The 426,173-nt window shown below is 60.4% G+C and carries 359 protein-coding genes, 5 tRNA genes, 8 pseudogenes and 1 riboswitch (1 of these 373 running past the window's edge); of the genes and pseudogenes, 163 read left to right on the top strand and 209 right to left on the bottom strand.

All coding sequences use genetic code 11. The annotated features are described in order from the left end of the window. Both pncB and nadE read left to right on the top strand, forming a co-directional pair. Positions 1-163, top strand: partial view of a nicotinate phosphoribosyltransferase gene (pncB, locus tag HBO41_RS12795; RefSeq protein WP_017138441.1) — the 3' portion only. Its footprint begins 1,052 nt before the window's first position; the window shows 163 of its 1,215 coding nt (coding positions 1,053-1,215); its start codon lies beyond the left edge, outside the window; the stop codon is at positions 161-163. 3 nt (positions 164-166) lie between these two features. Beyond that, on the top strand, positions 167-994 hold the full coding sequence (gene nadE / locus HBO41_RS12800) for an ammonia-dependent NAD(+) synthetase (protein ID WP_017138442.1): 828 nt from the start codon (positions 167-169) through the stop codon (positions 992-994). 123 nt (positions 995-1,117) lie between these two features. Here the strand turns inward: nadE and azu are convergent, their stop codons facing one another. Further along, positions 1,118-1,564 (bottom strand): azurin, encoded by a 447-nt coding sequence (gene azu / locus HBO41_RS12805; protein ID WP_017138443.1) that lies wholly within the window; start codon positions 1,562-1,564, stop codon positions 1,118-1,120. 333 nt (positions 1,565-1,897) lie between these two features. On the opposite strand from azu, the gene HBO41_RS12810 reads away from it, so the two are divergent. Further along, positions 1,898-2,080: a hypothetical protein gene (locus HBO41_RS12810; RefSeq protein ID WP_017138444.1), complete on the top strand. Its 183-nt coding sequence runs from the start codon at positions 1,898-1,900 to the stop codon at positions 2,078-2,080. A gap of 46 nt (positions 2,081-2,126) precedes the next feature. On the opposite strand, the gene HBO41_RS12815 is transcribed toward HBO41_RS12810, so the two are convergent. From HBO41_RS12815 to rnr, 13 genes are all read right to left on the bottom strand, one after another. Continuing rightward, positions 2,127-3,017, bottom strand: a complete 891-nt coding sequence (locus HBO41_RS12815) for a transglutaminase family protein (protein ID WP_169986523.1) — start codon at positions 3,015-3,017, stop codon at positions 2,127-2,129. Next, on the bottom strand, positions 3,017-5,503 hold the full coding sequence (locus HBO41_RS12820) for a circularly permuted type 2 ATP-grasp protein (protein WP_169986525.1): 2,487 nt from the start codon (positions 5,501-5,503) through the stop codon (positions 3,017-3,019). Before HBO41_RS12820 ends, HBO41_RS12815 begins: the two co-directional genes overlap by 1 nt. Positions 5,504-5,662: 159 nt before the next feature. Continuing rightward, positions 5,663-8,953: a transglutaminase family protein gene (locus HBO41_RS12825; RefSeq protein WP_169986527.1), complete on the bottom strand. Its 3,291-nt coding sequence runs from the start codon at positions 8,951-8,953 to the stop codon at positions 5,663-5,665. Positions 8,954-9,140: 187 nt separating this feature from the next. After that, on the bottom strand, positions 9,141-9,590 hold the full coding sequence (locus HBO41_RS12830) for a hypothetical protein (protein WP_169986529.1): 450 nt from the start codon (positions 9,588-9,590) through the stop codon (positions 9,141-9,143). Further along, positions 9,587-10,519, bottom strand: coding sequence for a hypothetical protein (locus HBO41_RS12835; RefSeq protein WP_017138449.1), 933 nt, complete (start codon positions 10,517-10,519; stop codon positions 9,587-9,589). The genes HBO41_RS12830 and HBO41_RS12835 overlap by 4 nt, the downstream gene beginning before the upstream one ends. A 161-nt stretch (positions 10,520-10,680) precedes the next feature. After that, a complete protein-coding gene (locus HBO41_RS12840) occupies positions 10,681-12,984 on the bottom strand; it encodes a YgiQ family radical SAM protein (protein WP_169986531.1) in 2,304 nt (767 codons plus the stop codon). Positions 12,985-13,174: 190 nt separating this feature from the next. Then, on the bottom strand, positions 13,175-14,572 hold the full coding sequence (gene dnaB / locus HBO41_RS12845; RefSeq protein WP_017138451.1) for a replicative DNA helicase: 1,398 nt from the start codon (positions 14,570-14,572) through the stop codon (positions 13,175-13,177). A 110-nt stretch (positions 14,573-14,682) separates the two neighbouring features. Next, entirely contained in the window at positions 14,683-15,129 is a 447-nt protein-coding gene (gene rplI / locus HBO41_RS12850) for a 50S ribosomal protein L9 (protein ID WP_003171376.1), read from the bottom strand. An 18-nt stretch (positions 15,130-15,147) separates the two neighbouring features. Next, positions 15,148-16,041 carry a hypothetical protein gene (locus HBO41_RS12855; protein WP_099548099.1) on the bottom strand — a complete coding sequence of 298 codons (894 nt, stop codon included), beginning with the start codon at positions 16,039-16,041 and terminating at the stop codon, positions 15,148-15,150. A gap of 36 nt (positions 16,042-16,077) precedes the next feature. Continuing rightward, the gene (gene rpsR, locus HBO41_RS12860) at positions 16,078-16,308 is read right to left on the bottom strand and encodes a 30S ribosomal protein S18 (RefSeq protein WP_002551829.1); all 231 of its coding nucleotides are present in this window, start codon (positions 16,306-16,308) and stop codon (positions 16,078-16,080) included. A 28-nt stretch (positions 16,309-16,336) separates the two neighbouring features. Then, the gene (gene rpsF, locus HBO41_RS12865; RefSeq protein ID WP_003217491.1) at positions 16,337-16,759 is read right to left on the bottom strand and encodes a 30S ribosomal protein S6; all 423 of its coding nucleotides are present in this window, start codon (positions 16,757-16,759) and stop codon (positions 16,337-16,339) included. A gap of 327 nt (positions 16,760-17,086) precedes the next feature. Beyond that, complete coding sequence (rlmB, locus tag HBO41_RS12870) at positions 17,087-17,842, bottom strand: 23S rRNA (guanosine(2251)-2'-O)-methyltransferase RlmB (RefSeq protein WP_017138453.1); 756 nt, start codon at positions 17,840-17,842, stop codon at positions 17,087-17,089. Continuing rightward, a complete protein-coding gene (gene rnr, locus HBO41_RS12875) occupies positions 17,839-20,475 on the bottom strand; it encodes a ribonuclease R (protein ID WP_017138454.1) in 2,637 nt (878 codons plus the stop codon). Before rnr ends, rlmB begins: the two co-directional genes overlap by 4 nt. 224 nt (positions 20,476-20,699) lie before the next feature. Here rnr and HBO41_RS12880 point away from each other — a divergent pair. The 4 genes from HBO41_RS12880 (at position 20,700) to HBO41_RS12895 (ending at position 23,749) form a co-directional block, all read left to right on the top strand. Then, positions 20,700-20,786, top strand: a tRNA-Leu gene (locus tag HBO41_RS12880). A gap of 153 nt (positions 20,787-20,939) precedes the next feature. Beyond that, positions 20,940-21,026, top strand: a tRNA-Leu gene (locus HBO41_RS12885). 144 nt (positions 21,027-21,170) lie between these two features. Further along, complete coding sequence (locus HBO41_RS12890; RefSeq protein WP_017138455.1) at positions 21,171-22,196, top strand: extracellular solute-binding protein; 1,026 nt, start codon at positions 21,171-21,173, stop codon at positions 22,194-22,196. Further along, positions 22,196-23,749 carry an iron ABC transporter permease gene (locus HBO41_RS12895; RefSeq protein ID WP_099548096.1) on the top strand — a complete coding sequence of 518 codons (1,554 nt, stop codon included), beginning with the start codon at positions 22,196-22,198 and terminating at the stop codon, positions 23,747-23,749. Before HBO41_RS12890 ends, HBO41_RS12895 begins: the two co-directional genes overlap by 1 nt. 108 nt (positions 23,750-23,857) lie before the next feature. On the opposite strand, the gene HBO41_RS12900 is transcribed toward HBO41_RS12895, so the two are convergent. From HBO41_RS12900 to HBO41_RS12955, 12 genes are all read right to left on the bottom strand, one after another. Beyond that, the gene (locus HBO41_RS12900) at positions 23,858-25,792 is read right to left on the bottom strand and encodes a methyl-accepting chemotaxis protein (RefSeq protein WP_099548095.1); all 1,935 of its coding nucleotides are present in this window, start codon (positions 25,790-25,792) and stop codon (positions 23,858-23,860) included. Between the two features lie 139 nt (positions 25,793-25,931). After that, positions 25,932-27,221, bottom strand: coding sequence for an adenylosuccinate synthase (locus HBO41_RS12905; RefSeq protein WP_017138458.1), 1,290 nt, complete (start codon positions 27,219-27,221; stop codon positions 25,932-25,934). Positions 27,222-27,275: 54 nt separating this feature from the next. Further along, positions 27,276-28,463, bottom strand: coding sequence for an ATP phosphoribosyltransferase regulatory subunit (locus HBO41_RS12910; protein ID WP_017138459.1), 1,188 nt, complete (start codon positions 28,461-28,463; stop codon positions 27,276-27,278). Positions 28,464-28,755: 292 nt separating this feature from the next. Next, positions 28,756-29,622, bottom strand: coding sequence for a protease modulator HflC (gene hflC / locus HBO41_RS12915; RefSeq protein WP_017138460.1), 867 nt, complete (start codon positions 29,620-29,622; stop codon positions 28,756-28,758). Beyond that, a complete protein-coding gene (gene hflK, locus HBO41_RS12920; RefSeq protein WP_017138461.1) occupies positions 29,622-30,800 on the bottom strand; it encodes an FtsH protease activity modulator HflK in 1,179 nt (392 codons plus the stop codon). The genes hflC and hflK overlap by 1 nt, the downstream gene beginning before the upstream one ends. Positions 30,801-30,896: 96 nt before the next feature. Continuing rightward, a complete protein-coding gene (hflX, locus tag HBO41_RS12925; protein WP_017138462.1) occupies positions 30,897-32,198 on the bottom strand; it encodes a ribosome rescue GTPase HflX in 1,302 nt (433 codons plus the stop codon). A 12-nt stretch (positions 32,199-32,210) separates the two neighbouring features. Continuing rightward, the gene (hfq, locus tag HBO41_RS12930; protein WP_003188059.1) at positions 32,211-32,471 is read right to left on the bottom strand and encodes an RNA chaperone Hfq; all 261 of its coding nucleotides are present in this window, start codon (positions 32,469-32,471) and stop codon (positions 32,211-32,213) included. Between the two features lie 93 nt (positions 32,472-32,564). Beyond that, positions 32,565-33,536 carry a tRNA (adenosine(37)-N6)-dimethylallyltransferase MiaA gene (miaA, locus tag HBO41_RS12935; RefSeq protein WP_169986533.1) on the bottom strand — a complete coding sequence of 324 codons (972 nt, stop codon included), beginning with the start codon at positions 33,534-33,536 and terminating at the stop codon, positions 32,565-32,567. Beyond that, a complete protein-coding gene (gene mutL, locus HBO41_RS12940) occupies positions 33,536-35,449 on the bottom strand; it encodes a DNA mismatch repair endonuclease MutL (RefSeq protein WP_138449473.1) in 1,914 nt (637 codons plus the stop codon). Before mutL ends, miaA begins: the two co-directional genes overlap by 1 nt. After that, on the bottom strand, positions 35,449-36,870 hold the full coding sequence (locus tag HBO41_RS12945) for an N-acetylmuramoyl-L-alanine amidase (protein WP_017138465.1): 1,422 nt from the start codon (positions 36,868-36,870) through the stop codon (positions 35,449-35,451). The genes mutL and HBO41_RS12945 overlap by 1 nt, the downstream gene beginning before the upstream one ends. A 17-nt stretch (positions 36,871-36,887) precedes the next feature. Continuing rightward, the gene (gene tsaE / locus HBO41_RS12950) at positions 36,888-37,358 is read right to left on the bottom strand and encodes a tRNA (adenosine(37)-N6)-threonylcarbamoyltransferase complex ATPase subunit type 1 TsaE (protein WP_138449471.1); all 471 of its coding nucleotides are present in this window, start codon (positions 37,356-37,358) and stop codon (positions 36,888-36,890) included. Next, complete coding sequence (locus HBO41_RS12955; protein ID WP_138449469.1) at positions 37,346-38,206, bottom strand: NAD(P)H-hydrate dehydratase; 861 nt, start codon at positions 38,204-38,206, stop codon at positions 37,346-37,348. The genes tsaE and HBO41_RS12955 overlap by 13 nt, the downstream gene beginning before the upstream one ends. A 63-nt stretch (positions 38,207-38,269) precedes the next feature. Here HBO41_RS12955 and queG point away from each other — a divergent pair, with 63 nt between their 5' ends. Continuing rightward, the gene (gene queG / locus HBO41_RS12960; protein WP_017138468.1) at positions 38,270-39,334 is read left to right on the top strand and encodes a tRNA epoxyqueuosine(34) reductase QueG; all 1,065 of its coding nucleotides are present in this window, start codon (positions 38,270-38,272) and stop codon (positions 39,332-39,334) included. Here queG and HBO41_RS12965 read toward each other — a convergent pair. Both HBO41_RS12965 and orn read right to left on the bottom strand, forming a co-directional pair. Continuing rightward, entirely contained in the window at positions 39,331-39,948 is a 618-nt protein-coding gene (locus HBO41_RS12965; protein WP_169986743.1) for a trimeric intracellular cation channel family protein, read from the bottom strand. The two genes, queG and HBO41_RS12965, sit on opposite strands and share 4 nt — an antisense overlap. A gap of 181 nt (positions 39,949-40,129) precedes the next feature. Next, complete coding sequence (gene orn, locus HBO41_RS12970; RefSeq protein WP_060767947.1) at positions 40,130-40,672, bottom strand: oligoribonuclease; 543 nt, start codon at positions 40,670-40,672, stop codon at positions 40,130-40,132. A 107-nt stretch (positions 40,673-40,779) separates the two neighbouring features. On the opposite strand from orn, the gene rsgA reads away from it, so the two are divergent. Further along, complete coding sequence (gene rsgA / locus HBO41_RS12975) at positions 40,780-41,811, top strand: small ribosomal subunit biogenesis GTPase RsgA (RefSeq protein ID WP_003171340.1); 1,032 nt, start codon at positions 40,780-40,782, stop codon at positions 41,809-41,811. 455 nt (positions 41,812-42,266) lie between these two features. Here rsgA and motB read toward each other — a convergent pair whose 3' ends face one another. Together motB and motA are read right to left on the bottom strand one after the other, a co-directional pair. Beyond that, on the bottom strand, positions 42,267-43,292 hold the full coding sequence (motB, locus tag HBO41_RS12980) for a flagellar motor protein MotB (RefSeq protein ID WP_169986535.1): 1,026 nt from the start codon (positions 43,290-43,292) through the stop codon (positions 42,267-42,269). A 3-nt stretch (positions 43,293-43,295) separates the two neighbouring features. Then, positions 43,296-44,147, bottom strand: coding sequence for a flagellar motor stator protein MotA (gene motA / locus HBO41_RS12985; protein ID WP_017138472.1), 852 nt, complete (start codon positions 44,145-44,147; stop codon positions 43,296-43,298). A 166-nt stretch (positions 44,148-44,313) separates the two neighbouring features. Between motA and HBO41_RS12990 the strand changes: the two genes are divergently transcribed. Genes HBO41_RS12990 through asd form a run of 3 tightly spaced genes read left to right on the top strand, consistent with a single transcriptional unit; the run spans position 44,314 to position 47,598 of the window. Continuing rightward, positions 44,314-45,849: an HDOD domain-containing protein gene (locus HBO41_RS12990; protein WP_017138473.1), complete on the top strand. Its 1,536-nt coding sequence runs from the start codon at positions 44,314-44,316 to the stop codon at positions 45,847-45,849. A 57-nt stretch (positions 45,850-45,906) separates the two neighbouring features. Continuing rightward, on the top strand, positions 45,907-46,722 hold the full coding sequence (gene rhdA / locus HBO41_RS12995) for a thiosulfate sulfurtransferase (RefSeq protein WP_138453340.1): 816 nt from the start codon (positions 45,907-45,909) through the stop codon (positions 46,720-46,722). 15 nt (positions 46,723-46,737) lie between these two features. After that, entirely contained in the window at positions 46,738-47,598 is an 861-nt protein-coding gene (asd, locus tag HBO41_RS13000; RefSeq protein WP_017138475.1) for an archaetidylserine decarboxylase, read from the top strand. 141 nt (positions 47,599-47,739) lie between these two features. Here asd and serB read toward each other — a convergent pair whose 3' ends face one another. Then, positions 47,740-48,954 (bottom strand): phosphoserine phosphatase SerB, encoded by a 1,215-nt coding sequence (serB, locus tag HBO41_RS13005; RefSeq protein WP_017138476.1) that lies wholly within the window; start codon positions 48,952-48,954, stop codon positions 47,740-47,742. A gap of 133 nt (positions 48,955-49,087) precedes the next feature. Here serB and HBO41_RS13010 point away from each other — a divergent pair, with 133 nt between their 5' ends. Then, positions 49,088-50,620 carry an AhpA/YtjB family protein gene (locus HBO41_RS13010; protein WP_099548089.1) on the top strand — a complete coding sequence of 511 codons (1,533 nt, stop codon included), beginning with the start codon at positions 49,088-49,090 and terminating at the stop codon, positions 50,618-50,620. A 189-nt stretch (positions 50,621-50,809) separates the two neighbouring features. Here the strand turns inward: HBO41_RS13010 and HBO41_RS13020 are convergent, their stop codons facing one another. The 9 genes from HBO41_RS13020 to HBO41_RS13060 all read right to left on the bottom strand — a co-directional run bounded on the left by HBO41_RS13020 (position 50,810) and on the right by HBO41_RS13060 (position 60,177). Further along, positions 50,810-51,517, bottom strand: coding sequence for a membrane integrity-associated transporter subunit PqiC (locus HBO41_RS13020; protein WP_026013799.1), 708 nt, complete (start codon positions 51,515-51,517; stop codon positions 50,810-50,812). Between the two features lie 176 nt (positions 51,518-51,693). Next, positions 51,694-53,958, bottom strand: a complete 2,265-nt coding sequence (gene parC / locus HBO41_RS13025; RefSeq protein ID WP_017138479.1) for a DNA topoisomerase IV subunit A — start codon at positions 53,956-53,958, stop codon at positions 51,694-51,696. 10 nt (positions 53,959-53,968) lie between these two features. Then, the gene (locus HBO41_RS13030) at positions 53,969-54,490 is read right to left on the bottom strand and encodes a TIGR02281 family clan AA aspartic protease (RefSeq protein ID WP_017138480.1); all 522 of its coding nucleotides are present in this window, start codon (positions 54,488-54,490) and stop codon (positions 53,969-53,971) included. Then, positions 54,487-55,482: an esterase-like activity of phytase family protein gene (locus HBO41_RS13035; RefSeq protein WP_169986537.1), complete on the bottom strand. Its 996-nt coding sequence runs from the start codon at positions 55,480-55,482 to the stop codon at positions 54,487-54,489. The genes HBO41_RS13030 and HBO41_RS13035 overlap by 4 nt, the downstream gene beginning before the upstream one ends. Next, entirely contained in the window at positions 55,482-57,386 is a 1,905-nt protein-coding gene (gene parE, locus HBO41_RS13040) for a DNA topoisomerase IV subunit B (protein WP_099548087.1), read from the bottom strand. The genes HBO41_RS13035 and parE overlap by 1 nt, the downstream gene beginning before the upstream one ends. 44 nt (positions 57,387-57,430) lie before the next feature. Next, a complete protein-coding gene (locus tag HBO41_RS13045; RefSeq protein WP_099548086.1) occupies positions 57,431-58,039 on the bottom strand; it encodes a YqiA/YcfP family alpha/beta fold hydrolase in 609 nt (202 codons plus the stop codon). Between the two features lie 178 nt (positions 58,040-58,217). Then, the gene (cpdA, locus tag HBO41_RS13050) at positions 58,218-59,033 is read right to left on the bottom strand and encodes a 3',5'-cyclic-AMP phosphodiesterase (RefSeq protein ID WP_099548085.1); all 816 of its coding nucleotides are present in this window, start codon (positions 59,031-59,033) and stop codon (positions 58,218-58,220) included. Positions 59,034-59,119: 86 nt separating this feature from the next. After that, the gene (locus HBO41_RS13055) at positions 59,120-59,569 is read right to left on the bottom strand and encodes a DUF1249 domain-containing protein (protein WP_017138485.1); all 450 of its coding nucleotides are present in this window, start codon (positions 59,567-59,569) and stop codon (positions 59,120-59,122) included. Further along, a complete protein-coding gene (locus HBO41_RS13060; RefSeq protein WP_017138486.1) occupies positions 59,560-60,177 on the bottom strand; it encodes an NUDIX domain-containing protein in 618 nt (205 codons plus the stop codon). Before HBO41_RS13060 ends, HBO41_RS13055 begins: the two co-directional genes overlap by 10 nt. A gap of 194 nt (positions 60,178-60,371) precedes the next feature. Between HBO41_RS13060 and HBO41_RS13065 the strand changes: the two genes are divergently transcribed. Beyond that, complete coding sequence (locus HBO41_RS13065) at positions 60,372-61,118, top strand: RsiV family protein (protein WP_017138487.1); 747 nt, start codon at positions 60,372-60,374, stop codon at positions 61,116-61,118. Here the strand turns inward: HBO41_RS13065 and cytX are convergent. Further along, complete coding sequence (gene cytX, locus HBO41_RS13070) at positions 61,087-62,376, bottom strand: putative hydroxymethylpyrimidine transporter CytX (protein ID WP_169986539.1); 1,290 nt, start codon at positions 62,374-62,376, stop codon at positions 61,087-61,089. The genes HBO41_RS13065 and cytX overlap by 32 nt on opposite strands. 136 nt (positions 62,377-62,512) lie before the next feature. After that, complete coding sequence (thiC, locus tag HBO41_RS13075; RefSeq protein ID WP_138453474.1) at positions 62,513-64,417, bottom strand: phosphomethylpyrimidine synthase ThiC; 1,905 nt, start codon at positions 64,415-64,417, stop codon at positions 62,513-62,515. Positions 64,418-64,564: 147 nt separating this feature from the next. Further along, positions 64,565-64,670, bottom strand: a riboswitch (TPP riboswitch). Positions 64,671-64,866: 196 nt separating this feature from the next. Between thiC and HBO41_RS13080 the strand changes: the two genes are divergently transcribed. Continuing rightward, complete coding sequence (locus HBO41_RS13080) at positions 64,867-66,306, top strand: TolC family outer membrane protein (protein WP_026013800.1); 1,440 nt, start codon at positions 64,867-64,869, stop codon at positions 66,304-66,306. 137 nt (positions 66,307-66,443) lie between these two features. Here HBO41_RS13080 and waaA read toward each other — a convergent pair whose 3' ends face one another. Together waaA and HBO41_RS13090 are read right to left on the bottom strand one after the other, a co-directional pair. Further along, complete coding sequence (waaA, locus tag HBO41_RS13085; protein ID WP_017138491.1) at positions 66,444-67,721, bottom strand: lipid IV(A) 3-deoxy-D-manno-octulosonic acid transferase; 1,278 nt, start codon at positions 67,719-67,721, stop codon at positions 66,444-66,446. A 23-nt stretch (positions 67,722-67,744) separates the two neighbouring features. Further along, positions 67,745-68,635 carry a LysR family transcriptional regulator gene (locus HBO41_RS13090; RefSeq protein ID WP_017138492.1) on the bottom strand — a complete coding sequence of 297 codons (891 nt, stop codon included), beginning with the start codon at positions 68,633-68,635 and terminating at the stop codon, positions 67,745-67,747. Between the two features lie 103 nt (positions 68,636-68,738). Between HBO41_RS13090 and HBO41_RS13095 the strand changes: the two genes are divergently transcribed. From HBO41_RS13095 to HBO41_RS13110, 4 genes are read left to right on the top strand one after another with little or no spacing between them, the layout of a single operon-like run. After that, complete coding sequence (locus tag HBO41_RS13095; protein ID WP_017138493.1) at positions 68,739-69,074, top strand: multidrug efflux SMR transporter; 336 nt, start codon at positions 68,739-68,741, stop codon at positions 69,072-69,074. Between the two features lie 55 nt (positions 69,075-69,129). Beyond that, positions 69,130-70,305, top strand: coding sequence for an FAD-binding oxidoreductase (locus tag HBO41_RS13100; protein ID WP_169986541.1), 1,176 nt, complete (start codon positions 69,130-69,132; stop codon positions 70,303-70,305). Continuing rightward, a complete protein-coding gene (locus HBO41_RS13105) occupies positions 70,302-71,114 on the top strand; it encodes an aldo/keto reductase (protein WP_169986543.1) in 813 nt (270 codons plus the stop codon). The genes HBO41_RS13100 and HBO41_RS13105 overlap by 4 nt, the downstream gene beginning before the upstream one ends. Before the next feature lie 41 nt (positions 71,115-71,155). Further along, entirely contained in the window at positions 71,156-72,115 is a 960-nt protein-coding gene (locus HBO41_RS13110) for a hypothetical protein (protein ID WP_017138496.1), read from the top strand. 125 nt (positions 72,116-72,240) lie between these two features. Here HBO41_RS13110 and HBO41_RS13115 read toward each other — a convergent pair whose 3' ends face one another. The 3 genes from HBO41_RS13115 to msbA form a co-directional block, all read right to left on the bottom strand. Next, a complete protein-coding gene (locus HBO41_RS13115; protein ID WP_017138497.1) occupies positions 72,241-73,176 on the bottom strand; it encodes an NAD-dependent epimerase/dehydratase family protein in 936 nt (311 codons plus the stop codon). Then, positions 73,169-74,593 carry a bifunctional D-glycero-beta-D-manno-heptose-7-phosphate kinase/D-glycero-beta-D-manno-heptose 1-phosphate adenylyltransferase HldE gene (hldE, locus tag HBO41_RS13120; protein ID WP_017138498.1) on the bottom strand — a complete coding sequence of 475 codons (1,425 nt, stop codon included), beginning with the start codon at positions 74,591-74,593 and terminating at the stop codon, positions 73,169-73,171. Before hldE ends, HBO41_RS13115 begins: the two co-directional genes overlap by 8 nt. Before the next feature lie 216 nt (positions 74,594-74,809). Further along, positions 74,810-76,615: a lipid A export permease/ATP-binding protein MsbA gene (gene msbA / locus HBO41_RS13125; protein WP_017138499.1), complete on the bottom strand. Its 1,806-nt coding sequence runs from the start codon at positions 76,613-76,615 to the stop codon at positions 74,810-74,812. Between the two features lie 159 nt (positions 76,616-76,774). Here msbA and HBO41_RS13130 point away from each other — a divergent pair, with 159 nt between their 5' ends. Next, positions 76,775-78,649, top strand: a complete 1,875-nt coding sequence (locus tag HBO41_RS13130; protein ID WP_169986545.1) for a bifunctional O-antigen ligase/aminoglycoside phosphotransferase family protein — start codon at positions 76,775-76,777, stop codon at positions 78,647-78,649. A gap of 463 nt (positions 78,650-79,112) precedes the next feature. Here HBO41_RS13130 and HBO41_RS13135 read toward each other — a convergent pair whose 3' ends face one another. The 8 genes from HBO41_RS13135 to HBO41_RS13170 form a co-directional block, all read right to left on the bottom strand. Continuing rightward, the gene (locus tag HBO41_RS13135) at positions 79,113-79,997 is read right to left on the bottom strand and encodes a glycosyltransferase (protein WP_099548082.1); all 885 of its coding nucleotides are present in this window, start codon (positions 79,995-79,997) and stop codon (positions 79,113-79,115) included. Then, positions 79,994-81,148 (bottom strand): glycosyltransferase family 4 protein, encoded by a 1,155-nt coding sequence (locus HBO41_RS13140; protein ID WP_017138502.1) that lies wholly within the window; start codon positions 81,146-81,148, stop codon positions 79,994-79,996. Before HBO41_RS13140 ends, HBO41_RS13135 begins: the two co-directional genes overlap by 4 nt. Next, positions 81,145-82,029, bottom strand: a complete 885-nt coding sequence (locus HBO41_RS13145; protein WP_099548081.1) for a DUF6625 family protein — start codon at positions 82,027-82,029, stop codon at positions 81,145-81,147. Before HBO41_RS13145 ends, HBO41_RS13140 begins: the two co-directional genes overlap by 4 nt. A 58-nt stretch (positions 82,030-82,087) precedes the next feature. Continuing rightward, positions 82,088-83,503, bottom strand: coding sequence for a PIG-L family deacetylase (locus HBO41_RS13150; RefSeq protein WP_017138504.1), 1,416 nt, complete (start codon positions 83,501-83,503; stop codon positions 82,088-82,090). Further along, positions 83,500-84,396 carry an antimicrobial resistance protein Mig-14 gene (locus HBO41_RS13155; protein ID WP_017138505.1) on the bottom strand — a complete coding sequence of 299 codons (897 nt, stop codon included), beginning with the start codon at positions 84,394-84,396 and terminating at the stop codon, positions 83,500-83,502. The genes HBO41_RS13150 and HBO41_RS13155 overlap by 4 nt, the downstream gene beginning before the upstream one ends. Next, positions 84,396-85,526: a glycosyltransferase gene (locus HBO41_RS13160; RefSeq protein WP_056860561.1), complete on the bottom strand. Its 1,131-nt coding sequence runs from the start codon at positions 85,524-85,526 to the stop codon at positions 84,396-84,398. Before HBO41_RS13160 ends, HBO41_RS13155 begins: the two co-directional genes overlap by 1 nt. Next, on the bottom strand, positions 85,510-87,267 hold the full coding sequence (locus tag HBO41_RS13165) for a carbamoyltransferase (protein ID WP_017138507.1): 1,758 nt from the start codon (positions 87,265-87,267) through the stop codon (positions 85,510-85,512). Before HBO41_RS13165 ends, HBO41_RS13160 begins: the two co-directional genes overlap by 17 nt. Positions 87,268-87,400: 133 nt before the next feature. Next, positions 87,401-87,736 carry a YceK/YidQ family lipoprotein gene (locus HBO41_RS13170; RefSeq protein WP_017138508.1) on the bottom strand — a complete coding sequence of 112 codons (336 nt, stop codon included), beginning with the start codon at positions 87,734-87,736 and terminating at the stop codon, positions 87,401-87,403. 183 nt (positions 87,737-87,919) lie between these two features. Between HBO41_RS13170 and HBO41_RS13175 the strand changes: the two genes are divergently transcribed. After that, positions 87,920-89,998 carry a TonB-dependent receptor gene (locus HBO41_RS13175; RefSeq protein WP_169986547.1) on the top strand — a complete coding sequence of 693 codons (2,079 nt, stop codon included), beginning with the start codon at positions 87,920-87,922 and terminating at the stop codon, positions 89,996-89,998. A 131-nt stretch (positions 89,999-90,129) separates the two neighbouring features. Here HBO41_RS13175 and HBO41_RS13180 read toward each other — a convergent pair whose 3' ends face one another. The 8 genes from HBO41_RS13180 to glnE form a co-directional block, all read right to left on the bottom strand. After that, complete coding sequence (locus HBO41_RS13180) at positions 90,130-91,572, bottom strand: lipopolysaccharide kinase InaA family protein (protein ID WP_017138510.1); 1,443 nt, start codon at positions 91,570-91,572, stop codon at positions 90,130-90,132. After that, positions 91,572-92,324, bottom strand: a complete 753-nt coding sequence (locus HBO41_RS13185; protein WP_017138511.1) for a lipopolysaccharide kinase InaA family protein — start codon at positions 92,322-92,324, stop codon at positions 91,572-91,574. Before HBO41_RS13185 ends, HBO41_RS13180 begins: the two co-directional genes overlap by 1 nt. Further along, complete coding sequence (locus tag HBO41_RS13190) at positions 92,321-93,055, bottom strand: lipopolysaccharide kinase InaA family protein (RefSeq protein ID WP_138817155.1); 735 nt, start codon at positions 93,053-93,055, stop codon at positions 92,321-92,323. The genes HBO41_RS13185 and HBO41_RS13190 overlap by 4 nt, the downstream gene beginning before the upstream one ends. Further along, positions 93,055-93,861, bottom strand: coding sequence for a lipopolysaccharide core heptose(I) kinase RfaP (gene rfaP, locus HBO41_RS13195; RefSeq protein WP_017138513.1), 807 nt, complete (start codon positions 93,859-93,861; stop codon positions 93,055-93,057). The genes HBO41_RS13190 and rfaP overlap by 1 nt, the downstream gene beginning before the upstream one ends. Beyond that, complete coding sequence (locus HBO41_RS13200) at positions 93,858-94,982, bottom strand: glycosyltransferase family 4 protein (RefSeq protein WP_017138514.1); 1,125 nt, start codon at positions 94,980-94,982, stop codon at positions 93,858-93,860. Before HBO41_RS13200 ends, rfaP begins: the two co-directional genes overlap by 4 nt. Next, positions 94,982-96,043, bottom strand: a complete 1,062-nt coding sequence (gene waaC / locus HBO41_RS13205) for a lipopolysaccharide heptosyltransferase I (protein WP_169986549.1) — start codon at positions 96,041-96,043, stop codon at positions 94,982-94,984. Before waaC ends, HBO41_RS13200 begins: the two co-directional genes overlap by 1 nt. Before the next feature lies 1 nt (position 96,044). Continuing rightward, positions 96,045-97,079 (bottom strand): lipopolysaccharide heptosyltransferase II, encoded by a 1,035-nt coding sequence (gene waaF, locus HBO41_RS13210; RefSeq protein ID WP_017138516.1) that lies wholly within the window; start codon positions 97,077-97,079, stop codon positions 96,045-96,047. Between the two features lie 229 nt (positions 97,080-97,308). Further along, complete coding sequence (glnE, locus tag HBO41_RS13215) at positions 97,309-100,248, bottom strand: bifunctional [glutamate--ammonia ligase]-adenylyl-L-tyrosine phosphorylase/[glutamate--ammonia-ligase] adenylyltransferase (protein WP_169986551.1); 2,940 nt, start codon at positions 100,246-100,248, stop codon at positions 97,309-97,311. 383 nt (positions 100,249-100,631) lie between these two features. Here glnE and aceE point away from each other — a divergent pair, with 383 nt between their 5' ends. From aceE to msrA, 4 genes are all read left to right on the top strand, one after another. Beyond that, the gene (gene aceE / locus HBO41_RS13220) at positions 100,632-103,277 is read left to right on the top strand and encodes a pyruvate dehydrogenase (acetyl-transferring), homodimeric type (RefSeq protein WP_017138519.1); all 2,646 of its coding nucleotides are present in this window, start codon (positions 100,632-100,634) and stop codon (positions 103,275-103,277) included. A gap of 11 nt (positions 103,278-103,288) precedes the next feature. Next, positions 103,289-104,938 (top strand): dihydrolipoyllysine-residue acetyltransferase, encoded by a 1,650-nt coding sequence (gene aceF / locus HBO41_RS13225; protein WP_099548073.1) that lies wholly within the window; start codon positions 103,289-103,291, stop codon positions 104,936-104,938. 306 nt (positions 104,939-105,244) lie between these two features. Next, complete coding sequence (locus tag HBO41_RS13230) at positions 105,245-107,938, top strand: bifunctional diguanylate cyclase/phosphodiesterase (protein WP_169986553.1); 2,694 nt, start codon at positions 105,245-105,247, stop codon at positions 107,936-107,938. A gap of 72 nt (positions 107,939-108,010) precedes the next feature. Beyond that, positions 108,011-108,658 (top strand): peptide-methionine (S)-S-oxide reductase MsrA, encoded by a 648-nt coding sequence (msrA, locus tag HBO41_RS13235; RefSeq protein WP_017138522.1) that lies wholly within the window; start codon positions 108,011-108,013, stop codon positions 108,656-108,658. A gap of 96 nt (positions 108,659-108,754) precedes the next feature. On the opposite strand, the gene HBO41_RS13240 is transcribed toward msrA, so the two are convergent. Beyond that, the gene (locus tag HBO41_RS13240; protein ID WP_017138523.1) at positions 108,755-109,591 is read right to left on the bottom strand and encodes a 23S rRNA (adenine(2030)-N(6))-methyltransferase RlmJ; all 837 of its coding nucleotides are present in this window, start codon (positions 109,589-109,591) and stop codon (positions 108,755-108,757) included. Between the two features lie 250 nt (positions 109,592-109,841). On the opposite strand from HBO41_RS13240, the gene HBO41_RS13245 reads away from it, so the two are divergent. After that, positions 109,842-111,119 carry an O-acetylhomoserine aminocarboxypropyltransferase/cysteine synthase family protein gene (locus HBO41_RS13245; RefSeq protein WP_169986555.1) on the top strand — a complete coding sequence of 426 codons (1,278 nt, stop codon included), beginning with the start codon at positions 109,842-109,844 and terminating at the stop codon, positions 111,117-111,119. Here the strand turns inward: HBO41_RS13245 and HBO41_RS13250 are convergent. Next, positions 111,105-111,830, bottom strand: coding sequence for a DUF4123 domain-containing protein (locus tag HBO41_RS13250; protein WP_169986557.1), 726 nt, complete (start codon positions 111,828-111,830; stop codon positions 111,105-111,107). The genes HBO41_RS13245 and HBO41_RS13250 overlap by 15 nt on opposite strands. A 15-nt stretch (positions 111,831-111,845) precedes the next feature. Next, positions 111,846-113,858, bottom strand: a complete 2,013-nt coding sequence (locus HBO41_RS13255; protein ID WP_169986559.1) for a type VI secretion system tip protein VgrG — start codon at positions 113,856-113,858, stop codon at positions 111,846-111,848. A gap of 186 nt (positions 113,859-114,044) precedes the next feature. Here HBO41_RS13255 and HBO41_RS13260 point away from each other — a divergent pair, with 186 nt between their 5' ends. After that, positions 114,045-114,533, top strand: a complete 489-nt coding sequence (locus HBO41_RS13260) for a DUF2165 family protein (protein WP_169986561.1) — start codon at positions 114,045-114,047, stop codon at positions 114,531-114,533. A 139-nt stretch (positions 114,534-114,672) separates the two neighbouring features. Here the strand turns inward: HBO41_RS13260 and putP are convergent, their stop codons facing one another. Continuing rightward, positions 114,673-116,157: a sodium/proline symporter PutP gene (putP, locus tag HBO41_RS13265; protein ID WP_017138528.1), complete on the bottom strand. Its 1,485-nt coding sequence runs from the start codon at positions 116,155-116,157 to the stop codon at positions 114,673-114,675. 460 nt (positions 116,158-116,617) lie between these two features. Here putP and putA point away from each other — a divergent pair, with 460 nt between their 5' ends. Both putA and HBO41_RS13275 read left to right on the top strand, forming a co-directional pair. Continuing rightward, positions 116,618-120,571 (top strand): trifunctional transcriptional regulator/proline dehydrogenase/L-glutamate gamma-semialdehyde dehydrogenase, encoded by a 3,954-nt coding sequence (putA, locus tag HBO41_RS13270; protein ID WP_017138529.1) that lies wholly within the window; start codon positions 116,618-116,620, stop codon positions 120,569-120,571. Between the two features lie 210 nt (positions 120,572-120,781). Next, positions 120,782-122,584: an acyl-CoA dehydrogenase gene (locus HBO41_RS13275; protein ID WP_169986563.1), complete on the top strand. Its 1,803-nt coding sequence runs from the start codon at positions 120,782-120,784 to the stop codon at positions 122,582-122,584. Here the strand turns inward: HBO41_RS13275 and HBO41_RS13280 are convergent. Together HBO41_RS13280 and HBO41_RS13285 are read right to left on the bottom strand one after the other, a co-directional pair. After that, on the bottom strand, positions 122,581-122,874 hold the full coding sequence (locus HBO41_RS13280; RefSeq protein WP_017138531.1) for a cell division protein ZapA: 294 nt from the start codon (positions 122,872-122,874) through the stop codon (positions 122,581-122,583). The two genes, HBO41_RS13275 and HBO41_RS13280, sit on opposite strands and share 4 nt — an antisense overlap. Beyond that, complete coding sequence (locus tag HBO41_RS13285; protein WP_017138532.1) at positions 122,871-123,101, bottom strand: hypothetical protein; 231 nt, start codon at positions 123,099-123,101, stop codon at positions 122,871-122,873. Before HBO41_RS13285 ends, HBO41_RS13280 begins: the two co-directional genes overlap by 4 nt. A 343-nt stretch (positions 123,102-123,444) precedes the next feature. Here HBO41_RS13285 and HBO41_RS29830 point away from each other — a divergent pair. The 6 genes and pseudogenes from HBO41_RS29830 to trxC form a co-directional block, all read left to right on the top strand. Then, positions 123,445-124,101: pseudogene (locus tag HBO41_RS29830) on the top strand (MCP four helix bundle domain-containing protein); the annotation flags it as partial. A 303-nt stretch (positions 124,102-124,404) separates the two neighbouring features. Next, positions 124,405-125,004: pseudogene (locus tag HBO41_RS29835) on the top strand (methyl-accepting chemotaxis protein); the annotation flags it as partial. 261 nt (positions 125,005-125,265) lie between these two features. Next, on the top strand, positions 125,266-127,008 hold the full coding sequence (locus HBO41_RS13295) for a potassium/proton antiporter (RefSeq protein ID WP_169986567.1): 1,743 nt from the start codon (positions 125,266-125,268) through the stop codon (positions 127,006-127,008). 56 nt (positions 127,009-127,064) lie between these two features. Next, a complete protein-coding gene (gene mscK / locus HBO41_RS13300) occupies positions 127,065-130,403 on the top strand; it encodes a mechanosensitive channel MscK (protein WP_017138535.1) in 3,339 nt (1,112 codons plus the stop codon). A 48-nt stretch (positions 130,404-130,451) separates the two neighbouring features. Then, positions 130,452-131,915 (top strand): protein adenylyltransferase SelO, encoded by a 1,464-nt coding sequence (selO, locus tag HBO41_RS13305; protein WP_169986569.1) that lies wholly within the window; start codon positions 130,452-130,454, stop codon positions 131,913-131,915. A gap of 210 nt (positions 131,916-132,125) precedes the next feature. Further along, a complete protein-coding gene (gene trxC, locus HBO41_RS13315; protein WP_169986571.1) occupies positions 132,126-132,560 on the top strand; it encodes a thioredoxin TrxC in 435 nt (144 codons plus the stop codon). 125 nt (positions 132,561-132,685) lie between these two features. Here the strand turns inward: trxC and HBO41_RS13320 are convergent, their stop codons facing one another. Next, entirely contained in the window at positions 132,686-132,907 is a 222-nt protein-coding gene (locus HBO41_RS13320; RefSeq protein WP_169986573.1) for a DUF6124 family protein, read from the bottom strand. A 478-nt stretch (positions 132,908-133,385) separates the two neighbouring features. Further along, positions 133,386-134,156, bottom strand: a complete 771-nt coding sequence (locus tag HBO41_RS13325; protein WP_017138539.1) for a ParA family protein — start codon at positions 134,154-134,156, stop codon at positions 133,386-133,388. A 317-nt stretch (positions 134,157-134,473) separates the two neighbouring features. Between HBO41_RS13325 and HBO41_RS13330 the strand changes: the two genes are divergently transcribed. From HBO41_RS13330 to HBO41_RS13425, 20 genes are all read left to right on the top strand, one after another. Beyond that, positions 134,474-135,193: a beta-ketoacyl synthase chain length factor gene (locus HBO41_RS13330; protein WP_017138540.1), complete on the top strand. Its 720-nt coding sequence runs from the start codon at positions 134,474-134,476 to the stop codon at positions 135,191-135,193. Beyond that, on the top strand, positions 135,169-135,981 hold the full coding sequence (locus HBO41_RS13335) for a 1-acyl-sn-glycerol-3-phosphate acyltransferase (RefSeq protein WP_017138541.1): 813 nt from the start codon (positions 135,169-135,171) through the stop codon (positions 135,979-135,981). Before HBO41_RS13330 ends, HBO41_RS13335 begins: the two co-directional genes overlap by 25 nt. Beyond that, entirely contained in the window at positions 135,959-136,228 is a 270-nt protein-coding gene (locus tag HBO41_RS13340) for a phosphopantetheine-binding protein (protein WP_017138542.1), read from the top strand. The genes HBO41_RS13335 and HBO41_RS13340 overlap by 23 nt, the downstream gene beginning before the upstream one ends. 9 nt (positions 136,229-136,237) lie before the next feature. After that, the gene (locus tag HBO41_RS13345; protein ID WP_003187949.1) at positions 136,238-136,492 is read left to right on the top strand and encodes an acyl carrier protein; all 255 of its coding nucleotides are present in this window, start codon (positions 136,238-136,240) and stop codon (positions 136,490-136,492) included. Further along, a complete protein-coding gene (locus tag HBO41_RS13350; protein ID WP_017138543.1) occupies positions 136,489-137,034 on the top strand; it encodes a membrane protein in 546 nt (181 codons plus the stop codon). The genes HBO41_RS13345 and HBO41_RS13350 overlap by 4 nt, the downstream gene beginning before the upstream one ends. Further along, positions 137,031-138,701 carry an AMP-binding protein gene (locus HBO41_RS13355; protein ID WP_169986575.1) on the top strand — a complete coding sequence of 557 codons (1,671 nt, stop codon included), beginning with the start codon at positions 137,031-137,033 and terminating at the stop codon, positions 138,699-138,701. The genes HBO41_RS13350 and HBO41_RS13355 overlap by 4 nt, the downstream gene beginning before the upstream one ends. Before the next feature lie 167 nt (positions 138,702-138,868). Beyond that, the gene (locus HBO41_RS13360) at positions 138,869-139,603 is read left to right on the top strand and encodes a glycosyltransferase family 2 protein (protein ID WP_017138545.1); all 735 of its coding nucleotides are present in this window, start codon (positions 138,869-138,871) and stop codon (positions 139,601-139,603) included. After that, positions 139,600-140,535: a glycosyl transferase gene (locus HBO41_RS13365; protein WP_169986577.1), complete on the top strand. Its 936-nt coding sequence runs from the start codon at positions 139,600-139,602 to the stop codon at positions 140,533-140,535. The genes HBO41_RS13360 and HBO41_RS13365 overlap by 4 nt, the downstream gene beginning before the upstream one ends. Beyond that, the gene (gene hutH, locus HBO41_RS13370) at positions 140,519-142,060 is read left to right on the top strand and encodes a histidine ammonia-lyase (protein WP_169986579.1); all 1,542 of its coding nucleotides are present in this window, start codon (positions 140,519-140,521) and stop codon (positions 142,058-142,060) included. The genes HBO41_RS13365 and hutH (HBO41_RS13370) overlap by 17 nt, the downstream gene beginning before the upstream one ends. Further along, the gene (locus HBO41_RS13375) at positions 142,053-142,478 is read left to right on the top strand and encodes a thioesterase family protein (protein WP_169986581.1); all 426 of its coding nucleotides are present in this window, start codon (positions 142,053-142,055) and stop codon (positions 142,476-142,478) included. The genes hutH (HBO41_RS13370) and HBO41_RS13375 overlap by 8 nt, the downstream gene beginning before the upstream one ends. A gap of 29 nt (positions 142,479-142,507) precedes the next feature. Then, positions 142,508-143,158, top strand: coding sequence for an outer membrane lipoprotein carrier protein LolA (locus HBO41_RS13380; protein ID WP_017138549.1), 651 nt, complete (start codon positions 142,508-142,510; stop codon positions 143,156-143,158). Next, on the top strand, positions 143,148-145,460 hold the full coding sequence (locus tag HBO41_RS13385) for an MMPL family transporter (protein ID WP_169986583.1): 2,313 nt from the start codon (positions 143,148-143,150) through the stop codon (positions 145,458-145,460). The genes HBO41_RS13380 and HBO41_RS13385 overlap by 11 nt, the downstream gene beginning before the upstream one ends. A gap of 33 nt (positions 145,461-145,493) precedes the next feature. Continuing rightward, on the top strand, positions 145,494-146,741 hold the full coding sequence (locus HBO41_RS13390) for an NAD(P)/FAD-dependent oxidoreductase (RefSeq protein WP_017138551.1): 1,248 nt from the start codon (positions 145,494-145,496) through the stop codon (positions 146,739-146,741). Next, on the top strand, positions 146,738-147,472 hold the full coding sequence (locus HBO41_RS13395; protein ID WP_169986585.1) for a class I SAM-dependent methyltransferase: 735 nt from the start codon (positions 146,738-146,740) through the stop codon (positions 147,470-147,472). Before HBO41_RS13390 ends, HBO41_RS13395 begins: the two co-directional genes overlap by 4 nt. Continuing rightward, on the top strand, positions 147,469-147,951 hold the full coding sequence (locus HBO41_RS13400) for a hypothetical protein (protein WP_169986587.1): 483 nt from the start codon (positions 147,469-147,471) through the stop codon (positions 147,949-147,951). Before HBO41_RS13395 ends, HBO41_RS13400 begins: the two co-directional genes overlap by 4 nt. After that, a complete protein-coding gene (locus HBO41_RS13405) occupies positions 147,948-149,114 on the top strand; it encodes a beta-ketoacyl-[acyl-carrier-protein] synthase family protein (protein WP_017138554.1) in 1,167 nt (388 codons plus the stop codon). The genes HBO41_RS13400 and HBO41_RS13405 overlap by 4 nt, the downstream gene beginning before the upstream one ends. Next, positions 149,111-149,572: a hotdog family protein gene (locus tag HBO41_RS13410; RefSeq protein ID WP_017138555.1), complete on the top strand. Its 462-nt coding sequence runs from the start codon at positions 149,111-149,113 to the stop codon at positions 149,570-149,572. Before HBO41_RS13405 ends, HBO41_RS13410 begins: the two co-directional genes overlap by 4 nt. Next, on the top strand, positions 149,569-150,297 hold the full coding sequence (gene fabG / locus HBO41_RS13415) for a 3-oxoacyl-ACP reductase FabG (RefSeq protein ID WP_099548055.1): 729 nt from the start codon (positions 149,569-149,571) through the stop codon (positions 150,295-150,297). The genes HBO41_RS13410 and fabG overlap by 4 nt, the downstream gene beginning before the upstream one ends. Further along, positions 150,297-151,523, top strand: coding sequence for a beta-ketoacyl-ACP synthase (locus tag HBO41_RS13420; RefSeq protein WP_099548054.1), 1,227 nt, complete (start codon positions 150,297-150,299; stop codon positions 151,521-151,523). The genes fabG and HBO41_RS13420 overlap by 1 nt, the downstream gene beginning before the upstream one ends. Positions 151,524-151,549: 26 nt before the next feature. Further along, positions 151,550-151,969: a hypothetical protein gene (locus HBO41_RS13425; RefSeq protein ID WP_017138558.1), complete on the top strand. Its 420-nt coding sequence runs from the start codon at positions 151,550-151,552 to the stop codon at positions 151,967-151,969. A 369-nt stretch (positions 151,970-152,338) separates the two neighbouring features. On the opposite strand, the gene HBO41_RS13430 is transcribed toward HBO41_RS13425, so the two are convergent. Continuing rightward, positions 152,339-153,232: a LysR family transcriptional regulator gene (locus HBO41_RS13430; protein ID WP_017138561.1), complete on the bottom strand. Its 894-nt coding sequence runs from the start codon at positions 153,230-153,232 to the stop codon at positions 152,339-152,341. A 172-nt stretch (positions 153,233-153,404) separates the two neighbouring features. Between HBO41_RS13430 and HBO41_RS13435 the strand changes: the two genes are divergently transcribed. Further along, positions 153,405-154,631, top strand: a complete 1,227-nt coding sequence (locus HBO41_RS13435) for an MFS transporter (RefSeq protein ID WP_178110912.1) — start codon at positions 153,405-153,407, stop codon at positions 154,629-154,631. A gap of 117 nt (positions 154,632-154,748) precedes the next feature. Here the strand turns inward: HBO41_RS13435 and hemE are convergent, their stop codons facing one another. From hemE to pilM, 10 genes are all read right to left on the bottom strand, one after another. After that, positions 154,749-155,816 (bottom strand): uroporphyrinogen decarboxylase, encoded by a 1,068-nt coding sequence (gene hemE / locus HBO41_RS13440; protein ID WP_169986591.1) that lies wholly within the window; start codon positions 155,814-155,816, stop codon positions 154,749-154,751. A gap of 238 nt (positions 155,817-156,054) precedes the next feature. Then, positions 156,055-157,473, bottom strand: coding sequence for an FAD-dependent oxidoreductase (locus HBO41_RS13445; protein WP_003187920.1), 1,419 nt, complete (start codon positions 157,471-157,473; stop codon positions 156,055-156,057). A 32-nt stretch (positions 157,474-157,505) separates the two neighbouring features. Next, the gene (gene gltB / locus HBO41_RS13450) at positions 157,506-161,951 is read right to left on the bottom strand and encodes a glutamate synthase large subunit (protein ID WP_169986593.1); all 4,446 of its coding nucleotides are present in this window, start codon (positions 161,949-161,951) and stop codon (positions 157,506-157,508) included. 354 nt (positions 161,952-162,305) lie between these two features. After that, positions 162,306-163,874, bottom strand: coding sequence for an AAA family ATPase (locus HBO41_RS13455; RefSeq protein ID WP_017138565.1), 1,569 nt, complete (start codon positions 163,872-163,874; stop codon positions 162,306-162,308). A 10-nt stretch (positions 163,875-163,884) separates the two neighbouring features. Further along, on the bottom strand, positions 163,885-164,985 hold the full coding sequence (gene aroB / locus HBO41_RS13460; RefSeq protein ID WP_017138566.1) for a 3-dehydroquinate synthase: 1,101 nt from the start codon (positions 164,983-164,985) through the stop codon (positions 163,885-163,887). Positions 164,986-165,108: 123 nt separating this feature from the next. Next, positions 165,109-165,627 (bottom strand): shikimate kinase AroK, encoded by a 519-nt coding sequence (aroK, locus tag HBO41_RS13465; RefSeq protein WP_017138567.1) that lies wholly within the window; start codon positions 165,625-165,627, stop codon positions 165,109-165,111. A gap of 4 nt (positions 165,628-165,631) precedes the next feature. Beyond that, a complete protein-coding gene (locus HBO41_RS13470; protein WP_017138568.1) occupies positions 165,632-166,960 on the bottom strand; it encodes a type IV pilus secretin PilQ in 1,329 nt (442 codons plus the stop codon). A 69-nt stretch (positions 166,961-167,029) separates the two neighbouring features. Then, positions 167,030-168,031, bottom strand: a complete 1,002-nt coding sequence (locus tag HBO41_RS13475) for a pilus assembly protein PilP (RefSeq protein ID WP_169986595.1) — start codon at positions 168,029-168,031, stop codon at positions 167,030-167,032. Then, the gene (locus HBO41_RS13480; RefSeq protein ID WP_017138570.1) at positions 168,028-168,579 is read right to left on the bottom strand and encodes a PilN domain-containing protein; all 552 of its coding nucleotides are present in this window, start codon (positions 168,577-168,579) and stop codon (positions 168,028-168,030) included. The genes HBO41_RS13475 and HBO41_RS13480 overlap by 4 nt, the downstream gene beginning before the upstream one ends. Then, on the bottom strand, positions 168,576-169,232 hold the full coding sequence (gene pilM, locus HBO41_RS13485; protein WP_099548046.1) for a type IV pilus biogenesis protein PilM: 657 nt from the start codon (positions 169,230-169,232) through the stop codon (positions 168,576-168,578). The genes HBO41_RS13480 and pilM overlap by 4 nt, the downstream gene beginning before the upstream one ends. A 219-nt stretch (positions 169,233-169,451) precedes the next feature. Here pilM and HBO41_RS13490 point away from each other — a divergent pair, with 219 nt between their 5' ends. After that, complete coding sequence (locus HBO41_RS13490; RefSeq protein WP_407073963.1) at positions 169,452-171,914, top strand: penicillin-binding protein 1A; 2,463 nt, start codon at positions 169,452-169,454, stop codon at positions 171,912-171,914. A gap of 742 nt (positions 171,915-172,656) precedes the next feature. Here the strand turns inward: HBO41_RS13490 and HBO41_RS13495 are convergent. After that, positions 172,657-173,925 (bottom strand): malic enzyme-like NAD(P)-binding protein, encoded by a 1,269-nt coding sequence (locus HBO41_RS13495; RefSeq protein ID WP_099548044.1) that lies wholly within the window; start codon positions 173,923-173,925, stop codon positions 172,657-172,659. 288 nt (positions 173,926-174,213) lie between these two features. Continuing rightward, a complete protein-coding gene (rpmE, locus tag HBO41_RS13500) occupies positions 174,214-174,441 on the bottom strand; it encodes a 50S ribosomal protein L31 (protein WP_017138574.1) in 228 nt (75 codons plus the stop codon). A 342-nt stretch (positions 174,442-174,783) separates the two neighbouring features. Here rpmE and HBO41_RS13505 point away from each other — a divergent pair, with 342 nt between their 5' ends. The 10 genes from HBO41_RS13505 to HBO41_RS13550 all read left to right on the top strand — a co-directional run bounded on the left by HBO41_RS13505 (position 174,784) and on the right by HBO41_RS13550 (position 187,731). Further along, the gene (locus HBO41_RS13505; RefSeq protein WP_017138575.1) at positions 174,784-177,003 is read left to right on the top strand and encodes a primosomal protein N'; all 2,220 of its coding nucleotides are present in this window, start codon (positions 174,784-174,786) and stop codon (positions 177,001-177,003) included. 204 nt (positions 177,004-177,207) lie between these two features. Beyond that, a complete protein-coding gene (argS, locus tag HBO41_RS13510; RefSeq protein WP_169986597.1) occupies positions 177,208-178,944 on the top strand; it encodes an arginine--tRNA ligase in 1,737 nt (578 codons plus the stop codon). A gap of 1 nt (position 178,945) precedes the next feature. After that, entirely contained in the window at positions 178,946-179,647 is a 702-nt protein-coding gene (locus HBO41_RS13515) for an SPOR domain-containing protein (RefSeq protein WP_017138577.1), read from the top strand. Between the two features lie 258 nt (positions 179,648-179,905). Continuing rightward, positions 179,906-180,436, top strand: coding sequence for an ATP-dependent protease subunit HslV (gene hslV, locus HBO41_RS13520; protein ID WP_010563201.1), 531 nt, complete (start codon positions 179,906-179,908; stop codon positions 180,434-180,436). A gap of 36 nt (positions 180,437-180,472) precedes the next feature. Then, the gene (hslU, locus tag HBO41_RS13525; RefSeq protein ID WP_017138578.1) at positions 180,473-181,810 is read left to right on the top strand and encodes an ATP-dependent protease ATPase subunit HslU; all 1,338 of its coding nucleotides are present in this window, start codon (positions 180,473-180,475) and stop codon (positions 181,808-181,810) included. Positions 181,811-181,993: 183 nt separating this feature from the next. Beyond that, on the top strand, positions 181,994-182,371 hold the full coding sequence (locus tag HBO41_RS13530; RefSeq protein ID WP_017138579.1) for a gamma-butyrobetaine hydroxylase-like domain-containing protein: 378 nt from the start codon (positions 181,994-181,996) through the stop codon (positions 182,369-182,371). Between the two features lie 249 nt (positions 182,372-182,620). Further along, on the top strand, positions 182,621-184,300 hold the full coding sequence (phaC, locus tag HBO41_RS13535) for a class II poly(R)-hydroxyalkanoic acid synthase (protein WP_099549478.1): 1,680 nt from the start codon (positions 182,621-182,623) through the stop codon (positions 184,298-184,300). Positions 184,301-184,466: 166 nt separating this feature from the next. Continuing rightward, positions 184,467-185,312, top strand: coding sequence for a poly(3-hydroxyalkanoate) depolymerase (gene phaZ, locus HBO41_RS13540; protein ID WP_017138580.1), 846 nt, complete (start codon positions 184,467-184,469; stop codon positions 185,310-185,312). An 88-nt stretch (positions 185,313-185,400) separates the two neighbouring features. Next, positions 185,401-187,083, top strand: a complete 1,683-nt coding sequence (phaC, locus tag HBO41_RS13545) for a class II poly(R)-hydroxyalkanoic acid synthase (RefSeq protein WP_017138581.1) — start codon at positions 185,401-185,403, stop codon at positions 187,081-187,083. Positions 187,084-187,110: 27 nt separating this feature from the next. After that, positions 187,111-187,731: a TetR/AcrR family transcriptional regulator gene (locus HBO41_RS13550; RefSeq protein ID WP_017138582.1), complete on the top strand. Its 621-nt coding sequence runs from the start codon at positions 187,111-187,113 to the stop codon at positions 187,729-187,731. A gap of 173 nt (positions 187,732-187,904) precedes the next feature. On the opposite strand, the gene HBO41_RS13555 is transcribed toward HBO41_RS13550, so the two are convergent. From HBO41_RS13555 to HBO41_RS13565, 3 genes are all read right to left on the bottom strand, one after another. Further along, on the bottom strand, positions 187,905-188,906 hold the full coding sequence (locus tag HBO41_RS13555) for a phasin family protein (RefSeq protein WP_138454123.1): 1,002 nt from the start codon (positions 188,904-188,906) through the stop codon (positions 187,905-187,907). Between the two features lie 12 nt (positions 188,907-188,918). Then, the gene (locus HBO41_RS13560) at positions 188,919-189,341 is read right to left on the bottom strand and encodes a phasin family protein (protein ID WP_017138584.1); all 423 of its coding nucleotides are present in this window, start codon (positions 189,339-189,341) and stop codon (positions 188,919-188,921) included. Positions 189,342-189,446: 105 nt separating this feature from the next. Further along, entirely contained in the window at positions 189,447-189,722 is a 276-nt protein-coding gene (locus HBO41_RS13565) for a polyhydroxyalkanoic acid system family protein (protein ID WP_017138585.1), read from the bottom strand. 145 nt (positions 189,723-189,867) lie between these two features. Between HBO41_RS13565 and ubiE the strand changes: the two genes are divergently transcribed. From ubiE to HBO41_RS13620, 12 genes and pseudogenes are all read left to right on the top strand, one after another. Beyond that, complete coding sequence (ubiE, locus tag HBO41_RS13570; RefSeq protein WP_003171186.1) at positions 189,868-190,638, top strand: bifunctional demethylmenaquinone methyltransferase/2-methoxy-6-polyprenyl-1,4-benzoquinol methylase UbiE; 771 nt, start codon at positions 189,868-189,870, stop codon at positions 190,636-190,638. Next, positions 190,638-191,261 (top strand): SCP2 domain-containing protein, encoded by a 624-nt coding sequence (locus tag HBO41_RS13575; RefSeq protein ID WP_017138587.1) that lies wholly within the window; start codon positions 190,638-190,640, stop codon positions 191,259-191,261. The genes ubiE and HBO41_RS13575 overlap by 1 nt, the downstream gene beginning before the upstream one ends. After that, positions 191,258-192,862 (top strand): ubiquinone biosynthesis regulatory protein kinase UbiB, encoded by a 1,605-nt coding sequence (ubiB, locus tag HBO41_RS13580; RefSeq protein ID WP_169986599.1) that lies wholly within the window; start codon positions 191,258-191,260, stop codon positions 192,860-192,862. The genes HBO41_RS13575 and ubiB overlap by 4 nt, the downstream gene beginning before the upstream one ends. 41 nt (positions 192,863-192,903) lie before the next feature. Then, on the top strand, positions 192,904-193,296 hold the full coding sequence (gene hisI, locus HBO41_RS13585) for a phosphoribosyl-AMP cyclohydrolase (RefSeq protein ID WP_012721796.1): 393 nt from the start codon (positions 192,904-192,906) through the stop codon (positions 193,294-193,296). Between the two features lie 2 nt (positions 193,297-193,298). Then, the gene (locus HBO41_RS13590) at positions 193,299-193,631 is read left to right on the top strand and encodes a phosphoribosyl-ATP diphosphatase (protein WP_017138590.1); all 333 of its coding nucleotides are present in this window, start codon (positions 193,299-193,301) and stop codon (positions 193,629-193,631) included. 25 nt (positions 193,632-193,656) lie between these two features. Continuing rightward, positions 193,657-193,935 (top strand): twin-arginine translocase TatA/TatE family subunit, encoded by a 279-nt coding sequence (locus tag HBO41_RS13595; RefSeq protein ID WP_056860633.1) that lies wholly within the window; start codon positions 193,657-193,659, stop codon positions 193,933-193,935. Positions 193,936-193,945: 10 nt separating this feature from the next. Then, positions 193,946-194,347 carry a Sec-independent protein translocase protein TatB gene (gene tatB / locus HBO41_RS13600; RefSeq protein WP_017138592.1) on the top strand — a complete coding sequence of 134 codons (402 nt, stop codon included), beginning with the start codon at positions 193,946-193,948 and terminating at the stop codon, positions 194,345-194,347. Further along, the gene (gene tatC / locus HBO41_RS13605; RefSeq protein ID WP_017138593.1) at positions 194,344-195,135 is read left to right on the top strand and encodes a twin-arginine translocase subunit TatC; all 792 of its coding nucleotides are present in this window, start codon (positions 194,344-194,346) and stop codon (positions 195,133-195,135) included. The genes tatB and tatC overlap by 4 nt, the downstream gene beginning before the upstream one ends. Beyond that, positions 195,132-195,839 carry a 16S rRNA (uracil(1498)-N(3))-methyltransferase gene (locus HBO41_RS13610; RefSeq protein WP_017138594.1) on the top strand — a complete coding sequence of 236 codons (708 nt, stop codon included), beginning with the start codon at positions 195,132-195,134 and terminating at the stop codon, positions 195,837-195,839. Before tatC ends, HBO41_RS13610 begins: the two co-directional genes overlap by 4 nt. 192 nt (positions 195,840-196,031) lie before the next feature. Then, positions 196,032-197,090, top strand: a pseudogene (locus HBO41_RS29840) (methyl-accepting chemotaxis protein); the annotation flags it as partial. A gap of 144 nt (positions 197,091-197,234) precedes the next feature. Further along, the gene (locus HBO41_RS29845; protein ID WP_407073964.1) at positions 197,235-197,948 is read left to right on the top strand and encodes a methyl-accepting chemotaxis protein; all 714 of its coding nucleotides are present in this window, start codon (positions 197,235-197,237) and stop codon (positions 197,946-197,948) included. A gap of 137 nt (positions 197,949-198,085) precedes the next feature. Next, a complete protein-coding gene (locus tag HBO41_RS13620; protein WP_169986603.1) occupies positions 198,086-199,993 on the top strand; it encodes a methyl-accepting chemotaxis protein in 1,908 nt (635 codons plus the stop codon). A gap of 56 nt (positions 199,994-200,049) precedes the next feature. Here HBO41_RS13620 and HBO41_RS13625 read toward each other — a convergent pair whose 3' ends face one another. The 22 genes and pseudogenes from HBO41_RS13625 to hutC all read right to left on the bottom strand — a co-directional run bounded on the left by HBO41_RS13625 (position 200,050) and on the right by hutC (position 226,761). Then, positions 200,050-200,784 (bottom strand): amino acid ABC transporter ATP-binding protein, encoded by a 735-nt coding sequence (locus HBO41_RS13625; protein WP_017138597.1) that lies wholly within the window; start codon positions 200,782-200,784, stop codon positions 200,050-200,052. Beyond that, the gene (locus HBO41_RS13630; RefSeq protein ID WP_169986605.1) at positions 200,777-201,736 is read right to left on the bottom strand and encodes an amino acid ABC transporter permease; all 960 of its coding nucleotides are present in this window, start codon (positions 201,734-201,736) and stop codon (positions 200,777-200,779) included. The genes HBO41_RS13625 and HBO41_RS13630 overlap by 8 nt, the downstream gene beginning before the upstream one ends. A 123-nt stretch (positions 201,737-201,859) precedes the next feature. Further along, complete coding sequence (locus HBO41_RS13635; protein WP_099549483.1) at positions 201,860-202,657, bottom strand: transporter substrate-binding domain-containing protein; 798 nt, start codon at positions 202,655-202,657, stop codon at positions 201,860-201,862. 220 nt (positions 202,658-202,877) lie between these two features. Beyond that, positions 202,878-203,678 carry a transporter substrate-binding domain-containing protein gene (locus HBO41_RS13640; RefSeq protein ID WP_138452866.1) on the bottom strand — a complete coding sequence of 267 codons (801 nt, stop codon included), beginning with the start codon at positions 203,676-203,678 and terminating at the stop codon, positions 202,878-202,880. 111 nt (positions 203,679-203,789) lie between these two features. Next, positions 203,790-206,434 (bottom strand): annotated as a pseudogene (gene mdoH, locus HBO41_RS13645) (glucans biosynthesis glucosyltransferase MdoH). Then, positions 206,427-208,115 (bottom strand): glucan biosynthesis protein G, encoded by a 1,689-nt coding sequence (locus HBO41_RS13650; RefSeq protein WP_169986745.1) that lies wholly within the window; start codon positions 208,113-208,115, stop codon positions 206,427-206,429. Before HBO41_RS13650 ends, mdoH begins: the two are co-directional and overlap by 8 nt. A 323-nt stretch (positions 208,116-208,438) precedes the next feature. Continuing rightward, entirely contained in the window at positions 208,439-208,876 is a 438-nt protein-coding gene (gene dtd, locus HBO41_RS13655) for a D-aminoacyl-tRNA deacylase (protein ID WP_017138603.1), read from the bottom strand. Next, positions 208,873-209,844, bottom strand: coding sequence for a prolyl aminopeptidase (gene pip, locus HBO41_RS13660; protein ID WP_017138604.1), 972 nt, complete (start codon positions 209,842-209,844; stop codon positions 208,873-208,875). The genes dtd and pip overlap by 4 nt, the downstream gene beginning before the upstream one ends. Before the next feature lie 104 nt (positions 209,845-209,948). After that, positions 209,949-210,878 carry an alpha/beta hydrolase gene (locus tag HBO41_RS13665; protein WP_169986607.1) on the bottom strand — a complete coding sequence of 310 codons (930 nt, stop codon included), beginning with the start codon at positions 210,876-210,878 and terminating at the stop codon, positions 209,949-209,951. A 152-nt stretch (positions 210,879-211,030) separates the two neighbouring features. Then, positions 211,031-211,966: a choline ABC transporter substrate-binding protein gene (locus HBO41_RS13670; protein ID WP_169986609.1), complete on the bottom strand. Its 936-nt coding sequence runs from the start codon at positions 211,964-211,966 to the stop codon at positions 211,031-211,033. Positions 211,967-212,182: 216 nt separating this feature from the next. Continuing rightward, on the bottom strand, positions 212,183-212,983 hold the full coding sequence (hutG, locus tag HBO41_RS13675) for an N-formylglutamate deformylase (protein ID WP_169986611.1): 801 nt from the start codon (positions 212,981-212,983) through the stop codon (positions 212,183-212,185). 11 nt (positions 212,984-212,994) lie between these two features. Next, positions 212,995-214,200, bottom strand: coding sequence for an imidazolonepropionase (hutI, locus tag HBO41_RS13680; RefSeq protein ID WP_017138608.1), 1,206 nt, complete (start codon positions 214,198-214,200; stop codon positions 212,995-212,997). 15 nt (positions 214,201-214,215) lie between these two features. Further along, a complete protein-coding gene (locus HBO41_RS13685; protein WP_169986613.1) occupies positions 214,216-215,625 on the bottom strand; it encodes an amino acid permease in 1,410 nt (469 codons plus the stop codon). A gap of 220 nt (positions 215,626-215,845) precedes the next feature. Further along, complete coding sequence (gene hutH / locus HBO41_RS13690; protein WP_099549489.1) at positions 215,846-217,384, bottom strand: histidine ammonia-lyase; 1,539 nt, start codon at positions 217,382-217,384, stop codon at positions 215,846-215,848. A 31-nt stretch (positions 217,385-217,415) separates the two neighbouring features. Continuing rightward, positions 217,416-218,939, bottom strand: a complete 1,524-nt coding sequence (hutH, locus tag HBO41_RS13695) for a histidine ammonia-lyase (protein ID WP_169986615.1) — start codon at positions 218,937-218,939, stop codon at positions 217,416-217,418. A gap of 131 nt (positions 218,940-219,070) precedes the next feature. Continuing rightward, positions 219,071-219,895, bottom strand: coding sequence for a glycine betaine/L-proline ABC transporter ATP-binding protein (locus tag HBO41_RS13700; RefSeq protein WP_046034013.1), 825 nt, complete (start codon positions 219,893-219,895; stop codon positions 219,071-219,073). Further along, positions 219,892-220,743, bottom strand: a complete 852-nt coding sequence (locus tag HBO41_RS13705; RefSeq protein WP_017138613.1) for a proline/glycine betaine ABC transporter permease — start codon at positions 220,741-220,743, stop codon at positions 219,892-219,894. The genes HBO41_RS13700 and HBO41_RS13705 overlap by 4 nt, the downstream gene beginning before the upstream one ends. A gap of 72 nt (positions 220,744-220,815) precedes the next feature. Next, a complete protein-coding gene (locus HBO41_RS13710; RefSeq protein WP_017138614.1) occupies positions 220,816-221,781 on the bottom strand; it encodes an ABC transporter substrate-binding protein in 966 nt (321 codons plus the stop codon). Between the two features lie 69 nt (positions 221,782-221,850). Next, positions 221,851-223,296 (bottom strand): cytosine permease, encoded by a 1,446-nt coding sequence (locus HBO41_RS13715; protein ID WP_017138615.1) that lies wholly within the window; start codon positions 223,294-223,296, stop codon positions 221,851-221,853. Positions 223,297-223,466: 170 nt separating this feature from the next. Next, the gene (hutU, locus tag HBO41_RS13720) at positions 223,467-225,152 is read right to left on the bottom strand and encodes a urocanate hydratase (RefSeq protein WP_017138616.1); all 1,686 of its coding nucleotides are present in this window, start codon (positions 225,150-225,152) and stop codon (positions 223,467-223,469) included. Positions 225,153-225,493: 341 nt separating this feature from the next. Continuing rightward, on the bottom strand, positions 225,494-226,054 hold the full coding sequence (locus HBO41_RS13725) for a HutD family protein (protein WP_169986617.1): 561 nt from the start codon (positions 226,052-226,054) through the stop codon (positions 225,494-225,496). Further along, entirely contained in the window at positions 226,051-226,761 is a 711-nt protein-coding gene (gene hutC, locus HBO41_RS13730) for a histidine utilization repressor (RefSeq protein ID WP_017738808.1), read from the bottom strand. The genes HBO41_RS13725 and hutC overlap by 4 nt, the downstream gene beginning before the upstream one ends. A gap of 147 nt (positions 226,762-226,908) precedes the next feature. Here hutC and HBO41_RS13735 point away from each other — a divergent pair, with 147 nt between their 5' ends. Continuing rightward, the gene (locus HBO41_RS13735; RefSeq protein ID WP_169986620.1) at positions 226,909-228,273 is read left to right on the top strand and encodes a formimidoylglutamate deiminase; all 1,365 of its coding nucleotides are present in this window, start codon (positions 226,909-226,911) and stop codon (positions 228,271-228,273) included. Positions 228,274-228,433: 160 nt separating this feature from the next. Here HBO41_RS13735 and HBO41_RS13740 read toward each other — a convergent pair whose 3' ends face one another. The 6 genes from HBO41_RS13740 to HBO41_RS13765 all read right to left on the bottom strand — a co-directional run bounded on the left by HBO41_RS13740 (position 228,434) and on the right by HBO41_RS13765 (position 238,126). Next, positions 228,434-229,003 carry a lipocalin family protein gene (locus HBO41_RS13740; protein WP_017138620.1) on the bottom strand — a complete coding sequence of 190 codons (570 nt, stop codon included), beginning with the start codon at positions 229,001-229,003 and terminating at the stop codon, positions 228,434-228,436. 30 nt (positions 229,004-229,033) lie between these two features. After that, positions 229,034-229,288, bottom strand: a complete 255-nt coding sequence (locus HBO41_RS13745) for a hypothetical protein (RefSeq protein ID WP_017138621.1) — start codon at positions 229,286-229,288, stop codon at positions 229,034-229,036. 260 nt (positions 229,289-229,548) lie between these two features. Further along, on the bottom strand, positions 229,549-230,559 hold the full coding sequence (locus HBO41_RS13750; RefSeq protein WP_003237460.1) for a class 1 fructose-bisphosphatase: 1,011 nt from the start codon (positions 230,557-230,559) through the stop codon (positions 229,549-229,551). Between the two features lie 96 nt (positions 230,560-230,655). Beyond that, positions 230,656-231,999, bottom strand: coding sequence for a DUF3999 domain-containing protein (locus HBO41_RS13755; RefSeq protein ID WP_169986747.1), 1,344 nt, complete (start codon positions 231,997-231,999; stop codon positions 230,656-230,658). Beyond that, positions 231,999-235,505, bottom strand: coding sequence for a DUF2339 domain-containing protein (locus HBO41_RS13760; protein ID WP_169986622.1), 3,507 nt, complete (start codon positions 235,503-235,505; stop codon positions 231,999-232,001). Before HBO41_RS13760 ends, HBO41_RS13755 begins: the two co-directional genes overlap by 1 nt. A 170-nt stretch (positions 235,506-235,675) precedes the next feature. Further along, the gene (locus HBO41_RS13765; RefSeq protein WP_017138624.1) at positions 235,676-238,126 is read right to left on the bottom strand and encodes a glycogen/starch/alpha-glucan phosphorylase; all 2,451 of its coding nucleotides are present in this window, start codon (positions 238,124-238,126) and stop codon (positions 235,676-235,678) included. A 236-nt stretch (positions 238,127-238,362) separates the two neighbouring features. Between HBO41_RS13765 and HBO41_RS13770 the strand changes: the two genes are divergently transcribed. Next, entirely contained in the window at positions 238,363-238,797 is a 435-nt protein-coding gene (locus HBO41_RS13770) for a YkgJ family cysteine cluster protein (protein WP_053253906.1), read from the top strand. A gap of 185 nt (positions 238,798-238,982) precedes the next feature. Here the strand turns inward: HBO41_RS13770 and typA are convergent, their stop codons facing one another. Then, positions 238,983-240,803 carry a translational GTPase TypA gene (gene typA, locus HBO41_RS13780; protein WP_003217997.1) on the bottom strand — a complete coding sequence of 607 codons (1,821 nt, stop codon included), beginning with the start codon at positions 240,801-240,803 and terminating at the stop codon, positions 238,983-238,985. Positions 240,804-240,942: 139 nt separating this feature from the next. Further along, on the bottom strand, positions 240,943-242,397 hold the full coding sequence (thiI, locus tag HBO41_RS13785; RefSeq protein ID WP_065930794.1) for a tRNA uracil 4-sulfurtransferase ThiI: 1,455 nt from the start codon (positions 242,395-242,397) through the stop codon (positions 240,943-240,945). A gap of 334 nt (positions 242,398-242,731) precedes the next feature. Here thiI and glnA point away from each other — a divergent pair, with 334 nt between their 5' ends. Further along, positions 242,732-244,138 carry a glutamate--ammonia ligase gene (gene glnA / locus HBO41_RS13790; RefSeq protein WP_017138628.1) on the top strand — a complete coding sequence of 469 codons (1,407 nt, stop codon included), beginning with the start codon at positions 242,732-242,734 and terminating at the stop codon, positions 244,136-244,138. Positions 244,139-244,208: 70 nt separating this feature from the next. On the opposite strand, the gene HBO41_RS13795 is transcribed toward glnA, so the two are convergent. After that, positions 244,209-244,448 carry a DUF6124 family protein gene (locus tag HBO41_RS13795; RefSeq protein ID WP_017138629.1) on the bottom strand — a complete coding sequence of 80 codons (240 nt, stop codon included), beginning with the start codon at positions 244,446-244,448 and terminating at the stop codon, positions 244,209-244,211. 450 nt (positions 244,449-244,898) lie between these two features. Between HBO41_RS13795 and HBO41_RS13800 the strand changes: the two genes are divergently transcribed. The 3 genes from HBO41_RS13800 to ntrC all read left to right on the top strand — a co-directional run bounded on the left by HBO41_RS13800 (position 244,899) and on the right by ntrC (position 248,328). After that, positions 244,899-245,435, top strand: a complete 537-nt coding sequence (locus tag HBO41_RS13800) for a chorismate mutase (protein WP_169986624.1) — start codon at positions 244,899-244,901, stop codon at positions 245,433-245,435. A gap of 374 nt (positions 245,436-245,809) precedes the next feature. Then, positions 245,810-246,895 (top strand): nitrogen regulation protein NR(II), encoded by a 1,086-nt coding sequence (gene glnL / locus HBO41_RS13805; protein ID WP_017138631.1) that lies wholly within the window; start codon positions 245,810-245,812, stop codon positions 246,893-246,895. Further along, positions 246,892-248,328: a nitrogen regulation protein NR(I) gene (gene ntrC, locus HBO41_RS13810; RefSeq protein WP_017138632.1), complete on the top strand. Its 1,437-nt coding sequence runs from the start codon at positions 246,892-246,894 to the stop codon at positions 248,326-248,328. The genes glnL and ntrC overlap by 4 nt, the downstream gene beginning before the upstream one ends. Positions 248,329-248,867: 539 nt before the next feature. On the opposite strand, the gene HBO41_RS13815 is transcribed toward ntrC, so the two are convergent. Then, positions 248,868-249,308 (bottom strand): hypothetical protein, encoded by a 441-nt coding sequence (locus HBO41_RS13815; RefSeq protein WP_169986627.1) that lies wholly within the window; start codon positions 249,306-249,308, stop codon positions 248,868-248,870. Between HBO41_RS13815 and HBO41_RS13820 the strand changes: the two genes are divergently transcribed. Continuing rightward, entirely contained in the window at positions 249,307-249,762 is a 456-nt protein-coding gene (locus tag HBO41_RS13820; protein ID WP_003171120.1) for a tRNA (cytidine(34)-2'-O)-methyltransferase, read from the top strand. The genes HBO41_RS13815 and HBO41_RS13820 overlap by 2 nt on opposite strands. Positions 249,763-249,911: 149 nt before the next feature. On the opposite strand, the gene secB is transcribed toward HBO41_RS13820, so the two are convergent. Genes secB through HBO41_RS13835 form a run of 3 tightly spaced genes read right to left on the bottom strand, consistent with a single transcriptional unit; the run spans position 249,912 to position 251,103 of the window. After that, positions 249,912-250,391: a protein-export chaperone SecB gene (gene secB, locus HBO41_RS13825; protein ID WP_012721755.1), complete on the bottom strand. Its 480-nt coding sequence runs from the start codon at positions 250,389-250,391 to the stop codon at positions 249,912-249,914. A gap of 42 nt (positions 250,392-250,433) precedes the next feature. Beyond that, positions 250,434-250,688, bottom strand: coding sequence for a glutaredoxin 3 (gene grxC, locus HBO41_RS13830; protein WP_017138634.1), 255 nt, complete (start codon positions 250,686-250,688; stop codon positions 250,434-250,436). Between the two features lies 1 nt (position 250,689). Then, positions 250,690-251,103 (bottom strand): rhodanese-like domain-containing protein, encoded by a 414-nt coding sequence (locus tag HBO41_RS13835; RefSeq protein WP_017138635.1) that lies wholly within the window; start codon positions 251,101-251,103, stop codon positions 250,690-250,692. Between the two features lie 151 nt (positions 251,104-251,254). Here HBO41_RS13835 and gpmI point away from each other — a divergent pair, with 151 nt between their 5' ends. Then, a complete protein-coding gene (gene gpmI / locus HBO41_RS13840; RefSeq protein WP_017138636.1) occupies positions 251,255-252,781 on the top strand; it encodes a 2,3-bisphosphoglycerate-independent phosphoglycerate mutase in 1,527 nt (508 codons plus the stop codon). Positions 252,782-252,997: 216 nt separating this feature from the next. Here the strand turns inward: gpmI and HBO41_RS13845 are convergent, their stop codons facing one another. Next, the gene (locus HBO41_RS13845; protein ID WP_099549497.1) at positions 252,998-253,510 is read right to left on the bottom strand and encodes a PBECR2 nuclease fold domain-containing protein; all 513 of its coding nucleotides are present in this window, start codon (positions 253,508-253,510) and stop codon (positions 252,998-253,000) included. Positions 253,511-253,752: 242 nt separating this feature from the next. Here HBO41_RS13845 and HBO41_RS13850 point away from each other — a divergent pair, with 242 nt between their 5' ends. From HBO41_RS13850 to HBO41_RS13865, 4 genes are all read left to right on the top strand, one after another. Further along, positions 253,753-255,048 (top strand): murein hydrolase activator EnvC, encoded by a 1,296-nt coding sequence (locus HBO41_RS13850; protein ID WP_017138638.1) that lies wholly within the window; start codon positions 253,753-253,755, stop codon positions 255,046-255,048. A gap of 30 nt (positions 255,049-255,078) precedes the next feature. Continuing rightward, on the top strand, positions 255,079-256,392 hold the full coding sequence (locus HBO41_RS13855) for a S41 family peptidase (protein ID WP_017138639.1): 1,314 nt from the start codon (positions 255,079-255,081) through the stop codon (positions 256,390-256,392). Position 256,393: 1 nt separating this feature from the next. After that, positions 256,394-257,179: a divergent polysaccharide deacetylase family protein gene (locus HBO41_RS13860; RefSeq protein WP_138449379.1), complete on the top strand. Its 786-nt coding sequence runs from the start codon at positions 256,394-256,396 to the stop codon at positions 257,177-257,179. A 63-nt stretch (positions 257,180-257,242) separates the two neighbouring features. Next, on the top strand, positions 257,243-258,517 hold the full coding sequence (locus HBO41_RS13865; RefSeq protein WP_169986629.1) for a Vps62-related protein: 1,275 nt from the start codon (positions 257,243-257,245) through the stop codon (positions 258,515-258,517). Here HBO41_RS13865 and HBO41_RS13870 read toward each other — a convergent pair. The 7 genes from HBO41_RS13870 to HBO41_RS13900 all read right to left on the bottom strand — a co-directional run bounded on the left by HBO41_RS13870 (position 258,470) and on the right by HBO41_RS13900 (position 264,323). Next, positions 258,470-259,225, bottom strand: a complete 756-nt coding sequence (locus HBO41_RS13870; protein WP_017138642.1) for an ABC transporter substrate-binding protein — start codon at positions 259,223-259,225, stop codon at positions 258,470-258,472. The genes HBO41_RS13865 and HBO41_RS13870 overlap by 48 nt on opposite strands. A 66-nt stretch (positions 259,226-259,291) precedes the next feature. Then, on the bottom strand, positions 259,292-260,062 hold the full coding sequence (gene hisF / locus HBO41_RS13875) for an imidazole glycerol phosphate synthase subunit HisF (protein WP_017138643.1): 771 nt from the start codon (positions 260,060-260,062) through the stop codon (positions 259,292-259,294). Between the two features lie 9 nt (positions 260,063-260,071). Next, a complete protein-coding gene (gene hisA, locus HBO41_RS13880; protein ID WP_008435688.1) occupies positions 260,072-260,809 on the bottom strand; it encodes a 1-(5-phosphoribosyl)-5-[(5-phosphoribosylamino)methylideneamino]imidazole-4-carboxamide isomerase in 738 nt (245 codons plus the stop codon). 39 nt (positions 260,810-260,848) lie between these two features. Then, positions 260,849-261,106 (bottom strand): DUF2164 domain-containing protein, encoded by a 258-nt coding sequence (locus HBO41_RS13885; RefSeq protein WP_005783916.1) that lies wholly within the window; start codon positions 261,104-261,106, stop codon positions 260,849-260,851. Next, entirely contained in the window at positions 261,106-261,744 is a 639-nt protein-coding gene (hisH, locus tag HBO41_RS13890; RefSeq protein ID WP_017138644.1) for an imidazole glycerol phosphate synthase subunit HisH, read from the bottom strand. The genes HBO41_RS13885 and hisH overlap by 1 nt, the downstream gene beginning before the upstream one ends. Then, on the bottom strand, positions 261,744-262,337 hold the full coding sequence (gene hisB / locus HBO41_RS13895) for an imidazoleglycerol-phosphate dehydratase HisB (RefSeq protein WP_017138645.1): 594 nt from the start codon (positions 262,335-262,337) through the stop codon (positions 261,744-261,746). Before hisB ends, hisH begins: the two co-directional genes overlap by 1 nt. A 324-nt stretch (positions 262,338-262,661) precedes the next feature. Then, positions 262,662-264,323 (bottom strand): OFA family MFS transporter, encoded by a 1,662-nt coding sequence (locus HBO41_RS13900; RefSeq protein WP_099549501.1) that lies wholly within the window; start codon positions 264,321-264,323, stop codon positions 262,662-262,664. 326 nt (positions 264,324-264,649) lie between these two features. Here HBO41_RS13900 and HBO41_RS13905 point away from each other — a divergent pair, with 326 nt between their 5' ends. From HBO41_RS13905 to HBO41_RS13925, 5 genes are all read left to right on the top strand, one after another. Beyond that, complete coding sequence (locus HBO41_RS13905) at positions 264,650-266,866, top strand: AsmA family protein (protein ID WP_169986631.1); 2,217 nt, start codon at positions 264,650-264,652, stop codon at positions 266,864-266,866. Further along, positions 266,863-267,930 carry an A/G-specific adenine glycosylase gene (gene mutY, locus HBO41_RS13910; protein WP_138449385.1) on the top strand — a complete coding sequence of 356 codons (1,068 nt, stop codon included), beginning with the start codon at positions 266,863-266,865 and terminating at the stop codon, positions 267,928-267,930. Before HBO41_RS13905 ends, mutY begins: the two co-directional genes overlap by 4 nt. Then, positions 267,927-268,199 carry an oxidative damage protection protein gene (locus tag HBO41_RS13915; RefSeq protein ID WP_017138649.1) on the top strand — a complete coding sequence of 91 codons (273 nt, stop codon included), beginning with the start codon at positions 267,927-267,929 and terminating at the stop codon, positions 268,197-268,199. Before mutY ends, HBO41_RS13915 begins: the two co-directional genes overlap by 4 nt. A gap of 103 nt (positions 268,200-268,302) precedes the next feature. Then, positions 268,303-268,378 (top strand) — tRNA-Phe (locus tag HBO41_RS13920). A 166-nt stretch (positions 268,379-268,544) separates the two neighbouring features. Beyond that, on the top strand, positions 268,545-269,219 hold the full coding sequence (locus HBO41_RS13925; protein ID WP_169986633.1) for a hypothetical protein: 675 nt from the start codon (positions 268,545-268,547) through the stop codon (positions 269,217-269,219). 8 nt (positions 269,220-269,227) lie between these two features. On the opposite strand, the gene HBO41_RS13930 is transcribed toward HBO41_RS13925, so the two are convergent. Together HBO41_RS13930 and HBO41_RS13935 are read right to left on the bottom strand one after the other, a co-directional pair. Beyond that, entirely contained in the window at positions 269,228-270,835 is a 1,608-nt protein-coding gene (locus HBO41_RS13930) for a glycosyltransferase family 39 protein (protein WP_169986635.1), read from the bottom strand. 88 nt (positions 270,836-270,923) lie between these two features. Continuing rightward, on the bottom strand, positions 270,924-271,889 hold the full coding sequence (locus HBO41_RS13935; RefSeq protein WP_169986638.1) for an arsenic resistance protein: 966 nt from the start codon (positions 271,887-271,889) through the stop codon (positions 270,924-270,926). Positions 271,890-272,058: 169 nt separating this feature from the next. Here HBO41_RS13935 and HBO41_RS13940 point away from each other — a divergent pair, with 169 nt between their 5' ends. Together HBO41_RS13940 and HBO41_RS13945 are read left to right on the top strand one after the other, a co-directional pair. Then, on the top strand, positions 272,059-272,967 hold the full coding sequence (locus HBO41_RS13940) for an alpha/beta fold hydrolase (RefSeq protein ID WP_169986640.1): 909 nt from the start codon (positions 272,059-272,061) through the stop codon (positions 272,965-272,967). A 72-nt stretch (positions 272,968-273,039) separates the two neighbouring features. Beyond that, entirely contained in the window at positions 273,040-273,453 is a 414-nt protein-coding gene (locus HBO41_RS13945) for a hypothetical protein (RefSeq protein ID WP_017138654.1), read from the top strand. A 282-nt stretch (positions 273,454-273,735) separates the two neighbouring features. Here HBO41_RS13945 and gabP read toward each other — a convergent pair whose 3' ends face one another. Continuing rightward, positions 273,736-275,127 carry a GABA permease gene (gene gabP, locus HBO41_RS13950; RefSeq protein ID WP_017138655.1) on the bottom strand — a complete coding sequence of 464 codons (1,392 nt, stop codon included), beginning with the start codon at positions 275,125-275,127 and terminating at the stop codon, positions 273,736-273,738. Between the two features lie 554 nt (positions 275,128-275,681). Here gabP and HBO41_RS13955 point away from each other — a divergent pair. From HBO41_RS13955 to HBO41_RS13975, 5 genes are all read left to right on the top strand, one after another. Next, positions 275,682-276,455, top strand: a complete 774-nt coding sequence (locus tag HBO41_RS13955; protein WP_169986642.1) for an ABC transporter ATP-binding protein — start codon at positions 275,682-275,684, stop codon at positions 276,453-276,455. 13 nt (positions 276,456-276,468) lie between these two features. Continuing rightward, positions 276,469-277,221 (top strand): ABC transporter substrate-binding protein, encoded by a 753-nt coding sequence (locus HBO41_RS13960; RefSeq protein WP_017138657.1) that lies wholly within the window; start codon positions 276,469-276,471, stop codon positions 277,219-277,221. A gap of 77 nt (positions 277,222-277,298) precedes the next feature. Then, complete coding sequence (locus tag HBO41_RS13965) at positions 277,299-277,994, top strand: ABC transporter permease (RefSeq protein ID WP_169986644.1); 696 nt, start codon at positions 277,299-277,301, stop codon at positions 277,992-277,994. Positions 277,995-278,032: 38 nt separating this feature from the next. After that, a complete protein-coding gene (locus tag HBO41_RS13970) occupies positions 278,033-278,722 on the top strand; it encodes an ABC transporter permease (RefSeq protein WP_026013808.1) in 690 nt (229 codons plus the stop codon). Then, positions 278,703-279,890: a methyltransferase gene (locus HBO41_RS13975; protein ID WP_169986646.1), complete on the top strand. Its 1,188-nt coding sequence runs from the start codon at positions 278,703-278,705 to the stop codon at positions 279,888-279,890. Before HBO41_RS13970 ends, HBO41_RS13975 begins: the two co-directional genes overlap by 20 nt. Before the next feature lie 241 nt (positions 279,891-280,131). On the opposite strand, the gene bcsQ is transcribed toward HBO41_RS13975, so the two are convergent. Beyond that, the gene (gene bcsQ / locus HBO41_RS13980) at positions 280,132-281,031 is read right to left on the bottom strand and encodes a cellulose biosynthesis protein BcsQ (protein ID WP_017138661.1); all 900 of its coding nucleotides are present in this window, start codon (positions 281,029-281,031) and stop codon (positions 280,132-280,134) included. Positions 281,032-281,278: 247 nt separating this feature from the next. Further along, entirely contained in the window at positions 281,279-281,443 is a 165-nt protein-coding gene (locus HBO41_RS29510; protein WP_240792791.1) for a hypothetical protein, read from the bottom strand. A gap of 310 nt (positions 281,444-281,753) precedes the next feature. Between HBO41_RS29510 and HBO41_RS13990 the strand changes: the two genes are divergently transcribed. The 4 genes from HBO41_RS13990 to HBO41_RS14005 all read left to right on the top strand — a co-directional run bounded on the left by HBO41_RS13990 (position 281,754) and on the right by HBO41_RS14005 (position 283,230). Continuing rightward, a complete protein-coding gene (locus HBO41_RS13990) occupies positions 281,754-281,987 on the top strand; it encodes a DUF2790 domain-containing protein (RefSeq protein WP_169986648.1) in 234 nt (77 codons plus the stop codon). A gap of 127 nt (positions 281,988-282,114) precedes the next feature. Next, positions 282,115-282,190, top strand: a tRNA-Thr gene (locus tag HBO41_RS13995). Positions 282,191-282,698: 508 nt separating this feature from the next. Beyond that, positions 282,699-282,983: a DUF3077 domain-containing protein gene (locus HBO41_RS14000; RefSeq protein ID WP_068931363.1), complete on the top strand. Its 285-nt coding sequence runs from the start codon at positions 282,699-282,701 to the stop codon at positions 282,981-282,983. A gap of 7 nt (positions 282,984-282,990) precedes the next feature. Next, positions 282,991-283,230, top strand: coding sequence for a helix-turn-helix domain-containing protein (locus HBO41_RS14005; protein ID WP_262380330.1), 240 nt, complete (start codon positions 282,991-282,993; stop codon positions 283,228-283,230). An 18-nt stretch (positions 283,231-283,248) separates the two neighbouring features. Here the strand turns inward: HBO41_RS14005 and HBO41_RS14010 are convergent, their stop codons facing one another. From HBO41_RS14010 to HBO41_RS14020, 3 genes are all read right to left on the bottom strand, one after another. Beyond that, positions 283,249-283,950: an SDR family NAD(P)-dependent oxidoreductase gene (locus tag HBO41_RS14010; protein WP_169986650.1), complete on the bottom strand. Its 702-nt coding sequence runs from the start codon at positions 283,948-283,950 to the stop codon at positions 283,249-283,251. Then, complete coding sequence (locus HBO41_RS14015) at positions 283,947-284,168, bottom strand: 4-oxalocrotonate tautomerase family protein (protein WP_017135395.1); 222 nt, start codon at positions 284,166-284,168, stop codon at positions 283,947-283,949. The genes HBO41_RS14010 and HBO41_RS14015 overlap by 4 nt, the downstream gene beginning before the upstream one ends. A gap of 338 nt (positions 284,169-284,506) precedes the next feature. After that, complete coding sequence (locus tag HBO41_RS14020) at positions 284,507-285,793, bottom strand: OprD family porin (protein WP_056860697.1); 1,287 nt, start codon at positions 285,791-285,793, stop codon at positions 284,507-284,509. A gap of 408 nt (positions 285,794-286,201) precedes the next feature. Here HBO41_RS14020 and HBO41_RS14025 point away from each other — a divergent pair, with 408 nt between their 5' ends. Next, entirely contained in the window at positions 286,202-288,289 is a 2,088-nt protein-coding gene (locus tag HBO41_RS14025) for a TonB-dependent siderophore receptor (RefSeq protein WP_099549511.1), read from the top strand. Positions 288,290-288,587: 298 nt separating this feature from the next. Here HBO41_RS14025 and HBO41_RS14030 read toward each other — a convergent pair whose 3' ends face one another. Together HBO41_RS14030 and aguA are read right to left on the bottom strand one after the other, a co-directional pair. Next, a complete protein-coding gene (locus HBO41_RS14030; RefSeq protein ID WP_017135392.1) occupies positions 288,588-288,806 on the bottom strand; it encodes a hypothetical protein in 219 nt (72 codons plus the stop codon). A 234-nt stretch (positions 288,807-289,040) separates the two neighbouring features. After that, positions 289,041-290,147 carry an agmatine deiminase gene (gene aguA, locus HBO41_RS14035; RefSeq protein ID WP_099549512.1) on the bottom strand — a complete coding sequence of 369 codons (1,107 nt, stop codon included), beginning with the start codon at positions 290,145-290,147 and terminating at the stop codon, positions 289,041-289,043. A gap of 306 nt (positions 290,148-290,453) precedes the next feature. Here aguA and rfbB point away from each other — a divergent pair, with 306 nt between their 5' ends. The 5 genes and pseudogenes from rfbB to HBO41_RS14060 all read left to right on the top strand — a co-directional run bounded on the left by rfbB (position 290,454) and on the right by HBO41_RS14060 (position 295,548). Then, on the top strand, positions 290,454-291,536 hold the full coding sequence (rfbB, locus tag HBO41_RS14040) for a dTDP-glucose 4,6-dehydratase (RefSeq protein ID WP_017135390.1): 1,083 nt from the start codon (positions 290,454-290,456) through the stop codon (positions 291,534-291,536). Between the two features lie 88 nt (positions 291,537-291,624). Further along, positions 291,625-291,819 (top strand): annotated as a pseudogene (locus tag HBO41_RS14045) (dTDP-4-dehydrorhamnose 3,5-epimerase family protein); the annotation flags it as partial. Positions 291,820-291,884: 65 nt separating this feature from the next. Next, on the top strand, positions 291,885-293,693 hold the full coding sequence (locus tag HBO41_RS14050) for an ATP-binding protein (RefSeq protein WP_017135388.1): 1,809 nt from the start codon (positions 291,885-291,887) through the stop codon (positions 293,691-293,693). Continuing rightward, the gene (locus tag HBO41_RS14055) at positions 293,690-295,075 is read left to right on the top strand and encodes a sigma-54 dependent transcriptional regulator (RefSeq protein WP_099549513.1); all 1,386 of its coding nucleotides are present in this window, start codon (positions 293,690-293,692) and stop codon (positions 295,073-295,075) included. Before HBO41_RS14050 ends, HBO41_RS14055 begins: the two co-directional genes overlap by 4 nt. Positions 295,076-295,092: 17 nt before the next feature. Further along, positions 295,093-295,548 carry a thioesterase domain-containing protein gene (locus HBO41_RS14060; RefSeq protein ID WP_017135386.1) on the top strand — a complete coding sequence of 152 codons (456 nt, stop codon included), beginning with the start codon at positions 295,093-295,095 and terminating at the stop codon, positions 295,546-295,548. 128 nt (positions 295,549-295,676) lie between these two features. Here the strand turns inward: HBO41_RS14060 and cysQ are convergent, their stop codons facing one another. Together cysQ and nudE are read right to left on the bottom strand one after the other, a co-directional pair. Further along, positions 295,677-296,513 (bottom strand): 3'(2'),5'-bisphosphate nucleotidase CysQ, encoded by an 837-nt coding sequence (gene cysQ, locus HBO41_RS14065; protein ID WP_017135385.1) that lies wholly within the window; start codon positions 296,511-296,513, stop codon positions 295,677-295,679. Next, on the bottom strand, positions 296,510-297,076 hold the full coding sequence (nudE, locus tag HBO41_RS14070) for an ADP compounds hydrolase NudE (protein ID WP_017135384.1): 567 nt from the start codon (positions 297,074-297,076) through the stop codon (positions 296,510-296,512). Before nudE ends, cysQ begins: the two co-directional genes overlap by 4 nt. Positions 297,077-297,163: 87 nt before the next feature. On the opposite strand from nudE, the gene yrfG reads away from it, so the two are divergent. Beyond that, positions 297,164-297,826, top strand: coding sequence for a GMP/IMP nucleotidase (gene yrfG, locus HBO41_RS14075; RefSeq protein WP_169986652.1), 663 nt, complete (start codon positions 297,164-297,166; stop codon positions 297,824-297,826). A 154-nt stretch (positions 297,827-297,980) separates the two neighbouring features. Here yrfG and lysM read toward each other — a convergent pair whose 3' ends face one another. Further along, positions 297,981-298,421: a peptidoglycan-binding protein LysM gene (gene lysM, locus HBO41_RS14080; RefSeq protein ID WP_017135382.1), complete on the bottom strand. Its 441-nt coding sequence runs from the start codon at positions 298,419-298,421 to the stop codon at positions 297,981-297,983. 234 nt (positions 298,422-298,655) lie between these two features. Here lysM and fdhD point away from each other — a divergent pair, with 234 nt between their 5' ends. The 3 genes from fdhD to HBO41_RS14095 all read left to right on the top strand — a co-directional run bounded on the left by fdhD (position 298,656) and on the right by HBO41_RS14095 (position 302,646). After that, entirely contained in the window at positions 298,656-299,495 is an 840-nt protein-coding gene (gene fdhD, locus HBO41_RS14085) for a formate dehydrogenase accessory sulfurtransferase FdhD (RefSeq protein WP_017135381.1), read from the top strand. After that, a complete protein-coding gene (locus HBO41_RS14090; RefSeq protein ID WP_169986654.1) occupies positions 299,492-301,840 on the top strand; it encodes an FdhF/YdeP family oxidoreductase in 2,349 nt (782 codons plus the stop codon). Before fdhD ends, HBO41_RS14090 begins: the two co-directional genes overlap by 4 nt. Before the next feature lie 326 nt (positions 301,841-302,166). Continuing rightward, positions 302,167-302,646 carry a YMGG-like glycine zipper-containing protein gene (locus tag HBO41_RS14095; protein WP_017135379.1) on the top strand — a complete coding sequence of 160 codons (480 nt, stop codon included), beginning with the start codon at positions 302,167-302,169 and terminating at the stop codon, positions 302,644-302,646. Positions 302,647-302,818: 172 nt separating this feature from the next. On the opposite strand, the gene HBO41_RS14100 is transcribed toward HBO41_RS14095, so the two are convergent. Continuing rightward, positions 302,819-303,250, bottom strand: coding sequence for a thioesterase family protein (locus tag HBO41_RS14100; RefSeq protein ID WP_138817299.1), 432 nt, complete (start codon positions 303,248-303,250; stop codon positions 302,819-302,821). 23 nt (positions 303,251-303,273) lie between these two features. Then, entirely contained in the window at positions 303,274-305,211 is a 1,938-nt protein-coding gene (locus HBO41_RS14105; protein WP_169986656.1) for an ATP-dependent DNA helicase RecQ, read from the bottom strand. A 163-nt stretch (positions 305,212-305,374) separates the two neighbouring features. Between HBO41_RS14105 and HBO41_RS14110 the strand changes: the two genes are divergently transcribed. The 5 genes and pseudogenes from HBO41_RS14110 to HBO41_RS14135 all read left to right on the top strand — a co-directional run bounded on the left by HBO41_RS14110 (position 305,375) and on the right by HBO41_RS14135 (position 308,294). Beyond that, on the top strand, positions 305,375-305,596 hold the full coding sequence (locus tag HBO41_RS14110; protein WP_138453849.1) for a hypothetical protein: 222 nt from the start codon (positions 305,375-305,377) through the stop codon (positions 305,594-305,596). Between the two features lie 142 nt (positions 305,597-305,738). Continuing rightward, positions 305,739-305,861 (top strand): annotated as a pseudogene (locus HBO41_RS14115) (serine protease); the annotation flags it as partial. Between the two features lie 175 nt (positions 305,862-306,036). After that, positions 306,037-306,159: pseudogene (locus HBO41_RS14125) on the top strand (serine protease); the annotation flags it as partial. Positions 306,160-306,915: 756 nt separating this feature from the next. Next, positions 306,916-307,272 carry a DUF1493 family protein gene (locus HBO41_RS14130; protein ID WP_017135374.1) on the top strand — a complete coding sequence of 119 codons (357 nt, stop codon included), beginning with the start codon at positions 306,916-306,918 and terminating at the stop codon, positions 307,270-307,272. 158 nt (positions 307,273-307,430) lie between these two features. Further along, complete coding sequence (locus HBO41_RS14135) at positions 307,431-308,294, top strand: DMT family transporter (protein ID WP_262380331.1); 864 nt, start codon at positions 307,431-307,433, stop codon at positions 308,292-308,294. 56 nt (positions 308,295-308,350) lie between these two features. On the opposite strand, the gene HBO41_RS14140 is transcribed toward HBO41_RS14135, so the two are convergent. Continuing rightward, positions 308,351-309,892, bottom strand: coding sequence for a phosphoenolpyruvate carboxykinase (locus HBO41_RS14140; RefSeq protein WP_017135372.1), 1,542 nt, complete (start codon positions 309,890-309,892; stop codon positions 308,351-308,353). 179 nt (positions 309,893-310,071) lie between these two features. Then, on the bottom strand, positions 310,072-310,974 hold the full coding sequence (hslO, locus tag HBO41_RS14145) for an Hsp33 family molecular chaperone HslO (RefSeq protein WP_017135371.1): 903 nt from the start codon (positions 310,972-310,974) through the stop codon (positions 310,072-310,074). Between the two features lie 104 nt (positions 310,975-311,078). Between hslO and HBO41_RS14150 the strand changes: the two genes are divergently transcribed. Beyond that, positions 311,079-311,882 (top strand): phosphatase PAP2 family protein, encoded by an 804-nt coding sequence (locus HBO41_RS14150; RefSeq protein WP_017135370.1) that lies wholly within the window; start codon positions 311,079-311,081, stop codon positions 311,880-311,882. Positions 311,883-312,016: 134 nt separating this feature from the next. Here HBO41_RS14150 and HBO41_RS14155 read toward each other — a convergent pair whose 3' ends face one another. Then, a complete protein-coding gene (locus HBO41_RS14155) occupies positions 312,017-312,424 on the bottom strand; it encodes an RNA-binding S4 domain-containing protein (RefSeq protein ID WP_017135369.1) in 408 nt (135 codons plus the stop codon). Positions 312,425-312,539: 115 nt separating this feature from the next. Here HBO41_RS14155 and HBO41_RS14160 point away from each other — a divergent pair, with 115 nt between their 5' ends. From HBO41_RS14160 to rimK, 3 genes are read left to right on the top strand one after another with little or no spacing between them, the layout of a single operon-like run. Continuing rightward, positions 312,540-313,319 (top strand): EAL domain-containing protein, encoded by a 780-nt coding sequence (locus HBO41_RS14160; RefSeq protein ID WP_169986658.1) that lies wholly within the window; start codon positions 312,540-312,542, stop codon positions 313,317-313,319. A gap of 31 nt (positions 313,320-313,350) precedes the next feature. Beyond that, a complete protein-coding gene (locus HBO41_RS14165) occupies positions 313,351-313,815 on the top strand; it encodes an ATP-dependent zinc protease (protein ID WP_169986753.1) in 465 nt (154 codons plus the stop codon). Further along, positions 313,812-314,717, top strand: a complete 906-nt coding sequence (rimK, locus tag HBO41_RS14170) for a 30S ribosomal protein S6--L-glutamate ligase (RefSeq protein ID WP_003171022.1) — start codon at positions 313,812-313,814, stop codon at positions 314,715-314,717. The genes HBO41_RS14165 and rimK overlap by 4 nt, the downstream gene beginning before the upstream one ends. A 154-nt stretch (positions 314,718-314,871) precedes the next feature. Here rimK and HBO41_RS14175 read toward each other — a convergent pair whose 3' ends face one another. Both HBO41_RS14175 and ompR read right to left on the bottom strand, forming a co-directional pair. Continuing rightward, entirely contained in the window at positions 314,872-316,185 is a 1,314-nt protein-coding gene (locus HBO41_RS14175) for an ATP-binding protein (RefSeq protein WP_017135367.1), read from the bottom strand. Between the two features lie 117 nt (positions 316,186-316,302). Beyond that, positions 316,303-317,043 (bottom strand): two-component system response regulator OmpR, encoded by a 741-nt coding sequence (gene ompR / locus HBO41_RS14180; RefSeq protein ID WP_017135366.1) that lies wholly within the window; start codon positions 317,041-317,043, stop codon positions 316,303-316,305. 357 nt (positions 317,044-317,400) lie between these two features. On the opposite strand from ompR, the gene HBO41_RS14185 reads away from it, so the two are divergent. The 7 genes from HBO41_RS14185 (at position 317,401) to tauD (ending at position 325,624) form a co-directional block, all read left to right on the top strand. Further along, on the top strand, positions 317,401-319,728 hold the full coding sequence (locus HBO41_RS14185; protein WP_169986660.1) for a Tex family protein: 2,328 nt from the start codon (positions 317,401-317,403) through the stop codon (positions 319,726-319,728). Then, entirely contained in the window at positions 319,728-320,111 is a 384-nt protein-coding gene (locus HBO41_RS14190; RefSeq protein ID WP_017135364.1) for a PaaI family thioesterase, read from the top strand. The genes HBO41_RS14185 and HBO41_RS14190 overlap by 1 nt, the downstream gene beginning before the upstream one ends. Positions 320,112-320,325: 214 nt before the next feature. Beyond that, positions 320,326-321,909 (top strand): glutamate--cysteine ligase, encoded by a 1,584-nt coding sequence (gene gshA, locus HBO41_RS14195; protein WP_169986662.1) that lies wholly within the window; start codon positions 320,326-320,328, stop codon positions 321,907-321,909. Positions 321,910-322,167: 258 nt separating this feature from the next. Beyond that, complete coding sequence (gene tauA, locus HBO41_RS14200) at positions 322,168-323,145, top strand: taurine ABC transporter substrate-binding protein (protein ID WP_169986664.1); 978 nt, start codon at positions 322,168-322,170, stop codon at positions 323,143-323,145. Between the two features lie 18 nt (positions 323,146-323,163). Next, positions 323,164-323,943, top strand: coding sequence for a taurine ABC transporter ATP-binding subunit (gene tauB, locus HBO41_RS14205; protein ID WP_017135361.1), 780 nt, complete (start codon positions 323,164-323,166; stop codon positions 323,941-323,943). Further along, entirely contained in the window at positions 323,940-324,776 is an 837-nt protein-coding gene (tauC, locus tag HBO41_RS14210) for a taurine ABC transporter permease TauC (protein WP_169986666.1), read from the top strand. The genes tauB and tauC overlap by 4 nt, the downstream gene beginning before the upstream one ends. A gap of 11 nt (positions 324,777-324,787) precedes the next feature. Beyond that, positions 324,788-325,624 carry a taurine dioxygenase gene (tauD, locus tag HBO41_RS14215; RefSeq protein WP_017135359.1) on the top strand — a complete coding sequence of 279 codons (837 nt, stop codon included), beginning with the start codon at positions 324,788-324,790 and terminating at the stop codon, positions 325,622-325,624. A gap of 826 nt (positions 325,625-326,450) precedes the next feature. Here tauD and mgrA read toward each other — a convergent pair. The 4 genes from mgrA to epsC all read right to left on the bottom strand — a co-directional run bounded on the left by mgrA (position 326,451) and on the right by epsC (position 332,507). Continuing rightward, positions 326,451-327,488: an L-glyceraldehyde 3-phosphate reductase gene (gene mgrA / locus HBO41_RS14220; protein WP_017135725.1), complete on the bottom strand. Its 1,038-nt coding sequence runs from the start codon at positions 327,486-327,488 to the stop codon at positions 326,451-326,453. Between the two features lie 108 nt (positions 327,489-327,596). Then, entirely contained in the window at positions 327,597-328,925 is a 1,329-nt protein-coding gene (locus tag HBO41_RS14225; protein ID WP_017135726.1) for an OprD family outer membrane porin, read from the bottom strand. Between the two features lie 291 nt (positions 328,926-329,216). Beyond that, positions 329,217-331,178 carry a choline transporter BetT gene (betT, locus tag HBO41_RS14230; protein WP_169986756.1) on the bottom strand — a complete coding sequence of 654 codons (1,962 nt, stop codon included), beginning with the start codon at positions 331,176-331,178 and terminating at the stop codon, positions 329,217-329,219. A gap of 402 nt (positions 331,179-331,580) precedes the next feature. Continuing rightward, positions 331,581-332,507: a serine O-acetyltransferase EpsC gene (epsC, locus tag HBO41_RS14235; RefSeq protein WP_017135728.1), complete on the bottom strand. Its 927-nt coding sequence runs from the start codon at positions 332,505-332,507 to the stop codon at positions 331,581-331,583. A gap of 166 nt (positions 332,508-332,673) precedes the next feature. On the opposite strand from epsC, the gene HBO41_RS14240 reads away from it, so the two are divergent. The 12 genes from HBO41_RS14240 (at position 332,674) to HBO41_RS14295 (ending at position 344,715) form a co-directional block, all read left to right on the top strand. Next, a complete protein-coding gene (locus tag HBO41_RS14240; RefSeq protein ID WP_017135729.1) occupies positions 332,674-333,669 on the top strand; it encodes a D-cysteine desulfhydrase in 996 nt (331 codons plus the stop codon). A gap of 280 nt (positions 333,670-333,949) precedes the next feature. After that, positions 333,950-334,744 carry a cystine ABC transporter substrate-binding protein gene (gene tcyJ, locus HBO41_RS14245; protein ID WP_017135730.1) on the top strand — a complete coding sequence of 265 codons (795 nt, stop codon included), beginning with the start codon at positions 333,950-333,952 and terminating at the stop codon, positions 334,742-334,744. Then, positions 334,744-335,409: a cystine ABC transporter permease gene (gene tcyL, locus HBO41_RS14250; RefSeq protein ID WP_017135731.1), complete on the top strand. Its 666-nt coding sequence runs from the start codon at positions 334,744-334,746 to the stop codon at positions 335,407-335,409. Before tcyJ ends, tcyL begins: the two co-directional genes overlap by 1 nt. A gap of 2 nt (positions 335,410-335,411) precedes the next feature. Beyond that, positions 335,412-336,158 carry an L-cystine ABC transporter ATP-binding protein TcyN gene (tcyN, locus tag HBO41_RS14255; protein WP_017135732.1) on the top strand — a complete coding sequence of 249 codons (747 nt, stop codon included), beginning with the start codon at positions 335,412-335,414 and terminating at the stop codon, positions 336,156-336,158. A gap of 375 nt (positions 336,159-336,533) precedes the next feature. Then, a complete protein-coding gene (locus tag HBO41_RS14260) occupies positions 336,534-337,319 on the top strand; it encodes a hypothetical protein (RefSeq protein ID WP_026013583.1) in 786 nt (261 codons plus the stop codon). A gap of 187 nt (positions 337,320-337,506) precedes the next feature. Continuing rightward, the gene (locus HBO41_RS14265) at positions 337,507-338,748 is read left to right on the top strand and encodes an SfnB family sulfur acquisition oxidoreductase (protein WP_169986668.1); all 1,242 of its coding nucleotides are present in this window, start codon (positions 337,507-337,509) and stop codon (positions 338,746-338,748) included. Positions 338,749-338,772: 24 nt separating this feature from the next. Beyond that, positions 338,773-339,966: an SfnB family sulfur acquisition oxidoreductase gene (locus HBO41_RS14270; protein ID WP_169986670.1), complete on the top strand. Its 1,194-nt coding sequence runs from the start codon at positions 338,773-338,775 to the stop codon at positions 339,964-339,966. Continuing rightward, complete coding sequence (locus tag HBO41_RS14275; protein ID WP_169986673.1) at positions 339,967-341,319, top strand: LLM class flavin-dependent oxidoreductase; 1,353 nt, start codon at positions 339,967-339,969, stop codon at positions 341,317-341,319. 160 nt (positions 341,320-341,479) lie between these two features. Next, complete coding sequence (locus tag HBO41_RS14280; protein ID WP_169986675.1) at positions 341,480-342,295, top strand: MetQ/NlpA family ABC transporter substrate-binding protein; 816 nt, start codon at positions 341,480-341,482, stop codon at positions 342,293-342,295. Next, complete coding sequence (locus HBO41_RS14285; protein ID WP_017135738.1) at positions 342,292-343,404, top strand: methionine ABC transporter ATP-binding protein; 1,113 nt, start codon at positions 342,292-342,294, stop codon at positions 343,402-343,404. The genes HBO41_RS14280 and HBO41_RS14285 overlap by 4 nt, the downstream gene beginning before the upstream one ends. Next, complete coding sequence (locus HBO41_RS14290; RefSeq protein WP_169986677.1) at positions 343,394-344,038, top strand: methionine ABC transporter permease; 645 nt, start codon at positions 343,394-343,396, stop codon at positions 344,036-344,038. The genes HBO41_RS14285 and HBO41_RS14290 overlap by 11 nt, the downstream gene beginning before the upstream one ends. Before the next feature lie 50 nt (positions 344,039-344,088). Next, positions 344,089-344,715: a bifunctional 2-polyprenyl-6-hydroxyphenol methylase/3-demethylubiquinol 3-O-methyltransferase UbiG gene (locus HBO41_RS14295; RefSeq protein ID WP_169986679.1), complete on the top strand. Its 627-nt coding sequence runs from the start codon at positions 344,089-344,091 to the stop codon at positions 344,713-344,715. A 115-nt stretch (positions 344,716-344,830) separates the two neighbouring features. Here the strand turns inward: HBO41_RS14295 and HBO41_RS14300 are convergent, their stop codons facing one another. The 4 genes from HBO41_RS14300 to HBO41_RS14315 all read right to left on the bottom strand — a co-directional run bounded on the left by HBO41_RS14300 (position 344,831) and on the right by HBO41_RS14315 (position 352,326). Further along, positions 344,831-347,011: a glycoside hydrolase gene (locus HBO41_RS14300; RefSeq protein WP_169986681.1), complete on the bottom strand. Its 2,181-nt coding sequence runs from the start codon at positions 347,009-347,011 to the stop codon at positions 344,831-344,833. A gap of 115 nt (positions 347,012-347,126) precedes the next feature. Further along, positions 347,127-350,180, bottom strand: a complete 3,054-nt coding sequence (locus tag HBO41_RS14305) for an efflux RND transporter permease subunit (RefSeq protein WP_169986683.1) — start codon at positions 350,178-350,180, stop codon at positions 347,127-347,129. Beyond that, a complete protein-coding gene (locus tag HBO41_RS14310; RefSeq protein ID WP_169986685.1) occupies positions 350,177-351,247 on the bottom strand; it encodes an efflux RND transporter periplasmic adaptor subunit in 1,071 nt (356 codons plus the stop codon). The genes HBO41_RS14305 and HBO41_RS14310 overlap by 4 nt, the downstream gene beginning before the upstream one ends. Beyond that, the gene (locus tag HBO41_RS14315) at positions 351,244-352,326 is read right to left on the bottom strand and encodes an efflux RND transporter periplasmic adaptor subunit (protein WP_138453973.1); all 1,083 of its coding nucleotides are present in this window, start codon (positions 352,324-352,326) and stop codon (positions 351,244-351,246) included. The genes HBO41_RS14310 and HBO41_RS14315 overlap by 4 nt, the downstream gene beginning before the upstream one ends. Positions 352,327-352,446: 120 nt before the next feature. Between HBO41_RS14315 and HBO41_RS14320 the strand changes: the two genes are divergently transcribed. Next, entirely contained in the window at positions 352,447-353,607 is a 1,161-nt protein-coding gene (locus HBO41_RS14320) for an AAA family ATPase (protein WP_099549535.1), read from the top strand. 99 nt (positions 353,608-353,706) lie between these two features. Here HBO41_RS14320 and HBO41_RS14325 read toward each other — a convergent pair whose 3' ends face one another. The 11 genes from HBO41_RS14325 to HBO41_RS14375 form a co-directional block, all read right to left on the bottom strand. Continuing rightward, complete coding sequence (locus tag HBO41_RS14325) at positions 353,707-354,558, bottom strand: transporter substrate-binding domain-containing protein (protein WP_099549536.1); 852 nt, start codon at positions 354,556-354,558, stop codon at positions 353,707-353,709. Next, complete coding sequence (locus HBO41_RS14330; RefSeq protein ID WP_169986687.1) at positions 354,555-355,331, bottom strand: amino acid ABC transporter ATP-binding protein; 777 nt, start codon at positions 355,329-355,331, stop codon at positions 354,555-354,557. Before HBO41_RS14330 ends, HBO41_RS14325 begins: the two co-directional genes overlap by 4 nt. Next, on the bottom strand, positions 355,328-355,987 hold the full coding sequence (locus tag HBO41_RS14335; protein ID WP_138452523.1) for an amino acid ABC transporter permease: 660 nt from the start codon (positions 355,985-355,987) through the stop codon (positions 355,328-355,330). The genes HBO41_RS14330 and HBO41_RS14335 overlap by 4 nt, the downstream gene beginning before the upstream one ends. Then, on the bottom strand, positions 355,968-356,633 hold the full coding sequence (locus HBO41_RS14340) for an amino acid ABC transporter permease (protein WP_017135749.1): 666 nt from the start codon (positions 356,631-356,633) through the stop codon (positions 355,968-355,970). Before HBO41_RS14340 ends, HBO41_RS14335 begins: the two co-directional genes overlap by 20 nt. Positions 356,634-357,151: 518 nt before the next feature. After that, entirely contained in the window at positions 357,152-357,934 is a 783-nt protein-coding gene (locus HBO41_RS14345; RefSeq protein WP_017135750.1) for a MetQ/NlpA family ABC transporter substrate-binding protein, read from the bottom strand. A gap of 125 nt (positions 357,935-358,059) precedes the next feature. After that, positions 358,060-358,998, bottom strand: a complete 939-nt coding sequence (locus HBO41_RS14350) for a sigma 54-interacting transcriptional regulator (protein WP_017135751.1) — start codon at positions 358,996-358,998, stop codon at positions 358,060-358,062. Positions 358,999-359,046: 48 nt separating this feature from the next. Continuing rightward, positions 359,047-359,628: an alpha/beta hydrolase gene (locus tag HBO41_RS14355; RefSeq protein WP_058422586.1), complete on the bottom strand. Its 582-nt coding sequence runs from the start codon at positions 359,626-359,628 to the stop codon at positions 359,047-359,049. A 309-nt stretch (positions 359,629-359,937) separates the two neighbouring features. After that, positions 359,938-360,339, bottom strand: coding sequence for a biopolymer transporter ExbD (locus HBO41_RS14360; RefSeq protein WP_169986689.1), 402 nt, complete (start codon positions 360,337-360,339; stop codon positions 359,938-359,940). Between the two features lies 1 nt (position 360,340). Then, a complete protein-coding gene (locus tag HBO41_RS14365) occupies positions 360,341-361,063 on the bottom strand; it encodes a MotA/TolQ/ExbB proton channel family protein (RefSeq protein ID WP_169986758.1) in 723 nt (240 codons plus the stop codon). 51 nt (positions 361,064-361,114) lie between these two features. Further along, entirely contained in the window at positions 361,115-361,927 is an 813-nt protein-coding gene (locus HBO41_RS14370; RefSeq protein WP_169986691.1) for an energy transducer TonB, read from the bottom strand. Positions 361,928-362,211: 284 nt separating this feature from the next. After that, entirely contained in the window at positions 362,212-363,063 is an 852-nt protein-coding gene (locus tag HBO41_RS14375) for a LysR family transcriptional regulator (protein WP_169986693.1), read from the bottom strand. Positions 363,064-363,172: 109 nt separating this feature from the next. Between HBO41_RS14375 and HBO41_RS14380 the strand changes: the two genes are divergently transcribed. Continuing rightward, positions 363,173-364,372 (top strand): CynX/NimT family MFS transporter, encoded by a 1,200-nt coding sequence (locus tag HBO41_RS14380; RefSeq protein WP_169986695.1) that lies wholly within the window; start codon positions 363,173-363,175, stop codon positions 364,370-364,372. Here the strand turns inward: HBO41_RS14380 and HBO41_RS14385 are convergent. After that, on the bottom strand, positions 364,343-366,658 hold the full coding sequence (locus HBO41_RS14385; protein ID WP_169986697.1) for a TonB-dependent receptor: 2,316 nt from the start codon (positions 366,656-366,658) through the stop codon (positions 364,343-364,345). The two genes, HBO41_RS14380 and HBO41_RS14385, sit on opposite strands and share 30 nt — an antisense overlap. Before the next feature lie 155 nt (positions 366,659-366,813). Between HBO41_RS14385 and HBO41_RS14390 the strand changes: the two genes are divergently transcribed. Together HBO41_RS14390 and HBO41_RS14395 are read left to right on the top strand one after the other, a co-directional pair. After that, entirely contained in the window at positions 366,814-367,758 is a 945-nt protein-coding gene (locus tag HBO41_RS14390) for a LysR family transcriptional regulator (RefSeq protein WP_169986699.1), read from the top strand. Between the two features lie 190 nt (positions 367,759-367,948). Next, positions 367,949-369,556, top strand: coding sequence for an alkaline phosphatase family protein (locus tag HBO41_RS14395; RefSeq protein ID WP_169986701.1), 1,608 nt, complete (start codon positions 367,949-367,951; stop codon positions 369,554-369,556). A gap of 139 nt (positions 369,557-369,695) precedes the next feature. On the opposite strand, the gene HBO41_RS14400 is transcribed toward HBO41_RS14395, so the two are convergent. Beyond that, positions 369,696-370,601 (bottom strand): TauD/TfdA family dioxygenase, encoded by a 906-nt coding sequence (locus HBO41_RS14400; RefSeq protein ID WP_017136707.1) that lies wholly within the window; start codon positions 370,599-370,601, stop codon positions 369,696-369,698. Between the two features lie 181 nt (positions 370,602-370,782). On the opposite strand from HBO41_RS14400, the gene HBO41_RS14405 reads away from it, so the two are divergent. Then, a complete protein-coding gene (locus tag HBO41_RS14405; protein WP_017136706.1) occupies positions 370,783-371,703 on the top strand; it encodes a LysR family transcriptional regulator in 921 nt (306 codons plus the stop codon). Between the two features lie 98 nt (positions 371,704-371,801). Here the strand turns inward: HBO41_RS14405 and HBO41_RS14410 are convergent, their stop codons facing one another. Next, positions 371,802-372,803, bottom strand: coding sequence for an ABC transporter substrate-binding protein (locus tag HBO41_RS14410; RefSeq protein WP_169986703.1), 1,002 nt, complete (start codon positions 372,801-372,803; stop codon positions 371,802-371,804). Positions 372,804-373,082: 279 nt separating this feature from the next. Between HBO41_RS14410 and HBO41_RS14415 the strand changes: the two genes are divergently transcribed. Together HBO41_RS14415 and HBO41_RS14420 are read left to right on the top strand one after the other, a co-directional pair. Further along, positions 373,083-374,669 (top strand): ABC transporter permease, encoded by a 1,587-nt coding sequence (locus HBO41_RS14415; protein ID WP_138451199.1) that lies wholly within the window; start codon positions 373,083-373,085, stop codon positions 374,667-374,669. Continuing rightward, entirely contained in the window at positions 374,666-375,481 is an 816-nt protein-coding gene (locus HBO41_RS14420) for an ABC transporter ATP-binding protein (protein ID WP_017136703.1), read from the top strand. The genes HBO41_RS14415 and HBO41_RS14420 overlap by 4 nt, the downstream gene beginning before the upstream one ends. Here the strand turns inward: HBO41_RS14420 and HBO41_RS14425 are convergent. After that, positions 375,468-376,538 (bottom strand): fatty acid desaturase, encoded by a 1,071-nt coding sequence (locus HBO41_RS14425; protein WP_026013676.1) that lies wholly within the window; start codon positions 376,536-376,538, stop codon positions 375,468-375,470. The two genes, HBO41_RS14420 and HBO41_RS14425, sit on opposite strands and share 14 nt — an antisense overlap. A 101-nt stretch (positions 376,539-376,639) precedes the next feature. On the opposite strand from HBO41_RS14425, the gene HBO41_RS14430 reads away from it, so the two are divergent. Further along, positions 376,640-377,644, top strand: coding sequence for an AraC family transcriptional regulator (locus HBO41_RS14430; RefSeq protein WP_099549546.1), 1,005 nt, complete (start codon positions 376,640-376,642; stop codon positions 377,642-377,644). A gap of 85 nt (positions 377,645-377,729) precedes the next feature. On the opposite strand, the gene HBO41_RS14435 is transcribed toward HBO41_RS14430, so the two are convergent. After that, on the bottom strand, positions 377,730-378,089 hold the full coding sequence (locus tag HBO41_RS14435) for a response regulator (RefSeq protein ID WP_017136700.1): 360 nt from the start codon (positions 378,087-378,089) through the stop codon (positions 377,730-377,732). Positions 378,090-378,127: 38 nt separating this feature from the next. Beyond that, positions 378,128-378,814: a Crp/Fnr family transcriptional regulator gene (locus tag HBO41_RS14440; RefSeq protein ID WP_169986705.1), complete on the bottom strand. Its 687-nt coding sequence runs from the start codon at positions 378,812-378,814 to the stop codon at positions 378,128-378,130. An 83-nt stretch (positions 378,815-378,897) separates the two neighbouring features. On the opposite strand from HBO41_RS14440, the gene HBO41_RS14445 reads away from it, so the two are divergent. Next, complete coding sequence (locus HBO41_RS14445; RefSeq protein ID WP_017136698.1) at positions 378,898-379,425, top strand: DUF962 domain-containing protein; 528 nt, start codon at positions 378,898-378,900, stop codon at positions 379,423-379,425. A 122-nt stretch (positions 379,426-379,547) separates the two neighbouring features. Here the strand turns inward: HBO41_RS14445 and HBO41_RS14450 are convergent, their stop codons facing one another. From HBO41_RS14450 to dibA, 6 genes are all read right to left on the bottom strand, one after another. Next, entirely contained in the window at positions 379,548-380,528 is a 981-nt protein-coding gene (locus HBO41_RS14450; protein ID WP_017136697.1) for a sulfate/molybdate ABC transporter ATP-binding protein, read from the bottom strand. Between the two features lie 3 nt (positions 380,529-380,531). Then, positions 380,532-381,404, bottom strand: coding sequence for a sulfate ABC transporter permease subunit CysW (gene cysW, locus HBO41_RS14455; protein ID WP_017136696.1), 873 nt, complete (start codon positions 381,402-381,404; stop codon positions 380,532-380,534). A 13-nt stretch (positions 381,405-381,417) separates the two neighbouring features. Continuing rightward, positions 381,418-382,236, bottom strand: coding sequence for a sulfate ABC transporter permease subunit CysT (gene cysT / locus HBO41_RS14460; RefSeq protein WP_099549550.1), 819 nt, complete (start codon positions 382,234-382,236; stop codon positions 381,418-381,420). A gap of 200 nt (positions 382,237-382,436) precedes the next feature. Then, the gene (locus HBO41_RS14465) at positions 382,437-383,447 is read right to left on the bottom strand and encodes a sulfate ABC transporter substrate-binding protein (protein ID WP_003170959.1); all 1,011 of its coding nucleotides are present in this window, start codon (positions 383,445-383,447) and stop codon (positions 382,437-382,439) included. 75 nt (positions 383,448-383,522) lie between these two features. Continuing rightward, positions 383,523-383,705 carry a sulfur starvation response protein OscA gene (gene oscA / locus HBO41_RS14470; protein WP_003170956.1) on the bottom strand — a complete coding sequence of 61 codons (183 nt, stop codon included), beginning with the start codon at positions 383,703-383,705 and terminating at the stop codon, positions 383,523-383,525. Between the two features lie 299 nt (positions 383,706-384,004). Then, positions 384,005-385,918: a phosphodiesterase DibA gene (dibA, locus tag HBO41_RS14475; RefSeq protein WP_169986707.1), complete on the bottom strand. Its 1,914-nt coding sequence runs from the start codon at positions 385,916-385,918 to the stop codon at positions 384,005-384,007. Positions 385,919-386,084: 166 nt separating this feature from the next. Here dibA and desA point away from each other — a divergent pair, with 166 nt between their 5' ends. After that, entirely contained in the window at positions 386,085-387,269 is a 1,185-nt protein-coding gene (gene desA, locus HBO41_RS14480; RefSeq protein WP_017136693.1) for a delta-9 fatty acid desaturase DesA, read from the top strand. A gap of 323 nt (positions 387,270-387,592) precedes the next feature. Beyond that, a complete protein-coding gene (locus HBO41_RS14485) occupies positions 387,593-388,594 on the top strand; it encodes a sensor domain-containing diguanylate cyclase (RefSeq protein ID WP_099549552.1) in 1,002 nt (333 codons plus the stop codon). Between the two features lie 167 nt (positions 388,595-388,761). Here HBO41_RS14485 and HBO41_RS14490 read toward each other — a convergent pair whose 3' ends face one another. The 11 genes from HBO41_RS14490 to HBO41_RS14540 form a co-directional block, all read right to left on the bottom strand. After that, the gene (locus HBO41_RS14490) at positions 388,762-389,964 is read right to left on the bottom strand and encodes an HDOD domain-containing protein (RefSeq protein WP_099549553.1); all 1,203 of its coding nucleotides are present in this window, start codon (positions 389,962-389,964) and stop codon (positions 388,762-388,764) included. A gap of 139 nt (positions 389,965-390,103) precedes the next feature. Next, complete coding sequence (gene gabT / locus HBO41_RS14495; RefSeq protein ID WP_012721619.1) at positions 390,104-391,381, bottom strand: 4-aminobutyrate--2-oxoglutarate transaminase; 1,278 nt, start codon at positions 391,379-391,381, stop codon at positions 390,104-390,106. A 182-nt stretch (positions 391,382-391,563) separates the two neighbouring features. Next, positions 391,564-393,006, bottom strand: a complete 1,443-nt coding sequence (gene gabD / locus HBO41_RS14500) for an NADP-dependent succinate-semialdehyde dehydrogenase (protein ID WP_169986709.1) — start codon at positions 393,004-393,006, stop codon at positions 391,564-391,566. A 294-nt stretch (positions 393,007-393,300) separates the two neighbouring features. Continuing rightward, positions 393,301-393,615, bottom strand: a complete 315-nt coding sequence (locus tag HBO41_RS14505) for a RebB family R body protein (protein WP_003187551.1) — start codon at positions 393,613-393,615, stop codon at positions 393,301-393,303. A 50-nt stretch (positions 393,616-393,665) separates the two neighbouring features. Continuing rightward, the gene (locus HBO41_RS14510) at positions 393,666-393,980 is read right to left on the bottom strand and encodes a RebB family R body protein (protein ID WP_005783676.1); all 315 of its coding nucleotides are present in this window, start codon (positions 393,978-393,980) and stop codon (positions 393,666-393,668) included. Between the two features lie 83 nt (positions 393,981-394,063). Then, a complete protein-coding gene (locus tag HBO41_RS14515; protein ID WP_138451229.1) occupies positions 394,064-394,387 on the bottom strand; it encodes a hypothetical protein in 324 nt (107 codons plus the stop codon). A gap of 40 nt (positions 394,388-394,427) precedes the next feature. Continuing rightward, positions 394,428-395,054 (bottom strand): hypothetical protein, encoded by a 627-nt coding sequence (locus HBO41_RS14520; protein ID WP_169986711.1) that lies wholly within the window; start codon positions 395,052-395,054, stop codon positions 394,428-394,430. Positions 395,055-395,136: 82 nt separating this feature from the next. Continuing rightward, the gene (locus HBO41_RS14525; protein ID WP_099549556.1) at positions 395,137-395,709 is read right to left on the bottom strand and encodes a hypothetical protein; all 573 of its coding nucleotides are present in this window, start codon (positions 395,707-395,709) and stop codon (positions 395,137-395,139) included. Positions 395,710-395,727: 18 nt separating this feature from the next. Next, on the bottom strand, positions 395,728-395,955 hold the full coding sequence (locus tag HBO41_RS14530; RefSeq protein ID WP_003187543.1) for a RebB family R body protein: 228 nt from the start codon (positions 395,953-395,955) through the stop codon (positions 395,728-395,730). Positions 395,956-396,058: 103 nt separating this feature from the next. Further along, positions 396,059-396,601 (bottom strand): RNA polymerase sigma factor, encoded by a 543-nt coding sequence (locus HBO41_RS14535; RefSeq protein WP_017136685.1) that lies wholly within the window; start codon positions 396,599-396,601, stop codon positions 396,059-396,061. 87 nt (positions 396,602-396,688) lie between these two features. Continuing rightward, positions 396,689-397,405: a Crp/Fnr family transcriptional regulator gene (locus tag HBO41_RS14540; RefSeq protein WP_032865579.1), complete on the bottom strand. Its 717-nt coding sequence runs from the start codon at positions 397,403-397,405 to the stop codon at positions 396,689-396,691. A gap of 195 nt (positions 397,406-397,600) precedes the next feature. On the opposite strand from HBO41_RS14540, the gene HBO41_RS14545 reads away from it, so the two are divergent. Next, a tRNA-Arg gene (locus HBO41_RS14545) sits at positions 397,601-397,677 on the top strand. A gap of 520 nt (positions 397,678-398,197) precedes the next feature. Here HBO41_RS14545 and HBO41_RS14550 read toward each other — a convergent pair. The 8 genes from HBO41_RS14550 to HBO41_RS14585 form a co-directional block, all read right to left on the bottom strand. Then, the gene (locus tag HBO41_RS14550; protein ID WP_169986713.1) at positions 398,198-399,700 is read right to left on the bottom strand and encodes a hypothetical protein; all 1,503 of its coding nucleotides are present in this window, start codon (positions 399,698-399,700) and stop codon (positions 398,198-398,200) included. 120 nt (positions 399,701-399,820) lie between these two features. After that, positions 399,821-401,374: an ATP-dependent endonuclease gene (locus HBO41_RS14555; protein WP_169986715.1), complete on the bottom strand. Its 1,554-nt coding sequence runs from the start codon at positions 401,372-401,374 to the stop codon at positions 399,821-399,823. Positions 401,375-401,778: 404 nt separating this feature from the next. Continuing rightward, positions 401,779-403,560, bottom strand: coding sequence for a UvrD-helicase domain-containing protein (locus HBO41_RS14560; protein WP_169986717.1), 1,782 nt, complete (start codon positions 403,558-403,560; stop codon positions 401,779-401,781). Further along, positions 403,560-405,698 carry an AAA family ATPase gene (locus tag HBO41_RS14565; protein ID WP_169986719.1) on the bottom strand — a complete coding sequence of 713 codons (2,139 nt, stop codon included), beginning with the start codon at positions 405,696-405,698 and terminating at the stop codon, positions 403,560-403,562. Before HBO41_RS14565 ends, HBO41_RS14560 begins: the two co-directional genes overlap by 1 nt. A 678-nt stretch (positions 405,699-406,376) precedes the next feature. After that, entirely contained in the window at positions 406,377-406,988 is a 612-nt protein-coding gene (locus tag HBO41_RS14570; RefSeq protein WP_169986721.1) for a hypothetical protein, read from the bottom strand. A gap of 568 nt (positions 406,989-407,556) precedes the next feature. Continuing rightward, positions 407,557-408,144: a hypothetical protein gene (locus HBO41_RS14575; RefSeq protein WP_169986723.1), complete on the bottom strand. Its 588-nt coding sequence runs from the start codon at positions 408,142-408,144 to the stop codon at positions 407,557-407,559. After that, positions 408,141-408,713, bottom strand: coding sequence for an RNA polymerase sigma factor (locus HBO41_RS14580; protein ID WP_169986725.1), 573 nt, complete (start codon positions 408,711-408,713; stop codon positions 408,141-408,143). Before HBO41_RS14580 ends, HBO41_RS14575 begins: the two co-directional genes overlap by 4 nt. 151 nt (positions 408,714-408,864) lie before the next feature. After that, positions 408,865-410,493 (bottom strand): VWA domain-containing protein, encoded by a 1,629-nt coding sequence (locus HBO41_RS14585; protein ID WP_169986727.1) that lies wholly within the window; start codon positions 410,491-410,493, stop codon positions 408,865-408,867. 516 nt (positions 410,494-411,009) lie between these two features. Between HBO41_RS14585 and HBO41_RS14590 the strand changes: the two genes are divergently transcribed. From HBO41_RS14590 to HBO41_RS14600, 3 genes are all read left to right on the top strand, one after another. Then, positions 411,010-412,926: a M10 family metallopeptidase C-terminal domain-containing protein gene (locus HBO41_RS14590; protein ID WP_262380338.1), complete on the top strand. Its 1,917-nt coding sequence runs from the start codon at positions 411,010-411,012 to the stop codon at positions 412,924-412,926. A gap of 101 nt (positions 412,927-413,027) precedes the next feature. Beyond that, a complete protein-coding gene (locus HBO41_RS14595) occupies positions 413,028-414,413 on the top strand; it encodes a M10 family metallopeptidase C-terminal domain-containing protein (RefSeq protein ID WP_169986729.1) in 1,386 nt (461 codons plus the stop codon). 374 nt (positions 414,414-414,787) lie between these two features. Then, positions 414,788-416,068 (top strand): M10 family metallopeptidase C-terminal domain-containing protein, encoded by a 1,281-nt coding sequence (locus HBO41_RS14600; protein ID WP_346342952.1) that lies wholly within the window; start codon positions 414,788-414,790, stop codon positions 416,066-416,068. An 80-nt stretch (positions 416,069-416,148) separates the two neighbouring features. On the opposite strand, the gene HBO41_RS14605 is transcribed toward HBO41_RS14600, so the two are convergent. From HBO41_RS14605 to HBO41_RS14615, 3 genes are read right to left on the bottom strand one after another with little or no spacing between them, the layout of a single operon-like run. Continuing rightward, complete coding sequence (locus HBO41_RS14605) at positions 416,149-416,799, bottom strand: DUF799 domain-containing protein (protein WP_017136674.1); 651 nt, start codon at positions 416,797-416,799, stop codon at positions 416,149-416,151. Further along, positions 416,796-417,158, bottom strand: a complete 363-nt coding sequence (locus tag HBO41_RS14610) for a DUF4810 domain-containing protein (protein ID WP_017136673.1) — start codon at positions 417,156-417,158, stop codon at positions 416,796-416,798. Before HBO41_RS14610 ends, HBO41_RS14605 begins: the two co-directional genes overlap by 4 nt. 29 nt (positions 417,159-417,187) lie before the next feature. Further along, positions 417,188-417,868 (bottom strand): CsgG/HfaB family protein, encoded by a 681-nt coding sequence (locus HBO41_RS14615; protein WP_017136672.1) that lies wholly within the window; start codon positions 417,866-417,868, stop codon positions 417,188-417,190. A gap of 429 nt (positions 417,869-418,297) precedes the next feature. On the opposite strand from HBO41_RS14615, the gene HBO41_RS14620 reads away from it, so the two are divergent. Both HBO41_RS14620 and HBO41_RS14625 read left to right on the top strand, forming a co-directional pair. After that, complete coding sequence (locus HBO41_RS14620) at positions 418,298-418,909, top strand: hypothetical protein (RefSeq protein WP_169986733.1); 612 nt, start codon at positions 418,298-418,300, stop codon at positions 418,907-418,909. A gap of 16 nt (positions 418,910-418,925) precedes the next feature. Continuing rightward, complete coding sequence (locus HBO41_RS14625; protein ID WP_099549566.1) at positions 418,926-419,513, top strand: hypothetical protein; 588 nt, start codon at positions 418,926-418,928, stop codon at positions 419,511-419,513. A gap of 291 nt (positions 419,514-419,804) precedes the next feature. On the opposite strand, the gene HBO41_RS14630 is transcribed toward HBO41_RS14625, so the two are convergent. Further along, positions 419,805-422,369, bottom strand: a complete 2,565-nt coding sequence (locus HBO41_RS14630; protein ID WP_169986735.1) for an autotransporter outer membrane beta-barrel domain-containing protein — start codon at positions 422,367-422,369, stop codon at positions 419,805-419,807. Positions 422,370-423,052: 683 nt separating this feature from the next. On the opposite strand from HBO41_RS14630, the gene HBO41_RS14635 reads away from it, so the two are divergent. Then, the gene (locus HBO41_RS14635; protein WP_017136667.1) at positions 423,053-423,307 is read left to right on the top strand and encodes a hypothetical protein; all 255 of its coding nucleotides are present in this window, start codon (positions 423,053-423,055) and stop codon (positions 423,305-423,307) included. Positions 423,308-423,460: 153 nt separating this feature from the next. On the opposite strand, the gene HBO41_RS14640 is transcribed toward HBO41_RS14635, so the two are convergent. From HBO41_RS14640 to HBO41_RS29850, 5 genes and pseudogenes are all read right to left on the bottom strand, one after another. Further along, positions 423,461-423,997: a hypothetical protein gene (locus HBO41_RS14640; RefSeq protein ID WP_169986737.1), complete on the bottom strand. Its 537-nt coding sequence runs from the start codon at positions 423,995-423,997 to the stop codon at positions 423,461-423,463. A 483-nt stretch (positions 423,998-424,480) separates the two neighbouring features. Then, entirely contained in the window at positions 424,481-424,741 is a 261-nt protein-coding gene (locus HBO41_RS14645; RefSeq protein ID WP_064450128.1) for a hypothetical protein, read from the bottom strand. A gap of 337 nt (positions 424,742-425,078) precedes the next feature. After that, positions 425,079-425,504 carry a hypothetical protein gene (locus HBO41_RS14650; RefSeq protein ID WP_169986739.1) on the bottom strand — a complete coding sequence of 142 codons (426 nt, stop codon included), beginning with the start codon at positions 425,502-425,504 and terminating at the stop codon, positions 425,079-425,081. 45 nt (positions 425,505-425,549) lie between these two features. Further along, a complete protein-coding gene (locus tag HBO41_RS14655; RefSeq protein ID WP_262380347.1) occupies positions 425,550-425,990 on the bottom strand; it encodes a hypothetical protein in 441 nt (146 codons plus the stop codon). A 37-nt stretch (positions 425,991-426,027) separates the two neighbouring features. Next, positions 426,028-426,081: pseudogene (locus HBO41_RS29850) on the bottom strand (hypothetical protein); the annotation flags it as partial. Between the last annotated feature and the right edge of the window lie 92 nt (positions 426,082-426,173).

A 426,173-nucleotide genomic window follows, 5' to 3' on the forward strand; every position in this document is an offset into this window, starting at 1 on the left:
GGGTGTTGAACCGATGAGCATCGTGCTTAAAATGACCGCCTGCAATGGCCAGCCCGTCGCGAAAATTTCCGATGAGGCGGGCAAGACCCACTGCACCGATCCGAATTTTGTCGCCTATTTGCGCCACGTTTTTAAAGTACCTGCCCTTTCCAGCAAGGAGTGAATCATGCAAGCCGTACAGCGTGAGATTGCGCAGCAGCTCAAGGTCCAAGCACCGTTCAACGACCAGGCCGCCCTTGAGGCCGAAGTGGCGCGCCGCGTAGGGTTTATCCAAGGCTGCCTGCGCAATTCCGGGCTCAAGAGCTTGGTGCTGGGCATCAGCGGCGGTGTCGACTCCCTGACCGCCGGCCTGCTGGCCCAGCGTGCAATGAAAGAACTGCGCGCCAGCACAGGTGATGAAGCCTACCGTTTTATCGCGGTGCGCCTGCCCTACGAAACCCAGTTCGACGAACACGACGCCCAGGCTTCGGTGGACTTTATCGACCCGGACGAGCGCCACACCGTGAACATCGGCCCGGCGGTTAAATCCCTGGCCAATGAAGTGGCGGCGTTTGAAGGCAAGGCGGCGGTGTCGCGTGATTTCGTGCTGGGCAACACCAAGGCGCGTATGCGCATGGTGGCGCAGTACACCATCGCTGGCGCGGCCGGTGGCCTGGTGATCGGTACCGACCATGCAGCGGAAGCGGTGATGGGCTTTTTCACCAAGTTCGGTGACGGTGCCTGCGACCTGGCGCCGTTGAGCGGGCTGGTGAAGAACCAGGTGCGTGCGATTGCGCGGCACTTTGGCGCGCCGGAGTCGCTGGTCGAGAAGATCCCGACTGCCGACCTTGAAGACCTGTCGCCGGGCAAACCGGACGAAGCCTCACACGGCGTGACCTACGCCGAGATCGATGCGTTCCTGCACGGCGAGCCGGTGCGTGAGGAAGCGTTCAAGATTATCTGCGACACGTATCGCAAGACTGAGCACAAGCGCGTCATGCCATTTGCGCCGTGAGGTAGACCGCAATCGAGCGGTGCGACGATTCGACAAGCCAGCTCCCACACTTGACCGAGTTCCAACAGGGGAACGCGGTCAAATGTGGGAGCTGGCTTGCCCGCGATGAACGATAACGCGGTGTTACTTGACTACCACAGTGCCTTTCATCATCGAGATGTGGCCTGGGAACGAGCAGAAGAACGCGTAATCCGTGCCGGCAGCCAGTTTCGACACATCAAACGTCACCGAATCTTTCTCACCAGCACCAATGATCTTGGTGTGAGCGATGATGCGAGTGTCGCCGTCTTTGAGGTAGTTTTTGTCGATACCAGCGGCCATGCCGTCGCTGGCAACGCCCGGCATGTCGGCGGCGGAACTCAGCACCCAGTTATGGCCCATGACGTTTTTCGGCAAGCTGCCGGAGTGTTCAAGGTTCACGGTGAACTTCTTGCAGCTCTTGTCGATGGTGATTTCTTTGGTGTTGAAGGACATCTGGTCGGTGGAATCAACAGTGACCGCGCACTCTGCAGCAAGCAACTGGCCGCTCGCCAGTGTCAGCAGGGAAACAGCAACGATTTTGGCAAACATGTGAATCTCCAAGGCAGGGTTTAAAAAACGCGTATTGCGACTAGGGTGCCCCAAGCAGGCTGAAATTCTTATGATCTGAATCAACAGATTGTATACAACTTTAGGCTATCAGACTGATCAACACAATCTACCAGCCAAACAACCGCCACCCGCTTATGATCGCTCCATCACCCACCGGAGCGTCTGCCATGCACTTCAATCAATTCTTCAACGGCCTGTTGGCTGCGTATGCCTGCGGTAAGTGAAGGCCAATCGCGCTGCTAAGCTGCTACCATAGCGACCCAAGGCAGCTGCGCGCCGCCCACCCTCACCTTCGACCCTAGAGGATCGCCCATGGCCAAACCTAATTACTCCTTCGCCAAACGTCAGAGAGACTTGGCCAAGGAGCAGAAGAAAGAGGAAAAGCTGCAACGCAAGAAAGCCGCTGCCGATGAAGAAGCAGGCGCACTGAACCCGGATGCTGAAGGTGAAGTGGCTGCTGATGACACCGAGACACCGAAAGACCCGGCTGAATAAATTTTGTTGAGGTGAGCAGGCCCTCCCTGCTCACCCCAACCCACTGTTACTCCAGCGGCATCACCGTCACCCGAACCTCCGGGTCATGGTTCCCTCCTCCCAGAATCACCCCACGCAACGGCGACACATCCGAGAAATCACGGCCCCAGGCCAGAGTGATGTGCTCCAGTGCCGGCTGCACATTATTCGTCGGATCAAAATCCACCCAGCCCGCCACCGGGCAAAACACCGAGACCCACGCGTGGGAGGCATCAGCGCCGATCAGCCGTGGCTGGCCGGGCGGTGGCTGGGTCAGCAGGTAGCCGCTGATATAACGCGCGGCCAGGCCCCGCGAGCGCAGGCACGCGAGCATCAGGTGAGCGAAGTCCTGGCACACGCCGCGTCGGCGCTCCAGCACTTCCACCAAGGGCGTGGCGACCTGGGTGGCTTCGGCATCGAAGGTGAATTCGCTGAAGATCTTCTGCATCAAGGCCTGCACGCCCAGCAGCAACGGCACGCCTGGCGGGAAGCAGCTTTCGGAGAACTCGACGAAGGTGTTCTTCAGGTGCACGTAGGGCGATTCGAAGCGATAACGGCAGGCTTCGAGCATCTCCGGCGACAGCACCTGGCTGCTGTAGGTCAGGCTGTCGCGCGTCAGGTCCCAAGGCGGTGACTGCTGGAAATCCAGCGCCGGCCGCGCCAGCACTTCCACGGTCAGCCCGGCATTGACCAGCAATTCATCATGGGGCCGTTCGAACGCCAGCCGGGTGATCGGGTTGCCGAACACGTCCAGCTCATCACGGCGTGACGACGGCTGCGGGCTGATATCCAATTGCTGGGAACTGCAGCGCTGCCACGCGCACGGCCGCGGCCACAGGTGCGCCAACTGCTGGGCCAGGGACACCGGGCTGTCGTAGTGGTAATGGGTATCGTGAAAAATCTGGTAGCGCGCACTCATCACACCGACACCGTTTGCTGGCTGACATCATCCACATGGGCAAAGTGGCGCAACGCCAGGCGATCCGACACTTGCCCGCTCTCATCGGCGACCGCTTGCAGCAGGTCCGCCAGGCCGTCCAACGCGGCACGTACGCTGGATTCGCCGAACAGCGGGTTCTCCAGGCAGCCCAGATCAAAACGCGACAGGCGCTCCACCAACGGCGCCAGGCCGATTTCCCGTGGCACGCCAAAGTCATCATTGAGACGCCGCAGGGTCCGGCTGACCAGCTTCAACTGAAACAGCACCGCATGCGGGTTCTGTTCATCGAGCAGCAACAAGTCGAGCACCGGGATCAGTTGCGGCACGGCCAGGTAACGCGAGCGATAGGTGATGCTGCTATTGCCCAGCTCCAGCAGCCATTCCAGCCCGGCCTGATCAAATACCGCCACGCCACGCAGGAACGCGGCGAGGCTGCTGCTGAGAAATTGCAGGCGCTCAATACGCCGGCCCATCATCAAAAAGCGCCAGCCTTCATCACGGGTCATGTCATCCAGGGCAAACCCGGACAGCGCCGCCAGGGACATCACCAGGCGGTTGAGGAAGTCCAGCAACTCGCCAAAATCCGGGGTTTCGCTTTCCAGCTCCAGGGCTTCGCGCTGCAACTCCACCAGCGCTTGCCAGTTCTCGCGGGACAACTTGCCGCGCACCTGGGACGCCGCCCACTGCAAGCGTTGCAGGTTGGCGCGCAGGCTCGACGGCCAGTCATCGCCGAGCAAAGCGGCAAGCAAGCGCTCGGGCAGTTCGCCCTCCTCCGGCAACAAGCGCAGGGTCTCGCCCAGCTCGACAGCGGCCTGCAAGGCTTGCGGGTCGTCGCCATCGACATAACGCGCCAGCACAATGCGCAGCCAGCGCGCACTGTCATCACAGCGTTCGCAGTAACGGCCAAACCAGAACAGGTTTTCCACCACGCGCGACGGCAGATAAGGGTCGCGCCGCACCAGATCATGTACGCCAATCGCCCTTTGCGCACGCCAATGCTCGCCGCCGACAGCGCGATCGCCGAGCACCCACGTGTCTTTGCTCGCGCCACCACGCTGCATCGACACCACTTCGGCATCCGCCTCAGCCGCCACGCGAGTCAGGCCGCCGGGCAGTACACGGTAGCCGTCAGCGCTGGCCACCGCGTACACGCGCATGCCGATGGCACGGTGTTGCAGATGGTCGTCGACGGTGTGCCACACCGGCGCCTGGGACAGTTGCGCCAGCTCCTGGGCCACATAGGCATAAGGCCGCGCACGCATGCGCTCGGCCAGGGCCAGGCGTTGCTCTTCGTTCAAATCGCGGCCGAATACCGGCGCGAAGCTTTGCGAAGGAAACGCTGGTTTGATCAGCAATTCCGGCAGCTTTTCCAAGGCTTCGGCCAGCACCGGCGCCTCGCCGCACCACCAGGTGGCGATGGACGGCAGGATCAGTTCTTCACCAAACAAAAACTCGTTGATCTTCGGCAGAAAGCCGAGCAAACCGGGCGACTCCAGCACGCCGCTGCCCAAGGCATTGGCCACCAGCACATTGCCCTGGCGCACCGCATCCAGCAGGCCGGGCACGCCCAGCGCCGAGTCGGTGCGCAGCTCCAGCGGGTCGCAGAAATCGTCGTCCAGGCGCCGCATGATCGCGTGCACCCGGCGCAGGCCGCTGAGGGTTTTGAGGAACACCGTGCTGTCGCGCACCGTGAGGTCGCCGCCTTCTACCAATGGGTAGCCGAGCTGGCGCGCCAGGTAGAGGTGTTCGAAATAGCTTTCGTTGAAACGCCCCGGCGTGAGCAGCACGATCAACGGTGGCTGGTCGTCACCGGGCGCCTGGCGGGCCAGGGTTTCCTGGAGCGTGCGGAAGAAACCGGTGAGGTGTTGAACCTGCAAATCGCGGTACAGATCCGGGAATGCACGGGACACAATGGTGCGGTTTTCCAGCGCGTAACCTGCGCCCGATGGCGCCTGGGTACGGTCGGCGGTGACCCACCAACGGCCATCCGGGGTGCGCGCCAGGTCCACGGCATACAGGTGCAGAAACGCGCCGTCCGGTGGCTGAATGCCCTGGCACGGCCACAGGAAGTTGTTGTGCCCAAACACCAGCTCCGCCGGCAACAGGCCTTCTTTGATCAGGCGCTGCGGGCCGTACAGGTCGGCCAGCACGGCATTGAGCAAGCGCGCACGCTGGGCGATACCGGCCGACAGATGCTGCCACTCATCGGCGGCCAGCACATGGGGCAGTAAATCCAGCTCCCACGGGCGATCGGCGCCCTTGGGGTCGGCGTAGACGTTGTAGGTCACGCCGTTTTCCTGGATCTGCCGGGTCAGCAACGCCTGGCGCTGGGCCAGTTGCACGGGCGTACTGCGTTGCAGGTGATCGAGCAGGCGCTGCCAATGGGCACGCACCGCGCCACTGTCGTCGAGCAGTTCGTGATAGGTGCCCGCAGTGAGCGGGTAACGGTCGAGCAAGTCGGGCATGGAACGCTCGGCAGAGGCAAGGGGGCTCAGATTAACTCAAATTCAACGCGATCTTGTGTGGGAGCTGGCTTGCCTGCGATAGCGGTTTTCCTACCACCTGATTGGCTGGCTGATACACCGCTATCGCAGGCAAGCCAGCTCCCACATTTTAGATCTCATTTAGTCATTTTTATTGGGGAAACGCCGCAAATCCAGGGTCATTGGTAGTTCATCGTTAATCACCAAGGGCGGCACAGGCAATTTGCCTGGGCTGTGGCCGAGGCGGAAAAACCGCGCCATGCGCCGGCTCTCCGCCTCATTGGCATTCACCGGCAAGCTGTCGTAATTGCGCCCACCCGGATGCGCGACGTGGTACTGGCAGCCGCCCAGCGAGCGTTGCATCCAGGTATCGAGCAAGTCGAACACCAACGGCGCATGCACCGCGATGGTCGGTTGCAAACAGTTGGCCGGTTGCCAGGCGCGATAACGCACGCCAGCGACGAACTCGCCGATACGCCCGGTCGGCTGCAACGGCACCGGGATGCCGTTGCAGGTCAGCAGGTAGCGTTGCGGCGCCAAGCCGCTCAACTTCACCTGCAAGCGTTCCAGGGATGAGTCCACGTAACGCACCGTGCCACCGACGGCGCCTTCTTCGCCCAGCACGTGCCAAGGCTCCAACGCCTGGCGCAACTCCAGTTCGATACCGCTGACGGCGTAGTCGCCGACCTTGGGGAAACGAAACGCCAGGTGCGCGGCAAACCATTCGGCGCGCAGCGGGTAACCAGCAGCGTTCAGCTCGACGATCACGTCGGCAAAATCCTGCTCGATAAAGTGCGGCAGCAAAAAGCGATCGTGCAGCTCCGTGCCCCAGCGCGCCAGTTTTGCTGGTGCATACGGCTCACGCCAGAAGCGCGCGACCAAGGCCCGCAGCAGCAATTGCTGGGTGAGGCTCATGCGCGCATGGGGCGGCATTTCAAACGCACGCAGTTCCAACAGACCCAGGCGGCCAGTGGCGCCATCGGGCGAGTAGAGTTTGTCGATGCAGAATTCGGCGCGGTGGGTGTTGCCGGTCACGTCGATCAGCAGGTTGCGCAACAGCCGGTCGACCAACCATGGCGGGCATTCTTCGCCAGGCTCGGGCATTTGTGCGAAGGCGATTTCCAGCTCATACAGCGCGTCGTTACGCGCTTCATCCACCCGTGGCGCCTGGGAGGTCGGGCCGATAAACAGCCCGGAAAACAGGTACGACAAGGACGGATGGTTATGCCAGTAGCTGATCAGGCTGCGCAGCAAATCCGGGCGGCGCAGGAACGGTGAGTCTTTCGGCGTAGCGCCGCCCAGCACAAAGTGGTTACCACCGCCGGTGCCGGTGTGGCGCCCGTCGATCATGAACTTTTCGGTGGTCAGGCGGGTTTGCCGCGCCTCTTCGTAGAGGAACTCGGTGCGTTCTACCAGCTCATCCCAAGTGGCGGACGGCTGCACATTGACCTCGATCACACCCGGGTCCGGCGTGACCCGGAAGTTGCTCAAGCGCGTATCGAACGGCGGCTCGTAACCTTCCAGCAACACCGGGCAATGCAGTTCTTCGGCGGTGGCTTCAATAGCGGCCACCAACTCCAGGTAATCCTCGACGCGTTCCAGCGGCGGCATAAACAGGTACAAACGCCCTTCCCGTGCTTCGGCACACAAGGCGGTGCGAGTCAGCCAATCGGCGGATTCGTCGACCTTGGGCACGCACTCGTCGCTCGGCGCAGGCGTGCCATGGCTTTGCAGTTGCGCGGTGGTCGGCAGGTCCGGCTGATCCTGATTCGGGTCGGCGGGATGCACAAATGGGTATTCCGCCGCCGTCACCCACGGCTGCGAGGCCAACGGCAGGCGGTAACCCAAGGGCGAATCACCCGGCACCAGACGGCAGTGGTTATCACGCAGGTACCAGCGCCCACTCTGCCAGCGGTCATTGGCCGCCGTGCGCGCCAGCGGCAGCACTTGGCCGATGACTTTATCCAGGCCCTGGCTGAACACTTTGCGCAGGCGCTCGCGCTCCAGGTCATCACTCAGGCGCGGGTCCTGGGCGGTGACGTTTTGCGGCAGCGCACCTTCGCGCCACAGGTAGTAGAAGTTGTCTTCGAAAGCCGGGAACACAAAGCGTGCCGGCAGTTTAAGGCGCTCGGCGACACTGGCCAGGAAGCGCCCGGCCATCACGTCATCGGCGCCGTAGTCCTGTTGTTCATCGGCGATCAGCGCGCTGTTGTGCCAGATCGGCACGCCGTCGCGGCGCCAGTAGCAATTGAGCGACCAGCGTGGCAGTTGCTCGCCGGGGTACCACTTGCCCTGGCCGAAATGCACCAGGCCTTTGGGCGCGTAGTGTGTGCGCATGCGCTGGAACAGCTCGGCGGACAGGCGACGCTTGTCCGGCCCCAGCGCCGCGGTGTTCCACTCGGCGCCGTCGGGATCATCGATGGAGACAAAGGTCGGTTCGCCGCCCATGGTCAGGCGTACATCATCCTTGAGCAGGTCGGCGTCGATCTGCCGGCCCAACGCCTGGATCGCCAGCCATTGCTCTTCGGTGTAGGGCTTGGTGACGCGCGGCGCTTCCCAAATGCGCTCCACCGACATCTCGTGGGTAAATTCGCACTCGCAGGGTTCCACCAGCCCGCTGATTGGCGCAGCGGACGAAGGATCAGGGCTACAGGCCAATGGGATATGCCCTTCACCGGCGAACAGCCCGGAGGTGGCGTCCAGGCCGATCCAGCCCGCACCGGGCAAATACACCTCGCACCAGGCGTGCAGGTCGGTGAAGTCGACTTCGGTGCCGGACGGGCCATCGAGGGCTTTGACGTCGGCGGTGAGCTGGATCAAGTAGCCCGACACAAACCGCGCCGCCAGCCCCAGGTTGCGCAGTAGTTGCACCAGCAGCCACGCCGAATCGCGGCAGGAGCCAGATGCGGCGCCCAAGGTGAATTCCGGCGTTTGTACGCCCGGCTCCATGCGGATCAAATAGCCGATGTCGGCCGCCAGGCGCTGATTGAGCCCGACCAGAAAATCCACAGCCGGCAGCGGCGTGCGGTCGATGCCGGCCAGATAGGCGGCAAACTTTGGCGTCAGCGGCAAGGTTTCCAGGTACGGCGCCAGCTCGCGCTGCTCATCGGCGGCGTAGCTGAAGGGGATTTTTTCGGCGTAGGGCTCGAGGAAAAAATCGAACGGGTTGAATACCGCCATCTCGGCGACGAGGTCGACCTCAATGCGCAACTCATCGGTCTTTTCCGGGAATACCAGGCGCGCCAGGTAATTGCCCTGCGGGTCTTGCTGCCAATTGATGAAGTGCTGCTCGGGCAGCACTTTGAGCGCGTAAGACAAGATCCGCGTGCGGCTATGGGCAGCCGGGCGCAAGCGCACGATCTGTGGGCCGAGTTCGACAGCGCGGTCATAGCGGTAATGCGTAACGTGGTGCAACGCGACATGAATCGACACGGCGGCCTCCTGCGAGCCAGGGCATGAACACAAAGCGCGCAAGACTTATGCCAGAGCGGCCGTCATTGCGCTTTATCGTAAGACCCGGTGCAGTACAGCACCAAAACGGCGCCAACGTGGGTGCCGTGGTGCAAGGCTTGCACATATTTGTGGCGTGCGTGTGAGGCCGGGTGGTGAATCTACCCAGTCAGCGCGTTTTGTGGCGAGCGATCGTGGCTTCGCGAAGGTGGCGGACTTCGAGCAGCTTTTGGCGCATTTCGCGGTGGCGCTTGCTGTTAAGCAGGAGCAACCCCAACAGCGGAAAGAGCACAGCCGAGCCGTAGACCAGTTTGGGAATGGGGTGCTGGATCATCGGCAGCACAAACAGCAGGCAGCAGCCCAGGTAACCCGCAACCAGGCCGGTGGCCCATGGGCGGCCACGCGCAACCATCACGTTGGCAAAGACCAGCACCGCCACCAGCAGCAAAATCGCCAGGCCTGAGTAGTCGGATTTAAGCGACGGATCGACACCCCGCAAATACGTCACGCCGGCGAGGGATACAGCAGACGCGCCGGAAAAGATCGCCATGAAGATCGTGCCCATGAACACCGGGAAATAGCGCGCGAGGAAACTGCCCATGTCGGGGAAACCTTTCATTCGGTGAGGTCCTCGTACAAGCCGATTGCAAGGGTGGTGGCAGTGCCCACGCTACCGCTGCGGTAGCTGCCCACGATACCGAGGATGCCGCCCAATGCGTCTTTCATCTGGGTCAGGGTGGCATGCCGAATTTCCGTGGAGCTGAAGCTCTTGGTCAGTTTGCCTGCACGCTGCTGCAACTTGAGCAACTTGGGCGTCAGGCTGGGGTCGCGCAGGCTTAGCAGCTCCTTGGTCAGTTTCTTGCGTTCCTGGCGATTTAAACCCTTGAGCAATTCATACCAACTCTTGCCCAGAGCGGCAGCCTTTTTGGCCCTGAGCAGCTTCACCGTGGTCAGCGCGCCGGTGCCGATCCCCACCAGGGAAGCCGTATCAAGGATGGTTGAAACAGCGCCGAACCATTCGGCGTCATCCATCCGGTCGTTAGCGTCAGGGTCGAGTATCTCGTTGTAGGTACGCGCCACGCCAAACCCGCATTGCGCACTGCTGGCCAGCGCCGCCGTCACGCCAATGCCCACCACGAACGCGCTGGCGCCCGCCGTAAAAGGCACGGCGACGCTGCCGCTGAACACCACGATCCAACCGATAATCGCGGCGGTGCACGACAAGCCCATATCAAACGCCTCTTTTCTGAGGCGTTCTTCCCGTGGGTCGGTCTTGACCTGCTCCACAAATTGCGCGGGCGAAATGTACTTCTGTGCTTCGCGCAAAATGATGCGCTTGGGCTTAATGCTGCAGAGGGGCTTGAATTCGCGCAGGATGATGACATTGAAGTCGGCGTCGATGTACACCACACCGGCGCCGACAATGCCGGGGTCGGCATCGATGGCGGCGAACAACCGTGGCAGGTTGATCTGGCTTTCGATACGCTGGCGCGCCATGAATTGGGAGCGGTTGGAGTCCATGCCGATGGAGAGCAGGGGGTTGCTCATGGGTGTTCTTCCTTGAATATGAGGGTGGCCGGGCCGGCTTTGTGGGAGCTGGCTTGCCTGCGATGGCGATCTAATGGGCGACACCTTAACAAACAGGCACGCCATCGAATAGAAAGCAAAACGCCAGCACGAGGCTGGCGTTTTGCATATTCAGGTTGCGATCAGCGCGGCACGACCGGCTTGCGCGCAGGCTTGCCGCCTTTGCCCTTCGCCGCATCACTGCGTTCTTTAGCCGCCTGCTTGTTACGCGCCTGAGCTGCCGCCTTGGCTTGCTCACGCTTGTCCCACGGGTTGCTGCCATCACTGCCGCGCGGTGGCAGGCCGGTGTGCTGGGTGAGGATCCTGGTGGTGGTCTCCTTCGCAACCTTATGGCTGCCAGCCGGCGTCGAGTTCTTGCGACGGGCGCTCTGGTAGCTGTCGGTGGACGGCTGGTGCAGCGGGATCAACTGATCCTTGCCCGGCCCGATCAGGTCGGCGCGGCCCATGCGCGTCAGTGCTTCACGCAGCATCGGCCAGCCTTTCGGGTCGTGGTAGCGCAGGAAGGCCTTGTGCAGACGGCGCTGTTCCTCGCTCTTGACGATGGTGACCGCGTCGCTCTTGTAGGTGACCTTGCGCAGCGGGTTCTTGCCCGAGTGGTACATGGCGGTGGCGGTGGCCATCGGCGACGGGTAGAACGCCTGTACCTGGTCGGCACGGAAGCCATTGCCCTTGAGCCACAGGGCCAGGTTCATCATGTCTTCATCGGTGGTGCCGGGGTGGGCGGCGATGAAGTAAGGAATCAGGTACTGCTCCTTGCCCGCTTCCTTGGTGTACTTCTCGAACATGCGCTTGAACTTGTCATAGCTGCCAATGCCCGGTTTCATCATCTGGTTGAGCGGACCTTCCTCGGTGTGTTCCGGGGCGATCTTCAAGTAGCCACCGACGTGGTGGGTAACCAGTTCCTTGACGTATTCCGGCGACTCGACCGCAAGGTCGTAACGCAGGCCGGAAGCAATCAGAATCTTCTTCACACCCGGCAACGCACGGGCGCTGCGATACAGCTGAATCAACGAGGAGTGATCGGTGTTCAGGTTCGGGCAGATGCCCGGGAACACGCATGACGGCTTGCGGCACGCGGATTCGATTTCCGGGCTCTTGCAGGCGATGCGGTACATGTTCGCGGTCGGGCCGCCGAGGTCGGAGATCACGCCGGTGAAGCCTGGCACTTTGTCGCGGATCTCTTCGATTTCGCGAATGATCGACTCTTCGGAACGGTTCTGGATGATGCGGCCTTCGTGCTCGGTGATCGAGCAGAAAGTACAGCCACCGAAGCAGCCACGCATGATGTTCACCGAGAAACGGATCATGTCGTAGGCCGGGATCTTTTCCTTGCCGTACACCGGGTGCGGGACGCGGGCGTAAGGCATGCCGAACACGTAGTCCATTTCTTCGGTGGTCATAGGGATGGGCGGCGGGTTGAACCACACGTCCACTTCGCCATGCTTCTGCACCAAAGCGCGGGCGTTGCCTGGGTTGGTTTCCAGGTGCAGCACGCGGTTGGCGTGGGCGTACAGGACCGAGTCGCCACGGACTTTTTCCATGGACGGCAGACGAATGACCGTCTTGTCACGGGTCATGCGCGGGCTGGCAAGAATTTGTACGACCTTGGCTTCTTCCGGGTCTTCAACCGGGCCTTTTTCCTGCTCAATGGCGCAGGCCTGGGTGTCCTGGGTATTCACATACGGGTTGATGATCTTGTCGATCTTGCCCGGACGGTCGATACGCGTGGAGTCCACCTCGTACCAGCCTGCAGGCGTGTCACGGCGAATGAACGCGGTGCCGCGCACGTCGGTGATGTCTTCGATCTTGTGGCCCCACGACAGGCGCTGGGCAACTTCGACGATGGCCCGCTCGGCGTTGCCGTACAGCAGGATGTCGGCGCAGGCATCGATCAGGATCGAGTTGCGCACACGGTCCTGCCAGTAGTCGTAGTGGGCGATGCGGCGCAGGGACGCTTCGATGCCACCGAGCACGATCGGCACATGCTTGTAGGCTTCCTTGCAACGCTGGCTGTACACCAGGCTGGCGCGGTCCGGTCGTTTGCCGGCCATGCCGCCTGGGGTGTAGGCGTCGTCGGAGCGGATTTTCTTGTCGGCGGTGTAGCGGTTGATCATCGAGTCCATGTTGCCGGCCGCGACGCCGAAGAACAGGTTCGGCTCGCCGAGCTTCATGAAGTCGTCTTTGGACTGCCAGTTCGGCTGCGCAATGATCCCGACGCGAAAGCCCTGGGACTCCAGCAGCCGGCCGATGATCGCCATGCCAAACGACGGGTGATCCACATACGCATCACCGGTGACGATGATGATGTCGCAGGAATCCCAGCCAAGCTGATCCATCTCCTCCCTGCTCATCGGCAGGAATGGCGCAGGACCGAAACATTCGGCCCAGTACTTGGGATAGTCAAATAACGGCTTGGCTGTTTGCATGACGGTGACCGGTGTTGAGATGAAAAATCGCGGGCGCGGAATATAGCACAAATTTTGACCAATTCCGACGGTAATGGTCGGAATTGTGCTGATGCAATCGCAGGCAAGCCAGCTCCCACATTTGAAGGTATTCACCGTTCGAGTGTGGGAGCTGGCTTGCCTGCGATGAGGCCCTTACAGGCGCTGAAACTTACTCGTCATCGTCGAAGTTATAGCTGCCCGGCGCCAGGTTCTCGAAGCGCGTGTACTTACCGATAAACGCCAGGCGGATAAAGCCGATTGGCCCGTTCCGCTGCTTGCCGATGATGATCTCGGCAATGCCTTTGTGCTCCGTCTCGGGGTGATACACCTCGTCGCGGTACACGAACATGATCACGTCAGCATCCTGCTCGATCGCTCCGGATTCCCGCAAGTCGGAGTTCACCGGGCGCTTGTTCGGGCGCTGCTCAAGGGAACGGTTGAGCTGGGACAGCGCCACCACCGGGCAGTTGAATTCCTTGGCCAGGGCTTTGAGCGACCGGGAGATTTCGGAAATCTCGTTGGTGCGGTTGTCACCGCTGGAGCCTGGAATCTGCATCAGCTGCAGGTAGTCGATCATGATCAGGGCGATGTCGCCGTGCTCACGCACCAGCCGGCGAGTACGTGCACGCATCTCTGATGGGCTGATACCGGCGGTGTCATCGATAAACAGCTTGCGGTCGTTAAGCAAGTTGACCGCCGATGTCAGGCGCGGCCAATCGTCGTCTTCCAGGCGACCGGCTCGCACCTTGGTCTGGTCGATACGGCCAAGCGAGGAAAGCATACGCATGATCAGCGATTCACCTGGCATCTCCAGCGAGTAAACCAAGACGGCTTTGTCGCTGCGCAACACGGCGTTTTCCACCAGGTTCATCGCAAAGGTGGTTTTACCCATGGATGGACGGCCGGCGACGATGATCAAGTCAGACGGCTGCAGGCCGCTGGTCTTCTCGTCGAGGTCGGTGTAGCCGGTGGAAATACCCGTGATGGCGTTGTCGGTGTTGAACAAGGTGTCGATGCGGTCGATGGCCTTGGTCAACAGGTCGTTGACGCTGACTGGGCCGCCGGTTTTCGGCCGCGCTTCGGCGATCTGGAAGATCTGGCGCTCAGCTTCGTCGAGGATCTCGGCAGCGGTGCGGCCTTCGGGGTTGAAGGCGCTGTCGGCGATTTCGGTGCTGATGCCAATCAACTGGCGCAGCGTGGCGCGCTCGCGAACGATCTGCGCATACGCCTTGATGTTGGCGACGGATGGCGTGTTTTTCGCCAGCTCACCCAGGTAGCCCAGACCGCCGACTTGGGAGGTCTGGCCTTCCTTGTCCAGCTGTTCGGCCAGGGTTACCACGTCGATCGGCGAGTTCTGGTCGGCCAGCTTGGCAATGGCGCGGAAGATCAGGCGGTGGTCATGGCGATAGAAATCACCGTCCGAGACTTGATCCAGCACGCGTTCCCAGGCGTTGTTATCCAGCATCAAGCCACCGAGCACGGCTTGTTCGGCCTCGATGGAATGCGGCGGCACCTTCAGGGCAGCGGTTTGCAGATCGTATTGCTCAGGAGCTGAAATATCGTTCATGGCCACTTGGAATTAGGGGTGTGTAGAAAAACAAAAGGCACGACCTGTAAACAGGATCGTGCCCGATGTTAACTGGCTGACACGCGAGGTGCCAGTCAGTTAGGTGCTGCTTAAGCTGCTACCACGACAACGCGTACGGTGGCTTCAACTTCGGCGTGCAGGTGCACGGCTACGTCGAATTCGCCTACGTTGCGGATGGTGCCGTTCGGCAGACGAACTTCGCTCTTCTGCACTTCAACGCCGGAGGCGGTCAGTGCATCAGCGATGTCGTGGGTGCCGATCGAACCGAACAGCTTGCCTTCGTCACCGGCGGTGGCAGTGATAGTCACTTCCAGCTCAGCCAGTTGGGCAGCGCGAGTTTCGGCCGAAGCTTTTTTGTCTGCTGCTGCTTTTTCCAGCTCAGCACGACGCTCTTCAAACGCAGCCAGGTTGGCAGCGGTTGCAGCGGTGGCTTTGCCGTATGGCAGCAGGTAGTTACGACCGTAGCCGGCCTTAACGTTCACTTTGTCGCCCAGGTTGCCCAGGTTGGCGACTTTTTCCAGAAGGATCAGTTGCATGTGAAAATCCTCTAACTTTTAACCTTCACCGTTCGCGTTATCGGCGTCTTTCGACGCCAGACGACCGCGAAAATCAATCAGGCCGTCGACAATGGCCAAAACCACGAGTAACGGATAGATCAGCTGCATAAACAGCAACATCGTGACGTACAACCCCACCAGCCAGAACTTGGCCAGGCGCTTTCGCGCAACCAGCCCGTGAATCAGGGCCAGCCCGGCAAACACCAGCGGTACACTGCAAATCGGCGCCAGCAAGGCCATCTGTGGGCCGAAGTTCGGCCCGACAACCATGCACGCCAGCAGCAACATCGCCGGCCCCGCTGGGATTCTGATACTGCGAAATTCGCGACCAAAACCACCCGGGTTGTACAACAACGCTTGCCAATAACGCCCAACAATCAGGCTCAGCACGCTGACGACCTGCAACAATGCCGCAATCAGGCCGGTCAGGACCGGGGCAATCAGTGACGCAAACCGCGCTCGCTCATCTACCGACAATTGCTGGTAGAGATCCCCGAGGGCCATCGGCAGGATCTTGACGATCTCTTGCGACAGCGCTTCGATTTGCGGGCGGAAAGCCGCGCCAAGCATCACTGAGTACACCAACCCCAATGCCACGCTGACCAGCAGCGTGCGGACCCAGGACTCACTTGCGCGTAAAACCAACGCAAGGCTCGATGACCCCAGCAGTACCAGAAGTACCCGTGGATCACCGAATTGAAGCCACCAGATCAAGGCCGGCAACAATCCCAGGGCAAGAACGCCAAGGGCGTCCTTCAAACCGCGCCGCAGGAGCACAAGGCAACCTGCAGCAGCACCCAACCAATAAAGCAGCGGCAATGCTGCACATCCGGCCACTACCAGAGTGGCCTGCACGCGACCGCGCATGATGAACTCAGCTAAGGCGCGCATGCATTCAATCCCTTACTACTTGTCGACTGCCCGGTCTCAGCGGCCGTGGCTGTCGGTGTAGGCCAGCAGGGCCAGGAAGCGGGCGCGCTTGATAGCGGTGGCCAGCTGACGCTGATAACGTGCTTTGGTACCGGTGATACGGCTTGGAACGATTTTGCCGGTCTCGGATACGTAGGCTTTCAGAGTGTTGAGATCTTTGTAATCGATCTCTTTCACGTCTTCAGCGGTGAAGCGGCAGAATTTACGACGACGGAAGAAACGTGCCATTTGATAGGCTCCTTAAAAGGTCCGTGGATTACTCGTCAGCGTTATCGCTGTTGTCGCTGTCATCACTATCAGCGCTTTCAGCGCCTTCGTGCTCAGGACGGTCGCGACGCTCACGGCGCTCACTGCGGTTTTCTTCAGCCTTGAGCATCTCGGATTGGCCGGTAACGGCTTCTTCGCGACGGATGACCAGGTTACGGATCACTGCATCGTTGTAGCGGAAGTTGTCTTCCAGCTCGGCCAGGGCCTTGCCAGTGCACTCAACGTTCAGCATCACGTAGTGAGCCTTGTGAACATTGTTGATTGCGTAGGCCAGTTGACGACGGCCCCAATCTTCCAGACGGTGGATTTTGCCGCCGTCTTCTTCGATCAGCTTGGTGTAACGCTCAACCATGCCGCCGACTTGCTCGCTTTGATCCGGGTGGACCAAAAAGATGATTTCGTAATGACGCATGAATGCTCCTTACGGGTTGTAGCCTGCCGCTCAAAAACGGTCAGACAAGGAGTGAATGACACTTATGGATCTTGCCGCAGGGAGGCACATAGGTGCCTGCCAGGAAGGCAAGGGGCGCAATTGTAGAGAAGGGGGAGAAACGGCGCAAGGTGATTGGTGATTATTTGAACAATCTTCCAAACACCCTGAAACGACTGCGGGAGCTGAAATTCTGTGGGAGCTGGCTTGCCTGCGATGCAGGCACCTCGGTGTATCAGTGATACAGAGGTGATGCTATCGCAGGCAAGCCAGCTCCCATACAAGCCCGGCCGCACATTTTTGATCGGGTTACTTCTTGCTCTTGGCCTTGGCACCGCGCTGACGCTGAGCCTCGAACAAGCACACGCCGGTGGCAACCGACACGTTGAGGCTGCTGACGCTACCGGCCATCGGCAATTTCACCAGGTAATCGCAGTGCTCGCGGGTCAGGCGACGCATGCCTTTGCCTTCGGCCCCCATGATCAGGATGGTCGGGCCGGTGAGGTCCTGGTCATAAATGCTGACCTCGGCTTCGCCTGCAGTGCCCACGATCCAAAGGCCGCGCTGCTGGAGTTTCTCCAGGGTACGCGCCAGGTTGGTCACGGCCACCAGCGGAATCACTTCCGCCGCGCCGCACGCAACTTTACGCACGACCGGCGTCAGCGTTGCCGACTTGTCCTTAGGCACGATCACCGCCAGCGCACCGGCGGCATCGGCCGAACGCAGGCAAGCGCCGAGGTTGTGCGGGTCGGTCACGCCGTCCAGCACCAGCAACAGCGGTGCGCCTTCGGTACGGTCGAGCAGCTCGTCGAGCATCGCTTCGCCCCAGACCTGGCTCGGGCTTACGTCCGCAACCACGCCTTGGTGAACGCCCTCGACCCACACGTCCATTTCACGGCGCTCGGCCTGGCCGATGGCAACCTTGTTTTGCGTAGCCAGCTCGACCAGCGCTTGTACACGCGGCTCGCTGCGGCCTTCGGCCAACCACACCTGCTTGACGCGTTTAGGGTGATGACGCAGCAGTGCTTCTACGGCGTGCACGCCGTAGATTTTTTCCAGACTCATGACTTGGCCTTAGGTTTGCGCGACCCGCCGCTTTTCGCGGGGGCCGAACCCGCTTTAGGCGGGCCTTTACGGTGTTTACTCGGTTTGCTCGACGGCTTTTCCGCCCCGTGGGACTTTCCCCCAGACGCCGCTTTACCACCGCTTTTGGCTTCGTTGAGCAACTGCTGCTTCAACTCACGGCTCTTGCGCACTTCAGCGTTTTTCGCCGCTGCATCGCTCGGGCGGTAGGCCTCAGGGGCCTTCTCCTTGGTGGACGAACGACGAGCAGCCTTGGCTGGCGCAGGCTCGGTAGCCGCTGCTTTCGCAGGCGCGCCCTTGCCTTTGCTGGCTGGCGCAGTCGGTTCGCTGCCACGCTTTTTACGGCCAGTCGGTGTTTCGGTCGGCTTGTCGGGCATGCCGAAGTCGATCTTGCGCTCGTCGAGGTCGACGCGCATGACCTGCACTTCCACGGTGTCGCCCAAACGGAAGCTGCGACCGGTGCGTTCGCCCGCCAGGCGGTGATGCACAGGGTCGAAGTGGTAGTAATCGCCCGGCAGCGCAGTGACGTGCACCAAGCCTTCGACGTAAATGTCGGTCAGCTCGACGAACAGCCCAAAACCCGTCACGGCAGTGATCACACCTGGGAACGACTCGCCCACGCGGTCTTTCATGAACTCGCACTTGAGCCAGTTCACTACGTCGCGGGTGGCTTCGTCGGCGCGGCGCTCGCTCATGGAGCACTGCTCGCCCAGCTGTTCCAGGGCCGCTTCGTCGTACGGATAGATCCGTGCCTTCGGAATGGTCATGGCACCGGCGCGCTTGACGTGCGGGGTGTTCTGCTTGGAGTGGATCACGCTGCGGATCGCCCGGTGCGTGAGCAGGTCCGGGTAACGACGAATCGGCGAAGTGAAGTGGGTGTACGCCTCGTAATTCAGGCCGAAGTGGCCCTGGTTATCGGCGCTGTACACCGCCTGGCTCAGCGAGCGCAGCATCACGGTCTGGATCACGTGGTAATCCGGACGGTCCTTGATGCTGGCCAGCAGCGCCTGGTAATCCTTCGGCGTCGGGCCGTCCTTGCCTTTGTGCAGGGACAGGCCAAGCTCACCGAGGAAAGCGCGCAGTTTTTCCAAACGCTCCGGCGGCGGGCCGTCGTGAACACGGTACAGGGCAGGAATTTCGTGCTTTTTGAGGAACTCTGCGGTGGCCACGTTGGCCGCCAGCATGCACTCCTCGATCAGCTTGTGCGCATCGTTACGCGTGGTCGGCGTAATGGCCGCGATCTTGCGCTCGGAACCGAAGACAATCCGGGTTTCCTGGGTTTCAAAGTCGATTGCGCCACGTACATGACGTGCGCCCAGCAACACCTTGTACAGCGCGTAAAGCTGCTTGAGGTGCGGCACTACGTCGGCATATTCGCCACGCAAGGCCTTGGCTTCGCTGGTCTTCGGCGCTTCCAGGATGGTGCTGACCTTGTTGTAGGTCAGGCGCGCCTGGGAGTGGATCACCGCTTCGTAGAACTGGTAGTCGGTCATTTCGCCGGTTTTGGAGATGGTCATCTCGCACACCATGGCCAAACGGTCGACTTTCGGGTTCAGGGAGCACAGGCCGTTGGACAGCTGCTCAGGCAGCATCGGGATCACGCGCTCAGGGAAATACACGGAGTTGCCGCGCACCTGGGCTTCGTTATCCAGGGCCGAACCGATCTTCACATAGCTGGAGACGTCGGCAATCGCAACGAACAACTTCCAGCCGCCGGAGAACAGGCGCAGCTTGCCAGGCTTGGCTTCGCAATAGACCGCATCGTCGAAGTCGCGGGCATCTTCGCCGTCGATAGTGACGAACGGCAGATGGCGCAGGTCGATGCGTTTTTCTTTGTCTTTCTCTTCCACTTCCGGCTTGAGCTTGGCGGCTTCCTTGAGCACAGCCTCCGGCCAGACGTGAGGAATATCGTAGGTGCGCAGCGCAACGTCGATTTCCATGCCCGGCGCCATGTAATTGCCGACCACTTCAACAATATCGCCCTGTGGCTGGAAGCGCGCGGTTGGCCAGTGGGTGATTTTCACCTCGACGAACTGGCCGACCTTGGCGGCGCCATTGCGACCCGGGGTGATCAGCACTTCCTGCTGGACCTTCGGGTTATCCGGCACTACAAAGCCGATGCCGCCTTCTTCGAAGTAACGGCCAACGATGGACTCGTGGGCACGGGACACCACTTCGACGATCACGCCTTCACGGCGACCACGACGGTCCAGGCCGGAAACGCGGGCCAGGGCACGGTCGCCGTCGAATACCAGGCGCATTTGCGCCGGGCTCATGAACAGGTCGTCGCTGCCGTCATCCGGGATCAGGAAGCCGAAGCCATCCCGATGGCCGGCGATGCGGCCCAGGATCAAGTCGAGCTTATCCACAGGCGCATAGGTGCCACGACGGGTGTAGATCAGTTGAGCATCGCGCTCCATGGCACGCAACCGGCGGCGCAGGGCTTCGAGCTGGTCTTCGGTGGTCAGACCGAACTCTTCAACCAACTGCTCGCGGCTAGCAGGCGAACCACGATCGGCGAGATGCGCCAGGATCAGTTCGCGGCTAGGAATAGGGTTTTCATATTTTTCCGCTTCACGAGCGGCCTCGGGATCGAGGGACTGCCAATCGGCCATTAGAGAGTTTTCACCTTGTCTATATGCGGGTTAGTTTGGCATACGCGTATTGAAACGGGAAATTTCAGGTGTCAACAAGCGTTTAAAAGGCCTTTGCAGCCCTCGGAAAGCGCCTTGAATGACCATTGGCGAAATTTTCCGGGCTTTTTTCATCGCAGGGCTTTACAGCTCAAAATCGCCTCCGTATAGTGCGCGCCATCGACGACGGCAACGTTGTTGATGCTGCCCAGGTGGTGAAATTGGTAGACACGCCAGCTTCAGGTGCTGGTGATCGCAAGGTCGTGGAAGTTCGAGTCTTCTCCTGGGCACCAAATTCAGATTAAACCCGCGAAAGCGGGTTTTTTCGTTTCAGGCCTCTGATTTTTAACAAGAATATTGAATTATATTTTTGATATCAGGGGTTTACAGATTAAAAAGCGCTCCGTATAGTTCGCTCCATCAACAGCGCAAGCGTTGTTGATAATGCCCAGGTGGTGAAATTGGTAGACACGCCAGCTTCAGGTGCTGGTGATCGCAAGGTCGTGGAAGTTCGAGTCTTCTCCTGGGCACCAAATTCAGATCAAACCCGCGAAAGCGGGTTTTTTCGTTTCCGGGGTTTGAAAACTTCCCCAAGGATTCTCCCCTCATCCGCACTTGAGAAGTTTTATCGTTTATCCTTGCAATGATTTGTTGCATACAAGCGAGGAACACTTCGGATGATGATCCGCGATAACCGTCTCAAGACATCCCTTCTGCGTGGCCTGACCCTCACCCTGCTTGGCTTGACGCTGCTCTCGCCCACCGCCTACTCCGCCGACAAGGTGTCCCTGACCCTGTACAACGGCCAGCACAAAGAAGTCGGCGATGAACTCGCCAAGGCCTTCGAAGCCAAGACCGGCATTCACGTCAACGTGCGCAAAGGCAGCAGCAACCAGCTCGCCAGCCAGGTCGTGGAAGAAGGCGCGCGCTCCCCTGCCGATGTGATCTACACAGAAGAATCGCCGCCGCTGAACAAACTCGGCGAGCAAGGCCTGCTGGCCAAGATTGATGCGAGCACGCTGGACGTATTGCCCAAGGATTACGTCGGCAGCAACGGTGACTGGATGGGCGTGACCGCTCGTACCCGCGTCGTGGCCTTTAACCCCAAACTGATCGCCGAAAAAGACCTGCCCAAATCGGTACTCGATTTCGCTGGCCCCGAGTGGCAAGGCAAAGTCGGCTTCGTGCCCACCAGTGGCGCATTTCAGGAGCAGGCCGTGGCGATTATCAAGCTGCACGGTCGCGAAGCTGCTGAAGAATGGCTGACCGGCCTGCGCGCCTTCGGCAAGGTGTACAGCAACAATATGGTCGCGCTCAAGGCCGTGGAAAACGGCGAAGTGGCCACCGTGCTGGTGAACAACTACTACTGGTTCGCCCTGAAGAAAGAAAAAACCAACCTGGATTCTCAGCTGCATTACTTCACCGATGGCGATGTGGGCGGCCTGATCACCGTGTCCTCGGCGGCGGCGCTCAAATCCAGCAAGCACCCCAAAGAAGCCCAGCAACTCCTGGCATTCATGGCCAGTGAAGAAGGCCAGCGCGTCATCACCAATACCTCGGCCGAATACCCGCTGCGCAAGGGCATGCAATCCAATCGCGGCCTCAAGCCGTTCAGCGAGCTGCAACCGCCGAAAGTCACCCCGGCAGACCTTGGCAACGCCGAAGAAGCCCTGGACCTGGAACGTGACGTTGGCTTGAACTGATGAACCCATCGCTACCCGCCGGGGTGTTCACCCCCCGGCGCAAACGCCCGTCGATCTGGTTGTTGTTACCCGTGCTGTTTCTGGTTGGCCTGAGCCTGCTGCCGCTGGTATATGTCGGGACCAAGGCCTGGCAGGCCGGCTGGGCGGAGGCGGTGCACCTGCTGTGGCGGCCGTATGTGTTCGGGCTGTTGCGCAACACCTTGGCTTTGATGGTTGGGGTGACGGTGGCTTGCGGCGTGATCGGCCTGTCACTGGCGTGGCTACTGGAGCGCAGCAACCTGCCGGGGCGACGCATCTGGGGAGTAATCCTGTGCCTGCCGTTTGCGGTACCGGCCTTTGTCAGCAGCTTTACCTGGGTCTCGCTGAGCGCCAACTTCGAAGGGCTTGGCGGGGCAATACTGGTGATGACCCTGTCCAAGTACCCACTGGTGTTTCTGCCGGTGGCGGCGACATTGCGCAATCTTGATCCATCCCTTGAAGAGTCGGCCCGCACGCTGGGACTGAATCGCTGGGGCGTTTTTTTCCGAATTACACTGCCGTTGCTCTGGCCCTCGCTGCTGGCCGGAGCCCTGCTGATCGCGCTGCATATGCTGGTGGAATTCGGCGCGCTGTCGATCATCGGCCTGCAAACCTTTACCACCGCGATCTACCAACAGTTCGAACTGGAATTCAGCAACGCCAATGCCGCGATGCTCTCGGCGGTGCTGCTGGTGATGTGCCTGACGCTGCTGTGGCTGGAGCTGCGGGTGCGCGGCAAAGGCCGGCATGTGCGCATCGGCCAGGGCGCGGCGCGGCATGCTGAACAGGTCAAGCTGGGCAAATGGTCGACCGTGGGCCAGCTGTACTGCCTGGCGCTGGCGATCATTGGCAGCGGCATTCCGCTGGGGATGCTCGCTTACTGGCTGGCAGTGGGCTCATCGGCGGCATTCCCGGTGGCCGAAATTGGTGAGGCGCTGCTGTCCTCTCTGGCACTGTCGTTGGGCGGCGCTGCACTTTGCCTGGTATTAGCTGTACCGGTGGGGCTGCTGGTGGTGCGCTACAAAGGCCAGTTGGCGATTTGGGCTGAGCGCCTGCCTTATCTGCTGCATGCCCTGCCAGGGTTGGTGATTGCGCTGACACTGGTGTATTTCGCCCTGCACTATGTGCCGGCGCTGTATCAGACCTCGGCGCTGCTGCTGATTGCTTATGCGCTGTTGTTTTTGCCGCTCGCTCAGGCGCCGATTCGAACCGCACTGAACAAAGCTGCGCCGCAATTGGAAGAGGCGGCACGCACGCTGGGCTCCTCGTCGTTCAGCGCGTTTTGCCGGGTGACCTTGCCGATTATTTTCCCGGCCTTGGGGGCGGCGTTCGCGTTGGTGTTTCTGGATGCGATGAAGGAGCTGACGGCGACTTTGCTGCTCAGCCCAACGGGGCTGAATACCCTGGCGACTGCCGTGTGGGCGCATACCTCGAATGTTGAGTTTGCGGCGGCGGCGCCGTATGCGGCGCTGTTGATTCTGGTGTCGGGGTTGCCGGTGTATCTGCTGACGACGCGGATGTATTTGAGCCGCTGAGACCGCTATCGCAGGCAAGCCAGCTCCCACATTCGATTGCATTCCAACGCTGGAACTCGGTCAAATGTGGGAGCTGGCTTGCCTGCGATGAGGCCGGCGCAGACGACGCTAAGCCCGAAACTGCCCCAAACTCGCCTTCAACTGCGCTGCCAACCCATCCAGCACCTTGCCACTGGCCGTCGTCTCCACCACCGCCTGCGCGGCCCGCTCGGCCTGGGCGTGGATCACCTCGACCCGGCCACGCACCGCATGCGCGCCCTGGGCCTGGTGCTCGGCCGCACGCGTCGCCAGGCCAATCGCCGCATGCACTTGCTCCACCGAAGCCTGCACCGACTGTTGCAAGCGCACACTGTCGCGCAGCACCAACAACCCTTCATTCGCCTGGCGCCCGGCCTTGCCGATGGTTTCCACCGCTTCCCGTGCGCCCTGCTGCAACGCCACGATATGCGCCTGGATATCCCCAGTGGAGCTTTGGGTTTTACTCGCCAGCGCCCGCACTTCGTCCGCCACCACCGCAAAACCTCGCCCGGTCTCACCGGCACGCGCCGCTTCAATCGCCGCATTCAGGGCCAGCAGGTTGGTCTGCTCGGCAATCCCGTGAATCACCGTCAACACCACTTCGATCTGCTCGCTTTGCTGCGCCAACCGCTCGATCACCTGGGAACCGGCCTGCACTTGCCCCGCCAGCGCTTCGATCAGGCTGCCGACCTCAGCCGAGGTCCGTGAGTTTTCGTCCGTGGCCTGGCGAATACCCACCACCTGCTGCAACGCTGCCTGCATTGCATGGCTTTCGGCCTGGGCCTCATCGGCCATTTGCGACAGAGCGCGCAAGCTTTCGGCAACTTCGTCGCGCTGCAAACCGGCCGCCTTGTCAGCCCCGGCATTGCGCAAGGTCATGGCGCCGATTTCGACGCCGGTGCGCTGTGCCACATCGCCGGCCTCACGCACGATTGGCTGCAACTTATCCACAAAGCGATTGACCGCCGAGGCCATGTCGCCGATTTCGTCCTTGCTGTTGATCTGCACACGCTTGGTGAGGTCGCCCTCGCCCGCCGCCAGGTCGTCCATAGCGGCAATCAACAACTTCAGCCGATTGACCACACGGCGCCCCAGCACGATGGCGATCAGCAGTAATACGCCAAACCCGACAATGGCGAGCCCCAGGCCGATGCGCCAGCGCAACGCTCCCGCAGCGTCCTGTACGGCGCCGCTGGTGTTGGCGGTCATCTGGGTGGCAGTGGCTTGCGCCGATTGCAGGCGCGCGCCCATGGCCGCTGCGCTGTCGGCGGCGGCGCCTTTGAGGCTGTCACCGACCAACTGATCACTGCTCGCGATCAGTGCGGCAAAACGCTTGTCCAGCGCCGCCAGGTCGGCCTCTACGGCTTTGGTCGAGACGCCCATGCGGACTTTGCCGATCTCCGTGCCGTTGGGGCTGATGGACGCCTCGACGTAGAACACCGAAGGGTCGTTTTTAGCCGCATCCAGGACCTTATCCAAGGCTCGGTCGCCCTTGCCCTTGTCGAGCAGTGCCTGGTTGATCGGGTTTTCGCGATTGAGGTAACGGGTCAGGTGCTCGCCAGCGGCGTCGTCATACACCACGAACAACACGTTGGGATTACGCTGGGCGCGCCGGGCGAACTCCGACAATGTCGGCACGTCGCTGTCCCACATGGCGCGGGGCGCCACCGACGCCAGCAGTTGGGCCATGTCATTGGCCGAGTCCTGCAGGTCTTTTTCCAGGGTCGCACGCAGTTGCTTCTGCTCCTCTTGCAGGCGCGTGGAAAGCCCTGCGGTCAGGCGCTGGCGCGTGCTCGAAGACAAGCTGTCCAGGCTCGAGGTGACTTCCTTGCCGGCTTGCGCCAGCTCGCCAGACAGTTTCTGGCTGTCGGCACCCAGGCGGCTGCTTAAATCCGCTTCCAACGCCGTCACGGTGCTTCGCGTCAGGGCAACGGCCACCAGCACTTGCACCAAAAGAGCGATACCTAGGGTAACGAACACCGGCCGCAACAGCCGGCTTTGTAACAATGAGAGAACGGCAGACACGGTAAATCCCTCCACCACGGGTGCCATTAATTTGATAGCACCGCGAAAGAAAGAACCGTAGCAAGGGTCGTGCCGATTGCCAGCCGGCCACAAAAAAGGGCTCCCGAAGGAGCCCTTTGCTTTTTACATCAACAGCTTATTAAGCGAACGGGTGACGCAGAACGATGGTCTCGTTGCGGTCCGGGCCTGTCGAAATAATGTCGATCGGCGCGCCGATCAGCTCTTCAACACGCTTGATGTAGGCACGAGCATTGGCCGGCAGTTCTTCCAGGGTTTTGGCGCCCACGGTCGATTCGGTCCAGCCCGGCACTTCTTCGTACACAGGCTGCAGGCCTACGTAGCTGTCAGCGTCGGTCGGTGCAACATCCTTGCCTTCGGCATCTTTGTAGCCGATGCAGATGTTGATGGTTTCCAGGCCGTCGAGAACGTCCAGCTTGGTCAGGCAGATGCCCGAGATGCTGTTCACATCGATAGCGCGGCGCAGGATAACGGCGTCGAACCAGCCGCAACGACGGGCGCGGCCAGTGGTAGCACCGAACTCGTGACCTTGCTTGGCCAGGTGCGCGCCGACTGCGTCGAACAGCTCAGTCGGGAACGGGCCCGAACCCACGCGCGTGGTGTAAGCCTTGGTGATGCCCAGGATGTAGTCCAGGAACATCGGGCCAACGCCCGAACCGGTCGCAACGCCACCCGCGGTGGTGTTGGAGCTGGTCACGTACGGATAGGTGCCGTGATCGATGTCCAGCAACGAACCCTGGGCGCCTTCGAACATGATGTCTTTGCCGGCGCGACGCAGGTCGTGCAGCTCGGCGGTCACGTCCAGCATCAGCGGCTTGAGCAGCTCAGCGTATTCCTTGCACTCAGCCAGAGTCTTTTCGAACTCGATGGCCGGCTCTTTGTAGTAACCCACCAGCATGAAGTTGTGGTAATCCACCAGCTCACGCAGCTTGTCTTCAAAGCGCGGCATGTTGAGCAGGTCGCCCACACGCAGGCCACGACGTGCAACCTTGTCTTCGTAAGCCGGGCCAATGCCGCGACCGGTGGTGCCGATCTTCAGCTCGCCACGCGCCTTTTCACGGGCCTGGTCCAGCGCAACGTGGAAGGACAGGATCAGCGGGCAGGACGGGCTGATACGCAGGCGCTCGCGCACCGGTACGCCTTTCTCTTCCAGCTTGGTGATCTCACGCAGCAGGGCGTCAGGTGCAACCACAACACCGTTGCCGATCAGGCACTGCACGCCTTCGCGCAGCACGCCCGACGGGATCAGGTGCAAAACGGTTTTTTCGCCATCGATGACCAGGGTGTGGCCAGCGTTGTGGCCACCTTGGTAGCGCACTACGGCGGCAGCATGTTCGGTCAGCAGATCAACGATCTTGCCTTTGCCCTCATCACCCCATTGGGTGCCCAGGACTACGACATTCTTACCCATAACACTTGTCCTCATTCGCGCAAACTTGGTGCCGGCGATGGCCGGCAGGAAAACTCAAGAAGCCAGTGGCGATACTTGCCAAAGCCCGTTCTGCAGAATCAATTGCCGGTCGCAGTCCGCTTCACGGGCGGCGGCCAATGGCTGCCCAGGCAAAGCCTGGACAACACGCTGACCCTCACTGCGCAACTGGCAAACCTGCTGCCAGAGTGCTGCGTCCGTACTGTCGGGCATCCAGATGCCACCAGACGGCAGCTCGACCTCAGCACGCCCCAGGGTCACCAGGGTTTTCAAATCGGTAGAAAAGCCAGTCGCCGGACGTGCGCGACCGAAGTCAGCGCCGATATCGTCATAACGACCGCCCTGGGCGATGGCCTGGCCAACACCCGGCACAAAAACGGCAAACACCACACCGGTGTGGTAGTGATAGCCGCGCAACTCACCCAGGTCGAAATACAGCGGCAACTCGGGGAAGCGCGCCGACAACTGCTCGGCAATCGCAAACACATCATCCAGTGCAGCCAATACCGGCGCCGGCGCATTGGCCAGGCGCTCACGGGCAGCCACCAGCACTTCACGGCCACCGCACAGGTTCACCAGTGCGCGCAGCATGTCGGCCAGGTCCGCAGGCACGCCTGCAGTCAGGGCGATGACTTCATCGATCGCCTTGCGCTGCAAGGCATCGAACAACTGTTGCTCCACTTCACCGGACAAACCAGCCGCACGGGCCAGACCACGGTAGATACCAACGTGGCCCAGGTCCATGTGTACATCCGGCACATCGGCCAGTTGCAGCATGGCCAGCATCAGGCTGATCACTTCAACGTCGCTGCTCGGGCTGGCATCACCGTACAACTCGGCGCCCAACTGGATCGGGCTGCGCGAAGACGACAATGCACGCGGCTGAGCATGCAGCACGCTGCCGGCGTAGCACAGGCGGCTCGGGCCTTCGCGGCGCAGGGTGTGCGCATCGATGCGCGCCACCTGCGGCGTGATGTCGGCACGGAAACCCATTTGCCGGCCCGATTGCGGGTCGATGACCTTGAAGGTGCGCAGATCCAGGTCCTGGCCCGCGCCGGTCAGCAGGGATTCCAGGTACTCGATATGGGGGGTCACGACAAACTCGTAACCCCAGCTCTGGAACAGATCCAACACCTGGCGACGCGCTACTTCAATGCGCGCAGCTTCTGGTGGCAGTACTTCTTCGATGCCATCTGGCAGCAGCCAGCGGTCTACCGTTGCCATTACGCCATTCCCCTATGATCCGGGCGGCCAGCCCTCGGCCGAGCCTTGAGTGAAGCAGAAAATACCCACGCTTTGCATAATCCACGCGCAAGAGCGACGTGACGAACGGCCTGCCAGCGGCCTCGTCGGGCACTTTCCTCGAAAAACCTGTGGCGCCTGCCGAATCAAACATGCAGACGCAAAAAAGCCGGGAATTTCCCGGCTGCCGCATCATACACCCGTTTTCTGAAAGGATCACCCCGCCAGGCATTTTAGCCGCCCGACGGAGTGCGCCCTAAGGTCACAGGCTTGGTTACTTGGACTTTTCCAGGTAGCGGAAGAAGTCGCTGCTTGGGTCCAGCACCATGACGTCGGTTTTGTTCGCGAAGCTTTCACGGTAGGCACGCAGGCTACGGTAGAACGCGTAGAACTCCTGGTCCTGGCCGTAAGCCTTGGCGTAGATCGCCGCAGCTTGCGCGTCGCCGTCACCACGAGCCTCTTCAGACTCGCGATAAGCCTCTGCCAGCAGTACACGGCGCTGACGGTCGGCATCCGCACGGATACCTTCAGCCAACTCGTTACCTTTGGCGCGGTGCTCACGGGCTTCACGCTCACGCTCGGTGCTCATACGCTCGAACACGCTGCGGTTCACTTCCTTCGGCAGGTCGATAGCCTTGACCCGGACATCAACCACTTCAATGCCCAACTCTTTTTCTGCCATCGTGTTCAGCGAACGGGTGATGTCAGCCATCAGCGCATCACGTTCACCGGATACCACCTCGTGCAGGGTGCGTTTACCAAACTGGTCACGCAGGCCCGATTCCAGACGGCGCGACAAACGCTCGTCGGCAATCTGCTTGAGGCCGGAGGTCGCGGTGTAGAAGCGCTCGGCATCCTTGACGCGCCACTTGGCGTAGGCGTCAACCATCACGGCTTTCTTTTCCAGGGTGAGGAAGCGTTGTGTCGGTGCATCCAGGGTCATCAGGCGGCCGTCGAACTTGCGCACCTGGTTCACGTAGGGGACTTTCACATGCAGGCCCGGCTGGACATCCGCCTGCACCACACGACCGAATTGCAGCAACACCGCGCGCTCGGTCTGAGACACGATGTAGAAGCAGTTCCAGGCAGCGATGACCACGACGACGCCCACAATCAGGGCGGTCAGCGATTTATTGCTCATCAACGACTCTCCCTGGTACGTGTTTGCTGTTGCAGCAAGTCAGCGGCCGCACGGGCGCTCGCTTCGTTGGCAGCGGCATTCGAGCTGCTGGACGGTGCGCTGGTGCCGCTACGACCACCTTCGATCATCTTGTCCAGCGGCAGGTACAGCAGGTTGTTCTGCCCACCTTTGCTGCCGGTCACGAGAACCTTGCTGGTGTTGCTGAAAACTTCCTGCATGGTGTCCAGGTACAGACGCTCACGCGTGACTTCCGGAGCCTTGCGGTACTCGGCAACCAGTTTGGTGAAGCGATCCGCCTCACCCTTGGCGCGGGAGACCACTTCGTCGCGGTAACCGTTGGCATCTTCAAGGATACGCTGGGCCTGACCACGGGCTTCCGGTACGACACCGTTGGCGTAGGTTTCAGCCTGGTTGCGCGAACGCTGCTCGTCTTCACGGGCGCGGATCACGTCATCAAAGGCTTCCTGCACTTCGCGCGGTGCAGCTGCGCTCTGTACGTTCACCTGAGTGACGGTGATGCCGGTGCGGTAGGTATCGAGGAACCGCTGCAGGCGCTCCTTGATCTCGCTGGCCATCAATTCACGACCTTCGGTCAGCACCTGGTCCATGGCGGTGGAACCCACCACATGGCGCAGGGCACTTTCGGTTGCGTGTTGCAGGCTGATTTCCGGCTGATCAACGTTCAGCACGAAGTCCTGCAGGTTGCTGATCTTGTACTGCACGGTCAGCGGCACTTCGACGATGTTCTCGTCTTCGGTCAGCATCTGGCCCTGCTTGGTGTAGGCACGCTCACGCGTGACGTTCTCCATGTACTTCTTGTCGATCGGCGGGAAATAGATGTTCAGGCCTGGCCCGACAGTCTCGTAGTACTTGCCGAAGCGCAGCACAACAGCCTGCTCCTGCTCGTCCACCACGTACACGGCGCTGTACAGCCACACGGCTGCGAGCACGACAAGCCCGAGGCCCAGCAGGCCATAGCCGCCGCCCTTGCTTGTGCGACCGCCGTCGTCACCACCACCACGTTTTTTTCCACCACCGAACAACCCATTCAGGCTTTCCTGCAGCTTTCGGAAGGCCTCGTCGAGATCTGGTGGCCCCTTGCGGTCGCCATTATTGCGGCGTTTACCACCCCAAGGATCCTGATTATTCGAGTTGCCACCCGGCTCATTCCAAGCCATAGCGCTCTCCATCTGATAAAGCAAAGACGCACCCACGGCGCGCCGACCAATGCTACAGAATGCCTGCTACTGCGGCACAACCGCTTTCGGAGGCTTTTATTGCAAAGTGTGTTGTTCGATGAACTCTGTCGGTACCACACCTTCACGGCTGACCAGCCGATTCAGCTCCGAGCGCGGCAATCGAACGGCCAGCAAGCTGACACCTTCTTCGTCGTATTCTTCTTTCTGTACGGCGCCCAGTTCGAAAAACTGTGCACGCAGTCGAGCAAAACGTTGCGGCAAGCGCAAGGTGCCGACAAACAAATCGCTGCCCAGCAGTTCGGCAATCGCTTGTTCAAGCAACTCCAGACCACTGCCATCGCGCGCCGACAGCCATACCCGCTGGGGCTTGCCGTCTTCATCGCGCTGGATTTGCGGCTCAACACCCTCAAGCAAATCGAGTTTGTTATAGACCTCGAGTATCGGCAAGTCTTGTGCACCAATCTCGCCCAACACCACCATCACTTGCTCGATCTGCAACATGCGATCCGGTTCGGCCGCATCGATCACGTGCAACAGCAGGTCGGAATTGCTCGACTCTTCGAGCGTAGACCGAAATGCCTCGACCAGCTTGTGGGGCAAATGACGAATGAAACCTACTGTGTCGGCCAGGACAATCGGCCCCAGGTCGTCGATATCCAGACGGCGCAAGGTCGGGTCAAGGGTGGCGAACAGTTGGTCGGCCGCGTAAACGTCCGATTTCGTCACGTTGTTGAACAGCGTGGATTTGCCGGCGTTGGTATAGCCCACCAGGGACACGGTAGGGATATCCGCACGCGAGCGGCCACGGCGTGATTGTTCGCGCTGGCTGCGTACTTTTTCCAGGCGGCCCTTGATCTGGCGCAGGCGCACCCGCAGCAGACGGCGGTCGGTTTCCAGCTGGGTTTCACCCGGGCCGCGCATGCCGATGCCACCACCCTGGCGTTCAAGGTGAGTCCAGCCGCGTACCAACCGGGTGCTCATGTGGTCAAGCTGGGCCAGTTCTACCTGGAGCTTGCCTTCATGGGTACGGGCGCGCTGGGCGAAAATATCGAGAATCAGACCGGTGCGGTCGATCACGCGACACTCGAAAACACGTTCGAGGTTACGTTCCTGACTGGGCGTGAGGGTGTGATTGAAGATCACCAGATCGGCTTCTTCGGCGTGAACCAGGTCGCGCAGTTCCTCGACCTTGCCGCTGCCTATCAGGTATTTGGCGGTTGGCCGATGACGCGGTACGTTAAAAAACGCAACGGTCTCGGCGCCGGCCGAATTTGCCAACTCCTGAAACTCCTGCGGATCTTCGCGCGCCTCAGGGTCCTGTCCATCCAAGTGAACGAGGATTACTCGCTCACCACCACCGTGGCGCTCAAAGAACAAAGGAGACTCCTATCAGGCGTTACCTGGCTCAGCGTCACCCTGTTCATCACCTGCTGCGCTAGGCAGACGGATTGGACGAACTGGAACGACTGTCGAGATAGCGTGCTTGTAAACCATCTGGCTGACGGTGTTTTTCAGCAGGATCACGAACTGGTCGAACGACTCGATCGTGCCTTGCAGCTTGATACCGTTAACCAGGTAGATGGAAACCCCAACTTTCTCTTTACGTAAAGTATTCAAGTAAGGGTCTTGTAGCGAATGCCCTTTTGACATGTGCCGCACTCCTTTAAGGATCAATAATAAAATTCGGAAAATAGATAGCTTATGGCCGTCACACCCCCAAGGATAGACGGCAATTGCAAGGACTCAGCTCAATATGGAGACCGATCCCAAGTATTTCAAGGCGCGTGACAGATTGTCGCTGTCCAGGCTGTCCAACCAGTGCAACTCGCTCCAGCTGCGCAGCCAGGTGAACTGGCGCTTCGCCAATTGGCGCGTGGCAATGATGCCGCGCTCCTGCATTTCGGCTGACGTCAGCTTGCCATCCAGGTGTTCCCAGACTTGGCGGTAGCCTACAGCACGTATCGAAGGCAACCCGGCATGCAGGTCACCTCTGGAACGCAGTGCTACGACCTCGTCCACAAACCCCTGTTCCAACATAATTGTGAATCTTTGTGCAATTCGTTCATGCAACACCTGGCGATTTGCCGGAGCAATGGCCAGATTCGCCACAGTATAGGGCAATTGTGACCGTCCAGATGCGCCTGCATCAGCACTTTGCGCAGTTTGTTTCAGCCTGTGTTCAGTCATGGTCTGGCCGCTCACCCGCCAGACTTCCAGGGCGCGACTGAGGCGCTGGGGGTCATTGGGGTGAATGCGCGCAGCGGAAACCGGGTCGACTGCCGCCAACTGGTCGTGCAGGGCTTGCCAGCCAAGGCGTGCAGCCTCTTCTTCAATTTCGCCACGCACCTGGGCGTCGGCCGCAGGCATATCCGCCAAGCCTTCCTGCAAAGCCTTGTAATAGAGCATCGTACCGCCCACCAGCAGCGGAATATTGCCCCGCGCGGTGATCTCGGCCATGGCGGCCAGGGCATCGGCACGGAAATCGGCGGCGGAATAGCTCTCGGCCGGGTCGATGATGTCAATCAACCGGTGCGGATACTGTGCCAACAGTTCTTTTGAAGGCTTGGCCGTGCCGATGTCCATGTCCCGGTAAACCAGGGCAGAGTCGACGCTGATCAGCTCGCAGGGCAGCACTTTGGTCAGCTCGATGGCCAGGTCGGTCTTGCCGGCGGCCGTAGGGCCCATCAGGAAGATGGCGGGGGGCAAGGCACTCATCAACGGCCGCGCAAGAACAGTTTGTCCAAGTCGTCCAGGCCCATTTGGGTCCAGGTCGGTCGGCCATGGTTGCATTGCCCGCTGCGCTCGGTGTTCTCCATGTCGCGCAGCAAACCGTTCATTTCCGGCAACGCCAGGCGGCGGTTGGCGCGGATTGCACCGTGGCAGGCCATGGTACCGAGCAGTTCGTTGATATGTGCCTGGATGCGGTCGCTGGTGCCGTATTCCATCAGGTCGGCCAGCACGTCGGCGACCAGGCGGTTGGCTTCGGCTTGCTTGAGCAAGGCGGGAATCTGGCGAATAGCCAGGGTTTCCGGGCCCAGGCGTTGCAGTTCGAAGCCCAGCTTCTGGAACACGCTGTGGTGCTCCTCGGCGCAATCGGCCTCACGCTGGCTTACAGCCAGGGATTCCGGCACCAACAGCGGCTGGCCGCTCAGACCTTCACTGGCCATGGCGATCTTCAAGCGCTCGTACATGATCCGTTCGTGGGCGGCATGCATGTCCACCAGCACCAGGCCGTGGGCGTTTTCAGACAGGATATAAATGCCCTTGAGCTGCGCCAGCGCATACCCCAAAGGCGGAATATCACCGCCGCCCTCAGGCAACGCCACAGTGCCCGGCTCGGCCCCCGGCAGCGGTGCAAAAAATTCGCGATAGGCCGCCTGAGCCTCGGCTACCGGCACAGTCGACTGCGGGCGTGGCGTGTATTGATACTGATAACCCGCGCCCGCACCGGACCCTGGCGCGGTGTAGGAAGGCTGCGGCTGCGGCGATTGCAGCAGGTTGGCCGCCAGGCTCATTTCGCCCTGAGGCCCGAACTCGCCAGCCTCCGGACCGCTCGGCCTTACCGCCGCCGTCACAATCGGCGCTGACAACTGATCATCCGGGCGCACATCGCCCAAGGCGCGGTGCAGCGTGCCGTAGAGGAAGTCATGCACCATGCGCCCGTCACGGAAGCGCACTTCGTGCTTGGTCGGGTGCACGTTGACGTCGACCACCGACGGGTCGACTTCAAAGAACAGCACAAACGTCGGGTGCCGCCCGTTGAACAGCACATCGCGATACGCCTGGCGCACCGCGTGGGCCACCAGTTTGTCGCGTACAGCACGGCCATTCACAAAGAAATACTGCAAGTCCGCCTGGCTGCGGGAGAAGGTCGGCAAACCGACCCAGCCCCACAGGCGCAAGCCATTGCGCTCGATTTCAATCGGCAGCGCCTGCTCAAGGAAGCCTGCGCCGCAGATCGCCGAGACCCGCCGAGCGCGCGCGGCGTCGTCATGGGCTTCGTGCAGGCTGAGGATGGTTTTGCCGTTGTGGCGTAAATGGAACGCCACATCAAAACGCGCCAACGCCAGGCGCTTGATGACTTCTTGCAGGTGATCGAATTCGGTTTTTTCAGCCTTGAGGAACTTGCGTCGCGCGGGCGTGTTGAAAAACAGGTCGCGAACTTCAACCGACGTCCCCACCGGGTGCGCGGCCGGCTGCACACGAGGCGCCATGTCACGGCCTTCGGTTTCCACCTGCCAGGCTTGCTCGGCGCTGCGGGTGCGCGAAGTCAGGGTCAGGCGTGCTACGGAGCTGATGGACGCCAATGCCTCACCGCGAAAACCCAGGCTCATTACCCGCTCAAGGTCTTCAAGGTCGCGAATCTTGCTGGTGGCGTGACGAGCCAGGGCCAGCGGCAGGTCATCCGAGGAAATCCCGCTGCCGTCGTCGCGGACCCGCAGCAGCTTGACGCCGCCCTGCTCCACATCGACATCAATGCGCTTGGCACCGGAGTCGATACTGTTTTCCAGCAATTCCTTGATCACCGACGCCGGGCGCTCAACCACCTCACCCGCAGCAATCTGGTTGGCGAGGCGCGGGCTGAGCAGTTCGATGCGCGAGCCACTGTTCAATAAGGAGTCGCTCATTACTGCGCCGCCAATTCAGTGCCAGGGATGGTCAACACCTGACCGACTTTCAATTCATCGGTCTTCAGGTTGTTGGCGCTGCGCAAGGTCGCGGCAGATACCTGGAAACGCACGGCCAGCATGGCCAGCGTGTCGCCGGGTTGCACGCGATGGTCACGCGGGCCTTGGGCGATTTTGCCGGAATCACGCAGCCAGGCAATGTAGGTACCCGGCGGCGGGTTCTGCTGGAAGAACTGGCGAATACCCGCGCTGATCGAACGCGCCAGCGCCTGCTGGTGATTGGCGCTGGCCAGCTTCGAGGCTTCGTTGGAGTTGGAGATAAACCCGGTTTCCACCAGGATCGACGGGATATCCGGCGACTTCAACACCATGAACCCCGCCTGCTCCACGCGCTGTTTGTGCAGGGACGTCACGCGGCCAATGTTGCTGAGGACTTTTTGGCCGACGTTCAAGCTGGAGGTCAGCGAAGCGGTCATCGACAGGTCGAGCAGTACACCGGCGAGCATTTTGTCCTTGTCGTCGAGGGACACGTTGCCGGCCCCGCCGATCAGGTCGGAACGGTTTTCACTGTCGGCCAGCCAGCGTGCGGTCTCGGACGTGGCGCCACGATCCGACAAGGCAAACACCGAGGCACCGAAGGCAGCGGTTGATGGCGCGGCGTCGGCGTGGATCGACACAAACAGGTCTGCACCCTTCTTGCGGGCGATTTCGGTACGGCCACGCAGCGGGATGAAGTAGTCGCCGGTACGGGTCAGCTCGGCGCGATAGCCTTTCATGCCATTAACCTGGCGCTGCAGTTCACGGGCGATGGCCAGTACCACATCTTTTTCATGCTGGCCGCGCGAGCCGGAGGCGCCCGGGTCTTCCCCGCCGTGGCCGGCGTCGATCACCACAATAATGTCGCGCTTGCCCGCAGGCGCAGGTGGTGGCGGCGGCAACTTGACCTGCGGCTGCGACGGGTTGACCGGCACGGCCGGAACAGTCGCAACGCTTGGGGTTGGCGCAGGCGGCGGTGCAGCGTCGGCGGCGTTGTCGAACAGGTCGACCACCAACCGATTGCCGTATTGGGCATTAGGCGCCAGCACAAAGCTTTTCGGGGTCACGGCCTTTTTCAGGTCGATGACCACACGCAGGTCCGTCGGCGTGCGCTGGGCCGAGCGCATCGCGGTGATCGGGGTATTGGCGGTTGAGACTTTCAGCGGCGCGCCGAGGGTGGCGCCGTTGATGTCGATCACCAAGCGATCGGGCGCCGTCAGGGTAAAGACACTGTGCTGGACCGGGCCAGACAGGTCGAACACCAGTCGCGTGTTATCCGGCGCTCGCCACAGGCGAACACTTTTCACCTGTGAAGCAGCCAGAGCATTGAAAGTCATTGCCGCAAGCAACACCCCTACGACAGCAACCATCGCGCGAAAGCGCATACCTAACCCCACCAATTTTATTTGAATTCCAATGCCAGGGCCGCGCACCAAGACTGGCCGCGCGCACTCTGGGGCAACAACTTCAGCTGACGTCCACGCTCATGCGGCGTAATGGTAATGGTCAGGTCCGGCTTTGGCAAAAAGCCTGTGCCTTTATCTGGCCACTCGATCAAGCACAGTGCGTCTTCATCGAAGTAATCACGGATGCCCATGTACTCCAGTTCTTCGGGGTCGACCAGCCGATACAGGTCGAAATGGAAGGCGCGAACTGCACCGATCTCGTAGGGTTCGACCAAGGTGAACGTCGGGCTTTTTACCGCGCCCGTGTGGCCCAACCCACGAATGATCCCTCGCGACAGCGTGGTTTTGCCCGCGCCCAGGTCCCCTTCAAGGAATATCAGTCCTGCGCCGGCCGTAACCTGTGCAATACGCTGACCCAACGCAACCATGGCGTCTTCATCAGCCAGAAAAAGGCTTACTTCAGGCACGGCGACTGCTCCTCCAGCAATTGACGAATGGCAGGTATCAGGTCGCTGGCGGCCAGGCCGCGACCATAAGTGCCTTGGCGATCCCCCGCCGTGGCGTGCAACCACACGGCCAGGCAACTTGCCTCATAGGCGGGCATGCCCTGGGCCAGCAATGCACCCACCAAGCCGCTCAGCACATCACCCAAACCGGCCGTCGCCATCGCCGGGTGACCTTGGTCACAGCGCGAAACACGGCCGTCCGGGCTGGCAATCAAACTGCCAGCACCCTTGAGGATAGCCACTGCATTGAATTTCTGGCTTAACGCGCGCGCCACGTTAAGGCGATCGGCCTGAACCGCGGCTGTCGTGATGCCCATCAACCGCGCCGCCTCACCGGGATGCGGCGTGATAACGCTGTTGGCCGGCAGGCTTACGACGCCTGCGGCCAACTGGTTCAAGGCGTCAGCATCCCAAACTTGCGGCTGCTGGGCGTTGGCGGCAACCGACAACAGGCTTTTGCCCCAGGACGCTGCGCCCAGGCCAGGACCGATAACGATCACCGAGATTTTTTCCAGCAGCCCCATCAACTGATTGGCCGAACTGACGCCGACGGTCATCACCTCCGGCAAACGTGCGAGTGCGGCTGGCACGTGTTCCGGGCGAGTCGCCAACGAAACCATGCCTGCGCCACTGCGCAAGGCGCTTTCGGCGCTGAGCAGCCCGGCACCGCCAAAGCCATGGTCGCCGCCGATGACCAGCAGGTGACCGAACTGGCCTTTATGGGCGTCCGGGGAGCGTGCAGCCAGTTGCGGCAAATGGCCGTGCAACAGCGGCTGTACGTCGGTAATTGTGTGTTTTGTCTGCGGCATGCGTCTTCAAGCTCCGATGTCTGGCAGAATTATACGCATCTAACCTGTGGTTTCCCGTGTCTCATGCCTGCAATTACTTCCGATCTGCCCGCCCTCGCCCAATCGATCAAAGACTGGGGCCGCGAGCTGGGCTTTCAACAAGTCGGCATCAGCGGCCTGGACCTGGCCGAGCATGAGCAGCACCTGCAACGCTGGCTCGACGCGGGCTACCACGGCGAGATGGAATACATGGGCGCCCATGGCAGCAAACGTTCGCACCCCGATGAACTGGTGCCGGGCACGCTGCGTGTGGTTTCGCTGCGCATGGATTATCTGCCAGGCGACACGCAAATGGCGCAGTTGCTGGCCAAGCCAGAAAAAGCCTACATCTCCCGTTACGCCTTGGGCCGCGATTACCACAAGCTGATCCGCAAGCGCGTGCAACAACTGGCCGACCGTATCCAGGCACAGATCGGCCCGTTCGGCTTTCGCGCCTTTGTCGACAGCGCGCCCGTTTTGGAAAAAGCCATTGCCGAACAAGCTGGCCTCGGCTGGATCGGCAAAAACACCCTGGTACTCAATCGCAAGGCCGGCAGCTATTTCTTTTTAAGCGAACTGTTTGTCGATTTGCCGTTGCCCGTGGACGCGCCTCACGTCACCGAGCATTGCGGCCGCTGCACCGCATGCCTGGATATCTGCCCCACCAATGCCTTCGTCGGCCCCTATGTGCTCGACGCGCGGCGCTGCATTTCCTACCTGACCATCGAGCTCAAGAGTGCGATCCCCGAGGACCTGCGCCCACTGATCGGCAATCGAGTGTTCGGCTGCGATGACTGTCAGATTGTTTGCCCGTGGAATCGTTTCGCCCGATCCACGGCCGAAAGCGATTTCAAGCCACGGCACAATCTGGATAACGCAGAACTGGCCGAATTGTTTATGTGGGACGAGGATAAATTCCTCAGCAACACAGAAGGCTCGCCCCTGCGTCGTGCCGGGTATGAGCGCTGGCTGCGCAACCTGGCAGTGGGCCTGGGCAACGCGCCGTCAAGCATTCCGGTACTCGAAGCCTTGAAAGCACGTCGCGATTATCCGTCCGAACTGGTGCGCGAACATGTGGAATGGGCGCTGAACCAGCACGCTACGCGCTAGTGCACGTCGTCGTTGTAGACAAACTTGGGCATTTCCCAGTGAAAACGTATCGCCAGCAACCGCAATAAAAAGCCGCTGAACAAAGTCAGCAGAATCGCCTGCTCGCTGGGCAGTTGCAGATACAGGCACAGCATGTAGAACCAGGCGGCGAGAAACGACACACTGGCGTACAGCTCGCGGCGAAAGATCAGCGGGATGTCGTTACAGAAGATATCGCGCAGGATGCCGCCGAATACGCCCGTGATCACGCCGCTGACTGAAGCCACCAGCATGCCGTGACCCATTTCCAAAGCAGTCATGCAGCCGATCAGGGTAAACGCCACCAGGCCCAAGGCGTCCAGCGCCAGGAACAGCGAGCGCAGACGGCGCATCAGCGGTGCAATAAAGATCGTCACCAGCGCGGCGATCGAGGTCAGCACCAGGTATTCCGGGTGTTTGACCCACGTCAGCGGGTAATGCCCCAACAGTACATCACGCACCGAACCGCCGCCCAGCGCCGTGACGCAGGCGATCAGCACCACGCCAAACCAGTCCATCCCACGGCGCCCGGCGGACAGCGCGCCGGTCATGGCTTCGGCGGTGATGGCGATGAGGTAGAGCATCAACAGCATGATGGCGATCCTTGCGAATAGGCGCGCATTCTAATCATTGGGTGATGGCACCAAAAGGGGGCAGCAGGCGAAAGACCGCGTCGACAGCATCGCAGGCAAGCCAGCTCCCACATTTGAATGTGTTCACAAGTCAAAGTGTGGAAGCTGGCTTGCCTGCGATAGGGCCAGAGCAGGCGCCACAGATTCAAGCCTTGATGAAATGCTTGCGGTAATGCTGCAACTCGGCGATCGACTCGCGAATGTCATCCAGCGCCAAATGCGTGCTGCCTTTGTGGAAGCTGTCCTTGACCTCCGGCGCCCAGCGCGCCGCCAGCTCTTTGAGTGTGGACACGTCCAGGTTGCGATAGTGGAAGTAGCTTTCCAGCCCCTTCATGTGCGTATAAAGGAAGCGACGATCCTGGCAGATGCTGTTGCCGCAGATCGGCGACTTGCCCTTGGGCACCCACTTTTCCAGGAAGGCGATGGTTTCAGCTTCGGCCTCAGCCATGCTGATGCGGCTCTCGCGCACGCGCTGGGTCAGGCCCGAGTTGCCGTGGGTGCGGGTATTCCACTCGTCCATGGTGGCCAGTACAGCGTCGCTGTGATGGATGGCGATCACCGGACCTTCGGCCAAGGTGTTGAGGTTGCTGTCGGTGACAATGGTCGCCATCTCGATGATGACGTCGGTGTCGGGGTTCAGACCGGTCATTTCCAGATCGATCCAAATCAGGTTCTGTGGGTTTTGCATGGCTTGATTCTCTTGGCCCTTGGCTTAGCTGCGCAGTTTAGCAGGCGGGGGCGTGCTAGACTCGCGACCGTTTTACCCAACCTTTGCATTATCGACACGGAACACCAATGGCCAAACGCCAGCTCAATCGCCGCCAAAACTGGCGCATCGAAAAGATTCAAGGCGAACGCGCCGCTCGCGCCGCCAAACGTGAATCCTCCGCCGTGGAAGCGCTCGAGGGCGGCGACCTGGGGCCTGAACAAACGGGCCTGGTGATCGCGCACTTTGGTGTGCAGGTCGAAGTCGAGGCGCTCGAGGGCGAACTCGCAGGCTCGGTGTCGCGCTGCCACCTGCGCGCCAACCTGCCTGCGCTGGTCACCGGCGACAAGGTCGTGTGGCGTGCCGGCAACCAGGGCATCGGCGTGATCGTCGCCCAATTGCCGCGCACCACCGAACTACGCCGCCCCGACAGTCGTGGCCAGCTCAAGCCAGTGGCGGCCAACGTCGACATGATCGTGATCGTGTTCGCGCCGCTGCCCGAGCCGCACGCCAACCTGATCGACCGCTACCTGGTCGCAGCCGAGCATGCCGGCATTCGCCCGCTGCTGCTGCTGAACAAATTCGACCTGATCGATGAGCAGAACGCCCCGGCGCTCAACGCGTTGCTGGCGGTCTACCGCACCCTGGGTTACCCGGTGCTGGAAGTGTCGGCGCATCACGGCAATGGCATGGAACAACTGCAACAGCAGTTGGACGGGCGCATCAGTGTGTTCGTCGGCCAGTCTGGCGTGGGCAAGTCATCGCTGGTCAACAGCCTGCTGCCGGAAGTCGACACCCGTGTCGGCCCGCTGTCGGAACTGTCCGGCCAGGGTACCCACACCACCACCACCGCGCGGTTGTTCCACTTCCCCGGCGGCGGTGAGTTGATCGACTCCCCAGGCATCCGTGAATTCGGCCTCGGCCACGTCAGCCGCAGCGATGTGGAAGCGGGCTTCATCGAGTTCAACGACCTGATCGGCACCTGCCGCTTCCGCGACTGCAAACACGACCGCGAGCCGGGCTGTGCGTTGCTCAAGGCCCTGGAAGATGGGCGCGTGCAGCAGCAGCGAATGAACAGCTATCGGTCGATTATTGCGAGCTTGCCGGAGAGCAGCTACTAACGATCCACTTCTTGATACACATAAACCAGTGTACTGAAGCCCCTAGTCCATTGATTTAATAGGAGCAGGCATCAAGAATCCGGACCAACTGGGTGGCTCATACGCACAAGCCAGCTTGTATTCGGATTTCTCGATGCGCATAATTGCTCCGTCACCAGCGAAAGCTGGCAGGAGTCTGGATCCTTTTCGGGGTTGATCCAGCGGCGCAGAAGGGGCGAAGCAAGCTCCACTGCGCGTCGAATGAAGCCGCCTTCGGGCGGCTTTGCTTTTTGTGGGGCATTAACAACTGCACAGAAAGACTCGCTCCAAGGGCCGGGAGTACTTCGTGCCGCGCCTGTGCGTGGAGGACATGCGAGGTGTCATCAGCGGCGTCAAAGCCTACCTTCCTCTCTGAACACAAATGAAAACGCCCCGACATAGTCGGGGCGTTTTCATTTACAACCAACAAAGACCGCTTACGAACCCGGCGTTGGCGCAGGCGCCGTAGGGTCTTTCACCCCGCCGTCATCAAACAGGTTCAGCTTCTGCCGCAGCTCATGGGCCGGCAGCGGCTCCTGCCCTGGCGGAATAGCATTCGGATCTGCCGGCACTTCACCCGGAGCGCCTTCGCCCTGGGTCGGCGCCGCAGGTGGCGGCTGATCACCTTCAATCGCACGCTGGGCTTTTTTAGTCAGCACCACGATATCGATACGGCGGTTGATCGGGTTGAACGGGTCTTTAGGGTCAAACAACTGCGAGGACGCAAACCCCACCACGCGCGCCACTTGCGGGTCGGGATAGCTGCCCGCCACCAGCGCACGACGGGCGGCATTGGCGCGGTTGGCCGAAAGCTCCCAGTTGCCGAAGTCGCCTTGGCCCGCATAGGGCTTGGCGTCGGTATGACCGCTGATGCTGATCTTGTTCGGCACCGCCTTGATGGTGTCGGCCATGGCCAGCAGGATATCTTCGAAGTACGGCTTCAAGCGCGCACTGCCGGAGTCGAACATCGGCCGATTGGCCGCATCGGTGATCTGGATGCGCAAGCCTTCGGGGGTGATCTCGAAGGAAATCTGATCCTTGAACTTCAGCAGCTGCGGGTTTTCTTCGACCTTGGTCTGCAGTTCCTGCAGCAACAACTCCAGGCGCTCTTTCTCGACCTGCTCGGCCATGCTCTCGACGGTGTCGCGCTCGATCGGGATATTTTCCTGCGGCGACTCGGTCTTGACCTCGGGGTTGATGGTGCGCTCAGGCGCCAGTTGCGGTGAGCCGCCCAGGTCGATCACGAAGGGCGAGCCGCTTTCCGAAAAACCAATCGGGTCTTTGAAGTAACCGGCAATGGCGATCTTCTGCTCGGGCGTGGCGGTCGACATCAGCCACAGCACCAGGAAGAACGCCATCATCGCCGTGGCAAAGTCGGCGAAGGCGATTTTCCAGGCGCCACCATGGTGCCCCGCAGCGAAGCGCTTGACGCGCTTGATGATTATCGGCTGGTTGTTTTCCATGACTTAGCGACCGCGAACCGCTTGTTCCAGCTCGGCAAAACTTGGGCGATGTTTCGGGTACAGCACCTTGCGCCCGAACTCCACCGCCAGCGATGGCGGCATGCCGGACGCCGAAGCCACCAGGCAGGCCTTGATCGCTTCGTACAAATTCACTTCTTCCTTGGCATCGTGGGCCAGGGACGTGGCCAGTGGGCCGAAGAAACCGTAGGCCGCGAGGATACCGAAGAAGGTACCGACGAGGGCCGCGCCCACGTGCATGCCGATAGCCTTCTGGTCGCCCTCACCCAGGGATGCCATGGTCACCACAATGCCCAGTACCGCCGCAACGATACCAAAACCGGGCATGCCGTCAGCGACGCCGGTCACGGCGTGGGAAGGATGTTCCAGCTCTTCCTTCAGGCTGAACAGCTCCATGTCGAACAGCCCTTCGAGCTCGTGCGGGGCCATGTTGCCGGAGGACATGATGCGCAGGTAGTCACAGATGTAGGCGGTCATGCGCTCATCTTTGAGCACGGCCGGGTACTTGGCGAAAATCGGGCTGGCGGCAGCGTCTTCGATGTCGCCTTCGATGGCCATCATGCCTTCGCGGCGGCTCTTGTTGAGGATCTCGTAGATCAGCCCCAGCACTTCAAGATAGAACGTGTGAGAGAAGCGTGAGCTGAACATGCCCAGCGACTTTTTGATCACGTGCATGGTCATGTAGCCGGGGTTGGCCTGCAGGAAAGCACCAAACGCGGCGCCGCCGATGATCAGCACTTCGAAGGGCTGGATCAGCGCGGCAATTTTACCGTGGGACAGGACGTACCCACCGAGCACACTTGCGATGACGACGATGATGCCGATAATTTTAGCCATAGGAGATTGGTACTTGCGCCGTCGGGTTCATGGACATAGTGGGTGCTGCAGAAAACTCTTGTTCTACTTATCGGCAAAACTGCGCCAGACTATAGCCCGTTAAGGCGAAAAGCCAATTCGGCCCGTTCCGGGCGTGTAGAACGCAAGTGATGATCGCGCCCCAATCATGGCAAACGAAACGACAGTTCCAAATACAAAACCCACCACCCTCGCCGCTTGGATCAAGCGCCTGGACGATGTGCTGCTGCCTGTTCCTCAGGCTAGTCACGAACGCGTGTGCAAGGCCATCCGCGACAGCCGCAGTTCATTGCGAGATATTGCCGAGCTGATGCAAAACAGCCCGGCACTGGTGCTCAGTGTGATGCGCGAGGCCAACAGCCAGGCGCACGGCAGCCTGTCGGGGCCGGCGGAAAACCTCGAGGTGGCGCTGAACCGCCTGGGTCTCAAACGCGCCGAAGAATTGCTCGCGCGCCTGCCCTCGGTGCCGGAAAAAGACATCCCGGTGGCTTTGCGCCAACTGTTGCTGATAAGCCAGCACGCCTCACAGCAAGCCAACGGTTTGTTCGCCAGCCGCCTGGCGCGGCTGTGGCAAGACATCCATTGGGGCAGCCTGCTGTTTCTGTCGCCACTGTGGCCGCTGGCCGTGGCCTACCCCAAACTCCTGGAAGAATGGGAACTGCGGGTCATCCACAAAGGCCAGTCGGCGCACAAGGTCGAGCAGGAACTGTTCGGTGTACGCCTGCTCGACTTGTGCCTTGGCCTGACCGAAGCCTGGCACCTGCCGATCTGGGTGTCCCAGGGCTACAACCTGCTGCTGACCGAGCAGCGCTTGCTGGTCAAGGCGCTGCACATCGCCCGCGAAGATGACGCGCTGCGCCAGCAGCAATTGCTCGATGCCGAACCCAACCTGCGGCGCTGGTTGAACCAACCCGCCAACACCGTGCTGCTGGCCAACGGCCTGGCGATGTCGGCCCAGGAATCCTGGACCTGCCCGCACACCGAGCGCTGGCAATACCTTACCGCGCTGTACCTGCAAGCGCCGCTGTGTGACGTGCAGCAGCAGGTTCACCAACAAGCGGTCACCAGCGCGCGCACCACCTTGATGCCGGACCTCTGGCACCCGGCGCTGTCGCTGATCTGGCCGTGGCATGTGCAGAAGGTCCATCGCGGCCTGCTGCCCGCACCGCCGCCCACTGCCGAAGCACTGGCCGTGTGGCGCAAGCGCTGCACCGAGTTGCTGGTCGAACCGAGCCGCTTTGCCAACGCCATGCACTTGACCACCTGCGCCAAGGAAGCCTTGGTCGCCAGTGGCATGCAGCGGGTGCTGCTCTTTATGGCCGACCGCGCCCTGAGTACCTTGCGTGTGCATCAGGCCGATGGCTTGCCCAAGGACGCTGCCAACCTGAGCCTCGACGTCGTCAACAGCACACTGCTGCAACGCTTGCTGGAAAAGTCCGCCCAGGTGCGCCTCACGCCAGACAATCACGCGCAATTTTCTGCGCTGCTGCCGCCGATCCTGCGCCGCTGGTTTACCGGTGAACACCTGTTGCTACGCTCTCTGAGCTGCAATGGCCGCGTGGTGATGCTGATGGTCGCCGACCAGGGCGGCGGGCCGTTCTCGGAAACCACCGTGCAGGCTTTTGGCAAAACCGCTCAATGCATCGAGAAAGCGCTGCACAGCTTTACCAACCGCAGCGCCTGATGCTTGCGCTACAATCGCTCTCTTTTATCACCAACATTTGTGCCCAGGAGACCTCACATGCCTGACTTCTCTGGCTTGCCGCTGGTGATCGAGTCCAGCGACCTGCTTGGTCGCCTGGATGCCGAACACTTGATTCTGGTGGACCTCACCAGTGCCGCCCGCTACGCCGAAGGGCATATCCCCGGCGCGCATTTCGTTGACCCCAAGCGCACCCAACTGGGCCAGCCGCCAGCACCCGGCTTGCTGCCGCACAAGGCCGACCTGGAAAAGCTGTTCGGCGAACTGGGCCACACCCCGGACGCCACTTACGTCGTCTATGACGACGAAGGTGGCGGCTGGGCCGGGCGGTTTATCTGGATGCTCGACGTGATCGGCCACCAGAAGTACCACTACCTGGATGGCGGCCTGCTGGCCTGGCTGGACGAAAAACACCCGGTATCCACCGAAGTGCCCGCCCCGGTTGGCGGCCCGGTCAGCCTTACGCTGCACGACGGCCCCACCGCCACCCGCGAATACCTGCAAAGCCGTCTCGGCGCCGCCGACCTGGGCATCTGGGACGCACGCGGCCCGCTGGAATATTCCGGCGAGAAAGTGCTCGCCGCCAAGGGTGGTCACATCCCCGGCGCCGTCAACTTCGAATGGACTGCCGGCATGGACAAGGCGCGCAACCTGCGTATCCGCCGCGACATGCCGCAGATCCTCGAAGACCTCGGGCTGACCCGCGACAAAGAAATCATCACCCACTGCCAGACTCACCACCGCTCTGGCTTCACCTACCTGGTGGCCAAGGCGCTCGGTTATCCGCGAGTCAAAGGTTATGCCGGTTCCTGGGGCGAATGGGGCAACCACCCCGACACCCCCGTCGAGATTTAAGGTTTAAGGACAGTTATGAAAAAGCAGTTGTTTATCCTCAGCCAGTACTTGCTGCCGCACCACTTGCTGTCGCGCCTGGCCGGCTGCATTGCCGAGTGCCGCGTGCGCTGGTTCAAGAATGCCTTCACGGCGTGGTTCGCCAAGCGCTATCAAGTGGACATGTCCCAGGCGCTGGTCGAAGACCTCACCGCCTACGAGCACTTCAATGCCTTCTTTACCCGCGCCCTGAAAGACGGCGCCCGCCCGCTGGATGAAACTCCAGGCGCGGTGCTGAGCCCAGCCGACGGCGCGGTCAGCCAGCTTGGCCCGATTGAACACGGTCGTGTGTTCCAGGCCAAAGGCCATAGCTTTAGCGTGCTGGAATTGCTCGGTGGTGATGCGGCGTTGGCTGCACCGTTCATGGGCGGTGATTTCGCCACTATTTACCTGTCACCGAAGGATTACCACCGCGTACACATGCCTTTGGCCGGTACGCTGCGTGAGATGGTCTACGTGCCGGGCCGGATTTTCTCGGTCAACCAGACCACCGCCGAAAACGTGCCGGAACTGTTTGCGCGCAACGAGCGTGTTGTCTGCCTGTTCGACACCGAACGCGGCCCGATGGCTGTGGTGTTGGTGGGCGCGATGATTGTGGCGTCGATTGAAACCGTATGGGCCGGGCTGGTCACGCCGCCGAAACGCGAGCTGAAAACCTTCCGCTACGACGAAGCCGCACGCGCGCCGATTCACTTGGAGAAAGGTGCTGAACTGGGCCGCTTCAAGCTGGGTTCGACCGCCATCGTGCTGTTCGGGCCGGATCAGGTGAAGTGGGCAGAGGAGTTGGTGGCGGGTACGCCGGTGCAGATGGGCCAGGGTATCGCACTGCCGAAAGCCTGATTTAAAGCTGATGCAAATCAAATGTGGGAGCCGGGCTTGCCCGCGATAGCGGCGTATCAGTCAATACTTCAATGACTGAACTATCGCTATCGCGGGCAAGCCCGGCTCCCACAGTTACTGCAATCTTGCAGTTAGATCGGCTTACAACTGCCCGTCGCGATCGCGAAAGCCCAGCAGATACAACACACCATCCAGCCCCAGCGTCGAAATCGCCTGCTTGGCCGATTGCTTGACCAGCGGCTTGGCACGGAACGCCACACCCAACCCGGCAATCGCCAGCATCGGCAAGTCATTGGCGCCGTCGCCGACCGCAATGGTCTGCTCCAGACGCAAACCTTCCTTGTGGGCCAATTCCTTCAGCAAGTCCGCCTTGCGCTGTGCGTCGACAATCGGCTCGACCGCCACGCCGGTCACTTTGCCATCCACCACTTCCAGCTCGTTGGCAAATACATAGTCAATGCCCAGCTTGGCCTGCAATTGCTTGGCGAAGTAGGTGAAACCGCCCGAGAGAATTGCAGTCTTGTAGCCCAGGCGCTTGAGTTCGGCAAACAAGGTTTCGGCGCCTTCGGTCAGGCGCAGCGAAGCACCGATCGAATCCAACACACTTACGTCCAAGCCCTTGAGCAGTGCCAGGCGCTCCTTGAAGCTGGCGCGAAAATCCAGCTCACCGGCCATGGCGCGCTCGGTGATTTCGGACACCTGCTCGCCCACACCGGCGGCCTTGGCCAGCTCGTCGATGACTTCGGCTTCGATCAGCGTGGAATCCATATCGAACACCGCCAGGCGGCGGTTACGGCGGAACAGCGAATCTTCCTGGAAGGCGATGTCGACATTCAGTTCCTGGGCCACGCTGAGGAACTCGGCGCGCAGGGCTTGCGGGTCGGCCGGCTCGCCGCGCACGGAGAACTCGATGCAGCCCTTGCCTTTGTCCGCCGGCGTGTCCAATGGCATACGACCCGACAGACGGTCGATGTGGTCGATATTCAAACCATATTGAGCGGTGATCGAGCTGACCCGCTGCAATTGTTCGGCGGTTACTTTGCGGGTCAGCAGGGTCACGATGTGGCGCTTTTTACCCTGGCCTTCGACCCAATGCTGGTAATCGGCTTCGGAAACCGGGGTGAAACGCACCTGCTGATCAAGCTTATACGCCGTAAACAGGATGTCTTTGAGCACCGACGAGGCCTGCTCGGTGCTGGGGATTTCCACCAGGATGCCGAACGACAGCGTGTCGTGGATCACCGCTTGGCCGATGTCGAGAATGTTCACACCACCCTGGGCCAGAACACCGGTAATGGCTGCGGTGAGACCCGGGCGGTCTTCGCCGGTGATGTTTATCAGGACAATTTCGCGCAAAGCGCACCCCCAGGCTGGAAAAAAACCGCATTCTACCCACTTTCAGTGACCATCGGGCACAGCGAGCGCTTTGCCGGTTCTAGGCCTGTCGCTATACTGCGCGTCAACTTCACGGACCAAGAGCCGAGCGCAAGTGAACCGGCCCACGCCAGTAAAAACCGATAACTTCTTCCTGCTGATCTTCCGGGCACTGCGCCACCGCCGTGTACCGATCGCATTACGCATCGCCAGCCATAACGTGATCCTGGTCGCTCTGGCCCTGGTGATCTACGCCTGCGTGATGGGTTTGCAGTTCAAGCAGGCCATGCACGAGCAAGCCGACGCCCTGGGCGAGAGCCTGACGACCCAGACCGCCACTTCGGCGACTGAGTTGCTGGTGTCCAACGACATCCTCAGCCTCAACGTGCTGCTCAATAACCTGACCAAGAACCCGCTGGTGGCCCACGCCGCCATCTACAGCGTGGACAACCGGATCATGGCCGAAGCCGGGCAGCGCCCGAAAAACGGCCTGCTGGGTGAAGCCGAAGGTCTGTATTCGAGCAATATTACGTTTCAGGATGTGAAGGCCGGGCAACTGCGCATCAGCCTCGACATGCAGCAATTCCAGCAGCCGATGACCATCAGCCTGCAAAGCATGGGCATCCTCAGCGCGATCCTGCTGGCACTGGCCCTGGCCCTGAGCTTGCGCCTGGGTCGGCATATCTCCACGCCGCTGATGCAACTGCGCATCTGGCTGCGCGATATCGACGAACACACCCCGGCCACCGACCGCCAGGACGAAATCGGCGACCTCGCCCGCCAGCTTCACGCCAGCTTCGCTCCCGAGCCGGTGGTGCCTGAGGTTGAACCCGAGCCTGAGTACGACGACACCGACTACGACGACGAGCCCGAGTTTGAAGTGCGCAACCTGCGTGACCCAGGCTTTGACGAAAGCGCGCCGGTGGCCGCCCTCAAGCCTGCACCACGCCAGGTGATCAAGGCCGAAGAAGACGAACTGGACGATGAAGACCCGTTCGCCGACCTGCGCGACACCTCGGCCGCCGCACCCGTTGTGGCCTCGCAACCTGCGCCGGTAAAAAATACCGAGCCGCAGCACAGCGCCGTACTGGCTGTGCAACTGGGTGCCCAGGACCAACTGCGTCGCCTGCCCCGTGCGCGCCTCACCGAATTGCTGGAGCGCTACCGCGACTGCCTCGACCAGGCTGCGTCGCTCTATCAGAGCGAGCTGCACACCCTGAACGACGGCAGCACGTTGATGCTGTTCCACAGCGAAGACAGCGGCGAAGACTACCTGACCAATGCCATCTGCTGCGGCGAGCTGCTGCGCGCCCTCGGCCATGCCTTGCAGATTGAAGTGGCCGACAGCGGCATTACCTTGCAGCTGCAACTTGGCCTGACCGTCGGAGACGATCTGTTCGGCATGAGCCAGATCGACCTGCTGCTTACCGAGATCGCCCAGGATGCGCTGGCCTTGTCCCAACACAGCCGCAACCTGCTGCTGGTGGAGCGCAAGATCAGTGAAGATGCGCTGATCCGCCAGCGCGCACGAATCCGCCCGATCGCCAGCCCTGAAGGCGCGAGCTGTGTGGAGCGGCTGATGGAGCCGTACCCGTCGATGCTCGAGCGGCAGTTGGCGCGCATGCATGAGACCCGTAACAAGCCCTGACAGCTGATCGTCCCCACGCTCCGCGTGGGAATGCATTCCGTGACGCTCTGCGTCACTGCTGCGCAGTGCTGACGGCGGGACGCGGAGCGTCCCAAGAGGCATTCCCACGCGTAGCGTGGGAACGATCAAATCGTAGACAACAAAAAGGCCCGCTGAGTAAGCGGGCCTTTTGTTTGGGCGCGATTCAGATCAGAACCTGAACACTTCCATATCCGTGCGAATCGGCGTGGCCATCGGCATCTTAGGCTTCTGCGGAGCTGACGGTTTGGCCTGGGACGGCGCTTGCTTGCGCGGCGCCTCGGCCACTGGCGGCTGGTTGGCCAATGGCTTGAGCGCCACCGACAACTGTTGCGCCAGATGCTGCAACAACACGCCCTGGGCCTGGACCTGGGACGCGGTGGTGCCGGTATGTTCTTCCTGCAGGTGCACGATGCGGTTATCGCGCACCTGGCCACGGCGGTCGATCAAGCGCCATTGGGCGTCAAGAATCGCCGGCTGCGAAGTACCCGAGTCAAGCCGCGTGATGGTTAGCAATACCTGCACGTCCGGGGTAAAACCCGCCGGCCCAGGTGCAAGCACCACACGCTGGCTGTCGAGATGGCCAGCCACCTGACGCAACATCAGCTGGTTGATATCGGACGACAAACTGCCCGCCCAACGACCATCGGTGGAACCTTGCAGGCTGCCGTCGTTCTGACGTTGAAGCAGGGTTTCGCGTTGCAGGTAATCAGCAACAACGACCGGGCCAAGCAAAACGGCCATGCCTGCGGTTTGCGCAGGCTGAGCCGGACTTCCGCTGTCCAGCTGGTACAGCGACACCGGTTGGTGTGTGCTGCAACCCGCCAGCCCCAAAAGGCCAGCGAGCATCAAAAATAAAGGAAGGCGTGGAGCAGTCATCATCCCATCCAGGTGGCTGCCACAAGGCGAACCACAATGTAATACTAAAAATAACCTAAACACGCTCGGCCACGCCGGCGCTGGAAAGGCCATATCATCCGTGAATATGCGCCCTGACTCCAGCGCGAAAGCGCCGATCTACGCGTTAAATCGTAGATCGAGCCCTCTAATCCGCCTTAAACAGGCGTTTCCACCAGCAAAGCATCCACGCGCTGGAAGCCACGCGGCAGTTTATTACCCCGTCGGCCACGCTCACCCTTGTAGTGTTCAAGGTCGTCGGGGCGCAGTGACAGCGTGCGCTTGCCAGCCTGGAGCACCAGGGTAGAGCCTTCCGGGATCACGGCGATGTCGGTCACGTACTCTTCGCGACTGGCCACGCGCTCCCCGGGAATCCCGATAATCTTGTTGCCCTTGCCTTTACCCAACTGCGGCAAATCGCTGATCTTGAACACCAGCAAACGCCCTTCGGTAGTCACCGACGCCAGCCAGTTGCTCTCGCGGTCCTCCACGGTGCGCGGCAGGATCACCTTGGCGTTGTTCGGCAAGCTCAACAACGCTTTGCCCGCCTTGTTCTTGGCCTGCAGGTCTTCACCCTTGACCACAAAACCGTAACCCGCGTCGGAGGCGATCACGTACAGCGAATCGTCATCCGGCAGCAGCACGCACTCGAAATTCGCCCCCGGTGGCGGTGTGAGACGCCCGGTCAGCGGTTCGCCTTGGCCACGTGCCGATGGCAAGGTGTGCGCCGGCACCGAATAGCTGCGCCCGGTGGAGTCGATAAACACCGCAAACTGGTTGGAACGCCCGGCCGCAGCGGTCTTGAAACCATCGCCAGCCTTGTACGAGAGGCCGGTGGCGTCAATATCATGCCCTTTGGCGGAACGAACCCAACCCTTTTCCGACAGAACGACGGTAATTTTCTCGTTAGGCAACAGTTCGGTTTCTGTCAGGGCTTTCGCTTCTGCGCGCTCGACGATTGGCGAGCGGCGATCATCGCCATAGGTTTCGGCGTCTTTGATCAGTTCGCTGCGCACCAGCTTCTTGAGCTTGGTTTCGCTACCCAACAGGGCTTGCAGCTTGGCTTGCTCCTTGAGCAGCGCGTCTTGCTCGTCGCGCAACTTCATCTCTTCGAGCCGCGCCAACTGACGCAAGCGGGTGTCGAGGATGTAGTCGGCCTGGATCTCGCTCAGTTCGAAACGCGCGATCAGCTCGGCTTTCGGGTGCTCGGCGGTGCGGATGATGTGGATCACTTCATCCAGGTTGAGGTAAGCGATCAGCAAACCATCCAACAGGTGCAGGCGGCGCTCAACCTTGTCGAGACGAAATTGCAGGCGGCGGCGCACGGTCTGTACGCGGAACTCCAGCCATTCCACCAGCAGGTTGCGCAGGTTTTTCAGCTGTGGCTTGCCGTCCAGGCCGATGATGTTGACGTTGACCCGGTAGCTGGACTCAAGGTCGGTGCTGGCGAACAGATGCTGCATCAGCACTTCGTGGTCGACCCGGCTGTTGGTCGGGATGATCACGATGCGGCAGGGGTTTTCGTGGTCGGACTCGTCACGCAAGTCAGCCACTTGCGGCAATTTCGACGGTTTGGCCTGCATCAGCGCGGCAATCTGCTCCAGCACCTTGGCACCGGACACCTGGTGCGGCAGTGCGGTGACAATAATGTCGCCGTCTTCAATGTGGTAAACCGCGCGCATGCGCACCGAGCCCTTGCCGGTCTCGTACATCTTCAGCAGGTCGGCACGCGGCGTGATGATTTCCGCTTCGGTCGGGTAATCCGGGCCTTGAATATGCTCGCAGAGCTGCTCGACCGTAGCTTTTGGCTCATCAAGCAAACGCACGCAGGCAGTCGCGACTTCGCGCAGGTTGTGCGGCGGCACATCAGTGGCCATGCCGACCGCGATGCCGGTGGTGCCATTGAGCAGTATATTCGGCAAACGCGCCGGCAACACCAGCGGTTCGTCCAAGGTGCCGTCAAAATTCGGCCCCCAGTTCGCAGTGCCCTGGCCCAACTCGCTCAGCAGCACTTCCGAGTAACGCGACAGGCGCGCCTCGGTGTAACGCATGGCGGCGAAGGACTTGGGATCATCCGGCGCACCCCAGTTACCCTGGCCATCCACCAAGGTGTAGCGGTAGCTGAACGGCTGGGCCATCAGCACCATGGCTTCGTAGCAGGCCGAGTCGCCGTGCGGGTGGAACTTACCAAGCACGTCACCGACAGTACGCGCCGATTTCTTGTGCTTGGAGTCTGCGTCCAGGCCCAACTCACTCATGGCGTAGATAATGCGCCGCTGCACGGGCTTCAGGCCGTCGCCGATATGCGGCAAGGCACGGTCCATGATCACGTACATGGAGTAGTTGAGGTAGGCATTTTCGGTGAAGTCAGCCAGCGATCGGCGTTCTACGCCATCTAAGCTGTCTGCGAGGATGTCACTCATGCGGGCCTCATCATTGTTTGGTCTGGCGCAGCAGCATGGTGCCGCTGCGCTGGGTAAATTCAAGTTGTTTCAATGCACTCATGCCCAACAGTACCTGCTCACCGCCCAAGCCCGGCGCTACCAGCGCGCGGACGTCCTGCAGGACAATATCGCCCAGCTTCAGGCGATCAAGGCTGGTGCGGTAGCCCTGGCTACGCCCATTGGCGGTGCTCAAGGTCACGGGCAGGCCGCGCTTGAGCCCGAGGCGGTCGGCCAATTCGGCCGGCACCGCCACATCGGTCGCGCCGGTGTCGAGCATAAACTCCACCGGCGATCCGTTGATCTGGCCGCTGGCGACAAAATGCCCTTGGCCGTTGCCCAGCAATTTTACTTCGATGTAACCCTCATGCTGCTCTGAGGTCACCACCGCATTGGGGTTTTCCTGACGCGCTTCCCACTGCCCAAAAAAACGCGTGGCCAAAAACAGCCCGGCGCCCCATGCCACGAACATCAGTACACGTCCGGCACGTTTGCCGGGCGGCGCTGCCGTCATGGTTGGGCGCCCCAGCCACCGGCCGGCGCGGCAAAACGATAGACCACCGGGCGTTTTTCACCGTCGGCACGCGGGCCAAAATTATTGTCGATACCCAACCACACACCTTCGGCATCCACCACCAGGGCTTCGGCCAAGCCATAAGGCTGGGCATAACGCCGGTTCGGTGTCAGGGTTTCGTCGGCAAACGACCAGCACAGCTCGACTTTGGCCGTGACCGCATCGCGCCGGCAAATCTGGAACGCATTGCGCTCCAGGGTAAACAGCTTGCCGTTGAACAGCGCCAGGTCGGCAAAGTCCTTGGACACCGCCTTGGCGTTGGTGAACTGTGCCGGTTGCACTTCCTGGCCGGCCTCGCTCAGCAACACACAGGGCCCATCGCAATCCCACACGCTCTGGCCACGCTTGATCGAGATCAACCCTCGTCGCTCTCGCTCGGCGGCCAGCCAGATCTGATTGCCTTCGGGGTTGATCGCCAAACCTTCGAACAAGGCATTGAAGTGCAGCAACATCCCACTGGCCCGCGCTTCGCGGACCATGCCCGGAGCAATCCTCAACCATTGCGGCGCACCGTTCACCGGCACTTGCAGCACCGCCGCATGGGCTTCACTGACAATGTAGCGGTTGCCGGCGGCGTCACAGGTGATGCCTTCAAAATCCAGGTCGCCGCCACGAATGAACGATGCAGCCTTGGTGCGCGAGCGCAGCCCCCAAGGCAGGCCGGACTCGGGCACCGGTGGCACCTCGATCTTCACGGTTTCGGCCTTCCAGGTCGGCGCGCTGATATCGAGGCGGTAAATCTGGTCGTCATCGCGGTCGGAAACCGTCCACAGGCCCTGGCCACACAGCGCCAGGCCCGACAGGTTGCCACCGCGCATGCCGTCCACCAGGTGTTCGGAGACCAGTTTAAGCTCAGCCACGGGCGCGGCCACCCCTTGGGTGGCCACCAACCCGCTCAACATCAGGATCGCCAGGGCGAAACCTGTGCGCATCAGCCCAGCACCTCGGCCAGGTTACCCTTGGACTCCAGCCAGGCTTTGCGGTCCGGCGCACGCTTCTTCGCCAGCAGCATGTCCATCATTTCCGACGTGCCGGCGAAGTCTTCCAGGGTCAACTGCACCAGGCGGCGAGTGTTCGGGTCCATGGTGGTTTCGCGCAACTGCGGCGGGTTCATCTCACCCAGGCCTTTGAATCGCGTGACCTGTGGCTTGCCGCGTTTCTTCTCGGCCACCAGGCGGTCGAGGATGCCATCGCGCTCGGCTTCGTCCAGGGCGTAGAAAATCTCTTTGCCCAGGTCGATACGGTACAAGGGCGGCATGGCGACGTAGACGTGGCCGGCATCCACCAACGGGCGGAAGTGCTGCACAAACAGTGCGCAGAGCAACGTGGCGATGTGCAGGCCGTCGGAGTCGGCGTCGGCGAGGATGCAGATCTTGCCGTAGCGCAGCTGGCTCATGTCCGCCGCGCCCGGGTCTACACCAATTGCAACGGCGATGTTGTGCACTTCCTGGCTGGCCAGGACTTCGCTGCCGTCGACTTCCCAGGTGTTGAGGATCTTGCCGCGCAACGGCAGGATCGCCTGGAACTCTTTGTCCCGCGCTTGCTTGGCGGAACCGCCGGCGGAGTCACCTTCGACCAGAAACAGCTCGGAGCGCATCGGGTCTTGCCCGGCGCAATCGGCCAATTTGCCTGGGAGTGCCGGGCCTTGGGTGATGCGCTTGCGCTCGACTTTCTTGCTGGCCTTCAGGCGACGACCGGCGTTGTTGATCGCCAGCTCCGCCAGGGCCAGGCCCAGTTCCGGGTGCTCGTTGAGCCATAGGCTGAACGCGTCCTTGACCACACCGGAGACAAACGCCGCCGCCTCGCGGGACGACAAACGCTCTTTGGTCTGGCCGGAGAACTGCGGCTCCTGCATCTTCATCGACAGCACGAACGCGATGCGCTCCCACACGTCTTCCGGCGCCAGCTTCACACCGCGCGGCAACAGGCTGCGGTATTCGCAGAACTCGCGCATGGCGTCCAGCAAACCCTGGCGCAAACCGTTGACGTGGGTGCCGCCCTGGGCGGTGGGGATCAGGTTGACGTAGCTTTCCTGCACGCTGTCGCCACCTTCGGGCAACCACAGCAGCGCCCAGTCGACGGCTTCTTTATTCCCCGCCAGGCTGCCGCAGAACGGCTCGTTAGGCAGGCGTTCAAAGTCGCTGACCGAGTCTTCCAGGTAGGAGCGCAGGCCATCTTCGTAGTGCCATTCGACCTTTTCGCCGGTGCCTTTGTCTTCAAAGCTGACCAGCAGGCCCGGGCACAATACCGCCTTGGCCTTGAGTACATGCTTGAGGCGGCTGATGGAGAATTTTGGCGAATCGAAGTATTTCGGGTCCGGCGCGAAGTACACGCTGGTGCCGGTGTTGCGCTTGCCAACGGTACCGACGACCTCCAGGTCGGTGGCTTTGTAGCCATCGGCAAAGGTCATCTGGTACTCGTTGCCGTCACGCTTGACCTTGACCCGCACCAGGGTCGACAGGGCGTTGACCACGGATATACCCACACCGTGCAAGCCACCGGAGAACTGGTAGTTCTTGTTGGAGAACTTGCCGCCCGCATGGAGCTTGGTAAGGATCAGCTCGACGCCCGACACACCCTCTTCCGGGTGAATGTCCACCGGCATGCCGCGACCATCGTCGGACACTTCCAGGGAATGGTCGGCGTGGAGGATGACTTGTACCGACTTGGCATGCCCGGCCAAGGCTTCGTCGACGCTGTTGTCGATGACTTCCTGGGCAAGGTGGTTCGGCCGACTGGTGTCGGTGTACATGCCGGGGCGTTTGCGCACCGGGTCGAGGCCCGAGAGGACTTCGATGGCGTCGGCGTTATAAGAGCTAGCGCTGGGAGTGGCCATGGGGTCTCGTCGTGAGTCGTTCGATTAAAAAGTGCCCCTGGACTTTACAGTGCTGCAAAGTCGAAGGATTGATACTGATCTGCGCCAATGCCGGCAAAACTCAACATGGCCGGCAATTGCTGGGCGAACCCCTGGTAACCATGGTCGCCACCGGCCTGGATGCGCAAGGCACAGGCCCGGTAATACTGCTGGGCGAGGCGATAATCCAGGGTTTCATCCCCGGTCTGCAACCACACTTGATAACGCGCGGCATCCTGGGGCGCCGGCACTTCCAGTTCGGCCAGGGCCGTGACGTGGTCGTGGGTCAGCTCCCAGGTTTCATCGGTGTAGAGGTTCTTCTGGGTGCCCAGGTAACCGTCAAACATCCGATGCGGGCTGACCGCCGGGTTCACCAGCAGCGCCTTGAGGCCATGGCGTTCGGCAAGATGGGTTGCATAGTAGCCGCCGAGTGAGCTTCCCACCAGCAGCGGCCGCCCCAGTTCCGCAATGGCCTCTTCCAATTGAGGAATCGCCTGACGCGGGTGGTGATGCAGGGCCGGCACACGCAATTGGTCGCTCAACCCGAGGCTGTCCATCACGGTGCTCAACTGGGTTGCCTTGTTGGACGCAGGCGCGCTGTTGAAACCGTGGATATATAGAATCGACGCGGACATGCCGGGCTCTCCGTGCATCAGCCAAAGAGGCGCAGTTTACAGGGAATACAGGCAGAAGCGGATCGAATGTGGGAGCTGGCTTGCCTGCGATGGCGGCGGATCAGTTAGCTATTGATTAACTGGCCCACCGCTATCGCAGGCAAGCCAGCTCCCACATTTTGATCAGTGTTTGCAGGGTTTAATAGCCGTTGCTGCCGTAATCGACGGTAAATTCGAATCCTTTTACCCGCTCCACGCCCGTCTCCAACCGTCCGTCGGCATGCAATCGCAGCCAGCGATACCCCGGTGCCTGCTCGCTGACCTTGAAGTCCTCGCTGCCCGGCGCGAACTGGATACAGGTGGACGGCGACGCCAGCAGGCGCACGTCGTTGCGCTCACGGTCGATTTCCTGGTGCACATGGCCCCACAGCACCGCTTTTACCTGTGGGAAACGGTCGAGTACGGCAAACAGGGCTTCAGGGTTGCGCAGGCCGATGGGCTCCATCCACGCACAACCGATGGACACCGGATGATGGTGAAAACACACCAGATGATGACGGTTTGGCGCCTCGCTCAGGGCTTGGGCGAGCAATTGCAATTGCGAATCCTGCAAATAACCGGGGACCGAGCCCGGAACCGCCGAATCCAGCAGGGTGACGCGCCAATTGCCGATATCGACCACCGGCTCGAGCAAATCGCTGTGCACCGCCGCGTGGGCCATGATCTGCGGCTCGTCGTGGTTGCCAGGAATCCAGCGCGCCGGCGCGTCGATCTGCCGAGTCAGGTCGCGAAATAGCTGGTAAGACTCAAGCGTGCCGTCCTGGGACAAGTCTCCAGTGGCCAGCACCAAATCGATCTGCGGCTGTTGCTCGCGCACCAAACCAATCACCCGCTGCAGGCTGTCGCGGGTGTTCATGCCCAGCAGCGAACCGTCGGCCTCGGCAAACAGGTGGCTGTCGGACAACTGCACCAGCAGCACCGACGCATCAGGGTTCACAGCGGATACGCTCGGCAAGGCGCTCTCCCAAGGCAATCACAGGAATGGATAGGTAGCGCGATTATGCTGGGGCAGGACACAAAGAGGAAAGACGCAGTTCACATCTAGCGCACGACTTCGAATTCATGGCCCAGGGCCAGGCAGTGACTCAACCATTCGCCGAGGAACACATTGAGTTGTGCTTTCTCATCGGGCTGGTGCATGAACACATTCGGATAAGGATAGATGCTGCGAAAGCGTCGCGCGTGTTCTGCGCTGATGACTTCGGCCATGCGCGCATCGTGATACACCTGAACCTCCAGCTGCGGCACCGGCAGCCAGGGCAGGCTGTGCTCCTGGCGCACCCGCAGGGTGGTGGTGTACGGGCAGTTGACGATGACCTCAAGGGTCAGCACGCCCAGCATCTGGTCGCCATGGGTCACGGCAATACGCCGCGCCTCAGGCGCGTGACGCATGTCGGGGAGCAGGCGCATCAGCCGCGCATAATTGGCCTCGCAGGCGGCTTGCAGCCCGATCAGGTCAACCCGGTATCGTTCCCGTGCCTTTACTGCCATAACCCCCTCACTTCCGCGCGATTAAGCGCAAGCCATTGCAGGGCGATAATGCTGGCTGCGTTGGAAATTTTGCCGTCACGCACCGCTTGCAGGGCATCTTCAAAGGCCCAGGGGGTGACGCGGATATCTTCTGCTTCTTCTTCCAGTCCATGGACGCCACCTGCACCTGAGCTGTCGCAACGACCGAGGTACAAGTGCACGAATTCGGTACTGCCACCGGGCGACGGGAAATATTTGGTGATCGGCCACAGCGCAGAGAACGTAAGGCCAGCTTCCTCCTCGGCTTCGCGGTGTGCAACCTCCTCCGGTTGTTCGTCCTTATCAATCAGCCCCGCGACCATTTCCACCAGCCACGGGTTGCCGGTACGGCCCATGGCGCCGATACGGAACTGCTCGATCAACACCACTTCATCGCGCTGCGGGTCGTAGGGCAGCACGCACACCGCGTCATGACGCACAAAGACTTCACGATTGATCACCCGGCTCATGCCGCCATCGAACTTCTCGTGGCGCAGTTGCACGCGATCAAGCTGGTAAAAGCCCTTATAGGCATTGTCGCGCTGAACGATCTCGATGGTGTTCGGCGTCGATTTGGCAATGTCCGTCATATCCTTCCTCGTTACGCAGGTGCAATTCGCGCCATCCTAACGCGCCCATGGCCCTTGATGCAGCCCCTTTCCGGTTGCCGGGATAGACGGCGGACGTCAAACTCACTCTAATCAGCTTAGTGGCGAACTGACGGCTTTGTTCGCAGTCGAAGCGCTACTCTTTTTCGCTTTCCATCGATTTCCGAAGGACGCACATGTCGCTTTTAAAAATCGCCTCCGTGGCCTGTATTGCCTTGACTCTGGGCGCTTGCCAGAGCCTGTTCCAGCCCAGCTACCTCAAGCCCCTGGACACCAAGCCGGACACTTCCGAACAAATCAAACCCGGCTGCAACAGCCCGGAATGCCCACTGGTGAACATCGACACCGTGCACTTCCCCAGCGAGCCGCAGTTGGACAGCATTGTTGAGCAACGCCTGCTGCAAATGACCCGCACCACGCCCGGCGCCAGCGTGCCGCCGACCCTGAATGCCTACCGCGACAAGTTCCTGCGCGAGTCGCCGAACCGCAACAGCATGTACTTGCAAGCCAAGGTACGTGAGCAGCATGACGGACTGGTGATCGTTGAAGTGTCCAGTTATCTGGATACCGGCACCGCCCACGGCGCGCCCGGCCGCGGTTTCATTAACTATTCACGCCTGCTGCACAAAGAGCTGAGCCTGGCCGACATGTTGCTGCCGGGCCAGGAACAGGCGTTCTGGAACACCGCGAAAGTCGCCCACAACAGCTGGCTGATCAATTCGCAGATGGACCGCGACCCGGAGTTCGTGAAGAGCTGGCCGTTCCAGAAAACCCCGAACGTGGCCCTGACCAGCGCCGGTGTGGTGCTCAAGTACAACGTGAGCACCATCGCCCCTTACGCATTGGGGCTGATCGAAATGACCATCCCCTACGCGCGCCTCACCGGCGTGCTCAAGCCTGAGCTGATGCCTGCGCGCCACTGACCGCACGCCCTAACACCAGCTGTAACAACCCTGCCAGTACCAGTGCCGGCAGGGTTGCGCCGATATCCGGATACAGGTTGGCCAGCACGTGATAGGTGGCGATGCCACCCAGCCAGGCCACCAGCGCCGGCCAATGCAGGTTGGCAACCGTGCCCTGGCCACGCCGGCGCAGGATAAAGTGATCCACCAGCACCACGCCAAACAGCGGCGCAAACACCGAGCCGATCAGCAGCAGGAAGTTCTGATACTGCGCCAGCGGCGCCAGGCAGGCGATCAAGGTGCAGATCACACCGATGACCAAGGCCAGGTGCTCGACCTTCAAGCGCAACAGAATCCCGCTGGACACCGCCGCCGAGTGAATATCGGCAAAGGCGTTTTCCGACTCGTCCAACAGGATCAGCAGCAACGGAATGCCCAAGCCAGCACCGGCCAGCGCCAGCAACAGCGCATTCACTTCACCACTGGGCGCAAACGCCAGGGTGTAGGCCACGCCCAGGCTCATCAGCCAGAAGTTACCGATAAAGAAGCCCAACGCCGTACCGCCGAACACGCTTTTGGCGCGCTGGCCGAAGCGTGAGTAGTCGGCGATAAGCGGCAACCACGACAGCGGCATGGCGATGGCAATATCAAAGCCCACCGCAAACGGCATCGAGCCGTCACCGGACTTGGCCCACAACGCCGTGAAGTCAGCCTTGGCGAACAGGTTCCAGGTCAGCCACAGGCAGGCGGCGAGCAGCAGCCAGATGCCCCATTTACGCAGGATCTGGCGCACGAATGTCAGCGGCCCGCTGACCGCCAGCAACGTCGCCAAGCCTCCGAAAAACAGGGTCCACAGCAATGGGCTGGCGAGCAGGCTGCCCTCGCTGAACGCGCGGGTGCCCAGCAAGCTGGCGGCGTCGCGCATCACGATGATCTCGAACGAGCCCCAGCCGACCAGTTGTAAAAGGTTCAGCAGTGCCGGCAGGCTCGCGCCCTTGGCGCCGAGGCTGAGTTTGAGCGCGGCCATGGCGGACAGGCCGGTGTCGCTGCCGATCACACCGACGGCGGCCAGCAGCAACACACCGACCAGCGTGCCGAGAAAAATCGCCAGCAACGAGCCGGACAAGCCCAGGCCCGGCGCGAGCAAGGCGCCGGTTTGCAGGACCATCAGGCCGATGCCAAGGGAGAACCACAGGGAGAACAGGTCGCGGGCGCCGAACACGCGTTTGTCAGCCGGCACCGCGATTTCAGGAGAGTAAGTACTCGGTTGAATGCTCAAGGGTGTTATCTCTGAGGGACATGATCGTTCCCACGCTCTGCGTGGGAATGCCGCTAAGGACGCTCTGCGTCCGCCTTTGTGACGCAGAGCGTCACGGGATGCATTCCCACGCTGAGCGTGGGAACGATCGTGGATGTCAGACCTTCTTGTACAGCTGACTGCCTTCCTGCTTGAACCGCTCCGCCTGCTCGGCCAAGCCCTTGGCCACGTCCACATCCACCGCTTCAATGCGTTGGTTGGCGGCGTACTCGCGTACTTCCTGGGTAATCTTCATCGAGCAGAATTTCGGCCCGCACATCGAACAGAAGTGCGCGACCTTGGCCGAGTCCTTCGGCAAGGTTTCATCGTGATACGAACGCGCGGTGTCAGGGTCCAGGCCGAGGTTGAACTGGTCTTCCCAGCGGAACTCGAAGCGCGCCTTGCTCAAGGCGTTGTCACGAATCTGCGCGCCCGGATGCCCCTTGGCCAAGTCCGCAGCGTGCGCGGCGATCTTGTAGGTGATGATCCCGGTCTTCACGTCATCCTTGTTCGGCAAACCCAAGTGTTCCTTGGGCGTGACATAGCAGAGCATGGCGCAACCGAACCAGCCGATCATCGCCGCACCGATACCCGAGGTGATGTGGTCGTAGCCCGGTGCGATGTCGGTGGTCAGCGGGCCGAGGGTGTAGAACGGCGCCTCGTCGCAGCATTCGAGCTGCTTGTCCATGTTCTCCTTGATCAACTGCATCGGCACGTGGCCCGGGCCTTCGATCATGGTTTGCACGTCGTGCTTCCAGGCGATTTTGGTCAGCTCGCCGAGAGTTTCCAGTTCGCCGAATTGCGCAGCATCGTTGGCGTCGGCAATCGAGCCTGGACGCAAGCCGTCGCCAAGGGAGAAGCTGACGTCATAGGCCTTCATGATTTCGCAGATTTCGTCGAAATGCGTGTAGGTAAAGTTCTCTTTGTGGTGCGCCAGGCACCACTTGGCCATGATCGAACCGCCACGGGACACGATGCCGGTCACGCGTTTGGCAGTCAGCGGCACATAGCGCAGCAGCACGCCTGCGTGGATGGTGAAGTAGTCGACGCCCTGCTCGGCCTGTTCGATCAGGGTGTCGCGGAACAGCTCCCACGTCAGGTCTTCGGCGGCGCCGCCGACTTTTTCCAAGGCTTGATAGATCGGAACGGTGCCAATCGGCACCGGCGAGTTGCGGATGATCCACTCGCGGGTTTCGTGGATGTGCTTGCCAGTGGACAGGTCCATCACCGTGTCCGAACCCCAGCGAATGCCCCAGGTCAGTTTCGCCACTTCTTCTTCAATGGACGAACCCAACGCACTGTTGCCGATATTGCCGTTGATCTTCACCAGGAAGTTACGGCCGATGATCATTGGCTCCAGTTCGGTGTGGTTGATGTTGGCCGGGATAATCGCGCGGCCACGGGCGATTTCTTCGCGCACAAACTCAGGCGTGATGATTTTCGGCACGCTGGCGCCGAAGCTGTGACCGGCGTGCTGCTGGTCGAGCAGGCCACTGGCACGGGCTTCTTCAAGCTTCATGTTTTCGCGGATGGCGACGTATTCCATCTCGGCGGTAATGATGCCTTTGCGCGCGTAGTGCATCTGCGTGACGTTGGCACCTGCCTTGGCGCGGCGCGGGTTCTTCACGTGCGCAAAGCGCAGTGCGGTGAGCTCAGCATCGCTGAGGCGCTGTTGGCCAAAGTGCGAACTCAGGCCGGACAGGCGCTCGGTGTCGCCACGCACTTCGATCCACGGCGAACGCACATCACCCAGGCCTTTGCGCACGTCAATGATGACGTTGGGGTCGGTGTACGGGCCGGAGGTGTCGTACACCACCACCGGTGCGTTGATTTCACCGCCGAAATCGGTGGGCGTCACGTCCAGGCTGATTTCACGCATCGGCACACGAATGTCCGGGCGAGTGCCTTGCACGTAGATTTTTTGCGAGCGGGTAAACGGCTGCACGGAGCCGGAGTCGACTTTGGCCGATTCACTCAGGTGCACGGTATTTTTTAATTTTTGGCTTTTTAATTCAGTGCTCATCACGGGCTCTCCAACTTATCCAGGCGGTGGATTTTTGTCGGAGCGAACCTGTGACGGATGGACGCACTGAAACCAGTGCTGTGCAAGGCACGAGCGCTGTTCGATTGTCGAACAACATCCCGGACGAAGCACAAGAGGACTCGCCGGGTGACGAGAAATCTTGTTCCCTACGCAGGCGTTAACCTGATCAGGTTCAACGGGATCCGGTATTTACCGATCTCAGCCTTCCAACAAGGCACCCCGACAAGAACGCGGCCAGTCTAGACCATGGTGTGGGCAAATTGCCAATAGCGGTGTATTCAGCGTGATGAATGGCGTGATTGCGGGATTGTTGCGCGGGGTCAGCGCCACTACACTCGGGCGTCGTCACAATGCTTGACGCCAGGAATGGCCAGCCTTAGCCTTGGGCGCTTAATTACAGTCGTAATATTCACACTAGGGATCGCCTCATGCTGCGCAAACTCTCACTGGCTCTTGCCGTGTCTTGTGCGACCAATGGAATGGTCTGGGCAGCTGAAGCGCCCTTGTCCGCCAAAACCGACTTGGTCAGCGTCTACCAGGAAGCGGTGAACAACAACGCCGACCTGGCCGCCGCCCGCGCTCAATATGGCGCGCAAAAAGAAGTGGTGCCCCAGGCTCGCGCCGGTTTGCTGCCGAACCTGTCGGCCGGCGCCGACAGCAATAACGTGCGCACCCAGATCGACCAACCGGCAGCCACCGTCAACCGTGACGCGCACTCCTGGCGTGCAACCTTGAGCCAGCCGCTGTTCCGCGCTGATCGCTGGTTCCAGCTGCAAGCCGCCGAAGCCGTCAACGAACAAGCTTCGCTGCAACTCTCGGCGACTGAACAGAACCTGATCCTGCAAAGCGCCGAAAGCTACTTCGCCGTGCTGCGCGCCCAGGACAACCTGGCGTCGACCAAGGCCGAAGAAAACGCCTTCAAGCGCCAGCTCGACCAGTCCAACGAACGCTTTGATGTAGGCCTGTCGGACAAGACCGACGTGCTGCAATCCCAGGCCAGCTACGACACAGCCCGCGCCAACCGCATCGTCGCCCAACGCCAGGTGGACGACGCCTTTGAGGCGCTGATCACGCTGACCAACCGCCAATACAACGCGATCCAGGGCATCGTGCACACGCTGCCGGTGCTGCCACCGGCGCCGAATGACGCCAAATCCTGGGTCGAAACCGCCGGCCGCCAAAACTTGAACTTGCTGGCCAGCAACTACGCCGTGACCGCTGCCGAAGAAACCCTGCGCCAGCGCAAGGCCGGCCACTTGCCGACCCTCGACGCCGTGGCGCAATACGAAAAAGGCGACAACGACGCGCTGGGTTTCAGCAACCCGAACCAATTGCCCGTGCCGTACGGTGGTGATGTGTCTCAGCGCACCATCGGCCTGCGCCTGAATATCCCGATCTACAGCGGCGGTTTGACCAGCTCGCAAGTGCGCGAATCCTATTCACGCCTCGACCAGACTGAACAGCAACGCGAAGGCCTGCGCCGCCAGGTGGTGGAAAACACCCGTAATCTGCACCGCGCGGTGAACACCGATGTGGAACAGGTGCAGGCGCGCCGCCAGTCGATCATCTCCAACCAGAGCGCGGTGGAAGCCACGGAAATCGGCTATCAAGTGGGTACGCGCAATATCGTCGATGTGCTGGATTCACAACGCCAGCTGTACTCGTCGGTGCGCAACTACAACAACAGCCGCTACGACTACATCCTCGACAACCTGCGCTTGAAGCAGGCGGCGGGCACGCTCAGCCCTGGGGATTTACAGGACCTGACGCGTTACCTCAAGGCTGACTACAACCCGGACAAGGATTTTCTGCCGCCGGATCTGGCCAAGGCCGCCGCCGAGCAGCTCAAAGCCCGCCCCGGGTATTAACAACACAGCAAAACCAATGTGGGAGCTGGCTTGTGTGGGAGCTGGCTTGCCTGCGATGCAGGCAACTCGGTACATCAGACATGCCCAGTTGATGCTATCGCAGGCAAGCCAGCTCCCACATTTTGGTCCGTGTTGGTTCAGTGATTGAGCAGTTTGTCCAAACCGTCCAGTAAGCGTTTCAGCGCACCCTGGTTGGCCTGCATCACCTTCAATCCCGCCTCTGCCATCTTGCGCGCATCCTGCGGCAGTTCGAACAACTGCCGCACGGCTTCTGCCAAGCCTTGCGCATCATCCACCTCACGCAACGCCCCGGCCTCACGCATCATCGCGCTGATTTCGAGGAAGTTGAACAGGTGCGGCCCCATGATCACAGGCTTGGCCAGCGCCGCCGGTTCCAGCGGGTTGTGGCCGCCGGTAGGCACCAGGCTGCCGCCGACGAAGGCGCTGTCGGCAAGGGCGTAAAGGAATAGCAGCTCGCCCATGGTGTCACCGAGCAGCACGGAGGTCTGCGCCGTCACCGGTTCAGTGCTGGAGCGGCGCACCGTGGCAAAGCCTTGTTGCTCGCACAACTCGAACATCGGCCCGAAGCGCTCCTGATGACGCGGCACCAGAATCAGCAGCGCGTTGGGGTAACTTTCGAGCAGTTGGCGATGGGCGGCCAGCACCACTTCATCCTCGCCTTCGTGGGTGCTGGCGGCGATCCACACCGGGCGCTCGGTGGCGCCCCATTGCTCGCGCAAGGCGGCGGCACGCACCGGCAGTTGCGGATCGATGGTCAGGTCGAACTTGATCGAGCCGGTGACTTCAACGGTTTGTGGTCGTGCGCCCAGGCTCAAAAAACGCTGGGCTTCGGTTTTTGTCTGCACCGCAAACAGGCTCATCTCGGCCAGCATCGGCGCGGTCAGCTTGGCGAAGCGCGCATAACCTTTGGCCGAACGCGCCGACAGCCGCGCATTGGCCAGCGCTACCGGAATACCACGCTGAGCGCAGGCGTGGATGTGGTTGGGCCACAGCTCGGTTTCCATGATCACGGCGAGCCTGGGCTGCACACGATCAAGAAAGCGCTTGGCGGCGCAAGGCAAGTCATAGGGCAAGTAGCAGTGCTGAATGCGCGGTTCATTGGCGAACAGCGCCTGGATACGCTCCGAGCCGGTGGGCGTCATGCAGGTAACGGTAATCGGCAGCGTCGGGTGGCGCTCCATCAACCCGCGAATCATCGGCGCGGCCGCGATGCTTTCGCCCACCGACACCGCATGCACCCAGATCCCGCCCGGCTGCATCACCGGCAGGCCATAGGAAAACCGCTCGCCGATACGTTTTGCATACGCCGGCGCCTTGCGCGCGCGCAGCCACAGACGTAAAGCCACCAACGGCAGCGCCAGGTAAAACAGACAGCTGTAGAGAGTTCTATTCATGGCGGCGGAGTTTATCGGCTTTTTCAGTCGATCGCCTGCAAGCACTCGGCAAATCGCTCGGTCAGGAAGCGTGCGGCCGGGCCCAGGTGCTCGTCGCGGCGCCAGACCAGCTCCACCACCAGCGCCGGCGGCGTCCATTCGCTGTCCAGCTCGACCATCTGCTGTTGATAGGCCGGGTACTGCACGATGTGCCGAGGCAGCCAGGCCCAGCCCAGGCCACTCATCAGCCATTCGGCCAATACGTAGAAGCTGTCGGCACGCCACACCAGGGGGCTCGCGGCTTCACTGCCGGGGTACACGCTGGTCTGGGTCGACATCAGCAGTTGCCGGAACTGCGCCAGGCGCTGGCAAGTCACGTATTTGTCCTGGGCCAGTGGATGATTCACGCCGCACACCGTGACCATTTCCACGCTGCCCACCACCCGCCGCTCAAGCGCTTCGGGGATCTGGTCGTGATAGAACAGCAAACCCAGGTCGGCCTTGCGCTCCACCAGCTTGCGCGCCACATCGCCTTGCGCGGCGCTGGAAAGCTGTACTTCCAGCAGCGGGTATTGCCGGGCCAACGCTTCAAGACTGTCGAGCACCGGCTGAAATAACATGGCTTCGTCCTGGGCCAGGCGCAGGCAGGCTTCTTCACCACGGGTCAGCGACAACGCCCGACCATTGAGCCGTTCACATTGGCGCAGCACCTCACGCGCTTCTTCCAGCAACACACTGCCGGCTTCAGTCAGACGGGGCTGACGGCCGCTGCTGCGCTCGAACAGGCTAAGCCCAAGGTCCGCTTCCAGCAGGGCAATTGCGTTACTCACCGCCGATTGCGCCTTGCGCTGCCCACGCGCCACCGCCGAAAACGAGCGCTGCTCGGCGACGCTGACAAACAGGCGCATCTGTTCCAGGTTCCATTGCACGCTCATGACTCAACCCATCTTTAAATCGGATAGGTAATGACTTTATCTCATCTCGCGAAGGGTTAAAATGCGGACCTAATCAAGCACGTATCACACCGAGGATTCCCCCATGAATGTTGCCTACGTTTACCTGGCCATTGCCATTTGCTCGGAAGTGATCGCGACCGTTTCCATGAAAGCCGTCAAGGGCTTGAGCACGCCGATTCCGCTGTTGCTGATGATTGTGGGGTATGGCGTGGCCTTCTGGATGCTCACGCTGGTGGTGCGCACGGTGCCGGTGGGTATCGCCTATGCGGTCTGGGCCGGACTGGGCATTGTAATGGTCAGTATCGCCGCGCTGTTTATCTACGGGCAGAAGCTGGATGTACCGGCAATGCTGGGCATGGGCCTGATTGTGCTGGGTGTGGTGGTGATTCAGCTGTTCTCGAAAACCGCCGGGCACTGACCGCCACGCTACAGCCTGTATACTGCGCCTCTTGTCTTGAACACTGAGGTCGCCGATGCCATCCGTTATTTCCACCGACGTTCTGATTGTCGGCGCCGGGGTTGCCGGCCTCTGGCTTAACGCACGCCTGCGCCGCCAGGGGTTTTCCACGGTGGTGGTGGAAAGCGCTACCTTGGGCGGCGGGCAAAGCGTGAAGTCCCAAGGAATCATTCACGGCGGCGCGAAATACGCCCTGCATGGCGCGCTCACCGGCGCGTCCGAAGCCATTGCCGACATGCCGCGCCGCTGGCGCGAAGCCCTGGCGGGTAACGGCGAGTTGGACCTGACCGGCGTGCGCTTGCTCTCCGAAGCCCATTACCTGTGGTCGCCCGGCACGATCGCCGGCAACCTCACCAGCTTCTTCGCCAGTAAAGCCGTGCGTGGCCGCGTCGATCAGGTCAAGGGCGACGAATTGCCGCCAGCCCTGCAGGACCGTCGCTTCAAGGGCAAAGTCTATCGCCTGGCCGAACTGGTCATCGATGTGCCCAGCCTGATCGAACGCCTGGCGCAATTGGCCGGCGACGGCTTGCTCGCCGGGCAACACATCGAACCGCTGCTTGAAGGCGATACCTTGGTGGGCCTGAAGGTCGATGGCCGCGAGATCCGCGCCCAGCGCATCGTGCTGAGTGCCGGTGGCGGCACCGCTGAGTTACTGACGGCCCTGGGCCTCAGCCAGCCCGCCATGCAAACCCGCCCATTGCATATGATCATCGCCAAAGGCCCGGGCCTGAAGCCGCTGTATGCGCACTGCCTGGGCGGCGGCACCAAGCCGCGCCTTACCATCACCACTCACCCGGCTGCCGACGGCAACTGGGTGTGGTACATGGGCGGCGATATCGCCGAGGCGGATGGCGTGGCCCGCACACCACAAGAACAGATCGCCACTGCGCAAAAAGAGCTGGCGCAGTTACTGCCGTGGATCGACATGAGCCAGACCCAATGGGCCACCCTGCGTGTCGACCGTGCCGAGCCGCTGCAATCGGGCCTGAGCCGCCCCGACAATGCCTTCCTCGCCGAACAAGGCCGCCTGCTGGTGGGCTGGCCGACCAAACTGGCGCTGGCACCGGACTTCGCCGATCGTGTACTCAACGCCCTGGAACGCGACGGCATTCGTCCAAGCGCCAGCGACGCGCTGCCCGAGCTGCCAAAACCGGCCCTCGGCCAACCTGCCTGGGAGCAACTGTTGCCATGAGCCTGCCAACCCTGCACGACCTGCATCGACCACTGGGCAGCACCGGCCTGCTGGTCTCGCCGCTGGGCCTGGGCACCGTCAAGCTGGGCCGTGATCAAGGGGTGAAATACCCCAACGGCTTCCAGATTCCCAATGACGACGAAGCACGGATGTTATTGCGCCAGGCCCAGCAATTGGGCATCAACCTGATCGACACCGCGCCGGCTTACGGGCGCAGTGAGGAGCGCCTGGGGCCACTGCTACGCGGCCAGCGCAACGACTGGGTGATTGTCAGCAAGGTCGGCGAAGAGTTTGCCGACGGCGTGTCCCATCACAATTTCAGTGCCGCGCATACGCGCATGTCCATTGAGCGCAGTTTGAAACGACTTGAAACGGATTTCATCGATCTGGTGCTGGTGCATTCTGATGGCAATGACCTGCATATCCTCAATGATTGCGAGGTGTACGAGACCCTGGCGCAGCTGAAAAAAGAGGGCAAGATCCGTGGTTTCGGCTTCTCCGGCAAAACCGTCGAAGGTGGCGTGAAGGCTCTGGAACAAGGTGATTGCGCGATGGTCACCTACAATCTGAATGAACAGGCCGAGAAAGCCGTGATCGATTACGCCGCCGCCCACGGCAAAGGCATCCTGGTGAAAAAGGCTCTGGCCAGCGGCCACGTGTGCCTTGAGCCAGGAATGGATCCAATTCATGCCAGTTTCATGCTGTTGTTTGCGCAAACGGGCGTCGCCAGTGCTATTGTCGGGACCATTAATCCGCTGCACCTGGCCCACAACGTGGCGACCGCTGCCCAGGTCATTCGTCAACTCTGATGCCGCCCACGCGGCCGACCCCGTCGCAAGAAGGAGCCGACATGCCGCGAACGCTGATTAGAAAGAACCCCAGCAACTTCAAGACACTGCCGCTGCACGTCGAAGCCACCCCCGAAGGCCTGAGTTACCAGAGCGTGGGCATGCCGCTCAACTTCGCCCAGACCCTGCAACGGCGCAAGCCGGTGGAGGTGGCAAACCCTGAACGTTTCGCCCTGGAACTGGCCAACCTCGGCGTGTCGGTGCGCCTGACCCTGCATTGGCAGAACAAGGATTACTGGGTACTGGTGCGCCAGCGCCGCCAGGACCGTGGCGACGTGGTGCTCAAGCTGATCTCCGGCTACGTACCCGCCCACGAACTGAACCTGCCATTGCACACCGCCATCCAGGAAATTGCCGAAGAATGCCTGCTGGAGACGCCCGAAGGCTGGCTGGGCGGGCGCTTCAATGACACCTGGCTGCCCGCGCCCTACTCCGCCGCGCTGCATTATCGTGAAGCCCTGCCGTTTCGCTTGAGCCCGCTGTCCGGCGCCGCTCGCCCGGTGCGCTGCGCCACCATGCAACTGATCGAGCGCCCACGGGCTTACGTGCATTTGCCCACGGCGTCGCTGCAGCTGATTTATGACCTGCGCCTGGAAGTGCCCAAGGAAGCCAAATCCCTCAGCCTGTTCCATGTCGATGAACGACTGGAAGGCGACCAACTGGTGGCGCGCCTCGACCGCCAGCGCCCGGATTTGTACCTGATGCCATTGAAGGACGGCCAGCCGCTGGCCGAGCTGTACACCGTCAAGAAAGACCAGCTATACCCGGCCAGCACACGCGGCTTGTACCTGGCGGAAAGCTTCGCCCAGCAGGAAGGCTGGCTGGTGCGCGATGAGCGCATTCGCTGGAAGGATTGGCTGCGCCAACAAGGCCTGGCGGAGCCTGAGAAGGAGTCGAAGTTGAAGCGATTGGCGCAACGGGTGCTGCGCAAGATCGTGCCGAAGAAAAAGGCCAAAGGCTGACGCAAATCCAATGTGGGAGCTGGCTTGCCTGCGATGGCATCAACTGGGTTTGCCTGATGTACCGAGTTGCCTGCATCGCAGGCAAGCCAGCTCCCACACAAGCCAGCTCCCACAGATGACCGAGGTCAGCCGTTAAGCAAGCGCTCCAGGCCGACCTTCAGCGGCGTCGGCTCCGGCAGCGTAAAGCTCGCCAACAGGCGCTGGTTATTCGCCCGCGAATGGCGGATATCACCCGAGCGCGCCGGCCCGTAAGTGATCACCGGCAACTGCCCCACCACCTCTTCCAGCGCCTGAAGCACCTGCTTGAGCGTGGTCGTGCGGTTCCATCCCACGTTGATCGCACCCAGTGGCGCTTCGGGCGCTTCGATGGCCTGGACCAGCACATCCACCAGGTCTTCCACGTACATGAAATCCCGGGTTTGCTCGCCGTCGCCAAACACGCTGATCGGCACACCCTGCTGCACACGCTCGCTGAAGATACTGATCACGCCGGAATACGGCGATGACGGGTCCTGGCGTGGCCCGAAAATGTTGAAGAAACGGAAAATCACCGGTTCCAGGCCATGCTGGCGGCGATAGAAATCAAAGTAGTGCTCGCCCGCCAACTTGTCCGACGCGTAAGGCGTCAGCGGCGCCTTGGTGGTGTCTTCGTCAATCGAAGCACCCTCGCCGTTGTTGCCATACACCGCCGCGCTGGAGGCAAACACCACGCGCTTCACGCCAGCCTTGCGCATGGCTTCGCAGACATTCAGGGTGCCGACGAAATTGCTCTGGTGCGTGCTCACCGGATCATCCACCGAGGCCTGCACTGAAGCCACAGCAGCCAGGTGCACGACGGCGGTGGCGCCGACGGCGGCTTGCGCCACCAGCTCGGCATTGGCGACATTACCTTCAATCAGTTGTACGCGCGGATTATCCAGCGGCAAATTGCTGCGTTTGCCGGTGGACAAGTCATCCAGCACGCGCACGGCATAGCCTTTGGCAAGTAGCGCATCGACCAGGTGCGAGCCGATAAAGCCGGCACCTCCGGTGATCAACACCCACTTTTCAGCATTACTCATTGTTGCGGATCTTCTCGACAATGGCCGTGGTCGAGCTGTTTTCAACCAACCCCAGCACTTTTACCGTACCACCGTAAGCGCTGACGATATCGGCGCCTACGACTTGATCGACGGAGTAGTCACCACCCTTGACCAACACGTCCGGCTTGACCTGGGCCAGCAGGTTTTCCGGGGTGCCTTCAGAGAAGCTGATCACCCAGTCGACTGCGCCGAGACCGGCCAATACGGCCATACGCCGGTCAACACTGTTGATCGGACGGCCAGGCCCCTTCAAGCGGCTGACGGAGGCATCGTCGTTGACCGCGACGATCAGGCGGTCGCCTTGGGCGCGCGCCTGTTCCAGATAAGTCACGTGGCCAGCATGCAGGATGTCGAAGCAGCCGTTGGTGAACACGATGCTTTCTTTGTGGGCACGGGCGTCGTCAATGGCCAGCAGCAATTGCTCGATACCCAGCACGCCGCGCTCCGAGCCTTCGGAACGCTGGATCGCCCGGCGCAGCTCGGGTGCGCTGATAGCCGCGGTACCCAGTTTGCCCACCACAATACCCGCCGCCAGATTGGCCAGGGCCACGGCGTGGGGCAGTTCTTCACCCGCCGCAATCGAGGCGGCCAGGGTGGAGATGACGGTGTCACCGGCACCGGTGACGTCGAACACTTCACGGGCACGGGCCGGCAGGTGCATCGCCGGGTGGTCCGGGCGCAGCAGGGTCATCCCGTGCTCGCCACGGGTCACCAGCAAGGCGCCCAGGTCGAGATCGGCCATCAACGCCGCGCCTTTGGTCACCAGCTCATGCTCATCGGCGCAACCGCCGACAATGGCTTCGAACTCACTGAGGTTTGGTGTGATCAGGCTGGCGCCCCGATAAATCGAGAAGTCCTTGCCCTTGGGATCGGCCAATACCGGAATGCCGCGGGCCTTGGCGGCCTGGATCAGCATCTGGTGGTTTTTCAAGGCGCCTTTGCCGTAGTCGGACAACACCAGCACCTTGATACCTTCGAGCAGCGCGTCGACCTGGCCGCTGAGGGCCAGGGCGTCGGTGGCGAAGGGTTCTTCGAAATCGATACGCAGCAATTGCTGGTGACGGCTCATGACCCGCAGCTTGACGATGGTCGGCTGATGGGCAATGCGCTGGAACAGCGCGCGCACACCGGCACCGCGCAGGCTGTTGGCCAGGCTGTCGGCGGCTTCGTCGTCGCCGGTCACACCCACCAGGGAGGCCGGGGCGCCGAGGGCGGCAATATTGAGGGCAACGTTGGCAGCGCCACCTGGACGGTCTTCGATTTGCTCGACCTTGACTACCGGTACCGGTGCCTCAGGGGAAATCCGTGAGGTACCGCCATGCCAGTAACGGTCGAGCATGACATCGCCGACCACCAAGACAGGGGCTTGATCGAATCGCGGCATGGACAACTTCATGGAGCAACCCACATACAAAATGAACAGGGGCGCGATATTAGCACAGGGTTATGGGAGGCTTGTGGAGGGTGTGCACAGAAGATAGTGCGACGGACCTGCCATTGAATCCACCGAGGAACACATGTGGGAGCGGGCTTGCCCGCGATGGCGGTGAATCAGTCGAAACATTCGGTGACTGACACTGCGCTATCGCGGGCAAGCCCGCTCCCACAAGGTTTAGGTGATGTCGGCCGGCACCGGGGCATCCAGGCCCATGGCATGCAGGCGGGCGTAGTAGCCGTTCTGGGCCAGCAGCTCGGCGTGGCTGCCGCGCTCGACGATCCGACCGTCGTCCATCACCAGGATCAGGTCGGCCTTCTCGATGGTGGACAGGCGGTGGGCAATCACCAGGGTCGTGCGACCCTGCATGACCTTGTCCAGGGCCGCCTGAATGTGGCGCTCGGATTCGGTGTCGAGGGCCGAGGTGGCCTCGTCGAGAATCAGCAGTGGCGCGTTCTTCAGCAGGGCCCGGGCAATGGCCAGGCGCTGGCGTTGGCCGCCGGACAGCAGCACGCCGTTCTCGCCCACCTGGGTATCGAAGCCTTTCGGCAACTGGTCGATGAAATCCTTGGCGTAAGCATCCGCCGCCGCCGCTTCAACGTCGGCCCGTGGCGCGCCGGCCAGGTCGCCGTAGGCGATGTTGTTGGTCACGGTGTCGCTGAACAGCGTGACATGCTGGGTTACCTGGGCAATATGCTTGCGCAGGTTAAGCAGCTTGTAGTCTTCGACCTCTACGCCGTCGAGCAGGATTTCGCCGCTTTCGTGGTGGTAGAAACGCGGGATCAGGCTGGCCAGTGTGGACTTGCCGCTGCCGGAACGGCCGACCAGGGCGATCATCTGCCCGGGCTCTGCGGTGAAGGTGATGTCCTTGAGCACATGGCGCTCGGTGCCTGGGTAGGTGAAGTTCAGGTTGCGCACTTCCAGGCGGCCACTGACCTTGTCGCGCTCGACGCTGCCGCGGTCGACTTCCTGCTCTTCGTCCAACTGTTCGAAAATGCTTTCAGCACCGGCCACGCCTTTCTGGATGGTCGAGCTGACTTCCGACAGTTGGCGGATCGGCTTGGGCAACAGCCCGGCCAACGTGATGTAAGCCACCATGTCACCGGCCGACGCGTCACCGCGAAGGTAGAGCACCAGGAACATCAGCACCGCCATGGCGGTATAGATCACCAACTGCAGCAACGGGGTGTAGATGGCCCCGGTGCGGGTCATGCGCAGTTGCTTGTCGGTGTTGCCCTGGCTGGCCTTGAAGAAGCGTTTCTCTTCGTAGACTTCACCGCCGAAGCTGCGCACCACGCGATAGCCCTGGATGGTTTCCGAAGCCACGTGGGTCACATCGCCCATGGCCACCTGGATCTTCTTGCTCTGCTTGCGGAATTTCTTGCTGGCCGTGCTGACCATCACTGCAATCAACGGCAGGATCGCGATCATCACCAGCGTCAGGCGCCAGTTCATGAACAGCAGCGAGGCAAACAGGAAGATCACCGTCATGCCTTCGCGAATCACCACCTTGATGGCATCGGTGGCCGCCCCCGTAACCATGGTCACGTTGAAGGTGATGCGCGAAATCAGGTGCCCGGAGTTGTGGTTGTCGAAATAACGGTTGGGCAGCGTCAGCAGGTTGTTGAACAGCTGCACACGCAAGTCGTGAACCAGGCCCAGGGAAACCTTGGCCAGCAAGTAGTTGCCCAGGAACGAACCCAGGCCCTGCCAGGCGGCGATCAAAATGATCAGCAACGGCACGGCTTGCAACAATTTCATGTCACGCAGGAATGGGACGCTGGGAAACAGCACGGCGTCAGGATTGGATAGGCCGTCGACAAAGTACTTGAGGATGTACCCCAGCATAGGCTGGGTCGACGCGAAAATCAGAAATCCGACAATACTCAACGCGAACAAGCCGGCGTAAGGCTTAACGTACATGAGCAGGCGGAAGTATATTTTCAAGCTCGAAGGGCTTGCGCTCGGACTGGAGTCGGTCATATCACGCGGCGTTTTGAAAAAGGAGGCTGACTTTAGCACAGCTTCTCTGTTGTACTTGCACCCGGCGTGACCCGCGGCCCGGCTGGATCCAACGGGCGACATTATATAGCCACTGCCTTAACATGGTCGGCTTTCTCTATTCTGGAACGGCTTTACTGTATGCACTCCAAGCGCCTTACCTATGGCACAAATCGCGTTTTCGACTTCCTGGTCCTCTGGATTTTGCCCATTGGCTTATTGTTGCTTCTGAGTTCGCTGTTTTTCGTCAACAATCGCAATGTCATGCACCGCGGCTTCTATATTTTCTTTGCCCTGCCGGCCTTGCTCCTGCTGTGCCTGCGCCCACGTGAACTCAAAGAGTTACTACGCGAGCCGCTGGTGCTTGCCTTCACAGCATTTTGCGCATGGGCAATGATCACGGTGCTCTGGAGCCCGGAACCCACCGGCGACTCCAACCTGTTCAAGATCCCGTTGCAGACGTTCATGTTGTTTGCCGGCTGCGGGCTGCTGCTGCATTACCGCAATGACCTGTTCAAGCCGATCTTCTTCAGCGCCGCCGTGATTGCGCTGGTGGTGACGCTGTTAAACCTGGTGGCATTCGTCAAAGGCTTCGAGCCGAGCATGCGCATGATTGGCGGCCTCGGCGCCTTGGACAACCCGCTGCTCAGTTCCCACCTGTTCGGCTTTTTCTGCGTGTATTGGCTGTACCTCTGCGTCACCACCAAACGGCTACGGGTACTGTGGCTCAGCGCACCCGCCCTGGCGGTCATGACCCTGGCAATTCTGGCCACCGGCTCCAGGACGCCATTGGTTGCACTGGTGATAGCAGTCCTCTGGATGGGCCTGCTCAGCCGCAATCGACGCTCGGCGCTGATGGTTGCCGCCCTGGTGCTGGCGGCCGCCGGCTTGCTGCTGTTTTACCCGCAACAGATCACCGAGCGCGGCAGCTCATTCCGCTTCGAAATCTGGCAAATCATCCTTGACCGCATCGCCGATCATCCATGGCTTGGCCACAGCTACGACTCCGAACTGTATGTAAAACCTGCCAACTACGATTTTGAACCACTGCGCGAACCCCACAGCTTTGCCTTGGGCGTGCTTTATTACGTCGGCATCATCGGCTTTATCCCGTGGATCTTCCTGCTTGGCCGCGGGCTGTACGCAGGGCTCAAGGAGCGCGCGCAGCCGCTGTTTATCCTGACTTCCTCGCTGCTGGCCTACGGCATCGGCGCGGGGCTTACCGAAGGCGGTGGCATCCTGTCGCGGCCCAAGGAGCACTGGTTCCTGCTGTGGATCCCCCTCGCACTGATCGCCGGCCTGAGCATCGCCAAGCGGCGCCACAGCCTGCTGCGCATTGTGGTGAGCACGCCCAAGCCACAGGTGTTCAAAGCCCTGTGCGAAGGCGCGCATATCGTCGAGGAAGATGGCCTGGGGCCTAAAGTCCTGCGCCTGGGCAATGGCAGCTTCCTTAAGCTGTTCAGGGCTCGACGCTGGTACACCTCGGGCACATTCAACCCGTACTCGGAACGGTTTGCCTGCAACAGCGAACAGCTCCAGGCACTGGGCATTACAGCACCGCCGATCCTCGACCTGTACAGCCTGCGCGACGGCAGCACCGCCGTGCGTTACCAGCCACTGCCGGGCCTGACGTTGCGCCAGGCCTTGCAAAGCCTGGACAGCAGCCTGCGCGAATCGCTGATCGAACGGTTTGGGCGGTTTATGGCCCAACTGCACGAACGCGGTGTCTACTTCCGCTCCCTGCACCTGGGCAATGTGCTTCTGTTGGAAGACGGCGAGTTCGGCCTGATCGACGTGGCGGATATGCGCGTCTATCCGTCAGCGCTGCGCAACACGCTGCGCCAGCGCAACCTCAAGCATATGCAACGCTATTCGCAGGATCGCAATTGGTTGTTCGAAGCTCACTTCGAGCAATTGGCCAAGGGCTATGCCTCGGTGGCTTCGCCGCACGCCACGCAGAAAATCCGCGAACAGGTACTGACACTCGCCCGCCCGGCGGCCAGCTCCCACCTTTGACCGAGTATGGCTCTGCTGTTGCTCTGGCCCTTACATCCTTTTCGATGACGAAGTCAGCGGTCTTTTGATCTGCGCTTTTGATCGTGATCTTGATCTGAAATCGCCCCGTCAAACACGATGGCCGCAATTCGACAGTGATTTGGGGGGTAAACCGGCAGGGATGCCGGTTTAGCCGCGCTGGGCCAAGGATGGCCCATCGCGGCGACCCCCCAAATCACTGGCGGATTGCGGGCATGCCGAGCCATAGCGAGGCACCGAGTGTTGGGGCGAAGACTTTTTGGTTACTTTTGTCTGGGCCGGCATTCCGGTCTTTACAAAAGTGACCCGCTGTAAGAGCGGAACCAATTGAAGCCGTTACCGCAGCAACGGATATGTACACCAACAACCCCCCATCGCAGGCAAGCCAGCTCCCACATTTAGATTGCGGCACACCCAGTGAAGGTGTGCTGCTCTGATCTTGGTATCAGTCTTTTTCCAGCGGGGAAAAATACAGGCGGCCCAAGCCGCGCCACGTCTTCTTGTTCCAGGCCCGAAACGGGATCTGCGCCAGCAGCTCTCGCGCCAACGCACGGTTGCGGTTGGAGGTTTTGAGGAACATGGAGCTGAGGAACTTGTAACGCACCTCGTTGTACAGCGGGTGATCACTGAACAACGCGTAGGTGCGCAGGATATTATCGATCATGAATCGATGATTCTTGTACGAATTGGTCGCGTGCTTGCGGTAGCGCGCCATCACCACGTTCAAGCCATCAATAAAGTACCCGGCGTGGGTAATCTTCAGTTCGATCAGCAAATCTTCCAGACGAATCTGCGGGTCAAACCCACCGACCTTTTCCAGCGCTTCACGCCGGATCATCAGCGTAGGCGCTGGCGGGTAAGGTTTGCGCTCCAGGAACATATCGTCGAAATCCAGGCGTCGAAACGGTACGTCACGGCGCTGGCGCTTCTCCGGGAACAGCTCGCCCTGGGAGTCGATCAGCTCGATATTGCCCGCACAGATCCCCACCTCAGGCTTGCCATCCATATAGGCCACCTGGGTCGCAATGCGCTCGGGCATCATGATGTCGTCCGAACCGAACGGCACGATCAGCGGCCCCTGAGACCGGGCAATCGCACCATTGAGGGTGTTGGTCAGCCCCTGGTTCTGCTGCACACGAAAGTCGAACCTGTGTTGCTCCTGCAGGCGACGGATGCGCTCGACACTGTCGTCTGTCGAGCCATCGTCCACCACCAGCAGTTCGATGTTGGGATAGGTCTGGTTCAACACACTGAGGATACTTTCCTCAATGTAGGGCGCATGGTTATACGACGCAATGATCACCGTGACCAAAGGCTGACTCTGGCTCATACATTCTTCCCGCGTGCTTGAGCCAACCCTGAATCAATCAGCTCCAGGTATTCCTGACGGAATACCTCAATGTCGTGTTGCGCCTGAAGGTACTGGTAGGCCTGCTCGCCTTTTTGTGCGAGTGCCTCGTCGGACAGCGCCAGGTAAGTGTCCAGCGCCTCGGTCAGCTGGGGCACATTGGCCGGCTCAACCGCCAGGCCACCGGCGCCTTCGATCAACGGCAGCATGGCCGGTACGCTGGAGGCAATCACCGGCAGGCGACCGCTCATGCCTTCCAGCAGTGCCAGGCCCAGGCCTTCTGCGAGCGAAGGCATTGCCCAGATGTCAAAGGCACGCACGTATTGCAGGGCATTTTCCTTGAAGCCCAACAGGTGCACGCGTCCATCCAGGCCAAGGTTCTGGATTTGCGCGGCCAGGTTGGCCTCTTCGCGCCCGGCGCCAATGATGGCCAGTTGCGCGGTGGGGTATTTATCTTTCAGCGCCGCAAACGCCTGCAACAAATAGGTGTGGCCCTTGACCGGCACCAGCCGGCCCAAGGCGCCGATCAAGCGCACCGAAGGGTCGATGCCCAGCAACTCGCGCGCGTGAGTGCGTGAATGCTGCAAGCCTTCGGCCTGCTCGATGTCGATGGCGTTGGTAATGGCGTAGGTATTCTGGTCGGTAAACCCGCACTGGCAATCGAGCAGGTACTGCTTGACCGCCGGTGACACGCCGACAAAGCGCCAGTGCGCGTCGATCCAGCGCTGCGCCTGCTTGCGGCGGTAGAGACGGTCATACTCGCCAAAACCGTGGGAGATGCCGATGCACAACGGGATCTTCAACCAACGGTTGAGCTGCAACATCATGTTGACCGGCTTGAAGCGGTTGCACACCACCACGTCGAACTGTTCGCGGCGGCAGAACTTATACAACTGCCACATGGCGCGCAGTCGCAAGCCTTTGAGTGACTTGTCGGAAAACTCGAAGTAGACCGACTTGGCAGCCCGGCTGACCGGTTCCCCAGGCGCCGGCTTGCCACGCAGGAACGCGGCGGTGACCTCATAGCGCTCGGCGGGCAATGCCTTGACGATCTGCTCGGCCAAGTCGGCAAAGTCATGGGATTTAACATTGTAGTCAGGCTGCAGTTGCAGGACCTTGAAACGCCGACTCATAACTCTCCTCGATGGAAACCTGTGGCATCAACCACCCAGGTTGTTTCAGCCGCCAGCGTCTCGACGTATTCGGCGTCAGGCTCCGGTAGCAACGGCCACTGATTACGCTTCCAGCAGACAAAATGGAAATACGGAAATTCCCGCTCACCATCCCTGTCGTTAGTCAGGCGGCCCTTGTTCCAGAACCACTGATGCGGGAAGCGATCACTGCCGTCGTGCCATTTGATCACACCACCGGGCGTACTGAACGCCTCGGTGAACTCACTGCGCCGACGCCATGGGTTGAACTTGCCGACCAGCTCAAACAACGGCTTCGGGAAGTTCTTGCGCCACAGGAAAATTCGACTGAATGCGCCTTCATCCAGCGCATGATGCGCCTGATCGGTAAAACGCGCTTCCCAATCCTTGATGTGCATGAACGCATGCCGCTTCCTGGGCGTGTTACGCATCAGGCACAAATGGCCGGCGACTCGTCGTTCATGAGTTGAAAACAAGTCATGGCTGGCCAACCGCTCGGCGGTGAAATACTCGCGCAGGTTGCCGTAGATCAGGTCCAGATCGCCAAACGCCCAGAAATCGTAACCGGTGAGGCGATCAGCGTGGATATGCCCCAACGCCGGCTTGATGTCGCACAGCTTGTACGGCGCCAGGGGTGCAAAATTGATGTACAGCCGCTGGGAAACCAGCGCGCAGTAATCGGCAAAGGTGATGCTTTCGATGCGGACATTGTCCGGCACATTGGCCGGCATCGGGCAGTCGCTGAACAGCAACCAGTCGACGTCCGCGTTTTGGCGGCAGCTTTCGAGAAAAAACGGCATCCAGAATGGCCAGCGGCCAAAGTAAGGAATAATGAAAAGGATGCGGGGGCACGAATTGCTCAAGGGGGACTCACTGTCATTTGGTACTGAGGCGCGCTGCGCGCCACCACGTTGCTTAACGTTACTTGTGCTTGATGAACCAAAAGAGTTCATGACGCCGAATGGCCTTGCGGAAAAACTCGTTCTCACCCCACGGTGAGACGGCCCTCCCCGCCAGCAGACGCTGTATGACTCGCCGCACCCGCCGCTTGAACGGCATCTGCGGTTGCAAGTCATGCATCATGCCCAGCGACATGGCCTTTTCACACTGCCGCTCCTCCGATACTGGCATGCAATATGGTTGCAAAATGTAAGTGGAGTCGAAGCATGGCGGCAAAGCGACACTATTGCCCGAATCCCCCATTGGCCAGCGGTCGTTGTCATGCAGATGGTTGGCGTAACCGAGCAAGGTCGTCGGCTGCCATTCCAGGCCCTGCAAGGCTTCCAATACAGCTTGCTGAGCGCAGATATGGTCAGGGTGCGGATCGATCACCGGATGCGGCAGCACAATGACCTCAGGACGTGCCATCAACAGCACGGCACGCAGGTCCGCCAGCAGGTTGTTCCAGGTCGGCTGGCCATCGGCGTCGGCGGGCAGTGGGAACGGGTTGAACTGGCGAAACAGGCGAATATCGCTCAACTCGGCTTCCCGCGACGCTATGGCACGCGCAGGCTCGGCCTTCATCGCCGCCAACTGCAGGCAAAAATACCCGAGCTGAACGCAGTGCTCTTGTGCCACGCCCGCCCAGCGCGGCACGGCGATACTGTCCCAGGCCCGCAGCCGGCCCTTGAGGCGCGCCGCTTCAGGCTTGCCCAGGCCCATGTGCTGATAATGCTCGGCTTCGATCTCCCCGGCGGTCAGTGTCACGATCCAGGGCTGTGCTGCCTGGCTGTACAGGCCAAAGGCGGCCAGTTCGGCATCGTCGGCATGCGGCGCAATCACCATCACCCGCTGTTGACGCACATCCGGCTGGCGGAACACCGACAGCACAGGCTCACCCTGTACCCGGCAAAACCGGCCACGCAACAGCAACTGCCCAGCCAGCAAGGCTTGCGCCTGACCCGTGAGATTGAGGTAGCGCAGGCCGTTGACGCCGCGTTCGAACACTTGGCGGTCGCCGCCCGGCAACGCAACATAGGGATCGATAAACCGCCCCAGCAGGTTGCTCTTGAGCCGCAGTGCGAGGATCAAGGTCTCATCGCCCGCCAGCTCCAGCGTCTGGCCCAGCACCAGCCGGCCCTTGTCCAACGTCACCTTGGGCTGTTCGGTATCGGCGGCAAATTGATACTGATAGTCGTCCTTGGGCGAGTAAAACAGATGGTCGGCAAACCAGGCTTCATGGGCCACCCAGGCCAGCACCGCCAACAGCAGCGGCAACCACCAGGCCACCAGCACACCCACCGCAATCAGCACCAGCAGGCTGACCAGCAGCCCGATGCGCTTATTGCGGCGATGGCGCTTGAGCAACGCCTGCTTGCGGCTGGTCGAAGTACTCATACGGTGAACACCGGCACGGGGTTGCACCAACGGTCCTTGTACTCGCGGTCCGCACGGCCGAACGAAAAGCGCAACGGCTTGCCGACTTCCCGCGCCTGTTCCCAGGCACTTTGCGTATTGAGGAAGCTCAGCACGCTGCCGGGGCTGAACGCGCGGGTTTCGGGGTCTACGCCGCCATTGATGTATTCGACGCTGACCCACTGCGGCGCTTCAACGCGATACACCAATTGCACAGCAATCGGCGCATCGTTGAGGAAAATCACCGAACCGATCAGCCACTCACGCAACAGCTCGATCACCTGCGCCATATGCGCGGCACCGGTGGCCGCGAAGCCCCAGCGGCGCTGGAACAGGTCGCAGTAGATCGCCGCCAGCTCGGCGCTGGAGAAGTCCTGCACCGGCCGCACCACACCGCCCGCCTCTTCCAGCAGGCGCAATTCACGGCGCTGGTTATAGCGAAACTTTTTTGACAGTTCTTCAGGCGTGCGCGCCATGGCCAACTGTTCGGCCTGGAGTTTGATGCCGGCAAAGCGGCCTTCATTCAGGGCCGACAGGTAACGCGCGCGATGGCGCAGCGGCGCCTGGGCATCGGCAGCGGCGGGCAGGATCAACTCGGCGTTGCCGAGGTCGAACAAGCCTTTTTTGCCATTGCGCTTGAGCACGTCTTTGGACAACGCCAGGTCGCGCCCCCAGGTCGCAATACACGCTTTAAGCTCGCCGCTTTGCTCCCAGGCCAAATAGCGCACCGGAATTTCGGCCAGCCCGGCCAGACGCTCGACCACCTGCGGATGGGTGGCGACACTGCCGCCAAAACGCTGCCAGGCGTCGCTGTAGGTCGGCGCGTCAACGACCGACCAACCGCGCTCGCGAAAGCCTTGGAATCGATTGAGCATCAAGCCCTCGCGGTCAGTTCGGTGACAGCAGGCAACTGCCAGAAGGTATCGCGCACGGCCTGATCCGAAAACCGTTGGTGCAGGCGCTCAAGCATCATCTCGGCGCACTGCTGGTGCTGCTGACGATCCATCGCGGCCAAGTGCCGAAGGCCCTGCCCCAAGTGCTCGGCATCGCCAAACGGAAACAGGATGCCCACGCCTTCAACCACTTCCTTGGCGCCGCCGCAAGACGTGGCGAGCAGCGGCACGCCAGCGGCCATGGCCTCCAGCAGCACCATGCCGAACGGCTCATGGTCGGAGCTCAGGGCAAAGACGTCGAATGCACGGAAATACCGGCGCGCATCCGGCACCTGGCCGAGGAACAGCACCTGCTCGGCAATGCCCAGTTCGCGCGCCAGAGACTTAAGGTCTTGCTCCAGGCGGCCGGTGCCGAGGATCGCCAACCGGCTCTGCGCCGGCAAATGCGGCAAGGCCAAGGCAAAGCCTTTGAGCAAGGTGGCTTGGTCCTTGTCCGGGTGCAGGCGGCCGACGTTGCCGACCACCCACTCATCCGGCGACAGCCCCAAGGCATCGCGCGCCTCATCGGCCGACACCTGCAACGCTTGCATGGCCTGGACATCGATGCGGTTATACAAGGTCTGGATACGTGCCGCCGGCCAGGCCGGCAGGCAGCGGCGCATATCATCACGCACCGCGTCAGATACACCGAGCAGGCTCAGGCGCTTGCTGAAAATCGAGGCAAACAGCTTGCGGCTGCGGCGCTGATAATCACCAAAAGCGTGATGTACGCCGATCACTGGCAGGCGCGTACCGAGCAAGGCGATGTAGATCGGCTTGAAGCGGTGGGCAATACAGAAACTGAAGTTGCGCGACGCGGCGATCTTGCGCAATTCACGGATGGCGCCCAGCTTGAGGCCACGAATGGCCTTGGAGCTGAACTCCATGAACAGCACTTCATCAGAGGCGCAACCGGCGGCCACATCGGGGTCGGCGACCCCGGTGAGAAACACCGTGGTCACCTTGTAGCCGGTGCCTGCGAACAGGCTGGCGTACTGCCGCGCGCAGTCCAGAAACGGCCCGTCATAGCCGTGGCAGAACTGCAGGACGTGGCGCTCAGCCGACCGAGTCATAAGGGTCCACGCCGTCTTTGACGACCAGGATGTCTTCCATGATCAGATACTGCAGGTCGGAGCCGAAGAACATGTTCAGCGCGTCGGTTGGCGAGCAGATCATCGCTTCGCCACGGCGGTTGAGCGAGGTGTTCAGCGACACGCCGTTGCCGGTCAATACTTCCAGCTCTTTCATCATGTCGTAGTAACGCGGGTTGTATTCGCGCTTGAGCACCTGGGCGCGGGAGGTGCCATCTTCATGGACCACTTCCGGTACGCGGGTTTTCCACTCTTCGGACACTTCAAAGGTGAAGGTCATGAACGGCGCCGGGTGATCGACCTTGATCATCTGTGGGGCCACGGTGTCGAGCATCGACGGGCAGAAAGGCCTCCAGCGCTCGCGGAACTTGATCTGGTGGTTGATGCGGTCGGCCACGCCGGTCGCGCTTGGGCAACCGATGATCGAACGACCGCCCAACGCACGCGGGCCGAACTCCATGCGGCCCTGGAACCAGGCCACCGGGTTGCCGTCGACCATGATCTTGGCGATGCGCTTGGGCATGTTTTCGATCTTGCGCCACACCGGCTTGCTTTCGTGTTTGGCGCACGCGGCAATCACGTCTTCATTGCTGTAGGACGGGCCGAGATAGACGTGTTCCATCTTCTCCACTGGCACGCCACGGGCGTGGGACACATAGGCCGCCGCGCCAACCGCGGTGCCGGCATCGCCGGACGCCGGCTGCACGAACAGCTCTTTAACGTCATCGCGGGCAATGATCTTCTGGTTCAACTTGACGTTCAGCGCGCAACCACCGGCGAACGCCAGCTTGCCGGTGTCCTTGAGGATGTCGCCCAGGTAGTGGTCGATCATCTGCAAGGCCAGCTTCTCGAACAGCGCCTGCATGCTGGCTGCGTAGTGGATGTACGGCTCGTCGGCGATGTCGCCTTCGCGCTTGGGACCCAGCCACTCGATCAGTTTTGGCGAGAAGTAGAAACCCTTGCCCTTCTCTTTATAACGACGCAGGCCGATGACGTTGGCGTAGTCAGTGTTGATCACCAACTCGCCGTTTTCAAATGAGGCCAGGCGCGAGAAATCGTATTTGCTGGCGTCGCCATACGGCGCCATGCCCATGACCTTGAACTCGCCGTCGAGCATCTCGAAACCGAGGAACTCGGTGATCGCGCCATACAGGCCGCCCAGGGAGTCCGGGTCGTAGAATTCCTTGATCTTGTGGATCTTGCCGTTTTCGCCATAGCCAAAGAACGTGGTGGCGTACTCACCTTTACCGTCGATGCCCAGGATCGCGGTTTTTTCCTGGAAACCCGAGCAGTGGTAGGCGCTGGAAGCGTGGGCCAGGTGGTGTTCAACCGGTTCGATCTTGATTTTCTTCGGATCGAAGCCCAACTGCTCCAGGCACCAGACGATCTTGTTGCGATAGCGCTTGTAGCGACGGTTGCCCATCAGGATCGCGTCAAGGGCGCGGTCCGGGGCGTACCAGTAACGCTTGGCGTAGTGCCAGCGCGCCTCGCCGAACAGGCTGATCGGGGCGAACGGGATCGCCACCACGTCAACGTCGGAAGGCTTGATGCCGGCTTGTTCCAGGCAGAACTTCGCCGATTCGTAGGGCATGCGGTTCTTTGCATGTTTGTCGCGTACGAAGCGCTCTTCTTCGGCGGCCGCGATCAGCTTGCCGTCGATATACAGCGCTGCGGAAGGATCATGGCTAAGGGCGCCGGACAGGCCAAGAATCGTCAATGCCACTGGGGTCTAGCCTCTTTTAGTCTGCATGCAGGCGGGTTGCGCCTGAAAAAAGTGTGCCTCCCGCCTGAGCGAGAAACAGCTAAAGGGCGGGATTATAGCGTAAAAGAGCCAGGAAGCTGTTAGCTGCGAGGGACTAGCGAAGCTCAATGCTGCCATCGACATTTTGCTGGTAGATCGTGTAGGGCAAGATGAGCGTATCCAGAACAGCGGAGAGAGGCACATCGATAAAAGCCCATGGCACGTCGTTCAACGCGATCCCGCTTGCGGAATTCGGCGGCCCATGCAGTACGCAGAGGTCATAGACCACCCCGCTGTAGATACGCGGAACAGACTGACAATAGGTTTTTTTCGCCTTGAGCGTTCGAACCGTGTCGCCATCCTCACGGAACGCCGTGGTCACGGTGCCGCAGCCGCCCAGAACCAGAAACCCGGCTATCAAGACCCACAGGCTCGCTTTTTTGCCTTTCATGGTTGCCTCTAATCGTTGGAAAGGCGAGAACCTACCATTATGGCCGGCGACTGACAGATAACTCGAAGCTCAAAACGGCGTAGGAGTCTTCTTCTTCGGCAAAAGCAGGAGGGAGCCGTTAAACTCGCGCTTTTCTTGCGCCGACGTCTATCCCTTGCGTCGCGCCACTGATCCGGCTTCCCGATGAATACACCCCCACCCGTTCCCCTTGCCCTGCTGCTGCTCGGCTTGAGCAGCACCGTCCTGGCCGACGATGCCACTTTGGTCCTCGACCCCAGCGTGGTCACCGGCTCGCGCAGCGCCAGCCCGACTTTCGACCTGCCGTACTCGGTGGACAGCATCAGCCACGCGCAAATCAGCGACGGCCAACTCGGCATCAACGCCTCCGAAGCCCTGTCGCGCGTACCGGGCCTGGTGGTACAAAACCGCCAGAACTATGCCCAGGACCTGCAGATCTCCTCGCGCGGCTTCGGCGCGCGCTCGGCGTTTGGCGTACGCGGCCTCAAGTTGATCGCCGACGGCATCCCGGCCAGCACTCCGGACGGCCAGGGCCAGGCGGCCACCTTCAACCTCGACACCGCCGAGCGCATTGAAGTGCTGCGCGGCCCGGCCGCCACCTTGTATGGCAGCAATGCCGGCGGCGTGATCCAGATGTTTTCCCGCGACGGCGAAGGCCCGCCGCGCATCGGCGCCGAAACCCTGGTGGGCAGCGACGGCATGAGCAAAAACCACCTCACCGCCGAAGGCGCGGCGAACGGCGCAGGTTTTGTGCTCGACGCTTCACGCATGGACACCGATGGCTACCGCGACCACAGCAGCGCCCGTCGTGACCAGACCTTCGCCAAGCTCAACTTCCAACCGGACGAAGACAGCAAGTTGGCGCTGATCTATAGCAGCCTGGAGCAAAACGGCACGAAGGATCCGCTGGGGCAAACCTGGGCAGCCTACAAGGCCGATCCGCGCTCGGTAGCGCCGGCTGCACTGCAGTACAACACGCGAAAAAGCATCGATCACCAGCAGTTGGGCCTGAATTACGAACGCTACATCGGTGATGCGACGTTGCAGGTGAATGCGTACACCGGCCGCAGGAGCGTGATTCAGTACCTGTCGATTCCAGGCGGCACCGCCTCTGACAAGCGCGGCGGCGTGGTGGACTTCGACCGTAAATTCTACGGCGGTTCGGTGCATTGGCTGCAACCGATCACCAGCGCCCCCGGCGAGCTGACCCTGATCACCGGCCTCGATTACGACCGCAGCCAGGATGACCGCCAAGGTTATTCCAACACCCTGGACGGCGTGCACGGTGTCAAAGGCGCCCTGGGCCGTGACGAACTCGACACCGCCACCAGCATCGACCCGTTCGTGCAAGCCAACTGGCTGCTGGGCGACTGGACCCTGCAAGCCGGCCTGCGCCACAGCAGCATGAAAATGGAGGTGGACGACCACTTCACAAGCGACGGCAATGACAGTGGCAGCAAGACCTACCAGAAGAACACGCCTTCGGTCAGCGTGATGTACGCCTTCACGCCGGACCTGCATGGCTATGTGAGCGCGGGCAAAGGCTTCGAAACCCCGACCCAGGCCGAGTCGGCGTATTCGACCACTTCAAATGGCTTCAACTTCGCCTTGAAGCCGTCAGTCAGCAAACAATTTGAAGTCGGCTTGAAGGCAAAGATAGGCCAGGACACGCGTGTCAACGCGGCCCTGTTTCAAATCACCACTGACGACGAACTGGTGGTGCTGTCATCCAAGGACGGCCGCACTACCTACCAGAACGCCGGCCGCACCTTGCGCCGAGGCTTCGAACTGGGCATCGAAAGCCAGCTCTCGGAACAATGGAGCACCAACCTCGCCTATACCCGCCTGCAAGCCACCTATGACAGCGATTTCATGGGCGGCGGCAAGCCTGTGGACAAAGGCAACTACCTGCCCGGCGTACCGCAAACCACGCTCTTCGCCGAGCTGAACTGGAAACCCCGCGACTGGGTCAGCACCGCCCTCGAAGGCATGTACCGCAGCAAGGTTTACGTCGAAGACACCAACCAGCAACGCGCCGCGCCGGGCTACAGCGTGTTCAACTGGCGGGCGCGCTTCGAACAAAAGGTGGAGCACTGGACCTTTCACCAGACGGTGCGCCTGGATAACTTGCTGGATCGCCAGTATGTCGGTTCGGTAATTGTTGGGGACGGCAACTTCCGTTACTACGAGGCGGCGCCGGGAAGGTCGTGGTATGCGGGGGCCGGGGCTGAATACCAGTTCTGAGTATCGGACTGATCGTTCCCACGCTCCGCGTGGGAATGCATCCCGTGACGCTCCGCGTCACCTTGCACGGGGCTTGAGGAGCGGGACGCAGAGCGTCCGGGGCGGCATTCCCACGCTGAGCGTGGGAACGATCATTGCACCTGTTTGGGCAAACGCTGATCTATAAGCTGGTACAGCGCACTGCTCTCAGGCCAGTTACGCATAAACCGCGCGCGGTCCTTGGCGAATGCCGGCGCGAAGCTTGCGACCGAGCTGTGCTGACACATGGCGTCCAGGTCGATCAACGCCCAGCGATCCTCGGCCCAGAACAGGTTATGGCCCTTGAAATCACCATGGCTGATGCGCTCGCGGATCAGCTCGGCGAACAAGTGGTCCAGGGCCAGCAGTTCATTCTCGGGCGCATCGCCTTTCTCAACATACGGCGCAAAACGCTCGATGATGTCCGGCCCCGGCAGGTATTCAGTCACCAGGTAAGCCCGGCTGCGCAGCCACAAAAAGCGTTTTTCCAACACCGCCAGCGGCTTGGGCGTGGCGATGCCAAGGAACGCCAGGCGGTTGCCCTCGCGCCACGAATGCCAGGCCCGGCTGGGGCGCCAGAAGCGCTTGAGCCAATGGGCAAACCCCTTGATGTTATAGCGCTTGATCACCAGTGGCCGCCCGCCCGCTTCGACCTTGGCGACGGTGGCCGCACCACCGGTTTTGTACAAATGGCCTTGGTCGAGCAGCGCGTCGGCCTGCTCCAGCACCGGCAGCATTGCCGCCTCTTCCTCACGACGAATCGCACGCAAGGCAAAGGCGCCACGCACCACGCTGAACAGCGTGCATTCACGGCCGACCTTGTTCAAAAAGTCTTTCAAGCGCCAGGCGCTGACCTTACGCACCTGTTTTTCCAGGGCTTCCAGCGGCAAGGCGTGCTCGCCGTTGCCCAGCAGGTAGTACACCAGCAACTCTTCGGTGAACGGCTCGAGGTTTTTCGGCAACTGGGCGAAGAACACGCCAAGGTTTTCCAGCACCCGGTTGCGCGACAACGGCTTGCCCGCCGCTTCAACACGAATCCCGGCGCCATCAATCAGGTACAGCTTGCCGTCCTGGCGCAGCAGGTTGTCCAGGTGCAGGTCTTCTTGCCACAGGCCTTTGGCGTGCATCTGCGCAATTGCGCCCAACGCCTCTGCGAGCACAGCCGTTTGCTCGTCCGCCAAAGGCGGCAACCCTTCGACCGCCTGCCAGGCATCGGCAAGGCTTTCGGCGCCTTCGATAAACTCAAACAGCAGCCAGCCGCCCTCGCCTTCCTGCAAGCCATCGGCCAGCAACTGTGGCGTGGTCAGGCCCTGCTCGGCCAGCAGGCGCACGCCGCTGAGTTCACGCTGAAAATGCCGCGCCGCCTTGCTGCCCACCAGCAATTTGGCCAACACCGGACGGCCGCGCCAGACGGCGGCGCCCACATAGCGTTCGCCCGGCAACACGCGCAACAGGTTAAGCAGTTGCAGCTGGCCGGTGCCTGCGGCGTCGGCCAACTCGAGGGTCAGCGGCAGCTCAGGCGTGCGGCCGGCTTTTTTCAGTTCGGACAAGCGCATCAGCGCTTCTCCTTGTGGCTGCGCCGGGCCGTCAGGCGCTCGAACCAGGCGCCCACCAGCGCACTGTCTTCAGGCTGGTCCAGATACGCCGCCAGCAGTTGCCGCACTTGCGCATCCGACCACTGCGGCGCGCGGCGCAGCAACGGCTCCAGGTCCTTGATCCGATCACGCCGGCCGAACAGCAGCGGGCGGGTTTTCTCCAGGTCGATCAACTGCGCGGCATAACCGTCTCCGAGCGGTTGCAGGAAAATATGCTTGGGGTAAAAACAGCCATGCACTTGCCCTACGCTGTGCAGGTGGCGCGCCAGCTGACCACAGGCCAGCAAGATCGCACGGTGCTGGTCGTCACTCAGCTGCGGCCATTGTTCGAGCAGTGAATCCAGGTCATTCCAGCCATCCAGGGCTCGGGTCAGCAACATCGCGCGGCGCTCGCCTTCAACCTTGCGCTCACCGAAAAACGCCGCCTGCAACGCCGGAATGCCCAGCTTCCGGTAGCGGCTGATATTACGGAACTCGCGGGCAAACGTCGGCTCGCCAAACGGCTTGCTGAGCGTGCGCGTCAGGTAGTTGCTCTGGCGCTTGAGGTAGTAACCCTGGCCATCAAGCTCCAGGCGAAACACGCTGCTCCAGCCGCCGTCGCTGGTATTGGGTTCATCCACCGCGTCCAGTTGCCTGGCCCACAGCGCATCGAAGTCAGCCAGGCCGTGGCGCGCAAGCAATGCGCGATCATCGGCCGCCAGGAAATCAGTCATTCGCGCCCCTCGAAAAACTTCACCACGTGACGGATTCGCTGTTTGTCCGAAGCCGTCAGGTGCGTACGTTGGCGGTATTGCATGTAGAAACGCAGGCGCTGGGTGGCCGACAAGTGATACTTGGCGACTTTATCCAGGCAGGCCAGGTCCTTGGTAATACGGTACTTGAGCCAGAAACCGCGCCAGAAATCGCCGTTCGGGCAATCGATCAGGTACAGCGTACGGTTATCGTCAACCAGCAGGTTGCGCCACTTCAAGTCGTTATGGGTAAAGCGGTGTTCATGCATCGTGCGCGTGTATTCGGCGAGCTGACGGCTGATCACGTTGACCCACTGGGGGTCTTTCAAGCACGGATCGTTACGATCGGCCAGCACCGACAGGTCTTCGGTCTTGGGCAGCTCGCGGGTAATCATCGCCCCGCGCGCATAGGCCAAACCCTTGCGCTCAAGGCCCCAGGCCACCACGTCGGCGGTGGGAATCCCCCACTTGGCGAAGCGCTTGAGGTTCTGCCATTCGGACTTCACCCGAGGTTTGCCCAGGTAACGGCGCAAGCCTTTGCCGGCGCCTACGTAGCGTTTGACGTAGTAATTGACCCCGCCACGCTCCACCCGAATCACTTCCGACAAGGGGTCGCGCGTCAGTCGCTCACCCTGCAAGGCAAACACCGCCTCCAGGCTACCAAAGTCATCCGCCAGGGCGGCGTAAGCAGGTTCCAGGTTCCAACCCGCCATCAGATCGCATCCCCCAGGCGTTGCTTGCGCGCATACAGCTTGTCGGCCTTGCGCTGCAACAAGCTCAGGGACGCCGACTGCTCGGCCAGGATCTGGCGCAGCGGCTGGCGGAAGTAGCCTTTGAGAAAGCGCAGTTTGTCGCGCTGAGTCAGGCCGATGTCCAGCGCCGAGTAGTACAGCGCGGACAAGTCCTTGTCGCGCCAGCGCAGCGGCAGATGGGCACGCAATTGGGCACGGTGCAGGTCGATCACTGAAAGCTTGATGGTGCGCGCATCGATCGGCCGGGACGTATCCAGCAGGAAGTGGCACAGGTAGCAGTCGCGGTGATTGACGCCGCCACGGTGCATGTCGCCGACCATGCGCGCCAGTTCAGCGGTGAGCGCATGGCGCAATGCCGGTGCCGGCGGCTCGGCCACCCAGTTGACGGTCAGGTCTTCCAGGCTGATGGTCGGGGCCAGTTCTTCGGTGATGATGAACGAGTGCTGGTCGGCCGGGTTGCTGCCTTTTTCACCGAAGGCCACGCCGGTCATGGTCGGCACACCCAGTTCCTGCAAGCGGTGGATGGCCGACCATTCCAGGCCGGCACCCAGCACCGGCAGCTTGGCGGTGATCAGGTTCTTGAAGATCTCGCCCCAACCGATGCCACGGTGGATTTTCACGAAATACGGGCGGCCCTCCACCTCGGTACGCAAGGTGCGACGCGCCGCCAGTTCACGAAATACCTGGCCTTGCAGTTTCTCGACTTCGGCAAAGGCGTCACGCCCGGCCCATAAGGTCTTGAACGGTTCGGCAAGAATCAACTTCATCGTTTCGGCTCCGCCAGAATCACATCTGCCGCGTGCTGCGGCATGCTGTAGAGGTCGGCCGTCTCGGCGAAGGCCAAACCATTACGGCCCCAGGCCGCGCGCTGTGCAGTGTCGGTAAGCATGTGCGTGAGGTACTGGTTGAGCTGCGCTTGTTCAAACGGCTCATCCAGCACCAGCCCGCTGTCGGCTTCGCCAATGTAGTGGGCATACCCACACACCGCCGAGACCAGCACCGGCAACCCGGCCACCAGGGCTTCGAGCAACACGGTACCGGTATTTTCGTTGTACGCCGGGTGAATCAACAGGTCGGCGCCCAGCAGGAAACGCGGGATATCGCTGCGGCCCTTGAGGAACTGCACGTTATCGCCCAGCCCCAACGTGGCGCTCTGCAACTGGAATACTTTGGGGTCGTCCTGGCCGATTACAAACAGGCGCGTACGTTTTTTAAGCTCGGTCGGTAGCGCGGCCACGGCCTTGAGGCTGCGGTCGACGCCCTTGGTCTTGAAGCCGGAACCGATTTGTACCAGCAGCAACTCGTCGTCGCGCAGGTTGAACTCCTTGCGGAAACCTTCGCGGATTTCGGCCGCATTTGGCGGCGCGCGGCGGTCCTGGGCAATGCCCGGCGGCAGCAGGTGGAAGCGCTCCAGCGGCGTGTCGTAATGCTTAATGAACAGCGGTTGCTGCACTTCGGAGATCATCAACACTTCGGTCTTGGCGTCTTTGGCGAACACCGCACGTTCGTACTCGGCAAAGTGCTTGTAACGGCCAAAGCTTTTGTACAGCGAGTGACGCAGGTTTTGCGCCTTGTCTTCAAAGCAGCCGTCGGCGGCGTAGTACACGTCCAGGCCGGGCATTTTGTTAAAACCGATCAAACGGTCCACCGGGCGCTTGGCCAGGTCAGCTTCCATCCAGGCCAACAGTTTCTCGTTGCGCCGATGGTTGAAGAACGCCTTGACCGGCGCCACCAGCACTTCAAAGCCGGGCGGAATCTCGCCTTCCCAGATCAGCGTGTAGACCCGAATCGTATGGCCGCGCTGCTGGCACTCCAGGGCGATGCGCATGAAGTCGCGCTGCAGGCCACCGAAGGGGAAATATTTGTACAAAACAAAAGCCAGTTGCATCAGTGCAGCTCCTCAGCCAATAACAACGTGCTCAGTCGGTTTGCCACACGCTCAGGATTCAAGCGCGTGAAGCACAGGGGCGACTCGCGCGTGATGTCGAACCGACGCAGGTCGTCGGCCGTCGGTTGATAGGTACAGGTTTTTTGCAGGCACGGTGCGCATGGGAAGTCGCTGGCCAAGTGAATCTGGCCTTTGCCGTAGGCGCCCGTCAGGCCCGGGTTGGTGGGACCGAACAGGGAGATGGTCGGCACGTCCAGCGCAGCGGCCAAGTGGCCCAGGCCCGTGTCCACCGCCACACAGGCGCGGGCACCGGCCAGCACACGGGCGACGCCGGCCAGGTTGAGTTTGGGCAGCACTTCGGCGTTTTGCAGGCCTTGGGCCAGACGCTCGGCGCGGGCCTTTTCGGCGGCATTGCCCCATGGCAATTTCACGTCCACACCCAGGCGGCCCATGTGTTCGGCCAGCTCACGCCAGTAGGCTTCGGGCCAGTGCTTGGTGTCCCAGGTGGTGCCATGCAGCAGCAGTACAAAGGGTTTTTTCGGCGGCAGGCCGAGCAACTTGTCGACGCTCAGGCCGTAATCGCCCAGGCCTTTGGGCAAGTCATAACCCAACGCCACGGCGAACAGCTGGCGCAAGCGTTCTACCGCATGCTGCCCACGGGCCACGGCCAGCCGGCGCGAGTAGAAACGCGCAGCCATCGGTTCACGGGCAGAATTCTTATCAAAACCGGCCACCGGCGCGCGTACATAGCGCGTCAGCCAGGCGCTTTTGAGCAGCCCTTGGGCATCGATCACCAAATCGTATTTGGTCGACTGCACGCTCTGCTTGAAGCGCCGCCATTCACCGCTCTTGATGGTTTGCCAGATGTTCTTGCGCCAGCGACGAATCGCCACCGGGATCACTTTGTCCACGGCTGGGTGCCAGGTGGGAATCTCGGCAAAGCCTTCTTCCACCACCCAGTCAAAGCGGATGCCAGGGATCGCCCGCGCCGCGTCGGTCAGTGCCGGCAAGGCGTGGATCACATCGCCCAGGGATGAGGTCTTGACTACCAATACGCGCAAACTAGCGAACCTCGACCGCGGAACCCTGCAACCGCTGCAAGGCTTCATTCACTGGCTGCGGCAGCAACTGACGCATGCAGTTGTAATGGCCAAAACGGCAGGTACGCTCAAAGCACGGGCTGCAATCCAGGCCCAGGCGCACCACCTCAACCTTGTCGGCCAAAGGCGGGGTAAAACCGGGCGACGTCGAGCCATACACCGCCACCAAGGGGCGGTTCAGCGCGGCCGCCACGTGCATCAGGCCGGAGTCGTTGGACACCACCGAATCGGCGCAGGAGAGTAAATCGATAGCCTCGGCCAGCGACGTGTCGCCACTGAGGTTCACCGCTTCTTCACGCAGGCCGGGGATCAGGCGCTGGCGAATGTCTTCGCCGACCGGGTGATCCTTCTTCGAACCAAACAGCCACACCTGCCAGCCTTCGCGAATCTTCATCTCGGCGACTTTGGCGTAATGCTCCGACGGCCAGCGCTTGGACTCGCCAAACTCGGCGCCGGGGCACAGCGCCAGCACTGGACGGTCAAGCGCCAGGCCGAACTTGGCCAGCGCCGCGTCACGGCTCACCGGATCGATCTGCAGGCTCGGGCGCGGGTACGGCGTGGGCAACTCGGCGCCGGGCTCGTAGGCCAGCGCCATGAAACGTTCGATCATCAGCGGGTAGCGCGCCTTGTCGAGGGTGCGCACGTCATTAAGCAACACGTAGCGAAACTCGCCGCGCCAGCCGGTACGCTTGGGGATGCCGGCAAAGTACGGCACCAACGCCGACTTGAGCGAGTTGGGCAGCAAAATCGCCTGGTCGTACTGGCCGACCATGGATTTACCGATGCGTCGGCGCGTCGCCAATTCAAGGGCGCCATGGCCGAGCGGGAAGCTCAAGGCCGTGCGCACTTCGGGCATGCGCTCGAGGATCGGCCGGCTCCACTCAGGGGCGAGCACGTCGATTTGGCAGTCGGGATGACGTTGCTTGAGGCACTGGAACAGTGTCTGCGCCATCACCATGTCACCGACCCAACTAGGCCCAACGATCAGAATATTCATGTAGTTTCCACAAACGATGCGGGGAGGCTTATGCCTCCCCGCATCGTTATTTACTGTAGGTCACGGTAGCCACTTTGTGTCAGAGCTGGCTTATGTGGGAGCTGGCTTGCCTGCGAAGGCATCAACTCGGTATCACTGATAAACCGAGGCGTCTGCATCGCGGGCAAGCCCGGCTCCCACACAAAGCTGTGTGTCCACATTAGATTGGCATCCCACATTTAATCGAGTTTCAGCTTAACCCCAGTTCATTCCAGATTCGCTTCACCTGGCGCCGTTCGTCGGCGAACTGATCCCCGGCTACCGTGCCGGCCTCGTTTTGCAAGGCCTGGCGGTGCGCGGCGGAACGGTAGGCCTTATACACCTCCCGCAGCAGATGGGCATCGGCAGCGGGCATCAGCCCGACCTGCTCCAGGCCTTCCAGAATGCGGATATTGTCGGTATAGCGCAGCAACGATGGATGTTGCGCAGACCACGCCAAAGCCGCGTATTGCACCATAAATTCAATATCGACGATACCACCGGCGTCTTGCTTGAGGTCGAACACGGTCGTCGGCTCGAAGGCGTTCGCCCCCGTCCCGGCAGCCGTCGCCTTGGTGCCCAGGTTATCGCGCATCTTGGCGCGCATCTCGCTGACCTCCTGGCGCAGCTTCGCCAAGTCACGTTCACGCCCCAGTACGTTAGCGCGTACCTGCTCGAACGCATGGCCCACATCCTGACTGCCCACCAGCACCCGCGCGCGGATCAGGGCCTGATGCTCCCAAGTCCAGGCTTCATTTTCCTGGTAGCGCTCAAACGCCCCCAACGAGCTGACCAGCAAACCGGAGGCGCCGGAAGGTCGCAGGCGCATGTCCACTTCATACAATTGGCCGGAGTTGGTCTGGGTGGTGAGCAGGTGAATGATCCGCTGGCCCAGACGCGTAAAGAACTGCGCGCCGTCGATGGGTTTGGCGCCATCGGTCTCGGCCTGGGGATCTCCGTCGTGGATGAACACCAGGTCAAGGTCCGAGCCATGCCCCAGCTCGATGCCGCCGACTTTCCCGTAACCCACAATGATGAACCCCGGGTCGCACAGGCTGCCGTCCACGCGCTGCGGTGAGCCATGACGGGCGACCGTCTGGCGCCAGGCCAGGGCCAGCACTTGTTCGAGGATAGCTTCGGCGAGCCAGGTCAAATAGTCGCTGACCTTCATCAACGGCAGGCTGCCGGCGATTTCCGAAGCGGCTACACGCAGGCGGTGGGCCAGTTTGAAGTGACGCAAGGCCTCCATCTGTTGTTCAAGGTCATCTTCGGGGATGCGTGTGAGGCGCTCACGCAGCTCAGCGGCGAGCTCCGGCGCCAAAGGTGGCTTGAACAGGCGGCCTTCGTTGAGCAACTCATCGAGCAGCAGCGGGAAGCGCGTGATTTGCTCGGCAATCCACGGGCTGGCGGCGCACAGCGTCAACAAGCGGCGCAGGGCATCGGGGTTTTGGGTCAGCAGCACCAGGTAAGCAGAACGTCGCGCCACAGCCTCCACCAGCGGCAGCACGCGCTCGAGCACCAGGTCCGGGTTGGCGTGCTCGACGGCCTGGGCCAGCAGGCGCGGGATAAAGGCGTCGAGCCGCTCGCGACCGAGGCGCTGCATGGCGCGCAACTGCGGGCTGCCACGCAGGCCAGCCAGGGCTTTGAGGGCTTTGGACGCGTCAGTAAAACCACCCTCGGCCAGTTGGCGACAAGCGGCGTCTTCGTCCTGGGACTCTTCCCACAACGGTAACCACTCCCCGCCCACCACCAGCTCGCTTTCTTCGCCTTCTTCTTCGTCAGGATCAGCAATCACCTGACGGAAGTGCCAGTCCACCCGGCCACGCCAATACATCAGGCGCTCATGGAACGCGGCCCAGTCGACAAAGCCCAGCATAAAGGCAATGCGCGCCTGATCTTCGGGGCTGTCCGGCAGCATTTGCGTCTGACGGTCGGCAATCGCCTGGATCGCGTGCTCGGTATAGCGCAGGAATTCATAGCCATTGCGCAGTTCGGCGATCACCGCAGGCGGCAAGTAGCCCTGGCCTTCCAGCGTGCCGAGCACCATCAGCAACGGCCGCTGCTGCAGGCTCAGGTCGCGGCCACCGTGGATCAACTGGAACGCCTGGGCGATAAATTCCACCTCGCGGATGCCGCCCGAGCCCAGCTTGATATTCTCGGCCATGCCCTTGCGCCGCACTTCCTGCTGGATCAGCTGTTTCATGGTGCGCAATGCTTCAATCGCAGAAAAATCCAGGTAACGGCGGTAAACGAACGGGCGCAGCATATCCAGCAATTGCGCGCCGGCCACCTGGTCGCCGGCCACCACGCGCGCCTTGATCATGGCGTAGCGTTCCCAGTCGCGGCCCTGATCCTGGTAGTACTGCTCCAGCGCATTGAAGCTGAGCACCAACGCACCGGCTGAACCATAGGGCCGCAGGCGCATGTCGACACGGAACACAAAACCATCGACCGTCATCGGGTCGAGCGCCTTGATCAGTTTTTGACCAAGTCGAATGAAAAACTCCTGGTTGTCCAGCGCGCGCTTCACGCCCACCGTCTCGCCGCCTTCGGGGTAAGCGAAGATCAGGTCGATGTCCGATGACAGGTTCAACTCCACCGCGCCGAGCTTGCCCATGCCGAGGATGACCATGTGCTGGGCTTCGCCGCTGCGCCGGCCAGTGGGCGTGCCGAACTGTACGCAGTGGCGCTGGTACAGCCACTGGTAAGCCTGGTCGATGCTGGCGTCGGCCATGTCGGAAAGGTCGCGACAGGTTTGCACCAGGTCCGCCTGTCGGGTCAGGTCGCGCCAGATAATGCGCACTTGCTGACGCGTGCGTTGGCGGCGCAGCACCCGGCCCAACTCATCTTCTGTTTCGGCCTGTTGCACGGCACCGGCGATCTGACTGCACAGCTCACCGGGCGCAAAGCCGCGGTCCAGCTCGCCCCAGGCCACCAGTTCAAGCAACATCAAAGGGTCACGAACACTCTGTTCAATGACGAAATCACTGGCGGCGCACACCCGGGCAAAGTCGGCCCACCGTTGCGGCGTCCACGCAGAAAGTCCATGATCGGCGTCCAGCGCGGCCACTGCGTCACGAAATGACTGCTCGGCCCGCTGGGCAAAAGGCAAGAGAATGGCCGGCAGTTCGGCCAGCGTTGGAAGGCTCATGGTCTATCCTTGATCGGCGCGCGAAAGGCATGTGGTTGTGAAGGCAAGAACCACGCTTGGTGAAGGACTGTCGAACAAAGGTTAGAAATAGCTGAAATTAATTTCATCTTGGCAGCCAGCATCAAACTTTCACCTTTTCTTGTTCGCAAATGATCAACAATAACGATTATGCTCACCAGCCAGACCGAGCCATACGCTCAGTCTTGTGTAGTTTTACTACTCGTATATACATTCGAAAGGCTGAAATGGCCGACGATTTGTAGTAAAACTACAGGACGCCGAAGCAACCTTCGGCCATCCAAGAATTTATGTCGTCTGCCCACAAGGCCAGTCGCAAACTTCAGGCAACCGATTCTGGTAGCCTTTCCGCCCTGGAGCAAGCCATGCAAGACCTCGATCCCGTCGAAACCCAGGAATGGCTGGACGCCCTGGAATCGGTTCTCGACAAAGAAGGCGAAGACCGTGCTCATTATTTGATGACCCGTATGGGCGAACTCGCGACCCGCAGCGGCTCGCAATTGCCTTACGCCATCACCACGCCATACCGCAACACCATCCCCGTTACCCACGAAGCACGCATGCCTGGCGACCTGTTCATGGAACGCCGCATTCGCTCGCTGGTACGTTGGAACGCCATGGCGATGGTAATGCGCACGAACTTGAAAGATTCTGACCTGGGCGGTCACATCTCCAGCTTCGCTTCCAGCGCAACCCTGTATGACATCGGCTTCAACTACTTCTTCCAGGCCCCGACCGACGAACACGGCGGCGACCTGATCTACTTCCAGGGCCACACCTCGCCAGGCGTCTATGCCCGTGCGTTCATGGAAGGCCGCATCACCGAAGAACACATGAACAACTTCCGCCAGGAAGTGGACGGTAACGGCCTGTCGTCGTACCCGCACCCTTGGCTGATGCCTGATTTCTGGCAGTTCCCGACAGTATCCATGGGCCTTGGCCCGATCCAGGCGATCTACCAGGCACGCTTCATGAAGTACCTGGAAGCCCGTGGCTTCATCCCTGAAGGCAAGCAGAAAGTCTGGTGCTTCCTGGGCGACGGCGAGTGTGACGAGCCGGAATCCCTGGGCGCCATCTCCCTGGCCGGCCGCGAGAAGCTCGACAACCTGATCTTCGTCATCAACTGCAACCTGCAGCGCCTCGACGGCCCGGTTCGCGGCAACGGCAAGATCATCCAGGAACTCGAAGGCGTGTTCCGCGGTGCTCAGTGGAACGTGACCAAAGTCATCTGGGGCCGTTTCTGGGACCCACTGCTGGCCAAGGACGTCGACGGTATCCTGCAACGTCGCATGGACGAAGTCATCGACGGCGAGTACCAGAACTACAAAGCCAAAGACGGCGCGTTCGTACGTGAACACTTCTTCAACACGCCTGAACTCAAGGCAATGGTTGCAGACCTGTCCGACGACGAGATCTGGAAACTCAACCGTGGCGGCCACGACCCGTACAAGGTCTACGCGGCGTACCACGAAGCGGTCAACCACAAAGAACAACCGACTGTCATCCTGGCCAAGACCATCAAAGGTTATGGCACCGGTGCCGGCGAAGCGAAGAACACTGCGCACAACACCAAGAAAGTTGATGTTGAAAGCCTGAAGCTGTTCCGCGATCGCTTCGACATCCCGGTCAAGGATGAAGAGCTGGAAAACCTGCCGTTCTTCAAGCCGGAGCCAAACAGCGCCGAAGCCCGCTACCTCAGCGAGCGTCGCACTGCACTGGGCGGTTTCGTGCCACAGCGCCGCGCCAAGTCTTTCGACATCCCGACTCCGCCACTCGATACCCTCAAGGCTATCCTGGACGGCTCGGGCGACCGTGAAATCTCCACCACCATGGCTTTCGTGCGCATCCTGGCGCAGCTGGTCAAGGACAAGGAAATCGGTTCGCGCATCGTCCCGATCATCCCGGACGAAGCCCGTACCTTCGGTATGGAAGGCATGTTCCGTCAGTTGGGCATCTACTCCTCCGTCGGCCAGCTCTACGAGCCAGTCGATAAAGACCAGGTGATGTTCTACAAGGAAGACAAGAAGGGCCAGATCCTCGAAGAAGGCATCAACGAAGCGGGCGCCATGAGCTCCTTCATCGCTGCCGGTACTTCGTACTCCAGCCACAACCAGCCGATGCTGCCGTTCTACATCTTCTACTCGATGTTCGGCTTCCAGCGTATCGGCGACCTGGCATGGGCAGCAGGCGACAGCCGTACCCGTGGCTTCCTGATCGGCGGCACCGCCGGCCGGACCACGCTGAACGGCGAAGGCCTGCAACACGAAGACGGTCACAGCCACATCCTGGCTGCCACCATCCCGAACTGCCGCACCTTTGATCCAACCTACGGCTATGAGCTGGCGGTGATCATCCAGGACGGCATGAAGAAGATGACCGAAGAGCAGCAGGACGTTTTCTACTACATCACTGTGATGAACGAGTCCTACCAGCAGCCAGCCATGCCGGCCGGTGTTGAGGAAGGCATCATCAAGGGCATGTACCTGCTCGAAGAAGACACCAAGGAAGCGGCGCACCACGTGCAGCTGATGGGCTCCGGCACCATCCTGCGTGAAGTGCGTGAAGCGGCGAAGATCCTGCGTGAAGAGTTCAACGTCGGCGCTGACGTGTGGAGCGTTACCAGCTTCAACGAACTGCGTCGCGACGGCCTGGCAGTCGAGCGCAACAACCGCCTGCACCCAGGTCAGAAACCAGCCAAGAGCTACGTCGAAGAGTGCCTGGCCGGCCGTAAAGGTCCAGTCATTGCCTCTACCGACTACATGAAGCTGTTTGCTGAACAGATTCGCCAGTGGGTCCCGTCCAAGGAATTCAAAGTCCTGGGCACCGACGGTTTCGGCCGCAGTGACAGCCGCAAAAAGCTGCGTCACTTCTTCGAAGTTGACCGTCACTTCGTGGTGTTGGCAGCCCTGGAAGCCTTGGCTGACCGTGGTGAGATCGAACCTAAGGTGGTGGCTGACGCTATCGTCAAGTTCGGGATCAACCCGGAAAAACGCAACCCACTGGACTGCTGAGGAGATTTTTTGTGAGCGAACTCATTCGCGTACCTGACATCGGCAGCGGTGAAGGTGAAGTAATCGAGCTGTTTGTGAAGGTCGGCGACACCGTCGAAGCCGACCAGAGCATCCTGACCCTGGAGTCGGACAAGGCGAGCATGGAAATCCCTGCTCCCAAGGCCGGCGTGGTCAAGAGCCTGAAAGTGAAGCTGGGCGACCGCCTGAAAGAAGGCGACGAACTGCTGGAACTGGAAATCGAAGGCGCCGCTGATGCGGCCCCTGCGCCAGCCCCGGCTGCCGCTGCTGCACCCGCACCTGCCGCTGAAAAACCTGCTGCTGCCGAGGCCCCTGCGGCCCCGGCTGCTGCTCCGGCCGCTGCCACTGTCCAGGACATTCATGTTCCGGACATCGGCTCGTCGGGCAAGGCCAAGATCATCGAGCTGCTGGTCAAGGTCGGCGACACCGTCGAAGCCGACCAGTCACTGATCACCCTGGAGTCCGACAAGGCCTCCATGGAAATCCCATCGCCGGCTGCCGGCGTAGTGGAAAGCATCGCGGTCAAGCTGGAAGACGAAGTCGGCACTGGCGACTTCATCCTCAAGCTCAAAGTACAAGGCGCTGCACCTGCTGCTGCGCCAGCACCGGCTGCTGCTCCGGCTGCCAAGGCTGAAGCTGCTCCGGCGGCTGCCGCTCCTGCACCTGCTGCAAAAGCCGAGGCCGCACCGGCTCCGGCGGCTGCGCCTGCACCTGCGCCAAGCGGTGCCAAGGTTCACGCCGGCCCTGCCGTGCGTCAGCTGGCCCGTGAGTTCGGCGTTGAGCTCAACGCTGTGTCGGCCACCGGCCCGCACGGTCGTGTGCTCAAAGAAGACGTGCAGGTGTACGTCAAAGCCATGATGCAGAAAGCCAAGGAAGCTCCGGCTGCCGGCGCTGCTACGGGCGGCTCGGGCATTCCACCGATCCCGGTCGTGGACTTCAGCCGCTTCGGCGAAACCGAAGAAGTGCCGATGACCCGCCTGATGCAAATCGGCGCGTCGAGCCTGCACCGCAGCTGGCTGAACATCCCGCACGTGACTCAGTTCGACCAGGCCGATATCACCGACCTGGAAGCGTTCCGCGTTGCGCAGAAAGCCGTGGCCGAAAAAGCCGGTGTGAAACTGACCGTGCTGCCACTGTTGCTCAAGGCGTGCGCGCACCTGCTCAAGGAGCTGCCGGACTTCAACAGTTCGCTGGCACCAAGCGGCAAGGCGATCATTCGCAAGAAGTACGTGAACGTAGGTTTCGCCGTGGATACCCCGGACGGCCTGCTGGTTCCTGTGATCAAGAACGTTGATCAGAAGAGCCTGCTGCAACTCGCCGCTGAAGCTGCTGCGCTGGCTGCCAAGGCCCGCGACAAGAAGCTCACCGCCGACGACATGCAAGGCGCTTGCTTCACGATCTCCAGCCTCGGTCACATTGGCGGTACTGGCTTCACGCCAATCGTCAACGCGCCGGAAGTGGCGATCCTGGGTGTGTCCAAGGCCACTATCCAGCCTGTGTGGGACGGTAAAGCGTTCCAGCCGAAGCTGATGCTGCCGCTGTCGTTGTCCTACGATCACCGTGTGATCAACGGCGCTGCTGCTGCCCGCTTCACGCAGCGTCTGAGCCAACTGCTCAACGACATCCGCACCATCTTGCTATAAGCCTCAAACGGGCCTCCCTGTCACCGGGGAGGCCTGGCACTACCGATTTCCGAGCGCCACGCTCGTACCTCAACCCCGCCACTTGGCGGGGCTTTTTTTGGGTGTCTGTTGAACACGCAAAACAGGTTTGTACACCTTCCATCACCCCGATTGCAGAAATCCCCCACGCGGCCGATAACAGGGTTATAGCACTTAGCCTTCATCCTCTCTTGTCAGTGCGTGCTGCATGATGCAACCTTGCCGCAGGTGACAGTAAAGAGGGCGTGAGCCCGGCGCCGTGCGCATCTTCCCAAGCGAGTTTCCCCCATGAAAAGCCAACCCGATGTCGCCCGTATGGCGGCCGAGGTAGTGACGCAATTACCGGTGCCTTCGCGCCTCGGTATGCTGCGTTTCGAGCGGCTTAATGAGGCAAGCTGGGCGCTGCTGTACCTGGACCCCAATTGCGAGCGCCAATTCGGCCTGCCGGCGGTGGAACTGTGCGCCTTGATCGGCACCCCCTACGCCAGCCTGATGGAACCCCAGGCGCGCTATCAACTGCACGACACCATCCAGCAGCAGTTGGCCCATAGCCCGCATTACCTGGTGCGCTACACCCTGCACACCAACGATGGGCCATTGAGCCTGCTGGAGATGGGCGAGGCGTATAAACAACACAATCGCCACCTGTTGCGCGGCTACCTGATGGTGGTCGACGGCCTGTTCAGCGAAATCCCCACCGCCGCCCCGACCGCCGACCTGGAAAACCAGAACAGCCGCCTGCAGATTGCCCTGGAACTCAACCAGCGTGCCCAGCAGGAACAGTTGCAGCACCTTGAACGGGTACGCGCCCAACAGGAGCTGATCCTGCTGCTGGCGCGCCAGCGCTACACCACGCCGAATTCGCTGCAAGAAGCCGCCGAGCTGATCACCCGCAGTGCCTGCGATATCTACCAGATCGACTGCGCCAGCATCTGGAACCTCGAAGGCCAGCGCCTGGTGCCGATCTCGGCCTACCACCGCGAAGACCAGCAGCACCACTTGCCCGAAGCGATTGACGCCAGCAACTTCCCGGATTACCTGGAAGCCCTGCATTCGAGCCGTGCCATCGACGCCACCCACGCGATGCGTGACCCGCGCACCCGGGAAATGGCCGAGAGCCTGCGCGCCAAGGACGTCCACGCCATGCTCGACGCCAGCATCCGCGTAGATGGTCAGGTCGTCGGTGTGTTGTGCCTGGAGCAAAGTGGCAGCTCGCGTGCCTGGCAGTCGGATGAGATCGCCTTTGCCGGCGAGCTGGCGGACCAGTTCGCGCAAGTGATCAATAACCACAACCGCCGCACCGCCACCAGCGCCTTGCACCTGTTCCAGCGCGCGGTGGAACAAAGCGCCAACGCCTTTCTGCTGGTCAATTGCGACGGCGTGGTGGAGTACGTCAACCCAAGCTTTACCGCGATCACCCAGTACAGTGCCGAAGAAGTCCACGGCCACCGCCTGGCACAGTTGCCGGCCCTGGAAAACCTCAGCGAACTGCTGTTCGACGCGCCGTCGAGCCTGGCCAAGAGCAACAGCTGGCAGGGTGAATTCAAGAGCCGGCGCAAAAACCTGGAACCCTATTGGGGCCAGCTGTCGATCTCCAAGGTGTATGGCGACAACCGTGAGTTGACCCACTACATCGGCATCTACGAAGACATCACCCAGACCAAGCTCGCGCAGCAGCGTATCGAGCGCCTGGCCTACACCGATAACCTGACCAACCTGGGCAACCGCCCGGCGTTTATTCGCAACCTTGATGAACGCTTCGCCCGCGACAGCGACAGCCCGATCAGCCTGCTGCTGGTGGACATCGACAACTTCAAGCGCATCAACGACAGCCTCGGTCACCAGACCGGTGACAAACTGCTGATCAGCCTGGCCCGGCGCCTGCGCAACAGCCTGAGTGCCGGTGGCAGCCTGGCGCGTTTTGCCAGTAACGAGTTTGCGGTGTTGCTGGACGATACCGACCTTGAGACCGGCCAACAGGTGGCCAGCCAATTGCTGACCACCCTCGACAAGCCGATGTTTGTCGACAACCAGTTGATCAGCGTCACCGGCTCCGTGGGCCTGGCCTGTGCACCGCTGCACGGCCGCGACCCACAGACCCTGATGCGTAACGCCGGTTTGGCCCTGCACAAGGCCAAGGCCAACGGCAAACATCAGGTGCAGGTCTTCACCGAGGCCCTGAACGCCGAGGCCAGTTACAAGCTGTTCGTGGAAAACAACCTGCGCCGCGCCCTGACCCAAAACGAGCTGGACGTGTTCTACCAGCCCAAACTGTGCCTGCGCAGCGGCCGCTTGCTGGGCATGGAAGCGCTGCTGCGCTGGAATCACCCGGAAAAGGGCATGATCCGCCCGGACCAGTTCATCAGCGTGGCCGAAGAAACCGGGTTGATCATCCCCATCGGCAAATGGATCGCGCGCCAGGCCTGCCGCATGAGCAAGCAGTTGAGCGCAGGCGGCATGGGCAATCTGCAGGTGGCGATCAACCTGTCGCCCAAGCAGTTCTCCGACCCGGACCTGGTGGCGTCGATCGCCACCATCCTCAAGGAAGAACAACTGCCGGCCAACCTGCTGGAGCTGGAGTTGACCGAAGGCTTGCTGCTCGAAGCCACCGAAGACACGCGCCTTCAACTCGACCAGCTCAAGAGCTTCGGCCTGACCCTGGCCATGGACGACTTCGGCACCGGCTACTCGTCGCTGAGCTACCTGAAAAAATTCCCCATCGACATCATCAAGATCGATCGCAGCTTTATCCACGAAATCCCGGACAACCAGGACGACATGGAGATCACCTCGGCGGTCATCGCCATGGCCCATAACCTCAAGCTCAAGGTAGTGGCCGAGGGCATCGAGACGGCCGAACAGCTGGCGTTCCTGCGCCGCCATCGCTGCGATGTGGGCCAGGGCTACCTGTTCGACCGGCCGATCCCCGGCGCAGATCTGTTGGAAAAGCTTAAACGCTATCCGCGCGGGCCAATCGCCTGACAGCGCTGTAACACTCGGGCACACTGGCTGTCTGTCTTAATACATAACTCAATCTGACTGAGAGGACTGATCATGGTCTTGCGCTCGGAAATTCTGGTGAACAAAAACGTGCTGCCGACTCAAGAACAAGCTTTGCCTGGCCGTGAAACGCCGATGAACCTGCCCGAAACCCACTTCGTCAACGGCAACCCGCTGCTTGGCCCCTTTGTCGACAACGTAGAGTTTGCGATCTTCGGCCTCGGTTGCTTCTGGGGTGCCGAACGGCGGTTCTGGCAGCGCGACGGCGTGGTCAGCACCGTGGTCGGTTACGCCGGTGGCTACACGCCGAACCCGACCTACGAAGAAGTCTGCTCGGGCCTGACCGGCCACAGCGAGGTGGTACTGGTTGTGTTTGACCAGGACAAGATCAGCTATGAAGAACTGCTGAAAATGTTCTGGGAGTTGCACAACCCCACCCAGGGCATGCGCCAGGGCAACGACATCGGCACCCAATACCGCTCGGTGATCTACGCGGTGAAACCTGAGCATCTGGAAGCGGCCAAGGCCAGCGCCGATGCCTATCAGGCTGAATTGAACAAGGCGGGCCTGGGTGTGATCACGACTGAAATCGAACAAGCCCCGACGGTGTATTTCGCCGAGGCGTACCACCAGCAGTACCTGGCGAAGAATCCGCAAGGCTATTGCGGCATCGGCGGTACCGGCGTGACCTGCCCTATCTGACGCCAAAAGCATCGCGGGCAAGCCCGCTCCCACCTTGGAATGCATTCCAAATGTGGGAGCGGGCTTGCCCGCGATAGCGTTCCGACAGGCGACTCATTACTCAGCGATGAGCCAATCCATCTGCCACCCACCCTGGGTCTGACCAAGTTTCTTGGACAGCCACGGCAGCAGCTCACGAAGCTCCTCCTCCAGCCCCCACGGCGGGTTGGCAATCGCCAGGCCCGAGCCGGTCAGGGTGTTGGGCGTGTCCAACGGATGCACCAGCAATTCCACACGCAGCAGCTTCGGCGCGCCGGTGCCGGCCAGGTCCTGATAGAAACGCCGCAGCATGCGCTGGTCCTTCACCGGGTACCAGATCGCCGCGACGGTCTGGCGCATGCGGCTGACCGCTTCCTTGAGGGACGCCGCGCAGCGCTGCATCTCATCAAGTTGTTCAAACGGCGGATCGATCAGCATCAACGCGCGTTTTTCCGGCACTGGCAGCAAAGCACGTGGCACATGCCAGCCTTCGCCCAAGTGCACTTTGACCCGGCGATCGCCTTTCATGTTGTCCTTGAGCAGCACGCCGTCTTCCGGGTGCTTCTCATTAAGCAATACACGGTCCTGGGGCCGCGTGAGGCGGCGCGCCAGCTCCGGCGAGCCTGGGTAGTAGCGCAGCTGGCCGTCCGGGTTCATCTCGTGCAGCACACGCATGTAGTCGGCGGTGAGTGGCGGCAGGTCGCTTTCGCCCCACAGGCGCGCAATGCCTTCCAGGTATTCGCCGGTGCGGTTGGCCTGGTCGCCCTGCAAGTCGTACAGGCCAATCCCGGCGTGGGTGTCGAGGTAGGCGAACGGCTGCTCCTTGCGCGACATCAGGGCGATGAGGCGGGTCAAGGTCAGGTGTTTGAAGACATCGGCGTGGTTGCCGGCGTGAAAGGCGTGACGATAATTCATGGTTGCTCCTGCGCAGGGGGCGAAGTTTACCTTCTACGGCGGCAAAGGTGCAGGGCTGCGTGTCGGGCGGTGCTTATGTCGCAAAGGCAGGCGCACTGCCGAAAACAATCTATGGCTGCTGTGGGAGCTGGCTTGCCTGCGATGGCATCACCGCGGTATTACCCATACACCGCGGTGCTGGCATCGCAGGCAAGCCAGCCCCCACATTGCTTGGGGGCAACCCTGGAATCCAAGGAGGTCAACCCGCATCATGAAAGACGCCACCATTGCATTGCACCACGGCTTCAAGTCGGACCCGACCACCAAGGCCGTCGCCGTGCCGATCTACCAGAACGTCGCCTTCGAGTTCGATAATGCCCAGCATGGCGCCGACCTGTTCAATCTGGACGTGCCCGGCAACATCTACACACGCATCATGAACCCGACCAACGACGTGCTGGAGCAGCGCATTGCCGCCCTTGAAGGCGGTATCGCCGCCCTGGCCGTGTCGGCCGGTAGCGCGGCGATTAACTATGCAATCCAGACCCTCACCCGTGCGGGCGACAATATCGTCACCACGCCCCAGCTTTACGGCGGCACCTACACCTTGTTCGCCCACTTGCTGCCAAGCTTTGGCGTCGACGTGCGCTTCGCCCGCGACGACTCTGCCCAGGCCATCGCCGAACTGATCGACGACAACACCAAGCTGGTCTACTGCGAAAGCATCGGCAACCCGGCAGGCAATATTATCGACATTGAAGCCCTGGCCGATGTCGCCCATGCGCGCGGCGTACCGCTGATGGTGGATAACACCGTGGCCACGCCGATCCTGTGCAAGCCGATTCAGTTCGGCGCCGACATCGTGGTGCACTCGGTCACCAAGTACGTGGGTGGCCATGGCAACTCCCTGGGCGGTGTAATCGTCGACAGCGGCACCTTCCCCTGGACCCGATACCCGGAAAAATTCCCCGGCCTCAACCAACCGGAGCCGGCCTACCACGGGGTGGTCTACACGGAAAAGTTCGGCCCCGCCGCCTTCATTGCCCGCACCCGCACCGTGCCGTTGCGCAACACCGGGGCTGCGCTGGCGCCAATGAATGCATTTTTGTTGCTGCAAGGCCTGGAAACCCTGGCCTTGCGCATGGAGCGCCATACCGAAAACGCGCTGAAGGTTGCGCAATTCCTGCAAGGCCACGCCGAGGTGGAATGGGTCAGCTACGCCGGGCTGCCGGACCACCCGCACCACGCCTTGGCGCAGAAATACATGCAGGGCAAACCCTCGGCGATCCTGTCATTCGGCTTGAAGGGCGGCTATGACGCCGGCGTGCGTTTCTACGATGCGCTGCAAATCTTCAAGCGGCTGGTGAATATTGGCGATGCCAAATCCCTGGCCTGCCACCCCGCGTCCACCACTCACCGGCAGATGAACGAGCAGGAACAGGCCAAGGCCGGCGTGAAGCCGGAGATGATTCGCCTGTCGGTCGGCATCGAGGCGATTGAAGACCTGATCGAGGACCTGCAGCAGGCCCTGGCTTCAACTCAACTCTGAAGCCAGATAATCCGCCAGCGCTTGAGGGCTGACGTCGGGCCTGCGCGAAAAGTAGGCGACCTTGTGCCGCAAGGTCGCAGGCCTGAGCGCGGTGTAGAGGTCCGGGCGCTGTTCTTCGAGCCATTGCAGCAGGTTGCCGATCAGCACCTGCGGCGAGTGCTCGGCCAAGTGCTCAAGCAGCGACGCCGGCACTTGCCACCATGGGCTGGCCTTGGCTGCCGTGGCCGGGCCGGTGCTGACGGCCAGCGGCTGGCCATTGATCAGGTAACGCTGAAACACCGGCAACACGCGTGCGGCCTCATCGCCGAGCTTCTGCAGAATGGGCAGCCACTGAGCGCCATCCCAAAAACGCAAAAACACCGCCTGCTCATCCGGCAACCACACTTTGGTCAGGCCTTGCAGGTGCGCAGCCACCGTCTCCGGCGGGCTGGACGAGACCGCGAGCCAACCCCAGTCCGTTGCCTCGGCGCTGGCGACCCAATCAAGGAAGGCACTGCCCGGCTCAACAATGCCCACATAAGGCATGACGTCGACCCATTCGGCGTAAGCCGTACCGGCCCATATCGAATGCGGCAATTTCCTCGGTGCCAGGGTTTGCCATGCATTAAGCGGCCTGGCTTCGCTGGCGCTGCCCAACACTGCGTAGAGGCGCTCCTCGGGCTGTAGTGGCCACTGTGCGAGCCAGGCGCTGGGAACCATGGACTGAGACATCGGGATAAATTCCATTTAAGGGTGAGAGTGTCCGGGGATATCACACTGGCCGTTCTTGCAGCGCTCACACTCCTCGCAAAACGGCGCACTGCGCTTGAGGCTGGCAACCTGTACGCCACTGAGTGGTGCAGCAACAGCCGCTGACAACGTTTCGGTAAGACCCGGCATCAACGGCATCGGCACGGCAGCGGGCGCACCGCCAACCTGGATCGGCACACTGCTGAAAATTCCGGCGGCCGACAGCGTGATCGATTGCCCTCCGGCCTGGATTGTCACGCTGGCGCCCGCATCGATGACCACGCTTTGCCCGGCGCCGATCTGGATGGTCCGCCCGGCCCGCACCTGCTGCGAGCCAGCGACGACCAGATGATCATCCTGCTTGAGTTCCGCGAGGCGATTGCCATGGGTGATGCGCTGCTCTTCACCCAACAGCTCGTGATGCGATTCGCCACCCACCTTGAGCCGACGCTGGTTATCCACCTGCACGTGCTGGTCATGCAGTACGTGCTGGGTCCAGTCGCGCTGGGCGCGCAGGTAAATCTCCTCGGCGCCCTTGCGATCCTCGATACGCAGCTCGTTGTAACCTCCGCCGCCCGGGGTGCTTTGGCTTCGGAACAGGCTGCGGGTCTTTTCCGCCGGCAGGTCAAGGGGCAACAGATTCGCCGCGTTGGGCAGGCAGCCCATCACCAGCGGCATATCCACGTCGCCATTGACGAAGCCCACCAGCACCTCCATGCCGACCCGCGGGATCAGCACCGCACCGTAACGGTCGTGAGCCCAGCCGCTGGCTACCCGCAGCCAGCAACTGGAGTACTCGTTGTGTTCGCCGTCGCGATCCCAGGCCATCTGCACTTTGACGCGACCGTATTCGTCGCAATGGACCTCAGCGTCGGCAGGCCCGGTGACCACTGCGTTCTGGTAGCCCGATATTTGCGGGCGGGACATGATCAGCGGCGTTCGAAACGGCACATCCCAAGGTGTGACGACAAACTCATTGTGGTAGCCGGGGGAGACGCCATCGTCATAAGTGTCAGGCGCAGATTCCTCAAGGACCTGAGGCTGTTGCCCTGAATGGTACAACCGGGTAACCAACCACAAATTATTCCATTCCGGACGAGGGTGCCCGGTCATCTTCAGGAACTGCCCAGTGGACAAGGCCGGCTGGTCACCACTGCCGCTGGCTTGGCGAAAGTCACTGCGATGACGCTCAAGCACCCGTTGCGCCAAGTACTTGCCATGGGCTCGATCAGTGAAGTGCCCAGGGTAGTACTGCTCATTCAGCACAGGCTGTTGCCCGCTGGATGCCGCGCTTTCCAGGACCAGACCGGGCTTTTTGAAATCATAATCGCGCACGCTTACGCCGGTGGTGCGGGTCTCCAACCGCAGGATGAAGTGCTTGATCGCAGGGGCCCCGGCCACCATGGCGGAACCGGCCGAGTAGGGAGTGGCTTGGTCTGGCTGGGTGAACACGCTTTGGTCATCGCCAAACACCAACAGATGGCGTTCGGGGCTGTGCTGGAAGTGATAGTGAATGCCCGACTCCACGCACAAGCGCTGAATGAACGCCAGATCGGTTTCGCCGAACTGAACACAGTACTCACGCTCGGGGTATTGCCCACTCAGCTGAAACGCAAAGGCATCACCCTGGATACCCTGTGCCTCCAGTGCCAGCGCAATGATCTGCGGCACGGTTTTTTTCTGAAAGATCCGCTGGTGCGTGCTGTGTTCCAGGTAAGCCAACTGCGGCACCAGGGTGATCTGGTAACGGGTCAGGCGCTTGCCGGAATCGCCTTGCGCCACCCGGTACACCTGGCCATGAACGCCGTGCCCTTGCGTATCAAACCCCAGGAACGCCTGACGGTGCAGGAGGCTATCGAGGTCCAGGTCGGGTTGTTCGCTCACCAGCTCAAGGTCAAAACGAAAAGGCAGGCTGATAAATTCATCACCCGAAAACCCTCGAACCTTGAGTTCACTGGGCTGCCCATCAAGGGTCAGGTTAAAGGCACTTTGATTGGCAAGAGCAAACATCCGGTGTCTCTCCGCAAGGGGTGGGCGAGCGATTCTGCACCAGCTTTTCACCCACCAGAGCACACCACAGACAAATCAGTAAGCTCCTACACCCTGGGTGCCGGATTCTTCATGTATCTGGCGTCGAAGGCACGCCAAGGCCGTGCTAGCGTAATAGCTCCTCCTCACCGGATCACTGGAAAAAGCATGGCCACCCGCTACGCAAAAATCATCCTGACCCTGGCCCTCGCCGCCTTCGCCACCCTGGTTGCGTTCAACAACATCACGGACTACGGCTCCAACTTCGCCTTCGTCCAACATGTGTTGAGCATGGACACCACCTTCCCGAACAACGCCGCCATGTATCGGGCAATCACGACGCCGTGGATGTGGCACGCGGCCTACGTGCTGATCATTCTCGGCGAGGCGCTCACCGCTGTACTGCTGGCGCGGGGCGTGCTATCGCTATGGCGCGCGCGGCATGCAGGCGGGAGCGAATTCAACCGCGCCAAGGCAGGTGCAACAGCCGGCCTGACCCTCGGCTTTGTGGTGTGGTTTTTTGGCTTTATGGTGGTCGGCGGTGAATGGTTTCTGATGTGGCAGTCCCATCAGTGGAACGGCCAGGAAGCGGCATTCAAGTTCTACATGGCGATCCTGGGCGTGCTGATTTTTCTCAATCAGCCGGATGCTGGCTGAACTGGCAGCGGGACGCGGAGCGTCCGGGGTGGCATTCCCACGCGGAGCATGGGAACGATCAAAACGATCAAAAAAAGGCCCGCTATCCTAAGGATGCGGGCCTTTTTTCTAACGCAATTGGCGCTTACCGCCCACCGAGTTACTTGTTGAGGTTGTAGTCTTTTTCCGCTGCATCAAAACGCTCGACCATACCCGCAGTCGGTGCGCCCATCTTGCTCACGAAATAGATCGCCAGGCTGGCGAAGATAAAGCCCGGGATGATTTCGTACAGGCCCAGCAGATTGAAGTGCTTCCACACGATCACGGTGATCGCGCCGACCAGAATACCGGCCAGTGCGCCGTTACGGGTCATGCCTTTCCAGATCACCGAGATCAGCACCACAGGGCCGAACGCAGCGCCGAAGCCTGCCCAGGCGTAGCTCACCAGGCCCAGTACGCGGTTGTCCGGGTTGGCGGCCATGGCGATGGCGATCAGGGCCACCAACAGCACCATCGCGCGACCCACCCACACCAGCTCAACCTGGGAGGCGTTTTTGCGCAGGAAGGTTTTGTAGAAGTCTTCGGTCAGCGCGCTGGAGCACACCAACAGTTGGCAGCTCAGGGTGCTCATCACCGCCGCCAGGATGGCCGACAGCAGCACGCCCGCGATCCATGGGTTGAACAGCAGCTTGGCCAGCTCGATAAACACACGCTCGTGGTTCTCGGTGACAGGACCGGCCACTTCCGGGTGCGCGGAGAAGTAAGCAATACCGAAGAAGCCCACCGCCACGGTGCCGGCGAGGCACAGGATCATCCAGGTCATGGAGATGCGACGCGCCTTGGCGATCGACTTCACCGAATCCGCCGCCATGAAACGCGCGAGGATATGCGGCTGGCCGAAGTAACCCAGGCCCCAGCCCATCAGCGAGATGATGCCGATGAAACTGGTGTTTTTGAGCATGTTGAAGTTGTCGGGGTTCTTGGCTTCGATCGCCAGGAACGTGGTGTCGACACCACCGGTGGCCAGCAGCACGATGATTGGCGTGAGGATCAGCGCGAAGATCATCAGCGTAGCTTGCACAGTGTCGGTCCAGCTGACCGCCAGGAAGCCACCCACGAAGGTGTAGGCGATGGTCGCCGCAGCACCGGCCCACAGCGCGGTCTCGTAGGACATGCCGAAGGTGCTTTCAAACAGACGGGCGCCCGCCACGATGCCGGACGCGCAGTAGATGGTGAAGAACACCAGGATCACTACCGCAGAGATGATCCGCAGCAGGCCGCTTTTATCTTCGAAACGGCTGGAGAAGTAATCCGGCAGCGTCAGGGCGTCGCCGTTGTGCTCGGTCTGCACCCGCAGGCGACCGGCCACGAACAGCCAGTTGAGGTAGGCACCGACGATCAGGCCGATGGCAATCCAGCTTTCCGACAGGCCGGACATGTAGATCGCGCCCGGCAAGCCCATCAGCAACCAGCCGCTCATGTCCGAGGCACCGGCCGACAAGGCCGTGACCACGCTACCGAGGCTGCGACCGCCGAGGATGTAATCAGAAAGGTTGTTGGTGGAGCGATAGGCCATGAAGCCGATCAGCACCATTGCTGCGATGTAGATCACGAATGTGATCAGGGTTGGATTGCTAACGCTCATAGGAGTGACGCCCTGGCTTTGTTTTTATGTAGCAGCGGTCTGGCAGACGGCCACCCATTGGTAACGGGTAGACGATACGGCGAGCCGCGCATTTATGACTGGCGTTTCCCCAGGAAAGCCGCCAGCCGATGAACCGACCCTTGCGAGTGGTTGCACCTTGGGCGCGAATGCTATTCAACAAAGCAAATAAGGTGCAACCAGTTTCTTGAGATTAAGTTGCACCTTGATATGTTTTCGCGAAAATACCGGGTTTTTGCTCCTTTTCGGAGCAAGAACAGCCGATTTTAGAAGTAAACGCACCAAGACGCAGCGTATTCCGTCGAGGGCCGGAATTTTTCCCGATCACGATCGAAAAATTCCTGAACAATTTGGGTTGCACCCGGTTGCACCTCTGCATGCGCAAAGCTAATCTTGCCGCCAGCAGATGCCACTCGGTAGTGGCACCCATGAGGATAAAAAGATGGCAACGACCACCCTTGGGGTCAAACTCGACGACCCGACCCGCGAACGCCTCAAGGCGGCCGCGACCTCCATTGATCGCACGCCGCACTGGCTGATCAAGCAGGCGATTTTCAATTACCTGGAGAAACTCGAGGGTGGTGCAACCCTGACCGAGCTCAATGGCTCGGGCAGCAAGGACGCTGAAGACGCCGGCGAAGTGCAACCTGACCACGCCCACCAGTGCTTCCTGGAGTTTGCCGAAAGCATTCTGCCGCAATCGGTATTGCGCGCCTCGATCACCGCCGCTTACCGCCGCCCGGAGCCGGAAGTGGTGCCGATGCTGATCGAGCAGGCGCGCCTGCCGCAGCCAATGGCCGAGGCCACCAACAAGCTGGCCGCCTCGATTGCCGAAAAACTGCGCAACCAAAAAAGCGCTGGCGGCCGTGCCGGTATTGTTCAGGGCTTGCTGCAAGAATTCTCCCTGTCGTCCCAGGAAGGCGTAGCGCTGATGTGCCTGGCCGAAGCGCTGCTGCGCATCCCGGACAAGGGCACCCGCGACGCGCTGATCCGCGACAAGATCAGCACCGGCAACTGGCAGCCGCACTTGGGCAACAGCCCATCGCTGTTCGTTAACGCGGCCACCTGGGGCTTGCTGCTGACCGGCAAACTGGTCGCCACCCATAACGAAGCGGGCTTGACCTCGTCCCTGAGCCGCATCATCGGCAAGAGCGGCGAGCCGATGATCCGCAAGGGCGTCGACATGGCCATGCGCCTGATGGGCGAGCAGTTCGTCACCGGCGAAACCATCGCCGAAGCCCTGGCCAATGCGAGCAAGTTCGAAGCCAAGGGTTTCCGCTATTCCTACGACATGCTCGGTGAAGCCGCGCTGACCGAACACGACGCCCAGAAGTACCTGGCCTCGTACGAACAAGCCATTCACTCCATCGGCAAAGCCTCCCACGGCCGTGGGATTTATGAAGGCCCGGGCATCTCCATCAAACTCTCGGCACTGCACCCGCGTTACAGCCGTGCGCAGTACGAGCGCGTGATGGACGAGCTGTACCCGCGCCTGCTGTCGCTGACCTTGCTGGCCAAGCAATACGACATCGGCCTGAACATCGACGCCGAAGAGGCCGACCGCCTGGAGCTGTCGCTCGACCTGCTGGAACGCCTGTGCTTCGAGCCGCAACTGACCGGCTGGAACGGCATCGGCTTCGTGATCCAGGCCTACCAGAAGCGTTGCCCGTATGTGATCGACTACGTGATCGACCTGGCACGCCGCAGCCGCCATCGCCTGATGATCCGCCTGGTAAAAGGCGCGTACTGGGACAGCGAAATCAAACGCGCCCAGGTCGAAGGCCTGGAAGGCTACCCGGTGTACACCCGCAAGGTGTACACCGACGTTTCCTACATTGCCTGCGCACGCAAACTGCTGTCGGTGCCGGAAGTCATCTACCCGCAGTTCGCCACGCACAACGCCCACACGCTGTCGGCCATTTACCATATCGCCGGTCAAAACTATTACCCCGGCCAGTACGAGTTCCAGTGCCTGCACGGCATGGGCGAACCGCTGTACGAGCAGGTTGTAGGCAAGGTTTCCGAGGGCAAGCTGAACCGTCCGTGCCGCGTGTACGCTCCGGTCGGCACCCACGAAACATTGCTGGCGTACCTGGTGCGTCGCCTGCTGGAAAACGGCGCCAACACCTCATTCGTCAACCGCATTGCCGACCATACCATTTCGATTCAGGAGCTGGTGGCCGACCCAGTGGCCAACATCGAGCAGATGGCCACGCTGGAAGGCGGCTTCGGCCTGCCGCACCCGCGTATCCCGCTGCCGCGTGACCTGTATGGCAGCGACCGCGCCAACTCGGCCGGTATCGACCTGGCCAACGAACATCGCTTGGCGTCGCTGTCTTGCGCACTGTTGGCCACCGCGCACAACAACTGGAAAGCCGCGCCGATGCTGGGCTGCGCTTCCAGTAATGAAGCCGCTGCAGCGGTGCTGAACCCGTCCGATCTGCGTGATGTGGTGGGCCATGTACAGGAAGCCACCGTCGAAGACGTCGACAATGCGATCCAGTGCGCGATCAACGCCGGCCCGATCTGGCAGGCCACGCCGCCCGCCGAACGTGCCGCGATCCTGGAGCGCGCCGCCGACTTGATGGAAGGCGAGATCCAGCCGCTGATGGGCCTGCTGGCCCGTGAAGCCGGCAAAACCTTCGCCAACGCCATCGCCGAAGTGCGCGAAGCCGTGGACTTCCTGCGTTACTACGCGGTGCAGGCGCGCAACGATTTCACCAACGATGCCCACCGCCCCCTCGGGCCAGTGGTCTGCATCAGCCCGTGGAACTTCCCGCTGGCAATCTTCAGCGGTCAAGTGGCCGCTGCACTGGCCGCCGGTAACCCGGTACTGGCCAAGCCAGCCGAACAAACCCCACTGGTGGCCGCACAGGCCGTGCGTATCCTGCTCGAAGCCGGTATCCCGGAAGGCGTGCTGCAACTGCTGCCGGGCCAGGGCGAAACCGTCGGTGCCCGTCTGGTCGGTGATGATCGCGTCAAAGGCGTGATGTTTACCGGTTCCACCGAAGTGGCGCGCCTGCTGCAACGCAATGTCGCCGGTCGCCTGGATGCCCAGGGCCGCCCGATCCCGCTGATCGCCGAAACCGGTGGCCAGAACGCGATGATCGTCGATTCTTCGGCGCTCACCGAACAAGTGGTGATCGACGTCGTTTCCTCGGCCTTCGACAGCGCTGGCCAGCGTTGCTCGGCCCTGCGCGTACTGTGCCTGCAGGAAGATTCGGCAGACCGCGTGATCGAAATGCTCAAGGGCGCCATGGCTGAATGCCGCCTGGGTAACCCGGAGCGCCTGTCGGTGGATATCGGCCCGGTGATCGACGCCGAAGCCAAGGCCGGCATCGAGAAACACATCCAGGCCATGCGCGACAAAGGCCGCAACGTGTACCAGGTGGCGATCGCCGACGGCGAAGAGATCAAGCGCGGCACCTTCGTGATGCCAACCCTGATCGAGCTGGAAAGCTTCGACGAACTGCAACGCGAGATCTTCGGCCCGGTACTGCACGTGGTGCGCTACAAGCGCAAAGAGATCGACCAGCTTATCGGCCAGATCAATGCCTCCGGCTACGGCCTGACCCTGGGCGTGCACACGCGCATCGACGAGACCATCGCCAAGGTGATCGACAACGTGCATGCCGGTAACGTCTATGTGAACCGCAACATCGTCGGTGCCGTGGTCGGCGTGCAGCCGTTTGGCGGCGAAGGCCTGTCGGGCACTGGCCCGAAAGCTGGCGGCCCGCTGTACCTGTACCGCCTGCTGTCGACTCGCCCTACGGATGCCATCGAGCAATCCTTCGTGCGCGGCGACAAGCTGGCTGCACCGGACGTGCGCCTGCGCGACGCCATGAGCCAACCGCTGACCACCCTGAAAACCTGGGCCGACAGCAACACGTTCAGTGACCTGAGCGCCCTGTGCAGCCAGTTTGCCGCACAGTCGCAAAGCGGTATCACCCGCCAACTGGCCGGCCCGACCGGCGAGCGCAACAGCTATGCCATCCTGCCCCGCGAGCACGTGTTGTGCCTGGCGGAAGTGGAAGGCGACCTGCTGACGCAACTGGCGGCGGTATTGGCGGTTGGTGGTTCGGCGGTATGGCCGGAAACTGACCTGACCAAAGCCTTGTTCCCACGCCTGCCGAGGGAAGTTCAGGCGAAGATCAAGCGTGTGGCTGACTGGACCAAGGATGAGGTGGTGTTCGACGCCGTTGTGCACCACGGTGATTCCGACCAACTGCGTGCGGTGTGCCAGCAAGTGGCGCAGCGCGGTGGCGCGATTGTCGGGGTGCACGGCTTGTCGCAAGGTGAGACGGCGATTGCGCTGGAGCGCCTGGTGATCGAGCGGGCGTTGAGCGTTAACACGGCTGCGGCGGGTGGTAACGCGAGCCTGATGACTATCGGTTAACTCATGTGGGAGCTGGCTTGCCTGCGATAGCGGTGGGCCAGTGACTTAGATGTCAGCTGGCACGGCCTCATCGCGGGCAAGCCAGCTCCCACATTGACCGCATCCAACCTTTCGCCCGCGTTCTGCCCCTCCATCACGCAAATCAATCTTGCTATCCAGCCTTTATTCGCGCACTTAGACTCAGGCCATTCCCTTCAAAGGTAAGCCGACATGTCCGAGACGCTGCTCAGTTCCCGCAATCTGGCTTTCGAGCTGTACGAAGTCCTCGATGCCGAGGGCCTGACCCAGCGCGAGCGGTTTGCCGAGCACAACCGTGAAACCTTCGACGCCGCCATCAGCACGGCGCGCAGCATTGCCGAGAAGTATTTCGCGCCGCACAACCGCAAAAATGACGAGAACGAACCGCGCTACGAAGATGGCCAGGCGATCCTGATCCCTGAAGTCAAACCCGCTGTGGACGCTTTTCTGCAAGCGGGCTTTCTGAACGCTGCCCGCAGTTTCGAAGCCGGGGGCATGCAGTTGCCTACCCTGCTCTCCCAAGCCTGTTTCGCGCACTTTCAGTCGGCCAACGCAGCGTCAACGTCCTACCCGTTCCTGACCATGGGCGCCGCCAACCTGATCGAAAGCTTCGGCACCGAGGCGCAAAAACAGCGCTTCCTGCAGCCGATGATCGAAGGCCGCTTCTTCGGCACCATGGCCCTCACCGAGCCACATGCCGGCTCGTCGCTGTCGGATATTCGTACCCGCGCAGAGCCTGCGTCCGACGGCACGTATCGACTCAAGGGCAACAAGATCTTCATCTCCGGCGGCGACCACCCGCTGTCGGAAAACATCGTGCATATGGTGCTGGCCAAGCTGCCGGACGCGCCGCCTGGGGTGAAGGGCATTTCGCTGTTTATCGTGCCCAAGTTCCTGGTCAACGAGGATGGCAGCCTGGGCGCGCGTAACGACGTGCTGCTGGCCGGGCTGTTTCACAAGATGGGCTGGCGGGGCACCACGTCCACAGCGCTTAACTTCGGCGATAACGGCAACTGCGTCGGCTATCTGGTGGGCAAACCCCATCAGGGCTTGAGTTGCATGTTCCAGATGATGAACGAGGCACGCATCGGCGTGGGCATGGGTGCGGTGATGCTGGGTTACGCCGGCTACCTCTATTCACTGGAATACGCCCGCGAACGCCCGCAAGGTCGCCTGCCTGACAGCAAAGACCCGAGCACCGCGCCGGTTTCGATTATCCAGCACGCCGATATCAAGCGCATGCTGTTGACCCAGAAAGCCTATGTGGAAGGTGCCTTCGACCTGGGCCTGTACGCGGCTCGGTTGTTTGACGACACCACCACGCTGGAAACCGAAGTCGAGCGCAAGCACGCCCACGAACTGCTCGACCTGCTCACGCCCATCGTCAAATCCTGGCCATCGGAGTTCTGCCTCAAGGCCAACGAACTGGCGATCCAGATCCTCGGCGGCCACGGCTACACCCGCGAATACCCGGTGGAGCAGTACTACCGCGATAACCGCCTGAACCCGATCCATGAAGGCACCCACGGCATCCAGTCCCTGGATTTGCTCGGGCGCAAGCTCGCGCAAAACGGCGGCGCGGGCTTGAAGCAACTGGTCCGCCTGATCGCCGAAACCGGCGCTCGGGCTCAGGAATACGCCTCACTGACGGCCCTGCGCGAACCGCTGGAGCAATTGGTCAGCCGCCTGCAAAGCGTGACGATTGGCCTGCTGACGGATCTCGCCCACGGCAAGGTCAACAGCAGCCTGGCGAACTCGGCACTGTACTTGAAGGTGTTCGGGCACACGGTGATTGGCTGGCGCTGGCTGGAGCAGGCGATTCGCGCCGAGGAAGGTTTGGCCAAGGGGAATGCGGCCGATGTGGCCTTTTATAAAGGCAAGCTCCAGGCCGCCCGGTACTTCCTGACCTGGGAAGTACCGAGCTGCCATCATGAACTGGCGATTCTGGAGGCACGCGATGACACGTGCCTGGGCATGCAGGACGCGTGGTTCTAAGGCGTTCCGATCGCCTTGGATATCACTTCGACCGTGGCGCTGACTTGCTCTTGGTAACGGTCGAGTTCCTGCTGGTGATGCTTTTGCATGTCGATCTGCTCGGCGCACAGGTTCAGCGCAGCCAGTACCAATAATTTGTCACCGATCAGGGTCGGGTACTTTTTCTTGGTGGTGGCCAGGGAGGCCTTGAGCATGGTCACGGCGTGCATCAGGGTTTGATCCTCCCCTTGCGGCGCCTTGATCGAGTAATCCTCTCCGAGAATCGAAACGACCTTTATCCCTTCATTCATGCGCCGACAGGCCCTGCGCTCACACGCTCAACCAGCGCCTGGATACGCGCGGCGGTGGCGCCATGTTTTTCTTCCTGTTCCATCAGGTTCAGTTGCAGGCTGTCGTTTTCATCCTTGGCGCGGGCCAGTTCCGCCTTCAGGGCTTCATTGCTGCCGAGCAGGTCTTGGTTTTGTTGTACGAGGTCAGTGACCAGCTGTTCAAGCTGGCTGAGGGATGCTTCTAACATTTTGATTTCTCGGGCATTTTCAAAGGGCGGTGACGATAAAGAAAATTCACCTCGGATGCCAGGGTTATCCCCGGCAGGCAGCCCGTTTTTTAAGGGCCGGGCCGCACTTTCGAGCCTTAGTGACTGCATTTACCCGATCTGGTTCCTGAATCCGTCCAACCCCTCGTCAGATGCGACAAAAGCGCGCGCCCCCTTAAGACTTTAGTCGCATGGCCGATACGCAATGCACACCTCGTCTCATGGCCGCACGGATCGCGCTTCTCCCCAGGACTCCCGCATGTCTCTTCGTAATATGAATATCGCTCCGAGGGCTTTCCTTGGCTTTGCGTTTATTGGCGCGCTGATGTTGTTTCTCGGTGTGTTCGCCTTGAACCAGATGAGCAAAATTCGCGCAGCCACCGAAGACATCACCCAGTCCAGCGTGCCGAGCATTCGCGCCCTCGACGAATTCACCCAGCTGACCCTGCGCCTGCGCGTGCTGTCGTACCGCCTGCTGACCAACCGCGAGCCGGACGTGCAGCAAAAAACCCTGGAAGCCTTTGAGCTGCGCAACCAGCAGATTCGTGCCGCCCAAGGCGTCTACGAAAAACTTATAGAAAGCAGCGAAGAGCGCGCCACCTACAACGAATACGTACGTTTGCTCGGCCAGTACCATCAGATCGAGGAGCGCATGAAGAGCCTGTCACGCGCCAACCAGATTGATGAGCTGCGCGCCTTGCTCAACACCGAATTACTGAGTAATTCCGAGCAAGTCAACACAGTGCTGACACGCCTGCTGGACATCAACAACAAGATGGCCAACGCCACCAATCAGCAAGCCAAAGACCAATACGACATGGCGTTTGACTTGGTAGTGGGCCTGCTGATCATTGCCACGGCGCTGACCTTGCTGTTCGCCTGGCTGCTGACCCGCAGCATCACGCTGCCCATTGCCCAGGCCCTGGAAGCCGCCGAAGAAGTCGCTGAAGGCAACCTCACACGCCCGATCAAGGTTGATGGCAACGATGAAGCCGGCCGCCTGCTCGCTGCCATGGCCAAGATGCAGGACAAGCTGCGCGACACCCTGCAACGCATCGCTGGCTCCGCGACCCAGCTTGCGTCCGCGGCAGAAGAACTGAATGCCGTCACCGACGAAAGTGCCCGTGGCCTGACCCAGCAGAACAATGAAATCGAGCAAGCCGCCACCGCCGTCAACGAGATGACCAGTGCCGTTGAAGAAGTCGCGCGCAACGCGGTGAGCACCTCCGAAGCCTCGCGCAATGCCACCACCTCTGCCGGTGACGGCCGTGACCTGGTGCAGGAAACCGTCAGCGCCATCGAGCGCATGAGCGGCGATGTGCAAGCCACCGCCACCTTGATTGGCGACCTGGCCAATGAGTCCCGCGATATCGGCAAAGTGCTCGACGTGATTCGCGGCCTGGCCGACCAGACCAACCTGCTGGCCCTGAACGCCGCGATTGAAGCGGCGCGCGCCGGTGAAGCCGGTCGTGGGTTTGCCGTGGTGGCCGATGAAGTGCGCGCGCTGGCCCATCGCACCCAGCAGTCGACCAGCGAGATCGAGCGGATGATCGGCAGCATTCAGGCCGGCACCGAGCATGCGGTGGATTCGATGCGCAACAGCACCGAACGTGCGGAGTCGACGTTGAACATCGCCAAAGGCGCGGGAATGTCGCTGGACACCATCAACACTGCGATTGTGGAGATCAACGAACGCAACCTGGTGATCGCCAGCGCGGCCGAAGAGCAGGCGCAAGTGGCGCGGGAAGTGGACCGTAACCTGGTGAATATTCGTGATTTGTCGGTGCAGTCGGCCACGGGTGCCAGCCAGACCAGTGCGGCGAGCAGTGAGTTGTCGCGCTTGGCGGTGGACCTGAATGGGATGGTGGGGCGCTTCAGGCTCTAACTGACACCAGTGATCCCTTGTGGGAGCTGGCTTGCCTGCGATAGCAATCTAACAGTCAATAACCCCAGTGACTGATACACCGCTATCGCAGGCAAGCCAGCTCACACATTGACAGCGGACGCAGAGCGTCCAACGAGGCATTCCCACGCAGAGCGTGGGAACGATCTTTTGACAGCACAGCAATTCAACAGGTTAGAATCGCTGGCACGCAGACTGCATGGTCAGTTTGCGCCCCGTCTTCCCCGCTCTGGAGTACTGCCTTTGAATGCAACGACCATCAACAGCCTGTTCTTGATCGGCGCGTTGCTGGTGGGTGCGAGCATTCTGGTGAGTTCTCTTTCCTCGCGCTTAGGGATCCCGATTCTGGTGATCATCCTGGCGGTGGGCATGGCCGCCGGCGTCGATGGCGGCGGCATCATCTTCGATAACTACCCAACCGCGTACCTGGTGGGCAACCTCGCATTGGCCGTCATCCTGCTCGACGGCGGTTTGCGCACACGGGTGGCGAGTTTTCGCGTGGCACTCTGGCCGGCGTTGTCGCTGGCCACGGTGGGGGTGTTGATCACCACCGGCCTCACCGGCATGGCGGCGGCCTGGCTGTTCGACCTCAATATCATCCAAGGCTTGCTGATCGGCGCGATTGTCGGCTCCACGGACGCCGCAGCCGTGTTCTCACTGCTGGGCGGCAAGGGCCTGAACGAGCGGGTCACCGCCAGCCTGGAAATCGAATCCGGCAGCAACGACCCGATGGCGGTATTCCTCACCGTCACCCTGATCGACATGCTGGCCAGCGGCCAGACCGGCCTGCACTGGAGCTTGCTGGCTCACCTGATTCGCGAATTCGGCATCGGCGGCATCGTCGGCCTGGGCGGTGGCTGGCTGATGCTGCAAATGGTCAACCGCATCAACCTGGCCACCGGCCTGTACCCGATCCTGGTGATCGCCGGTGGCCTGGTGGTGTTCGCCCTGACCAATGCCCTGCACGGCAGCGGCTTCCTCGCCGTGTACCTGTGCGGGCTGGTGATCGGCAACCGCCCGGTGCGCAGCCGTCATGGCATTTTGCATATGCTCGATGGCATGGCGTGGCTGGCACAGATCGGCATGTTCCTGGTGCTGGGCCTGCTGGTCACACCCCATGACTTGCTGCCCATCGCCCTGCCGGCGCTGGGCCTGGCGCTGTGGATGATCCTGTTTGCGCGGCCGCTGTCGGTGATAGTCGGCCTGCTGCCGTTCAAGGCCTTCCACGGCCGCGAAAAAGCCTTTATCGCCTGGGTCGGCTTGCGCGGCGCGGTGCCGATCATTCTGGCGGTGTTCCCGCTGATGGCCGGCCTGCCGCACGCGCAGCTGTACTTCAACCTGGCATTCTTTATTGTGCTGGTGTCGCTGCTGGTGCAAGGCACCAGCCTGCCGTGGGTGGCCAAATTGCTGAAGGTCACCGTGCCGCCGGAACCGGCGCCCATCTCCCGCGCCGCGCTGGAAGTGCACGTCACCAGCGAGTGGGAGCTGTTCGTCTACCGCCTGGGCGCGGAAAAATGGTGCATCGGCGCCGCCCTGCGCGAGCTGAAAATGCCCGAAGGCACACGCATCGCCGCACTGTTCCGTGGCCAGCAACTGCTCCATCCGTCGGGTAGTACGGTGCTGGAAGTCGACGATTTACTCTGCGTGATCGGCCACGAACACAACCTGCCGGCCCTCGGCAAACTGTTCAGCCAGGCGCCGCAACGCGGCCTCGACCTGCGTTTCTTCGGCGATTTCGTGCTCGAAGGCGACGCCCAGCTGGGCGCGGTCTCCGCCCTGTACGGGCTTAAGCTCGACGGCATCGACCCGGATATGCCGCTCAGCAGCTTCATCACCCAGAAGGTCGGCGGCGCGCCCATCGTCGGCGACCAGGTGGAGTGGAACAACACAATCTGGACCGTCGCGGTCATGGACGGGAACAAGATCGGAAAAGTCGGCGTCAAATTCCCCGAAGGAAGTCGTCCAGGCCCTGGACTCTTCCTCTAAACTGCGAGGCTATGGCGCCACGCCACCAGCCTCTTTACCTTGCTCGACCGGTATCCATGACCCTACTGCGCACCTTTTTAGCCACTGCCCTGCTGGGCCTGACCCTCTGCGTGGGCAACGTCTACGCCGCCGACCCGCCCAGCACCGACGCCATCCAGCAAAGCCTGGACAAGCTGCCCGACCGCAAGCTGCCCGACGCCGACATGAAGGCGTTGCAGAGCATCCTGCAACAGACGTTGACGTACCTGGGCAACAAGCAGGATTACGAGCAGCGCCTGGCCGACCTCAAGCGCCAGCTGGCAGACGCCCCGCGCCAGACCACCGACAACCAGCGTGAATTGGTGCGGCTCAAGGCGACTAAAATTGTCCCCGTGGCCCAACGCTATGCCTCGCTGCCCGTGCCGCAACTTGAGCAATTGCTCGTGCAGCGCAGCACCCAGCAAGGCGACCTGCAAAAAGAGTTGGCCGACGCCAACAGCCTGACCATCGCCGCCCAGACCCGTCCAGAGCGCGCCCAGACCGAAATCAGCAGCAGCCAGACGCGCATCCAGCAGATCAATTCGATCCTCAAGGCTGGTAAAGACAACGGCAAAACCCTCAGCGGCGACCAGCGCAACCAATTGAATGCCGAACTTGCGGCCCTTAATGCCCTGATCCCGCTGCGCCGCCAGGAACTGGCCGGCAACAGCCAACTGCAAGACCTGGGCAACAGCCAGCATGACCTGGTGGTGGAAAAGACCGCGCGCCTGGAACAAGAGATCCAGGACCTGCAAACCCTGATCAACCAGAAACGCCTGGCCCAGTCCCAGCAGACCGTGACCCAGCAGTCCATCGAAGCGCAAAAGGCCGGCGGCAGCAGCCTGCTCGCGACCGAAAGCGCGGCCAACCTCAAGCTCTCCGACTACCTGCTCAAAAGCACTGACCGTCTCAATGACCTGACCCAGAAAAATCTGCAGACCAAGCAGCAACTGGACACCGTCACCCAAAGCGACTCGGCCCTGGACGAGCAGATCAATGTGCTCAAGGGCAGCCTGCTGCTCTCCAAAATCCTCTACAAACAAAAGCAGGCGCTGCCGCGTCTTACCGTCGACCGCAACCTGGCGGACGACATCGCCAACATTCGCCTGTACCAGTTCGAGGTCAACCAGCAACGCGAACTGATCAGTACGCCCAGCACCTATGTGGATAGCCTGCTGGCCAACCAGTCGCCGGATGACGTGACGCCACAATTGCGCCGCACTTTGCTGGAACTGGCGATCACTCGCAGCGACCTGCTCGAACGCCTGAGCCGTGAGCTGAGCGCGCTGCTGAACGAATCCATCACCCTGCAACTGAACCAGAAACAACTGCTCAGCACCGCCACCAACCTGCGCGCGACCCTCGACGAGCAAATGTTCTGGATCCCCAGCAACAAGCCGCTGGACACCGAGTGGCTGGAAACCGTGCCGGACCACCTGACCAAGCAAGTCACCACCCTGCCGTGGGCTTCGAGCGTCAGCGAACTGTATGACGGCCTGACCCAGCGCCCGCTGCTGTTCTTGCCGTTGCTGCTGTTGATTGGCGCACTGCTGTGGCGGCGTAAAGCCTTGTACGCGCGCCTGAAAAAGATCCACCTCGATATTGGCCACTTCAAGCGCGACAGCCAATGGCACACGCCGGTGGCCATCCTGGTGAATATCCTGCTGGCGCTGCCGGTGGCCCTGGCGCTGGCATTGTGCGGCTACGCGCTGCAAATCGACGCCCGCGGGCAAAACGCCAACTTGGGCGCGGCCTTGCTGCTGATCGCCCAAGCGTGGCTGGTGTTCTACACCGCCTACCGGATTCTCGCGCCGGGTGGCGTGGCCGAACTGCATTTCCGCTGGGAAAAGCCCCAGGTCGAGTTCCTCCAGGGCTGGATCCGCAAGCTCGGGCTGGTGGTGCTGGCGCTGGTAGCCGTAGTGGCCATCGCCGAACACCAGCCGGCCGCGCTGGCCGACGACGTGCTGGGTATCGCTGTGGTGCTGACCTGCTACGCGCTGATGGCCTGGCTGCTGAGTCGCCTGCTGCTGCACAGCCCGACCCACGAAAAAGCCTCATTGTTCCGTAAGGCCGTGGGCCTGGTGTTTACCGCCCTGCCCGTCGCGCTGTTTATCGCCGTGTGCTTTGGCTACTACTACACCGCGCTCAAACTCAGCGACCGGCTGATCAACACGCTGTACCTGCTGATGTTCTGGCTGGTCATCGAGGCCACCTTTGTCCGCGGCCTCGGCGTTGCTGCACGACGCCTGGCCTATGCCCGCGCCCTGGCCAAACGCCAGGCCGCCAAGGAAGCCGGCGACGGCGAAGCGGTGATCGAAGAACCGACCCTGGACATCGAGCAGGTCAACGAACAGTCCATGCGCCTGATCCGCCTGGCCTTGCTCGGCGGCTTTATCGCCGCGCTGTACTGGGTGTGGAAAGACCTGATCACTGTGTTCTCCTACCTGGACAACGTGACCCTCTACGAATACACCAGCGGCACTGGTGCCAATATCAGCATGGTGCCGATCAGCATCGGCGACTTGCTCGGCGCCTCGATCATCGTCGGCATCACCTTCGCCCTGGCGCGCAACCTGCCCGGCCTGCTCGAAGTACTGGTGCTGTCCAAGCTGGACCTGGCCCAAGGCAGCGCCTATGCCACGACCACCTTGCTGTCCTATGTGATCGCCGGCGTCGGTTTCGTCTCCACCTTGTCCACCCTCGGCGTGAGCTGGGACAAGTTGCAATGGCTGGTGGCGGCGCTGTCGGTGGGGTTGGGCTTTGGTATGCAGGAGATCTTCGCCAACTTTATCTCCGGCATCATGATCCTGTTCGAACGCCCGGTGCGCATCGGCGACACCATCACCATCGGCAACCTGTCGGGCACGGTGAGCAAGATCCGCATCCGCGCCACGACGATTACCGACTTCGACCGCAAGGACATCATTGTCCCGAACAAGACGTTTATCACCGGGCAACTGATCAACTGGTCACTGACCGACACCATCACCCGCGTCACCCTGAAACTGGGCGTGGACTACGGCTCTGATCTGGACCTGGTGAAGGAATTGCTGCTCAAGGCCGCGCGTGAAAACCCGCGCGTGCTGAAAGAACCCGAACCCCATGTGTACTTCCTCAACTTCGGCGAAAGCACCCTCGACCACGAACTGCGCATGCACGTGCGCGACCTGGGTGACCGCAACCCGGTGATCGACGAGGTGAACCGCTTTATCAACCGCGAGTTCAAGAACCACCACATCAACATCTCGTTCCGCCAGATGGAGGTCTACCTCAAGAACCTCCACGGCCAGGAATACAAACTGGTGGAAGTCGACGCACCGACCAAACCCGCCAACGACGGCGGCGTGCAAGAACCGCCGCCGAGCAAACTCGACTAAACGCCCTATCCCCAGCAGAATGCTCGGACATTCTGCTGGAGATGGCCGGTGAAAGCCCTCGACGAACTGACCTTCGACAACCGCTTCGCACGCCTGGGCGACGCGTTCTCAACCCACGTACTGCCTGAGCCCCTCGACGCGCCGCGCCTTGTGGTGGCGAGCGACGCCGCCATGGCCTTGCTCGACCTCGACCCGGCCGTGGCCGAAACGCCGGTATTTGCCGAGCTGTTTGGCGGGCACAAACTGTGGGCCGAAGCAGAACCGCGGGCAATGGTCTATTCCGGGCACCAGTTCGGCGGCTATACCCCGCAACTGGGCGATGGCCGCGGGTTGTTGCTGGGTGAGGTGTACAACCAGGCCGGCGAGCATTGGGACTTGCACCTCAAGGGTGCCGGGATGACGCCGTATTCGCGCATGGGCGATGGGCGTGCGGTGCTGCGCTCTTCGATTCGTGAGTTTCTCGCTTCCGAAGCCCTGCATGCCTTGGGTATTCCCAGCAGCCGCGCCCTCTGCGTGATTGGCTCCGACACGCCGGTATGGCGCGAGAAACAAGAGCGCGGCGCCATGGTATTGCGCTTGGCTCACAGCCATATCCGCTTCGGGCATTTCGAATACTTCTACTACACCAAGAAGCCCGAGCAGCAGGCCGAATTGGCCGAGCACGTGTTGAATCTGCACTACCCCGAGTGCCGCGAACAGCCCGAACCGTACCTGGCAATGTTCCGCGAAATCGTCGAGCGCAATGCCGAGATGATCGCCAAATGGCAGGCCTATGGCTTCTGCCACGGCGTGATGAACACCGACAATATGTCTATCCTGGGCATCACCTTCGACTTCGGGCCGTTTGCGTTTCTGGATGATTTTGACGCGCACTTCATCTGCAACCATTCGGACCATGAAGGGCGCTACTCCTTCAGCAACCAAGTGCCGATCGGGCAGTGGAACCTGAGCGCGCTGGCCCAGGCGCTGACGCCGTTTATCAGTGTGGATGCCTTAAAAGAAGCCCTTGGGCTGTATCTGCCGCTGTATCAGGCGCACTACCTGGACCTGATGCGTCGACGCTTGGGGCTCACCACGGCTGAAGACGCTGACCAGCCACTGGTGGAACGCTTGCTGAAACTGATGCAGAACAGCGGCGTGGACTACACGCTGTTCTTCCGCCGTCTGGGTGATGAGTCTGCGGCACTGGCCGTGGCGCGCTTGCGCGATGACTTTGTCGACCTGGCCGGGTTTGATGCCTGGGCTGATCAATACAAGGCTCGCGTCGCACGGGATGGCGATTACAGCGAGGCACAGCGCCGTGAACGCATGCACGCAGTTAACCCGCTGTACATCCTGCGCAACTATCTGGCGCAAAACGCCATCGCGGCTGCCGAGTCAGGTGACTACAGCGAAGTGCGGCGACTGCATGAGGTGCTGAGCAAGCCGTTTGAGGAACAGGCCGGGATGGAGCAATACGCCCAGCGGCCACCGGACTGGGGCAAGCATTTGGAGATTAGTTGCTCGTCGTAAGATGATCGTTCCCACGCTCTGCGTGGGAATGCCGCCTGGGACGCTCCGCGTCCCGCCTTTTGCCCTGCGCACGGGTGACGCAGAGCGTCACGGGATGCATTACCACGCGGAGCGTGGGAACGATCAGTGTTTCATCCTTTTCGCCTGGTCTTGATAAACCTCATTGTCGGCTCCAAATTAAACCCATTGGCCACGCCCTAGGAGCCCACCATGTCCGAACCTCTTGTAATCCCCTGCCCGCATTGCAACGGCCTCAACCGCATCCCTGGCGAACGCCTGGGTGATGCGCCTAAATGCGGGCGCTGCAAGCAGCCTGTGTTGCTGAACAAGCCTTTCGAGCTGAAGCAAGGCGACTACGCCACCCAGATCAAGGGTGACCTGCCGTTGTTGGTGGATGTGTGGGCCGAGTGGTGTGGGCCGTGCAAATCGTTTGCGCCGGTGTTTGAGCAGGCGGCTGGGCAGTTGGAGGGCAAATGCCGATTGGCCAAGCTTGATAGCGAGGCTAATCAGCAGCTGTCGGCGCAGTTGGGGATTCGCTCGATTCCGAGTTTGATTCTGTTCAAGAACGGCCGCGAAGTGGCGCGCCAGAGTGGCGCGTTTCCGTTGCCGCAGTTAATGAGTTGGTTGCGTAGCCAAGGGGTGTAAACCAGCCCCTCAAGCAACGGGGTCAACTGTGGGAGCTGGCTTGCCTGCGATGGCCTCACCTCGGTCTGACTGATAGACCGAGTTGCCTGCATCGCAGGCAAGCCAGCTCCCACATTGACCGCGTTTTAAGCTCGGGCTACGGGGGTTTCGTGGTCCATCATCTGGCCGACCAGCATTACGCCGAGCTCGCTTAATTGATGGATGGCCAGGGCCACGTCGCGGTGCTCGCCGGTGAGGTCGTTGGAGAGCTTGAGTAACAGCGTACGGACGGAAGAGAAGGTTTCGTAGCTGTTGAGTACGAGGGTTTCGGTAGGGAGGCTGGGTGCAACTGTATAAAGGTTAACCATGGAACGTCTCCGAGCAGGAGCCGCAACCAGCCGCTACTAAACGGAGGGTGGCAGCTGTACGCAGGTTAGTAGACCGGGGAGACTCACCGGCGCGCTCGAAAGCGCCCTCCGTACAGCCGCCATCAAATACAGGGCAGTCCTGATCAATGATTTGCTGTACGTCTCACCACGGGCTACTAAACCCGATCACTGAACATTCAGCGACCGGCCAACCTTAGAGACGCCCATCCAGACGCACAAGCCGGGCGATTCTGGCTTAGCTGTAGGCAACGATACAACCCACAACCCCATTTGCCAGACCCTTCCTACAGCCTCAGTAGGAACAATCCAAATCCCCCTGCTGAAACACAAAAACAAATGTGGGAGCTGGCTTGCCTGCGATGGCATCACCTCGGTCTAACTGATAGACCGAGTTGTCTGCATCGCAGGCAAGCCAGCTCCCACATGAGTTCACAGGGGATTTGTGTTGCTATAGGGATCAGGCATTTTCCAGCAAGTTATGCAGCTCCACAAACTGCAACGTCAGCTTGTGCCGTGGGTCCAGGTGGATCAGCGGCTTGCTCTCCTGGTGCGACTCGCGCATGCGCACCGAGCTGGCCAGGTACACCGGCAGTACCGGCAAACCTTCGGCAATCAACTCATCCAGCATCTGCTGCGGCAGGCTCGCACGGGCCTGGAACTGGTTGACCACGATGCCTTCCACTTCGAGGCCTTCGTTGTGGTCTTCCTTCAACTCTTCGATTTCACGCAACAGGCCATACAGCGCCTGACGCGAGAAGCTGTCGCAATCAAACGGGATCAGCACGCGATCAGCGGCAATCAACGCCGAAACCGCATAAAAATTCAGTGCCGGCGGCGTATCCAGGTAAATCCGGTCGTAATCTTCGCTCAACTCATCCAGCAGCTTTCGCAGCTTGTTGATCTTGTGCTTGGCCTCAAGCTTGGGCTGCAGGTCTGCAAGCTCGGCGGTCGCGGTGATCACGTGCAGGTTGTCGAATGGCGTTTCGTAGATATCCACCTGATTTTTCTTCGAAAACGGCCCGGAAGACAGGGTTTGCTTGAAGAAGTCGGCGATGCCCATCGGGATATCGTCGCCGGTCAGCCCTGTGAGGTACTGAGTTGAGTTCGCTTGTGCATCGAGGTCCACCAACAGGGTCCGATAGCCTTCACTGGCGCTCACCGCCGCCAGGTTGCAGGCAATGCTGGACTTGCCAACGCCGCCTTTTTGATTGAACACCACACGCCGCATGGAAAAAACCTCCGTGTATCAATGAATGTCCGAGTGTAGAGGGCAAAAGCGCCTGTTAGCTACCTCGTTCATCCATGCACTGGCGCATCACCTGTCGAACAAAAGGAGGAGTCCTACAATCCACACACCGCACGGGTAAAGGACAATCTGTAAATCTTTTCCGGCAAATTGTATTCATCCGTGAACAAATCTTTACCAAAGTTTGCTAGAACCCCACGGCACCGGGATAATGCGCGCCATTCGGCCATTGTTCCCTGTCCCGGTATTCGGGGCCAACGGCTGCACATGGAAGCCCGCAGGGGCGGGATAACTTCTCAGTGATCACTTTCAATATCGACCAATGGCGCGCCTGGGCTCCGGGCCTTGAGACTGCGCAGGACTGGCGCGCCTGGTGCCAGGCTCCGGTGTTAGTGCCGGCCAGCGATGCGTCACCCGATGTGTCGTTCCTGCCCGCCATGCAGCGCCGCCGCCTGAGCCGGCTGGCGCGCATGGCGTTCAGCGTGGGCTGGCCGTTGGCCGAGGGCCGGCAAGACCTGCCGCTGGTATTTGTTTCCCGGCACGGCGAAACCCCGCGCACCCTCGATATACTCAGCGACCTGGCCAACGACGAGCCGCTGTCGCCCACCCAGTTCAGCCTGTCGGTGCATAACGCGGTGATTGGCCTGTGGTCGATCCTGCGCAATGAGACCTGCGAAATGACCGCCCTCGCCGCCGCCGGCGATGGCCTGGAACACGGCATGCTCGAAGCCGCCGCGCTGCTCAACGAAGGCGCCCCGGCGGTGTTGCTGGTGATCACCGAAGAACAACCGCCTGCGGCTTACGCCGACTGGATCCGTGACGTGCCCTTCCCTTATGCCCTCGGCCTGCTGCTGACCCCGGGCGACGAGTGGCAACTGGAACTAAACAGCGGCGCTGTCCAACTCACTCAAACCCAGTGGCCCCACGCCCTGAACCTGCTGCGCACCCTGCTTACCGAGCAGGCCACCTGCCAACATGCCTGGAAGAACCGTGTATGGAACTGGCAACGCAAGCCCTGACCGACAAGCCACGGGACGCCTATTACTGGCGCCTGTTCGCCACCGCCGCGAGCTTCTTCTGCTTCGGTGTCGGCGGGCTGTGCCTGCGTTTGCTGGTGTTCCCGCTGCTCAGTTGCCTGCCAGGCAGTGCCGCTAAACACCAGCGCCGCGCCCGCCACACCATCAGCAAGCTGTTCTGGCTGTTTATCCGCATGATGCAACGCGCCGGTGTGCTGACCTACAGCGTTGAAGGCGCAGAAAACCTCGGGCGCCCCGGCCAGATGATCATCGCCAACCACCCGTCGCTGATCGACGTGGTGTTTTTGATCGGCCTGATGCGCCAGACCAACTGCGTGGTCAAGCAGAGCCTGTTCCAGAACCCGTTCACCCGTGGGCCGGTGCGCGACGCCGGTTACATCAGCAATGACGGCAGCGCCGATATGCTCGATGCCGCGGCCGATGCGCTGCGCGATGGCCAGACGCTGATCATCTTTCCCGAGGGCACGCGCACCACGCCCGGCGTAGCACCGGCCTTTCATCGCGGCGGTGCGGCCATTGCCCTGCGCGGTGCGACAATCATCACCCCGGTGGTGATCAAGGTCAGCCCCACCACCCTGACCAAGGCCGAACCCTGGTATCGCATTCCCAAACGCCGTTTTCACTTCAGTTTGCGCGTAGGTGCCGATATAGACCCACAGGCGTTTGCCACACTGGGGCCAGCGCCCCAGGCTTCACGCAAGCTCAACGATTACCTGCATCACTATTTCATTAAGGAGCTCGCCGAAGATGAGCAACCAACACAGCCTTGAGCACGACATAAAGGCGCTGATCATCGAGGCCCTGGGCCTGGAAGACATCAGCCCCGACGACATTGGCAGCGACCAGACCCTGTTCGGCGAAGGCCTGGGCCTGGATTCGGTGGACGCCCTGGAGTTGGGCCTGGCGATCCAGAAAAAGTACGGCATCAAGATCGATGCCGACGCCAAAGACACGCGCAATCACTTCACCAACGTGGCCAGCCTTGCGGCATTCGTCACGGCTAAAAAGGCAGCTTGAGACCGGACCATGCAAACTCGTGACGATATTTTCAACACCCTGCGCGATGCCTTGGTGGAACTGTTTGAACTGCCGCCTGAGCGCGTCACCCTCGACGCCAACCTGTATCAGGACCTGGAAATCGACAGCATCGATGCCGTGGACCTGATCGACCATATCAAGCGCCAGACCGGCAAGAAGATCGCCGCCGAAGAGTTCAAGGCGGTGCGCACTGTCAACGACGTGGTTGAGGCGGTGTACCGTCTGGTCCAGCCTGCCGCATGAGCCGGCTGATCGGCCTTGGCCTGTTGCTGGCGGGGCTGCTGTACCCTTTTGCGGTGTATTACGGCACCGAGCACTTCGCGCCGTGGCAATTCGGTTTGCTGCTGGGCAGCCTGTGGCTGTTGCGTGCGCTGACCGGCGCACGGCGCCCCGGCAGCCGCTGGATGGCCGTGGCGGTGATCGTGTTCTGCCTGCTGTTGGCCTGGTTCGACAACCCGCAGTTGCTGCGCTGGTACCCGAGCCTGGTCAGCGCGTTCATGCTGGCGCTGTTCGGCATGAGCCTCAAATACGGGCCGCCGATGGTCGAGCGTCTTGCACGCATGACCGACCCGCAGCTGCCGCCCAAAGCAATTGTGTACACGCGCCAGGTCACCGTGGTGTGGAGTGTGTTTTTTCTGTGTAATGGCTTGCTCGCCGCCGCCCTCACGCTGTGGGCGCCACTGAGCTGGTGGACGTTGTACAACGGCCTCATCGCCTACGGGCTGATGGGGCTGCTGTTTGCCGTGGAATGGCTGGTACGACAAAGGGTTCGAGGCCGCGTATGAATGGGTTGAAACTTGAGCACTTGCTGCTTGAGGCGCTGGAACAACGTTCGGTCACCACCGAACCTGCGATGAATCACGTCCAACTCTGCGAGCAGGCCCTGAGCCTCGCGGCGGGCCTGCAGGCGCGCGGCATCCGGCGCTTGGCGGTGCACCTGGAAGACGCAGGCGTGCTGGCCGTTGCCCTGCTGGGCGCATGGCGTGCCGGGGTCAGTGTGCTGCTGCCTGCCGACTTGCAGCCCCAGACCCGCCAACGCTGGGACGACAGCGTGGACGCCTGGCTGGTAGAGGCAGCCGACCTTGACGCGTTGTATCAGGCGCCATTGAGCCCTGCCGCGCTCGACCTCGACGCCTGCCAATTGAGCCTGTGCACCTCCGGCTCCAGCGGCGAACCCAAGCGCATCGACAAGACCCTGCGCCAACTGGCCAACGAAGTGGCGGCGCTGGAAGCGCTGTGGGGCGCAGGCCTCAAAGACGCCTGCATCATCGGCAGCGTGGCCACCCAGCACATCTACGGTTTGCTGTTCCGGGTGTTGTGGCCGCTGTGCGCCGGCCGCACCTTTGTGCGCAAGCAACTGGCCTTCCCTGAAGACATGCAGCGCGCCAGCCGCGAACATGCGCAATTTGCCTGGGTCGCCAGCCCCGCACTGCTCAAGCGCATGGGCGACAACCTCGACTGGCCCGCACTGAGTAAAGTGTCGCGAGTGTTCTCCTCCGGCGGCGCGCTGCCAGTGGAAGCCGCCGGCAGCCTGTACGACCGCTTGCAGCAATGGCCGACGGAAATCCTCGGCAGCTCGGAAACCGGCGGCATCGCCTGGCGCCAGGGCGCACAGCCGTGGCAGCCATTTGCCGATGTGGAACTGAGCCAGGATGCCGACGGCGCCCTGCGCATTGCCTCGCCGTACCTGCCGGCCGGGCATATCGAACAAACCGCCGACGCGGCGCGCATTCATTCCGATGGCCGCTTCGAGCTGCTCGGGCGCCTGGACCGCATCGTCAAACTGGAAGAAAAACGCATCTCCCTGCCCATGCTCGAACAGGCACTGCTGACCCACGCCTGGGTCGCTGAAACCCGCCTGGGCGTGGTGCAGGAAAACCGCGCTTCACTTGGCGCGCTGGTGGTGCTGAGCGCCGAGGGCCTGCATGCGCTGCGCAACCAGGGGCGACGCAGCGTCACCCAAACCCTGCGCGAGCATTTAAGCCAACATTGCGAAGCCCTGGCCCTGCCACGTCGCTGGCGTTTGCTGCGCCAGCTGCCGCTGAACAGCCAAGGCAAACTGCCCCAGGCTGACGCAGAGGCATTGCTGCTGGCACCACGCCCAAAAGCACCCGAAGTGCTGGAACAGGCCGAAGCCAACGGCGAATGGACTGTGCAACTGAGCATCCCGCCGGACCTGGCCTACTTCAGCGGCCATTTCCCGGTCACGCCGGTGCTGCCCGGCGTGGTGCAGGTGGAATGGGCCTTCAACCTCGGACAGCAACTGCTCGATTTACCCGCGACCTTTGCCGGGATGGAAGTGCTCAAGTTCCAGCAACTGGTGCGCCCTGGTGATCAGGTTGAACTGCACCTGCGCTTCGACCCGGAGCGCGGCAAGCTGTACTTCGCGTACCGCAACGGCGATGCGGCCTGCTCCAGCGGCCGGATCGTGCTGGAGGCCCCAAGTGAATAGGCTTTTGTGGCGAGGGAGCTTGCTCCCGCTGGAGTGCGAAGCGCTCCCAACTCAGGCGCCGCAATGCGTCAGGATGCTCTCGGTCGACTGGACTGGGGCTGCTTCGCAGCCCAACGGGAGCAAGCTCCCTCGCCACAAGGGTCGCAGTAATCCTGGGAATGTTCAGCATGCATAACCCCTGCGCCCTCATCCCGGTCTACAACCACGAAGCCGCCGTGCCCGCCGTGGTTCACAGCCTGTTGAACAGCGGCCTGCCGTGCCTGCTGGTCGATGACGGCAGCAGCCCGGCGTGCGCGGCGGTATTGGCGCAACTGGCAACGCTCGATCACGTCACCTTGCTGACCCTGCCAAACAACCAAGGCAAAGGCGGCGCGGTCATGGCCGGTTTTCGCGAAGCCGCACGCCTGGGCTACACCCACGCGCTGCAGGTAGACGCCGACGGCCAGCACGACCTGCGCGAAGTCGACAGCTTCCTCGACGCCTCGCGCACGCACCCAAACGCGGTGATCTGCGGCTACCCCGAATACGACGACAGCGTGCCCAAGGGTCGCCTTTACGCGCGCTACCTGACCCACGTGTGGGTGTGGATCAACACCCTGTCGCTGCAGATTCGCGACTCGATGTGCGGTTTTCGCGTGTACCCGCTGGCGCCGACGCTGGCCTTGATGGATTCGGCGTACATCGGCACGCGCATGGATTTCGACTCCGACATCCTGGTACGCCTGGCCTGGCGCAACCAGCCGATGCGCTGGCTGCCGACCCAAGTGCATTACCCCACCGACGGCGTGTCGCACTTCCGCCTGTTTCGCGACAACGTGCGCATCAGCGCCATGCACACCCGGCTGTTCTTCGGCATGCTGGTACGCGCGCCGATGATTGTGTGGCGACGGTGGCAGGCATGAGCGACAGCACCAAACACTGGGCCGACCGCGAAGAGCGCGGCAGCTTCTGGCTGATGAAACTCACCGCGTTCGCGGCCAAAGTGCTGGGCCGCCGCCTGTTGAGCCCGGTGCTGTACGGCATTGTGTTGTACTTTTTCCTGTTCGGGCGCACGGCGCGCCAAAGTGCCTGGCAATACCAGCAGCGCCTGGCCGACTGGAGCGGGCGCCCTGCGTTGCGGCCCAGCCATAAAAGCGTGTTCGCGCAGTTCATGGCCTTCGCCGACTCCTTGCTCGACAAGCTCGACGTGTGGAACGGCAAGCTGCGCATCGAACAGATCGAAATCAACGACCCGGCGCAATTGCGCGGGCAGTTACGCGGCGAGCGCGGCCAGATGCTGGTGGGCGCGCACTTGGGCAACCTGGAGGTGTGCCGCGCACTCGCAGAGATTGGCGAACAAGTCACCATGAACGTGTTGGTGCACACCAAGCACGCCGAACAATTCAACCGCCTGCTGGGCGAGGCCGGGGCCACGCACTTGCGCCTGATCCAGGTCAGCGAACTGGACCCGGCGACCATGCTGCTGCTCAGCCAGCGCCTGGACGAGGGCGAGTGGCTGGCGATTGCCGGTGACCGCGTGCCGCTGCACGGCGGACGCAAGGTGCGCGTGGATTTTCTCGGGCATGCCGCCGCGTTCCCCCAAGGCCCGTGGCTGCTGGCCGGCTTGCTTAAATGCCCGGTCAACCTGCTTATGTGCCTTAAGCACAATGGCCGCTACCGCCTGACCATTGAGCCGTTCGCCGCCTTGATCGAATGGAAGCGCAGCACCCGCGAGCACGTCATCGCCCAGTGGACCGCCCGCTACGCCGCACGCCTGGGCGATTTTTGCCTGGAGGCGCCCCAACAATGGTTCAACTTTTACCCTTTCTGGAAGACCGATGACCCCGCATCTTGAACCGGTAATTTTTGGCGAACGCCACCTGCCAATCGAAGACGTGCTGGCCCTGGCCAACCGTCAGGCGCCCACGCACTTGCAGGATGACGCTGCCTATCGCCAACGCATCGCCAAGGGCGCGCAGTTCCTCGACTCGCTGCTGGACAAGGAAGGCGTGATCTATGGCGTGACCACCGGCTACGGCGACTCCTGCGTAGTGGCAGTGCCGTTGCAGCACGTCGAGGCGTTGCCGCGTCACCTCTACACCTTCCACGGTTGCGGCCTGGGCAAGTTGCTCGACGCACAGGCCACCCGCGCCGTGCTCGCCGCACGCTTGCAGTCGCTGTGCCACGGCGTGTCCGGCGTGCGTGTGGAGTTGCTGGAGCGCCTGCATGCGTTCCTCGAACACGACGTGCTGCCGCTGATTCCGGAAGAAGGTTCAGTGGGCGCCAGCGGTGATCTGACGCCGCTGTCCTACGTGGCGGCGACCCTGTCCGGTGAACGCGAAGTGCTGTTCCGTGGCGAACGCCGCCAGGCTGCCGACGTACACCGCGAACTCGGGTGGGAGCCGCTGGTGCTGCGCCCCAAGGAAGCCCTGGCCTTGATGAACGGCACCGCCGTGATGACCGGCCTTGCCTGCCTGGCCTTCGCCCGCGCCGACTACCTGCTGCAACTGGCCACGCGCATCACCGCATTGAACGTGGTAGCGCTGCAAGGCAACCCGGAACACTTCGACGAGCGCCTGTTCGCCGCCAAGCCGCACCCGGGGCAGATGCAAGTGGCCGCCTGGCTGCGCAAGGACCTGGCGATCGATGCGCCGACTGCGCCGCTGCATCGTTTGCAGGATCGCTACTCGCTGCGCTGCGCGCCCCATGTGCTGGGCGTGCTGGCCGACAGCCTGAACTGGCTGCGCTCGTTCATTGAAATCGAGCTGAACAGTGCCAACGACAACCCGATTATCGACGCCGAAGAAGAGCGCGTGCTTCACGGCGGGCACTTCTACGGCGGGCATATCGCCTTTGCCATGGACAGCCTCAAGACCCTGGTGGCTAACGTCGCCGACCTGCTCGACCGTCAGCTCGCGCTGCTGGTGGATGTGCGTTACAACCACGGCCTGCCGAGCAACCTGTCCGGCGCGCCGGCCGACCGCGCGATGATCAACCACGGCTTCAAGGCCGTGCAGATCGGCACCAGCGCCTGGACCGCCGAAGCGCTGAAAAACACCATGCCGGCCAGCGTGTTCTCGCGCTCCACCGAATGCCATAACCAGGACAAGGTGAGCATGGGCACCATCGCCGCCCGCGACGCAATCCGCGTGCTGGAGCTGACCGAACAGGTCGCCGCCGCCACCTTGCTCGCCGCCAACCAGGGCGTGTGGTTGCGCGCCCAGGCTGAAGACGCACGCCCACTGCCACCAGCACTGGCGGCCATGCATATCGAGCTGGCCAAAGACTTCCCGCCGGTGATCGAAGACCGCGCATTGGAAGGCGAACTGCGCCTGTGCCTCAAACGTATCGCCGAGCAACACTGGAGGCTGCATGCGTAGCCAGGGCGTTTTGCATTGCGACACGCAAATCCTCGTGCCGTTTTTTGATGTCGATACCATGAACGTGGTGTGGCACGGGCATTACGTGAAGTACCTGGAAGTGGCGCGCTGCGCGTTGCTGGACAAGCTCGGCCACAACTACACGGCGATGCTCGAATCCGGCTACGCCTGGCCGGTGATCGACATGCAGCTGCGCTATGTGCGCGGCGCGACCTTTGGCCAAACGATCAATGTGCGCGCCAGCCTGGTGGAGTGGGAGAACCGTTTGAAGGTGAACTATCTGATCACCGACCTGGCCAGCGGCGAGCGCCTGACCCGCGCCAGCACCGTGCAAGTGGCGGTGGAAATCGCCAGCCGCGAGATGCAGCTGGCCTCGCCAAAAGTATTCACCGACGCCGTAGAGAGAGCCCTGAAATGAGATCTAATGTGGGAGCGGGCTTGCCCGCGATGATCGTCAACGATAACGCGCTTCGCCTGATACTGCGCAGCGCCCTCAGGTTCATCGCGGGCAAGCCCGCTCCCACATTGATCGGGTTGCTACTGAGTTTCAGTGCCCACGCCTTCGACCTGCAGCAGCTAAGCGACCAACTGGCCAAACCCGCCGTAATCCACGGCAGCTTCATCCAGGAAAAACACCTGCGCGCCCTGCCCCAGCCACTGGTCAGCAAAGGCACGTTCGTACTCGCCAAAGACCACGGCCTGCTGTGGCTGTTGAAAACCCCGCTGCAACAGGACTACCGCATCAGCGCCCAAGGCATCGCTCGGCGTGACGCCAATGGCTGGCAATTGCTGCCGAACAAGAGCGCCGGTGCCGAGCAGAATCGCCTGTTCCTTGCCGTACTCCAAGGCGACAGCAGTGGCTTGCAGCGCGATTTCGAGTTACAGCTGCAAGGCGAAGCCCAACAGTGGAAGCTGACGCTGGTCCCACGTTCGCTGCTGCTCAAGCAGGTATTCACCCAGATCAATATCGACGGCGGCGAGCTGGTGCAAACAATCGAACTGCTCGAAACCCAGGGCGACAGCACCGTGCTGCGCATGCAGGACAGCACTGCCGGCCAACCGTTGAGCGAATCGGAGCAACACGACTTTGCCCAGTGAGCGCTGGCTGCCACGCCTGTTCCTGATCCTGCTGGTGGCGGTGTTGGCGCTGGCCGGCTGGCAGTGGCGCCATGGCGCGCCATTGTCGGCCAACCTGATGGAACTGGTGCCGGGCAGCACGCCGGATGCGCTGGAACTCAAGGCAGAACAGCGTATGCAGGAACCGCTGAACCGCGAAATGCTGGTGTTGGTGGGGCATGCCGATCGGCAAAAAGCCGTAGCAGTGGCGCAGCAAATGGGCGAACGCTGGCAGGCCAGCGGCCTGTTTGAAAAAGTGCAGTGGAACCTGCAAGCCGACTTGCCCGCCCTGCGTGAACAATTGCTGCGCGGTCGGCTGGCGATGCTCTCGGCCAAGGACCGCGAGCAACTGATCGAGCACCCAGACGCGTTCATTCAGCAGCGCGTGCAAGCGCTGTTCGACCCGTTTACCGGGTTCAGCCTGGTGCCGAGCCAGGACGACTGGCTGGGCCTTACCGGTCGCATCCAGAACAGCCAGCCGCAGCACGGTTCGGTGCAGCTCGATATCGGCAGCGGCGCCTTGATTGCCGATGCCGACGGCAAAAGCTGGGTGCTGCTGCGTGCGCGCACCACCGGCAATGCCTTTGACATGAAACTGCCGCTGCAAGTGGCGGACCTGCTCCAGGCCAGTCGCGAACAGGCCAGCGAGCAAGGCGCGCAATTGCTCGCTGCCAGCGGCCTGCTTTACGCCGCCAACGGGCAGCAACAGGCCACGCGGGAAATCACCTGGGTGGGTGGTGGCGCCACGCTGGGCATCCTGTTGTTGCTGTTGCTGGCGTTTCGGCGCTGGCGCGTGTTGCTGGCGTTTGTGCCGGTGCTGGTGGGTATGCTGTTTGGCGCGGTGGCCTGTGTGGCACTGTTCGGCCATATGCATGTGATGACCCTGGTGCTGGGCTCCAGCCTGATCGGCGTGGCGGTGGATTACCCGCTGCATTACCTGTCCAAAAGCTGGAGCCTGCAACCCTGGCGCAGCTGGCCGGCATTGCGCCTGACCTTGCCGGGGCTGAGCCTGAGCCTGGCGACCAGTTGCATCGGTTACCTGGCGCTGGCCTGGACGCCGTTCCCGGCGCTGACGCAAATCGCCGTGTTCTCCGCCGCCGGTTTAGTCGGTGCCTACCTGTCGGCGGTGTGCCTGCTGCCCGCGCTGCTCAAGGGTGTGGAGCTGCGCCCGGCACAGTGGCCGCTGCGGGTTGCCGAATGCCTGTGGCTATTGCGCGCCGCGCTGCTCAAGCGCGTGCCAAGCCCGGTGCTGCTGGCACTGTTGCTGCTGTTTTGCGCGGGCGGCCTGTGGCACTTGAACAGTAAAAATGATATCCGCCAGTGGATCGGTGCCCCGCCGCAATTGCTGCAAGAAGCGCAGGCCGTGGCGCGCATCACCGGTTTCCAGCCCACCAGCCAGTTTTTCCTGGTGCGCGCCGACAACCAGCAGCAGTTGCTGGAACGCCAGGCCGCCCTGGGCGAACGCCTGGATCAGTTGGTGAACATGGGCAAGCTGCAAGGCTACCTGGCGCTCAACCAACTGGTGAGCCTGCCGGCTGAGCAGCAACACCTTCGTAATGCGCTGAACAACCTCGCGCAGCACTGGCAGCCGCTGCTGGACCTTGGCGTGCCGGCCAGCGCGCTGCAAGCCGAAGTCACGCAACTGCAAGCGCTGCCCACCGAAGACATCGATGCCGCGCTGGTTGGCCCATTGGCTGAGCCTTGGCGCACCTTGTGGCTGGGGCCGGTAAACGGCGGCGTGGCGGCGATGGTCAGCCTGCAAGGCCTGAACAACCCGGCGCTGTTGCGTGTGCAAGCGCTGGACTTACCCGGCGTGCAACTGGTTGACCGGCTGGGTGATTTGAACCGAGTGTTTGCCGACACGCAGATCAGCGCGGCTGAGTTGAAGCTGATGTCGTGTGTGCTGATCGTGCTGTTATTGATTATGCCGTTCGGTGTTGGCGGTGCCCTGCGCATCGTCGCCCTGCCACTGCTCGCGGCGCTGTGCAGCCTCGCCAGCCTCGGTTGGCTGGGCCAGCCGCTGACCTTGTTCAGCCTGTTCGGCCTGCTGTTGGTCACTGCCATCAGCGTCGACTATGCGATCTTGATGCGCGAGCAGATCGGCGGCGCGGCCGTGAGTCTTTTAGGTACGCTGCTGGCAGCACTGACGACCTGGTTGTCGTTTGGCCTGTTGGCGGTGTCGAGTACACCCGCAGTGAGCAATTTCGGCCTGTCGGTCAGCCTCGGCCTGGCGTTCAGCTTTATGCTGGCGCCTTGGGCCGGGCATCAGAAGCACGCCTTATGAATGTGTTAATCGCCAAAGTGGCAAGGAGCCCTCGTGCCCACAGTTGAAATGGAACGTCGCCAGGTGGTGGTGATTGGTGCCGGGCCATCCGGCGCTATCGCCGCCGCGCTGTTAAAGCGCCACGGGCATGATGTATTGATCATCGAGCGCGAGCATTTCCCACGCTTCTCGATTGGCGAAAGCCTGCTGTCGCACTGCATCGACTTTATCGAAGAAGCCGGCATGCTCGACGCCGTACAGGCCGCGGGTTTCCAGGTAAAAACCGGCGCGGCGTTCGCCTGGGGCGAGCGCTACAGTGCGTTTGATTTCGGTGACACCTTCAGCAACGGCAAGCCCACCACCTTCCAAGTGCAGCGCGGCGAGTTCGACAAGTTGCTGGCTGATCAAGCGGCGCTGCAAGGCGTAGAGATTCGCTATGGCCAAAGCATCGTCGGTGTGGATTTCGCCGGTGAAAGCCGCTACCTGCACGTGCGTCGCCAGAATGGCAGCGAGTATCACCTCAAGGCCAAGTTCGTGCTCGATGCCAGCGGCTACGGCCGCGTGCTGTCGCGCCTGCTGGACCTGGAAGCACCGTCGAATTTCCCGGTGCGCCAGGCGGTGTTTACCCACGTTGAAGATCACATCACACACCCAGGTTTTGATCGCAGCAAAATCCTCGTCACCACTCACCCGACCCAACGCGATATCTGGTTCTGGACCATCCCGTTCAGCCATGGCCGCTGCTCGGTAGGCGTGGTGGCGGCAAAAGAACATTTCGACGGCCGCGACAGCGACCTCGACGCCTGCCTGCGCGGTTTCATCGCTGAGACGCCAAGCCTGGCGGGCGTGCTGCAAAACGCCGTGTGGGATACGCCCGCGCGTACCCTCGCCGGCTATTCGGCCAACGTCAAAACCCTGCACGGCCCTGGCTTTGCGCTGCTGGGCAATGCGGCGGAATTTCTCGATCCGGTGTTCTCTTCCGGCGTGACCATCGCCATGCGTTCGGCGAGCATGGCCGCAGCGCTGTTACATCGCCAACTCAAGGGCGAAACCGTCGACTGGCAAACCGAGTTCGCCGAGCCGCTGAAACGCGGGGTCGACACCTTCCGTTGCTATGTCGAAGGCTGGTATGCAGGCACCTTCCAGGACGTGATTTTTCACCCAGGCAGCTCGCCGGAGATTCGCCGGATGATCAGTTCGATCCTCGCCGGTTACGCCTGGGATGAGCGCAACCCGTTTGTCAGCGAGCCCAAACGGCGGCTGCGGATGTTGTCGGAAATTTGTGCGGGTGAGCCAGTATGAGTAGCCAATACCTGAGTAAAAACTACGTCGAAGAAACCAAATTCGGCTTCTGGTTCCTGCGCAGCCACACTTGGCAGCACCATGTATTGCGCGTGGCGATCAACGACCTGCGCGGCCTGTTCACCGACCCGCTGCCCGTGGCGCCGGTGCTGCTGGACGCCGGTTGCGGCCAGGGCAAATCGTTCCAGTATTTGCAGCAGGTGTTCGCGCCACAGCGCCTGATCGGCCTGGATGCCGACCCGCACAGCCTGGAGCTGAGCCAAGCGGAAGCCAAGCGCCAAGGCTTGTCCATCGAGCTGATCGGCAGCGACTGCGCCACACTGCAGGTGCCGGACGCAAGCGTGGATATCCTGTTCTGCCACCAGACCTTTCACCATCTGGTGGAACAGCATCGCGCCTTGAAAGAGTTCTATCGCGTACTCAAGCCGGGCGGCTATCTGCTGTTTGCCGAATCCACCGAAGCCTATATCGACACTTGGGTGATTCGCTGGCTGTTCCGCCACCCGATGCATGTGCAGAAGAGCGCTGAAGAATACCTGGAGATGCTGCGCGAGCAGGGTTTTGAGTTCGGCCCGCAGAACGTTTCGTACCCGTATTTGTGGTGGAGCCGCTCCAGCGATTTCGGCCTGCTGGAACGCTGGGGCCTGCGCAGCCCACCACCGGTTGGCCAGCGCGAAGAAACGCTGGTCAACTGCGTGGCGCGTAAACCTTTAGCGAGCGCCGAAACATGATTCGTATGCTGTTGATGGGTTGCCTGTTGCTGTTGAGCGCCTGCGTCAGCCAGCCGCCGCTGCCCGAAAAAACCCCGGCCCTGGCCTTGCCCATGCAATTGCACGTGCAGCGCCGCGCCGACGGCCAAATCCAGGATTGGCTGCTGGTGATCCAGCGCGAAGGCACAGCCATTCGCTGGTCGATGATGGACCCGCTGGGCATTCCCCAGGCCCGGCAAAAGCTGATCAATGGCCAGTGGCAGGCCGACGGCTTGCTGCCGCCCAATCCGCAGGCGCGTGAGCTGTTTGCGGCGCTGTTGTTTGCGCTGACCTCGGCCGATGACGTGCCCACGCTGTACCCGCGTGCCCAGGCGATGGACCTGACGCGCACGCTGCCGGGGCATTGGCAGATCGTCTATCAGTCCTCCGAGGTGTTCAGCGTGAACATGGCGGGCCAGTCGTTGAGCTACCGCATCACCCCACTGGGGGCGGCGCGATGACGGCTTACCTGAATGCCCTGGGCGTGATCTGCGCCCTGGGCCGCGGCCAGGCGGAAGTCAGCCGCAGCCTGTTTGCCGGCGATTGTTCCGGCATGCGCGCCGAAAGCGGTTGGGTGCCAGAGCGCGTGCTGCCGGTGGGCGGTGTACGCAGTGAGCTGGTGGCAATCCCGGCTGAGCTACGCCCGCAGAGCAGCCGCAATAACCAGTTGCTGCTGGAAGCGGCCTTGCAGATTGAAACCGAGCTGCGCCAGGCAATCCACACGTACGGCGCCTCGCGGGTTGGCATTGTGCTGGGCACCAGCACCTCGGGCATTGATGAAGCCAGCCGCGGCATCGCGCATTACCTGCGTGGGCAGCAGTTCCCGGGCGACTATGACTACCAGCAACAGGAACTCAGCGCACCGGCGAATTTTCTCGCTGACTGGCTACAGGTAAGCGGACCGGCCTATGTGATTTCTACTGCCTGCACTTCCAGCGCCCGTGCGTTGATGAGTGCCCAGCGCCTGCTCGACCTGGGTGTGTGTGATGCGGTGATCTGCGGTGGCGTCGACAGCCTGTGCAAGCTGACGCTGAACGGCTTTACCGCGCTGGAAGCGGTCTCCAGCGAGCGTTGCAATCCGTTTTCGGTGAACCGCAACGGCATCAATATCGGCGAAGCGGCAGTGCTGTTTCTCATGACCAAAACACCTGCGCCGATTGCCTTGCTCGGCAGCGGCGCCAGTTGCGATGCGCACCATATCTCCGCGCCAGAGCCCAGCGGCAAAGGTGCGTTGCAGTCGATGCGCAAGGCCTTGGCCAGCGCCAAACTTGAACCGGAACACATCGGTTACCTGAACCTGCACGGCACCGCGACCCAACACAACGACGCCATGGAAAGCCTGGCCGTCGCCAGCCTGTTTCCTCAAGGCGTAGCCTGTTCGTCGACCAAGCCCATGAGCGGCCACACTCTCGGTGCCGCAGGCGCGCTGGAAGCGGCGTTTTGCTGGTTGAGCCTGGTGCATGACCGTGTACCGCCGCATGTGTGGGACGGCCAAGCCGATCCGGCGCTGCCCGCGCTGCAGTGGGCACAGACCGGCGACACCTTGAAAAAACGCTGCCTGATGAGCAACTCGTTTGCCTTCGGCGGCAATAACGTCAGCCTGATAATCGCGGAGGCCCCATGATCGATTGGCCACTCGCCGAACTGCTGCCCCACGCGGGTGACATGATCCTGATCGACCAGGTGCTGTCATTCGATGAAGAGCAGGTTCACACCCGCGCCACCGTCAAGCCCGGCGGCCTGTTCAACCGGCCGGACGGCAGCCTGCCAGCCTGGGTCGGCATCGAGCTGATGGCGCAAAGCGTCGCCGCCTATGCCGGCTGCCGCGCGCGCCAGAACGGCGAGGCAGTGGAACTGGGTTTCCTGCTCGGCACGCGCAAATTCGAATGCAACGTGGAACACTTCCCGGCCGGCGCCGAGCTGCGCATCCACGGCCTGCGCTCGCTGGAAGACGACAACGGCATGGGTGTGTTCGAATGCCACCTGACCGGTGACGGTATCCAGGCCAGCGCACGTTTGAACGTATTTCGACCGCCCCAGGCGGCCAATTATTTAGATGAATCGAAGGACTCAACGCCATGACTGAATCCGTACTGGTCACCGGCTCCAGCCGTGGCATCGGCCGCGCCATTGCCCTGCGCCTGGCCCAGGCCGGGCATGACATCGTGCTGCATTGCCGCAGTGGCCGCGCTGAAGCGGACGCGGTAAAGCTCGAGATCGAGGCGCTGGGCCGCAAGGCGCGGGTGCTGCAATTTGATGTGGCGGATCGTTTCAGCTGCAAGGAAATCCTTGAGGCCGACGTGGAGCAATATGGCGCCTATTACGGCGTGGTGCTCAACGCCGGCCTGACACGCGACGGTGCGTTCCCGGCCCTCTCCGAAGACGATTGGGATGTGGTGATGCGCACCAACCTGGATGGTTTCTACAACGTGCTGCACCCGGTGATGATGCCGATGATTCGTCGTCGCGCCGCTGGCCGTATCGTTTGTATCACGTCGGTTTCCGGTTTGATCGGCAACCGTGGCCAGGTCAACTACAGCGCCTCCAAAGCCGGTTTGATCGGCGCGGCCAAGGCGCTGGCTATTGAACTGGGCAAGCGCAAGATCACCGTCAATTGCGTCGCCCCAGGCTTGATCGACACGGCGATGCTGGATGAAAACGTGCCGGTCGAAGAACTGATGAAGATGATCCCGGCGCAACGCATGGGCACCCCGGAAGAAGTCGCCGGTGCGGTGAACTTCCTGATGTCGGCCGAGGCCGGCTATATAACGCGCCAAGTGCTGGCCGTGAATGGAGGCCTGTGCTGATGAAGCGCGTCGTCGTCACCGGCATGGCCGGCATGACCTCCCTGGGCAGCGATTGGGACACCATCGCCGCCAACTTTCGCGCCAACCGCAGCGGCATCCGGCGCATGGATGAGTGGGACCGTTTTACCGAACTGAACACGCGCCTGGCCGGGCCGATCGACGACTTTGTCGTGCCCTCGCACTGGACGCGCAAGCAACTGCGCAGCATGGGCCGCGTGTCGCGCCTGGCGGTGTGGGCGGCGGAACAGGCGTTGCAGGATGCCGGCTTGCTCGGCGACGAATCGATCAAGGACGGGCGCATGGGCGTGGCCTGTGGCTCATCCACCGGCAGCACCGATGAGATCAAGGCGTTCGGCAATATGCTGCTGAACTCGGTGGCCGAGGGGCTGAATGCCAACTCCTATGTGCGCATGATGCCGCACACCACAGCAGCGAATATCAGCATCTTCTTTGGCCTCACCGGGCGGCTGATCCCGACCTCCAGCGCCTGCACCAGCGGCAGCCAGGGCATTGGTTACGCCTACGAGGCGATCAAGTTCGGCCGCTTGCCGTTGATGCTTGCCGGCGGCGCCGAGGAATTGTGCCCCACCGAAGCCATGGTGTTCGACGCGCTCTACGCCACCAGCCTGAAAAACGATGCGCCACAGACCAGCCCACGCCCTTACGACAGCGGCCGCGACGGCCTGGTGATCGGCGAAGGCGGCGGCATGCTGGTGCTCGAAGAACTGGAGCACGCCTTGGCACGCGGCGCGCACATCCACGCCGAACTGGTCGGCTTCGGCAGCAACGCCGACGGCCAGCACACCACACGCCCAGAGCAGAAAACCATGCGCCGCGCCATGGAGCTGGCCCTGGAAGATGCCGGGCTTGAGCCATCCGCCATCGGCTACGTCAATGGCCACGGCACCGCCACCGACCAGGGCGACATCGCCGAGACGCTGGCCACCAGCAGCCTGTTCGGCAGCCGCATGCCGATCAGTTCGCAGAAAAGCTTCCTGGGCCACACTTTGGGCGCGTGCGGCGCACTGGAATCGTGGTTCAGCATCGAAATGATGAACCGCGACCAGTATGTGCACACCTTCAACCTGGATGCCGTCGACCCGCAATGCGGCGAGCTGGATTACCTGCAAGGTGGGTTTCGCGAGATGCACAACGACTACGTGATGAACAACAACTTTGCCTTTGGCGGCGTCAACACTTCGCTGATCTTTCGCCGCTGGTCCTGATTTTTTAATTGACTGGAGAAAACGGAATGTCTTCCTTGCTACGCGCCACCCTGATCACTCTGGCTTTGCTGACCACCGCCGGTTGCACCAACAAACCCGTGCTAAACACCCAGCACGATTTGCCGGTCACGGCCCAGCTCAGCGAAGAAAAAATCAAACAGGTGATCGTCGCGGCCCTGCAAAAACGCGAATGGACCGTGCAACGCCTGAGCCCGCAACTGGTGCAGGCCGAAATCACTGTGCGCAACCAATTCCACGCCGAAATCGATATCCGCTACACCCGCACCAGCTACGCCATCACCTACCGCGACAGCCGCGACCTGGGCTACAAGGACGGCAAGATCCATCGCAACTACAACCGCTGGGTGAGCATGCTGGATCGCGACATCATGGCGGGCTTGCAGAGTGCGGGTATCAATGGCGTGGAGGCCTTAAAGCAGAACTGAGGCTTTCGCATCCAAATGTGGGAGCTGGCTTGCCTGCGATGGGCATAGGTATCTACACAACTTTTAAAAGCACCCTATTTCTCCTGTGGCGAGCAGGCTTGTCCTGCGTTGGGCTGCGAAGCAGCCCCAAAAACAGACGCTGAGTACTTTCAGCAAAATTGCAGTGCCTGTACTGGGGCCGCTTCGCAGCCCAACGCAGGCGGTGCGACGATTCGACAAGCCTGCTCGCCACAACAGCCCACCTGCCACAGACTTCGTGTTAACCGGTTGTGTAGATACCTATGCTGCGATGGGATCACCTCAGTTTTTCTGATAAACCGAGACGCCTGCATCGCAGGCAAGCCAGCTCCCACTTTTGACCGTGTTCGACTATAAGATCGCCTGGCGCGTCAGCAGCTCCACAAAGGCCTTGGCCATTGGCGTTTGCGCACCCTTGCGTTGCACCAGCCACACCGCCGTCACGGCCTCCCGATCGAGCAAGGTGCGATAGACCACGCCATCAATGCGGATGCGCTGGTAAGACGCCGGCAGCACCGACACCCCCAACCCCGCCGCCACCAGGCCGATGATGGTCATCGCTTCTCCAGCTTCCTGGGCGAAGTGCGGGCTGAAGCCGGCATCGCGGGCCAGGTTGAGCAGCTGAGCGTAGAGGCCGCTGCCGTAGGTGCGCGGGAAAAATACAAACGGCTCTTCGGCCAGTTGCGCCAGGTGCAGGCCGCGCTCGCTGCCTTCCACCAACGGATGGCCAGCGTTCAATACCGCAACCAACGGCTCGCGCATCAACTCGATCACGCTTAGAGAATCCGGCAACGGCAGCGGGCGCATCAGGCCCACCTGAATCGACTCATCCACCAGCGACTCGGCCACTTCGGTGCTGCTCATTTCCTGCAAATTCAGGTGCACCGCCGGGAAGGCTTTACGAAACGCAAAGATCGCCTGTGGAATGCTGGCGTTGAATGGCGCCGACGAGGTGAAGCCGATCTTCAGTTCGCCTAACTCCCCCAATTGCGCGCGGCGGGCAACGTCGGCGGCTTTATCCACCTGCGCCAACACCAAACGCGCCTCGTGCAGGAACAATCGGCCGGCCTCGCTCAGCTCAACCCGACGATTGGTGCGCTCAAACAAGCGTGCGCCGACTTCCTGTTCCAGCGCCTGGATCTGCTGGCTCAACGGCGGTTGAGAGATGCCCAGCACCTGCGCGGCGCGGCCAAAATGCAGCTCTTCGGCGACGGCAATGAAGTACCGCAAGTGACGCAATTCCATGCAAACCTCATTAGGTCGTAAAAGCTCTTAAACAGGTCGAACAATATATTGGAAAGAATCATTAGGCAGCTATATTCTTTTTCGTATTGCCAGTCCTGGCAGGCTTTTCCTCCCCGAGGTCCCCGTGAAATCTGCTGTCGCGCCATTCGCTCAAGAAGTCCCGCCTACCGCCTTGGATGAGGTGGTCGCCCAGCTCAATGACGCGTACATCGAAAAAGGCACGCCGATGTTCATGCGCACGGTGCTCGCGCTGTTCTCCGGCGGGTTTGCCACCTTTGCCCTGCTGTACTGCGTGCAACCGATGATGCCGGCGTTATCCCACGAGTTTTCCATCAATGCGGCGCAAAGCAGCCTGATCCTCTCGGTCGCCACGGCGATGCTGGCGCTGGGCCTGCTGATTACCGGACCGATTTCCGACCGCTTGGGGCGCAAGCCGGTGATGGTTTCAGCCCTGTTCTGTGCCGCGCTGGCGACCATCGCCAGCGGCTTGATGCCGACCTGGGAAGGCATTCTGCTGATGCGTGCGCTGGTGGGCTTGTCGCTAAGCGGCCTGGCCGCCGTGGCGATGACTTACCTGAGCGAAGAGATCCACCCTCAGCACATTGGTCTGGCCATGGGCTTGTACATCGGCGGCAACGCGATTGGCGGCATGAGCGGGCGCCTGATCATCGGCGTGTTGATCGACTTTGTCAGCTGGCACACCGCGATGCTGATCATCGGCGCGCTGGCGCTGATCGCAGCCACGGTGTTCTGGAAAATCCTGCCTGAATCGCGCAACTTCCGCGCCAGCAGCCTGAAGCCGCGTAACCTGGTGAACGGTTTTGTCATGCACTTCAAGGACGCGGGCCTGCCGTGGCTGTTCCTCGAGGCCTTCCTGTTGATGGGCGCATTCGTGACGATGTTCAACTACATCGGCTATCGCCTGTTGGCCTCGCCCTACGAACTTAGCCAAGCGGTGGTTGGCCTGTTGTCGCTGGTGTACCTGTCAGGCATCTACAGCTCGGCGAAAATCGGCTCTCTGGCTGACCGTCTCGGCCGCCGTCGCGTACTGTGGGGCACCATCGTCTTGATGCTGTCGGGGATGCTGCTGACCCTGTTCACGCCGCTGTGGCTGGTGGTGCCGGGCATGCTGATCTTCACCTTCGGCTTCTTCGGCGCGCATTCGGTAGCCAGCAGCTGGATTGGGCGGCGGGCGGTAAGGGCCAAAGGGCAGGCGTCGTCGCTGTACCTGTTCTGCTACTACGTGGGGTCGAGTGTCGCGGGGACGGCGGGCGGGTTCTTCTGGCACTTTGCCGGGTGGAACGGGATTGGCGGGTTTATCGTGGCGCTGTTGATTGGCGCGCTGCTGGTGGCGCTGAAGCTGGCGAAATTACCGCCGCTGAGGAATGTAAAAACCTGACGCGGTCCTGCTTTTAATGTGGGAGCTGGCTTGCCTGCGATAGCAATAGTGAATTCACTACTGCTATCGCAGCGGTGCGACGATTCGACAAGCCAGCTCCCACATTAGGTTTGCGTTTTATTCGTGGTATTGCGCCGACAGCTCATGCACTGCACGCAGGAACGCGCCAGCGTGCTCCGGGTTCACTTCCGGGGTGATGCCATGGCCGAGGTTGAACACGTGGCCGCTGCCCTTGCCATAGCTGGCCAGGATGCGGCCGACTTCGTTGCGGATCGCTTCCGGCTTGGCGTAGAGCACGGTCGGGTCCATGTTGCCTTGCAGCGCCACGCGGTTGCCCACGCGCTGGCGGGCTTCGCCGAGGTCGCAGGTCCAGTCCAGGCCCAGCGCATCGGCACCGGCATCAGCAATGCTTTCCAGCCACAGGCCGCCGCCTTTGGTGAACATGATCACCGGCACTTTGCGACCTTCGTGTTCGCGGATCAGGCCGCTGACGATTTTGCGCATGTAAGCCAGGGAGAACTCCTGATACGCCGCCGACGACAGGTTGCCGCCCCAGGTGTCGAAGATCTGCACCGCTTGCGCGCCGGCCATGATCTGGCCGTTGAGGTAGCTGGTAACCGACTGCGCCAGCTTGTCCAGCAACAGGTGCATGGCTTGCGGGTTGTCGTAAAGCATGGCCTTGGTTTTGCGGAAGTCTTTCGACGAGCCGCCTTCGACCATATAGGTAGCCAGGGTCCACGGGCTGCCGGAGAAGCCGATCAACGGCACGCGGCCGTTAAGCTCGCGGCGGATGGTGCTCACAGCGTCCATCACGTAACCGAGGTCTTTGTGCGGGTCCGGGATCGGCAAGGCTTCGATGTCGGCCAGGGTGCTGACAACTTTTTTGAAACGCGGGCCTTCACCGGTTTCAAAATACAGGCCTTGGCCCATGGCATCAGGGATGGTGAGGATGTCGGAGAAGAGGATGGCCGCATCCAGTTGTGGGTAGCGGTCCAGCGGCTGCATCGTGACTTCGCAGGCGAACTCCGGGTTCATGCACAGGCTCATGAAGTCGCCGGCATTGGCGCGACTGGCGCGGTATTCCGGCAGGTAGCGACCGGCTTGACGCATCATCCACACGGGCGTGACGTCTACGGGTTGCTTGAGCAGGGCACGAAGGAAACGGTCGTTCTTGAGGGCAGTCATGTCGGCATCCGCAAAAAAAGTGCGGGCATTTTCTCAGAGCGCGACGCAAAAGGCACGGAGTGAGCCGTGCCTTTTGTCTATCGGGTCAATTTGTCGCGGTGTCTTGCGGTATGACAGACACCAACAAACCCTATCTGGAATGGGGTTTGTGTGGGAGCTGGCTTGCCTGCGATGGCGGTGGTGAATTCACTATCGCTATCGCAGGCAAGCCAGCTCCCACCGTTGACCGTGTTTCAACTCAAACTTGCAGGTAATCCAGGATGCCTTCGGCGGCGTTGCGGCCTTCGAAGATCGCGGTCACTACCAGGTCAGAGCCGCGCACCATATCGCCACCGGCGAAGATTTTCGGGTTGCTGGTCTGGTGCTTGTACTGGCCTTGTTCCGGGGCTACCACGCGGCCCTGGCTGTCGGTCTGGATTTCGAACTGCTCGAACCACGGCGCCGGGCTTGGACGGAAACCGAAGGCGATAACCACGGCATCAGCCGGGATGATTTCTTCGGAACCCGGGATCGGCTCGGGGCTGCGACGGCCACGGGCGTCCGGCTCGCCGAGACGCGTCTCGACCACCTTCACACCTTCAACACGGTCTTCACCGACGATGGCGATCGGCTGGCGGTTGTAGAGGAACTTCACGCCTTCTTCCTTGGCGTTCTTCACCTCTTTGCGCGAACCGGGCATGTTGGCTTCGTCACGACGATAAGCACAGGTCACCGACTTGGCGCCCTGGCGGATCGAGGTGCGGTTGCAGTCCATCGCGGTGTCACCACCGCCCAGTACCACGACCTTCTTGCCTTTCATGTCGACGAAATCTTCCGGCGACTTTTCAAAGCCCAGGTTGCGGTTGACGTTGGCGATCAGGAAGTCGAGCGCGTCATACACGCCCGGCAGGTCCTCACCGGCAAAGCCGCCCTTCATGTAGGTGTAGGTGCCCATGCCCATGAACACGGCGTCGTATTCGGCGAGCAGTTGCTCCATGGTGATGTCTTTGCCGATTTCGGTATTGAGACGGAACTCGATACCCATGCCGGTGAAGACTTCACGACGGTGGCTCAGCACGGTTTTTTCCAGCTTGAACTCGGGAATACCAAAGGTCAGCAGGCCGCCGATTTCCGGGTTCTTGTCGAACACCACCGGGGTCACGCCACCACGCACCAGTACGTCGGCGCAGCCCAGGCCCGCCGGGCCTGCGCCGATGATCGCAACGCGCTTGCCGGTCGGCTTGACCTTGGACATGTCCGGGCGCCAACCCATGGCGAACGCGGTGTCGGTGATGTACTTCTCCACCGAACCGATGGTCACCGCGCCGAAGCCGTCGTTAAGGGTGCAGGCACCCTCGCACAGACGGTCCTGGGGACAAACCCTGCCGCAGACTTCCGGCAGGGTGTTGGTCTGGTGCGACAGCTCGGCGGCAGCGAGGATGTTGCCCTCGGCCACCAGCTTGAGCCAGTTGGGAATGAAGTTGTGCACCGGGCACTTCCATTCGCAATACGGGTTACCGCAACCCAGGCAGCGGTGGGCCTGGTCGGCCGAGTGCTGGGGTTTGAAGGGTTCGTAAATTTCCACGAACTCTTTCTTGCGTTGACGCAACAGTTTCTTCTTCGGATCTTTGCGCCCGACATCGATGAACTGGAAGTCGTTATTCAGACGTTCAGCCATGTTAAAACCTCATCAAACTCTTCAGGCGCATATCACTGCGGGTTGGCACGGATGCTGGAAAGCAACGATTTCAGGTTGGCAGCCTTGGGCTTGACCAGCCAGAAACGACGCAGGTAATCATCGAGGTTTTCGGCGAGGTTACGGCCCCATTCGCTGCCGGTCTCCTCGACGTACTCGTCCAGCACGTGCTGCAAGTGGTTCCGGTAGGACTCCATGGCTTCGCCGCTGATCCGCTGGATCTCGACCAACTCGTGGTTGACCTTGTCGACGAAGGTGTTGTCCTGGTCAAGCACGTAGGCGAAACCGCCGGTCATGCCCGAGCCGAAGTTGTAACCGGTCTTGCCCAGTACCGCGACAAAGCCACCGGTCATGTACTCGCAGCAGTGATCGCCAGTGCCTTCCACCACGGTGTGGGCACCGGAGTTACGCACGGCGAAACGCTCACCGGCAGTACCGGCAGCGAACAGCTTGCCACCGGTGGCACCGTACAAGCAGGTGTTGCCGATGATGGCACTGTCCTGAGTCTTGTAGATGCTGCCTTTAGGCGGAACGATCACCAGCTTGCCGCCGGTCATGCCCTTGCCCACGTAGTCGTTGGCGTCACCTTCGAGGTACATGTGCAGGCCGCCGGCGTTCCACACGCCAAAGCTCTGGCCGGCTGTGCCGTTGAAGCGGAAGGTGATCGGCGCTTTCGCCATGCCTTGGTTGCCGTGCTTGCGCGCGATTTCGCCGGAGATGCGTGCGCCGATCGAACGGTCGCAGTTGCAGATATCCAGGGCAAAGTCGCCACCGCTGGCGTCATTGATCGAGGAACTGGCCATTTCGACCATCTTCTCGGCCAGCAGGCCTTTGTCGAACGGCGGGTTGCGGTCCACCTGGCAGAATTGTGGCTTGTCTGCCGGGATGTGATCGCTGCCCAACAGCGGCGTCAGGTCCAGATGGTTCTGCTTGGCGGTCTGGCCTTCGAGGATGTCGAGCAGGTCGGTACGGCCGATCAGCTCTTCCAGCGAACGCACGCCCAGCTTGGCCAGCCACTCACGGGTTTCTTCGGCGACGTAGGTGAAGAAGTTCACCACCATGTCGACGGTGCCGATGTAGTGATCCTTGCGCAGCTTCTCGTTCTGAGTGGCGACGCCGGTGGCGCAGTTGTTCAGGTGGCAGATACGCAGGTATTTGCAGCCCAGGGCGATCATTGGCGCAGTACCGAAGCCGAAGCTTTCGGCGCCGAGGATCGCGGCCTTGATCACGTCGAGGCCGGTTTTCAGGCCGCCATCGGTCTGCACCCGCACCTTGCCGCGCAGGTCGTTGCCGCGCAGGGTCTGGTGGGTTTCAGCCAGGCCGAGTTCCCACGGTGCGCCAGCGTACTTGATGGAAGTCAGCGGCGAAGCGCCGGTGCCGCCGTCATAGCCGGAGATGGTGATCAGGTCGGCATAGGCCTTGGCCACACCGGCGGCGATGGTGCCGACGCCAGCTTCTGCTACCAGTTTCACCGAAACCAATGCTTGCGGGTTGACTTGTTTCAAGTCGAAAATCAGCTGCGACAAGTCTTCAATCGAATAGATGTCGTGGTGCGGCGGCGGCGAAATCAGGGTGACGCCCGGCACTGCGTAACGCAGCTTGGCGATCAGACCGTTGACCTTGCCGCCTGGCAGCTGGCCGCCTTCGCCGGGCTTGGCGCCCTGGGCGACTTTGATCTGCAGCACTTCGGCGTTGACCAGGTATTCCGGCGTTACACCGAAACGACCAGTCGCCACTTGCTTGATTTTCGAGCTCTTGATGGTGCCGTAGCGCGCCGGGTCTTCGCCGCCTTCGCCGGAGTTGGAACGCGCACCCAGGCGGTTCATGGCTTCGGCCAGGGCTTCGTGGGCCTCAGGCGACAAGGCGCCCAAAGAGATACCGGCGGAGTCGAAGCGCTTGAGGATCGATTCCAGCGGTTCGATTTCACTGATGGCCAGCGGCGTGTCCAGGGTTTTCACCTTGAACAGGTCACGGATCATAGACACCGGGCGGTTATCCACCAGCGCGGTGTATTCCTTGAACTTGGCGTAGTCGCCCTGCTGCACGGCGGCTTGCAGGGTGTTGACCACATCCGGGTTGTACGCGTGGTATTCGCCACCGTGTACGAACTTGAGCAGGCCGCCTTGCTGGATCGGCTTGCGCGCGCTCCAGGCTTCGGCTGCCAGGGCTTTCTGTTCGGCTTCGATGTCGACGAAACGTGCGCCCTTGATACGGCTTGGCACACCACGGAAGCTCAGCTCGCAAACCTCTTCGGACAGGCCGATGGCTTCGAACAGCTGTGCGCCACGGTAAGACGTGACGGTGGAGATGCCCATCTTCGACAGGATCTTCAGCAAGCCCTTGGTGATGCCCTTACGGTAGTTCTTGAACACCTCATAGAGGTCGCCCAGTACTTCACCGGTACGGATCAAATCACCCAGCACTTCGTAGGCCAGGAACGGGTAAACCGCCGAGGCGCCGAAACCGATCAGCACTGCGAAGTGATGCGGGTCGCGGGCAGTAGCCGTTTCCACGAGGATGTTGGAGTCGCAACGCAGGCCTTTTTCGGTCAGGCGATGGTGCACCGCGCCGGTGGCCAAGGAGGCGTGGATCGGCAGCTTGCCTGGCGCGATGTGACGGTCGGTCAGCACGATCTGGGTACGACCGGCGCGCACAGCCTCTTCGGCCTGATCGGCGACGTTGCGCACAGCGGCTTCAAGGCCGAGGCTCTCGTCGTAGTTCAGGTCGATGATCTGGCGGTCGAAACCTGGACGCTCCAGGGTCATCAACGAGCGCCATTTGGCCGGGGAAATGACCGGCGAGCTGAGGATCACACGGGAGGCGTGCTCAGGCGATTCCTGGAAGATGTTGCGCTCGGCACCGAGGCACACTTCCAGCGACATCACGATGGCTTCACGCAGCGGGTCGATCGGCGGGTTGGTCACCTGGGCGAACTGCTGGCGGAAATAGTCGTACGGCGTACGCACGCGCTGGGACAGCACGGCCATTGGCGTGTCATCGCCCATGGAGCCGACCGCCTCATAGCCTTGCTCGCCAAGCGGACGCAGCACTTGGTCGCGCTCTTCGAACGTGACCTGGTACATCTTCATATACTGCTTGAGCTGGTCGACGTCGTAGAAAGCCGAACCGTGGTCGTTGTCTTCCATGGTCGCCTGGATGCGCAGGGCGTTCTTGCGCAGCCATTGCTTGTACGGGTGACGCGACTTCAAGCGGTTGTCGATGGCGTCGGTGTCGAGGATCTGCCCGGTTTCGGTGTCCACGGCCAGGATCTGGCCCGGGCCTACACGGCCTTTGGCGATCACGTCTTCAGGCTTGTAGTCCCACACGCCGATTTCCGACGCCAGGGTGATAAAACCGTTGGTGGTAGTCACCCAACGCGCCGGGCGCAGGCCGTTACGGTCGAGCAGGCACACCGCGTAGCGGCCGTCGGTCATCACCACGCCGGCCGGGCCGTCCCACGGCTCCATGTGCATCGAGTTGTACTCGTAGAACGCACGCAGGTCCGGGTCCATGGTCTCGACGTTCTGCCACGCAGGCGGGATGATCATGCGCACGCCACGGAACAGGTCAATGCCGCCGGTGACCATCAATTCGAGCATGTTGTCCATGCTGGAGGAGTCGGAACCCACGCGGTTAACCAGCGGGCCGAGCTCTTCGAGGTCCATCAAATCGTTGGCGAACTTGGTGCGACGGGCCACGGCCCAGTTGCGGTTGCCGGTGATGGTGTTGATCTCGCCGTTGTGGGCGAGAAAGCGGAATGGCTGAGCCAGCGGCCATTTCGGCAGGGTGTTGGTGGAGAAGCGCTGGTGGAACACGCAGATTGCGGTTTGCAGGCGCTCGTCGCTCAGGTCTGGATAGAAGGCGGTCAAATCCGCCGGCATCATCAGGCCTTTATAAATGATGGTCTTGTGCGAAAAGCTGCAGATGTAGTGGTCGGTGTCGGCGGCGTTGGACACCGATGAACGACGACGCGAGGTAAACAGCTTGATCGCCATGTCCTGATCGCTGAGGCCATCGCCTGCGATGAACACTTGTTCGATCTGCGGCAGGCGCTCCAGGGCCAGGCGGCCGAGCACGCTGGTGTCGATCGGCACTTTGCGCCAGCCCACCAGTTGCAGGCCAGCAGCCAGGATCTCGCGGTTCATGTTCTCGCGAGCGGCTTCGGCTTTTACCGGGTCCTGATTGAAAAACACCATGCCCACGGCGTACTGCTTGGGCAGGTCGACAGCAAATTGCTCTTTTGCGACAGCGCGCAGGAACTGGTCGGGTTTTTGAATCAGCAAGCCGCAACCGTCACCGGTCTTGCCGTCGGCGTTGATCCCACCGCGGTGGGTCATGCAGGTCAGGGCCTCGATGGCCGTTTGCAAAAGGGTATGACTGGGCTCGCCCTGCATGTGGGCTATCAGGCCGAAACCGCAGTTATCCTTGAATTCATCGGGTTGGTACAGACCTGCTTTCATAGACACTTTCTCACCAGGCTGCCTCTTATATCGAGGCAAATTTCTTTTCAATTCAACCGGTTACCTTCCACGCCGAACGTACGCCGGCTTAGCGGGGGCAAAAGGGAGGTCATTGTACACACCGACACGAACGCTCACAAATTTAGCGACGAAATGTCGCAAATCTATGTCGCATTTATGAAAGGTTTAAAGCGATATGCTGTGCTAGTCAAAACTTTTTTAATTCTGACCGCTACGACTCAAAAGCTACTGTGACGCAGACACCGCAGGGCGCGCGGCCTTGAGGGCAGCACGCACTTGCGGTTTTAATTTTGAGGTGCCGGGAGAGGCGGCCTGGGTAAGGCCGCCGAATCTTCAGCGACTTGTTGCGAGTTCTTGTTGAACGCTGGCAACAGTGCGAGGCCAAGGTTTACCAGCCTGAACCTTCGCTGGCAAGGCTTTGATAGCGGAATCAGCTGCTGCACGGCTTGGGAAGCTGCCGTAGGTGATCACGTAGAGAGGCTTGCCGTTGAGCACTTTCTTGAAATAACGGTACTGGCCGCCCTGCTCTTTCACAAACGCCTGGGCGTTGGCTTCGGAACTGGTGCCCAGGATCTGCACGACGAAATTACCGGTTGGCTGGCTGGTGTACCAGCTGCTGCCGGCGGCGGCAGGGGCAGCGGCCTTGGCAACAGCGGCAGGTTTTTCAGCAGGCTTGGCGGCCGGTGCCGGCTTGGCCACTGGCGCAGGCGCGACAGGCTTGGCAACCGGGGCAGGCTTGGCAGTGGCAACGGTCGGCGCTGGCGTCGGCTTGGCAACTGGAGCGGCTGCCGGGCCAGCCGGAACGCCGGCAGGCGGTGCGGTGGTGGTTACGGTTGGCGGCGTGGCGCTGGAGCCTTCCACCGGCACACCGTCGTCACCTTCGGAGATACCACCGGCGGCTTCAGCGAGCGGGCCGCGCATGACTGGCTGGCCGACCATCGGCAGGTTGGTCGGTTGGCCGGAGTTGGCGAATTCGACATTTGGCGTGGGCTTGCCCAGTGGCAACTGCGCCTGTTCGGTTGGCGCGCCGGCGGTGGCGGGTGCCTTGCTGCGACCCGGGATCAACCAGGCAGCAGCGACAGCGACCACGACCACGGCAGAAATCGCCAATACGTGCTTCTTAGGCATAGTAAACCCCATCTTTGGACGCTTAACCGCAGAGCGGCTGGCAATCATGGCTTCGATCAAGGCATCGCGGGCAACCTGGTTGATGGTGCCAGGCCAGCCGCCTGCGCTTTCGTGAATATCAGAGATCTGATTTGCCGTGAAAAGTTCGATACCGGCACCGGCGCCTTCGAGGCGTTGAGCCAGGTATTCGCGGGTTTCTTCCTCTTCGTACGGCTGCAATTCGATGACGTGAAACAGCTCCTGCTCACCGCTGATCTGCTCCAGATCGGCGATCAAGGACGACTCACCAAACAGGAACACATGCGGGCGCCCTTCCGGCGTACCCGCCGCCAGCGCCAGCAGCGCTTCCAGGGCGGATTCGTCGAGCTGCTCGGCATCGTCCACCAGCAAGTAGACTTCCTGGCCGGTGAGGCCCAACTGCACAACCTGCTTGAGGATCGCGTTCGGCTCGGCATTGGCAACGTTCAGCGCCTGGGCCACTTGGCGCAGCACGCCGGCTGCATCACCGGCACCACGGGCCGATACCACCACGCTCTGTACCGATTGCTTGTTGGTGCTGGCAACCAGCGCCTGGCGCAGCAGGGTCTTGCCGCTGCCCAACGGGCCGGTCACAACCAGCAACAGTTGGCTGTAGCGCGCCAGGTGGTGCAACTGACCGAGCACCGGCTTGCGCTGGGCAGGGAAAAATTTGAAGCCAGGCACCCGTGGAGCAAAAGGGTCGTGGCTTAACTGGTAGTGGCCGAGGAACGCCTCGTCGGCATGCAAACTAGTCATCGGGATCTTATTAACCTTTAAGCTGGGCCAGGGCGCGGTAATCCGCTCCCAGCGTGGCCTGTAAAATCTCTTTCGGATAATCGTCGGTCACTACCGCTTCACCCATGTGGCGCAGCAGCACCAGTCGCAGGCGACCGTCGATCACTTTCTTGTCGATTGCCATATGTTCGAGGAAATCCGCCTCGGTCATCTCTTCCGGCGGAATAACCGGCAAGCCGGCGCGCTGGAACAGATGGATGCCGCGATCACGCTCCTGGGCGCTGATCCAGCCCAGGCGTTGCGACATTTCCAGTGCCATTACTGTGCCGGCCGCCACGGCTTCCCCGTGCAACCACACACCATAGCCCATGTGCGTTTCGATCGCATGGCCGAAGGTGTGGCCCAGGTTCAGGGTGGCGCGCACACCGGACTCCCGTTCGTCGGCATTCACCACCAGCGCCTTGGCGGCGCATGAACGGGAAATTGCTTCGGTCAGTGCCACCTGGTCCAGGGCACGCAGGGCGTCCATGTGTTCTTCGAGCCAGGTCAGGAACGGCTCGTCACAAATCAGCCCGTACTTGATGACCTCTGCCAGACCGGCCGACAGCTCGCGCGGCGGCAAGGTGTTGAGGGTCGCGGTGTCGATCAGCACGGCTTGTGGTTGGTAGAACGCACCCACCATGTTCTTGCCCAGCGGGTGGTTGATGCCGGTCTTGCCGCCCACCGACGAATCGACCTGGGACAACAAGGTGGTCGGCACCTGGATAAAGTCCACGCCGCGCTGGTAGCAAGCTGCGGCAAAGCCGGCCATGTCGCCGATCACGCCGCCGCCCAGGGCGACCACCGTGGTACGTCGGTCATGCCGTGCAGTCAGCAGGCCGTCAAAGATCAGTTGCAGGGTTTCCCAGTTCTTGTGGGCCTCGCCATCGGGCAGGATCACCGAAATCACCGAGTAGGCCGCAAGGCTGCGGCTCAGACGCTCAAGATACAGCGGCGCGACCGTTTCATTGGAGATGATCGCCACTTGCCGACCGGCAATGTGCGGTGCGAGCAACTCGGGCAGGTCCAACAAACCTTCGCCAATATGGATTGGGTAGCTGCGCTCGCCTAGATCGACCTTAAGTGTCTGCATGTGTCCCCGCGTGAAGAAATATGTACGATCGGCAACGCTCGGAATTTCGTCGCCTGATGGCTCTGCGCCATACCCCGGAGGATGATGGCGCGCCGCCGAGAATAGCGCATTTCGGGCCTGGCTTTAACGGGGTGGCAATTGCTGCAAACGCTCAAGAATGTCGAGAACCACCATTCGAGGCGGCCGCTCATCGGTTTCGACCACCAGATCGGCGATTTCCCGATACAGCGGATCGCGCAGCGTGAGCAAGTCCCGCAAGGTTTTTGCCGGGTCTGCGGTGCGCAGCAATGGGCGATTGCGATCGCGGGCGGTACGCCCCACCTGCTGCTCGACCGATGCATGCAAATAAACCACGCGACCACCGGCATGCAGCGCCCGGCGGTTTTCATCGCGCATCACTGCACCGCCGCCGGTGGCCAATACCACGCCATCGCAGCCGCACAGCTCGGCAATCATCGCCTGCTCGCGGTCGCGAAAGCCCAGCTCGCCTTCCTTATCGAAGATCCATGGGATATTGGCACCCGTGCGCAATTCAATTTCCTTGTCGGAATCTTTGAACGGCAGGCGCAGCTCTTTGGCCAGCAAACGGCCGATGGTGCTTTTTCCAGCCCCCATCGGTCCTACAAGAATCAAATTTCGCACAGAATCAACGACTCACAGCAATCGCCTGGTTATTCATAATACGCGGAGTCAGGAATACCAGCAGCTCGGATTTTTTCTCCGCCAGCACATCGCGCCGGAAAAGGCGGCCAAGATACGGCACATCGCCCAAAAATGGCACTTTATCTACCACTTTGCTTTGGGTATTGGAGAAAACCCCGCCAATGACGATGGTCTCGCCATCCTTGACCCGCACCTTGGCGTTGACCTCGTTTTTCTTGATCGGCGGTACGTCGTTGAGCTTGTTCAGGTAGTCCGGCTCGTCCTTGGTAACCTTGACCTCCATAATCACCCAGCCATCCGGGGTGATTTGCGGGGTCACCTCCAACGACAGCGAGGCCTCCTTGAACGACACTGAGGTGGCGCCACGCGAGCTGGACTCCTGGTAAGGAATCTCGGTGCCCTTGAGGATGCGCGCGGTTTCCTTGTCGGAAGTGACCACCTTGGGCTGTGAGACGATTTCGCCGTTGCCGGTTTTTTCCATGGCCGTCAGTTCCAGGTCGAGCAACAGGTTGTCGGTAATAAAAGCGATGCCCAAGCCAGACGTACCGGCCAGCGAGCCCATATCGACAAACGGCGAGCTGGGCGGATTCTCCGGTGGCTCCGCACCCTCGGCCAACGGCTTGCTGATACCGCCCGCGCCCCAGTTGCCGCGATTGAGCCGCCCGCCCCAGCGCACGCCCAGGCTTTTGTCGTAATCGACATTAGCCTCGACAATCCGCGCCTCGATCATCACTTGGCGTACCGGTACATCCAGCTGCGCCACGATGCGCCGCAGCTCGTCAATTTGCTCGCGGGTCTGGTAGGCGATGATGTTATTGGTGCGATCATCCACCGCCACCGAGCCGCGCTCATCGGTAAAGCCGTCAACGCCTGTCACCGACTGGAACAACTTGGCCAGGTCCGCCGCCTTGGCGTAATTGACCTGCAACAGCTCGCGCCGCAAGGGCGCCAGCTCTTCCATCTGCTTGCGCGACTCCAGCGCCAGCAGCTCGCGGGCCGCCAATTCTTCGGCGGGTGCCACCAGCAAAACGCCGGCCTTCACGCGCTTATCCAAGCCTTTGGTTTGCAGCACCAGATCCAGCGCCTGGTCCCAGGGCACATCCTTGAGCCGCAAAGTGATCGAGCCTTGCACTTCATCACTGGCCACCAGATTAAGCCCGGCCACATCCGCAATTTGCTGCAACACGGCGCGCAATTCGATGTTCTGGAAGTTGAGGGTCAGCGTGTCGCCGTTGTAGGCGCCACTGGGAACCACGCTGCCAGGAGGCGGCAGCTGGATCAGATCGACGCGATTGGGCACAGCAAATGCCATCGGTGCCGTGAACGCTATCCATAGCGCCACACCGAAGGACGAGAAAGTCCTTTTCATTGTTTGATTCCGTTATGAGTTGACGTTTAAAACCAGGGTTCGCGAACGCGCAAGCCATGCGCCCTGTTCGTCCGGGAACAGTTCGACCAGTTCGATGTGGCCGGAATGAATGGCCGTGACCCGGCCATGGTTAGGCCCCAGGTAGTCGCCGACCGCCAGCCGGTGCACGCCAGAAGATGTGCGCAGCAGGGCGAATGTCTGCAGGCCATGGGGCAGTGCTTCGACCAACACTGCATCGATTGAAAGCGTGCCGACCATTTCGAACTGGTCGACAGCCAGGCCTTCCAGTGGGCCGCGCTTGCGCGCCAAGTCCGGCGCAAGAGCGGGTTGGCCCGGCATATGGTCGACCTGCGCCGCAGGCGGCTGGAACGGGTCACGCTGGGACGCTGCCTCATAGACAAAGTGCGCCCCCTGCTCGACAGCCATTCCAGGCTTGCCGCGCGCGGACAGGCCACGGTAAGTCTTGGCCAGCAAATCAAGGCGCAATAACGCCCCTTCAGACCGAAGCACCACATCCTGCACAGTGACGATCCGCGGCAAATCACCCAGGGCAGTCACGAAGCTCGCCAGGTCGTGGTAGGCACCCAACACACCGACTTGTGCCGGCTCCTCGATGTAGTACGGCTGCGTCTGTTCATCCAGTACCGTGACACCTTCGACCACCAAACCGTTGGCCGCCGCCAGCCGCGCCATGTCTTCGAGCAAGCCCGGCATGTCCGATTCGCCGGGCAACTGCCGCAACAGCTCGGCAACCTGCGCCTGGGCTCCCTGGGCCTGATGGGCACGCACCTCAAGATCGGCGGCCAGGCTGGTCTTTTGCGTAAGTTGCTGTTGCAACATCAGCGTCTGCGCTTGCAACCCTTGCAACTGTTCACGTGCCGGAGCCAGCAGCCATCCATCGCCCACCACCCACACCAATCCCCCCAGCGCGCAGCCGAGCAGAAGCTTGGCCGGTAGGGGCCATTTGGCAGCGTTGTGAGAAAGCGTGGAAAAGTCGAGCCTGGGCAGGCTCAAGGCTGGGCCTCGGTGGATTCCCCTTGGCGCACCATCAACTGGAATTCGTTGCCGCCGCCTTGGCCTTGCGCACGCACGTGCTGCAGCCGGGTTGCGTGGGCACCTTCAGAGGCCTCGAGGCGGCGCATCAGTTGAGCGATATCCTGGCTGGACTCGGCACTGCCACTGACACTCACCGTATTGCCCTTGGCAACCACCTCATGCAGGTGCACCCCATCGGGCACGGCACGGGCGAGTTGGTCCAATAGCTGGGCGCCGGCCGAGCGAGATTCGTGCAGGTCCTGTACGACCTTCATTCGCGCGGCCAATTGCTGGCTCTGCTCCTGCAAGTCATCGATGGTCTTGAGGCGCGAGTCCTGGATGGCGACGTCTTTGTTGAGGTGGCTGTTGCGTGTCACTTGCCGGTCGATCGCCTGATCGATGACCTGGTTCGCCAGCCACACCGCCGCGAGTGCCACACCGGCGAACCCCAGCAGAAATATCAGGAAGTATTTGCGCCGCCGTTCTGCCTGCGCCTGGCGCCAGGGCAAAAGATTGATTCGTGTCATCCAGCGAAACTCCTCAGGGCCAGCCCGCAAGCAATTCCCATCCCGTGGGCATCCACGGCCCATTGTGCGCCATCGACTCGATGGCCCGGCATGAAGCTGGCGAAATCCTGACGGCAAGCGCGCTCCAATGCAAACCCTTCGACGTCCACCACCCGCGCAACCAGCCCGGCCAGGGCCAAAACCGCTGCGCGGGCCTCGACCTGCTCCTTCAGGCACGCAGCCAGCACCACCTCGACCCGCGCCGAGTCCTGAGCTAAGGGGCCGCGCACCTGAAAATCGATGGCGACGTCATCCAGTGGGTAAGGGATGTACTGGTCGGCTTCCATCTGGATCATCCAGGCCATCTCTTCGTCACTGAGCCCCGCCTCCATGTCGATCACCCGCGTGATGACCGATGGCCCCGATACCGCCACCGCCGCCTGCCGGACGGACGAGTGCAACCGGGACAATGCCTGCTGCAGTGCCTGCCCCACCCCTTCAAGGTCCAACAACGTGCCATCGACGACCGCATTGGCGGGCAGCCCCTGCGCGACGTATGCCTTGACGCTGTAGGCGCCGGCGGTGTGGTCCAGTTCAATCAGCTTGATTCCGGTGTCATTGATGTCGACGCCCAGCAGGGTGTCGGCTTTGCGCCTGAAAAATCCCTTTCTCATAAAACTCCCTAAAACTTTGCCTGTCATACCGCCTGATTGCCGCTGGGAATCGTGCATTCGGTCGACTTGTTTGGCCGCCACGAATGACGCCCCAGGCCGAAAATGCTTTAATGCCCAGCGTTTTTTCCCGCTTTTTCCTGCTGCTCGGGTCGATCCATCGTTTGCCATGCATGCCCCGACGCGTAACTCATTCTTTTCTCTGGAAATCCAAAAGCCTTGATTCGTCTGCTGAAGTTTTTCGGGTACTCCATTGTCGCGATCGTCTGCGGGCTGCTGCTCGTACTCAGCGGGGCCTACCTCTACCTTAGTCCGGGTTTGCCCTCAGTAGAGGCACTCAGAAGTATCCAGTTGCAGATTCCTTTGCGGGTCTACAGCAGCGATGAAAAACTGATCGCGGAGTTCGGCGAAATGCGCCGCACACCGATCCGTTTCGCCGACATTCCACCCAATTTCATCAACGCCCTGCTCTCGGCTGAAGACGATAATTTCGCCAACCACTACGGCGTCGACCCAGGCAGCCTGGTGCGCGCAGCCACCCAGCTGGTAAAAAGCGGACACATTCAATCCGGCGGCAGCACCATCACCATGCAGGTGGCGAAGAACTTCTTCCTCACCAGCGAGCGCAGTTTTTCGCGCAAGGCCACCGAAATCCTGTTGGCGCTGCAGATCGAACGTCAGCTGACCAAGGACGAAATCCTTGAGCTGTACGTCAACAAGATCTACCTGGGCAATCGCGCCTACGGGATCGAAGCCGCTTCGCAGGTGTACTACGGCAAGTCGATTCGTGATGCCAGCCTGGCGCAGATGGCAATGATCGCCGGCCTGCCGAAGGCGCCGTCGCGCTTCAACCCGCTGGCCAACCCGGCGCGCAGCAAGGAGCGTCGCGACTGGATCCTGGGGCGCATGTATAAGCTGGGCAAAATCGACCAGGCCGCCTACGAGAGCGCCGTGGCCGAGCCGCTGAACGCCAGCTATCACGTGCCGACTCCGGAAGTGAATGCGCCGTATATCGCTGAAATGGCACGTGCCGAGATGGTCGGCCGTTATGGCAGCGAGGCCTACACCGAAGGCTTCCGCGTGACCACGACCATTCCAAGCAACCTGCAGGAAATCGCCAATAACTCAGTACGCGACGGTTTGGTGACCTACGACCAGCGCCATGGCTACCGTGGCCCCGAATCGCGCCTGCCGGGCAAGACCCTGAGCGCCTGGACCACCGAGCTGGGTAAACAGCGCCCGATCAGTGGCCTGGAGCCAGCCATCGTCACCCAGGTGAAGAAGGATGGCGTGCAAGTGCTCACCCGCAGCGGCGAAGGCCATGTGTCGTGGGACAGCATGAAATGGGCACGCCCGTTCCTGAACACCAACAGCATGGGCCCGATGCCCAAGCAGCCGTCGGACGTGGCGCAGGTCGGTGACTTGATCCGCGTGCAACGCCAGAAAGACGACAGCCTTAAATTCAGCCAAGTGCCTGTGGCCCAAGGCGCACTGGTGTCCCTGGACCCGCAGAACGGTGCAATCCGTGCGCTGGTCGGCGGCTTTGCCTTCGAGCAGAGCAACTACAACCGCGCCACCCAGGCCAAGCGCCAGCCGGGCTCGAGCTTCAAGCCGTTCGTCTACAGCGCCGCGCTGGATAACGGCTACACCGCCGCCAGCCTGGTCAACGACGCACCGATCGTGTTTGTCGACGAGTACCTGGACAAGGTCTGGCGCCCGAAGAACGACACCAATACCTTCCTCGGCCCGATCCGTATTCGCGAGGCGCTGTACAAGTCACGCAACCTGGTCTCGATCCGCCTGCTGCAGGCGATGGGCGTGGGCAAGACCATCGACTACATGACACGCTTTGGCTTCGCCAAGTCGGATCTGCCGCCGAACCTGTCCCTGGCGCTGGGCACCGCGACCCTCACGCCGATGGAAATTGCTACCGGCTGGAGCACCTTTGCCAACGGCGGCTACAAGATCACGCCGTACCTGATCGACAAGATCGAAAGCCGCAATGGCGACACGCTGTTCACCGCCAACCCGCCACGCGTGCCGGGCGACGTGGTAAACGGTGTGGCTGCACCCGATGGCATTGCAGCACCGAACAACGGCGGCATCACCATTGAGCCGACGCCAGGCGCAGCACCGGCCGCCAATGCCGCCGTGCCCGCCGAGCCACAGGCACCAGCAGTGGCCGAGCGTGTGGTGGATGGTCGTACCACCTACATCCTCAACAGCATTCTGGAAGACGTGATCAAGAAAGGCACCGGCCGCCGCGCCCTGGCCTTGGGTCGCGCGGATATCGCCGGCAAGACCGGTACCACCAACGAGTCCAAGGATGCCTGGTTCTCCGGCTACAACGCCGACTACGTGACCACTGTGTGGACCGGCTACGACCAACCGGAAAGCCTGGGCCGCCGTGAGTTTGGTGGCACCGTCGCACTGCCGATCTGGATGAGCTACATGGGCGCGGCCTTGAAGGACAAGCCGCTGCATACCCAGGCTGAGCCGGAAGGTATTCTCAGCCTGCGGATCGACCCGGTCAGCGGCCGTGCAGCATCACCCAGCACGCCGAATGCGTACTTCGAGCTGTTCAAGAGCGAAGACACGCCGCCGTCGGTCAACGAGCTGGGCAACGGCGTTGCACCGGGCAGCCCGCTGCCGGCGGATGAGGCGGCGCCGATCGATCTCTTCTAATGTGACACAGCTCCACTGTGGGAGCTGGCTTGCCTGCGATGGCGGTGTATCAGCCACTGATTCACCCCCTGATACACCGCCATCACGGGCAAGCCCGGCTCCCACAGGGTTTACCTGGCGCCTGAAGACCGTATTCATCAGCCACAAAAAAAGCCCCGACTCGCAAGAGCCGGAGCTTTTTGTTGGTGCGCTACAACGGCTTAGCCGTTGAACACATCATCCACGCTTTACACCGGGCAGCCCGCTGCCGGCGGATTAGGCGGCGCCGATCGATTTGTTCTGATGAGATCAATGGCCGACCCAGCTCCACTGTGGGAGCTGGCTTGCCTGCGATGGCCATAGGCATCTACACAACTTTTGAAGGCCGCCACTTTCTCCTGTGGCGAGCAGGCTTGTCCTGCGTTGGGCCGCGAAGCGGCCCCAAACCCTGACACTGAGTACTTTCAGGAAAATTGCAGTGCCTTTACTGGGGCCGCTTCGCAGCCCAACGCCGGCGGTGCGACGATTCGACAAGCCTGCTCGCCACAACAGCCCACCTGCCACAGACTGCGTGCCAACCGGCTGTGTAACCTATGCTGCGATGGCGGTGTATCAGCCACTGATTCATCCCCTGATACACCGCCATCGCGGGCAAGCCCGGCTCCCACAGGGTTTACCTGGCGCCTGAAGACCGTATTCATCAGCCACAAAAAAAGCCCCGACTCGCAAGAGCCGGGGCTTTTTGTTGGTGCGCTACAACGGCTTAGCCGTTGAACACATCATCCACGCTTTTCAGCGGGTAGTGCTTCGGATACGGCAGGGTAGCCACACCAGTCTCGATCGCGGCTTTGGCCACGGCATCCGAGATCAGGGTGATCAGGCGCTTATCCATTGGTTTCGGGATGATGTACTCACGACCGAATGCCAGTGGGGCACCACCGTAGGCATCGCACACGTCCTGAGGTACCGGCAGCTTGGCCAGTTCACGCAGGGCGTTGGCTGCAGCCACTTTCATCTCTTCGTTGATGCGCTTGGCGCGAACGTCCAGGGCACCACGGAAGATGAACGGGAAGCCCAGCACGTTGTTGACCTGGTTCGGGTAGTCCGAACGGCCGGTGGCCATGATCACGTCGTTGCGAGTGGCGTGGGCCAGCTCAGGCGAGATCTCCGGGTCCGGGTTGGAGCAGGCGAACACGATCGGGTTGGCCGCCATGGACTTCAGGCCTTCGGCGCTCAGCAGGTTCGGGCCGGACAGGCCAACGAACACGTCGGCACCGTCGAGGGCGTCAGCCAGGGTGCGCTTGTCGGTAGCGTGGGCAAACATCGCCTTGTACTGGTTCAGGTCGGTACGCTCGGACTGAACAACGCCCTTGCTGTCGACCATGAAGATGTTTTCCAGCTTGGCGCCCATGCTCACCAGCAACTTCATGCAGGAGATGGCCGCAGCACCAGCGCCCAGGCAGACGATCTGGGCGTCAGCCAGGGTTTTGCCAGCGATTTCCAGGGCGTTGATCATGCCGGCCGCAGTAACGATCGCGGTGCCGTGCTGGTCATCGTGGAATACCGGAATGTCGCACTGTTCGATCAGGGCCTTTTCGATCTCGAAGCACTCAGGTGCCTTGATGTCTTCCAGGTTGATGCCACCGAAAGTGATGGAGATGCGCTTTACAGTGTCGATGAAAGCTTGCGGGCTTTCGGAATCGACTTCGATGTCGAAAACGTCGATGCCGGCAAAGCGCTTGAACAGCACGCCCTTACCTTCCATGACTGGCTTGGAAGCCAATGGGCCGAGGTTGCCCAGGCCGAGAATCGCGGTGCCATCGGAAATCACTGCAACCAGGTTGCCTTTGCCGGTGTACTTGTACGCCAGTTCAGGGTCGCGGGCGATTTCACGTACGGGCTCGGCAACGCCAGGGCTGTAGGCCAGCGACAAGTCGCGGGCAGTGGCAGTGGCTTTGGTGAGCTCTACACTCAGCTTTCCTGGACGAGGATGGGCGTGATATTCGAGAGCGGCAGTTTTCAAATCAGACATATCGGCATTCCGCTTTTACTGTTGGTCGACGGACCGCCGAGGATACGCGTGTGAGAAAGTCCCCACAAGACTGGTCAGTCACTGCCGTCAAGGGCCGCGCACTACGACTTTCGGCCAAGAGCCACGGGATACAAGGGCTTAACTGTTCACAATTACGATAAAAAATGTCTACAATTATTTTATTAAAATCGCTTTGAGTGCAGCACGGTCAAATCGCAGGCACAAAAAAGGCGCCCACAAGGGGCGCCTTTTTCAACAGCTTGCAAAAACCCTGGGGGCTTTTGGGCCTTACTCTGCAGCAGCAGGCTTCTTGCCGAAAGCACCAAAGCGATCTGCGAAGCGCTGTACACGGCCGCCGGTGTCCAGAGTTTTCTGCTTACCGGTGTAGAACGGGTGGCACTCGTTGCATACGTCAGTACCCAGTGGCTTGCACAGGTTCGAACGCGTTTCGAACTTGTTGCCGCAGCTGCAGGTTACTTCGATAGTTTCGTACGCTGGATGGATATCGGCTTTCATGGTGACTTCCTCGGGCTAGCGTGCCGCCACTCGACACTATTGTCGAATACCGCACGTAATTAGGCCGCGGATTCTACCAGACCTTTTTAAACGCGCAAGCGGCGCCTCCCGTGCTTTGCCTACATAAAAGCCCCTTTCATCAGAAAAACCCAACACACCACCGCCCATCTGCAAGGACGCACTTTTTTGTGGCGAGCAGGCTTGCCCTGCGCTGGGCAAGCCTGCTGCTCGCCACAACAAGCCCGGCGCCCACAGAAGTGCCGCAAGACAGGACACCCCCACCGCAGGTCTGCTAGGCTCCCGCCCCTGCGCCACTGCCTGCCTTTATATGAGACTCCCCGCGTGCCCGACGCCATTTTGCGCCTAGCCCTGCCATCGCCCCTGCGCCGCCTGTTCGACTACCGAGCCCCGGCCGGCGTGTTGCGGGCGCAGTTGCAGCCGGGCATGCGCGTGCGCGTGCCGTTTGGCCGTCGCGAGATGATCGGCATCCTGATCGAAGTGGCCGACCACAGCGAAGTCCCCGCCGAAAAGCTCAAGCCAGCCCTGGCCATCCTCGACGCTACACCGCCGCTGCCGCCCGCGCTGTTCAAGTTATGCCTGTGGACCGCACAGTATTACCAGCATAGCCTCGGCGATACCCTGAGCTGGGCACTGCCGGTGCTGCTGCGCCAGGGCGAACTGGCTGAAGCACGCCAGGAGCGTTTCTGGTCGATGGTGCCCGGCGCGCGCCTGGATGACCCACGCATCGCCCGCGCGCCACGCCAACGCGAAGCCCTCGCGACCCTGGCCCAACACCCCCATGGCGTAGCCCACCAGTTGTTAAGCAAGCTGATGCTGAGCAAAGACAGCCTCGACTTGCTGCTGGCAAAGGGCTTGGTGCAGGTGGAAATCCGCAAGCACGCGCCGGACCCGCGCCATGACCACTGGCTGGCTCAACCGGAGTTGCCGCTGAACCCCGAGCAACGCGCCGCCTATGAAGCCATTCGCGCCGGTTTCGACAGCTTCCATGCCTTCCTGCTCGCCGGCGTCACCGGCAGCGGCAAGACCGAAGTGTATTTGCAACTGATCCGCGAAACCCTGCAAGCCGGCAAGCAGGCACTGGTGTTGATCCCGGAGATCAACCTCGGCCCGCAAACCCTGGCGCGTTTCGAGCAACGTTTTAACGCGCGCATCGCGCTGGTGCATTCGGCGGTCAACGACCGCGAGCGCCTGGAAGCCTGGCTGGCTGCGCGGGACGGCGAGGCCGACATTATTATCGGCACCCGCTCGGCCCTGTTCACGCCGATGAAAAACCCCGGGCTGATCATCATCGACGAGGAGCACGACGGCTCCTATAAACAGCAGGAAGGCCTGCGCTACCACGCCCGCGACCTGGCGCTGGTACGCGCGCGCCAGGAAGACATCCCGATTGTGCTCGGCTCGGCTACACCGTCCCTGGAAAGCCTGCACAACGCCTACACCGGCCGTTATGGCCTGCTGCGCCTCAACGAGCGCGCAGGCGGCGCCAAGCAACCACGCTTCCTGCGCCTGGATGTAAAAAGCCGCCCACTGGACAGCGGCATTTCCGGGCCGATGCAGCAAGCCATCGGCCAAACCCTCGCCGCCGGCCAGCAAGTCCTGGTGTTTCTTAACCGTAGGGGCTTTGCGCCGACGCTGCTGTGCCACGACTGCGGCTGGATGTCCGAGTGCGAACGCTGCGATGCGCGCATGACCGTACACCAGCGCCACGGCGAGCTGCGCTGCCACCACTGCGGCCATGTGGAGCGCGTGCCGCGCCACTGCCCACAATGCGGCAAAGTGGATTTGCGCCCCGTGGGTGCGGGCACCGAGCGTGCCGAGGAGCGCCTGGGCATTCTGTTTCCGGATTACCCGGTGCTGCGCGTCGACCGCGACAGCACCTCGCGCAAAGACGCGATGAACCAGCTGTTCGCGACCATTCAGAAAGGCCAGCCGTGCATCCTGATCGGCACGCAGATGCTCGCCAAAGGGCACCACTTCCCACGGGTAACGCTGGTGTCGATCCTGGACGCCGACGGTGGTTTGTTCTCCGGCGACTTCCGCGCCAGCGAACGCATGGCGCAACTGATCGTGCAGGTGGCAGGCCGTGCCGGGCGCGCCGAAGAGCCGGGCAAGGTGATTATCCAGACGCATCTGGCTGACCACCCCTTGCTGATTCAACTGACAGAACAGGGCTACTTCGCTTTCGCCGAACAGGCCCTGAGCGAACGCCGCTCCGCCGGCCTGCCGCCGTTTGCACACCTGGCACTGTTGCGCGCCGAAGCGCACAAGCCAGGGCAGGCCGAAAGCTTTCTCGACGAGGCATGCAGCGCCGCCGAGCGTTTGCTCGGTGAGTTGAGTCTGGCCGGCATCGAATTGCTCGGCCCAGTCCCCGCGCCGATGGAGCGGCGCGCCGGGCGGTATCGCGCTCAGCTACTCTTGCAGGCAACGTCCCGTGCACCGCTGCATCGACTATTAAATAGCTGGATGCTTGCCCTGGAGCAAATGCCCAGCGGCCGCCAAGTGCGATGGTCGTTGGATGTGGATCCGGTAGACCTGTATTGATTGCGAAATCGCTATCGCAGGCAAGCCAGCTCCCACATTTTGAAATATGAACCCCCTTAAATGTGGGAGCGGGCTTGCCCGCGATGAGGTTCGCAGGTCCATCAACCTGTCTGAACGGTTGGCAAGCCCGCCCTCGCCACGGATAATGCCGAGTTTTTCCACCTGCGCATCGCGCACCGCCGCTTGCGGTCGAAAGAGAACACCATGAAAGACACCATTCGCCAGCTGATCCAACAAGCCCTCACCCAACTCGTCAACGAAGGTGTGTTGCCTGAAGGCCTGTCGCCGGCGATCCAGGTGGAAAACACTCGCGACAAGACCCATGGCGACTTTGCCAGCAACATTGCGATGATGCTGTCCAAGCCTGCCGGCATGAAACCGCGTGACCTGGCGGAGAAAATCATCGCCGCGCTGCCAACCGACGAGAGTGTGACCAAGGCCGAAATCGCCGGCCCAGGCTTTATCAACTTCTTCCAGAACACCCAGGCCCTGGCTTCGCGCCTGGACGCGGCCCTGGCCGACGCCAACATTGGCGTGCGCAAGGCCGGCCCCGTGGAGCGTGTGGTGATTGACCTGTCGGCACCCAACCTGGCCAAAGAGATGCACGTGGGCCACCTGCGCTCGACCATCATTGGCGACGGCGTGGCACGGGTGCTGGAGTTCCTGGGTGACGACGTGATCCGTCAGAACCACGTGGGCGACTGGGGCACCCAGTTCGGCATGCTGATGGCCTACCTGCAGGAAAACCCGATCACCAGCAACGAGCTGGCCGACCTGGAAAACTTCTACCGCGCCGCCAAAAAGCGCTTCGACGAATCCGAAGAGTTCGCCGACCGCGCCCGTGGCCTGGTGGTCAAGCTGCAAGCCGGCGATGAAGATTGCCTGGCGCTGTGGGGCCGTTTCCGTGAGATTTCGCTGTCGCACTGCCAGGAAATCTACGAGCTGCTCAACGTGAAGCTGACCATGGCCGACGTGATGGGCGAAAGCGCCTACAACGACGACCTGATCAACGTGGTCAACGACCTCAAGGCTGCCGGCCTGTTGGTTGAGAGCAACGGCGCGCAGTGCGTGTTCCTCGAGGAATTCAAGACCGCCGACGGCGAGCCGCTGCCAGTGATCATCGTCAAGGCCGACGGCGGCTACCTGTACGCCACCACTGACCTGGCAGCCGTGCGCTACCGCAGCGGCGTGCTCAAGGCCGACCGCGCGCTGTATTTTGTCGACCAGCGCCAGGCCCTGCACTTCCAGCAAGTGTTCGAAGTGGCGCGCCGCGCAGGCTTCGTCACCCACCCGATGCACATGGAACACATGGGTTTTGGCACCATGAACGGCGCCGATGGCCGCCCGTTCAAGACCCGCGACGGCGGCACCGTGAAGCTGATCGACCTGCTCAACGAAGCCCAGGACCGTGCCTACAACCTGGTGAAGGAAAAGAACCCGGAGTTGGCCGAAGCCGACCTGCGCAATATCGCCCGCGTGGTAGGTATTGGTGCGGTGAAGTACGCCGACCTGTCCAAGCACCGCACCAGCGACTACAGCTTCAACTTCGAACTGATGCTCAACTTCGAAGGCAACACCGCGCCGTACCTGCTGTACGCTTACACCCGTGTGGCCGGCGTGTTCCGCAAGCTGGGCAAGGATTTCAGCGAGGTTGAAGGCCAAATCGTGCTGGATGCCCCGCATGAACAGGACCTGGCGGCCAAGCTGGCGCAGTTCGGCGAAGTGCTCAACAGCGTCGGTGAAAAAGGCACGCCGCATATCCTCTGCACGTATTTGTACGAAGTCGCCGGTCTGTTCTCCAGCTTCTATGAGAACTGCCCGATCCTTACGGCAGACGACGAAGCCCAAAAGCAAAGTCGCCTGCGCCTCGCCGCACTGGCTGGACGGACCCTCAAGCAAGGCCTGGAACTGTTAGGCCTGGAAACCCTGGAGCGTATGTAAGTTGGCTGCCAAGAAAAAACCTGCACCCAAGCGCGGCGCCAGCCGCTATCAGGCACCGGCGAAGAAGCCAATCCCGGGCTGGCTGTGGATGGCTATCGGCCTGGCGGTCGGCGCGTTTGTGGTGATCCTGATGAAGCTGGAGCCCGGCAAGGGCGATGACGTCAAACGGGTCAAGCAAGAACAGCAGAAGGCCACGAAAATCGCCGAGGCCAACAAGACCGCGCCGAGCCCGACCGCGCCGGTAAAGCCCAAGTACGACTTCTACACGCTGCTGCCGGAGTCGGAAGTGATCGTGCCGCCTGACGCCGTGCCGGAGAAAACCCTGCCGACGCCACAAGTGCCGACCACGCCGGTGACACCAGCGGAAGCCGCGAAAATCGACACCGCACGCGCTCAAGCCGCGTTGGCCGGGATCACTCCGCCGCCACCGCCACCGGTTGCGACCACCAAGGCGGCGCCGGTGACCAAGTTCTTCCTGCAAGCGGGCTCGTTCCCGAAACAGGCGGATGCGGATCGTGTGCGTGCGCAGATCATCCTGCTGGGCCAGTCGGTAACAGTGGAGTCCGGCACCGTGAAGGATGCGACCTGGTATCGCGTATTGGTCGGGCCGTTCAGCAACCGTGAACAGCTGACCGTGGCGCAGAAGCAACTGGCGGGTGCAGGCTTTAGCAATCTGTTGTTACAACAACGCCAGAGCCGTTGATTCCGGCTCAACGCTGATCAATATGTGGGAGCTGGCTTGCCTGCGATAGCGATGTAACAGTCCATATTTTCAGTGACTGACACACCGCTATCGCAGGCAAGCCAGCTCCCACAGTTGGTTTTGTGGTGTTCTCTGGAAGGTGTCAGCCCCATAAACACCACTCGTCCGCACACACGTCCTACGGTTGAAATCCCCCCCGCCACCCCCATATGAGATTCCATCAGGGCATTTTCGCCCCGCTGCGTGGAGACTCTCCCCTTGACCACCATCGTTTCAGTACGTCGCCACGGCAAAGTCGTCATGGGCGGCGACGGCCAGGTTTCACTGGGCAACACCGTGATGAAAGGCAACGCCAAGAAAGTGCGTCGCCTGTACCACGGCCAGGTTCTCGCCGGTTTCGCTGGCGCCACTGCCGACGCCTTCACCCTCTTCGAACGCTTCGAAGGCCAGCTGGAAAAACACCAGGGCCACCTGGTTCGCGCCGCTGTCGAACTCGCCAAAGAATGGCGCACCGACCGTTCCCTCAGCCGCCTGGAAGCCATGTTGGCGGTCGCCAACAAAGACGCATCCTTGATCATCACCGGTAACGGCGATGTGGTTGAACCCGAGCACGGCCTGATCGCCATGGGTTCCGGCGGCGGCTACGCCCAGGCGGCAGCCAGCGCCCTGTTGAAGAAAACCGACCTGTCGGCCCGCGAAATCGTCGAGACCGCCCTGGGTATCGCCGGCGATATCTGCGTGTTCACCAACCACAACTTCACCATTGAGGAGCAGGACCTCGCCGAGTAAGCCGTAGGCTTATTCCGCTTGAGGCCGCCAAACACTATGTCCATGACTCCCCGCGAAATCGTCCATGAACTTAATCGCCATATCATCGGCCAGGACGATGCCAAGCGCGCCGTTGCCATTGCGCTGCGTAACCGCTGGCGCCGGATGCAACTGCCCGAAGAACTGCGCGTTGAAGTAACGCCCAAGAACATCCTGATGATCGGGCCGACAGGCGTGGGTAAAACCGAAATCGCCCGACGCCTGGCCAAACTGGCCAATGCTCCGTTCATCAAGGTCGAGGCCACCAAGTTCACCGAAGTGGGCTATGTAGGCCGTGACGTCGAGTCGATCATCCGTGACCTGGCCGACGCAGCCCTGAAAATGCTGCGCGAGCAGGAAGTGACCAAGGTCAGCCACCGCGCCGAAGACGCCGCCGAGGAACGCATCCTGGATGCCCTGCTGCCACCGGCACGCATGGGCTTTAACGAAGACGCCGCGCCAAGCTCGGATTCCAACACCCGCCAGCTGTTCCGCAAGCGCCTGCGTGAAGGCCAGCTGGACGACAAGGAAATCGAGATCGAAGTGGCCGAAGTGTCCGGCGTCGACATCTCCGCACCGCCTGGCATGGAAGAAATGACCAGCCAGTTGCAGAACCTGTTCGCCAACATGGGCAAGGGCAAGAAGAAAAGCCGCAAGCTCAAGGTGAAGGACGCGCTGAAGCTGGTGCGCGACGAAGAAGCCGGGCGCCTGGTGAATGAGGAAGAGCTCAAGGCCAAAGCCCTGGAAGCGGTGGAGCAGCACGGTATCGTGTTTATCGACGAGATCGACAAGGTGGCCAAGCGCGGAAACTCCGGCGGCGTCGATGTGTCCCGCGAAGGCGTACAGCGCGACCTGTTGCCGCTGATCGAAGGCTGCACGGTGAACACCAAGCTGGGCATGGTCAAGACCGACCACATCCTGTTTATCGCCTCCGGCGCGTTCCACTTGAGCAAGCCCAGCGACCTGGTGCCGGAGCTGCAAGGCCGTCTGCCGATTCGCGTGGAACTCAAGGCGCTGACCCCCGGCGACTTCGAACGTATCCTCAGCGAGCCGCATGCTTCGCTCACCGAGCAATACCGCGAACTGCTGAAAACCGAAGGTTTGGGCATCGAATTCCAGCCGGACGGCATCAAGCGCCTGGCGGAGATTGCCTGGCAGGTCAACGAGAAGACCGAAAACATCGGTGCCCGTCGCCTGCACACCCTGCTTGAGCGTCTGCTGGAAGAAGTGTCCTTCAGTGCTGGCGACATGGCCGGTTCGCAGAATGGCGAAGCGATCAAGATTGACGCTGAGTACGTCAATAGCCACCTGGGCGAATTGGCGCAGAACGAAGATCTGTCTCGTTATATCCTGTAAGCCTCACAGAAAACGGCTTGTGTCGGAGCCGGACTTGTGTGGGAGCTGGCTTGCCTGCGATAGCATCACCTCAGTGTTTCTGAAACACCGAGGTGTCTGCATCGCGGGCAAGCCCGGCTCCCACACAAGCCAGCTCCTACAGTTTTAAGCCGGTTCTCAGGACTATCTCTGGGCGGTTCTCCAATGACCAAATTCCCCACCGCTGTAAACCTGCACAAAACCTCCAACACCCTCGGCCTTACCTATGGGCCGAGCGAGGTCTACCAGCTCCCCGCTGAGCTGCTACGCACCCACTCGCCTTCCGCCGAGGTCCAGGGCCACGGCAAACCCATCCTGCAGTTCGGCAAGCTCAACGTGCGGCTGATCAAGATAGAACCAGCCGGCCAATATGCACTGAAATTGACCTTCGACGACGGCCATGACAGCGGACTGTTCACCTGGGACTACCTCTACCAGTTGGCCGTGCGCCAGGATGCGTTGTGGGCCGATTATCTGGCTGAGCTTAAAGCCGCCGGCAAAACCCGCGACCCGAGCGAATCGGTCGTGCGGCTGATGCTCTAACTCAGGCGTCTCGCTCTTTAGAGGGCATTTTCTAATTTCATCTGCTTGAATGCCCTGTCGCGTGGTCAACGATTGGCCCGCTTGCGAAAAAAATTAAACTCGGGTAACCAATGGAACTGGCAAGTTCCCTGCATTTGACGATGCGGTATCAACGGTCACCCGAGTCGCAGTACCAGGCTGGTGTCGTGTATCGAAATTGGGTGCGCAGCAATCGCCGGTACTCGTCTTTCGGACAATGGAGCGTCGTAGATGAGTAACAAGAATAACGATGACTTGAAACGCCAGGCCTCGGAAAACACCCTGGGGCTGAACCCGATCATCGCGTTACGCAAAAAGGATTTATTGGCCTCAGCGAAGATGGTACTGACCCAAGCCATCAAGCAACCGTTGCACAGCGTCAAACACGTCGCGCATTTTGGCGTGGAATTGAAGAACGTGATGTTCGGCAAATCCGCACTGGCCCCCGAAGGCGACGACCGTCGCTTCAACGACCCGGCGTGGAGCCAGAACCCGCTCTATAAGCGTTACCTGCAAACTTACCTGGCGTGGCGCAAGGAACTGCACGACTGGATCGGCGACAGTAACCTGTCGGAACAGGACATCAGCCGCGGCCACTTCGTGATCAACCTGATGACCGAAGCCATGGCCCCCACCAACAGCGCGGCCAACCCGGCGGCGGTCAAACGCTTCTTTGAAACCGGCGGCAAAAGCCTGCTTGATGGCCTGTCCCACTTGGCCAAAGACATGGTGCACAACGGCGGCATGCCCAGCCAGGTCAACATGGGCGCCTTTGAAGTCGGCAAGACCCTGGGCACCACTGAAGGCGCCGTGGTGTTTCGCAATGACGTGCTGGAGCTGATCCAGTACAAGCCCATCACCGAGCAGGTGCACGAACGCCCACTGCTGGTGGTGCCGCCGCAGATCAACAAATTCTATGTATTCGACCTGAGCCCAGAGAAGAGCCTGGCGCGCTTCTGCCTGCGCAATGGCCAGCAGACGTTTATCGTCAGCTGGCGCAACCCGACCAAGGCGCAGCGCGAGTGGGGCCTGTCGACCTATATCGAGGCGCTCAAGGAAGCGGTCGATGTGGTCACGGCGATTACCGGCAGCAAAGACGTGAACATGCTCGGCGCCTGCTCGGGCGGCATCACCTGCACCGCCCTGCTGGGCCACTACGCGGCGCTGGGCGAGAAGAAGGTCAACGCCCTGACCTTGCTGGTGAGTGTGCTGGACACCACCCTGGACACCCAGGTGGCGCTGTTTGTCGACGAACAGACCCTGGAAGCCGCCAAGCGCCATTCTTACCAGGCCGGTGTGCTGGAGGGCCGCGACATGGCCAAGGTCTTCGCCTGGATGCGCCCCAACGACCTGATCTGGAACTACTGGGTCAATAACTACCTGCTCGGCAACGAGCCGCCGGTGTTCGACATCCTGTTCTGGAACAACGACACCACACGTTTGCCGGCCGCCTTCCATGGCGATTTGATTGAGCTGTTCAAGAACAACCCGCTGGTGCGCGCCAATGCCCTGGAAGTGTGCGGCACGCCGATCGACCTCAAGCAGGTGACCGCCGATATCTATTCCCTGGCCGGCACCAACGACCACATCACGCCGTGGCAGTCGTGCTACAAATCGGCGCAGCTGTTTGGTGGCAAAGTGGAGTTTGTGTTGTCCAGCAGCGGGCATATCCAGAGCATCCTCAACCCGCCAGGCAACCCCAAGGCGCGTTACCAGACCAGCGATGGTTTGGCGGGCAAGCCGCTGGAGTGGCAGGAGAATGCCACCAAGCATACTGACTCATGGTGGCTGCATTGGCAGGCGTGGCAGGCCGAGCGGGCGGGCAAACTGAAGAAAGCACCTACAAGCCTGGGTAACAAAGCCTATGCCGCAGCTGAGGCGGCACCGGGTACTTATGTGCACGAACGATAAGCAGATTTTGCGGTAGAAATGCGATCAATGTGGGAGCTGGCTTGCCTGCGATAGCGGTGGGCCAGCTAGATGATGAGCTAACTGAAAGATTGCTATCGCAGGCAAGCCAGCTCCCACAGGAACCTAGTTTTTCCAGACAAATAGCGCCACTTCACAGGGCTTGAGCATGCCGCAACCGTTCATCTTCCGTACCATCGACCTGGATGGCCAGACCATCCGTACGGCGGTACGCCCGGGCAAGCCTCACTTGACGCCGCTGCTGATCTTCAACGGCATCGGCGCCAACCTTGAGCTGGTGTTTCCGTTCGTCCAGGCGCTGGACCCGGACCTGGAAGTGATCGCCTTCGATGTGCCAGGTGTGGGGGGGTCTTCCACACCCAGCGTGCCCTATCGTTTTCCCGGCTTGGCCAAGCTCACCGCACGCATGCTCGATTACCTGGACTATGGCCAGGTGAATGCGGTGGGTGTGTCCTGGGGCGGCGCGTTGGCGCAGCAGTTTGCCTATGACTACCCCGAGCGCTGCAAAAAACTGATCCTGGCGGCGACGGCAGCCGGGGCCTTTATGGTGCCGGGCAAACCCAAGGTGCTATGGCTGATGGCAAGCCCCAGGCGCTATATCCAACCGTCCCACGTGGTGCGCATTGCACCGATGATTTATGGCGGCTCGTTCCGCCGCGACTCCAAACTGGCCGCCGAACACGCCAGCAAGGTGCGCTCGGCGGGCAAGCTCGGTTACTACTGGCAGCTGTTTGCGGGCCTTGGCTGGACCAGCATTCACTGGCTGCACAAGATCCGCCAGCCGACCCTGGTGCTGGCCGGCGACGACGACCCGCTGATCCCGCTGATCAATATGCGCATGCTCGCCTGGCGCATTCCCAACGCACAGTTGCACATCATCGATGATGGCCACTTGTTCCTGATCACCCGCGCCGAAGCCGTGGCGCCGATCATCATGAAGTTTCTTGAAGAGGAGCGCCTGCGTGCGGTGATTCACCCTCGACCAGCGGTGTAAGGACTACGCCGCCGCGCAACTTGCCAGGAACCGACTATGGTTCTGAATTGGCGTGCCTGTTGATGGCTTGACGAAGGAGTGTTGGCTCATGCGAGAAAGACCCGTGACGAACCCGGCGCCCACCCCGGCCGCGTTCATCAACGCGCAAAATGCGATCAGTGGCCTGCGGGGCCGCGATTTGCTGGCGACCCTGCGCAGTGTCGCCAACCATGGCTTGCGCAACCCGCTGTACACCGCTCGGCACGCCCTGGCCTTGGGCGGCCAACTCGGTCGCGTGCTGCTGGGTGAAACCGTACAGGCCCCCAACCCCGCTGACAGCCGCTTCGCCGACCCCACCTGGACGCTTAATCCGCTGTACCGGCGCAGCCTGCAAGCCTATTTGAGCTGGCAGAAACAAACGCGTCACTGGATCGACGACAGCTCGATGAGCGCCGATGACCGCGCCCGCGCGCACTTTGCCTTCTCGCTGATCAACGATGCCGTCTCGCCCTCCAACACCTTGCTCAACCCGCTGGCCATCAAGGAGCTGCTCAACTCCGGCGGCAACAGTGTGGTGCGCGGCGTGAGTAATTTGTTTAACGATTTGTTGCACAACAACGGCCTGCCCAGCCAGGTCAGCAAACACGCTTTTGAAGTGGGCAAAACGGTGGCAACGACCGCGGGCTCCGTGGTGTTTCGCAACGAGCTGCTGGAACTGATCCAGTACAAGCCCATGAGCGAAAAGCAGTACGCCAAGCCGTTGCTGATCGTGCCGCCGCAAATCAACAAGTACTACATCTTCGATCTCAGCCCCGCCAACAGCTTTGTGCAGTACGCCCTGAAAAACGGCCTGCAGACGTTTATGGTCAGCTGGCGCAACCCGGATGTGCGTCACCGCGAGTGGGGCCTGTCCACCTATGTGGCGGCGCTGGAGGAAGCGCTGAACGTGTGCCGGGCAATCACCGGTGCCCGTGAGGTCAACCTGATGGGCGCCTGCGCCGGTGGCTTGACCATCGCCGCGCTGCAAGGCCACCTGCAAGCCAAGCGCCAGCTGCGGCGCATCTCCAGCGCCAGTTACCTGGTGAGCCTGCTGGACAGCCAGATCGACAGCCCCGCCACCTTGTTTGCCGATGAACAGACCCTGGAAGCCGCCAAGCGCCGCTCCTACCAGCAAGGCGTGCTGGAGGGTCGAGACATGGCCAAGGTCTTCGCCTGGATGCGCCCCAACGACCTGATCTGGAACTACTGGATCAATAATTACCTGCTGGGCAAAGAACCGCCGGCGTTCGACATCCTCTACTGGAACAACGACAACACGCGTCTGCCCGCCGCGTTGCATGGCGACCTGCTGGACTTCTTCAAGCACAACCCGCTCAGCCATCCGGGTGGCCTTGAGGTGTGCGGCACGCCCATCGACCTGCAGAAGGTCACAGTGGACAGCTTCAGCGTGGCCGGGATCAACGACCACATCACGCCGTGGGACGCGGTGTATCGCTCCACGCAACTGCTGGGCGGCGAGCGGCGCTTTGTGCTGTCCAACAGCGGGCATATCCAGAGCATCCTCAACCCGCCGGGCAACCCCAAGGCCAACTACGTCGAGAACCCCAAGCTGAGCAGCGACCCGCGTGCCTGGTACTACGACGCCAGTCACGTCGAAGGCAGCTGGTGGCCGCAGTGGCTTGCGTGGATCCAGCAACGTTCGGGCGTGCAACGCGAAACACTCACCGCCCTGGGCAACCAGAATTACCCACCGATGGAAGCGGCGCCAGGCACTTACGTGCGGGTGCGCTGAGCTCAACGATCACATTAAGAAGACTGGATGAAGACCCGCGACCGTATCCTTGAATGTGCCCTGCAGTTGTTCAACCACAAGGGCGAACCGAACGTGTCGACCATGGAGGTGGCCAATGAAATGGGGATCAGCCCCGGCAACCTTTATTACCATTTCCATGGCAAGGAGCCCTTGGTGCTTGGGTTGTTCGAGCGTTTCCAGAATGAACTGGCGCCGCTGCTCGACCCGCCGGCAGATGCGCAACTCAAACCCGAAGATTACTGGCTGTTCCTGCACCTGATCATCGAGCGCATGGCCCACTACCGGTTCCTGTTCCAGGACCTGTCGAACCTGGCCGGGCGCCTGCCAAAGCTGGCCAAGGGCATTCGCAACTTGCTCACGGCGCTCAAGCGCACCCTGGCTTCACTGCTTGCGCGCTTGAAGGCGGCGGGGCAACTGGTCAGTGATACCCAGGCACTGGGGCAATTGGTGGAACAGATCACCATGACCCTGCTGTTTTCCCTGGACTACCAACGGATTCTCGACCGTGAAGGCGAGGTGCGGGTGGTGGTGTACCAGGTGATGATGCTGGTGGCGCCGCATCTGCTATTGCCGGCGCGGCAGGCAACTGAGCGGTTTGCGCTCAAATACCTGGATGATATCGATTAAAAATGTGGGAGCGGGCTTGCCCGCGATAGCAATTTATCAGCCAATACCTGGGTGGCTGACACTCCGCCATCGCGGGCAAGCCCGCTCCCACATTGGAAATGCGCTGTATATGAGACTTCCATAAAAAAACGCCCGACCTTCACAGGCCGGGCGTTTTTTGTGCCCTGAAAAAATCAGGACTGACTGGATGGCGTCGGGGTTACCGGCGTTGCAGTCGGGGCGGCAGGAGCATGTGTCGGTGCGGACACCGAATTGGCTGTAGAAGCGGTTGGCGCTGGAGTTGCAGGCTTGGCCGCAACAGCAGGTTTGGACGCTGCTGGCTTCTTGGCTACTGCTGGCTTCTTCGCGGCGGCAGGTTTTGCCGCAGGCTTGGCAGCCACAGGTTTTGCTGCAGCAGGTTTGGCAGCGGCTTTAGCGGCGGCTGGTTTGGCTGCAGGTTTCGCAGCGGCCGGCTTGGCAGCAGGTTTGGCAGCGGCGGTTTTAGCCGCAGGCTTGGCCGCTGGTTTTGCTGCTGCTTTGGCAGCCGGCTTAGCCGCAGGCTTGGCAGCGGCTTTAGCGGCCACGGGTTTTGCTGCAGGCTTGGCAGCCGGTTTGGCAGCTGCGGTTTTTGCAGCGGGTTTTGCCGCAGCTTTAGCCGGGGCCTTGGCCGCAGGTTTGGCAGCTGGCTTGGCGGCCGCTTTAACCAGAGGCTTGGCGGCGGTTTTGGCAGCCGGTTTAGCAGCCGCAGTTTTAGCCGCAGGCTTGGCAGCCGGTTTAGCGGCGGCGGTTTTGGCTGGAGCCACTTTAGCGCCAGTGAGTTTTTCGATTTGCTTGGTCAGGGTATCGACCTTGCTGTGCAGCGTCTTCAGTTCCGCTTTGCTGGGCACGCCCAGTCGCGAAATGGCACTGTTGAGACGCTTGTCGAAGGTTTCTTCCAACTTGCCCCAAGTGTCAGAAATGCTCGACTTGGCAGAGCCGGCAGTGGCCTTGGCCGCTTCAACTTTTTTACCAACCGTGGTCTTGGTCAACTTCTCGGCCTTTTCGCCGTCCTTGACCAATGTCTCGAAGTATTTGCCGCCGTCACTGCTAACCTTCGAGTACACGCCTAAACCAGCAAGCCAGATCTTACGGGAATATTTTTCAACCTCCCCGATCCACGAGCTGCCTTCTTTCTGAGTAGTCTTTTTAACAGCCATCCCGATGTCTCCTTAGTGTTTACGCGCGACACGTTCTAGCAATGTCGTCAGCTCTTCGAGCTTAGCAGAGAGTGTCTCCACGTCATGTTTAGACGCAATGCCGATTCGATTCAAGGCACTTGCAACACGCGTGTCAAAAGCTTTTTCAACTTTATCCAGTTGAACTTCAACCAAACCTTTGACGCTGGAGACATTACTCTTTACTTGGTCAATCTGACTGTTGGCAGCATCAAGTTGTTCAACCACAACTTTTTTGCCTTTACTTTCAACATGTTGACCGGTCTTGACCAGCTCTTTGAAGTACTCGCCGCCTTCGCTGCCGACCTTGGCATAGGCGCCAAGTCCTGCCAGCCAGATCTTGCGGGCGTAGCTTTTAACGTCACTCAGGGCAGTGGACTGAAGGTCGATTTTTTTCTTCAAAATAACTTTGGCCATGGTGCACCTCACGCAGATTAGGGTCGAGGAACGGCCCGCAGGAGTTGAGGGCTTGGGCACAAAGTAGGCTGGAAAATTAGAATCGGCACCCTAAGAACACATTGATCAGGCCAGCGCCTTATCCAGGGCTTTCTCGATTTCAGACTTGATGGTGCCGCTCATGGCCGACATCAACAGGCCCAATTCAACATCAATGCGCAGCGATTCATCGGCGACTAACACCGTGCCTTTAACCCCCGAACGCTTGAGGTTCAGGCTATCGCCCGACCACGATGACTCCAGGCCATATTGCTCCTTGAGTTTGTGCGCCAACTTCTCGGCCTTCGCGCGCGCGCCTTCTTTACCCAGGGAATGTGCACGCTCAACGGTAATACGGGCCATTGCAATGACTCCTCTTTATATCGACTCAGAACACCTGCCATGCGGCAAAAGGTCTCGATGAACACCTATCTTACCTTCAGCCTTGCCAAGACAAAGCAGGCGGTGGGGATTATCATGTCCCGCATTCTCTTTTGGTGACAGCGATATGACTGATCAGCGCAAAGGCAGCGATGCCGAACCCACCACTCACTTCGGCTTCAAGAACGTTCCGGAAAGCCAGAAAGCGGAAAAAGTCGCTGAGGTGTTCCACTCCGTTGCGGCCAAGTACGACCTGATGAACGACGTACTCTCGGGCGGCATGCACCGCCTGTGGAAGCGCTTCACCATCGAGTTGTCGGGTGTACGCACCGGCAACCGCGTGCTCGACATCGCCGGCGGCACGGGCGATCTGGCGGCCAAGTTCTCCAAGCTGGTTGGCCCGACCGGCCAGGTCGTGCTGGCGGACATCAACGGTTCGATGCTCAAGGTCGGCCGTGATCGCCTGCTGGATAAAGGTGTGGCCGGCAATATCGAGTTCGTCCAGGCCGATGCGGAAAAGCTGCCGTTCCCGGACAACCATTTCGACTGCGTGACCATCGCCTTCGGCCTGCGCAACGTGACCCATAAAGAGGACGCCATCCGCTCGATGCTGCGCGTACTCAAGCCGGGCGGCCGCCTGTTGGTGCTGGAGTTCTCCAAGCCGACCAACGCGCTGATGTCCAAGGTCTACGACACCTACTCGTTCGCCTTCATGCCGCTGATGGGCAAGCTGATCACCAATGACGCCGAAAGCTACCGCTACCTGGCCGAATCGATCCGCATGCACCCCGACCAGGAAACCCTGAAGTCGATGATGGTAGAAGCCGGTTTCGACCGCGTGACCTACCACAACATGACCTCAGGCATCGTCGCCCTGCACCGCGGCATCAAGCCCTGATGCTGTTCGCAGGCCTCCTCGCCAGCGTCGAACACGGCATCAACCGTGTCCTGCGCCTGGACAGCACCGCCCTGGCGCGGCTTGCGCACTTGAACGGCAAAGTCATTGCCGTCGATTGCACCAGCCCCGCCCTGCAGCTGTTTATCCTGCCCAGCGATGAAGGCCTGCTGCTCGCCGGCGATTGGGCCGCCGAGGCCGACTGCACCCTGCGCGCACCCGCCTCGAGCCTGTTGCACCTGGCGCTGAGCCGCAACAAGACCGCGATCCTGCACAGCCCCGACGTGGAGCTGGAAGGCGACAGCGCCGTGCTGATGGACCTGGCCGCCGTGCTGCAAGACCTGGAACTGGATTGGGAATACGAGCTCTCACGCTGGATTGGTCCGGTGGCCACCCAACTGATCAGCGGGCACCTGCGCAGCCGCTCGCGCTGGTACCAGCAAGGATTCGCCAGCCTCAACCAGAACCTCGCCGAATACTTGAGCGAAGAATCGCGCACCCTGGTCGGAGAACGGGAAGCGCAAGCGCGCTTTCGCGAACTCGACAAGGCCAAAATCGACCTGGAACGCCTTGAGGCACGCTTCGAGCGCCTGAGCCGTTCCCTTGATCCAAGCGATAACGCATGAAGCTGCTCGCCGTCCGCCGTTTGTTTCGTATCCAGCGCGTCGTAATCCGCTACCGCCTCGATGACCTGCTGTTCGCCCTGCCGTTGCCGTGGTTTTTGCTGGCCGTGCGCTATGTGTTGCCGTGGCGCTGGTTCCCGCGCAAACCGCTGGAACTGAGCCGTGGCGCGCGCCTGCGCCTGGCGTTGCAGGACCTGGGGCCGATCTTTATCAAGTTCGGGCAGATCCTCTCGACACGCCGCGATTTGCTGCCCGAAGACATTGCCGACGAGCTGATGCTGTTGCAGGACCGCGTGCCGCCGTTTGATTCCCAGCAGTCGATGAAGCTGATCGAAGAACAACTGGGCAAGAAGATCAGCGAGGTGTTCAGCCGTTTCGACGTCGAGCCACTGGCCTCGGCCTCGGTGGCGCAGGTGCATGCCGCACAATTGAAGACCGGCGAAGAAGTGGTGGTAAAGGTCATCCGCCCCGGCCTCAAGCCGATCATCGGCCAGGACCTGGCGTGGCTGTTTATCCTCGCCCGCGCCGCCGAACGTTTCTCCGCCGATGCGCGCCTGCTGCATCCGGTGGACGTGGTTGCCGACTACGAAAAGACCATCTACGACGAACTCGACCTACTGCGCGAAGCGGCCAACGCCAGCCAGCTCAAACGCAACTTCGAAGGTTCAGCGCTGCTGTACGTGCCGCAGGTGTATTGGGACTGGTGCCGTCCCAAAGTGCTGGTGATGGAGCGCATCTACGGCGTGCAGGTCACCGACCTCGCCACTCTTGCCGACCAGCGCACCGACATGAAGATGCTTGCCGAGCGCGGCGTGGAAATCTTCTTCACCCAGGTGTTTCGCGACAGCTTCTTCCACGCCGACATGCACCCGGGCAACATTTTCGTCAGCACCGTCAACCCGTGGAGCCCGCAATACATTGCGATCGACTGCGGCATCGTCGGCAGCCTGACCCCGGAAGACCAGGATTACCTGGCACGCAACCTGTTCGCCTTTTTCAAGCGCGATTACCGCCGCGTGGCGCAGTTGCACATCGATTCGGGCTGGGTGCCAGCCGAAACCAAGCTCAACGAATTCGAAGCCGCGATCCGCACGGTGTGCGAGCCGATCTTTGAAAAACCGTTAAAAGATATTTCCTTCGGCCAGGTGCTGATGCGTCTGTTCCAGACCGCGCGGCGCTTCAATATGGAAGTGCAGCCGCAGCTGGTACTGCTGCAAAAAACCTTGCTCAACATCGAAGGCCTGGGCCGCCAGTTGTACCCGGACCTGGACTTGTGGAACACCGCGCAGCCGTTCCTGGAACGCTGGATGCGCGAGCGCGTCAGCCCGAAAACCCTGCTGGGCAACCTGCACAGCCAGTTCGAACAACTGCCGCACCTGGCCAACATGACCCGCGACCTGCTGGAGCGCATGTCCCAGCCCCACGCCAAAGACCCTGTACCGCCGTGGCACAGGCGCAAGGACGACTGGTTCCTGCGCCTGTTGGGCGCCGCCCATTTGGTCGGCGGCGTGATGCTGGCGATTGGCGGGCCGCTGAACCAACTGGGCCATTGGCCGGCTGGCATCATGGTCGCCGTGGGTGTTTATCTGATCGTGCGCCGATAGCCGATCCGGTTATACACTGTCGCAAATTGCCGGAGCCGAACATGAAAGACTGGCTGGACGAGATCAAGTGGGACAGTGACGGCCTGGTGCCGGCCATTGCCCAGGACTACAAGACCGGGCGCGTATTAATGATGGCCTGGATGAACCGCGAGGCCTTGAGCCTCACCGCCACTGAGCAGCGCGCCATTTACTGGTCACGTTCGCGTGGCAAACTGTGGCGCAAGGGCGAAGAGTCCGGGCACGTGCAGACCCTGCACGAGATGCGCATCGACTGTGACGCCGACGTGGTGATCCTGAAGGTCGAGCAGATCGGCGATATCGCCTGCCATACCGGCCGTCACAGCTGCTTCTATCGCGTGTTCGAGAACGGCGAGTGGAAGGTTGTGGAACCGGTGCTCAAAGACCCGCACGCCATTTATTCCGCAGGACACTGAACATGAGCGATACCCTGAACCGTGTGGCCCAGGTGCTGGAAGACCGCAAAGGCGCGGACGCCGACAGCTCCTATGTCGCAAGCCTTTACCACAAGGGCTTGAACAAGATTCTGGAAAAACTTGGCGAAGAGTCGATCGAGACGATTATTGCCGCCAAAGATGCGCAAATCAGCGGTGATTACAGCGATGTAATCTACGAGACCGCAGACTTGTGGTTCCATAGCCTGGTCATGCTCGCCCAACTGGGGCAGCACCCACAGGCCGTGTTGGATGAACTGGACCGTCGCTTCGGCTTGTCCGGGCATGCAGAAAAGGCCTCGCGCCCGTCCGCCTGAATAACTTTTACAGAGGAATTGCAGCATGGGCATTTTTGACTGGAAACACTGGATCGTCATTCTGGTGGTCGTGGTACTGGTGTTCGGCACCAAGAAACTCAAGAACCTGGGCACTGACGTGGGCGAGTCGATCAAGGGCTTTCGTAAAGCCATGAACGACGATGAAAAACCGGCCGACCCGATGGCCAATCCGGTACCACCGGCGCAGCCTGTACACCCACAGGCCACCCAGCCGATCACCGAGCGTCGTACCTTCGACGTGCAGGCTGAAAAAGTCCAAGAGCCGACCCGCAAAGACTCGTGAGCACTGACTAATGTTTGGTATCAGCTTCTCTGAACTGCTGCTCGTCGGCCTCGTGGCCTTGCTGGTACTGGGGCCGGAACGCCTGCCCGGTGCCGCACGCACGGCCGGCCTGTGGATCGGGCGCCTGAAACGCAGTTTCAACGCCATCAAACAGGAAGTTGAACGGGAAATCGGCGCCGACGAGATCCGCCGCCAGCTGCACAACGAACATATCCTGTCGTTGGAGCAGGAGGCGCGCAAGATTCTGTCGCCGGTTCAGGAGCCCGCCAAACCGGTGGAACCTGTGCCCGAAAACAGCATTGCTCCGGCCGCCGAAGCATCGCCAACCGCGCCCGCCCCGACTGAGCCAGCGCCGACGCCCGTGGCGTCGCCCGCTCCCCATGACCCTACATTGCCGCCGCGAGCCCCATGAGCGCTGATAAACCGGAAAACGACCAGCATATGCCGCTGGTCTCGCACCTCACCGAGCTGCGGACCCGCCTGCTGCGTTGCGTAGCGGCCATTTTCATCATCTTTGCCGGGCTGTTCGCCTTTACCCAGCAGATCTACACCTTCGTCTCCACGCCCTTGCGCCAGTACCTGCCGGCCGGCGCGACGATGATCGCCACCGACGTGTCTTCGCCGTTTTTAACGCCGTTGAAGCTGACCATGATGGTCTCGCTGTTCCTGGCAATCCCGGTGATCCTGCATCAGATCTGGGGCTTTATTGCGCCGGGCCTGTACAAGCATGAAAAGCGCATTGCGGTGCCGTTGCTGGTGTCGAGCATCCTGCTGTTCTACACCGGCATGGCCTTCGCGTATTTCCTGGTGTTTCCGCTGATCTTCAAATTCTTCGCCGCCGCCACCCCGGCCGGCGTCGAAATGATGACCGACATCACCAGCTACCTCGATTTCGTGATGACGCTGTTCTTCGCCTTTGGCGTGGCCTTCGAAATCCCGGTGGCCGTGGTGCTGCTGGTGTGGATCGGCGTGGTCGACGTCAAATACCTGAAGAAAGTGCGCCCCTACGTGATCATCGGCTGCTTCGTGGTCGGCATGATCCTCACGCCGCCGGACATTTTCTCGCAGACCCTGCTGGCCGTGCCGATGTGGATGCTGTTCGAGATCGGCATCCTGTTTGGCAGCCTGATCAGCAAGCGTGGCGACCACCCGGATGACCAACCCGTCGACGACGACCAGCCGCCAGCGACCCACCCGTGAACCTGCTGTTGCTTGAGGGGGCCGACTTTATCGCGGCCGACCGGGTGATCCTGCGTGATCGGCGCCTGGTGCATATGCAGGAAGTCCACCGCGCGGTGGTGGGCGACAACCTGCGGGTCGGGCGAATCGGCGGGTTGATGGGCAATGCGCAATTACTGCGCCTGGAAGCCGATGAAGCCGAGCTGCACGTGAGCTTCGACCAGCCGCCACCGACCAAACTGCCGCTGACCCTGCTGCTGGCCCTGCCGCGTCCAAAGATGCTGCGCCGGGTGCTGCAAACCGTGGCGGCGATGGGCGTGCCGAAGGTGGTGCTGGTCAACAGTTACCGGGTCGAAAAGAGCTTCTGGCAAACCCCGTTCCTGGAACCGGAGGCCGTTCGCGAGCAACTGATCCTCGGCCTGGAGCAGGCACGAGACACGGTGCTGCCCGAGATCAGCATCGAAAAGCGCTTCAAGCCGTTCGTCGAAGACCGCCTGCCAGCCATGACCGCAGGGACTCTGGGCCTGATCGGCCATCCCGGCGATTACCCGGCCTGCCCACGTGGGCTGGACGAACCGGTGACCCTGGCCATCGGCCCGGAAGGCGGCTGGATCCCCTACGAAGTGGAGCTGTTGGCCAAGGCCGGCTTGCAACCGGTGCAACTGGGTGCGCGCATCCTGCGCGTAGAAACCGCCGTGACCGCCCTGCTCGCCCGGTTGTTCTGAACACCGACCTGCCCCGAAAAAAGTGGGAGCTGGCTTGCCTGCGATTGCATCACCTGGGTATGCCTGATGTACCGAGGTGCCTGCATCGCAGGCAAGCCAGCTCCCACATTGGCTCTGATAACCTACAGAAACTTCCTACGCTGCCGATAGCCTCTGAATAAGTCCAAGCCTTGTTCCAAAGGAGATCGCAGCATGTATCGTTGGTTAGCCGAAAAACTGGGGAATGTGAGCGTCAATCGCAAGCTGAGCATAGGCTTTGGCTTGGTGTTGATCCTGACGCTGTTGATCACCTTCACCGGCTGGACCGGCTTGGGCGACGTGATCAGTCGCGGCGACAAACTGGGCTTTATCTCCAGCCTCAACGGCCTGACCAAAGACCTGCGCCTGGCGCGCCTGGACTTTGAAATGCGCCGGGGCGAACAAGGCACCGACGCCGTCAACAGCCTGCTGAAGCAACTGGACGATGGCCTCAACACCGCCGCAACGCTGATCGAGCAACCCGACGACAAAGCCCTAGTCGAGCAACAGCTGGAAGCCTTGGGCCAATACAAAAAAGCCTTTGGCACTATGGTGCTGGCCGGCCTCAAGCGTGAGGGCGCACGCAGCAAGCTCGGTGACACCGCCGACAACGCCGTGGCCAAGATCAACGAAATCGAAGCGACCCTGCTGCAAGGCGACAGCGTCACGCAGTTCAACAGCGTGGTCGACCTGAGCAAGTTGATCCAGCAATCGCGCTTCCAGGTGCGCGGCTACACCTACAGCGGCAAGACCGAGGCCGAGCAGCCGGCACTGGATGCCATCGACAATGCCCTGAAGAAAATCACCGAGCTGCAAGGCAAGCTGCCTGAGCAGTACCAGGCCAACCTGCAAGAGGCTGGCGTGTCCCTGCAAGCCTACCGCGCCGCCGTCAGCCAGTACCGCGACTCCCAGGTGGCCAGCGCCGCCGCGCTGAAAATCATGACCGCCCAGGGCGATATCCTGCTGGGGCACAGCGAAAAACTCACCACCTCCCAGACCGCCGTGCGCGATGCCGATGCCGCCCACGCTAAACAGCTGTTGCTGCTGGCCACCGTGCTGGCGCTGATCTTCGGTGTTCTCGCCGCCTGGGCCATCACCCGCCAGATCGTGATCCCGCTCAACCAGACCCTCAAAGTCGCCGAGCGCGTGGCCTCGGGCGATCTGAGCCATAACCTCAACTCCGCCCGCCAGGACGAGCTGGGCCAACTGCAACGCGCCATGCAGAGCATGACCCTGGGCCTGCGCGAGTTGATCGGCGGTATCAGCGACGGTGTCACCCAGATTGCCAGCGCTGCCGAACAACTGTCGGCCGTGACCGAACAGACCAGCGCCGGGGTTAACAGCCAAAAGGTTGAGACCGACCAAGTGGCCACCGCCATGAACGAAATGGCCGCCACCGTGCAGGAAGTGGCGCGCAACGCCGAAGAAGCCTCCGAAGCTGCCGTTGCAGCGGACCAACAGGCCCGTGAAGGCGACAAGGTAGTCGGTGAGGCCATCGCGCAGATTGAGCGCCTGGCTACCGAGGTCGGTAACTCCACGGTGGCCATGGGCGACCTCAAGCGCGAAAGCGACAAGATCGGCAGCGTGCTCGATGTGATCAAGTCTGTCGCCCAGCAAACCAACCTGCTGGCGCTGAACGCGGCGATTGAAGCGGCGCGTGCCGGTGAAGCCGGTCGCGGCTTCGCGGTGGTGGCCGACGAGGTGCGCAGCCTGGCCCAGCGCACGCAAAAGTCCACCGAGGAGATCGAAGAGCTGATCGTCGGCCTGCAAAACGGCACTCAGCAGGTGGCGACCATCATGGACAACAGCCGGGGTCTCACCGACAGCAGCGTCGAGCTGACCCGACGTGCCGGCAACGCGCTGAGCAATATCACGCGCACGGTCTCAACCATTCAGGCGATGAACTCGCAGATCGCCACTGCCGCCGAGCAACAAAGCGCTGTGGCCGAAGAGATCAACCGCAGCGTGTTGAATGTGCGCGACGTGTCTGAGCAGACCTCCTCGGCCAGTGAGGAAACTGCCGCATCGAGTGCCGAACTGGCACGCTTGGGGATCTATTTGCAGTCTCTGGTCGGGCGCTTCCGCATCTGACCCGCCCCCACACGGCGGCCAGAGCAAGGCCGCCGTAACTTGTGAAATTTCCTACGCGGTTATCAGCCCGCCACAACCTCGAATCGATTTAGCGTTTCAGCTGTTGCGAAATGCTTCCTCAGATTTGGAGGTTCACCATGTTTCCTCGGCTGACCCGCTTGCTGGTCAACGCCAGCGTCCGTCTCAAACTCGCACTGGGTTTCGGCCAAGTGTTGATGTTAAGCATCCTGATTGCCGCGACCGGCTGGCAGGCCTTGAACGACGTGCTTTATCGCTCACACAGCCTGGCGATCCTGGGGCAATTGGCCCTGGACGCCGAGTCCATGCGCGCCGACAGGATCGTGTACCGGACCCTGACGGACGCCAGCAGCCTGGCCAAAATGAACACGCAGACCGAAAAGATCGACCAGCATCTGGCCGACCTTTCAAGCCGCCTCAAACACCCGGCCGACTTGCAGCGACTGCAGGATGCAACACGCTTGGTGGCGAGCTTCAAGACAGCGCTGGCGGCCTTGCCCGCTTTGATCGAGCAACGCGAAAGCATCCGCCCGACCCTCAAGAAAACCGCGTTGCAAGCCAGCGATACTCTCGCCCAGTTCGCCAGCGACTTACCGAACCAGGAAGACGAAAAGGCTCTGGATGCTATCGAAAACCTGCGCCAGGCCATGGAGCAGGCCGAAGATCGCGCCCAAAGCCCCGCCTGGGCGGCCGAGTCGCTGCAAGCCTACACCGACGCACTCACCCAGGCGCTCGAAGCCCTGAATGTGGCACAAGCAGCGGTGACCGCACTGCCCGTGGACGCGGCCCTGCTCAAAGCCGACCTGGCCAACTATCGCGAACAATTGACCAAGCTCAAGGACGCACAGCTCAACACCGAAACCCTGCAAAACCGCTTTGAACAGCAACTCAATGATTTACGCGAGCAAAGCCATCAACTGAGTGACGGCCAGAACAGCAAGCGTGACAGCGAAGCCGAGCAGACCCACACACGACTGCTGAGCGTCACCGTGGCGGCCTTGCTACTCGGTGTACTGGCCGCCTGGTGGATCGCGCGGCAAATAGTCGTGCCTTTACGCGCGATCCTCACCGCCGCCCACCGCATTGCTGACGGCGACCTGAGTCGAGACATTCAAGAGGACCGCCGCGATGAACTGGGCCAGTTGCAGCAGAGCATCGGGCAAATGACCCGCAACCTGCGCAACCTGATCAGCGGTATCGGCGACAGCGCCCGGCAGATCGCCAGTGCCGCAACGCAGCTATCAGCCGTCACCGAGCAGACCCGCGCCGGGGTCAATGACCAGAAGGAGGAAACCGATCAAGTGGCCACGGCGATGAATGAAATGCTCGCCACCGCCCAGGAGGTCGCCCGGCATGCCGAGCAGGCTTCCGTCGCGGCCAATGAAGCCGACCAGGAAGCCAGCGCCGGCGAAAAAGTGGTGACCCAGGCCGTCGAGCAAATCGGGCACCTGGCCCATGAGATGGCGCGCTCGAGCCAGGCGATGATTGCGCTGCAACATGAAAGCCAGAAAATCGGCAGCGTGCTCGACGTGATCAAATCAGTGTCCCAGCAAACCAACCTGCTGGCCCTGAACGCTGCCATCGAAGCGGCGCGTGCGGGCAGTGCCGGCCAGGGTTTTGCGGTAGTGGCCGACGAAGTGCGCAGCCTGGCCCAGCGCACCCAGGAATCCGCCGAAGAAATTGAAGGTTTGATTCTCGGCCTGAATACCGGCACCCAGCAGGTCGCGGACATCATGGACAACAGCCGGAGCCTGACCGACAACAGCGTCGGCCTGACCCGCGATGCCGGCGATGCCTTGGCAGCGATCACGCGTACCGTGTCGATCATCCAGGAAATGAACCCGCAGATTGCCGCCGCCGCCGAGCAGCAAAGCGCGGTGGCGGAAGAGATCAATCGCAGTGTGCTGAAGGTGCGCGATGTCACCGAACAAACCGCTGCGGCCAGTGAGGAAACGGCCGCTGCGAGTGTTCAGTTGACCCGATTGAGCCTGGATTTGCAGACGCTGGTGGGCAAATTCAGGCTTTGATACTCACGGCCCTTGTGGCGAGCGAGCTTGCTCGCCACAGGAAGCTCGGCCTTCAATTACAGGACCTGGCGCAGGAACGCTTGGGCGCGCGGGTCTTTGGGCGCATCGAAGAACTCGGCCGGGGCCGCATCTTCGAGCAATTTGCCGTGGTCGAAGAACAGCACGCGGTCTGCCACTTCACGGGCAAAGCCCATCTCGTGGGTGACGCAGACCATGGTCATGCCTTCCAGGGCCAGGGTCTTCATCACGTCCAACACTTCGCCGACCATTTCCGGGTCCAGCGCCGAGGTCGGCTCATCAAACAGCATTACCTTGGGTTCCATGGCCAACGCACGGGCAATGGCTACCCGTTGTTGCTGGCCGCCGGACAAGCGTGATGGAAACTCGTTGGCCTTCTGTGCGATACCGACCTTTTCCAACAGTGCCAAAGCCTTGGCTTCACGCTCTTGCTTGCCGCGTTTGCGCACGACTTTTTGCGCCAGGCACAGGTTTTCCAGCACGGTCATGTGCGGGAACAAATTGAAGTGCTGGAACACCATGCCGACTTCACGGCGGTAGGCATTCACGTCGGTTTTCGGGTCGGCCAGTTGCAGACCATCGATACTCACCGAGCCCGAGTCGAACTCTTCCAGGCCGTTAAGGCAGCGCAGGAACGTGGACTTGCCCGAACCTGAAGGACCGATCACCACCAGCACTTCGCCCTTGGCGACTTGGGTGGTCACGTGGTCTACCGCGCGCACCACCTGGCCACGGGTGTCGAAGACTTTTACCAGATCGCGGACTTCAATCACTTTGCGCGAGCCTCCGCTCAAGCCGGCTGGCCATTTTCGACAGCGGCAGGTTGATCAGCAGGTACAGGCCTGCCACACAGAACAGGATTTCAAAGGGCGAGAACGAGGTGGTGATCACTTCACGACCACTTTTAAGCAGCTCGGTAATCGCGATCACCGAAACCAGCGAAGTGTCTTTCACCAGGCTGATAAATTGCCCAGCCAATGGCGGCAGCACGCGTTTGAACGCTTGCGGCAACACCACATGACGCATCGACTGGCTGGCGCTCAACCCCAGGGAACGGGCGGCCTCGTTCTGACCACGGGTGATGGACTGCACGCCGGCGCGGACGATTTCCGCCACATAGGCGCCGGTGAACAGCGACAACGCGGCAATACCGGCGAATTCGCGGGACAGGTTGAGCACCGTGCCGATGAAGAAGTAGAAAATAAAGATTTGCACCAACAGCGGCGTACCGCGCACCAGTTCGACGTAGATCGTCGACAGATCGCGCAAGGTCGGGTTGCTCGACAAACGGCATAAGCCGGTTGCCAGGCCAATCGCCAGGCCGAGGACTCCGGAGACCACCGACAACCACAAGGTCGTCCACAAGCCCCACATCAGCGGGCCCAGCGCCCAATGCCGGGTTACGCCAATAACATCGCCTTCGGCCACGTCATCGCCACGTGACACTTGCAGGCTGTTGTCGGCCACGGTCAGCTTTTGCTCGGCGCCTGCGTCGTTGCGCAAGGTGACTTCGGCCACATCGCCTTTGCGCACCAGCTCAATGACAGTGGAGATGTCGGCGGCGCGCTGGGACGTTTCGGCCTGATAGGCGAAGTACTGCGGCACGCGGTTCCAGCGCCACTCGTAGGACATCAACGAGGTGGCGTAGTACAACGCGCCGGCCAGGCCAACCAGCACGACCACGGTCAGCAGGTGCCAGGGCCATTGGGCTTTTTTCTGTTTCATTTCACTTTCCGAAGTTGTATCGCCTGGCATGTCGTCATCGCGGGCAAGCCCGCTCCCACAAGGGAACGCATTTCAACTGTGGGAGCTGGCTTGCCTGCGATGAAGTCGACTCGGTGTCAGCCCTTATTCCATGTCCTTGAGCCACTCGGAGCTCTTGAACCACTTGTCATGGATGCGATCGTAGGTGCCGTCGTTGCGGATCTGGTGCAGGAAGTTGTTGATGTAATTGATGCTGTCGAAGTCGCCCTTTTTCAGGCCGAACGCCAGGGGCTCGAAGGTGAAGGGTTCTTCCAGGAACACCAGCTTGCCATTACCGACTTTCTTTTCGGCGACCACGTTGTAAGGTGCGTCATACACAAAGGCATCGGCCTTGCCGTTGACCACGTCCAGCACGCCTTCCTGCTCGTTGTCATAGCCGTGGTACTTGGCTTTGGAGATCAGTTTCCTGGCAACCATCTCGCCGGTAGTGCCGAGCTTGGAGGTCAGGCGGTATTTCTCGTCGTTCAAATCTTTGTAGGACTTGATCGTGCCTTCCAGGTCCTTGCGAATCAGCAGGGTCTGGCCGACCACGATGAAGGGTTCGCTGAAGTTCAGGCGCAGGTTGCGTTCCTGAGTCAGGGTCATACCGCTGCCGATCATGTCGAACTTGCCGGTCAGGAAGGCCGGGATAATGCCGTCATAGCCGGTGGACACCAACTCCAGCTTGACGCCCATGGACTTGGCCATGGCCTTGAGAATGTCGACTTCAAAGCCGATGATTTCACCGCGCTTGTCGGTCATTTCGAACGGCATGTAGGTCGGGTCCATGCCGACTTTCAGCGTGCCGCGCTTGACCGCATCGTCGATGGCGCCCGCATGCGCCGCAGTGGCCGCGACCAGCGCGGTGACGCCGAGCATCAGCATCGAAAGATACTTTTTCATCATCAAGTCCCCTGAAAGATTCTTATAAGGCCGGCGCGCAAAAGGGCTGCACCCATTCGGGGTGCGATCCTAACCCACTCGTTGCCCGTCACAAAGGTTTCACGGGTAAATGTTATCGGCGCATGTCGCAAAAGCCCCACAATGGTGCATCACTGCGCAGGGGCTAGACACATCAGCGCAACAGGCCGGCAATTCATTGATGTGTAAGCAGTTATGACGCTTAGTCGATCTCCGCCATCCAGTCCGTGTCCTTGAACCACTTGTCGTGCAGCCGATCGTAGGTGCCATCCTGGGCAATTTGATTGAGGAAATGGTTGATCCAGTTGAGGCTGTCGTAGTCGCCTTTTTTCAGGCCAAACGCCAGAGGCTCAAAGGTAAACGGCTGCTCAAGGGCAAAGAGCCGGTGGTTTTCCGGCCTGGCCAGCGCAATCAGATTGTAGGGTGCGTCATGGACGAAGGCGTCGGCCTTGCCCTCGACCACTTGGCGCACGCCTTCTTCCGGCGTGGTAAAAGTGCTCAGGCGCGCCGCGCCCAAAAACCGCTGCGCAGCCGCTTCGCCGGTCGTGCCTTCAGTCGCGGCGATGCGGTAACCCGCCTCGTCGAGATCTTCGATGCTGGCAATCTTGCCGGCCAGGCTGGGGTTCAGCAGCACGGTCTGGCCGACCACAATAAAGGAGTCGCTGAAGTTCAGCTTGAGGTTGCGCTCCTGCGTCACCGTCATGCCGCTGCCGATCAGGTCGAACTTCTTCGCCATCAGCCCCGGCAACAACTCGGTATACGGCACCGCGACCAGTTCAAGCTCGACGCCCAACGCGCGGCTCATCGCCTGCAGCAAATCGATTTCGAAACCGACGATGCGGCCCTGCTTGTCCTTCATTTCAAAGGGCACATAGGTGGGCGTGGTGCCGACTTTAAGCACACCGCGTCGAACCGCCTCATCGAGGGCACCAGCGCTCAACCAGCCTGCGTAAATCAATGCGATGACGCCGCTCAGCACCGCCAAACAATACCTTTTGATCATTAATCCCCCTGCGACCTAGTCAATTTGGGGGCGATGCTACCCCAGCGACAGGCACGGCAATACGCTTCGAACAAAGGTCTTTTGTTTCGAAATAACAAGGGGTTAGCGTTATCAAGAAGATGTTCTAAACGCTGTAGGACCAGCGCATCTAACGCCCCCGAGGTGAGCCCTCGGGGGCGTCGGAATCAGGCCGGTTGGGCCTGGGAAGACAGCGGTTGCAGCGGCAGCAATGGCGCGTGCGGATCAGCCTTGACCGAAGCACGCCAGGCACCGAGCCACTCGGCGTGACCTTCAGTCCACACCTGCTGATGCAGGCGAGCCAAGGCTACCGGGTCGCTGAGCAATGCCAGGCGCTCGCCGTTGTTGAGGCCGGCGGGGCCGACTTTCAGCGCGTGGCGCACACGTTCCTGACGCAAGTGCTCGATGGGCTCCGCCTCACGGTGACGCGAGGTCGCCAGGGCACAGGCCAGTGCGTTTTGCTGCGGGTCGACCACCGAGCGCACAAACCCGTCATTGAGAGCGTGCCAACGGTTTTCGTGGGTGTATTGCTCAGTCGACAGCAAGGCTTGCGGCGGGTTGTATTCCTCTGGGATCAGGAACAGGCTCTCGTCGCGAGACTTGAGGCCCAGCTTGACCCGGCTGGAGATCACCGACACCGGAATCGACAGCATCAGCGAGCCGACGATCGGAATCAGCCACCACAGGAAGCTTGGGTTCAACCACACCACCAACAGTGCCCAAAGAAAGCCCAGCAGGGTCTGTGGACCGTGGCGCTTGACTGCCTCGCTCCACGGCGTGGAGTCGTCGTCACGCTGCGGCGAGTTCCAGGTCGCAGCCCAGCCCAGGAACGCGGCGAGCACGAAACGGGTGTGGAAGATCATGCGCACCGGCGCCAGCAGCATGGAGAACAGCATCTCCAGCAGCATCGACAAGGTCACCTTGAACTTGCCACCGAACTCTTTCGCGCCCTTGGCCCAGATCAGGATGATGCTGAGCAATTTAGGCAGGAACAACAGCACGATGGTGGTGGAGAACAGCGCCACCGCCTTGTCCGGGTGCCATTGTGGCCACAGCGGGTACAGCTGGCGTGGCGCCATGAAGTACTGCGGCTCCATCAAGGTGTTCACCGCCAGCAACGCCGTCGACAGCACCAGGAAGAAGAACCACAACGGCGCCGACAGGTAGGACATCACGCCGGTCAGGAACACCGCACGGTGCACCGGGTGCATGCCTTTGACCAGGAACAGGCGGAAGTTCATCAGGTTGCCGTGGCACCAGCGACGGTCACGCTTGAGTTCATCCAGCAGGTTCGGCGGCAGTTCTTCGTAGCTGCCCGGCAGGTCATAAGCAATCCACACGCCCCAGCCGGCACGGCGCATCAGCGCGGCTTCAACGAAGTCGTGGGAGAGGATCGCACCGGCAAACGCGCCTTTACCCGGCAACGGCGCCAGGGCGCAGTGCTCGATAAACGGCTTCATACGAATGATGGCGTTGTGACCCCAGTAGTGGGATTCACCCAATTGCCAGAAGTGCAGGCCAGCGGTAAACAGCGGGCCATAAACACGGGTGGCGAACTGCTGCATGCGCGCATACAGGGTGTCCATGCCCGACGCACGTGGCGCGGTCTGGATGATCCCGGCATCCGGCGTGGCTTCCATCAAGCGCACCAGGCTGGTGAGGCATTCACCACTCATCACGCTGTCGGCGTCGAGCACCACCATGTACTTGTATTCACCGCCCCAGCGACGGCAGAAGTCGTCGAGGTTGCCGCTCTTGCGCTTTACGCGACGGCGACGGCGGCGATAGAAGATCTTGCCGAAACCACCGGCTTCGCGGCACACATCAAGCCAGGCTTGCTGTTCAGCGATGCAGATATCGGCTTCGTTACTGTCGCTGAGCACGAAGAAATCGAAACGGTCCAGGTCGCCAGTGGCGGCTACCGATTCGAAAGTAGCGCGCAGGCCGGCAAATACCCGGGGCACGTCTTCGTTGCAGATCGGCATCACCAGCGCGGTGCGGGCATCCTTTGGAATCGGCTCGTCACCAGCACTTTTACCGGAGATCCGGTATTTATCGTGGCCGGTCAGCAGCTCCAGGAAGCCCATCAGCGCGGTCCAGAAACCGGCCGAGACCCAGCAGAACAGAATCCCGAACATGATCAGGATGCTGGTTTGCAAGGCGTAAGGCAGCACCTGGGTGGCCGTTTGCAGCAGGGTCTGGTTGCGGATTTCGTCGAAGTCGACCAGCGACCAGCCCTGGTACGGCATGATGCCTTTCATGTACCAGCCGGCCACAATGGTCTGGCCGAGCATCAGCACCAGCAGGATATAGCGACGGATCGAACCCACGGTACGCCAGCGTGCTGCCGGCAATACGCGCTCATCCTTCGGCGGGGCCGGAGGGTTGGTGCGACCGGTCATCCGGCGCCAACCACGCACCAGGATATTGGTACGCCATGGCTCCGGCACCACTTTGGTCCGACGGATCGGCGGCGTGGCCTTCAGGCAAACCCGACCGTTGGCGTCAAGCGCCAGCATCTCGGCGTCTTGCAGCTCTTCGGCGGTATTGAGCGTCAACCGGCGGCCGACCGAGGCTTGGGCAGCCTCGGTGGGTGCGTCGAAAGTCTTTGACGACAAGCGTTCGTGCAGCTCGCTGAAGGAGGTGCAGCCCGCCAGTTCGGCGCGCTGCTCTGCGGTCATCGGGAGGTGCGCCAGGTACTCGGACAGGGTCTCTGGCGTGGCTTGAGAATTACTCATCGGCAGGCAACTGATAGCTCCAGGTTTCGGTCAGGACGTGTTCGGTCTTTTCCGGCTCCGGATTGGCGGGGGCAGCCTCTGGCTGCTTGGCGTCCTTGTCTTTCGCTTCCTTGGCGTCTTTCCTGGCCTGTTTTTCGTGTTGCTTGGCCAGCAGCTTGTCGGCCTTGAGCACTTGGGTCGAGACCTTCTCAGGCTCAGCTTTCACGATGTCTTCGACCAGCGCGGCACGCATTTCGGTAGGCTTGCCTGCGTCCTTGATCTTCATGCGCAGGGTCAGGCGCCAGCCTTTGGTGTGCTCGTTGTAGCGCACGCTGTTTTCAACGATTTCGGCGTTGTCGCCCACGCTCACCTGGCTACGTACTGGCGCATCCGGTGGCAGGTTCTTCAGGGACGGGCCTTCGAAGTCCACCAGGTAGGCCACGCTGCCGTCAGGCTGGCGGATCAGGTTGGATTGCTTCACGTCACCGGTGGAGCGCAAGGTCTGCTTGACCCAGGCGCTGTCGGCCGGGTGCAGGTCTTTCTCGTCCATGGTCCAGTGCAAGCGGTAGCTGACGTCCAGCGGCTCGCCGACTTTCGGCAGCTCGGCCGGGCTCCAGAACGCAACGATGTTGTCGTTGGTTTCGTCGGCGGTCGGAATCTCTACCAGGTCGACAGAACCCTTGCCCCAGTCGCCTTCAGGTTCGATCCAGGCGCTTGGGCGCTTGTCGTAGTTGTCGTCCAGGTCTTCGTAGTGGCTGAAGTCGCGGCCACGTTGCAGCAGGCCGAAGCCACGCGGGTTTTCGACGGCGAAGTTGCTGACCGACAGGTGTTTAGGGTTGTTCAGTGGGCGCCAGATCCACTCGCCATTGCCGGCATGGATCGACAGGCCGCTGGAATCGTGCAATTCACGACGGTAGTTGAGCACCTTGGACGGCTGGTTTGCGCCGAACAAGTACATGCTGGTCAGCGGGGCGATGCCCAGCTTGCTGACCTTGTCACGCAGGAACATCTGGGATTTGACGTCGACAATGGTGTCGGTGCCCGGGCGCAGGGTCAGGCGATAGGCGCCGGTTGCGCGTGGCGAGTCCAGCAGGGCGAAGATCACCAGCTGTTTCTCGCCCGGTTTTGGGCGTTCAATCCAGAACTCGGTGAAACGCGGGAATTCTTCACCGGACGGCAATGCAGTGTCGATCGCCATGCCACGGGCCGACAGGCCATAGGCCTGGCCTTTGCCGACGACGCGGAAGTAGCTGGCGCCGAGCATGGTCATGATTTCGTCTTGCTTGTCGGCCTTGTTGATCGGGTACAGCACACGGAAACCGGCATAACCCAGCTGTTCGGTGGCTTTAGGATCAAATTTCACATCGCCGAAATCGAAACGATTTGGGTCGTACTTGATTTCCTGGACGCTGTCGGCGGTCACTTCGTTGATTTTCACCGGCGTGTCAAAGTGCATGCCCTGGTGATAGAAGGACAGCTTGAATGGCGTGTTCTGATCGGCCCACTCGGCTTTTTCGTTGCGGAAACGAATCTTCTGATAGTCCGCGAATTTCATTTCGCGAAATTCGTTCGGCAGATTGCTGCGCGGAGCTTCGTATTTCTGCCCGGCCAGCTCTTTTGCCTTGGCCGACACATCATCCAGACTGAATGCCCACAGTTGACCCGCCCCGAACAGGCAAAACAGGGCAGAGCCCGTTACCAGTGCGTTTCGTAACCGTTTGGCAGACAATTTTGGTGCATTACAGGGACTAACAATCACGAGCAACCCTCGCCGAAAACAGATCAAAAAACCAACGGCCAGCTATCTATATGCCAGGTTGGCGAGCATTGTTCCGACTCCTCTGGGTCAAAATGATTCCCCAAAGGCCGTCGGACAAGTCTCTACCTAAGTCAAAAATGGACCAATTTACGCTGATCCCCATAGCGCGCGATTATCTAGTAGCCCGCGAAACAACGCATCAGGGACAACGAAGTATTTGTAGCGAAACCCTGCGTTTTTAGGCATTAAAGTCGTTTTTAATACATTCATGTCTGTAAGAGGAAGGTCACAGGGCCATCATTGACCAAATGCACCTGCATATCAGCGCCAAAACGCCCCGATGCCACCTTGCCATGCAATTGTTGCGCTTGTAACAACAAGTGTTCAAAAAGCGCGGCTCCCAGGGCCGGTGGGGCCGCCGTGGAGAAGCTGGGCCGCAACCCGCTTTTGGTGTCCGCCGCCAGGGTGAACTGCGATACCAGCAGCAAACCACCGCCAATGTCCTTCAAGGACAGGTTCATCTTGCCCTCATCGTCGCTGAACACCCGATAGTTAAGCAGCTTGTGCAACAGTTTGTCGGCACTCTCGGGCGTATCTGAAGGTTCCACGGCGACCAGCACCAGTAATCCCTGGTCTATCGAGCCTACGACTTCACCCGCCACCTCGACCCGGGCGCCACGCACCCGTTGCAACAGGCCCTTCATGCTTCTTCTGGCGGCAGATCAAGCAGGCGCCGTGCCATCTCGCCGGTCGCACGCACCAACGCATCGGTGATGCCCGGCTCGGATGCCGCATGGCCAGCCTCGCGAATCACCTGCAGCTCACTGTTGGGCCAGGCCTGATGCAGCTCCCAGGCGTTGTCCAGCGGGCAGATCATATCGTAGCGGCCATGGATGATGACGCCAGGCAGATGGGCGATCTTGTGCATATCGCGAATCAGCTGGTTGGGCTCCAGGAAAGAGTTATTGGTGAAGTAGTGGCACTCGATACGCGCAATCGACAGGGCGCGCTGCGGCTCGGAAAAACGCTCGACGTGCTGAGGGCTCGGGCACAGGCCGAGCATGCGCCCTTCCCAGCCGGACCAGGCTTTGGCCGCGTGCATCTGGGCGATCTGGTCGTTGCCGGTGAGGCGCTTGTGGTAGGCGGCAACCATGTCGTGGCGCTCGTCCGCCGGGATCGGGGCAAGGTAGTCCTGCCAGTAATCCGGGAACATGCGGCTCGCGCCTTCCTGGTAGAACCAGTGAATATCTTGCGGGCGGGCCAGGAAGATGCCGCGCAGGATCAAACCATGCACACGCTCAGGGTGGCTTTGCGCATAGGCCAGCGACAGGGTCGAGCCCCAGGAACCACCAAACAGCACCCATTTGTCGATGCCCAGGTGTTCGCGGATGCGCTCGAGGTCGGCGACCAGATCCCAGGTGGTGTTGTTTTCAAGACTCGCGCGCGGCGTGGAACGCCCGCAGCCACGCTGGTCGAAGGTAACGATGCGGTACAGGTTCGGGTCGAAATAGCAGCGGCTCTGGGCATCGCAACCGGAGCCGGGGCCGCCATGGATGAAGACGACAGGCAAACCTTCGGGGGAGCCACTTTCATCGACGTACAGCGTGTGGGTGTCATCGACTGCCAGATCGTGCCGGGCGTAGGGTTTGATCTGCGGGTACCAAGTCTGCATTGCGCGCTCCATAGGGTGTCGGGTTCATCCCTGAGGGGACGTCTATTATTCTTGCCGTCTGGCATCATAAACCCGAATTGTGCAATGAGCATGTCCTTGAATACTTAGACCTGTGTCAGCCCTTCGCTCCTGAGGTAATGCAGCAGATAGTTATAAAGCTGATCCACCTCCGGGGCCTGGCCGCGTGCGCGCAAGCAACCGTGAACCAGACCTTTGCCGGGATACAGCACGGCGGGCACACCGGCCTGTTGCAGCCGTTCGGCATAGAGCATGCCGTCATCGCGCAACGGGTCGAACTGGGCCACGGCGATCAACGCCTTGGGCAAGCCGCCGAAATACTCGGCCAACAAAGGCATGGCATAGGCCGATGGCGTGCCCGCAGCATGCAGGTACATTGCCAGGTAGCAGTCGGTGTCGGCAGTACTGAGCAGCGGCGCGTCCATGCAGTCACACCGCGAGGGCAAATCGGCAGGCCCGCCCAGGCCGGGGTAAATCAGCACCTGGGCCACGGGCAGCGACTGGCCGTCGTCGCGCAGCCCCAGGCACAGCGCCGCCGCCAGATTGCCGCCCGCGCTGTCGCCCATCACCACCAGGCGTTGCAGGTTGATGGTGTGCGGCCCCTGCGCGGCCTGGATTGCCTGCCATACGGCGCGACAGTCTTGGTAGGCCGCCGGGAACGGGTACTCCGGCGCCAGACGGTAGTCGATGGCGATCACCAGGACCTGCAACGCGCTCGCCAGTTCGAAACAGATAAAGTCGTGGGAGTCCAACCCGCCGACCACCCAGCCGCCACCGTGCATATAAAGGAGACAGGGCCAGCCCTCCGTCGGCGCTGGCGCCGTGGGTAGGTAACTGCGCACGCCTACACCGCCCAGGGAAAAGTCCGACAGTTGCAGCCCTTCAGGCTTCGGTGGCGTGAAGGCCTGGCACATACGGTCGTAGTTATGACGCAAGCCTGCCAGCGAAGAGTCGTCACTGGTGAAGGATTCGGTTTTGGCGATGAAGGCGGCAAGCTGCGCTGAAATCGGATACATGCTCAATATCCCTGAGAATGGAGATCTAAATGTGGGAGCTGGCTTGCCTGCGATAGCAGTGTGTCAGTCACCTCTTCATTCACTGATACACCGCTATCGCAGGCCAGTCGAATCGTCGCACCGCAGCTCCCACATTTTGCCCGGCGGTGTTTTCAGGGTTTGAGGCTGGCCTGCACTGCCGCCACGCCATCGCTGCCATCAAACGCCGTAACCCCGGCCAACCAGCGCTGCAAATCCTCTGGGTGGTCACGCAACCATTGCCTGGCCACCTCCTGCGGCGACTGGCGCTCCATGATCGGCACCATCAACTGGCTTTCCTGGGCAGCGGTGAAGGTCAGGTTCTGCAACAAACGGTTGGCGTTGGGGCAGCGTTCGCCAAAGTCCGGCGCGGTGACTGTGGAAACCGTGGCGCGACCTTCGTCCGGGCCGAACACATCTTCACTGCCGGTGAGGTAGGCCATTTTCATATTGATGTTCATCGGGTGCGGGGTCCAGCCGACGAACACCACGAACTCCTTGCGGTTCACCGCTCGCTGCACCGCCGCGAGCATGCCCGCTTCACCGGAAGCTACCAGTTTGAAGCCGCCCAGGCCGAAGTGGTTGGTGTCGATCATCTTCTGTATATCGGTATTGGCGCCACTGCCCGGCTCGATGCCGTAGATCTTGCCGCCCAACTTGTCCTTGAAGCGGGCGATGTCGGCAAACGTCTTCAGCCCGGCATCCGCCACGTATTGCGGCACGGCCAGGGTGGCTTGGGCGTCGGCGAGGCTGGGCGTGTCGAACACCTTGACCTGCTTGGCGGCCAGGAACGGCGAGATGTTGTTATCCATCGCCGGTTTCCAGTAGCCGAGGAAGATATCCAGGCGTTTGTCGCGGATGCCGGCAAAGATGATCTGCTGCACCGCGCTGGTCTGCTTGCTGTCGTAGCCCAGGCCGTTGAGCAGCACGTCGGCCATGCTTGAGGTAGCGATGACGTCGGTCCAGCTGACCACGCCCATGCGGATGGCTTTGCACGAGGCGGGTTCGGCGGCCATGGCGTTGGCGCTGATCAAGGCGGCACAGGTGAGGGTCAACAACAGTCTTTTCATGGATGAGGTCTCACTGGGCAGTTTTTATTGTGGGGAGTGGCGTCTGGTGCGCCGTACCCACAACCTTACCCAGCGGGACCTGTGCTGACACGAACTGTGGCGACCGGCAGTTGCACTGGGGCGACCCGGAAGGCCCCATCGCAGGCAAGCCAGCTCCCACATTTTGATCTGTGAATACATCCAAATGTGGGAGCTGGCTTGCCTGCGATAGCGATATCAGCCGTAGCGCTTCTGCCCCCAGGCCAACAACCCTTCCAGCAACTGCTTCAACACAACCTGGGTCGGCGCAGCCAAATCTGGGCGATACCGGAACGGCTCAACCTCTTCCATATACGTGCTCTGGCACAGTTCCAACTGCACCGCATGAATATCCTGCGCCGGGTCGCCATAGTGGCGAGTGATATGCCCGCCCTTGAAGCGCCCGTTCAGCACATGGGTGAACCGCGGATGCTGAGCGCAGATGCCTTCCAACTGGCTGGCCAGCTCGGGGTCACACGCCGCGCCGTTGAAGGTGCCGAGGTTGAAGTCCGGCAGCTTGCCGTCGAACAGGTGCGGGATTACCGAGCGGATCGAGTGCGCATCAAACAGCAAGGCGTAGCCGAACTCGGCCTTGAGGCGCGCCAGCTCTTCTTGCAGGGTGCGGTGGTACGGGCCCCAGATTTTTTGCAGGTAGGTTACGCGTTCTTCTTCGGACGGCACCTGCCCTTCACGGAACAACGGCACGCCATCGAACAGGGTCGCCGGGTACAGCCCGGTGGTGGCGCCGGCGTAGAGCGGTTTGTCGTCGGACGGCCGGTTCAGGTCAATCACAAACCGCGAGTACTCGGCCGACAAGGTGCTGGCGCCCAATGCCTCGGCAAAGTCATACAGCGTGGGGATGTGCCAGTCGGTGTCCGGCAGGCTTTGCGCCTCGGGGATCAGCCCGGCTTCGACCGCAGGCGTCAGGCGCAACCCCGCGTGGGGCATGCTGATCAGCAGCGGCACACGGCCTTGTTTGAAACTCAGAACCTTATCCACAACAACACTCCTCAGACGGTGACGTCGACGCCATGGCGCACGACGCGTTTATCCAGCTCGCCGCCCAGCCAGTAAGCCAGGTCGGCGGGGCGATCAATCTGCCAGGCGACGAAATCCGCGACCTTGCCCACTTCCAGCGAACCGTGGGTGTCACCCATGCCCAGCGCGGTGGCCGCATGTTGCGTGGCGCCGGCCAAGGCTTCTTCCGGGGTCATGCGGAACAGGGTGCAGGCCATGTTCAGCATCAGGCGTACCGACAGCGCCGGCGAGGTGCCGGGGTTGAGGTCACTGGCGATGGCGATTTTCACGCCGTGCTTGCGCAGCGCATCCATCGGCGGCAACTGGGTTTCACGCAGGAAGTAGAACGCGCCCGGCAGCAACACCGCGACAGTGCCGGACGCGGCCATGGCGATGGCGTCTTCTTCGGTCATGAACTCCAGGTGGTCCGCCGACAGTGCGTGGTAACGCGCCGCCAGGCTGGAGCCGTGCAAAGAGGACAACTGCTCGGCGTGCAGTTTCACCGGCAAGCCCAACTGCTGGGCGACCTTGAATACACGCTCCACTTGTTCGGTGGAAAACGCCAGGTACTCACAGAAGGCGTCTACCGCATCCACCAGCCCTTCGGCCGCGAGCGCCGGGAGCATCTCGGTGCAGATGTGGTCGATGTAGTCGTCAGCGCGATCCTTGTACTCCGGCGGCAGCGCGTGAGCCGCCAGGCACGTGGCGCGCACGCTCACCGGCAGCACCTGGCCAAGGCGCCGCGCAACCCGCAGCATCTTGCGCTCGTTGGCCAGGTCAAGGCCGTAGCCGGACTTGATCTCCACCGTGGTCACGCCGTCACGCAGCAAACTGCGCAGGCGCTTTTCAGCGCTGGCAAACAATTCATCTTCCGTGGCGGCACGGGTGGCGCGCACGGTGCTGGCAATACCGCCACCCTTGGCGGCGATTTCGGCGTAGCTCACGCCTTCAAGGCGCTGCTCGAATTCACCGCTGCGATTGCCGCCGAACACCGTGTGGGTGTGGCAGTCGATCAGCCCGGGGGTGACCCATGCGCCTTGCAGGTCATGCACCTGGGCGTAATCCGCCACTGGCGCCTGGCTGCGGGGGCCGATCCACTCGATCAGCGAACCCGCGGTGACCATGGCGGCATCCTCGATGATCGAGTATTTGCCCTGGGCCATAGTTGCGACGTGGCAGTGTTGCCAAAGCGTTTTCATCAACGCCTCCCTAAGTTATCGATGAGACAAAGCCGGGTCGTAATGGACCTTGGCCCCCTGCCCGGCAGCGGGCTTGACCCACAGCAGGTAGGCGAGGACCAGCAACACGATCCAGACGGCGCCGACCAGCAAAGCGGCCTGGGTGTCCGGGAAGTAACCCAGCACGCCAAACACGAACAGCATGAACACAATGGCGGCCGCTGGCGCGTAGGGCCAGAACGGTACCGGGAACTTCAGCTCAGCGACCTGCGCCTTGGTCATCGAACGACGCATCGCGACCTGAGTGAACAAAATCATCAACCACACCCACACGGTGGCGAAAGTGGCAATCGAGGCGATCAACAGGAACACGTTTTCCGGGATCAGGTAGTTGAGCACCACGCCGCCGAGCAACGACGCGCCCATTACCAGTACGGTCATCCACGGCACGCCTTGCTTGGACAGCTGCGCAAAACCCTTGGGCGCCTGCCCTTGCTGGGCCAGGCCATACATCATGCGGCCGGCGCCAAAAATGTCGCTGTTGATGGCCGAGACGGCGGCCGAGATCACCACGATATTGAGGATGGTCGCTGCCGAGCCGATGCCAAGGTTGCTGAAGATCTGCACGAACGGACTGCCCTGGCTGCCAATCTGTGGCCACGGGTAGATGGCCATCAGCACAAACAGGGTCAGCACGTAGAACAGCAGGATGCGCAGCGGCACCGCATTGATCGCCTTGGGGATCACGCGCTGCGGGTCTTTGGCTTCACCGGCCGTGATGCCGATGATTTCGATGCCGCCAAACGCAAACATCACCACCGCGAACGAGGCGATCAGGCCGCCAATGCCGTTAGGCATGAAGCCGCCGTGGGCCCACAGGTTGCTCAAGCCGCTGGCCTGGGTTTCGCCAGCAGAATGAATGCCAAACAGCATGATGCCAAAGCCGCCGAGGATCATCGCCACGATGGCGCCGACCTTGAGCAGCGACAGCCAGAACTCCATTTCGCCAAACACTTTGACGTTGCACAGGTTCAGGCCGCCGATCAAAAACACGATGCCGAGCACCCAGACCCAACGTGCGACCTCGGGAAACCAGAAGCCCATGTAGATGCCAAAGGCGGTGACGTCGGCGAGGCAGACGATGATCATTTCAAATGCGTAGGTCCAGCCGAGCACAAACCCGGCCATAGGCCCCAGGTAGGTGCTGGCGTACTGGCCGAAGGAGCCTGACACCGGGTTGTGCACGGCCATTTCACCGAGAGCACGCATCACCATGAACACGGCGGCGCCGCCGATCAGGTAGGCCAGCAGCACGGCAGGGCCGGCCATTTGGATGGCAGAGGCGGAACCATAGAACAACCCGGTGCCGATCGCGGAACCGAGTGCCATGAAGCGAATATGTCGGGCGCTCAGCCCGCGTTTCAAACCCTTTTCTTGCTGGTGCATTTCTCGTCCCTATTATTTTTATGAGGAGAAGATCGTTCCCACGCTCCGCGTGGGAACACATCCTGTGACGCTCCGCGTCACGACTCTTAAAGCGGAGGCGGAGCGTCCAGGGCAACATTCCCACGCAGAGCGTGGGAACGATCGTATGTCAGTCACACATGTTTCAACTGACAGATAGCTATCGCAGGCAAGCCAGCTCCCACACTGGGTTGCGTTGCGGTTACAAGCTCGGCAGAAGCTTGGCCGGCACCAGCTCATTCAGGCAGCGGCTGGCGAGCAGTTCGCTGGCGGCATTGATGTCCGGGGCAAAGAAGCGGTCCTTCTCATAAAACGCCACTTTGTCGCGCAGGATCCCGCGGGCTTTTTCCAGCTTGGTCGAAGTCTTCAAGCCATCGCGCAGGTCCAGGCCCTGGCATGCCGCCAGCCACTCAACTGCGAGCACACCACGGGTATTTTCAGCCATTTCCCACAAACGCTTGCCCGCAGCCGGGGCCATGGACACGTGGTCTTCCTGGTTGGCCGACGTCGGCAGGCTGTCCACGCTATGGGGATGCGCCAGCGCCTTGTTCTCACTGGCGAGCGCCGCAGCGGTGACCTGGGCGATCATGAAACCGGAGTTCACCCCGCCATTGCCGACCAAAAACGGCGGCAGTTGCGACATGTGCTTGTCCATCATCAACGAGATACGACGCTCGCTCAGCGAGCCGATTTCGGCGATGGCCAGCGCCATGTTGTCGGCAGCCATGGCCACCGGCTCGGCGTGGAAGTTACCGCCGGAAATCACGTCGCCCTCGGCAGCAAACACCAGCGGGTTATCCGACACGGCGTTGGCCTCTACCACCAGCACTTCGGCAGCCTGGCGGAACTGGGTCAGGCAGGCGCCCATGACTTGCGGCTGGCAACGCAGGGAATACGGGTCTTGCACTTTGTCGCAGTTCTGGTGCGACTGGGACACCTGGCTGCTCTCGCCGAGCAGGTCGCGATAAGCCGCGGCCGCGTCGATCTGACCGCGCTGGCCACGGGCGGCATGGATACGTGCATCAAACGGCGAGCGCGAGCCCAATACCGCTTCCACGGTGAGGGCACCGCACGCCAACGCACCGGCGAACAGGTCTTCGCCTTCGAACAGGCCACGCAGGGCATACGCGGTGGACACTTGGGTGCCGTTCAGCAGCGCCAGGCCTTCTTTAGCCGCCAGCGTCAGCGGCGTCAGGCCGGCAACTTTCAGCGCTTCGGTGGCTTCCAGCCATTCGCCCTTGTAGCGCGCCTTGCCTTCGCCCAGCAGCACCAGCGACATATGCGCCAATGGCGCCAAGTCGCCGGAAGCACCGACCGAACCTTTGAGCGGAATGTGCGGGTACACCTCGGCGTTGATCAGTGCGATCAGCGCGTCGATCACCTGGCGACGAATGCCGGAGAACCCACGGCTCAGGCTGTTGACTTTAAGCACCATGACCAGCCGCACCAGCGCGTCGCTGATCGGCTCACCGACGCCGGCGGCGTGGGACAGCACCAGGGAACGCTGGAGGTTTTCCAGGTCTTCACTGGCAATGCGGGTCGAGGCCAGCAGGCCAAAACCGGTGTTGATGCCGTAGGCGGTGCGGTTCTCGGCGAGAATCTGCTCCACGCAGGCCACACTGGCTTCGATCTGCGCCGTGGCGCTGTCATCCAGAGTGAGGGTTACCGGCTGCTGGTAGATGGCTCGCAGTTGGGCAAGGCTCAGTTGGCCTGGAATCAAATTTAGCGCAGTCACATTCATGCTCCTTTGAATTGTTCTTTTGAATAAGTGTTTAGTGCAAATGGGGAATTGCTGAGCGCAGCAAAGCGGTGTCTTTGAGCAGCGCGGCGGTGGCGGCAATATCTGGCGCCAACCAACGGTCTTGTTCGTAAGGTGCGACCTTTTCGCGTAGCAGACGCCAGGCGCTGTCAGTACCCGCGCCGAAACGCTGGTCCTTCAAAAACTCGAACGCCTGGGCTGCCAGCAGGTACTCGATGGCGAGAATCTGCGTGACGTTGGCCAACAGCTGATGCAGCTTGAGCGCGGCATTGGTGCCCATGCTCAGGTGGTCTTCCTGCAGGCCCGAGGTAACGAAATTGTCGAGCACCGCCGGTTGCGCCAGCTGACGGTTTTGCCCGCACAGCGAGGCGGCGACGTACTGCACGATCATCATCCCGGAGTTGACCCCAGGGTTGCTGACCAGGAACGCCGGCAAACCACTGACGTGCGGGTTGATCAGGCGGTCCAGGCGACGCTCGGCCACCGAGCCGATTTCGGCCATGGCGATGGCGAGCATGTCGGCCGCGAGCGCCACAGACTGCCCATGCGGGTTGGCCTGGGACACCACGCGGTAGTTGTCCGGCGTACCGAGCACCAGCGGGTTGTCGGTGGCGCTGTTGAGTTCGGTCTCGATCTGGCGCGTGGCGTGTTCAACCTGATCACGCGCCGCACCGTGAATCTGCGGGATCGAGCGGATGCTCAGCGCGTCCTGGGTGCGGATGCCTTTGCTGCTGGCGATCACTTCACTGCCGTCAAGCAAGGCACGCAGGTTGATGCCGACTTGCTGCATGCCTGGGTGTGGCTTGAGGGCGATGATGGCTTCGTCGAAGGCGTCGATCTGACCACGCTGGGCTTCGAAACTCATGGCGCCGATCACGTCGCCCCATTGCAGCAGGTGATGCGCGTCGGCCAGGGCCAGGCAGCTCAGGCCGGTCATGCACGGCGTGCCATTGACCAGGCACAGGCCGTCTTTGGCGCCGAGCACCACAGGCTGTAAACCTTCGGCTTTTAAGGCGGCTTGCGCCGTTACGATCTGGCCGCGATAGCTCACATCGCCAACCCCGAGCAAGGCCACGCCAATGTGGGCCATGTGAGTCAGGTAGCCCACCGAGCCCTGGGACGGCACTTGCGGCGTGATGCCATGGTTGAGCAGCGCCAGCAACGAATGCACCACCTGCGGGTGCAGGCCGGATTTGCCGTGGCTGTAGTTGATGATGGCTGCGCAGATGATCGCGCGGGTCTGTTCGTCGCTCAGCAGCGGGCCGACGCCACAGGCGTGGCTCAGCAGTGTGTTGCGCGACAACTGGCTGAGTTGTTCACCCTTGAGCGACACATTGCACAGCGCGCCCAGGCCGGTATTCACACCATAGGCGCGTTCGCCGCTGGTGACGATGCGTTGCACGATAGCCTGGGCATTGTCGATACGCGCCCAGGCGTGGCCCGAGAGTTCGAGCACGGCGCCGTGGCGGGCGACGGCGACCACGTCCTGCCAACGCAGTGGAGCGTCGGCGATGATGATTTTTGTTGCCTGGGACATCTTGAGCCTCTTGAATTGATCGTTCCCACGCTCTGCGTGGGAACGCCGCCTGGGACGCTCCGCGTCCCGCTATCAGGTGTGACGCGGAGCGTCACGGGATGTATTCCCACGCAGAGCGTGGGAACGATCAGCTACACCACCGCCGCCCGGCGCTGAACAAACCGGTCCACATACTCATCCGCCGGCGAATGCAGAATCTCGCGCGGCGTGCCGACCTGGATCAGCTTGCCGTCCTTGAGAATCGCAATGCGGTTGCCAATGCGCACCGCCTCGTCGAGGTCGTGGGTGATGAACACGATGGTCTTGTGCAGGGTCTTTTGCAGCTCCAGCAACTGGTCCTGCATCTCGGCGCGGATCAGCGGGTCGAGGGCGCTGAAGGCTTCGTCCATCAGGATGATGTCGGTATCGGCTGCCAAGGCGCGGGCCAGGCCTACACGTTGGCGCATGCCACCGGAAAGCTGGTGCGGGTATTTGTTTTCGTAGCCTTTGAGGCCCACGGTTTCGATCCAGTGCAGCGCACGTTCGGCGCACACCTGCTTGGTTTCGCCGCGCACCTTGAGGCCGTAGGCAACGTTGTCGAGCACACTCTTGTGGGGCAGCAGGCCGAAGCTCTGGAACACCATGCTGATCTTGTGGCGACGGAATTGGCGCAGGGCTTCCATGTCCAGTTGCAGGATGTCTTCGCCGTCCACCAGGATCGCGCCGCTGGTTGGATCGATCAGGCGGTTGAAGTGACGCACCAACGTGGACTTGCCCGAACCCGAAAGGCCCATGATCACAAAGATCTCGCCCGTGCCGATGCTCAGTGACAGGTCGTTCACGCCGACCACGCAACCGGTCTCGGCCAGCACCTGATCCTTGGTCTTGCCCTGGCCAACCAGCGCCAGGGCTTCCTTGGAGCGGTTGCCAAAAATCTTGAAGACGTTTTTAACTTCAATTTTGCTGACAGTAGTCATTTGCTCGCCTCATGCCGTGGACGACCGTAGGCCTGGGTAATGCGGTCGATGACCACTGCAAGAATCACAATCGCCAGCCCGGCCTCGAGGCCACGGCCGACGTTGAGGGTCTGGATGCCGACGAGCACGTCTTCACCCAGGCCACGGGCGCCGATCATCGAGGCGATCACCACCATCGACAACGCCATCATGGTGGTCTGGTTGATACCGGCCATGATGCTCGGCAGCGCCAGCGGCAGTTGCACGCCAAACAGTTGCTGCCAGCGGTTGGCACCGAAGGCATTGATGGCTTCCATGACTTCGCCGTCGACCTGGCGAATGCCCAAGTCGGTGAGGCGAATCAACGGTGGCGCGGCGTAGATCACCGTGGCGAAAATCGCCGGCACCTTGCCCAGGCCAAACAGCATCAGCACCGGGATCAGGTACACGAAGCTGGGCATGGTTTGCATGATGTCGAGCAGCGGCATCAATACCGACCGCAGGCGATTGCTGCGTGCAGACAAAATGCCCAACGGAATGCCGATCAGCACCGAGATCACCGTGGCGACCATCATCAGTGCCAGGGTTTGCATGAGCTTGTCCCACAGGCCAACCGCACCCACCAGGAACAGCAGACCGACGATCACCGCCGTGGTCACCACCTTGCGGGTGGCATGCCAGGCGATGCCGCCGACAATGGCGAGCATCAGCCACCAGGGCGCTGCACGCAGCAAGCCTTCCAGGTTGACGATGGCCCATAACAGCGTGTCGGAGATGTGCCGGAACACATCGCCGTAGTTGGTGACCAGTGAGTCCACCCAACCGTTGACCCAGTCGGCGATGGAAAACGTAAAACTCTCAGGAAACATAGCGTGCTCTCGATCCAGTGGGTTGTGGCCGGGTGCCCGGCTGGCCCTTGAGGGTAGCCGGACACGCTTGACCTACAAGGCCGCGTCGATTTTCTTGGCTGCGTCGTCGCTCACCCATGCGTGCCAGACTTCAGGATGTTCCTTGAGGAAAATTTTCGCCAGTTTTGGCGACTCAATCCGCTCTTTGGCCATGCGACCGAGGTTCTGGTTAAGCAGGTCGATGGGCAGGTTGACCTTCTCCAGCACCGCCACGAGTTCCGGCGCTTGCTCGTGGAAGGTTTTGGACAGGCCGACCTTGATGCTCACGCTTTTATCCACACCGGGCTTTTCCTGCAGCTTGACCAGATCGACCTGGCCCATCAGCGGGGTTGGCGACCAGTAGTAGAACAGGATCGGCTCGCCACGCTTGTAGCTCGACAGCACGGCGGCATCCAGCGCCGGGCCGGTGCCAGGGCGGAAGTTGGTGTAGGTGCTTTCCAGGCCATAGCTTTTCAGCATTTCGCTGTTATCCAGCTCACAGGTCCAGCCGGCCGGGCAGTTGTAGAAGCGGCCCTTGGAGGGCTCTTCCTGGTCCTTGAATACCGAGGCGTATTTGGCCAGGTCGGCGATATTTTTCAGGTCTGGTGCCTTGGGTTCCAGCTTGCGCTTGGCGTCGCCTTCGATCACATAACGCGGCACATACCAGCCTTCCACGGCGCCGACCACCGGCGCACCAACACCGACAACTTTGCCGGCCTTCTCGGCCTTGTTCCAGACCTCGCTGCGGCCTACCCACTCTTCGGCGAAAACCTGGATGTCGTTGCTGCTCAGGGCGTTTTCCATGGTGATGGAGTTACCCGGCAAGCTATCGGTTTTGCAGCCGTAGCCTTTCTCCAGCACGGTTTGCAGGATGTCGGTGAGCAACATGCCGCTTTCCCAGTTCAGCCCGGCGAATTTCACCGGTTTGCCGGACTCGCACCAACCCGCCGCCTGGGCGCCGGCAGAGGCCAGCAAGCCTGCAGATAACACGGTGGCCAGCAAGGTTTTATTCATCTTCATTGTTGTGACGCTCCCAATCTTGAAATGGATTACGGCAGTCAGTAGGCATCCTGCCCTGTCCACGTCCCATCAGGCCTGTGCAGCCAGCCCGTTTGTCGTTGGTGCAGCGCCCTGCTCTATTGGCAGGATCAGTTGATCGGGCACCGTGCCGTGCCATTTTTTCGCACAGACGTAGTACAAGGCCGCTGGCAGTACCAGGCCGATGATCCAGGAGATATCCACATCACCCAGCGCGGCAACCAAAGGGCCGGTGTAGAACTTGGTGGAGATGAACGGCAACTGCACCAGCACACCGAACACATAGACGCTGATACCGAGCAGGTTCCAGCGACCGTAGCGGCCATTCGGGTCGGCCAAAGCCGGGACGTCATAGCGCTCGCGGGTGATGCAGTAGTAATCCACCAGGTTGATCGCACTCCACGGCGTAAAGAACGCCAGCAGAAACAGGATGAAAGACTTGAACGCACCGAGGAACGAGTGCTGGCCGAGCAACGCGATCAGGGTTGCAGTGCCGACAATCACCAGCACGAACACCAGACGCTGCAGGCGGGTGACCTCAAGGCGACCACGGAAGCCGCTGACGATGGTCGCAATGCACATGAAGCTGCCGTAGGAGTTCAGGGTAGAGATGGTGACCTTGCCGAACGCGATGCTGAAGTACAGCAGCGCAGCGGTGGCGCCTGTACCACTCAACCCAACGATGTAGGCGACTTCGTGACCGGCAAATTGCCCGTTGGACATGGCCGCGGCAAACACGCCAAGGACCATCGCCACCTGAGCGCCAATGACCGAACCGGCGCCGGCGGCGAAAAAGGTTTTCAGCGAAGATGTCTTGCTTGGCAGGTAACGTGAATAGTCCGCCACGTAAGGGCCGAAGGCGATCTGCCAGGAAGCCGCGAGCGATACCGCCAGCAGGAAGCTGCTCCAGCTGAAGTGACGGATCTGCAAAAGCGCGCCAACGTCGGTCTGGCTCATCAAACGACTGAACAGATAGACAAAGGCAATCACGCCAATGACGCTGGCGACCCGCCCAATAAAGTGGATCACCCGGTAGCCCAGCACGGTGACCAGTACGATGACGCTGGCAAAAATCAGGATACCGACGCTGTCGCTGACCCCGAACAACTGGCCCAGCGCCTGCCCCGACAGCACGGTCCCGGTCGCGGTGAAACCGAGGTACATCAAACAGACCAGCACAATCGGGATGGCTGCACCGTAAACGCCGAACTGCACCCGGCTGGAGATCATCTGTGGCAGGCCAAGCTTTGGCCCTTGCGCCGCATGCAACGCCATGACGCCGCCGCCGATGAGTTGGCCGATCAACAGACCGATCAACGACCAGAACACATCACCGCCGAGCACCACGGCCAAGGCCCCGGTGACAATCGCGGTGATTTGCAGGTTGGCACCCATCCACAGGGTGAACTGGCTCAATAGACGACCGTGTCTTTCCGCTTCCGGGATGTAGTCGATCGAACGCCTTTCGATCAACGGTGTGGTGTCATTTGCAGCCATGTTGGTCAACCTCTGATGGATTGTTCTGGGTGTGCAGATTGCGGGTTCTACTGTGGGAGCTGGCTTGCCTGCGATGGCATCCCCTCGGTTCTGCCGAGAGACCGAGTCGCCCGCATCGCAGGCAAGCCAGCTCCCACACAAGCCAGCTCCCACAGGAACCAGGCCAGCCGTTATTTGATCATCGGCAGGTTCAGGCCCTGCTCCTTGGCGCAATCGATGGCGATCTGGTAACCGGCATCGGCGTGACGCATCACCCCGGTGGCCGGGTCGTTGTGCAGTACGCGGGCGATCCGCTCAGCCGCTTCATCGGTGCCGTCGCAGACGATCACCATGCCCGAGTGCTGGGAGAAGCCCATGCCCACGCCGCCGCCGTGGTGCAGCGAAACCCAGGTCGCGCCGCTCGCGGTGTTGAGCAAGGCGTTGAGCAGTGGCCAGTCGGACACGGCGTCGGAGCCGTCCTGCATGGCTTCGGTTTCGCGGTTGGGGCTTGCGACCGAGCCGGAGTCGAGGTGGTCACGGCCGATCACTACGGGTGCCGACAGCTCACCGCTGCGCACCATTTCGTTGAATGCCAGGCCGAGCTTGGCGCGTTGGCCCAGGCCAACCCAGCAGATACGTGCTGGCAGGCCCTGGAAGCTGATGCGTTCGCGCGCCATGTCCAGCCAGTTGTGCAGGTGCGCGTCGTCCGGGATCAGCTCTTTGACTTTGGCGTCGGTCTTGTAGATGTCTTGCGGGTCACCCGACAGCGCAGCCCAGCGGAACGGGCCGATGCCACGGCAGAACAGCGGGCGGATGTAGGCCGGTACGAAGCCTGGGAAGTCGAAGGCGTTTTCTACGCCTTCTTCCTGGGCCATCTGGCGGATATTGTTGCCGTAGTCGAAAGTCGGGATGCCTTGTTTCTGGAATTCCAGCATGGCTTTGACGTGCACGGCCATCGACTGCTTGGCGGCCTTGATCACGGCAGCCGGCTCGGTTTTGGCGCGGGCGCGGTATTCGTCCCAGGTCCAGCCGGCAGGCAGGTAACCATTGAGTGGGTCGTGGGCGCTGGTCTGGTCGGTGACCATGTCCGGGCGCACGCCGCGCTTGATCAGTTCCGGCAGGATTTCGGCCGCGTTACCCAAAAGGGCGATGGAGATGGCCTTGCCTTCCTTAGTGTATTTGGCGATGCGGGCCAGGGCGTCGTCGAGGTCGGTGGCTTGCTCGTCGACATAACGGCTGGCCAGGCGGAAATCGATGCTGACCTGCTGGCACTCGATGTTCAGCGAGCAAGCGCCAGCCAGGGTCGCAGCCAACGGCTGAGCGCCGCCCATGCCGCCGAGGCCGGCGGTGAGGACCCAACGGCCGGTGAGGTCGCTGTTGTAGTGCTGGCGGCCGGCTTCGACGAAGGTTTCGTAGGTGCCCTGCACGATGCCCTGGCTGCCGATGTAGATCCAGCTGCCGGCGGTCATCTGGCCGTACATGGCCAGGCCCTTGGCATCCAGTTCGTTGAAGTGTTCCCAACTGGCCCAGTGCGGCACCAGGTTGGAGTTGGCGATCAGCACGCGCGGAGCGTTGCTGTGGGTCTTGAACACGCCGACCGGCTTGCCGGATTGCACCAGCAGGGTCTCGTCGTCATTCAGGTTGGTGAGGCTCTCGACGATCTGGTCGTAGCACTCCCAGTTGCGCGCCGCACGGCCGATACCGCCGTACACCACCAATTCTTTCGGGTTCTCGGCCACTTGCGGGTCGAGGTTGTTCATCAGCATGCGCAGCGGTGCTTCAGTCAGCCAGCTTTTGGCGGTGAGCTTGTTACCGCGGGCGGCACGGATTTCGACGTCACGGTATTTAGTAGGCTTGGCTTTCGAAAAATCGGTCACAGCTGGACTCCTCGGCATGGTGCGCGAACATTGATGGTGCGAAGGAGAGTCTTACGCACACATCTTTACTTGTATGTACAAGCATATGCAATCAAGCGGCCAACTTGGTGAGAGAGCGGGTGAGATTTTTTTGGGAGGTGCGTGAAAGCCTCGGAAATTAAGGCTTTGAGGCTTGGTGAATTTTCTTACAGAGGGAGTTTGCGGACGAGGACATTGTTCATCACTGCCAGGCATTGCGCCAAGCTGGGGCGTTCGGTAACAAATTGGTGCGCGGCTGGAAACAGCTCTTATGAGCAATGAAAAGCAAATGTGGGAGTTGGCTTGCCTGCTCCCACAGTTTTTTAACCGCGTGCGGTCAGTTCGATTACGCAGCAGCGGCCGGTGACAGAAATATCCAGCAGGTCATTGTTACCGTCGATTTGCAGGCAATCGTGATGGCCGAGCTTTTCACCCAGCACCTTCACTTCATCCGCCACACTGAACACCAACACCGTGTGCGCCGTGCTGAAAAACCGCTGCACACCATCCATCCACTGCAACCGTGCGTGGTAACGCTCAGGCGAATAAATCAGGTTGAAATCGCGTATCGGCCCGGTGATCAAGCGGCAGGACACTTCACTTTCACCCTTGAACGCAAACGGCTGCAACGGTAACAGCCCGCGCTGTTCCTCGCCGTCTACGGTCAGGACCATACCCGCACCTTTGATCACGGTGATCACACGCTGGTAGCCGGCGAAGGTAGAAAACCCGCCCGACTCGGCAATATCGGCAATCGACAGGCGCCAGCCAAAGCCATCCAGGCCAGTGCCTGCGTCACGGGTGATTTCTTCGGTGCTGCCGCCGCCGTTTTTCCACGGCATGCGGATGTAATCGGTGGCGCGCCAGACTTTCACTGCACTCATTTACTGAAACGTCCTTCCAGGCTATGACGGGAACCGGGGTGGATCAAACGCGCGGCGGTCACCGGCTGGCGGCCGGACCAGGTGCGGCGGCGAATCAACAGGCAAGGCTCGCTTGGCTCGATCTGCAACAGCTTGCACTCGGCAGCGTCGGCGAGGATGGCTTCAACCACATGCTCGCCCTCGGTCAGTGGTGCGACCTGGTTGAGGTAGGCGTACGGCGTTTGCTGGGTGAAATCCTGTTGCAAGTATTCCGGCGCGACCAGAGCGTTGACGAAGCGGTCTTCGATTTGTACGGGAATGTCGTTTTCAAAGTGCACGATCAACGAGTGAAACACGCGGCCGCCTTCGCGCATTTCCAGGGCCACAGCACGTTCGGAGCCGGCGGCCTCTTCGCCCAGGTGAATAACCTGGCAGGTATGCCGATGACCGCGGGAGGCGATCTCATCGGCAATGTTGTGCACTTCAAACAGCGCCGATTGGCTCTTGGGCTCGGCGACGAAAGTGCCAACGCCCTGCATGCGCACCAGCAACCCTTCGGCGGTGAGCTCACGCAGGGCGCGGTTGATGGTCATGCGGCTGAAGCCTAACTGGCTGACCAGTTCGCTCTCGGACGGCACGCGGTAATGGGGCGGCCAGTTGCCGTTGAGAATCTGCTGGCTGATCATCTGTTTGACGCGGGCATACAAGGGCGCCGGACTTTCGTCCATGTGGGCAGCCAGCGAAGACTTGGCGGGCGGAGTCGGCACAGGGAATCCTTGCAGGGGGAAAAGATGCATAGATTGCCGGAGTTTACCGAGCAGGCAAACGTCTGTATATGTATATACAAATAAACACACGACCGGGGTGCCTTGATCATGTCCGCTTTCTTTGCCGAACGCGCGCTGCTGCCTAATGGATGGGCCAACGATGTACGCTTTGAAGTCAGCGCCGATGGCGTGCTGACCCAGGTTGAGCCCAATGCCAGCGCAGACAACGCCGAACGGCTCAGAGGCCCGGTTTTGGCGGGCATGCCCAACCTGCACTCCCATGCGTTCCAGCGCGCCATGGCCGGGTTGGCCGAAGTGGCCGGCAACCCGAATGACAGCTTCTGGACCTGGCGCGACTTGATGTACCGCATGGTCGGCAAGATCACCCCGGAACAACTGCAGGTCATCGCCCGCCAGCTTTATATCGAGATGCTCAAGGCCGGTTACACCTCGGTGGCCGAGTTTCATTATGTGCACCACGACGTCAGCGGCCAGGCGTATGCCGATCGCACGGAGCTGTCGCGGCAGATCAGCCAGGCGGCCGCCAGCAGTGGGATTGGCCTGACATTGCTGCCAGTGCTCTACACCCATTCCGGCTTTGGTGGCCAGGCGCCGAATGAAGGCCAGCGGCGCTTTATCAACAGCACCGAAGATTACCTGGACCTGCAAGCACGCCTGAAGCCCATTCTGGCGGCGCAGCCAGCGCAGCAACTGGGCCTGTGTTTCCACTCATTGCGTGCCGTCACACCCGAACAGATCAATGAGGCGCTGGCCGCCAGCGACAAGGCTTGCCCGGTACACATCCACATCGCCGAGCAGCAAAAAGAAGTCGATGATTGCCTGGCCTGGAGCGGCAAACGCCCGCTGCAATGGCTGTATGACAATGTTGAAGTGGATGAACGTTGGTGCCTGGTACACGCCACCCATGCTGACGCCGATGAAGTCACGCGCATGGCCAAGAGCCGGGCAATCGCCGGCTTGTGCCTGACCACCGAAGCCAACCTGGGCGACGGGATTTTCCCGGCGGTGGATTTCCTCGCTCAAGGCGGGCGTATGGGTATCGGTTCCGACAGCCATGTGTCACTGAGCGTGGTGGAGGAGTTGCGTTGGCTCGAATATGGCCAGCGCCTGCGGGACCAGCGGCGCAACCGCCTGTATCGCAGTGATCAACCGATGGTTGGCCGCACATTGTTCGATGCTGCGCTGGACGGCGGCGCCCAAGCGTTGGGGCAGCCGATTGGTCGATTGGAAGTCGGCAAGCGGGCAGATTGGATTGTGCTGGATGGCAATGACCCGTACCTGGCGACGGCGACCGAGGATGGCATCCTCAATCGCTGGCTGTTCGCCGGTGGTGATCGCCAAGTGCGCGATGTGCTGGTCAACGGCAAATGGGTGGTGCGCGATGGGCATCATGCTGGCGAAGAAGAAAGCAGCCGGGCGTTCACCCAAGTTCTGAGGAATCTACTCGGCTAAAAAACAATGCAAAACAAATGTGGGAGCTGGCTTGCCTGCGATAGCATCACCTGGGTGTAACTGATACACCGAGGTGTCTGCATCGCAGGCAAGCCAGCTCCCACACAAGCCAGCTCCCAATTCAAGCCAGCTCCCACATTAGATTGAGGGTGACCTCAGGTTACTGCGAGGTCTTCGCCATCTGCTTGTCCGACGTGCGGAAGATCAGTCGCGTCGTGTCATACCCTTGCTGGCGCGCCCTGCTCAGCAGGTCTTCGCGGGTGTCGGCGCTCACCGTCGGTGTGCGCGACAAGATCCACATATAACGCCGGCTCGGGCTACCGACGATGGCGGTCTTGTAATCATCACTCACGTACAGCACCCAATAATCGCCCTTGGCGACGCCTGGCAGCAACGCGGTGAACCAGTTATTGAATTCCACCCAGAGCTTGTCGGTCTTGCCCGGCACTTGCGGCGTGGCCGTGCCCTTGGCTTCTTCCCACTTCCACTCTGTGGTCAGGCAGCGGTTAAACACCGACATATCGCCATCCGGCAGCAGGGTGTAGCGAGCCTCGGACTGCGCGCAGTTACGCTGGAAGTACATCGGCAATCGGGCCAACTCATACCAGGTGCCCTGGTAACGCTTGAGGTTGACGTTGCTCGCGGTCTTGGGTTGCAGATCATCGCCAGAATGGCTGGCGCAGCCCGCCAAAAACAGACTGGCGCAAAGAAACAAAACAAAACGCATCATTCTTCTTCTCCCGCAGGCTCGCGCCCCGGTTTACTTCAGGCCTTGCCCGGAAAACATCAGAACTTTGTCACCGGCGTACTGCACGCTGATAAAGCTGTTTTTATCGCCCCACGTGCAACTGGACATGCCCAGCGCACCGGAACAATCGGTCGGCTTACCCAGCAACGACTCCACCTCGGCCTTGGCCATGCCAGCCGACAGCTTCGCGTAGTTTTCTTGATTGACCTTGCTGCACGCGGCTAACAGCACGCAAAAAGCCAGCAGGGAGAGACGGCGTAAAGACATGGAAAAGCTCCTGGAGAGACAAAGCAGCTGGGGTATCTGCCAGAAGCTTAGAAGGGAAAAGAGGTGTCTGGTTCCCGATGGGCAAAAACAAAAAAACCCCGAAAACGCTGAAACGTTTCGGGGCTTCTTCTCATTCAAAACTTCAAGTCTTGAATGCTTCTGTGGCGAGGGAGCTTGCTCCCGTTCGGGTGCGCAGCGCCCGCAAGCTTTTTGGGGCCGCTTCGCAGCCCAACGGGAGCAAGCTCCCTCGCCACAGAGGTTTACTTCTTGTGATAAGCCGTCACACGCTCAACTTCTTCCTTCGAGCCCAGGAACACTGCCACACGCTGGTGCAGGCCTTCCGGCTGGATGTCGAGGATGCGCTGGTGGCCGTCAGTGGACGCGCCGCCTGCTTGCTCAACCAGGAACGACATCGGGTTGGCTTCGTACATCAAGCGCAGCTTGCCCGGTTTGGAAGGTTCTCGGCTGTCACGTGGGTACATGAACAGGCCACCACGGGTCAGGATGCGGTGCACGTCGGCAACCATCGCAGCGACCCAGCGCATGTTGAAGTTCTTCTTCAACGGGCCTTCTTCGCCGGCCATCAACTCGCCCACGTAGCGGGTCACAGGCTCTTCCCAGTGACGCTGGTTGGACATGTTGATCGCAAATTCCTGGGTGGAGGCAGGAATGGTGATGTCTTCGTGGGTCAGTACGAAGCTGCCCATTTCGCGGTCCAGGGTAAAGCCTTTGACGCCGTCGCCCAGGGTCAGCACCAGCATGGTCTGCGGGCCGTAGATGGCGTAACCGGCAGCAACCTGTTCGGTGCCTGGCTGCAGGAAGGCCTTTTCGTTCAGGGCTTCGTTCTGGCTCAGGTATTCGTTAGGGCAGCGCAGTACCGAGAAGATAGTGCCGACCGGTGCGTTGATGTCGATGTTGGACGAGCCGTCGAGTGGGTCGAACACCAGCAGGTACGCGCCTTTCGGGTATTTGCCCGGGATCTGGTAGGCATTGTCCATTTCTTCGGACGCCATGCCGGCCAGGTGGCCACCCCATTCGTTGGCTTCGAGCAGGATTTCGTTGGAAATCACGTCGAGCTTCTTCTGCACTTCGCCTTGGACGTTTTCAGTGCCCATGCTGCCCAGAACACCACCCAGTGCGCCTTTGGACACGGCGTGGCTGATTTCCTTGCAAGCACGCGCCACCACTTCGATAAGGAAGCGCAGATCGGCAGGCGTGTTGTTGCTGCGGGTCTGCTCGATCAAATAGCGACTCAGGGTAACGCGGGACATGGAAGGCTCCGGAAAATGGGGGGCTTAAAAACCCGCGCAGTTTAACGCGAGTCGAGGGTTATTTCCTCTAATCAGAGGATTTAACCCCAATAGAGTTCACGGCTTGGCCGCCGGTGCACGCAACAAACTGTAGGCCATCGCCCCTAGCGCCGCTACACCCAGCAGGAGCACGGCCCACAGGCCGAGTTTCTTCCAGTCGGTGCCCGCTTCGGGTGAAACGGCAATCACAGGCGATTTGACCCTCACGTCGCCTGTGACCGTGGCCTGCCCCAAGGTCTTGATACGCTCGGCGCTGTAGTCGGGAATCAGCGTCGACAGCGGCAAGTTAGCGGCCTTTACCGACGGGTTGCCCAACGCCAGGGTAAACGGCGGCTCGCCCCGCGCCAGGAACACCAACTGCGTGGCGCGCACAGCAAAACGCAATGCCGGCGCTTCCACGCCCAGGCCGCCGCCGCGCTCGTCCACCTGCAACTTAAGTTCGCCCACGGCCACGCCTGGCAATTGCAATTCATCCTGCACCACGTCCTGGCCGTTCTGGGCCAGGCGATACAACAAGCCATTGCTCAAAGGCTGCCAGGCTTGATTGGCTTCCCGCCGCCCCGCCAACGTCACGGGCGCCAGCGTGTTGGGCTGCTTGAGCTCGACGCGCAAGCGCTCCACATGCAGCCCCGTCGGCAACTGCCAGCTGTATTCACCCGCCTTGAGCCGCGTACCCGACAACGGCTGCGACCACACCAAGGGCATTGGCAGGCTGCTGCTGGTGGCGCTCACAAGCTTGGCCGAGGTCAGCGTCGGCGCGGCCTGGCCTTGCCACAGCAGGCGCAGGTAACGCGCCGATTGCCCCGGCAGGCTCACGTCATGTTGCTCGACCCGCTCATCGGCAAACGATAGGCGCGCCACCTGGCCATCGCCCCAGGGTTCCCAGTGCTGCAGGTCATCGCTGGCTTCAATGCTGAAACGCTGGAAGCCATCCTGTTCGCGACTCCAGTCCAGGCTCAGTTGCTGCAGCGGCGCCTTGATCGCGCTGGCGTCCAGTACCCAGCCTCGCAGCACCTGTTTGCCGGCCTTGGACGGGCGCACTTCCAGCAGCGTGCCTTCGGCGGTGGATTTCATCACCACGTCCGGCACACTTTGGCGGGTGTCGGCGGCGTACAACGGGAACCACTTCACGTCGGCGACCGTGCGACTTTCGGTGCGTTGCGCTGACTGGCGTGACAACGCGTAAGCCTGGGGCTCGCCGGCGGCGTTGAACACGCGCACATCACCAAGATCCGCCTGGCGCGCGCTCAATTGCACCGACAGCGGCAACTCCAGGCGATACCAAGGCCCGTTGCCACTTACCGCCAACGACACCTGTGTGGTGAAGTCGGCGGGCGTTTCTTGCGCCCACGCCGACAACGTCGAACACATGCCCAACGCGATCACGCTCAACTTACCGATCAAGAGGATGCTCCTTCAGTTTCCAACACCGGCTCGGCGCGTTTGGGCGGCAGCGGTGCGAAGTAACCCACCACCAGCAACAGCCCGCCCACACCAATAAACGATACGATCCGCGCCAGCCCGCCACGGTTGCTCAGCTCGACAAAGAACAGCTTGGCGACCACCACCGCAATCAACGCCGCGCCGATCAGCCACACTTCGCGACGAAGGCGCAGGTGGCCGCCGATCATCAGGCCCAGGGCGATCAGGGTCCAGACCAGCGACAGGCCAGCCTGCACCCACATGGACGCCAGCAAGGCATCCAGTTGGAACGGCACGCCCGCCCAATGGTGGGCGGTGCGCATCACCAAGGCCGTGAAGAAGGCAAACAGCGAAGCACCTGCGACACCTTGGGCGATCAGTTCAGCACGCGGCCCGCGTTGCGGCGCCACGCTGCGCGACCACAGGTAAATACCCAGCAATGCGAACAGCAGGCCCACGTCCAACGGGTTGAGCAATGGCACGTACGGCAGTGGTTTCGCCGTGCCGTCGCTGAAGATGTTCGCCAACCAGAACCAGCCGAGCATCAATACCGCCAGCGGCAACGCGGCCAGCACACGGTATTCACGCGGGTTTGCCGACACCGGCCACGGCCAACTGCGCGGTGCCGCCGCCAGCACCAGGTACAGGCTTGGCAGAATCGCCCAACCCAGCCAACGCCAGGCGTTGTACTCACTCGACAGCAGCAACAGGCCGTAACGCAGCTCCAGCGCCAACACACCGATCAACATCCAGCAGCCGAACACATGAGCGATGCTCAATACCTTGCCCGGCACCACCGCCGCCAAACGGCGCAGCGCGATAAAATGCACCACAAACACCGCCAACCACGCCAGCCAGCCGTAATGCGCTGCCGGGTGGTAGTAATCATGGGCAGACACCAGCAACACCACGCCCGCCGCCGGCATCAGCAAGGCGCACAGCATGCCCAGAGATGCCCAGCGTAAACGTGCGGCCAACAGCGCCCAGATCGCCACGCTCAGCGCCGCGATGCCGAGCAGAAATGCGCCTTGCAGCGCTTGCGGGATAAACCGCAGCACTTCGCCGATCAACGCCAATGCCCACCAGGCCGCGCCCCACACCAACAGCAGGTCGGACAGGCGTTGCAATTTCAACACGTCAAACACCGGCGCCTGCGACTCACGTTGCAAGCGCCAGGCGCCCACCATTGCCGCCAGGCCCAGCACCATCGGCGTCCAGAAAGCGCTGTGCGCCAAGGGCCGCAAGCCCTCGCTGTTCAACGGCCCGAGCAACTGCGGCACCGCCAACAGGAACGAAGCACCACCGATCAGTTGCAGCAGCAAACCAAACACGAAACTCACGCGTTGTTGCAGGTACAGGCTCAACCAGATGATCAGCAAGCCACTGGCCGCCCACACGCCGCTGGCGCTTTCCCATGGCAGCACAAACAGCACCGCAAGGTTGATCAGCACCAGACCCGCGAGCAGCACCACCGACAAGCCGCGCAGCAGCCGCACATCGCTGCGCACCATGTCATCGCGCGCCGCCATCAGCATGCCGCCGACCAACGCCAGGCCGATCAGCGAGGCGGTCAACAAGCCGGTCCAACCGGCACTGAATACCGCAGCCCCATCACCGCCCTGCAAACGCAGGAGGAACAACACCCCACCGAGCAATTGCACAGCAAAGGCAGTGAACAGGAAGGTGCGCGAGCCAATGCGCAGGCCGACAAACAGCGTCAGCAGCCCGGCGATTGCCCAACTGATGGCGGTGCCTTGGGTCAGCAACAACAAGGGTGCAAGCAGGTACAAAAAGGTCAATCCCAGGCTCGCCAGCACGGGCAGACCGGTGCGCTCCCATTGCGCCGCTTGTTCGGTCGATGCCTTGCGCAACTGATCGAAGCTGAACAACAGGGCCGCGCCCAGCAACAGCGCGCCCAGTGGTGCACCGTTGAGCAAGGTCAACTCGCCAACGCGCAGTTCGCTGAGGAACGCCAGCGCTGACCCCAACTGTAACAACAGGCCAAACGCACGAGCCAACGGCCGCTGCTGACGCAAGCCAAGCCAGAAGATCCCGGCGCCCTCCACTGCCCAGGCCGCCGCCGTCCAGCGCGCGTCGAGGCCCAGCGGAATCGCCAGGCTGGCAAAGATCACGCCCAGCGCCAGGCAAGTTTCGGCCAGCAGCAAGGCGCGCCCGCCACTCAGCATCCGCGCCAAGCCCATGTAGATAAGGCCTAAACCGAGTGCACTGAACGCGGCGGCAAACTCCAGGTGCTGCACCACGGCGAACTGCAAGCCAAAGCCTACCAACGGCGGGCCGAACAGCATGCTGCCATCGACATAATCACCCTTGGCCGCCGACCAGCGCAGCAGCGCCTCACGGCCTTCGGGGGCATCGCCCACCTCCTGCAGCTTGCGGCGGGCGAACAACAGGCCGATGGCCAGGTACATCAGGAAAAACAGGATCAGGAACGGCTCGGTGCTCCACAGCAGTTCCGGTGTGTAGGAGCGCATGCCCCAGGCGAAGCCTATGCCGAAGGTGCCGACAAATCCGATCAGGTTGAGCAGACGCCAGGCCTTGAACCACGCGATGGCCAGAATGCCGGCGTTGAGCAATGCAAAGTAACTGAACAGCGCCACATGATTACCGGCGCCGGTTGAGGTCAGAATCGGCGCGGCAAACCCACCCAGCGCCGCTGCGCAGGCCAGGCCGAGGGCATCCTGGGTGATCGCCAGGATTGCCGAGAACACCGTGACCGCCACCAGCAGGCCGAGTGCCGCGCCTGGGTCGATCAACGGGTGCAGGCGCATCGCAGCAAACACCGTCAGGTACAACACGGCAATCCCGGTACCCTGCAGCATCAGCCCGTAATTGCTGTTGCGCAGCCGTAACCACCAACCCAGGCCCAGCAGGCCGATGGCGGCAGCGGCAACCCCGGCGTAACGCAGTTCAATCGGCACCACCACGCCTTCGGTGGCATAACGCAGCAAGAAGGCCAGGCCAAGGAACAGCAGCACCACGCCAACGCGCAGCACGGTGTTGCCGCCGAACAGCCAATTACGGGCGCCGCCGATGGCGCGCTCGATCAGGTTGGGGCCACGGGGGATGGCAGGTTCTTTCGGTTTTGGTGCTGGGGTCCAGACGTCCTCCGGCAGTGGCTGTCTCGCCTCGGCCATCACGGCGACGGGCGCCAGTTCGGCGGGCAGCTCCCAAACAAGTTCGGGCTTGGCAACGGCAGGTGCAGGTTCAGGGATGGGGGCTTCGACAATCACGCTGTTTGTAGGCGCGGGCACTTCCAGTTGCCGCAGGCGCTCACCCAGGGCTATCAATGCCTTCTGCGTGGTCTCTAACTGAAGCGCTTGCTGGTCTGCCTGGGCGGACAGCCTCGACAGGCGAATCGCCTGACCAATGCCCAAGCCCAATAGCGCACCGAAGCCGGCATCGGTGAACGACTCATCGAGTGTCCAGCCGAGCACCAGGCCAATCAGCATGAAAATCCATTGCATGGTCGATATCCCTAAGCAGCCCGAGGCGGGCAAACCGAGGCCTAGTATATCGACGCAAAGCTAATGTGGGAGCGGGCTTGCCCGCGATTGCGGTGTATCAGTCGACATATTTGCCAACTGACACTGCGCCATCGCGGGCAAGCCCGCTCCCACATGGGTTTTTGCGGTGTTTAGTCGAGGGCTTTCCAGATCTCGGTGGCGTATTCGCGGATGGTGCGGTCCGAGCTGAACCAGCCCATGCGCGCCGTATTGAGCACAGCCGAACGCCACCAGGCCTTGGAATCGTGCCAATGCGCTTCGACCCGCGCCTGGGCGTCCCAGTAGGCGTCAAAGTCGGCGCACACCAGGAAACGGTCGTAGTCGATCAACCCGTCGATCAAGCCCACATAGCGGCCTGGATCATCCGGCGAGAACACCCCGCCGCGGATCGCTTGCAACACATCGTTGAGACGATGGGAGGCTGCCACATCCGGCCCGGCGTGGAATTCACCGGCGTGCTTGCGGGCTTCCACTTGTTCGGCGCTGAGGCCGAAGATAAACATATGCTCGGCGCCCACGCGCTCGTGCATCTCCACGTTGGCGCCGTCCATGGTGCCGATGGTCAGCGCGCCATTGAGGCCGAACTTCATGTTGCTGGTGCCAGAGGCTTCAAAACCGGCCGTGGAAATCTGCTCGGACAAGTCCGCCGCCGGGATGATGCTTTCCGCCAGGCTGACGTTGTAGTTGGGCAGGAACACCACCTTGAGCAAGCCGCGCACGGTCGGGTCGTTGTTCACGGTGCGGGCGATGTCGTTGGTCAGCTTGATGATCAACTTGGCCTGGTGATAGCTGGCCGCCGCCTTGCCCGCGAAGATTTTCACGCGCGGCACCCAATCGGTGCCTGGCTCGGCGCGGATTGCCTGGTACAAGGCCACGGTGTGCAGCAGGTTGAGCAGTTGGCGTTTGTATTCGTGGATCCGCTTGACCTGCACGTCGAACATCGCCGCCGGGTTCACCGAAATGCCCAGGCGCTCGTGGATGATCTCGGCCAGTGCCCTCTTGCTGTGCAGGCGCTGTTCGGCGAAGGCTTTGCGGAACACCTGCTTCTCGGCGAAGGTCTCCAGCTCCGTCAGGCGGGTTTCCATGGTGTCGAGGATGTCCGGCCCCAGAGCCTCCACCAGCATCTCGGTGAGCTTGGGGTTGGCCTGGTACAGCCAGCGGCGGAAGGTGATGCCGTTGGTTTTGTTGTTGATGCGCTCCGGGTACAGCTTGTGCAGTTCGGAGAACACCGTGCTGCGCATCAGTTGGGTGTGCAAACCGGACACACCGTTAACGCTATGGGAGCCAAGGAACGCCAGGTTACCCATGCGCACGCGGCGGCCGTTGTCTTCTTCGATCAACGACACCGCACGCAATACGTCAAAGTCGTGGATGCCCTTGGCGCGCAGCGAGTCGATGTGCTGGGCGTTGATCAGGTAGATGATCTGCATATGCCGAGGCAGCATGCGTTCCATCAAACCGACAGGCCAGGTTTCCAACGCCTCGGGCAACAAGGTGTGGTTGGTGTAGGAAAGGGTTTCGACGGTGACATCCCACGCGGCTTCCCACGGAATGTCATGCAGGTCGACCAGTTGGCGCATCAACTCAGCCACGGCGATGGACGGGTGGGTGTCGTTGAGCTGGATCGCGGCGTGTTCGCCCAGGCTGAGTACCGAGCCGTGCATGTTCTTGTGGCGGCGCAGCAGGTCTTGCAGCGAGGCCGAAACAAAGAAGTATTCCTGGCGCAGACGCAATTCCTGCCCCGCTTCGGTGCTGTCGGCCGGGTAAAGCACTCGGGAGATGCTTTCGGCGCGAGCCACTTCGGCGACGGCGCCCAAGTGGTCACCGGCGTTGAAGCGCTCCAGGTGCAGGTCTTCTACCGCCCGGGCGCGCCACAGGCGCAGGGTGTTCACGCTGGCGCCGCGCCAGCCGACTACCGGCGTGTCGTATGCCACCGCGCGAACTGTTTCGTTGGGCGTCCACACCTGGATCATCTTGCCGGAGGCGTCCGCCAGGGTTTCGACGCTGCCACCAAAGCCGATCGGGTAAATCACCTCGGCGCGCTCGAACTCCCACGGGTTGCCGAAATCCAGCCAGCGTTCGGTCTGTTCCTGCTGCCAGCCGTCGACAATCGCCTGGCGAAACAGGCCGTGTTCATAGCGGATGCCATAGCCGTGGCCGGCAATGCCCAGGGTCGACATGCTTTCCATAAAGCACGCGGCCAGGCGGCCCAGGCCACCGTTGCCGAGCGCCGCGTCGGGCTCCAAGAGGCGGATGCGCTCCAAATCCACACCCAGCTCGGACAAAGCTTCGCGGGCAATCTCCAACACGCCGAGGTTGCTAAGGCTGTCGTAGAGCAAACGGCCGATCAGGAACTCCAGCGAGAGGTAATACACCCGCTTCTGGCCTTTGCGGTAGATGCGCCGCGTGTGGTTCATCCAGTGGTCGACCATCTGGTCGCGGGCGGCCAGTGCAATGGCTTCGAACCAGTCGTGGTCGAAGGCGTGATCCGGGTCCTTGCCCACCGCGTAGGTAAGTTTGGTCAAGACAGCATCGCGGAATGCGGCTACCTCTGCTTCTCGTGCAAGCGGTTCCTGAGACATCGGTGCGACCTCGGGCGAGATTGAAGGAGTTGCTAGAGCCTAGTCGGTCTGACAGACGGTAGACGTGCTGGTTCGGCAGTTTTTTAACTCATTCACCATTGCTGGAAATTGATGCAGGGGCCGTGCCTGCTTTTCTCCCCTGCACCGTTGGAGATGAAATCTGCAAAATATTGTTCAAAAAACCACCAATCCCGGTATGATCGCGCGCCCGGATACAGCCCCACCTTGGAACCTTGATGAAGCCTCAACTGATCGCCGCCGCTGAACTCGACCGTCTCGAGACCTGGCAGAAATATTCCGCCCACATGTGCGGTGGCTGCGTGTCCAGCTGCTGCACGCTGCCGGTCGAGGTGAAGATCAAGGACCTGATCCGCATTGGCATCGTCGATGAGTTCGAGCGCGGCGACCCACCGAAGAACATCGCCAAGCGTTTGCAGAAGGAAGGCATCGTCGAGCGCTACAATTCCAAATCCGAAATTTTCACCCTGCAGCGCATGAGCAATAACGACTGCCTGTACCTGGATCGTAAGACGCGCTTCTGCACTATTTATGACAAGCGCCCGGATACCTGCCGCAACCACCCGAAAATCGGGCCGCGGCCGGGGTATTGTGCGTACAAGCCGAAGGAAGTGGTGCGCGAGACCAATTTCCGGACTCTCGACAAGTTCTGATGATCATGATGATCGTTCCCACGCTCCGCGTGGGAATGCAGCCCTGGACGCTCTGCGTCCGCCCTTAAAAGCGGGACGCGGAGCGTCCCAAGCGGCATTCCCACGCAGAGCGTGGGAACGATCAGGCATAAAAAAACGCCCCCGGCCTTTCGACCGGGGGCGTTTTTCATTCAGCCTGAGTTAACTCAGTTCTTGGCTTTCTTGGCAGCGCGGGTACGCTCGCCTTCGTCCAGGATCTTCTTACGCAGGCGGATCGACTTAGGCGTAACTTCGCACAGCTCGTCGTCCTGGATGAATTCCAGGGCCTGTTCCAGGGTGAAGCGAACAGGTGGGACCAGAGCGATGGTTTCGTCTTTGCCCGAAGCACGCATGTTGTCGAGCTTCTTGCCTTTGGTTGGGTTAACGCCCATGTCGTTGTCACGGCTGTTCAGACCAACGATCTGACCGTTGTAGATCTCTTGACCGTGTTCAACGAACAGCTTGCCACGCGCCTGCAGAGTTTCCAGGGAGTAGGTCAGCGCCTTGCCGGTTTCTACCGATACCAGAACACCGTTCTGACGGCCGGACATGTCGCCGGACTTCATGGTGTCGTAGCGATCGAAGATCGAGGTCAGGATGCCAGCACCGTTGGTCAGGGTCAGGAACTGGTTACGGAAACCGATCAGACCACGCGCAGGGATGTTGTATTCCAGACGTACACGGCCTTTGCCATCCGGCACCATGTTGGTCAGGTCGCCCTTACGCAGGCCCATCTCTTCCATGACCTTGCCCTGGGATTCTTCAGGGGTGTCGATGGTCACGTTTTCGAACGGTTCCTGCTTCACGCCGTCAACCTGACGGATGATCACTTCTGGACGACCAACGCCCATTTCGAAGCCTTCGCGACGCATGGTTTCGATCAGTACCGAGAGGTGCAGCTCACCACGGCCGGAAACCTTGAACTTGTCAGCCGAGTCGCCTTCTTCAACGCGCAGTGCAACGTTGTACAGCAGCTCTTTGTCCAGACGTTCCTTGATGTTACGGGAAGTCACGAACTTGCCTTCTTTACCGCAGAAAGGCGAGTCGTTTACCTGGAAGGTCATGGAAACGGTTGGCTCGTCAACGGTCAGAGGCTTCATCGCCTCAACGTTGTCTGGCTGGCACAGGGTGTCGGAGATGAACAGCGAGTCCATACCGCTCACGCACACGATGTCGCCGGCGAAAGCTTCTTCAACGTCGATGCGGTGCAGGCCGTGGTGACCCATCAGCTTCAGGATACGACCGTTACGCTTCTTGCCGTCGGCGCCGATGGCGACAACTGGAGTGTTCGGCTTGACGCTACCACGCGCGATACGGCCAACACCGATAACACCCAGGAAGCTGTTGTAGTCCAGTGCCGAGATTTGCATCTGGAACGGGCCTTCACGGTCAACTTTTGGTGCCGGTACGTTGTCGACGATCGACTGGTACAGCGGGGTCATGTCTTCAGCCATGTCGGTGTGTTCCAGACCGGCAATGCCGTTCAGGGCCGAGGCGTAGACCACTTTGAAGTCCAGCTGTTCTTCGGTAGCACCCAGGTTGTCAAACAGGTCGAAGATCTGGTCCAGAACCCAGTCCGGACGCGCGCCTGGACGGTCAACCTTGTTGATGCACACGATCGGACGCAGGCCGGCTTCGAAAGCCTTCTTGGTCACGAAACGGGTTTGCGGCATAGGGCCGTCTTGAGCGTCAACCAGCAGCAGAACGGAGTCAACCATCGACATTACGCGTTCTACTTCGCCGCCGAAGTCGGCGTGGCCCGGGGTGTCCACGATGTTGATGTGGTAGCCGTTCCAGTTGATAGCGGTGTTTTTAGCCAGGATGGTAATACCGCGCTCTTTTTCCTGGTCGTTGGAGTCCATCACGCGCTCGTCGTTGAGCTCGTTGCGCTCCAGGGTGCCGGATTGACGCAGGAGTTTGTCTACCAGGGTGGTTTTACCATGGTCAACGTGAGCAATGATGGCGATGTTACGTAGATTTTCGATCACTTGTGTATCTCGATCAGAGGATTCGGTGTGCTGACAGGTCGTGGCAGCGATTAACAGTAGAGTCAGGCCTTGCCGTTACAGCTTGACGGCAGAGTCGGGGGGCCGGTGACGCAGGCCACAGGCAAACAGCCCCGGGCTCTTAGCTCGGTCGATAAACGCGCACATTGGCATACCCCTCACTGAGCAAATGGTGGGCATGCAGGCGACTCATCACGCCTTTGTCGCAATACAGCAGGTACTGACGGCTGTTATCCAGTTCCTTGAAACGCGCGTTCAGTGCGTAGAACGGCAGCGCTTGCACGTCGATGCCAGCGATTTCCAGCGGCTCATCCTCGGCGGCATCCGGGTGACGGATGTCGACGACGATCTGGCCGGCCAGGGCTTCGCTGACTTCTTCGATTTGCACATCCTGGCCCAATTCATCGATAACGCGATCGATCGGGACCAGTTTGGCGTTCTCAAGCGCACGCTCAAGAATCGCCATATCAAACTGTTGTTCTTCATACTCCACGCGGTTGCGCTTGGCGTGGGTCTTGGGGTTCACCGAAATGACCCCGCAATATTCAGGCATGTGCTTGGCAAAGTCGGCCGTGCCGATTTCTTCTGCCAGGTCGATGATGTCCTGTTTGTGGCTGGCGATCAGCGGGCGCAAGACCAGCTTCTCGGTGACGCAATCAATCAGCGACAGGTTGGGCAGCGTCTGGCTGGACACCTGGGAGATCGCCTCACCGGTCACCAACGCGTCGATCTGCAACTGATCGGCGATTCGGGACGCAGCGCGCAACATCATACGCTTCAATACTACGCCCATATGACTGTTATCGACTTTGCCGAGAATTTCGCCCAGCACTTCCTCAAACGGCACGCTTACAAATAGCACGCGCTGGGAGCTGCCGTACTTCTTCCAGATAAAGTGCGCGACTTCCATCACGCCCAATTCGTGTGCACGCCCGCCCAGGTTAAAGAAGCAGAAGTGGCTCATCAGGCCGCGACGCATGATCTGGTAGGCCGCCACCGTGGAATCGAAACCGCCGGACATGAGTACCAGGGTCTGTTCCAGTGCGCCCAGCGGGTAGCCGCCGATACTGTTGTGCTGGCTGTGGATCACAAACAACCGTTGGTCGCGAATTTCCATGCGCACTTCAATTTGCGGCGCTTTGAGGGAAATTCCGGCGGCGCCGCACTCGCGACGCAGCTTGCTGCCGACGTATTTCTCTACATCCATGGAGCTGAAGGTGTGCTTGCCGGCGCGCTTGCAGCGCACCGAAAAGATCTTGCCTTCAAGCGACTCGCCGTAGTGCTGTTTGCACTTTTCGGTGATGTCATCGAAGTCGCCCAACGGGTACTCATCGACCTGCAGGAAATGCGCGATGCCCGGCATGCAGCTCAGGCGCTCGGTCATGTCCTTCAAGGCTTTGGCGTCGGTAATGCGGGTTTCCAGCTCGAGGTTGTCCCACACGCCGTTCACCACCACAGCCGGGTCCAGGTCTCGGAGCACGGCACGGATGTTCTTGGCCAACTGACGGATGAAACGCGTCCGTACCGGTCGGCTTTTGATGGTGATCTCGGGGAAGACTTTTACGATTAATTTCATGGAAACAGCGCGCGCCGGGCCTGCTGAAAAAGGGGGGCGCGGATTATAGCGGAAATCGCTCAAGGTTTAACCAGTTAATATGCATCACAGACGCAACGCACCAAAACGGGTCATTTGCGCAAATTAACGCTACATTGCAGTGCGTTATTTATTCCGCTTCAGCGGATTGCACCGTTATAGGGGCCATTTTGAGGCAAAAAGGCCATGTTGGCGCACTGGCATGCAATTTGCTCTCTTGTGAGGCAGGTTGCCTTGGTCGAGTATTCGCGCCGGCATCACCCACATTCTAAGGGCTAACTCCACTACCCCAGCCCGAAGCCACCCGGAGGACACCATGTCGAAGTCGGTTCAACTCATCAAAGATCATGACGTTAAATGGATTGATCTGCGCTTCACGGACACTAAAGGTACTCAGCACCACGTGACCATGCCGGCTCGCGACGCGCTGGATGATGCGTTCTTCGAAGAAGGCAAAATGTTCGACGGTTCCTCCATTGCCGGCTGGAAAGGCATCGAAGCTTCCGACATGATCCTGATGCCGGACGACAGCACTGCCGTACTCGACCCGTTCACCGAAGACCCAACCCTGATCATCGTCTGCGACGTGATCGAGCCTTCGACCATGCAAGGCTACGACCGCGACCCACGTGCGATCGCCAAGCGCGCTGAGGAATACCTGAAGTCGACCGGTATCGGCGACACCGTATTCGTAGGCCCGGAGCCAGAGTTCTTCATCTTTGATTCGGTCAAGTTCAAGTCCGACATCTCCGGCTCCATGTTCAAGATCTTCTCCGAACAAGGTTCGTGGATGTCTGACCAGGACATCGAAGGCGGCAACAAAGGCCACCGTCCAGGTATCAAAGGTGGTTACTTCCCGGTTCCGCCGTTCGACCACGACCACGAAATCCGTACCTCCATGTGCAACGCCATGGAAGAGATGGGCCTGGTCATCGAAGTTCACCACCACGAAGTGGCGACTGCCGGCCAGAACGAAATCGGCGTGAAGTTCAATACCCTGGTAGCCAAGGCTGACGAAGTTCAGACCCTGAAGTACTGCGTACACAACGTGGCTGATGCCTACGGCCGTACCGCTACCTTCATGCCTAAGCCACTGTACGGCGATAACGGTTCGGGTATGCACGTTCACCTGTCCATCGCCAAAGATGGCAAGAACACCTTCGCTGGCGAAGGTTATGCCGGCCTGTCCGACACTGCCCTGTACTTCATCGGCGGTATCATCAAGCACGGTAAGGCCCTGAACGGCTTCACCAACCCGTCGACCAACTCCTACAAGCGTCTGGTGCCAGGTTTCGAAGCACCGGTAATGCTGGCCTACTCGGCGCGTAACCGTTCCGCTTCGATCCGTATTCCTTACGTGTCCAGCCCTCGCGCTCGCCGTATCGAAGCGCGCTTCCCGGACCCGGCAGCTAACCCATACCTGGCCTTCGCTGCGCTGGTAATGGCTGGCCTGGACGGTATCCAGAACAAGATCCACCCTGGCGACGCCGCCGACAAAAACTTGTACGACCTGCCGCCTGAAGAGGCCAAAGAGATCCCACAAGTGTGCGGCAGCCTGAAAGAAGCCCTGGAAGAGCTGGACAAGGGCCGTGCGTTCCTGACCAAAGGCGGCGTATTCAGCGACGACTTCATCGATGCCTACATCGAGCTGAAAAGCGAAGAAGAAATCAAAGTACGCACCTTCGTACACCCACTGGAATACGAGCTGTACTACAGCTGCTGATCCGGTAGCGCCGCTTAACGCGGCGTAACGAAAAAGACCTCCTTCGGGAGGTCTTTTTTTTGCCTGGCGTTTAGCGAGCCGGGGCGTGGCGGTCGAGCATGTTGCCCACCATCAAGGTGCCGAGGGCACTGAGCTGGTGAATGGCCAGGACGGTATCGCGGTGTTTGCCTTCCAGCGCCTCGGACAAATCAAGCAACAAGGTGCTGACCGAGGAGAAGGCTTCGAAGCTGTTGATCAGCAGGGATTCGTCGTCGCTGCCAGGGTCGATGGTGAAGACGGATGGAGGCGGATTTGGCGTTGGTTTGAACATTTTCTACATTCCTCTAATGAGGCCGCCTTCGCTTCGCTACTAAACGAAAGGGTGGCGGCTGTGCGCAGGTTAGTAGACCGGTGAATGTAGAAGCCCGGCGCATCCGAGGATGCCCTGCGCACAGCCACCATCAAGCACAGATTTGGGAAATCTGATTGATGGAGAATGCACGGCCTACAATTCGAATCCAGGCTACTAAACCTGATCGCTGATGAGCAGCGACCGAGCAACCTTAGAGACGACAAGCCAGCCGTACAAGCCGGCGGATTCTGGCGCACCTGTAGGCAAGCACGCAAGCTAAGGTAGCCTCTGGCTGACACTGCCCAAAATCTGCAAACCCAATCAAAATGTGGGAGCGGGCTTGCTCGCGAAGGCGGCGTATCAGTTAATGCATCGGGTGACTGACACACCGCCTTCGCGAGCAAGCCCGCTCCCACAAGGAGATCTACGTTGAAACATCGACTTGTGTTCGCTCTGTTATTTGTCAGCGTCAGTGCCAGCGCAGCGCCGCCCACTCTGGAGCCTTTGCTCAACAGCATCGCCGAGCGCCTGGAGATTGCCGATCAGGTAGCCCTGAGCAAATGGGACAGCCACAAGCCCGTAGAGGACAAAAAGCGCGAACAAGAGGTGATCGCCAGCGTCGCCGCCCAAGCTCCCAACTACAAACTCGACCCTTCTGCCGCCGAGAAATTTTTCTCGGCGCAGATCGAAGCCAATAAGCTGGTGCAATACACCCACCTGTCCGACTGGCAGTTCCAGGGCAAAGCCCCGGACGACCCGCGCCCGGATCTGGTGAAGCAGATTCGGCCGCAGCTGGACCAACTGCAAAAAACCCTGCTGCAGCAACTGGCCGACTTCACCCCCCAGCGCACCGACCCGCAATGCCCGCAGTGGCTGGCCACCGCCGTGCATGAGCCGCTGAATGATCCGCTGCGCCAACTGGCAATGATCCGCGCCACTGCCGAGCTGTGCATCTACAAAGGTTAAAGCCTGCAAACCCAATCAAAACCTGTGGGAGCTGGCTTGCCTGCGATAGCTATTTTGAATGCGCCACCGCTATCGCAGGCAAGCCAGCTCCCACATTGACCCCGCTCCTCCAGACAATTTTTCACCAGCCATCACTTCCTGAACAACCTTCACAAAACCGCACTATATTGGTGCGACAGCCTGCACACTTCCCACCCTCCCAGCCCATTTTGGTTCGATTCTTCTCGATCAAGCTGGCAGAACGCCACAGTTTCGCGCCTAAAACCCTTATTTCAGGGGTTTAACGCTTCTTTTCGGAGCCTTGGTTTGGTTTTTGCATTTTCCTTGTATCAGCGTGTGCCTCAAGCCCGCGCCTTGCTCCAAAAGAGGTCCCGATGACCATCAGCGATGCACTGCACCGTTTGTTACTCGACAACCTGACCACCGCGACCATCCTGCTCAATGACGACCTGCGTCTTGAGTACATGAACCCGGCGGCGGAGATGCTCCTGGCCATCAGTGGTCAGCGCAGCCATGGGCAGTTCATCAGCGAATTGTTCACCGAGTCGGCCGAGGCCTTGAGTTCGTTACGCCAGGCCGTGGAGCAGGCGCACCCGTTTACCAAGCGCGAAGCGATGCTCACCGCCCTCACCGGCCAGACCCTGACGGTCGACTACGCCGTGACCCCGATTTTGAGCAACGGCGCGACCCTGCTGCTGCTCGAAGTGCACCCGCGCGACCGTCTGCTGCGCATTACTAAAGAAGAAGCGCAGCTGTCCAAACAGGAAACCAGCAAGATGCTGGTGCGCGGCCTGGCCCACGAGATCAAGAACCCGCTCGGCGGCATTCGTGGCGCGGCGCAATTACTGGCCCGTGAGCTGCCGGAGGAACACCTCAAGGACTACACCAACGTCATCATCGAGGAGGCCGACCGCCTGCGTAACCTGGTGGACCGCATGCTCGGCTCCAACAAGTTGCCGTCCCTGGCGATGACCAACGTGCACGAAGTGCTGGAGCGCGTGTGCCAGCTGGTCGAGGCCGAGAGCCAGGGCTGCATCACCCTGGTGCGCGACTACGACCCAAGCATTCCCGACGTATTGATCGACCGCGAGCAGATGATCCAGGCGGTGCTCAATATCGTGCGCAACGCCATGCAGGCCATCAGCAGCCAGAACGAACTGCGCCTGGGCCGCATCAGCCTGCGCACCCGCGCCCTGCGCCAGTTCACCATCGGCCATGTGCGCCACCGCCTGGTCACCAAGGTCGAGATCATCGACAACGGCCCCGGCATTCCTGCGGAACTGCAGGAAACCATCTTCTTTCCCATGGTCAGCGGCCGCCCGGACGGTACCGGGCTGGGCCTGGCCATTACCCAGAACATCATCAGCCAGCACCAGGGCCTGATCGAATGTGAGAGCCATCCCGGCCACACCACGTTCTCGATCTTCCTGCCATTGGAACAAGGAGCCCCCACGACATGAGCCGTAGTGAAACTGTCTGGATCGTCGATGACGACCGTTCTATCCGCTGGGTCCTCGAGAAAGCCTTGCAACAGGAAGGCATGACCACCCAGAGCTTCGACAGCGCCGACGGGGTGATGAGCCGCCTGGCTCGCCAGCAGCCGGACGTGATCATCTCCGACATCCGCATGCCCGGCGCCAGTGGCCTGGACTTGCTGGCGCGGATCCGCGAGCAGCACCCGCGTTTGCCGGTGATCATAATGACCGCGCACTCGGATCTGGACAGCGCTGTCGCGTCTTATCAGGGCGGCGCCTTTGAATACCTGCCTAAACCGTTCGATGTGGACGAGGCCGTGGCGCTGGTCAAGCGCGCCAACCAGCACGCCCAGGAGCAACAAAGCCAGGAAGCCCCGCCAGCCCTGACCCGCACCCCGGAAATCATCGGTGAAGCACCGGCGATGCAGGAAGTGTTTCGCGCCATCGGGCGTTTGAGCCACTCCAACATCACCGTGTTGATCAACGGCGAGTCGGGCACCGGTAAAGAGCTTGTCGCTCATGCGCTGCACCGTCACAGCCCACGGGCGGCTTCGCCGTTTATCGCGCTGAACATGGCGGCGATTCCGAAGGACTTGATGGAGTCCGAGCTGTTTGGCCATGAAAAAGGCGCGTTCACCGGCGCGGCCAACCTGCGTCGCGGGCGCTTTGAACAGGCTGACGGCGGCACGCTGTTTCTGGATGAAATCGGCGATATGCCGGCTGACACTCAGACGCGCTTGCTGCGTGTATTGGCAGATGGCGAGTTCTACCGCGTTGGCGGGCACACGCCGGTCAAGGTCGATGTGCGCATCATTGCGGCGACCCACCAGAACCTCGAAACCCTGGTGCACGCGGGCAAATTCCGTGAGGACTTGTTTCACCGTTTGAACGTGATTCGTATCCACATCCCTCGGATGTCGGATCGCCGCGAAGACATCCCGACGCTGGCCCGCCACTTCCTCAGCCGCGCCGCGCAAGAATTGGCGGTGGAGCCGAAGCTGCTCAAAAGCGAGACAGAGGAATACCTCAAGAACCTGCCGTGGCCAGGCAACGTGCGTCAGTTGGAGAACACTTGCCGCTGGATCACGGTGATGGCATCCGGGCGTGAGGTGCACATCAGCGACCTGCCACCGGAGCTGTTGAGCCTGCCGCAGGATTCGGCTCCTGTGACCAACTGGGAGCAAGCGCTGCGCCAGTGGGCCGACCAGGCTTTGGCACGCGGCCAGTCGAACCTGCTGGACAGCGCCGTACCGGCCTTCGAGCGCATCATGATCGAAACCGCCTTGAAGCATACCGCCGGCCGCCGCCGCGATGCCGCCGTGTTGCTCGGCTGGGGCCGTAACACCTTGACGCGCAAGATCAAGGAGCTGGGGATGAAGGTCGATGGCGGGGATGATGATGAGGGTGATGAAGCCTAACTGCTGATCGTTCCCACGCTCGGCGTGGGAACGCCTCCCCGGACGCTCCGCGTCCGAGGCTCACCGCAAGTTCAGATCTGTGCACTGGTGACGCGGAGCGTCACACGATGCATTCCCACGCGGAGCGTGGGAACGATCAGGTGGAGTGCACCGCTTCAATGCACCATGAACTAGCATCGCGCACATCCAGCCAGCCTGAAACACCCGCCGAATCAAGAAAACATCAAACCGCAAAAACACCAAAGCCCCGTATTCCGGGGCTTTGCGCTTTCTGGCGAAATTTTTTGGCACACATTGCAACTTCTGGCACGCGCCCTGCAATAACCCTTACATCACCCAGTTTCGGGGACCTTGGTACAGGCAGGCCGAGAATCCCCTCTTTACACCCGGGGTGCTTGATGCGGATCGCGTCGCGCCCCACACCCGTTTCGGGAACCTCGGTACAGGCAGGCCGGGGATTCCCTCTTTAACACCGAAGCCTTGCAAGGCTTCACCCCGTTTTGGGAGCCCTGGTACAGGCAGGCCGGGAACTCCCTCTTTTATTCCTCGCGCAGATGGATCTGCAGCCGCCAGCGACCCTCGGCCTTCCCCCCTTTCCATTCCCCGCGCAACGGCCGAGCCGCCACCAGGTTCAGCAGCAGGCCGCCATCGGTCTTGCGAACGCGCCAATTCACGTCCTTGTCGTTGACCTTGAGTTGCCCGCTGGCAGCCTTGCCTTGCGCGCCGAACAGCAGCGCCACGGTGCCGTCGATATGTTCGCCGTGCAGCTTGGGTTCGCTGTTGAACCACACCACCACGCCGTCTGCCGCTGTTTCTACCTGCTGCAACTCAACCGGATCCGGCGTGGTCAGGCGACCGATCATCAGCCCAATCATCAAGCCAACAATCGCCAGTGAACCCATCACCCGTGGCAATAGCTTCGGCCTTGGGTCGTCTTCAGGGGTAGAATGCAACGCATCTTTGCCTTCGGAGCCGTGCATGTTTCACGTCATCCTTTTTCAACCAGAAATTCCGCCGAATACCGGCAACGTTATCAGGCTGTGCGCCAACAGTGGCTGCCACCTGCATTTGATCGAGCCGCTGGGCTTTGACATGGACGACAAACGCCTGCGCCGCGCCGGGCTGGACTACCACGAGTACGCCACGCTCAAGCGCCATGCCGACCTCGCAAGCTGCCTGGAAAGCCTGGGCCACCCACGGCTGTTCGCGTTCACCACCAAGGGCTCGCGACCGTTTCATGATGCCAGCTTTGCCGAAGGCGACGCCTTCCTGTTCGGCCCGGAAAGTCGTGGCCTGCCGGCGGAGGTGCTTGATGCTTTGCCCGATGGCCATCGTCTGCGTTTGCCGATGCGCGAGGGTTGCCGCAGCTTGAACCTGTCCAATACCGTGGCCGTCGCGGTCTATGAAGGCTGGCGCCAGCTCGGCTTTAAGTAACGCATAAACAAAATGTGGGAGCAGACCTGTGTGGGAGCTGGCTTGCCTGCGATGCAGTCACCTCGGTGTATCAGTGATACTGAGGTGATGCTATCGCAGGCAAGCCAGCTCCCACACAAGCCCGCTCCCACATTTTTTATTGCGTCAACTTACTGAACAGTCGACGAACCTTCCTGTTGCATGCGCTGCAGCTCTTGCGCGTACAGGGCATCGAAGTTCACCGGCGCCAGCATCAGCGCAGGGAACGAGCCACGGGTGACCAGGCTGTCCAGGGTCTCACGGGCATACGGGAACAGGATGTTCGGGCAGAACGCGCCCAGGGTGTGGCTCATGGACGCTTCGTCCAGGCCCTGGATCAGGAAGATACCAGCCTGTTGCACTTCAGCGATGAAGGCTACTTCTTCGCCGTTCTTAACAGTCACGGACAAGGTCAGCACGACTTCGTGGAAGTCGCCTTCCAGAGCCTTTTGACGGGTGTTCAGGTCCAGCGCAACGCTTGGGGTCCATTCCTGGCGGAAGATCGCCGGGCTTTTCGGCGCTTCGAACGACAGGTCACGCACGTAGATCCGCTGCAGCGAAAACTGTGGGCCTTGAGCTTCTGCTGCTTCGGTGTTCTGTTGGTCAGTCATCGCAGATCCTTCTTGATCTTGGGGTCTTTTAGGGTTTAGGAGTCAGACGAGCAGCAGCGCATCGAGTTTACCGGCGCGCTCCAGAGCGAACAGGTCATCGCATCCACCGACATGCTTGTCACCGATCCAGATCTGCGGCACGGACGTGCGTCCCGCTTTCTTGGTCATTTCGGCGCGCACCTGGGGTTTGCCGTCGACCTTGATCTCTTCGAAGGCAATGCCCTTCTTCTCAAGCAGGGCCTTGGCCCGCATGCAGTAGGGGCACCAATCGCTGGAGTAAACGACAACCTGGCTCATATCACTTCACCAGCGGCAGGTTATCGGCCTTCCAGCTGCCAATACCGCCGGACAGTTTGGCGGCGGTGAAACCGGCTTTGAGCATCTCGCGGGCGTGGGTGCCGGCGTGCTGGCCTTGGGCGTCGACCAGAATAATGGTCTTGGCCTTGTGTTTTTCCAGCTCGGGCAAACGGGCGATCAGCTTGTCCTGTGGAATGTTCAGGGCGCCGACGATATGGCCGGCGGCGAAATCCTTGGCCGGGCGAATATCCACGACAACGGCCTCATCCTTGTTGACCAGCGCGGTCAGCTCCGACGTGCTCAGGCTGCGGCCACCGCGGCTCATTTCATGAGCGATCAGCAGCGCCAGCAGGATGACGAAGGCACCCGCGAGCAGGTAGTGGGCAGTGGCAAATGCAATCAGGTGATCAACCATCAAGGAGGTTCCAGGGCGTTAAAATGGCGGTAAGTATACACAGCCGTCAGGGGCGGCCAACCCCCGTAAAGCGGTGACGTGGTCGGAACTTCGCTTTAAACTGCTACTCCCTTTTAGATTGCCTTCCTTTATTACCGCCGCGAGAGGATCTATGACTACCACGCCTAAACCTTTGGTCCTGATAATTCTCGATGGCTTCGGACACAGTGAAAGCCACCACGACAACGCCGTGTACTCGGCCAACAAGCCGGTACTCGACCGCCTGACGGCCACCGTACCCAACGGCCTGATCTCCGGCTCCGGTATGGATGTGGGCTTGCCGGACGGCCAGATGGGCAACTCGGAAGTCGGCCACATGAACCTCGGCGCCGGACGAGTGGTATACCAAGACTTCACACGCGTGACCAAATCGATCCGCGACGGCGAGTTCTTCGAGAACCCGACGATCTGCGCGGCGGTGGATAAAGCAGTCGCAGCCGGCAAGGCCGTGCACTTCATGGGCCTGTTGTCCGACGGCGGCGTTCACAGCCACCAGGATCACTTGGTCGCCATGGCCGAGCTGGCCTTCAAGCGCGGCGCCGACAAGATTTACCTGCACGCCTTCCTCGACGGCCGCGACACCCCGCCTAAAAGCGCGCAGTCGTCCATCGAACTGCTCGACGCCACCTTCGCCGCGCTTGGCAAGGGCCGTATCGCCAGCCTGGTCGGCCGTTACTTCGCCATGGACCGCGACAACCGTTGGGACCGTGTCTCCCAGGCTTATAACCTGATCGTCGACGGCCAGGCCGAATTCAACGCCGCCACCGCCCAGGAAGGCCTGGAAGCCGCCTACGCGCGTGGCGAGAGCGATGAGTTCGTCAAAGCCACCACCATCGGCGAGCCGGTGAAAGTGGAAGACGGCGACGCCGTAGTGTTCATGAACTTCCGCGCCGACCGTGCCCGCGAACTGAGCCATGTATTCGTTGACGCCGGTTTCAAAGACTTCGAGCGCGCCCGCCAGCCGAAGGTCGAGTTCGTCATGCTCACCCAATACGCCGCCAACATCCCGGCCCCGGCAGCTTTTGCCCCGGGCAGCCTGGAAAACGTGCTGGGCGATTACCTGGCGAAAAACGGCAAGACCCAGCTGCGCATCGCCGAAACCGAGAAATACGCCCACGTGACGTTCTTCTTCTCCGGCGGCCGTGAAGAACCGTTCCCAGGCGAAGAACGCATCCTGATCCCGTCGCCCAAAGTCGCTACCTACGACCTGCAGCCGGAAATGAGCGCGCCTGAAGTCACCGACAAAATCGTCGATGCCATCGACAACCAGCGTTACGACGTGATCGTGGTCAACTACGCCAACGGCGACATGGTCGGCCACAGCGGCAACCTGCAAGCAGCTGTAAAAGCCGTGGAATGCCTGGACCAGTGCGTCGGCCGTATCGTCGACGCCCTGGAGAAAGTCGGCGGCGAGGCACTGATCACCGCCGACCACGGCAACTGCGAGCAGATGTCCGACGAATCCACCGGGCAAGCCCATACCGCCCACACCACCGAGCCGGTGCCGTTCATCTATGTCGGCAAGCGCGACCTGAAAGTGCGTGAAGGCGGCGTGCTGGCGGACGTGGCGCCGACCATGCTGAAGCTGATGGGGTTGGAGAAGCCGAAAGAGATGACCGGTACTTCGATTCTGGTCTGAAACAGTTCGGGGGTTGCTCAAAGCGAGTAGCCCGTCAATAATGAAGGTGAGCGCGAAACCAGTTGCCTCCAGCGGCGATAACTGGCGTAGGAACCCCGTTGATGACTGGACATCAGCGTAGGGTGAGACCTCCACACCCCTGCTTGAGGGTGTGTATATGAATATCAAGCGCTCTAACTTAGGGCAGTTCGAGAGAACTGCCCTTTTCTTTGCCTGTTATAAAAGTTGGTAGCGTTTGTAAAGCAGCTCCCCATGGCGATGCTTATTCAGCGCCTTGGCATCGGTCTGCATGAAATTCCACAACACATTGCCTGCCTGGATATTCACCACCACCAGCATTTGTCGCTTGGTTTCATAAGCACCGATGAACGCCAGCCGAGCCGAGCCGTCGCTATAGGCGACACGCCAGATTTCCAGAGGCCCTGTCAGCGTATCCAGCGCGAATTTTACGTATCGTTCTCTGGCATCCTGCCGCTTTTCAACAATGTGCCCCAGCGTCGTGCGCTGGATCAACACCCTGCCCAGAGGGGAATCTATACAAACCTGAGGGCATGTCGAATCGGTAATCCCCAGATTTGAAGCTACGATATCGACAGCATCGGCAATGTCTTTGCCCGCCAACACCTCCTCGAGTGCGCAAGATCGTAGAGCCCGATCAAGGCTACGCAGGTCGGGCAATCCGTAATCGAGCCAGGTTTGCTGGCCTTTTGACTCATGAACACCGGACATTGCCGATCGCGCCAACTGACTGATTAGAGGGCTCGTGAGTCTATTCTCAGCAGCAAACACCAGTGCAGGTGGAGCGTTTCAAAGCGTTTCTTCGATAGTGTTTAACCTTCAAACCGCCCAATTAAATCGCCCTGAAAGGCTTTTTATGACGAACGCCTCAAAGCAGATGGCGTTGAGGCGTTTTTTTTGCGGCGCTTGGCGGGCATACTAGGCCGTCCATTTCCCTGGTGTCGCCCGCCTCTATGCTTCGCGCCTTGATTTCCCTCGCTCTTGTCTGCCTGCTCCAACCGGCGTTTGCCGATGAGCGCGCACAAACCCAACAACAGTTGGACGCTACGCGTCAGGACATTACCGAGCTGAAAAAGCTGCTCGGCAAGCTCCAGGAAGAAAAATCCGGGGTGCAGAAAGACCTGCGCGGCACGGAAACCGAGATGGGCAAGCTCGAGAAGCAGGTCCAGGAGCTACAAAAAGAATTAAAGAAGAGCGAGTCGGAACTGGAGCGACTCGACGCTGAGAAAAAAAAACTCCAGAGCGCACGCGTTGAACAGCAACGCCTGATCGCGATCCAGGCCCGCGCCGCCTACCAGAGTGGCCGCCAGGAATACCTCAAGCTGCTGCTCAACCAGCAGAACCCGGAGAAATTCGCGCGCACCCTCACTTACTACGACTACCTGAGCAAGGCGCGCCTGGCACAATTAAAGGGTTTTAATGAAACCCTGCGCCAGTTGGCCAATGTCGAGCAGGAAATCGCCGACCAGCAGTCGCAACTGATGGATCAGAAAACCGCCCTCGACACTCAGCGCGACCAGTTGGACAAGGTGCGCAAGGAGCGCCAGCAAGCCCTGGCCAAGCTCAACAATGACGTGAAGGCCCGCGACGCCAAGCTGCAGGCCCGCGAACAAGACCAGGCCGACTTGGGCAAAGTGCTCAAAACCATCGAGGAAACCCTGGCTCGCCAGGCACGTGAGGCTGAAGAAGCGCGGCAAAAAGCGCTGATTGCCCAGCAGGAAGCAGAAAAAAAGCGCCAGCGTGAAGCCGAGCTGGCCGCTACCACTGATGCGCCAGCGCCGCGTAAACCGGCGCGTGCAGCGCCCGGGCCGCTGGTTTCCAGCTCCGGCGAGAACTTCGGCGGCCCTTTTGCTTCAGCCCGCGGCAAACTTCCATGGCCCGTTGATGGTCGACTGCTGGCACGCTTTGGTGAAACCCGTGGCGATGACACCCGCGCCAAGTGGGATGGGGTGATGATCAGCGCCGCCGCCGGCAGCCAGGTCCACGCCGTTCACGGTGGCCGTGTGGTGTTTGCCGATTGGCTGCGCGGGGCCGGTTTGTTGGTGATTCTTGACCACGGCAATGGCTATTTGAGCCTTTACGGCCACAATCAGACATTACTCAAGTCGGCAGGTGATGTTGTAAAAGCCGGTGAATCCATCTCCACTGTCGGTAACAGTGGTGGCCAGGACACCCCGGCGCTGTACTTCGCTATTCGTCAGCAGGGCCGCCCGAGCGACCCTGCACAATGGTGCCGTTCCCAAGGATAGGGCTGCACCTACATTAGGAGTTCGTTCGACATGCTGCATTTGTCCCGCCTCACTTCGCTGGCCCTGACGATCGCCCTGGTGATCGGCGCGCCGCTGGCTTTTGCCGACCAGGCTGCATCGGCACCCGCCGCCACCGCAGCGACCACCAAGGCGCCGCTGCCGCTGGACGAGCTGCGTACCTTTGCCGAGGTCATGGACCGGATCAAGGCAGCCTATGTCGAACCCGTAGACGACAAGACCCTGCTGGAAAATGCCATCAAGGGCATGCTCAGCAACCTCGACCCGCACTCCGCCTACCTGGGGCCGGAAGACTTCGCCGAGCTGCAGGAGAGTACCAGCGGTGAGTTCGGCGGCCTGGGCATCGAAGTCGGTTCCGAAGATGGCCAGATCAAAGTGGTCTCGCCGATCGATGACACGCCTGCGTCCAAGGCGGGCATTCAGGCCGGCGACTTGATCGTGAAGATCAACGGCCAACCAACCCGTGGCCAGACCATGACCGAAGCCGTCGACAAGATGCGCGGCAAGCTCGGCCAGAAAATCACCCTGACCCTGGTACGCGACGGCGGCAACCCGTTTGACGTGACCCTGGCCCGCGCGACCATCACGGTCAAGAGCGTGAAGAGCCAGCTGCTGGAGTCGGGCTACGGTTACATCCGTATCACCCAGTTCCAGGTCAAGACCGGCGACGAAGTGGCCAAGGCCCTGGCCAAACTGCGCAAAGACAACGGCAAGAAACTCAACGGCATCGTGCTCGACCTGCGTAACAACCCAGGCGGCGTGCTGCAGTCGGCGGTTGAAGTGGTCGACCACTTCATCACCAAAGGCCTGATTGTTTACACCAAAGGCCGTATCGCCAACTCCGAGTTGCGCTTCTCGGCCACCGGCAACGACCTGAGCGAAGGCGTGCCACTGGCCGTGCTGATCAACGGCGGCAGCGCTTCGGCGTCGGAAATCGTCGCCGGTGCCCTGCAAGACCAGAAACGCGGCGTGCTGATGGGCACCACCAGCTTCGGCAAAGGCTCGGTGCAAACCGTATTGCCGCTGAACAACGACCGCGCCCTGAAGATCACGACGGCGCTGTACTACACGCCGAACGGTCGCTCGATCCAGGCCCAGGGCATCGTGCCGGACATCGAGGTGCGCAGGGCCAAGATCACCAACGAGGTCGACAGCGAGTACTACAAAGAGGCCGACCTTCAAGGTCACTTGGGCAATGGCAACGGCGGCGCCGACCAGCCGACCGGCAGCGGCAGCAAAGCCAAGCCGATGCCGCAGGACGACGACTATCAACTGGCCCAGGCGCTGAGCCTGCTTAAAGGCCTGAGCATTACGCGCAGCCGTTGATATGCGTTTTGCCCTGATCATCGCTGTGCTGTGCAGCCTGGCAGGCGTCGCCCATGCGACCCCTGCAGGCGAGCCGCAAAAAGCCTACCTGACCCTTATCATCGACGACCTGGGACAAAACCTGCCCAGGGACCGTCGTGTGCTGGCCCTGCCTGGGCCGGTGACCACGGCGATCATGCCCGACACGCCCCACGCCGCCGAATTTGCCCGTGAGGCGCACAAGGCCGGCAAGATCGTGATCCTGCATATGCCTATGGACCCGGCCACCGGCCCGTTCGCCTGGCACCCCGACTTGCCTATCGAAGAACTCGGCAAACGCCTGGACGCCGCCTTCAAGGTTGTGCCCTATACCGCCGGCATCAACAACCATATGGGCAGCCGCATGACCGCCCAGCCAGCGGCGATGGCGTGGCTGATGGCTGAGCTGCAACGGCGCAACAAGTTCTTTGTCGACAGCCGCACCAGCGCACAGACCGTCGCCGCCGCCGAGGCGCAGAAGATCGGGCTGGCGCATGTGTCGCGGGATGTTTTCCTGGATGACGAACGCACCGAAGCGGCGATTGCCACACAACTGCAAACCGCGATCAAGCTGGCGCACAAGCAGGGCTCGGTGGTGATGATCGGCCACCCTTACCCGCAAACGCTGGCGGTACTGGAGCGTGAGTTGCCCAAGCTCAAGGCCCAGGGCATCGACTGGATTGATATCAAGTTGATGATCAGCGTGCGCAGCAACCTAGCCATGGCTGCACACGGTAAAAACGGGACGTATCTTCCCGCGCGTAGATAGTTACCGCTCGGCGCCGAGTGCACTGCTCGATAGTTGATGCTCCCATCAACTGGAGAGCCCTCCATGAAGCCTCTGCAATTCAATGACCTGCTCATCAGCTTTACCAGCGAGTTTCTGCCGCTGTGGAACGACAAGGGGTCGGGCGCGCACAAAGCCGTCGGCCTCTGGCGGCCGAGCACCGCCTCCGATGCACTGAGACCGTTTTTTACCTTGGGTGATATTGCGGTCGACCACTATCGCAATATCAACCACGGCAACGTTGTCGCCGTCGTCAGCGACGCGAACAACGTCGACGGCACGGCCCTGCGTGCGCCCGTCGATTATCAATTGGTGTGGCAGGATGAAGGCACCGGAGCGCTGAGCAATGCATCTATCTGGCGCCCGCTGCCGCCAGAGGGCTATGTGGCGATGGGGCTGGTGTACGGCGTGGACTACGACAAACCTTCACGCCATGCCGTGCGGTGCGTGCGAAAAGACCTGGTGATGGCCGCTCAAACGGGCGAATTGATCTGGGACGATAAAGGCAGCGGCGCCACCAACGACTTAAGCCTCTGGTCGGTGACACCTCCCGATGCACCCGCCGGCGAAATATACCTCGCCCCCGGCACCTTCATAGGCCATGGCGACTATGCCAAGCCAAGCCTTGAGGCCTATTCACTGCGCCTGACATTGACAGCGCAACTGCACGACCTGCCGCCACCGCCCACGCTCAGCGGGTACGAAAGCCCGGGCAATGATGAATCCGTCCACACGCCTCAGGTGTGTGAGCTGCCATGGTTCTGTGTCAAAGACCCGGAGTTGGCCGTGATCGAACAGTTTCAGGCATCGCCCACCTACCGCCTGGAGCGCACGGACCGCCACCTGTGTGTCGGCTTTGGGCACAACACCGAAGCTACCAGTCAGCCATTCATGTGGACGGCCGCGAAAGGTGAAGTAAGCGGGACTGCCAAGGCACTGGCGGCCAACACCAGTATCGGTCTGGGCAAAGAGTGGCCGGTGGGCGAACACGTCTTCGAATTGAGTTTTTCGGCGCACCTGGATCGCGACTTCACACACACGCAGCGCTCGGCGAAAGGCTGGGACCAGGCTTCGTCGCTGGAAATCATCACTTATGTTCCGCCGAAAAAAGCCGTTGCGGCGTACCTTGTCCAAAGCGAATACCGCCTGCTGCGACAGGACGGCAGTCAGGTTTCAAGCACCGCCAGCTATACCAATGGTGACCACGTGTACATGAGCGAGTCTCCAAACGCAGAGGTGCTGCCTGATGAGTCACCTCAAGCAGAGCCCGAACTAGAGGTAACGGGCCATGATCTGATCGACACCACCCTCACCCCGTAACTGCTCGAGTGCCGCCTGAAGCTTGGCCACCACCTCATCCGGCACGTCTTTGTTCAGCGCCAGGTACAACTGGGCACTGTTGAAGCGCAGCACGGTTTTCAGTTGGGTCACCCCCACCTGGCGAGCCAGATAACGGCCCGCCGGATCGCCGGTGGCCCACAGGTCGATCTGGCCATCCACCAGCTTTTGCGCATTGTCCTGATCACGTAGCGCAACGATGGGCTTAAGGCCCTGCTTTTCCAGGGTCTCGGCAATGGCATCACCTTTGTAGGCGCCGACCTTGTATCGACGAGCCTGTTCAAGGTCTGTCAGCTCAATCTTGCTGTCGGCCTTGGCCAGCATCACCCAATCATCAGGGCCGATGGGGCCGACCCATTTGAACAGGGCTTCGCGGTCTGGCAGGCGCGCCATCACAAAGACACCGTAGCCGGGCTTTTCCAGGGCGAGTTTGTAGATGCGCTCCCAAGGGAAACGCAGAGTCAGGTTGTAGGAAATGCCCGCACGCTTGAACGTCTCGCGCACGATATCGACGGCGATGCCCTCGATGTTTTCTTCCTTGGCGAAGTTCTTGCCGTTTTTCGCCATGTTGTAAGGCGGGAAGTTTTCCGTCAGCAACACCAGGGAGGCGTCGGACGGTTCCTCGGCGTGAGCCGAGCCCGTCAACAGAATGGACGTACTGGCGAGAGCAAGCAGAAGGGTCTTGAACATGAAGGCTACCGGAATCCATGGCAAGCGCAGAGAGTGCCCCGCGCCTGCCAGGGTGTCCAGCAGCGTTTAGCGAACGACGATACCGCGTGCGGCCATATAGGCTTTTGCCTCCGGCACGGTGTATTCGCCAAAGTGGAAAATGCTCGCCGCCAGCACCGCACTGGCGTGGCCTTCGATCACGCCGTCGGCCAGGTGCTGCAGGTTGCCGACGCCGCCGGAGGCGATCACCGGAATGCCCAGCGCATCGCTGATGGCGCGGGTCACGCCCAGGTCGAAGCCGTTTTTCATGCCGTCCTGGTCCATGCTGGTCAGCAGGATTTCACCGGCGCCCAGGGCTTCCATCTTCATCGCCCATTCCACCGCGTCCAGGCCGGTCGGCTTGCGACCGCCGTGGGTGAAGATCTCCCAGCGCGGGGTTTCGCCCGGGCCGGAGACCTTCTTGGCGTCGATGGCGACCACGATGCATTGCGAGCCGAAGTGCTGCGCGGCTTCGCCGACGAACTCCGGGTTGAACACGGCGGCGGTGTTGATCGAGACCTTGTCCGCACCGGCGTTGAGCAGGTTGCGGATGTCTTGCACGGTACGCACGCCACCGCCCACGGTCAGCGGGATAAACACTTGGCTGGCCATGCGCTCGACGGTATGCAGGGTGGTGTCGCGGCCGTCGACGCTGGCGGTGATGTCGAGAAAGGTAATCTCGTCGGCACCTTGCTCATCGTAGCGACGGGCGATTTCCACCGGGTCACCGGCATCGCGGATGTTCTCGAACTTGACGCCCTTGACCACGCGACCGTTGTCGACGTCCAGGCAAGGGATGATGCGTTTGGCCAGCGCCATGGTCAGTCCTCAGCCGTTGTAGGCGTCGCAGTAAGCCTGGGCTTCGGCGACGTCCAAAGTACCTTCGTAGATCGCGCGACCAGTGATGGCGCCGATGATGCCGGGCGCCTTGGCGTCCAGCAGCGACTTGATATCGCCCAGGTTGTGAATGCCACCGGAGGCGATCACCGGGATCCTGGTTGCAGCGGCCAGCGCAGCGGTGAACGGCACGTTGCAGCCCTGCATCATGCCGTCTTTGGCGATGTCGGTATAAACAATGGCGGACACGCCGTCGGCTTCGAACTGCTTGGCCAGGTCGATGACCTGCACGGTGCTGATTTCAGCCCAGCCGTCGGTGGCGACGAAACCGTCTTTGGCGTCCAGGCCCACGATGACTTTGCCCGGAAACGCGCGGCAGGCTTCGGCCACAAACGCGGGGTCTTTCACCGCTTTGGTGCCGATGATCACGTAGCTCACGCCAGCCTTGACGTAGTGCTCGATGGTTTCCAGGGAGCGAATGCCGCCGCCGATCTGGATCGGCAGGTTCGGGTAGCGCTTGGCGATGGCAGTAACCACTTCGCCATTGACTGGCTGGCCTTCGAAGGCGCCGTTCAAGTCCACCAGATGCAGACGACGGCAGCCCCCTTCTACCCATTTGGCAGCCATGCTCACCGGGTCATCGGAGAACACGGTGGAGTCTTCCATGCGGCCTTGGCGCAGGCGTACACAAGCGCCGTCCTTGAGATCGATAGCGGGGATAATCAGCATCTGGCAAACCTTATTCGATATTCAGCAATGCTTGGGAAATCAGGGTTTCTCAAGCGACCACAGGTCGCTTTCGATGCTTTCGAACCTTTCTTTAAGGAGCGTCTGCGTGTCGAAAATCGCCCTGTTGTAATAGTGCGGCGCCACTTCGGTGGTGAACAGCTCAAGAATCTCGGCGACCTCGAACGAGCCCAACTTGAGTTCGAAGCGGTCCTCCATGAAACGCTTGATCTTGTCGGTCGCCTCACGCTCCTGTTCGGGCGTGAGGTTCAAGATCGGCGGCTTCGGCTTCTTGGCCATTACCAGCGACCATCCCACGCGGCGAAGTTCTGCAGCAATTGCAGGCCATGGGTATGGCTCTTCTCCGGATGGAACTGCACGGCAAAGCGCGAACCGTCGGCCAGCGCTGCGGCGAAGTCGACGCCATAATGCCCGCCACCCACCACTTGGCGCGGGTTGCCAGCATTGATGTAGTAGCTGTGCACAAAGTAGAAACGCGCCAGGTCCGGAATGTCGTGCCACAGCGGGTGATCGACGGTCTGGCTGACTTCGTTCCAGCCCATATGGGGCACTTTCAAGTGCGCGCCGTCTTCGTGCAGGTCTTTGCCAAAGAACTTCACCTGGCCGGGGAACAGGCCGATGCAGTCGACGCCGCCGTTCTCTTCACTGCTGTCGAGCAAGGCTTGCATGCCCACGCAGATGCCGAGGAACGGGCGGTCCTGGCTGACTTCGCGCACCAGGCTGTCAAAGCCCAGGCGGCGGATCTCGGCCATGCAATCGCGAATCGCGCCGACGCCGGGGAACACCACGCGGTCGGCTTCGCGAATCACATTGGCGTCGCTGGTGATCAGCACCTTGCCGGCGCCCACGTGCTCGAGCGCCTTGGCCACCGAGTGCAGGTTACCCATGCCGTAATCGATAACCGCGACCGTCTGCATTACAGAACGCCCTTGGTCGACGGCATTTGCCCGGCCATGCGGTCATCCAGCTCTACGGCCATGCGCAGTGCGCGGCCGAATGCCTTGAACACGGTTTCGATCTGGTGGTGGGTGTTGGTGCCGCGCAGGTTGTCGATGTGCAGGCTGACGAGTGCGTGGTTGACGAAGCCCTGGAAGAATTCCTGGAACAGGTCGACATCGAAGCCGCCCACGGTAGCGCGGGTGTACGGCACATGCATCTGCAGGCCTGGGCGGCCGGAGAAGTCGATGACCACACGCGACAGCGCTTCATCCAGCGGGACATAGGCGTGACCGTAGCGACGGATGCCTTTTTTGTCGCCGATGGCCTTGGCAAACGCCTGGCCGAGGGTGATGCCTACGTCTTCCACCGTGTGGTGGTCGTCGATATGCAGGTCGCCCTTGCTGACGATATCCAGGTCGATCAGCCCATGACGGGCGATCTGGTCCAGCATGTGCTCAAGAAAAGGTACACCGATATCAAATCGGGCCTTTCCGGTGCCATCCAGGTTGATCGAGGCTTTGATCTGGGTTTCCAGAGTGTCGCGCTCGACGGATACCTTACGTTCGGCCATCACCAGCTCCGCAAAATCATTGGGCGAAAAAGGCAGCCATTATAGGGGCGCGGGCGCTAAACAGAAACATCGAAGGGGATAAGACTGATGGAGTGTCGGGGATAGACATGTGCATACAAGCAGGCGCTCCAGGATGGTGCGCCCCGCCGCTGTCTTGAAACGAGTAGAGATCCAGTGTGGGAGCTGGCTTGTGTGGGAGCTGGCTTGCCTGCGATGCAGACACCTCGGTATGTCGGCCACACCGCGGTGATGCTATCGCAGGCAAGCCAGCTCCCACACAAGCGCGGTTCCTGTGGGAGCCGCGCTCGCCCGACTACAGCGGCATCAGTGGAACAACACCGCCGTCTTCTGCAGGGTCACCCACACACCCCACGCCAACGGAATACCTACCACCAGCCAGGCGGCAACAGCCATCGGCACAGTACCAGGGGCCGCTTTCCACTCCAGCGAAGTGCTGGCATCGGCGCCTTTGTCATGGCCCAGCGCCTGCTCGGCAGCCAGTTCAGCGTCGGTCATGAAGTACTTGTCGGCCACCGGGCGCACCAGCAGGTTGCAGAGGAAACCCAGCACCAGCAGGCCTGCAAGGATGTACAAGGTGATGTCGTAAGCCGCAGCGCGCGGAACGCCGATGCTCAGTTGGTATTCGCGAAGGTAGTTCACCAACACCGGGCCCAGCACGCCGGCCGCCGCCCATGCGGTCAACAGGCGACCGTGGATCGCGCCGACCATTTGGGTGCCGAACAGGTCGGCCAGGTACGCAGGCACAGTCGCAAAACCGCCGCCGTACATCGACAGGATGATGCAGAACGCCGCCACAAACAGCGCCACGTTGCCCAGATGCCCCAGGTTCGGGATCAACGCGTACAGGGCAAAGCCCAGGGCGAAGAACACGAAGTAGGTGTTTTTACGGCCCAGGTAGTCGGAGAACGACGCCCAGAAGAACCGGCCACCGATGTTGAACAGGCTCAACAGACCGGTGAAACCTGCAGCGATGGCCGCAATAGAGGCCAACTGGCCCGCGTCCAGTTGACCGAACGGCACATCCACACCCAGCAACTTGCCACCGAACACTTCCTGCAGCAGCGGCGAAGCCATGCCGAGGATGCCGATACCGGCGGACACGTTCAGGCACAGCACCAGCCATACCAGACGGAATTGCGGGGTTTTCCACGCCACGTTCACGTGCACGTGACGGTGGGTGATCATCGCGTTGCTGGCTTTTTTCGCCGGCGCGGTCCAGCCCTCAGGCTTCCAGCCGGTCGGCGGAACGCGGTAGGACAGTGCGCCACCGATCATGAACACGAAATAAATCACGGCCATGACTACAAAGCTCTGCCACACGCCCACGCTGGTTGGCGAGGCGAAGTGGCCCATCAGCGCTGCGGCCAACGGTGCACCCACCATTGCGCCACCGCCGAAGCCCATGATCGCCATGCCAGTGGCCATGCCGCGCTTGTCCGGGAACCACTTGATCAGGGTCGATACGGGCGAGATATAACCCAGCCCCAGGCCAATACCACCGATCACGCCGGAGCCGATCCACATCAGCCAGATCTGGTGGGTATAAATCCCCAGCGCCGAGATCAACAGGCCGCCGCACCAGCACAACGCCGACACAACGCCCGCCTTACGTGGCCCGGCATGTTCCAGCCAGCCGCCCCAGATGGCTGCCGAGCAACCCAGGAAGATGAAGAACAGGGTGTAGATCCAGCCCAGCATGGAGATGGGCCAGTCGCACTGGGACGAGAAGACTTGCGCGATAAAGCTCATGTCCGGCGCGCAGGCGACCGGCGCGGTGATACCCAGAGCCTTGGACAGCGGCAGCCAAAACACCGAGAACCCGTAGGCCATGCCGATGCAGAGGTGGATGGCCAGGGCGGCCGGCGGAACCAGCCAGCGGTTGAAGCCGGGCTTGGCGATAATGCGCTCCTTGGACAGGAACGCGGGCTGCGCGGCAGTACTACCGGCCGCAGTGCTAGTGCTCATTGGTGTTTCCCCCAGTTATTAGTATGTGTCCGTCAGGCGCTCTCTCCCTCGACCTTGCACGCAGAGCGTTGGCCGTTGTTGTTGAGTAAAGCTCCTTTTAAGCGCGACGCTGTGTCGCAGACGACAGACGAACCCGCGAAGATTAGCACCAGTGGATGACAGAAAAACCAAACTGACATCACCTTTTTCACTCAACCTGATCTGCCTGACGGCAAAATCCTATTTTGCCGTCCCTGGATACAATGTAACGATGCGTGAACTGACGCAGGCCTTCGGGCGTTATACTCTGCGGCTAAATTTTGAAATCGACATACAAGGACTCGCCCATGAAAGCGTTCGGCAAAATCCTGGGTCTGGTACTCCTCGGGCTGTTGCTGATCATTGTGGCCCTGGGCTTTGCCCTGACCCACCTCTTCGATCCCAACGACTACAAAGACGAGATTCGCCAGATTGCCCGCGACAAGGCCCACATCGAGCTGACGCTCAATGGCGATATTGGCTGGAGCCTGTTCCCCTGGCTGGGCCTTGAGTTGCACGAAGCCAGCGTGGCAACCCTGACCACCCCGACCCAACCGTTCGCCGACTTGCAAATGCTCGGCCTGTCGGTGCGCGTGCTGCCACTGCTGCGCCGCGAAGTGCAGATGAGCGATGTGCGTGTCGAAGGCCTCAACCTGCGCCTTAACCGTGACAAGCAAGGCCACGGCAACTGGGAAGACATCGGCAAGAATGTGCCCGACGCGGCCGACATCGCCAGCGCCCCTGCCCCAGCACAAGCCCCTGCCGAACCCGAACCGGAGAAGCCACCCAAGCCGATCCGCCTGGACATCGACAGCCTGACCATCAACAACGCCCGCGTTGAATACAACGATGAACAAACCGGCAAACAGTTCAGTGCCGAAAGCATCCAGTTGAGCGCCGGCGCCGTGCACGAAGGCGCGAGTATTCCACTCAAACTCACTGCATTCCTGGGCAGCAACCAGCCGCTGATGCGCGTCAAAACCGAACTGAGCGGCAACCTGCGCATCCAGCGTGCCCTGCAGCGCTACCAGTTCGAAGACATGAAACTCAGCGGCGAAGCCACCGGCGAGCCGCTGCAAGGCAAGACCGTGACCTTCTCCACCCAGGGCCAATTGCTGGTGGACCTGGCGGCCAACATCGCCGAGTGGACCAACCTCAAGCTCTCCGCCAACCAACTGCGCGCCTTGGGCGAACTGAAGGTCAATGACCTGAACAAATCCCCGCAAGTCAGCGGCGCGTTGTCGATTGCCCAGTTTGACCTGGCCAAGTTCCTCGACAGCATCGGCCACCCTCTGCCGCCCATGGCTGACGGCAGCCTGAGCAAGGTCGAGCTGGTCAGCCGCCTCAAGGGCACCCCGACCAGCGTGGCGCTGGAAGACCTGAACCTGAAACTCGACGGCAGCACCTTCACCGGTCGCATCGCCGTGGATGACTTCGCCAAGCAAGCCTTGCGCGTGCAGCTCAAGGGCGACACCTTCAACGCCGACAACTACCTGCCGGCCAAGTCCGAATCGGCCAAAGGTGCAACCGCTGCCCGCCAGGCCGAAGTGCAGAACAGCGAAGCTGGCGCCATGGCCGCCGGTGGCACCACACCACTGCCGGAAGCCCCGACCAAAGGCGCGTGGAGCACCGACAAGCTGCTGCCACTGACCCGCCTGCGCACCCTGGACGTCAACGCCGACCTGGCTTTTGGGCAACTGACCCTGAGCAAGCTGCCGATCCAGAATGCAGCGCTCAAAGCCTCCGGCGCCGATGGCCAGCTCAAGCTCGACACCTTGAGCGGCAGCCTCTACAACGGCACCTTCCAGGCCAACGGCACACTCGATGTGCGCCAGGACATTCCGCTGCTGGCGCTGCAAACCCACATCAAGCAAGTACCGGTTGAACGCATCCTGCAAGCCCAGGGGCAAAACCCGCCGGTCAAAGGCCAGGTTACTCTCGACAGCAACCTCACCGGCCGTGGCAACAGCCAAAAAGCGCTGATCGACAGCCTTAACGGTACCGCCAGCTTTGTGATCAATAACGGCGCGCTGCTCAACGCCAACATTGAACAGCAGCTGTGTACCGGCATTGCCTTACTCAACCGCAAGACCCTGAGCACCACGCCACAGGGCAAGGACACGCCGTTCCAGGAACTGCGCGGCACGCTTAACTTCCGTAACGGGGTGGCGAGCAACCCGGACCTCAAAGTGCGCATCCCGGGCCTGGCGGTCAACGGCAACGGTGACGTCGACCTGCGCGTGCTGGGCATGGACTACCGCGTTGGCATCATCGTCGAAGGCGACCAGCGCGATGTGCCGGACCCGGCCTGCCAGGTCGGCGCCAACTTCCAGAACATCGAAGTGCCGCTGCGCTGCCGTGGCCCGCTGGAGCTGGGCGCCAAGGCCTGCCGCCTGGACAAGGACGGCTTGACTCAGGTCGCCATCAAAGCCGCCGGCAACAAGCTCAGCGACAAAATCGAAGAGAAGCTCGACAAGGTTAATCCGCAGCTTAAAGACGCCCTTAAAGGCCTGTTCAAACGATGAGAAACGAGCAGTTTTCACAGGCGGTGCTGGATTGGTACGACCGCCACGGTCGCCATGACCTGCCCTGGCAACAGGGCATCACGCCTTACCGGGTGTGGGTCTCGGAGATCATGTTGCAACAGACCCAGGTGAGCACCGTGCTCAATTACTTCGACCGGTTCATGGCTTCCTTGCCGACGGTCGAAGCCCTGGCCGCCGCGCCGGAAGATGAAGTGCTGCACCTGTGGACCGGCCTGGGTTACTACACCCGTGCACGTAACCTGCAGAAGACCGCCAAGATTGTCGTTGCTGAATACGGCGGCGAATTTCCCAAGGATGTGGAAAAACTCACTGAGCTGCCTGGCATTGGCCTGTCCACTGCCGGCGCCATCGCCAGTTTGAGCATGGGCCTGCGCGCGCCGATCCTCGACGGCAACGTCAAACGCGTGCTGGCGCGTTTTACTGCGCAAGAGGGCTACCCAGGCGAACCCAAGGTCGCGAAACAGCTCTGGGCCACCGCTGAGCGCTTTACGCCCCACGACCGCGTCAACGCCTACACCCAGGCAATGATGGACATGGGCGCCACGCTCTGCACGCGCAGCAAGCCAAGCTGCCTGCTGTGCCCGCTGGAAAAAGGCTGCGAAGCCCACATGCTCGGCCTGGAGACGCGTTACCCGATCCCCAAGCCGCGCAAGACCATCCCGCAAAAGCGCACGCTGATGCCACTGCTGGCCAACGCCGAGGGCGCGATCCTGCTTTACCGTCGCCCGTCCACGGGCCTGTGGGGCGGCTTGTGGAGCTTGCCGGAACTCGATGACCTGCAAGACCTGGAACACCTCGCCAACCAGCACGCGCTGGCACTGGGCGAGCAACAGGCGCTGCCGGGGCTGATCCACACCTTCAGCCACTTCCAGCTGGCCATCGAGCCCTGGCTGGTGCAGGTCGAGGAATCCGCCCATCACGTGGCCGAGGCCGACTGGCTCTGGTATAACCTCGCCACCCCGCCGCGCCTGGGCCTTGCCGCCCCGGTGAAAAAACTGCTGAAGCGCGCGGCCGACGTATTGAACGCAGGAGTTTCGTCATGACCCGCACCGTAATGTGCCGCAAGTACAAAGAAGAACTGCCAGGCCTGGAACGCCCTCCGTATCCAGGTGCCAAGGGCCAGGACATTTTCGAGCATATCTCTGCCCAAGCCTGGGGTGACTGGCTGAAACACCAGACCCTGCTGATCAACGAAAAACGCCTGAACATGATGAACGGCGAAGATCGCAAATACCTGGCGGGTGAAATGGATAAGTTCTTTTCCGGCGAGGATTACGCCAAGGCCGACGGTTACGTGCCGCCTGCTCAATAATTGATCAAAAACCGGGGTCGGCACGTAAGCGACGGTAATAATTAAATATTTTTTGAAAACTTGCTTGACGACCCCCTGAAAAACCCGTTTAATGCGCCCCGTTGCCCAGATAGCTCAGTCGGTAGAGCAGGGGATTGAAAATCCCCGTGTCGGCGGTTCGATTCCGTCTCTGGGCACCACTAATACCGAAAAACCCCAAGCGAAGATGATTCCTTGGGGTTTTTTATTGCCTGCGATTTAGTGGCCGCGGGCCAATGCCCCGCCCGATTCACACCCGAGGGTTATTTATCCCGCTGCTCGATCGTTTAGCTGTTACTGAATTTTCTGTTGCAAGGTAGTTATTTGATGAACCGGTACTTGATCTGCGCGCTGTTGCTGCTGACGACGTTGCTCAGTGGCTGCGCCACACAAATGGATGTCTCGATCAACGCAACCCCCGATCCGGACTATCACTTTGATCGACAGGCACTGGTGCTGGTGACCACGTCCGTGGGCGGCAGCGCGCAAAACACGCTCAATGCCCGCTATTACCTGCGGGACATGGTCAGCGCCATGAAGGACCAGGGCTTTCGCGAGGTGTACACCGATGCCAGCCTGCCCAAGAACCATGGGCCAATCAAAATGACCATCATCCTGGACGTCGACAGCAAGCAGGTCACTTACCGCTATACCGCCACCGATTACGGCCAGGTGCCCACCAGCACCACCACCGAGTGCAAGAAGAACAAAAAGAAAGCCGACCAGCTGACCTGCACCAGCAAGCCGAACACCACCTACGGCCCGGTGGGCACCTCGGAGCGCACCGGCTACACCACGCTCACTACCTTCACCGCCACCGCGCGTGACGAAGCAAGCCGGCGCGCGGTGTACGTGTTGCGGGTGATGTCCTACAACGAAGACTGCCAGGCCACCAAGATCGAAGCGTTCCTGGTCGAACAGGGCCTGCAGAACCTCAACTTCCAGGACCGCGTGCAGCGCAACTACACCGTGACGATGCCCGAGGGCTACCAGTGCAAGTAGGCGCCTGCCTACTGCAGTAGAAACACCATCAGCGGGTTGTCGTTAAGCCGCCCTTCGAAGTTTGGCGCCTGCTGCTCCATCGGCGTGCCCTTGAGCAGCGCTGCTTCTTTGCGCGGCACCAGCACCCAGGATGGAAGCGGCAGGGTGGCGAGCTTCTCGGGCTCGTTACCGGCGACGAACAGCGGTTGCTCATCGTGCGTCAGGTTCATCATGTAGCGGATAGCCCAGGTGTCGCGGCCAAGGTCGACAAACACCAATGGCCCCGGCTGCGACGCACGCAATGCCTCTACCTGGCTGACAAACTTGCGGGTGTCGTATTGCAGGTCCTTGGCCGGGTCGATCACCACCACCAGCAGCAACCATTGCGCCGCCAAGGCGATCACACTGAGCCACACCAGGCGCAACGGGCGACGCCAGACAACCAGCGCCGCCACTTGCAGCACCACCCACACGCCAATCAACGGCGGCAGCGACACGTCGGGCCAGTAACCGTGCTTCTGCCAGGTGTGCCGGCAGATAAACAACACCACCACGCACAACGCCGGTAGCGCCACGACGAGCCATTCGTAGCAGCGGCGCACGCCGACGAACCAGTTTTGCGCCTGGAGCAGCCCATAGGCGGCGACAGCGGCAAACATCGGCACCATCGGCAGAATGTAGTAAGCACGCTTGAAGTGCGGCACCGACAGCCCGAGCAGGATCATCAGGCCACAGGCCGCCAGCCGCACCACCATTTGCACGTCTTCGTTGACCCAGCGCTCAGACCAGCGATGCCGCAGCGCGATCATCGCCGCCAACGCCAACGGCACCACCGGGAAATAGCGATACAAACTCAGCTTGAAGTAGAAGTAGAACGGCTCGCCGGACTCGTCGAGGCGCCCACTGACCTGCATCCTGAACACATCGTCGGCAAAGGCCTCGCCACCGCTGAAACGCGCCAGCTTCATCAACGCCCACCAGCAGGCCCCGAGCAACGCCAGCCCCACAAAACCATGGATCAACACCTGCTTGACCCGTTCGCCCGGCTTGCCCAGCGCCCAGTAAACGCACACCACGCCGCAGACTTCGATAAGCCCCAAAGGCCCACGAATCGCGAAGGCCAGCACAAACAGCGGGAACACCGCCAACTGTCGAAGCCGTGACCCGAGACGCTCGCCCGTGTGCAGCAGGTAGAAGCTGCCTACGCATAAGAGCGCGACCATCAGGTCCAGGCAGACCGAGCGCGACTTATCGAGCAATTGGGTGGTAAGCAGCGTCAGCAGCACCGTCAGCAATGCCCAAGGCCGACTGAACGGCACCAGCAGGCGATAGATCAGGGCGATCACGCCCGCCGCAGCAAGGGCCGTCGGCAGCACGTTGGCCAGGTGGTTCGGCGCGCCGAACAGGCGAGCAAACACAAAGCTGAAGAAAGTCGCAGTGCCGGGATAGTCCGGGTACGGCTGGCCGTACGTGGTAGGAAAAAGACTCGCGCCATGGCGAAACATTTCCTGCATGAACAACGCCCAGCGCCCGTCAAAGCCTTGGGGTTGCTCGTCCCAGATGCCCAAGGTAAACAGCAATAAAGCGATCAGAAACAGGCCCAGAGACTCCAGGCGATAACGGCTGCGGTGATCCATCGAATGTCCTTTCAGGTGGGGTACGCCGACTCCATGGTGCCGACTCCACCCCTGAATAACGCCTGAACAAATCCGAGTATTTATGGACTTATCGACCGGCGCGCCACACCAGCGCGGGAATCAGCCGGATGTAGAGTAGCTCGCCCACCAGCTCAAGCAGGGTTTGGAGGATCACCGCCGTTGCGGCCAGCCCGCGCACGTCTTCAGGCAGGGCCAACGCCAGTGGCAGCACCACCAATGAGTTGCGCGTCGAAGCACTGAAGGTCACCGCCCGCGCGGTAACAGCAGGCAACGCAAACAACCGCGCAGCCAGCGCGCCTATCAGCGGCGCCAGCAACAGGAAGCCGAGGTACACCGGGATCACCGGCAACAACAACGCAATATCGCGCACCACCGAAGTGATCTGCGAGCCGATCACCACAAACAGCACCAACGCCATCGCCGGCACCGGCAGCCAGGCCCAGGCGTTGTTCCAAACATTGATAGCGCTTGAGCGCCGCGCCAGGCAGGTGGTCAGCACCGCCAGGATCATCGGCAGCACAATCAGCAACAGGAACGCCTCGACAAACGGCCCCACCGCCACCACCACGGCGGACTGGGCGCCCAGCATGAAGCTCAGGTACACCGGCAGCAGCACCAATTGCAGCAACAACAACACCGGCGTCGCCGCCAGCATCAGCCGCGAGTCACCCTTGCCGATATGGGTAAACACCACCACATAGTCGATACACGGCGTGAGCAACACCAGCAGCGCGCCCACCAGCAACGCCGGGCGTTCCACCAGGCCCCGGGTCAACGCCCACACCAGCAAGGGCACCAGAATGAAATTGGCCAGCAGCAATGCGCAGATAAAGCGTTTATTACCCAGGCCCTGGCGCAGGTCCAGAAACGGAATTTGCAGGAACATGGCGTACATCAGCACTGCGATGGCAGGTGTGACCAGCACGCCAAGACCTTGGGCTGACAAAGGGGCGAACACGCCAAATGCGACCGCCAGGAGCACGGCGACGAAGTAGATCGGGATTTGGTTGTGTTCGAGGGTGTCACGGGTCATGGGCTGACTCTGGTTGATCAATTGATCGCAAGCCTAAGCACCGGGAGCGCCGAGGTCGAGCATCGCGACATTTCCTGCGCCCATCACGCGCTAAATTTGTTAGTTTCGGCTTCTTATAAAAGCGCGCGGATCAAGCCCGTACCAAAAAGCGCAAGTATCGAGCCGACTCATGAACCTGCCCACCCGCCCTGCCCCACAAACATTCTGCGAGCCCGCTGCCGACGGCTACCCAATCGGCGGCTTCACCTGGCGCCACCCGCGCACCGACTTCGAACGCCCGGTCGTCATCATCAACGCCGCCACCTCGGTCCGCTGCCGCCACTATTCACGCTTCGCCGACTACCTGTTTGCCAACGGCTTCGACGTGATCACCTACGACTACCGTGGCATCGGCGAATCCCGCAGCGGCGCGTTGCGAGGCTTCAAGGCGTCGTGGTCAGATTGGGGCGTGCTGGATTTCGAGGCGATGCTGCAGCGCGCACAGCGGGAGTTTCCGGGGCAGCCGATTGATGTGGTCGGCCACAGTTTCGGCGGGTGCGCGGCAGGGCTCGGTGCTTGCGGCGCAGTGATTCGGCGCATCGTCACGGTCGGCGCGCAGTTTGCGTACTGGCGCGATTACGCGGCGAGCGGGCGCTGGCGCATGTTTGCCAAGTGGCATGTGGTGATGCCGCTGGTGACGGCCCTGTGCGGCTACTTCCCCGGCAAGCGCATGGGCTGGCTGGAGGACACGCCGGCAGGCGTGGTGCGCGACTGGAGCATGCCGACACCGCGCTATGAAACGCGCCCCAGCGGGCGCGGCCTGGGCGAGCTGCCTTTTTCTCGAGTGAAGGCGCAGTTGCTGGCCATCAGCATCACCGACGATCCGTTTGGCACAGTGGCGGCTATTGAGCGACTGCTGGGTTATTTTGAAAACAGCGCGCGCACTCACCTGCGAATCGCGCCCGGGGATATCGGCGAAAAAACCGTCGGGCATTTCGCCTTCTTTCGCAGTGAATATCAGGACCGGTTGTGGCCGATTGCGCTGGGATGGCTGCAGAAAGGCGAATTGGCGCCCGGCACACCCGGCGTGCGCGTCTAGATTTCCTTGGGATTTCCCCCAACCTGCGCTTCAATACCCCACCCCGATTAAGAACCCAAGGACGTTGAGCCCATGGCCTCGCCGAACAAGCAGCAAAAACGTGCCCACCGGGCCAAGGCCAAGGCCAAGCAAAACCGCACCCAGCGCGCCGTCGCGACCAAGCCGGATGCGTTCGCTGGCGACGACAGCCGCATTGACCTTGAGTCGGTGGATTTGACCGAGTTGTTCGTCGAGATGCGCGCAGCCGGCGAGAGCAGCCAGCAAGCGTTGTGTGCTGCATTCCTGGCGCACCCACTGTTGGCCGTGGTGCTGGAGCAGGAAGGCGAAGAAGACGCGACAGATTTTATCCTGGCGGCGCTGATCGAGTATCGCCAGTGGGCGACGGACACCGAGGATGAAGCAGCGGCGCTGGCGTGGATTGAATCCCCGCAGTTCCAGGCCGATTACGTGGCGGCATCCCAGGCGCTGGCCAACTCCCAGGACTGATACACAACAAAGTGTGGGAGCGGGCTTGCCCGCGATGGCGGTGTGTCAGGCGAGGAATTTATCGACTGCCAGCCCGTCATCGCGGGCAAGCCCGGCTCCCACAGGGTTCAGTGTTTCTAGCTGATACTGCGGACTGACACAAAACAACTGTGGGAGCGGGCTTGCTCGCGAAGGCGGCGTGTCAGCCGAAGAATTTATCGCCTGCCAGCCCGTCATCGCGGGCAAGCCCGGCTCCCACACTTTTTTTGAACTGCGGCGCACTGCGCACCGCAGTTCATCACATCAATTGAGCACCGCAGCGCCTACCTTCTGCGCCTTGCGGCGGCTCGCCACGAACAGCCCAGCCAGCACTACCAACAAGCTCAGAATACCGGTCGCGATGATCTCGACGCGGTGGGCTTCCTGGAACAGCATGATGGTCAACGTGCCGACGATGAACACCATCACCGCGTAGGTCAGGCCCGGGAACAGCCACATCTTGAAGACAATTTTCTCGCCTGCAGCGGTACGCTTCTGACGCATGCGCAGTTGCGATACGGCGATCACCAGGTACACCAGCAGCGCAATGGCGCCGGAGCTGGCCAGCAGGAATTCGAACACTGCAGCCGGCGCCACGTAGTTGGCGAATACGGCCAGGAACGCAGCACCCGTCGACAGCAACACCGCCCAGTAAGGCGTGCCGCTTTTGTTGGTGCGCTTGGCCACGGCCGGTGCATCACCGCGACGGCCCAGGGAGAACAGCATGCGCGAGGCGGTGTACAGCGCCGAGTTGAGGCAGCTGGTCACGGCAACCAATACCACCAGGTCGACGATCAGCTTGGCATTCGGGATGCCCATGCGTTCCAGCACGGTCTGGTAGGAACCTACCGCCGCCAGGGTCGGATCGTTCCATGGCACCAGGGACACCACGATGAAGATCGACAGCAGGTAGAACAAACCAATCCGCCAGATCACCGAGTTGGTGGCCTTGGTGATTTGCTGGCCAGGGTTCTTCGATTCGGCCGCTGCAATGGTGACGATCTCGGTACCCATGAACGAGAACATGGTGGTCAGGATCGCCGCCAATACCGCGCCCATGCCATTAGGCATGAAGCCCTGGGTGTCGAACAGGTGCGAAACACCGCTGACCTGGCTGGTCGGCAGGAAGCCGAAGATCGCCGCGAGGCCAAGGATCACAAAGGCTACGATCGCCACGACTTTGATCAGCGCAAACCAGAACTCGAACTCGCCGTAGTTCTTCACGCTGAACAGGTTAGTGGCCGTGAGCAGCAAGGTGATGATCAGGGTAAACGCCCAGATCGCCACATCGGGGAACCAGGCATGCAGGATGGTCGCGGCGGCGTTGGCTTCCAGTGGAATCACCAGCACCCAGAACCACCAGTACAACCAGCCGATGGTGAAACCGGCCCAGTGACCGATCGCACGGTCGGCATAGGTGGAGAACGAACCGGTGTCCGGGGAGGCCACGGCCATTTCGGCGAGCATGCGCATCACCAACACCACCAGCGTGCCCGCAGCGGCGTAAGCCAGCAGCACGGCGGGGCCGGCGGCAGCAATCGCGTGGCCGGAGCCGACAAACAAACCGGCACCAATAACGCCGGCAATCGACAGCATGGTGACGTGACGCGGTTTGAGCCCCTGTTCGAGGTCATTGGAGCTTTGCGTACTACTCATTGACACACCTTTGCGAGGAATTGCGAAAACGGTCCGCCCGGCCTGCGATCCTTCTCGTGAAAAGAAACCAACGGGGCGTTCTTTATTTTTTACGCAAGATTTGCGCCAAAATATTACAGAGCCACGATTGACGTGGGCTGTAGGACAATTCATTAGCTCACGCAAGTCGTTGAGAACTATGGCATTCCGCTATAGCGTTACCGTGCGACCCAACTGCGACACCAAAATACGCACCAAAAACACACACAAAAAGTACGTGACGCTCCATAAAAGGGCTGATAAGGACCGTTTGCCCGGTTAACCCTTCCAACACCCGGCCAAAGCTGGCACCATCGCGCCCTTTTTTACGCGAAGCCTGTGGATTTATCGGGTTCAGACGTCTGTAGGTTGTTGATAGCGCGACACGCTGCTGTGCCGATGCGACACCTTGCCGCAGACCACCCGTTAACCGTCCGCAGCGCTGTTGGCTGCCATCCGAACGCTATGCTAGCTTGGCGCCTCGCCAGGAAGGCGGCCCAACAGCAAGAATGCACTGAACACAATGAGGACCGCACATGGCTGAGGCCGCGCCCGCGCTTGAAATCCGCAACTTGCATAAACGCTATGGTGAGCTGGAGGTACTCAAAGGTATCTCGCTGACCGCCCGCGACGGCGACGTGATCTCGATCCTGGGTTCCTCCGGTTCCGGCAAGTCCACCTTTTTGCGTTGCATCAACCTGCTGGAAAACCCGCATCAGGGCCAGATCCTGGTGGCCGGTGAAGAGCTCAAGCTAAAAGCCGCGAAAAACGGCGAGCTGATGGCCGCCGACGGCAAACAGATCAACCGCCTGCGCAGCGAAATCGGTTTTGTGTTTCAAAACTTTAACCTGTGGCCGCACATGAGCATCCTCGACAACATCATCGAGGCGCCCCGCCGTGTGCTCGGCCAGAGCAAGGCCGAAGCGATAGAAGTGGCCGAAGCCCTGCTGGCCAAGGTCGGCATCAGCGACAAGCGCCACGCCTACCCTGCGCAACTGTCCGGCGGCCAGCAACAACGCGCGGCCATAGCGCGCACCCTGGCCATGCAGCCCAAGGTCATCCTGTTCGACGAGCCGACATCGGCGCTTGACCCGGAAATGGTCCAGGAAGTACTTAATGTGATCCGCGCGCTGGCCGAAGAAGGCCGCACCATGCTGCTGGTCACTCATGAAATGGGCTTTGCCCGTCAGGTTTCCAGTGAAGTGGTGTTCCTGCACCAGGGCCTGGTCGAAGAGCAAGGATCGCCACTGCAGGTGTTTGAAAACCCGCTTTCGGCGCGCTGCAAACAATTCATGTCCAGCAACCGCTAACGGAGCAACATGCATGCAGAACTATAAAAAATTCCTTCTGGCCGCGGCCGTTTCGATGGCGTTCAGCGCCACGGCCATGGCAGAAACCTTGAAAATGGGGATCGAAGCGGCCTACCCGCCCTTCAACAATAAAGACGCCAGCGGCAACGTCGTGGGCTTTGACAAAGACATCGGCGACGCCCTCTGCGCCAAGATGAAAGTCGAAAAATGCGAAGTGTATGTGTCTGATTGGGACGGCATCATCCCGGCCCTGAACGCGAAGAAGTTCGACTTCCTGGTGTCTTCGCTGTCGATCACCGATGAGCGCAAGCAAGCCGTCGACTTCACCGACCCGTACTACTCCAACAAGCTGCAATTCATCGCACCTAAAGCCACAGCCGACTTCAAGACCGACGCCGGTTACCTGAAAGGCAAGATCATCGGTGCACAGCGCGCAACGCTGGCCGGTACTTACCTGGAAGACAAGCTGCCGGACACCACCGCCAAGCTCTACGACACCCAGGAAAACGCCTACCTCGACCTGACTTCCGGCCGTTTGGACGGGATTCTCGCCGACAAGTACGTGCAGTACGAATGGCTCAAGAGCAAAGACGGTTCGGCCTATGAGTTCAAAGGCGACCCGGTGGTAGAAAGCGACAAGATCGGTATCGCCGTACGCAAGGGCGACCCGCTGCGCGAGCGCCTGAACAAAGCCCTGGCAGAGATCAAGGCAGACGGCACCTACAAGAAGATCAACGACAAGTACTTCCCGTTCAGCATCGAATGATCTGAATGGCCTGACCGGCGCGCTTCTATAAGTAGCGCGCCGGCTTTCAGCAATGCCTGCCGCGATATGAAAACACCATGAATTTCGATCTCTACGGATTCGGCCCGGCGCTTGCCGCTGGCGCGCTGATGACCGTCAAACTGGCGCTCACGGCCCTGTGCCTGGGGCTGGTGTTCGGCCTTGCCGGCGCCTTGGCCAAGACTTCACCGTACAAGCCGTTGCAATGGCTGGGCGGTGCTTACTCGACCATCGTTCGTGGCATTCCCGAGCTGTTGTGGGTGCTGCTGATTTACTTCGGCACCGTCAACCTGATGCGTGCCCTGGGCGAGTTTTTCGGTAACCCCGACCTTTCTCTCAGTGCCTTTGCCGCCGGGGTTATCGCCCTGGGCCTGTGCTTTGGCGCCTACGCCACGGAAGTGTTCCGTGGCGCGATTCTCGCCATTCCCAAAGGCCACCGCGAAGCCGGTGTGGCGCTGGGCCTGTCGAAGGTGCGGATTTTCACCCGCTTGATCATGCCGCAGATGTGGCGCATCGCCCTGCCGGGCCTGGGCAACCTGTTCATGATCCTGATGAAAGACACCGCGCTGGTGTCGGTGATCGGCCTTGAAGAAATCATGCGTCACGCACAAATCGGCGTGACCGTGACCAAGCAGCCGTTCACCTTCTTTATGGTGGCAGCCTTCATGTACCTGGGCCTCACCGTGCTGGCCATGACGGGCATGTACTTCCTGGAAAAACGCGCCGCCCGCGGCTTTGCAAGGAGCACCCAATGAGCGGTGACTACAGCTGGCTGTCGCACTTCGACCTGGGCCTGAACTGGGCCGTGATCATCAAGTGGCTGCCCAAACTGGCCCAAGGCGCAACCCTGACCCTGGAACTGGTGGCCATCGCCGTGATCGCCGGCCTGCTGCTGGCGATTCCGCTGGGTATCGCGCGTTCCTCGCGCCGCTGGTACGTGAGCGCCCTGCCCTACGCCTATATTTTCTTCTTCCGTGGCACGCCGCTGCTGGTGCAGTTGTTCCTGGTTTATTACGGCCTGGCACAGTTCGATGCCGTGCGTGAGAGCTTCATGTGGCCGTACCTGCGCGATCCGTTCTGGTGCGCCACGGCCACCATGACCTTGCACACCGCCGCCTATATCGCCGAGATCCTGCGCGGCGCTATCCAGGCCATCCCGCCGGGTGAGATCGAAGCGGCGCGCGCCCTGGGCATGTCCAAACCCAAGACGCTGTTCTACATCATCCTGCCGCGTGCCTCGCGCATTGGCCTGCCGGCGTACAGCAACGAAGTGATCCTGATGCTCAAGGCCAGCGCCCTGGCCAGCACCGTCACCCTGCTGGAACTGACCGGCATGGCGCGCACCATCATCGCCCGCACCTACCTGCCGGTGGAGATCTTCTTCGCCGCCGGGCTGTTCTACCTGCTGATGGCCTACATCCTGGTGCGGGGCTTCAAACTGCTCGAACGCTGGCTGCGCGTCGATGCTTGCCAGGGACGTTAAGGCTCGCTTTGCGGCGCTGGACGCGTTTCTAATCGAGCACCAAGGGCTGTGGCGACCACGGCCCTTTACGCACTTGCACTTACCCTGGGAACACCAGCACCCCGAGCTGGCCCAATGGCTGCGCCAGCGCTCGCTGGCCGATGCCGAAGCCAGTCACAACCACCCCTATGACCTGCCGGCGCCTGCGCCATTTCCACAGCTGGCTTTTCAGGCAGCGCAGCTCAGCGCTGTGGATAAGTTACCCGCACACACGCTGGAGCCTGCCCGCCATCGCCTGAACGTGGATGTGCCAGGGCGTAAATGGCAGCAAATTGAAGCGTTCGGCGCCGCGCTGAAGTTTGCCGCAACCCCCAAGCATTGGCTGGACTGGTGCGCCGGTAAAGGCCACCTCGGCCGGCGCTTGCTGCAACCTGGCCAACAGCTGACCTGCCTCGAGTACGACCCGGCGCTGATCGCCTCGGGCCAGGCCTTGAGCGACCATCACGGCCTGGCTGTCACCCATCGCCTGCAAGACGTGATGGCCGATGTGGCGATCAGTGCCGAGCACACGCCCGTCGCCTTACACGCCTGCGGCGATCTGCATGTGCGGCTGTTGCACGTGGCCAGCGCGACGGGCTGCAAGCAGCTCGCGCTGGCACCTTGCTGCTATAACCGCATCGGCGCCGAGCGCTATCAGGCCTTGTCGACCGCCGGGCGCGCCTCGTTACTACAGCTTTCGGTCGATGACCTGGGGTTACCGCTGAGCGAAACCGTCACCGCCGGTAATCGCGTGCGCCAGCAACGGGACACCTCCATGGCCCGGCGCCTGGGTTTCGATCAGTTGCAACGCCACCTGCGTGGCTGCGATGAGTACCTCCCCACACCGTCCCTGCCTGCCAGCTGGCTGGACAAACCCTTCGCTGACTACTGCCGAGAACTGGCGCGTCTCAAGGATTTATCCACAGGTGAACAGGATTGGGCGGCGCTGGAGGCGCACGGCTGGCTGCGCTTGGCCGAGGTGCGCAACCTGGAGTTGGTCAGAGGATTGTTTCGGCGGCCGCTGGAACTGTGGCTGGTCTTGGATCGCGCGCTGTTCTTGAAAGATCAGGGCTACAAGGTTGAGATAGGCACCTTCTGCGAACCTACGCTAACGCCGCGCAACTTGATGGTGCTGGCGGAGCGCGATTAAAGGGCGAAACTTCCTACACGCGCCCTGTGGATAACTCTGTTGATGACTTCTTTACAGAGGCCGTAGCTATCAGCGCTACAGGCCAAAACCCACCCTGGTCATTTTTTGTTCACAAAATAAAACGCACACAAAACAGGCAGTTGCAGCGTGTTGAGAACGGCTCCACAAAATGGCTGTTTCGTGACAGGCCCGACCAACCGATTGTGCATAAGCATCTGGCGCTAACTGCATAAAGCGCGATTTATGCGGTTCTTTTCGGTGCTTTCAGCACGCGACAAATCTCGTTGATATCGTCGCCAGCCAGCCGCTTTGTAGCGTTATCCAACGGGTCGGCCGCAAACGCCAACGCTTCGTTGATCGCCATATCGCGGTGCATCTCCAGCGGCGCTTTGCCCAGCCGCTGTTTGAACGCCTCCAGCATGTCCAGGCTAAAGGCGTTGCTCTCATCCACTTGGTTGACCACCACATGCACCACCGGCGGGCGTTCACCCTCAAGGTGCGGCGCGAGCAATCCATCCAAATGATCAAGGGTACCCAGGCAGGCGGCGTCGGCCTGGGTGATAACCAGCACCACATCGGCCACGCTCAGCGCTTGATGGGAGTAAACGTTATTACCGGCGGGCGTATCGATGATCACCGTCTGCCGCTCGCTCAAGCCCAGGGCCGCCAGGCGCTGCGCCAACCAGCTGGGTTCATGTTTGAGCCAGCGCTCGAGGCTTTCCTGCTGCTCAATGTCGATATCGCCAAAGGTTATGACCTGGCAACCGGCAAAGCCAAGCTGCTGCAGCGGGCTCCACTGCCCATGCTCCAGGCTGGTACGGCCGATACCCGGCAATGTCGCACTGAAGCCAAAGTGATGGTGCAAGGCATTCTGCGGGTCCAGGTCCAGCGCCACCACCGATTCGCCATGACGCTGCAAACCGCTGCTCAACGCCGTGGCCAGAGTGCTGCGGCCGACACCACCATTGATCGACACCAACGCCACCACTTTGGGGCGCAGCGCTGCTGAATGAGTCGATTGGGAATGGGTGTTTTCGTTTGCGGGCACACTGCCAAAAACGTGCATGCGTGCATTGATGCCGTCGGCATCATGGCTGACGTTCTTACCGAACAACGTCAACAGCTCTTCGCTAAGGCTCATGGGCAGCTCCTCACGACGCAGCTAAAGACGTGAAGGTCGGCAAGCAGGCACTTACCGCAGGTCTTATTATGGGCGTCTTAGTGAGGCATTCTGTGTCACACGCAGGCAGGTGTCATTATTTTGGTGTTTTAGCTGATCGTTTTTTAGACAAGCGGTAAATAGTCAATTTAATGGCTATTTCCAGGCTGCTGCATCCGAAAGCTCAACGCACGGCATAACGCAGTTACATCCTGGCAGCCGCCGCTATTCAACGCTGGGTCAAACGTGTCGCGCCCATAGGCCTGCGCCGCCCCGCAAGGTACGGCGCGAGCACCTCGTCCATCTTGGCCAAACGGCGAAACGAAGCGGCCAGGCGCTTGGCGAGAAATGCCTGGTCCTGGCCGAGCCAGCGATTAAGGCTTTGCTGCTGCACAGCATCGGTTTCACCAAAGGTGGCCAGCCGGCAAACCCGCGCCTGGGCAACGCCTGCCAGATTTGAAGATGAGCTGCATTACGCCGTTTTTATGGCTGTTCTTTTGCCAGGAGATATACATCTATAAAACAACGCACGACGCGATCACTGTGTGTTTTTTAACCAATACAAGCTCGCCGTTCGTATCAACAAGTACATAGACCCCCACACCATACACAACGAAACAAAACCCGCCCTGGGCGACACAGCCCGGATACCTCCCCGGCATTCAATGGCCTCACCCCACCATTGCTCCTCAGAGGCCATCACCATGAACACCAACAACTGGAAAACCCTAATCGCCGCCAGCCTGCTTGGCCTGACCTTCACCGCCCATGCCGAGGCAAGTCATCAGCCGGATATTCAACGGGTGCTGTCGACCACCGAAGACACCCGCTCGGGATGCGGCGTGGTGAACGCGCGCATGACCTACCTGGACTCTAAAGGCGAGACGCAGGTGTTGGCGTACATGAAATTTACCGACCAGTGTGGCGACGGCAATTGAGTCGGATTTGAGGCTCTCGAGGGTAAGAAAAAGCAGCGAGCGTAAAAAAACCTTGGTATCTGCAAAAATAGTCAGAATTCAGGGGTTTACAGAAGCTTGGCAATCGCTATAATCGTCGCCCTAACACGCCGGTATAGCTCAGTTGGTAGAGCAACTGACTTGTAATCAGTAGGTCCCGGGTTCGACTCCTGGTGCCGGCACCATATCTCAAAGCCCCGCAATGCGGGGCTTTGTGGTTTCTGGGGTTTGGGAAACCGCAAAAAGTCAGATCACTGTTTTGGCCGAAATGCCCAAAAAGTGTCCACACTTAACATCTCGGGCTGCTTGCCTCAGTCCAAATCTCGACTTCTATGATGCCTTGCTCAGCTCAACGTCAGCCCCGGGAGACGTATTCTCCAAACCCACCGGACCACCAAAAGCCACCCTCACCCGCCTCCCAAGCTTTATTCAAAATTATGCCCAGCCAATAATTATGCCGCCCTCATAAAACCAATAATTCCCCCAGCCACCTATCCGTACCACCTGACCCAACCGAAAAAACAACCCATCAATTTTCCCGATTGCTCCGCACCCCTCACCACGCTAACCTCCCCCCGTCGCCACCACCCAGCGACCGGGCCTGAGAACCCGATTTGATGCAGGCGCCACTAGCGCCACGCATTCGTTGTCACAACGAACGTGTTGCTCTCACTCAATATGGGAGTTCCACCAATGACCGCAACAAACCCACCCGCACTCACCACCCTCGGCGTCACCCCTTTCTCCTTTCACTCCGACCAACCTCTGTTCCGCGTCAACAGCGGTGTTTCCCTGCATGAAGCCTTGCACCACGTTTCCGATTTGCTCCACGTCGCCAAGTTGCTCGCAGAGGATGCGGCGATGACGAAGGAGACGGACCGTTATGCCTGGGCGTCGCATTATTTGCAGGAGATGAGCAAGGCGGTGATTGATGATGTGGTGAAGGTGTTGGCGTCGCCCTGTAATGCTGAGCAGTAAGCGGTAAATGGGCTCGCCGGGCGGGCGCTATCGCAGTTCAGCCCGGCTCCCACATAGAAGCGCTTGGTTGTCGGATGTGCGTATCGCTCGGGCGCTACGGGCTATTCATGCAACGCCGGCCCAGCAGGAAGGTCGCATCGGCGAAGTGGGTTTTGCGATTGGCTATGAGTCCGAGGCCGCGTTCAGCCGAGCCTATAAGGCCTTTTTCGGGCGCTCGCCACGGGATGACCACGCCCGGCCGGGTTAGGCCAGGCGCGTCAGCGTGTCAGTGCCCGGCGCTTTGCCCGCCGTCCACATGCAGGATCTCACCGGTGACAAACCCCGCGCTCTCCAGGTAGGTGATCGCCTGGGCGATATCACTCACTTCGCCCATACGCCCTACCGGGTGCAGTTGCCCCAATGCAGCGTGGGAGTCTTCGCCATGCATCGGCGTCTTGATGATGCCTGGGCTTACCGCGTTCACCCGAATGCCGCGTTTGGCGTATTCAATCGCCAGGGATTTGGTCGCGGCGTTCAGCCCGCCTTTGGTGAGGCTGGCGAGTACCGAAGGCACGCCGTCGATGGCGTGATCGACCAGGCTGGTGGTCACATTGACGACGTGGCCGGCGCCGTGTTTTTCCATCTCGGCAATGGCCAGTTGGGTGATGTAGAAAAAGCCGTTGAGGTTCACCGCCAGCACGTTGGCGTAGTCGTCCTGGGTGTAGGCGGTGAAGGGTTTGGCGATGAAGATGCCGGCGTTGTTGATCAGGCTGTCGACGCGCCCGAAGGTGGCCAGGGCTTCGCGGATGACGCGCTGGGCGGTGGCCGGGTCGGCGATGTCGCCGGGCACCGTGAGGATGTTCGGGTCGGTGGATGGCTGGATCGAACGCGAGGTGGCCACCACGCGGTAATCGAGGGCGCGGTAGGCTTGAACCACAGCGGCGCCGATGCCTTGGGAGGCACCGGTGATGATCACGACTTTGCTCATTGTGTTTCTCCGGTAAGGGCTTGGGATTTGCGGTATTCGGTGGTGGTGATGCCGGCGTAGCCCCAGTTATCGGTGTCGATTTCTTCGATGACGATGTGGGTCAGGTCCGGGCGCTTGTTGAGCACGCGTTCGAGGGTTTCGGTGAACTCGGCGATGACCTGGGCTTTTTGCTCAGGGGTCACGCCGTCACGGGTGATGCGCAGGCTGACGAAGGGCATAGTGATGGCTCCAATGGGCGGGCATCGGGGTGATGGGCCGGCAGTGGGGTCAATTTAGGCGTGCGCTGAGTCGAGATAAATGGGGGTTTGAGTACTACATTAGTGATGTGGTGTAACAAGTTCCCGCGGTACTTCTACACGATTGGACGCCTCCCGCTGGCGTCCGCAAAACTGATAAAAAACCACCCTCGATCGTTGACGGGGGGACGCGGAGCGTCCCTAGAGGCGTTCCCACGCAGAGCGTGGGAACGATCACCGTCGCTGATCCAAAGGCATAAAAAAACCCCGAACCAGTCGGGGTTTTTTATCGCCTGGCATCAGGCGCGACGTGCGATCAATTAGAAAACGTTGATCGGGTAGTCGGCGAACAGACGGATTTCGTTACCGCCTACGTTGTAGTTGCTGGCGTTGCTGGAGACGCGCAACCACGACGCACGAGCGCGCAGGCTCAGGTCTTTGGCTGGGCCGCTTTGAACGACATATTTGAACTGGTTGAAGATTTCACGCTCGGTGCCACTGCCACGGTTGGAACCGTCGTCAATGTTGGTGCCGCGCACGTAAGCGATGTTGTAGGTCAGGCCAGGCACGCCGAAGGCGCTGAAGTCCAGGCCGTAGCCTGCTTGCCAGGAGCGCTCGTCCTTGCCGTTGAAGTCGGACCAGTAGGAGTTGGCCAGCAGGATGGTATTGCCGCCGTCGCCGATACCGCCAGCGTTGCGGTAGCCGCCGTACAGGTAGCCGGTGTCACCGGTGCTGCGCTGGTGAGCGAGGGTGAAGCTGTGCGGGCCAACAGCCCAGGTAGCGCCCAGGCTCCAGATTTTGTTGTCGCGGGCGTCCGCATCACCTTGGTTTTCCAGGGCGAAGCTGCGGTCCAGCTTGGTTTTGTAGCCGTTGAAGTCAAAGGTCAACGATTGCTTTTCTGGCAGGGCCAGCACGTAGTTGACGTTGACGTATTGCTTCTTCAGCACGTCCTGCATGTTGGAGGCGTACAACGCGGCCGACAGGCTTTCGGTGAATTTGTAGCTACCACCGATGTAGTCGATGCTTTTCAGCGCGCCACTGTCAGAACCTTCGGCGCTCTTGCGAGCTTCCTTGGTGAAGTGACCGGCGTCCAGTTGCAGGCCGGCGATCTCTTTGGAAACGATCGAAGTACCGGTGTAGGTTTCCGACAACAGACGGGAGTTGTCGTACTGCAGCACAGGCACAGCCGGCATCTGGTCACCGTACTTGAGTACAGTGTTAGAGACACGGAACTTCACGGCAGCGCCGCCCTTGGCCAGGTCGTTGGCGGCTTCGCCGCTGTCGCCTTGCTTGAAGAAGTCGATACCGCCAGCGCCGCTGCGACCTTTACCACCGTCCAGGCGAATGGCGTATTGGCCGATCACGTCCACACCCACACCGACGGTGCCTTGGGTGAAGCCGGATTCGAACTTGCCGATGAAGCCCTGGCCCCATTCGGCTTTGTCTTGCTTGCCGTTTTTGTAGTCACGGCTGATGTAGGCGTTACGTGCTGCGATGTTCAGGTGGCTGTCGTCCACGAAACCCTTGGATTGCTCCTGGTCGTTAGCCATTGCTGTCGATGCGCTCAAAATCCCCAGAGCGATCAGACTCATCCGTTGCTTCAACATTTCTTATATTCCTTATTACTGGTTGAGTACGCGCTGTGACACCAGGCTCCGTGTCGCTTTTCTGGTGTCGACTTCCTCCAGAAAAAACAAGGCCCGCGGACGACTGAACTGCCGCGGGCCTTTTTTTATTGGATGAGTCATGGCGGTGAGCCACAGGCGTTGGGCGCAATCCTATGCGCGCGTTGAACTATGTGTCAATTTCGTGAATCGTCTGTATTTAGGCGAAATAATTCTAAGCGGTGCATTCCAAGGCCCTCGCTCGAGCCTGAAAAATCGTCTGATTCGTCAAGAAAACACATTATGTAACATTTTTAGCGAAGGTATGTTTGGGAATAGATAACTCGCGCAAATGCAAAGCATTACCATTCGCGCACTTTCCTTTTTCCAACACTTTTGGATTTATTCCCCATGCCTGCCTCTCGCCTGACGCCCATCACTTTTGGGCTTTCTGTTTTGCTGTCTGCCGGTTTCGCCTGTGCCGCCACGGTCTTGCCCGAAACGTCGGTGAGCGCCGAAGCCGACGAAGACGACCCGCGTGTCAAGGAGACCAACACCGCCACCCGTACTGCCACCTCGGTGCGTTACGTGCCCCAGGCCATCGACTCGGTTAAAACCGAAAGCCTGCGTTCCTACGGCACCAACGACCTGGGGCAGGCGTTAAGCGGCATTCCCAACGTCAGCAGCGGCGCCGATACGCGCTTCGACAGCCTGCGTATCCGGGGTTTTGACGCGAGCAATGACTTCTACCTGGACGGCATCCGCGACGACAGCCAGTACGTGCGCGACCTGCATAACATCGAGCGCATCGAAGTGCTCAAAGGCCCGGCCGCCGTGCTGTACGGGCGCGGCGGCCAGGGCGGCATCGTCAACCGCGTAAGCAAACTGCCCCAGGCGGGCCACACCTCCAGCATCGAAGCCCAAGGTGGCAGCCAGGATCTGCGCAGCCTGTATGCCGACCTCAGCACCGACCCAACGGATAACATCAGCCTGCGCCTGAACATGGGCAACCAGGACAACAACAGCTTTCGCGACGGTGTGAGCGGCAATCGCCAGTTGTTCGCGCCGTCGATGAGCTGGCAACTGACGCCGGACCTGAACTGGCTGGTGCAATACGAATACAGCCGTTACAACCGCACGCCGGACCGTGGCATTCCCGGGGTCAACGGCCGCCCGGCCGATGTGAGCCGCAGCACGACCTACTTCGATAGTCGCGATTACATCGACGATAAATCCCAGTCTCTGCGCTCCAAGCTGGCTTATGAACTCAACGCCAACTGGCAGCTGCGCCACACCCTCGGCGTGTTCAAGCTCGACAGCGATTTCGACAACACCTACCAGGTCGGCTACGACCCAAAAACCAACAAAGTCTCGCGCCAGCGCTGGCAACAAGACCTGAACACCCGCAACGTGTTCAACAACCTTGAGCTGGAAGGCGGGTTCGACACTTTCGGCCTGGAGCACCGCCTGCTCACCGGCCTGGAGCTGGGCAGCCAGCGCCGTGATCCAAAGTTGTACAGCGCCACCGCCACCAACCGTGGCGGCCAGGCCGTGCCGAGCCTGGACCTCAACCAGCCCGACCGCCACTTGAGCCACACCGGGCGTATGAGTGTTTCCAGCAACAACCACACCGAAGTCGAAAGCCGCGCCCTTTACGTGCAGGACCAATTGCGCCTCAACGATCAATGGCAAGTGCTGGCCGGCCTGCGTTACGACCACTTTGAAGTGGACACCACCAGCAAGCTGCTCAACACCCAGCAGGCGGTCGACAGCCACAGCACCAGCCCGCGCATCGGCCTGGTCTGGACGCCGCTGGAACACCACTCGTTCTATGCCTCATGGAGCAAAACCTTCTCGCCAGCCGGCGGCGGCTTGATCGGCATCACCCCAAATGCTGCAGGCGCCGTCAACGACCTGAGCCCCGAGTTGACCAAGCAAAAGGAAATCGGGGTTAAAAGCGACTGGCTCGACGACCGCCTGAGCACCACCCTGGCCGTGTACGAGCTGGAGCTCTACAACCGCCGCACCAGCGACCCACTGGACCGCACCATCACCCTGCTCACCGGCGAGCAACGCTCACGCGGCGTGGAGCTGACCGCCACCGGCAAAGTCGTCGGCAACTGGTATGTACGCGGCGGCATCGGCCTGCAGGATGCCAAGGTGGTGAAGGACAACAACGGCTTTGAAGGCAAACGCATCAGCGACGTCGCCAAGCGTAACGCCAGCCTGTTTATCACCTGGAAACCGGAGATGGGTTGGTACGCAGAAACCGGCCTGACCCTGGTGGGCGACCGTTACGCCGACAACCTCAACACCGTGGTGCTGCCTGGTTACGGCCGTTGGGATGCACTGGCCGGGTTCCGCCAGAAAGAATGGGACGTGCGTGCGGCGCTGAACAACATCGCGGACAAAAACTACTACGCCTCGGCCACCAGCGCAGCGCAGATCCAACCGGGCGAGCCACGTAGCCTGGTGGTAACCGGCACCTACAATTTCTAAGTTTCACTCGGTCAATGTGGGAGCTGGCTTGCCTGCGAAAGCGGTGTATATGCTGGAAAGTCGCTGGCTGACAGAATGCCTTCGCAGGCAAGCCAGCTCCCACTATTGATCTCAGTGGTCTTCAGTTTTTGCACTAGCTCACCGAGCCTGCGGGCAACAGGCACCTACAACTTCTAAATTTCACTCGGTCAATGTGGGAGCTGGCTTGCCTGCGAAAGCGGTGTATCTGCTGGAAAGTCGCTGGCTGACAGAATGCCTTCGCAGGCAAGCCAGCTCCCACAATTGATCTTGGTGTTCTTCAGGTTTTCAGTAGTTCGCACAACGCCAGCAGCTCATCCTCACTGAACAACCCCGCCGGGTAGCGCTCACTCATCACACTGCGCACATCAGGCTGTTGCTGCCTCACCTGTCGCGAGCCGTTTGCCTTCAACCAAAGCGCCAGCGCATGGATCGCATCACCACTAACCCGCGTCGGGTGGAACGGGCGCGTGTAGATCGGGTTGATATCGGCATTCATTTCAGCGCTCTCTCCTACTGCGTGAGCGGCTAACTTACTCAAGGTTTGTGACAGAACTGTGCAGTCATCACCTTGGGACACTGTGGCAACACCGATACAAGAGCTATGCCAATGTCCCGTATTTATAGGCATTCGGACACAAAAAAGCCCGCAACCTAGCCAGGCTGCGGGCTTGCTGCAAGCGCTATAAACAAGTAGCGCTCGGCGTTCACTCAAACGCTGTTACAACCGCACTCAATTTTTGTGCGGTGCCGGCTGTTGTTGGGTCAGGCAATGGATATTGCCGCCGCCCAGTAACAGTTCACGGCCCGGCACCATCACCACTTCGTGCTGCGGGAACAGGTTCTGCAGGATCTCTTTGGCCTGGCTGTCCAGCGGGTCGTCGAAGCTTGGCGCGATGATACCGCCGTTAACGATCAGGAAGTTCACGTAGGAACCCGCCAGGCGCACAGTCGGATTACGCTCCTGCGAGCCGTCTACCGGATCGACACCGGCGCATTCCTCTTCGGTGGCGTACAACGGGCCTGGGATCGGCATTTTATGCACTGTGAACGGGCGGCCTTTAGCGTCCGTGCTGCTTTGCAGCACGGCCATGGCGGCGTGGCAGCGCGCGTAGTTAGGGTCTTGCGGGTCATCGGTCCAGGCCAGCAACACTTCGCCGGGGCGCACGTAGCAGCAGAAGTTATCCACATGGCCGTCGGTTTCGTCGTTGAACAGGCCGTCCGGCAACCAGATGACTTTATCCACCGCCAAATTGTCACGCAGCACCGCTTCGATCGCCGCACGGTCCAGATGCGGGTTGCGGTTGCGGTTCAACAGGCATTCTTCGGTGGTGATCACGGTGCCTTCGCCGTCGACATGGATCGAACCGCCTTCCAGCACGAAGCCTTCGGTGCGGTAGCGCGGCGCACGTTCGATCTCGAGGATCTTGCCGCCCACCTGCGAATCGCGGCTCCACGGCGCATACAGGCCGCCGTCAAAGCCGCCCCAGGCGTTGAAATCCCAGTTCACGCCGCGCACTTCGCCGCTGTTATTGATCACAAAGGTCGGGCCGGTGTCGCGCACCCAGGCATCGTCGTTGGACATTTCCACCACGCGGATATTGGGCACATCCAGGCGCGCACGGGCGTTCTCGTACTGGCCGGCAGACACTGCGACGGTCACCGGTTCAAAGCGCGCAATGGCCTTGGCCACCGCCACATGGGCCGCCTGCGCCGGCTTGCCGCCCAGGCGCCAGTTGTCCGGGCGCTCGGGCCAGATCATCCAGGTTTGGGTTTGTGGCGCCCATTCGGCAGGCATGTAGAAGCCATCGGCGCGAGGTGTGCTGTGCAGGGTGGTCATGGCGTTCAGGACTCCGAATGGGGTGAAGGTCGACTTTATAACGGATAAAAATCGGCTTTAGAAGTGATAAAAGATCATAGCCGACAAGTATGACAAGCCTTAGTCGATAACAATCGACTACCTATAGTTGCTCATCGAGCACCTTCGACAACATGTCGACAAAGAAATCCACGCTGCGTTATGGAAACTCAACTCGCGCAGGCGATCAAGGCAACCCTTCTTCACCCGAGTATGCTTGCGCCGCCCCGTTGCGCCACTCAAGCTATGCTCTGGCTTAATCTCTGTCTTGGATAAAAGGCTCTCTGAATGCGCATTCTCATCACCGGCGGCGCCGGCTTCATCGGTTCTGCCCTGGTTCGTCACTTGATTCAACACACCGAGCACGAAGTGCTCAACCTGGACAAACTCACCTACGCCGGCAACCTGGAGTCACTCACCAGCATCGCCGCCAACAGCCGCTATGAGTTCGTGCAGGCCGACATCATCGACCAGGCCGCCGTCAGCTCCGTGCTGGCGCGCTTTGAGCCGCAGGCCATCATGCACCTGGCCGCCGAGTCGCACGTCGACCGTTCCATTGATGGCCCCTCGGACTTTATCCAGACCAACATCGTCGGCACCTACAGCCTGCTGGAAGCCACCCGCGCCTATTGGCAGACCCTGGAAGAACCGGCCAAGAGCGCGTTCCGTTTCCACCATATTTCCACCGACGAAGTGTACGGCGACCTCCACGGCGTGGACGACCTGTTCACCGAAACCACGCCTTACGCACCCAGCTCGCCGTATTCGGCCAGTAAAGCCGCCTCTGACCACCTGGTCCGCGCCTGGCAGCGCACCTATGGCTTGCCGGTGCTGCTGACCAACTGCTCAAACAACTACGGGCCGTTCCACTTCCCCGAGAAACTGATCCCGCTGGTCATCCTCAATGCCCTCGCCGGCAAGCCACTGCCGGTCTACGGCGACGGCCTGCAGGTCCGCGACTGGCTGTTCGTCGAAGACCACGCCCGCGCCTTGTTGAAAGTGGTCACCGAAGGTGTGGTCGGCGAGACCTACAACATCGGCGGTCACAACGAGCAAAAGAACATCGACGTGGTACGCGGCATCTGCGGCCTGCTCGAAGAACTGGCGCCACAACGCCCGGCCGGTGTGGAGAAGTTCACCGACCTGATCACCTTCGTCAAAGACCGCCCAGGCCACGACCAGCGCTACGCGATCGACGCGAGCAAGATCGAAAACGAGCTGGGCTGGGTTCCGGAAGAAACCTTTGAAACCGGCCTGCGCAAAACCGTGCAGTGGTACCTCGATAACCTGGACTGGTGCCGCAGGGTCCAGGACGGCAGCTATCAAGGCGAGCGCCTGGGCAATACCGACCCAAAAGACCTGATCGCATAAGGTTTTGATCACACGACCTGTTCACCCGGCGAGTGCAACCGATGAGCGTGATCGCTACGGAGTTGCCCGAAGTATTGATCCTCGACCCCATGGTTTTGCGGTGCTCAGCGACTCTGCCGAGTTCCTCTACAAAACCACCGATTACTACACGCCTTCGGCAGAGCGTTGTATTCGCTGGGACGACACGGAACTCAAGACTGACTGGCAGTTTGAGGGCGCACCGACCTTGTCCGCCAAGGATCAGAACGGCAAGGCATTGGCAGACGCCGATCTGTTTGCATGACCGGCGAGTGCCTTGCACGCCGGCCCTAGGCATAATGCGCCTGTTCCCACAGGCGCATGACTCCCATGACTCCACCCCTCCCGCGTAGACCTCGCTGGCGCAGCCTCGCCTTATTGGCGTTGTGCCTGGCACCGCTGCTGTGGCCGCTGGAGCATCTGGCCGAGCGCTATTACCGCAGCGAACTCGCCGGGCAAAACCGTCAGACCCTCGACCTGTACGTCGCCAACCTCCTCGGCACCCTGCACCGCTATGAAGTGCTGCCGCAGATCCTCGGTGACTTGCCGGCCCTGCGCACCGCGCTGGATGCGCCGCAGGTCAGTGCCAACCTGACCAACGCCAACCTGCTGCTCAAGGACGTTGCCGCCCAGGCCGGGGTGGAAGTGATGTACCTGATGGACACCACCGGCAAGACCCTCGCCGCCTCCAACTGGGACAAGCAGGACAGTTTTGTCGACCGTAACTTCTCGTTCCGGCCCTATTTCAGCGAAGCCATGGCCGGGCGCCTGGGACGGTTTTTCGGCCTGGGCACCACCTCGGCCAAACGCGGCTACTTCTTCGCCGCCGCTGTGCGCGATGGCGCCAAAATAATTGGCGTGCTGGTGGTGAAGGTTGACCTGGACCACACCGAAAGCCTATGGGGCAAAACCCCCGAGCAACTGCTGGTGACCGACCACAACGGCGTGGTCATCCTCACCTCACGCCCGCAATGGCGCTTCCGGGCGACCCGGCCGCTCACGGCGCAAGAGCGCCAGGCAATCATCGCCATCCAGCCCTACCCGACCCGCGACCCGCAACCGCTGGCGTTGAGCACCACGGCGTGGCTGCGCCAATCCACGGCCATCGCCGAGACCGGCTGGACCGTGGAAATTCTTGCACCGCGCTCGCTGATCAATCGCCCGGTGCGCACCGTAGTGGCCGTTGGCGGCGCGACGCTGTTGGTGCTGATGTTGCTGCTGGGTTTGATGATGCAGCGCCGTCGCCACTACCTGGAGCGCATCGCCTTCGAAGCCAAGGCCCGCCGCGAACTGGAAGCGCGTGTGATCGAGCGCACCAGCGACCTCGAAGGCCTTAACCGCCGCCTCAAACAGGAGGTGCTGGAGCGTGAGCACGCCCAGCAGGAACTGGTGCGCGCCCAGGATGACCTGGTGCAGGCCGGCAAGCTGTCGGCGCTGGGCACCATGTCGGCGAGTATCAGCCACGAACTCAACCAGCCGCTGGCGGCGATCCGTAGCTACGCGGAAAACGCCGAGATCCTGCTCGACCACGAACGTACCAACGACGCCCGTGGCAATCTCAAGCTGATCAGCGAACTGACCGGGCGCATGGCCTCGATCATCGCGCACTTGCGCGCCTTCGCCCGCCGCGACCGCCACGCCCCGGAAAGCGTAGCCCTGCAACCGGCACTCGACGATGCCCTGGCGTTGCTGGCCAAACGGCGGCGCTCGATGGAAGTCGAGTTGATCCGCGACTTGCCCGAGGCGACCTTGTGGGTGCAAGCCGGCGAAACCCGCCTGCGCCAGGTGCTCGGCAACCTGCTGGCCAACGCCCTCGACGCCCTCACCGAAAAAGGCCCGCCGCGCAAACTGTGGCTGAGTGCCCAAACCACCGAACAGGGCGTCAACCTGTACATTCGCGACAACGGCCCAGGTTTTTGCATGGAAGCCCTGGGCCGCGCCAGCGAGCCGTTCTACACCACCAAGACCCGCACCCAGGGTTTGGGGTTGGGCCTGGCGATCTGTGACACCTTGATGCGTGCCTTTGGCGGCGAATTGTTGTTCGCCAACCACAAGGAAGGCGGCGCACTGTTAACCCTGAAATTGCGTGCCGGCTCGCCGGGCGTGAGTCTGCAACCGTCCGAGGACCGCAGTGTATGAGTATCGATAACCAGATCCAGGTGGTGTTGATCGACGACGATCCACACTTGCGTCAGGCTCTGTGCCAGACCCTGGACCTGGCCGGGCTGAAAGTCCTGACTCTGGGCGAAGCCACGGGCCTCACGGCGCGCCTGTCCCGCGATTGGCCGGGCGTGGTGGTCAGCGATATCCGCATGCCCGGCATGGACGGCCTGGAGCTGCTGGCTGAACTGCACGGCCAGGACCCGGACTTGCCGGTGCTGCTGATAACCGGCCACGGCGATGTGCCGCTGGCGGTGCAAGCCATGCGCGCCGGGGCCTATGACTTCCTCGAAAAACCGTTCGCCAGTGATGCCCTGCTCGACAGTGTGCGCCGCGCGTTGGCCCTGCGCCGCCTGGTGCTGGATAACCGCAGCCTGCGCCTGGCCCTCAGTGATCGCCAGCAACTGAGCACGCGCCTGGTCGGGCATTCGCCGCAGATGCTGCGCTTGCGCGAGCAGATCGGCGCCCTGGCGGCAACCCGCGCCGATGTGTTGATCCTCGGCGAAACCGGCGCCGGCAAAGAAGTGGTGGCCCGCGCCCTCCATGACCTGTCGAGCCGCCGCAGTGGGCCTTTTGTGGCGATCAACGCCGGCGCCCTGGCAGAATCGGTGGTCGAAAGCGAACTGTTCGGCCATGAGCCGGGCGCCTTTACCGGCGCGCAGAAACGCCGCATCGGCAAGTTCGAGTTCGCCAATGGCGGCACGCTGTTCCTCGATGAAATCGAAAGCATGAGCCTGGATGTGCAGGTCAAATTGCTGCGTTTGTTGCAGGAGCGAGTGGTCGAGCGTCTGGGTGGCAATCAGCTGATCCCGCTGGATATCCGCATCATCGCCGCCACCAAGGAAGACCTGCGCCAGTCCGCCGACCAGGGACGCTTCAGGGCCGACTTGTACTACCGTCTCAACGTCGCGCCGCTGCGCATTCCGCCACTGCGCGAGCGCGGTGAAGACGCACTGATGTTGTTCCAGCATTTTGCCGACGAAGCCAGCAGCCGCCACGGCCTGCCGTTGCACGAGCTGCAACCGGGCCAACGTGCCCTGCTGTTGCGCCACAGCTGGCCGGGCAATGTGCGCGAACTGCAAAATGCAGCCGAGCGCTTTGCCCTTGGGCTCGAACTGGCACTGGACGCCACGGCGGACAACCCCGCCGCGGGCGTGCTGACGTCAACCTCTGGCGGTTTGAGCGATCAGGTCGAGCAGTTCGAAAAAAGCCTGATCGCCGCCGAGCTGACCCGCCCCCACAGCTCGGTGCGCAGCCTCGCCGAAGCCCTGGGCCTCCCGCGCAAAACCCTGCACGACAAACTGCGCAAGCACGGCCTGAACTTCGCCGACAGCGCCAGCCACAGCGCCGACGACGAATGACCCGCCAAGAGACCGCCATGAACCGCGACAGCCGCTACCTGGAATCGATCCTTCACCACGACATCCCCCTCACCCGGGAAATGGGCCTCAAGGTGCTCGGCTGGCAACACAGCCAACTGCAGCTGCACCTGCCCTTACAGGCCAATATCAACCACAAGAGCACCATGTTTGGCGGCAGCCTCTATTGCGGCGCCGTATTGGCGGGTTGGGGTTGGCTGCACCTGAAACTGCGCGAAGAAGGTGTCGAAGACGGGCATATCGTGATTCAGGAAGGGCAGATCAGTTATCCACTGCCGGTGACTCAGGATGCGATCGCTATTTGCGCGGCGCCGGAAGACAAAGTGTGGAAGCGCTTTGTGGCGACGTACAAACGCTATGGCCGGGCGCGGTTGGCGTTGGAGACGTGGATTGTGAATGAGGGCAGTGAGGAGCGGGCTGTAGCCTTCACTGGCCAATACGTCCTGCACCGCTAACCGTCACAACACAAAACCAACTGTGGGAGCTGGCTTGCCTGCGATAGCGGTCTTACAGTCACCTCATTAGTGACTGATCTACCGCTATCGCAGGCAAGCCAGCTCCCACATTTTGACCTGTTGTGGCCTTAAGAACGGGCCAGGGTCAGCAGGCGCTCGCGCCACGCTGCCTTGGCCGGCAACGCCAGAAAGAACGGGTTTAACAACGAAGCCCGCGCCGGATAGCTGAACGGCGCACCACTCAACTCCAACACCTCACCACCCGCCCCTTCCAGCACACCCTGGGCTGCGGCCGTGTCCCACTGCGACGTCGGCGCCAGACGCGGGTAGCAATCGGCACTGCCTTCGGCCAACAGGCAGAACTTCAGCGAGCTGCCGATATTCGCCAATTTCAGCTCACCCAAACCTTCGCTCAAGCCACTGAGCAGGCGTTCCTGTTCCGGGCTGCTATGGCGGCGGCTGGCAACCACGGTAAAGGCCTCACCGGCCGCTGGGGTCTGGCGTACCTGGATCTGCTTGGGCGCCTCACTCACGTCCGAGCGCCACGCGCCCAGGCCCGCGCCACCGAAGTAGCAACGGCCACTGGTGGGCATCGACACCACGCCAAACACCACGCGGCCTTGCTCGATCAACGCAATGTTGACGGTAAATTCTTCGCTGCCGGAAATAAACTCCTTGGTGCCATCCAGCGGGTCCACCAACCACCAGCGCTGCCAGCCGGCACGCACGTTCTGGTCGATATCGGCGTCTTCTTCGGACAGCACCGGGATGCTCGGGTCCAGAGCGGTAAGGCCCGCCAGGATCAGATGGTGAGCCGCCAGGTCGGCCGCCGTCACCGGTGAATCATCCGCCTTGGCGGTGACCGCTACGTCCGCGCGCCAATACGGCAGGATGACTTCACCTGCCTGGCGTGCCAGCTCGATCACAGGGGCAATAAACGGATGGCCTAAAAACAGTTCGCTCATGCGACAAAAGCTCCACGCTGGGTCAACAGGTCTCGTACCAAATACAGGGCCGCCAATGCACGGCCTTCACTGAACTGCTCGTTTTGCGCCAGCATCGACAGCTCGCGCAGGTTGACGCGCTCCACACGCATCGGCTCAGGTTCATCGCCTTCCAGGCGCTCTTCATACAGCTCGGTGGCCAGCACCACCTGGATTTTCTGGCTCATATAGCCAGGCGACAAGGACAGTTCGGTAATGTGCTCCAACTGGCGCGCGCCATAACCGGCCTCCTCCTTGAGCTCGCGGTTGGCCGCCGCCAGTACGTCCTCGCCAGGTTCGATCAGGCCCTTGGGCAACGACAATTCATATTCGTCGGTACCGCCGCAGTACTCTTCCACCAGCAACGCGTGGTCGGCATCGATCATCGCCACGATCATCACCGCGCCGTAACCGGCACCGCGGCCTACCAGGCGCTCGTAGGTCCGTTCAACGCCATTGGAAAAGCGCAATTGCACTTCCTCCACGCGGAACAAACGGCTACTGGCGACTATTTCGCGGGCGAGGACGGTGGGTTTCTGGCGCATAAGCGGCTCCTTGGCGTGATCGGGTTACTATACCGTGGCTTTTCCGATTGTCTGTGTCGGATATCTTTACTTACATGAGAACGCCCCATGCCCTCTTTGCCCTGGCACGCCATCGACACCGTCCTGCTGGACATGGACGGCACCTTGCTCGACCTGCACTTCGACAACCACTTCTGGATGGAGCACCTGCCCCAGCGTTACGCCGATTTGCACGGGGTGAGCCGGGCCATGGCCGACATGGAGTTGCAGCCGCTGTTCGAGCGTAACGCCGGACAGTTGCAATGGTATTGCCTGGATTTCTGGAGTGCCGAGCTGAACATTCCGGTGCGCGAACTCAAACTGGAAACCGCCCACCTGATCGCCCTGCGCCCGGACGCGAACACCTTTCTGGCGGCAATCAAACAGGCCGGCAAGCGTGTGATTTTGATCACCAACGCCCATCGTGATTCGCTGTCATTGAAGTTGGAGCGCATTGAACTGGCGCCGTATTTCGAGCGGTTGATCAGTTCCCACGACTACGGGTTCGCCAAGGAACACCGGCAATTCTGGGATGCGTTGCAAGCCGACATCCAGTTCGACCCGGCCCGCAGCCTGTTTATTGATGACACCTTGCCGATCCTGCGCAGTGCGCGCGAGTTTGGCGTGGGGCATTTGCTGGCGGTCAAAGAGCCGGACAGCAAGAAGGGGCCAAAGGACACAGGGGAGTTTGCGGCAGTCGATGATTACAGAGATCTGATTGCCGGGCTCTAATGTAAATGTGGGAATGTGAATGTGGGAGCTGGCCAGTGTGGGAGCTGGGCTTGCCCGCGATGCAGGCACCTCGGTGTATCAGTGATACCGAGGTGATGCTATCGCAGGCAAGCCAGCTCCCACATATACCTGCTCCCACAGTTATGCCTGTGTATTACTCAGGAATACGCAGTGTCTGGCCTGGGTAAATTTTGTTTACATCTTTAAGCAGCGGCTTGTTGGCCTCGAAGATTTTGTTGTACTGGTTGGCATTGCCGTACACCGCCAGGGAAATCGCGCTGAGGGTGTCGCCTTTCTTCACCACAACAAAACGAGCGGCCGTGACCGCGGGGCCGGACACAGTAATCTGGTCATCCACGCTGGCAACACCGGCGATATTACCCGCCGCCAGAAGGATTTTTTCTTTCTCTTCCTGACTGGCAACTTCACCGGTGATCGTCACCTTGTCACCGTCTACGGTGGCGTGAACGTTCGGGTTACCCAGCCCTACCGCTTCGATATGCTTTTTCAACTCTTCGCCAGCATTGGCATTACCCGGCGTCAACAGGTCAATCAACTTCTCGCCTGCTTCCTTAACAAAGCTAAAAATACTCATGGTGCGCTCTCCTTGGGGTTTAAGTTCCAGATGCCCAAGACTAGACCAGTCCTGCAGTCTTGGGTTCCAGGCACGCCAAAGACCCAAACACGCTAGCCTGCGCGCTGGCAGGAATAAGCCCGCAACACGCGCCTTGATCGACGCCATCTATCAATAGATCAGTACAGCCGATTAGACGCGACCCTTTGTCGCGCCTAGTCTAAACATTGATCATTCCCTCGGTGGTACTGCCCCATGAACGCCAAGCGCCCAGTCTGCGCGGCGCCTGCCCTCGAAACGCCCGCGCCGGCCGCCAGCCAGAGCTACCAGTTTTGCAATCTGGAACACACTGAAATTGCCAGCACTGCATTGGCCGAAGAAGTGGCGTTGGCGATTGCCTACAACGACATCAGCCAGGCGGTGATGCTGGTGACGCCCACCGACTTGGAAGACTTTATCGTCGGCTTCAGCATCGGCAGCGGCATTATCGCCGACGTTAGCGATATTTATGATCTAAAACTCAGCGGCACGGGATCTGCCCAATACGCTCACGTACAGATTTCCAGCCGGGCCTTCTGGAACCTCAAGCAGCAACGCCGCCAGTTGGCCGGCACCAGCGGCTGCGGCCTGTGCGGCGTAGAGGCCGTAGAACAAGCCTTGCCGGACCTGCAAGTGCTGCCCGGTGCGCCCTTGCCGCCCGCCGAATGGCTCGACGGCCTGCGCCAACGCATCAGCGCGTTTCAGCCCTTGGGCCAGTACAGCGGCGCGGTGCATGCGGCGATCTTTATGAATAACCAGGGCGAGTTGCTGATGGGCCGCGAAGACATCGGCCGGCATAACGCCCTGGATAAATTGATCGGCGCGCTGATCCGCCAAAAAATTCCGACCGACGGCGGCCTGGCCATTGTCACCAGCCGCTGCAGCCTCGAATTGATTCAAAAAGTGTTGCGCGCAGGCATCCAGACCCTGGTCAGCCTGTCGTCGCCCACCGGCCTGGCCCTGCAATGGGCGCGCCGGCACAACCTCAATCTCATCCACCTGCCGCAGAAAAGTGCGCCGCGGGTCTACAGCCCTGCGATGGAGAACCAGCCATGAGCCTGCATCACCAAGCCGACCAAACCCCGACTCCGCGCTACAAGCCTTACAAAGGCCCGGCCGGCGGCTGGGGCGCACTGATCAGCGTGGCGCAGGCCTGGCTGACCAGCGACAACGCCATGAAAAACCTGCGCATGATGCTCAAGACCAACCAGAACGGCGGTTTCGACTGCCCTGGCTGCGCCTGGGGCGACTCGCCGGAAAGCGGCATGGTCAAGTTCTGCGAGAACGGCGCCAAGGCGGTCAACTGGGAAGCCACCAAGCGCCGTGTGGACGCGGCCTTCTTCGCCAAGCACAGCGTGACTGCACTGCTGGAGCAGAGTGACTACTGGCTGGAATACCAGGGCCGCCTGACCGAGCCGATGCGCTACGACGCCGAGACCGATCGCTATAAAGCCATCAGCTGGGATGCCGCCTTTGACCTGATCGGCAAGCACCTCAACGCCCTGCCAAGCCCGGACATGGCCGAGTTCTACACCTCGGGCCGGGCCAGCAACGAAGCAGCGTACCTGTACCAGCTGTTTGTGCGCGCCTACGGCACCAACAATTTCCCGGACTGCTCGAACATGTGCCACGAAGCCAGCGGCGTCGCCCTGGCGCAAAGTGTGGGCGTAGGCAAAGGCACCGTGACCTTTGATGACTTCGAACATGCCGATGCGATTTTCGTCTGGGGCCAGAACCCCGGCACCAACCACCCGCGCATGCTTGAGCCGCTGCGCGAAGCGGTAAAACGTGGCGCCCAGGTGGTGTGCATCAACCCGCTCAAAGAGCGTGGCCTGGAACGCTTCCAGCACCCACAACACCCGCTGGAAATGCTCACCAACGGCGACAAACCGACCAACACCGCGTACTTCCGCCCGGCACTGGGTGGCGACATGGCCATCCTGCGCGGCATGGCCAAGTTCCTGCTGCTGTGGGAACGCCAGGCCCAGGCCGAAGGCAAAGCGGCGGTGTTCGACCACGACTTCCTCAATGAACACAGCGTCAACGTGCTGGAGTACCTGGGCCAGATCGACGACACCCCATGGGATGAAATCGTCGCGCAGTCCGGCCTCACCCTGGTCGAGATCGAGCAAGCGGCGCGCATGTACGCCAAAGGCAAAAACGTGATCATGTGCTGGGCGATGGGCATTACCCAGCATCGCCATTCGGTGCCGACCATCCAGGAAATCGCCAACCTGATGCTGCTGCGCGGCAACATCGGCCGCCCAGGCGCTGGGCTGTGCCCGGTGCGCGGCCACAGTAACGTGCAGGGCGACCGCACCATGGGCATCAACGAACGCCCGCCGGTGGCGTTTTTGGATTCGCTGGAGCGCCGCTTCCAGTTCCAGGTGCCGCGTACCAATGGCCACAACGTGGTCGAAGCGATCCACGCCATGCTCGAAGGCCGCTCCAAGGTGTTTATCGGCCTGGGCGGCAACTTCGCCCAAGCCACGCCAGACAGCCCGCGCACCTTTGAAGCCCTGCGCAGTTGCGACCTGACAGTGCAGATCAGCACCAAACTCAACCGCAGCCACCTGATGCACGGCAAAGACGCGCTGATCCTGCCGTGCCTGGGCCGTACCGACATCGATATCCAGGCCGACGGCCCGCAAGCCGTGACAGTGGAAGACTCGTTCAGCATGGTGCACGGCTCCAATGGCCAGTTGCAGCCGCTGTCGAAGCTGATGAAGTCCGAGCCGGCGATTCTGGCCGGGATCGCCGCCGCCACGTTGGGCAGCAAGCCGGTGGACTGGAACTGGCTGGTGGCCGACTACGGGCGCATCCGCGACTTGATCGCCGATACTATCCCAGGCTTCAAGGACTTCAACGAACGCATCAAACACCCAGGCGGTTTCTACCTGGGCAACTCCGCCGGTGCACGCCGCTGGAACACGCCGTCGGGCCGCGCCAATTTCCGTCCGAACGTGCTGCCCAAAGACCTGATCCACGAACGCACCCACGCCACAGGGCGGGTGCCGGACCTGATCATGCAATCGATGCGTTCCCACGATCAGTACAACACCACCATTTATGGCCTGGACGACCGCTACCGTGGGGTCAAAGGCCAGCGTGACGTGCTGTTCGTCAACGAAGCCGACATCATCCGCCTGGGCTTCAAGCCGGGTCAGAAGGCTGACATTGTGTCGCTGTGGGAAGATGGCCGCGAGCGCCGCGTGAAGGGCTTTACCTTGCTGGCGTTTGATATTCCGGCGGGCCAGGCGGCGGCGTACTACCCGGAAGTGAACCCGCTGGTGCCGCTGGAAAGCACCGGGGATGGCAGCCATACGCCGACGTCGAAGTTCGTGGCGATTTGCCTGGAAGCGGCGAGCGACAGTGGCTTGATCATGGCCCGTTCAGCCTAAGCAGAGTCCCTCGTGGCGAGGGAGCTTGCTCCCGCTCGGGTGCGTAGCGCCCGTAATAATGTTGGGGTCGCTGCGCAACCCAGCGCGAGCTTGCTCCCTCGCCACAAGAGAACAATGCCGGCAGTTTTACTCAGGCACAAAAAAAGCCGCTTTTGCATAAAAGCGGCCCTTCCGAAGTAGCTAAAGACTCACAAAATCGACTTAAGTTCCCTATACAAAACAGCAACTTAGCAAATTGTATACAACCTCTACCGCCGGTCGGTTTTCGATTGTCAGCGCCTCGATACAACCTCAGGATCGCGCCGTCATCCTCTTGAGGTCTCTCTATGAAGTTCTCCTCGATTCTCTTGTTGTCCCTTGGCCTGGTCAGTGGCGCAGCCATGGCCGGTGGCACCACCGAAGCCGGTGTGGGCGGCGCATTGGGCGGGGTTCTAGGTTCGGTTGTCGGCCAGCAGTTGGGCGGCAACACAGGTTCCACCATCGGCGCAGCCTTGGGTGGCGCAGGCGGCAGTGCGGTGGGTGCCGATAGACGCAGCCGTGGCGAAGCCGCCATTGGTGGCGCACTGGGCGCAGCCGGCGGCAACGTCGTGGGCCGCAGCATGGGCGGCAGCACCGGCGCACTGGTCGGCTCAGCAGCCGGCGGTGGTGCAGGTGGCGCGCTGGGCAACTACATGGGCAACAAGAGCGATGACGACGACCGCCGCTACCGCGGGCGTGACAACCGTCGTTATGACCGTGATGACCACCGTGGACGCGGGCATGCCTATGGGCATCGCAAGAACAAGCATCACTACCGTCATCGGTAAGTTCTAAAGAACACAGCTGGCCCCCTGTGGGAGCTGGCTTGCCGGGTCGCCGCATCGCTGCGATAGCGGTGGGTCAGGGTTAGATGTGCGTCCTGACCCACCGCTATCGCAGCGATGCGGCGACCCGACAAGCCAGCTCCCACATTTGACTTTCATTGCATGAAAAAGGGCCTCATACCACCAACCGCTCCAACGCCTCGCGCAACTTCCCCGCAATCGCCACCGGCTGGTTCGACGCCCGGTCCACAAACACATGCACAAAGCGCCCCGCCGCACAGGCTTCATCCTCGCCGGCCTTGAACACCGCCAATTCATATTGCACCGAGCTGTTACCCAGTTTGCCCACCCGCAGGCCGATATCCAGCCGATCCGGAAACGCGATCGAAGCAAAATAATCGCACGCCGAACTCACCACAAACCCCACCACCTCACCGTCATGAATATCCAGCCCACCTTCTTCAATCAGGTAGGTATTCACCGCCGTGTCGAAAAAGCTGTAATAAGTGACGTTGTTCACATGGCCATACACATCGTTGTCGTGCCAACGCGTGATGATCGGCTGGAAGTGACGGTAGTCGGCGCGTTGCGGCATTGAGTCAGGCATGGGCGGTTCTCTGGAAAGTGGGTTTACAGGTCATTCAGGTGGGCTTGCGCCCACTCACGCACCTCGGCGTATGGGTAGTCCTCCAGCGCAGCAAAACCCGGTATGCCCCGCGCCTTCAGCTTGGTAAACAGCGGCACGCTGATACCGCCGAGAAACCGCGCCAGCCGTTCCGCTTCTGGCAGGCTCATGGTGTGCTCATGATGCCTGTGGATAAAATCACCGCACAGCCCCATGAAGTTTTTATCCACAAGTGGCGGCAAACTCGGCGGCGGCGGCAAATGTGCGACGTGGCCGTGGCATACCGAACAATGCCCGCAGCGTTGAGGGGCATTTTCATCACCAAAGTACTTGGCCAGACGCTGCCCCAGGCAATGCTCGGTAGCAAAAAGCTCGAGCATGGCGTGGATCCGCGCCACTTCCGTCACTTCATGGTGCTTGAAGCCTGTGTATAACTCGGCGCTCAGCACCCGTGGATCAAAGTCGGTATCGAGCAGGCTGTAGACCTCGGTCATCTGCTTGCTTTCCAGCTCAATCAGGCCCTGTTCCTGGAAGTAGTCCAGCGCCTTCACCACCCGGCTGCGCTCGGCATTGTGCTGTTGGTACAGCGCATCGAAATCCACCGTCGCCCAGGTTTTGGCGCGTTTACATACCTGGATGATCGCCGCGACAAACTGCTGCCGCTCGCCGGAAAACCGCGCCAGCAACGCCTCGGGCTCGATCAGGTATTTGAAGCGGTATTCGGCGTAAAACGCATAACGCGGTGCGATCACACCCTTGAGCTCCAACTGCACCAGCAGCGTCTTGAGCGGCAGCTCGCGGATGTTGCTGTGGTCCGACAGCGACCTCAGCAGGAACTCCCACTGGCCCTCGCTTCGCGCCGCCTGCAACTCCTCCAGTACACGGCGAATGCCCTCCTGCTCCGGCGTATCGCCATACACAAAGTTTTCCAGCACATTGAGGCTGTCGCGGTTGGCCAGCACCAGGCAATCGGACGGCTGTCCATCACGCCCGGCGCGGCCGATTTCCTGGCTGTAGTTCTCGATAGACTTGGGCAGGTCGAAGTGCACCACGTTGCGAATATCACTCTTGTCGATGCCCATGCCGAACGCGATGGTGGCAACAATGCAATTGGAGCGCCCGCCCATGAAACGCTGTTGGATACCTTCGCGTTTATCGTGGGGCAACCCGGCGTGATACGCCTCGGCCTGGATGCCATTGCGGTTCAGGTGTTCGGCAATCTGCTCGGCGGTTTTTTGCAACGTGACGTAAACGATGCTCGGCTGATTGGCCCGCGCGCTCATCCACTCGACCAATCGCCGGCGTTTGTCGTGGCCGCTCACCGGCTCTACCAACAAGTTGAGATTGGGCCGGTAGAAGCCCGTGGTGATCACATCATCCGGCGCAATGGCGAACTTGGCCTGCATGTCGGCAATCACCTTGGGCGTGGCTGTAGCCGTCAGCAGCAGCGCTTGTGGGATATTGAACTGGCGCTGGTAGTCCGGCAGCTTCAGATAGTCCGGGCGGAAGTTGTGGCCCCATTCGGAAATACAGTGCGCCTCATCCACCACCAACAAGGAAATCTGCACGCTTTGCAGGAAGTTACGGAAGCGCTCGTTCTTTAAGCGCTCCACGGAAATCATCAAAATCTTCAACTCACCCGAACGCGCGCGGGCCATCACCTCATTGGCATCTTCACGGCTCTGCGCCGAATCGATACTGCCAGCACAAATGCCATGGCGTTGCAGGAAACCCAACTGGTCCTGCATCAGCGCCAACAGCGGCGACACCACCAGCGTCAGGTGCGGCAACAGCACCGCCGACAGCTGATAACACAAAGACTTGCCGGAACCAGTGGGGAAAATAGCGGCAGCCGAACGACCGGCCAGCACCGCGCTGATCGCGGCCTCCTGGCCCAAACGAAACTGTGGGTAACCAAAGACCTGTTGGAGGGTGTTGTGCATAAGCTGTCACTCCATTGACCGCTGAACGAGTCAAAAACATAGACCAGCGATCAGTAAAAGGTCGGGGATAAACGCTACAAACTGATACAGAGAAAACCAGCAAGACCGCGCAAAAATGCAGACAGTAGCACGCTTGATTACAAGCCCCGACAAGGAGTCGTGAATGTCTCGCATGCCACCGTTTTCTTTGCTCCTCGCAATGCCCTTGCTGCTGATGGGCTGTGCAACGCCGCCGAAACCCACCTCCGAGCAACTGGCCGTGCATGCCTTTGAAACGCCCGAATACTTCTCCGCAAATGCACTGCCTATCGTCAAGGCATCCACCCTCTATGCCCAGTTGATCCCCATGCAGTCTGTCGACGACCGTCCCATGACCCCGTCCTGACTGATCGTTCCTCACGCTCTGCGTGGGAATGCCGCCTGGGACGCTCCGCGTCCCACCACGCGCGCCCGGCTTTAACCTTGGGCATTGGTGACGCAGAGCGTCACGGGAGGCATTCCCACGCAGGAGCGTGGGAACGATCTAAAAAATGACCCCGCAGCAGGTTCGCGAACGCTTGCTCAGCACCGCCAATCGGACGGGCATCTATGCCAACAGCGAAGCCTACGGACGCGGGTTGATGGACCTGGATGCGGCTTCGCGTCTGTAGGATTGGCGATGGCCGTCCCTTGAAGCCGTTCTGACTGATCGTTCCGCACGCTCTGCGTGGGAATGCCGCCCGGGACGCTCCGCGTCCCACCTCCGCGCACGGCTTTAAGCTTGGGCACTGGTGACGCAGAGCGTCACGGGAGGCATTCCCACGCAGGAGCGTGGGAACGATCTAAAAAATGACCCCGCAGCAGGTTCGCGAACGCTTGCTCAGCACCGCCAATCGGACGGGCATCTATGCCAACAGCGAAGCCTACGGACGCGGGTTGATGGACCTGGATGCGGCTTCGCGTCTGTAGGATTGGCGATGGCCGTCCCTTGAAGCCGTTCTGACTGATCGTTCCGCACGCTCTGCGTGGGAATGCCGCCCGGGACGCTCCGCGTCCCACCTCCGCGCACGGCTTTAAGCTTGGGCATTGGTGACGCAGAGCGTCACGGGAGGCGTTCCCACGCAGGAGCGGGGGAACGATCAGGAAACCTGTGGGAGTCGGGCTTGCCCGCGATGGCGGTGTGTCAGGCAGGGAAATATTGCCTGACACACCGCCATCGCGGGCAAGCCCGGCTCCCACATTGGCTGGGTGTTGCCAAAAAAAACACTGTCAAACCGCAAATGCCGGAAAGCTTTGTGGGAAGCAGACAAACACCGTGTAGTCCTCTTCCCAAACTGATCAAAACACCTGCCAAGCCCTCTACATAACCTCCCTTCACATGACCGAAACTAGTGACCTCTCAACTGTCCCGGCAAAAACCGTGAACATCGAAAGGACTCAACGATGGTCGACTACAGCTCTTGGGGCTCGCTCCTCATTCTTATTGCCCTTACTGTCCTGCTCGATAGTAAGTTGAAGCATCCCGAGCTCAGAAAATGGTTCGGACTGGCCCTCATCCTCACCGGACCAATGCTTCTAATCGTCGCCACTTCCTGGCTGAGCGAATTACAATTCGACAGTCTTCCGACATTCGCCTTTATCATTGGCATCCGTCTCTTTTTCACCCGAAACAAATTCCGTCGCCAACGCAATCCTCCCCCCCACCCACTCCTGCGTGCCCCCACCATGAACCTGGCCCCCAACTTCCCCGAAGACCCCGTGATGCAGCAGCTTCTGCAACTGTTGCACGAAGAAATCGGCCTGCCGAAGCACAAGACCCTGCGCCTCGAAACCTCGATCAACCTCGAGCTCGGCTGCGACGGCGCCGAGGCCAAGCAATTGATGGAAGCGATGGAGCAAGAGTTTGCCCTCGACTTGGGCGACTACGATGCTTATCGTTACTTCAAACCGCCGGTGTTCGATGTGTTCCTCAAGCGCCGCGCCAAGGGCCGGGGCGATAAGGTGCCGCTGACCATCGGCATGCTCTACCTGGCGATCAAGACCCATAGTTGGGATACGCAAACCCTGGAAAACTTGAGCTGATCCCAAGACCACCGAATACCGGTGTGGGAGCTGGCTTGCCTGCGATGGCATCACCTCGGTATTACTGACAGACCGAGTCGCCTGAATCGCGGCGGTGCGACGATTCGACAAGCCCGGCTCCCACACTGAAGTTGCTGACACAACAACAAGGACCTTACATGGACGTAATAATGGGCCTGCTGGCCGCCCTGCTCTGGGGCGGCACGGACTTTCTCGTGGGCCTCAACGCCCGAGCCGTGGGCGTTAAACGCGCGGTGTATTTCGGCCAAGCTCTTGGCTTTTTGATCATGACGCTGTTGCTGGTGATCTTCCCGGCTTTCCTGTTCAAATCCCTGAATGCCCCGTTGAGCGTCTGGTTCCTGGGCATCACCGCCGCCCTGCTCACCGTCTCCGGCGCGCTGGCACTGTCCAAGGCCTTCGCCCTGGGCAAAGCCGCCATCGTCGCGCCATTGGTGACCTCTTACGGCGTAGTCACCACCCTGCTGTCCTGGGCCAGCGGCGAACACATCAACCTGATCCAACTCGGCTGCATCGGCCTGTGCGTAATCGGCGTGATCCTGTCCAGCATCCACAAGGACAACGGCACGCCCCACAACAACCCGCGCCAGTCCATCGCCTACGCCATGCTCGCCGCCTTGCTGTACGGCACCAGCTTCTGGTTGCAAGGTCGCTACACGCTGCCGGCGCTGGGGCCGATCACCATGTTGTGGCTGGGTTACCTGGTGGGCCTGTGCGTGCTGGTGGTGATGGTGCTGAAGATCAAGGACGGCCTGAAGATCCCGCCGTTGAAAAACTGCGCAACCTTGACCGGTGCGAGCCTGATGAACCTCGGCGGGTTCTCGGCGTTTTCCTGGGGCGCGATGGCGGGCTCGGTTTCGGTGGTGACGGTGATCAGTACATTGTCCGGCGGGATTGCGGCGATTCTGGGGTATGTGTTTTTCAAGGAGCGGTTGTCGGCGGTGCAGGTGCTGGGCGTTGCATTAGTGCTGGTCGGCGCCGTGGTTTTGCATATCGCCATCTAACCTGTCGCCCACAAAAAAGCCGCCCCGGAGGGCGGCTTTTTCACAACAACCGAACCTTACAACTTAGGCCCGGCCGCCTTGATCGCATCGCTCACTTCAAACTTCTTGAAGTTCTCGATGAACAGACCAGCCAGCGCTTTCGCCGCTTCGTCGTAGGCAGCCTTGTCAGCCCAGGTGTTACGTGGGTTCAACAGGCCGGTATCAACGCCCGGTACGGCCAAAGGCACGTCGAGGTTGATGGTGTCGAGGTGTTCGGTTTGTGCACCGATCAACGCGCCGCTCTGGATCGCTGCGATCACGCCGCGAGTGGTCGGGATGTTGAAGCGCTTGCCGACACCGTAGCCGCCGCCGGTCCAGCCGGTGTTGACCAGGTAGACCTTGGAGCCGAAGCCGCGCACACGCTTGATCAGCAGTTCTGCGTATTCACCGGCTGGGCGTGGGAAGAACGGCGCGCCGAAGCAGGTGGAGAAGGTCGACTTGATGCCGCTGCCCGAACCCATTTCGGTCGAGCCCACCAAAGCGGTGTAGCCGGACAGGAAGTGGTAGGCCGCTTGTTCTTCGCTGAGGATCGAGACGGGCGGCAGTACGCCGGTCAGGTCACAGGTCAGGAAGATCACAGCGTTTGGCTCGCCGCCCAGGTTCTTCTCGGAACGCTTGGCAACGTGCTCCAGCGGGTAGGCGGCGCGGCTGTTCTGGGTCAGGCTGACGTTGGTGTAGTCGGCGTGCTTGGCATCGTCGATCACCACGTTTTCAAGCACGGTGCCGTGCTTGATGGCTTTCCAGATTACCGGCTCGTTCTTCTCGGAGAGGTCGATGCACTTGGCATAGCAACCGCCTTCGATGTTGAACACCACGCCTTCGCCCCAGCCGTGTTCATCGTCACCGATCAGGTAACGGCTTTCGTCAGCCGACAGGGTGGTTTTACCGGTGCCCGACAGACCGAAGAACAGAGTCACGTCGCCGGCTTCGCCGATGTTGGCGGCGCAGTGCATTGGCAGCACGTCGGCGGCCGGCAGCAGGAAGTTCTGCACCGAGAACATGGCTTTTTTCATTTCACCGGCGTAACGCATGCCGGCGATCAGCACTTTTTTCTGTGCGAAATTGAGGATCACGCAACCATCGGAGTTGGTGCCGTCACGCTCTGGCACGCATTCGAAGTTGGCGACGTTAAGCACTTGCCACTCATCACGGCCGGCTGGGTTGTACTGGGCCGGGTTGATGAACAGGCAACGACCGAACAGGTTCTGCCAGGCAGTCTGGGTGGTCATTTTCACGGCCAGGTAGTGGTCTTCTGCAGCCCCTACGTGAACATGGGAAACGAAATGCTCTTGCGCGTTGTTGAATGCCTCGACGCGAGCCCACAGGGCATCGAACTTGTCGGCCGGGAACTTGCGGTTGATCGGGCCCCAGGCAATTGCGTCCTGGGTGGAAGGCTCTTCAACGATGAAACGGTCAACCGGCGAACGACCGGTGCGGTGACCGGTTTCTACGACCAGCGCGCCAGTATCGGCAAGCACGCCTTCACCGCGCTGCAGGGCTTCTTTGACCAGATCGTCAACACTCAGATCGGTGTATACGGCGTTATTGGCTTGCGTCATGAGGTTCCCCGTCGGCCTATGGCCGAGTGCTCCAAACGTTTTGTAGTAGAAAGTTGCGCACTACTACCGCGAAAAAAGTGGGCCGGATTATGCCAGAAAAGCCCAAAAAGAGTAGGGTCCTCCCGTCAGAACTGCGCTAATCCGGCGTTTGTCAGGTGATTTACCTGTGCTTAAACGTTTTAGTGGCGGGTGTCGGAGGGGGTGTCGATGCCTGCGCCGGCGAATAATTGGGCTACATCGGCCGCATCGAACAGGTAGCGCTGGTTGCAGAATTGGCAGTCGATCTCGATATTGCCGCCATGTTCCACCACCAATTGCTGCGCATCTTCCAGGCCCAGGCTAACCAAGGCGTTGGCCGAGCGCTCACGTGAACAACTGCAACGGAAGCGCAGGCCCTGGGCGTCGAACAGGCGCACGGCTTCTTCGTGGTAAAGGCGATGCAGGATGGTTTCGTTATCCAGGCCCAGCAGTTCTTCAGCCGTCAGGGTGCCGGCCAGGGCGGTCAGTTTGCGCCAGCTGTCGGTGCGCTCATCGTCGTCCTTGATGCGATCAGCCGGCAATTGCTGAAGCAGCAGGCCACGGGCGCGCTTGCCGTCAGCGTTGAGCCAGAATTTGGTGCCGACCTGCTGGGACATCACGAAATAGTTGGTGAAACAGTCCGATAGGGTTTCGCCGTCGAGGTCGACGATGCCCTGGTAACGCTGGCCTTCGGTGGGGTCGACGGTGATCGCCAGCACGCCATTGGCCATCAGGTCTGACAAGGTCGCGTCCGGGGCGATCTGGTCGGCTTCGTAACGGGCCAGGCCACGGATTTCGCGCTCGCTGGAGCACTCGATCATCAACATCGGCACCGGGCCTTCGGAACGGGCCTGCAAGATCAGCAAACCATCGAACTTCATGGTGCCTACCAGCAGCGAGGCCGCCGCCATCAGCTCACCGAGCAGCTGCGCAACCGGCTCCGGATAGGGGTGCTTGGCAAGGACTTCGGCATAGCTGCGCTCCAGCGAGACCAGTTCGCCGCGGGCGTCGTTCTCATCGAAGATGAAGCGTTGGGTGAAGTCGGTATCCGGTAGATCAGTCATAGGTCTGGGTATCTGAATTGATGACAAATTGGTTACAAGGTTTATAGAATTAAACGCTTTGGCACCTTTTTGGTGCGTTTTTACAGAGCGAAGAGGGACAGTTTATGAACAATCCGGGTTTGTTCCAAGCCAGGTGGAACCTCCGGGGGTGGGCCTTTTGCAATCTAGTCGCTATCGGGCTGCTGTGTTTTTGGCTGTGGCCCACGGGACAGATGCTGTGTGTGGTTTTCGACGAATGGCTGTTTCATCTGCTTAATGACCCATTGGCAAGCAATTCGACATGGTTGCATGTGTGGGCGGTGGCCAGTTTGCGACCGTTTGATGCCGTGGTTGGGGTGATTTTGCTGGCACTGCTGATTCGCGGCGACTGGGTGTTCAAGGCCATTCAGGTGCGACAGGCATTCTTCGGTTTCCTCAGCATTCTGCTGCTGTTGCTATTTATCCGTATGCTGTTTTCCAAGCTCACGGCGCAAATGGGCTGGCAGCACAACAGCCCGTCGATGGTGATCAGCGGCGCGATTCATATGAGCGATTATTTCCCGGGCCTGGAGAAAACCTGGGAGTTGAAGGATCGTTCCAGCCAGAGCTTCCCGGGCGATCATGCGTCGGTTCTGCTGATCTGGGGCATGTTCATGACGGTGTTTGCCCAGCGTTTCACCCAAGTAGTGGTGATCTGGGGCTTGGCATTGTTGTTCATGATGCCGCGGCTGGTGGCGGGCGCACATTGGGGCCAGGACGACTACATCGGCGGAGTGCTGCTGGCGTTGCTGGCGTTGGGGTGGGGGTATTACACGCCGTTTGCGGCGAAAGTGTCGGGGTTGCTGATACGGGTGACGGCGCCGGTTTTCGGGTTGCTCGGGAAGCTGCCAGTCATCGGGCGGTTGAGTGTCATGCGCATAGCCGCGTAACACCGCAGCCCTAATGTGAGAGCTGGCTTGCCTGCGATAGCGGGGGGTCAGCCACCCTCTCAGTCACTGACCCACCGCTATCGCAGGCAAGCCAGCTCCCACATTGTTGATCTCCTTTTGAAGGGAGATCCGTGTCAATCATCATTGCCGCTGCCGCGAAACTTGAACAGATCACGCCGCTGCTTCTTGCTCGGCTTGCCGTCGGTGGTCATGCCGGTTGCGCCAGCCTTACGCATAGCCGCCGCATTTTCGCGCTTTGCGATGCTGGCTTCGGTTTCGGCATACAACGCCTGCGCCTCAGGCGCGCCACGACGCACGACAGACAGTGCCTGCACCACCACAGTCTTTTCGTCAAAACCTGTACGAATCTGCAGCTCGTCTCCGACGCGCGGTTCCTTGCCCGGCTTGCAGCGCTCGCCGCGATGGTGCACCTTGCCGCTCTCGATGGCCGCCTTGGCCAGGGCACGGGTTTTATAAAAACGCGCCGCCCACAACCACTTGTCCAAACGGACCTTTTCTTCCTCTTCCTGCTTTTGAGCCACTTGAATTCCTCGCTCTGAAAAATGTCGCAACTTTACCGTTGAACCCCTTCAACGCATAAATCCCAAGCCTCACCTAAGATACGCCAGACACCCCCTGTTTTCGCGAGGATACGCTGTGACCGACTTTCCCACCTCACTCACCTCGCCCAACCAGCGTTGCGTAGGTTGCCAGCAAAGCGAAGACTTGGGTTTCGATTTTTCCTTCGCCTACCAGCCTATCGTAGACCTTCGCGACCGGTCGATTTTTGCCCACGAAGCATTGGTGCGCGGTATTCACGGTGAAGGGGCGTTGTCGGTGCTGGACCAGGTCAACGACAGCAACCGTTATCGCTTTGACCAACGCTGCCGTACTCAGGCGATTGCGGGGGCCGCCGCGTTGGGAATGCAAAGCTATCTTTCGATCAACTTCATGCCCAATGCCGTGTACCGGCCGGAGCTGTGCATTCGCAGCACGCTGGAGTCGGCCCGTGCGCATAATTTCCCGCTGGATCGGTTGATTTTCGAAACCCTTGAAAACGAGCATGTAGATAACTATCGCCATTTGACCAATATTCTGCGTGAATACCGCGAATTCGGCTTCAAGACCGCCATCGATGACTTCGGCGCCGGCTATTCGGGGCTGAACCTGCTGGCCGATTTCCAACCCGACTTGATCAAACTCGACATGGCGCTGATTCGCGATGTAGACCAGGATCGTGTCCGGCAGGTTATTGTCCAGGGGATTGTCACAATCTGTGAGCAGTTGGGCGTTACTGTCATTGCCGAAGGTATCGAAAGTGCCGGCGAGCGCGACTTTCTGTCCGACTGCGGAATATTTCTGATGCAGGGCTACTGGTTCGCCAGGCCTGCATTCAAAGCCCTGGCCGAGGTTTCCCCTCAGGCCTGGGCGAACTGACCGGTTACCCATATTGAAGACATTTGACCATTTGACCGTTGTGGGTCTGCGCGAGTGGGTGGCCCTTCCCGACCTGGGAGTGGCTGGCCTGCGCGCGAAGATCGACACCGGTGCCAGCACCTCGAGCCTGCACGCCACCGATATCGAGCCCTTTGAGCGCGACGGTGAGAAGTGGGTGCGCTTCACTGCGCACCTGGGCAGCGTGGTGCAATTGCGCCATCGTCGCTGCGAAGCGCCCCTGGTGACGATGAAAACTATCAAGAGCTCCAACGGCCATGCGCAGGTGCGGTATGTAATCAGCACCACCCTGGCACTGGGTGACCGAGTATGGCGGGTGGAATTCACCCTGGCCTGTCGCAAGGCCATGCGTTACCGCCTGTTGCTGGGCTCCAAGGCGCTGATTGACGGCCAGTTGGTGGTCAACCCCGGCGTCAAGTACGTTCAAGACAAGCCGGTGTTCCCGGTCTCTACTATTTCTGCCCCAGGTGCTGCATGAAGATTGCTGTGCTGTCGCGAAACCCGCGTCTGTATTCCACCCGCCGCCTGGTCGAGGCCGGCACCGAACGTGGCCATGAAATGGTGGTGATCGACACGTTGCGTGCCTATATGAACATTGCCAGCCACAAGCCGCAGATCCACTACCGGGGCAAACCGCTGGAAGGCTTTGATGCGGTGATCCCGCGGATCGGCGCTTCGGTGACGTTCTACGGCTGCGCGGTGTTGCGCCAGTTTGAAATGATGGGCGTGTTCCCGCTCAATGAGTCGGTAGCCATCGCCCGTTCGCGGGACAAGCTGCGCTCCCTGCAATTGCTGTCGCGCCGGGGTATCGGCCTGCCGGTGACCGGCTTTGCCCACTCCCCCGATGACATCCCCGACCTGATCGAGATGGTCAACGGCGCACCGCTGGTGATCAAGGTGCTCGAAGGTACCCAAGGTATCGGCGTGGTGCTGTGTGAGACGGCGACTGCCGCCGAGTCGGTGATCGAGGCGTTCATGGGCCTCAAGCAGAACATCATGGTGCAGGAATACATCAAGGAAGCCGGCGGTGCGGATATCCGCTGCTTCGTGGTCGGCGACAAGGTGATCGCAGCCATGAAGCGCCAGGCCAAGCCAGGGGAGTTCCGCTCCAACCTGCACCGTGGCGGCAGTGCCAGCCTGATCAAGATCACCCCGGAAGAGCGCATGACCGCGCTGCGGGCCGCCAAAGTGATGGGCCTGGCAGTGGCGGGCGTGGATATCCTGCGCTCCAACCACGGCCCGCTGGTGATGGAGGTAAACTCATCACCGGGCCTGGAAGGGATCGAGACCACCACCGGCAAGGATGTGGCGGGGATCATCATTCAGCATTTGGAGAAGAATGGTGGGCCGAATATGACCCGGACCAAGGGCAAGGGCTGATACAACCCGGCCTTCCACCCACCGAAAAAACCTGTGGGAGCTGGCTTGTCGGGTCGCCGCATCGCTGCGATAGCGGTGGGTCAGCAACCCATTTGTTAACTGATACACCGTTATCGCAGGCAAGCCAGCTCCCACATTGGGTTGCTGTTGTTTTTTAGACCGCATCCCTTGGCAGCATCAAGCCCAGCGGCAAGCGCACCCGCGCTTCCAGGCCGCCTTCTTCGCGGTTGCGCAGCTCAACATTGCCGCCATGCATCGAAGCAATTCGCCGCACAATCGCCAGCCCCAGCCCCGTACCCTTGCCGCCCCGCGCACGGTCGCCACGGGTGAATGGGTTGAAAATACCTTCCAGCTCCGCCGGGTCGATGCCCGTACCACGGTCCATCACGCTCAACACCACATAGGGCGCCGTGCTGTCGCCGGACACATAGGCGGCCACTTCCACATCTGAACCCGCGTGATGCAAGGCGTTGCCGATCAGGTTGTTCAACAGGCGCTTCATCGACACCCGACGCAATGCAAACGGCTGGATCGGCTCCAGGCGCATGCGCACCTGTTCGCCATTCTGGTTGTAGGGCGCCACCACCTCACGCACCAGGTCCGTGAGGTCGACTTCCTCCACCACCTCATCACGGCCATCGCGGATAAACGCCAGGAACTGATCGAGAATCGCGTCCATGTCCTCGATGTCGCGCACCATGTCGTCGGTCAGGTCGTTATGGTTGCCCATCAACTCCAGGGACAGCCGCAAACGCGTGAGCGGCGTGCGCAAGTCATGGGACACGCCCGCCAGCATCAGCTCGCGTTCGCGCCCGGCCTGTTCGACATCCTCCGCCATCTGGTTGAAGGCACCGTACACCTCGGTCATCTCACTGGGCGTATCGCTGATCGGCAGGCGCACACTGCGCCCCTGCCCGAGTTGGCGGGCGGCAAACACCAGGCGTTTAAGCGGTTGGTTGAGCTGTCGGACGAAAATCCACGCGGAAGCGGTTGAAAGTAAACCGATGGCCAGGAACCAGCCCAACACGTTCCAGATTTTTTGCCCGCGCAGCGGATGGGGGTAAAGGGGCACCTTGATCCAGGCATCTCCCAGACTCGGAGCCCTGACCCAGAGTGCAGGTGAAACATGCATGCGCAGGCGCACCTCGGTGTCCTCTCCCAGCTCAGCCTGCATCTGACGCTGATAAATCTCGCTGTAAGGCCAATGCTGCTCACCTTCGGGCACACCAGCGCCGTCGACTCGAATCAGCGTCGAAGCCTTTGCTACCTTTTCGCGGTTTTCAGGGTCAACGGCCCAGTAGGCACGCAGTGTCAGGGCGACACCGTGGCTGTACTGCCTGTCTACCAGCACGTCTTCGTTCATCAATAGATAAACCAGCGTGAGCGCCTTGGAAAACAGAACGACGATCAGCACCAGCCAAAGGGTGCGAGAGAAGAAACTTTGCGGGAACCACAACGGGGTTTTCATAGGAGACAGCTAAACACCTTGCAGGAACGAGCGGCGCTCGCAGAATTGCAGACGCCGGGCATCCCGTCGACCCTCATGGAGTCAAACGCCGGGATGCCCGCCCCTGCAAGTCATCGGTCACTTGGTTGCAGTGCCATCCGGCACAAACACATAACCCACGCCCCACACCGTCTGGATGTACCGCGGCTTGGCCGGGTCCGGCTCGATCATCCGGCGCAGACGCGAGATCTGCACGTCGATGGAGCGCTCCAGGGCGTCCCATTCGCGGCCACGGGCCAGGTTCATCAACTTGTCGCGGGTCAACGGCTGGCGAGCATTCATCACCAATGCCTTGAGCACGGCGAACTCGCCGGTGGTCAGCATGTGCACTTCTTCGCCACGCTTGAGTTCGCGGGTCGCCAGTGACAGCTCGTATTCGCCAAAGGTGACGCTCTCGTCTTCGCTGCCTGGCGCGCCCGGTACCGGCGGTGCCTGGCGACGCAATACGGCCTTGACCCGAGCCATCAACTCGTCAGGGTTGAACGGCTTGGCCAGGTAGTCATCAGCGCCCAGTTCCAGGCCCTTGATGCGGCTCAGCTCATCGCCCTTGGCGGTCAGCATGATGATGGGGATCTGGTTGTTCGCACCGCGCAGGCGCTTGCAGGCGGTAAGGCCGTCTTCGCCGGGCAGCATCAGGTCGAGTACGACCAGGTTGAACACTTCGCGCCCCAACAGGCGGTCCATCTGCTCGGTGTTCGGCACCGCGCGGGCACGGTAGCCCTTGGAGTTGAAAAAACGTTCCAGCAGGCTGCTCAGCCCCGGATCGTCGTCAACGATGAGAATTTTTTCGCCTTCAGCAGTTTGTGCAGTGCTGCTCATTAGATGCTCCTCTTATCTCGGCGCGCATTATGGCGTAGCTGCCGTTATACGCACCGTGTGCATTGTTAGCAGATTTTTCCTCCACCGCCAGCGAACCCGCGTCCTACAACCACCGGCGCAGTACCCCCCAAGGGCAGAACGCTGGTTATAATGCGGCGCCTTCACGCAGGGCACTGTCAGACTTTACTGTTTGCAGCCTCAGCCGTTTTTTCAGCGCGGGGCAGCAATTTCCCGATTTCGAGGGTCAATAGGCAGCCTTTTGACCCAGGCAGCGGTGCCGCTGGCGCCGCTCAACCAGCCTCGCAACGCCTTGTTTTCCGGGCCTGCGAGCTGCTTTCAAGAATTTCAGGTGGTTTTATGGACAGCATCAACAGCCGCATTGCCGAGGAACTCGGTGTACGCCCACAACAGGTCGAAGCGGCCGTCGCGCTACTGGATGAAGGCTCCACGGTGCCTTTCATCGCCCGTTACCGTAAAGAAGTGACCGGCAGCCTCGACGACACCCAATTGCGTCACCTGGAAGAGCGCCTGCGCTACCTGCGAGAACTCGACGAACGGCGCATCAGCATCCTCGCCAGCATCGAGGAACAGGGCAAGTTGACCCCGCAACTGGAACGCGACATCAAGCTCGCCGACACCAAGACCCGCCTCGAAGACCTTTACCTGCCGTACAAACAGAAGCGCCGCACCAAGGGCCAGATCGCCCTGGAAGCCGGTTTGGGCGAGCTGGCCGACGGCCTGTTCAACGACCCGTCGCTGGCCCCGGAAGCCGAAGCCGCGCGCTTTATCGATGCCGAAAAAGGCGTCGCCGACGTCAAGGCCGCCCTCGAAGGTGCCAAGTACATCCTCATGGAGCGTTTTGCCGAAAACGCCGGCCTGCTGGAAAAACTGCGCACCTACCTCAAGCAGGAAGCCATTCTCAGTGCTCGCGTTATCGCCGGCAAAGAGGAAGAAGGCGCCAAATTCCGCGATTATTTCGAGCACGACGAGCCGCTCAAGAGCATGCCGTCGCACCGTGCACTGGCGATTTTCCGGGGTCGCAACGAGGGCATTCTCAGCTCGGCGCTGAAAGTCGGCGACGAATTGCCGGGCACCATGCACCCGTGCGAAGGCATGATCGGGCAACAATTCGGCATCCAGAATCAGAACCGTCCTGCGGACAAGTGGCTCGGTGAAGTCGTGCGCTGGACCTGGAAGGTCAAGCTCTACACCCACCTGGAAACCGACCTGCTCGGCGAGTTGCGCGACGGCGCCGAAACCGAGGCGATCAACGTGTTCGCCCACAACCTGCACGACCTGCTGCTGGCCGCACCGGCCGGCCCGCGCGCCACGTTGGGCCTCGACCCGGGCTTGCGTACCGGCTGCAAGGTTGCGGTGGTCGACTCCACCGGCAAGCTGCTGGACCACGCCACCGTGTACCCGCACGTGCCGCACAACAAGTGGGACCAGACCCTCGCCATCCTGGCCGCCCTGTGCGCCAAGCACGCCGTGGACCTGATCGCCATCGGCAACGGCACCGCCAGCCGTGAAACCGATAAGCTGGCCGCCGAGCTGATCAAAAAATACCCCGCCATGAAGATGACCAAGGTCATGGTTTCCGAGGCCGGCGCTTCGGTGTACTCGGCGTCGGAACTGGCTTCCAAGGAATTCCCGGACCTCGACGTGTCGATCCGTGGCGCCGTCTCCATTGCTCGCCGCCTGCAGGACCCGCTGGCAGAGCTGGTGAAGATCGACCCTAAATCCATTGGTGTCGGCCAGTACCAGCACGACGTGTCGCAGCTGAAACTGGCGCGCGGCCTGGATGCGGTGGTGGAAGACTGCGTGAACAAGGTGGGCGTGGATGTAAACACCGCCTCGGTCGCGCTGCTGGCGCGTATTTCCGGGCTTAACACCACCCTGGCGCAGAACATCGTCACCCACCGCGACGAAAACGGTGCGTTCAAAACCCGCGCCGCGCTGAAGAAAGTCGCACGCCTGGGCGAAAAAACCTTTGAACAGGCCGCCGGCTTCCTACGGGTCATGAACGGCGATAACCCGCTGGACTCGTCTGCGGTTCACCCGGAAGCCTACCCGCTGGTGCAGCGTATTGCCGCCGAGACCGACCGCGATATCCGTTCGCTGATCGGTGACGCCGCGTTCCTCAAGCGCCTGGACCCGAAGAAGTACACCGACGAAACCTTCGGTGTGCCGACCATCACCGACATCCTGCAAGAGCTGGAAAAACCTGGCCGCGACCCGCGTCCCGAGTTCAAGACCGCCGAGTTCCAGGACGGTGTTGAAGACCTCAAGGACCTGCAGCCGGGCATGATCCTCGAAGGCGTGGTCACCAACGTGACCAACTTTGGCGCCTTTGTGGATATCGGCGTGCATCAGGACGGTTTGGTGCACATCTCTGCACTTTCGGAGAAGTTCATCAAGGATCCACGCGAAGCGGTAAAAGCCGGTGACGTGGTCAAGGTCAAGGTCATGGAAGTCGATATCCCGCGCAAACGCGTGGGTCTGTCGATGCGCATGAGCGACACCCCAGGCGAGAAAATCGACGGCGCCCGTGGTGCACGCCCAGGCTCGGCCCCGCGCCAATCCCAGGGTAACGCGCCGCGTAAAGAGCCCACCGCCACGGCCGCGCCGAGCAACAACGCGATGGCGTCGCTGTTTGCCAACGCCAAGCAGTTGAAGAAACGCTGATGGAAATCCCGGCCGGTTTGACCCAGAGCGCGTTCAGCGAACTGATCGGCTGCCGCCTGCAACGCCTGGACGAGGGCGTTGCCGAAGTGGCCCTGACCCTGGAGCCGCAACTGCGCAACCGCGCGGGCAAGCTCCATGGCGGGGCGATTTTCAGCCTGGTCGACATCACCATGGGGCTGGCCTGTTCCAGCGCCCATGGATTTGACCAGCAGAGCGCGACCATCGAGTGCAAGATCAACTATATCCGCGCCGTCGAAGACGGTGATGTGCTGTGCACCAGCCGGGTGATTCACGCCGGCAGACGCACGTTGGTGGTGGAAGCCGATGTGTATCAAGGCGAAAGACTTGTCGCAAAAGCACAAGGCACCTTCGCTGTCCTCTAGCTCCCCGCCCTCGATTTGAGTTAATTTCGGCGCTGCGACAACAGCGTCGGAATTTTCTTGCTGCGCTATAGCCCAATTCATGGAGTGAAGTAGGCTTTTTCAATGTGAGCCAAATCGACTCTAAACCAGGCGATAACGCCAGTTTCAACTTCACCCTTGTAGACCGTCCTGCCCACCCCCATATTGGGGCGACTGACGCGTGAAGGAATCCAACTTGAGCGAACTTCTCAACCGCCGCCTGGCCCTGCTCGGCAAGCGCGAACACCTCTCCCTGCTAGAGCAATGCTTGCACGGCATCGAGCGTGAATGCCTACGCGTCACCGGTGAGGGTCGCCTGGCACAAACGCCGCATCCAGAAGCCCTGGGCGCCGCGTTGACCAATGAATTGATCACCACCGACTACTCGGAATCGCTGCTGGAGTTCATCACTCCCGCCCTGCCCAACCCGGCCGACACCCTGAGCAGCCTGGACAAGATCCATCGGTTTGCCTACAGCAAGCTCGGCAGCGAGTACCTGTGGAGCCCTTCGATGCCGTGCCCGTTGCCGGCCGAGGAAGATATTCCGATCGCCTACTACGGCACCTCCAATATCGGCCAGCTCAAGTACGTGTACCGCAAGGGCCTGGCCCTGCGTTACGGCAAGACCATGCAGTGCATCGCCGGCATCCACTACAACTTTTCCCTGCCGGAACAGCTGTGGCCGTTGCTCAAGGAGACTGAAGGCTTCGTCGGCACCGACCGCGACTACCAGTCCACCGCCTACATCGCGCTGATCCGTAACTTCCGCCGCTACAGCTGGCTGCTGATGTACCTGTTTGGTGCTTCACCGGCCCTGGACGCCGGTTTCCTGCGCGGTCGTTCGCACCAACTGGAAGTGCTGGACGCCGACACGCTGTACTTGCCGTACGCCACCAGCCTGCGCATGAGCGACCTGGGTTACCAGAGCAACGCCCAGGCTGGGCTGACGCCGTGCTACAACGACTTGAACAGCTACACCGACAGCCTGCGCGAAGCGGTGGCAACGCCCTACGCGCCTTACGTCGAAATCGGCACCCATAAGGATGGTGAATGGGTGCAGCTCAACACCAACATCCTGCAGATCGAAAACGAGTACTACTCCAACATCCGCCCCAAGCGCGTGACCTACACCGGCGAGCGGCCGATCCAGGCGCTGATGGCCCGTGGCATCCAGTACATCGAAGTGCGCTGCCTGGACATCAACCCGTTCCTGCCGATGGGCATCGACCTGCCGGAGTCGCGTTTCCTTGATGCGTTCCTGCTGTACTGCGCGTTGAACGACAGCCCGCTGTTCGCCAACAACGAGTGTGGCAATGCCACCTCCAACTTCCTCAGTGTGGTCAAGGAAGGCCGTCGCCCAGGCCTGCAATTGCAGCGTGAAGGCCAGGCGGTGGACATGAAGGAATGGGCCACCGAGCTGCTGGAGAAGATCGCCCCGCTGGCGGCCTTGCTGGATGAGAGCCATGGCATCACCGAGCACAGCCAGGCGCTGGACGCTCAGTTGGCGAAGGTCAAGGACTCGTCCCTGACGCCATCGGCCCAGGTGCTGGCGGCAATGGCCGAACGCAAAGAGAGTTTTGCGCAGTTCTCACTGCATCAGAGCGAGGTACACGCCGCGCACTTCCGCCAGGAGCCTTTACCGGCCGATGAGCAAGCACGCTTTGAAGAGTTGGCGCGTCAGTCGCTGGCTCAGCAGGTGGAGCTTGAGCAAAACGAAGTGGGCGACTTTGACGTGTTTGTCGGCTCGTACCAGGCAAGCATTCTGGCGATCAGTAACTAAAGCATCACGCCATCTCCTGTGGGACCTGGTTTGTGTGGGAGCTGGCTTGCCTGCGATGCAAACACCTCGGTGTATCAGTGATACCCAGGTGATGCTATCGCAGGCAAGCCAGCTCCCACATTTGCCTTCATTGGGTTGAAGATTGCGCTCACTCTTCTCCTCATAAGCTAATTCGAAAATGTTATTTATTTTCGAGTTCTTAGATCATTTAGTCTCCTCTCACGCCGATCCTCGGCCGCCTGATTGAGGAGCTTCCCCTTGAAACTGCTTACCCCATTGCGCCTCTTGGCCGCATTGTCCCTGGCCGGTGCCAGCCTGTTTGCCCAGGCGGCAGATGTGACCATTGCTTACCAGACCACCGTAGACCCGGCGAAAGTCGCCCAGGCCGACGGTGCGTATGAAAAAGCTACCAACGCCAGGATCGACTGGCGCAAATTCGACAATGGCGCCGACATCATCGCCGCCATTGCTTCCGGCGACGTCCAGATTGGCTACCTCGGTTCCAGCCCGCTGACCGCTGCGGTAACGCGCAAAGTACCCGTTGAAACCTTCCTGGTCGCCACCCAGATCGGCGGCGCCGAAGCGCTGGTAGCGCGCAATGGTTCGGGGATCAACAGCCCACAGGACCTGGTCGGCAAAAAGATTGCGGTACCTTTCGTTTCCACCGGCCACTACAGCCTGTTGGCCGCGCTGAAACACTGGAACATCGACCCTTCCAAAGTGACCATCCTCAACCTCGCACCGCCGGCAATCATTGCGGCGTGGAAGCGCGGCGATATCGACGCGACTTACGTGTGGGACCCGGCCTTGGGCGTCGCCAAGGAAAACGGCAAAGTGCTGATCACTTCCGGCGAGCTGGCCAAGTTCGGCGCGCCAACCTTCGATGCCTGGATCGTGCGCAAAGACTTCGCCGAGAAGCACCCGGAAATCATCACCGCCTTCGCCAAAGTCACCCTGGACGCCTACGCCGCCTACCGCAAAGACCCACAGGCCTGGCTGGCCGACAAAGGCAACGTCGACAAGCTGGTGAAGCTCTCCGGCGCCAAGGCCAGTGATATCCCACTGCTGCTGCAAGGCAACGTCTACCCACTGGCCGCTGACCAAGTAACCCTGCTGGGCGCACCGACCACCAAGGCTGTGACCGACACCGCCGCGTTCCTCAAGGAACAAGGCAAAGTCGACGCCGTGCTGCCGGACTACGCCCCTTACGTCAGCGCCAAGTTCATCACTAACTGATTCAAGGAGTTCATCGCGATGGCCTTGCTACAACTGGAGCGCATCAGCGCACAGTACCCAGGCGCCACAGAACCGGTACTGTCCGATATTTCACTCGACCTTGGGCCTCAGCAATTGCTGGTGGCCCTCGGCCCGTCCGGCAGTGGCAAGACTTCGCTGTTGAACCTGATTGCCGGCTTCGTCGAACCTTCTGCCGGGCGTATCACCCTCGATGGCGTACCGGTCAAAGGCCCGAGCGCCGAACGCGGCGTGGTATTCCAGGACGACGCTCTGCTGCCCTGGCAGGACGTGCTGGCCAACGTCGGCTTCGGCCTGGAACTGGCCGGTGTGCCCAAGGCACAACGCGAAGTGCGCGCCCGGGAAATGCTCGCACTCGTCGATTTGGCCGGTTTCGACAGCCGCCGTATCTGGCAGCTTTCCGGTGGCCAGAAACAGCGTGTCGGCCTGGCCCGCGCGCTGGCGGCCGACCCTCGCGTGCTGCTGATGGACGAGCCTTTCGGCGCCCTCGATGCCTTCACCCGCGAACAGATGCAGGAGTTGCTCCTGCAAGTCTGGCGGCGCACGGCCAAACCGGTGTTCCTGATTACCCATGACATCGAAGAAGCGGTATTTCTCGCCACCGACCTGATCCTGCTGGCGCCCAACCCAGGCCAGATCGTCGAGCGCCTGCACCTGGACTTCGGTCAACGCTACGCCGCCGGTGAATCGGCGCGGGCGATCAAGTCCGACCCGCGCTTTATCGAAACCCGTGAACACGTGCTGGGCAAAGTGTTCTCGCAACGGCAGGTGCCTGCATGAGCAGCTACGAACTTCCCGTCACGGCCGCCAAGCCGGTAGCGCACAAGGTTATTCCAGTACGTCGCAGCCTGAGTACACGTTGGATCAGCGTACTCACCCTGATCGCCTTGCTGGCAATCTGGTGGGCCGTCACCGCCACTGGCTTGATCGAACCGTTGTTCCTGCCGCCACCTTCCGCCGTGCTGCAAAAAGGCTGGCTGCTGGCAACCACCGGCTATATGGATTCCACCTTGTGGCAGCACCTGGGCGCGAGCCTCACGCGCATCGGCCTGGGCCTGGGCTTTGCGGTACTGACCGCGGTGCCGGTAGGGATTGCCATCGGTGCCAACCGCATTGCCCGTGGCATCCTCGACCCGCTGATCGAGTTCTATCGGCCGATACCGCCCCTGGCTTACCTGCCGCTGATCGTGATCTGGTGCGGCATCGGTGAGCTGTCCAAGGTATTGCTGATTTACCTGGCAATCTTTGCACCTATCGCCATCGCCACCGCGACCGGCGTGCGCACGGTCGACCCGGCCAAACTGCGTGCCGCGCAGTCGTTGGGCGCCACCCGCGCCCAGTTGATTCGCCATGTGATCCTGCCGAGCGCGCTGCCCGACATCCTTACCGGCGTGCGCATCGGCCTGGGTGTGGGTTGGTCGACCCTGGTTGCGGCCGAGCTGATCGCCGCCACCAGCGGCCTGGGCTTTATGGTGCAGTCGGCGGCGCAGTTCCTGGTCACCGACGTGGTGGTGCTGGGGATTCTGGTGATCGCCCTGATTGCCTTCGCCATGGAAATGGGCCTGCGTGCCCTGCAGCGCAAATTAGTGCCTTGGCATGGCCAGGCACATTGAGTGAGAACCGCATGAGCAGCCTGACCGTTACGCCAATAAGCACCGCCCTGGGCGCCCTGATCAGTGGCGTCGATATCACCCAACCGTTGAGCCTCCAAGAACGTGACGCCATTGAGCAGGCGCTGCTCAGCCACTCGGTGCTGTTCTTCCGTGGCCAAGCCGTCACGCCGCAGCAACAGGCGCGGTTTGCGGCAAATTTTGGCGACCTGCATATTCACCCGATCTACCCCAACGTGCCGGAGCAGCCCGAAGTGCTGATCCTCGACACTGCCGTGACTGACGTGCGCGACAACGCCGTATGGCACACCGACGTGACCTTCCTGCCGACGCCGGCGCTCGGCGCGGTGCTCAGCGCCAAGCTGCTGCCGGCCTTTGGTGGCGACACGTTGTGGGCCAGTGGCATTGCGGCGTATGAAGCCCTGTCGGAACCCTTCAAGCGCCTGCTCGACGGCCTCACGGCGACTCATGATTTCACCAAATCCTTCCCGCTGGAGCGCTTTGGCAACACCGCCGAAGACCTGGCGCGCTGGGAAGAGACCCGCAAGAAGAATCCACCCCTGTCACACCCGGTGGTGCGCACGCATCCGGTCAGCGGGCGTAAGTCATTGTTTGTGAGCGATGGGTTCACCACCAAAATCAACGAGCTGGAGCCGACGGAAAGCGAGGCCATACTCAAGCTGCTGTTTGCCCACGCAACACGGCCGGAATTCACCATTCGCTGGCGCTGGCAGGAGAACGACGTGGCGTTCTGGGACAACCGCGTGACCCAGCACTACGCCGTGGATGACTACCGTCCGCAACGGCGCGTGATGCATCGCGCCACAATCCTGGGCGACGTCCCCTTCTAAACCAGGCACAGCCTCTGCATCAATGAAGGTCAAAATGTGGGAGCTGGCTTGCCTGCGATAGCGGTGGACCAGCCACAACTTAATCGACTGACACACCGCCTTCGCGGGCAAGCCCGGCTCCCACATTGACCGCGTACTGACGAATGAATTTGCCACACTGAAGATCAAAATATGGGAGCTGGCTTGCCTGCGATAGCGGCGTACCAGCCCATACATTCATCGACTGACACACCGCCATCGCGGGCAAGCCCGGCTCCCACATTGACCGCGTACTGCCGAATGAATTTGCCACACTGAAGATCAAAATGTGGGAGCTGGCTTGCCTGCGATAGCGGTGGACCAGCCCATACATTCATCGACTGACACACAGCCATCGCGGGCAAGCCCGGCTCCCACATTGACCGCGTACTGCCGAGTGAATTTGCCACACTGAAGATCAAAATGTGGGAGCTGGCTTGCCTGCGATAGCGGTGGACCAGCCACTACTTCATCGACTGGCACACAGCCATCGCGGGCAAGCCCGGCTCCCACATTGACCGCGTACTGCCGAATGAATTTGCCACACTGAAGATCAAAGTGTGGGAGCTGGCTTGCCTGCGATAGCGGCGGACCAGCCCATACATTCATCGACTGACACACAGCCATCGCGGGCAAGCCCGGCTCCCACATTGACCGCGTACTGCCGAGTGAATTTGCCACACTGAAGATCAAAATGTGGGAGCTGGCTTGCCTGCGATAGCGGCGTACCAGCCCATGCATTCATCGACTGACACACCGCCTTCGCGGGCAAGCCCGGCTCCCACATTTTTGACCGGCTTGTACCGGCTTATTCAGCAGTGGATGGTTTTTCCCACAGGTTAATCCCGCCTTCCTGCGCAAACCGATCAATCTCCGCCAGTTCTTCCGCACTGAAGCTCAAGTTCTTCAACGCGCCGACGTTTTCAATGATCTGCTCCGGTCGGCTCGCACCAATCAAGGCACTGGTCACCCGCGGGTCACGCAGGGTCCAGGCCAGGGCCAGTTGCGCGAGGCTCTGGCCACGGCGCTTGGCGATTTCATTCAACCCGCGCACATGGGCAATGTTGGCTTCAGACAAGTGCTTGGCCTGCAACGAGCCGCCACCTGGGCGGTTGACCCGCGCATCGGCCGGCACGCCGTTGAGGTACTTGTCGGTGAGCAAACCCTGGGCCAGTGGTGTGAAAGCAATCACCCCTGCGCCAAGTTCGTCGGTGGTATCCAGCAGGTCTTTTTCAATCCAGCGGTTGAGCAGGTTGTAGGCCGGCTGGTGGATCAGCAACGGCACTTTCCACTCTTTGAGCAGCGCCGCCATTTCGCGGGTTTTCACCCCCGAATAAGACGAGATACCGATGTACAACGCTTTGCCCTGCTGCACGGCAGTGGCAAGGGCGCTGGCGGTTTCTTCCAACGGGGTGTCGGCGTCAAAACGGTGAGAGTAGAAAATATCCACGTAGTCGACGCCCAGGCGTTGCAGGCTCTGGTCCAGGCTCGCCAGTACGTATTTGCGCGAACCGCCACCCTGGCCGTAAGGGCCGGGCCACATGTCCCAGCCGGCTTTGCTGGAAATGATCAGCTCGTCGCGGTAGTGCTTGAAGTCTTCACGCAGCAAACGGCCGAAGTTGATCTCGGCGCTGCCATACGGTGGGCCGTAGTTGTTGGCCAGGTCGAAGTGGTTGATCCCCAGGTCAAACGCAGTGCGCAGCAGGGCGCGCTGGGTGTCAATCGGGGTGCTGTCGCCAAAGTTGTGCCACAGCCCCAGGGACAGTGCCGGCAGCACCAATCCACTGCGACCTACGCGGCGGTACGGGATAGATTCATAGCGGTTTTCGGCAGCAATGTAAGTCATCGAATCCTCTCTTGGACGTAGGCAAATAAGGCCTGGGAATAAGGTTATTCCCAGGCCTTTTAACCAGCTGAATCGCTTAAGCCTGCCGCTCCGTTCTACAGCAATTTCCTACCAGAGTGGAACGACGTAGCTGACATAAAAGCGATTTTCATCTTGAACGGTGGCACCGGTAATATCCGGGCTGGCGTGGGCATTTTTCCAGGTCACGCCCAGGCCCTTGAGGGTGCCGGTCGGTACTTGGTAAGCCACGGCAATGTTGCGTTCCCACTCGCTGGTGGTGCCTTGCACGGTGCGGATGTCATCACCGTGGGCATAGGCCGCCGAGAACGTCAGGCCGGTAAGGCCCAGCTTACCGAAGTCATACTTGTACTGCGCAAGCCAAGTGCGCTCACCGGCGTGTTGAAATTTATTCAACTGCATGTTGGTGAGCGCCGGGGTGTCTGCGCCTGAGCCCGGCCCTTGGCGGTTGTCGCCGCTGTTGAGGCCGGAATCGAGGTACGGGAAGTCGCTGTCACCGCTGTTTTTCTGGATGCCCAAGCCGACGGTGTGACCATCCAGGCTGTAGCTCTCCAGCAAGCTGGCGGTGGTTTGGTTGATGCGGCCCTTGCTGGTGCCGTCGCCATACAGACCGGCGCCGGTAAAGTCTTTATCGCCGTCGGCGTTGGCGCCTACACCAAGGCTGCGGAACACACGCACGTCGGTGTCGATGGCGCCCACGGACAACGCGTCATGACGCTTGGCGCCGAGGAAGAACTGCTGGTAGTAATCCTCAAGGTTGGAGTACCACAGGCTCACGGTGGTGTTCTGGATGCCGGTGTAATCCGCACCGCCGAACAGGAAGCGATCGCTTTCTCGGGTGCCGCCGGCGGTGATCATGCCTTGGTCGCCGGTTTCGTTGCGGATCTTGGTCTTGAAGATATCGCCGCCGGTGAAGGTGAAGTCGCTAAGGTCTTTGGAGACCAGTTGTACGCCGGTATTGGTCTGCTGGTACAGGCGGCCGTCGGTGTTGGCCAGTACCGGGTTGTTGCCATACAGCGTGCCAACCCGCAGTTCATCTTTGGCGAAACGCATCTTGAAGGTCGGGCTGAGTACACCGAACTGGTCGGCGGATTTGCCGTTGTCCAACGGGAACATGCTGCCTGGGTAACGGCCCTGGTGATCCTTGTCGTTGAGGTCGCCGCCGGAGTCGAGTTTCAAGCCGTAAAACGCCTGCAAGTCCAGGCCAAAACCTACCGGGCCTTCGGTGTAGCCGGACTTGAAGTTGAACTCGAAACCCTGGCCCCAATCCCGCACGCTATGCGCCTTGGCGTTGCTGCCCACCACATCACGACCTTGCTGGTTGAGATAGCGGTTGAGCAGGGTCACGTCGGCGTGGCTGTCGTCGATAAAATCGGCATGGGCGGACAGCATAAAGCTCGCCATGGCGGCACCTACCATGGGGCTTATTAACGTCTTCATTGTTACCGGTCTCCGTCACTGTTCTGAAATGAAAGCGTCAAACGCTTCACACAATTACGCAGTGGCCAGATGACAGTTCGGAGTCAAAACACTCGGTTCACGAATGAAATTAAGTTTAAGAAAGCCTTTAATTACGCGGGTTTGCGGGCATTTGATCGTTCCCACGCTCTGCGTGGGAATGCATCCATTGACGCTCTGCGTCATCACTGCGGCGGGACGCGGAGCGTCCCAGGCGGCATTCCCACGCGGAGCGTGGGAACGATCGGTGGGTCAGCGCACCAGGTGCAGGAACTGCAGGTGGCGCTCGTACTGGTCGAGGATGTCGTTGATGATCTGCTCCTTGGTGTAGCCGACCAGATCGTAGTCCTGGCTGCCCTCACTCAAGTGCACTTCCGCGCGGTAATAGCGGCGGTTGTTGATCTCTTTGGAACCCATGCCACCCCGGGCAAACGACGGCGTGAAGTAACCGCGCATCTGCACCTGGTAAACGAATGGATGCTCCTCGCCATGCCCGATTTCCAGGCTGACGCTGTCGTTGGACGGGTCCGGCTGAGTCACCACATTCAGGCCTTTCTCGACAAACACCGCCGTCACTTCTTCGATCGCCGGGCGCACCGTCGATTCGAGGAAACGGTACACCTCATCACGTGACGGGAAGTGCACAGCCTGGCTCAAACGCTGGCGCCAACCGCCTCGGCCTTTGCGCGCCGCCGACACCGGTGCCAGCGAATGCAGCTGGGCAATCTGCTTCTGCGATTCGAGGTAAAAGGCCTTGTGCAGCCCCCACATCATCAGCAGCAAAATCAGCGAGAACGGCAACGAGGTCAGCACCACTGCCGATTTGAGCGAGTCGATACTGCCGGCAAACAGCAGGGCACTGGTGACCAGCGCCGTCATCGCGCCCCAGAACACCCGCAGCCATTTCGGCCCGTCTTCATCGGCGTTGCCGCCTTTGGACGAAAGCGTCGACAGCACTACAGTGCCGGAATCCGCCGAAGTGACGAAGAACACGAAGCTGATAAACACCGTGACGGCGATCACCGTCTTGCTCCACGGGTAGGTTTCCAGCAGCAAGTAGAGGCTCATCGAAGGGTCATCGATGGCCGACTGGCCCAACGCGGTCATGCCGTGGTTGAGTACCTGGTCGATGGCGCTGTTGCCGAAGATCGACATCCACGCCAGGGTGAAGCCCAGCGGAATCAACAGCACGCCGAAGACGAACTCGCGGATGGTCCGACCACGGGAAATACGCGCGATGAACAGGCCCACGAACGGCGACCATGCGATCCACCAGGCCCAGTAGAACACCGTCCAACCGCCCAGCCAGTCGCTGGGTTTGTCGTAGGCGTACACATCGAAGCTCTTGGTCGGCAAGGCGCCGAGGTAGTCACCGATGTTCTGGATCAAGGTGTTGAGCAAGTGCTGGGTGGGGCCTGCGAACAACACAAACAGCAGCAGCGCACAGGCCAGCAGCATGTTGATGTCGGACATCACTCGCACGCCCTTGTCGACGCCGGCGACGGCAACCAGGATCGCAGCGCCCATCATCAAGGTGATCAGGCCAACCTGAATCCACTGCGTATGCGCGATGCCAAACAGGTAGTCGAGACCGGAGTTGAGGTGCAACACGCCAAAACCCATATCGGCGCCCAGGCCGAACACCGTGGCGATGATGCCGAAGCCGTCCACCGCATAACCGATGGGGCCGTTGATGCGTTTGCCGATCAGCGGGTACAGCGCCGAGCGCAGCGCCAGCGGCAGGTTATGCCGGTAGGCGAAGTACGCCAGGGCCATGCCGACAAAGGCAAACACGCCCCAGCCATGCAGACCCCAATGCAGAAACAGGATCTGCATGGCCTGGCGAGCCGCATCGGCATTCATCGGCGCGCCCTGAGGCGGCTGCACCAGGTGCGTCAATGGCTCGGAGACGCAGAAGAAAAACAGCGTGATGCTGATCCCCGCGGCGAACAGCATGCCGGCCCAGGACAGGTAACTGAATTCGGGCTCGTCGTGGTCGGCACCGAGTTTTATCTTGCCGTAGCCCGATAGCGCGGTGACCACCACGAAGACCAGATACAGCGTCATCGCGAGCATGTAGTACCAGCCGACCGTGTTGGCCGCCCAGTTTTGCGCTGCCAGCAGCCAGGCACCGGCCTGTTGCGGAATAGCGATGACAGTGATGCCAAACAGCAGAATGAAGGTTGCGGCAAAGTAGAAAACCGGCGCATTCATGCGCACCAGGCCGCTGGATGGGGTGGACGATGCACTCATGAACGATGCACCCCGAAGGTGTGTGATGTGGCTGTAAATAACGGACTCAGCAAAGGTAAGCCTCCTGTTGTGAGCGGGCAGCGAACCACCGGGTTTAACTTGAACGAGCATTCAAGTTAAACATAGGTAGGCGGTTTGGGACTAATCGCAGGGCTGAGTGGTAGACAATTCCTACACTAGCTCAAGGATTGGTATGACGGGCGGGGATGGCAAATCGTTCAGTGGCTCGGAATTGAAATGCGGACACTACTGTGGGAGCTGGCTTGCCTGCGATAGCGGTCTGTCAGCTACAAATGTGCCAACTGGTCCTCCGCTATCGCAGGCAAGCCAGCTCCCACAGTTGATCGGTGTTTGGCTCAAATACTATTTCTGCGCGCCGTCGTCATGTTGCAAATTCGCCTGCGTGATGTTCGCCCCCGCCGGCACGCTGCGGGTCAGCCACACATTGCCGCCAATGGTCGAGCCCTTGCCGATGGTGATGCGCCCCAGGATCGTCGCCCCGGCATAAATCACCACATCGTCCTCAACGATCGGATGGCGCGGGTGGCCTTTCTGCAACTGCCCGTCCTCATCCGCCGGGAAACGCTTGGCGCCCAACGTCACGGCCTGGTAGATGCGCACGCGCTCGCCGATGATCGCGGTCTCGCCGATCACCACACCTGTCCCGTGGTCGATAAAGAAACTCGGACCGATCTGCGCACCAGGGTGAATATCGATGCCGGTGGCCGAGTGAGCAATCTCTGCACTGATCCGCGCCAGCAACGGCAGCCCGGCGCGGTACAGATGGTGCGCCAGGCGATGGTGAATCACCGCCAGAATCCCCGGATAGCACAGCAGCACTTCATCCACACTGCGCGCAGCCGGGTCGCCGTGGTAGGCGGCGAGCACATCGGTGTCCAACAGGCTGCGCAGTGAAGGCAAGGCCAGCGCGAAATCCTGGATCAGGCGGATGGCCAGGGCATCGACCTCGCTGTCATCCCTTGCACCCTGGCGCGCGGCGTAGCGCAGCTCCAGGCGGGCCTGAGCGAGCAAGGCATTCAGGGCGACGTCGAGGGTATGCCCGACGTAAAAATCTTCACTTTCTTCACGCAGGTCCACCGGGCCCAGGCGCATCGGGAACAGCGCGCCGCACAGCGCTTCAAGAATCTGCGCCACCGCCTCGCGGGACGGCAACTCGCGGCCACCGTGTTCGCCACTCAGGCGGCCATTGCGCGTTCGCCACTGGTCCCGGGCGCTGCGCAGCTGGCTGACGATGGTCTGTAATTGCCAATGACTGGAACGCTCACTCACGGTATTCACTCCTGACGATATGGCCATCACTTTACGGTATGCACCCTGGCCACCCTTAAGAACCAATGGTGTGATGCTAAGAACTATCCGGAATAAGCGATTGGCGGTTGCCGGTTGAAAAGTGCCTGCCTATAGTCGCCCCATCACTTAGCCACTGTATGTCGCCATGATCAAACAACAGCTCGACCGTTTTAACCGCCTGGAACTGCTGGGCGGCGCCACCGCCCTGGAAAAACTCGAGCGGCTGTCGGCCTGGCTGGGCAGGGACATTTACGTCAAGCGCGACGACACCACGCCGCTGGCCATGGGCGGCAACAAGCTGCGCAAGCTTGAATACCTGGCCGCCGATGCCATCGCCCAGGGCGCCGACACCCTGGTGACCGCCGGCGCCATCCAATCCAACCATGTGCGCCAGACCGCCGCGCTGGCCGCCAAGCTTGGCCTGGGCTGCGTGGCGCTGCTGGAAAACCCCACCGGCACCGAAGACCCCAACTACCTCGGCAACGGCAACCGCCTGCTGCTGGAGTTGTTCGACGCCAAAGTCGAATTGGTCGAGAACCTCGATAACGTCGACGACCAACTCAACGCCCTCGCCGACCGCCTGCGCAGCAACGGCAAGAAGCCCTACCTCGTCCCCATCGGCGGCTCCAATGCCTTGGGTGCCTTGGGTTACGTGCGCGCCGGGCTGGAGCTGGCCGGGCAGATCGAAGAAAGCGGCATCGAGTTCGCCGCCGTGGTGCTGGCCTCGGGCAGCGCGGGCACCCATAGCGGCCTCGCCTTGGCGTTGAGTGAAGTGCTGCCGGACCTGCCGGTGGTGGGCATTACCGTGTCGCGCACCGAAGAAGCCCAGTTCCCGAAAGTACAGGGCCTGGCCGAACGCACCGCCGAGTTGCTGGGCGTGGACATTCCCGAAGCCTTCAAAGTGATCCTGTGGGACGAATATTTCGGACCGCGCTACGGCGAACCGAACGCCGGCACCCTGGCGGCGGTCAAGCTATTAGCCAGCCAGGAAGGCTTGCTGCTGGACCCGGTCTACACCGGCAAGGCCATGGCCGGTTTGCTCGATGGCATCGGGCGTCAGCGGTTTGAGGACGGCCCGATCATTTTCCTGCACACCGGCGGGGCGCCGGCGCTGTTTGCGTATGACTCGGTGCTTAACTGAATAAACACCGATCAAAATGTGGGAGCTGGCTTGCCTGCGATAGCGGTTCGTCAGCTACAAATGTGTTGGCTGATACACCGTTATCGCAGGCAAGCCAGCTTCCACATTAGATCAACCTAATATTCCAAAAAGAAATATCAAATTAATTTTATATTATTTTCAAGTCTTAAAAACTCGCTTTATAGTCGCGCCGAAGGCGAAGACGCGCACCGCGCTTTAAGGCAGGATACGACTACTGCGTCACCTGCTTCGCTCAACATAAAAAACACAGGGGCTGTTCATGACTATTTCTGTATTGCGTCGCACGTTGCTGGTTGGCACTTTGGGCTTGGCACTCGGGGCTGGTCTGATGGGCCAAGCCATCGCCGGCGAGCAGCTGAGCACCATCAAGAAGGCGGGCGAGATCAAGATCGGCCTGGAAGGCACCTACCCGCCGTTCAGCTTTGTCGATGAAAGCGGCAAGCTCAGCGGCTTTGAAGTCGAGCTGTCCGAAGCGCTGGCCAAAGAGCTGGGCGTCAAGGTCAAGCTGCAGGCCACGCCATGGGACGGCATCCTCGCCGCCCTGGAATCCAAGCGCCTGGATGCTGTGGTCAACCAAGTGACCATCTCCGAGGAGCGCAAAAAGAAGTATGACTTCTCCAAGCCTTACACCGTCTCCGGTATCCAGGCGCTGGTGCTGAAGAAAAACGTCGAAAGCATCAAGACCGCCGACGACCTGGCCGGCAAGAAAGTCGGTGTGGGCCTGGGCACCAACTACGAACAATGGCTCAAGGACAATCAACCCAAAGCCATCATCAAGACCTATAACGATGACCCGACCAAGTTCCAGGACCTGCGTATCGGCCGTATCGACGCCATCCTGATCGACCGCCTGGCCGCTCTGGAATACGCCAAGAAAGCCCCGGACACCGCCGCCGCCGGTGATGCCTTCTCCCGTCAGGAAGCCGGTATTGCCCTGCGCAAAGGCGAGCCGGAACTGCTCGACGCTGTGAACAAGGCCCTCGACAAGCTGCGCGCCGATGGCACCTTGAAGAAGCTGTCCGAGAAGTACTTCAACGCTGACGTCACTGAATAATGGAAGCAGGTTTCCAACTCGCGCTGGACTCCGCGCCCTTTCTGCTCAAGGGCGCGTACTACACGGTGATTCTTAGCCTCGGCGGGATGTTTTTCGGCTTGTTGCTGGGCTTCGGCCTCGCCTTGATGCGTTTGTCGCGCTTCAAGCTTCTAAGCTGGACCGCCCGAGTCTACGTGTCGTTTTTTCGCGGCACGCCCTTGCTGGTGCAGCTGTTCTTGATCTACTACGGCTTGCCGCAAGTGGGCATCGAGCTGGATCCGATCCCGGCGGCCATGATCGGCTTTTCGCTGAACATGGCCGCTTACGCCTGTGAAATCCTGCGCGCGGCGATCAGCTCCATCGAACGCGGCCAATGGGAAGCGGCCGCCAGTATCGGCATGACACGCGCGCAGACCCTGCGCCGGGCCATTCTGCCGCAGGCCATGCGCACGGCCTTGCCGCCGCTGGGCAACAGCTTTATTTCGCTGGTCAAGGACACGGCACTGGCCGCCACAATCCAGGTGCCGGAGTTGTTCCGCCAGGCACAGCTGGTGTCGGCGCGTACTTTCGAAATCTTCACCATGTACCTGTCCGCCGCCCTGATCTACTGGATCCTGGCAAGCATCCTGGCGCACTTTCAAAATCGCCTGGAAGACCGGGTCAACCGGCATGACCTGGAGTCCTGAGCATGATCGTGGTTGAAAAACTGACCAAACAATTCAAAGGTCAGGTAGTACTCAACGGCATCGACCTGGAGGTCAAGGAAGGAGAAGTGGTCGCCATCATTGGCCCCAGCGGTTCCGGCAAGACCACCTTGCTGCGCTGCCTGAACTTCCTCGAAGAACCCACCAGCGGTCGCATCAAGGTCGGTGATATCGAGATCGACAGCAGCAAACCGCTCAGCCAGCAACAAGGCCTGGTGCGGCGCTTGCGCCAGCATGTGGGTTTTGTGTTCCAGAATTTCAACCTGTTCCCGCACCGCACCGCGCTGGAAAACGTCATCGAAGGCCCGATCGTGGTCAAGAAGATGCCGCGCGAGACGGCGACCGCGCTCGGTCGCAAGCTCTTGGCCAGGGTCGGCCTGGCCGGCAAGGAAGACGCCTACCCACGGCGTTTGTCCGGCGGCCAGCAACAGCGCGTGGCGATTGCCCGTGCCTTGGCCATGGAACCGGAGGTGATTCTGTTTGACGAGCCCACCTCGGCGCTCGACCCGGAGCTGGTCGGCGAAGTGCTGGCGACCATCCGCAGCCTGGCCGAAGAAAACCGCACCATGGTCATCGTCACCCACGAAATGAGCTTCGCCCGCGATGTTGCCAACCGGGTGATCTTCTTCGACAAAGGCGTGATCGTGGAGCAAGGCGAAGCCAAGGCACTGTTCGCCAACCCCAAGGAAGAACGGACCAAGCAGTTTTTGAGCAAGTTTTTGGCCCACTGACTGGCTTGCAGCGTGGCGAGGGAGCTTGCTCCCGCTGGGCTGCGCAGCGGCCCCAAAATCCTGGGAGCGCTTCGCACTCCAGCGGGAGCAAGCTCCCTCGCCACAGTCCTACGCAAAACCCTCGCAACTATGGGTAAAACGCCCCGCCAAACCTGCCTTAAAATCCCCCGCCGCGTCAGCCTTTTCTGAATCTGCTCCAACTCGCCGTTTAGCCTTTTGCCGCCATTGACGCCCGCTGGCCAACCCTCTTATCTAGCGCTCAGAGGATTGGATCCTATCCCGGCTACTCACTGAATCGTTCCTTTCGGCACCCTGCGCGCAATCGCGCCACGGGCGCCGGAACGATTGCTGCTGGCTGCATCAAGGAGATTACTTATGACGCGCACCGCACCCCAGGCCACGCTCACCGCCCCGACCCTGCCCCAGGCGAATCGACACGGCATCAATGCCCTCGCCGCCACCCAATTGCAGGTGGATATCGCGCCTTACCCTGGCATGGACGAGGGCGACCTGATCGAACTGTTCTGGAACAACTGCTTTGCCGACTCACGTCGGATTACCGCGTGCAAGGTCGGCACGCTGACCCGCCTGCGTGTACCCGAAAGTTTTATTCAGGATGGCACCGCACGGGTTCACTACCAGGTCATGCAAGTCGGCCACGGCCCGGCACGTTCAGACCTCACTCAGGTGCCTGTGAAGACCTGCTATCCCGGTGGCCACCCTTCTGCACTGCTGGACGATGAAAACCAGAACCTCGCCCCGGTGTGCCTGCCCGAAACCATCCGCCGCTACGGTGTCAACGGCAGCCAGGTGCGGCGCGGCATTCCGCTGACCATCCAGCCCTACCTGAACATGGCCACGGGCGATTCAATCACCTTGCGCTGGGGCGACGTGCGCCTGGACCTGCCAAGAATCCAGGCCAAAGGCGTCGGCCTGCCGGTGCAGGTGTGGGTGCCGTCCACAATGATTATCGAAGCGGGTGACGACAGCCGCCTGGACGTGACGTACTGCATTCTCGATCGGGTCGGCAATAATTCGCGCTGGGCGCCGGTGCGCACCTTGAATATCGCCACCTGCGCGCCACAGCCGCCAGCCCGGCCAGCCAGCGCCACAACGATCTATCAACCGCGTCAGCCCGGTTCCCCCTGCGAACCTGGGTGACAGCCCTTCTATGCATATTCCTAAAAGTTAGTTTATTTAAAGATTTAACACGCTTAGGGTATATGCACCGGACCACCGGACATCTCTGATTTTTTTGTTTCTATTTCATTGAATGCGAGGTCGGTATGGTCAGAATTACCCCGGTGCATAACGCCAGGGCATTACGTGCAGCCAAGGAGCGGCGCTGATGTCTAACTTGGCTCTAACACCCCCCCAGAGTGATCTGGACGTAGCCCCACTGCTGTTGCCGGCCACGGTGCTGCGCAACGACGCCCAGGCGTTGAGCGCAGCCCATGAGCTGGCTCAGGCCGCGCGCCTGCAAGCGGCCAAACGCGACCAGCAGCGCAAGCTGCCCTGGGCGCAGCTTGAACAGTTCACCCGCAGCGGGCTGGGCAGTATTTCCATTCCCCGTGAATACGGCGGCCCCCAGGTGTCATTCGTGACCCTGGCCGAAGTGTTCGCGATCATCAGCGCAGCGGACCCGGCCCTCGGGCAAATCCCGCAGAACCATTTCGGCATTCTGCACCTGCTGCAAAGCACCGCCACCGCGCGCCAGAAAAAGCAGCTGTTCCAAAGCGTGCTCGACGGTTGGCGCATCGGCAATGGCGGCCCCGAGCGCGGCACCAAAAACACCCTGGAACTCAAGGCGCGCCTCACGGCCAAGGATGACGGCTATGTGATCAGCGGCCAGAAGTTCTACTCCACCGGCGCCTTGTTCGCCCATTGGGTCGCAGTAAAAGCACTCAACGATGACGGCAAGCAAGTCATGGCGTTCGTGCGCCGTGGCACGCCAGGACTGCGCATCGTTGACGATTGGTCGGGCTTTGGCCAACGCACCACCGCCAGCGGCACGGTATTGCTCGATCAGGTGCCGGTGGACGCAGAGTTGGTCGTCGACAACTGGCGCCTCGGCGAAAGCCCGAATATCCAGGGCGCCGTTTCGCAACTGATCCAGGCCGCCATCGATGCCGGCATCGCCCGTGGGGCGCTGGATGACACCATCGCCTTCGTGCGCGAACGTTCGCGCCCGTGGATCGACGCCAAGGTCGAACGCGCCAGCGATGACCTGTACGTGATCGCCGATATCGGCAAACTGAAAATCGAACTGCACGCCGCCGAAGCCCTGCTGCGCAAGGCCGGCAAGGTGCTGGACGAGGTCAGCGCCGCGCCGATCACCGCGCAATCGGCCGCCCGCGCCTCGATTGCCGTGTCCGAGGCCAAGGTGCTGACCACCGAAGTGTCGTTGCTGGTCAGCGAAAAGCTCTTCGAACTGGCCGGCAGCCGCGCCACCCTCGCCGAATTCAACCTCGACCGCCACTGGCGCAACGCCCGCGTGCACACCCTGCACGACCCGGTGCGCTGGAAGTATCACGCCATCGGCGCGTATCGACTGAACGGCACTTTGCCTGCTCGACATTCCTGGATCTGACCGACCAGACATCTGGAGAAACCCATGCCTTTTTCCCCTAACGTCGCGGTCATCACCAGCGACGAACACGCCCTTATTGTCGCCAGCGACCTGGCCGAAGACTTCCGCCGTGACAGCGCCCAGCGCGACCGCGAACGCCGCCTGCCCTTGCCTGAACTGGACGTGTTTTCGCGCTCCGGCCTGTGGGGCATCAGCGTACCCAAGGAGTATGGCGGCGCTGGCGTTTCCAACGTCACCCTGGCCAAGGTCATCGCCCTGATCGCCCAGGCAGACGCCTCGCTGGGCCAGATCCCGCAAAACCACTTTTATGCGCTGGAAGTGCTGCGCGTAAACGGCAGCCCGGCCCAGCAACAACGCCTGTACGCCGAAGTACTCGCCGGGCAACGTTTCGGCAACGCCTTGGCGGAACTCGGCACCAAAACCGCCCATGACCGCGTCACCGCCATCACCCGCGATGGCGATGGTTTTCGCATCACAGGGCGCAAGTTCTACTCCACCGGTGCGATCTACGCCCAGCGCATCCCCACCTCGGTAGTGGATGAACACGGCGTGCAGCAACTGGCGTTTGTGCCCCGCGACAGCGAGGGCTTGAGCGTGATCGACGACTGGAGTGGTTTCGGCCAGCGCACCACTGGCAGCGGCTCGGTGGTGTTCGACAACGTGTGGGTGGCCGCCGAGGACGTGATCCCGTTTCAGAGCGCCTTCGAGCGCCCGACCACCGTCGGCCCGCTGGCGCAGATCCTTCACGCCGCCATCGACACCGGCATCGCCCGTGCCGCCTTTGAGGATGCGCTGCACTTTGTGCGCACCAAAACCCGCCCGTGGATCGACGCCGGCAACGACAAGGCCAGCGAAGACCCGCTGACACTCAAGAGCTTCGGCCACTTGAGTATCCGCCTGCACGCGGCCGAGGCCTTGCTGGAGCGCTCGGGTGAATACCTCGACCGCGCCCAGGCCGACAGCAATGCCCAGACCGTCGCGGCGGCCTCTATTGCTGTCGCCGAAGTGCGCGCCCTGAGCACGGAAATTTCCCTGGCTGCCAGCAGCACCTTATTCGAGTTGGCCGGCAGCCAGGCCACTCTGGCCGAGCATGGCCTCGACCGCCACTGGCGCAACGCCCGCGTGCACACCCTGCACGACCCGGTGCGCTGGAAATACCACGCGGTGGGCAATTACTACCTCAACGATGAAAACCCACCCCTGCGGGGGACCATCTGAATGGCGAAGAAAAAAATCCTGCTCAATGCCTTCAACATGAATTGCATCGGGCATATCAACCACGGCCTGTGGACCCACCCACGGGATACCTCGACGCAGTACAAAACCGTCGAATACTGGACCGACCTGGCGCAAACCCTGGAACGCGGGCTGTTCGACGGTTTGTTCATCGCGGATATCGTCGGCGTGTACGACGTCTACCAGAACGCTATCGACGTGCCGCTCAAAGAGTCGATCCAACTGCCGGTCAATGACCCGCTGCTGTTGGTCTCGGCCATGGCCGCCGTGACCAAAAACCTCGGTTTCGGCCTCACCGCCAACCTCACCTACGAGCCGCCGTACCTGTTCGCCCGACGCATGTCCACGCTCGATCACCTGAGCCGTGGCCGGGTTGGCTGGAACATCGTCACCGGCTACCTCGACAGCGCCGCCAAGGCCATGGGCCTGACCGAGCAGGTTGAGCATGACCGCCGCTATGACCAGGCCGATGAGTACCTGCAGGTGCTGTACAAACTCTGGGAAGGCAGCTGGGAAGACGACGCGGTGCTCAACGACCCCAAGCAGCGGGTCTACGCGCAGCCGGGCAAGGTGCACAAGGTCGAGCATCACGGCGAGTTCTATCAGGTCGAGGGTTATCACCTGTGCGAACCGTCGCCGCAGCGCACGCCGGTATTGTTCCAGGCCGGCAGTTCGGACCGTGGCCTGCTGTTCGCCGGGCAACATGCCGAGTGCGTGTTCATCAGCGGCCAGAACAAGGCCGCGACCAAAACCCAGGTGGACAAGGTGCGCGCCAGTGCCGTCGAGGCCGGGCGCAACCCGGAGGACATCAAGGTGTTCATGGGGCTTAACGTGATCGTTGGCGCCACCGAAGCGCTGGCCTGGGCCAAGCACGCCGAGTACTTGAGCTACGCCAGCCCGGAAGCCGGCGTGGCGCATTTTTCGGCGTCCACGGCGATTGATTTTTCTCAATACGAGATCGACGAACCGATCCAGTACGTGAAGAGCAACGCGATTCAGTCGGCCACCAAGAACCTGCAGAACAACGACTGGACCCGGCGCAAATTGCTGGAGCAGCACGCCTTGGGTGGGCGCTACATCACTTTGGTTGGCTCGCCCGAGCAAGTGGCTGATGAGCTGGAATCCTGGATCAGCGAGACCGGCCTGGACGGCTTCAATTTGACGCGGATTGTGACGCCGGAAAGCTATGTCGACTTTATCGACCTGGTGGTGCCGGAGCTGCAGAAGCGTGGGTCGTACAAGACGGCCTATGAGCAGGGAACACTGCGCGAAAAGGTCTTCCACGCCGGGGCTCGCCTACCCGAGCAACACACCGGTTCCACTTACCGACACTGAACCAAAACTGTGGGAGCTGGCTTGTCGAACCGTCGCACCGCTGCGATAGCGGTCTGTCAGCCACATTTTTTTTGCTGACCCACCGCCATCGCAGGCAAGCCAGCTCCCACATTTAGAACCGCATTGTTCTTATCCATTACCTTATGACTGGAAATCGATTATGAAAAAAACACGGCTCTCCCACCCAGTCAAAGCACTGGCCCTGGCCTTCGGCTTGTTCAGCTCGGCCGTATTTTCCGCTGACGCACCGCTGAAAATCGGTACCACCGCCGCCTTCGCGATTCCCCTCGAAGCCGCCGTGGCCGAAGCCGACAAGCAAGGCCTGAAAGTCGAGCTGGTGGAGTTCACCGACTGGATCGCGCCCAACGTCAGCCTGGCCGCCGGCGATATCGACGTGAACTACTTCCAGCACATTCCGTTCCTGGAAAACGCCAAGGCCGCCGCCGGTTTTGACCTGGTGCCGTATGCGCCGGGCATCATCAATAACGTCGGGCTGTATTCCAAGAAGTACACAACCATCAACGACCTGCCCCAAGGCGCCAGCGTGGCGATTGCCAACGACCCGATCAACAGCGGTCGCGGCCTGCAATTGCTGGCCAAGGCCGGGCTGATCAGCCTCAAGCCGGGCGTGGGCTACAAGGCCACCGAAGAAGACATCATCGCCAACCCGAAAAAGCTCAAGATCCTGCAAGTCGAGGCCGTGCAACTGGTGCGCGCCTATGACGACGCCGATCTGGTGCAGGGCTACCCGGCCTATATCCGCCTGTCCAAGACCTTCGATGCCGAGTCGGCGCTGCTGTTCGACGGCCTCGATCACCCGGAATACGTGATTCAGTTTGTGATCCAGCCCAAGAGCAAAACCGACCCGCGCGTGATCAAGTTCGTCGACATTTACCAGCACTCACCAGTGGTACGTGCGGCGCTGGATAAATCCCTCGGCAAGCTCTACCAGGTCGGCTGGGAAGATAAAAAATGACCGCCGCCAACGCCCAACTGCGCGACCTGGGCACGCCGCCCCGGGACGCCGAGCAGACAGAGCTGCACCCGGACCTGAACCGCGCCCATGTGCGTTTTATCAACCTGGGCAAAACCTATGACGGCGCCGTGCATGCCCTGCAAGGCATTGATCTGGCGATCCAGCACGGTGAAGTGTTCGGCATTATCGGCCGCAGCGGCGCCGGTAAATCCTCGCTGATCCGCACCATCAACCGCCTGGAGCAACCCAGCAGCGGCCGCGTACTGATCGATCAGGTGGACATCGGGGAGTTCGACGAAGACCGCCTGGTGGCGCTGCGGAGGCGCATCGGCATGATCTTCCAGCACTTCAACCTGATGTCGGCCAAGACCGTATGGCAGAACGTCGAACTGCCGCTGAAAGTCGCCGGTGTGCCCAAGCTGCAGCGTGAGCAAAAAGTGCGCGAGTTGCTGGAGTTGGTCGGCCTCAAAGACAAGCACAAAGCCTATCCGGCGCAACTCTCCGGCGGGCAGAAGCAGCGCGTGGGCATCGCCCGCTCGCTGGTGCATGACCCGCAGATTTTGCTGTGCGACGAAGCCACTTCGGCCCTCGACCCGGAAACTACCCAATCGATCCTCGGCCTGTTGCGCGAGATCAACCAGCGCCTGGGCCTGACCATCGTGTTGATCACCCACGAGATGGCGGTGATTCGCGATATCTGCGACCGCGTGGTGGTATTGGAACACGGGCGCATCGTCGAGCAAGGCCCGGTGTGGCAAGTGTTCGGCAACCCGCAGCACGAGGTCAGCCAAACCCTGCTGGCGCCGTTGCAACACGGGCTGCCGGACGAACTGCAAAGTCGCTTGCAGGCTGAACCTGCGTCGACGGCGGCGGTGGTGTTGCGGTTGCAGTTCACCGGCAGCGCCGCGGACGAACCCGACCTGGCCGCGCTGTTCGCTGCCCTCGGAGGGCGCGTGCGCTTATTGCAAGGCGGTGTGGAACGGATTCAGGGGCATGCCCTGGGGCAATTGCTGTTGGCGGTAAATGGCTCGCCCCACAACGCCGAAGAGTTGCGCAGCCGCGCGGGGAATTGGGCGCAACAGGTAGAGGTACTGGGCTATGTGGTTTGATCGTTTATTGCAGGGCGCCATCGACACCTTGTTGATGGTCGGCGTGTCATCACTGATCGCGTTGCTGGCAGGTATTCCGCTGGCGGTGTTCCTGGTCACCAGCGACAAGGGCAGCATCTACCAAGCCCCCACGCTGAACCGCGTGCTGGGGGCGTTCGTCAATCTGTTCCGCTCCATTCCGTTTTTGATCCTGATGGTGGCGCTGATCCCGTTCACCCGGCTGATCGTCGGCACCACCTATGGCGTGTGGGCCGCCGTTGTACCACTGACCATCGCCGCCACGCCGTTCTTCGCGCGGATCGCCGAGGTGAGTTTGCGTGAGGTCGATCACGGCTTGATCGAGGCTGCACAAGCCATGGGCTGCCGGCGCTGGCACATTATCTGGCATGTGCTGCTTCCCGAGGCGCTGCCGGGGATTGTCGGCGGGTTTACGATTACCCTGGTGACGATGATCAACTCATCGGCCATGGCCGGGGCGATTGGGGCTGGAGGCTTGGGGGACATTGCGTATCGGTATGGCTACCAGCGGTTTGATACGCAGATCATGCTGACCGTGATTGTGCTGCTGGTGGCGTTGGTGGCGGTGATTCAGTTGGGTGGGGATCGGTTGGCGCGGGTGCTTAATAAGAGGTAAGGGAGAGGTGAGGTATAGTCGGGCAATCTCAGCGCCCGGTATTACCCGTCATGACCCTAAAGCCCGACGACCTCAACCAGATCACCACCACCACCCTCGACCACTACAACAAAGTCGCCGAAGACTTCCGTGAAGGCACCCGCGATCACGATGTGAGCCAGAACATCGACGCCCTGCTGCGGCATATCCAGGGCACGCCCCCGTTCACCGTGCTGGATTTCGGCTGCGGCCCTGGGCGGGATTTGCAGACGTTTACGCGCATGGGGCATATCGCCGTCGGGCTGGATGGCTCTGAGCGCTTTGCGCAAATGGCGCGTGAAGACAGTGGTTGTGAAGTGTTGCAGCAGGACTTCCTGAAGCTGGATTTACCCGCCGCGCGCTTTGATGGGGTATTTGCCAATGCGGTGCTGTTTCATATTCCCAAACAGGAGCTGCCTCGGGTGCTCAAGCAGCTGCATGGGGCGCTGAAGCCGGGTGGTGTGTTGTTCAGTTCCAACCCTCGGGGTGAGAATCAAGAAGGCTGGAACGGGCCTCGGTACGGGTCTTATCACGACCTGGAGGCGTGGCGGGGTTTGCTGACAGCGGCGGGGTTTGTGGAGTTGGAGCATTACTACCGACCGGCCGGGTTGCCGCGCGAGCAACAGCCTTGGTTGGCGAGTGTGTGGCGCAAGGCATAGAGGTTCGTTGTTTGATCTGACGCTATCGCAGGCAAGCCAGCTCCCACATTCGAAGGTGTTCACACATCAAAATGTGGGAGCTGGCTTGCCTGCGATGGCGATTTAAGCAGCGCCGCTATTTCACCTGATACACCACCGGTTTCTCACCCGCCACCAACGCCGTCACACTGCGCCCCACATACCCCGCTTGCTCCTGCACAGAAAAATTCGCCACCAACCTTGTGCCATCGGTAAAGGTAGTCTGTTGCACCTGTTTGTCCGCTGTCAGCCAACGGAAATCGGTCATCGCCTGAGCCGCCAAACGCTGATGCAACGGCCTGAAAAACCGATCCTGATGCTGAATCACCGGCAGCCGCTGCTTAAGCGTCGCATCCGTGAGGTGATACAAAGGCGGCACGTTGTAGAGCAGTTGGGTCAGCTCGTTCTCGGCCTGCACATTGCTCAGCTTCAGGCTGTCGAACAGCCAATGGTGGGTGGTAATCACCGAGCCGTGGAACACCGCCTGATACAGCGGCAGGCGCATGGTCGGGTCGAAGTACAGCGTGCGAAACGGCTCTTTTAACGGCACAGGCTTGAAGAACACTGCCGGCTGCTCCGGCGGGTACCAGTTGCCGACGTAATAGGGGGATTGCTTGTCCTGGGTCATCTGTCGATCGCCCCAGCCGATCACCGGCGTCTGCATGCCGTGGGCGAACAGAGTGCCTTGGGCGGTGCTGGCATTGCCATCTTCGGAACCCGCCGGCAGCTTGAGTACCGTGTTGATCCAACGGGAGGCGTCGATATTGCCTTCGGCGTTCTGCGCCTGAGTCATGGGCGCACTGTCACGGTAGCTGTCGAACACCATGCCGGTGGCGTAGGCATCCAGGAACCAGGCGTTAAAACCGGCCCTGGCCTGCACCGCCTTCACCCGTGCTTCCAGCAAAGGCCGTATACAGCGCGGGTCGATGTAGTGGCCCGATTGCTGGAAGCCGGTTTTCAGCTTGCCGTCCTTGAGCACAATCGCGCAGTCACGGTAGGCCTTGGCGCCCAGGTGCGCGGTGGTCCAGTCCGGGTTTTCGCTGGCGGACAAGGCGGTTTCATAGGAGTCGTAGGGCGCCATCAGGTAACCGGCTGCGACACCGGCGCGAATTGCTTCGGGATGCCACAGGCCACCTTCCCAGCCTTCGCCCAGGGTCAGCAACAGGCGCGGCAGCCCGGCGTCGCGCAGGGATTGAATCGTCTGGCTGCCCCAGGTCTCGGGGGTGCCGGTCAAGGCCCCGGCAAAGTCCTTGGCCAGCTCGCTGCGCAGTTCACCATAGCGGGCGGCGAGTCGGGTCATGTCCGGGTCTTCGACTTGCCAAGCCTGCCGCGCTTGCTGATTGATCGCCGCATTCAGGCCCCGCAACAAAACGCCTTGCTCATAACGGTTCAAAGCCTTGGCCTGCGCCAGAACCTGAGTCGCCTCTTTGTCCATCAACCCCTTGAGTGCATGGCCGCGCAAGCGTTTGACCAGCAGCGGCCAATCACGCACATCAGCGGGGGCCAGCAGGCTGTTGCCCCACAGGTAGACATGGCTGGCGCCCAGCAGTTTTTTGGCCTCGGGGGTTTGTTGCAGCTTGTCCGCCAGCGGCTCGTAGCGGCCCTGCTCTACCAGCCATTGGCGATAGCGCTTGGCACCGGCCAATGGGTCGGCGTCACCCAGGTGCAAGCGCAAGGTCATCGGCGCCGTGGGGTCAAGACGGGTAAATTCGTGAGCCACCGAAAGTGCCAGGCCCTGGCCGTCGGCCTGCCATTGCAAGTGGTTGTTGTAGGGGTTGGTCAGCAACCAGCTCAACGTGAAGCGGCCGTGATCCATGCCCCATAACGGCAGGCTGAGGTCCTGGGTAGTATTGAGTTCGCCCTGCTCCAGCAAAAACGCTTTCCACACGGCGTTACCGGCCGGTACGTAATGACCTTCGGCCAAGGGCCAGATCAACCCCTTGCCCATGGCCGCAGCGGGTTGGCGCAGCAGCGGCAGTTCACCCGGCTCGCGGGCGCTGAGGGTCAGGGACAGGTCGCGCTGCTCAAGGCGAGCCGTCAGGCGATAGGCGCCGTTGTCCCACTGCCAGGCAGCCTGCTCGGCACCCGCTTGCAAATCACTGACAGCATGGGCAGCCACACCGCTGGACGCCTGCACCGAGGTCTCGCCTGCGGGCGTAACGCGCAGCGCGAGCGTGGCGGGGTCGAGTTCGACACGCCACAGGGCGTTTTCCAACACGGTGCCGGCTAATGCCAGTGGAGATAACAACAGGCTGACAACCAGCAAAAAATGACGCATGGCACGGGCCTTCCAGACAAGATCAGGCCCGGAGGGTAATGCACATAAGCCTCAGCAAGTGTTCGAAAAGTGTTTCAAAGAACCTTCCCACATCCATTCAGGAAGGCTCCGATGGTCAGGCCTGTTCTTTTTTCGGCTCGCGAATCTTGTACCAAGCCACATACAACGCCGGCAAAAACAGCAGCGTCAGCAAGGTCGCAATGATGATCCCGCCAATCATCGCGTAGGCCATCGGCCCCCAGAACACTTCCCGCGCAATCGGGATCATGCCCAGGCTGGCCGCCGCTGCGGTGAGCAGGATCGGCCGGCGCCGGTGCTCGGTGGCTTCAACCACCGCGTCCCACGCTGTGTAGCCGGCCACTTCATATTCGTGGATCTGCGTTACCAGAATCACCGAGTTGCGGATGATGATGCCGATCAGCGCCAGAATGCCGAGGATCGCCACAAAGCCCATGGGCGTGCCGGTGGGGATCAGCGCCAGCACCACGCCAATAAGGCCCAGTGGCGCGACACTGGCCACCAGGAACATCTTCTGCACGCTGTGCAGCTGGATCATCAGGAACGTCGCCATCAGGAACAGCATCAGCGGCACCACCTTGGCAATCGGGCCTTGGGCCTTGCCGCTTTCTTCGACGGTGCCGCCGGTGGCCACCTTGTAACCCACCGGCAGCCCGGCGCTGAATTTCTCGATGGTCGGCGCCAGCTGTTTGACCAGGTCCGTGGGCTGCATCTCATCGCGCACCGAGGCCTTGATGGTGATCGTCGGCTTGCGGTCGCGACGCCATACCAGCGGCTGCTCCAACTCATAACGAACGGTGGCGAAGGCCAGCAGCGGAATCGAGGTGCCGTTGGGTGTGACGATCTGCAGGTTCTGCAAGGTTTCCGGCGTACCGCGCTCGGCATCTTCGGCGCGGCCAACCACGTTGATCAGGTAGATATCGTCGTGTACCTGGGTCACCGAAGCGCCGCTGACCACGCTGTTCATCAACTGCGCCACGTCTTCCGACGACAGCCCGAGTTGGCGCGCCTTGTCCTGGGCAATGTCCACGCGCAGCACTTTGCCGGGCTCGTTCCAGTCGTAGATGATCTCGCCCAGGTGGCTGTTTTTATCCAGCAAGGTCGCCAGTTCGATGGCGTGTTTGCGCACCTGATCAATGTCTTTGCCCGACACCCGATACTGGATCGGCCGCCCCACCGGCGGGCCCATTTCCAGCGGCTGCACATAACTGCCGATGCCGACAAAATCATCGCGCAGGCGCTTTTGCAGGCGTGCAATTAACGCACCGCGCTCTTCCAGGCCTTTGCTCACGATGACCAGCTGCGCGTAGTAAGGGTTTTCCAGTTGCTGGTCCAGGGGCAGGTAGAAACGAATCGCACCCTGGCCAATGTAGGTGCTCCAGCGCGCAATGTCCGGGTCGTCCTTGATGATTGCTTCAAGGCGGTCGACGGCCTTGCGCGTCTCATTGATCGAAGCGTTTTGTGGCAGGTTGAGGTCGACGAGGATTTCCGGGCGGTCCGAGGACGGGAAAAACTGGTTCTGCACAAACTGCATGGAGAACACCGAGGCCACAAACAAGCCCACGGTAATGCCGATGGCCCACCAGCGGTTGCGCATGGCCCAGAGCATGCCGCCATTGAAGGCGCGGCCGATGCGCCCAGGTTCGGCGTCATGCGGTTTCACGTTGGCGCTGAGGATATGCACGCCGATCACCGGCGCAAACAGCACCGCCACCACCCACGACACCAGCATGGCCACGGCAATCACCGCAAACAGGGTGAAGGTGTACTCGCCCGCCGAGCTGGCGTTGAGGCCAATCGGCACAAAGCCGGCGACGGTCACCAGCGTACCGGTGAGCATCGGGAAGGCTGTGGAGGTGTAGGCGTAGGTCGCCGCCTGCTCCTTGGTTTCGCCTTTTTCCAGGCGCGTGATCATCATCTCGACGGTGATCATCGCGTCGTCCACCAACAGGCCGAGGGCGATGATCAACGCGCCCAGCGACACCCGCTGCATGGTGATGCCGCTGTATTCCATGAACACGAACACCAGCGCCAGCACCAGTGGAATCGAGCACGCCACCACCAGGCCGGCACGCATGCCGAGGCTGATAAAGCTCACCACCAACACGATGATCACCGCTTCAAACAGGGCGCTGGTAAAGCCGCCGACGGCTTCTTCCACCACTTCGGCCTGGTCGGAAACCTTATGCACGCCGACGCCCACTGGCAGGTCGGCGGTCAGTTCGTCCATGCGCGTGTGCAGCGCCTTGCCGAAGGATTGGATATTGCCGCCCTTCTGCATGGCGATGGCCAAGCCAATCGCCTGTTTGCCGTTGAAACGGAACATCGGCCGCGCCGGGTCGACGTAGCCACGGCTGATGTCGGCAATGTCGGCCAACCGGTAGAAACGGTCATTGAGCCGCAGGTTGACGTTGGCCAGGTCTTTCTCCGAAGCGAATTGCCCGGACGTGCGCACCGAAATCCGTTCCGGCCCGGCCTCGATCACCCCGGCAGGCGTCACGGCGTTCTGTGATTGCAGGCTTTGCACCACTTGGCGTTGATCAATGCCCAACGCGGCGAGTTTGCGCGTGGAGAAGTTCAGGTAAATCACTTCGTCCTGCTGGCCGATCATCTCGACCTTGCCCAGCCCCGGCACCGAACGAATTTCGGCACGCACCTGCTCCACATAGTCACGCAGTTGGCGCATCGACAGGCCGTCGCCGGTAAAGGCGTAGACCGAGCCGAACACATCACCGAACTCATCGTTGAACGACGGCCCCTGCAAACCCTGGGGGAAGGTGCCGCGAATATCGTCGATCTTCTTGCGCACCTGGTACCAGATCTCCGGGATGGCCTTGGCGCTGGTGGTGTCCTTGAGGAAGACGAATACCGTGGATTCACCCGGCCGCGTGTAGCTCTTCACGTAGTCAAGGGAGTCGAGTTCTTCGAGTTTTTTCTCGATGCGGTCGGTGACCTGCTTGAGGGTTTCTTCCTGGGTCGCGCCCGGCCAGCGGGTCTGGATCACCATGGTCTTGATGGTGAACGACGGGTCTTCCTCGCGGCCCAGGTTCATGTAGGAGAACACGCCCATCAGCAGCGCGACGAACATCAAGTACCAGACGAAGGACTGATGCTTAAGGGCCCAGTCGGATAAGTTGAAGCTCCCTTTCATCGCGGGCTGTCCTCGTCGATTTTGACTTTTTGCCCGGGTTTCAGGCTGTTCACGCCAGCGGTGACGATGCGTTCGCCGGGTTTGACGCCGCCGTTGAGCAAGGCGCTGTTGGCATCACGGCTGATCACCGTGACGTCACGCGGCAGCACGGTCTGGCTCTGGGTGTCGAGCAACCAGATACGGGTTTTGCCGTCGGCTTCCTGCAAGGCGGTCAGCGGTACTTCGATACGCGGTGCAATGGCCGTGCTCAGGGTCACGCTGATGGCGGTGCCGAGGCGGAACGCAGGTGGCGTCTCGGCCAGGGTCAGGCGCGCGCGGCGGGTGCGCGTGGCGCTTTGGGCCAGGGGTTCGATCTCGCGCACGATGGCGGTGGTGTTGACGCTGGGGTCGAGCTGCCCGGCGACCAGGAATACCACGTCCGGCGGCAGGCGCTCGGCAAGCCCGGCGGGCAGGTCGATCACCGCTTCCTTGATGTCCGGGCGCGCCAGGGTCACCACTTGCTGGCCGGCGCTGACCACTTGTCCGGCCTCGGCATTCCAGGCGGTGACGATCCCGGCGTGGTCGGTGCGCAGTTCGGCGTAGTTGAGTTGGTCTTTAGCCTGGTTGACCGAGGCTTTGGCTTGATCAAGGGTCGCCTGGGTGGTTTTCAAGTCGGTCTGCGCCACATCCAGCTGGGCCTGGGCACCGACGCCGCGATTGAACAGTTCCTGCTGGCGCCGGGCGTTGGCCTGGGCATTGATGAACTGCGCCTGCACGCGGGCCAGGTCACCTTGGGCGGCGCGCAACTGGTTTTGCTGGTCGGTGGGGTCGAGCACCGCGAGCAAGGCGCCCTTCTCCACTTCGGCGCCGACATCCACGGCGCGGCGGGCGATACGGCCAGGCACGCGGAAACCCAGGTTGCTTTCGTAGCGGGCCTGGATGGTGCCGGCGAAGCGGCCGAGGTTTTCCTGGTCTTCGGACTTCACTTGCATGGACAGCACCGGGCGCACGGGATCGGGCGGCGTTTCCTCTTTGGAACAAGCGACCAGCAACAGGCTGGCGGCAAGCAATGCCGTCAGGCGCTTCATGGCTGGACTCCTTGCTGGGCGATCTCGACGATCATGCCCGGGTGCAGCAATTGCCCGCCGGCCACCACGACTTTTTCACCGCCTTTAAGGCCGTCGCCAATAATCACTTTGCCGGTCAGATAGCGCGCTACCGTGACTTTGTGCAGTTGCGCCTTGCCGTCGCCGTCAATCAGCCACACGGCGGGTTCGTTGAGGTCTTTGGTCAGCGCCGACCACGGCAACTCCACACTGGCCTTGGCCGGGCCATTGGCCGTGGCGCTGACCACTGAGCCCAGTTGCATGCCTTTAGGCAGCGATTGCAGGGCGATTTTCACTTGCACGGTGCCGGTATTGGCCGCCACGGCGGGCGTGACTTCGCGCACTTTACCCACGGCCTTGATGCTCGGGTCATCCAGCAGGCTCACGGTGATCGGCGCATCGGGCGGCGGCTCCACCAGCAAGGATTCATAGACGTTGAACACCGCATCGCGCTCGCCATCGGTGGCCAGGCTGAAAATCGGCACGGTGGCCTGCACCACCTGGCCGACTTCGGCCTGGCGTGCAGTGATCACGCCAGGTGCATCGGCGACCAGCGCGGTATAGCCGAGTTGTTCGCGGGCATTGGCCAATTGGGCTTGGGCGGCAGCCAGAGCGCTTTGGCTGCTACGCAGCGCGGCTTGGGCAGCGTCGTATTCGCTGCGGCTGGTGTAGCCCTTGGGCAGGAGCTTTTCCTGGCGTACGAAGGCGGCGGCGGTTTGCTTGACCCGCGCCTGCTCGGCCACGACCTGGGCCTGGGCGGAATCGACGTTGGTCTGCAAGTCTTTGGGGTCAAGTTTGGCCAGCACTTGCTTGGCGGTCACGCGGTCGCCCACGTCGACCATGCGCTGGATAATCTTGCCGCCCACGCGAAAGGACAAATCGGTTTGCACGCGGGCCTGGATATCGCCGGTCAGGGTCACGGCGGCGGCAAAATCCGCAGGTTGCACGGCCTGCACAAACACCCGCGAATGTTCCTTGGGTTCGGACTTTTCCTGGCCGCAACCGCTCAGCAGCGTCAGCAGGCCAAATCCGAAAATACAGGTGTAAATACGACCGCCCATGCAGGCTCCTTTTGCGTGACGCGATGTGACAGTGAGTATGCGACTGTGAGCTTAGATCAGGGTTCCTTATCTGCATTGAGCATCCCATACTCCAAGGGTTCCCACGCCGGCTAAATACACATGCTCAAAACCCTCGCGGTGGCCAACTACCGCTCGATCAATAAACTGGTGGTGCCGCTGGCCCGGCTGAACCTGGTCACCGGCCCCAATGGCAGCGGCAAGTCCAACCTGTACCGCGCTTTACGCTTGCTGGCCGAAACCGCCCAAGGCGGGGTGATCAATGCATTGGCGCGTGAAGGCGGGCTGGATTCGACCTTCTGGGCCGGGCCCGAGAACGTCAGCCGACGCATGCGCAATGGCGAGGTGGCGGTTGAGCCGACCGTGCGCCAGGGCGTCAAACGCCTGCGCCTGGGGTTTGCCGCTGAGGACTTCAGCTACGCAATCTCCCTTGGGTTGCCGGAAAAGACCCTGTCCGCGTTCCAACTGGACCCGGAGGTAAAGAAAGAATGCATCTGGGCCGGTCACATCTACCGCCCGGCCAGCCTGCTGGTGCAGCGGTCCGGGCCGATGGTGCGCGCACGCGATGGCCGCGCCTGGGACGTATTGGCCCAGCACACACCCAACTACCACAGCCTGTTTGATCAGGTCGGCAGCCTGCGCGGCTCGCCGGAAGTGTTGCTGCTGCGCGAAAGCATTCGTGGCTGGCGCTTTTATGATCATTTTCGCAGTGATGTGGATGCCCCCGTGCGCCAGCCGCAACTGGGCACGCGCACACCGGTACTGCATCACGATGGGCGCGACTTGGCTGCGGCATTGCAGACCATCCGCGAAATCGGCGACCCCGAGGCGTTGCAGCGCGCAGTCAGTGATGCCTTCCCCGGCGCACGGCTGAATATCGAGCCGTTGCAAGGTGGGCGTTTTGCAATTGAGTTTTATCAGGAAGGTTTGCTGCGGCCATTGTCGGCAGCGGAGTTGTCAGACGGCACCTTGCGCTACCTGCTGCTGATCGCGGCACTGCTGACGCCACGGCCGCCGACCATGATGGTACTGAACGAACCGGAAACCAGCCTGCACCCCGATTTATTGCCGGCGTTGGCGCGTTTGATTATCCAGGCCTCGAAGCAGTGCCAGGTGTGGGTGGTGTCGCATGCCAGCCGCTTGATCGCGGCGTTGCAGCAAGATGAAGAATGCAATTCGATCGTGCTGGAGAAGGTGCTGGGGCAGACCCAGATTGTCGGCCAGGGAATTCTGGATGCACCGGCCTGGCATTGGCCGGAATAAGAGATGACTGGGCCGGCCTCATCGCGGGCAAGCCCGCTCCCACATTTGAAGATATTCACACATCAAAATGTGGGAGCTGGCTTGCCTGCGATAGCTATATCAGCCCTGCCACTTCCCGCCTTCAACAATCACACTCTCAGGCTTGGTGTCATCGCTCAGTTCTTTACGCACATACTGGTCATACAGCTTGAGCAAAAACTTCTCCTCACCCAACTTCGCCAGCTCCGCGTTCACCCAGTCGCGCAGTTCGATATTGCCCTTCTTCACCGCCGGTGCAATCGGCGCTTCATCGCCGAGTTTCTCTTCCAGCACGCGGTAGCCAGGGTTCTGCTTGGCCCAGCTGAACAGCACCAGGTTGTCTTGCGCGTAGGCATCGCCACGCCCGGCCGACAGGGCTTGCAGTGACTCGGAGTTTTTCTCGAACTTGAGCAGTTTCCAGTCCGGGTGGTTCTTGGTCAGCCAGATATCGGCGGTGGTGCCGGTGGTGACGATGATGGTGCGGGTCGCCAGGTCATCCAGGCTTTTCACCGCGCTGTCATTCGGCACCAGCGCCTGCACAGCGACCTTCAAGTTGGGGTTGGTAAAGTCCACCGCTTCCTTGCGCTCCGGCGTCACGGTCATGTTGGCGAGGATCAGGTCGACCTTGTCGCTTTGCAGGAACGGAATACGGCTGGCCGGCTCGACGGCTACGAACTCAACCTTGTTTTCATCGCCCAACAGGTCCTTGGCGAATTGGCGGCCAATGTCGGTATCAAACCCCACATAGCGGCCCGCTTCGTTGACGAAACCAAACGGTGGTTTGTCGGTAAACACGCCGACGATCAGCTTGTCCCGCGCTTTGATCCTGTCGATGTAGCTGGCAGCAGCGACGGGTTTGGCAGGCTCTTCGGCCTTTTTATCGCAGCCGGCCAGTAAGGCGACGGCAAACAGTGGCAGCAGTAGTTTTTTCATATCAGCTCCAATTCCTTGGTCTTTTTGGGCAGTGTTGAAACAAAGGAGAACTTCTCCAGGAACTGCTGCGCGCGTGCGGTTTGCGGGTTCGTAAAGAATGCCTCGGGGGTGTTGTGCTCGAGGATGCGACCGGCCTCCATGAACACCACGCGGTCGGCGACGGCGCGGGCGAAGGCCATTTCATGGGTGACAATCAACAGGGTCATGCCATCGCGGGCCAGGCCTTGAATCACTTCCAGCACTTCCTTGACCATCTCCGGGTCGAGGGCGGCGGTGACTTCATCAAACAGCATGACCTGCGGGTTCATGCACAGCGAACGGACGATGGCGATGCGTTGCTGCTGGCCGCCGGAGAGCTGTCGCGGGAAGGCGTCGCGCTTGTCGGCGAGTCCCACACGCTCCAGCAGGTTCTCTGCTTGCTCACGGGCTTCACGCGGGTCGCGCTTTTGCACCTTCAGCGGGCCGAGCAGGATATTGTCGAGCACGCTCATGTGCGGGAACAGGTGGTAGCTCTGGAACACCATGCCTACGTCCTGACGCACCTGGCGCCAGTCGGTGTGTTTGTCCAATAGCTCCTTGCCGGCAAAACGCAGGCTGCCACTGTGGGCGACCTCCAAGCCGTTAAGGCAACGCAGCAACGTGCTTTTGCCGCAGCCACTGGGGCCGAGGATCACCACCACTTCGCCACTCTGCACGCTCAGGTCGATGCCCTTGAGCACCTGCGCCTCGCCGAAGAATTTGTTGAAACCCTGGAACTTGATCAATGCGCTCATGCCTGGCCCCAGCGCCGTTCCAGCACCTTGGAGGCGGCCGACAACGGGTAGCAGATAAACAAGAAAAACAGGAACAGCACGCCGTAGATCAATACCGACTCGTAGGTGCGCTCGATGATTTGCTGGCCGACCTTGATCACATCCACCACGCCGATCAGCACCGCCAGCGAGCTGGTCTTGATGATGCGCGTATAGACGTTGATGGTCGGCGGCGTCATGCGTTTGAGGGCTTGGGGCAGCAGTACGTAGCCGTACAGTTGCGGGTCGGATAAACCAATCGACAACCCCGCCTCGCGCTGGCCGCGTGGCAGCGAATGCAGCGCGCCACGCACCACTTCGCCCACCTCGCTGGCGCCCCATAGCGACAGCACCAGCACCGCGCACCAGAAGCTTGGAATGCTCAGGCCAAAGAAAATCGGCAGCCCGAAAAACAGCAGGTACAACCACACCAGCACCGGGATCGCGCGAAACAGCTCGAGATAAACCCGCAGCACCGCGTTAATCACCTTGTTATTCAAGGTGCGCAATACGCCATACAACACGCCGCCGACAGTGCTGAAGGCGATGCTCAAAAATGAAATCGACAGGGTTTGCGCCGCGCCCTTGCCCAATTGCGGCAACGACACCCACAACAACTCAAGACCCGAACTGGCCATGCTGGAGCCTCCTTTCCAGGCGGCTGAGCAGCAGCGACAGCGGCAAGAACAGCAACACGCAAATCAGCGTCAGCACGGCGAGCATTTCGTAGGTCTTGTAGTAGAGCGCGATGTAGCTCTTGGTGGTGTAGAGAATCTCCGGCACCGCCACGGCGGACACCACGGTGGTCTCTTTGAGCAAAAAGATGAAATTGGCAAACAGCGCCGGCAGGCTGAGGATACTGGCCTGGGGCAGGATCACATGACGCAGCAATTGCCAGTCCGACAGGCCGATGGACTTGCCCGACTCGATCTGCGCCAGCGGCACCGCTTCCACGCCGGCGCGCAGCACTTCGGTGAGGTAGGCGCCGCCGAGGAAGGTCATGGTGATGATCGCCGCCCAGAACCCGGAGATATTGAAGCCCAGGGCCGGCAGTGCGAAGTACACGAAAAACAGTTGGATCAGCAGCGGTGTATTACGCGCCAGCTCCACATACAGCGCCACCAGGCGCGACAGGTAGGGCGTGCGAAACACCAGCAGTGCGGCGTTGATCAGCGCCACCAGCAGGGAGGTGGCAATGGCGATCAAACCCACTTGCAGCGTGACCCCCACGGCTTTGAGAAACGCCGGCAAGGTGCTGAGGATAAAAGCAAAATCGAAGGTCATCTTGAGTCCATGACGCCGCAGGGGTAATGCGGCGGGCGCTGTCCGTTCCGGCATGGGTAACGCCGGGTAGCGCGAACTTTAAAGGCATAAAAAGTAAAATTTAAATACCCAAATAGCATATTGATATCACCCAAAAAGATAACCCGCGGATTCGCGGGTTTGGCGGGCTGCGGCTATGGTTGATGGGTCTGTGTTTCGAGGGAATGAATAATGAACGAAGCGAAACCGATTGATCCGCAGGAACTGGTGAAGTGGCTGGTGGCGTTGCGTCGGGCGATCAATAGCCGCGATATCTGAAACGCTGATCGTTCCCACGCTCTGCGTGGGAATGCAGCACAGGACGCTCTGCGTCCGCTCGTGACGCGGAGCGTCACAGGAGGCATTCCCACGCGGAGCGTGGGAACGATCAATCGCAGGCAAGCCAGCTCCCACAGGGTTTGATTTTGTTTCAGGCATAAAAAAACGCCGACGCTGCAGTAGCCGTCGGCGTTCAAACCTTGAAGGGGGTTTGGTTTACATCAGAACGCAGGCACTACCGCGCCGTTGTACTTCTTCTCGATGAAGGCTTTGACTTGCGGGCTGGTCAGGGCCTTGGCCAGTTTCTGGATGGCGTCGCTGTCCTTGTTGTCCGGGCGCGCCACCAGGAAGTTCACGTACGGCGACTTGGCGTCTTCGATGATCAGCGCGTCTTTGGCTGGGTTCAGGCCAGCTTCCAGGGCGTAGTTGGTGTTGATCACATCCAGGTCAACCTGGTCCAGCACGCGTGGCAGCAGCGCCGATTCCAGCTCTTTGAATTTCAGGTTTTTCGGGTTGCTGGCGATGTCTTTCGGCGTAGCCAGTGCATTGGTCGGGTCTTTTAGCGTAATCAGACCGTTCTTTTGCAGCAGCAACAGGGCGCGGCCAGCGTTGGAGCCTTCGTTAGGGATGGCCACGGTGGCGCCATCTTTGAGTTCAGAAATGTTCTTGATCTTTTTCGAGTAACCGCCGATGGGCTCAACGTGCACACCAATCACGGTGACCAGGTTGGTGCCCTTGCCCTTGTTGAAGTTTTCCAGGTACGGCAGGGTCTGGAAGTAGTTGGCATCCAGACGCTTCTCGGCAACCTGGGTATTGGGTTGCACATAGTCAGTGAAGACTTTGATTTCCAGGTCCACGCCTTCTTTAGCCAGGGTCGGCTTGACCAGCTCAAGGATCTCCGCGTGCGGGATCGGGGTAGCCGCTACCACCAGTTTCTCGTTGGCCTGGGCGAAGCTTGCAGTCAGGGCAGCCGCCAGTGCGGTAAACAACAGAACCTTTTTCATGCAGTGTCCTTATCGAAATTCCGGGGCGTCTCTGACGACCGTTTTTTATGGTGTGCCAGCGAAGTGCTATCGCGGCGTGGGATGGACAATACCTAGATTTTTTATTCCCGAACAATATCTTTTATTCACGTTGATATTCCATTTTGTTCATGTAGCGGCTGTTCATTTAGAAAGCTGAGCAAGCTTTGCTGTTCGGCGGCGCTGGCACTCGCGAAGATGCGCTGCAGTTGTTCCAACGGCGAACCGGCGGCGGGCAGGTTCAAATGCTCGGGTAAAATCTCATCGCCACTGCTTACCAAGAGCGCAAAGTGAATAACGTTTTCCAGCTCACGGGTATTGCCCGGCCAGCTGTGATGCTCCAGCACACGCTGGGCGGCGTCACTGATCAGTGGCACCGGCAGGTCGAGGCGCTGGCTGTAGATGCCGAGGAAATATTCAGCCAGGGACAAAATGTCGCCCACCCGCTCACGCAGAGCCGGCAGGTCCAACTGGCCTTCGCTCAGGTAATGGAACAGGCGTTCATGAAACTTTCCGGCGGCCACGGCCTGGGCCAGGTCGATACTGGTGGCTGCGACCAGCCGCACATCCACCGGGCTTGGCTGATGAGCGCCGACACGGGTGACTTCGTGGTTTTCCAGGGCAGCGAGCAGTTTCACCTGGATCGGCAGCGGCAAGTCGCCGATCTCGTCCAGGTACAAGGTGCCGCCATTGGCCGAACCAAACCACCCGGCGCGGCTGCTGGCCGCGCCGCTGTGGCTGCCAGCGGCATAGCCGAACAATTCAGCATCGGCATAAGTCGGGCTGATGGCGCCGCAATTGACCGACACAAACAAACCCGTGCGGTCGCTGCCCCGGTGAATATGTCGCGCGAGCAGCTCTTTACCGCTGCCGGTCTCACCGCGAATCAACACCGGCAATGCACGCGGTGCGAGGCTTTCCAGCTCTTCACGCAGCTGGCGGGAACGCGGGTCGACAAACACCAGCGCCTTGGCGCGGATGCTCAGCGGGCTTTTTTCAGCATCGGGAAAGGTCAGCAACGGCTGGCCAAAGGTGTCATGACTCATGGCAGGCTCCCGCCCCAAATCCGCTCAGGGACGGGGCGTTGAAAAAATTTATGCACGGCGCCGGGCGTGATGCTCAAGGCGGTTTTGCAGGCGATAGAGGTAGGCGAAACCCTGTTCCCAGCGTTGGTGGCCGGACTTCACATTGATATGCCCGGCACCGGACAAAATGCCGGCCTCGGCGCCCCAGTTGCGTGCCAGCTCCAAAGCGCGAGTGGCGCTGACGGCGCTATCGTTGTCGGAGCTGACCACTTGGCTGGGAAACGGCAACAGGTGCGTGGGAATCGGTGCAAAGTTACGCAGGGCGGGGGCACAGGCGGGGCGTTCGACATCCGCCGGCGCCACCAGCAAGGCGCCGCGCACCTGGCGTAGAAAATGCACCGGCGCGGTGGCCGCCCAGTGGGCGACCGTGATGCAACCCAGGCTATGGGCAATGAGAATCACCGGCGTGCTGTCGGCGGCGATGGCCTCCGCCAGTGCCGCCACCCAGTCTTCGCGACGCGGGGTAAGCCAATCGGCCTGCTCCACACGCGCACTGTTGGGCAGGCTGTTCTGCCAATGACTTTGCCAATGATCTTCTGGCGATCCTTGCCAGCCCGGCACGATCAGATAACGAATCGACTCGCTGTGCATGGGTGTGCCCTCCTGCAGCGTTTAACGTTGCTGGTCAGTATAGGGACGAGGGTTATATTCGTTAAGGAATAAGAAGCTATTTATTAATAACCAAAATATCAATCACACGGATAATCAAAATGTGGGAGCTGGCTTGCCTGCGATAGCGGTGGGTCAGTCGATACATCTGTAACTGAGAGACCGCTATCGCAGGCAAGCCAGCTCCCACATGGACCGGGTTGCACAGTGGAAATCAGGTAAATACCAGGCAAAAAAAAAGGCCGCACCCTGCCAAGGAGACGGCCAAAAAATTGTCGAGGCTTTTGAAACTTAACGTGCGGTAATCACCGACAGCTTGGTGATACCCGCGCGCTCGATAGACGCCATGGCTCGCGCCACTTCGCCGTAATTCACACCATCATCGGCCTGCAGTTGCACCCGCACTTGCGGGTCCTTGGCCTTGGCCGCCTGCAGGTTGAACTCGAGCAGGTCGGGCTGGATTTCGTCCTTGTTGATAAACAATTTGCCGGCGCCGTCGATGCTGACCACCAGCGGGTCTTTCTGCTCCACCGGGGCTACAGCCTGGGTCTTGGGCAGGTTGATCGGGATCGAGTTGGTCAACAACGGCGCGGTGACGATAAACACCACCAGCAGCACCAGCATCACGTCCACCAGCGGTGTGACGTTGATCTCGCTCAGCACCTCATCACTGTCTTGCGTGGAGAAGGCCATTTCAGGACGCCTCCTTCACTTTTTGCGCGGTGCCTGCCGCGCTTTTGGTCAGCGTAGGGTGCAGCAGCACGCGGAAGGAATTCTTCTGCGCCAGGCTGTAGAAGTCGTGAGCGAAGTCATCCAGGTCCGCCGCCGTGAGCTTCAGGCGACGCAGGAAGTAGTTGTAGACCAGCACCGCCGGCACCGCGACCGCGATACCCACACCGGTAGCGACCAATGCCGCACCAATCGGGCCGGCCACGGTTTCCAGGCTGGCCGAGCCGGCAGCGCTGATGCCTTTGAGGGCTTCCATGATGCCCCAGACGGTGCCGAACAGGCCGATAAACGGCGAGGTGCTGCCAATACTGGCGACCACGGCCAGGCCGGTTTCCAAAGAGCGGCGCTCACGCACGATCTGCTGGCGCAGGGCACGTTCAAGGCGGTCCTGGTGATTGATGGCCTGGCTCAAGTCTGCCGCGTGCTGGGCATCACCGACCTGGATCGCGGCATAACCGGCCTGGGCTACACGGGCTGCGGCGCCGGGCTGGGTCTCGGTCAGCTCAGCGGCGGAATCGAGACTCGACGCCGCCCAGAACTGTTTGTGAAACTTGCGATCCTGCGCCTTGAGGCGCCCGAACTGCACGCCCTTCAATAACGCCAGGCCCCAGGTGGCGACCGAAAAGACCACCAGCAGCCAGATTACCGCGCTTTCGATGGATTCAAGTGGAGATGCTAATGCCATGATGTTTTCCCTCTGTGCAGGTGGCGGCGTGTCCAACACACCGCTGCCGAATCGTTAGTGAATCTTGAAATCGATCGGAACGCTGACCCAGCCGTCCTGGGCCACATCGCCCTGCTTGGCCGGCACGAAGCTCCAACGCTTCACGGCGGTCAATACGGCGTCGTCGAGTTGCTGGCGACCGCTGCTTTTCTGGACCTGGACCTCACCCGGCTTGCCGCTGGCCAACACATGCACGCGCAACAGCACGGTGCCTTCCCAACCACGGCGCTGGGCCAGTGACGGGTACTCCGGCGCCGGGTTCTTCAAGTACGCGGCGTTGGCCGAAGCAGGTGTCACCGGCGCAGGTGAAGGTGCCGGTGGCGCTGCTGGCGCTGGAGGCGCAGGCTTCGGTGGCACAGGCGGTTGCTCGACCGCTTTTGGCACAGGTTTGGGTTCAGGTTTTGGCACCGGCTTCGGCTTGGGTTTTGGAACAGGTTTGGGCGGCGCTGGTTTGGCGGCCAACTCATCGACTACCGGCGGTGGTGGCTCGACCACAGGCGGTGGCGGCGGTACAGGCGCAGGCGGCTCCACCACCGGCGGCGCGGGTTGGGAAAATTCGATCGTCATCGGCGGGATTTCCGGCGGCACAATCGGCAAAACCGGCGTGGGCTTCTGGCTCACCCAATAAATCACCGCACCGTGCAAGGCCAACACCAGCAACCCCAGCAGAATCCCTTCACGACGGCTCGAAAAACGCTTCGGGGTTTTCTGCAAACGCAATTGCCCCAACGGCGCGCGGTGCGGCCGGCCAAGGTCGACCAACTCACCACCCGGTGCCTGGCGCCACTGCGCCTCGGGGACACTGGCGGCGGTCTGGACATTGCCCATTGATTCACTCCCCTGCGGTCTTAAGCAAAAAAACCGACGGGCCTGCCTTGGCGGCCGTCGAGGGTTGAATCATCGGGGGCAGACGCTTATCTCTTAAAGTAATCTTTAAAGTTATACATAGATCTAAATTGAATAAACGAAACACCCTGAAACGCCAAAGCCACGTTGGCCGTGGCCTGTGGCGAAGGGGTTGTTTTTGAATGCTTTAAAGGCATAAAAAATATTCAGTAAACGCATGGATTGTGGCGAGCGGGCTCGCCACAAAAAAACATTCGTCGAACGCTTCAAGATGGATTGTTGGCGCATAAATCGAGCAATTGCCGCTGCAACGTTTGCCCCGCTGCCCCCAGGCCACTGCGGCCATACAGCGCCAGGCGCACGCCCTGCACCATCGGCAAACCACTGTCATCGCCGAGCACAACATGCCCAGGCTGCACCACCCGTCGCGGCAACAGGCTGATGCCCAACCCCGCCGCCACCGCCGAACACACGCTGGCCAAACTGGCGCTGGAATAGCCGATACGCCAACGCCAGCCGCCAACTTCCAGGTGGTGAAGCATTTCATTGCGGTACAAGCCGCCCACCGGAAACGCCACCAAGGGCAGCGGGTCGCGCCCAATCGACGGCATGCTGCGGCTGTCTACCCAACACAGCGGTTCCGGCCACGAGGCCACGCAGTCATCGCTGTCGCCCATCTGCTTGACCAGCAACACGTCGAACTCACCGGCGCGGTATTGCCGCTGCAGTTCCGGACCGAGACCGCTGGTGACTTCCAGCCGCACTCGCGGATAGGCCACCACGAAGGCCGACAGCAACGGCATCAGGCGCTCGGCGGCAAAGTCCTCCGGCACGCCAAGGCGCAACACGCCGTCGCTTTGCTGGTTGATCAACACATCGGCGGCCTCCTCATGCAGCGCGAGGATGCGCCGCGCGTAGGCCAGCAAACGCTCGCCCTCGGCGGTGGGCACCACGTGGCGTTGATCGCGGTCGAGCAACTGGCATGCCACGGCGTCTTCCAGGCGACGAATCTGCTGGCTCACGGTGGATTGGGTCAGGTGCAAGCGCTCGGCAGCGCGAGTGAAATTGCCGCAATCCACCACGGCGATAAAACTGCGCAGCAACACGGGATCGAACATGTTTTTCACCATTGCGTTTGCCACTGGTTGGCATGGTTATATTTAATTTCAGAATACTCTGGCGGCTCGCCATACTTCACGCCTCTTTTGCGCAGACGATAGGCCGTGCATGACGCTCAACCATTCATTCGCAGGAAAATTGGCCGGCTGGGGCCTTTTGGTTGTACTGGGCCTGAACCTGCGCCCCATTCTCAGCTCCATCAGCCCCTTGCTCGGCGAGATTCGTCAGGCCACCGGGCTGAGCTTCCAAAGCAGCGCCCTGCTCACCAGCCTGCCGGTGGTGTGCATGGGCCTGGTGGCGCTGGTCGGCGTGCGCGTGGAAGCGCGTCTGGGCGAGCGGCGCGGCATTGCCCTTGGCTTGATGATGATTCTGCTGGCGTGCCTGGCGCGCTGGTTGATGGGCCAGGCGTCGGCGCTGCTGGTTACCGCGTTGCTGGGCGGTGCCGGTGTGGCGCTGATCCAGGCATTGGTGCCGGCAATGATCAAGCGCGAATTTCATCACCGCGTGCCGGTGGCGATGGGTGTGTACTCAGCCTCGTTGATGGCTGGCGGCGGGCTGGCAGCGTTGCTCAGCCCGCTGGTGGCCACGCATTTTCAGCAATGGCAGGCAGGGCTCGGCGTGTGGCTGTTACCCGCGCTGGGGGCGTTACTGTTGTGGGCCTGGCTGCCGTTGGGCGCGGCGAGAAACCTGCAAATCGCGCCTGCATTCAAGGGGCTGCGCAATCGTCGAGCCTGGCTGTTGGCGTTGTATTTCGGGCTGGTGAATTGCGGCTACATGAGCATGGTGGCGTGGCTGCCGGCCTACTACCAGCAACTGGGTTGGGGCGTGTTGCCGAGCGGTTCGTTGCTGGCGTTCATGACTATCTTCCAGGTGACCGCTGCGCTGTTGATGCCGGTGCTGGCCCAGCGCGGTATCGACCGTCGCCCACTGCTCGGCATCAGCCTGTTGGCACAGACAGTCGGCTACCTCGGCCTGATCCTCGCACCGCTGGAGTACCCGCACCTGTGGGTCGCCTTGTGCGGGTTTGGCCTGGGCGCGTGTTTCGCCCTGAGCCTGCTGCTGACCCTGGACCACCACCGCGACCCGCGCCAAGCCGGGCAACTGGCGGCTTTCGTGCAAGGCGTAGGTTTTTTGATCAACGCGGTTTCGCCCTGGCTGACCGGCTGGCTGCGTGAACTCACCGGCAACTTCGTCAGCGCCTGGGTGGTGCTGACGGTCACGGTGCTGGCGATGCTGGTGGTGACGCGGGTGTTCAGCCCGGCCACCTACCGCATTGGCTCAGAAGTCGTAGCGCCCAGTCACGCCTAGGGTGCGCGGCGTGCCCAGCAAGCCTTCGTAGCCGCCATTGCCGCCCGTCCACAGGGTGGTGTAGTAGGTTTTGTCGAAGGCGTTTTTCAGCCACAACGACACATCCCACTGCCCTTGCTGGTAGTTGCCGCGCAGGCCGGTAGAGAGGTTGACCACCGCGTAGGCCGGAATCTGCCCATAGTCGGAATCCTCCACCGTGCCCACCGCTTTGGAGCGGAATGCGTAGCTGGCGGTCACGTAAGGTTCGAAGCCGTTATCCAGGTTCCACTTGTACTCGCCGTTGGCGTTGGCGATCCACTTGGACGCGCCCACCACTTGGTGGCCGCTCAGGTCGCAGGAGGCCGGCGCACCCGGACGCAAGCTGACCTCCGGTGGGCACGGCGCATCTTTGTAAGACAGGTAACTCACATCGTTGAACGAGCCATTAATGTTCAACGTCAGGCCTTGGATCGGCACCAGCGTGCTTTCCACTTCCACGCCGCGTGAGCGCACCGAACCTGCGTTGGTCAGGTATTGCACGCGGTTTTCCTGGTCGTAGGCGTTGGTCTGGTAGCCGTTGACCTGGGTCCAGAACAGGTTGGCATTAAGTTGCAGGCGGCGGTCCCACAGCGTGCTTTTAAAACCCAGCTCGGCGTTATTGGCGCGCTCGGTGCCGACCAGCAGCGAATCTGCCCCAGCCGTCGGCGCAGAGCCCACCACCAAATTCACCCCGCCGGACTTCTCGCCATGGGACAACGTGGCATAGCCCAACAAATTATCGTTGAAGTGATAACTCAGGTTGAGCAGCCCCGACGGCGTAGCGCTGTACTGGTTGAGATCGCCGGAGTCATACGCGCCGGTGCGCCCGCGCCGCGCCGTGGCAGCGGCGCCGGTGACCGCAGCGCCACCCACGGGTGCATTGCGGCTGACCCAGGCGCTTTTTTCTTCGTAGGTGCCGCGCACACCGGCGGTGAAATCCAGGCGTTCCGTGAGGTGCCAGGTGCCTTGGGCGAACAGGGCAAAGCTGTCGGTGCGAATATGCCCGTTGCCGACAGTGCTCACATCATTCAGCGCGCCGGTCGGCGTGCCATTCCAGATATCCGCCTTGGGCCCGTAATAGGCGAAGGATTTGTTATCCAGCGAGTTGCCGAAGTAATAGGCGCCCAGCACATAGTCGAAGAAACCGCCGGTGGGCGAGGCCAGGCGGAATTCCTGGGACCACTGCTTATCCTCTACCGACACGCCAGCGTTATACGACGCCGGAACGTTGAGGCCGTCGTCATTGCGCGGGGTGAAATTCCACCAGCGATAGGAGCTGACCGAGGTCAGGGTGAAGTCACTCGGCAACGTCCAGTTGGCTTCCAATGAAGTGCCGCCCTGGAACACGGTGACATGCTGGTCGTTGTCCAGGTTGACCTTGCGATGGGTGCCATCCACCAGGGTCGCGCCCGCCGCTGCGGCCCGAGATTGATAGAGGTTGGTGCCATTGATGGTCGGCCCCGTGCTGTACAGCACGCGGGTGCCGGCGCTGGAATCTTCTTCGTTGTAATCGCCGATCCAGCGCAGGTTGAAGGTGTCGCTGGGCTTGTACAGCAACTGCCCGCGAAAGCCCTGGCGTGAGCCGCCGTTAAGATCATGGCCGTCGTATTCGTTCTTGATGTCGCCATCGCTGCGTGTGCGATAGGCCGAAAAACGCCCCGCCAACTCGTCGGTGAGCGGGCCGGAAATCGTGCCCTTGGTCTGGAAATAACCGTCCTCGCCCAACGAGGTTTCGATGCTGCGCTCCGGGGTGAAACTCGGCGCGCGCGTGCTGATATTGATCACGCCCGCCGTGGTGTTCTTGCCGAACAAGGTGCCTTGCGGGCCGCGCAAGACTTCGAGCTGCTCGATGTCCATCAAGTCGAACACCGCCATGCCCGGCCGCCCAAGATAAACGTTGTCGATATACAGCCCCACGCTGCCTTCCAGACCGTCGCTGGCCGGGTTGTTGCCCAACCCGCGAATCGACACGCTGGACTGACGCGCATGCATATAAGCGACGTTGACGCTGGGCACCAGTTGCTGCAAATCCTGAATGCGGTAGACCCGCTGGCTCTCCAGCGCCTGGCCGCCGATGACGCTCATGGGCGTCGGCACTTCCTGCGCGCTTTCGGTACGCCGCCGTGCGGTCACAGTGACGGTCTCAAGCTGGCCGCTGGCGTTTTCGCCCTTGCCGGCAGGCACAGGTGTTTCGGCGGCCTGGGTCGGCGACCAACTGGTGCTGCCGGCCACCAACATGGCCAGGGGCAAGGACTTCAACAGACTCATAAGCGGCTCCGAAACCTGGAAATATTGTTCATCCAATATTCCAATAGGTTATTTATTTATGTTTTTACGAACATTTACTGCATAAGAGATAGCCTTTATAAGGAGTCGACCTAATGCATAGCCAATGCATTTCCCGGATATTTTTGATGTGAAAAATGCATATCGACTTGCGCCAACTTCGCCACTTCATTGCCCTTGCCGAACAACGCAGTTTTGTCGCGGCGGCGTTGGCCGTGAACCTGTCGCAGTCGGCGTTCAGTCGCAGCATCCAGGCGCTGGAACACAGTGCCGGTTGCCAGTTGGTGGACCGTGGCCGCAAGGACCTGGCGCCGACCAAACAAGGCCAGGTGCTGCTCGAACATGCACGGCGCCTGGTCAGCGGCGCGCAACAACTGGCCAACGAGATCAGCCAGTTCAATGGCCTGGAAGCCGGTGAACTGCGCTTCGGCTGCGGCCCGGCACCCGCTGCCGGGTTGATCCCGCGTGCCATCGGCAGTTTTATCGGGCGCTACCCCAAGGCCCGCGTGCAGTTCCAGGTGGATGACTGGCAAAGTTTGAGCAAGCGCCTGCTCAGCGAAGAGTTCGAATTTTTCGTCGCCGACACCCGCCACTTCGAAGCCAACCCGGACTACCACACCCACCGCCTGCGTGCGCGGCGCTGGTACTTCTGCTGTCGCGCCGGGCACCCGCTGGCCAAGCGCGAAAGCGTCAGCGCCGGCGAGCTGATGAGCTACCCGCTGGCGGTGACGATTCGCCCGCCGAACCTGCGCAAGGTCATCGTCGACCTCAGCGGCCGGCCGGATTACCTGCCCAATGTGGAATGCGAAAACGGCTACAGCCTGATGGGCGTGGTGCTGCGCTCGGATGCGATCGGCATCGTCAGCGCCAACAGCGATGTGCTGCACATGGCGCGGGGTGAGTTGGTGTGTTTGAAGATTGATGGGCTGGCGGAGGACTTGGAGGAGCGCTATACGCGCTACGGGATTGTCAGTCGGGCGGGGTATCGGTTGTCGCCGTTGGCAGAGGCGATGATTGAGCAGATCAAGCAAATCGATGAGTTGGATGAGGATGTGTGCGCCTTGGAAAATCTCGCTGTTTGAGCGGGCGCTATCGCAGTCAAGCCAGCTCCCACAGGGGTACGCATTTCAAGTGTGGGAGCTGGCTTGCCTGCGATAGCGCCAGTAGCAACACCCATGCATTCCCTGCATAAAACCCAGTCCTCAAATGCACTTGCCAGCCCACCACCCGAACAGCGAAAACCTTCACCTGTCCTCAGTCCGGTGAAGCCTCATGTCCAACTCCCAACCCGTGCGCAACGTGCTCTACATCATGTGCGATCAACTGCGCCGCGATTACCTGTCGTGCTACGGCCACGCGCATTTGCACACGCCGAATATCGACCGCCTCGCCGCCGCCGGCGTGCGTTTCAGCCGCGCTTACACCCAGGGCACCATTTGCGGGCCGTCGCGGATGTCGGCGTACACCGGGCGCTATGTCAGCAGCCATCAGGTGGCGTGGAACGCGGTGCCGCTGCCCTTGGAAGAGCTGACCATCGGCGACTACCTGCGCCCCCATGGCATCCGCACCGCGCTGGTGGGCAAGACCCACGCCACGCCAAACCTGGAGGCCTTGCAGCGCCTGAATATCGACCCTGAAAGCCCGCAGGCCGAGCCCTTCAATGAGGTGGGTTTCGACGCTTATTTGCGCCATGACGGCATCTACCCCGACAGCCCGCTGTTCGCGGAAAAACGCGAGTCCGCGCCCTACACCCAGTACCTGCGCGAGCACGGCTACGACGGCACAAACCCGTGGCATGAATGGGCCAACGCTGCAGCCGGTGAAAACGGCGAAGTGCTCAGCGGCTGGCATATGCGCAACGCGGGGCTACCCGCACGCGTCGCCGAGGAGCATTCGGAAACCGTCTACACCACCGACCGCGCCATCGACTTTATCGCTGAACAAGGCGAGCAGCCGTGGTGTTTGCACCTGTCTTACATCAAGCCGCACTGGCCCTACATCGCTCCGGCGCCGTACCACGCGCTGTATGGCGCCGAGCATATCCAGGCGCCGATTCAGCCTGCGCAAACCAGTGATCATCCGGTCTACCAGGCTTTCCGTCAGCATCAGGAAAGCGTGAATTTTTCCCGTGATGAAGTGCGGCTCACAGTGGTTCCGACCTACATGGGCCTGATCAAACAAGTCGATGATCAACTCGGGCGTCTGTTCGATTTTCTGCAAAGCAACGGCCGCTGGGATGACACATTGATCGTGTTCACCAGTGACCATGGCGACTTCCTCGGCGACCACTTCCTCGGCGAAAAAGAGTTTCTGCTGGAGCCTGCGGTGGGTATTCCACTGATCGTGCGCGACCCGCGTGCCAGTGCCGATATCAGCCGTGGCGCGGTGGATGAGCGCCTGGTGGAAACCATCGACGCCCTGCCAACGTTCCTCGATGCCCTGGGCTTGCCGGCCGCAGACCATCGCCTTGAAGGCCGCTCGCTGATCCCGCTGCTGCACGGCGAACCCATCACCTGGCGCAACTACGCCATCGCTGAATACGACTATGCCTTCCAGGCCCCAGCCCGTGAGCGTTTGGCGCAGCCCATCGACCGCTGCCGCATGACCATGGTGCGCAGTGAACGTTGGAAGTACCTGGCCTATGACGGCTTTCGTCCACAGCTGTTTGACCTGGAAAATGACCCGCAGGAAGTGCAGGATTTGGGCGACGATCCAGCGTATGCGGCCGTGCGCGAGACGCACTTGGGGTATTTGTTCGAATGGCTGCGTGGGTTGAAGCGGCGTACGACCATCAGCCATGCGGAGGTTGATTCGCGTGGCCAGTGGTTCCGGTACGGTGAGCCTGAGGCGGAAAAGGTAGTGAAAATCGGCGTCTGGTAAACACACAAAAAACTAATGTGGGAGCTGGCTTGTCGAATCGTCGCACCGCTGCGATAGCATCGCCTCGGTGTGACTCATACACCGAGGTGCCTGCATCGCAGGCAAGCCAGCTCCCACATTGTTTAATCTCCAACCTGGCTTAGAGGCCTTTGGTGGTCTGGCTGCGCTGCCCTTGCACACTCACCGGCACATCGCCCTTGAGCGTCACTCGACGCACGATGCGTTCCTGGGTGCCGTAGTCGTCCACCGCGTAATGCTGAGTGGCGCGGTTGTCCCAGATCGCCACGTCGCCGGTGTTCCAGCGCCAGCGCACGGTGTTTTCCAGGCGGGTGACGTGGCCCTGCAGCAGGTTGAACAGCTGCGCCGATTCGGTCTGGGAATAGCCTTTGAGCCGTTTGACGAAGTGCCCCAGCAGCAAGGTTTTTTCACCGCTGACCGGATGTACACGCACCACTGGGTGCTCGGTTTCATACACGGTGGAAGTAAAGATTTTGCGGTACTCCTCAAGCTTTTCCAGCGACACATCCGGCTTGCGCCCGGCGTAGTCGTACTCGTTGCTGTGCACGGCCCACAGGTTGTCGGCGAGTGCGCGCAGGTCGGCGCTGAGGTCGTTGTAGGCGGCGGCCGTGTTGGCCCACACCGTGTCGCCACCGGATTTTGGCGCCAGTACCGACCGCAGGATCGATGCCTTCGGGTAGGCGTCGACGAAGGTCACGTCGGTGTGCCAGGAATTGGCGCGCTGGCCACGGGCACCGTCCAGCTCCAACAGGAAGCGCGTGCCGTCGCGCACCGGCACTGTCGGGTGTGCGATCGGCTCGCCGAGCAGGTGCGCGAAGGCTTCCTGGCTCTGGTCATCGAGGTGGGTTTGCTCGCGGAAAAAGATCACTTTGTACTGCACCAGTGCGTGCTGGATGGCCTCGACGGTGGCGGCATCCAGGTCACCGGAGAGTTTGATGCCACGGATCTCGGCGCCGATGCGGCCAGCCACCGGGTGGATGTCGAGCGCCTGGGCGACGGGTTGAACAGCTAATGCGGCGTTGCTCATTGTGATGACCCTCATGTGCCTGCTGATGGTGGGATGCTTTCCTGCAACGCTCTATTCATATGCAATTTAGATCTAGCAGATGAATAAATGCTTCGTTGACGGAATAAGAGCTTGCATTTAAAACCTCAGCTCCCACGGTCGCAAATGCCTTCGACCTATTTTTCAAATGCCGGGAAAGCATATGGATCTTCGCCAACTTCGGTACTTCATCGCCCTCAACGAACACCGCAGTTTCGTGCGCGCAGCCGACGCCATGGGCATCACCCAACCGGCGTTCAGCCGCAGCATCCAAGGGCTGGAGCAGGAGTTCGGCTGCGTGCTGGTCGACCGTGGCCACAAGGACTTGCGCCCCACGCCAGAGGGCCAGGTGGTGCTGCAACATGCCTTGACCCTGGTACACGGCGCTGCGCTGCTGAGCAGTGAAGTTACGCGCATGACCAAGCTCGACGCCGGCGACCTGCGCTTTGGTTGCGGCCCGGCGCCAGCAGTAAAACTGGTGCCGGACGCGGTGGCGCGTTTTATCGGCGCGCACCCGAAAATCCGCACCAGCTTCCAAGTGGATAACTGGGAAAAACTCAGCCGCGCCTTGAGCCGCGAAGAGATCGAATTCTTTATCGCCGATATCCGCCAGTTCGAGGCCGACCCGAACTTCCAGACCCGCGCATTGACGCCCAAACGCGGCGTGTTTTTCTGCCGCCCAGGCCACCCGTTGCTGGCCAAGGACAGCCTGTCGACCAACGACATGTTCGACTACCCGCTGGCCTCGCCGCTGATCTCCCAGGGCATTCGTAAACTGCTGGCAAACCTGAGCGGGCGCATGGATTTTTCACCCAGCATTCAGACTGAACACTTCCCGGCGCTGGTAAAAATCGTGCTGCAATCGAACGCCATCGGCGTGGGCACCGAGGAAGCTTTTGCCGAGGACATCGCACAGGGTTCGCTGGTGCTGCTGCACTGGCGCAACCTGCCGCAGAACATGGAGACCATGAGCGCGCGTTGTGGGATTGTCAGCCGCACGGGATCGAGGTTGTCGCCGGCGGCCAAGGCGATGATCGAGACATTGGTGGAGGTCGACAGGCAGGAGGTGAGTGTGGCGGTTTGACGGGCCTCATCGCAGGCAAGCCAGCTCCCACAGTTGGAATGCATTCCCCTGTGGGAGCTGGCTTGCCTGCGATAGCAATATCCCAGCCACCAAAAACCTCAGAGCCCCGCCGCCGCCAGGTTCGGCGCCACCCAGTCACTCACCTGAAACGACTTGCGAATCAAGCGCTCCTTGGACGCCAAGTCCACCGCGCCCTGCAACTTGCCGAGGAACACCGGGTCCAGCGTCGCCGGGAAAATCTCGCTGAGCTGCTGGTCTTTCAAGTCGTTGGTCAGGATCACCGGTGGGTAACTGGCTCGCCCCGACACCAACTCGATGTAGGCCTGCTTGTTGCTGTCGGTGGTCAACCACTGCACCGCTTGCTGCTGGGCCTTGAGCAGCTTGGCCACCGCATCAGGGTGTTCGTCGACAAACTGTTTGCTGCCCACCAGCACCGCCTGGACGCTGCCGGCGCCGCCGAGGTCCTTGGTGGTGAGCGGTATTTCCGCCAGCCCTTTGGCCTGCAACGCCGTCAGGTTCGAACCGCCCCAAGTCGCATCAATCTGTTTGGCGGCCAATGCCGCGCCCGCCGCGTTGAAATCCAGGTTGATGACTTTCAAGTCCTTTTCATTCAAGCCCTGGCTGGCCAATGCACTGTCGAACGACAACTGGCTGGCCGTGCCACGGAACACCGCCACACGTTTGCCCTTGAGGTCTTGCAGGGTCTTGATCCCCGAGCCAGGCACCACGCCCAGGTACTGCTTGATGTCACGTGCCGTGGCGCTGAGCAAACGCGTGTCCAGCCCATTGGAGCGACCGATGATCGCCGCCAGATCGCCCAGGTAGGCCAGGTCCACCTGGCCATTGGCGAAGGCTTCATTGATCACGGGACCTGCGCCCTTGAAGTAATTCCACTGAATCTTGATGCCTTGGTCGGCAAAGGCTTTTTCGAAGATCTGCTGCTCGCGCAACACATCCGTTATACCGCCGCCGCTGTGCTGGCTGCCGGCACTCAGGTCGGGCACGGCGATGCGGATTTCCTTGAGGTCGGCAGCGTGTACCAACCCGGCCAGCGCGGTGCCCGCGAACAGGCTGATCAGACGTTTGAAGGGCAGTTTCATAAGCGCAGCTCCTGGTGGGCGACGGTCGCCTGGGGAGCAGAAAGTAGGCACAGCCCGAGCAAAACTTTAAATACTATAAATTCACAATTTAATAGCTTTTTAGACTATGCGAGCAGAAACGCTGGCTCCAGCGGCGTATGCATAAACAGCATCAAAAATATTCTTCGAATGCATTGGATGCGTGCCGGGCAGAGGCTTTAAATGATTTTTCTTATCTCACAATCATCTTGATTCCATTTTTATAAGATCGAAATCACATAACGCCGAGGGAGGTCCGCTATGGCCCGCACTTCACAGTTGAGCCTGCCTCTTTCAGCCCCCGCGCCGCGCTGGCCCTTGCTCGGTGAGCGTCTGCTGCCCTGGCTGTTGCCGCTGGCACTGTTTGCGCTGTGGTGGTTGGCCAGCCGTAATCAGTGGATGAGCGAACAAATTTTGCCCGCGCCGTCGCTGGTGTGGAGCAGCGCCGTAGAGCTGGCCGGCGGCGAGCTATGGAGCAACCTGGCGATCAGCTTGCAGCGCTTGTTCTGGGGGCTGTTGGCCGGTATCGGCGCGGGAGCCGTATTGGGTGCGCTATTAGGTTTCAGCGCGCGCGCCGAACGCCTGGTGTTCCCCACCTTCAGCGCGCTGTCGCAAGTGCCGACCCTGGCCTGGATCCCATTGTTCATGGTGTTTTTCGGCATCGGCGAGACCTTGAAACTGGTGGTGCTGGTGAAGGCGATTGTGGTGCCCGTCACCCTGCACACGCTGGTTGGTGTGCGTGACGCGCAACCCAACCTGCGTGAAGCCGCCCGCGTGCTGCGCCTGCCCACGCACCTGCTGATTCGTCGGCTGATCCTGCCCGCTGCGTTGCCAGCCTTCATGGCCGGTGTGCGCCTGGCGCTGGCGGCGGGCTGGACCTCGTTGCTGGCCGTGGAATTGCTGGCCTCCAGCGAAGGCATCGGCTACCTGATGGTCTGGGCGCGCCAACTGTTCATGCTCGATATTGTCTTCGTGTGCATCGTGGTCATCGGTGTGCTGGGCGTGGTGATGGATCGCGGCATCGGCTGGCTGGACCGCAAATGGGCGCACTGGCCGCACCCGGCCACTGCGCAGATTCGCCGCGGCCCGCGTTATGAGGGGTGGCAACGCCTGCAACCGTGGTTGTTGCCGCTGCTCTTGCTGGCGTTGTGGCAGGTGGCGACGGATCTCGCTTGGGTGGACCCGAATATTCTGGTCAGCCCATGGGCCGTGCTGCAAACCACCGGCGCGGGTGTGCTGGATGGCAGCCTGTCCGGCGCCTTGGGCAAAAGCCTCGGCCGCACGCTGGGAGGCTTGTTGCTCGGCGCCAGCCTGGGGTTTGCCATGGGTTTGTGGCTGGGTTTGTCGCGACGCAGCGAGCGAGTGCTCGGGCCGACGCTGGCCGCGCTGCGCCAGATCGCGATTTTCGCCTGGGTGCCATTACTCACCGCCTGGTTCGGCCTGGGTGAATTGGCCAAGTCGGTGTTTATCGCCCTGGCGGCGTTTTTTCCGCTGTTTATCGCCACCCAACGCAGCGTGTTGAACCTGTCTCCACAGCTGCGCGAAGCCGCGCAAGTGCTACGCCTGAACCTGTTCCAGCGCCTGCGCCGTCTGGTGCTGCCGGGCGCGGCGGCGGGGATCTTCGCCGGCCTGCGCCTGAGCCTGATCTATGCCTGGCTGGGCACCATCGGCGCGGAATATTTCATGCCATCCAACGGCGGCATCGGCAGCCTGATGATCGGCGCCCAACAGCTGCTGCGAATGGATTTGATCATGAGCGGCATGCTGCTGGTGGGCCTCACCGGCGCCACGCTCAACCTTATCGGCCAACGCATCGAAACCCGCGCCACGCGCTGGAGACACGCATGAACGCACCTATCGTCAGCTTCAACCATGTGGGCAAGACCTTTGACGTCGACGGCTTTGAGCTGGAGGCGATTCGCGAATTCAACCTGGACATTGCCGAAGGCGAGTTCGTGGCGATTGTGGGTTCCAGTGGCTGCGGCAAATCTACGCTACTGCGCCTGCTGGTGGGGCTGGATACGCAGTTTCGTGGCGAGATCCGGGTGGACGGCCATGCCGTAAAGGGCATCGGCGGCGAACGCGGCATCGTGTTCCAGGAGCACCGGTTATTCCCCTGGCTGACCGTCGCGGAAAACATCGGCCTGGGCCTGGTCAACGAGCCGTTGAGCGAGGCCGAGCGCAACCGGCGCATCGGTGACTTTATCGAATTGGTGGGCCTTACCGACTTTACCCGCGCTTATCCGCATCAGCTGTCCGGCGGCATGGCGCAACGTGTGGCAATCGCCCGTGGCCTGGTGGCCAGCCCGCGCATTCTATTGCTCGACGAGCCGTTCGGCGCCCTCGATGCGTTGACCCGCCAGCAGATGCAGGACGAGCTGTTGGCAATTCGCGCCCGCGCCAAAATCACCACGGTGCTGGTGACCCACGATGTGGAAGAAGCGATTTTCCTCGCCGACCGCGTGGTGGTGATGGAGCCGCGGCCAGGGCGCATCAAACAGGTGGTGGACATCGCCCTGCCCCACCCACGCCAACGCAGCAGCTTCGAGTTCCACCAACTGCGCGAAGAGCTGCTGCATGAACTGATCAGCGACGGCCACTATCAGCCGCCGCTGCGCGAACAGATTCGCGACCTGCCGCTGGCGTTTATTGCTTGCTGAATGCCAGCTCAGCGTCCGGCCGTTCCTGGCGCTCAAGCCGATTGGCGCGGGTAAACGTGCCGATATCATTGAAGCGCACGCCCATCTCGCGCATCACCTTGTGGGCCACCTTGGCGGTCATCTGACGGATGTAGAACGGCTCCTTCACCACAAAATGGTGGATGCCGTGAGTGCTGCCGAAGTTGAAGCAAAACGCCTGCAACGGCCACATCCACCACGGGTTGAGCACCTGGGTTTGCTGGATCACGTTGCCCAGTTCCACATCGCCGTAATAGTGCATGTTGGAGCTGACAAAGTGCAGGCAAAAGGTGCGCAGCACGTTAGGACCGATGATCACCACGGCTGCGATATCAATCACCTGCATCATCTGCAAGGTACCGGCGGACCACTGGATTGGCGCGCCCATCAGGCTGGCGATGCCATTGGCGGCATGAAAGCCCAGGAACACATACCACGCGCCCCAATGCAGCAGCGCCAGCGGTGCGTACACCAGCAGCGAGCGTTTGAGGATCTTGAGTTTGTGACTCCAGGTCTTGGCCCGCAGCATGCGGATAAACGCCGACATCACGTTATCGCCCACCATCAGCAACCGCGCGAACCCCCACGGCTCGCCATTGGTAATGGCGCGCTCTTCCATATCGGTTTCGGTGCCGGACACCTTGTGGTGGTTAAGGTGCAAATGCCGGCGTATCCACGGGTTGATGGTGCTCGGCCGCGCCAGCCACACCAGGCCCATCATCAGGTTGTGTGGCACACGTTGCTTGCGAAAGTACATGCTGTGGATCAGGTCGTGTTCCAGCTCGTGGGTCAGCGAAGCGAGGAAAGCGTTGAGCAGCAAACATGCCCACCAGGCCATATGACCGGTGATATAGAGCGCCGCCGAACCGAGCATGCCGAGCAAGGCAAAGGCCAGGATGCCCGCGCCCAACGCGTCCTGATGCAGCAGCCAGGGGTGCTGTTGGCGCAACCGCACGCCCTCGGCGAGCACCACTTCGCGGATTTTTGCCGAGCGCTGTTGCGCATTCATCTGTTGGGGACTTGCAGAAGTACCGTCCATGCTCCCATCCTCTTGTTAAGTGATACGTCCATCCTGCCCCAAGCGATCGGGCGGGACGCTAGCCCCGGACGCCAACCTGTTGACCGCAAGCGCCAATCACCATGACTGAACCCACGTCTCTCGCCAGTTGGACCCGCGCCCTGCGCAAGCAGCTCGACGCCCTCAACCTGGACAGCGCCGCGCTGTGCATCGAGGCCGGGCTCGACCCGCAGCAGATGGACGACCCCAACGCACGCTACCCGCTGTCGGCCACCACACGCCTGTGGGCGCTGGCAGTGCAGGCCAGTGGCGACCCGGCGATCGGCTTGCGCGTGTCGCGGTTTGTGAGCCCGACCACCTTTCATGCGCTGGGTTATGCGCTGGTGGCCAGCGGCAGCTTGCGTGAGGTGTTCGAGCGCATCGTGCGGTATCACCAAGTGGTCAGCGATGCCCTGACGCTGGAGCTTAGCCGAGAGGGTGAGCGTTACCGCTTTCGTCTGCTGCAACCTGCGGACAGTCCGGCACCGGCGCCGGAAGCGATTGATGCGTTTGCAGCGATCTATGTGCGCACCTGCCGTAATCGCCTGGGCCGTGACTACGCGCCGTTGGCGGTGTACCTGCGGCGGCCGGAACCGGTGGATCCAAAACCCTGGCACACGGTGTTTCGCGCACCGGTGTTCTTCGATGCCGAGGAAGACCGACTTGAATTTTCCGCCCAGGACTTCGACAGCCACCTGGACGACGCCAACCCCGAGTTGGCCGAGCACAATGAAACCGTGCTCAAGCGCACCCTGGCCCAGCTGCAACCGCTGACCTGGGAACGCAAGGTGCGCAGGGCGATCGAGGAACAATTGCCGGAGGGCGAGCCGAGTGCCGAGCGCATCGCCCAGGCGTTGCACCTGAGCTTGCGCAGCTTGCAGCGGCATTTGGCGGATGAAGGCTGTCGGTTTGATGCGTTGCTCAATGAGTGCCGCGAGAACCTGGCGCTGCTGCACCTGCGCGATCCGCACTGCTCATTGGCCGAGATCAGTTATTTGCTTGGGTTTGCCGATACCAGCAGTTTCAGCCGAGCGTTCAAGCGCTGGACGGGGATGACGCCGGGGCAGTTTCGCGATGGGTTGCGTTAGGTAGGGCCTCATCGCGGGCAAGCCCGGCTCCCACAGGGCAATGCATTCCAACTGTGGGAGCTGGCTTGCCTGCGATAGCGGTGGCTCAGCGACCACGCCGCAAGAGTTTTTTCACCCGCGCCACCAGCACCTTGGCATCAAACGGCTTGAGCAAATAATCATCCTCATGCAGTTCCAACCCACGCAAGCGGTCTTCAATGCCACCGGGCGTGGTCAGGAACAGCACGGGTGTCTCACCCTTTAACCGAATCGCCTGCTGCAACTTCCAGGCATTCAGGCCCGGCAGCATCACATCCAGGATCACCAGGTCGTACTCGGTGCTTTCCACGAAACGCAACGCCGCCATGCCATTGGCCGCGACTTCGACGCTGTAACTGGCCTCGTTCAAGCCCTGGGCCATCCGCTGTGCCTCTTCGGATTCATGTTCCACTAACAGCACGCGCATAACACACCTCGATTAATCAGGCTTGCAGGCTAACACCCTCAGGTGTGCGCCGCCTCACGCAGTCGCCGGGCGTCGAGGATTTCGATCTCGCCGTAGCCCAGGCGCACGATGCCTTGGGCCTGCAGGTCCTTGAGCAAGGCGTTGGTGGTCTGGCGTGACAGGCTCAACATAGCGGCCAGGTCTTCCTGGGGCAGTTGCAGCACGCTTTTTGAAGACTCGGCCTCGCCGTAACCCTCGACGATCATCAACAGACGATGGGCCAGGCGCACCGACGCCGGCATCAGGCTCAGTTGCTCGATATTGATAAAACTCAGGCGCAGCTTCTGGCTCATCAACAACGCCAGGTCGCGCCAGTACTGCGGGCTTTCATTGAGGATACTGAGCAACGCCTGCTGTGGCACCTGCAGCAGCGTGCACGGCCCGACGGCGCAGGCGTCGTGGGTGCGTGGCAGGCCGTCGAACAGGCAAATCTCACCCAACCAGAAGGGTGATTCCACCAGGCTCAACAGTGCTTCCTTGCCGTGTTCATTCACCGCGCTGATGCGCAAGGCACCGTCGAGCACCGCGTACAGGCCACAGGGTGGGTCGCCACGCTTGAACAGGTACTGCCCCGCCGCCAGTTGCCGCTGCCGGGCGTGGGCCAGCAGGCTATGCTGAAAAGGCTCAGGCAGGTGGCTGAACCAGTGGCCAGAGGCCAAGCGAGTACGCCATTTCTCTGTGTCCATGAGCACTCCGAAGATTGTCGCCCAGCTGACAGTCAGTCACAGGCGGACAGGGCATGATCAAGCATCCTACAGGAGGAACAACAATGAAAAGCCTCGTCGACCACCTCAGCCAATACGCCGCCTACCACCGCGACCCGCGCAATATCGCCAGCCACTTTATCGGCATCCCGTTGATTGTGGTCGCCGTGGCGGTGCTGCTGTCGCGCCCTGAGTGGGCAATCGGCAGCCTGTGGATATCTCCGGCAGTGCTACTCGCGCTGTTTTCGGCATGGTTCTACTTGCGCCTGGAACTGGCGCTGGGCCTGCTGATGACGCTGTTGATGGGCTTGTCGGTATGGGCCGGGCATGCGCTGGCGGCACAGAGCACGCTGGTATGGCTGAGCAGCGGCATCGGTATGTTTGTGGTGGGCTGGGTGATTCAGTTTGTCGGGCACTATTACGAAGGCAGGAAGCCGGCGTTTGTGGATGATGTGTCGGGATTGATTGTGGGGCCATTGTTTGTGGTGGCGGAGCTGGCGTTTTTGCTGGGGTTGCGGCAGGAACTTAAAGAGCAGATTGAGGCGCGGTCCGGCCCGGTAGAACGCCGCGATCTGAAGCCAAGCAAGGTCTGAATATGGGAGCTGGCTTGCCTGCGATACAGGCACCTCGGTGTATCAGTCACACCGTAGTGATGCTATCGCAGGCAAGCCAGCTCCCACATGATCGTTCCCACGCAGAGTGAACGATCTGAGGGTCAGGCTTTTTGCCAGACCTTGGGCTTGAAGAACAAGGTCTCGCCACGCGCCAATCCGGTCAGGCTGTCGTGGTCTTTGACCACTTCGGCCTCGATCAGCTCGCTTTGGCCTTCGACCTTGAGCGTCACCCGTGTGGTGGCGCCGAGCGGGCGAATATCGCGCACTTGCGCCGCGTGGTGATCTTCCAGCTCATGGCGCGACAGCGACACTTCATGCGGGCGGAACAGCACGTGCTTGTCTTCGCCCAAGTGCAGACGGTTGGAATCACCGAGGAAGTGATACACAAAATCGCTGGCCGGGTTTTCGTAGACTTCGCCCGGTGAGCCGATCTGCTCGATCACGCCCTTGTTCATCACCACGATACGGTCGGCGACTTCCATGGCCTCTTCCTGGTCGTGGGTCACGAACACCGAGGTGAGGTTGATATCTTCGTGCAGGCGCGCCAGCCAGCGGCGCAGCTCTTTACGCACCTTGGCGTCGAGGGCACCGAAGGGTTCATCCAGCAGCAGCACCTTGGGTTCTACCGCCAGGGCGCGCGCCAGGGCGATACGCTGACGCTGGCCACCGGAGAGTTGTTCCGGGTAGCGATCCGACAGCCAATCAAGCTGCACCATATTCAGCAGTTCATGCACTTTGACCGCAATCTGGCTTTCGCTCGGGCGCTGGTTTTTCGGCTTCATGCGCAGGCCGAAGGCAACGTTGTCGAACACGGTCATGTGGCGGAACAGCGCGTAGTGCTGGAACACAAAGCCGACGTTGCGATCACGCACGTCGTGGCCGGACACGTCTTCGCCATGGAACACGATGCTGCCGGCGTCCGGGGTTTCCAGGCCTGCAATGATGCGCAGCAAGGTGGTCTTGCCGCAGCCGGACGGGCCCAGCAACGCCACCAGCTCGCCACTCTGGATGTCCAGATTGATGCTGTTAAGGGCCTTGAAGGCGTTGAAGTTCTTGCTGACATTACGGACTTCGATCGACATGACTTATTCCTCACCGGCGCTGTTGCGCAGGCGGTTGATACGGTTCTCGCTCCACTGCTTGAGCAGCAGGATGAAGAGCGCCAGGATCAGCAACAGGCTCGCGACGGCAAACGCGGCGACATGGTTGTATTCGTTGTAGAGGATCTCGACGTGCAGCGGCAAGGTGTTGGTCACGCCGCGAATGTGGCCGGACACCACCGACACCGCGCCGAATTCACCCATCGCCCGCGCGGTACACAGCACTACGCCGTAGATCAGGCCCCACTTGATGTTCGGCACGGTCACATGCCAGAACATCTGCCAGCCATTGGCGCCCAACAGGCGTGCGGCTTCTTCTTCCTGGGTGCCCTGCTCCTGCATCAACGGGATCAGTTCACGGGCCACGAACGGCACCGTCACGAAGATGGTCGCCAGCACAATGCCCGGCAAGGCGAACACGATCTGGATGTCATGGTCTTGCAGCCACGGGCCGAAGAAGCCCTGGGCACCGAACATCAGCACGTAGACCAGGCCCGCGATCACCGGCGACACCGAGAACGGCAGGTCGATCAGCGTGACCAGAATGCTCTTGCCACGGAACGAGTACTTGCTCACACACCACGCGGCGCTGACGCCGAACACCAGGTTGAGCGGCACCGAAATCACCACGGCGATCACCGTGAGCTTGAGCGCCGACAGCGCGTCCGGCTCAAGGATCGCCGTGAAGAACGCGCCGAGGCCATTCTTCAAACCCTGGGACACCACGATAAACAGCGGCAGCAGCAGAAACAGCGCGAACACCAGCCAGCCAAGTGTGATCAGGATGCGACGCGACACCGCGCTGCCACGACGGGCAGCGTTGGCCGAGGACGCGGCGGAAATAGACGATTGGGACATGTTCCGCGCCTCCTTATGGGGTTTCGATGCGCCGCTGCAGCAAGTTGATCAGCAGCAGCAGGACGAAGGAAACCACCAGCATCATCACGCCGATGGCGGTGGCGCCGGTGTAGTCGTATTGGTCGAGTTTGACCATGATCAGCAACGGCAGAATCTCGGTTTTCATCGGCATGTTGCCGGCGATGAAGATCACCGAACCGTACTCACCCACGCCACGGGCGAAGGCCAGCGCGAAGCCGGTCAGCCAGGCGGGCAGCAATGCGGGTACGAGGATGTAGCGGAACACCTGCAAGGGCTTGGCGCCCAGGCAGGCGGCGGCTTCTTCGATTTCACGCGGGATATCGGCCAGCACCGGCTGCACCGTGCGCACCACGAAGGGCAAGGTGACGAAGGTCAAAGCAAGGGTGATGCCGACTGGGGTGTAGGCGATTTTAAAGCCCAGGTCGGTTGCGAATTGCCCGACCAGGCCTGCCGGTGCGTACAGCGCAGTGAGGGCAATACCGGCCACTGCGGTGGGCAGGGCAAACGGCAAGTCGATCATCGCATCGATGACCTTGCGGCCAGGGAAGGTGTAACGCACCAGCACCCAGGCCAGCAGTGTGCCGATCACGCCGTTGATGATCGCCGCGACGAACGCGGTGCCGAAGCTCAGTTTTAACGCCGCCAGCACACGCGGTGCGGTAATGATGGCCCAGAACTGATCCCAAGTGAGTTGAGCGGCATGTACAAACATCGCCGCCAGGGGGATGAGTACGATCAGGCTGAGGTACACCACGGTGTAGCCCAGCGTCAGCCCGAAGCCGGGTATGACGGGGGAAATACGACGCGACATAAGAGTCCTTGGTTAAAGGGTAAACACCACTGTAGGAGCGCACTCTCTGCGGGACCTGATTTTACTGTGGGAGCCGGGCTTGCCCGCGATGCAGGCACCTCGGTGTGTCAGACACACCGCGGTGATGCTATCGCAGGCAAGCCAGCTCCCACAGAAGCCCAGCGCCTACAGAAAATCAGGCTCTTACAGTTTAATTTGGCTTACTGCGCCGTGTAGATCTGGTCGAACACGCCACCGTCGTTAAAGAATTTCGGTTGGGCAGTTTTCCAGCCACCGAAGTCTTTGTCGATAGTCACCAGGTCCAGTTTCGGGAACTGCTGGGCGTATTTGGCGGCCACTTTTGCATCGCGTGGGCGGTAGAAGTTCTTCGCCGCAATCTCCTGGCCAGCCGGGCTGTACAGGTGCTTGAGGTATTCGGTGGCGATCTCGGTATTGCCCTTTTTCTCGGCGTTTTTGTCGACCACGGCCACTGGCGGCTCCGCGAGGATCGACAGGGACGGCACGACGATATCGAACTTGTCGGCGCCGCCGTCTTCCTTGAGTGCCAGGAACGCCTCGTTTTCCCACGCCAGCAACACGTCACCCTGACCGTTGTTGACGAAGGTGATGGTCGAACCGCGAGCGCCGGTGTCGAGGATCGGCACGTGCTTGAACAGCTCTTTTACGTATTCCTGGGCCTTGGCTTCGCTGCCGCCGGATTTAAGGCCGTAGGCCCACGCGGCGAGGAAGTTCCAGCGCGCACCGCCGGAGGTTTTCGGGTTAGGCGTGATAACGGAAACGTCTTTCTTGATCAGGTCGCCCCAGTCCTTGATGCCTTTAGGGTTGCCCTTGCGCACCAGGAACACGATGGTCGAGGTGTACGGAGTGCTCGCATCCGGCAGGCGGGTTTGCCAGTTTTCCGGCAGGGTCTTGCCCAGTTTGGCGATTTCATCGATGTCGCCAGCCAGGGCCAGGGTCACTACGTCGGCGCGCAAGCCGTCGATCACCGCACGGCCTTGCTTGCCCGAGCCACCGTGGGATTGCTGGATCTTCACGTTGTCGCCAGGGTGGGACTGTTTCCAGTAGCTGGTGAATTCAGCGTTGTAGTCCTGGTACAGCTCACGGGTCGGGTCATACGAGACGTTGAGCAACTCGTAGTCCTTGGCAACGGCGGAACCGGCAAACACGGCGCTGGCCAGTGCGGCCAGGGCGTAACGGCGAATCGACGACATAGAAGCTCCTGATAATTCTTGGGTGTTGGCTTTTTCTTATAGTTGCGGGTCTAGCATGCGAATCGCCGTTGTTGCTTAGCTCGGTTTGTTACCGGGGTTCTGCAAACGGAATTTTTCCTTGCGTTCGATCTGTACCACTTGGGCGTTGTGCACAGTGATTTCCACCGCGCCAAACCGCAGGTCGCGCAAGGCGCTCTGGATCTCACGCAAAATGGCTGCTTCGTCCTGGCCGTCGACGCTACGTAGAGATGCGCTCATGGTCTCGCTCCTGAAATGAATAGTGCCTGGCAGTGGCGGCACTGCTTGCGGCGTGAGGGCGATAGTAGATAAGCGCGGATATTCTTAAAAATACTATTTAAGAATGTTTATATAACCAGAAAGAATTTTCTGACAGGACGTGGGGTTGCGAAGGTTTTGGCCTGGAAAATACTGCTACCCAAGCACCGCTAAACCCTGTGGGAGCCGGGCTTGCCCGCGATGGCGGTGTGTCAGGCACTGATGTTTCGACTGATACTGCCTCATCGCGGGCAAGCCCGGCTCCCACATTGGCCTGCATTTCACATGCGGATAGAGGGTGCCCTGGCCCAATCCATTTCTTGCGCTGGCACCGGCCGGCCAAACCAGTACCCTTGGCCCAGATCACATTCCTGCGCCAACAAGAACCTTGCCTGCTCCACCTGCTCAATGCCTTCAGCATGCACCTGCATGCCCATGCTTTTTGCCAACGCGATCACCACGCGCACAATCGCCGCGTCGTCTTCATCCCACGGCAAGCCGGCGACAAAACCCTGGTCGATCTTGAGCTTCTGCACCGGCAAGCGCTTGAGGCGCAGCAATGACGAATAACCGGTACCAAAGTCGTCGATCGCCAGGCGCAGGCCCAGCTCGCGCAGGCGGTGCAATTGCTCAAGGGCGACTTCGGGGTCTTCCATCACAGCGCTTTCGGTGACCTCAAGCTCCAGATAAGCCGGGTCAAGGCCGGTGGTGTGCAGCACCTGGGCGACTTGCTCATACAGTTCACGCCGGGCAAACAAACGGCTGGAGACATTCACCGCAATAAAGCTCAACGGCGCGCCATCGGCCAGCCATTGGCCCATCTGGCGGCAGGCCTGGTCCATCACCCAGGCATCGATATCGGCAATCAGCCCGGTGCGCTCGGCAATCGGGATAAATTCACCCGGCGGCACCAGGCCGCGCTCAGGGTGTTGCCAGCGCACCAGGGCTTCGACGCCGACCAGGCGGCTGTCTTGCAGGTCGTGCACGGGCTGGTAGTACACACGCAGCTCTTGCTGATCGAGGGCGCGGCGCAGTTCGCTGGCGATTTCCACGCGGTGCTGGGCGTGGGCCGTCAGTTCTTCGGTGTACAGCGCATAACCTTCGCGGCCGGCGCTCTTGGCTTTGAACAGCGCGGAGTCGGCATTGCGCAGCAGTTGTTCGGCGCTCAGGGCATCACTGGGAAACAGACTGATGCCGATGCTGGCGCTGATAAACAACTGGTTGCCGTCGAACACAAACGGCTCTTTCATCGCATCGAGCATGCGTTGTGCCAGCGCGGCAGCCTGCACCACCTGTGGACAACTTTCGGCCAGCACGGCGAACTCATCGCCACCGAGGCGCGCCAGGGTCACGCCGGGGCCGAACAGGCCCTTTAACCGCTCGCCAACGGCCTTGAGCAGCTGGTCACCGACATTATGGCCGAGGCTGTCGTTGATGATCTTGAAGTGGTCCAGGTCCATCAACAGCAACGCGCAGCCGCGTTTGTGCACTTGCGCCGAGGCCAGCGCCTGCTCGGCGCGGTCAGTAAAGAGCAGGCGGTTGGGCAAGTCGGTGAGCGGGTCGTGGTGGGCCAGGTGCGCCAGTTCGTGCTCGGAGTCCTTGATGGCGCTGATGTCGGAAAACACCGCGACGTAATGGCTGACCTGGCCCTGGTCATTGTGGATAACTCGGATGGTTTGCCACTGTGGATAAATCTCACCGCTTTTACGCCGGTTCCAGATTTCGCCGCTCCACTCGCCGGTGCGTTCGAGGGTCTGGAACATCTGTTGATAAAAATTCGACGAATGGCGTCCGGACTTGAACAGGCTCGGCCGTTCGCCCATCACGTCCTCTCGGCTGTAGCCGGTGATCTCCATAAAGGCCCGGTTCACATGCACGATCAGCCCCTGGGCGTCGGTGACCAGCACGCCTTCACGGGTGCAATCGAACACGGCGGCGGCCTGTTGCAGGCGTTCATGGTTTTCTTTCAAGGGTTGCTGCAATCGATGGGTGCGGGCAAAACGGGCACAGATCAGGTAAATGGCCAACGCGCTGAGGGCCACCCACACATAACCGCGCGCCTGCAACCAACGTCCTAACTGCCTCGGGTCATCGAGAAAGTTGATCAATAGGTGGTTGCTGAGCTGGAGCCACACAACGGAAACCAGCAGGTATACCAGCCCCACCCGCAGGGCACCTCGGTACGAAAACAGCATATGGTCAGTAATCCTTACCCAAAAAACAAAATCGCCCTACAAACGCTGCGGATTATAGAATAAGAAACATCCAGTCACTCCTATCTGAAAGGGCGGCTGGTTTTCTCTGTAGGCTTAGTGATAATGCGTGAGCTGTTTTTTTCTTTATCTGAGGGCCATACAGCCTATGTGGTACAACGGTTTTCTTGACCTGTCAGCCTGGCAACTGGTGGCAGTCACGCTGTTGATGACCCACGTGACCATTGTTGGGGTCACGGTCTATCTGCACCGTTATTCAGCCCATCGCTCCCTGGAGCTCAATGCCGGCCTGAAACACTTCTTCCGCTTCTGGCTGTGGCTGACCACGGCGCAGAACACCCGCGAGTGGACCGCCATCCACCGCAAGCACCACGCCAAGTGCGAAACCGTCGACGACCCGCACAGCCCGGTCATCAAGGGTTTGTCCACCGTACTGCGCAAAGGCGCCGAGCTGTACCGCGCCGAGGCCGAGAACCCCGAGACCCTGCGCATCTACGGCAAAAACTGCCCGGACGACTGGATCGAACGCAAAATCTATACGCCTTACCCGCTGCTGGGCGTGGCGATCATGGGGGTCATCGACCTGCTGCTGTTCGGCACCATTGGCATCACCATCTGGGCGATCCAGATGATGTGGATCCCGTTCTGGGCCGCCGGCGTCATCAACGGCCTTGGCCATGCGGTCGGTTATCGCAACTTTGAGTGCCGTGACGCCGCCACCAACCTGGTGCCGTGGGGCATCATTGTTGGCGGCGAAGAGCTGCACAACAACCACCACACTTACCCGAACTCGGCCAAGCTGTCGGTGAAGAAGTGGGAGTTCGACCTGGGTTGGGCGTGGATCAAAGTGTTCAGCTTCCTGCGCCTGGCCAAGGTGCAGCGCGTCGCGCCGATCGCCCATCGCGTGGAAGGCAAAGGCCACCTGGACATGGACACCGCCATGGCGATCCTCAACAACCGCTTCCAGATCATGGCCCAGTACCGCAAGTTGGTGATTGGCCCACTGGTCAAGCAGGAGCTGGAAAAGGTCGATCATTCGGTACGCCACCAGTTCCACCGCGCCAAGCGCCTGTTGTCACGTGAAACCAGCCTGCTGGATGACCGCCACCACGTGCGCATCCAGAGCATGCTCGAACACAGCCACGCGCTGACCGTGATCTACGAGAAGCGCCTGGCGCTGCAGCAGATCTGGCTGAAGACCAGCACCAATGGCCACGACATGCTGGCCGCGATCAAGGAATGGGTGCACGAGGCTGAGGCCAGCGGTATTCAGTCCCTGCGCGATTTTGCCCACCAACTGAAGACCTACTCGCTGCGCCCTGCAGCGGTCTGACACGGTCTCGTGGTGAGCGGGCTTGCTGTGGCGAGCAGGCTTGCCCTGCGTTGGGCTGCGAAGCAGCCCTGAAACCAAACACCGCGCCCTGCCTGGCAGAACGCGGTGTTTTTATTGGGGCCGCTGCGCGCCCCAACGCGGGGCAAGCCTGCTCGCCACAGTAAGCCCGCGCTCTGCATACTGGTTTCTGACGCCATTTCTTAGTCAGCCCGTTCACGGAACTTCACCGCAAATCCCCTCTCTCAAGGAACACTTCGCCATCATGGTGGCCCTTGCACTGACCGCTGCTCCATCCTGCGGCGAGCCCAGAGAGAGTTGTGCCGATGGTTCCCGAAAAGCCTTATTCAACCGATGCGCCCGTCGCTGAGCACCCACGCCCGGCTGCGGCGGCCACCCTGCTGGCGCTGATGCATGCCCAAGGTGAAGTCGAACGGCTGAGTGAGCGTGAACAACTGCTCAGTTCGCTGTTGGTCAGCGTGAATGCCGTGCTGTGGGCCATCGATTGGGAAACCCGGCGTGTGTTGTACGTGAGCCCGGCCTACGATCGGGTGTTTGGCCGATCCGCCGGTTTACTGCTCGCCGACTACCGCGAATGGCGTAACAGCATTCACCCCGAAGACCTCGACTACGCCGAACACAGCCTGGCCCGCGTGATGGAAGACGGCGCCGTGGAGGACCGCGAGTACCGCATTATCACCGCCGACGGTCAGATTCGCTGGTTGAGCGACAAGTGCTACATCAACCAACAGGTCGAACCCGGCAAGCCGGTGATTGTGGTCGGCATGGCCGAAGACATCACCGAAAAAAAGCACATGGAGTTGGAGCTGCACCGACTCGCCACCACTGATGTGCTGACCCAAAGCAGCAACCGCAGGCACTTTTTCGAGTGCGCCAACCAGGCGTTCGACAGCGCCTGCGCCCAAAGCGCCCCGCTGGCGTTCCTGCTGCTGGACATCGATGACTTCAAAGACGTCAACGACAGCTACGGCCACCTGGAAGGCGACCAGGTGCTGCGGCGTATCGCCGAGAGCGGTCGCGGCGTGCTGCGCCGTGGCGACCTGTTCGGGCGCATTGGCGGCGAAGAGTTCGCTGCGGTACTGCCTGGCTGTGCGCCGCACATGGCGTTGCAGGTAGCCGAACGGCTCGGCAAGGAAATCCAGGCCCTGAGTTTCAGCTATGAAGGCCGGGAGTTTACCGTGACCGTCAGCCAAGGCCTGGCCAACCTGCGTGAAGACGACTCAACCCTGGACAGCCTGTTCGCACGGGCCGATGCCGCCATGTACGAGGCCAAGCGCCAAGGCAAAAACCGCGTCATAGAGGGCTAGAACTCGATCAAGCAATGGGAACCGGCCTGGTTGGGAGCTGGCTTGTGTGGGAGCTGGCTTGCCTGCGATGCCGGCACCTCGGTCTATCAGGGGTACCGCGTTGATGCTATCGCGGGCAAGCCCGGCTCCCACACAAGCCCGCTCCCAGACCTGAACTTCGTTGCCCGCTAGGTTTTGCGCACCCGCGTCAGCTCCGACAAGCCCACCTTGAGTAACCTGGCCGTCTTGCTCTTGGCCAGCGCTTCCAACCCTTCATGCTCGGTCAGACGCGCCATTTGCGCCGCCAGGTTCACCACCAGCGCGTCGCGCGAATACACCCCGCCCTCGAGTGAATAGGTCGCCGCAATCAACTGCCGCAACTCCAGCGGCAAGCGCCAGCGCGTGCGCAACGCCGAGCCATAGGCGGCGCCAAAGGTGTCGAGGGACTCACCGATTGCCTCGTCATCCAGCGCCCCGCCACCCAGGCGCCAGTCTTCCAGGCAGCGTAACAAGGCCAAGTCACCCAGCCGATGCAGAATGCCCGCGCAGTAGCAACGTTCGTGGTCCAGTTCCAGCATGCGCGCCAGGCGGCGGCCGTAGTCGGCGGTGTCCTGGGACAACTGCCAGTGGCGCTCGGCGTAGGCCACCAACGCCGGGTCACCCAGCACCACGTTGTGCTTGAGCGCCAGGCCCAGGATCAGGTTCATGCTCTGCCCGGCGGCGAGCTTTTGCAGTGCAGCGGCCAGGGTCTGCACCGGCGTGCCGTGATGGCCGGCGCTGTTGGCGGCGGCGATCAGCACAGCGGTGATTTGCGGGTCGGTTTTTACCTGATCTTCCAGTTGCTTGAGGTCCAGGCCGTCCGGCGCCAGGCTGTGTTGCACGGCGGCTTTCACATCGACCCGCAGCGGCGCGCCATCACAGACGTCGCGGCGGCGTTCCAGGAACACTGGCAAGGCCATACCGGGCGCCAGCGGCGGTATCTCGCAATACACACTTTCGCCTTCATCGAGCAGCAGGTCTTGCAGGCGCTGGGTCAGGCCTTCCATGTTCAGGGGTTTGGTCAGATACGCCGTGGGCGCCAGGGGCAAGGCTTCGCGCACGCTGGCGCTGTCATTGCGACTGCTCAGCAGAATAAACGGCAGCGAACGGCGCTTCTGGCGCACGCTGCGCAGCAGGCTCAGGCCATCGACGCCCGGCAGTTCCCAATCCGCCAGGATCAGGTCGTAGGTTTTGTCTCGCAACAGCGTGGCCGCTTCCTGGCCATCGGCACACACATCCAGTCGCGCGTCGCAGCGCACATTCAACAACACTTGCTTGAGCAGGTCCCGCGACCAAGGGTCCGCCTCGGCAATTAACACGCGGGGTACAGCGGGTAAATCAACAGCAGTCATCCAGCACGCTCCATCGGCAATACTTGCACCTTAGACAATCACGCCGCCTGCGTACAATGAACATGGCCTGAATGTGCTGCAGCGGGCACAAAAAAACCCGCCGAGGCGGGTTTTTTCTGTCGATCAAGTCAGCCTCCGCTTACAGCTCGGAGAAGCACTCTTCGATGATCGCCAAGCCTTTGTCCAACTGCTCGTCCGGCGAGGTCAGCGGGACCAGTACGCGCAACACGTTGCCGTAAGTGCCGCAAGACAGCAGGATCAGGCCCTTGTCACGCGCCTTGGCCACCACGGAAGCTACGGCAGCGGCGTTTGGCTTGTGGCTGTCGCCATCTTCGAACAGCTCAACCGCGATCATCGCGCCCAGGGCACGCACTTCGCCGATCACCGGGTACTTGGCTTGAATGGCTTTGAGGCCCGTCACCAAGCGCTCGCCAACCGCCTTGCAGCGGTCCAGCAGGTGCTCTTCTTCGAACACTTCCATCACCGCCAGCGCAGCAGCGCAAGCAATCGGGCTACCGGCATAAGTGCCGCCCAGGCCGCCTGGCGCAATGGCGTCCATGTATTCAGCCTTGCCGCACACACCGGCCAGCGGGAAGCCGCCAGCGATGGATTTGGCGAAGGTGGTCAGGTCGGCAGCCACGCCCATCTGTTCCATGGCGAAGAACGTACCGGTACGCCCGGCACCGGTTTGCACTTCGTCGGCGATCAGCAGGATGCCGTGCTTGTCGCACAGTTCGCGCAGGCGCTTCATGAAGGATTTAGGCGCGACGTAGAAACCGCCTTCGCCCTGCACCGGCTCGATGATGATCGCAGCGATGTCACGCGGCTCGGCATCGTTTTTGAAGATGCGTTCGATGCTGGCGATGGCATCGTCATCGCTCACGCCGTGCAGTTCGTTCGGGAACAGTGCGCGGAACACCCCGCCTGGCATCAGGCCCATGCCGGCCGAGTACGGCACGACTTTACCAGTGAGGCCCAAGGTCATCATGGTGCGGCCGTGGTAAGCGCCAGTGAAGGCAATTACGCCAGCACGGCCAGTGGCGGCGCGGGCGATTTTCACGGCGTTTTCGACCGCTTCGGAACCGGTGGTGACCAGCAGGGTTTTCTTGGCGAAATCACCTGGCACCTTGGCGTTGATCTTTTCGCACAGCTCCACGTAAGGCTCGTAAGCCAGCACCTGGAAGCAGGTGTGAGTCAGCTTGTTCAGTTGCTCGGTCACGGCGGCGATGATTTTCGGGTGCACGTGGCCGGTGTTCAGCACGGCGATACCGCCGGCGAAGTCGATGAACTCGCGACCTTCAACGTCGGTCACGGTGGCGTTCTTCGCGGATTCGGCGAAGATCGGGTGAATCTGGCCAACACCGCGCGGTACAGCGGCTTCGCGGCGTTTCATCAGGGATGCGTTGGTCTTGCTCATAAAGTCCTCATTCGCCACTCATCGGGTGGCGTGGTCCAAGGAATACGTGGCGGGGAGGCAACTACGGCAGCATGCGATGATCGACTGCCACAGCTTTCCCGGCCACTACGAATAACGTCTTCAAACACGCAAAGGGTCAGCGCTCTCGTGCCCTCTGCGTTTGCTGCAATCCCGTGCCGAGCTTAGATGCCCAGGCAGAGGTATTTGATTTCCAGGTAATCCTCGATCCCGTACTTGGAGCCTTCACGGCCCAGGCCCGAAGCCTTGATGCCGCCGAACGGCGCCACTTCGTTGGAGATCAACCCGGTGTTGACGCCAACCATGCCGTATTCCAGGGCTTCGGCCACACGGAACACACGGCCCAGATCGCGGGCGTAGAAGTAGGAAGCCAGGCCGAACTCGGTGTCATTGGACATCGCGATCACTTCGGCTTCGTCTTTGAAACGGAACAGCGGCGCCAGTGGGCCGAAGGTTTCTTCCTTGGCAACAGCAGCGTCTTTGGGCACGTTGACCAGAATGGTCGGCTCAAAGAAGTTGCCTTCCATCACCTTGCCACCGGCCAACAGCTTGGCGCCTTTGCTCAGGGCATCAGCGATGTGCTCCTGAACCTTGGCCACGGCTTTTTCGTCGATCAGCGGGCCAGTGGTGGTGCCTTCTTCCAGACCGTTACCGATCTTGAGTTTGGCCACGGCCACTTTGAGTTTTTCGGCGAACGCGTCGTACACCGAATCCTGAATGTACAGGCGGTTGGCACACACGCAGGTCTGGCCGTTGTTGCGGTACTTGGAGATGATCGCGCCTTCGACGGCCTTATCGAGGTCGGCGTCGTCGAACACGATAAACGGCGCGTTGCCGCCCAGCTCCAGCGAGACTTTCTTGATGTCCTTGGCGCATTCGGCCATCAGCTGGCGACCGATTTCGGTGGAGCCGGTGAAGGACAACTTACGCACGATCGGGTTGCTGGTCAGCTCGCTGCCGATATCACCGGCGCTGCCGGAAACCACGCTGAACACGCCTTTTGGAATGCCCGCGCGCTGGGCCAGTTCAGCCAGGGCGAACGCCGAGTACGGGGTTTGCGAAGCCGGCTTGAGCACCATGGTGCAACCGGCGGCCAGCGCTGGGCCGGCTTTACGGGTGATCATCGCGGCCGGGAAGTTCCACGGCGTGATGGCCGCGGTAACGCCGATCGGTTGTTTGATCACGATCAGGCGCTTGTCCGGCTGGTGGCCAGGAATCACATCACCGTAGATGCGCTTGGCCTCTTCGGCAAACCACTCGATAAACGAAGCGGCGTAGACGATTTCGCCTTTGGCTTCGGCCAGCGGCTTGCCCTGCTCCAGGGTCATCAGGCGCGCCAGGTCGTCCTGGTTCTCGATGATCAGCTCAAACCAGCGACGCAGCTTGTTGGCGCGGTCCTTGGCGGTGAGTGCACGCCAGGCCGGCAGGGCCTTGTCGGCGGCTTCGATGGCGCGGCGGGTTTCAGCCGCGCCCATCTTCGGCACGGTGCCGAGAATTTCGCCCGTGGCCGGGTTGTTGACCTTGATGGTTTGACCGTTGTCCGCATCGACCCAAGCGCCATCGATAAAGGCTTGTTGGCGGAACAACTGGGTATCTTTGAGCTGCATGTCGGCTTTCCTTAACAGCACCGCGCGCACGCGGAGCGAATTAGAGTTGTTGAAAGGCGCCTTGTGGGCTGCCGTCAGGGAAATCAGCCCCAGCACGCGAGATAAGTGAAATAGCGCACGGGAGACAGAGCGTTTGAAATCTCAAACGAATCCTAGGATCAATGGGGGTACAGGGCAATAGTCTGTTCGAAAAAAAGAACGAAAACGGCGCATTTGATGCATCTTTCAGATCAAGCGCACAAACGACAACAGCCCCGGTGCCTTGTGGGCGCCGGGGCTGTTGGGCCTTGCAACTTACGGTTGGAACGACTTGAGCACGGCCAACAGGCTGGTCAAGTTGTCGGCCACGCCACCTTGGGCGACTTTTTCGGTGGCCGCAGCGCCAGCGGTGGTGTCGACGCTGTAGATCTGCATCACGCCTTGGTTGGTGGCGGCCTGGGCCAGGGTGTTTTGTTGCTGTTGGGCCGAGACCGAGTTCTGGAACAGGATCGCCGTGGCCTGGCCCATGGATTGATAGATCGTGCTCATGGCCATCGCTGGCGATTCGGCAACGACCTTGACGTTGGTCTGGGTGACGGCATCGGTGATTTGCGGGCTGACTGTGCTCATGGTTGAAACTCCTGGTGTGAGAAAGAACAACATCCGTTATCGCTGAGTGCTTAAGGCTGGAAGGACTTGAGCACAGTCAACAGGCTGGTGAGGTTATCCGAGACGCCGCCTTGGGCGACTTTTTCGGTGGCCGCCGCACCGGCGGTGGTATCGACGCTGTAGATCTGCATGACGCCCTGGTTGGTGGCCGCCTGGGCCAGGGTGTTTTGCTGCTGTTGGGCCGACACAGCGTTCTGGAACAGAATCGCCGTGGCCTGCGCCATGGATTGATAGATAGTGCTCATCGCCATCGCCGGCGATTCGGCCACCACTTTGACGTTGGTCTGGGTGACCGCGTCGGTAATTTGCTCGTTAACAAATGCCATGATCAATTTCCTTATAGGGGTACACGGTGCATTCCGTGTTCATGAATGAACGTTGCCAAACAGGCGCTGTGAAACGCGCGAGCTCAAGGTTTCGCAGTTGGGCCCAGCGCCGCTTCAATCTGCGTAATCAAACCCTGGATCAGGGCCTGCACTTCCTTGCGTTGCGCGTCCTTGTCCGGGGCCGCGCCGTCCAACACTTGGCGTAGCGCCGCCTCACGCTGCTCGGCGGCAGCCTTGAGCGCTTGCTCATTGGCCTTGGACTGCTCAAGCACCTGGCTGGCGCGCTTGAGGGTTTCGTCGACGATGGCCTGGGGCGTTCCGGCGAAGATCTGCGGGTTGCGCAGCATCGCTTCCAGGCGCAGGCGATCATCGCTGGACAGCACTGAGGGTGTGGCTGGGTGAGCCATGACGGCCTCCTTGGGCACTACGTTGCTGGCTGAAGGGCCGCTAAAGTCGCACCTCGACGTTGTCCTGCCAGAAGCCCGAGAAGTAGAAATACGCCGAGGCATCACAGAACGTCGCCAACTCCGCAGGGGTAATGGCACTGGGTTGGTTGCCGAAAATCGCCGGCGGCGGCGGCAGCAGGTTGGCCGAGTTATAGAGGTTGCCCACTTCATAGCAGTTGGCTGCGAACTGGGAACAGAACGAGCTGCTGCCAATCGCCACCGACTCGTTGATTCGCTCGACCAGGCTGGTGTTGGAGGTCCAGCGCCGGAATGCAGAAATCATCGCGTTCCACACGCTGTAACGGCCACGGATATCGCCGCTGATCTTGTCGAAATAGAACTGCTTGGCCGCCACGACTGCCGCTTCGCCCAACTCACTGCTCATGCAAGAGAAGACCATCGCCGAACGCGGAGGCTTTTCAAGGCTGAGGTCAGTCAGAGACAGCCCCTCACCCACGCTTTCAATCACCTGGGTGTCGCTCACCGCAATCGCCGGATGAACCACATTCAGGAACGTCGTGTCCTGGGAAAACACTTTGGCCTTGACCAACTGGCCCGCACGAATGAACGCGCGCGTCGCGCTGTCATCTTCTTGCTTCACCGAAAAAATAATATCTCCAGGCTGCATGATGTCGCTCCTCACTTAAGAAAAGTTGCTTTCAAGTTGCTGTTGCACCGTTCCAGAAGAACCCTGGAACGTTGTGCTCGGTTCAGGCCGCTGGCGCAGCCCGGTTGGCCAAGGTGTCGGCGTACTTGGCGATGCTCTGGTCGATCTTGTCGATGGCCACGCTGGCGGCTTCGGCTTCCATGGCACCCGCGGCGGCGGCCACGGCGGCAGCGGCGCCCACCAGCAAGTCGGTGGCCAAGGCGCCCAAGGCGTCTTCGGCAGCGGCCGGCAGGTTGTCCTTGACGATGTTCTCGGTCATTTGCTGGAGCAGCACGGCCTGGGCCGCCAGGGCGATCTTGCTGACCCCGTCGAAATACCCCGCCGCCGCCTGCGCCACCAGGCCGGCCGCCTGGCTGATCATCATGTCGGCCGGCACCGCAATCTGCGCCGGCGCATAGGCAAAGTTCTGCGAGTTGGTGAACTGCACCGCCTGCACGATCTGGCTGTTGAGGGCCGCGGTGCTGTCGGGCGACGGCGTGCTCGCCTGGTTGAGCAGGTGCTCGTTCATGCGCGCCATGATCGAGCGCGAGGCCGGTGCGGCGGGCGCCGGCGCAGGTGGGTCGGCGGCGGGCGTTGCTTGCGGGGCGGCGGGTTTCTTTCTACTGAACCACGACATAATCGATCTCCCGAGGGCTTAGCCCTTCTCGCCAATCTGCATGATCAGCGCCACGGCCTTGGAGATCACCGCATTCGAAATCTGGTTCATCGCCTGTTGGCTGTTGACCGCGTTCTGTAACGACAGGCCCGCCGCACTGCTCGCCACCTGATACAGCGACGCGATGGCCTGGGCCGGCGCTTCTGCCACCACTTTGACGTTGGTTTGGGTGACCGCGTCGGTGATCTGGCTGTTGACCTCTGTCATACATCTCTCCTTGATGGCATTCACCCAGGGTTGGGCGTGGGTAGTGGCGGCAGGACGCGCTCATACAACTAGAACGCCCCGCGCCGGCGTGTGTGAATCAAATTCAGCGCAAGGCGTTGCGCAGCAGTTGCACACGCTTGCGCACAAGTGGCAGCGTGACCTGCAACGCGGCAGCGATCTGCGGATACGGCAGGTCATCCACAAAGCGCATCTCAAACAAGCGCTGCTGCAACACCGGCAACCGCGCCACCTGCGCCTCGATCAGCTCGAGGCGCTCGTAACACTCCACCCGTTCCAGCACCGAAGCGCAGGGCGCGGCGAGTGCGGCCAGGTGATCGTGCTCGAGGTCCACCGAATCATCGAGCAACCGCTCCTCGCGCTTGCTGCGTCGCAAGCTGTCGAGAAACACATGGTCGAGTACCAGAAACAGAAACCCCTGAGGGTCGCGAATGCGCTCCGGCGAGCGCCGAAAGAACAGCAGGGCCTTGATCGCCGTGGCCGACAACCATTCCTGGCCCTGATCCAGATTGCCCTTGGCCCGCCGCAACGCGCGCCGCTTGAGTTCGCCCTGCACGGCGCGCCAACTCGCTTCGAACAAACGGTCATCGGCGGCCCATTGATCCTTGAACTGAACAGTCATCCCCATCGCCAGCACTCCTGTGCATCCTTGATGAAGGGCCAGTCTGCAAGCGCGGGACAGGGGTGCGCTGTTACCTGCGGAACACTGCAACGACTAATTCAAGGCAAAGGCCTTGCGCCGCAAATGCTCGAGATCGTTGATCACCATGCGCTCCAGATTGCCGCTGATCAGCCCACTGCGGCGCCACAATTGCAGCTGCACATTGAGTTTGGGACGGCTGGTGTTAAGCATCGACGCCAACACCCCCTGGCTGGCGGGCAAAGAGACACTCGGCATGGCCAGCGCCAGGTCGATATCGCCCAGGTTGGCCAACAGAAACCGCGCCAACCGCGACTCCAACCGATGCAGGCACACCAACTCCAGCAACTCGATGGCATGCAGCAAGCGCAGCATCATCAGCATCAACAAGCGCCGCAAAAACACCGGCTCCTCAAACAGCACACCAAAATGCCGGCTACCCAGTTGCAACAGCCGCGTGGGGCCACTGGCAAAGGTGGAAGACTCGCGCCCATGATCCTTGATCAACGCCGTCTCCCCCACCACCTGCCCGGCCCCGGTACTGCCGATAATCTGCTCCCGGCCGTCCGGCCCATGCACCACCGAATAAATCCGGCCCTCAACCACCAAAGCAATAAATTCGAGGCTGTCGTCCTTGAAATACAGCAGTTCACGATCATCCAGCAGGCGCTCCACCATATGGGTGGCAACGTAGCGCAAGAGGTGCTCCGGCATACCTCGAAACAAATCGGAGCGGGCCAACAGGGTTTGTCTCAACGGGAGATCGAGCATCACGGTTCCTTTGGAATGCATGCGTTCACCTGGGGAATTGCGGCTTGGAAGCGGTTTAAAGCCACAAGAGCAAAGCAAACAAAGGGACGTGCGGCGCGGGGAGTTGTGAATGAGAGTGGCGATTAGCCATTTTTGGTGGGAAACGGCCGACAGTTACCGCCGAAAACGCTGGAATGGACGCATCAGGGCGACATGGGTATGATGTCGCCCGCACAAGCATCCGTAGCTCAGCTGGATAGAGTACTGCCCTCCGAAGGCAGGGGTCGTGGGTTCGAATCCCGCCGGGTGCACCAGATACAGATGAAAAAGCCCCAGGTTGAAAGACCTGGGGCTTTTTTGTGGGCGAAATTTTTAAGGCTATGGTTTTAGTTATCCGGGGGGTTCGGATGGTTGCGTCTGGCTGGGGGTCTTGGGTTCTAGAGCGACGGGGGGCTCTAGTGGCAGCCAGAAATACTGGTGAAGGGTGGTAGTCAGGCAATGAGTTGGGTTCTGGTGTGAATGTAAATAAATCTGTCCCCATTTTTCCACTACACTTTAGAGCTTGCACTACCACACTTTATTGAAACGCATTTAAGCCATTTGGGACCTAGCCTCTATAAACCATAACTTCTGGAAGGCTGTCCAGCTTTGTGCCGAATCCTAATTTGGATGTTTCCTAATACATATCGGCACGATGAGTAGAAAAGAAGAATCTTAACACTCGCTAGTTTTCACCGGCATCCTCCACTCAAGATTACTAGGCCCGCTTTATATTCCAGTGAAAACATAGAAAACAAAATACCGTAAAGCTCTTTCCGCCCACCCAGAAAATCATTACTTTAAGAGTCGTGAAACGAAGCCTTTAATTTTATTAAAAAATATTGCCAGCCTTCCATCGGGCACTGTCACGTCCACAATTCCAATATCAGACTTGACTGGCGATGGATTTTGTATACTCTGCTTTTCCAAGCCCAATATATCTACCATATCATGCATAATAATTCTTGGTTTTCTTACCTCTCCAAACTCGAACTGGGGACCACTATATGAATATACATTCAAAACAAGTTTATTAAATAAATTTATGCAGCTCGCGACCCTATGATGCTCTTTAATCTGCCGTTCAGTTGTACTAGGTGTGAATTTTGGATGCGCGGCAGAGTGGCGTAATTTTTCCCAAGCTTTTTTTTCAGCAGTAGATATAAGGTTTTTTTCTACCAGCATCCCTAACGCTTTGGCTGCGTAAAGATTCCCCCATCCAGCTACATGCTTAATTATTGTGTTTAGTTTTGCTGGAGCAATATCCAAACCTTTTAGTTTTTCTATGATATCGAGCTTCTCTTTTTCATACGCCTCATCTCTAGCCTCTTCCGCAAGCTTAGGCATGAAGATATCTATCAAGACACCTTCAACAGACGTGGATATCGTAAGATTAGATAGTGCGCTTTCCGTGTTGAACGCAGCAAATACTCGCTTCCATTGTGCATAAATGCTTTCAAAGTAAACATGATGATTGTTCAGGACATACCAGATATTAAAAAACAGCTCATAGTTATTTCTAAAATCTAGCGCACCGTCAATAATTACGTTTTCTGGTATCGGATGCGGAATGGTCTGATGCTTGACAGAGTTTCGTATACTTCTAATGTAGTGCGTTAATACTGTGCCGGACCTTTTAGTCATTGCATACGCTTGTGGTGACGTTCCAGATGTGAAGCCTATATAAAATGTCAGTGCTAAAAATAGACTATCCACATCAAAATCACCATTAGCATAAACTTCAACATATCCTTTGTGATCAACTATCGACAATCCGAATTCTTCACCCTTGAGCACTGTCTGATTCAGGCTCCAAGATTCAGTACCTAACGTCGACGTAGTGGTGTTACCTTTATTCTTTGGAACTCTGGATGGCTCATTGATTTCAAAATACAAATAACTGTTTTGCTGGTTTGGATGATTGAAATGCGCGTGTTTGTATATTTCGGAGAAAAAGACTAAAAATCTAAATGGGCGATGCGTATCAAACTCTTTTATACTTAAAGAGAATCCATTGGCTTCTATTTTTTCTCCATCCAAAGACACGCATTCAAAAAACAGCTCCTGCTTTGGATCAAATAGATCTTTGGGGAAGTCAGAGCCACCAAAATGAAAAGGGATGTTTTCGGACTTTAAACAAACGAACTCCATATAGAGGGAGCCGACACTATTTATTCTAATAACCCCATGTCCATCCATTCGTAAGCCGCTGTCATTTTTTTGATAAATGCGCGCCTCAATGCATTGAATGATTATTTCACCTGAACGTGCAATTGCAAAACTTTTATCCAGCAACATACGACCTCCCTATTAAGTTTTTAAGCAATCCAAGCGGACCCGAAAAGTCCGGATTTCAGCAGCAATTAGAGCGCACAAAGCTCACATTTCTAAAGGGCGAGCTTTTACTCGCATATAGAACTAGTCTAAAAATGACTCAATGCGTTCTTTTAATGGCTTCATTTCGTCATGGAATGCTAATTTTATAATGTGACATAGATGCTGAAGCGTGTGGTTTTTCTCTAGCCCTACGTGGGAGGATATTTCAAAAAACTCATTATGTTTGCCAGCTTGCAATCCATACTCTAAAACTTCCGGAACTCTATCTTCCTCCAATCCTAATGCGACCTCAACGAGCTTGGGCACTTCTACGCATTTTTGTACAATCCATGCCTCAGGCCAAGTATCACCAGGCAAATATGCAGTTCTATCCGCGAACCAACTTTCGAAATCCTTAGATGGGTTTTCTGCCATTTTTCTGGCATGGTTTAAATTGTCCTTTTTCAAAGCTCTTTGATCTCCATCGAACACTGCAAGTGTCGGTCTCTCTTCGCCTCTCACATGAAGTGCTGCTAATTGTTTAGCGATGGCAGTTGCAGAACCTATGACGGAAATTTTAATTCGAGCTCTAAGAGCAGATGGCAAGCATGCTTGGATTAATGCTCTAGCTACTTCATCCTCAACAAAAAGATCAAGCTCAGCAGTCTCTTTTGCACCGAGCTTAGAAAAAGCAAAGTCTGGTGAAATTCCCGGGGTAACCTTGGTTTTTCCGCCCACGGATTCTATAAAATAACGTGCTTCATCTGGCAAGCACTGAAAAATCTCTTTTGAATGTGTAGTGCAGATTACTTGGGTTCCTGTTTCTTTGCATAGCTCTTTGAGCTTTGTCATAAATAATCTTTGCGCTTTTGCATGCAGACCTAATTCGATCTCATCCAAAACTAGTATCGTATTTGCTTTGCAGGAATATATTGTTGAAAATATTTCAAATAGTGCGTTTTCACCTGCCCCCATGTTGAAACCTGAATAAGTAAGCTCGCCAACTGTCACAACCGGCAAGCTATACCTCGCATGCTCGAGGTGCAGGTAAGAGTCATATTTTTTTCCAAGTATGTATCCAACGGCATCTTTTACTTTATCTTCCCACCCTTTAAGCTCAATATTTTTGAAAGATTTTGAATAAGAACGAGATTGACTTCTCTCGGAATGAGGAACAATTCTTTCAATTCCGAGAAAGACGACATTTTTATGCATTCTCGAATCATAGTTATTCCATTTACCCCCTTGGCTCTTCTTCCGAGTTTGATACCCTACACCCTTACCATCCGGGAATATTGTTTTAGCGAAGTTATCCATCGCAAACCAATATTGGATTTCAATTCCTTGGGGGGGGATCTCGTCTGTGTGCTGTAAAAAAAAGTCGGAGTAAGTGTAGTAACTATTTTTCCGCCTTGGCAGCTTAAAGCCCTTTTTATTATTGTGATACGCACAGCACGCCAATGCAAGAATGGTCGACTTCCCTGACCCATTTACTCCTGCGAAAGCAGTTATTGGATAGTCGAAAGACACATCAAGCTTGTTAAGTCCGCGTATCGTCCCTTCTGTGATATATATACGCCGCAAAAGTTTTTTAGAGTAATCATTGACGAACCATTGTCGTAGATCCTTATCTAGCTTGCTCTCACGGTATTTCATCGTCTTCCCTGCAATTATGCAATGGCGATTTGCCATCCGACAGGCTACGCTAGATGCTTTTTATGATTTTGTCTATACGCAGCCAGAGAAGATGCTGTGAAAATTAGTCGCAGTGCAATTAATGTGAACGACTCTATACCTCTGCCAGAGTATTCAATGTGATCCGTTCTGAACTGATGAACCTAGACCTATATTTAGCAAATATATATCCCGTTGTTTGCATTTCAAGGATGATTTACTTGCCAATTACGACAAGCAATAATTAGCGGATTGACGGGGAAGTCGGCTCGCGTTGCGCATCTACTAACTGGAACAGTCGCAGGTCGAACGTCAGCTATTGGTAAGACGCGCACCTACGCGGCATTCAGCATCGAGAGAACATGGCAAAGTCTTTCTACCCCAGGCTAGTCCGAGTCGTAGTTAAAGTGGCAAGCTGCGAGTGACTGGGTTGGTGGATAGACCCCATACCGTCCTCTCGGTCGTCCCGACTCAGAGATCAAGTGCAGATTTTTACGAGCACGGGAGCCCAATACATACAGGAGTTTGCTCGCGACAACATGCCCATCCGCTTCATTGAAGTGCGGCACCATTCCCTCCAACAGGCCGAAGGCAATTACAACGTCGAACTCCGCGCCCTTAACCCCGTGGATGGTGGAAACCGTGATGCCGGACCGCTCCCGGAACACTTTTTTGAAGAACGACACTTGGTTGATGTAGCTCGCCCCATCCTTCTGCAGTTTCTCGATTCTAGCTGCTGAGCTGCTGAAGAACGCCTCGCGGTGTGAAGAAAGTGGTGGAAAGCTTCCTTGAGAGATATTGAGTCGTTCGAGCAAATCGGTGAAGGCAAGGTCCAGGTAACGAAGTCCGTCTGTTTCATCAATTGCGAGTGCGTTGCACTCCCGCAGCAGCATACGTGAAGTAAGTCTGGTGGTGTTCACACCAAAATCGCTAAGATCTTTGATCACGTCATTTGCCCAGCGCATGCGTCGAACGAGTAACCTCGGCGATGACTCCGTCAGCAATATTTTGGAAGCCTTAAACCAGAAGTTATCAAAGTCGTTGCTGAAAGGAACAAGACCAGGACCATCGAATTGCTGATCGGGGAGCATAGCTACCAGCTTCCGAGTTGTTGACGCTAGCAAAATCCACCAGGGCGCGAGGACGCAGATATTCTCGGGTAAATTGCCGTCGGCCAGACTAACTTTAATCAACCTCACCAGTTCGTCATGCACATCGGTATGTGCAACATCTTGGTTGTAGGTAACCAAACTGGGGAACTTCGCATGCTTGCCAACACCGTTGATGCTTGTCGCATGCACGCTGTAATTTGAGAAGTAGCTTATAATCCGATCGCTGGAGCGGTAGTTTCGGCTGAGCGCCAATTCTTTAATCGGGATACTGGCCCGTGCACGAAAATCCTCCACTGACATAGCGTAGCCACCAAGTGAGCCGTAGATCGCTTGGTTCGGATCGCCAACTATAAATGTCTTAGTCTGTCCGCGACCTGCACGAAGGATAGACGTCACAAGGCTGTACTGAATCTGTTTTGTGTCCTGATACTCATCCACAAGGATGTGAGAGAATACTCGTGAAAGCAGTACTGAAATATTTGCGTGGTCCCGCATCAGAGCATGGGAATGCCACAGGATTTGCTCGAAGTCGATCTGTCGATTCTCTAAAAGCTCCTTAAAGTACATCGCAAGCACCTCGTGGATCGCATTGTGCTTCCGAGAGTCTGGACAGCCAAGATGGTACCCATCTTCGGTAACATAGTAATTACAATCCCAGTGAGTGACACCTCGATACGATGCACACAGACTCTCCAACAAGAGTTCGCGATCATGCGTGTCGATAACGCGATATCCGTGCGCGAGTGCAGGGCAGTATATGCCGTAGGGCTTGATGATCCACTCCAAGCAGAAAGAGTGGATAGTGCCGATCCACAACCCAGAGGTGTCGACTCCAAGGTCCTCAATGCGCTCTTGGATCTCGTCTGCTGCGCGATGGGTATAGGTTATGGCGACAATGATGCGCTTGTCGGTGCGACGAGACAGTTCGTAGGCAATTTTGTAGGTCAGAGTACGCGTCTTGCCACTGCCTGGGCACGCAATCAGAAAAAGACTTGATGGCTCTACAACGGCCGCTGATTGCTCGCTGTTAAGATCCCGAAGATCCCAGGTGAACATCACATCATATCCGCTAGAAAAGCATTGATGGCATCGTTCGGGAGCTTGAGTAAGGCAGCCGCTTTGAGCTGATCCATGCTGATCTCATTTTGCTGAAAGCGCTTTACTTCAAGTAGGAATTCCATCTTCTGAAAAGCATGCCAAGGCAAGGAGTTGAACAGACATTCAGCGCGATGTTGGAGAATTCTGGCGATCAGTGAGTGCGAAAAGGGTCCATGTGCAAAATGAATCGCTTGGAGGATGTAGCTAGGTATCTGAACCTGAGTGGTGAGATGCTCGGCAAGAAGTATGGCGAACCATCCCTTGCCCTCTTGTTTAGCCATCCTCAGCGCTCGACTTCCCATGCGAGACAGTTGACCGGATTGGAGATCTTTCGTCGCCTGCTCAATCGTCTGCGTATCCGTATAGACTGTCGGTACCGTCTGAATAACTGGCTGATCGTTACCAGCAGCAATAAAGTCCACTTCGAAGGTATGTCTGGCGTAAAAGACTGCAAGCCAAGGGTTGGCGGCAACGAACGAATCCAGGTCAGTCTTACGCTCTAAACCTGACTTCTGTGAACCAGCCGCTTTGGCTTTTCTAGCTATTGTAGGAGGCGTGTCGGTGGGTAGTGGTGTGATGTCGAAAAAGGCATGGTCGAGGTCGGTGACTATGGCACACCGTTTTCTGATGCGTAGGTTATGGAACAGAACTGCTACATTTTTAAATCCCGTGCTCCGTATATTGATAACACTTACGCCCAGTTCATCCACGCTTAAACCCAACACCTTTTTGACGAGCACCGGTATCAGGATTTCTTCAACATCACCTTCGACGAGAATCACACTCTTGGCGAAGAGCAGATTGCTACGCACCGCATCCAGATAACGCTGAATGCTGGTCACTTGTGTGGGCTCAAGGCCCGTAGCTGGCTGGTAAGCCTCACAGAAGGAGCCATGACGTCCCAGGATGTTGACGTTGCTAACATTGCTCACTTCAGAGATGTGAGTGGAATGGGTGGTATAGATGATCTGTGCGTCGCTGTACTTAATACGGTCGAATAGGGTTTTCTGTATGTGAGTGTGGATGTGCGCTTCCGGCTCCTCGATCAAGAGAAAGTTGGCCATGGCCATTTTTTCGCGTTGATACTTGAACTGCAAGAGCTTGAGCGTCAGATATATGAGGTTGGCCCCGCCCAGGCTCAACTCATGAATCGCACCTTCGTATCCTTCTTCTGACTCCCCCACGAAAAGTCGTAATGACTGGAACAGCTTATCGGTTTCCTCGGGCAAATCCGATTTGATTGAGAGTGATGCAGGTGAGTAGGTTTCTCCCGCCGCGTCCTTAATGGTCTCTCGAATGTGGTTGCGAACTGATTGCACATCCTCAAGCGCCTCAATGGATGTATTGAGTTCGCGAACCAGCTCACTAATCGGTTGCATAGTGGCGGGGTTGATCTCTCCACTTTTGCTCTTGAGCAAGGTAAGCAAAGGGTTGGTGCGGTTGTTATGGAACTCGGCAACAACGTCACGCAGCGCCTGAATGAAGGTCAGCGATACCTCTTTGGTTACGGAGAGGAAACCGGGTACTTTCGACCCGATAGCTGGAAATTCCGTCTCTGACGCAAAGAGACACCGATCAAAGTCGCCAGCTAAGGCTTTGTAAAGATCAGAGTCACTAAAGTCAGCCCAGCTACGTCCTGTAAAAATCGTTTCGTAGTCATTGATCGTAATCGCGTCGCGGATCTCAGCAAGCTGGTCAGCGTCAAAAAGATCAAGGCCGGCTAGCTTCAACCGGATTTCTTTTTTGGGCCGGAAGATGAGGTTATAGGTCGCCTTACGTACGGGCGTTTCGTCCAACTTGGCTGTGCCGTGAAGGAACAGTGCCTGAACTGATTCATCAGTGCTGATCTCCTCGAACTCCATGCTGATGATAATCCAATGGCCCCGCCATTGACCGAGGGAGCGGCTAAAGTCCGATTCGTCCAAACGGTAGGAGGCGCGCACCATTGTGTCGTCGAGCAAAAGGCGAATCGCTCGTAGGATGTTCGATTTGCCTGAGCCATTTTCTCCAATAATGGTGTTCACGCCTTTGCGAAACTGAAGCGTCGCATTCTTAAAATTTCGGTAGTTGACCAATGTCAATTTGGAAATATGCATGCTTCCTCGGCCTGCCGCTCCCTGAGCAGCCTTATTGGTTTGGACTCAATCGTAGCGCATCCCCTAGCAACCGCCGCTGCCGGCCGGCAGAGTCCGCTCATGACTAGTACTGTAGTCCAATGACATTAGTCTTCATCAGAGTCAACCTCTCCTCACAAAACAGTTGTTGATGTAACACCTATTTATCGTGTAACACGTGCCCACAACGATAAAACACAGATGTGTTACGCGATAAATATTCTTTAAAAACATATAGTTATATTCGTACGTAACACCCGTAACACCGTTTTTGAGGAGGTACGCCCCCTAGCCCCTTTAAAGCGTTTCCTCCAGCGAGAAACCTCGGTTGCGTCAGTGACTCAGAAAAGCCGGGGACCCTGGAGATATCGGAAAGACACGGGGTAGGAAACCCGCGCGTTCGCGTTAGCGGCTGGATTTTTTAAGTTGGTTGACAGGTTGACGTGGTTGACACCCATTACCGTGGTTGACGCTATGCAGGTGTTCACTATCAGCAACAGATACAGCCACCTTTATCAAAGCAGTAACGATGGCTCTTTTTCTTCAAGATCCTTTCAATTTCAACGATTGAAATTTCAGTAACTTCCAATGCCTCCCACTAACTCGATCCCGCGGGTTTCATGCCACGTGTTGCGACAGAACTGCCAGGGTCCCCGGCGCCTATCCGGCATTCAAGATCGAATGATTTCGAAAATCAAAACCGGGCAACGCACGCTCCAAATAACAGATGGTCCGTTCTTCCAAAAGAGCTTTGGCGGAGGGTAGTAATGCCTGAACCTCTCCAAGAGTGGGAGCTCTGTCCAACCGTTTATTGGTCAACAGGTCTGCTAGCTCGTTACGGAGTCTGCTAGCTGCCTGTTTCGGATCAATCCTCGCGTAGACCGACGCTCGAACCAGAAAGCTCGGAAAGGTTTTTTGATAGATCTCAATGAGATTCCCCCAACGCGAGTCATGAAACTCTTTCCCAACAAGCTCTTTAACCATTCTGTATGCCTGCTTACGCTTATCTCGGAAAGCATCCGAATCGGCGTAACTGTCGATCAAAGCCTTTTGGTCCTGTTCTTCTTGAAACTGCCAAAAGTTGCTAATTGCCGTGATGACCTCTTGTGCCTTGGCGATCAGCAACGGGTCGTTCGTCATGATCCCGACATCCAGAGCAAGGTGAGCAGCACCAAGAGCGATATTCTCGCTTTGGTAATCATCATCCTTGCGACCCTTGAATGCGGCGAACCTGATTTGCAAAGCTTGGGTTATTGCATGGTTGGTATTCATCGTGAATCACTCATATCTTGGGTTCGCTGGCAGCGGAGAACGAACAAGGGGTAGCCATAATCAGAGTTAGCACGCCTACATCTGGAGGTGTTTTACCATGCGTAGCTATGGGAGGGAGTAGCCAGCAAGAAGCACCCTGTATGCCTACGTGTAGGCCTAACCCACGCTCACATGATAGAACCCTTATAAACCGGCATCTCTAGCTCTCGGTTCAAACGACGCCGGGGCACCAGACACACACAAAAGCCCCAAGTCGAAAGACCTAGGGCTTTTTCGTGGGCAATTTTTTTATGCCTCGCGTTTCAAGTATCCACAACCTCCAAATAATTGACCTGCCGTGTAAATAAATCTCTGTGCCCATTTCCCCCCCAGCACATTTCCTGGCAAACGATGCTCAAAATGCCGGAGCGAGCTTGCTCGCAAAGACGGAGTGTCAGCCAATACATATATGACTGATACACCGCTTTCGCGAGCAAGCCCGCTCCCACATTTTTGGCCAAGTTGCTTTCAAGACTCCATTAAAAAGCCCACCACCGAGTAGTCGGTGGCGGGCTTTCTTTGAAGGCATTTATCGCTTCTGCAAGGCCTCCAACCGCGCCGGCAAGTCTTCCTCGGGGAAGCGCTCATGCAGCGTCAACAGCTTTTCATCCGCCGCTTTGGCTTGCCCCGCCATGCGCAGGTTCACAATCTCCTGCAGCCCTTCCTCCAACGAAGGCAACGCCAGCGGCGCGCGCTTACTGAGTTTTTCTGCCGGCTGATCGGCAAACGCACCGATGGCTTCAGCCTGAACCAGCGCATGCTCAACTTTCGGTGCTGCTGCCATCCGTGCCATAGGTGCGGGCGCAGGTGCGGCATACATCTGTGGGGCTGGCGCCGCGGAAAACGTTGCGGTGGAGATCTCCGGCTGCGACTCGGGCACGCGCATCACTACGCCGATCATCAGTGCTACACCGGCGACGGTGGCGAATGCCATTTGCCAGCGCGGTTGGCGGCAGGCTTGCAGCCAGCGTTGCCACAGGCTGGGTTGCGGCGTCGGGGCTTCGCGGCGGGCGGTGGCGAGGATGAAGGCGTCGAGGGACGCAGGCGGTTCGCCGGTGCTGTGTTGACGAAAGTGCTGGATCAGCTCGTCGTCAGGTGTGTGTGGGGAGTGGTTCATACGAGTATCTCCTCGGCCAGCAGGCGGCGCAGTTTCTGCTGGGCGTAACGCAGGCGGCTTTTTACGGTTTCCAGCGGGACGCCGGTGAGGGCGGCGATTTGCGGCACTTCGAGGTCGCCGTGCAGGCGCAGCAGGAAGACTTCGCGCTGGTCTTCGGGCAGGTCTTGCAAAGCGGCGTCGAGGCGCGCCTGGTCGCGGCTCAGGCTCAGTTGCTGCTCAGGGCCGGCGCTGTCGTCGGCCTGGGCGTGCAGTTGTTCGTCGTAGCTGTCATGTAAGGGGTTGTGGATGCCGTGCTTGCGCCAGTGGTCAATCAGGCGGTTGCGGGCAATCTGGAACAGCCATGTACGAAAACTCGCCCGGCCCTGTGGCTGGGTGGCGCTGCGGATCAGGCTGAGCCAGGTTTCCTGGTACACCTCTTCAGCCAGTTCGGCCTTGTTGCTCAGTGACACCAGGAACCGGTAAAGGCCCTGGCGGTGCCGCGCGTACAACACCTCGAACGCGGCAGCGTCGCCGGTTCGGTAGCGGGCCAGCAGCGATTCGTCGCTGGGTGAGTCATCTGGAACGGCCATGTAGGTAGCGAACTCCTTTTGATGGATCGATGCAAATTTACCGTGGGAGCTGGCTTGCCTGCGATGCAGGCGACTCGGTACATCCTGTACACCGAGTTGCTGCCATCGCAGGCAAGCCAGCTCCTACAGTTGGTTGTTGCCATGTTCGGGATCAGTGTTTGAGGCTCTGCGCCACTTCCACCAGTTGCACGAACTCGTTGCGCAACCCGAACGGGTCATCGCCGCGAGCCGAGCGGGCCAGTGCGGCGGTGTCCTTTAAGCTCATGCTGCCAGTGTAGCGGCCATCGCCCTTGAGCTGTTGGGCGAAGGCGGCCACCGCTGCCGCGAAGCGCAGGTCGGCGCTGGCCTGGGTGGTGTCGTTGCGGATGGGCCGCTCAATCAGTTGGCTGGCACCGCCCGCCGCCGGTTTGTAGCGTACGCGCAGCATGGCCAGCTCAGCGGAGGTGTTTTCGGCCGCAGGCGCGGCGGCGTAACGCAACGGCTCCAACCAGCCCTTCTCGCCCTTGGGCACAATTTCGTACAGCGCGGTCACGGTGTGCCCGGCGCCAATTTCACCGGCGTCGACCTTGTCGTTGTTGAAATCCTCACGTTTGAGTGCACGGTTTTCATAACCCAACAAGCGGTATTCGCTGACCTGGGCGGGGTTGAATTCCACCTGCAACTTTACATCCCGCGCCACCACCGCCAGGGTCGAGCTGAGCTGGTCTACCAACACTTTGCGGGCTTCGCGCAGGTTGTCGATGTAGGCGTAGTTGCCGTCGCCGGCGTCGGCAAGCTGCTCCATCAGGTGCTCGTTGTAGTTATCCACACCGAAACCCAGGGTGGTCAAGGACACGCCGCTTTTGCGCTGGTCGACGGCCATCTGCTTGAGGCTGTCGAAGTCGCTGACGCCCACATTGAAGTCACCGTCGGTGGCCAGCAGGATGCGGTTGATGCCCTTCTCTATAAAGCCGGCACGGGCCATCTGGTAAGCCAGCTCGATGCCGGAGGCGCCTGCCGTTGAGCCGCCGGCGGTGAGTTGGTCGATGGCGTTGCGGATCTTGGTTTTGTCGCGCCCGCTGGTGGGTTCAAGCACCACACGCGACTCACCGGCGTAGACCACCAGCGACACACGGTCTTGATCACGCAGCTGGTCCACCAGCAATTTCAGCGTGCTTTTCACCAGCGGCAAACCTTCACGGCGGTCCATGGAGCCCGACACATCCACCAGGAACACCAGGTTGGCCGGCGCAAGGTCTGCCACCGCACGGTCGGACGCTTTGATGCCGATGCGCAGCAATCGCGTGTGCGGGTTCCACGGTGTGGCGGCGACTTCGGTGGTCACGCCAAAGGGCGAGCCATCAGTGGGCAGCGCGTAGTCATAGGGGAAATAATTGAGCATTTCCTCGAGTCGAACGGCGCCGTCAGGTGGCAGCCGCCCTTGGTTGAGGAAACGTCTCACATTGGCGTAGCTGCCGGTGTCGACGTCGGCGCTGAAGGTCGAGACCGGGGTTTGTGCAACGCTGTAGACCGGGTTGTCGGGCAGGTTCTGGTAGCGTTCGTGAGGCTCGGCCCGATAGGCCAAAGCCGCGGCGTCGCGCATGGCCATTGGCGCGGCCATCAGCACAGGCATCGCTGCCTGCTTGCTCAAGGCACCCTCAGCCTGAGGCTCGGCGGGCGCGGGCGCGAGAGGCTTGGCCACCTCTCTGGACGATGAAAGCCCACAGCCGGCCAGCGAAGCCAGTACGGCAACCACAACGCTGCAGACAAGGGGACGCAGCACTAAACGAGCATGTGACATGGCGCAGAACCTCAACAGTAAATAATCCGTTCATAGGCTCAGACGCAAAACACTTCGGGTTCGGGTTAAATCCCGGAATTTACGCATACAACACGCTTACCCTACAGAGTACCGAGCCATCGGGCGTCAGCTGGAAGCATCGAGCCCTGTAGGTCACTCAACGATGCCGAGCCCGAAACAACTTACGATTACCGAGAAACTCCAGAATGCTCTTAACGAAAATACTCACACTGTAAGCAATTCTATATTTCCAAAAAAAACACGTTAAACACAAACGACATATCAGCTTTCAACAAGACGAGTAATGCTTGGGGAACCCGACTCTTTGACACGAAATTTAAAATTCGGATAAACATAACAGCCGTTGCAAACCATGTCACACCGGCCTGTTGACACACACTAGAAATAAATACTCTATTGGAAATTAACTTATAGGGTGCGAAGGTATTTCCAGCACACGGACATGCACTTCCCTACACAAGGAATAGGCCAACAACAAGAACATGGATTACTCTTATGAGAATCGACTTGCGCCCGTCTGTTTTCCAGCAACCCAACTACAGCCAACATTTTCTGCGCCCGCTTATTCAGCCTTTTGCCCAACCCTATCTCAACCACCCGGTCTTCAGACCTTTCGTGCAGCCATTTCTCAAACACCCCTTCGTGCGTAAGTTCGTACAGCCCTCTATTCAGCCACCCACACGGCGGCCATTTAATCCAACCACAACAACCAACCCGACGACATTCGACACCGCCACCAAACGCTACTGGGACGGCAAAGATCCAACTCTGCGCGCCAACGACCCCTACGCGGCTAACCTCAATGTGCGCTCTTTCGATGAGCGCCAGGCAACCAACAATCTCACTCGGGGAAACCTTAAGTGGCATGACAAAAATGTCGACGGCAAGGTCTCTGTTTCCTACTCGTTCAACAGCGCCGCCTGGCAATTCGATGGTCGCCAGAGAGAAATGGCACGACGTGCCATGCAGTCATGGAGCGATGTGTCCAATCTCTCCTTTGAAGAGAATGGGCCACGCACAGAGGGCAAAATGTCATTTGGCATATCGAACGCCGTCGGCACCGCCGTAGGCTATTACCCAAGCAACCATTACCAAGGAGGCAACACCCTGTATAACCCCACCAGGGTCACGCGCCACGACTTGATTCATGAAACGGGTCACGCCCTGGGGTTGTCGCATACCGGCAACTACGATGGCGGCTATGACGAGAACCGAAGGAGTCACGTACAGGATTCCCAGGCTCATAGCGTCATGAGCTATTTCGGGGCGGCACTGAGCGGCAAAAGCCATGGCGGCGCCCAACCAGCATCAGCCATGATGGATGATATTTCCGCCATCCAGGCGCTTTATGGCGTCAATCGTCAAATCCGTCAGGACAACACCACCTACGGGTTCAATTCCAACAGCCAGCGCGATTACTACACGCTCAATTCCAACCGGGACACTGCCGTGTTCTGCATATGGGACGGCGGTGGCAACGATACCCTGGACGTTTCCGGCTACCGTTCCAACCAGACCATTAATCTCAAGGCCGGCTCGTACTCCGATGTCGGCGGGCTCAGGGGCAATGTTTCCATCGCTCGCGGTGTGGTCATGGAAAACGCCATCGGCGGCTCAGGCGATGACGCGCTGATCGGCAACGATGCCGATAACCGGCTCACCGGCGGCGCGGGTGGCGACCGGCTGCGCGGAGGCGGCGGCTCGGATACGTTTGACTACAACAGTGCCAGTGACTCCACGCCCGAAAACCCCGACACGCTTATGGATTTTGTCAGCGGCACCGACAAAATTAATGTGTCCGTGGCCATGAAAAACGCCAATGTCGGCGCCCTGGCCTTCGTCAGCGAGATGACAGGCAAGGCAGGTGAGACGGTGCTCACCTACGATGAACAAAGCGGCAAGGGCAACGTGGCGATTGACCTGACGGGCGACGGCAAAGCCAACTTGCTGATCCGCACTTATGGGCAAGTCAAAGCAGACGATATTGTCGCCTCCGCAAACACCACAGCCCATCATCAACAGCCTGAGACCCCCACTACTCGATCCACGCTCACACCCACCCGCCCCTCCCACCGTTCAATGACACACACTTACGAAAAGGTCAGTAACTCGTCCTATCAGAATGCCGACGTGATTGAGGACTTTGTCAGTGGCAAAGACAAGATCAATCTCACTGCCTTGGCCAAGAATACCGGCACATCGCTGCGGCTTGTCGATAACTATACAGGCCGCATTGGCGATACCGTTGTTAAGTTAAATTCACGCAGTGGTCGATACTTTGTGGGCGTGGACTTTACGGGTAATCGCCAGACCGACTTTCTGGTCAAAAGCACTCAACTAATAAAACCCGAGGACATTATGGGTTTGACTGCAAACTTCCAAAGCCAAGCCAGGGTATTTTCGCGCAGGTAGTCACCTCGAAGGTTTAACCCTATCAACCCCTGACACCATCGCGTGTTCCCATGAGCGTTAACGTTTACACCTCCGCTCGCCTATTAAAAGGATTCAAGTAGATGCTCTCTGTTGATAACAAGCCTTATACGGCGCTTGCATTATTTGAGCCTGCCCATCAACAACCGGGTGCTGTAAAGGACCAGCCATTGGCGTCCTACACCACCGACCGCGCCGCCAGGCACCTGCTGCGCACCAGCCGGGAAATGGGATTGAAGTGGCAAGACCATAACCGCGACGGCGTCATTGATATTGCCTACGAGTTCTTCACGCCGGATGAGCCACACCGGGTCAGTCATGTACCCAAGGGTGCTTATGAATTAAATGAACAACAAAAGAAACGGGCGCTTATATCGATGCAAGCGTGGGCGGATGTCACCCGTATAAAGTTCTCACATAAAGGCGCGAGTACCGAGGGCCGACTGACCCTGGGTCTTTACAAGGGTAACGAGGAATCCTATGCGACCCTGCCCTTTCCCAAGAGCTTCAAAAAAGGAGGCGAGGCATGGCTGGACTCAGGGCATGCACAACCCAGGACTGACCGTTACGACCAACATGTCATGGCTCACGAAATTGGGCATACCCTGGGCCTCGACCATACCGGTGACTATACCCAGCAACCCGCCACGCGCGACTACTTGGAGGACACTCAAGCCTACAGCGTGATGAGTTACAACCCCGAGATCAGAAGTGGTCAGAACTTCTCAAAAGACGCACAGTGGACCCATTACTCGGTGGCGCCCCTGATGCATGACATTGCAGCTATACAGGCCGCCTACGGCGCCAACTACCAGACCCGTCGCGGCGATACCGTTTACGGTTTCAACTCCACTACCGAGCGTGATTATTTCAGCCTGAAGTCCGCGCGGGACGCGCCGGTTTTTTGCATATGGGATGGCGGTGGCGACGATACGTTGGACTGTTCCGGTTTCAATCAGAAACAAACCATCAACTTGAACGCCGAAGCCTTCTCTGATGTGGGCGGTATGAAAGGCAACGTTTCCATTGCCAAGGGCGTGACCGTGGAAAATGCCATTGGCGGCAGCCATGACGATACGTTGATCGGCAACAACGCCAACAACCGCCTCAAGGGCGGGGGCGGCGCAGACACGTTGAGGGGCGGCGGCGGCGCGGATGTTTTTGTCTACGACAAGGCCAGCGATTCAACCGCTGCGGGTGCTGACCTGATCACCGATTTTGTCAGCGGCCGAGACAGGATCGACCTTACCGGGCTGAGCCAGAGCACCCGCACTCAGCTGCGACTGGTCCACAACTACTCCGGCCGCGCGGGCGACACGCTGGTGAGGTTCAACGCCTACAGTAATCGGTACTTTGTCGCCATTGACCTGACCGGAAACGGCCAGACGGACTTCCTGCTGAAAAGCACGCGGTTGATAAGGCCCCAGGATATCAGTGGGCTGATGACCTCACGGCCTATCTTCGGATAACCGCACTGTCGCACCAGGGTTCAAAGTCGACCCTGAACACGTGTGAAAAACGGTCATTCGCGGTGGCCGTTTTTTCTGATGCAGGGCGAAAATTCAGCCCAGGACTGGGCATTGGCTTAACCCTGTGTAGGAACACTTTACCTGCAAGAAAAACGACTTACTCGGACACACATCGGGCTTTGGAAAGTGACGCCAACACTGGCAACTTCACACTTAGCAAAAGGGAACCTGCCTGCCTCACCAAGAAGGAAAAGTACCAATACCCCGTGAGAATAACGACCTTGAGAATTAATCCTGTAACGCCGATGTACAAGCCTTATTCGAGCAGCGCTCAGTCAGCCCAAAGCCCTGCACACCGCCGCTGGGACGCCCCGGTGGCCCGTTCTCTCAGCGGCAATGGGGGCGACTATGACCCGACTCAACGCTCGGATGATCCCTACACAAGTAGAGCCGACAGGCCGTCATTTAATCAGCGTCAGGCCGTTGAGCAACTGACGGGTGGCAGGTTGAAATGGCAGGACCGAAACCAAAACAACAGGACCGAGATTTCCTACAACTTCACTTATGAACAGGGTCTTGGATTCAACGACTACGAGAAACAAGAAGCACGGCGCGCCATCCAGTCCTGGGGCGATGTGGCGAACCTGACGTTCACTGAAAACGCCGGCCCGGCAGAAGGACGGCTGGCCTTCCGTATTTCCAATAATGTGATAGTTGCCGACGGCTACTACCCCTATAGCAACGACAAAAACGGCATCGCTGGCGATACCCGCTATCAACCGGGCTTTGTGACACGCCCCACCATAACCCACGAAATCGGTCACACGCTCGGCCTGAATCACCCCGGTACTTACAACGGCCAAAAAGACGACGCCAAACGGTTTTATGCCCAAGACTCTAAAGCCCATACCGTCATGAGCTATTACCCTGCCCAAAGCAGTGGCAAACACTTCGAGGGCAGGCCGCTGGCTCCCATGATGGATGACATCAGCGCTATCCAGCACCAGTACGGCGCCAACTATCAAACCCGCCGAGAAAACAACATCTACGGTTTCAACTCCAACACCGGAAGGGACCACTACTCCCTGAAAAGCCATCAGGACGCCGCTATTTTTTGCGTATGGGATGGCGCCGGCAATGACACGCTGGACTTCTCGGGTTATGGCAATAACCAAGCGATCAATCTGAGAGATGGCTCGTTTTCCGACGTAGGTGGTTATCAGGGCAACGTCTCTATCGCCCGCAACTGCCTCATCGAAAACGCTATCGGTGGCTCAGGCCACGATGTGCTGATCGGCAACGCCGCCGATAACCGGCTCACCGGTGGGGCGGGTGCGGACCGCATGCGCGGCGGCGGCGGCGCCGACAGTTTCGTCTATAACCACGCCAGCGACTCCACGCCTGCAAACCCCGATGTCATCATGGATTTCACCAGCGGCACCGACAAGATTGACCTGCGCGGGCTGGAGCGAAGGTCCAACACGCGATTCAAGCCCGTCCAGGCGTTCAGCGGGCGTATCGGCGACGCGATCGTGGGCTTCAACCCGCAGACCCAGCGCCACTTCATCGCCATCGACTTGACCGGCAACCGCACAGCAGACTTCGTGGTGACCAGTACGCAAGTGATCAGGCCACCGGATGTGCTTGTAAACTGACGACAACGCGTGACACCCAACCCGCGAAGCCTTTGCAGACCCGAGCGGTCAGCAAAGGCTGTTCACGGTTGAACAGGCACTTAGTCGGTGCCGTATTTCGGGTTACGCGGGCCATACAAAATGCCGGTGCGCTGCCCGGCCGACAGCAGGCGGACACTGGCAATACCGGCAATCGGGTGCGCCGCATCGGTGGAGCTGTTGATCACCTGCTTGACCGCTGCCGAGACCAGCATGCCCACCAGGCCGCCGCCATTGTTGTTGCCTTCCTCGCTGGAAGCGCGTGCCGAGCCGGTCCACAACGTGGTGCCGGTGCGCAGGTCCACCAGCTTGGCCGAGGCCGTCACGGAGGTGTCGCTGGAGATCAGCATGTACTTGGTGCCGTAGTCGCTGATGGTGATGTACAGCGCCGCGTCCGCACCAAAAATGTCATGCAGCTTGCCCGGCGCCACGCCCTGGATATCGTTGGCGGTGGTCAGGCCGTTCTGGCGGAAAGTTTCGTCCACCAGGGCAATCGGCAACACGTAGTAACCGGCTTCGGCCAACGGGTAGGTGACCTGCGAAACCAGGCTGTAGGAGGCCTGCACTTCCGGCGACTCATTGATGGGTGGCAGTACCAGGATCGACTTCGGCCGAGCCTGTTTGAACGCTGTGTAATCAATGGTCTTGGGCGCCGCGCAGCCGCCGAGCAATGCCAGGGCCAGCAAGGCGCCGGTGAGTTTTAACAGGTTCATTTAGTGGCAACTCCAGCCTTGGCGTTTTTGAGCAAAAAGTCCATGTACGCAGCGGACTCAGGGAACAATGCCTTCTCGGTGCGGAACTCCTGCACCATCTGGTCATCCTTGCCCATGCTCAGGTACAGCATGCCCAGGTGCGCGTGGTAACCCGGCGGGGCCTTGCGGCCGCTGGCGTTGATCTTTTGCAGATCGCGTTCCAGGGCTTCCACCTGCGCTTCCTTGGGCTCGCCCTTGAAGTACTCGTAAACCTGCGGCTGGTAGCTTTCCCACTGATACAGGGGTTGGGGCGCCGTGTGGCACCCGGCGACCGTCGCGATTGCTGTCAGCATCAGCGCCAACTTAACTGCCTTGCTCATCCGTGTAGTGCTCCTTGGCGTTGTTGTTATTAGTTGCGCGGGTTCCAGGCGCCGGCGTTGATGCCGTCTACCAGGCGGTTGATCGCTTCGCGCATGGCCAGGTCCAGAACCTTGCCATTGAGCGTGGAGTCGTAGCTGGCAGTGCCGCCAAAACCGATGACTTCACGGTTGGAGAGCGCGTACTCACCGGCGCCCTGGGTGGAATACACCACTTCGGAGGTGCTGATGTTGACGATATTCAACGCGACTTTGGCGTAAGCCACTTGGGTTTTGCCACGGCCGAGAATGCCGAACAACTGGCGGTCGCCGGTCTCTTTGCGGCCGAACTCGGTCACGTCGCCCGTCACCACGTAGTCAGCACCTTTAAGCTTTTGCACGGTGCCTTTGATCGCGGCTTCCTGGGAGATTTCGCCCATGTTGTCGCGGTCCAGCACGCTGAAGCGGTTGGTCTGCTGCAGGTGGGTGATCAGGATGGTCTTGGCCTGGCCGCCAAGGCGGTCAACGCCATCGGAGAAGATGCCGCGCATGTAGCTGGAGCGGTTATCGAACTTGCCTACGGCAATCGGTACACGTACGCCGGAATAGGCCACGCTGGCGCTGGCAACTTGCTCCACCGGCATCGCACGGTTGCTCTCGGTGGCGCAACCGGCCACGCTCAGCAGCGCTGCGGCGGTGAGGCCCGACAGCAGGATTTTGGACAGTGTTTTCACAGAGTGCTCCTAGAGGTGAAACCAGCGCAAAGGGCTGTTATGTAAGTTATCAACGAAGTCGCGGCAATCAGATTTTGCTGAAAACGCGCGCGCGTTTGCACGCAGCCTCAACATGGAAAGTGTCGAGCCCGCCAATAGCGGTATCAGGAAGGGTGACTGCCTCGCAGCAGTGCGGTTGAAACGTGCGGCCCGCGGTGAGGCGGGTGGCAGGGAGAAAAGCAGAGAGGCGCATTGCTTGATTCATCCTTGAAAAATGCCTTGTATCCAGTGCGCGGCATTTTACGGGGTTGCCCTGTGTACTCAAGCGGTTTCGCTGCTGCGGGGGCGTTCGCCGCTCAACGGCATTCTGTTACGCTGCGCGCCCGCCTCAAGTTACACAGCCATCGGTCGAGACATTGGCTTGGCTTGTTCATTAAATAGGGATATTGCGTGTTGAAAACCCTCCTTCGGGCTGCGGCCCTGCTCGCGACGCTGTCGATGACCGGCTGCGTCTCTTACACCGTCACCGGCCCCATCGGCGCCCCGCTCCACCCGGCACCCGTCAGCAGCCCGCGCAGTGCGCAAGTCGCTGATGTGACAGTGAGCGCCGCCGACGTCAACGACGCCAATAAAACTGCGATCAGCCGTTCGCTCACGGCCCAACTCAACCAGTACGTGCGCACGGCGGGTTACTTCAAGCAGGTCACTGAGTACCCGGTGCGCCTTGGCGAAAACGATGTCGCGCTGAAATTCAACATGACCTCCCTCAAAGGCCACCGTGGCGTTCACCCCGCCTACGTGCCTGGTGCCCTGCTGACGCTGACGATCTGGATCTGGGTCAACGGCCCGATTTTCGTCGACACCTTCGACGTGGCCGGCGACCTGGTGATTGTCGACCGCGACGGCAAGGAACTGGCGAGCGCCAAGCAAGAGGTCAAGTTTGAACGCAACGTGGGCCTCTACGGCCGCGAATACTGGGCCCCGACCATGGGCGCCAAACAGTTGAACGAACTGGTCGCGCAACTGCTCGATACCGCCACTGCCAAACTGGCCAAACCGTAATTTCAGGGAGCAACACATGAAAGGGTTGATCAAACACAGCCTGGTCCTCGCCGCCGTCTTGTTGACCGGTTGCGTGTCCTACTCGCAACACGAATTGCCGGCCGTGCAAACCTGGCCGCCGACCGCCAGCACACCGGCACAGAAACCCACCGCCTACGTGCGCACCACGGCGCTGAGCCAAGTCAACGGCGGCCCCGGCAATACCACGGCCGGCGCACCGGCGGCGCTGTGGGAAAAAACCGTGGCCGATGGGTTCCGCCAGTCCAACCGCTTTGCACGGGTGAGCACCGACAAGGTCGACTCGGACATCTACGCCGACGCCACGCTGTATAACAACGAACAGTTCAGCATGGCCTCGGCGATTATTACCGGCGTCACGTTCTTCATCATCCCGTCCACGGCGAAGAACACCTTCACCCTGGAAACCGTGTTCAAGGACAAGGACGGCAAAGAACTGGGCCGGGTCAAGAAAAGCGAATCGGTGCGCACCTGGATGCACCTGGTGCTGATCGTAGGCATCCCGTTCCAGGCCAATACCGGAGAAGTGGTTGAAGCGCTGACCCGCAGTACGCTGGATGAAGCTGTGCAGCGCAAGTTGTTCTGACAAACACAACACCAAATGTGGGAGCGGGCTTGCCCGCGATAGCAGTGTGTCAGTCACTGGATTTATTCACTGACCCACCGCCATCGCGGGCAAGCCCGCTCCCACAGAGTCAAGTGATGTTGGCTTGCAACGCATACCGCACTGGCGATAGCTGAACTGAAAGCAAACCCAAGCTACCTGAAACACCCACATCCAAATGTGGGAGCGGGCTTGCTCGCGAAGGCGGTGTGCCAGCCAGTGCATGTATCGACTGGACTACCGCTTTCGCGAGCAAGCCCGCTCCCACAGGGCTTAAAACGCGTAACGCGCTTTGAGCATCACGCCATCGGCGTCAAAGCCACTGCGCGCTTGGCGGGTGTAGCTGGCGCCCACGGTGAAGTCCGACACCTGGTAGTTCACGCCCACACTCGCCTCGTAGCTGTCACGCGCCACCGACGCGCCGGTGGTGGTGAACGCCGCACCACCCGCCACAAAGTTGGAGGTTTGCGCGACGCGATCACCCATCAGGTCGTGATACGCCATCAAGGTCGCTTCCGGTTGCAGGCTGCCTGCGCCCATCGGCAAGTTGCCGGCCAAACGCACACCGGCGCCCAACTCACCCACTTCATAACGCTGCGAACGCGTGCTCAGCGCCGCCGAAGAACCCTTCTCGTCGTAGCCGTCCATGCGCACATTGGCATAACGCGCCGCTACGCGTGGCTCGATCACCACCGCCTGCGATGGCTTGAAGCTGTAGCCGCCGATCACGCTGGCTGCCAACACGTTGCTGTCGTAACTGCCCTTGGCCGTGGTGCCCGCCACATGGCGCTTGCTGTCGTTGTCGTTGTGGCCGTAGCTGAGGCTGCCATCGACAAACCAGTTTTGCAGCGCCCAGTTGCCATACAGCGACAGCGCGTGGCCCTCCACATCGGTCTTGTTGCCCAGGTCCGAATGGATGTTGGAATTGAGGTAGCTGTAAGCCACGCCCAGGGTGGTGGTGTCGTTCAAACGCCCGTCCACACCCACGGCCATGCCGCTGCTGTTGGCCGAGTAACCGTTGTTACCGCCGCGCCCATCCTGGTCCATGTTGCTGCTCAAACCCTGCACCCACACGCCGCCGGTTTGATGGCCTTCGCGCTGGTCGGTAAGGCGGTTGAAGATTGCGCCATTGATAACAGTCTGCCCCGACAACGCCACATCCAGCGCGCCACGGTTCACGTCCGGCTTGAGCTGCTCGCTCACTTGAGCAAGCTGTTGCGCAGTCCCGGCGTTGGCGAGGGACTGGAACACAGGGTCGTTCTGGTTGAGCCCGCCGAGCACATCGTTCTTGAACGTATTTACCGCCGTGGCCGCTGCGGCGCTGGCACCTGCACCGGCAAGTTCCTGCTGCACTTGCTGGTTGTCTTTAACTGCGACAACAGCCTTGACCGTTTGCGCATCCGCCGAGTAGCTCAGCACGTTGAGCAGCGATGACGAACTAGCAACCGACAGGCCGTTATTCTGCACACTGGTGGCCTGCAACAGCGTGTATTGGGTGCCGTTATTGGTGCGCGCAAAGTCGCCTGGCTGCGCACTCACCGTGAGCTTCGACGCCTGGGCGAAATTGGCCGTGCCGTTAACCGACAGATACGGCGTGGTCGGCACCACGCTATCGGCCAGGTGCATATCAATGCCCGCGCCGCTGGCCACATTGAGGTTGCCGCTGATCGTGGTACCGGGCGCGGCCAGGTTCAGCGAGCCGGAATTGATCGACACCGGCGCGATGATGCGATTGCCGACAAAATCAGCTTGGCCGGCGACATTCACCGCGCTCAGGTTGAGCAGGTCACCGGTGATTTTGCCGCCCGTCCAGTTCAACGTGGCAAGGTTGGCGGCGTCGATGGCCGTGCCGGATTTGCTGCGGATCTCGCCTGCTTGCTGGTTGATCTCGAACGGCGAAGTCTGGTCACGGGCATCGACCAGGATCGCGGTGCTGTCGGCACTGATCAGGCCACGGTTGATAACGCCGCGCGCGCCCGACTGCGGGTTCTGGGTAAAGGTCGCCCCAGTCAGATGCACAGCCACCGCATTGGCGCCGTTGGCTTCAATCGTGCCGGTGTTGAGCAAGTAATCGAAGGTGCCGGAGTTGAACTGTACGGCCCTGGCCATGCCACCGTTGACCGTCACCACACCGCTGTTTTCTATACGCAGGTCACTGGTGTCGGTTTCAACTTCAATGCCCAACGCCTCTTCACCCGTGACGCGGATGGTGCCGGAGTTGAGGATTTTGCCGCCGACGGTCACCGGCATGTTGTTATGGGTGTCCAGGATCAGGCCGTAGCCGTAGATGGAAGTGACATCAATCAGGCCGGAGTTGATCACGTCACCACCGACGGTCGTACCATTGAGGTACATGCCCTCGCCGTCACTGTCCGACCCCGGCACGTCAACGGCGACGATAGTCCCGGAGTTGATCACGCTGCCGCCAATGTTCGCGGCGCCCACCTCAAAACCTTCGGCCCAGGTCTGGTTGGTGAGCCTGATCGTACCGGCCTGGATCACATCACCGGTGATCGTGCCGCCACGGGCACGCAGATCAGAGTCCAGCGCGCCATCCACCACAAAACCACGAATGTTGAGGCCACTGCCATCAATGTTGTAGTCGGCACGGTTGATCAGCGAACCCTGAACATTAGTCTCGGCAACACTGGCCCCATCGACATTACGCTGGGTGGCCACCACATTGCGCGACCCGACCAAGGTGACAGGCTCGTTGAACACCTGACCTTTCCACTTGTTCTGGCCGCTGCTCACGTCGAATTCCACCGCAGCAACATGCGCGGCGCCTGCGCTGACCATCAGGGCCAGCAGGGTTTTCTGGAACGGCTTGCGCTTCATTTCAAACTCCATGAACTACAGTCAAAGCCGCCAATACGCCCGGCGGCTGTAGGTGTACTGAGCGAGGGATCAGATGATCCGAATGCATTCCCCCAAGGCACTTTGCTGAACCACAGGCGCGGGCAATCGCACCGCAGCCAGTGATGGCAGAAAAGGGAATGGGGAGGCGAGGTTCACATTAGTCCTTAATGTATTTTGAAAACGCTGCAGTCCATGCAGCCCGACCGGTTGCGGGTGGGCGGGGTAAAGACCCGGGCTTGAGGGAAATGGTTCCTTTTGCGGTAGGACGCTTCCCGAAACGACTGGGGATTTGCGTAATACCCGTGAGCAGACGGCGGGAAGCGTTGGCGTCGGTGGGGGTTGGGGATAGGACGCGGGGGTTTGAGTCAGGGCGTTGATGCCTTGCGTGGGTTTGGGTGCGGGGCTTATAGTCCGGCCCGTCGCCCATATGGCGATCAGGTTTGGCGACCTGACAACAGAGTGCAAAAGCAACCCGCTTCCATGCAGGTGTTTTTGCACCCGCAAAGCTGTGCATGTTATGGCGGCTGTGCGCGGGAGACCTTCGGGTCTGCCGGTTACTCTGTTCCGGTTCGCCAACCTGCGTACAGCTGCCACCCATTCGTTTGGCGACGAATGCGTGGTGGCTTAATCCACCAACAGAGTACTGAAAAATGAACCAATACATGCCCCTAACGGGCCACGACTGCACCGTCCCCGCTCTGCTTATCGACACCAGCGCGCCCCTCGACGTGCTCCACGACGCCGCCGCGTACCGGATTCGCGCCGTCACGCAACTGCTGGAAAACCTGGCCTTCCGCGAACAACTCAGCAGTGATGCTGTGGTGCTTCAAGACTTCGCTCAACTACTGGCTATACCGCTGCGCGATGGGTGTGATTTGCTGGATGTCATCATTCGCAGACTTAACAGCGTCAACTGACCGCGACAGGGCGGCTGACGAGTTGCCCTGTTAACGGTGAGGCAGTGAGTAGGTGCGGGCCACGCCTGGGCAGTAAAAGTGGCCTGTCACCTATGCAACCTTGGCGCTGCGCGAAAAGCATGAACAGCTGCCGGCCCAGCCCGCCAGTTACCTTTATTTTCTCCCGCAACTATTCGACGGAACGTGTGCGATAGCACCAGGCGTCTCCAGATCAGAGAGCAGTCGAATCACGCCACCGCACTGCCAGTCTTGCCTGTATAGGTACGCCTCATAATCTTTACCCGCCTCAGGAACAAATACACGTGGATCAGGCACACAAGACGCCTCGGCGGCAACCATCTTCATCACAACCACAGACGGCACACCCGCAGGGATCACAAACTCGGCATAAGACTCGCCATAGCTCAGGTGCTCGCTCCTCCAGGAGGCGGGCATTCCGACACTTCGCTTGGTGTGTTGCCCCAAGGTGGAATTGACCTTATCCGCAACGGTATAACCGTAGGCAAAAAGAGGTTCTTTACTCGACGCGCAGTCTTGCCCGGGGTTGATGGCGACAGGCAAGCCGTTATTCCCAAAAAGACGGATACGTGCGGTGGTGGCCTGGTCGTAGGGGATAGGCTTCTCATAGCGCGCAGAGCCGCAGCCACTCAGCAATAGAGCAGAAAAAAGGGTCAACAAAAGTATTTTCAAGACGACTCCTAGGCTCACATATCAAGCGGTTATAGGCGAAAAGGGGACAGATTTATTTAAGCAACAAAGGGCTCGGAAAATTAAATAAATCCTTCCCCTTTCTCTACTGATTGTTTCCCCGCTGTATAATATGCAACGGGATATCCGGCAGTAAAACCCTAGGACGGCGAGCCATATAAACCCCTAACTGAAAAAGAGCTTACAGCTTAGCCGCCCTTCAACAGGCCAACAGATTGGAATAATTACAAAAAATAAATCATGTTTTTAAAGAGCAACTCCGCCGAACTATAAAAAGCAAAAACCGTGGTCTGACCCCTATTGCCTTGATAGACAGTCCTATCTAGAACTGTTGTTTTATTCCAAAAAACACCAGCTTTAGGCGTTGTACTTGCAACATCACTACCCGCGGTCGTGCCCGTACCAGCAGAACCCGGCCCTTTTGCACCATTTTACAGCAGGACAATATCGGACTGACCCTATTGCCTACCTCGCTTCTAAAAGTGCTGAAACAACCCTTACACAAAACAGTTTCATTTCGAACTCATCTATAAGATGCTCGCCGCCTCCAGGCCGATAAAGCGAGAGCTTTTCCTGCAGCTCATCAAAGAGATTTTCAAACTTACCAAAACCTTCATTTTCTTCAATTTCATCCAGAAGGGTTTCCGTATCTTTTGCCCATTGAACCGAAATATTAGAACCACTCACAAATCTATCAAGATGCTCAATCAAATTATCTATCGTCATTTTTTCTTTACCGGATTAACAACCGTGATAATACGATCCCCATCCACAGCAATTTGAGCTTTAGGATATTTAGAGTTCATGAGCGTAACTGAGGTACCACGATAAAATAGGCATAAAATAGCATAAGATAGGGGTCAGACCACTATTAATACTTGATTTAAAAAATATGGCCTGCTCCCTATTCCCTCTTAAATTAAAAAGCCGTAGCTTGAAACCGATTTTTTCCTTCAAATCACCAGGCTAACAAAATAGAATAATTACAAAAAATAAATCATATTTTTAAAGAGTAACTCCGCCGAACTATAAAAGGCAAAAACCGTGGTCTGACCCCTATTCTCTAATCGTTCTCTGTCCACATTTCGATAAATTCTTGATCGTGCCTCTTATTTGTTAGCCAGATGAAGAAATCATCGAATTTCTCCTCTGACCATGGATCTACTGGATCAAGTTCCACAGCTGAATATTCGAATACAAGGCTGCTTTGACCTAAACCGACGAAACTAACTTCATTTACACCTAAATTTCTTTGAACCCGAATATTCCATGAGGGATCAGCAAATAAATACTTGCAATCATTTATAAATAAAACCGGCCCTTCAACTGAGGAATAAACCCCGATAAACCCGTCGCAAAACCCAACATAAAAAGCCTTGCTTCTTGGTTCGTTTTTACCAATATATTCCTCTGAAATGGGATTGTAATTTTTATCGCATAACAGAACCAAGCGTCTATCGTTTTTATGTCGCATATAAACGTGATTCATGATCATTTTCGCTCTATTAAATGCGGGAAAATAGGGGTCAGACCACTATTCTTTTAACTTATACTTTTTTGGGCGTCCTGACACGCCCTGCGAAACTCTTTTACCTAATGCCTGCGCGATCTCGGACGCAAACTTCTGATCGCCCAAAACGTAATTACCGTTTATAGAAGATCGAATTTGTTCTATCAGCCCAAGTGAAAGTCGATCATTGAATATAGACCGGTAAGCTTCGGCTCGTTGCGCGGTGCCGCTACCTAATTCGTTATAAACCGCATGCGGGCTTATAAAGCCTGACAGCTCGCCCTGTGCGTTTGCCCTATAGCTGGTCCAGCGATAGTCGCCCGGATGAGCAACCATACCGGCTATGACCGGGTTCATTTCGATATATCGATAGCAACCTAAAACATAGTTGTCTTGTTGAACCAAACAGGAGCGGAAACGGCCTTCCCACAACGTGCCCCTTTCGTTGATATGTTCGATTGACATATTGAACGTAGCGCTGCCCCAGTCCCTTCATAAGCAAGCCGGCCCCTGCGCAGCAACTGGGAGTCAACAACAAATGAACATGATTTGTCATCAAGCACAATGCGTGAACTTTACAGCCATACAATTCAGCAAGCACGGCTAATGTATCAATGTAAAAAATATAGTCTTCATCTGAATAAAAAC

Source organism: Pseudomonas sp. WS 5146, assembly GCF_012985495.1.
GTDB classification, from domain to species: Bacteria; Pseudomonadota; Gammaproteobacteria; order Pseudomonadales; family Pseudomonadaceae; genus Aquipseudomonas; species Aquipseudomonas edaphica.

Coding starts and splice junctions, on each gene's coding strand:
- HBO41_RS14605 (WP_017136674.1), bottom strand. CDS start 416,799: ATGAACCTGTTAAAACTCACCGGCGCCTTGCTGGCCCTGGCATTGCTC.
- HBO41_RS14555 (WP_169986715.1), bottom strand. CDS start 401,374: ATGAAATACCGTGAGAGCAAGCTAGATAAGGATCTACGACAATGGTTC.
- HBO41_RS14285 (WP_017135738.1), top strand. CDS start 342,292: ATGACCGCCGCCAACGCCCAACTGCGCGACCTGGGCACGCCGCCCCGG.
- hfq (WP_003188059.1), bottom strand. CDS start 32,471: ATGTCAAAAGGGCATTCGCTACAAGACCCTTACTTGAATACTTTACGT.
- parC (WP_017138479.1), bottom strand. CDS start 53,958: ATGAGTGACATCCTCGCAGACAGCTTAGATGGCGTAGAACGCCGATCG.
- HBO41_RS13285 (WP_017138532.1), bottom strand. CDS start 123,101: ATGTTAGAAGCATCCCTCAGCCAGCTTGAACAGCTGGTCACTGACCTC.
- nudE (WP_017135384.1), bottom strand. CDS start 297,076: ATGCGCCAGAAACCCACCGTCCTCGCCCGCGAAATAGTCGCCAGTAGC.
- HBO41_RS14580 (WP_169986725.1), bottom strand. CDS start 408,713: ATGGCCGTTCCAGATGACTCACCCAGCGACGAATCGCTGCTGGCCCGC.
- HBO41_RS13245 (WP_169986555.1), top strand. CDS start 109,842: ATGAAAGACGCCACCATTGCATTGCACCACGGCTTCAAGTCGGACCCG.
- mgrA (WP_017135725.1), bottom strand. CDS start 327,488: ATGACTTACATTGCTGCCGAAAACCGCTATGAATCTATCCCGTACCGC.
- HBO41_RS13065 (WP_017138487.1), top strand. CDS start 60,372: ATGTCGCTTTTAAAAATCGCCTCCGTGGCCTGTATTGCCTTGACTCTG.
- HBO41_RS14570 (WP_169986721.1), bottom strand. CDS start 406,988: ATGAATACCAACCATGCAATAACCCAAGCTTTGCAAATCAGGTTCGCC.
- HBO41_RS13595 (WP_056860633.1), top strand. CDS start 193,657: ATGGGCATTTTTGACTGGAAACACTGGATCGTCATTCTGGTGGTCGTG.
- tauB (WP_017135361.1), top strand. CDS start 323,164: ATGGCCTTGCTACAACTGGAGCGCATCAGCGCACAGTACCCAGGCGCC.
- HBO41_RS13090 (WP_017138492.1), bottom strand. CDS start 68,635: ATGAGCGTGCAATGGAACCTGGAACAGATGCGCCTGTTTGTCAGCGTC.
- HBO41_RS13705 (WP_017138613.1), bottom strand. CDS start 220,743: ATGTTTCCTGAGAGTTTTACGTTTTCCATCGCCGACTGGGTCAACGGT.
- HBO41_RS13620 (WP_169986603.1), top strand. CDS start 198,086: ATGTTTCCTCGGCTGACCCGCTTGCTGGTCAACGCCAGCGTCCGTCTC.
- HBO41_RS14380 (WP_169986695.1), top strand. CDS start 363,173: ATGACGCTCAACCATTCATTCGCAGGAAAATTGGCCGGCTGGGGCCTT.
- HBO41_RS14100 (WP_138817299.1), bottom strand. CDS start 303,250: ATGCCTGACTCAATGCCGCAACGCGCCGACTACCGTCACTTCCAGCCG.
- HBO41_RS14260 (WP_026013583.1), top strand. CDS start 336,534: ATGACGCGCACCGCACCCCAGGCCACGCTCACCGCCCCGACCCTGCCC.
- HBO41_RS14015 (WP_017135395.1), bottom strand. CDS start 284,168: ATGCCCTTCGTCAGCCTGCGCATCACCCGTGACGGCGTGACCCCTGAG.
- gabT (WP_012721619.1), bottom strand. CDS start 391,381: ATGAGCAAGACCAACGCATCCCTGATGAAACGCCGCGAAGCCGCTGTA.
- HBO41_RS13975 (WP_169986646.1), top strand. CDS start 278,703: ATGCTTGCCAGGGACGTTAAGGCTCGCTTTGCGGCGCTGGACGCGTTT.
- tatB (WP_017138592.1), top strand. CDS start 193,946: ATGTTTGGTATCAGCTTCTCTGAACTGCTGCTCGTCGGCCTCGTGGCC.
- HBO41_RS13185 (WP_017138511.1), bottom strand. CDS start 92,324: ATGACTGATTTCCTGGCGGCCGATGATCGCGCATTGCTTGCGCGCCAC.
- HBO41_RS13445 (WP_003187920.1), bottom strand. CDS start 157,473: ATGGCTGAACGTCTGAATAACGACTTCCAGTTCATCGATGTCGGGCGC.
- HBO41_RS13410 (WP_017138555.1), top strand. CDS start 149,111: ATGATCGATTGGCCACTCGCCGAACTGCTGCCCCACGCGGGTGACATG.
- HBO41_RS14240 (WP_017135729.1), top strand. CDS start 332,674: ATGATCAAACAACAGCTCGACCGTTTTAACCGCCTGGAACTGCTGGGC.
- waaA (WP_017138491.1), bottom strand. CDS start 67,721: ATGAATAGAACTCTCTACAGCTGTCTGTTTTACCTGGCGCTGCCGTTG.
- HBO41_RS14560 (WP_169986717.1), bottom strand. CDS start 403,560: ATGTTCACCTGGGATCTTCGGGATCTTAACAGCGAGCAATCAGCGGCC.
- HBO41_RS13240 (WP_017138523.1), bottom strand. CDS start 109,591: ATGAATTATCGTCACGCCTTTCACGCCGGCAACCACGCCGATGTCTTC.
- HBO41_RS14370 (WP_169986691.1), bottom strand. CDS start 361,927: ATGGGCAATGTCCAGACCGCCGCCAGTGTCCCCGAGGCGCAGTGGCGC.
- HBO41_RS14485 (WP_099549552.1), top strand. CDS start 387,593: ATGGTTCCCGAAAAGCCTTATTCAACCGATGCGCCCGTCGCTGAGCAC.
- aroB (WP_017138566.1), bottom strand. CDS start 164,985: ATGCAGACACTTAAGGTCGATCTAGGCGAGCGCAGCTACCCAATCCAT.
- HBO41_RS14050 (WP_017135388.1), top strand. CDS start 291,885: ATGACTCCACCCCTCCCGCGTAGACCTCGCTGGCGCAGCCTCGCCTTA.
- HBO41_RS12890 (WP_017138455.1), top strand. CDS start 21,171: ATGATGATCCGCGATAACCGTCTCAAGACATCCCTTCTGCGTGGCCTG.
- gabP (WP_017138655.1), bottom strand. CDS start 275,127: ATGAGTAGTACGCAAAGCTCCAATGACCTCGAACAGGGGCTCAAACCG.
- HBO41_RS12855 (WP_099548099.1), bottom strand. CDS start 16,041: ATGCGCGCCTTAGCTGAGTTCATCATGCGCGGTCGCGTGCAGGCCACT.
- mutY (WP_138449385.1), top strand. CDS start 266,863: ATGAGAAACGAGCAGTTTTCACAGGCGGTGCTGGATTGGTACGACCGC.
- HBO41_RS14595 (WP_169986729.1), top strand. CDS start 413,028: ATGCTCTCTGTTGATAACAAGCCTTATACGGCGCTTGCATTATTTGAG.
- hflC (WP_017138460.1), bottom strand. CDS start 29,622: ATGAGCAATAAATCGCTGACCGCCCTGATTGTGGGCGTCGTCGTGGTC.
- HBO41_RS14360 (WP_169986689.1), bottom strand. CDS start 360,339: ATGGCCTTCTCCACGCAAGACAGTGATGAGGTGCTGAGCGAGATCAAC.
- HBO41_RS14305 (WP_169986683.1), bottom strand. CDS start 350,180: ATGAAAGGGAGCTTCAACTTATCCGACTGGGCCCTTAAGCATCAGTCC.
- HBO41_RS14415 (WP_138451199.1), top strand. CDS start 373,083: ATGGCCCGCACTTCACAGTTGAGCCTGCCTCTTTCAGCCCCCGCGCCG.
- HBO41_RS14105 (WP_169986656.1), bottom strand. CDS start 305,211: ATGCACAACACCCTCCAACAGGTCTTTGGTTACCCACAGTTTCGTTTG.
- HBO41_RS14000 (WP_068931363.1), top strand. CDS start 282,699: ATGACCGCAACAAACCCACCCGCACTCACCACCCTCGGCGTCACCCCT.
- HBO41_RS14320 (WP_099549535.1), top strand. CDS start 352,447: ATGCTCAAAACCCTCGCGGTGGCCAACTACCGCTCGATCAATAAACTG.
- HBO41_RS12830 (WP_169986529.1), bottom strand. CDS start 9,590: ATGAAAGGTTTCCCCGACATGGGCAGTTTCCTCGCGCGCTATTTCCCG.
- HBO41_RS14645 (WP_064450128.1), bottom strand. CDS start 424,741: ATGACGATAGATAATTTGATTGAGCATCTTGATAGATTTGTGAGTGGT.
- HBO41_RS29845 (WP_407073964.1), top strand. CDS start 197,235: ATGAACGAAATGGCCGCCACCGTGCAGGAAGTGGCGCGCAACGCCGAA.
- HBO41_RS13565 (WP_017138585.1), bottom strand. CDS start 189,722: ATGGCCCGTATTACCGTTGAGCGTGCACATTCCCTGGGTAAAGAAGGC.
- tauC (WP_169986666.1), top strand. CDS start 323,940: ATGAGCAGCTACGAACTTCCCGTCACGGCCGCCAAGCCGGTAGCGCAC.
- HBO41_RS14510 (WP_005783676.1), bottom strand. CDS start 393,980: ATGGCATTTGTTAACGAGCAAATTACCGACGCGGTCACCCAGACCAAC.
- betT (WP_169986756.1), bottom strand. CDS start 331,178: ATGAATGCGCCGGTTTTCTACTTTGCCGCAACCTTCATTCTGCTGTTT.
- HBO41_RS13340 (WP_017138542.1), top strand. CDS start 135,959: ATGAGCAACCAACACAGCCTTGAGCACGACATAAAGGCGCTGATCATC.
- HBO41_RS13560 (WP_017138584.1), bottom strand. CDS start 189,341: ATGGCCAAAGTTATTTTGAAGAAAAAAATCGACCTTCAGTCCACTGCC.
- HBO41_RS13045 (WP_099548086.1), bottom strand. CDS start 58,039: ATGTCCGCGTCGATTCTATATATCCACGGTTTCAACAGCGCGCCTGCG.
- HBO41_RS14055 (WP_099549513.1), top strand. CDS start 293,690: ATGAGTATCGATAACCAGATCCAGGTGGTGTTGATCGACGACGATCCA.
- tcyN (WP_017135732.1), top strand. CDS start 335,412: ATGATCGTGGTTGAAAAACTGACCAAACAATTCAAAGGTCAGGTAGTA.
- HBO41_RS13420 (WP_099548054.1), top strand. CDS start 150,297: ATGAAGCGCGTCGTCGTCACCGGCATGGCCGGCATGACCTCCCTGGGC.
- HBO41_RS13925 (WP_169986633.1), top strand. CDS start 268,545: ATGAACCGGTACTTGATCTGCGCGCTGTTGCTGCTGACGACGTTGCTC.
- HBO41_RS13480 (WP_017138570.1), bottom strand. CDS start 168,579: ATGACACGAATCAATCTTTTGCCCTGGCGCCAGGCGCAGGCAGAACGG.
- HBO41_RS13740 (WP_017138620.1), bottom strand. CDS start 229,003: ATGATGCGTTTTGTTTTGTTTCTTTGCGCCAGTCTGTTTTTGGCGGGC.
- HBO41_RS13105 (WP_169986543.1), top strand. CDS start 70,302: ATGAGCCTGCCAACCCTGCACGACCTGCATCGACCACTGGGCAGCACC.
- ntrC (WP_017138632.1), top strand. CDS start 246,892: ATGAGCCGTAGTGAAACTGTCTGGATCGTCGATGACGACCGTTCTATC.
- HBO41_RS13135 (WP_099548082.1), bottom strand. CDS start 79,997: ATGAGCCAGAGTCAGCCTTTGGTCACGGTGATCATTGCGTCGTATAAC.
- HBO41_RS13670 (WP_169986609.1), bottom strand. CDS start 211,966: ATGAAAAGACTGTTGTTGACCCTCACCTGTGCCGCCTTGATCAGCGCC.
- parE (WP_099548087.1), bottom strand. CDS start 57,386: ATGGCCACTCCCAGCGCTAGCTCTTATAACGCCGACGCCATCGAAGTC.
- HBO41_RS13260 (WP_169986561.1), top strand. CDS start 114,045: ATGGCCACCCGCTACGCAAAAATCATCCTGACCCTGGCCCTCGCCGCC.
- lysM (WP_017135382.1), bottom strand. CDS start 298,421: ATGAGTATTTTTAGCTTTGTTAAGGAAGCAGGCGAGAAGTTGATTGAC.
- rlmB (WP_017138453.1), bottom strand. CDS start 17,842: ATGAGTCTGGAAAAAATCTACGGCGTGCACGCCGTAGAAGCACTGCTG.
- HBO41_RS12810 (WP_017138444.1), top strand. CDS start 1,898: ATGGCCAAACCTAATTACTCCTTCGCCAAACGTCAGAGAGACTTGGCC.
- HBO41_RS13745 (WP_017138621.1), bottom strand. CDS start 229,288: ATGTCTTTACGCCGTCTCTCCCTGCTGGCTTTTTGCGTGCTGTTAGCC.
- pip (WP_017138604.1), bottom strand. CDS start 209,844: ATGCAGACTTGGTACCCGCAGATCAAACCCTACGCCCGGCACGATCTG.
- dibA (WP_169986707.1), bottom strand. CDS start 385,918: ATGCTGTTTTCGTACCGAGGTGCCCTGCGGGTGGGGCTGGTATACCTG.
- fabG (WP_099548055.1), top strand. CDS start 149,569: ATGACTGAATCCGTACTGGTCACCGGCTCCAGCCGTGGCATCGGCCGC.
- mutL (WP_138449473.1), bottom strand. CDS start 35,449: ATGAGCGACTCCTTATTGAACAGTGGCTCGCGCATCGAACTGCTCAGC.
- HBO41_RS14295 (WP_169986679.1), top strand. CDS start 344,089: ATGACCCTAAAGCCCGACGACCTCAACCAGATCACCACCACCACCCTC.
- HBO41_RS14355 (WP_058422586.1), bottom strand. CDS start 359,628: ATGCACAGCGAGTCGATTCGTTATCTGATCGTGCCGGGCTGGCAAGGA.
- HBO41_RS13345 (WP_003187949.1), top strand. CDS start 136,238: ATGCAAACTCGTGACGATATTTTCAACACCCTGCGCGATGCCTTGGTG.
- HBO41_RS14390 (WP_169986699.1), top strand. CDS start 366,814: ATGCATATCGACTTGCGCCAACTTCGCCACTTCATTGCCCTTGCCGAA.
- thiC (WP_138453474.1), bottom strand. CDS start 64,417: ATGAGCACTGAATTAAAAAGCCAAAAATTAAAAAATACCGTGCACCTG.
- azu (WP_017138443.1), bottom strand. CDS start 1,564: ATGTTTGCCAAAATCGTTGCTGTTTCCCTGCTGACACTGGCGAGCGGC.
- HBO41_RS13110 (WP_017138496.1), top strand. CDS start 71,156: ATGCCGCGAACGCTGATTAGAAAGAACCCCAGCAACTTCAAGACACTG.
- HBO41_RS13760 (WP_169986622.1), bottom strand. CDS start 235,505: ATGCAATGGATTTTCATGCTGATTGGCCTGGTGCTCGGCTGGACACTC.
- HBO41_RS13915 (WP_017138649.1), top strand. CDS start 267,927: ATGACCCGCACCGTAATGTGCCGCAAGTACAAAGAAGAACTGCCAGGC.
- hisA (WP_008435688.1), bottom strand. CDS start 260,809: ATGCTGATTATCCCCGCTATCGATCTCAAGGACGGCGCTTGTGTACGC.
- HBO41_RS13955 (WP_169986642.1), top strand. CDS start 275,682: ATGGCTGAGGCCGCGCCCGCGCTTGAAATCCGCAACTTGCATAAACGC.
- rplI (WP_003171376.1), bottom strand. CDS start 15,129: ATGCAACTGATCCTTCTGGAAAAAGTCGCCAACCTGGGCAACCTGGGC.
- HBO41_RS14575 (WP_169986723.1), bottom strand. CDS start 408,144: ATGAACCACTCCCCACACACACCTGACGACGAGCTGATCCAGCACTTT.
- HBO41_RS12835 (WP_017138449.1), bottom strand. CDS start 10,519: ATGAGCAACCCCCTGCTCTCCATCGGCATGGACTCCAACCGCTCCCAA.
- HBO41_RS14635 (WP_017136667.1), top strand. CDS start 423,053: ATGCCCCTAACGGGCCACGACTGCACCGTCCCCGCTCTGCTTATCGAC.
- HBO41_RS13375 (WP_169986581.1), top strand. CDS start 142,053: ATGCGTAGCCAGGGCGTTTTGCATTGCGACACGCAAATCCTCGTGCCG.
- queG (WP_017138468.1), top strand. CDS start 38,270: ATGCCTGCAATTACTTCCGATCTGCCCGCCCTCGCCCAATCGATCAAA.
- HBO41_RS14395 (WP_169986701.1), top strand. CDS start 367,949: ATGTCCAACTCCCAACCCGTGCGCAACGTGCTCTACATCATGTGCGAT.
- cysW (WP_017136696.1), bottom strand. CDS start 381,404: ATGTCCCAATCGTCTATTTCCGCCGCGTCCTCGGCCAACGCTGCCCGT.
- phaC (WP_099549478.1), top strand. CDS start 182,621: ATGAGTAACAAGAATAACGATGACTTGAAACGCCAGGCCTCGGAAAAC.
- HBO41_RS14135 (WP_262380331.1), top strand. CDS start 307,431: ATGGACGTAATAATGGGCCTGCTGGCCGCCCTGCTCTGGGGCGGCACG.
- hutC (WP_017738808.1), bottom strand. CDS start 226,761: ATGGACGAAAGTCCGGCGCCCTTGTATGCCCGCGTCAAACAGATGATC.
- HBO41_RS13180 (WP_017138510.1), bottom strand. CDS start 91,572: ATGCGCTTGTCCGAACTGAAAAAAGCCGGCCGCACGCCTGAGCTGCCG.
- hisF (WP_017138643.1), bottom strand. CDS start 260,062: ATGGCGCTGGCCAAACGCATCATCCCTTGCCTGGACGTCGACAACGGT.
- HBO41_RS14270 (WP_169986670.1), top strand. CDS start 338,773: ATGCCTTTTTCCCCTAACGTCGCGGTCATCACCAGCGACGAACACGCC.
- miaA (WP_169986533.1), bottom strand. CDS start 33,536: ATGAGTGCCTTGCCCCCCGCCATCTTCCTGATGGGCCCTACGGCCGCC.
- HBO41_RS14010 (WP_169986650.1), bottom strand. CDS start 283,950: ATGAGCAAAGTCGTGATCATCACCGGTGCCTCCCAAGGCATCGGCGCC.
- HBO41_RS13930 (WP_169986635.1), bottom strand. CDS start 270,835: ATGGATCACCGCAGCCGTTATCGCCTGGAGTCTCTGGGCCTGTTTCTG.
- glnE (WP_169986551.1), bottom strand. CDS start 100,248: ATGAGCCTTCCAACGCTGGCCGAACTGCCGGCCATTCTCTTGCCTTTT.
- HBO41_RS14655 (WP_262380347.1), bottom strand. CDS start 425,990: ATGTCAATCGAACATATCAACGAAAGGGGCACGTTGTGGGAAGGCCGT.
- hemE (WP_169986591.1), bottom strand. CDS start 155,816: ATGACTGCCCTCAAGAACGACCGTTTCCTTCGTGCCCTGCTCAAGCAA.
- HBO41_RS13845 (WP_099549497.1), bottom strand. CDS start 253,510: ATGTCCGGTGTTCATGAGTCAAAAGGCCAGCAAACCTGGCTCGATTAC.
- HBO41_RS14440 (WP_169986705.1), bottom strand. CDS start 378,814: ATGGACACAGAGAAATGGCGTACTCGCTTGGCCTCTGGCCACTGGTTC.
- HBO41_RS14280 (WP_169986675.1), top strand. CDS start 341,480: ATGAAAAAAACACGGCTCTCCCACCCAGTCAAAGCACTGGCCCTGGCC.
- HBO41_RS14445 (WP_017136698.1), top strand. CDS start 378,898: ATGAAAAGCCTCGTCGACCACCTCAGCCAATACGCCGCCTACCACCGC.
- HBO41_RS14005 (WP_262380330.1), top strand. CDS start 282,991: ATGGGCTCGCCGGGCGGGCGCTATCGCAGTTCAGCCCGGCTCCCACAT.
- HBO41_RS12815 (WP_169986523.1), bottom strand. CDS start 3,017: ATGAGTGCGCGCTACCAGATTTTTCACGATACCCATTACCACTACGAC.
- trxC (WP_169986571.1), top strand. CDS start 132,126: ATGTCCGAACCTCTTGTAATCCCCTGCCCGCATTGCAACGGCCTCAAC.
- hutH (WP_169986579.1), top strand. CDS start 140,519: ATGACCCCGCATCTTGAACCGGTAATTTTTGGCGAACGCCACCTGCCA.
- HBO41_RS13575 (WP_017138587.1), top strand. CDS start 190,638: ATGCTGTTCGCAGGCCTCCTCGCCAGCGTCGAACACGGCATCAACCGT.
- HBO41_RS14265 (WP_169986668.1), top strand. CDS start 337,507: ATGTCTAACTTGGCTCTAACACCCCCCCAGAGTGATCTGGACGTAGCC.
- HBO41_RS14430 (WP_099549546.1), top strand. CDS start 376,640: ATGACTGAACCCACGTCTCTCGCCAGTTGGACCCGCGCCCTGCGCAAG.
- HBO41_RS13380 (WP_017138549.1), top strand. CDS start 142,508: ATGATCGTCAACGATAACGCGCTTCGCCTGATACTGCGCAGCGCCCTC.
- HBO41_RS14525 (WP_099549556.1), bottom strand. CDS start 395,709: ATGTCGTGGTTCAGTAGAAAGAAACCCGCCGCCCCGCAAGCAACGCCC.
- HBO41_RS13555 (WP_138454123.1), bottom strand. CDS start 188,906: ATGGCTGTTAAAAAGACTACTCAGAAAGAAGGCAGCTCGTGGATCGGG.
- grxC (WP_017138634.1), bottom strand. CDS start 250,688: ATGAGCCAGGTTGTCGTTTACTCCAGCGATTGGTGCCCCTACTGCATG.
- HBO41_RS13425 (WP_017138558.1), top strand. CDS start 151,550: ATGTCTTCCTTGCTACGCGCCACCCTGATCACTCTGGCTTTGCTGACC.
- HBO41_RS12840 (WP_169986531.1), bottom strand. CDS start 12,984: ATGCAAACAGCCAAGCCGTTATTTGACTATCCCAAGTACTGGGCCGAA.
- yrfG (WP_169986652.1), top strand. CDS start 297,164: ATGCCCTCTTTGCCCTGGCACGCCATCGACACCGTCCTGCTGGACATG.
- HBO41_RS14150 (WP_017135370.1), top strand. CDS start 311,079: ATGAACAATCCGGGTTTGTTCCAAGCCAGGTGGAACCTCCGGGGGTGG.
- HBO41_RS14090 (WP_169986654.1), top strand. CDS start 299,492: ATGAGCCTGCATCACCAAGCCGACCAAACCCCGACTCCGCGCTACAAG.
- HBO41_RS14095 (WP_017135379.1), top strand. CDS start 302,167: ATGAAGTTCTCCTCGATTCTCTTGTTGTCCCTTGGCCTGGTCAGTGGC.
- HBO41_RS13160 (WP_056860561.1), bottom strand. CDS start 85,526: ATGACTCGGTCGGCTGAGCGCCACGTCCTGCAGTTCTGCCACGGCTAT.
- HBO41_RS14335 (WP_138452523.1), bottom strand. CDS start 355,987: ATGGCCAGTTCGGGTCTTGAGTTGTTGTGGGTGTCGTTGCCGCAATTG.
- HBO41_RS14625 (WP_099549566.1), top strand. CDS start 418,926: ATGAAAGGGTTGATCAAACACAGCCTGGTCCTCGCCGCCGTCTTGTTG.
- HBO41_RS13360 (WP_017138545.1), top strand. CDS start 138,869: ATGCATAACCCCTGCGCCCTCATCCCGGTCTACAACCACGAAGCCGCC.
- ompR (WP_017135366.1), bottom strand. CDS start 317,043: ATGAGCAGCACTGCACAAACTGCTGAAGGCGAAAAAATTCTCATCGTT.
- HBO41_RS13395 (WP_169986585.1), top strand. CDS start 146,738: ATGAGTAGCCAATACCTGAGTAAAAACTACGTCGAAGAAACCAAATTC.
- HBO41_RS14385 (WP_169986697.1), bottom strand. CDS start 366,658: ATGAGTCTGTTGAAGTCCTTGCCCCTGGCCATGTTGGTGGCCGGCAGC.
- ubiB (WP_169986599.1), top strand. CDS start 191,258: ATGAAGCTGCTCGCCGTCCGCCGTTTGTTTCGTATCCAGCGCGTCGTA.
- HBO41_RS13100 (WP_169986541.1), top strand. CDS start 69,130: ATGCCATCCGTTATTTCCACCGACGTTCTGATTGTCGGCGCCGGGGTT.
- HBO41_RS12945 (WP_017138465.1), bottom strand. CDS start 36,870: ATGCGCTTTCGCGCGATGGTTGCTGTCGTAGGGGTGTTGCTTGCGGCA.
- HBO41_RS13400 (WP_169986587.1), top strand. CDS start 147,469: ATGATTCGTATGCTGTTGATGGGTTGCCTGTTGCTGTTGAGCGCCTGC.
- HBO41_RS14520 (WP_169986711.1), bottom strand. CDS start 395,054: ATGCAGCCTGGAGATATTATTTTTTCGGTGAAGCAAGAAGATGACAGC.
- HBO41_RS13990 (WP_169986648.1), top strand. CDS start 281,754: ATGAACACCAACAACTGGAAAACCCTAATCGCCGCCAGCCTGCTTGGC.
- HBO41_RS14515 (WP_138451229.1), bottom strand. CDS start 394,387: ATGGCTCACCCAGCCACACCCTCAGTGCTGTCCAGCGATGATCGCCTG.
- HBO41_RS13170 (WP_017138508.1), bottom strand. CDS start 87,736: ATGAAAGGCAAAAAAGCGAGCCTGTGGGTCTTGATAGCCGGGTTTCTG.
- HBO41_RS13700 (WP_046034013.1), bottom strand. CDS start 219,895: ATGACTACTGTCAGCAAAATTGAAGTTAAAAACGTCTTCAAGATTTTT.
- tauD (WP_017135359.1), top strand. CDS start 324,788: ATGAGCAGCCTGACCGTTACGCCAATAAGCACCGCCCTGGGCGCCCTG.
- HBO41_RS13455 (WP_017138565.1), bottom strand. CDS start 163,874: ATGACTAGTTTGCATGCCGACGAGGCGTTCCTCGGCCACTACCAGTTA.
- thiI (WP_065930794.1), bottom strand. CDS start 242,397: ATGAAATTAATCGTAAAAGTCTTCCCCGAGATCACCATCAAAAGCCGA.
- HBO41_RS13255 (WP_169986559.1), bottom strand. CDS start 113,858: ATGTTTGCTCTTGCCAATCAAAGTGCCTTTAACCTGACCCTTGATGGG.
- HBO41_RS13175 (WP_169986547.1), top strand. CDS start 87,920: ATGAATACACCCCCACCCGTTCCCCTTGCCCTGCTGCTGCTCGGCTTG.
- HBO41_RS13430 (WP_017138561.1), bottom strand. CDS start 153,232: ATGGAATTGCGTCACTTGCGGTACTTCATTGCCGTCGCCGAAGAGCTG.
- HBO41_RS12905 (WP_017138458.1), bottom strand. CDS start 27,221: ATGGGTAAGAATGTCGTAGTCCTGGGCACCCAATGGGGTGATGAGGGC.
- HBO41_RS13665 (WP_169986607.1), bottom strand. CDS start 210,878: ATGTATCCGATTTCAGCGCAGCTTGCCGCCTTCATCGCCAAAACCGAA.
- HBO41_RS14020 (WP_056860697.1), bottom strand. CDS start 285,793: ATGTTGAAGCAACGGATGAGTCTGATCGCTCTGGGGATTTTGAGCGCA.
- HBO41_RS13155 (WP_017138505.1), bottom strand. CDS start 84,396: ATGCTCAATCGATTCCAAGGCTTTCGCGAGCGCGGTTGGTCGGTCGTT.
- HBO41_RS14420 (WP_017136703.1), top strand. CDS start 374,666: ATGAACGCACCTATCGTCAGCTTCAACCATGTGGGCAAGACCTTTGAC.
- HBO41_RS14340 (WP_017135749.1), bottom strand. CDS start 356,633: ATGACCTTCGATTTTGCTTTTATCCTCAGCACCTTGCCGGCGTTTCTC.
- HBO41_RS14425 (WP_026013676.1), bottom strand. CDS start 376,538: ATGGACGGTACTTCTGCAAGTCCCCAACAGATGAATGCGCAACAGCGC.
- HBO41_RS14550 (WP_169986713.1), bottom strand. CDS start 399,700: ATGTTGCTGGATAAAAGTTTTGCAATTGCACGTTCAGGTGAAATAATC.
- hflK (WP_017138461.1), bottom strand. CDS start 30,800: ATGGCTTGGAATGAGCCGGGTGGCAACTCGAATAATCAGGATCCTTGG.
- HBO41_RS14190 (WP_017135364.1), top strand. CDS start 319,728: ATGGAAATCCCGGCCGGTTTGACCCAGAGCGCGTTCAGCGAACTGATC.
- HBO41_RS13230 (WP_169986553.1), top strand. CDS start 105,245: ATGAAAAGCCAACCCGATGTCGCCCGTATGGCGGCCGAGGTAGTGACG.
- HBO41_RS14450 (WP_017136697.1), bottom strand. CDS start 380,528: ATGTCGATCGAAGTCCGTAATGTCAGCAAGAACTTCAACGCCTTCAAG.
- dtd (WP_017138603.1), bottom strand. CDS start 208,876: ATGAAGGGCCTGTTGCAACGGGTGCGTGGCGCCCGGGTCGAGGTGGCG.
- HBO41_RS14330 (WP_169986687.1), bottom strand. CDS start 355,331: ATGAGCGCATTGATCAAGTTCCAGGGTTTCAACAAATTCTTCGGCGAG.
- HBO41_RS13935 (WP_169986638.1), bottom strand. CDS start 271,889: ATGACCCGTGACACCCTCGAACACAACCAAATCCCGATCTACTTCGTC.
- waaF (WP_017138516.1), bottom strand. CDS start 97,079: ATGAATATTCTGATCGTTGGGCCTAGTTGGGTCGGTGACATGGTGATG.
- HBO41_RS13750 (WP_003237460.1), bottom strand. CDS start 230,559: ATGTCCCGCGTTACCCTGAGTCGCTATTTGATCGAGCAGACCCGCAGC.
- secB (WP_012721755.1), bottom strand. CDS start 250,391: ATGACTGACCAACAGAACACCGAAGCAGCAGAAGCTCAAGGCCCACAG.
- HBO41_RS13835 (WP_017138635.1), bottom strand. CDS start 251,103: ATGGTTGATCACCTGATTGCATTTGCCACTGCCCACTACCTGCTCGCG.
- HBO41_RS13495 (WP_099548044.1), bottom strand. CDS start 173,925: ATGTCTGATTTGAAAACTGCCGCTCTCGAATATCACGCCCATCCTCGT.
- HBO41_RS13815 (WP_169986627.1), bottom strand. CDS start 249,308: ATGCACGGCTCCGAAGGCAAAGATGCGTTGCATTCTACCCCTGAAGAC.
- glnA (WP_017138628.1), top strand. CDS start 242,732: ATGTCGAAGTCGGTTCAACTCATCAAAGATCATGACGTTAAATGGATT.
- cysQ (WP_017135385.1), bottom strand. CDS start 296,513: ATGAGCGAACTGTTTTTAGGCCATCCGTTTATTGCCCCTGTGATCGAG.
- HBO41_RS14060 (WP_017135386.1), top strand. CDS start 295,093: ATGAACCGCGACAGCCGCTACCTGGAATCGATCCTTCACCACGACATC.
- HBO41_RS14535 (WP_017136685.1), bottom strand. CDS start 396,601: ATGGGGATGACTGTTCAGTTCAAGGATCAATGGGCCGCCGATGACCGT.
- hisI (WP_012721796.1), top strand. CDS start 192,904: ATGAAAGACTGGCTGGACGAGATCAAGTGGGACAGTGACGGCCTGGTG.
- rfaP (WP_017138513.1), bottom strand. CDS start 93,861: ATGAAGTTGATTCTTGCCGAACCGTTCAAGACCTTATGGGCCGGGCGT.
- HBO41_RS13320 (WP_169986573.1), bottom strand. CDS start 132,907: ATGGTTAACCTTTATACAGTTGCACCCAGCCTCCCTACCGAAACCCTC.
- HBO41_RS13770 (WP_053253906.1), top strand. CDS start 238,363: ATGAAGCCTCAACTGATCGCCGCCGCTGAACTCGACCGTCTCGAGACC.
- HBO41_RS13140 (WP_017138502.1), bottom strand. CDS start 81,148: ATGAGTCGGCGTTTCAAGGTCCTGCAACTGCAGCCTGACTACAATGTT.
- HBO41_RS13630 (WP_169986605.1), bottom strand. CDS start 201,736: ATGAAACAGAAAAAAGCCCAATGGCCCTGGCACCTGCTGACCGTGGTC.
- hisH (WP_017138644.1), bottom strand. CDS start 261,744: ATGCAGACGGTCGCGGTTATCGATTACGGCATGGGTAACCTGCACTCG.
- HBO41_RS12955 (WP_138449469.1), bottom strand. CDS start 38,206: ATGCCGCAGACAAAACACACAATTACCGACGTACAGCCGCTGTTGCAC.
- HBO41_RS14585 (WP_169986727.1), bottom strand. CDS start 410,493: ATGTCACATGCTCGTTTAGTGCTGCGTCCCCTTGTCTGCAGCGTTGTG.
- HBO41_RS13960 (WP_017138657.1), top strand. CDS start 276,469: ATGCAGAACTATAAAAAATTCCTTCTGGCCGCGGCCGTTTCGATGGCG.
- HBO41_RS13900 (WP_099549501.1), bottom strand. CDS start 264,323: ATGAGCACTAGCACTGCGGCCGGTAGTACTGCCGCGCAGCCCGCGTTC.
- gpmI (WP_017138636.1), top strand. CDS start 251,255: ATGACTACCACGCCTAAACCTTTGGTCCTGATAATTCTCGATGGCTTC.
- HBO41_RS14505 (WP_003187551.1), bottom strand. CDS start 393,615: ATGAGCACAGTCAGCCCGCAAATCACCGATGCCGTCACCCAGACCAAC.
- rfbB (WP_017135390.1), top strand. CDS start 290,454: ATGCGCATTCTCATCACCGGCGGCGCCGGCTTCATCGGTTCTGCCCTG.
- HBO41_RS13685 (WP_169986613.1), bottom strand. CDS start 215,625: ATGCACCAGCAAGAAAAGGGTTTGAAACGCGGGCTGAGCGCCCGACAT.
- HBO41_RS14490 (WP_099549553.1), bottom strand. CDS start 389,964: ATGACTGCTGTTGATTTACCCGCTGTACCCCGCGTGTTAATTGCCGAG.
- phaZ (WP_017138580.1), top strand. CDS start 184,467: ATGCCGCAACCGTTCATCTTCCGTACCATCGACCTGGATGGCCAGACC.
- HBO41_RS13530 (WP_017138579.1), top strand. CDS start 181,994: ATGACCAAATTCCCCACCGCTGTAAACCTGCACAAAACCTCCAACACC.
- HBO41_RS13635 (WP_099549483.1), bottom strand. CDS start 202,657: ATGAAAAAGTATCTTTCGATGCTGATGCTCGGCGTCACCGCGCTGGTC.
- HBO41_RS13325 (WP_017138539.1), bottom strand. CDS start 134,156: ATGCGGCGTGTGGTGTTCAATCAAAAAGGCGGCGTTGGCAAGTCCAGC.
- HBO41_RS13470 (WP_017138568.1), bottom strand. CDS start 166,960: ATGGCATTTGCTGTGCCCAATCGCGTCGATCTGATCCAGCTGCCGCCT.
- HBO41_RS14310 (WP_169986685.1), bottom strand. CDS start 351,247: ATGAAGCGCCTGACGGCATTGCTTGCCGCCAGCCTGTTGCTGGTCGCT.
- HBO41_RS14225 (WP_017135726.1), bottom strand. CDS start 328,925: ATGGTAGGTGCCGCCATGGCGAGCTTTATGCTGTCCGCCCATGCCGAT.
- rimK (WP_003171022.1), top strand. CDS start 313,812: ATGAAGATTGCTGTGCTGTCGCGAAACCCGCGTCTGTATTCCACCCGC.
- HBO41_RS13850 (WP_017138638.1), top strand. CDS start 253,753: ATGCTTCGCGCCTTGATTTCCCTCGCTCTTGTCTGCCTGCTCCAACCG.
- HBO41_RS14025 (WP_099549511.1), top strand. CDS start 286,202: ATGCCTGCCTCTCGCCTGACGCCCATCACTTTTGGGCTTTCTGTTTTG.
- HBO41_RS13355 (WP_169986575.1), top strand. CDS start 137,031: ATGAATGGGTTGAAACTTGAGCACTTGCTGCTTGAGGCGCTGGAACAA.
- HBO41_RS13725 (WP_169986617.1), bottom strand. CDS start 226,054: ATGAGTGCAGTGAAAGTCTGGCGCGCCACCGATTACATCCGCATGCCG.
- desA (WP_017136693.1), top strand. CDS start 386,085: ATGTGGTACAACGGTTTTCTTGACCTGTCAGCCTGGCAACTGGTGGCA.
- HBO41_RS13820 (WP_003171120.1), top strand. CDS start 249,307: ATGTTTCACGTCATCCTTTTTCAACCAGAAATTCCGCCGAATACCGGC.
- gabD (WP_169986709.1), bottom strand. CDS start 393,006: ATGCAGCTCAAAGATACCCAGTTGTTCCGCCAACAAGCCTTTATCGAT.
- rpsR (WP_002551829.1), bottom strand. CDS start 16,308: ATGGCACGTTTCTTCCGTCGTCGTAAATTCTGCCGCTTCACCGCTGAA.
- orn (WP_060767947.1), bottom strand. CDS start 40,672: ATGCAAAACCCACAGAACCTGATTTGGATCGATCTGGAAATGACCGGT.
- HBO41_RS14110 (WP_138453849.1), top strand. CDS start 305,375: ATGTCTCGCATGCCACCGTTTTCTTTGCTCCTCGCAATGCCCTTGCTG.
- HBO41_RS13365 (WP_169986577.1), top strand. CDS start 139,600: ATGAGCGACAGCACCAAACACTGGGCCGACCGCGAAGAGCGCGGCAGC.
- HBO41_RS13905 (WP_169986631.1), top strand. CDS start 264,650: ATGAAAGCGTTCGGCAAAATCCTGGGTCTGGTACTCCTCGGGCTGTTG.
- rsgA (WP_003171340.1), top strand. CDS start 40,780: ATGGCCAAACGCCAGCTCAATCGCCGCCAAAACTGGCGCATCGAAAAG.
- HBO41_RS14175 (WP_017135367.1), bottom strand. CDS start 316,185: ATGAAAACCCCGTTGTGGTTCCCGCAAAGTTTCTTCTCTCGCACCCTT.
- HBO41_RS13095 (WP_017138493.1), top strand. CDS start 68,739: ATGAATGTTGCCTACGTTTACCTGGCCATTGCCATTTGCTCGGAAGTG.
- HBO41_RS14185 (WP_169986660.1), top strand. CDS start 317,401: ATGGACAGCATCAACAGCCGCATTGCCGAGGAACTCGGTGTACGCCCA.
- HBO41_RS14275 (WP_169986673.1), top strand. CDS start 339,967: ATGGCGAAGAAAAAAATCCTGCTCAATGCCTTCAACATGAATTGCATC.
- HBO41_RS14630 (WP_169986735.1), bottom strand. CDS start 422,369: ATGAAGCGCAAGCCGTTCCAGAAAACCCTGCTGGCCCTGATGGTCAGC.
- dnaB (WP_017138451.1), bottom strand. CDS start 14,572: ATGAACGATATTTCAGCTCCTGAGCAATACGATCTGCAAACCGCTGCC.
- HBO41_RS13735 (WP_169986620.1), top strand. CDS start 226,909: ATGTCCGCTTTCTTTGCCGAACGCGCGCTGCTGCCTAATGGATGGGCC.
- oscA (WP_003170956.1), bottom strand. CDS start 383,705: ATGAGCGCATCTCTACGTAGCGTCGACGGCCAGGACGAAGCAGCCATT.
- nadE (WP_017138442.1), top strand. CDS start 167: ATGCAAGCCGTACAGCGTGAGATTGCGCAGCAGCTCAAGGTCCAAGCA.
- aguA (WP_099549512.1), bottom strand. CDS start 290,147: ATGACCACCCTGCACAGCACACCTCGCGCCGATGGCTTCTACATGCCT.
- msrA (WP_017138522.1), top strand. CDS start 108,011: ATGGTCTTGCGCTCGGAAATTCTGGTGAACAAAAACGTGCTGCCGACT.
- hutI (WP_017138608.1), bottom strand. CDS start 214,200: ATGAAAACGCTTTGGCAACACTGCCACGTCGCAACTATGGCCCAGGGC.
- HBO41_RS13335 (WP_017138541.1), top strand. CDS start 135,169: ATGGAACTGGCAACGCAAGCCCTGACCGACAAGCCACGGGACGCCTAT.
- HBO41_RS13275 (WP_169986563.1), top strand. CDS start 120,782: ATGTCCGAGACGCTGCTCAGTTCCCGCAATCTGGCTTTCGAGCTGTAC.
- motB (WP_169986535.1), bottom strand. CDS start 43,292: ATGGAAAACAACCAGCCGATAATCATCAAGCGCGTCAAGCGCTTCGCT.
- HBO41_RS13865 (WP_169986629.1), top strand. CDS start 257,243: ATGAAGCCTCTGCAATTCAATGACCTGCTCATCAGCTTTACCAGCGAG.
- argS (WP_169986597.1), top strand. CDS start 177,208: ATGAAAGACACCATTCGCCAGCTGATCCAACAAGCCCTCACCCAACTC.
- HBO41_RS14290 (WP_169986677.1), top strand. CDS start 343,394: ATGTGGTTTGATCGTTTATTGCAGGGCGCCATCGACACCTTGTTGATG.
- HBO41_RS13640 (WP_138452866.1), bottom strand. CDS start 203,678: ATGATCAAAAGGTATTGTTTGGCGGTGCTGAGCGGCGTCATCGCATTG.
- HBO41_RS13080 (WP_026013800.1), top strand. CDS start 64,867: ATGCTGCGCAAACTCTCACTGGCTCTTGCCGTGTCTTGTGCGACCAAT.
- HBO41_RS13030 (WP_017138480.1), bottom strand. CDS start 54,490: ATGACGGCAGCGCCGCCCGGCAAACGTGCCGGACGTGTACTGATGTTC.
- HBO41_RS14315 (WP_138453973.1), bottom strand. CDS start 352,326: ATGGGCGGTCGTATTTACACCTGTATTTTCGGATTTGGCCTGCTGACG.
- hutH (WP_099549489.1), bottom strand. CDS start 217,384: ATGAATGTGACTGCGCTAAATTTGATTCCAGGCCAACTGAGCCTTGCC.
- HBO41_RS14590 (WP_262380338.1), top strand. CDS start 411,010: ATGAGAATCGACTTGCGCCCGTCTGTTTTCCAGCAACCCAACTACAGC.
- HBO41_RS13350 (WP_017138543.1), top strand. CDS start 136,489: ATGAGCCGGCTGATCGGCCTTGGCCTGTTGCTGGCGGGGCTGCTGTAC.
- pilM (WP_099548046.1), bottom strand. CDS start 169,232: ATGAGAAAGGGATTTTTCAGGCGCAAAGCCGACACCCTGCTGGGCGTC.
- hldE (WP_017138498.1), bottom strand. CDS start 74,593: ATGAAGTTGTCCATGCCGCGATTCGATCAAGCCCCTGTCTTGGTGGTC.
- HBO41_RS14345 (WP_017135750.1), bottom strand. CDS start 357,934: ATGAAAAAGGTTCTGTTGTTTACCGCACTGGCGGCTGCCCTGACTGCA.
- HBO41_RS13940 (WP_169986640.1), top strand. CDS start 272,059: ATGAACCTGCCCACCCGCCCTGCCCCACAAACATTCTGCGAGCCCGCT.
- HBO41_RS13060 (WP_017138486.1), bottom strand. CDS start 60,177: ATGACGGACATTGCCAAATCGACGCCGAACACCATCGAGATCGTTCAG.
- HBO41_RS12895 (WP_099548096.1), top strand. CDS start 22,196: ATGAACCCATCGCTACCCGCCGGGGTGTTCACCCCCCGGCGCAAACGC.
- HBO41_RS13870 (WP_017138642.1), bottom strand. CDS start 259,225: ATGTTCAAGACCCTTCTGCTTGCTCTCGCCAGTACGTCCATTCTGTTG.
- HBO41_RS13115 (WP_017138497.1), bottom strand. CDS start 73,176: ATGAGTAATGCTGAAAAGTGGGTGTTGATCACCGGAGGTGCCGGCTTT.
- HBO41_RS14130 (WP_017135374.1), top strand. CDS start 306,916: ATGAACCTGGCCCCCAACTTCCCCGAAGACCCCGTGATGCAGCAGCTT.
- HBO41_RS13250 (WP_169986557.1), bottom strand. CDS start 111,830: ATGTCTCAGTCCATGGTTCCCAGCGCCTGGCTCGCACAGTGGCCACTA.
- rpsF (WP_003217491.1), bottom strand. CDS start 16,759: ATGCGTCATTACGAAATCATCTTTTTGGTCCACCCGGATCAAAGCGAG.
- msbA (WP_017138499.1), bottom strand. CDS start 76,615: ATGACCGACTCCAGTCCGAGCGCAAGCCCTTCGAGCTTGAAAATATAC.
- hslO (WP_017135371.1), bottom strand. CDS start 310,974: ATGACTGATCTACCGGATACCGACTTCACCCAACGCTTCATCTTCGAT.
- HBO41_RS14565 (WP_169986719.1), bottom strand. CDS start 405,698: ATGCATATTTCCAAATTGACATTGGTCAACTACCGAAATTTTAAGAAT.
- tatC (WP_017138593.1), top strand. CDS start 194,344: ATGAGCGCTGATAAACCGGAAAACGACCAGCATATGCCGCTGGTCTCG.
- HBO41_RS14030 (WP_017135392.1), bottom strand. CDS start 288,806: ATGAATGCCGATATCAACCCGATCTACACGCGCCCGTTCCACCCGACG.
- HBO41_RS13710 (WP_017138614.1), bottom strand. CDS start 221,781: ATGAAGATGAATAAAACCTTGCTGGCCACCGTGTTATCTGCAGGCTTG.
- HBO41_RS13130 (WP_169986545.1), top strand. CDS start 76,775: ATGCACTCCAAGCGCCTTACCTATGGCACAAATCGCGTTTTCGACTTC.
- HBO41_RS14610 (WP_017136673.1), bottom strand. CDS start 417,158: ATGAGCAAGGCAGTTAAGTTGGCGCTGATGCTGACAGCAATCGCGACG.
- HBO41_RS13405 (WP_017138554.1), top strand. CDS start 147,948: ATGACGGCTTACCTGAATGCCCTGGGCGTGATCTGCGCCCTGGGCCGC.
- bcsQ (WP_017138661.1), bottom strand. CDS start 281,031: ATGAGCCTTAGCGAAGAGCTGTTGACGTTGTTCGGTAAGAACGTCAGC.
- HBO41_RS13765 (WP_017138624.1), bottom strand. CDS start 238,126: ATGTCTCAGGAACCGCTTGCACGAGAAGCAGAGGTAGCCGCATTCCGC.
- HBO41_RS14350 (WP_017135751.1), bottom strand. CDS start 358,998: ATGAGTCATGACACCTTTGGCCAGCCGTTGCTGACCTTTCCCGATGCT.
- gltB (WP_169986593.1), bottom strand. CDS start 161,951: ATGAAAGCAGGTCTGTACCAACCCGATGAATTCAAGGATAACTGCGGT.
- HBO41_RS14435 (WP_017136700.1), bottom strand. CDS start 378,089: ATGCGCGTGCTGTTAGTGGAACATGAATCCGAAGAGGCACAGCGGATG.
- HBO41_RS13055 (WP_017138485.1), bottom strand. CDS start 59,569: ATGGCAGTAAAGGCACGGGAACGATACCGGGTTGACCTGATCGGGCTG.
- HBO41_RS14140 (WP_017135372.1), bottom strand. CDS start 309,892: ATGACGCAAGCCAATAACGCCGTATACACCGATCTGAGTGTTGACGAT.
- cysT (WP_099549550.1), bottom strand. CDS start 382,236: ATGTCGCGTCGTATTTCCCCCGTCATACCCGGCTTCGGGCTGACGCTG.
- HBO41_RS13885 (WP_005783916.1), bottom strand. CDS start 261,106: ATGGCCAAGAAGCCGAAGCCGCCGATCTTGAACCTCACGCCCGAACAG.
- motA (WP_017138472.1), bottom strand. CDS start 44,147: ATGGCTAAAATTATCGGCATCATCGTCGTCATCGCAAGTGTGCTCGGT.
- hutH (WP_169986615.1), bottom strand. CDS start 218,939: ATGTCCCAGGCAACAAAAATCATCATCGCCGACGCTCCACTGCGTTGG.
- rhdA (WP_138453340.1), top strand. CDS start 45,907: ATGCCTGACTTCTCTGGCTTGCCGCTGGTGATCGAGTCCAGCGACCTG.
- HBO41_RS13795 (WP_017138629.1), bottom strand. CDS start 244,448: ATGTTCAAACCAACGCCAAATCCGCCTCCATCCGTCTTCACCATCGAC.
- HBO41_RS13550 (WP_017138582.1), top strand. CDS start 187,111: ATGAAGACCCGCGACCGTATCCTTGAATGTGCCCTGCAGTTGTTCAAC.
- HBO41_RS13860 (WP_138449379.1), top strand. CDS start 256,394: ATGCGTTTTGCCCTGATCATCGCTGTGCTGTGCAGCCTGGCAGGCGTC.
- putA (WP_017138529.1), top strand. CDS start 116,618: ATGGCAACGACCACCCTTGGGGTCAAACTCGACGACCCGACCCGCGAA.
- HBO41_RS12820 (WP_169986525.1), bottom strand. CDS start 5,503: ATGCCCGACTTGCTCGACCGTTACCCGCTCACTGCGGGCACCTATCAC.
- HBO41_RS12990 (WP_017138473.1), top strand. CDS start 44,314: ATGGCAAACGAAACGACAGTTCCAAATACAAAACCCACCACCCTCGCC.
- rnr (WP_017138454.1), bottom strand. CDS start 20,475: ATGGCCGATTGGCAGTCCCTCGATCCCGAGGCCGCTCGTGAAGCGGAA.
- HBO41_RS12910 (WP_017138459.1), bottom strand. CDS start 28,463: ATGGCAACGGTAGACCGCTGGCTGCTGCCAGATGGCATCGAAGAAGTA.
- HBO41_RS14405 (WP_017136706.1), top strand. CDS start 370,783: ATGGATCTTCGCCAACTTCGGTACTTCATCGCCCTCAACGAACACCGC.
- HBO41_RS13945 (WP_017138654.1), top strand. CDS start 273,040: ATGGCCTCGCCGAACAAGCAGCAAAAACGTGCCCACCGGGCCAAGGCC.
- HBO41_RS13200 (WP_017138514.1), bottom strand. CDS start 94,982: ATGCAACTGGCTTTTGTTTTGTACAAATATTTCCCCTTCGGTGGCCTG.
- HBO41_RS14325 (WP_099549536.1), bottom strand. CDS start 354,558: ATGAAAAAACTACTGCTGCCACTGTTTGCCGTCGCCTTACTGGCCGGC.
- phaC (WP_017138581.1), top strand. CDS start 185,401: ATGCGAGAAAGACCCGTGACGAACCCGGCGCCCACCCCGGCCGCGTTC.
- HBO41_RS13150 (WP_017138504.1), bottom strand. CDS start 83,503: ATGAGTACTTCGACCAGCCGCAAGCAGGCGTTGCTCAAGCGCCATCGC.
- asd (WP_017138475.1), top strand. CDS start 46,738: ATGAAAAAGCAGTTGTTTATCCTCAGCCAGTACTTGCTGCCGCACCAC.
- ubiE (WP_003171186.1), top strand. CDS start 189,868: ATGACTGATCAGCGCAAAGGCAGCGATGCCGAACCCACCACTCACTTC.
- HBO41_RS14410 (WP_169986703.1), bottom strand. CDS start 372,803: ATGAAACTGCCCTTCAAACGTCTGATCAGCCTGTTCGCGGGCACCGCG.
- aceE (WP_017138519.1), top strand. CDS start 100,632: ATGCAAGACCTCGATCCCGTCGAAACCCAGGAATGGCTGGACGCCCTG.
- HBO41_RS14375 (WP_169986693.1), bottom strand. CDS start 363,063: ATGTTCGATCCCGTGTTGCTGCGCAGTTTTATCGCCGTGGTGGATTGC.
- tcyL (WP_017135731.1), top strand. CDS start 334,744: ATGGAAGCAGGTTTCCAACTCGCGCTGGACTCCGCGCCCTTTCTGCTC.
- HBO41_RS14400 (WP_017136707.1), bottom strand. CDS start 370,601: ATGAGCAACGCCGCATTAGCTGTTCAACCCGTCGCCCAGGCGCTCGAC.
- hisB (WP_017138645.1), bottom strand. CDS start 262,337: ATGGCCGAACGTAAGGTATCCGTCGAGCGCGACACTCTGGAAACCCAG.
- HBO41_RS14300 (WP_169986681.1), bottom strand. CDS start 347,011: ATGCGTCATTTTTTGCTGGTTGTCAGCCTGTTGTTATCTCCACTGGCA.
- HBO41_RS13590 (WP_017138590.1), top strand. CDS start 193,299: ATGAGCGATACCCTGAACCGTGTGGCCCAGGTGCTGGAAGACCGCAAA.
- HBO41_RS13190 (WP_138817155.1), bottom strand. CDS start 93,055: ATGGCGGGTTGGAACCTGGAACCTGCTTACGCCGCCCTGGCGGATGAC.
- HBO41_RS13965 (WP_169986644.1), top strand. CDS start 277,299: ATGAATTTCGATCTCTACGGATTCGGCCCGGCGCTTGCCGCTGGCGCG.
- mscK (WP_017138535.1), top strand. CDS start 127,065: ATGACCCTACTGCGCACCTTTTTAGCCACTGCCCTGCTGGGCCTGACC.
- HBO41_RS14530 (WP_003187543.1), bottom strand. CDS start 395,955: ATGACAGAGGTCAACAGCCAGATCACCGACGCGGTCACCCAAACCAAC.
- hslU (WP_017138578.1), top strand. CDS start 180,473: ATGTCCATGACTCCCCGCGAAATCGTCCATGAACTTAATCGCCATATC.
- glnL (WP_017138631.1), top strand. CDS start 245,810: ATGACCATCAGCGATGCACTGCACCGTTTGTTACTCGACAACCTGACC.
- HBO41_RS14540 (WP_032865579.1), bottom strand. CDS start 397,405: ATGCATTCCAAAGGAACCGTGATGCTCGATCTCCCGTTGAGACAAACC.
- HBO41_RS14465 (WP_003170959.1), bottom strand. CDS start 383,447: ATGTCGTCGATTCGCCGTTACGCCCTGGCCGCACTGGCCAGCGCCGTG.
- putP (WP_017138528.1), bottom strand. CDS start 116,157: ATGAGCGTTAGCAATCCAACCCTGATCACATTCGTGATCTACATCGCA.
- rpmE (WP_017138574.1), bottom strand. CDS start 174,441: ATGAAAGCCGATATCCATCCAGCGTACGAAACTATCGAAGTAACCTGC.
- HBO41_RS13715 (WP_017138615.1), bottom strand. CDS start 223,296: ATGGCTGCAAATGACACCACACCGTTGATCGAAAGGCGTTCGATCGAC.
- HBO41_RS13280 (WP_017138531.1), bottom strand. CDS start 122,874: ATGAATGAAGGGATAAAGGTCGTTTCGATTCTCGGAGAGGATTACTCG.
- fdhD (WP_017135381.1), top strand. CDS start 298,656: ATGAACGCCAAGCGCCCAGTCTGCGCGGCGCCTGCCCTCGAAACGCCC.
- tcyJ (WP_017135730.1), top strand. CDS start 333,950: ATGACTATTTCTGTATTGCGTCGCACGTTGCTGGTTGGCACTTTGGGC.
- HBO41_RS13035 (WP_169986537.1), bottom strand. CDS start 55,482: ATGCGCACAGGTTTCGCCCTGGCGATCCTGATGTTGAGCGGGTTGGTG.
- HBO41_RS13855 (WP_017138639.1), top strand. CDS start 255,079: ATGCTGCATTTGTCCCGCCTCACTTCGCTGGCCCTGACGATCGCCCTG.
- HBO41_RS13020 (WP_026013799.1), bottom strand. CDS start 51,517: ATGACTGCTCCACGCCTTCCTTTATTTTTGATGCTCGCTGGCCTTTTG.
- HBO41_RS14650 (WP_169986739.1), bottom strand. CDS start 425,504: ATGAATCACGTTTATATGCGACATAAAAACGATAGACGCTTGGTTCTG.